The organism is Streptomyces sp. NPDC033845 (assembly GCF_055576225.1).
The window spans coordinates 1-458,225 of record NZ_JBVIRI010000004.1 but is presented as its reverse complement, the minus strand read 5'-3'; the positions used below and the strand labels follow the sequence as shown (position 1 = coordinate 458,225).

At 73.2% G+C, this 458,225-nt stretch carries 379 protein-coding genes, 3 tRNA genes, 5 pseudogenes and 2 riboswitches (1 of these 389 running past the window's edge); of the genes and pseudogenes, 179 read left to right on the top strand and 208 right to left on the bottom strand.

Annotated elements, in window-relative coordinates; genetic code table 11:
• The 4 genes from trxA to ACZ50K_RS11765 form a co-directional block, all read right to left on the bottom strand.
• On the bottom strand, positions 1–281 hold the 5' portion of the coding sequence (gene trxA / locus ACZ50K_RS11780) for a thioredoxin (protein ID WP_468900873.1). Its footprint begins 88 nt before the window's first position; 281 of the gene's 369 nt are visible here — the first part of the coding sequence; its start codon is at positions 279–281; its stop codon lies beyond the left edge, outside the window.
• Between the two features lie 82 nt (positions 282–363).
• Entirely contained in the window at positions 364–1,803 is a 1,440-nt protein-coding gene (locus tag ACZ50K_RS11775) for a benzaldehyde dehydrogenase (protein ID WP_468900871.1), read from the bottom strand.
• Between the two features lie 199 nt (positions 1,804–2,002).
• On the bottom strand, positions 2,003–3,196 hold the full coding sequence (locus ACZ50K_RS11770; RefSeq protein ID WP_468900869.1) for a thiolase family protein: 1,194 nt from the start codon (positions 3,194–3,196) through the stop codon (positions 2,003–2,005).
• Between the two features lie 103 nt (positions 3,197–3,299).
• Entirely contained in the window at positions 3,300–4,331 is a 1,032-nt protein-coding gene (locus ACZ50K_RS11765) for a LacI family DNA-binding transcriptional regulator (RefSeq protein ID WP_468900866.1), read from the bottom strand.
• Between the two features lie 256 nt (positions 4,332–4,587).
• Between ACZ50K_RS11765 and ACZ50K_RS11760 the strand changes: the two genes are divergently transcribed.
• The 3 genes from ACZ50K_RS11760 to ACZ50K_RS11750 all read left to right on the top strand — a co-directional run bounded on the left by ACZ50K_RS11760 (position 4,588) and on the right by ACZ50K_RS11750 (position 8,204).
• Positions 4,588–5,874 carry an MFS transporter gene (locus tag ACZ50K_RS11760; protein WP_468900863.1) on the top strand — a complete coding sequence of 429 codons (1,287 nt, stop codon included), beginning with the start codon at positions 4,588–4,590 and terminating at the stop codon, positions 5,872–5,874.
• A 68-nt stretch (positions 5,875–5,942) separates the two neighbouring features.
• Positions 5,943–6,638, top strand: a complete 696-nt coding sequence (locus ACZ50K_RS11755) for an alpha/beta fold hydrolase (RefSeq protein WP_468900860.1) — start codon at positions 5,943–5,945, stop codon at positions 6,636–6,638.
• Positions 6,639–6,722: 84 nt separating this feature from the next.
• Complete coding sequence (locus ACZ50K_RS11750) at positions 6,723–8,204, top strand: amidase (protein ID WP_468901192.1); 1,482 nt, start codon at positions 6,723–6,725, stop codon at positions 8,202–8,204.
• Positions 8,205–8,244: 40 nt separating this feature from the next.
• Here ACZ50K_RS11750 and ACZ50K_RS11745 read toward each other — a convergent pair whose 3' ends face one another.
• The 3 genes from ACZ50K_RS11745 to ACZ50K_RS11735 form a co-directional block, all read right to left on the bottom strand.
• Positions 8,245–8,859 (bottom strand): hypothetical protein, encoded by a 615-nt coding sequence (locus tag ACZ50K_RS11745; RefSeq protein ID WP_468900857.1) that lies wholly within the window; start codon positions 8,857–8,859, stop codon positions 8,245–8,247.
• Positions 8,860–8,924: 65 nt separating this feature from the next.
• Positions 8,925–9,707, bottom strand: coding sequence for a hypothetical protein (locus ACZ50K_RS11740; RefSeq protein WP_468900854.1), 783 nt, complete (start codon positions 9,705–9,707; stop codon positions 8,925–8,927).
• Complete coding sequence (locus ACZ50K_RS11735; RefSeq protein WP_468900851.1) at positions 9,691–9,921, bottom strand: hypothetical protein; 231 nt, start codon at positions 9,919–9,921, stop codon at positions 9,691–9,693. The genes ACZ50K_RS11740 and ACZ50K_RS11735 overlap by 17 nt, the downstream gene beginning before the upstream one ends.
• Before the next feature lie 210 nt (positions 9,922–10,131).
• Between ACZ50K_RS11735 and ACZ50K_RS11730 the strand changes: the two genes are divergently transcribed.
• The 5 genes from ACZ50K_RS11730 (at position 10,132) to egtD (ending at position 15,540) form a co-directional block, all read left to right on the top strand.
• Positions 10,132–10,596, top strand: coding sequence for a type II toxin-antitoxin system PemK/MazF family toxin (locus ACZ50K_RS11730; RefSeq protein WP_468900848.1), 465 nt, complete (start codon positions 10,132–10,134; stop codon positions 10,594–10,596).
• A gap of 327 nt (positions 10,597–10,923) precedes the next feature.
• Positions 10,924–12,330, top strand: coding sequence for an ergothioneine biosynthesis glutamate--cysteine ligase EgtA (gene egtA, locus ACZ50K_RS11725; RefSeq protein WP_468900845.1), 1,407 nt, complete (start codon positions 10,924–10,926; stop codon positions 12,328–12,330).
• Complete coding sequence (gene egtB, locus ACZ50K_RS11720) at positions 12,327–13,712, top strand: ergothioneine biosynthesis protein EgtB (RefSeq protein ID WP_468900842.1); 1,386 nt, start codon at positions 12,327–12,329, stop codon at positions 13,710–13,712. The genes egtA and egtB overlap by 4 nt, the downstream gene beginning before the upstream one ends.
• Positions 13,712–14,488, top strand: a complete 777-nt coding sequence (gene egtC, locus ACZ50K_RS11715) for an ergothioneine biosynthesis protein EgtC (RefSeq protein ID WP_468900840.1) — start codon at positions 13,712–13,714, stop codon at positions 14,486–14,488. The genes egtB and egtC overlap by 1 nt, the downstream gene beginning before the upstream one ends.
• On the top strand, positions 14,485–15,540 hold the full coding sequence (gene egtD, locus ACZ50K_RS11710) for an L-histidine N(alpha)-methyltransferase (protein WP_468900837.1): 1,056 nt from the start codon (positions 14,485–14,487) through the stop codon (positions 15,538–15,540). Before egtC ends, egtD begins: the two co-directional genes overlap by 4 nt.
• Before the next feature lie 281 nt (positions 15,541–15,821).
• Here egtD and ACZ50K_RS11705 read toward each other — a convergent pair.
• The 3 genes and pseudogenes from ACZ50K_RS11705 to ACZ50K_RS11695 all read right to left on the bottom strand — a co-directional run.
• Positions 15,822–16,349 (bottom strand): annotated as a pseudogene (locus tag ACZ50K_RS11705) (lysophospholipid acyltransferase family protein); the annotation flags it as partial.
• Positions 16,346–17,119, bottom strand: a complete 774-nt coding sequence (locus ACZ50K_RS11700; protein WP_468900835.1) for a GNAT family N-acetyltransferase — start codon at positions 17,117–17,119, stop codon at positions 16,346–16,348. The pseudogene ACZ50K_RS11705 and the gene ACZ50K_RS11700, both read right to left, overlap by 4 nt.
• A 238-nt stretch (positions 17,120–17,357) precedes the next feature.
• Positions 17,358–18,620 carry an extracellular solute-binding protein gene (locus ACZ50K_RS11695; RefSeq protein ID WP_468900833.1) on the bottom strand — a complete coding sequence of 421 codons (1,263 nt, stop codon included), beginning with the start codon at positions 18,618–18,620 and terminating at the stop codon, positions 17,358–17,360.
• 180 nt (positions 18,621–18,800) lie between these two features.
• Here ACZ50K_RS11695 and ACZ50K_RS11690 point away from each other — a divergent pair, with 180 nt between their 5' ends.
• Positions 18,801–19,016, top strand: a complete 216-nt coding sequence (locus tag ACZ50K_RS11690) for a dodecin (RefSeq protein WP_468900831.1) — start codon at positions 18,801–18,803, stop codon at positions 19,014–19,016.
• 9 nt (positions 19,017–19,025) lie between these two features.
• Here the strand turns inward: ACZ50K_RS11690 and ACZ50K_RS11685 are convergent, their stop codons facing one another.
• On the bottom strand, positions 19,026–19,523 hold the full coding sequence (locus ACZ50K_RS11685; protein WP_468900830.1) for a phosphatase domain-containing protein: 498 nt from the start codon (positions 19,521–19,523) through the stop codon (positions 19,026–19,028).
• Between the two features lie 71 nt (positions 19,524–19,594).
• On the opposite strand from ACZ50K_RS11685, the gene ACZ50K_RS11680 reads away from it, so the two are divergent.
• Both ACZ50K_RS11680 and ACZ50K_RS11675 read left to right on the top strand, forming a co-directional pair.
• Positions 19,595–20,635 carry an MsnO8 family LLM class oxidoreductase gene (locus ACZ50K_RS11680; RefSeq protein WP_468901189.1) on the top strand — a complete coding sequence of 347 codons (1,041 nt, stop codon included), beginning with the start codon at positions 19,595–19,597 and terminating at the stop codon, positions 20,633–20,635.
• A 3-nt stretch (positions 20,636–20,638) separates the two neighbouring features.
• Positions 20,639–23,083: an excinuclease ABC subunit UvrA gene (locus tag ACZ50K_RS11675; protein ID WP_468900828.1), complete on the top strand. Its 2,445-nt coding sequence runs from the start codon at positions 20,639–20,641 to the stop codon at positions 23,081–23,083.
• Between the two features lie 3 nt (positions 23,084–23,086).
• On the opposite strand, the gene ACZ50K_RS11670 is transcribed toward ACZ50K_RS11675, so the two are convergent.
• From ACZ50K_RS11670 to ACZ50K_RS11650, 5 genes are all read right to left on the bottom strand, one after another.
• Positions 23,087–25,015, bottom strand: a complete 1,929-nt coding sequence (locus ACZ50K_RS11670; RefSeq protein ID WP_468900826.1) for a serine/threonine-protein kinase — start codon at positions 25,013–25,015, stop codon at positions 23,087–23,089.
• A gap of 80 nt (positions 25,016–25,095) precedes the next feature.
• Positions 25,096–25,752 (bottom strand): histidine phosphatase family protein, encoded by a 657-nt coding sequence (locus ACZ50K_RS11665; RefSeq protein ID WP_468900824.1) that lies wholly within the window; start codon positions 25,750–25,752, stop codon positions 25,096–25,098.
• Positions 25,753–25,862: 110 nt separating this feature from the next.
• Positions 25,863–26,615, bottom strand: a complete 753-nt coding sequence (locus ACZ50K_RS11660) for a succinate dehydrogenase/fumarate reductase iron-sulfur subunit (RefSeq protein ID WP_468900823.1) — start codon at positions 26,613–26,615, stop codon at positions 25,863–25,865.
• Positions 26,612–28,561 carry a fumarate reductase/succinate dehydrogenase flavoprotein subunit gene (locus ACZ50K_RS11655; RefSeq protein ID WP_468900821.1) on the bottom strand — a complete coding sequence of 650 codons (1,950 nt, stop codon included), beginning with the start codon at positions 28,559–28,561 and terminating at the stop codon, positions 26,612–26,614. The genes ACZ50K_RS11660 and ACZ50K_RS11655 overlap by 4 nt, the downstream gene beginning before the upstream one ends.
• A gap of 1 nt (position 28,562) precedes the next feature.
• Positions 28,563–29,252: a succinate dehydrogenase gene (locus tag ACZ50K_RS11650; protein ID WP_468900819.1), complete on the bottom strand. Its 690-nt coding sequence runs from the start codon at positions 29,250–29,252 to the stop codon at positions 28,563–28,565.
• A 72-nt stretch (positions 29,253–29,324) separates the two neighbouring features.
• Between ACZ50K_RS11650 and ACZ50K_RS11645 the strand changes: the two genes are divergently transcribed.
• Entirely contained in the window at positions 29,325–30,206 is an 882-nt protein-coding gene (locus tag ACZ50K_RS11645) for a LysR family transcriptional regulator (RefSeq protein ID WP_468900816.1), read from the top strand.
• Positions 30,207–30,240: 34 nt separating this feature from the next.
• Here ACZ50K_RS11645 and ACZ50K_RS11640 read toward each other — a convergent pair whose 3' ends face one another.
• The 3 genes from ACZ50K_RS11640 to ACZ50K_RS11630 form a co-directional block, all read right to left on the bottom strand.
• Positions 30,241–31,554: a serine hydrolase domain-containing protein gene (locus ACZ50K_RS11640; RefSeq protein WP_468900813.1), complete on the bottom strand. Its 1,314-nt coding sequence runs from the start codon at positions 31,552–31,554 to the stop codon at positions 30,241–30,243.
• 104 nt (positions 31,555–31,658) lie between these two features.
• Positions 31,659–33,872 (bottom strand): putative bifunctional diguanylate cyclase/phosphodiesterase, encoded by a 2,214-nt coding sequence (locus ACZ50K_RS11635; protein WP_468900810.1) that lies wholly within the window; start codon positions 33,870–33,872, stop codon positions 31,659–31,661.
• The gene (locus tag ACZ50K_RS11630; protein WP_468900808.1) at positions 33,869–34,690 is read right to left on the bottom strand and encodes an SAM-dependent methyltransferase; all 822 of its coding nucleotides are present in this window, start codon (positions 34,688–34,690) and stop codon (positions 33,869–33,871) included. The genes ACZ50K_RS11635 and ACZ50K_RS11630 overlap by 4 nt, the downstream gene beginning before the upstream one ends.
• A 971-nt stretch (positions 34,691–35,661) precedes the next feature.
• Here ACZ50K_RS11630 and ACZ50K_RS11625 point away from each other — a divergent pair.
• From ACZ50K_RS11625 to ACZ50K_RS11615, 3 genes are all read left to right on the top strand, one after another.
• The gene (locus ACZ50K_RS11625) at positions 35,662–35,790 is read left to right on the top strand and encodes a hypothetical protein (RefSeq protein WP_468900806.1); all 129 of its coding nucleotides are present in this window, start codon (positions 35,662–35,664) and stop codon (positions 35,788–35,790) included.
• Positions 35,791–35,832: 42 nt separating this feature from the next.
• Positions 35,833–36,603, top strand: a complete 771-nt coding sequence (locus ACZ50K_RS11620) for a bestrophin-like domain (RefSeq protein WP_468900804.1) — start codon at positions 35,833–35,835, stop codon at positions 36,601–36,603.
• A gap of 200 nt (positions 36,604–36,803) precedes the next feature.
• The gene (locus tag ACZ50K_RS11615) at positions 36,804–37,541 is read left to right on the top strand and encodes a hypothetical protein (protein WP_468900802.1); all 738 of its coding nucleotides are present in this window, start codon (positions 36,804–36,806) and stop codon (positions 37,539–37,541) included.
• Between the two features lie 87 nt (positions 37,542–37,628).
• On the opposite strand, the gene ACZ50K_RS11610 is transcribed toward ACZ50K_RS11615, so the two are convergent.
• Positions 37,629–38,138, bottom strand: a complete 510-nt coding sequence (locus ACZ50K_RS11610) for a hypothetical protein (RefSeq protein ID WP_468900800.1) — start codon at positions 38,136–38,138, stop codon at positions 37,629–37,631.
• Between the two features lie 393 nt (positions 38,139–38,531).
• Here ACZ50K_RS11610 and ACZ50K_RS11605 point away from each other — a divergent pair, with 393 nt between their 5' ends.
• Positions 38,532–39,194 (top strand): class F sortase, encoded by a 663-nt coding sequence (locus tag ACZ50K_RS11605; protein ID WP_468900797.1) that lies wholly within the window; start codon positions 38,532–38,534, stop codon positions 39,192–39,194.
• A gap of 117 nt (positions 39,195–39,311) precedes the next feature.
• On the opposite strand, the gene ACZ50K_RS11600 is transcribed toward ACZ50K_RS11605, so the two are convergent.
• The 4 genes from ACZ50K_RS11600 to ACZ50K_RS11585 form a co-directional block, all read right to left on the bottom strand.
• Entirely contained in the window at positions 39,312–40,217 is a 906-nt protein-coding gene (locus ACZ50K_RS11600) for a polysaccharide deacetylase family protein (RefSeq protein WP_468900795.1), read from the bottom strand.
• A gap of 82 nt (positions 40,218–40,299) precedes the next feature.
• Positions 40,300–41,139: a neutral zinc metallopeptidase gene (locus ACZ50K_RS11595; protein ID WP_468900792.1), complete on the bottom strand. Its 840-nt coding sequence runs from the start codon at positions 41,137–41,139 to the stop codon at positions 40,300–40,302.
• A gap of 122 nt (positions 41,140–41,261) precedes the next feature.
• Positions 41,262–44,600, bottom strand: coding sequence for a bifunctional lysylphosphatidylglycerol synthetase/lysine--tRNA ligase LysX (lysX, locus tag ACZ50K_RS11590; protein ID WP_468900789.1), 3,339 nt, complete (start codon positions 44,598–44,600; stop codon positions 41,262–41,264).
• A gap of 81 nt (positions 44,601–44,681) precedes the next feature.
• Positions 44,682–45,965: a CapA family protein gene (locus tag ACZ50K_RS11585; RefSeq protein WP_468900786.1), complete on the bottom strand. Its 1,284-nt coding sequence runs from the start codon at positions 45,963–45,965 to the stop codon at positions 44,682–44,684.
• 344 nt (positions 45,966–46,309) lie between these two features.
• Between ACZ50K_RS11585 and ACZ50K_RS11580 the strand changes: the two genes are divergently transcribed.
• Both ACZ50K_RS11580 and ACZ50K_RS11575 read left to right on the top strand, forming a co-directional pair.
• Positions 46,310–46,825, top strand: a complete 516-nt coding sequence (locus tag ACZ50K_RS11580; protein ID WP_468901186.1) for a sigma-70 family RNA polymerase sigma factor — start codon at positions 46,310–46,312, stop codon at positions 46,823–46,825.
• A 229-nt stretch (positions 46,826–47,054) separates the two neighbouring features.
• A complete protein-coding gene (locus tag ACZ50K_RS11575; RefSeq protein ID WP_468901183.1) occupies positions 47,055–47,534 on the top strand; it encodes a hypothetical protein in 480 nt (159 codons plus the stop codon).
• A 46-nt stretch (positions 47,535–47,580) separates the two neighbouring features.
• Here ACZ50K_RS11575 and ACZ50K_RS11570 read toward each other — a convergent pair whose 3' ends face one another.
• The 4 genes from ACZ50K_RS11570 to ACZ50K_RS11555 all read right to left on the bottom strand — a co-directional run bounded on the left by ACZ50K_RS11570 (position 47,581) and on the right by ACZ50K_RS11555 (position 52,602).
• Entirely contained in the window at positions 47,581–47,967 is a 387-nt protein-coding gene (locus tag ACZ50K_RS11570; RefSeq protein WP_468900784.1) for a hypothetical protein, read from the bottom strand.
• 65 nt (positions 47,968–48,032) lie between these two features.
• A complete protein-coding gene (locus ACZ50K_RS11565; RefSeq protein WP_468900781.1) occupies positions 48,033–48,896 on the bottom strand; it encodes an Fpg/Nei family DNA glycosylase in 864 nt (287 codons plus the stop codon).
• A gap of 27 nt (positions 48,897–48,923) precedes the next feature.
• A complete protein-coding gene (locus ACZ50K_RS11560; protein WP_468901181.1) occupies positions 48,924–50,900 on the bottom strand; it encodes a SpoIIE family protein phosphatase in 1,977 nt (658 codons plus the stop codon).
• 94 nt (positions 50,901–50,994) lie between these two features.
• Positions 50,995–52,602, bottom strand: coding sequence for a DUF6777 domain-containing protein (locus ACZ50K_RS11555; RefSeq protein ID WP_468900778.1), 1,608 nt, complete (start codon positions 52,600–52,602; stop codon positions 50,995–50,997).
• Positions 52,603–52,751: 149 nt separating this feature from the next.
• On the opposite strand from ACZ50K_RS11555, the gene ACZ50K_RS11550 reads away from it, so the two are divergent.
• Positions 52,752–54,182, top strand: a complete 1,431-nt coding sequence (locus ACZ50K_RS11550) for a lipase maturation factor family protein (protein WP_468900775.1) — start codon at positions 52,752–52,754, stop codon at positions 54,180–54,182.
• A gap of 9 nt (positions 54,183–54,191) precedes the next feature.
• A complete protein-coding gene (locus tag ACZ50K_RS11545; protein ID WP_468900772.1) occupies positions 54,192–55,718 on the top strand; it encodes a hypothetical protein in 1,527 nt (508 codons plus the stop codon).
• Positions 55,719–55,727: 9 nt separating this feature from the next.
• Here ACZ50K_RS11545 and ACZ50K_RS11540 read toward each other — a convergent pair whose 3' ends face one another.
• Positions 55,728–56,717: an NAD-dependent epimerase/dehydratase family protein gene (locus ACZ50K_RS11540; RefSeq protein WP_468900769.1), complete on the bottom strand. Its 990-nt coding sequence runs from the start codon at positions 56,715–56,717 to the stop codon at positions 55,728–55,730.
• Between the two features lie 241 nt (positions 56,718–56,958).
• Complete coding sequence (locus ACZ50K_RS11535; RefSeq protein ID WP_468900766.1) at positions 56,959–57,132, bottom strand: hypothetical protein; 174 nt, start codon at positions 57,130–57,132, stop codon at positions 56,959–56,961.
• A 284-nt stretch (positions 57,133–57,416) separates the two neighbouring features.
• Here ACZ50K_RS11535 and ACZ50K_RS11530 point away from each other — a divergent pair, with 284 nt between their 5' ends.
• Entirely contained in the window at positions 57,417–58,010 is a 594-nt protein-coding gene (locus ACZ50K_RS11530; RefSeq protein ID WP_468900764.1) for an inositol oxygenase family protein, read from the top strand.
• On the opposite strand, the gene ACZ50K_RS11525 is transcribed toward ACZ50K_RS11530, so the two are convergent.
• Positions 57,989–59,470 carry an SDR family NAD(P)-dependent oxidoreductase gene (locus tag ACZ50K_RS11525; RefSeq protein WP_468900761.1) on the bottom strand — a complete coding sequence of 494 codons (1,482 nt, stop codon included), beginning with the start codon at positions 59,468–59,470 and terminating at the stop codon, positions 57,989–57,991. The two genes, ACZ50K_RS11530 and ACZ50K_RS11525, sit on opposite strands and share 22 nt — an antisense overlap.
• 114 nt (positions 59,471–59,584) lie before the next feature.
• On the opposite strand from ACZ50K_RS11525, the pseudogene ACZ50K_RS11520 reads away from it, so the two are divergent.
• A pseudogene (locus ACZ50K_RS11520) lies at positions 59,585–60,415 on the top strand (DMT family transporter); the annotation flags it as partial.
• 123 nt (positions 60,416–60,538) lie between these two features.
• Here ACZ50K_RS11520 and ACZ50K_RS11515 read toward each other — a convergent pair.
• The 7 genes from ACZ50K_RS11515 to ACZ50K_RS11485 all read right to left on the bottom strand — a co-directional run bounded on the left by ACZ50K_RS11515 (position 60,539) and on the right by ACZ50K_RS11485 (position 79,154).
• Complete coding sequence (locus tag ACZ50K_RS11515) at positions 60,539–61,816, bottom strand: transglycosylase family protein (RefSeq protein ID WP_468900759.1); 1,278 nt, start codon at positions 61,814–61,816, stop codon at positions 60,539–60,541.
• Positions 61,817–62,362: 546 nt separating this feature from the next.
• Positions 62,363–62,725, bottom strand: coding sequence for a GNAT family N-acetyltransferase (locus tag ACZ50K_RS11510; RefSeq protein ID WP_468900757.1), 363 nt, complete (start codon positions 62,723–62,725; stop codon positions 62,363–62,365).
• Between the two features lie 30 nt (positions 62,726–62,755).
• Entirely contained in the window at positions 62,756–63,175 is a 420-nt protein-coding gene (gene panD, locus ACZ50K_RS11505; protein WP_468900756.1) for an aspartate 1-decarboxylase, read from the bottom strand.
• An 89-nt stretch (positions 63,176–63,264) separates the two neighbouring features.
• A complete protein-coding gene (locus ACZ50K_RS11500) occupies positions 63,265–63,753 on the bottom strand; it encodes a hypothetical protein (protein WP_468900754.1) in 489 nt (162 codons plus the stop codon).
• On the bottom strand, positions 63,722–72,538 hold the full coding sequence (locus tag ACZ50K_RS11495; RefSeq protein WP_468900752.1) for a SpvB/TcaC N-terminal domain-containing protein: 8,817 nt from the start codon (positions 72,536–72,538) through the stop codon (positions 63,722–63,724). The genes ACZ50K_RS11500 and ACZ50K_RS11495 overlap by 32 nt, the downstream gene beginning before the upstream one ends.
• Positions 72,539–72,720: 182 nt before the next feature.
• Positions 72,721–75,042, bottom strand: coding sequence for a glycosyltransferase (locus tag ACZ50K_RS11490; protein ID WP_468900749.1), 2,322 nt, complete (start codon positions 75,040–75,042; stop codon positions 72,721–72,723).
• On the bottom strand, positions 75,039–79,154 hold the full coding sequence (locus ACZ50K_RS11485) for an NACHT domain-containing protein (RefSeq protein ID WP_468900746.1): 4,116 nt from the start codon (positions 79,152–79,154) through the stop codon (positions 75,039–75,041). The genes ACZ50K_RS11490 and ACZ50K_RS11485 overlap by 4 nt, the downstream gene beginning before the upstream one ends.
• 385 nt (positions 79,155–79,539) lie before the next feature.
• On the opposite strand from ACZ50K_RS11485, the gene ACZ50K_RS11480 reads away from it, so the two are divergent.
• The 9 genes from ACZ50K_RS11480 (at position 79,540) to ACZ50K_RS11440 (ending at position 90,077) form a co-directional block, all read left to right on the top strand.
• Positions 79,540–80,064 carry a hypothetical protein gene (locus ACZ50K_RS11480; protein WP_468900743.1) on the top strand — a complete coding sequence of 175 codons (525 nt, stop codon included), beginning with the start codon at positions 79,540–79,542 and terminating at the stop codon, positions 80,062–80,064.
• Between the two features lie 281 nt (positions 80,065–80,345).
• Positions 80,346–82,490, top strand: coding sequence for a hypothetical protein (locus tag ACZ50K_RS11475; RefSeq protein WP_468900741.1), 2,145 nt, complete (start codon positions 80,346–80,348; stop codon positions 82,488–82,490).
• A gap of 85 nt (positions 82,491–82,575) precedes the next feature.
• A complete protein-coding gene (gene pelF / locus ACZ50K_RS11470) occupies positions 82,576–84,165 on the top strand; it encodes a GT4 family glycosyltransferase PelF (protein ID WP_468900738.1) in 1,590 nt (529 codons plus the stop codon).
• A complete protein-coding gene (locus ACZ50K_RS11465; RefSeq protein WP_468900735.1) occupies positions 84,162–85,577 on the top strand; it encodes a hypothetical protein in 1,416 nt (471 codons plus the stop codon). The genes pelF and ACZ50K_RS11465 overlap by 4 nt, the downstream gene beginning before the upstream one ends.
• Positions 85,578–85,695: 118 nt before the next feature.
• Complete coding sequence (locus ACZ50K_RS11460) at positions 85,696–86,697, top strand: GDP-mannose 4,6-dehydratase (RefSeq protein ID WP_468900733.1); 1,002 nt, start codon at positions 85,696–85,698, stop codon at positions 86,695–86,697.
• A gap of 93 nt (positions 86,698–86,790) precedes the next feature.
• Positions 86,791–87,504 (top strand): nucleotidyltransferase family protein, encoded by a 714-nt coding sequence (locus ACZ50K_RS11455; RefSeq protein ID WP_468900731.1) that lies wholly within the window; start codon positions 86,791–86,793, stop codon positions 87,502–87,504.
• A 7-nt stretch (positions 87,505–87,511) separates the two neighbouring features.
• Positions 87,512–88,420, top strand: coding sequence for an NAD-dependent epimerase/dehydratase family protein (locus tag ACZ50K_RS11450; protein WP_468900728.1), 909 nt, complete (start codon positions 87,512–87,514; stop codon positions 88,418–88,420).
• Entirely contained in the window at positions 88,417–89,079 is a 663-nt protein-coding gene (locus tag ACZ50K_RS11445; protein ID WP_468900725.1) for a spherulation-specific family 4 protein, read from the top strand. The genes ACZ50K_RS11450 and ACZ50K_RS11445 overlap by 4 nt, the downstream gene beginning before the upstream one ends.
• On the top strand, positions 89,076–90,077 hold the full coding sequence (locus ACZ50K_RS11440) for an endo alpha-1,4 polygalactosaminidase (RefSeq protein WP_468900723.1): 1,002 nt from the start codon (positions 89,076–89,078) through the stop codon (positions 90,075–90,077). Before ACZ50K_RS11445 ends, ACZ50K_RS11440 begins: the two co-directional genes overlap by 4 nt.
• A 26-nt stretch (positions 90,078–90,103) precedes the next feature.
• On the opposite strand, the gene ACZ50K_RS11435 is transcribed toward ACZ50K_RS11440, so the two are convergent.
• Positions 90,104–90,532: a DUF5990 family protein gene (locus ACZ50K_RS11435; protein WP_468900720.1), complete on the bottom strand. Its 429-nt coding sequence runs from the start codon at positions 90,530–90,532 to the stop codon at positions 90,104–90,106.
• A gap of 471 nt (positions 90,533–91,003) precedes the next feature.
• Here ACZ50K_RS11435 and ACZ50K_RS11430 point away from each other — a divergent pair, with 471 nt between their 5' ends.
• Positions 91,004–91,594: a class I SAM-dependent methyltransferase gene (locus tag ACZ50K_RS11430; protein WP_468900718.1), complete on the top strand. Its 591-nt coding sequence runs from the start codon at positions 91,004–91,006 to the stop codon at positions 91,592–91,594.
• A gap of 252 nt (positions 91,595–91,846) precedes the next feature.
• The gene (locus ACZ50K_RS11425; protein WP_468900716.1) at positions 91,847–93,133 is read left to right on the top strand and encodes a hypothetical protein; all 1,287 of its coding nucleotides are present in this window, start codon (positions 91,847–91,849) and stop codon (positions 93,131–93,133) included.
• Here ACZ50K_RS11425 and ACZ50K_RS11420 read toward each other — a convergent pair.
• From ACZ50K_RS11420 to ACZ50K_RS11410, 3 genes are all read right to left on the bottom strand, one after another.
• Positions 93,111–94,022, bottom strand: a complete 912-nt coding sequence (locus ACZ50K_RS11420) for a YhjD/YihY/BrkB family envelope integrity protein (RefSeq protein WP_468900713.1) — start codon at positions 94,020–94,022, stop codon at positions 93,111–93,113. The two genes, ACZ50K_RS11425 and ACZ50K_RS11420, sit on opposite strands and share 23 nt — an antisense overlap.
• A gap of 145 nt (positions 94,023–94,167) precedes the next feature.
• Positions 94,168–95,547 (bottom strand): serine hydrolase domain-containing protein, encoded by a 1,380-nt coding sequence (locus ACZ50K_RS11415; protein ID WP_468900712.1) that lies wholly within the window; start codon positions 95,545–95,547, stop codon positions 94,168–94,170.
• Between the two features lie 144 nt (positions 95,548–95,691).
• Positions 95,692–96,696, bottom strand: a complete 1,005-nt coding sequence (locus ACZ50K_RS11410; protein WP_468900709.1) for an RNA ligase family protein — start codon at positions 96,694–96,696, stop codon at positions 95,692–95,694.
• A 171-nt stretch (positions 96,697–96,867) separates the two neighbouring features.
• Here ACZ50K_RS11410 and ACZ50K_RS11405 point away from each other — a divergent pair, with 171 nt between their 5' ends.
• Positions 96,868–98,136 (top strand): serine hydrolase domain-containing protein, encoded by a 1,269-nt coding sequence (locus tag ACZ50K_RS11405; RefSeq protein WP_468900707.1) that lies wholly within the window; start codon positions 96,868–96,870, stop codon positions 98,134–98,136.
• Positions 98,137–98,146: 10 nt separating this feature from the next.
• Here ACZ50K_RS11405 and ACZ50K_RS11400 read toward each other — a convergent pair whose 3' ends face one another.
• The gene (locus ACZ50K_RS11400) at positions 98,147–100,006 is read right to left on the bottom strand and encodes a VanW family protein (RefSeq protein ID WP_468900704.1); all 1,860 of its coding nucleotides are present in this window, start codon (positions 100,004–100,006) and stop codon (positions 98,147–98,149) included.
• 227 nt (positions 100,007–100,233) lie between these two features.
• On the opposite strand from ACZ50K_RS11400, the gene ACZ50K_RS11395 reads away from it, so the two are divergent.
• The 3 genes from ACZ50K_RS11395 to ACZ50K_RS11385 all read left to right on the top strand — a co-directional run bounded on the left by ACZ50K_RS11395 (position 100,234) and on the right by ACZ50K_RS11385 (position 103,971).
• Entirely contained in the window at positions 100,234–101,595 is a 1,362-nt protein-coding gene (locus ACZ50K_RS11395) for an FAD-dependent oxidoreductase (RefSeq protein ID WP_468900701.1), read from the top strand.
• A 461-nt stretch (positions 101,596–102,056) separates the two neighbouring features.
• Positions 102,057–102,785 carry a cyclodityrosine synthase gene (locus ACZ50K_RS11390; protein ID WP_468900698.1) on the top strand — a complete coding sequence of 243 codons (729 nt, stop codon included), beginning with the start codon at positions 102,057–102,059 and terminating at the stop codon, positions 102,783–102,785.
• Entirely contained in the window at positions 102,775–103,971 is a 1,197-nt protein-coding gene (locus ACZ50K_RS11385; RefSeq protein WP_468900697.1) for a cytochrome P450, read from the top strand. Before ACZ50K_RS11390 ends, ACZ50K_RS11385 begins: the two co-directional genes overlap by 11 nt.
• A 13-nt stretch (positions 103,972–103,984) precedes the next feature.
• On the opposite strand, the gene ACZ50K_RS11380 is transcribed toward ACZ50K_RS11385, so the two are convergent.
• From ACZ50K_RS11380 to ACZ50K_RS11360, 5 genes are all read right to left on the bottom strand, one after another.
• On the bottom strand, positions 103,985–104,398 hold the full coding sequence (locus tag ACZ50K_RS11380) for a PaaI family thioesterase (RefSeq protein ID WP_468900694.1): 414 nt from the start codon (positions 104,396–104,398) through the stop codon (positions 103,985–103,987).
• A 67-nt stretch (positions 104,399–104,465) separates the two neighbouring features.
• Positions 104,466–106,514, bottom strand: coding sequence for an FAD-dependent oxidoreductase (locus ACZ50K_RS11375; protein WP_468900692.1), 2,049 nt, complete (start codon positions 106,512–106,514; stop codon positions 104,466–104,468).
• Positions 106,515–106,633: 119 nt separating this feature from the next.
• Positions 106,634–106,984, bottom strand: a complete 351-nt coding sequence (locus ACZ50K_RS11370) for a hypothetical protein (protein WP_468900690.1) — start codon at positions 106,982–106,984, stop codon at positions 106,634–106,636.
• Positions 106,985–107,127: 143 nt separating this feature from the next.
• Entirely contained in the window at positions 107,128–108,048 is a 921-nt protein-coding gene (locus ACZ50K_RS11365) for a serine/threonine dehydratase (protein ID WP_468900687.1), read from the bottom strand.
• Positions 108,049–108,065: 17 nt separating this feature from the next.
• On the bottom strand, positions 108,066–108,707 hold the full coding sequence (locus ACZ50K_RS11360; protein WP_468900685.1) for a TetR/AcrR family transcriptional regulator: 642 nt from the start codon (positions 108,705–108,707) through the stop codon (positions 108,066–108,068).
• Between the two features lie 159 nt (positions 108,708–108,866).
• Between ACZ50K_RS11360 and ACZ50K_RS11355 the strand changes: the two genes are divergently transcribed.
• A complete protein-coding gene (locus ACZ50K_RS11355) occupies positions 108,867–110,543 on the top strand; it encodes a ricin-type beta-trefoil lectin domain protein (protein WP_468900683.1) in 1,677 nt (558 codons plus the stop codon).
• Positions 110,544–110,871: 328 nt separating this feature from the next.
• Here ACZ50K_RS11355 and ACZ50K_RS11350 read toward each other — a convergent pair whose 3' ends face one another.
• Positions 110,872–112,119 (bottom strand): cytochrome P450 family protein, encoded by a 1,248-nt coding sequence (locus ACZ50K_RS11350; protein ID WP_468900681.1) that lies wholly within the window; start codon positions 112,117–112,119, stop codon positions 110,872–110,874.
• Between the two features lie 53 nt (positions 112,120–112,172).
• On the opposite strand from ACZ50K_RS11350, the gene ACZ50K_RS11345 reads away from it, so the two are divergent.
• Both ACZ50K_RS11345 and ACZ50K_RS11340 read left to right on the top strand, forming a co-directional pair.
• Complete coding sequence (locus ACZ50K_RS11345; RefSeq protein WP_468900678.1) at positions 112,173–112,514, top strand: MazG-like family protein; 342 nt, start codon at positions 112,173–112,175, stop codon at positions 112,512–112,514.
• A 9-nt stretch (positions 112,515–112,523) separates the two neighbouring features.
• Positions 112,524–113,438, top strand: coding sequence for an SDR family oxidoreductase (locus ACZ50K_RS11340; RefSeq protein ID WP_468900675.1), 915 nt, complete (start codon positions 112,524–112,526; stop codon positions 113,436–113,438).
• A gap of 33 nt (positions 113,439–113,471) precedes the next feature.
• On the opposite strand, the gene ACZ50K_RS11335 is transcribed toward ACZ50K_RS11340, so the two are convergent.
• Entirely contained in the window at positions 113,472–114,230 is a 759-nt protein-coding gene (locus ACZ50K_RS11335) for a TetR/AcrR family transcriptional regulator (RefSeq protein WP_468900672.1), read from the bottom strand.
• A 95-nt stretch (positions 114,231–114,325) separates the two neighbouring features.
• On the opposite strand from ACZ50K_RS11335, the gene ACZ50K_RS11330 reads away from it, so the two are divergent.
• Complete coding sequence (locus tag ACZ50K_RS11330; RefSeq protein ID WP_468900669.1) at positions 114,326–116,590, top strand: ATP-binding cassette domain-containing protein; 2,265 nt, start codon at positions 114,326–114,328, stop codon at positions 116,588–116,590.
• Between the two features lie 49 nt (positions 116,591–116,639).
• Here ACZ50K_RS11330 and ACZ50K_RS11325 read toward each other — a convergent pair whose 3' ends face one another.
• Positions 116,640–117,767 (bottom strand): enoyl-CoA hydratase/isomerase family protein, encoded by a 1,128-nt coding sequence (locus ACZ50K_RS11325; protein ID WP_468900667.1) that lies wholly within the window; start codon positions 117,765–117,767, stop codon positions 116,640–116,642.
• A gap of 178 nt (positions 117,768–117,945) precedes the next feature.
• Between ACZ50K_RS11325 and ACZ50K_RS11320 the strand changes: the two genes are divergently transcribed.
• The 8 genes from ACZ50K_RS11320 (at position 117,946) to ACZ50K_RS11285 (ending at position 127,363) form a co-directional block, all read left to right on the top strand.
• Positions 117,946–118,641, top strand: a complete 696-nt coding sequence (locus ACZ50K_RS11320) for a class I SAM-dependent methyltransferase (protein ID WP_468900666.1) — start codon at positions 117,946–117,948, stop codon at positions 118,639–118,641.
• On the top strand, positions 118,638–120,122 hold the full coding sequence (locus ACZ50K_RS11315) for a class I adenylate-forming enzyme family protein (protein WP_468900663.1): 1,485 nt from the start codon (positions 118,638–118,640) through the stop codon (positions 120,120–120,122). The genes ACZ50K_RS11320 and ACZ50K_RS11315 overlap by 4 nt, the downstream gene beginning before the upstream one ends.
• The gene (locus tag ACZ50K_RS11310; protein ID WP_468900660.1) at positions 120,119–120,898 is read left to right on the top strand and encodes an alpha/beta fold hydrolase; all 780 of its coding nucleotides are present in this window, start codon (positions 120,119–120,121) and stop codon (positions 120,896–120,898) included. Before ACZ50K_RS11315 ends, ACZ50K_RS11310 begins: the two co-directional genes overlap by 4 nt.
• The gene (locus tag ACZ50K_RS11305; protein WP_468900658.1) at positions 120,891–121,901 is read left to right on the top strand and encodes an ATP-grasp domain-containing protein; all 1,011 of its coding nucleotides are present in this window, start codon (positions 120,891–120,893) and stop codon (positions 121,899–121,901) included. The genes ACZ50K_RS11310 and ACZ50K_RS11305 overlap by 8 nt, the downstream gene beginning before the upstream one ends.
• Positions 121,898–123,058 carry an AMP-binding protein gene (locus tag ACZ50K_RS11300; RefSeq protein WP_468900657.1) on the top strand — a complete coding sequence of 387 codons (1,161 nt, stop codon included), beginning with the start codon at positions 121,898–121,900 and terminating at the stop codon, positions 123,056–123,058. The genes ACZ50K_RS11305 and ACZ50K_RS11300 overlap by 4 nt, the downstream gene beginning before the upstream one ends.
• The gene (locus tag ACZ50K_RS11295; RefSeq protein WP_468900654.1) at positions 123,055–124,515 is read left to right on the top strand and encodes an MFS transporter; all 1,461 of its coding nucleotides are present in this window, start codon (positions 123,055–123,057) and stop codon (positions 124,513–124,515) included. Before ACZ50K_RS11300 ends, ACZ50K_RS11295 begins: the two co-directional genes overlap by 4 nt.
• A gap of 222 nt (positions 124,516–124,737) precedes the next feature.
• On the top strand, positions 124,738–126,696 hold the full coding sequence (locus ACZ50K_RS11290; protein WP_468900651.1) for a RiPP maturation radical SAM C-methyltransferase: 1,959 nt from the start codon (positions 124,738–124,740) through the stop codon (positions 126,694–126,696).
• Positions 126,677–127,363 (top strand): DUF5825 family protein, encoded by a 687-nt coding sequence (locus tag ACZ50K_RS11285; RefSeq protein ID WP_468900649.1) that lies wholly within the window; start codon positions 126,677–126,679, stop codon positions 127,361–127,363. Before ACZ50K_RS11290 ends, ACZ50K_RS11285 begins: the two co-directional genes overlap by 20 nt.
• 33 nt (positions 127,364–127,396) lie before the next feature.
• Here the strand turns inward: ACZ50K_RS11285 and ACZ50K_RS11280 are convergent, their stop codons facing one another.
• From ACZ50K_RS11280 to ACZ50K_RS11270, 3 genes are all read right to left on the bottom strand, one after another.
• On the bottom strand, positions 127,397–127,948 hold the full coding sequence (locus ACZ50K_RS11280) for a toxin (RefSeq protein ID WP_468900646.1): 552 nt from the start codon (positions 127,946–127,948) through the stop codon (positions 127,397–127,399).
• Entirely contained in the window at positions 127,945–128,385 is a 441-nt protein-coding gene (locus tag ACZ50K_RS11275) for a helix-turn-helix domain-containing protein (protein ID WP_468900645.1), read from the bottom strand. Before ACZ50K_RS11275 ends, ACZ50K_RS11280 begins: the two co-directional genes overlap by 4 nt.
• 255 nt (positions 128,386–128,640) lie before the next feature.
• Entirely contained in the window at positions 128,641–129,876 is a 1,236-nt protein-coding gene (locus ACZ50K_RS11270; RefSeq protein WP_468900642.1) for an MAB_1171c family putative transporter, read from the bottom strand.
• 202 nt (positions 129,877–130,078) lie between these two features.
• On the opposite strand from ACZ50K_RS11270, the gene ACZ50K_RS11265 reads away from it, so the two are divergent.
• The 8 genes from ACZ50K_RS11265 (at position 130,079) to ACZ50K_RS11230 (ending at position 139,287) form a co-directional block, all read left to right on the top strand.
• The gene (locus tag ACZ50K_RS11265; protein WP_468900639.1) at positions 130,079–130,276 is read left to right on the top strand and encodes a hypothetical protein; all 198 of its coding nucleotides are present in this window, start codon (positions 130,079–130,081) and stop codon (positions 130,274–130,276) included.
• Entirely contained in the window at positions 130,273–130,362 is a 90-nt protein-coding gene (gene kdpF / locus ACZ50K_RS11260; protein WP_042817481.1) for a K(+)-transporting ATPase subunit F, read from the top strand. Before ACZ50K_RS11265 ends, kdpF begins: the two co-directional genes overlap by 4 nt.
• An 8-nt stretch (positions 130,363–130,370) precedes the next feature.
• Positions 130,371–132,035: a potassium-transporting ATPase subunit KdpA gene (gene kdpA / locus ACZ50K_RS11255; RefSeq protein ID WP_468900636.1), complete on the top strand. Its 1,665-nt coding sequence runs from the start codon at positions 130,371–130,373 to the stop codon at positions 132,033–132,035.
• Entirely contained in the window at positions 132,032–134,137 is a 2,106-nt protein-coding gene (gene kdpB, locus ACZ50K_RS11250) for a potassium-transporting ATPase subunit KdpB (protein WP_468900635.1), read from the top strand. The genes kdpA and kdpB overlap by 4 nt, the downstream gene beginning before the upstream one ends.
• Before the next feature lie 6 nt (positions 134,138–134,143).
• Complete coding sequence (locus ACZ50K_RS11245; RefSeq protein ID WP_468900633.1) at positions 134,144–134,860, top strand: potassium-transporting ATPase subunit C; 717 nt, start codon at positions 134,144–134,146, stop codon at positions 134,858–134,860.
• A gap of 89 nt (positions 134,861–134,949) precedes the next feature.
• On the top strand, positions 134,950–135,633 hold the full coding sequence (locus ACZ50K_RS11240) for a response regulator (RefSeq protein WP_468900631.1): 684 nt from the start codon (positions 134,950–134,952) through the stop codon (positions 135,631–135,633).
• 16 nt (positions 135,634–135,649) lie between these two features.
• Positions 135,650–138,151 (top strand): DUF4118 domain-containing protein, encoded by a 2,502-nt coding sequence (locus ACZ50K_RS11235; protein WP_468901179.1) that lies wholly within the window; start codon positions 135,650–135,652, stop codon positions 138,149–138,151.
• A gap of 110 nt (positions 138,152–138,261) precedes the next feature.
• Entirely contained in the window at positions 138,262–139,287 is a 1,026-nt protein-coding gene (locus ACZ50K_RS11230) for a LacI family DNA-binding transcriptional regulator (RefSeq protein ID WP_468900629.1), read from the top strand.
• Between the two features lie 38 nt (positions 139,288–139,325).
• Here the strand turns inward: ACZ50K_RS11230 and ACZ50K_RS11225 are convergent, their stop codons facing one another.
• Positions 139,326–142,139 carry a glycosyl hydrolase gene (locus ACZ50K_RS11225; RefSeq protein ID WP_468900626.1) on the bottom strand — a complete coding sequence of 938 codons (2,814 nt, stop codon included), beginning with the start codon at positions 142,137–142,139 and terminating at the stop codon, positions 139,326–139,328.
• Positions 142,140–142,396: 257 nt separating this feature from the next.
• Between ACZ50K_RS11225 and ACZ50K_RS11220 the strand changes: the two genes are divergently transcribed.
• The 4 genes from ACZ50K_RS11220 to ACZ50K_RS11205 all read left to right on the top strand — a co-directional run bounded on the left by ACZ50K_RS11220 (position 142,397) and on the right by ACZ50K_RS11205 (position 149,349).
• Positions 142,397–143,713: an ABC transporter substrate-binding protein gene (locus ACZ50K_RS11220; RefSeq protein ID WP_468900624.1), complete on the top strand. Its 1,317-nt coding sequence runs from the start codon at positions 142,397–142,399 to the stop codon at positions 143,711–143,713.
• A 2,193-nt stretch (positions 143,714–145,906) separates the two neighbouring features.
• Positions 145,907–146,902, top strand: a complete 996-nt coding sequence (locus ACZ50K_RS11215) for a carbohydrate ABC transporter permease (protein WP_468900621.1) — start codon at positions 145,907–145,909, stop codon at positions 146,900–146,902.
• Positions 146,899–147,810, top strand: a complete 912-nt coding sequence (locus ACZ50K_RS11210; protein WP_468900618.1) for a carbohydrate ABC transporter permease — start codon at positions 146,899–146,901, stop codon at positions 147,808–147,810. Before ACZ50K_RS11215 ends, ACZ50K_RS11210 begins: the two co-directional genes overlap by 4 nt.
• A gap of 114 nt (positions 147,811–147,924) precedes the next feature.
• Positions 147,925–149,349 carry a GH1 family beta-glucosidase gene (locus ACZ50K_RS11205; protein WP_468900617.1) on the top strand — a complete coding sequence of 475 codons (1,425 nt, stop codon included), beginning with the start codon at positions 147,925–147,927 and terminating at the stop codon, positions 149,347–149,349.
• A 38-nt stretch (positions 149,350–149,387) separates the two neighbouring features.
• Here the strand turns inward: ACZ50K_RS11205 and recQ are convergent, their stop codons facing one another.
• Positions 149,388–151,496, bottom strand: a complete 2,109-nt coding sequence (gene recQ / locus ACZ50K_RS11200) for a DNA helicase RecQ (RefSeq protein ID WP_468900614.1) — start codon at positions 151,494–151,496, stop codon at positions 149,388–149,390.
• 180 nt (positions 151,497–151,676) lie between these two features.
• Positions 151,677–151,750, bottom strand: a tRNA-Pro gene (locus tag ACZ50K_RS11195).
• A gap of 104 nt (positions 151,751–151,854) precedes the next feature.
• Here ACZ50K_RS11195 and ACZ50K_RS11190 point away from each other — a divergent pair.
• On the top strand, positions 151,855–152,373 hold the full coding sequence (locus tag ACZ50K_RS11190; protein ID WP_468900613.1) for a DUF309 domain-containing protein: 519 nt from the start codon (positions 151,855–151,857) through the stop codon (positions 152,371–152,373).
• A gap of 248 nt (positions 152,374–152,621) precedes the next feature.
• On the opposite strand, the gene ACZ50K_RS11185 is transcribed toward ACZ50K_RS11190, so the two are convergent.
• From ACZ50K_RS11185 to ACZ50K_RS11170, 4 genes are all read right to left on the bottom strand, one after another.
• Positions 152,622–153,014, bottom strand: a complete 393-nt coding sequence (locus ACZ50K_RS11185; protein WP_468900610.1) for a VOC family protein — start codon at positions 153,012–153,014, stop codon at positions 152,622–152,624.
• Between the two features lie 4 nt (positions 153,015–153,018).
• Positions 153,019–153,753, bottom strand: coding sequence for a LutC/YkgG family protein (locus ACZ50K_RS11180; protein ID WP_468900608.1), 735 nt, complete (start codon positions 153,751–153,753; stop codon positions 153,019–153,021).
• Positions 153,750–155,222, bottom strand: a complete 1,473-nt coding sequence (locus tag ACZ50K_RS11175; RefSeq protein ID WP_468901176.1) for a lactate utilization protein B — start codon at positions 155,220–155,222, stop codon at positions 153,750–153,752. The genes ACZ50K_RS11180 and ACZ50K_RS11175 overlap by 4 nt, the downstream gene beginning before the upstream one ends.
• Before the next feature lie 107 nt (positions 155,223–155,329).
• On the bottom strand, positions 155,330–156,085 hold the full coding sequence (locus ACZ50K_RS11170) for a (Fe-S)-binding protein (protein ID WP_468900605.1): 756 nt from the start codon (positions 156,083–156,085) through the stop codon (positions 155,330–155,332).
• A gap of 18 nt (positions 156,086–156,103) precedes the next feature.
• Between ACZ50K_RS11170 and cobF the strand changes: the two genes are divergently transcribed.
• Positions 156,104–156,856: a precorrin-6A synthase (deacetylating) gene (cobF, locus tag ACZ50K_RS11165; RefSeq protein ID WP_468900602.1), complete on the top strand. Its 753-nt coding sequence runs from the start codon at positions 156,104–156,106 to the stop codon at positions 156,854–156,856.
• 45 nt (positions 156,857–156,901) lie between these two features.
• Here the strand turns inward: cobF and ACZ50K_RS11160 are convergent, their stop codons facing one another.
• The 3 genes from ACZ50K_RS11160 to ACZ50K_RS11150 form a co-directional block, all read right to left on the bottom strand.
• Positions 156,902–158,062, bottom strand: coding sequence for an aminotransferase class V-fold PLP-dependent enzyme (locus tag ACZ50K_RS11160; RefSeq protein ID WP_468900599.1), 1,161 nt, complete (start codon positions 158,060–158,062; stop codon positions 156,902–156,904).
• A gap of 207 nt (positions 158,063–158,269) precedes the next feature.
• The gene (locus tag ACZ50K_RS11155) at positions 158,270–158,413 is read right to left on the bottom strand and encodes a hypothetical protein (protein WP_468900597.1); all 144 of its coding nucleotides are present in this window, start codon (positions 158,411–158,413) and stop codon (positions 158,270–158,272) included.
• Positions 158,414–158,451: 38 nt separating this feature from the next.
• On the bottom strand, positions 158,452–160,146 hold the full coding sequence (locus ACZ50K_RS11150) for a glycoside hydrolase family 71 protein (protein WP_468900594.1): 1,695 nt from the start codon (positions 160,144–160,146) through the stop codon (positions 158,452–158,454).
• Positions 160,147–160,518: 372 nt separating this feature from the next.
• Between ACZ50K_RS11150 and ACZ50K_RS11145 the strand changes: the two genes are divergently transcribed.
• From ACZ50K_RS11145 to ACZ50K_RS11135, 3 genes are all read left to right on the top strand, one after another.
• Entirely contained in the window at positions 160,519–160,953 is a 435-nt protein-coding gene (locus tag ACZ50K_RS11145) for a hypothetical protein (RefSeq protein ID WP_468900593.1), read from the top strand.
• Between the two features lie 154 nt (positions 160,954–161,107).
• Positions 161,108–162,517: a sulfatase family protein gene (locus ACZ50K_RS11140; RefSeq protein WP_468900591.1), complete on the top strand. Its 1,410-nt coding sequence runs from the start codon at positions 161,108–161,110 to the stop codon at positions 162,515–162,517.
• 98 nt (positions 162,518–162,615) lie between these two features.
• A complete protein-coding gene (locus tag ACZ50K_RS11135) occupies positions 162,616–163,581 on the top strand; it encodes a formylglycine-generating enzyme family protein (RefSeq protein WP_468900589.1) in 966 nt (321 codons plus the stop codon).
• A gap of 78 nt (positions 163,582–163,659) precedes the next feature.
• Here the strand turns inward: ACZ50K_RS11135 and ACZ50K_RS11130 are convergent, their stop codons facing one another.
• From ACZ50K_RS11130 to ACZ50K_RS11110, 5 genes are all read right to left on the bottom strand, one after another.
• On the bottom strand, positions 163,660–163,809 hold the full coding sequence (locus ACZ50K_RS11130; RefSeq protein ID WP_468900587.1) for a hypothetical protein: 150 nt from the start codon (positions 163,807–163,809) through the stop codon (positions 163,660–163,662).
• 77 nt (positions 163,810–163,886) lie between these two features.
• Positions 163,887–164,696 carry a hypothetical protein gene (locus tag ACZ50K_RS11125; RefSeq protein WP_468900585.1) on the bottom strand — a complete coding sequence of 270 codons (810 nt, stop codon included), beginning with the start codon at positions 164,694–164,696 and terminating at the stop codon, positions 163,887–163,889.
• 62 nt (positions 164,697–164,758) lie between these two features.
• Positions 164,759–165,040, bottom strand: coding sequence for a hypothetical protein (locus tag ACZ50K_RS11120; RefSeq protein WP_468900582.1), 282 nt, complete (start codon positions 165,038–165,040; stop codon positions 164,759–164,761).
• A 147-nt stretch (positions 165,041–165,187) separates the two neighbouring features.
• Positions 165,188–167,410 (bottom strand): NADP-dependent isocitrate dehydrogenase, encoded by a 2,223-nt coding sequence (locus ACZ50K_RS11115; RefSeq protein ID WP_468900579.1) that lies wholly within the window; start codon positions 167,408–167,410, stop codon positions 165,188–165,190.
• A gap of 152 nt (positions 167,411–167,562) precedes the next feature.
• Complete coding sequence (locus ACZ50K_RS11110; protein ID WP_468900577.1) at positions 167,563–167,919, bottom strand: DUF805 domain-containing protein; 357 nt, start codon at positions 167,917–167,919, stop codon at positions 167,563–167,565.
• A gap of 175 nt (positions 167,920–168,094) precedes the next feature.
• On the opposite strand from ACZ50K_RS11110, the gene ACZ50K_RS11105 reads away from it, so the two are divergent.
• On the top strand, positions 168,095–169,087 hold the full coding sequence (locus ACZ50K_RS11105) for a trypsin-like serine peptidase (RefSeq protein WP_468900574.1): 993 nt from the start codon (positions 168,095–168,097) through the stop codon (positions 169,085–169,087).
• Between the two features lie 290 nt (positions 169,088–169,377).
• The gene (locus ACZ50K_RS11100; RefSeq protein ID WP_468900571.1) at positions 169,378–171,027 is read left to right on the top strand and encodes a vWA domain-containing protein; all 1,650 of its coding nucleotides are present in this window, start codon (positions 169,378–169,380) and stop codon (positions 171,025–171,027) included.
• A 73-nt stretch (positions 171,028–171,100) separates the two neighbouring features.
• On the opposite strand, the gene ACZ50K_RS11095 is transcribed toward ACZ50K_RS11100, so the two are convergent.
• Positions 171,101–172,363, bottom strand: a complete 1,263-nt coding sequence (locus ACZ50K_RS11095; RefSeq protein WP_468901173.1) for a PP2C family protein-serine/threonine phosphatase — start codon at positions 172,361–172,363, stop codon at positions 171,101–171,103.
• Positions 172,364–172,524: 161 nt separating this feature from the next.
• On the opposite strand from ACZ50K_RS11095, the gene ACZ50K_RS11090 reads away from it, so the two are divergent.
• Both ACZ50K_RS11090 and ACZ50K_RS11085 read left to right on the top strand, forming a co-directional pair.
• A complete protein-coding gene (locus ACZ50K_RS11090; RefSeq protein WP_468900570.1) occupies positions 172,525–173,358 on the top strand; it encodes an ATP-grasp domain-containing protein in 834 nt (277 codons plus the stop codon).
• Between the two features lie 82 nt (positions 173,359–173,440).
• On the top strand, positions 173,441–174,358 hold the full coding sequence (locus ACZ50K_RS11085; protein WP_468900567.1) for a universal stress protein: 918 nt from the start codon (positions 173,441–173,443) through the stop codon (positions 174,356–174,358).
• Between the two features lie 66 nt (positions 174,359–174,424).
• Here the strand turns inward: ACZ50K_RS11085 and ACZ50K_RS11080 are convergent, their stop codons facing one another.
• The 3 genes from ACZ50K_RS11080 to ACZ50K_RS11070 all read right to left on the bottom strand — a co-directional run bounded on the left by ACZ50K_RS11080 (position 174,425) and on the right by ACZ50K_RS11070 (position 176,137).
• The gene (locus ACZ50K_RS11080; protein WP_468900564.1) at positions 174,425–175,078 is read right to left on the bottom strand and encodes a class I SAM-dependent methyltransferase; all 654 of its coding nucleotides are present in this window, start codon (positions 175,076–175,078) and stop codon (positions 174,425–174,427) included.
• Positions 175,079–175,173: 95 nt separating this feature from the next.
• Complete coding sequence (locus ACZ50K_RS11075) at positions 175,174–175,566, bottom strand: TOBE domain-containing protein (RefSeq protein WP_468900562.1); 393 nt, start codon at positions 175,564–175,566, stop codon at positions 175,174–175,176.
• Positions 175,567–175,576: 10 nt separating this feature from the next.
• A complete protein-coding gene (locus ACZ50K_RS11070; RefSeq protein ID WP_468901171.1) occupies positions 175,577–176,137 on the bottom strand; it encodes a DUF4188 domain-containing protein in 561 nt (186 codons plus the stop codon).
• Between the two features lie 91 nt (positions 176,138–176,228).
• Here ACZ50K_RS11070 and ACZ50K_RS11065 point away from each other — a divergent pair, with 91 nt between their 5' ends.
• The gene (locus tag ACZ50K_RS11065) at positions 176,229–176,870 is read left to right on the top strand and encodes a MerR family transcriptional regulator (protein WP_468900559.1); all 642 of its coding nucleotides are present in this window, start codon (positions 176,229–176,231) and stop codon (positions 176,868–176,870) included.
• A gap of 61 nt (positions 176,871–176,931) precedes the next feature.
• On the opposite strand, the gene ACZ50K_RS11060 is transcribed toward ACZ50K_RS11065, so the two are convergent.
• The 8 genes from ACZ50K_RS11060 to ACZ50K_RS11025 form a co-directional block, all read right to left on the bottom strand.
• A complete protein-coding gene (locus ACZ50K_RS11060; protein ID WP_468900557.1) occupies positions 176,932–178,377 on the bottom strand; it encodes a glyceraldehyde-3-phosphate dehydrogenase in 1,446 nt (481 codons plus the stop codon).
• 177 nt (positions 178,378–178,554) lie between these two features.
• A tRNA-Pro gene (locus ACZ50K_RS11055) sits at positions 178,555–178,628 on the bottom strand.
• 121 nt (positions 178,629–178,749) lie between these two features.
• Positions 178,750–179,121 (bottom strand): MmcQ/YjbR family DNA-binding protein, encoded by a 372-nt coding sequence (locus ACZ50K_RS11050; RefSeq protein WP_468900554.1) that lies wholly within the window; start codon positions 179,119–179,121, stop codon positions 178,750–178,752.
• Positions 179,122–179,213: 92 nt separating this feature from the next.
• Complete coding sequence (locus ACZ50K_RS11045; protein WP_468900551.1) at positions 179,214–179,768, bottom strand: GAF domain-containing protein; 555 nt, start codon at positions 179,766–179,768, stop codon at positions 179,214–179,216.
• On the bottom strand, positions 179,765–180,361 hold the full coding sequence (locus ACZ50K_RS11040) for a GTP-binding protein (protein WP_468900548.1): 597 nt from the start codon (positions 180,359–180,361) through the stop codon (positions 179,765–179,767). The genes ACZ50K_RS11045 and ACZ50K_RS11040 overlap by 4 nt, the downstream gene beginning before the upstream one ends.
• Positions 180,339–180,728, bottom strand: a complete 390-nt coding sequence (locus ACZ50K_RS11035) for a DUF742 domain-containing protein (RefSeq protein WP_468900546.1) — start codon at positions 180,726–180,728, stop codon at positions 180,339–180,341. The genes ACZ50K_RS11040 and ACZ50K_RS11035 overlap by 23 nt, the downstream gene beginning before the upstream one ends.
• Complete coding sequence (locus tag ACZ50K_RS11030; protein WP_468900544.1) at positions 180,725–181,150, bottom strand: roadblock/LC7 domain-containing protein; 426 nt, start codon at positions 181,148–181,150, stop codon at positions 180,725–180,727. Before ACZ50K_RS11030 ends, ACZ50K_RS11035 begins: the two co-directional genes overlap by 4 nt.
• A 26-nt stretch (positions 181,151–181,176) precedes the next feature.
• Entirely contained in the window at positions 181,177–182,817 is a 1,641-nt protein-coding gene (locus ACZ50K_RS11025; protein WP_468900541.1) for a sensor histidine kinase, read from the bottom strand.
• A gap of 301 nt (positions 182,818–183,118) precedes the next feature.
• On the opposite strand from ACZ50K_RS11025, the gene ACZ50K_RS11020 reads away from it, so the two are divergent.
• The 5 genes from ACZ50K_RS11020 to ACZ50K_RS11000 all read left to right on the top strand — a co-directional run bounded on the left by ACZ50K_RS11020 (position 183,119) and on the right by ACZ50K_RS11000 (position 189,796).
• Complete coding sequence (locus tag ACZ50K_RS11020; RefSeq protein ID WP_468900538.1) at positions 183,119–183,586, top strand: GNAT family N-acetyltransferase; 468 nt, start codon at positions 183,119–183,121, stop codon at positions 183,584–183,586.
• Between the two features lie 105 nt (positions 183,587–183,691).
• Positions 183,692–184,102 (top strand): hypothetical protein, encoded by a 411-nt coding sequence (locus tag ACZ50K_RS11015; protein WP_468900536.1) that lies wholly within the window; start codon positions 183,692–183,694, stop codon positions 184,100–184,102.
• Positions 184,099–184,671, top strand: coding sequence for a hypothetical protein (locus ACZ50K_RS11010; protein ID WP_468900533.1), 573 nt, complete (start codon positions 184,099–184,101; stop codon positions 184,669–184,671). The genes ACZ50K_RS11015 and ACZ50K_RS11010 overlap by 4 nt, the downstream gene beginning before the upstream one ends.
• A complete protein-coding gene (locus ACZ50K_RS11005) occupies positions 184,671–189,266 on the top strand; it encodes a putative T7SS-secreted protein (RefSeq protein ID WP_468900530.1) in 4,596 nt (1,531 codons plus the stop codon). The genes ACZ50K_RS11010 and ACZ50K_RS11005 overlap by 1 nt, the downstream gene beginning before the upstream one ends.
• On the top strand, positions 189,263–189,796 hold the full coding sequence (locus ACZ50K_RS11000; protein WP_468900528.1) for a hypothetical protein: 534 nt from the start codon (positions 189,263–189,265) through the stop codon (positions 189,794–189,796). Before ACZ50K_RS11005 ends, ACZ50K_RS11000 begins: the two co-directional genes overlap by 4 nt.
• A gap of 52 nt (positions 189,797–189,848) precedes the next feature.
• On the opposite strand, the gene ACZ50K_RS10995 is transcribed toward ACZ50K_RS11000, so the two are convergent.
• From ACZ50K_RS10995 to ACZ50K_RS10985, 3 genes are all read right to left on the bottom strand, one after another.
• The gene (locus ACZ50K_RS10995; protein WP_468900525.1) at positions 189,849–191,048 is read right to left on the bottom strand and encodes an MBL fold metallo-hydrolase; all 1,200 of its coding nucleotides are present in this window, start codon (positions 191,046–191,048) and stop codon (positions 189,849–189,851) included.
• Between the two features lie 103 nt (positions 191,049–191,151).
• Positions 191,152–191,943, bottom strand: a complete 792-nt coding sequence (locus ACZ50K_RS10990; RefSeq protein WP_468900522.1) for an SGNH/GDSL hydrolase family protein — start codon at positions 191,941–191,943, stop codon at positions 191,152–191,154.
• A gap of 160 nt (positions 191,944–192,103) precedes the next feature.
• Positions 192,104–193,156 carry a M23 family metallopeptidase gene (locus tag ACZ50K_RS10985; RefSeq protein WP_468900519.1) on the bottom strand — a complete coding sequence of 351 codons (1,053 nt, stop codon included), beginning with the start codon at positions 193,154–193,156 and terminating at the stop codon, positions 192,104–192,106.
• Positions 193,157–193,158: 2 nt separating this feature from the next.
• Positions 193,159–193,333: riboswitch (cyclic di-AMP (ydaO/yuaA leader) on the bottom strand.
• Positions 193,334–193,583: 250 nt separating this feature from the next.
• Here ACZ50K_RS10985 and ACZ50K_RS10980 point away from each other — a divergent pair.
• Entirely contained in the window at positions 193,584–194,369 is a 786-nt protein-coding gene (locus ACZ50K_RS10980) for a tyrosine-protein phosphatase (protein ID WP_468900516.1), read from the top strand.
• Between the two features lie 19 nt (positions 194,370–194,388).
• Here ACZ50K_RS10980 and ACZ50K_RS10975 read toward each other — a convergent pair whose 3' ends face one another.
• The 15 genes from ACZ50K_RS10975 to ACZ50K_RS10905 all read right to left on the bottom strand — a co-directional run bounded on the left by ACZ50K_RS10975 (position 194,389) and on the right by ACZ50K_RS10905 (position 211,692).
• Complete coding sequence (locus tag ACZ50K_RS10975; RefSeq protein ID WP_468901168.1) at positions 194,389–195,756, bottom strand: aspartate aminotransferase family protein; 1,368 nt, start codon at positions 195,754–195,756, stop codon at positions 194,389–194,391.
• Positions 195,757–195,821: 65 nt separating this feature from the next.
• Entirely contained in the window at positions 195,822–196,850 is a 1,029-nt protein-coding gene (hpnH, locus tag ACZ50K_RS10970) for an adenosyl-hopene transferase HpnH (RefSeq protein ID WP_468900514.1), read from the bottom strand.
• Positions 196,851–196,855: 5 nt separating this feature from the next.
• On the bottom strand, positions 196,856–197,524 hold the full coding sequence (locus ACZ50K_RS10965; protein WP_468900512.1) for a phosphorylase family protein: 669 nt from the start codon (positions 197,522–197,524) through the stop codon (positions 196,856–196,858).
• Positions 197,524–199,542, bottom strand: a complete 2,019-nt coding sequence (gene shc, locus ACZ50K_RS10960) for a squalene--hopene cyclase (RefSeq protein WP_468900509.1) — start codon at positions 199,540–199,542, stop codon at positions 197,524–197,526. The genes ACZ50K_RS10965 and shc overlap by 1 nt, the downstream gene beginning before the upstream one ends.
• 127 nt (positions 199,543–199,669) lie before the next feature.
• Entirely contained in the window at positions 199,670–200,803 is a 1,134-nt protein-coding gene (locus ACZ50K_RS10955) for a polyprenyl synthetase family protein (protein WP_468900506.1), read from the bottom strand.
• Positions 200,800–202,176, bottom strand: coding sequence for a hydroxysqualene dehydroxylase HpnE (hpnE, locus tag ACZ50K_RS10950; protein ID WP_468900503.1), 1,377 nt, complete (start codon positions 202,174–202,176; stop codon positions 200,800–200,802). Before hpnE ends, ACZ50K_RS10955 begins: the two co-directional genes overlap by 4 nt.
• A gap of 175 nt (positions 202,177–202,351) precedes the next feature.
• Positions 202,352–203,314 carry a presqualene diphosphate synthase HpnD gene (hpnD, locus tag ACZ50K_RS10945; protein ID WP_468900500.1) on the bottom strand — a complete coding sequence of 321 codons (963 nt, stop codon included), beginning with the start codon at positions 203,312–203,314 and terminating at the stop codon, positions 202,352–202,354.
• Positions 203,311–204,294: a squalene synthase HpnC gene (gene hpnC / locus ACZ50K_RS10940; RefSeq protein WP_468900498.1), complete on the bottom strand. Its 984-nt coding sequence runs from the start codon at positions 204,292–204,294 to the stop codon at positions 203,311–203,313. The genes hpnD and hpnC overlap by 4 nt, the downstream gene beginning before the upstream one ends.
• A 309-nt stretch (positions 204,295–204,603) precedes the next feature.
• The gene (locus tag ACZ50K_RS10935; RefSeq protein WP_468900495.1) at positions 204,604–205,383 is read right to left on the bottom strand and encodes an ABC transporter ATP-binding protein; all 780 of its coding nucleotides are present in this window, start codon (positions 205,381–205,383) and stop codon (positions 204,604–204,606) included.
• Positions 205,376–206,305 (bottom strand): ABC transporter permease, encoded by a 930-nt coding sequence (locus ACZ50K_RS10930; RefSeq protein ID WP_468900492.1) that lies wholly within the window; start codon positions 206,303–206,305, stop codon positions 205,376–205,378. The genes ACZ50K_RS10935 and ACZ50K_RS10930 overlap by 8 nt, the downstream gene beginning before the upstream one ends.
• 94 nt (positions 206,306–206,399) lie before the next feature.
• The gene (locus ACZ50K_RS10925; RefSeq protein ID WP_468901165.1) at positions 206,400–207,272 is read right to left on the bottom strand and encodes a glycosyltransferase family 2 protein; all 873 of its coding nucleotides are present in this window, start codon (positions 207,270–207,272) and stop codon (positions 206,400–206,402) included.
• Positions 207,273–207,280: 8 nt separating this feature from the next.
• The gene (locus ACZ50K_RS10920; protein ID WP_468900490.1) at positions 207,281–208,060 is read right to left on the bottom strand and encodes a CDP-alcohol phosphatidyltransferase family protein; all 780 of its coding nucleotides are present in this window, start codon (positions 208,058–208,060) and stop codon (positions 207,281–207,283) included.
• Entirely contained in the window at positions 208,038–209,099 is a 1,062-nt protein-coding gene (locus tag ACZ50K_RS10915; protein WP_468900487.1) for an iron-containing alcohol dehydrogenase family protein, read from the bottom strand. Before ACZ50K_RS10915 ends, ACZ50K_RS10920 begins: the two co-directional genes overlap by 23 nt.
• A complete protein-coding gene (locus ACZ50K_RS10910; RefSeq protein WP_468900485.1) occupies positions 209,087–209,839 on the bottom strand; it encodes a phosphocholine cytidylyltransferase family protein in 753 nt (250 codons plus the stop codon). The genes ACZ50K_RS10915 and ACZ50K_RS10910 overlap by 13 nt, the downstream gene beginning before the upstream one ends.
• The gene (locus ACZ50K_RS10905; protein ID WP_468900482.1) at positions 209,836–211,692 is read right to left on the bottom strand and encodes a DUF5941 domain-containing protein; all 1,857 of its coding nucleotides are present in this window, start codon (positions 211,690–211,692) and stop codon (positions 209,836–209,838) included. The genes ACZ50K_RS10910 and ACZ50K_RS10905 overlap by 4 nt, the downstream gene beginning before the upstream one ends.
• A 399-nt stretch (positions 211,693–212,091) precedes the next feature.
• Here ACZ50K_RS10905 and ACZ50K_RS10900 point away from each other — a divergent pair, with 399 nt between their 5' ends.
• Together ACZ50K_RS10900 and idi are read left to right on the top strand one after the other, a co-directional pair.
• Complete coding sequence (locus ACZ50K_RS10900) at positions 212,092–213,360, top strand: methyltransferase domain-containing protein (RefSeq protein WP_468900480.1); 1,269 nt, start codon at positions 212,092–212,094, stop codon at positions 213,358–213,360.
• 140 nt (positions 213,361–213,500) lie between these two features.
• Positions 213,501–214,100 (top strand): isopentenyl-diphosphate Delta-isomerase, encoded by a 600-nt coding sequence (gene idi, locus ACZ50K_RS10895; RefSeq protein ID WP_468900477.1) that lies wholly within the window; start codon positions 213,501–213,503, stop codon positions 214,098–214,100.
• An 8-nt stretch (positions 214,101–214,108) separates the two neighbouring features.
• Here idi and ACZ50K_RS10890 read toward each other — a convergent pair whose 3' ends face one another.
• Together ACZ50K_RS10890 and ACZ50K_RS10885 are read right to left on the bottom strand one after the other, a co-directional pair.
• Positions 214,109–214,555, bottom strand: coding sequence for an ATP-binding protein (locus ACZ50K_RS10890; protein ID WP_468901162.1), 447 nt, complete (start codon positions 214,553–214,555; stop codon positions 214,109–214,111).
• Between the two features lie 130 nt (positions 214,556–214,685).
• The gene (locus ACZ50K_RS10885) at positions 214,686–215,381 is read right to left on the bottom strand and encodes an HdeD family acid-resistance protein (RefSeq protein ID WP_468900474.1); all 696 of its coding nucleotides are present in this window, start codon (positions 215,379–215,381) and stop codon (positions 214,686–214,688) included.
• Positions 215,382–215,438: 57 nt separating this feature from the next.
• Here ACZ50K_RS10885 and ACZ50K_RS10880 point away from each other — a divergent pair, with 57 nt between their 5' ends.
• Positions 215,439–216,179: an enoyl-CoA hydratase/isomerase family protein gene (locus tag ACZ50K_RS10880; protein WP_468900472.1), complete on the top strand. Its 741-nt coding sequence runs from the start codon at positions 215,439–215,441 to the stop codon at positions 216,177–216,179.
• Positions 216,180–216,203: 24 nt separating this feature from the next.
• Here the strand turns inward: ACZ50K_RS10880 and ACZ50K_RS10875 are convergent, their stop codons facing one another.
• Both ACZ50K_RS10875 and ACZ50K_RS10870 read right to left on the bottom strand, forming a co-directional pair.
• Positions 216,204–216,839 (bottom strand): DJ-1/PfpI family protein, encoded by a 636-nt coding sequence (locus ACZ50K_RS10875; RefSeq protein ID WP_468900469.1) that lies wholly within the window; start codon positions 216,837–216,839, stop codon positions 216,204–216,206.
• A 53-nt stretch (positions 216,840–216,892) separates the two neighbouring features.
• Positions 216,893–217,858, bottom strand: a complete 966-nt coding sequence (locus ACZ50K_RS10870) for a GlxA family transcriptional regulator (protein WP_468900467.1) — start codon at positions 217,856–217,858, stop codon at positions 216,893–216,895.
• A 107-nt stretch (positions 217,859–217,965) separates the two neighbouring features.
• Here ACZ50K_RS10870 and ACZ50K_RS10865 point away from each other — a divergent pair, with 107 nt between their 5' ends.
• Positions 217,966–219,603, top strand: a complete 1,638-nt coding sequence (locus tag ACZ50K_RS10865) for an ABC-F family ATP-binding cassette domain-containing protein (RefSeq protein ID WP_468900464.1) — start codon at positions 217,966–217,968, stop codon at positions 219,601–219,603.
• A gap of 253 nt (positions 219,604–219,856) precedes the next feature.
• On the opposite strand, the gene ACZ50K_RS10860 is transcribed toward ACZ50K_RS10865, so the two are convergent.
• The gene (locus tag ACZ50K_RS10860; RefSeq protein WP_468900462.1) at positions 219,857–222,280 is read right to left on the bottom strand and encodes a Tex family protein; all 2,424 of its coding nucleotides are present in this window, start codon (positions 222,278–222,280) and stop codon (positions 219,857–219,859) included.
• A gap of 67 nt (positions 222,281–222,347) precedes the next feature.
• A complete protein-coding gene (locus ACZ50K_RS10855) occupies positions 222,348–223,211 on the bottom strand; it encodes an SCO6745 family protein (protein WP_468900461.1) in 864 nt (287 codons plus the stop codon).
• A gap of 207 nt (positions 223,212–223,418) precedes the next feature.
• Between ACZ50K_RS10855 and ACZ50K_RS10850 the strand changes: the two genes are divergently transcribed.
• Together ACZ50K_RS10850 and ACZ50K_RS10845 are read left to right on the top strand one after the other, a co-directional pair.
• Complete coding sequence (locus tag ACZ50K_RS10850; RefSeq protein WP_468900459.1) at positions 223,419–224,336, top strand: ATP-grasp domain-containing protein; 918 nt, start codon at positions 223,419–223,421, stop codon at positions 224,334–224,336.
• 125 nt (positions 224,337–224,461) lie between these two features.
• Positions 224,462–225,973: a M1 family metallopeptidase gene (locus ACZ50K_RS10845; protein WP_468900456.1), complete on the top strand. Its 1,512-nt coding sequence runs from the start codon at positions 224,462–224,464 to the stop codon at positions 225,971–225,973.
• Between the two features lie 43 nt (positions 225,974–226,016).
• Here the strand turns inward: ACZ50K_RS10845 and ACZ50K_RS10840 are convergent, their stop codons facing one another.
• Positions 226,017–226,868, bottom strand: a complete 852-nt coding sequence (locus ACZ50K_RS10840) for an oxygenase MpaB family protein (protein ID WP_468900453.1) — start codon at positions 226,866–226,868, stop codon at positions 226,017–226,019.
• A gap of 163 nt (positions 226,869–227,031) precedes the next feature.
• Here ACZ50K_RS10840 and sph point away from each other — a divergent pair, with 163 nt between their 5' ends.
• On the top strand, positions 227,032–228,024 hold the full coding sequence (gene sph / locus ACZ50K_RS10835) for a sphingomyelin phosphodiesterase (RefSeq protein WP_468900450.1): 993 nt from the start codon (positions 227,032–227,034) through the stop codon (positions 228,022–228,024).
• A gap of 78 nt (positions 228,025–228,102) precedes the next feature.
• Here sph and ACZ50K_RS10830 read toward each other — a convergent pair whose 3' ends face one another.
• From ACZ50K_RS10830 to ACZ50K_RS10815, 4 genes are all read right to left on the bottom strand, one after another.
• A complete protein-coding gene (locus tag ACZ50K_RS10830; protein ID WP_468900447.1) occupies positions 228,103–229,758 on the bottom strand; it encodes a bifunctional aspartate transaminase/aspartate 4-decarboxylase in 1,656 nt (551 codons plus the stop codon).
• 40 nt (positions 229,759–229,798) lie between these two features.
• Complete coding sequence (gene aspT / locus ACZ50K_RS10825; protein ID WP_468900444.1) at positions 229,799–231,502, bottom strand: aspartate-alanine antiporter; 1,704 nt, start codon at positions 231,500–231,502, stop codon at positions 229,799–229,801.
• A 24-nt stretch (positions 231,503–231,526) separates the two neighbouring features.
• Positions 231,527–233,209 (bottom strand): aspartate-alanine antiporter, encoded by a 1,683-nt coding sequence (gene aspT / locus ACZ50K_RS10820; RefSeq protein WP_468900441.1) that lies wholly within the window; start codon positions 233,207–233,209, stop codon positions 231,527–231,529.
• A 75-nt stretch (positions 233,210–233,284) separates the two neighbouring features.
• Positions 233,285–235,141, bottom strand: a complete 1,857-nt coding sequence (locus tag ACZ50K_RS10815; protein WP_468900438.1) for an AMP-dependent synthetase/ligase — start codon at positions 235,139–235,141, stop codon at positions 233,285–233,287.
• Between the two features lie 102 nt (positions 235,142–235,243).
• On the opposite strand from ACZ50K_RS10815, the gene ACZ50K_RS10810 reads away from it, so the two are divergent.
• A complete protein-coding gene (locus ACZ50K_RS10810) occupies positions 235,244–235,990 on the top strand; it encodes a MerR family transcriptional regulator (RefSeq protein ID WP_468900435.1) in 747 nt (248 codons plus the stop codon).
• A gap of 3 nt (positions 235,991–235,993) precedes the next feature.
• Here ACZ50K_RS10810 and ACZ50K_RS10805 read toward each other — a convergent pair whose 3' ends face one another.
• The 4 genes from ACZ50K_RS10805 to ACZ50K_RS10790 form a co-directional block, all read right to left on the bottom strand.
• Positions 235,994–238,165 carry a 3-hydroxyacyl-CoA dehydrogenase NAD-binding domain-containing protein gene (locus ACZ50K_RS10805; protein ID WP_468900432.1) on the bottom strand — a complete coding sequence of 724 codons (2,172 nt, stop codon included), beginning with the start codon at positions 238,163–238,165 and terminating at the stop codon, positions 235,994–235,996.
• Between the two features lie 64 nt (positions 238,166–238,229).
• On the bottom strand, positions 238,230–239,444 hold the full coding sequence (locus ACZ50K_RS10800; RefSeq protein ID WP_468900429.1) for an acetyl-CoA C-acetyltransferase: 1,215 nt from the start codon (positions 239,442–239,444) through the stop codon (positions 238,230–238,232).
• A gap of 26 nt (positions 239,445–239,470) precedes the next feature.
• The gene (locus tag ACZ50K_RS10795) at positions 239,471–240,613 is read right to left on the bottom strand and encodes an acyl-CoA dehydrogenase family protein (RefSeq protein WP_468900426.1); all 1,143 of its coding nucleotides are present in this window, start codon (positions 240,611–240,613) and stop codon (positions 239,471–239,473) included.
• 8 nt (positions 240,614–240,621) lie between these two features.
• On the bottom strand, positions 240,622–241,785 hold the full coding sequence (locus tag ACZ50K_RS10790) for a CaiB/BaiF CoA transferase family protein (RefSeq protein WP_468900423.1): 1,164 nt from the start codon (positions 241,783–241,785) through the stop codon (positions 240,622–240,624).
• 225 nt (positions 241,786–242,010) lie between these two features.
• Here ACZ50K_RS10790 and ACZ50K_RS10785 point away from each other — a divergent pair, with 225 nt between their 5' ends.
• The gene (locus ACZ50K_RS10785) at positions 242,011–243,201 is read left to right on the top strand and encodes a saccharopine dehydrogenase family protein (protein WP_468900420.1); all 1,191 of its coding nucleotides are present in this window, start codon (positions 242,011–242,013) and stop codon (positions 243,199–243,201) included.
• A 17-nt stretch (positions 243,202–243,218) separates the two neighbouring features.
• Here the strand turns inward: ACZ50K_RS10785 and ACZ50K_RS10780 are convergent, their stop codons facing one another.
• A complete protein-coding gene (locus tag ACZ50K_RS10780) occupies positions 243,219–243,896 on the bottom strand; it encodes an endonuclease V (protein ID WP_468900417.1) in 678 nt (225 codons plus the stop codon).
• A gap of 26 nt (positions 243,897–243,922) precedes the next feature.
• Between ACZ50K_RS10780 and ACZ50K_RS10775 the strand changes: the two genes are divergently transcribed.
• Positions 243,923–244,222 carry a YciI family protein gene (locus ACZ50K_RS10775; RefSeq protein WP_468900414.1) on the top strand — a complete coding sequence of 100 codons (300 nt, stop codon included), beginning with the start codon at positions 243,923–243,925 and terminating at the stop codon, positions 244,220–244,222.
• Positions 244,223–244,279: 57 nt separating this feature from the next.
• Positions 244,280–245,491: a DUF7639 domain-containing protein gene (locus tag ACZ50K_RS10770; protein WP_468900411.1), complete on the top strand. Its 1,212-nt coding sequence runs from the start codon at positions 244,280–244,282 to the stop codon at positions 245,489–245,491.
• 5 nt (positions 245,492–245,496) lie between these two features.
• Here ACZ50K_RS10770 and ACZ50K_RS10765 read toward each other — a convergent pair whose 3' ends face one another.
• On the bottom strand, positions 245,497–246,615 hold the full coding sequence (locus ACZ50K_RS10765; protein WP_468900408.1) for a WD40/YVTN/BNR-like repeat-containing protein: 1,119 nt from the start codon (positions 246,613–246,615) through the stop codon (positions 245,497–245,499).
• 311 nt (positions 246,616–246,926) lie between these two features.
• Between ACZ50K_RS10765 and ssgD the strand changes: the two genes are divergently transcribed.
• The 6 genes from ssgD to ACZ50K_RS10735 all read left to right on the top strand — a co-directional run bounded on the left by ssgD (position 246,927) and on the right by ACZ50K_RS10735 (position 253,454).
• Positions 246,927–247,343, top strand: a complete 417-nt coding sequence (ssgD, locus tag ACZ50K_RS10760; protein WP_468900405.1) for a spore wall synthesis regulator SsgD — start codon at positions 246,927–246,929, stop codon at positions 247,341–247,343.
• A gap of 287 nt (positions 247,344–247,630) precedes the next feature.
• Positions 247,631–249,277: an ABC-F family ATP-binding cassette domain-containing protein gene (locus tag ACZ50K_RS10755; protein ID WP_468900402.1), complete on the top strand. Its 1,647-nt coding sequence runs from the start codon at positions 247,631–247,633 to the stop codon at positions 249,275–249,277.
• Between the two features lie 272 nt (positions 249,278–249,549).
• Positions 249,550–250,521 (top strand): acyl-ACP desaturase, encoded by a 972-nt coding sequence (locus ACZ50K_RS10750; protein WP_468900399.1) that lies wholly within the window; start codon positions 249,550–249,552, stop codon positions 250,519–250,521.
• 616 nt (positions 250,522–251,137) lie between these two features.
• Positions 251,138–252,271 (top strand): WXG100 family type VII secretion target, encoded by a 1,134-nt coding sequence (locus ACZ50K_RS10745; protein WP_468900396.1) that lies wholly within the window; start codon positions 251,138–251,140, stop codon positions 252,269–252,271.
• A complete protein-coding gene (locus ACZ50K_RS10740; RefSeq protein ID WP_468900393.1) occupies positions 252,268–252,873 on the top strand; it encodes a hypothetical protein in 606 nt (201 codons plus the stop codon). Before ACZ50K_RS10745 ends, ACZ50K_RS10740 begins: the two co-directional genes overlap by 4 nt.
• The gene (locus ACZ50K_RS10735; RefSeq protein ID WP_468900390.1) at positions 252,870–253,454 is read left to right on the top strand and encodes a hypothetical protein; all 585 of its coding nucleotides are present in this window, start codon (positions 252,870–252,872) and stop codon (positions 253,452–253,454) included. The genes ACZ50K_RS10740 and ACZ50K_RS10735 overlap by 4 nt, the downstream gene beginning before the upstream one ends.
• A 35-nt stretch (positions 253,455–253,489) precedes the next feature.
• Here ACZ50K_RS10735 and ACZ50K_RS10730 read toward each other — a convergent pair whose 3' ends face one another.
• Complete coding sequence (locus ACZ50K_RS10730) at positions 253,490–253,735, bottom strand: WhiB family transcriptional regulator (RefSeq protein ID WP_468900387.1); 246 nt, start codon at positions 253,733–253,735, stop codon at positions 253,490–253,492.
• Between the two features lie 58 nt (positions 253,736–253,793).
• Positions 253,794–254,822, bottom strand: a complete 1,029-nt coding sequence (ligD, locus tag ACZ50K_RS10725; protein ID WP_468900384.1) for a non-homologous end-joining DNA ligase — start codon at positions 254,820–254,822, stop codon at positions 253,794–253,796.
• A gap of 120 nt (positions 254,823–254,942) precedes the next feature.
• On the opposite strand from ligD, the gene ACZ50K_RS10720 reads away from it, so the two are divergent.
• Positions 254,943–256,004, top strand: coding sequence for an ATP-dependent DNA ligase (locus ACZ50K_RS10720; protein ID WP_468900381.1), 1,062 nt, complete (start codon positions 254,943–254,945; stop codon positions 256,002–256,004).
• Between the two features lie 30 nt (positions 256,005–256,034).
• Here ACZ50K_RS10720 and ACZ50K_RS10715 read toward each other — a convergent pair whose 3' ends face one another.
• On the bottom strand, positions 256,035–257,495 hold the full coding sequence (locus tag ACZ50K_RS10715) for an NAD(P)-binding protein (protein ID WP_468900379.1): 1,461 nt from the start codon (positions 257,493–257,495) through the stop codon (positions 256,035–256,037).
• A 121-nt stretch (positions 257,496–257,616) separates the two neighbouring features.
• The gene (locus tag ACZ50K_RS10710) at positions 257,617–258,597 is read right to left on the bottom strand and encodes an NAD(P)/FAD-dependent oxidoreductase (protein WP_468900376.1); all 981 of its coding nucleotides are present in this window, start codon (positions 258,595–258,597) and stop codon (positions 257,617–257,619) included.
• 135 nt (positions 258,598–258,732) lie between these two features.
• On the opposite strand from ACZ50K_RS10710, the gene ACZ50K_RS10705 reads away from it, so the two are divergent.
• Together ACZ50K_RS10705 and ACZ50K_RS10700 are read left to right on the top strand one after the other, a co-directional pair.
• Complete coding sequence (locus tag ACZ50K_RS10705) at positions 258,733–259,404, top strand: helix-turn-helix domain-containing protein (protein WP_468900373.1); 672 nt, start codon at positions 258,733–258,735, stop codon at positions 259,402–259,404.
• Complete coding sequence (locus tag ACZ50K_RS10700) at positions 259,401–260,009, top strand: nucleotide triphosphate diphosphatase NUDT15 (RefSeq protein WP_468900370.1); 609 nt, start codon at positions 259,401–259,403, stop codon at positions 260,007–260,009. Before ACZ50K_RS10705 ends, ACZ50K_RS10700 begins: the two co-directional genes overlap by 4 nt.
• A gap of 18 nt (positions 260,010–260,027) precedes the next feature.
• Here the strand turns inward: ACZ50K_RS10700 and ACZ50K_RS10695 are convergent, their stop codons facing one another.
• The 4 genes from ACZ50K_RS10695 to ACZ50K_RS10680 form a co-directional block, all read right to left on the bottom strand.
• Positions 260,028–260,690, bottom strand: coding sequence for a GOLPH3/VPS74 family protein (locus tag ACZ50K_RS10695; protein WP_468900367.1), 663 nt, complete (start codon positions 260,688–260,690; stop codon positions 260,028–260,030).
• Positions 260,691–260,799: 109 nt separating this feature from the next.
• Positions 260,800–262,902, bottom strand: a complete 2,103-nt coding sequence (locus ACZ50K_RS10690; protein ID WP_468900364.1) for an MDR family MFS transporter — start codon at positions 262,900–262,902, stop codon at positions 260,800–260,802.
• 60 nt (positions 262,903–262,962) lie between these two features.
• Positions 262,963–264,345 (bottom strand): 6-phospho-beta-glucosidase, encoded by a 1,383-nt coding sequence (locus tag ACZ50K_RS10685; RefSeq protein ID WP_468900361.1) that lies wholly within the window; start codon positions 264,343–264,345, stop codon positions 262,963–262,965.
• Between the two features lie 94 nt (positions 264,346–264,439).
• The gene (locus ACZ50K_RS10680; protein ID WP_468900358.1) at positions 264,440–265,441 is read right to left on the bottom strand and encodes an MmyB family transcriptional regulator; all 1,002 of its coding nucleotides are present in this window, start codon (positions 265,439–265,441) and stop codon (positions 264,440–264,442) included.
• A 219-nt stretch (positions 265,442–265,660) separates the two neighbouring features.
• On the opposite strand from ACZ50K_RS10680, the gene ACZ50K_RS10675 reads away from it, so the two are divergent.
• From ACZ50K_RS10675 to ACZ50K_RS10665, 3 genes are read left to right on the top strand one after another with little or no spacing between them, the layout of a single operon-like run.
• Complete coding sequence (locus ACZ50K_RS10675) at positions 265,661–266,350, top strand: helix-turn-helix domain-containing protein (RefSeq protein WP_468900355.1); 690 nt, start codon at positions 265,661–265,663, stop codon at positions 266,348–266,350.
• A 27-nt stretch (positions 266,351–266,377) separates the two neighbouring features.
• Positions 266,378–266,926: a toxin-antitoxin system, toxin component gene (locus ACZ50K_RS10670; protein WP_468900352.1), complete on the top strand. Its 549-nt coding sequence runs from the start codon at positions 266,378–266,380 to the stop codon at positions 266,924–266,926.
• A 3-nt stretch (positions 266,927–266,929) separates the two neighbouring features.
• Entirely contained in the window at positions 266,930–268,120 is a 1,191-nt protein-coding gene (locus tag ACZ50K_RS10665; protein ID WP_468900349.1) for an MAB_1171c family putative transporter, read from the top strand.
• A gap of 87 nt (positions 268,121–268,207) precedes the next feature.
• On the opposite strand, the gene ACZ50K_RS10660 is transcribed toward ACZ50K_RS10665, so the two are convergent.
• Both ACZ50K_RS10660 and ACZ50K_RS10655 read right to left on the bottom strand, forming a co-directional pair.
• Positions 268,208–268,972, bottom strand: coding sequence for a bestrophin-like domain (locus ACZ50K_RS10660; protein WP_468900346.1), 765 nt, complete (start codon positions 268,970–268,972; stop codon positions 268,208–268,210).
• Positions 268,973–269,061: 89 nt separating this feature from the next.
• Positions 269,062–269,751 (bottom strand): hypothetical protein, encoded by a 690-nt coding sequence (locus ACZ50K_RS10655; protein WP_468900344.1) that lies wholly within the window; start codon positions 269,749–269,751, stop codon positions 269,062–269,064.
• A 357-nt stretch (positions 269,752–270,108) separates the two neighbouring features.
• On the opposite strand from ACZ50K_RS10655, the gene ACZ50K_RS10650 reads away from it, so the two are divergent.
• The 3 genes from ACZ50K_RS10650 (at position 270,109) to ACZ50K_RS10640 (ending at position 277,020) form a co-directional block, all read left to right on the top strand.
• Positions 270,109–271,647, top strand: a complete 1,539-nt coding sequence (locus ACZ50K_RS10650) for a YfcC family protein (RefSeq protein WP_468901160.1) — start codon at positions 270,109–270,111, stop codon at positions 271,645–271,647.
• A gap of 91 nt (positions 271,648–271,738) precedes the next feature.
• Positions 271,739–272,266: a hypothetical protein gene (locus ACZ50K_RS10645; RefSeq protein ID WP_468900341.1), complete on the top strand. Its 528-nt coding sequence runs from the start codon at positions 271,739–271,741 to the stop codon at positions 272,264–272,266.
• 116 nt (positions 272,267–272,382) lie between these two features.
• Entirely contained in the window at positions 272,383–277,020 is a 4,638-nt protein-coding gene (locus tag ACZ50K_RS10640; RefSeq protein ID WP_468900338.1) for an aKG-HExxH-type peptide beta-hydroxylase, read from the top strand.
• Here ACZ50K_RS10640 and ACZ50K_RS10635 read toward each other — a convergent pair.
• On the bottom strand, positions 277,017–277,760 hold the full coding sequence (locus tag ACZ50K_RS10635) for an antibiotic biosynthesis monooxygenase (protein ID WP_468900335.1): 744 nt from the start codon (positions 277,758–277,760) through the stop codon (positions 277,017–277,019). The two genes, ACZ50K_RS10640 and ACZ50K_RS10635, sit on opposite strands and share 4 nt — an antisense overlap.
• A 189-nt stretch (positions 277,761–277,949) precedes the next feature.
• Positions 277,950–279,665, bottom strand: a complete 1,716-nt coding sequence (gene metG / locus ACZ50K_RS10630) for a methionine--tRNA ligase (protein ID WP_468900332.1) — start codon at positions 279,663–279,665, stop codon at positions 277,950–277,952.
• A gap of 245 nt (positions 279,666–279,910) precedes the next feature.
• Between metG and ACZ50K_RS10625 the strand changes: the two genes are divergently transcribed.
• Both ACZ50K_RS10625 and ACZ50K_RS10620 read left to right on the top strand, forming a co-directional pair.
• Entirely contained in the window at positions 279,911–280,582 is a 672-nt protein-coding gene (locus ACZ50K_RS10625) for an RNA polymerase sigma factor (RefSeq protein ID WP_468900330.1), read from the top strand.
• An 881-nt stretch (positions 280,583–281,463) separates the two neighbouring features.
• Positions 281,464–282,234 (top strand): annotated as a pseudogene (locus ACZ50K_RS10620) (IclR family transcriptional regulator); the annotation flags it as partial.
• 353 nt (positions 282,235–282,587) lie between these two features.
• On the opposite strand, the gene ACZ50K_RS10615 reads toward ACZ50K_RS10620, so the two are convergent.
• The 3 genes from ACZ50K_RS10615 to ACZ50K_RS10605 form a co-directional block, all read right to left on the bottom strand.
• Positions 282,588–282,675 (bottom strand) — tRNA-Leu (locus ACZ50K_RS10615).
• A gap of 82 nt (positions 282,676–282,757) precedes the next feature.
• A complete protein-coding gene (locus tag ACZ50K_RS10610) occupies positions 282,758–283,219 on the bottom strand; it encodes a hypothetical protein (protein WP_468900327.1) in 462 nt (153 codons plus the stop codon).
• Positions 283,220–283,440: 221 nt separating this feature from the next.
• Complete coding sequence (locus ACZ50K_RS10605; RefSeq protein ID WP_468900324.1) at positions 283,441–284,391, bottom strand: beta-ketoacyl-ACP synthase III; 951 nt, start codon at positions 284,389–284,391, stop codon at positions 283,441–283,443.
• A 184-nt stretch (positions 284,392–284,575) separates the two neighbouring features.
• On the opposite strand from ACZ50K_RS10605, the gene fdhD reads away from it, so the two are divergent.
• Positions 284,576–285,427 carry a formate dehydrogenase accessory sulfurtransferase FdhD gene (fdhD, locus tag ACZ50K_RS10600; protein WP_468900321.1) on the top strand — a complete coding sequence of 284 codons (852 nt, stop codon included), beginning with the start codon at positions 284,576–284,578 and terminating at the stop codon, positions 285,425–285,427.
• Here fdhD and ACZ50K_RS10595 read toward each other — a convergent pair.
• Positions 285,393–285,881, bottom strand: a complete 489-nt coding sequence (locus tag ACZ50K_RS10595) for a (2Fe-2S) ferredoxin domain-containing protein (protein WP_468900318.1) — start codon at positions 285,879–285,881, stop codon at positions 285,393–285,395. The genes fdhD and ACZ50K_RS10595 overlap by 35 nt on opposite strands.
• On the bottom strand, positions 285,881–286,933 hold the full coding sequence (locus tag ACZ50K_RS10590) for a bile acid:sodium symporter family protein (RefSeq protein ID WP_468900315.1): 1,053 nt from the start codon (positions 286,931–286,933) through the stop codon (positions 285,881–285,883). Before ACZ50K_RS10590 ends, ACZ50K_RS10595 begins: the two co-directional genes overlap by 1 nt.
• A 158-nt stretch (positions 286,934–287,091) precedes the next feature.
• Between ACZ50K_RS10590 and ACZ50K_RS10585 the strand changes: the two genes are divergently transcribed.
• The 7 genes from ACZ50K_RS10585 to ACZ50K_RS10555 all read left to right on the top strand — a co-directional run bounded on the left by ACZ50K_RS10585 (position 287,092) and on the right by ACZ50K_RS10555 (position 297,005).
• Positions 287,092–287,943, top strand: coding sequence for a LysR family transcriptional regulator (locus tag ACZ50K_RS10585; RefSeq protein ID WP_468900312.1), 852 nt, complete (start codon positions 287,092–287,094; stop codon positions 287,941–287,943).
• A gap of 153 nt (positions 287,944–288,096) precedes the next feature.
• A complete protein-coding gene (locus tag ACZ50K_RS10580) occupies positions 288,097–289,920 on the top strand; it encodes an AMP-dependent synthetase/ligase (RefSeq protein WP_468900309.1) in 1,824 nt (607 codons plus the stop codon).
• Between the two features lie 146 nt (positions 289,921–290,066).
• On the top strand, positions 290,067–291,353 hold the full coding sequence (locus ACZ50K_RS10575; RefSeq protein ID WP_468900306.1) for an ABC transporter substrate-binding protein: 1,287 nt from the start codon (positions 290,067–290,069) through the stop codon (positions 291,351–291,353).
• Positions 291,354–291,369: 16 nt separating this feature from the next.
• A complete protein-coding gene (locus ACZ50K_RS10570) occupies positions 291,370–294,624 on the top strand; it encodes an ABC transporter permease subunit (protein ID WP_468900304.1) in 3,255 nt (1,084 codons plus the stop codon).
• Positions 294,621–295,436 carry an ABC transporter ATP-binding protein gene (locus tag ACZ50K_RS10565; RefSeq protein ID WP_468900301.1) on the top strand — a complete coding sequence of 272 codons (816 nt, stop codon included), beginning with the start codon at positions 294,621–294,623 and terminating at the stop codon, positions 295,434–295,436. The genes ACZ50K_RS10570 and ACZ50K_RS10565 overlap by 4 nt, the downstream gene beginning before the upstream one ends.
• A 304-nt stretch (positions 295,437–295,740) precedes the next feature.
• Positions 295,741–296,547: an aldo/keto reductase gene (locus ACZ50K_RS10560; RefSeq protein WP_468901157.1), complete on the top strand. Its 807-nt coding sequence runs from the start codon at positions 295,741–295,743 to the stop codon at positions 296,545–296,547.
• A gap of 11 nt (positions 296,548–296,558) precedes the next feature.
• The gene (locus ACZ50K_RS10555; RefSeq protein WP_468900298.1) at positions 296,559–297,005 is read left to right on the top strand and encodes an RICIN domain-containing protein; all 447 of its coding nucleotides are present in this window, start codon (positions 296,559–296,561) and stop codon (positions 297,003–297,005) included.
• 23 nt (positions 297,006–297,028) lie between these two features.
• On the opposite strand, the gene ACZ50K_RS10550 is transcribed toward ACZ50K_RS10555, so the two are convergent.
• Both ACZ50K_RS10550 and ACZ50K_RS10545 read right to left on the bottom strand, forming a co-directional pair.
• Positions 297,029–297,805: a methyltransferase domain-containing protein gene (locus tag ACZ50K_RS10550; protein ID WP_468901154.1), complete on the bottom strand. Its 777-nt coding sequence runs from the start codon at positions 297,803–297,805 to the stop codon at positions 297,029–297,031.
• Positions 297,806–297,813: 8 nt separating this feature from the next.
• Positions 297,814–298,119: a 4a-hydroxytetrahydrobiopterin dehydratase gene (locus ACZ50K_RS10545; protein ID WP_468900295.1), complete on the bottom strand. Its 306-nt coding sequence runs from the start codon at positions 298,117–298,119 to the stop codon at positions 297,814–297,816.
• 185 nt (positions 298,120–298,304) lie between these two features.
• Here ACZ50K_RS10545 and ACZ50K_RS10540 point away from each other — a divergent pair, with 185 nt between their 5' ends.
• Both ACZ50K_RS10540 and ACZ50K_RS10535 read left to right on the top strand, forming a co-directional pair.
• Positions 298,305–300,125 (top strand): hydroxysqualene dehydroxylase, encoded by a 1,821-nt coding sequence (locus ACZ50K_RS10540; protein ID WP_468900292.1) that lies wholly within the window; start codon positions 298,305–298,307, stop codon positions 300,123–300,125.
• A gap of 25 nt (positions 300,126–300,150) precedes the next feature.
• Entirely contained in the window at positions 300,151–300,987 is an 837-nt protein-coding gene (locus tag ACZ50K_RS10535; protein WP_468900290.1) for a helix-turn-helix domain-containing protein, read from the top strand.
• Here the strand turns inward: ACZ50K_RS10535 and ACZ50K_RS10530 are convergent.
• Positions 300,973–301,392, bottom strand: coding sequence for a hypothetical protein (locus ACZ50K_RS10530; RefSeq protein ID WP_468900287.1), 420 nt, complete (start codon positions 301,390–301,392; stop codon positions 300,973–300,975). The genes ACZ50K_RS10535 and ACZ50K_RS10530 overlap by 15 nt on opposite strands.
• 230 nt (positions 301,393–301,622) lie before the next feature.
• On the opposite strand from ACZ50K_RS10530, the gene ACZ50K_RS10525 reads away from it, so the two are divergent.
• Entirely contained in the window at positions 301,623–301,976 is a 354-nt protein-coding gene (locus ACZ50K_RS10525; RefSeq protein WP_468900284.1) for a hypothetical protein, read from the top strand.
• Between the two features lie 7 nt (positions 301,977–301,983).
• On the opposite strand, the gene ACZ50K_RS10520 is transcribed toward ACZ50K_RS10525, so the two are convergent.
• The gene (locus ACZ50K_RS10520) at positions 301,984–303,510 is read right to left on the bottom strand and encodes a peptide MFS transporter (protein WP_468900281.1); all 1,527 of its coding nucleotides are present in this window, start codon (positions 303,508–303,510) and stop codon (positions 301,984–301,986) included.
• 103 nt (positions 303,511–303,613) lie between these two features.
• The gene (locus ACZ50K_RS10515; protein ID WP_468900278.1) at positions 303,614–304,477 is read right to left on the bottom strand and encodes a bifunctional 5,10-methylenetetrahydrofolate dehydrogenase/5,10-methenyltetrahydrofolate cyclohydrolase; all 864 of its coding nucleotides are present in this window, start codon (positions 304,475–304,477) and stop codon (positions 303,614–303,616) included.
• A 41-nt stretch (positions 304,478–304,518) separates the two neighbouring features.
• Positions 304,519–304,614: riboswitch (ZMP/ZTP riboswitch) on the bottom strand.
• 69 nt (positions 304,615–304,683) lie between these two features.
• Here ACZ50K_RS10515 and ACZ50K_RS10510 point away from each other — a divergent pair.
• Positions 304,684–305,457 carry a class I SAM-dependent methyltransferase gene (locus ACZ50K_RS10510; RefSeq protein WP_468900275.1) on the top strand — a complete coding sequence of 258 codons (774 nt, stop codon included), beginning with the start codon at positions 304,684–304,686 and terminating at the stop codon, positions 305,455–305,457.
• 204 nt (positions 305,458–305,661) lie between these two features.
• Positions 305,662–307,248, top strand: a complete 1,587-nt coding sequence (locus ACZ50K_RS10505; protein ID WP_468900273.1) for an RNA polymerase sigma factor — start codon at positions 305,662–305,664, stop codon at positions 307,246–307,248.
• On the opposite strand, the gene ACZ50K_RS10500 is transcribed toward ACZ50K_RS10505, so the two are convergent.
• Together ACZ50K_RS10500 and ACZ50K_RS10495 are read right to left on the bottom strand one after the other, a co-directional pair.
• Positions 307,236–309,356 carry a phage holin family protein gene (locus ACZ50K_RS10500; protein WP_468900270.1) on the bottom strand — a complete coding sequence of 707 codons (2,121 nt, stop codon included), beginning with the start codon at positions 309,354–309,356 and terminating at the stop codon, positions 307,236–307,238. The two genes, ACZ50K_RS10505 and ACZ50K_RS10500, sit on opposite strands and share 13 nt — an antisense overlap.
• Before the next feature lie 170 nt (positions 309,357–309,526).
• Positions 309,527–309,931: a hypothetical protein gene (locus ACZ50K_RS10495; RefSeq protein ID WP_468900267.1), complete on the bottom strand. Its 405-nt coding sequence runs from the start codon at positions 309,929–309,931 to the stop codon at positions 309,527–309,529.
• Positions 309,932–310,068: 137 nt separating this feature from the next.
• Here ACZ50K_RS10495 and ACZ50K_RS10490 point away from each other — a divergent pair, with 137 nt between their 5' ends.
• A complete protein-coding gene (locus tag ACZ50K_RS10490; RefSeq protein WP_468900264.1) occupies positions 310,069–310,845 on the top strand; it encodes an MBL fold metallo-hydrolase in 777 nt (258 codons plus the stop codon).
• Positions 310,845–311,543 carry a DedA family protein gene (locus tag ACZ50K_RS10485; protein ID WP_468900261.1) on the top strand — a complete coding sequence of 233 codons (699 nt, stop codon included), beginning with the start codon at positions 310,845–310,847 and terminating at the stop codon, positions 311,541–311,543. The genes ACZ50K_RS10490 and ACZ50K_RS10485 overlap by 1 nt, the downstream gene beginning before the upstream one ends.
• Here the strand turns inward: ACZ50K_RS10485 and ACZ50K_RS10480 are convergent.
• The 3 genes from ACZ50K_RS10480 to ACZ50K_RS10470 all read right to left on the bottom strand — a co-directional run bounded on the left by ACZ50K_RS10480 (position 311,540) and on the right by ACZ50K_RS10470 (position 315,055).
• Positions 311,540–312,820, bottom strand: coding sequence for an MBL fold metallo-hydrolase (locus tag ACZ50K_RS10480; protein ID WP_468900259.1), 1,281 nt, complete (start codon positions 312,818–312,820; stop codon positions 311,540–311,542). The genes ACZ50K_RS10485 and ACZ50K_RS10480 overlap by 4 nt on opposite strands.
• Positions 312,821–313,088: 268 nt before the next feature.
• Positions 313,089–314,354 (bottom strand): aminotransferase class I/II-fold pyridoxal phosphate-dependent enzyme, encoded by a 1,266-nt coding sequence (locus tag ACZ50K_RS10475; RefSeq protein WP_468900256.1) that lies wholly within the window; start codon positions 314,352–314,354, stop codon positions 313,089–313,091.
• 116 nt (positions 314,355–314,470) lie between these two features.
• Positions 314,471–315,055: a TIGR03086 family metal-binding protein gene (locus ACZ50K_RS10470; RefSeq protein ID WP_468900254.1), complete on the bottom strand. Its 585-nt coding sequence runs from the start codon at positions 315,053–315,055 to the stop codon at positions 314,471–314,473.
• Positions 315,056–315,268: 213 nt separating this feature from the next.
• On the opposite strand from ACZ50K_RS10470, the gene ACZ50K_RS10465 reads away from it, so the two are divergent.
• Positions 315,269–316,090 carry a methyltransferase domain-containing protein gene (locus tag ACZ50K_RS10465; protein WP_468900252.1) on the top strand — a complete coding sequence of 274 codons (822 nt, stop codon included), beginning with the start codon at positions 315,269–315,271 and terminating at the stop codon, positions 316,088–316,090.
• Positions 316,091–316,112: 22 nt separating this feature from the next.
• Here ACZ50K_RS10465 and ACZ50K_RS10460 read toward each other — a convergent pair whose 3' ends face one another.
• From ACZ50K_RS10460 to ACZ50K_RS10450, 3 genes are all read right to left on the bottom strand, one after another.
• Complete coding sequence (locus ACZ50K_RS10460) at positions 316,113–318,086, bottom strand: DUF5107 domain-containing protein (protein ID WP_468900251.1); 1,974 nt, start codon at positions 318,084–318,086, stop codon at positions 316,113–316,115.
• Between the two features lie 101 nt (positions 318,087–318,187).
• The gene (locus ACZ50K_RS10455; RefSeq protein WP_468900249.1) at positions 318,188–319,093 is read right to left on the bottom strand and encodes an arginase family protein; all 906 of its coding nucleotides are present in this window, start codon (positions 319,091–319,093) and stop codon (positions 318,188–318,190) included.
• Positions 319,094–319,137: 44 nt separating this feature from the next.
• Positions 319,138–320,724, bottom strand: coding sequence for an alpha/beta hydrolase (locus ACZ50K_RS10450; protein WP_468901151.1), 1,587 nt, complete (start codon positions 320,722–320,724; stop codon positions 319,138–319,140).
• Positions 320,725–320,963: 239 nt separating this feature from the next.
• On the opposite strand from ACZ50K_RS10450, the gene ACZ50K_RS10445 reads away from it, so the two are divergent.
• The 7 genes from ACZ50K_RS10445 to ACZ50K_RS10415 all read left to right on the top strand — a co-directional run bounded on the left by ACZ50K_RS10445 (position 320,964) and on the right by ACZ50K_RS10415 (position 327,911).
• A complete protein-coding gene (locus ACZ50K_RS10445) occupies positions 320,964–322,067 on the top strand; it encodes a hypothetical protein (protein WP_468900246.1) in 1,104 nt (367 codons plus the stop codon).
• A gap of 103 nt (positions 322,068–322,170) precedes the next feature.
• Entirely contained in the window at positions 322,171–322,614 is a 444-nt protein-coding gene (locus ACZ50K_RS10440) for an SRPBCC family protein (protein ID WP_468900243.1), read from the top strand.
• Positions 322,615–322,811: 197 nt separating this feature from the next.
• The gene (locus tag ACZ50K_RS10435) at positions 322,812–323,645 is read left to right on the top strand and encodes a M55 family metallopeptidase (protein WP_468900240.1); all 834 of its coding nucleotides are present in this window, start codon (positions 322,812–322,814) and stop codon (positions 323,643–323,645) included.
• Entirely contained in the window at positions 323,638–325,005 is a 1,368-nt protein-coding gene (locus ACZ50K_RS10430) for a M20/M25/M40 family metallo-hydrolase (RefSeq protein ID WP_468900237.1), read from the top strand. Before ACZ50K_RS10435 ends, ACZ50K_RS10430 begins: the two co-directional genes overlap by 8 nt.
• Positions 325,005–327,023 carry a S9 family peptidase gene (locus ACZ50K_RS10425; RefSeq protein ID WP_468900234.1) on the top strand — a complete coding sequence of 673 codons (2,019 nt, stop codon included), beginning with the start codon at positions 325,005–325,007 and terminating at the stop codon, positions 327,021–327,023. The genes ACZ50K_RS10430 and ACZ50K_RS10425 overlap by 1 nt, the downstream gene beginning before the upstream one ends.
• Positions 327,024–327,054: 31 nt before the next feature.
• Positions 327,055–327,309 carry a LapA family protein gene (locus ACZ50K_RS10420; protein WP_468900231.1) on the top strand — a complete coding sequence of 85 codons (255 nt, stop codon included), beginning with the start codon at positions 327,055–327,057 and terminating at the stop codon, positions 327,307–327,309.
• 35 nt (positions 327,310–327,344) lie between these two features.
• Positions 327,345–327,911: a GNAT family N-acetyltransferase gene (locus ACZ50K_RS10415; protein WP_468900228.1), complete on the top strand. Its 567-nt coding sequence runs from the start codon at positions 327,345–327,347 to the stop codon at positions 327,909–327,911.
• Here the strand turns inward: ACZ50K_RS10415 and ACZ50K_RS10410 are convergent.
• The gene (locus ACZ50K_RS10410) at positions 327,859–328,467 is read right to left on the bottom strand and encodes a HEAT repeat domain-containing protein (RefSeq protein WP_468900225.1); all 609 of its coding nucleotides are present in this window, start codon (positions 328,465–328,467) and stop codon (positions 327,859–327,861) included. The genes ACZ50K_RS10415 and ACZ50K_RS10410 overlap by 53 nt on opposite strands.
• Before the next feature lie 329 nt (positions 328,468–328,796).
• Here ACZ50K_RS10410 and ACZ50K_RS10405 point away from each other — a divergent pair, with 329 nt between their 5' ends.
• From ACZ50K_RS10405 to pssA, 9 genes are all read left to right on the top strand, one after another.
• Entirely contained in the window at positions 328,797–330,617 is a 1,821-nt protein-coding gene (locus tag ACZ50K_RS10405) for a 3-hydroxyacyl-CoA dehydrogenase family protein (protein ID WP_468900222.1), read from the top strand.
• A gap of 166 nt (positions 330,618–330,783) precedes the next feature.
• A complete protein-coding gene (locus ACZ50K_RS10400; protein ID WP_468900219.1) occupies positions 330,784–331,656 on the top strand; it encodes a TetR family transcriptional regulator in 873 nt (290 codons plus the stop codon).
• Between the two features lie 422 nt (positions 331,657–332,078).
• A complete protein-coding gene (gene ccrA, locus ACZ50K_RS10395; protein WP_468900216.1) occupies positions 332,079–333,416 on the top strand; it encodes a crotonyl-CoA carboxylase/reductase in 1,338 nt (445 codons plus the stop codon).
• Between the two features lie 32 nt (positions 333,417–333,448).
• On the top strand, positions 333,449–335,509 hold the full coding sequence (locus tag ACZ50K_RS10390; RefSeq protein WP_468900213.1) for a protein meaA: 2,061 nt from the start codon (positions 333,449–333,451) through the stop codon (positions 335,507–335,509).
• Complete coding sequence (locus ACZ50K_RS10385) at positions 335,506–336,480, top strand: HpcH/HpaI aldolase/citrate lyase family protein (RefSeq protein WP_468900210.1); 975 nt, start codon at positions 335,506–335,508, stop codon at positions 336,478–336,480. Before ACZ50K_RS10390 ends, ACZ50K_RS10385 begins: the two co-directional genes overlap by 4 nt.
• A gap of 4 nt (positions 336,481–336,484) precedes the next feature.
• On the top strand, positions 336,485–336,997 hold the full coding sequence (locus tag ACZ50K_RS10380) for a MaoC family dehydratase (protein ID WP_468900207.1): 513 nt from the start codon (positions 336,485–336,487) through the stop codon (positions 336,995–336,997).
• A 2-nt stretch (positions 336,998–336,999) separates the two neighbouring features.
• A complete protein-coding gene (locus ACZ50K_RS10375; protein WP_468900204.1) occupies positions 337,000–338,205 on the top strand; it encodes an acyl-CoA dehydrogenase family protein in 1,206 nt (401 codons plus the stop codon).
• A gap of 178 nt (positions 338,206–338,383) precedes the next feature.
• Positions 338,384–339,040 (top strand): phosphatidylserine decarboxylase, encoded by a 657-nt coding sequence (locus ACZ50K_RS10370; RefSeq protein ID WP_468900201.1) that lies wholly within the window; start codon positions 338,384–338,386, stop codon positions 339,038–339,040.
• A 61-nt stretch (positions 339,041–339,101) separates the two neighbouring features.
• The gene (pssA, locus tag ACZ50K_RS10365) at positions 339,102–339,884 is read left to right on the top strand and encodes a CDP-diacylglycerol--serine O-phosphatidyltransferase (RefSeq protein WP_468901149.1); all 783 of its coding nucleotides are present in this window, start codon (positions 339,102–339,104) and stop codon (positions 339,882–339,884) included.
• An 82-nt stretch (positions 339,885–339,966) separates the two neighbouring features.
• Here pssA and ACZ50K_RS10360 read toward each other — a convergent pair whose 3' ends face one another.
• Genes ACZ50K_RS10360 through ACZ50K_RS10340 form a run of 5 tightly spaced genes read right to left on the bottom strand, consistent with a single transcriptional unit; the run spans position 339,967 to position 344,815 of the window.
• The gene (locus tag ACZ50K_RS10360) at positions 339,967–341,229 is read right to left on the bottom strand and encodes an ABC transporter substrate-binding protein (protein WP_468900198.1); all 1,263 of its coding nucleotides are present in this window, start codon (positions 341,227–341,229) and stop codon (positions 339,967–339,969) included.
• Positions 341,226–342,290, bottom strand: a complete 1,065-nt coding sequence (locus tag ACZ50K_RS10355; RefSeq protein WP_468900195.1) for a branched-chain amino acid ABC transporter permease — start codon at positions 342,288–342,290, stop codon at positions 341,226–341,228. The genes ACZ50K_RS10360 and ACZ50K_RS10355 overlap by 4 nt, the downstream gene beginning before the upstream one ends.
• Positions 342,283–343,173: a branched-chain amino acid ABC transporter permease gene (locus ACZ50K_RS10350; protein ID WP_468900192.1), complete on the bottom strand. Its 891-nt coding sequence runs from the start codon at positions 343,171–343,173 to the stop codon at positions 342,283–342,285. Before ACZ50K_RS10350 ends, ACZ50K_RS10355 begins: the two co-directional genes overlap by 8 nt.
• A complete protein-coding gene (locus tag ACZ50K_RS10345) occupies positions 343,170–343,967 on the bottom strand; it encodes an ABC transporter ATP-binding protein (protein ID WP_468900189.1) in 798 nt (265 codons plus the stop codon). Before ACZ50K_RS10345 ends, ACZ50K_RS10350 begins: the two co-directional genes overlap by 4 nt.
• Positions 343,955–344,815, bottom strand: a complete 861-nt coding sequence (locus tag ACZ50K_RS10340) for an ABC transporter ATP-binding protein (RefSeq protein ID WP_468900186.1) — start codon at positions 344,813–344,815, stop codon at positions 343,955–343,957. The genes ACZ50K_RS10345 and ACZ50K_RS10340 overlap by 13 nt, the downstream gene beginning before the upstream one ends.
• Positions 344,816–345,023: 208 nt before the next feature.
• Here ACZ50K_RS10340 and ACZ50K_RS10335 point away from each other — a divergent pair, with 208 nt between their 5' ends.
• The 3 genes from ACZ50K_RS10335 to ACZ50K_RS10325 all read left to right on the top strand — a co-directional run bounded on the left by ACZ50K_RS10335 (position 345,024) and on the right by ACZ50K_RS10325 (position 348,368).
• Positions 345,024–346,205: a PucR family transcriptional regulator gene (locus ACZ50K_RS10335; RefSeq protein ID WP_468900183.1), complete on the top strand. Its 1,182-nt coding sequence runs from the start codon at positions 345,024–345,026 to the stop codon at positions 346,203–346,205.
• An 86-nt stretch (positions 346,206–346,291) separates the two neighbouring features.
• Complete coding sequence (locus ACZ50K_RS10330; RefSeq protein WP_468900180.1) at positions 346,292–347,779, top strand: AlkA N-terminal domain-containing protein; 1,488 nt, start codon at positions 346,292–346,294, stop codon at positions 347,777–347,779.
• Positions 347,780–347,840: 61 nt separating this feature from the next.
• A complete protein-coding gene (locus ACZ50K_RS10325; RefSeq protein WP_468900177.1) occupies positions 347,841–348,368 on the top strand; it encodes a methylated-DNA--[protein]-cysteine S-methyltransferase in 528 nt (175 codons plus the stop codon).
• A 26-nt stretch (positions 348,369–348,394) separates the two neighbouring features.
• On the opposite strand, the gene ACZ50K_RS10320 is transcribed toward ACZ50K_RS10325, so the two are convergent.
• Genes ACZ50K_RS10320 through ACZ50K_RS10310 form a run of 3 tightly spaced genes read right to left on the bottom strand, consistent with a single transcriptional unit; the run spans position 348,395 to position 351,096 of the window.
• Positions 348,395–348,823, bottom strand: coding sequence for a hypothetical protein (locus ACZ50K_RS10320; RefSeq protein WP_468900174.1), 429 nt, complete (start codon positions 348,821–348,823; stop codon positions 348,395–348,397).
• 35 nt (positions 348,824–348,858) lie between these two features.
• A complete protein-coding gene (locus ACZ50K_RS10315; protein WP_468900172.1) occupies positions 348,859–349,359 on the bottom strand; it encodes an NUDIX domain-containing protein in 501 nt (166 codons plus the stop codon).
• An 18-nt stretch (positions 349,360–349,377) separates the two neighbouring features.
• Positions 349,378–351,096 carry a BCCT family transporter gene (locus tag ACZ50K_RS10310; RefSeq protein WP_468900169.1) on the bottom strand — a complete coding sequence of 573 codons (1,719 nt, stop codon included), beginning with the start codon at positions 351,094–351,096 and terminating at the stop codon, positions 349,378–349,380.
• Between the two features lie 155 nt (positions 351,097–351,251).
• On the opposite strand from ACZ50K_RS10310, the gene ACZ50K_RS10305 reads away from it, so the two are divergent.
• Positions 351,252–352,400 carry a glycerate kinase gene (locus ACZ50K_RS10305; RefSeq protein ID WP_468900166.1) on the top strand — a complete coding sequence of 383 codons (1,149 nt, stop codon included), beginning with the start codon at positions 351,252–351,254 and terminating at the stop codon, positions 352,398–352,400.
• Between the two features lie 100 nt (positions 352,401–352,500).
• Positions 352,501–353,064: a hypothetical protein gene (locus ACZ50K_RS10300; protein WP_468900164.1), complete on the top strand. Its 564-nt coding sequence runs from the start codon at positions 352,501–352,503 to the stop codon at positions 353,062–353,064.
• Positions 353,065–353,109: 45 nt separating this feature from the next.
• On the opposite strand, the gene ACZ50K_RS10295 is transcribed toward ACZ50K_RS10300, so the two are convergent.
• Both ACZ50K_RS10295 and ACZ50K_RS10290 read right to left on the bottom strand, forming a co-directional pair.
• Entirely contained in the window at positions 353,110–353,397 is a 288-nt protein-coding gene (locus ACZ50K_RS10295) for a chorismate mutase (RefSeq protein ID WP_468900161.1), read from the bottom strand.
• 25 nt (positions 353,398–353,422) lie between these two features.
• On the bottom strand, positions 353,423–354,016 hold the full coding sequence (locus tag ACZ50K_RS10290; RefSeq protein WP_468900158.1) for a cysteine hydrolase family protein: 594 nt from the start codon (positions 354,014–354,016) through the stop codon (positions 353,423–353,425).
• A 93-nt stretch (positions 354,017–354,109) separates the two neighbouring features.
• Between ACZ50K_RS10290 and ACZ50K_RS10285 the strand changes: the two genes are divergently transcribed.
• Genes ACZ50K_RS10285 through ACZ50K_RS10275 form a run of 3 tightly spaced genes read left to right on the top strand, consistent with a single transcriptional unit; the run spans position 354,110 to position 357,466 of the window.
• The gene (locus ACZ50K_RS10285) at positions 354,110–355,084 is read left to right on the top strand and encodes a GlxA family transcriptional regulator (protein ID WP_468900155.1); all 975 of its coding nucleotides are present in this window, start codon (positions 354,110–354,112) and stop codon (positions 355,082–355,084) included.
• A gap of 50 nt (positions 355,085–355,134) precedes the next feature.
• A complete protein-coding gene (locus ACZ50K_RS10280) occupies positions 355,135–356,988 on the top strand; it encodes an alkyl/aryl-sulfatase (RefSeq protein WP_468900152.1) in 1,854 nt (617 codons plus the stop codon).
• Positions 356,989–357,004: 16 nt separating this feature from the next.
• Positions 357,005–357,466: an FxLYD domain-containing protein gene (locus ACZ50K_RS10275; RefSeq protein WP_468900149.1), complete on the top strand. Its 462-nt coding sequence runs from the start codon at positions 357,005–357,007 to the stop codon at positions 357,464–357,466.
• A 42-nt stretch (positions 357,467–357,508) separates the two neighbouring features.
• Here ACZ50K_RS10275 and ACZ50K_RS10270 read toward each other — a convergent pair whose 3' ends face one another.
• From ACZ50K_RS10270 to ACZ50K_RS10260, 3 genes are all read right to left on the bottom strand, one after another.
• The gene (locus ACZ50K_RS10270) at positions 357,509–358,021 is read right to left on the bottom strand and encodes an O-acetyl-ADP-ribose deacetylase (RefSeq protein ID WP_468900146.1); all 513 of its coding nucleotides are present in this window, start codon (positions 358,019–358,021) and stop codon (positions 357,509–357,511) included.
• A 4-nt stretch (positions 358,022–358,025) separates the two neighbouring features.
• Positions 358,026–359,444: a phytoene desaturase family protein gene (locus ACZ50K_RS10265; RefSeq protein ID WP_468901146.1), complete on the bottom strand. Its 1,419-nt coding sequence runs from the start codon at positions 359,442–359,444 to the stop codon at positions 358,026–358,028.
• 112 nt (positions 359,445–359,556) lie between these two features.
• Positions 359,557–360,384: an inositol monophosphatase family protein gene (locus tag ACZ50K_RS10260; protein ID WP_468900143.1), complete on the bottom strand. Its 828-nt coding sequence runs from the start codon at positions 360,382–360,384 to the stop codon at positions 359,557–359,559.
• A gap of 245 nt (positions 360,385–360,629) precedes the next feature.
• Between ACZ50K_RS10260 and ACZ50K_RS10255 the strand changes: the two genes are divergently transcribed.
• The 6 genes from ACZ50K_RS10255 (at position 360,630) to ACZ50K_RS10230 (ending at position 371,160) form a co-directional block, all read left to right on the top strand.
• Positions 360,630–364,919 carry a galactose-binding domain-containing protein gene (locus ACZ50K_RS10255; protein ID WP_468900140.1) on the top strand — a complete coding sequence of 1,430 codons (4,290 nt, stop codon included), beginning with the start codon at positions 360,630–360,632 and terminating at the stop codon, positions 364,917–364,919.
• 98 nt (positions 364,920–365,017) lie between these two features.
• Positions 365,018–366,028 carry a LacI family DNA-binding transcriptional regulator gene (locus ACZ50K_RS10250; protein WP_468900137.1) on the top strand — a complete coding sequence of 337 codons (1,011 nt, stop codon included), beginning with the start codon at positions 365,018–365,020 and terminating at the stop codon, positions 366,026–366,028.
• A 191-nt stretch (positions 366,029–366,219) separates the two neighbouring features.
• Positions 366,220–367,623 carry an ABC transporter substrate-binding protein gene (locus tag ACZ50K_RS10245; RefSeq protein WP_468900134.1) on the top strand — a complete coding sequence of 468 codons (1,404 nt, stop codon included), beginning with the start codon at positions 366,220–366,222 and terminating at the stop codon, positions 367,621–367,623.
• A 90-nt stretch (positions 367,624–367,713) separates the two neighbouring features.
• Entirely contained in the window at positions 367,714–368,625 is a 912-nt protein-coding gene (locus ACZ50K_RS10240) for a carbohydrate ABC transporter permease (RefSeq protein WP_468900131.1), read from the top strand.
• A 21-nt stretch (positions 368,626–368,646) separates the two neighbouring features.
• On the top strand, positions 368,647–369,522 hold the full coding sequence (locus ACZ50K_RS10235; protein ID WP_468900129.1) for a carbohydrate ABC transporter permease: 876 nt from the start codon (positions 368,647–368,649) through the stop codon (positions 369,520–369,522).
• Positions 369,523–369,552: 30 nt separating this feature from the next.
• Positions 369,553–371,160, top strand: coding sequence for a glycoside hydrolase family 13 protein (locus ACZ50K_RS10230; protein WP_468900126.1), 1,608 nt, complete (start codon positions 369,553–369,555; stop codon positions 371,158–371,160).
• A 67-nt stretch (positions 371,161–371,227) separates the two neighbouring features.
• Here the strand turns inward: ACZ50K_RS10230 and ACZ50K_RS10225 are convergent, their stop codons facing one another.
• From ACZ50K_RS10225 to ACZ50K_RS10185, 9 genes are all read right to left on the bottom strand, one after another.
• Positions 371,228–371,698 carry a nuclear transport factor 2 family protein gene (locus tag ACZ50K_RS10225; protein ID WP_468900123.1) on the bottom strand — a complete coding sequence of 157 codons (471 nt, stop codon included), beginning with the start codon at positions 371,696–371,698 and terminating at the stop codon, positions 371,228–371,230.
• Positions 371,699–371,792: 94 nt separating this feature from the next.
• Positions 371,793–372,341: a TetR/AcrR family transcriptional regulator gene (locus ACZ50K_RS10220; RefSeq protein ID WP_468900120.1), complete on the bottom strand. Its 549-nt coding sequence runs from the start codon at positions 372,339–372,341 to the stop codon at positions 371,793–371,795.
• A 31-nt stretch (positions 372,342–372,372) separates the two neighbouring features.
• On the bottom strand, positions 372,373–373,389 hold the full coding sequence (locus tag ACZ50K_RS10215; protein WP_468900117.1) for a TIGR03842 family LLM class F420-dependent oxidoreductase: 1,017 nt from the start codon (positions 373,387–373,389) through the stop codon (positions 372,373–372,375).
• A gap of 13 nt (positions 373,390–373,402) precedes the next feature.
• Positions 373,403–374,806 (bottom strand): dihydropyrimidinase, encoded by a 1,404-nt coding sequence (gene hydA / locus ACZ50K_RS10210; protein WP_468900114.1) that lies wholly within the window; start codon positions 374,804–374,806, stop codon positions 373,403–373,405.
• Positions 374,807–374,867: 61 nt separating this feature from the next.
• Positions 374,868–376,163 carry an aspartate aminotransferase family protein gene (locus ACZ50K_RS10205; RefSeq protein WP_468900111.1) on the bottom strand — a complete coding sequence of 432 codons (1,296 nt, stop codon included), beginning with the start codon at positions 376,161–376,163 and terminating at the stop codon, positions 374,868–374,870.
• Entirely contained in the window at positions 376,160–377,002 is an 843-nt protein-coding gene (locus ACZ50K_RS10200; protein ID WP_468900108.1) for a nitrilase-related carbon-nitrogen hydrolase, read from the bottom strand. Before ACZ50K_RS10200 ends, ACZ50K_RS10205 begins: the two co-directional genes overlap by 4 nt.
• 146 nt (positions 377,003–377,148) lie before the next feature.
• Positions 377,149–378,840 carry a hypothetical protein gene (locus ACZ50K_RS10195; RefSeq protein WP_468900105.1) on the bottom strand — a complete coding sequence of 564 codons (1,692 nt, stop codon included), beginning with the start codon at positions 378,838–378,840 and terminating at the stop codon, positions 377,149–377,151.
• Positions 378,841–378,863: 23 nt separating this feature from the next.
• The gene (locus ACZ50K_RS10190) at positions 378,864–379,130 is read right to left on the bottom strand and encodes a hypothetical protein (RefSeq protein ID WP_468900102.1); all 267 of its coding nucleotides are present in this window, start codon (positions 379,128–379,130) and stop codon (positions 378,864–378,866) included.
• 75 nt (positions 379,131–379,205) lie between these two features.
• Complete coding sequence (locus ACZ50K_RS10185; RefSeq protein WP_468900099.1) at positions 379,206–379,457, bottom strand: helix-turn-helix domain-containing protein; 252 nt, start codon at positions 379,455–379,457, stop codon at positions 379,206–379,208.
• A 64-nt stretch (positions 379,458–379,521) separates the two neighbouring features.
• Between ACZ50K_RS10185 and map the strand changes: the two genes are divergently transcribed.
• Positions 379,522–380,289 (top strand): type I methionyl aminopeptidase, encoded by a 768-nt coding sequence (gene map, locus ACZ50K_RS10180; RefSeq protein ID WP_468900095.1) that lies wholly within the window; start codon positions 379,522–379,524, stop codon positions 380,287–380,289.
• Between the two features lie 33 nt (positions 380,290–380,322).
• Here map and ggt read toward each other — a convergent pair whose 3' ends face one another.
• Positions 380,323–382,131 (bottom strand): gamma-glutamyltransferase, encoded by a 1,809-nt coding sequence (gene ggt, locus ACZ50K_RS10175; protein ID WP_468900092.1) that lies wholly within the window; start codon positions 382,129–382,131, stop codon positions 380,323–380,325.
• Positions 382,132–382,233: 102 nt separating this feature from the next.
• Between ggt and ACZ50K_RS10170 the strand changes: the two genes are divergently transcribed.
• Positions 382,234–382,959 (top strand): hypothetical protein, encoded by a 726-nt coding sequence (locus ACZ50K_RS10170; protein ID WP_468900089.1) that lies wholly within the window; start codon positions 382,234–382,236, stop codon positions 382,957–382,959.
• Here the strand turns inward: ACZ50K_RS10170 and ACZ50K_RS10165 are convergent.
• The 6 genes and pseudogenes from ACZ50K_RS10165 to ACZ50K_RS10140 all read right to left on the bottom strand — a co-directional run bounded on the left by ACZ50K_RS10165 (position 382,919) and on the right by ACZ50K_RS10140 (position 389,937).
• Positions 382,919–384,150 (bottom strand): annotated as a pseudogene (locus ACZ50K_RS10165) (cytochrome P450). The gene ACZ50K_RS10170 and the pseudogene ACZ50K_RS10165 sit on opposite strands and share 41 nt — an antisense overlap.
• 146 nt (positions 384,151–384,296) lie before the next feature.
• Positions 384,297–384,881: a hypothetical protein gene (locus ACZ50K_RS10160; protein WP_468900086.1), complete on the bottom strand. Its 585-nt coding sequence runs from the start codon at positions 384,879–384,881 to the stop codon at positions 384,297–384,299.
• Positions 384,878–386,338 (bottom strand): ATP-binding protein, encoded by a 1,461-nt coding sequence (locus ACZ50K_RS10155; protein ID WP_468900083.1) that lies wholly within the window; start codon positions 386,336–386,338, stop codon positions 384,878–384,880. Before ACZ50K_RS10155 ends, ACZ50K_RS10160 begins: the two co-directional genes overlap by 4 nt.
• A 21-nt stretch (positions 386,339–386,359) precedes the next feature.
• A complete protein-coding gene (locus ACZ50K_RS10150) occupies positions 386,360–387,040 on the bottom strand; it encodes a response regulator (RefSeq protein ID WP_468900080.1) in 681 nt (226 codons plus the stop codon).
• A gap of 60 nt (positions 387,041–387,100) precedes the next feature.
• On the bottom strand, positions 387,101–388,912 hold the full coding sequence (murJ, locus tag ACZ50K_RS10145) for a murein biosynthesis integral membrane protein MurJ (RefSeq protein WP_468900077.1): 1,812 nt from the start codon (positions 388,910–388,912) through the stop codon (positions 387,101–387,103).
• Entirely contained in the window at positions 388,837–389,937 is a 1,101-nt protein-coding gene (locus ACZ50K_RS10140; protein ID WP_468901143.1) for a lipid II:glycine glycyltransferase FemX, read from the bottom strand. The genes murJ and ACZ50K_RS10140 overlap by 76 nt, the downstream gene beginning before the upstream one ends.
• Positions 389,938–390,212: 275 nt before the next feature.
• Between ACZ50K_RS10140 and ACZ50K_RS10135 the strand changes: the two genes are divergently transcribed.
• Positions 390,213–391,481: a L,D-transpeptidase gene (locus ACZ50K_RS10135; protein WP_468900074.1), complete on the top strand. Its 1,269-nt coding sequence runs from the start codon at positions 390,213–390,215 to the stop codon at positions 391,479–391,481.
• 110 nt (positions 391,482–391,591) lie between these two features.
• On the top strand, positions 391,592–393,172 hold the full coding sequence (locus ACZ50K_RS10130; RefSeq protein WP_468900071.1) for a CocE/NonD family hydrolase: 1,581 nt from the start codon (positions 391,592–391,594) through the stop codon (positions 393,170–393,172).
• Positions 393,173–393,209: 37 nt separating this feature from the next.
• On the opposite strand, the gene ACZ50K_RS10125 is transcribed toward ACZ50K_RS10130, so the two are convergent.
• Genes ACZ50K_RS10125 through ACZ50K_RS10110 form a run of 4 tightly spaced genes read right to left on the bottom strand, consistent with a single transcriptional unit; the run spans position 393,210 to position 396,425 of the window.
• The gene (locus ACZ50K_RS10125; protein ID WP_468900068.1) at positions 393,210–394,082 is read right to left on the bottom strand and encodes an amino acid ABC transporter permease; all 873 of its coding nucleotides are present in this window, start codon (positions 394,080–394,082) and stop codon (positions 393,210–393,212) included.
• The gene (locus ACZ50K_RS10120; RefSeq protein ID WP_468900065.1) at positions 394,079–394,723 is read right to left on the bottom strand and encodes an amino acid ABC transporter permease; all 645 of its coding nucleotides are present in this window, start codon (positions 394,721–394,723) and stop codon (positions 394,079–394,081) included. The genes ACZ50K_RS10125 and ACZ50K_RS10120 overlap by 4 nt, the downstream gene beginning before the upstream one ends.
• A gap of 16 nt (positions 394,724–394,739) precedes the next feature.
• Positions 394,740–395,669: a glutamate ABC transporter substrate-binding protein gene (locus tag ACZ50K_RS10115; RefSeq protein WP_468900062.1), complete on the bottom strand. Its 930-nt coding sequence runs from the start codon at positions 395,667–395,669 to the stop codon at positions 394,740–394,742.
• Positions 395,670–395,681: 12 nt separating this feature from the next.
• The gene (locus ACZ50K_RS10110) at positions 395,682–396,425 is read right to left on the bottom strand and encodes an amino acid ABC transporter ATP-binding protein (RefSeq protein WP_468901140.1); all 744 of its coding nucleotides are present in this window, start codon (positions 396,423–396,425) and stop codon (positions 395,682–395,684) included.
• Here ACZ50K_RS10110 and ACZ50K_RS10105 point away from each other — a divergent pair.
• A pseudogene (locus tag ACZ50K_RS10105) lies at positions 396,313–397,002 on the top strand (hypothetical protein); the annotation flags it as partial. The gene ACZ50K_RS10110 and the pseudogene ACZ50K_RS10105 sit on opposite strands and share 113 nt — an antisense overlap.
• 169 nt (positions 397,003–397,171) lie before the next feature.
• Here the strand turns inward: ACZ50K_RS10105 and ACZ50K_RS10100 are convergent.
• The 8 genes from ACZ50K_RS10100 to ACZ50K_RS10065 are packed head-to-tail and all read right to left on the bottom strand — an operon-like array spanning position 397,172 to position 403,807.
• Positions 397,172–397,615 carry a DUF6278 family protein gene (locus ACZ50K_RS10100; RefSeq protein ID WP_468900059.1) on the bottom strand — a complete coding sequence of 148 codons (444 nt, stop codon included), beginning with the start codon at positions 397,613–397,615 and terminating at the stop codon, positions 397,172–397,174.
• 16 nt (positions 397,616–397,631) lie between these two features.
• On the bottom strand, positions 397,632–398,411 hold the full coding sequence (locus tag ACZ50K_RS10095) for an exodeoxyribonuclease III (protein ID WP_468900056.1): 780 nt from the start codon (positions 398,409–398,411) through the stop codon (positions 397,632–397,634).
• Between the two features lie 30 nt (positions 398,412–398,441).
• A complete protein-coding gene (locus ACZ50K_RS10090; protein ID WP_468900053.1) occupies positions 398,442–399,074 on the bottom strand; it encodes an MBL fold metallo-hydrolase in 633 nt (210 codons plus the stop codon).
• Between the two features lie 50 nt (positions 399,075–399,124).
• Positions 399,125–399,712 carry a hypothetical protein gene (locus ACZ50K_RS10085; RefSeq protein ID WP_468900051.1) on the bottom strand — a complete coding sequence of 196 codons (588 nt, stop codon included), beginning with the start codon at positions 399,710–399,712 and terminating at the stop codon, positions 399,125–399,127.
• The gene (locus ACZ50K_RS10080; protein WP_468900048.1) at positions 399,709–400,875 is read right to left on the bottom strand and encodes an ROK family glucokinase; all 1,167 of its coding nucleotides are present in this window, start codon (positions 400,873–400,875) and stop codon (positions 399,709–399,711) included. Before ACZ50K_RS10080 ends, ACZ50K_RS10085 begins: the two co-directional genes overlap by 4 nt.
• A gap of 6 nt (positions 400,876–400,881) precedes the next feature.
• The gene (locus tag ACZ50K_RS10075) at positions 400,882–401,754 is read right to left on the bottom strand and encodes an ATP-binding cassette domain-containing protein (protein WP_468900045.1); all 873 of its coding nucleotides are present in this window, start codon (positions 401,752–401,754) and stop codon (positions 400,882–400,884) included.
• Positions 401,751–402,800 carry an ABC transporter permease gene (locus tag ACZ50K_RS10070; RefSeq protein WP_468900043.1) on the bottom strand — a complete coding sequence of 350 codons (1,050 nt, stop codon included), beginning with the start codon at positions 402,798–402,800 and terminating at the stop codon, positions 401,751–401,753. The genes ACZ50K_RS10075 and ACZ50K_RS10070 overlap by 4 nt, the downstream gene beginning before the upstream one ends.
• Entirely contained in the window at positions 402,797–403,807 is a 1,011-nt protein-coding gene (locus ACZ50K_RS10065; protein ID WP_468900040.1) for a sugar ABC transporter substrate-binding protein, read from the bottom strand. Before ACZ50K_RS10065 ends, ACZ50K_RS10070 begins: the two co-directional genes overlap by 4 nt.
• A gap of 134 nt (positions 403,808–403,941) precedes the next feature.
• Here ACZ50K_RS10065 and ACZ50K_RS10060 point away from each other — a divergent pair, with 134 nt between their 5' ends.
• On the top strand, positions 403,942–404,955 hold the full coding sequence (locus ACZ50K_RS10060) for a Gfo/Idh/MocA family protein (RefSeq protein ID WP_468900038.1): 1,014 nt from the start codon (positions 403,942–403,944) through the stop codon (positions 404,953–404,955).
• A 38-nt stretch (positions 404,956–404,993) separates the two neighbouring features.
• Here the strand turns inward: ACZ50K_RS10060 and ACZ50K_RS10055 are convergent, their stop codons facing one another.
• Together ACZ50K_RS10055 and ACZ50K_RS10050 are read right to left on the bottom strand one after the other, a co-directional pair.
• Complete coding sequence (locus tag ACZ50K_RS10055; protein ID WP_468900036.1) at positions 404,994–406,193, bottom strand: cytochrome P450 family protein; 1,200 nt, start codon at positions 406,191–406,193, stop codon at positions 404,994–404,996.
• A 131-nt stretch (positions 406,194–406,324) separates the two neighbouring features.
• Entirely contained in the window at positions 406,325–407,236 is a 912-nt protein-coding gene (locus ACZ50K_RS10050; protein ID WP_468901137.1) for a DMT family transporter, read from the bottom strand.
• Between the two features lie 138 nt (positions 407,237–407,374).
• Between ACZ50K_RS10050 and ACZ50K_RS10045 the strand changes: the two genes are divergently transcribed.
• The 3 genes from ACZ50K_RS10045 (at position 407,375) to ACZ50K_RS10035 (ending at position 410,171) form a co-directional block, all read left to right on the top strand.
• On the top strand, positions 407,375–408,199 hold the full coding sequence (locus ACZ50K_RS10045; protein ID WP_468900034.1) for a hypothetical protein: 825 nt from the start codon (positions 407,375–407,377) through the stop codon (positions 408,197–408,199).
• 240 nt (positions 408,200–408,439) lie between these two features.
• Positions 408,440–409,378: an ion transporter gene (locus ACZ50K_RS10040; protein WP_468900032.1), complete on the top strand. Its 939-nt coding sequence runs from the start codon at positions 408,440–408,442 to the stop codon at positions 409,376–409,378.
• Between the two features lie 34 nt (positions 409,379–409,412).
• Positions 409,413–410,171, top strand: a complete 759-nt coding sequence (locus ACZ50K_RS10035; RefSeq protein ID WP_468900029.1) for an SDR family NAD(P)-dependent oxidoreductase — start codon at positions 409,413–409,415, stop codon at positions 410,169–410,171.
• Between the two features lie 256 nt (positions 410,172–410,427).
• Here the strand turns inward: ACZ50K_RS10035 and alc are convergent, their stop codons facing one another.
• A complete protein-coding gene (alc, locus tag ACZ50K_RS10030; RefSeq protein ID WP_468900027.1) occupies positions 410,428–411,546 on the bottom strand; it encodes an allantoicase in 1,119 nt (372 codons plus the stop codon).
• 2 nt (positions 411,547–411,548) lie between these two features.
• Complete coding sequence (gene allB / locus ACZ50K_RS10025) at positions 411,549–412,907, bottom strand: allantoinase AllB (protein WP_468900026.1); 1,359 nt, start codon at positions 412,905–412,907, stop codon at positions 411,549–411,551.
• 313 nt (positions 412,908–413,220) lie between these two features.
• Between allB and ACZ50K_RS10020 the strand changes: the two genes are divergently transcribed.
• Positions 413,221–414,024 carry an IclR family transcriptional regulator gene (locus ACZ50K_RS10020; protein ID WP_468900024.1) on the top strand — a complete coding sequence of 268 codons (804 nt, stop codon included), beginning with the start codon at positions 413,221–413,223 and terminating at the stop codon, positions 414,022–414,024.
• A gap of 105 nt (positions 414,025–414,129) precedes the next feature.
• Here ACZ50K_RS10020 and ACZ50K_RS10015 read toward each other — a convergent pair whose 3' ends face one another.
• A complete protein-coding gene (locus ACZ50K_RS10015) occupies positions 414,130–414,810 on the bottom strand; it encodes an ABC transporter ATP-binding protein (RefSeq protein ID WP_468900022.1) in 681 nt (226 codons plus the stop codon).
• The gene (locus tag ACZ50K_RS10010; protein WP_468900019.1) at positions 414,807–415,889 is read right to left on the bottom strand and encodes an ABC transporter permease; all 1,083 of its coding nucleotides are present in this window, start codon (positions 415,887–415,889) and stop codon (positions 414,807–414,809) included. Before ACZ50K_RS10010 ends, ACZ50K_RS10015 begins: the two co-directional genes overlap by 4 nt.
• Before the next feature lie 134 nt (positions 415,890–416,023).
• Between ACZ50K_RS10010 and ACZ50K_RS10005 the strand changes: the two genes are divergently transcribed.
• Together ACZ50K_RS10005 and ACZ50K_RS10000 are read left to right on the top strand one after the other, a co-directional pair.
• The gene (locus tag ACZ50K_RS10005; RefSeq protein ID WP_468900016.1) at positions 416,024–417,217 is read left to right on the top strand and encodes a sensor histidine kinase; all 1,194 of its coding nucleotides are present in this window, start codon (positions 416,024–416,026) and stop codon (positions 417,215–417,217) included.
• A gap of 1 nt (position 417,218) precedes the next feature.
• Positions 417,219–417,848: a response regulator gene (locus ACZ50K_RS10000; protein ID WP_468900013.1), complete on the top strand. Its 630-nt coding sequence runs from the start codon at positions 417,219–417,221 to the stop codon at positions 417,846–417,848.
• 16 nt (positions 417,849–417,864) lie between these two features.
• Here the strand turns inward: ACZ50K_RS10000 and ACZ50K_RS09995 are convergent, their stop codons facing one another.
• A complete protein-coding gene (locus ACZ50K_RS09995; protein ID WP_468900010.1) occupies positions 417,865–418,788 on the bottom strand; it encodes a hypothetical protein in 924 nt (307 codons plus the stop codon).
• Between the two features lie 126 nt (positions 418,789–418,914).
• Complete coding sequence (gene yczR / locus ACZ50K_RS09990; protein WP_468900007.1) at positions 418,915–420,393, bottom strand: MocR-like transcription factor YczR; 1,479 nt, start codon at positions 420,391–420,393, stop codon at positions 418,915–418,917.
• A gap of 231 nt (positions 420,394–420,624) precedes the next feature.
• Here yczR and ACZ50K_RS09985 point away from each other — a divergent pair, with 231 nt between their 5' ends.
• The 3 genes from ACZ50K_RS09985 to ACZ50K_RS09975 all read left to right on the top strand — a co-directional run bounded on the left by ACZ50K_RS09985 (position 420,625) and on the right by ACZ50K_RS09975 (position 424,631).
• The gene (locus ACZ50K_RS09985; RefSeq protein WP_468900004.1) at positions 420,625–421,245 is read left to right on the top strand and encodes a nucleotidyltransferase family protein; all 621 of its coding nucleotides are present in this window, start codon (positions 420,625–420,627) and stop codon (positions 421,243–421,245) included.
• Between the two features lie 313 nt (positions 421,246–421,558).
• Entirely contained in the window at positions 421,559–423,181 is a 1,623-nt protein-coding gene (gene aceB, locus ACZ50K_RS09980; RefSeq protein WP_468900001.1) for a malate synthase A, read from the top strand.
• Between the two features lie 232 nt (positions 423,182–423,413).
• Positions 423,414–424,631 (top strand): GDSL-type esterase/lipase family protein, encoded by a 1,218-nt coding sequence (locus ACZ50K_RS09975; RefSeq protein ID WP_468899998.1) that lies wholly within the window; start codon positions 423,414–423,416, stop codon positions 424,629–424,631.
• A gap of 87 nt (positions 424,632–424,718) precedes the next feature.
• Here the strand turns inward: ACZ50K_RS09975 and ACZ50K_RS09970 are convergent, their stop codons facing one another.
• The 7 genes from ACZ50K_RS09970 to ACZ50K_RS09940 form a co-directional block, all read right to left on the bottom strand.
• Positions 424,719–426,146: a nucleobase:cation symporter-2 family protein gene (locus ACZ50K_RS09970; RefSeq protein ID WP_468899995.1), complete on the bottom strand. Its 1,428-nt coding sequence runs from the start codon at positions 426,144–426,146 to the stop codon at positions 424,719–424,721.
• A 303-nt stretch (positions 426,147–426,449) separates the two neighbouring features.
• Positions 426,450–427,862 (bottom strand): 8-oxoguanine deaminase, encoded by a 1,413-nt coding sequence (locus ACZ50K_RS09965; RefSeq protein WP_468899992.1) that lies wholly within the window; start codon positions 427,860–427,862, stop codon positions 426,450–426,452.
• 196 nt (positions 427,863–428,058) lie between these two features.
• Positions 428,059–428,982: a factor-independent urate hydroxylase gene (gene pucL / locus ACZ50K_RS09960; RefSeq protein ID WP_468899989.1), complete on the bottom strand. Its 924-nt coding sequence runs from the start codon at positions 428,980–428,982 to the stop codon at positions 428,059–428,061.
• A gap of 5 nt (positions 428,983–428,987) precedes the next feature.
• Entirely contained in the window at positions 428,988–429,377 is a 390-nt protein-coding gene (gene uraH / locus ACZ50K_RS09955; RefSeq protein WP_468899986.1) for a hydroxyisourate hydrolase, read from the bottom strand.
• Between the two features lie 2 nt (positions 429,378–429,379).
• Positions 429,380–429,886: a 2-oxo-4-hydroxy-4-carboxy-5-ureidoimidazoline decarboxylase gene (gene uraD / locus ACZ50K_RS09950; RefSeq protein ID WP_468899983.1), complete on the bottom strand. Its 507-nt coding sequence runs from the start codon at positions 429,884–429,886 to the stop codon at positions 429,380–429,382.
• A 154-nt stretch (positions 429,887–430,040) separates the two neighbouring features.
• Entirely contained in the window at positions 430,041–430,424 is a 384-nt protein-coding gene (locus ACZ50K_RS09945; RefSeq protein WP_468899981.1) for a helix-turn-helix domain-containing protein, read from the bottom strand.
• Positions 430,421–430,672 carry a hypothetical protein gene (locus ACZ50K_RS09940; RefSeq protein WP_468899978.1) on the bottom strand — a complete coding sequence of 84 codons (252 nt, stop codon included), beginning with the start codon at positions 430,670–430,672 and terminating at the stop codon, positions 430,421–430,423. The genes ACZ50K_RS09945 and ACZ50K_RS09940 overlap by 4 nt, the downstream gene beginning before the upstream one ends.
• 125 nt (positions 430,673–430,797) lie before the next feature.
• Between ACZ50K_RS09940 and ACZ50K_RS09935 the strand changes: the two genes are divergently transcribed.
• The 4 genes from ACZ50K_RS09935 (at position 430,798) to ACZ50K_RS09920 (ending at position 435,386) form a co-directional block, all read left to right on the top strand.
• Complete coding sequence (locus ACZ50K_RS09935) at positions 430,798–431,631, top strand: TIM barrel protein (protein ID WP_468899976.1); 834 nt, start codon at positions 430,798–430,800, stop codon at positions 431,629–431,631.
• Positions 431,632–431,700: 69 nt separating this feature from the next.
• Positions 431,701–432,600 (top strand): 2-hydroxy-3-oxopropionate reductase, encoded by a 900-nt coding sequence (locus ACZ50K_RS09930; RefSeq protein ID WP_468899973.1) that lies wholly within the window; start codon positions 431,701–431,703, stop codon positions 432,598–432,600.
• 233 nt (positions 432,601–432,833) lie between these two features.
• Positions 432,834–434,294, top strand: coding sequence for a catalase (locus ACZ50K_RS09925; RefSeq protein ID WP_468901134.1), 1,461 nt, complete (start codon positions 432,834–432,836; stop codon positions 434,292–434,294).
• Between the two features lie 492 nt (positions 434,295–434,786).
• Positions 434,787–435,386, top strand: coding sequence for a putative immunity protein (locus ACZ50K_RS09920; protein ID WP_468899971.1), 600 nt, complete (start codon positions 434,787–434,789; stop codon positions 435,384–435,386).
• Between the two features lie 42 nt (positions 435,387–435,428).
• Here the strand turns inward: ACZ50K_RS09920 and gcl are convergent, their stop codons facing one another.
• Positions 435,429–437,207 carry a glyoxylate carboligase gene (gene gcl, locus ACZ50K_RS09915; RefSeq protein ID WP_468901131.1) on the bottom strand — a complete coding sequence of 593 codons (1,779 nt, stop codon included), beginning with the start codon at positions 437,205–437,207 and terminating at the stop codon, positions 435,429–435,431.
• A 246-nt stretch (positions 437,208–437,453) separates the two neighbouring features.
• Between gcl and ACZ50K_RS09910 the strand changes: the two genes are divergently transcribed.
• Both ACZ50K_RS09910 and ACZ50K_RS09905 read left to right on the top strand, forming a co-directional pair.
• Entirely contained in the window at positions 437,454–438,200 is a 747-nt protein-coding gene (locus ACZ50K_RS09910) for a hypothetical protein (protein ID WP_468899968.1), read from the top strand.
• A gap of 87 nt (positions 438,201–438,287) precedes the next feature.
• Positions 438,288–438,779: a glutathione peroxidase gene (locus ACZ50K_RS09905; RefSeq protein WP_468899966.1), complete on the top strand. Its 492-nt coding sequence runs from the start codon at positions 438,288–438,290 to the stop codon at positions 438,777–438,779.
• Positions 438,780–438,855: 76 nt separating this feature from the next.
• Here ACZ50K_RS09905 and ACZ50K_RS09900 read toward each other — a convergent pair whose 3' ends face one another.
• Both ACZ50K_RS09900 and ACZ50K_RS09895 read right to left on the bottom strand, forming a co-directional pair.
• Positions 438,856–440,598, bottom strand: a complete 1,743-nt coding sequence (locus ACZ50K_RS09900; RefSeq protein WP_468899964.1) for an AMP-binding protein — start codon at positions 440,596–440,598, stop codon at positions 438,856–438,858.
• Positions 440,599–440,716: 118 nt separating this feature from the next.
• A complete protein-coding gene (locus ACZ50K_RS09895) occupies positions 440,717–441,886 on the bottom strand; it encodes a winged helix DNA-binding domain-containing protein (protein WP_468899961.1) in 1,170 nt (389 codons plus the stop codon).
• A 142-nt stretch (positions 441,887–442,028) separates the two neighbouring features.
• Between ACZ50K_RS09895 and ACZ50K_RS09890 the strand changes: the two genes are divergently transcribed.
• Both ACZ50K_RS09890 and ACZ50K_RS09885 read left to right on the top strand, forming a co-directional pair.
• Entirely contained in the window at positions 442,029–443,243 is a 1,215-nt protein-coding gene (locus ACZ50K_RS09890) for a magnesium and cobalt transport protein CorA (protein ID WP_468899958.1), read from the top strand.
• A gap of 137 nt (positions 443,244–443,380) precedes the next feature.
• Complete coding sequence (locus ACZ50K_RS09885; RefSeq protein ID WP_468899955.1) at positions 443,381–447,058, top strand: NACHT domain-containing protein; 3,678 nt, start codon at positions 443,381–443,383, stop codon at positions 447,056–447,058.
• A 36-nt stretch (positions 447,059–447,094) separates the two neighbouring features.
• On the opposite strand, the gene ACZ50K_RS09880 is transcribed toward ACZ50K_RS09885, so the two are convergent.
• Positions 447,095–447,298, bottom strand: a complete 204-nt coding sequence (locus tag ACZ50K_RS09880; protein ID WP_468899952.1) for a hypothetical protein — start codon at positions 447,296–447,298, stop codon at positions 447,095–447,097.
• A 225-nt stretch (positions 447,299–447,523) separates the two neighbouring features.
• A complete protein-coding gene (locus ACZ50K_RS09875; RefSeq protein ID WP_468899949.1) occupies positions 447,524–447,961 on the bottom strand; it encodes a DUF7144 family membrane protein in 438 nt (145 codons plus the stop codon).
• A gap of 207 nt (positions 447,962–448,168) precedes the next feature.
• Here ACZ50K_RS09875 and ACZ50K_RS09870 point away from each other — a divergent pair, with 207 nt between their 5' ends.
• The 5 genes from ACZ50K_RS09870 (at position 448,169) to fxsT (ending at position 458,134) form a co-directional block, all read left to right on the top strand.
• On the top strand, positions 448,169–448,582 hold the full coding sequence (locus tag ACZ50K_RS09870) for a GNAT family N-acetyltransferase (RefSeq protein WP_468899947.1): 414 nt from the start codon (positions 448,169–448,171) through the stop codon (positions 448,580–448,582).
• Positions 448,583–448,718: 136 nt separating this feature from the next.
• Positions 448,719–450,677 carry a hypothetical protein gene (locus tag ACZ50K_RS09865; protein ID WP_468899945.1) on the top strand — a complete coding sequence of 653 codons (1,959 nt, stop codon included), beginning with the start codon at positions 448,719–448,721 and terminating at the stop codon, positions 450,675–450,677.
• A gap of 97 nt (positions 450,678–450,774) precedes the next feature.
• Positions 450,775–452,406: a VMAP-C domain-containing protein gene (locus ACZ50K_RS09860; protein ID WP_468899942.1), complete on the top strand. Its 1,632-nt coding sequence runs from the start codon at positions 450,775–450,777 to the stop codon at positions 452,404–452,406.
• A 59-nt stretch (positions 452,407–452,465) separates the two neighbouring features.
• Entirely contained in the window at positions 452,466–453,530 is a 1,065-nt protein-coding gene (locus ACZ50K_RS09855; protein ID WP_468901128.1) for a MoxR family ATPase, read from the top strand.
• Positions 453,530–458,134 carry an FxSxx-COOH system tetratricopeptide repeat protein gene (fxsT, locus tag ACZ50K_RS09850; RefSeq protein WP_468899940.1) on the top strand — a complete coding sequence of 1,535 codons (4,605 nt, stop codon included), beginning with the start codon at positions 453,530–453,532 and terminating at the stop codon, positions 458,132–458,134. Before ACZ50K_RS09855 ends, fxsT begins: the two co-directional genes overlap by 1 nt.
• Positions 458,135–458,225 lie beyond the last annotated feature (91 nt).

Genomic DNA, 458,225 nt, shown 5'->3' with positions numbered 1-458,225 from the left:
GCCTCGGGGAGGGCGCCGGGCTGGGCGAAGACCGCGACCTGGTCACGGATGATCATCAGGGTGGGGATGGAGCTGATGTCGAAGGCGGCCGCGAGCTCGGGCTGGGCCTCGGTGTCCACCTTGGCGAACACGAGGTCCGGGTTGTCCCCGGAGACCTTCTCGTAGACCGGGGCGAACTGCCGGCACGGACCGCACCAGGCCGCCCAGAAGTCGATCAGGACGAACTCGTTCTCGCTGACCGTCCGGTCGAAGTTCTCTTTCGTGAGCTCGACTGTAGCCACTGTGTCCTGACCTCCGTGTGTGGTGTTACTGCTTCTGCAACGAGCGGGCCCCCGGATCCATTCCGCGGATGCCGGGCGGCACTCAGAACGGCCAGGTCGGCGGGGTGCGGCGGGCCGTGGTCCAGCGGAGTTCGGTGAAGGCCTCCAGATTCGCCTCGCCACCGAACCGGGCGCCGTTCCCGGAGGCCCCGACCCCGCCGAAGGGCGCCACCGCCTCGTCGTTCACCGTCTGGTCGTTGATGTGCGCGATCCCGGTGGGGATCCGGTCCGCCAGCTCCAGGCCCCGCCCGAGGTCGGCGGTGACGATCCCGAGGGCGAGCCCGTACGGACCGGCGGCGGCCAGTGCCACCGCCTCGTCCTCGGTGGTGAAGGAGCGCACCGGGGCGACCGGACCGAACACCTCCTCGGTCCAGGCCGGGGTGTCGTCGTCGGCGCCGGCGAGGACGGTGGGCCGGTAGAAGAGGTCCCGGTGGGTGCCGCCGGCCACCAGTTTGGCGCCGGCCTCGGTGCTGGCCCCGACCAGGGCGTGGATCCGGTCGCGCTGCGCCCGGTCGATCAGCGGTCCGAGGTGCACCTGCTCCCGGTACGGGTCGCCGACCGCGAGGGACTCGGCCTTGGCGGCGAGCCGCTCCACGTACTCGTCGTAGAGGGAGGAGTGCACCAGGTGCCGTCCGGCGGTCATGCAGATCTGGCCCTGGTGGAAGAAGGTGCCCCAGCAGGCCTGGCCGACGGCCGCCTCCAGATCGGCGTCGGCCAGCACCAGCAGGGCCGAGTTCCCACCCAACTCCAGGTGGGTCCGCTTGAGGTGACGGCCCGCCAGTTCTCCGACGGCCCGTCCGGTGGCGGTGGAGCCGGTGAAGGAGATCACCCGGACGCCGGGCTCGGTGAGCAGCGCCCGGCCGGTGTCCGCGCCCCCGGGCAGCACGTGCAGCAGGCCGTCCGGCAGTCCGGCCGCGGCGAAGACGGCGGCCAGGGCCAGCCCGCCGCAGACCGCGGTCCGCGGGTCCGGCTTGAGCAGGACCGCGTTGCCGAGGGCGAGGGCCGGGGCCACCGAGCGGATGGACAGGATCAGCGGGGCGTTGAACGGGGCGATCACCCCGACCAGCCCGGCCGGCACCCGCCGGGTGTACGAGAGCCGGGGCGCCTCGCTCGGCAGCACCTGCCCGGCCGGGCGGGAGGCCAGGGCGGCGGCCTCGTAGCACTCCTGGGCGGCCACGTGCAGTTCGAACTCGGCCTTGCCGGGGACCGAGCCGGACTCCCGCACCAGCCAGTCCCGTATTTCCCCGGCGTGGGCGGCGAACAGGTCGCCGGCCCGGCGGAGCACCGCCGCCCGCTCCGGGTGCGGGGTGTGCGCCCAGGCGGTCTGGGCGTCGCGGCCGCGGACGGCGGCCTCGGTGACATCGGCCGGGGCGGCGAGGGAGAGGGTGGCGAGGGTGCGCCCGGTCGCCGGCTCGACCACCGGTGCCGTGCCGCCGGTCAGTACCGGTCCGTCCTGCCAGATGGTCGGGTCGAGAAGGGGCATGGCTGTGCCTCCGGGGCGGCGCGATGACGGGGGGCGCGGGGGGTGGGCAGGGGTCATCGTAGCCAGCCGGAGTTGCCAAAACCGTTGCGTTATCGGGCAGTTGGGGGCCGGCCGTGACCGGAAACGATCGTCCGCGCGGTGTCCCGGCGGAGAACGCGGAGACCTCCCGGAGCCGCCCGGCTCAGCGCTCCAGGACCGCTCAGCGCTCCAGGACCAGGGCGATGCCCTGGCCGACCCCGATGCACAGGGCGGCCAGGCCGGTGCCGGAGCCCGCGGCCGCCAGCTGGTGGGCCACCGAGCCGGCCAGCCGGGCCCCGGAGGCTCCCAGCGGGTGCCCGAGGGCGATGGCCCCGCCGCGCGGGTTGACCACCGCCGGGTCCAGCTCCGGCCAGGCCGCCAGACAGCCCAGCGCCTGCGCGGCGAAGGCCTCGTTGAGTTCGAGGGCGGTCAGGTCGGTCAGCTCCCGGCCGGCCTTGGCCAGGGCCCGGGAGACCGCCTCGACCGGCCCCAGCCCGAACAGCTGCGGTTCGATCCCGGTGACGGCGGAGGACCGGATCCGGGCCAGCGGCTCCCGGCCGACGGCGGCCAGCCCGGCCTCGTCGGTCAGCAGCAGCGCGGCCGCCCCGTCGTTCAGCGGGGAGGCGTTCCCGGCGGTCACCGTGCCGCTGCCGACCGGCCGGAAGGCGGGCTTGAGCCGGGCCAGCGCCTCCAGGGTGGAGCCCTCCCGGACGCATTCGTCGCGGAGCAGGTCCACCCCCGGGTACGGGACGACCTCACCGTCGTAGCGGCCGTCCGCCCAGGCGGCGGCGGCCTTGCGGTGGCTGTCCAGGGCGAAGGCGTCCTGCGCCTCCCGGGTGATGCCGTACTTGTCGGCGACCAGCTCCGCGCCCTCGCCGAGCGCGACCGTCCACTCCTCGGGCATCCTCGGGTTGGTCATCCGCCAGCCCAGGGTGGTGGACCACATCTGCTGCGGCCCCGCCTGGTAGGCCCGCTCGGGCTTCTGCACCACCCAGGGGGCCCGGCTCATGGACTCCACCCCGCCCGCGATCGCCACCGAGGCGTCGCCGAGGGCGATGGCCCGGGCCGCCTGGACCACGGCCTCCAGACCGGAGCCGCAGAGCCGGTTCACGGTGACCCCGGGGACCGTCACGGGCAGCCCGGCGAGCAGCACCGCCATCCGGGCCACGTCGCGGTTGTCCTCGCCCGCCCCGTTGGCGTCGCCGAAGACCACGTCGTCGATCCGGGAGGGGTCCAGCGCGGGGCTGCGGTCCACCAGCGCGCGGACCACGTGCCCCGCGAGATCGTCGGGCCGGACCCCGGCCAGCGCTCCGCCGAACTTTCCGATCGGGGTGCGGACGGCGTCGACGACGTACACGTCGCGGATGGACGGCATGGCTGTCTCCTGAGTCGGGGGTGCGCCGTGCGGGGCGCGCCGTCCGCAGTCTCCGCCGGGCGATCACCGCATGTCAACGGGGTCCCGGTGGGGGCGGCCGCCCTCAGCTGGACTCGCGGGGGACGGCCCGGGCGGACATCAGGTCGTGCTGCTCCCGGGTCTGGGAGGGCTCCCGGACCACCCGGTCCACCAGCTCGGCGAGCAGGTCCCCGCCGGGCATCTCGATGCGTACGGTGCTGAGCCTGGGCCGCAGCAGCCGTCCGAGGAGCAGGTCGTCGGCGCCGATCACCGCCACGTCCTCGGGGATCCGCAGTCCCTGGTCCTGGAGGGCCCGCATCAGCAGCATCGCGTACTCGTCGTTGTAGGCGTAGACCGCGTCCAGGTCCAGCTCCCGCCAGCGGGCCGCCAGGGCCCCGGCCGACTCCTCGGTGTAGCGCATCGGGACGGCCCGTACGGTCGCCGGGCCGGCGGCGGCGCGGGCGCCGGCCAGTCTCGGGGCGGAGAACAGCTCCAGACCGTCCTCCTCCGGGACGATCACCCCGATCCGGCGGTGGCCGCGCTCCACCAGGTGCGCGGCGGCGCGGGCGCCGACCTCCTGCTGGTCCATCAGCAGGGCGTGCGCCCCCGGCACCCGGTCCGGGCCCAGGGTGATGACCGCCCGGGCGCCGGCCCGCTTCAGGGTGGCCACGTTGCGGGCGCTCAGCCCGATCTCACCGAGCGAGATCACCGCGACCGGGCGCAGCTCGGCCCAGGCGCGGGCGGCCTGGTCCCCGGTGAGGCCGACGCTGCCGTACTGGACCACGGTGTAGTCCAGACGGCGCAGCGCCCACTGGAGTTCGTTGAGGAAGGTGCTGTACAGCGGGCCCACCGGCACGTGGGAGGTGGGCAGCAGCACGATCCGGGTGTGGCCGGCCCGCAGGCTCCGGGCGGCGGCGTGCGGCACGTAGCCGAGTTCCTCGGCGGCCTCGCGGACCCGTCTGCGGGTGGGTTCGCTGATCCGGACGGCCTCGGCGTTGTTCAGCACGTACGACACGGTGGCGCGCGAGACACCCGCGAGACGGGCCACATCGGCGCTGGTGGGGACGGCGGCCGGCGGCGCGGCCGGCTCGGGCGACTTCGGTGTCTGAGACTTCATTGCCCTGGAATCTTTCCAGACCCGTCGGTCCCGGGGTCTAGCGGATGGCCGGAAACGGATGCTACACAGTGGTTACACGAGTCATTGACACGTGTAACCAGAGCGACACACCCCGGAAACCGGATGGTGCCGCTCCACGTGTCCCGCCGTGCCGTCGCCCTGTCGTGTTCCGTCGCACCCCCGCCGTCACGACAGGGCGGCGCGCACCCCCTCCACCCCTCATCCGCTCGTTCCAGAAACCGCCCTGGAGGGCACCGTGGCCCTTTCCTCCCCCGGCCCCAACGGCACCGCCGCCCCCACCGGCCCGGACGCGTCCGGCCCCACCGCCTCCCCCGCCCCTCCCTCCCCGACCACCCCCGGACGCGGCCTGCTCCCCCTGCTGCTCATCGGCAACACCGCCATGTACTCCCTCTACATCGGAGTGGCCGGGGTGCTGCTCGCGCTCCAGGTCGAAGATGTCGACCCGGCCGAGAAGGTCGCCAACTTCGGCCTGATCGCGGGGGTCTCGGCGATCTTCGCCACGGTCTTCAACCCGGTGGCCGGCGCCCTGTCCGACCGCAGCGGACGGCGCAACCCCTGGATCCTGGGCGGCGGCCTGGCCGCCATCCCGGCCATGGTGCTGCTCGGCTACGCCGACACCATCCTGCTGATCATGATCGCCTGGTGCCTCGGCCAGGCCGTGATGAACGTCTACCAGGCCGCCATCACCTCGGTGGTCCCCGACCGGGTCCCGCTGGGCGCACGCGGCAAGGCCTCCGCCGCGGTCGGCCTCGGCCTCCCCTTCGGCTCCACCCTCGGGGCACTGCTCGGCGCCGCGTACGCGGAGGACTACCGCACCGGATACCTGGTGTTCGGCGCGATCATCGCGGCCGCCGCCGTGCTGTTCACCGCCTGCACCCGCGAGGAGCGGCGCCCGGCCCGCGCCCCCATGCCCGTCCGGGAGCAGCTGGCCGCCTTCGCCGGGGCCCTGCGGGACCACGACTTCCGCTGGGCCTTCATCGGGCGCGCCCTGCTGGTGCTCGGCTACTTCGCGGTGAGCGGCTACCAGCTGTACATCCTCCAGGACCACACGGCGCTGCCGGAGGGCATGAAGCCCGAGGAGGCGGTGGCCGTGCTGATGCCGCTGACCAGTGTGGCCATGGTGGTCTCCACGGTGCTGGGCGGCTGGCTCTCCGACAGGTACGACCGCCGGAAGCTGTTCGTCGGCGCCTCGGCCCTGCTGTCGGCCCTGGCCCTGCTGATCCCCGCGGTGTCGACCAGCTGGACCTCGATGCTGGTGTTCGCCGTGGTCAACGGCCTGGGCTTCGGCTGCTACATGGCGGTGGACACCGCCCTGGTGACCATGGTGCTGCCGAAGGCCGAGGACGCGGCCCGGGACATGGGCGTACTGAACATCGCCAACGCCGGACCGCAGATCGTCGCCCCGTTCATCGCCTCGCTGGTGGTGTCGGCGAGCAGCGGCTACACCGCCCTCTTCGTGCTGGCCGCGGTCCTGTCGGTGGCGGGCGCGCTGGCGGTCAAGCCGATCCGCTCCGTGCGCTGATCCGCCCGGCACCCTACCCCCTCCTGCCGCATCTCCCACCGAACCGACCGAACCGAAAGAGGTACGACGTGCGACTGCACACCCACACCTGGGGAGAGGGCGACCGGGTCGCCCTGCTGATCCACGGCATCATGGCCGACCACCGCACCTGGCGCCGGGTCGGTCCGGCCCTCGCCGAGCGCGGCTACCGCGCGATCGCCGTGGACCTGCGCGGCCACGGTGCCAGCGGGCGGGGCGAGTACAGCCCGCAGATCTTCGCGGACGACGTGGTCGAGACCCTGCCCGCGGGCGCGGAGCTCGCCATCGGGCATTCGCTGGGCGGTCTGACCCTGGCGCTGGCCGTGGAGCGGCTGAAGCCGCGGCGCGCGGTGTTCTCCGATCCGGCCTGGCATCTGGCGAGCTCCGAGGAGGGTTTCGGGCCCGAGGTGTTCGCCCGGTTCAAGTCGGCGCCCCGGGAGCAGGTCCGGGCGATGAACCCGCGCTGGGAGGACGCCGACGTGGACATCGAGCTGGAGACCCTGGCCGCCTGGGACGAGGGGACCGCGCTCGGTCTGGGGCCGCTGTTCGGCACGGACTTCATGCCGGTCGCGCCGGTGGTGCCCTCGCTGGTGCAGCTGGCCGGCCCCAGCTTCCTGATCTCCGAGGAGCGGGCCGTGATCCTCAAGGACCGCGGTTTCGAGGTCCGTTCGGTGCCGGGGGCCGGTCACACCATCCACCGGGACGACTTCGAGGGATTCATGAGTTCTCTGGAAGGCTGGCTGTGATCAGGCTCTAGCAGACGCCGAGTCCTCCCCGATACCGTCGTCTTACCGACGAGTAACGGGGAGGGTTCCGTGTCCGCAGGCCCGATGCCGACGAGCACCACGAGCACCACGCGCCCGGCCGGCGCGCCGCCCGCCTCCGAGGGGCTGGTGGTCACGGCCCGGCGGCTCGCCGAAGGGGAGGTTTCCGCACGGCGGTTGGCGGAGGAGACGCTGCACCGCGTACTGGAGGCACAGCCCCGGCTGAACGCCTTCCGGGTGGTCCGGGCCGAGGCTGCGCTCGCCGAGGCCGAGGAGGCCGACCGGCGGCTGGCCGCCGGGGAGCGGCTGCCGCTGCTGGGCGTGCCGGTGGCCGTCAAGGACGACATGGACGTGGCCGGAGAGCCGACCGCGTTCGGCTGCGCCGGGGACTTCCCGCCCAAGCGGACCGACAGCGAGGCGGTCCGGCGGCTGCGGGCGGCCGGTGCGGTCATCGTCGGGAAGACCACCAGTCCGGAGCTGGGGCAGTGGCCCGTCACCGAGGGGCCCGCCTTCGGAAGTACCCGCAATCCGTGGAACACCGGCCGGACGCCCGGGGGTTCCTCGGGGGGTTCGGCCGCTGCGGTGGCCGCCGGGCTGGTGCCGGCCGCGCTCGGTTCCGACGGGGCGGGCTCGGTCCGTATCCCGGCCGCCTGGACCCATCTGGTGGGGATCAAACCCCAGCGCGGGCGGATCTCCACCTGGCCCGACCCGGAGTCCTTCCGCGGCCTGACCGTGAACGGGGTGCTGGCCCGGACGGTCGCGGACGCCGCGCTCCTGCTGGACTCGGCGAGCGGCCAACACCCCGGGGACCTGCACCGGCCGGCCCCGGTCTCGGCGGTACGGGCGGCGGCCGAGGGGCCGCCCCGGCGGCTGCGGATCGCGCTGTCCTTCCGCATGCCGTTCACGGCCACCCCCAAGACCCTGGATCCGGTGGTGCGTTCGGCGGTGGAGCGGCTGGCGGAACGGCTGGCCGGGCTGGGCCACGAGGTGATCGAGGAGGATCCGCGGTACGGGCAGATCGGGCTGGCCTTCGTGCCCCGGGCGCTGAGCGGGGTCCGCGAGTGGGCGTCCCGGGTGCCGGATCCGGCGCTGCTGGATCCGCGGACGCACGGATCGGCGCGCAACGGCCGGCTGCTGGGCGGGGTCGCCCTGCGGGCCGCCCGGCGGGCGGAGCCGATGCTGCGGCACCGGATCGGCGAGCTGTTCGGCCGCTACGACGTGCTCCTCACCCCGACCACGGCCACCGGTCCGCTCCCGATCGGCTCCCTGACCGGCCTGGGTTCGCTGGCCACGGACCGGACGATGATCGCCGCCTGCCCGTACGCCTGGACCTGGAACGTCCTGGGCTGGCCGGGGGTCAACGTGCCCGCGGGCTTCACCCCGGACGGGCTGCCGCTGGGCGCCCAGCTGCTGGGCGCCGGCGACTCCGAGCCCCTGCTGGTCTCCCTGGCCGCCCAGCTGGAGGCGGAGCTGGGATGGGCCGACCGATGGCCCTCGGGCTGGCGGACCGCCACCCCTTCCGCCACCCCGTCCGGCGCAGCTGCCTGAGAACGGCCCGGCCCCGTATACGGGGCCGGCGCCGCCCGGGTCAGCGCAGCGGGCCGAAGACCGCCCCGGCGAGGGTCGCGCCCAGGGCTGCGCCGGCGAGGGCCTGGGCCGGGGTGTGGTCGCGGAGGACGACCCGGGACCAGCCGACCAGGGCGACCAGGGGTCCGGCGGCCAGCGCCCACGGTCCGCAGGTGAGGGCGAGCATCGCGGTGGCCCCGGCGGACACGGCCGTGTGCACGCTGATCTTCCACACCGTGGTGATGGCGAGGATCGCGCACAGGGTGGCGAGCATGGCCAGGACGAGGGCGGCCATCTCCGGTGGCGCGCCGCCGACCAGCATCAGGGTCAGACAGGCGGCCACGGAGAGGATGACCCCGGGGAGGACGATCAGCCGGTCCTGGCGGCGGCGTACGTGCCGGTCCGCCCAACGGCCGCGCCGCTGGCCCCACTTGATCCACAGCACCGGGACCACCCCGCAGAACAGGGCGGCGGCGAGCCCCCAGCCCGCGCCGGTCGCACCGTCGGCGTGTCCGCCGACGAGCAGGGCCACGGCGACGATCCAGCTTCGCGGTTGGAGCGGGTCGGTGCCCAGCGCCGCCAAGGCGGAGGCCGCCCGCCCCCGGGGCGGGGCGCCCTCGGGGAGCGTGGTGGTCATTCGGGTCGCTCCGGGCGGAGAAGGGGACGTGGAGGCCGTGGAGGTCGTCGTCGTGGTGGGACGCCTCAGCGGCGCAGTTCCGGGCTGAGCCAGGCCAGGCTCGGCACGATGTTACGGGGCCCGCCGGCCATGTTGGCGCCGGCCCTCAGGGCGTTGGCCACGGTGCCCGGCCGGTAGGCGATGAGCTTCACCCGCTGGACCCCGGTCACCTTCAGCTCGCGCTTCTCGACCTTTCCCTGCCGCACCTGCTGCACACCCTGGGAGGCTCCGTCCAGCTGGATCTCGAAGGTCCCCTCCTCGTCGTCGTCTCCGGAGTCGAGGACGGCCATCTTCAGGGACAGCGTCCGGTAGTGGCCGCCGAGCGTGAAGGAGACCTCGCTCTGCGGCTTCTCCCCTTGGGAGTTGTTGCAGTAGTCATGGCAGACGAAGGTGATGCTGTGGGCGTACGGGCGGCCGTTCACCTCGGCGACCTCGTCGATTCTGGTGTCCGACGGGGAGACCTGGCCCGTGGTGAGTCCGGTGAGCGGGAAGGGCCCCGACGTCCCCACGCCGCTGGGGACTTCCTGCTCCTCCGCCCCGCCGGTCGGGTCCCGGGGGTCCGCCGCGCCGACCCCGGAGGGGATCTCCGCCCGCTCGGCCGGAGGGGTCGGGGAGGTGTCCGGCGCGGGCGGCGGCTCCGCGGTCCGGGCGGGGGCGCCGTTCTGCTCGCTGTAGGTGTTGTCCTCGCCGCAGTTGTAGGTGTTCACGCACTGGTTGGTGGTGCAGCCGGTCAGCGCGGCCAGGGCCAGGAAGAGGGCGGCCAGCCCGGCCGCCGCTCCCGCGGCGGGCCGCTCAGTTGCCCGGGGCACCGGTGGCCCCGGGGGTGGCCGTCGGGGTCGTGGAGGCCGAGGGCGCCGTGCCGACGGTGATGTGGTTGTCCTTGCCGCAGTTCTGCACGGCCTGCTGTTCGTTCTTGCAGGAGTTGGTGTCTCCCCCGCCGAAGAACCCGGTGAGGAACCCCGCGATGATGGCGGCGGCCGCGGTGATTCCGGCGGCGATCAGGATGGCTTTGGCCTGGGTCATGGCAGCACTCCTTGTCCCCGAGTGGTCATGGCCGGATTCTGGCACGCCGAAGGAGCGCTGGTTTCCGGCGGGTTGCGGCTTTCGATCATGAAAAGCCGGGTGGCCGGGAAAGTCCCTCATCAGGGCGTTGTGTGTATCGGGCAGCGGATCCGGGCCCGTGAGACACGTCACAGCCCCGCCGGGGCGGCCGAACCCAGTACCCTCCGCCGGATGACAGCTCTTTCGCATCAGGACAACGGCCGTCTCGACCAGCCCGGGCGGAGCGGGCCCCACGCCACCGCCGAGGCGGACCCGCGGGCGATCGGCCCGGTGCGCACCGAGTACGCGCCGGACAAGGACGGGGACCCCGATCCGGGGGAGATCGTGTGGACCTTCGTGCCCTACGAGGAGAACGACGGGCGGGGGAAGGACCGGCCGGTGCTGGTGGTGGCGCGGGAGCCGGGCGGCCGGACGGTGCTGGCCGTGCAGCTGTCCAGCAAGCGGCACGACCACGACCGCGAGTGGGTGCCGATCGGGACGGGTCCGTGGGACGCGGCGGGCCGGGAGTCCTGGGTGGACGTGGACCGGGTCCTGCGGGTGCACGAGACGGGGATGCGGCGGGAGGCCTGCGCGCTGGACCGCGGCCGGTTCCAGCTGGTCGTGGACCGGCTGCGGGAGCGGTACGGCTGGCAGTGACCCCGCCCGGCCGCCGGGCCGGGGCCGGATCCGGTATGCCGCCCGCCGTGCGTGAGCCGGCGGGCGGCGGAGGTGCCGATGCCGCCCGTGACCTGGGCGGACGTCCCGAAGGGAGCAGTGCGGGGCCCCCTGTCTGGAATGACCCGGTTTGGTCAATATAGTGTGGTTCCGGCCTTGGCTTCCGCCATGGCGGCGGCGAGCTCGGCCCACCGTCCCGATCACGTCCTATTTCCTGCCATCGCCGGGAACAGACGATTCGCGGCCCGACACGGACGGGTAGGCGCACGGGTGACCTCGTACCGCACGACGGGAGAAAGGGATCCGGTCATGCCCAGGCATTCGCCCGCACCGAACCCCCAGAGCACGCCAGTCCCCCAGCTCGCCCCCTGCCCGCCGGCCGCCGTTCCGGCCGTGGCACCGGACGCCGCGGACGACCCGCACGGCGGGCACCCCCCGGTCAGTCCGCCCGCCCCGCTCACCGAGCCCGAGGCGGAGGCGCTGATCCACGGGATATGTTTCAAGACCGGGCCGCCTCGCCTGGTCGGAGCAGAGCTCGAATGGTACGTACTGGACGCCGAACGGCCCGCCCGGCCGCTGGCGCCCGACCGGCTCGAAGCCGCCCTGGAGGCGGCCGGAGCCCTCCCGCTGCGCTCCCGGTTCACCACCGAGCCCGGCGGACAGCTGGAGCTCAGCTCGGCCCCCGCCGCCTCGCTGACGGAGTGCGTGGACGGCCTCCAGGCCGATCTGGACGCCGTACGGGCGGTCCTGGGCGAGCGCGGCCTGTTCCTCGGCGGCGGCGGGCTCGACCCCCGGCGGCCCCTGCGCCGGATGCTGCGCAGCCCCCGCTACGAGGCCATGGAGGCCTGTCTGGACCGGACCGGTCCGGGCGGCCGGGCCATGATGTGCGGGTCCGCCTCGGTGCAGGTCTGCGTGGACGCGGGGAACGCCGAGCCCGGCCCCTTCGGCCAGGGCCGGCGCTGGCTGTTGGCCCATCTGCTGGGCGCCGTCCTGGTCTCGGCCTTCGCCAACTCCCCCGGTGTCGGCGGCCGCTACCACGGCTGGCGGTGCGCCCGGCAGGGCGTGTGGGCGGACCTGGACCCGCGCCGCACCCTCGCCCCGCCGCTGACCGGAGAGCCCCGGGAGGCCTGGGCGCGGCACGCCCTGGACACCGAGCTGATGTGTCTGCGGCCGGCCGACGACGGCCCGGACTGGTCGGTCGGGCAGCCGCTGACCTTCCGCGACTGGCTCCGCGGTGGCGGCCCCCGGCCGCCCACCCGGGCCGATCTGGACTACCACCTGACCACCCTCTTCCCGCCGGTCCGGCCGCGCGGGCACCTGGAACTGCGGATGATCGACGCCCAGCCCGGGCCGGACGGCTGGCTGGTGCCGGCCGCCGTGGTGCACGCCCTGTTCGACGATCCGGAGGCCTCGGAGACCGCCTACCGGGCGGTGAAGGGCCTGGCCGACACGTACGGCACCGAGCCGGCGCCGCGCAATCCGCTCTGGCGGACGGCCGCCCGCTACGGCCCGGCCGATCCCGAGCTGCGGTCGGCGGCCGTGACCTGCTTCCGGGCGGCGGCCGCGGCCCTGCCCCGGCTGGGCGCCTCCCGCCGGATCCAGGACGCCGTCGGGGCGTTCACCGAGCGCCATGTGCTGCGCGGGCGCTGCCCCGCCGACGATCCCCGGCCGGCGGCACCACCGGCGGCCGCCCTGACGAGGGGGTCGGGCGCATGAGCACCGGACAGCAGGGCCCGACGCCGTACGACCCGACGCCGGACGACCCGACGCCGGACGGGCAGACCCCGCCCGTCCGGCCCCCGCACGACAGCGCCGACCCGCGGGAGCGCGCGTACGGGGCGCTCACCGCCGCGCGGGCGCGGACCGCCGGGCTCACCGACCCGGTGTCCGAGCCCGACCTCAGGGCCCAGCACTCGCCGCTGATGTCCCCGCTGGTCTGGGACCTGGCGCACATCGGCAACCAGGAGGAGCTGTGGCTGCTCCGGCGGGTCGCCGGGGCGGACCCGCTGCGCCCGGACATCGACCCGATGTACGACGCCTTCCGGCATCCCCGGGCCGAGCGGCCCGGGCTGCCGCTGCTGGGGCCCGCGGAGGCCCGCCGCTATGCCGCCGAGGTCCGCGGCCGGGTCCTGGATCTGCTGGAGAGCACACCGCTGGAGGGCTCGGAGCTCCTCGACGGCGGATTCGCCTTCGGCATGATCGCCCAGCACGAACAGCAGCACGACGAGACCATGCTGATCACCCATCAGCTCCGGTCGGGCCCGCCGGTCCTGGCGGCGCCCGAGCCGGCGGCCCCCTACGATCCGCCGTCCTCCGCCGAAGTCCTCGTCCCCGGCGGCCCGTTCACCATGGGAACCTCCACCGAGCCCTGGGCGCTGGACAACGAGCGGCCGGCCCACCGGCGGGAGACCGGGCCGTTCCACATCGACACCGTCCCGGTCACCAACGCCGCCTTCGCCGCGTTCATCGAGGACGGCGGCTACCGCGAACCCCGCTGGTGGGCCGCCGAGGGCTGGGAGCAGGTGCGGCGGCACACAATCGGCGCCCCGCTGTTCTGGCACCGCGAGGGCGGCCAGTGGCTGCGCCGCCGGTTCGGGGTCACCGAGCCGGTGCCGCCCGAGGAGCCGGTGCTGCACGTCAGCTGGTACGAGGCGGACGCCTGGGCCCGCTGGGCCGGCCGCCGGCTGCCCACCGAGGAGGAGTGGGAGAAGGCCGCCCGCCACGACCCGGTGAGCGGCCGGTCCACCCGCTACCCGTGGGGGGACGCCGACCCCACCCCGGAACACGCCAACCTGGGCCAGCGCCATCTGCGGCCGGCCCGCGCGGGCAGCTACCCGGCCGGGGCGTCGGCGCTGGGCGTGCGGCAGCTGATCGGCGACGTGTGGGAGTGGACCTCCAGCGACTTCCTGCCCTACCCCGGGTTCCGGGCCTTCCCGTACCGGGAGTACTCCGAGGTGTTCTTCGGTCCCGCGCACAAGGTGCTGCGGGGCGGTTCCTTCGCGGTGGACCCGGCGGCCTGCCGGGGCACCTTCCGGAACTGGGACCTGCCGGTGCGCCGGCAGATCTTCTCCGGGTTCCGGACCGCGAGGGACGCCTGATGTGCCGTCATCTCGCCTATGTGGGACCGCCGGTGCACCTGGGGAAGGTGCTGACCGATCCGCCGCACGGTCTGGTCCGGCAGTCCTGGGCACCGCGCCGGCAGCGGTTCGGCACGGTCAACGCCGACGGGTTCGGGATCGGCTGGTACGCCTCCGGCGATCCGGTGCCGGCCCGCTACCGGCGGGCCGGACCGGTGTGGGCGGACCCCGGCTTCACCGATCTGGCCCGGGTGGTCCGCAGCGGGGCCGTGCTGGCCGCCGTACGCGACGCCACCGAGCCCGGCGCGGACGGGGAGGCGGCCGCCGCGCCCTTCGCCGGCGGGCGCTGGCTGTTCAGCCACAACGGGGCGCTGCGGAACTGGCCGGACTCGGTGGCCGGACCGGACGGCCCGGCGGCGGCGCTGCCGCCCCGGGCCCTGCTGGAGCTGGCCGCCCGCACCGACTCGGCGCTCGTCTGGGCGCTGGTCCTGGACCGGCTGCGGGCCGGCGCGGATCCCGGGGAGGCGCTGGCCGGCCCGGTCGCCGAGCTGGCCGCCGCCGCCCCGGGCTCCCGGCTGAACCTGCTGCTCACCGACGGCGAGGCGATCGCCGCGACGGCCTGGGGGGACTCGCTCTGGTACCTGGCCGAGCCGGCGGCCCCGGACGGCGGCCGGACCGTGGTGGCCTCCGAACCGTACGACGAGGATCCGCGCTGGTGCGAGGTGCCGGACCGGACCCTGCTGACCGCTTCCCGGACCCGGGTGGCCCTGACCCCGCTCAAGGAGAACCTGGCGTGAGTGACTTCCGGTTGACCCGCACCCTGGACGAGCGCGCCGCCGGGTCGGCGCTGCGCACCGATGTGCTCAGGGGGCTGGGCAGCACCCCCAAGGTGCTGCCGCCCAAGTGGTTCTACGACAGCCGCGGCAGCGAGCTGTTCGAGGAGATCACCCGGCTGCCCGAGTACTACCCGACCCGGGCCGAGCGGGAGATCCTGCTGGAACGGGCCCGGGAGATCGCCGCCGAGAGCGGGGCGCGGACCCTGGTGGAGCTGGGGTCCGGGTCCTCGGAGAAGACCCGGCACCTGATCGAGGCGCTGCCGGCCCTGGACACGTACGTCCCGGTGGACGTGAGCGAGAGCGCCCTCGCGGGTGCCGCCCGGACCCTGCTGGCGGAGCAGCCGGGGCTGCGGGTGCACGCCCTGCTGGCGGACTTCACCCGTCCGCTGCAGCTGCCGGACACCCCCGGGCCCCGGCTGGTGGTGTTCCTGGGCGGCACCATCGGGAATCTGTTGCCGGCCGAGCGGTCCGAGTTCCTTCGCTCGGTCCGGGCGATGCTGTCTCCCGGTGACGCGCTGCTGCTGGGCACCGACCTGGTGAAGGAGGAGTCGGTGCTGGTCGCCGCCTACGACGACAGCCAGGGGGTGACGGCGGAGTTCAACCGCAATGTGCTGGCGGTGATCGACCGGGAGCTGGACGCGGACTTCCGCACCCAGGACTTCGAGCACGTGGCGCGGTGGAACGCCGAGCGGGAGTGGATCGAGATGCGGCTGCGGGCCCGCTCGGAGCTCACGGTGAAGGTCCGGGCCCTGGACCTGGTGGTGTCGTTCGAGGAGGGCGAGGAGATCCTCACCGAGGTCTCCGCGAAGTTCCGTCAGGAGGGGGTGCGGGAGGAACTGGCCGGGGCCGGGCTGGAACTGGTCCAGTGGTGGACGGACGCGGCGGGCCGGTTCGCGCTGTCGCTGTCGGTCGCGGACGGGCCCGGACTGATGCCCGAGGCCGGCGGCGCGGCCCGTGCGGCCGGTACGGCCGGTACGGCGGGGGCCGCCGGGTCGGGTGGCGAGGCCGGGTAGCGGAGGAAGGGGACCCCGGCGGCGGCCGCCACCGCCGCCTGGGCGGCCCCGGTGAGGGCCCGCCGGTCGGGGTGCCGGCCGGCCGGGATCCGCGGCAGCAGGCTGACCTCGGCCCGGATCCCGCGGGCCCGGGCGATCCGCCAGAGCGAGCCGGTGAGCGGGTCGTCGCCGACGAAGGCGGGCGCTCCGGCGGTCCGCCCGTCGGCCAGCCGGTAGGCGAGGTGGACGGGCTGGACGGGGACCCGGGCGTCGAGGGCGGCCTGGAACACCGCCCGCCGGAAGTGGCCCTGGGCGCGCCCGCACCAGGTGCTGCCCTCGGGGAACACGATCACCCGGTCCCCGTGCAGCAGGGCCTCGGTCAGTGCCGCCACGGTGCCGGGCAGGGCCCGGATGCGGTCCCGTTCGATGAACAGGGTGCCGGACCGGGCGGCGATCGGGCCCAGCACCGGCCAGCGTCCGATCTCGCCCTTGGCGAGCATCCGGCCGGGCAGTGCGGCGGCGACCAGCGGGATGTCGAGCCAGGAGACGTGGTTGGCGACGAGCAGCCGGCCGCCGGCCGGGCCGGTGCCGCCGTGCACGGTGACCCGGACGCCGAGGGACCCCAGCAGGGCGGTGGCCCAGCCCCGGACCAGCCGGTGCCGGGGGCCGGGCGGCAGCAGCCGTACCGGTGCGGTGGCCAGGATGCCCAGCAGGAACAGGGCGAGGGCCGCGGCGATCCGCAGGACCGCGCGCGGGACGCCCGCGGCGGGGCCGGGGTGCCCGGCACAGGCCGCGGGGGTGCAGGGGGAGACGGGCAGCCAGGCGCTCATGCGGCCGGGGCGAGCGAGAGGAAGTGCTTGAGGTAGCGGGGGTTGGTGCGGCGCAGCGACAGCAGTACGTAGAGGTCGGCGCAGCCGAATTCGAGGTCCAGGGCGGGTTCCCCGCAGACCCAGGCGCCGAGCCGGAGGTAGCCGCGGAGCAGCGGCGGGAGTTCGAGGCGTTCGGCGGGGGCCGGGACCGAGGGGGTCCAGGGGCGGTGCGGGGTGACCCGGTACTCCTCGGGGGCGAGGTTGCGGGCCAGGACCGTCTCGCGGGTGGCGGCGGCGAGGGTGCCGCCGTCGGCGAGCGGGACGGAGCAGCAGCCGGCCAGCCAGTTGTGGCCGGTGCGTTCCATGTAGCGGGCCAGGCCGGCCCAGATCAGGGCGATGACGGCGCCGTTGCGGTGGGCGGGGTGCACGCAGGACCGGCCGACCTCGACCAGGTCGGAGCGGATCGGGTCGAGGGCGCGGAGGTCGAACTCCCCGTCGGAGTAGAGCCGGCCGGCGACGGCGGCCCGTCCGGGCGGCAGCAGCCGGTAGGTGCCGACCACCTGTTCGGTCTCCTCCTCGATGACGAGGAGGTGGTCGCAGTAGGCGTCGAAGGCGTCGGAGTCCAGTCCGGGCTCCGGTCCTTCCAGGGTGGCGCCGAGCTCTCCGGCGAAGACCTGGTGGCGCAGCCGCTGGGCGGCCCGGACCTCGGCCTCGTCGCGGGCGAGGCGGACGGCGTAGCGGGGGGCGAGGGCGGTGGACGGCTGGTGGGGGGAGAGCGGGGCGATGGTCACGGCGGGGCTCCTGGGCCGGAACGGATCGGGGCGGGAGCCCGGCCCCTGGCGTGCGGCCGGGCTCCCCCCTCACTTGTTCCGTGACCGGCTGGATTCGACATGACCGGTCGGCGGCCCGGGGATGTGGGAACGCTGAATGGCCGGATTCGCTCGGCCGTAACCCTCTCCCCCGGGCGCCCCTCGAACCCCCGTCACCCCGTCACCCCCGTCGCCCCCGGTTCCCCGGTCCCCGAATGCCTCAGCGGTCCGAGCTGAGCACCTTGCTGATGGTGTCGGAGGCGGCCTTGGCGGCCTGCTTGGGGTCGGAGCCGTCGAGCACCGCCGTCATGTACGGCTTGATCGGGTTCTTGGCCTCCACCTCGGCCCAGCGGGGCGAGGTGGGGGTGGCCCGGCCCTGGGCGGCGCCGAAGGTCATCACGGTGGCGCCGGGGTTGCTCTGCACCACGTGGGCCAGGCTGGTCTTGTTGGGCACGTAGCTCATGGTGGTGGCGAGTTCGGTCTGCCACTTCTCGCTCACCAGGGCGGTGATCACGTCGATGGCGCCCCGCCGGTTCGGGGTGTTCTCCGGGATGATCAGGTCGGAGCCGCCGGTGAACACGGCGCCGGGCTTCGCGGCGGTCTTGCCGGGTATCGGGAAGAACCCGAGCCGGCCCTTGAGGGCCGGGTTGGCGGCCTCGATCTCGGCGACCTGGCCGGGGGTGCCGATGATCTGGGCGACCTGGCCGCGGGCGAACACCTCGGTCTGCGGAGGCGTCTCCTCGTCGGCGCCGGCCGGGCCGTCGCCGAGCAGGTGGAGCTCCTTGTAGAAGTCCATGCCGGCCAGGGCCTCCTCGGTGTCGAGGGCCCCGGTCCACACGCCGCCGCCCTCGACGGCGAGCTCGCCGCCCTCGTCCCAGATGAACCCGGCGAGCACGTACCAGTTCTGGCCGGGCAGGTAGATGCCCTGCTGGTCGCCCTTGTCGAGCTTCTTGGTGTCGGACAGCCATTCCTGGCGGGTCTTGGGCAGGTCCTTGAGCCCGGCCGCCTCGAACAGGTCCTTGTTGTAGATCACCACGCGGTTGGCGGCGTACCAGGGGACGCCGAACTGGGCGCCGTTGAAGTTGCCCGGCTCGGAGAGTCCCTTGAGCCACTCCCGGCTGCCCCAGTCGCGCAGGCCCTCCAGGGTGACCTCGGAGAGGCCGCCGGTCTCGATGTACTGGGCGACCTGGGTGTTGCCGACCTCGATCACATCGGCGCTGTCCGGGCCGGTGCCCTTGAGGACCCCGTTGACCTTCTCCCCGATACCGGTCCATTCCTGGATCTTGACCTGGAGGTCGACCTCGGGGTGCTCCTCCTCGTAGCTGGCCGTGAACTTCTTGATGAACTCGTCCGAGGCACTGCCCTTCATCAGCCAGAGCGTCACCTGTTCGGACCCCTTGCCGGATCCGGGCAGCGCACCGCAGGCGGTCAGGGAGGCCGCTGCGGCAAGGGCGGTACACGCGGCGAGGAAGCGCATCTTCACGAAGGTCACCTTCTGGGGTCGAACACGAGATGGCTTGAAATTGGCATAGACCAAGTGCCGGATCAAGGGGCTGACTCCGTGAATTCTCTGCCCATATCTCGCGGACCGGGACGTACTGGGGCACCGTAGAACAAGGTACGGATGAAGCCACGAATGAAGCGACCCCTTCCGGAGCCCCCCATGTCGAACCACACCTACCGCGTCACCGAGATCGTCGGCACCTCCCACGAGGGCGTCGACCAGGCGATCCGCAACGGGATCGCCCGGGCCGGCCAGACGGTCCGGAACCTGGACTGGTTCGAGGTCGTCCAGGTACGCGGACACGTCGAGAACGGCGAGATCGCGCACTACCAGGTCGGCATGAAGGTGGGCTTCCGCCTCGACGGCGAGGAGTGACCGGGACCCTCAGGTGCGGCCCTCGTCCTCCTGGGCCCGCTCCAGCTCCGGGGCCTCGCCCGCCCAGTCCGCGAGCAGTACGGCGAACCCGGCGGCCCGGGCCTCCCGGCAGACCAGCTCGTCGTCGTCCACCAGCACCCGCACCTCCCGGCCCCGCCCGAGCCGCCTGAGCACCTCCAGCTTGGTGACCCGGGCCGGCCGGCGGTCGGAGTCGGAGCGCATCCACACCCGGCCCTCCGGAAGCCCGTGCCGGGCCAGCCAGTCCAGGGTGTCCGCCCGGCACCGCTCCGGGCGGCCCGTCAGGTACACCACCTCGCAGTCGGCGGCCCGCTCCACCGCGAGCCCCACCCCGCGCGCCAGCGGCGGATCCTCCGGGGCCGCGGCGAAGAACCCCGACCAGTCCCGGGGCCGGCGCTCCAGGAAGTGCTGCCGGTGCGCGGTGTCGGCCAGGGTGTTGTCGATGTCGAAGACGGCCAGCGGCCGCCGGTTCGGGCTGGATTCGCTCATGTCCGCAGCCTAGGCGCCGGGCGGTCCGGGAATCCTTTCGGGCGGACGGCGTTGGAACCCACATGGAGCCGATGATCCCGAAGCTGTCGCTGCTCGACCGGTCGCGGGTGCGCGCGGGCTCGGACGGGCCCACGGCCCTCCGGGACACGGTGGCCCTGGCCCGGCACGCGGAACGGCTCGGCTACCACCGGTTCTGGGTGTCGGAGCACCACGGGGTGCCCGGGGTCGCCGGGTCCGCACCGACCGTACTGGCCGCCGCGGTCGCCGCCGCCACCGACCGGATCCGGGTGGGCACCGGCGGGGTGATGCTGCCCAACCACCGGCCGCTGGTGGTCGCGGAGCAGTTCGGGGTGCTGGAGTCCCTCTTCCCCGGCCGGATCGACATGGGACTGGGCCGGTCGGTGGGGTTCACCGGCGGGGTCCGGCGCGCGCTGGGCCGGGACACCGGGGCCGCCGACGGCTTCGAAGAACAGCTGGCCGAGCTGCTCGGCTGGTTCGACGGCCGGCAGGAGGCGCATCCCGGGGTGCGCGCCCTGCCCGCCGAGGGCCTGCGGCCGCCCGCCTTCGTGCTGGCCACCGGGGAGGGCGCGGGCATCGCGGCCCGGGCCGGGCTGCCGCTGGTGGTCGGCGACATCCGGACCCGGGAGCGGGTGCTGGAGCTGATCGGCGCCTACCGCGCGGAGTTCCGCCCCTCGGCCTGGGGCGACCGGCCCCAGGTGGTCGTCTCGGGCACGGTGGCGGTCGCCGCCACCGAGGAGGCCGCCCGCCGGCTGCTGGTCCCCGAGGCCTGGTCGGCCGCGTACTCGCGGACCCACGGCAGCTTCCCGCCGCTGATGCCCGCCGAGGAGGTGGAGCGGATCCCGATGGGCCCCAAGGAGCGGGAGCTGTACGAGAAGGCGCTCGCCGGGCACATCCACGGGACGGCCGGGCAGGTGGCCGGGGCGCTGGCGGTGCTGGCCGCGGAGACCGGGGCGGACGAGCTGCTCGTCACCACCTCCACCGGGGACCGGGCCGCGCTGCTGGACTCGTACACCCGGCTCGCGGACCTCGCCGGGCTGACGGGAGGTCGTCGCGACACGGCGAACGGAACCCCCGGATCCCCTAAAATGTGAGGAATGCACCAGCCCACCGCCGACCCGTTCATCCGCGTCCGTGGCGCCCGGGAACACAATCTGCGCGGGGTGGACGTGGACGTTCCGCGCGACGCGCTCACCGTGTTCACCGGGGTCTCCGGATCCGGCAAGTCCTCCCTCGCCTTCGGGACCGTCTACGCCGAGGCCCAGCGCCGCTACTTCGAGTCCGTGGCCCCCTACGCGCGGCGGCTGATCCACCAGATCGGCGCCCCGGCGGTCGACTCGATCACCGGGCTGCCGCCCGCCGTCTCCCTGGAGCAGCGGCGTTCCGCCCCCGGAACCCGGTCCTCGGTGGGCACCGTCACCCTGCTCTCCAACTCGCTGCGGATGCTGTACTCCCGGGCCGGCGACTACCCGGCCGGCGCGGACCGGCTGGACTCCGACGCCTTCTCCCCCAACACCGCCGCCGGGGCCTGCCCCGGCTGCCACGGCATCGGCCGGATCCACCGCACCAGCGAGGAACTCCTGGTCCCGGACCCGGATCTGTCGATCCGTCAAGGGGCCGTCGCTGCCTGGCCGGGGGCCTGGCAGGGCAAGAACCTGCGGGACATCCTGGAGGCCCTCGGCCATGATGTGGACCGGCCCTGGCGGGAGCTGCCCGCCGAGGACCGCCGGTGGATCCTGTTCACCGAGGAGCAGCCGGTGGTCACCGTGCACCCGGTGCGGGACGCCGACCGCATCCAGCGGCCCTACCAGGGGACCTACACCAGCGCCCACCGCTGGGTGATGCGGACCTTCGCCGACAGCAGGAGCGCCGCGCTGCGGGCCCGCGCGGAGTCCTTTCTGACGGACGCCCCCTGCCCGGACTGCGCCGGCCGCCGGCTGCGGCCCGAATCGCTCGCGGTGACCTTCGCCGGCCGGACCATCGCCGAGCTGGCCGCCCTGCCGCTGACCGCGCTGGACTCCGTACTGTCCGGGGCCGGTCCGGACCGTACGGACACCGGGGCGGGGCGGGGACCGGCGGCGGCCGCCCTCACCGCGGACCTGCGGTCCCGGATCGGTCCGGTCCTCGAACTCGGCCTGGGCTACCTCAGCCTGGACCGGACCGCCCCCACCCTCTCCCCCGGCGAACTCCAGCGGCTGCGGCTGGCCACCCAGCTGCGGTCCGGCCTCTTCGGGGTGGTCTACGTGCTGGACGAGCCCTCGGCCGGGCTGCACCCGGAGGACACCGAGGCCCTGCTGGGCGTCCTGGACCGGCTCAAGGCCGCCGGGAACACCGTGTTCGTGGTGGAGCACCATCTGGACGTGGTGCGGCACGCCGACTGGCTGGTGGACGTGGGACCGCTGGCCGGGGAGCACGGCGGCCGGGTGCTGTACAGCGGGCCGCCCGCCGGGCTGGCGGCCCGCGCCGACTCGGCCACCGCCCGGTACCTGTGCGCGGACCGGCCCCGGCCCGCCCGGCCGGACCGGCCGGTGCGCACCCCGGCCGGGGTGCTGCCGCTGCGCGAGGTCCGCCGGAACAACCTGCGCGGGCTGTCCGTGGACTTCCCTCTCGGGGTGTTCACGGTGGTCACCGGGGTGTCCGGTTCGGGGAAGTCCACGCTGGTGGGGACCGTCCTGGCGGAGGCCGCCGCCGAACGGATCGCGGCGGGCGGGGAGGACGGCCCGGAAGGGCACGGCGGGCACGGCGGCGGGGTGTTCCCGGTGCGGCGGCTGGTGCAGGTGGACCAGAAGCCGATCGGACGGACCCCGCGGTCCAACCTGGCCACCTACACCGGGCTGTTCGACGTGGTCCGGAAGCTGTTCGCGGCCGGCGGGGAGGCCCGGGCGCGCGGCTGGAAGGCGGGCCGGTTCTCCTTCAACGTGCCCGGCGGCCGTTGCGAGACCTGCCAGGGCGAGGGGTTCGTCTCGGTGGAGCTGCTGTTCCTGCCCACCACCTACGCCCCCTGCCCCGAGTGCGCGGGCGCCCGGTACAACGCGGAGACCCTCCAGGTGCGCCACCGGGGACTGAACATCGCCGAGGTGCTGGAGCTGACGGTGGAGGCGGCCGCCGGGTTCTTCGCCGAGGTGCCGGCGGCGTCCCGCAGTCTGCGGGCCCTGGAGGACATCGGTCTGGGCTATCTGCGGCTGGGGCAGCCGGCCACCGAACTGTCCGGCGGCGAGGCCCAGCGGATCAAGCTGGCCACCGAACTGCAGCGGCTGCGCCGCGAGCACACCCTGTACCTGCTGGACGAGCCGACCACCGGACTGCACCCGGCCGATGTGGAGGTGCTGTCCGGGCGGTTGCACGCCCTGGTGGACGCCGGGCACTCGGTGGTGGTCGTGGAGCACGACATGGCGGTGGCGGCCGGCGCCGACTGGGTGGTCGACCTGGGGCCCGGCGGAGGGGAGGACGGCGGCCGGGTGGTCGCCCAGGGGCCGCCGCGCGAGGTGGCGGCGGCCCGGGACGGCCGTACGGCCCGGCATCTGGCCCGGGCCCTGGGCTGAGCGTCAGCGGTTCGCCTTCGGCTCCTCGGCGTTGCGCCAGACCGTGATGTCCACGGTCATGTAGCGGCTGGGATCGGAGGGGCCCGAGCGGCCCCGGTAGGTCACCACCGCGATGTGTCCGGCATCGCTGAGCAGGCAGACCTGCTGCCCCTTGGTGAGCTGGTCGAAACCGATCTGCTTGGTGTAGCGGGTCTCCTTGCGGCAGGTCTCCAGGGAGCCCTTCTGGGAGTTGTTGAGCAGCACCAGGTTGCCGTTGGCCGTGCCGAACTTCTCCGTGCCGAAGAGGGAGTCGCGGTAGAAGTAGAGGTCTCCGCCGGCGTAGAGGACCCCGCCCCGGTCCTCGCCGCTGACCGGTCGGGGCGGGCTGTCGGCGAGCATGACGTGGTAGCCGGCCGTGATGTCGACTCCCTTGTGCTCCACCGGCCGGGGGTCGGCCGGCGCCTGCCCCCGGTCCCCGGAGGCCTCGCCGGAGGGCCCCTTGCTCTGCCGGGCCGCGGTGTCGCCGGTCCTGGAGTCGCCGCCGGTGTCCGGGTCGTCGGGCAGCAGGGCGCCGATGACGGCGAGGCCGATGAGGGAGGCGACCACGGCCCCGGCGATGATCAGGCCGGTCCGCTTCGGCTTGGGCGGCTGCGGGTAGCCCTGCGGGAACCCCTGCTGCTGGTAGGGCACATGAGTGGGCCGGCCGGTGCCGAAGCCGGGGGGCGGGGTGGGGTAGCCGGACTGCTGGGACCCGTACCCGGGCGGCGGGGTCTGATAGCCGGGAGGCGGGGTCTGATAACCGGGCGGCGGGGTCTGATAGCCGGGCCGGGGCGCCGGGTGGCCGGGCCCGGCGGTCGGGTAGCCGGGCGGCGGGGTGCCGTAGCCCGGCGGGGGCGTCCCGTAGCCGGGGGGTGCCGTGGGCGGGCCCGGTGGCGGTACGGGTCCCGGTGCGGCGGCCCGGGTGGGCGCCTGGTGCCCGGCCGGGGCGGAGAGCTCGGTGGGGACCGGGGCGGCGGCGGGCCCGGGCGGCGGGGTCTTCGCCGGTTCGGGCAGGCGCAGCCGTTCGGTGATGGCCCCGGCGACCTCGCGGGGCAGCCAGTCCTCGCCCTGCCGCAGCGGGACCGGGGAGATCTCCTGGCACAGCTCGATGATCTCGGGCAGGGTCGGGCGGTCGGCCGGGTCCCGGCTCAGGCAGCGGGTGACCAGCGGCCGGAGTCCGTCCGGCAGCGCGCTCAGGTCGGGGTCCTCGTGCACGATCCGGTAGAGCACCGCGTGGGAGGATCCGTCGCCGTAGGCGGGGGCGCCGATGGCGGCGAAGGCCGCGATCTGGCCGAGCGCGAAGATGTCGGTGGCGGGGGTGACCGTGCCGGCCGCGGCCTGTTCCGGGGCCATGAAGGCCGGGGTGCCGACGCTGACTCCGCTGCCGGTCAGTGCGGTGGCGTCGGCGGCGCGGGCGATGCCGAAGTCGATGACCCGGGGCCCGTCGGAGGCGAGCAGGACGTTGGCGGGCTTGAGGTCGCGGTGGACGATCCCGGCCCCGTGGATGACGTGCAGGGCCTCGGCGCAGCCGACGGTCAGCAGCAGCACGCTGCTCAGCGGCAGCCGGCCGTGCCGGGCGACGGCGTGCGCCAGCGAGGGGCCGGGCACGTAGGCGGTGGCCAGCCAGGGCTGTGCGCCCTGGGTGTCGAAGTCGATCACGGGAGCGGTGTAGAGGCCCTGCACCCGCTGCGCGGAGCGCACCTCCTGCTCGAACCGGCGCCGGAACTCGGGGTCCTCGCTGAACTCGGGCCGGATCACCTTGAGGGCGATCGGCCGGCCGCCGGGGGTGTACGAGAGGTACACCTTGCCCATGCCGCCCGTGCCGAGGACCGCCACCGGGCGGTAGCCGCCGATCTCGGCCGGATCGGACGGTGCGAGCGGCTGGAAGAGGCCGCTCGGCAGTGCGCTGCTCATCTGGAACCATCCCGCTGTCCGCGGCAGCCCGTACCCCTGCCGACGCCCCGAAAACCAGCCGAGATCGTATCCAACTCCGCTCAGGCGTCCGAGGGCAGGAGGCGCTGGCCCAGTTCCCGGAAGGTCCAGGTGCCCTGGTGGCGGGTCAGCAGCCACACCAGGTCGTGCCGGTCCGGCCAGCCGGCCGGCACGGTGGGCTGCCGGTCCACGCCCAGCGCGTGCAGCAGACGCGGGATGCCGGTGTGCTCCCAGCAGATGAGCACGGGTGAGGGGAGGGTGAGGGCGGCGCGGGCCAGGGCGGCCTCCCGGCCGACCGTGATCTCCGCGCGGACCGGCAGGTGCAGGGCCTCGGCGAGGTGCGCCACGGTCTGGCGGGACCGGGCGAGCGGGCCGGCCGGGGCGAACAGGGCGGCGGGGCGGGGCAGCGGGGCCCCGGCGACCGGGGCGAACAGCCGGGGCAGGGCCTCGGCCCGGCGGTGGCCGCGGGGGGCCAGCGAGCCCGGGTCCTCGTTGCCCTCCTCGTCCTCCCCGGTGTCCCCGGGGGGCGGCTGTTCGGCGTGCCGGATCAGCATGATCAGGGCGTCCTTGCCGGGTGCCGGGGGGCCGGCGGCGGGAGCACCGGCGGTGTCCCCGCCGGAGCAGCCGGCCAGCCCCGCGGTTCCGGCGAGTGCGGCCAGCGGGGCGAGCGCCAGCAGGGTGCGGCGCCGGGGGCCGGCCGGGGAGGGTGCGTCTGCCATGGCCCTCACTGTCGCCGATCCCCGGTCCCGGCCCGGGGCGCGGCACAGCCGGGGCGGTGCCGGTCAGCCGATCGGCTCACCGGTCCCGGCCCGGGTGCCGGGGGTCCGGGTCAGCCGGAGCGGGGGGCCTTGCGGACGGCGCGGAGCCATTCGCGGTTCATCGCGGAGATGGAGGGCAGCGGGATGCCCTTGGGGCAGGCGGTGGCGCATTCACCGGTGAGGGTGCAGCCGCCGAAGCCCTCGGCGTCCATGGTGGCCACCATGTCCAGGACCCGGGTCTCGCGTTCCGGGGAGCCCTGGGGCAGCACGTTGAGGTGGTTGACCTTGGCGGAGGTGAACAGCATCGCCGAGCCGTTGGGGCAGGCGGCCACGCAGGCGCCGCAGCCGATGCACTCGGCGTGTTCGAAGGCGTGGTCGGCGTCGGCCTTGGGGACGGCGGTGGCGTGCGCCTCGGGCGCGGATCCGGTGGGTGCGGTGATGTAGCCGCCGGCCTGGATGATCCGGTCGAAGGAACCGCGGTCCACGACCAGGTCCTTGACCACGGGGAAGGCGGCGGCCCGCCAGGGCTCCACGTCGATGGTGTCCCCGTCGGAGAAGGACCGCATGTGGAGCTGGCAGGTGGTGGTGCGCTCGGGGCCGTGGGCGTCCCCGTTGATGACGAGGCTGCAGGCGCCGCAGATCCCCTCGCGGCAGTCGTGGTCGAAGGCCACGGGCTCCTCGCCGCGGAGGATGAGCTCCTCGTTGAGGGTGTCGAGCATCTCCAGGAAGGACATGTCGGCGGAGATCCCGTCGACCTGGTAGCCGACCATGGCGCCGGGGGCTTCGGCGTCGGGCTGCCGCCAGACGCGCAGGTTGAGCTTCATGCGTAGCTCCGCTGGGTGGGGTGGACGTACTCGAAGGCCAGTTCCTCGCGGTGCAGCACCGGGGCGGTGCCGGTTCCGGTGAACTCCCAGGCGGCGGCGTAGCCGAACTCCTCGTCGCGGCGGGCCGCCTCGCCGTCGGGGGTCTGGGACTCCTCGCGGAAGTGCCCTCCGCAGGATTCCGCCCGGTGCAGGGCGTCCAGGCACATCAGCTCGGCGAGTTCGAGGTAGTCGACGATCCGGTTGGCCTTCTCCAGGGACTGGTTGAACTGCTCCCCGCTGCCGGGCACCTTGATCCGCCGCCAGAACTCCTCGCGGATCTCCGGGATCCGGGCGAGGGCCTTGCGCAGGCCGGCCTCGGTGCGGGCCATTCCGCAGTACTCCCACATGAGTTCGCCGATCTCCCGGTGGAAGGAGTCGGGGGTGCGGTCCCCGTCGACGGCGAGCAGCCGGTCGAGGCGGTCCCGGGTCTCGCGGACGGCCGCCTCGGCCTCGGGGTGGTGCTGGCCGGGGGCGTCCTGGTGGGGGTGGCGGGCGAGGTAGTCGTTGATGGTGGCGGGGAGGACGAAGTAGCCGTCGGCGAGGCCCTGCATCAGGGCGGAGGCGCCGAGCCGGTTGGCGCCGTGGTCGGAGAAGTTGGCCTCGCCGATCGCGAACAGGCCGGGGACGGTGGTCTGGAGGTCGTAGTCCACCCACAGGCCGCCCATGGTGTAGTGCACGGCGGGGTAGATCCGCATCGGCACCTCGTAGGGGTTCTCCGCGGTGATCCGCTCGTACATCTCGAAGAGGTTGCCGTACTTGGCGGCGACCGCGTCCTTGCCCATCCGGGCGATGGCGTCGGCGAAGTCGAGGTAGACGCCCTGGCCGCCTGGGCCGACCCCGCGGCCCTCGTCGCAGACGTTCTTGGCGGCGCGGGAGGCGATGTCGCGGGGGACGAGGTTGCCGAAGGAGGGGTAGATCCGCTCCAGGTAGTAGTCGCGTTCGGCTTCGGGGATCTCGTGGGCGGGGCGGGTGTCGCCCTGGGCCTTGGGGACCCAGATGCGGCCGTCGTTGCGCAGCGACTCGCTCATCAGGGTGAGCTTGGACTGGTGGTCACCGGTGCGCGGGATGCAGGTGGGGTGGATCTGGGTGAAGCAGGGGTTGGCGAACCAGGCTCCGCGGCGGTGCGCCCGCCAGACGGCGGTGGCGTTGGAGTTCATGGCGTTGGTGGAGAGGTAGAAGACGTTGCCGTAGCCGCCGGTGGCGAGGACCACGGCGTCGGCGAAGTGGGTGCTGATGGCGCCGGTGACCAGGTCGCGGGCGACGATGCCGCGGGCCCGGCCGTCGATGGTGATCAGGTCGAGCATCTCGGTGCGGGCGTGCATCTCCACGTTCCCGGCGGCGATCTGCCGGGAGAGGGCCTGGTAGGCGCCGAGCAGCAGCTGCTGACCGGTCTGGCCGCGGGCGTAGAAGGTGCGGGAGACCTGGACGCCGCCGAAGGATCGGGTGTCGAGGAGGCCGCCGTACTCGCGGGCGAAGGGGACTCCCTGGGCCACGCACTGGTCGATGATCTCGACGGATATCTGGGCGAGCCGGTGGACGTTGGACTCGCGGGCCCGGAAGTCGCCCCCCTTGACGGTGTCGTAGAAGAGCCGGTGGACGGAGTCCCCGTCGTTTCGGTAGTTCTTCGCGGCGTTGATGCCGCCCTGGGCGGCGATGGAGTGGGCCCGGCGGGGCGAGTCGGAGAAGCAGAACTGGACGACGTGGTAGCCCTGTTCGGCGAGGGTGGCGCCGGCCGCGCCGCCGGCCAGTCCGGTGCCGACCACGATCACGGTGTGCTTGCGCCGGTTGGCGGGGTTGACCAGCTTCGCCTCGAAGCGGCGGCGGTCCCAGCGTTCGGCGATCGGGCCGGCCGGGGCCTTGGTGTCGGCGAGCGGCTCGCCGGTGCTGTGGTTCGCGTAGCTGCTCACGTCAGTTCACCACTCCGGTCATGACGGCGACGGGGACGGAGACGAACCCGGCGAAGAGGAGGAGGGCCAGGCCGTCGGCCGTGGCCTTGAGGGCCTTCTCCCGGCGGGCGCGGCCGGCGCCGAGGGTCTGGGCGGCGCTCCAGAAGCCGTGCCGGACGTGCAGGCCGAGGGCGGTCATGGCGACCAGGTAGATGGTGTTGCCGTACCAGGTGGAGAAGGTGGCGAGGACGTTCTCGTACGGGTGGCCGGCCCAGGCGCGTTCGTTGACCGTGAGGGTGGTCAGGTCGAGGAGGTGCCAGACGATGAACAGGCCGAGGATGACTCCGCCCCAGCGCATGGTGCGGGTGGCGTAGCCGGCCCGGCGCCGCTTGTGCGCGTACTTCACCGGGCGGGCCCGGATGTCGCGGCGGCTGAGCTGGTACGCGGAGACCGCGTGGGCGACGACGGCGGCGACCAGGACCAGCCGGACGATCCACAGGGCCCACTCGTGGTGGAGGAAGGGCGCGCCCAGGGTGCGCAGCCAGTGCGCGTAGCCGTTGAACTCCTCCGCCCCGAAGAAGATCTTGAGGTTGCCGAGCATGTGGACGACCAGGTAGCCGAGCATGATCAGCCCGGAGACCGCCATCACGGCCTTCTTGCCGAGGGTGGAGTCCCAGAGGGAGGGGGGCGGCGTTCGCGTTGCCAGAGCCATGCCGTCGACGGTAGGGACCATGTACCCGAAAGGTCCAAGACATGATGTCGGTCATCTTGATAGGAAGGATCTATGCAATTTCAACAGCTTGTGTATTTCGTGGCCGTCGCGGAGACCCGGCACTTCACCCGGGCCGCCGAGCGGGTCCATGTCGCCCAGCCCTCGCTGTCCCAGCAGATCAGGGCACTGGAGCGGGAGCTGGGGGCCGAGCTGTTCAGCCGGGCCCGCGGCAACATCGCGCTGACCGACGCGGGCGAGGCGCTGCTGCCGCTGGCCCGCCGGATCCTCGCGGACGCCGACACCGCCCGGCTGGAGGTCCAGGAGCTGGCCCAGCTCCAGCGCGGCCGGATCCGGCTGGGGGCGACCCCGAGCCTGTGCACCGGACTGCTGCCGGAGGTGCTGCGCGCCTTCCACACCGCGCATCCCGGCATCCAGCTGCTGATCGAGGAGAGCGGCTCGCACGACCTGGTGCGGGAGCTGGCCCGCGGGGCGCTGGACCTGGCGCTGATCGCCCTGCCGCTGCCGCCGGCCGCGCCGGCCCTGAAGACCGTGGAACTGCTGACGGAGGACCTGGTGGTGATCTCCTCGGCCGCGCTGCCGGCCCCGGCCGGCGGCGGGCCGCTGACCATCGGGGCCCTGCGCGAGGAGCCGATGGTGATGTTCCGGCACGGCTACGACCTGCGGGAACTGACCGTAGCGGCCTGCCGGGCGGAGGGCTTCGAGCCGGGGTTCACGGTGGAGGGCGGGGAGATGGACGCCGTCCTCGGGTTCGTCCGGGCCGGGCTCGGGCTCGCCGTGGTCCCGGCGATGGTGGCGGCCCACGCCGCGCCCGGGGTTCGCGTCACCCCGCTGGCCGGGTCGCCGCTGCGGCGGACCATCGCGCTGGCGCACCGCAGCGATGTGGACCCGCCGCGCGCGGCGCGCGAACTGCGGCGGGTCCTGCTCGCCCGCTGAGGGCCGGGGGTCGACTCCGCCGGCCCGGGGCCGGCTACTTCCTGGAGGGTTCGGGCAGCGGCTCGCCCTTCTGGGCCGCGGCCGGGATGTTGTACACGTGCTCGGGGGTGACGACCTGGGTGATGGCCTGCCCGAAGAGGGTGCTGGGCTCCTCGGTGCCGTTGTAGGCGATGTCGGTGTTGAGCAGCACGACCAGGGTGGCCTGGGCCTCGGGCAGGTAGACGGTGAGGGATTCGTAGCCGGGCAGGGAGCCGTTGTGTCCGGTCCAGCCGTTCGCCTTGAAGATGCCGAGGCCGTAGCCGATGTCGGGAATCGTGGTGCCGGGAGTGATCAGCCGCTGGGTCTGCATGGCGGGGGTGACCATCCGGCTGCCGTCCGGGAACACGCCGGTGGCCACGGTCTTCGCCCAGGTCCTCAGGTCGCGCAGGTCGGAGACCATCGCTCCGGCCGCCCAGCCCCAGGAGGGGTTCCAGTCGGTGGAGTCCTCCACCTTCCCGGACGCGGTCTGGTTGGTGTAGCCCTGCGCGTGCGGGCTCGGGAACTCGGCGCCCTTGGGGAAGCTGGTGCGGTCCATCCCGGCGGGCGCGGTGACGTGGTCGCGGATGTAGTCGCCCAGGGGCTGCTTGCCGATCTTCTCCACCACCAGGCCGAGCAGGATCAGGTTGGTGTTGGAGTAGTCGAACTCCTTGCCCGGTGCGAACAGGATCGGCTTGGGCGCGTCGAAGGAGTAGGCCAGCAGCTCCTGCGGGGTGAAGGGGCGCTGCGGGTCGCTGGTCAGCGCCTTGAAGAAGGGCTCGGTCTGCGTGTAGCTGAGCAGGCCGCTGCGCATCTCGGCGAGCTGCCGCAGGGTGATCCGGTCCCCGTTGGGAACCCCGGCGATGTACGTGCCGATCGGGTCGTCGAGCCCGACCTTGCCCTCCCCGGCGAGCTGGAGCAGTGCGGTGACCGTGAACGTCTTGGTCTCGCTGCCGATCCGCATGTACAGGTCCGGGGTCATCGGCTGGCCGGTGGCCTTGTCGGCGACGCCGAAGGCCCGGGTGTACTCCCCCTTGCCGGGGGCGGACAGCCCGACGATCACACCGGGCACCTTCGCCTTCCGCATCGCCTCCTGGACCACCTGGTCCAGACGGGCCTTCACCGCGTCGTCGAGGACGGGGAAGTCGCCGTCCGCGGCCCGGGCGGCGGCCGCCGCCGGGGCGGGCCCGGCCGGCGGGGCGGCGTACGCGGCTCCGGCGGCGGCCGGCGCGAACAGCAGTCCGGCCGCGGCCAACCCGGCGCAGGACCTTCGCCAGTGCTTGGGTGCGTACCTCACGGCGGGCCTCCTGCCGGACGGTGACCGATCACCCATTCAGGCTAGGCGCCCCCCGGCGGGCGCGCGCGGCGGGCACCGGGGGCGGGAGCGGGCTCCGGGGGGCGGGGCGGCCGGCCCGGGTCACGTGTCAGCAGTCCGGTTCAGGGCAGCGGCACCGCGTCCGACAGCGACAGGGTGTGGATGCGGTCCGGGGCGCCGGGCCGGGCGTAGTACCAGCCCTGGGCGGTGTCGCACCCCAGGGCGCGCAGCTGGGCGGCCTGGGCCCCGGTCTCCACCCCTTCCACGGTGACCGCCAGCGACAGGCTGTGGGCCAGCGCCACGATCCCCTCCACGATCTTGACGTCCACCGGATCGGCCGGCTGCTGCTGCATGCCCTGGGTGAAGGAGCGGTCGAGCTTGAGCACGCTCACCGGGAGCCGGCGGAGGTTGGCGAGGTTGGAGTAGCCGGTGCCGAAGTCGTCGAGGGCGATGTCCACGCCCAGGGCGGCCAGCCGGCGCAGCGGTTCGAGGAGTTCGTCGTCGGCGCCGATCAGCGCGGACTCGGTGACCTCCAGGCAGAGGGCGCCGGGCTCCAGGCCGGCGCTCTCCAGGACGGCCACGGTGTCGGCGACCAGTCCTGGGTGGTGCAGCTGGGTGGGCGAGAGGTTGACGTTGATCCGGAGCGGGCCGCCGTGCTCGCGCTGCCAGTTGCGGGCCTGGCGAACCGATTCCTCAAGGACCCAGCGGCCGAGCGGGACGATCAGTCCGGTGCGCTCGGCGAGCGGGATGAACCGGTCCGGGCCGAGCACCCCGTACTGCGGGTGGGACCAGCGGACCAGGGCCTCCGCCCCGTAGACGGTGCCGTCGTGGAGGTGCACCAGCGGCTGGTACTCGATGAAGAACTCGCCGCGTTCCAGGGCTGCGGGCAGCGCGTTGGTCAGCCCGTGCCGGGTGATGGCCCGGGCGTCGGCCTCGGCGTCGGCGAACTCGAAGCGGTTCCCGCCGGCGCCCTTGGCCCGGTACATGGTGATGTCGGCGCTGCGCAGCACCTCGGCCGCGGTGCGCTCGCCGGCCCCGCCCTCCACGATGCCGATGCTGCCGCGGACGGTCAGCTCGCGGCCCTCCAGCCGGATCGGGGCGGACAGCGCGGACAGGATCCGCACGGCCAGGTCGGTGACCTTGCGCTCGGAGTCCGCGCCCTCCGGCCCGTCCGGGCCCTCCGGGCCGGTGGTCAGGGCGACGAACTCGTCGCCGCCGAGCCGGGCGACCATCTCGCCGGGGCCGGTGGCGCAGCTCTGCAGCCGGTCCGCGACCTCCACCAGCAGCCGGTCCCCCGCCGAGTGGCCGAGGCTGTCGTTGACCGCCTTGAACCCGTCGAGGTCCAGGTAGCAGAGGCCGAAGCGGGTGTCCTTGGGGCCGGCGAGGGCCTTCTCCAGGCGCTCGAAGAACAGGGTGCGGTTGGGCAGCCCGGTGAGCGCGTCATGGGTGGCCTCGTAGCGGAGGCGGAGGTTCAGCAGCCGGCGCTCGGTGGTGTCCTCCATCAGGGCCAGCTGGTACTGCGGGCGGCCCTCGGCGTCGCGGAGCAGGGACACCGTGAGATTGGTCCACAGCACGGTGCCGTCGTGCCGGTAGTAGGGCTTCTCGGCGCGGTAGTGCTCGCGTTCGCCGCGGACCAGTTCCCCGTACATCTTCCAGACGTTCGGGGCGTCGTCCGGGTGGCCCCACTCGCTGACGTTGCGGCCCCGGACGTGCCCGTCCAGCCCGCCGAACATCCGCAGCAGGGTGTCGTTGACCTCCAGCACGTTGCCGTCCAGATCGGCGATGCCGATGCCGATGGCGGCGCCCTCGAAGACCGCCCGGAACCGGGCCTCGCTGGCGTGCAGGGCGTGCTGGGCGTCGGAGCGGGCGGTCATCGCGGAACGGGCGATGGCCTCCTGCTCGCTGAGGGTGCGTTCGCGCAGGGCGCGGGCGAAACCGGCCGCGATGCCGTGCTGGAGCCGGGCGCAGCGGGCCCGGTACTCCTCGGCGGCCTCGGGTCCGGCGCCCTCCGGGCCGCAGTAGAGCACCAGATAGGACTCGACCACGCCGAGGGTGCCGGCCAGCGCCTCCGGGTCGGTGCAGTGCGCGGCGACGAGTTCGGCGCCGATCCGCTGGGCGGCGGCCGGGTCGAAGGTGCGGGCGTGCAGGGCCTCGACGAGGGTGCGGGCCAGCGGCAGCAGGTGCCGTTCGAACTCGGGGCGGGTCAGCGAGGTGGCCGTGACCGGGAAGATGGCCCGGCTCCAGATGGTGGCGAACCGGGCGGTGCGGTCCTCCGAGCCGTCCGGGACGGGCGCGGACGGCTCCGCCGTGCCCGAGGTCTGCGACGGAACTCTCACGCTGTGCGTCCCACTCCGCCGAAGCCGGAGAAGGCGTACGGGTCCTCCGACGGCTCGTCCTCGGCCCGGCTGTCCGGGCGCCACAGCGGCATCGGGACCACTCCGGGGTCCAGCAGCTCGAAGCCCTCGAAGAACCGGGCGATCTCGGCGCCGGAGCGCATCACCAGGGGGTTGCGGATGTCGCGGTAGACCCCGACGGTGCCGCTGGCGACCTCCTCGGAGAGCGGGATGCCCTCGTACGAGGCGTGGGTGAGGACCAGCAGGCTGCCGGGGGCGAGCGCGTCGCGGAGGTGGGCGACGGCGGCGTACGGCTCGTCGGAGTCCTCCAGGAAGTGCAGCACGGCGACCAGCAGCAGGGCGACCGGGCGGTCGAGGTCGAGCAGGCCGGCGACCTCGGGGCTGTCCAGGATCTCCTGCGGCTTGCGGAGGTCGGCGGCGAGGACGGCGGTGCGGTCGTCGCCCTCCAGCACGGCCCGGCTGTGGGCGACGGCCACCGGGTCGTGGTCCACGTAGACCACCCGGGCGTCGGGGCTGGCGGCGTGGGCGACCTCGTGCACGTTGCCGAAGGTGGGGATGCCGGAGCCGATGTCGAGGAACTGGGTGACCCCTTGGGTCACCGCGTGCCGGACGGCCCGGCGCATGAATGCCCGGTTGGCCTGCATGACCTTGGGGAGGCCCGGCATGAATTCCATGGCACGCCGGGCGGCCTGCCGGTCCACCTCGAAATTGTGGGACCCGCCCAGGTAGTAATCGTAGATGCGGGACACGCTCGGCACCGATATGTCGATACCTGGCGGAGCCCAGGCAGGGCGCTCCATCGGAGCCTCCAAGGTGTCTGTCAGGCTGTCTGCCGGCCGGGGCCGGATTGCTGTCGGAACGCTGTCGGACTGCTGTCCGAGCCGAATCTACTGATCATTGCCCAACAGGGCGAGCAAAAGCGGAAATTGGCGATCCGGTCTTCGTCACACATCAAAGGCCTCCGGCGCCCCACAGCCATCCCCCGCGGCCCGGAAGATCGAAACCGACAAATCCCTTTTGGGAAATGAGAGATGCGCGATCGGAAACCGTCGATCGCTGGCTTAAACCTCTCCGGTCCCATGTCCGCCCGTTCAGGCGAACCGAACCCGCTCCCGGCGCACGCGGGGCGCCTTGGCCCCATGCTCCCCGGGTGAAGAGAGCCTCTGCCAGACAGCTGCTGGCAGTCCCGTTACTGCTGTGGGGGGCCCTGTCCGCGGTGCCCGCCGTGGCCGATAGCCATGCCTGGGCGACCACCGGCCCGGAGGACGGCGGGACCCCCGCCATCGTCGTCTCCGGCACCTTCCAGGAGGGCCACGGCAGGGGTCACGGACACTGCTGCCGACCCGGCCATGGTGGCGGACATCACGGCGGACGACACCCCTGCGGACGGCACCACGGCCGCCACTGCCCGCCGCCGCCCCCTCCACCGCCCTGCCCGACGCCCACTCCCACCCCCACTCCCACCCCTACGCCCGCCCCCACCCCGACACCCACTCCGACCCCGAAGCCCACCCCGACCCCCAAGCCCACACCCACCCCGAAGCCCACACCCACGCCCACCCCGAAGCCGAGCCCCGAGCCCACGCCCAAGCCGACTCCGCCGCCGCCCGCACCGGCCCCCGAGCCACCGCCCCCGCCGGCACCGAAACCCCCGCCGCCACCACCGCCACCGCTGCGCGCCGCCCCCGCGCCACCACCACCGCCGCCGGCCCCGCGGCCCGCGCCGCCACGGCCCGCCCCGAGCCCGGTGGCGACCCCGTCGCCCACCCCGGTGGCCAGGCCCGCGTACCGCCCGGTGGCCCGCAAGAAGCCCGAACAGCACCGGATCTCCCCGGTCACCTTCACCCTGCTCGCCACGGCGCCCGCGGTGTTCGCGATCGTCGCGCTGCGCCCCCGCTAGTGGTGTCTTCTTCCCCCTCCTGTTCCCCTCTTGGAGTTTCCGTTGTCGGAATGGCTCGTCCTGTCGCTGGCCATGGCCGCGGCCTGCGCGGTGGTGCTCTCCATCGCGTTCTTCAACCACCGGCGGATCACCGATGACGACGATCCGAGCGAGACGCCGGACGTCATCGAGTACATGACCATGATGATCGGCGTGATCTACGCGATCGTGCTGGGCCTCGCCATGGCGGGCGTCTGGGAGGCCCGCGGCGGCGCCCAGGAGTACGTCCGTCAGGAGGCCCAGGCTCTGCACGAGGTCCGGGTGCGCTCCGAGGTCTACCCGGCCGAGGTCCGCCAGCGCATCCGCGCCGGTGTCGACGCCTATGTCAGCTACGTGGTCGACACCGAGTGGAAGGCCATGGCCGACACCGGGGAGGTCACCGACAAGGGGGCCGCCCTGCTCGAACGGATCCGCCGGGACGTCACCGACTACGAGCCGAAGACCGACCACGAGGGCCAGGCCTACCAGCCGCTCGTCGACCAGGTCGCGATGGCCGACGACGCCCGCAGCATGCGCGCCCAGAGCGGCGGGGCCACCATGCCCGGGGTGGTCTGGTTCGGGCTGATCGCCGGAGCCATGGTCACCGTGGGCATGATCTTCGCCCTGCAGATCCGCAAGTCCTTCCGGGAACTGCTGCTCGCCGGACTGTTCAGCGCGCTGATCGCCTTCCTGCTCTTCCTCATCTGGGACTTCGACTCCCCCTTCAGCCGGGACGCCGCCGCCACCGCGGAACCCTTCTTCCAGCAGTTCGGGCACCTGCGGCCCGGCGGCTGACCCCGGATCAGCGGACGGACGGCGGGCCCGAAACCGGAATCGGGCCCGCCGTCCCCGGTTCGGAGTACGACGATGCCCCATTCGCCCGGCCCTGATCGCGCCCCGCCGCCGACCCGCCTAGCGTGACGGACATCGAGGTGCACGTCCCCTCACGTGCGGAAACGAGTCCGCTGCTGCTCCTCGGGGATCCGGAGACAAGCATGGGTGCGATACCTACCTCCGCCACCGCCCTGCTCGCCGTCGGCGTCACGGCCGCCGCGGGCGCCGTGGGTGCCGTCCTCGCCCTGGGCCCCTCCGGCCACGGCGCCGGGACCAGACCGGCCGGCGGGCCGCCCGCGGCCACCGTCACCTCCTTCGGCTTCGCCATGACCCCCTCCACGGTCGCCCCCGGCGGCAGCACGGTGCTCTCGGTCACCGGCTGCGACTCGGCCTACGCCACCGTGTCCTCCGGGGTCTTCGACTCGGTGAACGTTCCGCGCGGCCGGACCGTCCGGGTCACCGTCGACCGGGACGCCCGGCGCGGCGCCCTCTACTCGGTCTCCTTCACCTGCAACGGAGAGACCGGCTCGGCCGACCTGATGATCGACGGCGGCACCGGCACGCCCACCGCCCGGTCCACGGCCACGCCCCGCCCGGTGCCCCCGGCCACCACCCCCGCCACCCCGCCGGCCGCCTCGCCGGCCGTGCCGCCCAGGAGCACCGCCCCCACCCGGGGTGCGGTGGCTCCTCCCCCCGCCGCCACCGCTCCGGCGCGGACCGGAACCGGGACCGGCGGCTACCGCTCCGAGGAGCCCGCCCGCGGGGTACGCGGCGGTCTGGGCGGCAGCGTGGCCGGGATGGACCCGGTCGAAGTGGGCGCCGGGGCGGCCCTGTTCCTGGCCGCGGCCGCCGGCACGGCGTACGCGGTGCACCGCCGGACCCGCACCCGCGGGCAGTAGGTCCACGCAGAACGCCGGTCGCCCCGAGTCCTGGCCAGGACTCGGGGCGACCGGCGGTTCGGGCTCAGACCGGGGAGGTCCGTCCGGTCAGGCCCGGCCGCGGGCCGGGCGGCGACGGCGCATCAGGTGGATGCCCGCGCCGAGGGCGGCCGTTCCGACGAGCCCGCCGCCGATGGCGGTCTCGGCGGCGGACGGGCCGAAGGACCCGCCGATGCCGCCCTGGGCTCCGTTGCCGTAGAGGATCTGGAAGCGGTGGGTCGCGATCAGGTTGCTGTCGTTGCACTTCACGTGCAGGGTGTGCGCGCCCGGCGAGGCGTGGTTGAACACCCGGACGGTGGCGAAACCGACGGAGCCGGCCGAGAGGTTCGCGGGCGAGAAGTTGCCCGGCGAGCTCACCGTGCCGCCGTGCCCGCAGCCGGAGGCGCTGACCTGCATCGTGGAACCCTGGTGCACGTTGTACGGGTTGACCGAGACGTTGCTCGGCCCGTTGCCGCCGCCCTGGCCCCCGCCCGGCGGGTCCGCGGCGGCCAGTGGAGCGCTGAGCCCGACGGCGGCGACGGCCGCCGCGGTCACGGTGAGGGCGCGGAAAGCACGCATGGTGGAACCTCCAGCGGGAAGCGCCCCAGAGCGGTGGCCCGGGATGTATCGACGAGAACGCCTCCCACATCGAACCCTCGGGGAGCCTGGCGACCAGCGCATTTCCGGCTTTGGGCCGCCCGGTTGAGCGACACGCCGAACGCTTCCGCGTGTCGCTGACGGATCCGCAGGTCACGACCCGTCAGTCATTTATGTGACGATTACCCGGACGGACGCACCCCTTCCGGCCCCCCTCCGGTCGCGGCCCGGCCCCCGCCACCCGTTCGCCCCGCCCCCCTCGCCGTCCCGCCCGAGCGCGCATAGCGTGCGTGGACAAGGGCGCCGCTCCAGCACGGCGGCGCACGGGCGGGGATCAGGAACGCGGGCCGGGACCCCCGCGTCGGGAAGGGAACGATGATCATCGAGGACGAGCCGCCACCCAGAAGGCGCTCCCCCTGGGGCGTGATCGCCCTGGTCATGCTCACCGGCCTCGCCATGATGCGGAACGGCTCGAACGTGGAGGACGGGCCACCGCAGCCCACCGCGGCCGCCGCGGTGAAGGTGACGCCCGACCAGCGGGCCGCGGACGCGCCGAAGACGGCCCCCGGGCTCCAGGTGCTCGGACACTCCTCCGTCCAGCGCATCCGGATCCCGGCCATCAGCGTGGACGCGCCGGTGATGACGGTCGGCCTGGACTCGGAGGGCTGGATCGACGCCCCGCCGGCCCAGGACCCCAATCTGGCCGGCTGGTACCTCAACGGCATCTCGCCCGGCCAGCAGGGCTCCTCGGTGATCGTCGGCCATGTCGACAACGCCCAGGGCCCCGCGGTGTTCTACGGCCTGGGCTCGATCCGCAAGGGCCAGCACATCGAGGTGGAGCGCTACGACGGGCGCACGGCCGTGTTCGAGGTCTACGGGGTGGAGGTGTTCTCCAAGGAGTCCTTCCCGGGCGCCCGGGTCTACGGGGACACCGGGCACGCCGAACTCCGCGTGATCACCTGCGGCGGCGGCTACTCCAAGGCCAAGGGCTACGACGGGAACGTGGTGGTCTTCGCCCGGATGGTGGAGGCCCGCTGACCGAGACGGCCCGGAGCGGGATCGCCCGGACCGGGCCGTCCGCGGGTCGACCGTCCGGAGCCGTACGGCCCGCAGGGGTGTCGCCGAGCGGCGGCACCCCTGCGGTGAAACGTTCCCTCAACGCGGTGGGAGCGCCGGCAGGGCCATCTCGTACCCCCGGCCGATCAGTTGGGGCAGATAGGCGCGCAGCGCCGCGACGCTCTGCGCCCGGTCGCCGCCGGCGTCGTGGTTGAGCACGATCACCCCGGGCCCGGCCCCGTTGAGCACCCGGGAGACGATGGTGCCGGTGCCCGGCTCCTTCCAGTCCAGGGTGTCCACGGTCCAGGCCAGCGGCTCCATGTCCAGCTCGGCGCCGATCTCGAAGGCGGCCCGGTTCCAGGCCCCGTAGGGCGCCCGGAACCACTGCGGGGCCCGGCCGGTCACCGCGTGCACCACCTCGCTGGTGCTGCTGATCTCGGCGGAGAGGGCCGGCCGGGACAGCTTGGGGATCAGTGGGTGGGTCCAGGTGTGGTTGCCGATCACATGGCCCTCGGCGTCCATCCGCCGCAGCAGGTCGCGGTGTTCGGCGGCCATCTCCCCGCAGACGAAGAACATGGCGCGGACCCGGTACTGGGCGAGGGTGTCCAGGATGTGCGGGGTGTAGCGGGGGTCCGGGCCGTCGTCGAAGGTGAGCACCATGCTGCGGCCGGAGTTCGGGCCGTCCGGCATGTCCAGCAGCGGGCGGGTGCGGACGGGCGGCAGGTTCGGGCGGAGCCGGGGCGGGGCCTCGGAGAGGCTCGGGTTCAGCCGGTACGCGGCCCTGGGCGCGGGCCCGGCGGGGAGACCGGGGGCGCCGGCCGCACCCGCCGCCCCGGGGCCGGCGGCCCCGGCGGCCGGTCCGGTGCCGGGGCCGGGCCCCGGGCCGCCCGGCGTGGGGGTGCCGGCCTGCTCTCCGGTGATCAGCCCGGCGGCGGCCGCGACCCCGAGGAACACGGCGGTGCGCAGCAGGAACCGCCTCCCCGAAGACAGCTCATCATTTTTCATTACCTCTACGTATCAACGAGATCGCCGCGGATGTCGAGTGCCACGGACAGGGCGTCCCGCCCTCACCCGTTCGGCGGCGCGCTCACTTCCAGACCTCGCTGGTCCAGTACTGGTGGATGCAGGTCTCCGGGCTGCCGCCGTTGTAGCCGAGGGTGAAGGCGGTGGTCCGCTCCTGCTCGTTCCCGTGCGGCCGGGAGACGCCCACCGAGGTGTCCCCGAAGGCCTTGAGGCCGGCCACGCCGGCGGCGAGTTCGGTGGAGTCCGCCCGGCCCTCCCGGTAGGCGTGCTTGGCCCAGACCCCGCCGAAGCAGTCGGCGATCAGCTCGGACTCCTTGACGGCGATGGTGCGGCCCGCGGCGTCCAGCTCGGGGGCGTTGTCCTTCATCTGGACGATGTCCCGCCAGCCCCGCCCGCGGGCCAGTTCCCCCTGGACGTCGTGGCCGAACTCGTGGGCCAGCACGATGGCCGTGGCGAACGGGCCGAAGGCGTCGCGGACCTTCATGGCGTAGCTCATCGGGATGACGATCCCGCCGCGGATCGTGTCGCCGCGCGAGTCCTCGAAGGTGTCGACCCCGCAGTAGAGGAAGTTCTCGGTGTCGTGGACGATCGGCTCGGGGTCGCAGGCGGACCGGTATCCGCTGTCGGTGGGCCTGGGCAGGACGTAGAAGGCGGTGGGGCCGGTGAGGCCGATCCCGTCGAACCAGGTCTGCCAGAAACCGGAGAGGTCGTCGAAGGCCGTCCCCAGATAGGCGGCCAGGCCGTCGAGGTCGTCGGTGGGGGGTGCGGTGGGCGCCGGCCGGGGCGCTCCGGGCGGCTCCGTGCCGGGGGCGGCTCCGGTGGCGGGTGCCGTGCCCGTCACCAGCAGGGCACCGGTGGTGACCAGCCCCGCACAGCAGAGCCCGATCCTGTGGCGTCCTCGCATGGCGGTCTCCTCGGGGCGGCTTCCCCTCCCTCCACCGTGCGCTCGCCGCCCGCCCCGGGCAACCGGGCGACGGGGTCCCGGCGGGGGCGGCAGGGCGGCCACAAGGGCGGCGGGGGCCGGGGTCAGCCGCGCCGGACCAGCGGGAACGGGAGGGTCTCCCGGATGGTCAGTCCGGTCAGGAACATCACCAGCCGGTCCACCCCGATGCCGAGGCCGCCGGTCGGCGGCATCGCGTACTCCAGGGCGTCGAGGAAGTCGTTGTCGATCTCCATGGCCTCCGGGTCGCCGCCCGCGGCGAGCAGGGACTGGGCGGTGAGCCGGCGGCGCTGTTCGACCGGGTCGGTCAGTTCCGAGTAGGCGGTGCCCAGTTCGGTTCCGAAGGCCACCAGGTCCCAGCGTTCGGCCAGCCTGGGGTCCCGGCGGTGCTGGCGGGTGAGCGGGGAGACCTCGGTGGGGAAGTCCTTGTAGAAGGTGGGCAGCCCGGTCCTCTCCTCGACCAGCCGCTCGTACATCTCCAGGACCACGTCACCGCGGGTGTTCTCGGGGGTGTGCGGGACCTTGGCCCGGTCGCAGAGCCGGCGCAGCACATGCTCCTCGGTGTCCGCGTCCACCTCCTCGCCGAGGGCCTCGCCGATCGCCCCGTAGACGGTCTTGACGGGCCAGGGGCCGGAGATGTCGTACTCGACGAGCTTGCCGTCGGGGCCGGCCTTGCGGGCGACGGGCGAGCCGAAGGCGGCGGTGGCGGCGCCCTGGATCAGCTCCCGGGTCAGGTCGAGCATCACGTCGTAGTCGGCGAACGCCTGGTAGGCCTCCAGCATCGTGAACTCGGGGTTGTGCTTGTAGGACACCCCCTCGTTGCGGAAGGTGCGGCCCATCTCGAAGACCTTCTCCATTCCGCCCACACAGAGCCGTTTGAGGTACAGCTCGGGGGCGATGCGGAGATAGAGGTCCAGGTCGTAGGCGTTGATGTGGGTGCGGAACGGGCGGGCGTTGGCGCCGCCGTGGATCTGCTGGAGCATCGGGGTCTCGACCTCCAGGTAGCCGCGCTCCAGCAGCCCCTGGCGCAGGGCCTGGACGGCGGCGGACCGGGCCCGGACCACGTCCCGGGCCTCCGGGCTGGCGACCAGGTCCAGATAGCGGCGGCGGACCCGGGCCTCCGGGTCGGCGAGCCCCTTGCGCTTGTCGGGCAGCGGGCGCAGGCACTTCCCGGTCAGCTGCCAGTCGGTGACCAGCAGGGACGGTTCGCCGGTCCGGCTGGTGGCGGCCTCGCCGCTCACCACCACATGGTCGCCGAAGTCGGTCCCGGTGGTGAAGGAGTCCAGTACCCCGGCGCCGGACTCCTCCCGGGTGAGCATCAGCTGGATGTCCCCGGACCAGTCCCGCAGTACGGCGAACACCACCCCGCCGAGGTCCCGTACGACCATCACCCGCCCGGCCAGGGTGGCCCGTTCCCCGGTACGGGTGCCGGGGGGCCGGCCGGAGTGGGCGGCGCGCAGTGCGGCGGCGGTGTGGGTGCGCCCGGGGACGCCGACCGGGTAGGGGTCGGTGCCGGCGGCGCGCAGGCGTTCCATCTTGGCGTGCCGGACCCGGACCTGTTCGGGCAGCCGTTCGGCGGGCTCGGCCGCTCCGCCGGCCGCTCCCCCGGTGTCCCCCTCGGGCAGTCCGAGCGAGGCGATGGAGGGCAGGCCGGCGGTGTCGGTGGGGGCGGTGACGCCCTTGGGGTGGCCGTTGCCCCAGAGCTTGCGCAGGCTGGGGACGGACACGAAGCCCTCGGCGATGCCGGAGGCCAGGGAGACCCGGGCCAGGGACCCGGCGTCCTGGTAGCAGAGGAACCGGGGGTACCACTCGGGACCGTACTTGACGTTCGAGCGGTAGAGGGCCTCCAGCTGCCACCAGCGGGAGAAGAACAGCAGGAGCTTCCGCCAGAGCTTGAGGACCGGGCCGGCGCCGATCCGGCCGCCCTCCTCGAAGGCGGACCGGAACACCGCGAAGTTGAGGGAGATCCGGCGGACCCCGAGGCGGGGGGCGGCCGCGCACAGTTCGGCCACCATGAACTCCATCACCCCGTTGGGGGCGGAGCGGTCGCGGCGCATCAGGTCCAGGGAGATCCCGTCCCGGCCCCAGGGGACGAAGGACAGCAGGGCGATCAGCGCGCCCTTCTCGTCGAGCGCCTCCACCAGCAGGCAGTCCCCGTCGGCCGGGTCGCCGAGACGGTCCAGGGCCATGGAGAACCCGCGCTCGGTCTCGGTGTCCCGCCAGTGGTCGGCGCGGTCGACGATGCGACCCATCTCCCGCTCGGTCAGGTCGGCGTGGCGGCGGATCCGGGTGGTGGCGCCGGTGCGGCGCACCCGGTTGACGGCCTGCCGGGTCACCCGCATGTCCCGGCCGCCGAGGTCGAACTCGGCGATCTGCAGGATGGCCTCGTCGCCGAGCTGGAGGGCGCTCAGCCCGGAGCGGGCGTACGCGGTGGCGCCGTCCTCGGAGGCGCCCATCACGGCGGGCTGCCAGCCGTGCCGGCCGGCCACCGCCAGCCAGGCGTCCACGGCCGGGGTCCAGGCCCCCGGCTCCCCGACCGGGTCACCGCTGGCCAGGCAGACGCCCGCCTCCACCCGGTAGGTGACCGCCGCCTTGCCGTTGGGGGCGAAGACCACGGCCTTGTCGCGGCGGGTGGCGAAGTAGCCGAGGGAGTCGTTGCCCCCGTAGGCGCCGAGCAGCGCACGGATCCGGGCCTCCTCGTCGCCGTGCAGCGCGGCGGTCATCCGCTGCGAGCGGAAGAGGGTGGTGGCGGCGTTCAGCAGGGCGAGGGCGCCGAACAGGCCGAGCAGGAAGTACAGCGGGCGGGGCGGGTGGCCGTCGAACTGGCGGGCCGAGAAGAGACCGCCGAAGACCTGCTTGGCCGCCCAGTCCAACCACTGGCCGCGCGGCAGGCTGCCGGGGAACACGGCCACCAGCCCCCAGCCGAGGAGCACGGCGGCCAGCAGGCCGAGCCCGAGGACCAGCAGGGCGCGCCAGAGGGCGCCGGGGCGGGAGACCGCGTAGAACTCCCTGCGGGCCAGGATCAGCAGCACGATCGCGGCGAGGCCGATGACCCCCGAGGTGACGGCCACCCACACGGAATAGCCGCCGTCGAGGAGGACGAGCAGGTCGGAGAGGACCAGCAGGGCCAGATAGGTGACGACGATCCACCAGGCGATCTTCTTGCGGGTGCCGAGGGCTGCCGCCAGGAGGAACAGGAAGACCGCGTACGCCAGGTTGGCGCTGACCGGGACGATGAACAGGTCGAGGAAGCGGACGATCGGGCGGAGCAGCCGGCGCAGGGTGGGCGACAGCGCCAGCAGGGCGCAGAGCAGCCCGAGCCCGCCGAAGAACGCCCCGAACCCGTCGGGCACCCGCCCGAGGAACCGGTTCCCGGTCCCCCGGGTCGCCTGGATCTCCCGCCGCGGCGGTGTGCTGACGCTCATGTCTCGCACTGTAGGTACCCCCCGCCACCCCCGCCCCCCGAACGGGGGCCGGGTGGGGCCGGGCGGGGGGTGCGGGACGGGCTAGCGGCCCTCGGTGAGGCCCGCGGGGGTGGTGGAGCGGGAGAGGACGGCTTCGGTGATGGAGGTGCGGGCCTCTTCGTAGTCGGAGCGGTCCGGGTCCTCGGCGAGGGCGGCGGGGAGGTTGACCACCCGGCCGGAGCGGAGGTCCATGAGTTGGGGGATGAACTCGGCCCGGGTGACCCGCCAGCGCTGGCCGGGGGTGGCGGGGGGTTCGAAGCGGAAGCGGGCGAGGGTGCCCTGGTTGCCGCGCGGGTCGAAGTCGCCGGAGTGGTTGAACATCTGGCCGGACACCTGGTCGCCCATGCCGTAGACGATCCAGCTGCCGTTGACCTTCTCGTACGGCTGCGGCACATGGGCGTGGGTGCCCAGCAGCAGGTCGACGTCCGGTCGCCCGGCGGTCTGCGAGGCGGTCAGCGCCCGGCCGAGGGCGAGCTGGCGTTCGTCCGGCTCGGTCTGCCATTCGCTGCCCCAGTGCAGGCTGACCAGGACCACGTCCGCGCCCGCCCGGCGGGCCGCCCTGGCGTCGGCGACGATCCTGTCCTGTTCCATCAGGGCGACCGCCCAGGGCTGCCCTTCGGGCATCGGGTTGTCGTTGGTGCCGTAGGTGTAGGCGAGGTGGGCGATCTCGGCGCCGCCCGCCCGGTAGCGGGCGGCGGGTGCGGCGGCCTCGGTGGCGGTGCGGGAGGAGCCGGCGTGCTTCAGGCCCACCTTGTCGAAGCGGTCGAGGGTTCGGCGCAGTCCGTCCGCGCCGTCGTCCAGGGTGTGGTTGGAGGCGGTGGAGCAGCCGTCGTAGCCGGCGTCCTTGAGGCCGTCGGCGACCTGGGGCGGGGAGACGAAGGCCGGGTAGCCGCTGAACGGGCCGTCGTCCTCGCCGTACACGGTCTCCATGTGGCAGAGCGCGAGGTCGGCGGCCGAGACCACCGGTTTGATCCCGGCGAACATCGGGCGGAAGTCGTACCCGTCCAGGCCGGCCGCCCGCGCGTCGGCGGCGGCCCGGTCGATGACGGAGGTGTGCGGGAGCACGTCCCCGCTGGCGACCAGGGTGAACCCGCCGGCCGAGGGTCCGGTGCCGGACGGGCCGGTACCGGACGGGCCGGTGCCGCGGCCGGCGGCGGGGGCGCCCGGGGCGCTGGAGCCGGGGGCGGCGGGCGAGCCGGTGCCGGCGAGCCGCGCGGGGGCGGAGCCGCCGGGCGCGGAGCAGCCGGCGGTGGCGGCGAGGAGGGCGGTGGACAGGACGGTGGCGGCCGCGGCGGCGGCTCCCCGGTGGCGGGTGCTGATGGTCATCTGCCCTGGTCCTTATTTGTAGGACTATCCGATCATCCGAATTCATAGAAGGACGGGACCGAAGTCAAGGACCGGGGCCGGGCCGGTACCGGACGGCCCGCCTCCACCACCCGTCCGCCGGAGCCGCCGCCCGTTCACCGCGCCCGTTCGACCGCTTGTCGCGGAACCCTGCCGTCCATCGGACCGCCCGGTTGCTTCGGCGCAGCGCGGCCACCGGGCGGTTCCCGGCAGGTCCCCCGCAGGTCAGGGTGGGTCTGTCGAGCCGCCCGGACCCCGGAAGGAGCCTCCCGGTGACCCTCTCCAGCACTCTCACCCCCACATTCGCCACGCCCCTCGCCCAGCCCCTGCGCCACACCGACCCGCACACCCTGGCCGAACTCCAGCGCGAACACGGCAGGGCGCTGTTCGGCTTCCTGCTCGGACTGACCGCCGGGGACACCCAGCGCGCCGAGGACCTGGTCCAGGAGACCCTGGTGCGCGCCTGGCAGCACCCGGAGGCCCTGTCCGGCGACCACGAGTCCATGCGCCCCTGGCTGTTCACCGTCGCCCGGCGGCTCGCGATCGACGCCCGCCGGGCCCGGCTGTCCCGCCCCCAGGAGGTGGACCCGCAGGGGCTGGAGGCCGCCCCGGCCGCGCGCGACCAGGTCGGCGGCGCGGTCACCGCCATCGATGTCCGGCGCGCCGTCGGCGGGCTGGCGCCCGAGCACCGCGAGGTGCTGATGCAGGTGTACTTCCGCGACCGGTCGGTGGCGGAGGCCGCGCGGGTGCTCGGCATCCCGGCCGGAACCGTCAAGTCCAGGACGTACTACGCGCTGCGGGCCCTCCGGAGCGGTCTGGCGGGGTACGGCCTCGGTGCGTGACGGACCGTGAACGACACGGCTCGAAATGTGCCCGAATGGTGTCCGGGAGATGTCCACAGTGCATCGAAATCGGCTCTGGAACGTTCAAGTTGAGTAAACATCCCCCGCCTTACGAGCTCCGGAGGGAAGGCTCATCGAGGACGGTGGAACGCTCGACACCCGGGAGAAGGTGGAAACGGTGCGGCCCGAGGGGACGAACGGCACCAGTGGCGGCGGGCTCGCGGTGCCCATGGCCTGGCTCTACGCCGAGTACATCGCGGACGAACTGCTGCGCACGGGCCGGCTGATCCCGGTCGGCACCCTGGAGTTCCGGGCCGGCCGGGACACCCTGGCGCTCACCATCTACCTCTCCGACGCGGCCGGTGAGCTCTCCGGGATCCGGGTGGTGTCCCAGCTCGACGAGTGGCTGTCGCTCACCGCCTACGGACACCCCTGGCGGGACTGGGTCCACACCCGGTTCCTCCACCTGGGCGAGGAGGCCCGCGAGCAGGGCCGCGACGAGGACCCCGACCTGGAACTCGCCCGCGCGGCCTGGACCTGGCTGGACCGGACCGAACTGCTCGCCACCGACCTCGAACCGGGCCTCCCCGGCCCCGGCCACCCCTCCGGGGCGGGCGGCCCCGGCGGCCTGGACGAGAACGAGCGGGTCTGGACCCCCGCCTGGCAACTCGGCCTGCCCCTGGGCCATCTGGCCATGCACCTGTTCTGACCCGCCCGGCCAGGACCGGATTCCGCCCCGCCCCGGCGGCGGCCCCCTACGGGCCGTCCCGGGGGTCGGCGACCAGCCCCGCGAAATCCGCCTCGTTGCGCTCGGCCCGGTGCACGTACCAGCGGGCGATCAGCCACATCAGCGGATAGACCGCCACCCCCAGCACCGCCCAGAGCAGCACCCCGGAGGAGCCCCGGTCCAGCGCGAACAGCAGCGGAAGACCGCCGACCAGCAACACCAGGGCGGCCAGCGCGCCCAGTGCCGCACGGAGCTGGCCGCGCATCAGGGCCCGTACGTAGGTGGTGCCCAGGGTGGTCTGCTCGGAGATCTCGGAGCGCGCCGGGGCGTGCGCCGGCGGCCGCCGGGCGGACCTCGGCACCCCGGTGACCACCTCCCGGCGCGGGGCCGGGCCGCACTGCTCCTCCTCGGCCATGGCCCCGGAGTCTACGTCCGCCGCCCGCCCCGCCGGTGGAATCCGACCGGGCCCCGGCCGGAGGGCTACTTGAGGAGCCGGGACAGCCGGCGGTCGGCGAGCGGCTTGCCGCCGGTCTGGCAGGTGGGGCAGTACTGGAGCGAGGAATCGGCGAAGGACACCTGCCGGATGGTGTCCCCGCACACCGGGCACGGCTCGCCGGTGCGTCCGTGCACCCGCAGCCCGCTCTTCTTCTCCGCCTTGAGCGCCCCCGCCGCGACGCCCCGGGAGCGCTCCAGGGCGGTCCGCAGGGTGTCCTGGACCGCCGCGTACAGGGTGTCCGTCTGCTCCTCGTCCAGCGAACCGGCCGCCTTGAACGGGGAGAGCCCGGCCGCGTGCAGGGCTTCGTCGCTGTACGCGTTCCCCAGCCCCGCGATCACGCTCTGGTCCCGCAGCAGCCCCTTGATCTGCCGCCGCTCCCCCGCCAGCAGGGCCCCGAACGCCGACCGGTCGAAACCGGGGGCGAGCGGGTCGGGGCCCAGCCGGGCGATGCCGGGGACCTCCTGCGGATCGCGCACCACGTAGACCGCGAGGCGCTTCTGGGTTCCCGCCTCGGTGAGGTCGAAGCCCTGGCCGTCGTCCAGCAGCACCCTCAGCGCCAGCGGGCTGCGGCCGCCGGGGCGGGGCGGTTCGGTGGGCATCCGGTCCCGCCAGTGCAGCCAGCCGGCCCGGGCCAGATGGGTGACCAGGTGCAGCTCGCCGACGGCCAGCGCCAGGAACTTCCCGTACCGGGCGGTGGCCCCGGCGCGCTGCCCCTCCAGGGCGGTCAGCGGCGGGTCGTAGGTCTTGAGCACACTGATGGCCAGCGGCAGGACCCGCTCCACCGTCCGGCCGGCCAGATGCTCGTCGAGGAACTCCCTGAGCGCCTCGACCTCGGGCAATTCGGGCATGTCATCCAGCGTACGCAAGGGGCGCGCTCAGGTCATCGCGAACTCGCACCACACGCATTTGCCGCCGCCCCGGGACTCCACGCCCCAGACGTCCGCCAGCCGGTCCACCAGCATCAGCCCGCGGCCCGACACCCCGGCCTCGCCCGCCTCGCGGCGGCGGGGCAGGGCGCTGGAGCGGTCCTCGACCTCCACCCGGAGCCGGCGCACCGGGCCGGGGAGCACCCGGAGGGTGACGATGGCCGGGCCGTCGGTGTGCATCAGCGCGTTGACGATCAGCTCGTCGGCGACCAGTTCGATCTCGTCGGCGCGTTCCCGGGCGCCCCAGGCCCGGACCGCCGCACCGATCATGTGGCGGGCCGATACCAGGGCCTCGGGATCGCCCGGGGCCACGTGCTGCTGGAACCGGCCGCCGCCCTGCGGGGCGTCCTGCACCCGGCGGCGGAGCAGCAGCAGGGCCATGTCGTCGTCGCCGCCCCGGTCGTCGACGATCCCGCACAGCCGGTCGGCGAGCAGCTGGAGGTCGGCCGGGCCGCTGCGGATCAGGGAGACGAGGAGCTGCATCCCGTCGTCGAGGTCGGCGCCGGGCTGCTCGACCAGGCCGTCCGTGCAGAGCAGGAGCGTTTCTCCCGGGTCCAGTTCCACCGTGGTCACCGGGTATTCGAGCCGTCCGAACTCGGCGGACAGGCCCAGGGGCATACCGCCCTCGACCGGGAGCCGCCGGCAGTCGCCGGACCCGGACCGGACCAGCGGGTCGATATGGCCGGCCCGGACCAGCTGGAGCACCCCGGTGGCGAGGTCGGCCTCCGCGTAGGTGCAGGTCGCGAAGCGGTCGGTGTCGAGTTCGTGGAGGAACACGGAGGCCCGGGCCATCACGGTGCCCGGGGAGTGGCCCTCGGCGGCGTAGGCGCGGAGCACGATCCGCAGCTGGCCCATGACGGCGGCGGCATGGGTGTCATGGCCCTGGACGTCGCCGATGACGGCACCGACCCGGCCGCCGGGCAGCGGGATCACGTCGTACCAGTCCCCGCCGATGTCCCGGCCCAGCCGGGCCGACCGGTAGCGCACGGCGATCTGGGCGCCGGGCACCTCCGGTATCCGGCGGGGCAGCATGGCCTGCTGGAGGCCCTCGGCGAGATCGTGCTCCTGTTCCAGCAGCATGGCCCGCTGGAGGCTCTGGGCGATGCTGCTGCCGAGGGCGACCAGCAGGTTCCGCTCCTCCTGGGTGAACCCGTCCTTGTCCTCGTACAGCAGGCCGATCGCGCCGATCGGGCGGGCCTGGGCGATCAGCGGCAGATAGGCCGCCGCCGAGATCTTCATGTGGGAGATCTTCGACCAGAGGTAGGGGTACCCGTCGGCGAACTCCTCGGGGGTGTGGATGAACTTGGGCTGGAGCGAGCGCACCACCTCGCTCATCGGGTATTCCTCGTCGATCCGGGTGAACCGGGTGCCGGGGACGAAGCTGCCCGCCGGTCCCTCGGCCACCAGATGGATCCGGCCCGCCTCCACCAGGCCCATCACCATCCCCATGGATCCCAGCCGTTCCAGGCCGTGGGCGTCGCTCAGGGCGTCGATCACGTCCTGGACGGTGCGGGCGTGGGCCAGCGCGGCGGTGGTCGACTCGACCACCGAGGTCTGCCGGCGGCGCTCCTCGTCCAGTCCGAGCCGCTCCGCCGAGTGGCTGAGCTCCTCGGTGGCGTCCCGGACGATCCCGATGATCCGGTACGGCCGGCCGTCCTCGGTCCGCAGCACCCGGCCCTGGGTGTGGGTCCAGCGCAGCCGGCCGTCCCGGCGGCGGATCCGGAAGTAGGCCCCGTAGCTCTCCACACCGCTCTTGAGGGCGGCGGAGACCAGGGCGTCGAGCCGGGTGGACTCGGCGGGCGGGACGCGCGGGGCGAGGGACTCGGGGCGGCCGGTGTACTCCTCGGCGGGCGTGTCGAACACGTCCAGACCGGGGGCGTCCAGGTGCATCAGCCCGGTCACCAGGTCCCAGTCGAAGCTGCCCATCCGGTTCAGCTGGAGCGACCGGTCCGGGTGTGCGGGCCAGTCGTCCGGCAGCGGGTCGGTGGTCGGCACCGGTCCACCATGACACACCGGGCGGTCAGGCGCTCTCCAGCTGGACACCCCCGTCGGTGAGGACCGTCCCGTCCGGTACGCCGTCCTGTGCCCCGTCCTGTACGCCGTCCTGGACGCCGTCCGGCGCGGCGAACGGATCCTGGTCCTGGGGGAAGTCCTGGGGCGGCTCCTGGAGGAACTCCTGCGGGAGCTCCTGGGGGGCGTCCTGCTGCCCCTGCCCCTGGTCCTGGCCGGTGCCCTGGTCCTGGCCGGGGCCGGGGTTCCACGGGTCCGCCGGGAGGGCCTGTTCGGCGGGGGCCTCCGGCTGCTGCGGGCGGGCCGGGCGCGGGTTCGGCGGCGGCAGCGGGGCCGGGGCGATGGGCCGGGTCTGCTGCGGGGCGTTGCTCGGCGGGCAGCCGGTGCGGCCGGGGCCGGGCGGGCCGGCCGGCGGCTTGGCCCCGGCGGACGGGCCGGAGGGCGCGGCCGGTGCCTTCGGCGCGGCGGGCGCGGCCTGCGGGGCGCCGGGGGCGGCCGGGTCCGCCGCCCCGGGGGCCTGCGGGGCGGCCGGGGCGGACGGGATGTCGGGGGTCTGGGGGGCTGCCGGGCCGAGGAGGTCCTCCGGGCCGCTCAGCTCGGCCAGCGCCTCCGGGCTGACCGGTTCGCCGCCGGTGTCGGTGGCGTTCGGCCCGTTGAGGCCCTTGGGCGGCTTGGGGTCGGCCCCCGGTCCCTTGGGGGCGGCCGCCCCGGGGGTCCCGGCGCCCTGTTCGGCGCAGGGGTCGCCGGGCTGGGCGGCGTGCCCGGTGGTGTTCTCCGGGAGGCCGTCCTCCGGGTTGTAGGGGGGCATGACCCGGGGGGTGCGGTCCTGGGCCCCGTCGTCGCCGGTCTTCCGCTCGATCCAGGTGTTGTCGGCGAGGTTGGCGATGACCAGCCGGTCGATCGGGTGGGTGGTCGGTTCGATCACGATGACCTGGTTGGGGTGGTAGCCGGACCAGGCCTTGCCCTGCGGGACCGGCTCGCCCTTGGCGGCGCGCGGGGACTGGAGCGGGTTCCCGCAGGCGCACCGCACCCGGGGCATGCCGTGGGCGTCGACCAGTACGGCGGTGCCGGCCTGGAGCACCGACTGGAAGCCGGTGGCCCGGCCGTCCCGGAAGCCGTGGTTGGTCACCCGGGTGTCGGCGCGCAGCACCACCGGGGTCAGGGCCCGCAGGAACTCGGGGATCTTCGCCGGTTCGATGCCGGTGGCCTGGGCGAAGGCCTTGGCCTTGCCCTGGGACTTCTCCTGGGTGAGCGAGCGGACCTGCTGCTCGATGTCGCAGCTGCCCAGCCGGTGGGTGCCGCCGTAGAGGCCGGGGGTGGCTCCGCCGACGGTCCGGATGCCCTCGCCGGTGGGGTTGGGGACCGGTGCCTGGAGCGGGGCCGACTCGCCGGTGGCGGTCGACTGGGTGAAGGGGTCCGGTTCGGCGGCGCCGACCGGCTGGAGGAAGAGTTCCTGGCTCTCGGCGGGCTTGGCGGGCTCCCCGGATCCGCCGCAGCCGGCGGCCAGCAGGCCGAAGGCCGCGAAGAGGGCGGCCCCCGCCGGTACCTGACGGCGCGGCGCCTGACGGCCCGGCGCCTGACGTGGTGTCGGTCGTCCCTGCCCCTGATTCGGCCTCACGCGGTTCTCCCTGTTCGCCCCGGATGCTCCCTCCTTGTCTGACGCATGCCCGGGGGTGTCGCAAGCCGGGGCCGGTCTGCTTGCTCCAGGAGGCCGACATTCCGGGAGGCCGGAGGGGGACGGCGGCGGAAAGGGAGGAGAGTGGGGGGATGGAGTGGTTCACGTCGCCCGGGCTGTGGCTGGGCCGACTGGTCTTCCAGCGGGCCCTGGCCGGGGTCTATCTGTGCGCGTTCCTCGGGGCGGCGCTGCAGTTCCGGGCGCTGATCGGCACGCACGGGATGCTGCCGGTGCCGGAGTACGTACGGGAGGTGCCGTTCCGGCGGGCGCCCAGCCTGTTCCGGCTCCGCTACTCGGACCGGTTCTTCGCGGGCTGCGCCTGGACCGGGGTGCTGCTGGCGGCGGCGCTGGCCGCCGGGGCCGGGGACCTGCTGCCGCTGGGCGGGGCGATGGCGCTGTGGGCGGTGCTGTGGCTGCTCTATCTGTCGATCGTGAACGTGGGGCAGACCTGGTACGCCTTCGGCTGGGAGTCGCTGCTGCTGGAGGCGGGTTTCCTGGCGGTCTTCCTGGGGAACGCGCGGACCGGTCCGCCGGTGCTGGTGCTGTGGCTGCTGCGCTGGCTGCTGTTCCGGGTGGAGTTCGGGGCCGGGCTGATCAAGATGCGCGGGGACTCCTGCTGGCGGCGGCTGACCTGTCTGGACTTCCACCACGAGACGCAGCCGATGCCGGGGCCGCTCAGCTGGTTCTTCCACCGGCTGCCGAAGCCGCTGCATCGGGTGGAGTGCGCGGCCAACCACCTCACCCAGCTGCTGGTTCCGGTGCTGCTGTTCGCGCCGCAGCCGGTGGCCTCGGTGGCCGGCGGGGTGATCGCGGGGACCCAGCTGTGGCTGGTGCTGTCGGGGAACTTCGCCTGGCTGAACTGGCTGACGATCGCACTGGCCCTGTCGGCGGTGGACTTCACCGCCCTGGCCGGTCCGCCGCCGGCCGCGGCCTCGGAGCGGGGGCCGCTCTGGTTCGTGGTGCTGGTGTGCGCGGTGTCGGCGCTGGTGCTGGTGCTGAGCCGGCATCCGGTGCGGAACATGCTCTCCCGGCGGCAGGTGATGAACCGGTCCTTCGACCCGCTCCGGCTGGTGAACAGCTACGGGGCGTTCGGCTCGGTGGGGCGGATCCGCCACGAGGTGGTGGTGGAGGGCACTTCGGACGCGGTGCCGCGCGCGGACGGGGACTGGCGGGAGTACGGGTTCAGGGGGAAGCCGGGCGATCCGCACCGGTGGCCCCGGCAGTACGCCCCCTGGCATCTGCGGCTCGACTGGCTGCTCTGGTTCGTGGCCCTCTCCCCCTCGTACGGGGCGCCCTGGTTCGACGGGTTCGTGCGGCGGCTGTTGCTGAACGACCGGGACCTGCTGCGGCTGATCCGGCACAACCCCTTCCCGGACGCCCCGCCGACCCATGTCCGCTGCCGTCTGTTCCGCTACCGGTTCACGACCTGGCGGGAGCTCCGGGAGACCCGCGACTGCTGGCACCGCACGTACGTCCGGGAGTTGGTGCCACCCGTGCGGCTCCCGCGCCCGCCGGGGCCGTAGGCTCGGACGATGATCAGCATACGAACGGTAAGACGGGCGGGGCGCCGCCTGGCGGTGGTGTGCTCCGCGCTCTTCGCGGTGATCGCCATGACCCCCGCGCAGGCCCAGGCGGTGGAGGCCCGGCCGGTGCCGGTGACGGCGAGCGACAAGTACGCGCTGCGGTCGGTGGGCGCCGGGAACCTCTACGTGTCCGTGGAGATCTCCAAGACCGGCAGCGGGGAGGCGATGCTGCGGGCGCGCACCTCCGCCGCCTCGCTGTCCGACCTGGGGTCCTGGGAGAAGTTCACCCTGCACACCGACGACAAGGGGGTGTCCACCACCCTGCGTTCGGAGGCCAACGGCAACTACGTGACCACCGAGCGGAGTTACGCCGGCGGCTACCAGAACCTGCTGCGCGCCCGGGGCACCACCTCCGGGGACTGGGAGAAGCTCCGGCTGGAGAAGCAGTCCGACGGCACGTACGCCCTGAAGGCCGCCACGAACGACGGCGACCGGTACGTGACCGCCGAGGTGCAGGACCCGGGCGCGGACGCGGGTCTGCTGCGGGCCCGCGGCACCTCGGTGGGCTCCTGGCAGAAGTTCCAGCTCGTCTACCTCGCCGAGGAGAACGCGAGCGACCTGGGAGGCCGTCCCGCGCCCGCCTCCCCCGCCCCGACCGCCGACTTCCGCGTGATGTCGTGGAACGTCTGCGCGAACCACAACACCGCCTGCGGCAACTACCGGGTGGAGGGCGCCTCGCTGGGTGCGCAGATCACCGCCCGGATGGGCACCGACGCGGAGGCGCGGACCTACCGGGCCGTCTTCCTCCAGGAGATGTGCGAGTCTCAGGCCAAGCCCGTCGAGGCCGCCCTGGAGGCGAAGACCGGGACCGGGTGGGACGTGCGCTTCGCCCCGATCAAGTTCACCGTCGACGGGTCCTCGCTGGAGGCGGCGCGGACCTGTGCCGACGCCGGTTCCTCGGGAGCCTGGCGGGACCGCGGCTCGTACGGCATCGGGCTGGCCCTGCCGGACGCCAACGAGTGGTACCACTCGTACGACCTGCCGTCCCCGCAGAACAGGACCGTCGACGGCGTGTGGACGCGCATCGAGCAGCGGGCCGGGATGTGCGCCGTGCTCCCGGCGCAGGCCCTGCAGTTCTGCACAGCGCACTTCAGCGCGAGCGGGGCGACGGACGACGTGGACGGCAGCAAGCGCGCGGAGCAGGCCGCGGAGATGCAGCGGATGGTCCGCGCCTACACGATGCCGGGCTACCGGACCGTCTACGGGGGCGACTTCAACGCCGTCCCGCCGGACACCGCCTCGCCGGACACCCCGAAGGACATCATGACCTCCGCCTACGCGGCGGACCAGGAGTGCGACGAGGGACTGTCGAGCGCGCGGCCGCGTGACGGCCGGTCGACCAAGCCGCTGGACACCCGCAGCATCAAGATCGACTATCTGTTCGGTCCCCCGTCGGGCACGGTGGTCTCCTGCGCGGTGCCGGCCCAGGCCGGCCAGTCGGACCACTATCCGATCATCGGCCGGTTCTCCTTCTGAGCGGTCCGCTCAGTCGAGGAGGGCCTCCTCCCGGTCCCGGTCGAGCCCCCGGGTGGACCGTACGGACCGCAGCGGCGGCTCGCCGCCGATCTCCCGGAGCCAGGCCCAGGTGTCGGCGACGGTCTCCTCGACCGGCCGGCAGCGGAGTCCGGCCGCGAGGGCCTTGGAGACGTCGCCGCCGTGCATGAAGGTGTGGTCCTCGCTGCCCGGCGGCAGCCAGACCGGGAGTTCGATCCAGGGCTCGATACCGGCGGCGAGGATCCGGTCGGGGTCGGTCCAGCGGAGCTCGGCGGTCCCTCCGGTCACCTCGGCGCAGGCCTCCAGGAGGCTGCCCATGGTGGCGTGCCCGGGCGCGGACACCAGGTCGTACGGGCCGGAGAGCCCGGCCGCGGCGGCGTCCAGGGTCCAGCGGGCGAGGTCGGCGGCGTCGATGTACTGGATCGGCAGTTCGCGGGGGCCGGGGGCGAGCACCGGGCCGCCCTCGGCCGTCCGGGACAGCCACCAGGTGAGCCGGCCGATGTTCTCGTAGCGGCCCAGGATCAGACCGGCGCGGGCCAGCAGGGCGCGGTCGCCGAAGGCGTCCAGGGCGGCCAGTTCGCCGCCCCGCTTGTCCTCGGCGTAGGCGGTGGACCCGGCGTCGGGCGAGCCCGCGACCACCGGGCCCTCCTCGGCGAGGGCCAGGGAGGTGGCGGGGTCGTAGGCGTAGACGGAGCGGCTGGAGACGTAGGCGTAGTGGCCGGCCCGGTCGCGGAGCTGCCGGGCGGCGTCCCGGACCGCGGTGGGGGCGCCGCTCCAGGTGTCTACGACCAGGTCCCACTCGCCCTCGGCCAGGGCCTCCAGGCCGCCGGGGGCGGTGCGGTCCCCGTGCCGGGAGAGGGTCCCGGGCGGGGCGGCGTGGCGGCCCCGGTGGAAGACGGTGACCTCCCAGCCCCGGGCCAGGGCGTCCTCGGCGACCGCCCGTCCGACGAATTCGGTACCACCCAGCATCAGCAGTTTCATGGGCGCCAGCCTGGCCCGGCCGGGGCGGGCGCGGAAGGGATGATCGCTCTGGGCGATGACGCTCAGGGCGTACGCGGGCGGGGAACGCCCGGGCGGGCGCGGCGCGTTACGCGCGCGGGGGCGTGCGGGCCGGGCGGGTGTGCCGCCGCCCCCGGGCAGCGGTGTGCGGGCGGGGGCGGGCGGGAACGTTCTGTCCTGCGGGGTGTCCGGCGGGTCAGGGCCGGAGCGCCCCTCTGGTCGATTAGTCGATGCCGCGCAGGATGTGCGGCTCCGCGAGGTCGTCCTCGTAGCCCGCGAGCCGGATCGGCGCGGACCGGGCCCACACCTCCAGGCTGCCGAGTTCGTCGGAGCGGTGTCGGCGGCGCTCGGGGCGGTCCGTCGCGTTCTGTTCCTGCTGTGCCAGTTCTGGTGTCACCGCGCACTCCTTTGTGTCGCGTAACCCGGCGGGCGGACCGCGCCGGGCAGGGAGGGAAGGATCTTCCGGTCGCGGTGGCGCCGTTGTTCTCGATACGGAGCGTGGCCTTGGTGAGGCCGTCCGTGCGCCCCAGGTTACACATATGAGCGGGGCACCGCTCAACGAGAAGGTAAAATCCACTCTCGACCGCTTGTCTTCTCCAGGAGTTCAGCACCTCGTCCGTCGGCGTGTCGACCGATGCTGGTCTGCTCGTGGGAAACGCACGGGTGCCTACGGAGGGATTCATGGTGGTGGAGACGGCCGGAATCGGTGGGGTCGAGGAGCTGATGGAGCTCCTGCACGCGTGCCGCGGAGCCTGGGACACCCCGGACCGCAGCGGGGATCCGGTCGATCTGCACGACCACGCGCTACAGACCGCCGCCCTGCTCAGGCGCTCGCATCCGTACGACAAGGAACTTCAGGTCGCGGGCCTGGTACACGATCTCGGACATCTGCTCCGTCCGGGTGACGACGCGCGACACGCCGATCACGCGGCCGCCGCGGTGCGGCCGCTGCTGGGCGACCGGGTGGCCCGTCTGGTCAGGCTGCACGTGCCCGCGAAGCGCTATCTGGCGGCCGTCGAGCCGGACCGGACCATCTCCGGACAGAGCGCGCTCACCCTGTGTGCACAGGGCGGGCCGATGGACCCCGGGGAGGTGCGGGCCTTCGCGGCCGACCCGGACGCGGCGGCCGCGGTGATCCTGCGGCAGGCCGACGACGCCGGGAAGGTGGTCGGCCTGGACGCGGGGGTGCTGGACGACTGGCGTCCGGTCGTCGAGCTGCTCGCCGACCGGACCCGGAGCCGGACCCGGTCGGACTACCAGTTGGCCGGGGAGTAGTCCTTCAGGAAGACGCCGAAGAGGTCCTCGCCCGCTTCGCCGCGCACGACCGGGTCGTAGACCCGGGCCGCTCCGTCGACCAGGTCGAGGGGAGCGTGGAAGCCCTCCTCGGCCAGGCGGATCTTGTCCGGGTGCGGGCGCTCGTCGGTGATCCAGCCGGTGTCCACGGCCGTCATCAGGATCTTGTCCTGCTGGAACATCTCCTGCGCGCTGGTGCGGGTCAGCATGTTCAGCGCGGCCTTGGCCATGTTGGTGTGCGGGTGCCCGGCGCCCTTGTAACCGCGGCTGAACACCCCTTCCATCGCCGAGACGTTGACCACGTACTTGCGCTCGGCGGAGGAGGCCGCCATGGCCGCCCGCAGCTTGCTGATCAGGATGAACGGCGCGGTGGAGTTGCACAGCTGGACTTCGAGGAGCTCCACCGGGTCGACCTCGGAGACCGTCTGGATCCAGCTGTTGGTGTCGTGCAGGTCGGGGACCAGGCCGCCGGCGTCGATGGCGGTGCCGGCGGCGATCCGCTCCAGCGAGGCGGAGCCGGAGACCAGGGCGAGCTCGGTGACCTCCTGCGCGGAGAGGGCGTCGCCGTGGCGGGCCGCGGGCAGGGCGGCGACCCGGTCCACGGTCCCGGACCCGAAGGTGCCGATGACCTCGGAGGAGGGCAGCTCGCCGGCCGGCAGCGGGGCGCTCTCTGCGGCCACCAGCTCGCTGTAGGCCTGCGGGGAACGGCGCACCGTCTGGGCCGCGTTGTTGATCAGGATGTCGAGGGGGCCCTCGGCGGCCACCGAGTCGGCCAGCGCCACGACCTGGGCCGGGTCGCGCAGGTCGATCCCGACGATCTTCAGCCGGTGCAGCCACTCGTGGCTGTCGGGCATCGCCTTGAAGCGGCGGACCGCGTCGTTCGGGAACCGGGTGGTGATGGTGGTGTGCGCGCCGTCGCGCAGCAGCCGCAGCGCGATGTACATGCCGATCTTGGCGCGGCCGCCGGTGAGCAGGGCGCGCCGCCCGGTGAGGTCGGTACGGGCGTCCCGGCGGGCCCGGTTGAAGGCGGCGCAGTCCTGGCAGAGCTGGTGGTAGAACGCGTCGACCTCGACGTAGCGGGTCTTGCACACGTAGCAGGAGCGCGGGCGCTGGAGTATCCCGGCGATCGGGCCCTTGGTGGCGGTGGAGAGCGCGTTGCCCTGGGTCTCGTCGTCGATGCGTTCGGCGGAGCCGGTGGCGGTGGCCTCGGTGACGGCCTTGTCGTTGGCGGTCTTGGCGGCCCGGCGCTCCTGGCGGCGGCGCTGCTTGACCGTGCGGTAGAGCCCGGCGGTGGCGCGGCGTACGGTGACGGCGTCCGGGTGGTCGACATCGAGCTTGTCCAGCTCGTCGAGCACGCTGAGGCAGAGGGCCAGCCGCTCGGGGTCGATGCCCGGGCCGTACTCCTGGTTGTCTTCGGTCTCGGTCGCCTCGGTCGCCGTCATGGCCGCTGCCGTTCCTCGATCACTCGTGTCCTGCGGATGTTTCCAAAAGAGGAACTGTACGGATCCGGCCCGGCGGGTTCCAAACCAGCCTCCTGAGGGTGACGCTCCGCTTCCATGCGGTCACCGGGGATGAGATCCGCTCCGGCGTACTACCACCGGAGTATGAGTGATCCTCTACTCAGGATTGAGGAATATTCGATCAGTGCCCGGCATTCTGAGCACATGAGTGCACTCGCGCTGTCGGTGCTGCTCTGCCTGGTGTCCGCACTGGCCTACGCGGCCGGCGCCATCGTGCAGGAGCAGGTCGCCGTCACCCATCCGACCCGTGCGTACGCGCCGCTCCGGCAGCCCGGCTGGTGGTTCGCGGTGGCCCTGAACGGAGCGGGCGCGCTGCTGCACGTGGCCGCGCTCGCCTTCGGGCCGCTGAGCCTGGTGCAGCCGCTCGGGGCGCTGACGATCGTGTTCGCGCTGCCGCTGGCGGCCGCCTTCGTGGGGCGCCGGGCCGGATCCGCGGCCTGGCGGGGCGCGGTGATGGCCACCGCGGGGCTGGCCGGACTGCTCGCGCTGACCGGCGGGGACCGGCGCAACCAGACCCTGGACGGCGGGGAGCAGACCCTGCTCCTGGTGCTCACCGGGGCCGGGACGGCCGCGCTGCTGCTGGCGGCCGGGCGGGTGCGCAGGCCGGTGCTGCGGAGCGTCCTGCTGGCGGTCGCGGCGGGCGGGGCCTTCGGCATGGGCTCGGTGTTCACCAAGTCGGTGGCCGAGTCGGTCACCGAGGGGGCGCCCTGGACCGCGGCCTTCGGCCAGTGGCCGGACCTGGTGGCCATCGCCGTCCTGGCGGCGGGCGGGCTGCTGCTGTCACAGGCGGCGTACCGGGGCGCCGGGCTGACCGCCCCGCTGGCCACACTGACCGTGGTGAACCCGGTGGTGGCGGCCGCGGTGGGGATCTCCCTCTTCGACGAGGGCTTCCGCTACGGGGCGCTGGGCACGGCCGCGGCGCTGGCGAGCGGTGCGCTCGCGGCGGCCGGCCTGATCCTGCTCACGGCCGTGCCGCCGCACGCGCGGGTGTCAGATGCTCACTCCGTGGGCGCGGAGGTAGCCGAGCGGGTTGACGTCGGAGCCGTAGCCGGGGCCCGTCCGTACCTCGAAGTGCAGGTGCGGTCCCGTACTGTTGCCGGTCGAGCCGGAGCGGGCGATCCGCTGACCGCCGCCGACCTGCTGGCCGGCCCGGACGGACAGCGCCGACAGGTGCGCGTACTGGGAAAACTTCCCGTCCGCGTGCCGGATCACGATCTGGTAGCCGTAGGCTCCGGCCCAGCCGGCCGAGACGACCTCGCCCGGGCCGACGGCCTTGACTGAGGTGCCGGTGGGCACCGGGAAGTCCACCCCGGTGTGGTAGCCGCTGGACCAGTGCGAGCCGGACACCCGGTAGGCGGTGCCCATGGCGGCGTCCACCGGGGCGGTGTAGCCGGTGGAGACCTTACGGGCGATCGGCTTCACCTTCAGCGGCACCGGCTTGGCGATGTCCTTCGCCTTGGGTGCCGGGGCGGGCCTGGGCGCGGTCTTCGGCAGGGCCGGCTTCGACTTGGGCGCCCGGGCCAGCGGCGGGGTGGTGGGCCGCGGGGCCGGCTTGGCGGCCGGCGGCGCGGCGGTGACCCGCAGCGTGAGCCGCTGCCCCGGGAAGATCAGGTCGGGGTCGGCGCCCACCACGGCCCGGTTGGTCTCGTAGAGCGCCTGCCAGCCGCCCTCCACCCGCTGCTCGCCGGCGATGCCGGAGAGGGAGTCGCCGGGCGCCACCACGTACGGGTTGGGCAGCACGGTGGTACCGGTGGGGCGGGGCGCGGCGGCCCTGGCCGTCTTGGCCGCCTTCGCCGCGGCGGGCCTGGCGTCCGTGACCTTGCCGGTCCGAGCGGTCTTCGCCTTCTGGGCGGTCGTGGTCCTGCCGGGGTCGATCCGGGGGGCCTGTCCGGCGCGGGTCAGCCCGGCCTTCTTGGAACAGACCGGCCAGGCCTGCGGGCCCTGCCCCTTGAGGACCTTCTCGGCCACCGCGATCTGCTGGTCCTTGGTGGCCAGGTCGGCGCGCGCGGCGTAGGCGGTGCCGCCGAAGGCCCGCCAGGTGGACTGACTGAACTGCAGTCCGCCGTAGTAGCCGTTGCCGGTGTTGATCTGCCAGTTCCCGGTGGACTCGCAGGCCGCCACCTTGTTCCAGACATCGGTACCGGCCGCGCCCGCCGGGGCCACCGCGACGAGCGGCAGGGCGATCCCCGCACCGCCGGCGGTGATGGCCAGCGAGGTCCGGTTGATGCTGCTCGGCTGGTACCGGCGGTGCCGGCCCCGTACGCCCATGGGAGCCCCCTTGAAGACATCAGGAACCGCACAACCTAACGTCGCGGCACGGACCTGACAAGGGGCATGAGGGGGCGCAACCCCGCGCACAGGAGGGGAAGTTGGGGCTTACCGGCAGGGTCCGGCGCTGTTGTTCAGCCGGTCAGCCGGTCAGCCGGTCAGCCGGTCAGCGCCAGGGCTCGGGCGCCGGCTGGGGCGCGGGGCCGGGCGGTGCGGGCACCGGGTCGGGTTCGGGCACCGGGGCGGGGGCCGGGGGCGCCGGATCGGGGAAGGGCGGCGGCCCGGGCGAGGGCGGCGGCACCGGGACCGGCGCGGGATCGGGCCCGGGCCCCGGGCCGGGGGCCGGTACGGGTTCCGGCACGGGCACCGGGCTGGGCACCGGGTCGGGCGGGGGCCCGGGCGGCGGCTCGCTCTGACCGAGCGGTCGGAGCGGTCGCGGCCACGGCTGCGGACGAAGGTTCGTGGACATGCACCGCGCCTTCCCCCGCATCCCGCCGACATGCCCCCGCGGCGGCCGGAAGACCCGGCCGCCGCGGGGTGGGCGGTTCACCAGAGGGCGGAATCCGAGGCCAGCCGGGCCTGCGCGGCGGCCACCGCCGCCTCCGGGGCGGCCGGGGCCAGCTCGGGGTGCTTGGCGGCCCAGGCCGCCGCGTACGGGCAGAGCGGGACCACCGGCACCCCCTCGGCGGCGGCCATGGCGTAGAGGGTCCGCACCAGCTCCCCGGCGATGCCGCGGCCCTCGTACCCCGTCTCGACCACGGTGTGCACCGCGACGAGGGCCCCGGGGGCGGTGTCCTCCAGCACGAAGTAGGCGATCACCCCGGCCCGCCGCCCGCCCTCGAACGCCCCCAGCCGGCCGGTCGCGCGGTCGTCCCTGATCTCGATGTTCTCGATGCGGTTGTCCGCCATGACAGCCTCCTCGGTTCGACGATCGGCGATTCAGCGGCTCGCCGCGAGCGGACTGCGGAGCTGCTCGGTGCCCGGCACCGGGGCGGCGGGGTCCACGCCCAGCTCCACGATCCGGTTCCCCTCGTCCACGTGCACCACCCGCGGCACCAGCGCCCGCGCCTCGGCGTCCTCGACCTGCGCGTAGCTGATCAGGATGACCAGGTCCCCCGGCTGCACCAGATGCGCGGCGGCCCCGTTGATCCCGATCACCCCGGATCCCCGCTCGCCCTCGATCACATAGGTCTCCAGCCGGGCACCGTTGGTGATGTCGACGATGTGCACGAGCTCCCCGGGCAGCAGATCGGCCGCCTCCATGAGCCCGGCATCGACGGTCACCGAGCCGACGTAGTGCAGATCGGCCTGGGTCACGGTAGCCCGGTGGATCTTGGACTTGAACATGGTACGAAGCATGCGAAACACTCCCGGATCGACGCTCCCTGCCTGCTCCTGCAGGTCAAGGGCGCTCCGCACTGTACCGGCAGGCTCGACGACGGCGTGAGCTACGGGGTCTTCAGGGACTCCCGAAACTGTCGTACCTGAGTGATGGTCGTCGCCCACTCGGAGATGCGGTTCCCGTCCTCGTCAACCGTGCTTCGACCCTCCACGTATCGCCAAGGCTTTTGCGGATCGAACTTTTCTTCCAGGTCGTCCAGGAAGATGATCGCGTTTTGCACGCAGACCTCTTCCCCGTCCCGGTAAATGGGCCAGCAGGAGATGAAGTTGGCGGTCTCCGGGTCCGTGATCGAAGAGATGAGACAGGAAGTCGAATCCTCGCTCACCTCAAGCTCCCTCAAGGCTGTCTCCCAACTTCGAGAGTAGTCGGCCACCGTCCAGAAGCTGAGGTCCATTCTGAATGACTCCGAGAAATCACCGACCGTGACCCTACCGACTGCCGCAGAGGGCGACGAGACGCCACCCTCCGAGGCGGGACCGCCGATCACTTCGATCGCAAATCGGTTATTCCTTGAGGTAGTTGAGGTCTGAGTCATACGTACCGATCCGTTGTCCCCTGCGGTTGAACATCTTCCAACCGTCCGAAACATTGTGCCCGTCAACATCCGGCGAAATGTAGTTCTTGCCGTTCGAGAAGACCACCTGGCCATGCGAATCGAACGGAGCCCTCTGCGGGGGGATTCTCGTGTTGTAGCCAAGGGCCCCCGCCCTGTCTCCTGGCGTTCCGGCGTACAGGTCCCGGTTCTGCGCACTTCGCGCCGCGACGGAGTCCGGATGGTACGGATCGCCCTTGAGTCCCGGGGCAGAGGTGTAGCCCTGCGGAAGATCACACCCGCTGTTGTGAACGAGAACCGGTGTCCGACCGGCGACGACATAGTACGTGTGCAGGTCGTCGACCGTGAGGTTGTGGACCCGCTGGTGCTGGGTCCAGGTGCGGACGGCGGTTACCTGGGTGTGGGTGCCGGTGCCGGTTTGGAGGAGGGTGCCGGAGAGGAGTTCCTTGGCGTAGAGCCACTTGCCGGGTTCGGGGGCCCAGAAGGGGTGGTTGGCGGTTGCCACCACCTTGCCGGGGCGGCCGCCGGGGGTGGTGACGGTGATCTCGACCAGGTTCTTGTCGCCCTCGCCGGTGATGAGGGCGGTGACCATGCGCGGGCCGGTTTCGCCGGTCACCGGGTCGGTGGCGGTGACCTGGTCGCCGGTGCGGACCTGGTCGATGGGCTGGTCGGTGCCGTCGGCCATCAGCACCCTGGTGTCCGGGGTGAAGCTGTTGCCGGTGCCGCAGCTGCCCGCCCCGTTGTCGGCGGCCTTGGGGGCGGTTCCGCTGTCCGCCGGTTTGGGTGCGGGAGGGCTGTCCGCGGCCTTGGGTACGGGTGCGGTGTCGGCCGCCTTCGCCGTGGTCGCCGCGTCTGCGGCGTTGTTGGCGTTCTTGGCCGCCTGGGCGGCGTCCAGCGCCTTGTTGCCGTACTTGGCGGCGTTCGCCGCGTAGCCCGCGCCGGGGACGGCCGAGGCGAGGGAGAGGCCGGCGTTGAGGGCGTCGCCTTCGGCCGCGTACCAGCCCGCGTTGGCCAGGTCGCCGACCTCGCCGACGACGGGGACCATGCCGACCACGTCGAGGGCGGTGTGGCCGACGGTCTTCCACGAGGGCATCTTCGGCCACTTGCCGGTCGGGTCGACGAGTTTGACCGGGTTGTTGTGGGTGTAGGTGTACGCGGCGAGGTTGCGGGGCTCGGCGATGCCGCCCGCCATGCCGCCGTCGAGGTAGTCGGGCAGCGCCGGGTCGGGGCTCGCCCACAGCTGGGTCCGCGGGTTGTAGTACCGGGCTCCGTAGTAGTAGAGGCCGGTCTCGGGGTCGAGTTCCTTGCCGGTGAACTGGTAGGGCGTGTCCGCCTGTCCGGTCCGTTCCTCCACCCAGGTCTCCCCGTACGGGAAGTACTCCAGGTGCTCGGTGACCTTGCCCCGCGCATCGGTGACGTAGCCGGAGGAGCCGATGTGGTCGGCGTGGAAGAACTGCTGCGCGTCCTCGGTGCCGGTGGTCGCGACGGCCTTGGTGGTCACCCGGCTGTCGCCGACGAACACGTGCTTGTAGCCGGTGGCGTCGCGCTCGCTGTAGTACCGGTTCGGGTAGAGCGACAGCCCGTCCTCGCTCCGCTTGACGAGGCGGTCGCCCTTGTCGTCGTAGACGTAGGAGACGGTGGCGGCGGCGCAGCCGCCCGGGTCCTGGGCGAGGGTGCCGGTGGCGGTGTCCTGGTTGCAGACGAGGCGGTTCTCCTCGTCCCACACGTACTGCCGGCGTTTGCCGGCGGCGGCGGTGTTGACCGTGCTCGTCAGGTTGCCGTTCGCGTCGTAGCCGTGGTCGACGGGGCCGACCCTGGTCGGGGCGTGCGGTCGGGCGCCGTCGTAGGTGTACGTGTAGGCGTAGCTGGTCCGGTCCTGGACGTCGGTGGGGTTGGACGGGTCCTCGACCGGTTCGATCGGGCCGGTCCCGGCGCCTCCCCCGACGGGGAAGGCCGGGGTGCCGCCGGTGACCTGGTGGGTCTGTGTCTTGCTGGTGGTGTTGTGGATGGAGTCGTAGCCCAGGCTCAGGGTGTAGGTGTTGACCGCGTCGTTCTTGTCGGTGTAGCGGCCGGACGCGGAGGTGAGCCGGTACTGGTCGTCGTATCCGTAGGTCTGGCTGCTGGGGCCGCCGATGTTCCCGCCCCGCGGCACGCTGTTCGCCAGCGAGGTGATGTTGCCGATCCGGTCGTACGTGTAGCCCAGGTCCTGGAACGCGGTTCCGTCCGGCGCCGCGGACTTCAGTGCCGCGAGCCGGCGGTCCTCGGCGTCGTAGGTGTAGGTGGTGCGGACCCCGTTGCCGGTCCGCTGGAGGATCTTCTGCCCGAACTTGTCGTAGTCGACGCGGTCCAGATAGGTGTAGCCGGTGCCGTTCTTGGATCCGGTGGCCCGGGCGACCTGGCCGCCCGAGTCGTAGTCGTAGGTGAGGACTTCGCCGTCGGGGTAGGTCATCCGCAGCACGCGGTTGAAGGCGTCGTAGCGCCAGTTGGTGGTGTAGGTGCGCGGGGCGTCGTGGACCGCGGTGATCGTGCGGGTCTCCTCGGTCACCTCGCCCAGCGCCCCGTAGGCGCGTTTCACCGTTCCGGCCGCGTCGTGGACCTCGGTGACGCGGGAGGCCGCGTTGTCGGGTGCACCGGGGGCCCCGTAGGTGTAGGAGACGTCGTTCTCCGGGAACGTCGGGTAGCGGACGGCCTTCAGCCGCGAGTACTCGTAGTCGTACTCGACGGCCCCGCCCGTGGCCCGCAGCTTCGGTGTGGTCTTCGAGGTGACGTTCCCGGCGAGGTCGTAGCGGGTCTCGGAGCGGCCGGCGTCCGGGCTGTCGAAGGAGATCCGGCGGCCCAGTGCGTCGTAGCCGGCGCGCGTGACGTTGCCCTGGTCGTCGGTGATCGTCGTGACCTGGCCCATGGGGTCGTGGGCGTAGCTGGTCCAGATCGCCGTGGGGCCGTCGAACTCCTTGACCGCGGTCGTGGCGCCCCGGAGGTCGGTGTAGGTGCGGAGTTCCCTGCCGTTGCCGTCGGTGGCAGTCCGCTCGAAGCGGGTCGTGCCCGCCCGGTCCTCGCCGAAGCCGTATCCGGTGGTGGTGGTGACGCCGTCCGGCTGCACGGTCCGGACCGAGCGGTCCAGGACGTCGAAGGTGTCCTTGGTGGGTGCCACCGGGTCGAAGGCGGCGTTGAAGGTGGTGTTCGCCGCGCCCTTGTCCTCGGTGACCGGGTAGTACTTCTCCACGGCGCGGCCGAGGGAGTCGAACTTCAGCCGGCCGGAGACCGTCATCATCGGGGTGGGCGCGGTCCCGGGCGCGGCGGACACCGAGGCGTCCTTCTTGGTCTGCAGGACCCGCCCCAGGCCGTCGCCGAAGGTGACGGTGTCGATGGTGTCCTCGCGGACGCCGGTGGCCGTGCGGTCGAGGTGCTCGGTCGTGGCGTACGGGACGGGCGCCTCGGGGTGGTAGCCGAAGGTGATGGTGGCCCGGTCGCCGTCCTTCTCGTAGGGGCCGGTCACCGTGTGGAGCCGGCCGAAGCTGTCGTAGGACATCCGGAGCGGCTGGCCGTTGTGGTCGGTGCTCCGTTCGGGCAGGCCGTACTTGAGGTCGTACGCCGTGGTCGAGCGGTAGCCGAAGCTGTCCTCGACGGACTCGACGTGTACGCCGACGGTGCTGTCGTAGCCGTACTCCAGGGTGTAGCGCTGGCCCTTCGCGTTGGCCGGGCCGGTGACCGATCTCAGGTTCCCGTCCGGGTGGTAGGTCAGGTCGGAGACGGCCGCGGTGTCCGCGTCGAGGTACTCGCGCACCTGGCGGACGGTGCCGGTCTCGCAGTCGACGGTGGATTCGCGGTGCCGCAGGAGCGTGCCGGTGGCCGCGGCCGTCTGCCGGACGGTGTCGGCGGTGCCGACCAGGTGCCGGTCGCGGCAGCGCGGGTCGGTGCCGCTGTAGCCGAAGACGGTCTCCAGGTCGTCCGCTGTCCCCTCGTCACCCGTGGCGAGGGTGCGGGTGACATTGCCGTACTCGTCGTAGGAGAGGTCGGTGCGGGTGGACTTCGCCGCGGTGGCCGCGCCCTCGTAGTGCCGTTCCTCGACCCGGGTGAGCTGGGGGAAGACGGTGGCGGTCGCGCTCTTGGGGTCGGCCTCCCGGTCGGTGGCGGTGTCGAGCAGCCGGTAGGTCTGGAGCGTCTCGCCGTACGGGCGGCCGGCGCCGTCCTCGGTCAGCGTGCGGGTGAGCAGGCCGCGGCCCACATAGCCGTCGGTGCGGTACTCGTCGGTGACCGTGCGGCGGACGCTGTCGCCCGCGGCGGTGTCGCGGCTCTCGGTCACCACGCGGCCGAAGCCGAGGAACTCGCGTTCCAGGCGGTCGTGCCGGCCCTGTTCGTAGCGGAAGGTGGTCAGCCGGGTGTCGGCGCCGTCACCGGCGTGCCCGTCGAACACCGAGGTGCGGGAGAGCACCCAGCGGCTCTCCTGCATGGCGGCGGTGTTGCCGGTGCGGGTGTAGTCCAGGTCGATGCGGGCGCCCATCGGCCGGCTGACCGAGCGCAGCAGGTTGGTGCGGCCGGTCTTGTTGGCCGCGACGAGGAGTTCGTCGTCCCGGGTGGACCGGACGTGGTCGGCCAGTCCGTCGCCGTTGACGTCCCGCAGGCTGGTCTCGGCCCGGCTGATGCCGGTGGACACGTTGGCGCCGGGGTTGAAGACGAACACGCCGACGGGGGTGGGCAGACCGACGGTGAAGTAGACGCCTCCGCCGAGGCTGGCGTTCTTGTCCACGGCGATCTCGGGGAAGCTGCCGCGGAACGGGGCCGGGGCGGTGAAGCCGGTGCCGGTGTTGACCGAGACCTTGATCGGGTTGGCGCCGTCGGTGAACACCCGGTCGGTGAGGCCGTCGCCGTTGACGTCCGTCATGCTCGCGTTGGTGTACGAGGTGCCGAGTTCCGCGGACACCCCGCCCGCGAAACCGTAACGGTCCACGTTGAAACCGAGGTTGACCCCGACGTTGCGGGTGGACGCGTCGTTGATCGGTCCGGCCGACCAGGGTTCGCGGGCGGCGAAGGAGTAGCCGAGGTTCAGCTGGGCGTCGCCGTTGCCGAACACCTTGTCCGGCAGCCCGTCCCCGTTGATGTCGATCAGGTCCACGCGGACGTCGGACTCGCCGCCGCCGAGGCTGCCGCCGATGCCCAGCGAGGGCTGGACCGCGCCGGTGCTGGCGGTGTTGGCGCTGGTGCCCGCGTCGGGGGCGGCCATGCCCAGGGCGCTGGCGATGGTGGCGGACTCGCTGCCCGCGGAGAGCGCCACGTTGCCGGAGACGTTGTCGGCCTCGCGGACGTTGCCGCCGAGGGTGCCGCGGGTGGCGCCGAGCGCGCCGGTCATGTCGGAGAACTGGATCTCCTTGGCACCCACGACGTCGGGGTAGCCGTCGCCGTTGAGGTCCAGGTAGTCGACCGAGCCCGCGGTGATCCCGCCGACCACGGTGCCGCCGAACGGGCCCGCCGCGAGGGTGGCGGACACCTGGCCGGTGACCCCGCGGCGCATCACCGCCCGGTCGCCGGCCACGTCGGCGTCGGTGACGACGTCGATGGTGTCCGCGCCGAGGCGGGAACTGGTGGCCATCGCGGCGCTGATCCAGGAGGACTCGTCCTGCGCGGCCCAGCCGCCCTTGGCGGGGACGGGGGCGAACACCGCCAGCCGGGGCATGGTGAGCCGGGGGTTCGCGGTGAATCCCGGGACGTCCGCTTCCTTGGGCTCCTTGGGGAGGGCGTCCCTGAAGCTCTGGTCCAGGGTGAGTTCGGCCTGCTTGAGCGGTTGGGTGGCGCGGTCGCGGTTGCCCTGGTAGCCGATCACGCCCCAGCCGCGGTAGGGCTGGGCGAAGGCGCCCTGCCCGACGGAGGCGTGCATGGCGCTGGGCGCCGGGGTGAAGGCCGGCCAGGACGAGGCCACGTCGTGGGTGACCGAGGCGGACTGCTCGACGAGCGTGCCGAGCAGACCGGTCTCCGTCGTCGAGTAGTCGATGTAGAGGTCGTCGCCGGCGGTGACCGGGACGGTCAGGTCCAGGTTGGGGCCGCCGAAGAAGGTGTCCTTGGCCTGGAAGACCCGCTTGCCGAGCAGCTGTCCGCCGCGCTTCTTCACCGTCAACGCGATCTTGGCGTCACCGAGCAGGCTGAAGTTGAACGAGAGCTTCGGCCGCACCTTCAACTGGCCGGTCCTGGTGGCCTTGAAGGACTGCTGGGGGGCGGTGAGGGTGTCCGCGGGGTACAGGTTCATGTCGTACGGCGGGGTGATCACCAGCGTGGGGTTCCCGGCCGCGTCGACGACCGACTCGACCCCCTGCGCGGCCGTGTAGTGCGCCTTCGGCGCCCAGCTCACCGCCGAACTGTCGATCGGGGAGTCGGTCCTGAGCTTCCACGACATCTTCTCGAACATGCTGACCGGAATGCTCAGGTCGATCCCGGTGGTGCCGGTGGACGCGGCGGGCAGCACCTTGCGGAACACCTCGGTGCCCGGGTGGACCCCGTTGCCCTTCTCGATCACGACGGTCACGTCGTCCGAGGTCGCCTTGTTCTTGACCACGTCGCCCGTGAGCCGCAGCGTGCCGTTCACCGGCACGGTCACCAGGGAGGGCCGGCCGCCGAAGGTGAAGTCGGCCGAGGCCCGGAACACGGTGGTGGGCAGCCCGTTCGCGTCGGTGCCGGCCGGCAGACCGGTGTAGGTGATCGCCGGGTCCCAGGCAACCGTGTCGTACTTGCCGTCCAGGACGGACTGGGTGCGGAAGTAGAGCGCGTCGCCCTTCTTCACGGCCACCGAGGCCACGTTACCCGGGGTGAACTCGGTGTGGTCCTCCGGGCCGATCCGCTGCGCCCAGAGCTCGGTGTCCTTGTGCTGGACGGTGACCCGCACCCCGTCGGCCTTGGTGTAGGCGGCCCGGGCCGGGGAGGGGTCCCGGGTCAGCTGCACGGCACCGTCCACCCGGACGGTGCCGTCGTACGGGGCCACCCAGCGGCGCACCGAGTCCAGCAGCGGCGAGTTGTCCACCTGCTGGTTGAACTGGGCGGTCTGGTCGCCGACGATCTGGCCGGTCACCTCGCCGGACCCGATCGGGACGGGGGTCCGGGCGGAGTCCGCGCTGTAGGCGGGCCGCCCGTTCTCGTCCAGGTAGCCGAAGAGCACGCCGCCGTTGTTGACCAGGTCGGTGATGCCGTCGCCGTTGACGTCGCCGAAGAACCGGTCCGAGGTGGTCGTGGTGCCCACGAAGTCCAGCTGGGCGGAGGTGGTGAGCACGTACGACTCGATGCCGATGGTGCCGGACAGCGTGCGCTCGGTGGAGATGCCGGGGAGGCCGGTGAGCTTGACCGGTGTGTCGCCGAACCTGGCCGCGCCGCCGGGGGCGGCCAGGTTGGGCCGGTAGAACACCTCGCCGTTCTTGCGGAACACCTTGTCCGGCAGGTTGTCCCCGTTGACGTCGGCCAGGGTCGACAGGCCGTCGGACTGGCCGGCGTTGAAGCCGACCTTCAGCCCGACGGAACCCTCCTTGGCCGGCAGCCCCTGCACGTTGTAGCCGGCGAACAGGTGCGCGCCGAAGCCGGCCGAGGTGTTGGCCGAGATGGCGCTGGCCTCGCCCTCCCGGATGTTGACCCCGAGGTCGTCGTCCGGGACCGACCAGCGGGCGGCCTCGGAGAAGGTGTGGTAGTTGCCCGACGGGTCGCGGACCTCGTCGAAGTAGTCGAAGGTGTGGGTGTTGAACAGCTGGTCGTTCTCGCCGAACTGGGACACCGAGGTGAGCAGCGTCTTGGCGAAGGCGCCCGTCCGGTAGTTCAGCTCGTAGGCGCGGACCAGTGTGTCGTCCAGTTTGACCTCGACCCGGCGCAGCAGGTCCGCGGTGACCTTCTTGAAACCGTACTTGGCGTCGATCCGCACGTCCGCCCGGCGGGGTTCGCCGCGGTCGCGGTCCCGGAGGAAGGTCACCGAGTACCTGCCGTCGGTGTCCCCGCGGCCGGTGTAGGTGATCTTCCGCGGGTACAGCTCGCGGCCCGGCACCGTGGAACCGGCCGTGCCGCCGTCCGCCACCTTGGCGTACCGGTAGCGCAGCACGTTGTCGCTGCGGTCGCGGACCTCCCGCGCCGCCCAGGTGGCGACGCGCCCCTTGTCGTCGGCCAGCGTGCTGTCGGCGGTGCCGCCGAAGACGGTGCGGACGCCCTGCTTGTCGGTGACCTCCCACCAGTAGTTCGCGGGGCTGTCGCCGTGGCGGACGATCCGGTCGAAGGCGCCTTCCACCCGCGGGTGGAACACCTTCTCCGCGGTGCGCGCCCGCAACGGGCCGCGGTGCGCGACCGGGGTCAGCTGCTCGCCGTTGAGCAGATAGGTCTCGGTCTCCAGTCCGGCGTCGTAGCGGGGCACTCCCCACCGCGTGTCGACGGTGACGGTCGGGGTGGCGAGGTCCCAGCCGGCGCCGAGCCATCCGTTCGCGCCGGAGGAGTTGTAGTTGACGGCCAGGCTCGGCTGGAGCCCGGCGCGGCCCTTCGGCACCTCCAGCGGGTACGACAGCCGTGCGTCGCCGCTGTTGTTCGCCGAGGGGGCCTCGATCAGGTTCACCCCGGAGCCGGGGTCGGCCGCCTTGATGTCCTTGATCTGGTTCGGGTTGAAGGAGGTGCCCTCGGGCCCCTCCGGCCCGGTGACCGCCGAGCCGGCGTCCGGCACCGCGGCGGCGGCACCGCGGATCAGCTCGGGCGAGGTCAGCCCGGCCGTGGTGAGCACCATGGCCAGGAGGACGGTCACTCCCGTTCTGCCGCGGATCAAGCGTCGGACAGTCATCACAAAGCCCCCGTACCGCCGGACATCCCCCCGGGGCACGGGCCGTCCCACGACCTTCCGCCCCCTGTCCTACCGGAAGGTAGTTCGAGAGCCGGACCGATCCGACAGGCTTTCCGGACAACGCCCGCAGGGGCGGTAACGATCCGGCAACGGGGGGTCCGGGCGGTTCAGAACCCGACGTCGGTGAGCAGCTCGTCGACCGCCCGGGACCACGGGAGCTTCCCGGCGAGCTCGACGCGGAGCTTTTCCGCCTCCGCGAATCTGGCATCCCGGTGCATCAGCACGTCGTTGATCATCCGGGCCCAGGTCTCGGTGTCGGTTTCCAGCTGGCCCTCCATGGGGACGACGTACCGGGCGGCGCGTTCCTCGTCTTTGAGCACGTCCTTCAGCAGCCTTCCGAGCCCGCTGGGCTCGGAGAGGAGCACCGGGGTGCCGGCCTTCACGGCCTCCTGCCCGACGAGGCCGAAGCCCTCGGCCCGGGAGGGCATGATGAGGAGGCTCGCCCTGAGGAGGTCGCTCTGCAGGTCCTCGGGGTCCGTGGTGTAGGGGCGCAGGACGATGCCCAGCCGCCCGTTGTCCGCCCATGCCCGCAGCTGCCCCATCTGGCCCTCCGCCAGTTCCTCGGGCACGCCCCGGACCACGAGTTCGATCTCCGGCAGCGCCTGGGACAGGGCGCGGCGCCAGCGCGCCACCCGCCCGCAGGCCTTCGCCGCGATGTCGAGGCCCTTGAGGTGAGCGTCCTCGGCACGTCCCATCAGCAGGATGGTGAGCGGCTCCCCCTTCGGGATCTTGCGCAGGCGGGGGTCGGTGAGGTCGAAGCCCGGGTCGAAGCGCAGCGGTTCGACGTCCTCCGGCCTGGACAGGTGACCGGTGAAGCGGTTCCACAGTCGGGGTCCGACCGCGACGAGCCGGTCCGCGGCCCGGCCGAGGCTCAACTCGATCTTCTTCCGGCTGTCGGCTCGCTCCATGGCGTCGTGCTGCCGGTCGAGTTTGAGCCACTCGGTCTCGTCGGGGTCCATGTGGACGAAGTGCAGTTTCTTCGGATTCACCCTCGCCAAGGCCTCCGCCTGGGCCTGGGCGGCGGGACCGGTGATGCGCCCGTGCCCGATCACCAGATGGGGAACCACGCCCTCGGGCAGCTCCAGCGGACGCATCATGCTGACCATCTCGGTGTCTCCTGGCCGGCGCTGGCATGTCAGGACCTTCACTCCGGCCTTGTCGGCCTTCGCGACCTCCGCGGCGTCGGCCTGCAGGACGAGGCACAGGACAGTGACCCCTTCCCGGGCCAGGGCGAGGCAGAGCTCGCGGTTGAAGGTGCTCAGCCCGCCGTGCGCGGATCCCCATTCGGTGGCGACGACCAGGGCGGTGCACCGCCGCCCGCCGGGCCGGTCCGTACGTGGCGCCGGGGCCGCGGTCCGCGCCGAGACGGATTCCCGTTCCGCGGCCGGCGCCGGGGCGGGTGCCGCGCCGAGGTAGGAGGCGAACTCGGCCGAGAACAGTCGGACGGAGTCGCCGTCACGGATGAACACCCCCTTGTTGAGAAGGACTTGGACGCTCTCGGCGGCACTGTCGGGGATCTCCTCGCCACAGGCGACCGTGCGGAGCAGTGCGGCGCCGTGCCCGGACAGTTCCAGTTCGACCTGCTCGATGAGGCGGTCGAAGTACGTCCGGAAGGCCGCGGTCTCCAGCTCGTACGCCTTCGGGACGTCGACCGTGCCGGTCGTCAGGGACTCCTGCACCACCCTTCTGCACAGGATCCCCAGGAGGTACGGGTGGCTGCCCGACCGGGCGAGGAGCTCCGGACGGACCGCCTCCAGGTCGATCCCGGCGGCCGCCGCCGGGGCGAGGAACTCGGACACCTCCTCGGGTTCCAGCAGGCCCACATGGCACCGGTAGGACATGACGCCGTCCAGACGTGACCCGCCGGCCGCGTCCTCCTCGATCTCGAAAACCGAGCGGCGGGAGAGCGTCACCAGCCCCATGGAGTACTTGGTTTCGGTGACGAGTGAACGCAGCAGCTGGTAGCCGGAGAGGTCGACCAGCACCCAGGACGCGCGGTCGAACTCGTCGAGGACGAGCAGGACGTTGCCCCCTCCCGAACGGACGGCGGCGAAGTAGCTGGTGACGGCGTTCTCCAGGTCGTACCAGCCGTGCGCGTTCCGTACGTTGGCATCCAGCCGGTCCAGGCCGGGCAGGTCCGGGAACCGGGCGGTGACCGCGCTCGTGAGGGCACGGAAGAGACCGAAGACGGAGTCGAGCTCCACCACGGAGAGCCGGACGACCGCGAGGTCGGTGCGGCCGATCCGGCGCAGCGCCTGCTCGACGACGCTGGTCTTGCCGAACTTCAGCTGCCCGAGGACGCTGAGGGTCCTCGGCCGCCCTCCGGTGCTCCACACCGCCTCGATCTCGTCGACCGGTCCGGTCCGCTCGACGAAGCCCTCGCCGGCCGGCTCCCCGCCCGCGCCGTCGTACGGGTTCACAGTGCTCACGGGCGTCCCTTCGCGGCAGGGCGGTACCGCCGCAGCCATTCCTCGAACAGTCCTACGACGAACTCGTACCGGTCGCCGACCCGGCGGACGACCTCGCGGGAGACCAGGTGGTCCAGGAGTTGTGGGGCGAGCTCCCCCTCGTGGCACCGCCGGATCCCCTCGGGCGATGCGGGCCCGTCCGCGCAGGCCCAGGCCACGGCGACGAAGGCGGCGCTCAGTTGCTCGGCGGTCCAGCGCTCGTCGCCGGCGTCGGGCGAGTCCAGACCGTCGAAGTCCCTGTGCTCCAGCTTGTCCAGCAGGTGCTGCTTGGCCTGGCGCACATCGGCGTCCGTGGCCCAGGTGGCCCGCTCCTTGTTCATCTGCTGGACGAGCTGGAAGCAGATCTTCTGGATGTAGAAGGGGTTCCCGCCGGTGAGCCGGAGGATCTCGTCGACGGCCCGCTCGTGATACCGGGTGACCGAACCCTCCGCGGTGGCCAGCAGGATCGGCCGCCGGATCAGTTCCCGCGCGTCGGCCTCGGCCAGGTAGGTGACCCGTTCGAGGCCGAGGACGCCGAAGGCGTTCGGGTCCTCCTCGATCAGGCGCTCCACCTGGTTCTGCCCCACCAGCACCAAGTGGAACAGCCGGCATTCGGCGATCGCCTTGAACGTCTGCATGAAGGACGGCGGGACGAGCTCGCTCCGGATCCACAGGTCCACGAACTGGAACTCGTCGATGACGACCACCCAGGGCGGGCAACCGGGCCGGGCGGCCCGGTACTTCCGGAAGAGGCGGGCGCAGTCACCGACCGGGTCCGGGCTCTCGATCAGTGTCCTGCGGTCGAAGCCCTCGGGGATCAGGCGGCGTCCGTCCTTGATCGTGTCGTCGGCCCCCTCGATGATCCGCCACAGCAGGGTGCCCAGCAGGTTCGCCTGGACGATCCGGCTCTCCTCCTCGTTCTCGGGCTTCCCCAGCGGCCCCAGTGGGCCCAGGTTCCCTGCGTTCACCACCGGTAACCCGTCGATCGTCGAGAGCCTTCGCATCAGCTCCTCCGCGATCGAGGACTTGCCGGTGCGCTTCTGGCCGAAGAAGGCGACGCAGGCCCCCGGTTCGGACACCTCGCACAAGGTGGTGCGCACCTTGTCGATCAGTTCGTCCCGGCCGAAGAGCATGGCGGGGTCCTTCAGCGGCAGTCCGGTGTTGCCGTTCGAGTAGGGGTTGGGATGGATCTTGCGGTGGCCCCGGTCCAGCGGCAGGGTCAGTGCGACCCCTCGGGCACCCGTCTCCACGCCGTCGCGCAGCCGGTACCGCAGCCCGACCACCACCGTGATCTCGGCGAGATCCTGTGCCCCCTCCGCGAGCTCCAGCCGCACCAGCACGGTGGTCGCCGCCCCGCCCGGCACCGGTGCCGGCACCTCGGTCCGCTCGTGGACCGGGACGAGGACGGCCGGATCTCCCGAGTCTCCCGAGTCTCCCGAGAGGGTGAGCCAGGCCTCCTCGACGGGGGCGCTGCGCTCGTCCTCGTTGGCCACCTCGACCGGCACGGTGACGGTCCGGCCGACGATCCGGGCGGCGGGCAGGGCCGGGGCGATCCGGGGCCGGGGCGGGTGTTCCCGGACCAGCCGGCTCCGGTGCGCCGCCACGAGTTCCTCGATCCGTACGGCAGCGGGCTCGGCCAGCTCCACGGACAGCTCCGTCGGGGCGGCGCGCACGGCGTCCCGCACCATCCCCGCCTGCCGGGCCGCGGCCCGCAGTGCGGCGTCCCGCTGGTCGAAGGGCGCGCACCGCAGGAACTTGTCGAGCCGGTCGAGCGCCCGGCCGAGCCCCTCCAGTTCGGGAGCCATCGGCGGCCCCTGCTCCAGCCGTTCGGCCACCAGTTCCCGGGCGTGCAGCAGCGGTTCGGCCTCCAGTTCCAGCCGGGCCAGGCCGCTGAACTGGTGGACGAGCTCGCGGCGCTTGCGGTGCCACGCGTCGACGGCGGTGTCCCAGTCGGCCACGCTCTCAGCCCCTCGCGGACCGGTGCCGAGGGCCTCCCCCGTGCTCCGGGCCAGTTCGGTGTCCCCGCGCAAGGCCTCGGCGACCAGCAGGGCTGCCTTGCGGTGCGTGGCGGCCAGGGGGACCAGCAGCGGGGTGGCGTGGGCGTCCGCCTCGCGGCAGGCGGCCCGGACCGCCTCCGCGCACTCCTCCCGGTCCGCGGGGTCGGCGGCCGAGCCGAGGTAGGCGAGGCAGGCGGCCCGTACGTCGGCGGCGTCCGGCCGGTCCGGGTCGAGGTTGCGCAGTGCGGCGAGGGCCAGCTCCCGGGAGGAGACGAGGCTCCGTCCGCGCAGGGCGTGCGCCAGGGCGATCAGGCCCTTGAGGCGGTGGGCGGCCGCCGCCCGGTGGTGGCCCCCCTCGGCGGCCAGTACGGCGGCCGAGAAGAGGGCCTCGGCGTCCGCCTCGGTGGACTCGTGGCCGGCCCGCGAGCGCGTCCGTGCCAGCAGCGAGTCGATCTCGTCGGGTCCGACCGGCCGTCCGCCGTGGCGGGCCCGCGCCAGCAGCTCCTTCGCCGGAGCCGAGCGGCCGCTCTCCACGAACGCGGTCAGCGGGTCCGTGGTGTCCCCGGCACCGGGCTGCGGGCGTCGCCGGGACAGCATCGGGCGCAGCTCGGGGTCGATCTGCGGGCTCACCTCGGCGCAGTCGCGGGCCAGCCGCAGCGTCTGCTCCGTACCGCGCCGGAGGCAGGCCTCGATGAAGAGGCTCGCGTCCGAGGAGGCGGCCCAGGCGAGGATGATGTCCCTCCACCGGGATTCCTCCATGTGCTCGACCAGCGGCCGGACGGATCCCTGGGTGCGGATCTGCTCGGCGGCGAGGTAGTCCTGGAAGCCTCGGTGGGCGAAGGCCAGGTCGCCCCCGGGCCGCCGGACCAGGACGCCGTCTCCGACGATCACGTCCAGGAACTGCTCCGGTCGCAGGGGGCTGGACTTCCGCAGGGTCTGCCGGATCGTGTGGACGCACTCGGCCTCGCTCGCCCGGTCGAGCCCGTCCTCCGTCATGGCCAGGGCCAGTACGCGCAGGACCGCGGCCTTCCGTGCCGCGGACAGGTCCGAGGGGTCGCCCTCGGTGCGGTGGGCCTCCAGGAGCAGGCGTCTGAGCAGCTCTCCGTAGAGGACCGCCGGGCTGCTGGGCAGCGTGCGGGTCCGTTCGTGGACGCGCACCAGCGCGGCGATCAGCGCCGGGGTGCGCACCAGCTCCAGCAGCTCCCGACGGGCGCGCAGCGCCGCCCGGTCCAGATGGGGCAGCCGACGCCTCAGGTACTCGGTGATCTGCTCGTCCGTGAGGGGCTGGAGGGTCAGGGTCGTGGCATCGACTTCGGGCAGCCAGCGGTCCGGCAGGCTCCGGGTGGTGACCAGGAAGTCGTTGCGCGGATACTTCGCCACCTGCTCCGTGAGCCAGCCCGACACATGGCCCCGCAAGCCGGCCGGGACCTCGTCCAGCCCGTCCAGCAGCACCAGGCACCGTCCCTCGCGCAGGCGCCGCCCGAACCACCGGTCCCAGGCGCCGCCCGGACTCTCGCCGAGAGAGGCGCCGACGAGCCCCACGAGGTCCCCACCCGAACCGGGCAGGGTGGCGGGGACGCAGTCCGGCAGGTTCAGCAGGACCGGGATCTCCCTGGGCGGCTTCAGCTCGCCCCCCAGGACCTGTGCCGCCAACCGCTTGACCAGGTAGGTCTTGCCGTCTCCCGGGGCTCCGACCAGGGTCAGGACGACCGGCTTCGGCTTCGCCAGGTAGGACGAGAACGGCCGGTGCCCCGGGCGCACGGGATCGGCGACCTCCCGCTCCGGCAGGAGGTCCTCCCGGGACAGCTGCTCGGATCCTCCCGGGTCCGGGCCCAGGCTTCCGGTCCCGGTGCCCACGGGGACGGGGAAGCACAACTCCCTGATGCGGAGCAGGTAGCGCAGCTCGATGCCGCTCTGCCGGCGCGAGCGCCGCAGGGCGATGACCCCGGCCACGAGGCCGGACGCACCGGTGGCCGCGGCGGCCACCGCCGCCGCCGCGGCTCCCGCGGCCAGCGACGAGGACAGGGCGACGGCGGCGGCCGCCGCGAACCCTCCCGTGACGCCGAAGACGACATCCGAATCCACCCGCTTGGCCACACAGCCCCCCGATCCCCGCCGTCCCGGCCGCCACCCCGGCCGCGTCCTTCATACCGGTTGCCCGGGCCGGCGGTGGGCCCAATCCCCTTACTCGACCCGCCCGGTACTTCTCCCTGGTCTATGCCCGGCGACTTGAGGGCCGCCGGGGTGGGGGTACGCGCCAATCGCGTGCGCCGGGGTTCACGCCAGGCGTACTCCCATCCGTCACAGGGGTCCCACCCCACCCCGGGCGGCACCGCCTGTAAGCTGCTTGTACACACCGCGTGACCGTTCGTCACAGGATCATCGCGGGACCTTCACGGGGCACACACTTCCGGCCGATCCGCCGCGCCCCGCCGCCGGCGGGGGCAGACGGCGGACCGGGCGACTGCCTAGCCTCCGGGCCATGCGATCTCCCCTGAAGAGCCGTCTCGGCCTCGCCACCGTCCTCGCCTTCGCCCTGGCCCTGTTCGGCCTCGCGCCCGCCGCGAGCGCCGACCCCGCCCCGGCATCGCTCTCGTTCTCCACCAGCTCCGCCACCGCCACCCCGGGCGGCACGGTGAACCTCTCGATGACGCTCACCAACAACAAGACCTACGACATCTGGTTCGTGTACCAGACGATCACCCCGACCTGGCTCACCACCCAGCGCCCCGACCTGAAGTACAGCTTCACCGGGTGCAGCCTCTCGACCGCCTCCGGCCCCGTCTCCTGTGCCGGCACCGGCCCGTCCGACCTCGGCGGCAACTACGGCGCCACCATCCCGCCCGGCCAGAGCCGCACCGTGACCCTGACCCTCCAGGTGGCAGCCGATTCCGGCTGCAACGGGAACATCGGCTTCTACTCCTACTACTACGCCGAGTTCAGCGACAGCACCAGCACGAGCGGCGGTCCGGTGTTCACCCCCGAGACCCGCGTGACCTGCGCCTGACGGACCCTCAGGCCCCGTTCCGGCAGGCCCTTCGGGCCGCCGGGACGGGGCTCGCGCGCGTTCCGGCGGGCGGGTCGTCCGGCAAAGCGGGTGCAAGAGTTACCCATAATTTTCCGCCGGGTTTCGCAACTTCACCACGAAAGCTACACAGAGGCACCACCATGTGACCCGACGGATGCGTCGACGACCGGTTCCTGAGGGGGGCACCGGCGCGGCGCACGGGGGTGCGTGCGCTTCGCGCGAGCCGCGAACCCCTTTCCCGGGGAGGGGAATTTCACCGCATGAAGCGAAGCAGGCGCAGCATCCGCACCACCGCGTTATCCGTGGGCGCCCTCATAGCCGCCCTCGGCCTGCCGGCCACCGCGGCCCAGGCCGACACCCCCGCACCCCGCGTGGACCTGCGGGTGCTGGTGGTCACCGACGGCGGACCGGCGGTCCAGGCCATCGCGGCCGAACTGGAGTCGTCCGGCACCCCGTACACCCAGATCGACCTGACCCGGGCGGACCGGCCCACCATCGACCCGGCCTTCCTGGCCGACACCGTGGACGGCCGGCCGCGCGCCAAGTACCAGGCCGTGGTGCTGCCCAACGACAACCCGTTCGCGGCCGGTTCGGCCGAGATGGCGGCCCTGACCGCATACGAACAGACGTACGCGATACCCCAGGTGGACGCCTACACCTACGCCCGCCCCCAGGTGGGCCTGCAGTACTTCGTCCCCGGCGGCTACGCCGGCAGCGTGGACGGGACCCAGGCCGCCGTCACCTCGGCCGGCCGCTCCGGACCCTTCGGCTACCTCAAGGGCGCCGTGCCCTTCGAGGACAACTCCCCGACCGTGGGCGAGAGTTACGCCTATCTGGCCCAGCCGGCGGCCGGCGCGGACTTCACCACCTACGTGGACGCGCCGATCCCGGGCAGCAACCGCCGGGGCTCCCTGGTGGGCGAGTACCGGCACGACGGCCGCCGCGAACTCGTCGTCACCTTCGTCTACAACCGCTACCAGCAGCAGTACCGGCTGCTGGCCCGCGGCATCGTGGAGTGGATGACCGGCGGGGTCCACCTGGGCTCCTCCCGCAACCACTTCTCCGTCCACGTGGACGACGTCTTCGCCGCCGACGACCGCTGGGACACCCAGCTCAACTGCACCCCCGGCGACGTGGACTGCGCCAACGGCGCCGGCACGCCCAACCCGATCCGGATGACCGCCGCGGACGCCGAGTACGCCAAGACCTGGCAGAGCGGCCGCGGTCTGACCCTCGACATGGCCTACAACGGGGCCGGCAGCCTCGACCAGCGCGAGGACAACAACGGGGTCGACGAGCTCGCCGACAAGCTCCAGGCCGACCGCGACCAGTTCCGCTGGATCAACCACACCTACACGCACGCCTTCCTGGGCTGCGAGCAGAACACCACGGTGGTGCCCTGGCGGTGCGCCACCAACGCCAACGGCAGCACCCGCTGGGTCAGCCGGACCGCCATCGAGGACGAGATCGCCCTCAACCGGGTCTGGGGCCAGTCCTTCGGCCTGCCGCTGCAGAACGACGAGCTGGTCACCGGGGAGCACTCCGGGATGGCCGTCCTGCCGCAGCAGCCGCAGGACAACCCCAACCTGGCCCCGGCGCTGAACTCCAACGGGATCAAGTGGCTGGCCTCCGACAACTCCCGTGACCCCGAGCAGCGTTCGGTCGGCGCCGCCTCCACCGTCGCCCGCTACCCGATGAACGTCTACTACAACGTCGGGACGGCCGCCGAGGCGGTCGACGAGTACAACTGGATCTACACCTCCCGGGCCCAGGGCGGCAGCGGCATCTGCGAGGACCACGCGGACACCACCACCTGCCTGCCCGCACCGCTGGACCCGGCCACCGGCTACGCCGGCCACATCGTGCCGCAGGAGATCCGCACCGCCCTCGGACACGTTCTGGCGGGCGACCCCAAGCCGCACTTCATCCACCAGTCCAACCTGGCCGAGGAGCGCCTCGCCTACCCGGTGCTCAACGGGGTCGTCGACGGCTACAACGCCCTCTTCGAGGCCAACACCCCGCTGGTCAACCCGCGGATGAAGGACATCGGCGCCGAACTGCGCCGCCGCGGCGCCTGGAAGACCGCCGTCCAGTCCGGCCAGGTGAACGCCTACCGGATCGGCGACACCGTGACCGTCACCGCACCGAACGGTGTCGACGTGACCGCCACCCTGCCCACCGGCACCACACGGGGCGGTGCCGCCTTCGGCAGCCCGTACGCCGGCCGGGCCTCCGGCTGGACCGCATCGGCCGGTACGCCGCTGACGTTCGCCCTGCCCGCCTCGGCACCCGCGGCCCCGGCCGCCCCGGCCGCGGCCCGGCACGTCCCGGCGACCGTCCCCGCCCCGGGCACCCGGGTTCCCGCGGCCGTGCGCGAGGACAGCGCGGGCACCGACCGGCGCTGACCCGGCGTACGCCCGCAGGTCCCGGCCGCCGCAGCGCGGCCGGGACCGACCCACCACCCCCACACACTGGCCGTGGAGCCCCCGCATGCACGTTCATCCCGGCGCGCGACGCATCGGCGCGACGCACGTCACCCTGCTCACCGAAGGCACCTACCCGCACAGTCACGGCGGCGTCAGCGTCTGGTGCGACCAGCTCGTCCAGGGCATGCCGGACATCGACTTCCAGGTCATCGCGGTCACCGGAACCGGCCGCGAACCCGTCGTGTGGGACCTGCCCGGACACGTCCTGGGCGTCACCTCGGTCCCCATGTGGGGCGCACCGCCGGAAGGCCGCGCCCCCCGAGGACGCGCCCAGCGCCGGCTGTCCGAGGCCTACGAGCAGTTCCTGACCGCACTCCTCGACCCCCGCGCCGAGGCCGGGTTCGGCCCGGCCCTGTACGCCATGGCGCGCGCCGCCGCCGAGGGGGCACTCAGCCCCTTCCTCCGCGGGGACCACGCCATCGCCGTCCTCGCCGGGGTGTGGAACCGCCCCGGGCTCGCGGTCCGCGAGGCCCGGCCCACCCTGCACGACGCGCTCACCGCCACCTCGCTGCTGGAGCACGCCCTGCGCCCGCTGGCCTCCCCGCCGCCCGAGCACGGGGTGGCGCACGCGGTCAGCGGCGGGGTGGCCGTACTCCCGGGACTGGCCGCGCTGGACCGGCACCAGGTGCCCCTGCTGCTCACCGAGCACGGGGTCTACCTGCGGGAACGCTATCTGGGCTACCGGACGGCGCCGTACCGCTGGCCGGTCAAGGCCGTGGTGCTCGGCTTCTTCCGGCTGCTGGCGGAGGAGAGCTACCGCCGGGCCGCCCTGATCACCCCCGGCAACCGGTACAACCGGCTGTGGGAGGAGGAGGGCGGCGCCGACCCGCAGGCCATCCGCACGGTCTACAACGGGGTGGACCCGGCCGCGTTCCCGCCGGCCGGCCCGGAGCCGGCGGCCCCGACCCTGAGCTGGGCCGGCCGGGTCGACCCGATCAAGGACCTGGAGACCCTGATCCGGGCCTTCGCGCTGGTCCGGGAGCGGATCCCGGAGGCCCGGCTGCGGCTGTTCGGCGGCACCCCGCGCGGCGGCGAGGCCTACCGGGAGCGGTGCGAGGCGCTGGCGGCCGAGCTCGGGCACGCCGACGCCGTCACCTTCGAGGGCCGGGTGGACGACATCAAGGACGCCTACGCGGCGGGCAACGTGGTGATGCTGTCCAGCATCAGCGAGGGCTTCCCGTTCACCCTGATCGAGGCCATGTCCTGCGGGCGGGCCACCGTGTCCACCGATGTGGGCGGGGTGCGCGAGGCGGTGGGCGACGCGGGTCTGGTCGTGCCGCCCCGCGACCCCGCCGCGATGGCGCGGGCCGCCCTGGAACTGCTGGGCGACCCGCCGCGGCGGGCGGCCATGGGCGAGGCGGCCCGGCTGCGGGTGATCGAGCAGTTCACCCTGCGCCAGACCATCGACACCTTCCGGTCCATCTACCTGGAACTGCCCGAGCTCGACCGGGCCGCGCGGACCTCCCGGACCGCCCGGACCCCGCAGCCGGCGACCGCCGGCCTGGTCCCGGTCACCAGCCCGGTCACCCCGCTGCCGCTGGAACCGCTGCCCGCGCAGCCGCTGCCCGGCCGGACCGGAAGCATGGCCGGATGAGCGGGCCCATCTCCCTCGAACCGGGCGGCTCGCACCAGGACACCCTGGCGCTGCGGCTGGCCGAGCCCGGCACCCGCGCCCCGCGCCGCCGCTGGGAGTCCACCCTGGCGCTCCGGCTGCCCGGCGGATTCGGCCCGAACGAGGAGGAGGTCAGCCGGCTCGCCGCCGATCTCGCCGACCGGGTCGGCCCCGCCGTCCATCCCTACGAGGTGGCCGCGCTGCTGGAGGCGGAGGGCCTGTCCGCCGACGTGATCCGCGAACGGTACGGGCACTCCAACATCTTCTCCCTGGCCACCGCCCTCTACGAACGGGTGCCCCGGGTCTTCCCCGAGCCCGCCCGGGCCGCCGCCGACCCCTGGCGGCCGGACCATGTGCGCTGCCTGCTGCGGGGAGTGCTCTTCGCCCTCCCCGGGCTGGCCTATCTGCTGACCGCCCCGCTGTGGGACCCCGGCCGGCAGGCGGCCGCGCTGGTCACCGCCGGCATCGTCTCCTGGGCCTGGGGGCAGGCCCTCGGCCACCGGGCGTACCTGCGGATGGTCGCCGGACGGCGGGAGGCCGCCCGGACCCTGCTGGTCGGGGCCCCGGCCGGGGCGGTGCTGGCCACCGGGGCGGCCGCGGCCGTGTCCGGGGGCGCCCCGGTGACCTGGGCGGCCGCCGCCCAGTCGGTGTACCTGGCGGCCGCCGGGGTGCTGCTGGTGCTGGGCCGGGAGCGGATGCTGCTGGGGGCGCTCAGCCCGCTCCTGGTCGGGGCCGCCGCGCTGGCCTGGCGGGAGCCGGGCACCCCGGCCCGGGTCGGGCTCCCGGCGCTGGCCCTGCTCGCCACCCTCGCGGCCACCGCCTGGGCGCTGCGCGCCGCGTACGCCGTCCCGGCCGCCGGGGACCCTGGGGGCCGGCCGCCGCTGCTGCGGTCCCTGCCGTACGGGCTGTTCGGGCTGTCCGCGGCGGTGCTGGTGCTGCTGGAGGGGCGGCAGGAACCGTACGCGGTGATCGCCCTGACCGTGAGCATGGGACCGGCCGAATGGCTGCTCTACCGGTTCCGCGGGCTGTCCGTCGGCGCCCTCGGCGCCGCCGCCACCCCGCTGGGGTTCCTGCTCCGCTCGGCCGGGGTCCTCGGATTCTGCCTCTGCGCCTATGTGCTGCTCCTGCTGCCGGTGGCGCTGCTGACCGGAGCCGGGCCGGCCGCGCTGATGCTGCTGGGGGCGGCGCTGTGGACCGCGCTGCTGCTCCAGGCCTTCGGGGTGGCCTGGCCGCCGGCCCTGATCTGCCTGCTGGCGGCCGGCGGGGCGGGGGCCGCCACCGTGCTCGCCCCGGTGCCGGAGCCGGAGGTCCTGGGCCCGGCCTTCGGGGCGGCCGCCGCGGCCCTGGCCGGATGCGCCCTCTGGGTGCTGGGCCGCCCGGCCCGGCACTCCTGACCCCGGCTCCACGACCTCTTCCCACTCGCCCGAACCGCGAACACCGAACCGCGACCACTGAACCGCGACCACTGAACCGCCACCACTGAACCGCCACCACGTCGAAAGGCACACTCAGTTGACCTCCGCACCGCTCGCCGCCGTCACCGGGGCCGAGGGCTTCATCGGCTCCCACCTCACCGAGGCCCTGGTCGCCCGGGGCCTCCGGGTCCGGGCCATGGTCCAGTACAACTCCTTCTCCTCCTACGGCTGGCTGGAGACCCTGGCGCCGGAGGTGCTGGACCGGGTCGAGATCGTCCTCGGCGACGTCCGGGACCCCGGGCCGGTCCGCGGGCTCCTCGAAGGCGCCGAATCCGCCTACCACCTGGCCGCGCTCATCGCCATCCCGTACTCCTACCGGGCGCCGCACAGCTATGTGGACACCAATGTGACCGGCACCCTGAACGTGCTGGAGGCGGTCCGGGCGCTCGGCACCCCCCGGCTGGTGCACACCTCCACCAGCGAGACCTACGGCACCGCGCAGACCGTGCCGATCACCGAGGACCACCCCATCAACACCCAGTCCCCGTACGCCGCTTCGAAGGCCGGCGGGGACCGGCTGGCGGACAGCTACCACGCGAGCTTCGGCACCCCGGTGGTGACCCTGCGGCCGTTCAACACCTACGGTCCGCGCCAGTCCATGCGCGCGGTCATCCCCACCGTCATCGGGCAGGTCGCGGCCGGGGAGCGCACCATCACCCTCGGCGACCTGCGGCCCACCCGGGACTTCAGCTATGTGAAGGACACCGCCCAGGCCTTCCTGGCGGCGGGCACCGCGCCCGCCGAACAGGTGGTGGGCCGGACCTTCAACTCCGGTACCGGGGGCGAGATCTCGGTCGGTGACCTGGTCGCGCTGATCGGCAAGGTGATGGAGGTGCCGATCGACGTCCGCGAGGACCCCGACCGGCTGCGGCCCGCCGCCTCCGAGGTGATGCGGCTGGTCGCCGACGCGAGCCGGCTGACCGCCGCCACCGGCTGGCGGCCGGCCCACTCCCTGGAGCAGGGCCTGGCGGCAACCGTGGAGTTCTTCCGCGATCCGGCGAACCTGGCCCGCTACAAGACCGGCATCTACAACATCTGACGGCCGGTGCCGCCCGCCACGGGCTGCGCACACCCCACGAACCGAAATCCCCACGTCACTCAACGTCCAAGCGACCCATGAGGAGACCGACCCATGTACGCAGTGATACTGGCAGGCGGCAAGGGCGTCCGGCTGCGGCCCTACACCACGGCCCTGCCGAAGCCGCTCGTCCCCATCGGGGACCAGCACGCGATCCTGGAGATCGTGCTGCGCCAGCTCTCCGGCGCCGGCTTCACCCGCTGCACCATCGCCATCGGCCACCTGGGCGAGATCATCCGCGCCTATGTCGGGGACGGCTCGCAGTGGGGCATGCAGATCGACTACGCCACCGAGGAGAGCCCGCTGGGCACCATGGGGCCGCTGCTCAACCTGCGGGACCGGCTCCCCGAGCACTTCCTGGTGATGAACGGCGACGTCCTCACCGACCTCGACTACGCCGACGTGCTGCGCAGCCACGAGGAGTCCGGGGCCCCGCTGACCATCGCCACCTACCCCCGCAAGGTCCACATCGACTTCGGGGTGCTGACCACCGACGCCAGCCGGGTGGTCGGGTTCACCGAGAAGCCCAGCATGGACTACCACGTCTCGATGGGCGTGTACGGCCTCAGCCGGTCCACCCTGGACAGCTACACCCCCGGTCTGCCGCTCGGCTTCGACGAGCTCGTACTGGACCTGTTGGACAGTCAGAACCTGCCGCACTCCTATCCGTTCGACGGCTACTGGCTGGACATCGGGCGCCCGGACGACTACGACCGGGCCAACGCCGAGTTCACCAGCCGCAAGTCCCTGCTGCTCAAGGGAGCCTGAGCACGTCATGCGCATTCTCGTCCTGGGCCGGACCGGCTATCTGGGCGCTCATGTCGCCGAACGCCTGCGCGCCCTCCCGGGCGCACAGGTGTTCGGTGGCGGCCGCTCCTCCGGTGCCGAGTTCGGCATCGACCTCGCCACCGACGGGCCCGACCGGCTCGCGAGCACCCTGGCCGCCGCGGCACCCGACGCGGTGGTCAACTGCGCGGGGGCGACCGGCGGCGACCCCGTCACCCTGGCCGAGGTCAACGCCCGGGGACCGGCCGTGCTGTGCGCCGCGCTCCGCACGGCGGCGCCCTCGGCCCGGCTGGTCCATCTGGGCTCGGCCGCCGAGTACGGTCCGGGCGAGCGGGACACCCGGGTCGCGGAGTGGTCCGCGACCCGCCCGGTCGCCCCGTACGGCGCGACCAAGCTGGCCGGGACGGTGGCGGTGGCCTCCTCCGGGCTGGACGGGGTGGTGCTGCGGGTGGGCAACCCGGTGGGCCCGGGGGCCCCGCCGAGCGGACTGCCGGGCCGGATCGCCGGACTGCTGCGCGGGGCCGGACCGGACCCGGAGGCGGTGCTGCGGCTGGGCGACCTGTCCGCGTACCGCGACTTCGTGGACGTACGGGACGTGGCCGAGGCGGTGGCGCTGGCCGTCGCCGCCCCCGGACCGCTGCCGCCCGTGCTGAACATCGGGGCCGGCCGGGCCGTCCCGGTCCGTGAACTGGTGCGCCTGCTCGCCGGGTTGGCCGGATTCCGCGGACGGATCGAGGAGGAGGCGGCCGGGTCGGCCCGGTCGGCCCAGGTGTCCTGGCAGTGCTCGGACATCACGGCCGCCGGAGACGCCCTCGGCTGGCGTCCGGTCCACCGGCTGGACCAGACGCTCGCCGCACTGTGGGCGGCGACCGAGCCGGCCGGCAACGGCACCCCATGAGCCTGCTCGTCCCGCTGTACGTCCACCCCGCCGAGGACCCGGGTGCCTGGCACGAGCTCATCACGGGCGCGGCCGGCACCTACGGGGTGGTGCTGAACCCCGCCGACGGGCCGGGCGCCCGGCCCGACCCGGCGTTCGCCTCGGCGGCCTCGGCCCTGCGGGCCGCCGGCGCCCGGGTGCTCGGCTACCTGGACGCCGGCTACGGCTCCCGCTGCCGGGCGGAGATCGTCCAGGAACTGCTGCGGCACCAGGAGTGGTACGCGGCCGACGGCTGCTTCGTCGACCGGGTGCCGGCCACCCGGGAGGGGCTGGCCGACTGCCGTCGGCTGGTCCGGGCGCTGCGCCGCTCCGGGGCCGGCACGGTGGTGCTGAACCCGGGCGTCCACCCGATGGCCGGATACGCGCGCCTGGCGGACCTGACCGTCACCTTCGAGGGACACTGGTCCACCTATGTCTCGGCGTTCACCCGGCCGGCCTGGACCACCAGGTATCCGCCCGAGCGGTTCTGCCATCTCGTCTACGGGGTGCCCGAAGCGCTCGTCCCGCTCGCCGTCCGCACCGCACGGGAGCGCGGAGCGGCGGTCTCCGGACCGGTCACCGGCGAACTCCCCAACCCCTGGAACCAGTTGACCCCCGCACTCACCGGGAGGGAACGATGAGCCGCACCCTGCCGGCCCGCCTGGGCCTGCTGGCCCTGCTGACGGCCCTGACCCTGGCGGGCTGTTCCTCCGGGGACGGCCCGCCCGCGCCGGACCCGAAGCCACCGACCGCCACCCGCGGCGGCGGCGGTCCGGGCCCCACGGGCTCCCCGTCCGTGCCGCCCACCGGCACCCCCGGCTCCCCCTCGGCCGCTCCCCCGGGCTCCCCGTCCGCCGGCCCGCCCTCGGGCACCGGCCCGGCCCGGCCCGGGACCTCGGCCGCGCCGGGGAACCCGACGGCCCCGCCGGCCGAGGCCAAGGGGCGCTGGCGGCCCAGGCCGGGGCTGGCCTGGCAGTGGCAGCTCGACGGGAAGTCCGACCCGTCCGTGGACGTCCCCGTCTACGACATCGACGGGTTCGAGAACTCCAAGGCCGATGTGGCCCGGCTGCACCGGGACGGCCGCAAGGTGATCTGCTACGTCAACGTCGGCGCCTGGGAGGACTTCCGGCCCGACCGGAACGCCTTCCCCGAGGAACTCCTCGGCCGGCCGAACGGCTGGGACGGCGAACGGTGGCTGGACATCCGCCGGCTGGACCTGCTTCGCCCGCTGATGGAACGGCGGTTCGACATGTGCCGCGACAAGGGGTTCGACGCGGTGGAGCCGGACCTGATGGAGGGGTACGGCAACCGCACCGGCTTCCCGCTGACCGCCGCGCACCAGCTGGCGTACAACCGCATGATCGCCGGGATCGCGCACGCCCGCGGTCTTTCGGTGGGCCTGAAGAACGACCTGCCGCAGATCCCGCAGCTGGTCCGGTACTTCGACTTCGCGGTCAACGAGGAGTGCGCCCAGTACGGGGAGTGCGCGGCGCTGACCCCCTTCATCAAGGCGGGCAAGGCGGTGTTCCACGTCGAGTACGAGGGATCCACCGCGGGCTTCTGCCCGGAGTCCCGTCAGCTGGGGCTGTCCTCGATGCTGAAGCGGCTGGAGCTGGACACCTGGCGCAAGCCCTGCTGATCCGCGCCGCCCGCGGGCCGTTCCCGTCAGCCGGGGACGGTCCAGCGGGCGTCCGGCGGGCGGACCCCGGCGCACCGGGGCAGGCCCCGGGCGTCGGTCAGCCCGAGCGCGACCTCCGCCGCCCCGGCCGCCACGGCCCCGGGCGGGAGGTCGGCGAGCGGTAGTTTGGCGCGGCGGAACATGGTGAAGGAGCCGCCCTCCGGCCACTCGCCCCAGGTGAGATAGAGGAACCGGGCTCCGCGCGGGCCGTGCACATGGGGGCCGCGGAAGTCCCAGCCGCCGTCCGGGGCGGCGACGGCGTCCACGGTGAACTCCCAGACGGCTTCCCCGGCGTCCCCGGGGACGGCGCCCTCCGGTTCGCCCCGGCACTGCACCGCGACGTGCACGTCGCCGAACCCTCCGCAGTCGCGTCCCGGCAGGTCCCGGCCGACGACCCTCAATGACAGCAGTGGCATGGCGCCACTCTGCCATGCGTCTCACGGAGCGGATAGCAGCCGGCATATGCGGCATTTTCGGGGGCATTCTTGCGCGAATGCAGCCCTGTAGGGCTTTGATCGCTCGAATTCAGGAGGTGTTTCCATGGCGGTGGTGGTGCTCCGGCAGGTCCCGGAGGCAGGCCCGGACGGCGTCGGTTCCGCGCTCGCCGCGGCGGGCCTGGCGGTTCTGACCGTCCGCGTCTGGGCGGGGGAACCGGCCCCCGCCGACCTCGCCGGGATCGACGGCCTGCTGGTGCTGGGCGGCCCGGTCCCCGGCGGCCCCACGGCCGGCGCCGACGCCGATACGGGTGCCGGTGCCGGGCCCCTGCTCCGGGAGGCGCTGGCGGCCGAGGTGCCCGTGCTGGGCGTCCGGGCCGGCGCCCTGCTGCTGGCCGCGGCCGCCGGCGGCGGCCCGGCCCCGGCGGGCCCGGCCGACTCATGGGAGGTCCGGTGGCCTTCCTCAGCCGGCGGGCCACCGCCTGGGAGGAGCGGTTCGGCTACCAGACCCCGGCCTACGAGGCGGCCGTCGCCCGGATGCGGCTCCGCCCCGGCGGGCGGGCCCTGGACCTGGGCTGCGGCACCGGGCGGGCCATGCCCGCACTGCGGGCCGGGGTCGGGCCGGCGGGCAGCGTGCTCGGCATCGACCTCACCCCGGCCATGCTCTCCGCCGCCGCCCGGCACGGCCGCACCCGCTACGGACAGCTGCTGGCGGCGGACTGCACCCGGCTGCCGCTGCCCGGCTCCCGGGTGGACGGCATCTTCGGCGCGGGGCTCCCGGACCACCTCCCCGACCCGAGGGCCGCGCTGCGCGAATGGGCGCGGGTCAGCGCCCCGGACGGCACCCTGCTGCTGCTCCACCCCTCGGGGCGGGCCGAACGCGCCACCCGGCACGGCCGCCCCCTGGACCCCGGGGACCTGCTCGCCGAACCGAACCTGCGGCCCGCCCTGGACGCCACCGGCCGGCGGCTGGCCGAGTACGAGGACGGCGCGAACCACTTCCTGGCCCGCGCCGTCCCGAGCTCCGGCCCCCTGGAGACCTGACCGAAGGATCGGCGCACATAAGCTGTCTTCCTCCAGAACTGGCTCGCATATGCCACTCATTCTGGCCAGTCGGCCTCTTGAATGATTGACTGACCTCGGGCACCGGCCCTCCCGGCTGCGGGGCGGCTCTCGCCGCCGCGGAGGGGACCGGTGCGGGAAGTGCCCCCGTGCGCCGTTCGCGGTGTTCGGCGCACGGGGCCTTCCACCGGACGCCGACATGCGGACCCGCCGGGCCGCCCGTCCAATGGACGGATGAGCCGCAACAGCAGCCCGACCGGCCCCGGGCGCAAGGCCAGGAGCGCCGTCTCCGCCGTACTGATCACCCTCACCTGTCTGCTGGTGCCGGTGTCCCTGCTCACCGTATGGGTGCACGACATCGTCCTGGACACCGACCGGTACGTGGCGACCGTCGCCCCGCTGGCCTCCGACCCGGCGGTCGAGGCGGCCGCCGCCCACCGGATGGCCGAGGCGGCCGACGTCCGGGTGGACGGCCCGCAGGTCGCCGCGGACCTCGCGGCCTGGCTGGAGTCCCAGGGGCTGCCGCCACGGGCCGGCACCGCGCTCAAGGCCCTCGGACCGCAGCTGGACGAGGCCGTGGACCAGGCCGTCACCAAGGTGGCCACCCGGTTCGTCGAGAGCGACCGGTTCGCCTCGCTGTGGACCGCCGCCAACCGGGCCGCGCACGGTGCCGTGGTGCACGCCCTCACCGGCCGGGGCCGCGGCGCGGTCGGCGTCGACGGCGGGACGGTCACCCTGGACCTGGGCACCGCCGTCGACCGGATCAAGGGCGACCTGGTGGACGCCGGGCTGGCGCCCGCGGCCAGGATCCCCGAGGTGGACAAGCAGATGGTGCTGTTCCAGTCGGACGAGCTGGGCAGGATCCGCTCCGGGGCCCGGCTGCTGGACCGGCTCGGCGACTGGCTGCCGGTGCTCACCGTGCTGATCGGCGCGGCCGGGGTGCTGCTGGCCCGCCGGCGGCGCCGGGCCCTGGCCCGGACGGCCCTGGGCGCGGCGGCCGCCTGTCTGGTGCTGGCCGTCGGGCTGGCCGTCGCCCGCCGCTACTACCTCGACCACCTGCCCGCGCAGGTGCAGTCCCCGGCGGCGGCCGCGGCGGTGTTCGACACCCTGGTGCACTTCCTCAGGGCCGGTCTCCGGACCGCGCTGGTGCTGGGTCTGGTGGTGGCCGCCGGGGCCTGGCTGACGGGCCCGGGCCGGCTGCCCGCGGCCTTGCGGGGGACCACGGAGCGGGCCGCGGACTCGGTGGCCCGGCGGGGTGCCGCACACGGTCTGGACACCGGGCGGACCGGGATCTGGGTGGCGGCCCACCGGCAGCGGCTCACGGTGGCCGCCGTGCTGCTGGCCGCGGCGGTGTTCGCCTGGTGGAACCATCCGACGGTGCGGACGGTGCTGCTGCTGGCGGTGGTCCTGCTGGCCGTCCTGGCCGTACTGGCCCTGCTGGCGGCGGGCGGCCGGCGGAGCGCGGCCGGGTCCGGGCCCGCACCGGCGGCCGGTGGGGTCAGTCCCCCTCCGGAGGCCTGAGGCCCCCGGCCGTCGGCGCGGGCCCGAGGGCCTCGGGCGGCGGGGTGCCGAGCAGCCGGGCCGGCCAGGACTCCCGGGCGAGCACCTGGCCGAGGGCCAGGCCCAGGGTCACCACCACGAAGAAGCCGATCAGCCAGGACAGCAGCACGAACACCGAGCCGAGGCTGCCGAACTCCTCCAGGCCGCGCTGTACGGCCCCCGGCATGTAGAGCCGGGAGCCCCAGGTGAACAGCTGGGTGCCGAGGCCGACCAGCAGGGCGGCGGGCAGCAGCGGCAGCCAGGGCACCCGGCCGCCGAGCAGCAGGTGCTGGGTCCACCACCACAGCAGGGTGCTGGTGACCAGGGCGATCTCGGCGCCCAGGACCGGTCCGCTGCCGAACCCCTCCTGCACGGGGCCCTGGAAGAGCAGGGCGGCCAGCCACACCCCGAGCCAGGCCACCCAGCGCCAGGCCGCCACCCGCACCCCGGACCTGGGCAGGTGCCAGCAGCGTTCGCAGACCCGCTGGAGGGCCCGGCTGCAGGTGGTGGCGGACAGCAGGGTGATCACCGCCCCGGCCACCCCGGTGCTCGCCACGGCGGCGCCGCCGCCGTCCCCGTACACGCTGCCGCCGGCGTACACGCTGCGGACCTCGTCGAGGGTGTCGCTGGTCAGCCCGAGGGTGGTGCTGAGGGAGGAGATCAGCTGGTCGCGCATCCAGGCGGGGGCGAAGGCGCCGAACACGAAGATCGCCGGGAGGGCACCCAGGAAGGCCTGGGCGGCCAGCCGGGTGGCGCAGTCGAAGGTGTTGACGGCCGCGAGCTGGTCGATGACCCGGCCCAGGAAGGGGGTGTGCCGGCGGGCCCAGCCCGGTACCGCGAACCTGCGCGTCCGGAGGTCGAATCCGAGCACGGCGCGGACCCTCCTCCCACGGTTCCCGCGACCGGGTCTCCCGAGGGCCGCGGATGCCTGCCGGAGGACATGCCTCCCCCAGAAGGATGCGGGACCGGCCCGCGACCGGCACGTCAGGCGCGGGCCGCCACGGCCGGGGCCGGGCTCAGCGGGCCGTGGTGCGGGCGAAGGTGCGGCCGGCCAGGTCGACGGCGACCACCGTGCCGTCCTGGTCCCGGGTGAAGTAGCCGCGCTGCCCCTTGAGGCCGCCGCTGGTGACGATGTACTCGTCGCCGTCGCCCGGCAGCAGGCCGATCTCGGCCGGGGGGAAGTCCGGCGGGATCTCGGTGGTCGCCGTCGCCCGGATCTCCGGCTTGATCCGCACCTCCAGCTTCAGCCCGTCCGGCTCCTCGGTCAGCGCGAGGTCCAGCGCGTCGTTCTCGTACCGGCCGAGGAGCGCACCGGAGCGGGCCGGGTCGTGCGGTACGGGCTCGGGGTCGCGGTCGGTGAGCCCGAGCCGGGTGGCCAGGGCCCAGCGGACCACGGTCTGGTTGAAGGCGGTGCCGGCCGGTCCGGAGTTTGAGAGGACGGCCACCGCGAAGTTTCGTTCGGGGACGACCAGCAGTTCCGCGAACTGGCCGAGGCCGGAGCCGCCGTGGCCGAAGGCGCGGACCCCGTCCACCTCGCGCAGGAACCAGCCGATGCCGAGGGAGTCGCCGAGGGTGCTGGCGCGCAGCGCGACCGTGGGCTCCGCCATCCGGCGCAGCAGTTCGGCGGGCAGCACCCGGACCCCGTCCTCGGTGCGTCCGTCGCCGAGGTGGAACCGGCCCCAGCGGAGCAGGTCGGCGACCGAGGCGGCGGCTCCGCCGCCCGGGTTGTCCCCGCGGGAGGCCTTCCACAGCCGGGCGACGTCCAGGCGGCCGTCCTCGTCGGTGTTGTGCCCGACGGCGAACCTGCGGGTGATCACGTCGCCGAGGGAGAACAGGGTGCCGGTGAGCCCGAGCGGTTCCAGCAGCCGTTCGGTGACGGCCCGTTCGTAGGTCAGTCCGGTGACCTTCTCCACGATCCGGCCGGCCAGGTTGAAGCCGGCCTGGCTGTAGGAGGAGCGGGCGCCGGGTTCGCCGATGAGCGGGAGCTCGGCCATCCGGGCCACGAACCCGGCGAGGGCCCCGTCCCCCTCGCCGGTGTCGATCAGCAGGTTCCAGTCCAGCCCGGCGGTGTGGTTGAGCAGGTTGAGGACGGTGATCCGGGCGGCCGCCGCCTCGTCGGCGAGGACCAGCTCGGGGACGTAGCGGCGCACCGGGGCGTCGAGGTCGACCAGGCCTTCGGCGACCAGGTGCACCAGGGTGGTCGCCGTGTAGGTCTTGGTGATCGAGCCGATCTGGAAGAGGGTGCCCCGGTCGACGGGCAGCGGGTTCTCGACACTGGTCACGCCGTGGCAGCCGTACTCCTCCCGGCCGTCGGCCCAGATGCCGACGGCCGCTCCGGGTATGCCCGCTTCGGCGGCCGCGGCCCCGAGGAATTCCGACAGCACCGCATCCAGCATGGCCCGCCCCTGTCCGGTGAATTGCACTGCGTTCAATTGCACGCTACGCAGGACTTGAGCTAAGTGCAAGTCGGGTCCCGGACACCCTGTCCCGGCCGCCCGGGACAGGGCCGGGGGGCCTCCGGGCGGCGTGCGCGGGAGGGGTCAGCGGCGGGTGGCGGCGTCCAGGCGGGCCAGGGTCAGGGCGCCCGGGGACAGCGCCCGCTCCAGCGCGCGCCCGAGCTCCGGGTCCAGGCCGCCGAGCGCCTCGGCGGCCTCCTCGGCCGCGTCCGCGGCGATCTCCGCCGCCAGCTCCGCGGCCGGCGCGGCGGGGCCCAGTTTGCTCACCGCGGCGGCCGCCCGGGCCGGGGTCAGCAGGGCGGTGCCGTGGGCGAGCAGCCAGCCGGGCACCCCGGCCGCACCCCCGGGCGGGGCGGCCTGCGGGCGGGCGCCGGCATAGCGCTCGTCCTCGGCGAAGGCCGGCTGCTTGTACTTGGCCAGCGGACGGGCGGTGCCGCGGAAGGCGCCGGCCGGCTTCACCACCAGCCCCTCGGCCAGGTTGCCCGGCAGTTCGGGCAGCCCCAGCAGGGCGGGCACCGCGGTGGGGAACAGCTCGGGCAGTTCCCGGACCGCGGCCAGGGTGCCCCGGCCGAGCAGCGGCACGCAGTCCAGGCCGGCGGCGGCCGCCGCCTCCCGCAGGTCCCGGTCGGCGGCCCAGCAGGGCCCCGGGCCCGCGGCCTCCGCCACGGTGGCGTCGAAGGCCAGCCACACCAGGTCCGGGGCGTACCAGACGCCCGTCTGCACGGGTGCGGCCGCCGGGACGGCGGGCACCTCGGGGTGCGGGTAGCGGCCGCCGGCCAGTTCCCCGTACAGGGTGACCGCGGCCTCCGGCCCGGCCCCGTACCGCTCCCTCAGCTCCCGGGCGCAGCGGGCGGCGGCCACCGCCAGGGCGGGCCAGATCCGGCCGACCCCGAAGAACTCGTCCAGGCCGCTCTCGCCGAGGAGTTCGCGGCGTTTCGCCGGGCGGACCTCCGACGGGCCGCACAGCAGGGCGAAGTTGGCCCCGTGCACCTTCTCGTGCGCCACCCAGGTCCGGCCGGCGCCGGTGGTCTCGCCGAGCCGGCGGGCGGTCGGGATCTTCGGGTAGGGGGACCAGTCGGCAGCCTGCATCCGGCCATGCTAGACGCGCCGTCGGGGGCCGCGAGAGGGCGGGACGGTGGCCGAAAACAGCTGTTTCGGTCGGGGGTTCGACGTCGGTCCGGGCGGGTTGGGAACCGAACGGGGTGTTCGTGCCCTCATGATCGGTAAGCAAGTCCACACCGATCGACCCGAGGATTACACGTGCCCCTGTCGCCGCACCGACACCTGGCCGCCAGCGCCACCCTGCTCGCCCTGGTCGCCGGCCTCGCCCCGGCCGCCACCGCCCACGCCGCACCCGCGCCCGCTCCGGCGCCGGCCGCCCCGGCCACCACTCCGGCCGTGCCCGCCCCGGACCTGGAGGGTGTGCGCCGGGTGCTGGACAACACCCTGGCGCAGGGCGCGCCCGGTGCGATGGTCCGGATGACCGGCCCCGGCTGGGTGGAGTCCGAGACCGCGGGCGTCCGGGACCGGACCACCGGCGACCCGATGAACACCAAGGCCCGGTTCCGGATCGGCAGTGTCAGCAAGACCTTCTCCACCGTGGTGCTGCTGCAGCTGGTGGAGAAGGGCAAGGTGGAGCTGGACGCCCCGGTCAACCGCTACCTGCCGGGCCTGCTGCCGGACGACCGGATCACGGTCCGCCATCTGCTCACCCACCGCAGCGGGTTGGCCGACTACACGGACGCGATGTTCGCGCAGACCGTGCCCGGTTTCGAGGCCGTGCGGAACCGGGTGTTCTCCTACCAGGAGCTGGTCACGCTGTCGCTGGGCTACCCGCGGACCACCGAGCCGGGGGTGTCGTACAAGTACTCGAACACCAACTTCGTGGTGGTGGGGATGCTGATCGAGAAGGTCACCGGCAACCCGGTGGCCAAGGAGTACGAGCGCCGCATCTTCAAGCCGCTGCACCTGAAGAACACCTCGTACGTGCACCCCGACACCAAGATCAAGGGGCTGCACGCGCGGGGCTACCTGCACCCCGACGAGGCCGGCCTGCCGCTGGTGGACTCCACCGAGCAGACGGTCTCCTGGGCGCAGTCGGCGGGTGCGGTCATCTCGAACCCGGCCGATCTGAACACCTTCACCTCGGCGCTGCTGGGCGGCCGGCTGCTGTCCCCGCGGATGCTGGCGGAGATGACCACGGTGACCCCGACGGACGCCACCAACACCCGGTTCTACGGGCTGGGTCTGCGCCGCTACGACCTGTCCTGCGGGATCTCGGTGTACGGCCACACCGGCACCGTCCAGGGCTTCTACACCTACGCGTTCACCACCAAGGACGGCAAGCGCAGCCTGTCCGCGATGGCGAACACCTCCAACCGCGGGGTGGCCAACACGGCGCTCGGCGGGGTGCTGGAGCCGGCGTTCTGCGGGAAGCCGGCGGCCCCGAAGGCCGCGGGCCGGTCGACTGCCCCGGCACGCGGGTTCTCGGTGGCCCCGGCTGACGCGGACCTGCGCGAGAACGGCTGACGACAGCCGGTCAGGCGGTCGGCTTGACGGCGGTCGCGGTCGGCTTGACGGCGGCCGGGGCCGGGGTTCCGCCAGTGGCCGGGGTCCCGGCCTCCGGGCGGACTCCGGGCTCGGCCGGCACCTGCACCCCCTCGGACTTCTCGGGGGTGCAGGTGACCTCGTCGCGGGGGGTGTAGTGGGTCTTGAAGTTCTCCCGCTTCACCTCCGCGCCGCCCTGCTTGAAGATCCGGCCGACGGTGACGTCGAAGCCTTCGAGCGGGGTCTGGACCTCGCACTGCGCACCGCTGCCGGTCCGGGTGCCGGGCGGCACCTCCTTGGTGCGGGGGCCCTTGGTGGCCTCGATCTCGTACTTCTTGGTGCCGAGCAGGGTGATGGTCACCGAGTCGTTCCCGGCCTTGGCCTGGACGTAGACGGCGTGCCCGGAGTCGTTGAGCCAGCGCAGGTCGAGGGTGCCCCAGGCCACCGTGGCCTCGCGGCCCTCGGGGTAGCGCTCGATGTAGAACGAGTGGGCGCCGTACTCGACCGGCTTGAGGCCGGCGAAGAACATGGCGTTGAACATGGTGGTGGCCACGGCCGAGACGCCGCCTCCGGCGGACTTGGTGTACTGGCCGTTGTTGATCATGATGCCGTCGACGAAGCCGTTCTCCTTGGTCCGCTCCCCGACGGTCCGGTTGAAGCTCCACTCCTTGCCGGGGAGGACCAGCGAGCCGTCGATGAGCTCCGCGGCCCGTCCGATGTTGGTGATCCGGTAGGGGGCGGCCGGGAAGTTCACGGTGAAGGAGGACATCTCCTCCTTGATCCCCATCCGGGCCACGGATTCCCGGGTCAGCCGGGGCTGGACGGCCTCGGTGGCGACCGCTCCGGTACGGGCGGCGGGGCCGCTGCCGCTGAGCAGCGGCTGTACGGCGGCCTGGAGGGTCTTGGCGGTGACCTCGGCGCCGGCCCGGGCCTCGGCGGTGATCTGGACGCGTCCGGCGGCGTCGGTGCCGATCCGGGCGTCGCGGGCGCCGGGGGCGGCCTGCTCCAGCGGGCGGGCCACGGCGGGGTCGGCGAGCAGGCCCTTGGCGTCGAGGACCGGGACGAACCGCTTCGCGGCGTCGGGCTTGACGGCCAGGTGTTCGGCGAGGACGGCGGGGCCGATGGATATCCGGTGGCCGGCGAGGGTCAGGGTGACCGGGCCGGACATGGCCGGGCGGGCGATCTCCTTCAGGGCCCGGTCGGTCTCGGCGGCGCCCACGGCGGGGGCGGTGCTGCGGACCGGCAGGACCACGGGCTTCGCGGTGCCGGACCGCTCGTAGCCGGTGCGGAGCGCGGTGAGCGCCTGGTCCTTGACCAGGCTGGTTCCGGTGACCGGGGCCACGGCGGCGGCCTTGCCCCCGGTCAGGGTTATCGCTCCGTCGCGGACCTTGCGGTCGGTGGCGGTGGCCAGCGCGTCGAGGGCGGCACGGGCCTTGGTCTCGTCGGTGCGGACCACCGGCTCCACCGGGTGGTCCCCGCTGTCGAAGAGGCGGCCGAACACGGCGAGGGGGTCGGATCCGGTGCCGCCGGCGGCCCGCTCGACGGTGGCGGCGGTGTCCAGGGAGAGGCCGAGGTCGGCCGCGGGTATGCGCCGGGTGCGGTCCCCGACGGTCAGCGCGAGGGGGGCGGCGAAGGCCGGGGCCAGTCTGCGGTCCAGTTCGGCGCGGGCCTCTGCGCGGCTCATGCCGCCGATGTCCACGCCGCGGACCTGGGTGCCGGCGGCGATCTCGTCGCCGGTGATCAGCAGGCCGCTGAGGTAGAGGCCGCCCAGGCCCAGGGCCAGGGCCCCGCCGGTGGCCGGCAGGGCGGTCCGTCGGGCGAAGGACCTGCTGCGTGCGCGTGAGCGTGCCATATGTCGTGTCTCTCCTCTGACCCCCGGCCGATCGGTCTCCACCATGATTCACCAAAAAGGCTGAAAACGGACAGAAGTGTAATAGCTGTCACGGGTTCACCATCAGTCCGGCTTGGGGTTCCCATAAGTTCGGCTTATGGGGTCATAACAAGGAGGCGGGTACCGAGTTAGGATCGCCTAACTTAAGGTGATCACAGATCAGTCCACCGCTCGAAGGGAACCCTGACATGCCCCGCCCCCTCCGGGTAGCCATCGTCGGAGCCGGCCCGGCCGGCATCTACGCCGCCGACGCGCTCCTGAAGTCCGAGGCTGCCGCCGACCCCGGCGTATCGATCGACCTCTTCGAGAAGATGCCGGCGCCCTTCGGGCTGATCCGATACGGCGTGGCGCCCGACCACCCCCGCATCAAGGGCATCGTCACGGCCCTGCACCAGGTGCTCGACAAGCCGCAGGTGCGGCTCTTCGGGAACGTGGACTATCCGGGTGACATCAGCCTGGACGAGCTGCACGCCTTCTACGACGCGGTGATCTTCTCCACCGGCGCCAGCGCGGACCGGGCCCTGGACATCCCCGGCGCGGAGCTGGACGGCTCCTACGGCGCCGCGGACTTCGTCTCCTGGTACGACGGCCACCCCGACGTGCCGCGCACCTGGCCGCTGGAGGCCGAGAAGGTGGCCGTGCTGGGCGTCGGCAACGTCGCCCTGGACGTCGCCCGCATCCTGGCGAAGACCGCGGCCGAACTGCTGCCGACCGAGATCCCGGCCAACGTCCACGACGGCCTGGCCGCCAACCGCGCCCGGGAGATCCACGTCTTCGGCCGGCGCGGTCCCGCCCAGGCGAAGTTCAGCCCGATGGAGCTCCGCGAGCTGGACCACTCCCCCACCATCGAGGTCATCGTCAACCCCGAGGACATCGACTACGACGCCGGCTCGATCGACACCCGCCGCTCCAACAAGCAGGCGGACATGGTCGCCAAGACCCTGGAGAACTGGGCGATCCGGGACATCGGCGACCGGCCGCACAAGCTCTTCCTGCACTTCTTCGAGTCCCCCTCGGAGATACTCGGCGCGGACGGCCGGGTGACCGGCCTGCGCACCGAGCGCACCGAACTGGACGGCACCGGGAACGTGAAGGGCACCGGCGAGTTCCAGGACTGGGACGTCCAGGCCGTCTACCGGGCGGTGGGCTACCTCTCCGACGAACTGCCCAAGCTGCCTTGGGACATGGAGTCGGGCACCGTGCCGGACGAGGGCGGCCGGGTGATCGAGGGCGGCGTCCACCTGACCTCCACCTATGTCACCGGATGGATCCGGCGCGGCCCGATCGGCCTGATCGGCCACACCAAGGGGGACGCGAACGAGACCGTCGCCAACCTGCTGGACGACCACGCCAACGGCCGCCTCGGCGCCCCTTCCGCCGCGGCCCCGGAGGCCGTGGACGGCTTCCTCGCCGAGCGCGGCGTCCGGTACACCACCTGGGAGGGCTGGCACCGGCTGGACGAGGCCGAGAAGGCCCTCGGCGCCCCGCAGGGCCGGGAGCGCGTGAAGATCGTCGAGCGCGAGGAGATGCTCCGCGCCAGCGGCGCCTGACCCGGTCGCCGAAAGCCCGTCCTCCCGCGTTCACCCCGCGGGGAGGGCGGGCTTTCGCATGCCCGGAATCTGATGCTCCGGAGTCTGTTACTCCCGGTTACTTCGACTGTCGCGAAATGTTCGGCCCGTGGACATGTACCGGACGGCGGCCCGGCCGGACGGGCCGGGGAGCCTGGCGCGAACCCGTCCCCGATTTGGTGGTTTACCGGACCTCCGACCCCCCCGCCTGCCCGTTTCGAGCCGCCGGCCGGACCCCTCGGAGACCGGGGGGTCGGTATGGCCGATTCCGGGTTTCTGTCAGGCGACCCGTCAAGAAGGTGGTCGCCGCAGGCAACTCGCTTCTGACGAGACAGCGTTGACACGCTCCGTATCCGGTCGTTAACTTCACGGCGTCGTCGCCACACCAGGAGCACGAGGCTCCCCGGGACTAGCGACGCGGAGGACGCTCTCCGTTGACGACGTTGACCACAGCGACAACGACAGCGACAACCACTGCTACCGAACTCTTCGTAGTTCAGCCCTTCACCTCGCACTGCCAGGTGATCCACGCCGAGGGCGATCACGCCCTGATCGGCATCTCGCCCGGCAACAGCTACTTCTCGGCCCAGCGGGTCCTCGATCTCGGCCGCTGGGGGGCCGAGAACTTCCGCGAGGTCGACATCCTCTACACCGACCTGCACGTCGCGGAGATGTACGAGGCCTTCGGATACGACCCGATCGACGCCCAGCGCAAGGCCGTGAAGAACCTGCGCGGCGTGCGGGCGAAGGTGAACAACGCGGCGGACGCCCTCGATCCGGGTGACCGCCGGATCCGGGCCCGCGCGCTGTCCGAGTTCACCGACAACGAGGCCTACCGTGAGATCCACACCAGGATCCTCGAACTCCTCGACGCCGACCACGAGTTCCGGCGGATCTGCGAGGACCTCGCCAGCTACTTCCTGTCGACCAAGTCGAACGGCGCGCCGAGCACCCGGCGGCAGCGGGAAGTCTGCCTGAAGTACATCTGCGCCGAGGCCCCGCTGTTCCTGGACACCCCCGCCATCTTCGGGGTCCCGTCCTCGCTCAACTGCTACCACCAGCTGCTGCCCATGGCGGAGCTGCTCTACTCCCGAGGCGCCGGGCTGCGCGCCTCGCGCAACCAGGGCCACGCCATCATCACGCCCGCCGAAGGAGCCCCCGATGTCCGTTGAGACGCTGCCCGAGCCGCTGGTCGACTTCCCCTTCGACTGGCGCGGCGACCGGCTTCCGGCGGAGATCGAGGCGCTGCGCTCCGAGCCGGTGAAGAAGGTCCGGACGATAGCCGGCGACGAGGCCTGGCTGGTGTCCTCCTATCCGCTCTGCAAGCAGGTGCTGGACGATCCGAGGTTCAGCCTGAAGGACACCTCGGCCCCCGGGGTGCCCCGCCAGTACGCGCTGACGATCCCGCCCGAGGTCGTCAACAACATGGGCAACATCACCGGCGCCGGCCTGCGCAAGGCCGTGCTCAAGGCGATCAACCCCAAGTCCGACGGCCTGGTGGAGTGGATGCGCGAGCACGCCGCCGAACTCGTGGACTCGATCATCGCCACGGGTGCCCCGGCCGATCTGCGGGCGGCGTTCACCAACCCCTACTCGGAGGCCCTGCACTGCCGGATCCTCGGCATCCCCTTCGAGGACGCGCCCAGGCTGTCGGCCAGCCTGGACATCGCGTTCATGAACTCGGCCTGCCCCGTCACCGGTGCCAAGCTCAACTGGGACCGGGACATGGCCTACATGGTGGAGCGGCTGGACGACCCGGCCACCACCGGGCTGATGGCCGAGCTGGCCGCGCTGCGCGAGGACCCCGAGTACGCCCACCTGACCGACGAGATGCTCGCCACGGTCGGCGTGACCTTCTTCGGCGCCGGCGTGATCTCCACCATGGGGTTCCTGACCATGGCGGTGTTCGCGCTGATGCAGCACCCGGAGCTGCAGGCCGAACTGCTGGCCGACCGCTCGAAGGTGCCCGCCGCGGTGGACGAGCTGCTGCGCATCAACCTGTCCATCGCCGACGGCCTGCCCCGGCTGGCCACCGAGGACCTCCAGCTGGGCGATGTCCTGGTGAAGAAGGGCGAGTTGGTGCTGGTCCTGGTCGAGGGCGCCAACTTCGACCCGGAGGTCTTCGAGAACCCGGACAAGGTGGACCTGGAGCGCTCGAACAACGCGGCGCACCTGTCCTTCGGCGGCGGCGGGCACTACTGCCCGGCGACCGCGCTCGGCAAGAAGCACGCCGAGATCGCCCTGGAGACCCTGCTGGACCGGATGCCGGAGCTGCGGCTCGCGGTGCCGGTGGACCAGCTGGTGTGGCGGACCCGCTTCATGAAGCGGATCCCCGAGCGGCTGCCGGTGATGTGGTAGTCCGGCAGCCGGGTCAGCCCAGCAGGGCGTAGACCGTGGAGGCCTTCGCGGCCGGCTCCTCCGCCCCGTCCGGTGTGAGGGTGACGTCCGCGAAGGCCATCCGCTTGCCCAGCTTGGTGATCCGTACGTCGATCAGCAGATCGGCGCCGGCCACCGGGCGCTGGAAGCTGGTGGACTGCTGCACGGTGGTCATCGGCCCGTAGCCGCCGCGCGCCGCCGAGATCGCGATCACGGTGGCGGTGTCGGCGGCGGCCATCATGGCCTGGCCGGACAGGCCCCCGCCGTCCCGGGCGAGCCGGTCCGACCAGGGCAGCCGGAGCACCGCGTGCAGCGGTCCGGTCTCCACCACGGACAGTCCCAGGTCCAGGACCCAGGGGGCGAAGTTGTCGGCGAGGATCAGGTCGGCGTCTGCGGGTGCGAGGGTCACCCGCCGATTGTGGCGGCCCGCACCGGACCGCCACAACACCCCGGTCGCCAGGACCCTCCCGGACGGCCTACAGCGCGGCGGCCAGTTCGGTGCCCTGGCGGATGGCCCGCTTGGCGTCCAGTTCGGCGGCCACGTCCGCGCCGCCGATCAGATGGGCGCTGACCCCGGCCGCGCGCAGCTCCTCGTACAGGTCGCGGCGCGGCTCCTGGCCGGTGCACAGCACCACGGTGTCGACGGGCAGCAGCCGGGCCTCGCCGTCCACGGTGAGGTGCAGGCCCTGCTCGTCGATCCGGTCGTACGAGGCCCCGGCGACGGTGGTGACCCCGCGGTGCTTGAGCTCGGCCCGGTGGATCCAGCCGGTGGTGGTGCCGAGCCCGGCGCCGACCTTGGTGGTCTTGCGCTGGAGCAGGTGGACCTGGCGGGGGGACGCGGGGCGGGCGGGGGGCGTGAGGCCGCCCGGGTGGGCGTAGCCGGTGTCCACGCCCCAGTGCCGGAAGTACACCTCGGGGTCCTGGGCGGCGCCCTCCCCGCTGTCGGTGAGGTATTCGGCGACGTCGAAGCCGATGCCGCCGGCCCCGAGGACGGCGACCCGCTCGCCGACCGGGGCGCCGTCCCGGAGCACGTCGAGGTAGCTGACCACGTGGGGGCCGTCCACCCCTTCGATGTCGGGGATCCGCGGGGTGACCCCGGTGGCGACGACCACCTCGTCGTAGCCGGTCAGGGCCGCCACGTCGGCCCGGGTGCCGAGCCGGACCTCGATGCCCTCGTGCGCGGCGAGCTGCGAGCCGAAGTAGCGGATGGTCTCCTCGAACTCCTCCTTGCCGGGGATCCGGCGGGCGATGTCGAGCTGGCCGCCGATCCGGTCGGAGGCCTCGAAGAGGGTGACGGTGTGGCCGCGTTCGGCGGCGGCCACGGCGCAGGAGAGGCCGGCCGGACCGGCCCCGACCACGGCGACCCGCTTGACCGTGCGGGTGGGGGCGAGGACCAGTTCGGTCTCGTGGCAGGCGCGCGGGTTGACCAGGCAGCTGGTGATCTTGCCGCTGAAGGTGTGGTCCAGGCAGGCCTGGTTGCAGCCGATGCAGGTGTTGATGGTGTCGGAGGCTCCGGCCCGGGCCTTGTTGACGAACTCCGCGTCGGCGAGGAAGGGGCGGGCCAGGGACACCAGGTCGGCCCGGCCGTCGGCGAGCAGTTCCTCGGCGACCTCGGGGGTGTTGACCCGGTTGCCGGTGACCAGCGGGACGCTGACGGCGCCCATCAGCTTCTTGGTGACCCAGGTGTAGGCGCCGCGCGGCACCGAGGTGGCGATGGTGGGGATGCGGGCCTCGTGCCAGCCGATGCCGGTGTTGATGATGGTGGCGCCGGCCGCCTCGATCTCCTTGGCGAGCCGCACCACCTCCTCGAAGGTGGAGCCGCCGGGGACCAGGTCGAGCATGGACAGCCGGTAGACGAGGATGAAGTCGCGGCCGACGGCCTCCCGGGTGCGGCGGACGATCTCCAGCGGGAAGCGCATCCGGTTCTCGTAGGAGCCGCCCCACTCGTCGGTGCGCCGGTTGGTGGCCGCGGCGATGAACTCGTTGATGAGGTAGCCCTCGGAGCCCATGATCTCGACGCCGTCGTAGCCGGCGAGGCGGGCCAGCCGGGCGGCCCGGACGAACTCCTCGACGGTCTGCTCGACCTGTTCGCCGGTGAGCTCGTTCGGTACGAAGGGGCTGATCGGCGCTTGCAGCGCGGAGGGGGCGACCAGGTCCTTGTGGTAGGCGTAGCGGCCGAAGTGGAGGATCTGGAGGGCGATCTTCCCGCCCTCGGCGTGCACCGCCTCGGTGATCACCCGGTGTTCGGCGGCCTCCTCCTCGGTGGTGAGCCGGGAGCCGCCCTCGAAGGGCCGGCCGGCGTCGTTGGGGGCGATGCCGCCGGTGACGATCAGGCCGGCGCCGCCGCGGGCCCGCTCGGCGTAGAAGGCGGCGAGCCGCTCGAACCCGCCCTGGTGCTCCTCCAGGCCGGTGTGCATGGAACCCATGATCACCCGGTTGGGCAGGGTGGTGAAGCCGAGGTCGAGCGGGCTCAGCAGGTGCGGGTACGGGCTGCTCGCGGGGGTCACGGGGGGCACCGGGGTCATCGGGGGTCTCCTCACACGGGTGTGTTGACCCTGTTCTAGCGAGACCCCTCCGGTTTTGCAACTAAGTGCATAATCCTGGCCGCCCCCTGTGGCGGACCTCACGGCGACCGGTACCGCCCCTACAGCCGGTACCGCACCTTCTCGGCGAGCTTCCCGTCCTTGAAGCAGAACCGGAAGACATCGTCCTCGTCCCCGCCGGACAGGTACCAGGAACAGCTGGTCCCGGCCGGTTCGGGCGGGCCGCCGTCCTTCAGGCCCGCCTCCAGGAAGGTCTTCTCCGAGGGCAGGGCCTCCCGGACGGCGGCCTCCGGCCCGCCGACCACCGCCGACTCGTAGACCGAGGGGTCGATGAGCGTCCGCTCGGCCACCTCCATCAGCTTCCCCAGCCCGAACACCCCCGCGACCAGCAGTCCGATCCCCAGGACCAGTGCCGCTCCACAGCCGATCAGGCACCCCTTGCGCGCAGCCACGCCCATCCCCTCCGTCCGGTCGCCCGGCACCGCGCCGGACGGATCCGACTTTGGCGAACAGGACGAACCGGGCGCCGTACTCCAAAGTCGCCGCCCGCCGCGACGATCGTCGCGGCGCCCCCGGCGGCGGCCGTCGCGGCGGGTCAGAGGCCGGCGGGGTCCGTGTTCGCCCCGCAGAGCACCACCGCGGTCCGCCCGCCGGGCTCCGCCGGCACCAGGTCCAGGGCCGCCAGGGCGGTGGCCGCGGCGGCCTCGACCACCAGGCGGTGCTCCTGCCACAGCGCCCGGCGGGCCGCGGTGATCGCCTCCTCCGGCACCAGGACCGAGGTCACCCCGGGCCGCTGTGCGGCGCGCAGCGCGTCGGCGGACACCCGGGTGGCGCCCAGGGAGTCGGCGGCCACCGAGTCCACCGGGACGTCGACCGGCCGGCCGGCCGCCAGCGCCGCGTTCAGGGCGCGGCAGTTCTCCGGTTCGGCGGCCAGCACCCGAACCCCGTGCGGGAGGGCGGCGGTGGCCAGCCCGGCGAAGAGCCCGCCGCCGCCCACCGCGACGACCAGGGTGTCCAGCCCCGGCAGTCCGGCGCGGATCTCCTCGAAGAGGGTGCCGGCCCCGGCGGAGACCAGCGGGTGGTCGTAGGCGTGGCTGGCCAGGGCTCCGCTGTGCCGGGCGAACTCCTCGCAGGCGGCGAGGGCTTCGGCGTACCGGTCGCCGGTCAGCCGGACCTCGGCACCGTAGCCCCGCAGCCGTTCCACCTTGACCGCCGGGGCGGTGGCCGGGAGGAACACGGTGGCCGGGATCCCGTGGGCGCGGGCCGCCCAGGCGCAGGCGAGGCCCGCGTTGCCGCCGGAGGCGATGGTGACGCCCGCCCCGGGCAGCGGTCCGCGCTCGGCGTGCGCGGCGAGGAAGTTGTACGCCCCGCGCGCCTTGAAGGAGCCGGTGTGCTGGAGGTGCTCCAGCGCGTAGCCGACCCCGGCCCGGGCGGGGGCCACGGTGACCGGGCGGACGTGTCCGGCGATCCGGGCGGCGGCGGCGCGCACCGCGGCCCCGTCGAGCTGCTCTTCCATGCGGGTGGGCCTTCCGGTCAGGACGCGGGGCGGGCCGCGTCGATCAGCTGGCGCAGGGCGCCGTAGTAGACCTGGTGGTCGGTGAGGACGGGCAGCAGGGCGGGAACGTCGGCGGTGAGGGCCGGGAACCCGTCCGGGTCGAGGGCGGCCAGCGCGGTCCGGGAGGCGGCGACGGCACCCACCGGGTCGCGGTGGTCGACGAAGGCGGCGCTGCCGAGGGTGAGCAGGTAGAGCCGCCGGTAGACGGTCATCGCCTCGGCCGGGGAGAAGCCCGCGGCGAGGCTGTCGGCCATCTGCGGTTCCACCAGCCGGGCCAGCAGCCGGCGGCCCATCCAGGGGCGGCCGCCGCGCAGGGCGGGCAGTCCGGGGTGGGCGGTGAGCAGCCGGTAGAGGGCGCTGAACCGCAGTTCGGTGGCCTCGGCCCAGCCGGTTCCGGCGGGCACCTCGGGGATCCGCGCGGCCAGGTGCTCGGTGCAGAGGTCGAGCAGTCCGGCCAGATCGGTGCAGCGGCGCTGGACGGTGGCGTGCGAGACCCCGAGCCGGTCGGCGAGGGTGCGGAAGCTGAGCGCCGCCGGGCCCTCCTCGTCGATCAGGCGCAGGGCGGCGGCCGCGATGGCCTCAGGGGTGGCGCGGTCCAGGGCGGCGGATCTCCTCGGCATGAGATACACCGTAACATACGTCGTATCTACTCGTTCGTGTGACAGGAGCCGCCGCCTAACCGGTGGTTCGCCGCCCCCGCCCGCCGACGCGCGTTGACAGCGGGTGATCGCCTGGCTGCACTGGGCTCACGTCAGTCCGTCAAGCGTCAAGGAGATCCGGTGCCGTCTCGCCTGCGCGCGCTCCCCGGCAGCCTCACCGCCGCCGCCCTGCTCGCCGTGTCCCTGGCCGCCGCCCCCGCGGCGGCCGATCCCACCGCGACCTCGGACACCCCGCTCGCCCTCACCCCGCCCATGGGCTGGAACAACTGGGCGCACTACATGTGCGACATCGACGAGCGGAAGGTGGTCGCCAACGCCGACGCGCTGGTCTCCACCGGACTGGCCGCCAAGGGCTACGACACGGTCACCGTGGACGACTGCTGGATGACCCGGAGCCGGGACGCGGCGGGCAACCTGGTGGTGGACCCGGTCAAGTTCCCCCGCGGGATGGCCTGGCTGGGCGAGTACCTGCACGCCCGCGGCCTGAAGTTCGGCATCTACCAGGACGCCGGCTTCCTCACCTGCGAGCGCTACCCGGGCAGCGGCACCCCGGAGGGCGGCGGCGCCGACCACTTCGACCGGGACGCCCGGCAGTTCGCCGGCTGGAAGGTCGACTACGTCAAGATGGACGGCTGCAACATGTGGGTGCCGCCCGGGACGACGAAGGAGCAGGCCTACAAGGAGGCCTACCATTCGGTGGCCCGCGCCCTGAAGGCCAGCGGCCGGGACATGGTTCTCTCCGTCTCCGCCCCGGCCTACTTCCAGGTCGGCGAATGGGGCGGCTCCGACTGGCACAAGGTGATCGGCTGGGCCGGGAAGACCGGCCAGCTGTGGCGGGAGGGCCGGGACATCAAGGTCTACAACCCGGCCGCCCCGGCCACCTCCCGCTGGAGCTCGGTCCTCGGGAACTACGGCTACAACCGCTGGCTCGCCCGCCACTCCGGCCCCGGCAACTGGAACGACCCGGACTTCCTGATCGCGGGCGCCCCCGGCCTCACCGCCGAGGAGAGCCGCAGCCAGGTCGCCCTCTGGGCGATGATGGCCGCCCCCTTCATCCTCTCCTCCGAGGTGGCGGAGATCAGCCCGGAGGGCCTTGCCGCCCTCGGCAACGAGGCCCTGATCGCCCTGGACCAGGACCCGCTGGGCCGGCAGGGCTCCGTGGTCTCCGCCAACGGCACCCTGGACGTCCTGGCCAGGCCGCTGGCCGGCGGCCACCGCGCCGTATCGGTGCTCAACCGGTCCGGCACCGCCCGCCGGGTCTCGGTCCCGCTCACCGACGTGGGACTGCACTCCTGCGCCGTGGACGCCACCGACCTGTGGACCGGCCGCACCGCACGGGTCTCCGACGCCCTCACCGCCGAGGTGCCCGCCCACGGCACCGCGATCTGGCGGCTCGCCCCGCGCGGCTGCGCCGCCCCGGTGCCCACCGGGCAGATCACCGGACAGGGGGTCGCCTGCGCCGACGGGCAGAACACCACCGCGGTCGGCGCGCTGGTGCTGTCCGCCTGCACCGGCGGCGCCGACCAGCGCTGGACCCTCGGCCACGACCGGACCCTGCGGCTGCTCGGCGACTGCCTGACGGCCCGCCCCGGCGGGGAGGCCGTCCTCGCGGACTGCACCCGGTCGGGCACCGGGCAGCGCTGGACCCACCGCCGGGACGGCTCCCTGGTCGAGAACCGCGGCGGACTCTGCCTGGACGCGCCGGCCGCCGCGCCCGCGCCGGAGCCCGCGCCCCGGCTGCGGCTGATGCCCTGCGGGGACCACGCCATCAACCAGACCTGGGCACTGCCGGTCTGACCCGGCCCCGCACCCACACCCACACCACGGGTACCACCCGCACCACCGGTACCGAACATCCGTCCGGGAATCACCCGGGCGGAGGAATCGGCGGGAACGGGCGGGCGGCGGCGGGCCGGTCCGCACATCATCAGGGGCGGTCCCGGGCACAGGCCCCCGGGGCCGCCTTCGGCGTGCCTGAGGACTCCACGCCGCCGTGCAGCCCGAAGGGAGCGCACCCGTATGCCCGACACCGGCCCCGCCCCGGACCCCGAACCGGACACCCCGCCGGAGCGGCCCGCCGCCTCGCCGTTCACCGAGCGGGTGGCGGAGCTGCGCAAGCGCCGCGTCAGGACGCCACCGGGACCGGCCGGACCGGCAGGGACTCCACACTGTTGCCGATGAAGCTGGGCTGGTGGCGGAGCTCCGCCTCCGGGACGGCCGGTTCGAGGTCCGGGAAGCGGGCGAACAGCTGCTCCAGGGCGATCGTGGCCTCCAGCCGGGCCAGCGGGGCCCCCACGCAGTAGTGGGCCCCGTGGCCGAAGGACAGGTTCCGGGCCGTGGTGGGCCGGGTGAGGTCGAACCGGCCGGCCTCCGGACCGTACGCCTCCGGGTCCCGGCCGGCCGCGGTGTAGGCGGCCAGCACGGGGGTGCCGCGCGGGATGACGGTGCCGGCGATCTCCAGGTCCCGGGTGGGGTAGCGGAACGGGAACCAGCTGATCGGCCCGTCCCAGCGGAGGGTCTCGTCCACCACGTCCTGCCAGCCCGCCTTGCCGGAGCGGACCAGCGCCAGCTGGTCCGGGTGGGCGCACAGGGCACGGACCGCGTTGGTGATCAGATTGAGGGTGGTCTCATGGCCCGCCACCAGCATCAGCCGCATGGTGCCGATGAGTTCGGCCTCGCTGAGCCGGTCCCCGTCGCTCTCCCGGGCGGCGATCAGGGCACTGGTGAGGTCCTCCCCCGGATCCGCGGCCCGGGCCGCGGCGACGGTGCCCATCAGCTCCACCAGTTCCCGGACGGCCGCCATCTTCTCGGCGGGGCCGGTGCCTGTGTCCACGATCACCGTCCGGGACAGCGCGTGCAGCCTGCCCCGGTGCTCGGGGTCCACCCCGAGGAGTTCGCAGATCACGCTCAGCGGGAGCGGCAGCGCGAAGTGCTCCCGCAGGTCCGCGGCCCCGTCCGGGGAACCCGCCGCGGCCTCGGCCAGATCGTCGAGGAACCCGGCGGACAGGGCCTCGATCCGCGGCCGCAGCCGTTCCACCTGCCGGGCGGTGAACGCGTTGCCGACCAGGGCGCGCAGCCTCCGGTGGTCCGCGCCGTCGGCGGTGTGCATGCCCCGGGAGTTGGTGAACACCCGCAGCGGCCAGCCGGGGGCGATCCGGCCCTCCGCCAGATCGGCGAAGTGCCGGGTGTCCTTGGCCACGTCGGGGTGGGCGAGGAACTCCCGGAGCGCCTCGTGCCCGAGGACCACCGCGCCGGGCACCCCGCCGGGCAGCACCACCTCGGCGACCGGTGCGGTGCCGCGCAGCCGGGAGTCCAGGGCGTGCGGGCAGCCGCCCGCCGGGTCGATCGGGTGCGGTGCCGATTCATCCGTCATTCCCGCAACAGTGCGGGGGGAGAGGGTGGTTGGGCAACCCCTAGACTCCCCGCATGGACGACGTCTGGAAGACCATCGCCGGCCTGGCCGGGACCTTCGAGGCCCGGGACTCCGGGCGCGGGGTCACCGCGGAGGAGCAGTGGACCCTCCAGGTCCTGAAGATCGGCGAGGAGTTCGGCGAGGCGGCACAGGCCGTGATCGGGGTGCGCGGCACCAACCCGCGCAAGGGCACCTCGCACACCTGGGAGGACGTCCACGACGAGGTGGCCGACACGGCGATCACCGCGCTGGTGGCGCTGAGCCGGATGCGCCCCGACGACGCCCCCGCCTACTTCGCCCGGCAGCTCGCCCTGAAGGCGGAGCGGTTCCGGCCCGCGGAGCCCGGCCCGGCGTAGGCTCGCCGTATGCCTGGATCACTGCAGGGGAAGGTGGCCCTCGTGGCCGGGGGGACCCGGGGCGCGGGTCGCGGGACCGCCGTCATGCTGGGCGCGGAGGGCGCGACCGTGTACGTCACGGGGCGCAGCGGCCGCGGGGCCCGTTCGGAGTACGACCGGCCGGAGACGGTGGAGGAGACCGCCGAGCTGGTGACGGCGGCGGGCGGACTCGGCGTCCCGGTGGTGTGCGACCACCTGGAGCCGGAGCGGGTGAAGGCCCTGGTGGCCCGGATCGACGCCGAGCAGGGCCGGCTGGACGTGCTGGTGAACGACATCTGGGGCGGCGAGACGCTTTTCGAGTGGGACAGCACGGTGTGGGAGCACGATCTGGACAAGGGGTTGCGGCTGCTCCGGCTCGGGGTGGAGACCCATGCCGTGACCAGCCATTTCGCCCTGCCGCTGCTGCTGCGCACGCCGGGCGGGCTGGTGGTGGAGATGACGGACGGCACCGAGGAGTACAACCGGGGGACCTACCGGGTGTCGTTCTTCTACGACCTGGCCAAGTCCTCGGTGCTGCGGATGGCGTTCGCGCTGGGCCACGAGCTGGGCCCGCGCGGGGCCACGGCGGTGGCCCTGACCCCTGGCTGGCTGCGGTCGGAGATGATGCTGGAGCACTTCGGGGTGACCGAGGCGAACTGGCGGGACGCCGTGGCCCGGGTCCCGCACTTCGCGATCTCCGAGACCCCGTCGTACGTGGGCCGGGCGGTGGCGGCGCTGGCCGCCGACCCGGAGGTGGCCCGCTGGAACGGCCGCTCGCTGTCGAGCGGCGGGCTGGCCCTGGAGTACGGGTTCACCGATCTGGACGGCAGCCGCCCGGACTGCTGGCGCTACATGGTGGAGGTCCAGGACCGCGGCCTGCCGGCCGACACCACCGGCTACCGCTGACCGCCGGGCGGGCACCGCCGACCGCCGGGCGGCCTATGCCGGGCGGCCCGCGGTGAGGTGTTCCAGACCGGCCAGGACACAGCGGAGGCCGAACTCCCACACGGCCGCCGGGTCGTAGGCGCCGACCGTGCTGCCCACCCGGTGGGCCAGCGGATAGCGGTCCGACTCCAGCATCGGGGTCAGCACCGGCTCGGCGGCGGCCCACCACTCGTCGTCGGACTGCCGGGCGTTGTGCGCGGCGGCGTCGGCGGCCGCCAGGGCCATGGACTGGACGAAGGCCAGCAGATGGCTGAGGGCGGCGTCCATCTCGGCGTCGGTGAGCCCGATGCCCTCGAAGGCGGCCAGCTCCTCCTCGTACTTGGCGATCACCCCGGGGCCCAGCGGCAGGCGGGTCAGCGACAGTTCGGCGATCCACGGGTGCCGGCCGAACAGCTCCCGGTTGTCCTCGGCGACCGCGGTCACCCGGTCCTGCCAGCGGGCGTCCGCCGGGACCGGCCGGCGCTCCATCTCCCCGTAGGCCCGGTCGAGCATCAGGTCGAGGAGTTCGGCCTTGCCGGGGACGTAGGTGTAGGGGGTCATGGGGGTGACCCCGAGCTCGGCGGCCAGCGAGCGCATGGTGAGGGCGGCCAGTCCGGAGCGGTCGGCCAGGGCGGTGGCCGCGCCGACCACGGCGTCCACGCTGAGGCCCTGGCGGGGTCCCCGGCGGCCCTCCGGCGGCGGGGCCCCGGGCTCGCGCCACAGCAGCTCCAGCGTCCGGACGGTGTCGCCGGCTCCGCTCCGGTCCTTGGCCATGGGCCACCCTCGCCATCCCCGCACTCGCGGCAGAATTACCTTGTACTGTGTATAGAGTACAGCGTACAAAGTAACTCCGCCGCAGAAGGAGCTCCGTGAACACGCACCCCGCAGACGGCCACCAGGTCATCCAGGTCCGGGGCGCCCGCGAGAACAACCTCGCGGACGTCTCCGTCGACATACCCAAGCGCCGGCTGACCGTCTTCACCGGGGTCTCCGGGTCCGGAAAGTCCTCGCTGGTCTTCGGCACCATCGCGGCCGAGTCCCAGCGGATGATCAACGAGACCTACACGGCGTTCGTCCAGTCCTTCATGCCGAGCCTGGGCCGGCCGGACGTGGACGCCCTGCACAACCTGAGCGCCGCGATCATCGTGGACCAGGAGCGGATGGGCGCCAACTCCCGCTCCACCGTGGGCACCGCCACCGACGCCTCCACCATGCTGCGGATCCTGTTCAGCCGGCTGGGCACCCCGCACGTGGGCACCTCCTCCGTGTTCAGCTTCAACACCCCGGACGGCATGTGCCCGCGCTGCGAGGGCATGGGCCAGGTCTCCGACATCGCCCTGGACCAGCTGGTCGACCGTGAACTCTCCCTGAACGAGGGGGCGATCACCGCGCCCGGATTCGCCGTGGACACCTGGTACTGGCAGATCATGGCCAACTCCGGTTTCTACGACCCGGACAAGAAGCTGAAGGAGTTCACCGAGCAGGAGTGGGCGGACTTCCTGCACAAGCCCTCGGTGAAGGTGAAGGTCGGCTCCAACAACTTCACGTACGAGGGCCTGATCACCAAGATCCAGCGGACCTACCTCTCCAAGGACCGCGAGTCCATGCAGTCCCACATCCGGGCCTTCGTGGACCGCGCCGTGGTCTTCACCGACTGCCCCGACTGCGGCGGCACCCGGCTCGGACCGGCCGCGCTCTCCTCCCGTATCGACGGACTGAACATCGCCGAGTGCTCGGCGATGCAGATCTCCGACCTCGCCGACTTCGTCCGGGGGATCACCGACCCGGGCGTGGCCCCGGTGCTGGCCGGGCTGCGCGGGCTGCTGGAGTCCCTGGAGGAGATCGGCCTGGGATACCTCAGCCTGGACCGGCCCGCCGGCACCCTGTCCGGCGGCGAGGCCCAGCGGGTCAAGATGGTCCGGCACCTCGGCTCCTCGCTCACCGACGTCACCTACGTCTTCGACGAGCCCACCGCCGGCCTGCACCCGCACGACATCCAGCGGATGAACGACCTGCTGCTGCGGCTCCGGGACAAGGGCAACACGGTGCTGGTGGTCGAGCACAAGCCGGAGGTCATCGCGATCGCCGACCACGTGGTGGACCTGGGTCCGGGCGCCGGCACCGCCGGAGGGCGGATCTGCTACTCGGGGGACCTCGCCGGGCTGCACGCCTCCGACACCCTCACCGGCCGCCACCTCGGCCACCGGACCCGGCTGCGCGAGCGGGTCCGCACCCCGCGCGGACACCTCTCCGTCCAGGGCGCCGACCTGCACAACCTCAAGGACGTCAGCGTGGACGTCCCGCTCGGGGTGCTGACGGTGGTCACCGGGGTGGCGGGCTCCGGCAAGAGCTCCCTGATCCACGGCTACCTGTCCGGCCGGGACGGGGTGGTGGTGGCCGACCAGTCCCCGATCCGCGGTTCGCGCCGCTCCAACCCGGCCACCTACACCGGTCTGCTGGGCCCGGTCCGGACCGCCTTCGCCAAGGCCAACGGGGTCAAGGCGGCCCTGTTCAGCGCCAATTCGGAAGGCGCCTGCCCGCACTGCAACGGCCTCGGGCTGGTCTACACCGACCTCGCGATGATGGCCGGGGTGGCCTCGGTCTGCGAGGAGTGCGAGGGCCGCCGGTTCACCCCGGAGGTGCTGACCTACCTGCTGCGCGGCAAGAACATCAGCGAGGTCCTGGACATGCCGATGGCGGAGGCGCTCGACTTCTTCCCGACCGGGCAGGCCCACGCGATCCTGGGCCGGCTCAACGACGTGGGCCTGTCCTACCTCCGGCTGGGCCAGCCGCTCAACACCCTGTCGGGCGGCGAGCGGCAGCGCCTCAAGCTGGCCATCAGCATGGCCGAGAAGTCCGCGACCTACATCCTGGACGAGCCGACCACCGGCCTCCACATGGCCGACGTGGACAAGCTGCTGGCCCTGCTGGACCGGCTGGTGGACGCCGGGAACTCGGTGATCGTGATCGAGCACCACCAGGCGGTGATGGCACACGCCGACTGGCTGATCGACATCGGCCCGGGCGGCGGCCACTCGGGCGGGCGGGTGGTGTTCGAGGGCACCCCGGCCGCCCTGGTCGCCGAGGCCGACACCCTCACCGCGCAGCACCTGCGGAAGTACGTGGGCGGCTGACCGGCCGGCGCCCGCCCGGGGAACCGGCCGGCGCCGGGCCGGGTGCGGGTCAGCCGGGCGTGTGCGTCGGACCGCCGCCGAACACGCCCGGCTCCCCCGGCCCGCCCGGGGCGAGGAAACCGGCCACGAACGCCCCGTCCACCCCCGACAGCTCCGGCGGGGACCAGCGCGGACTGCGGTCCTTGTCGATCACCTGCGCGCGGATGCCCTCCACCAGGTCCGGCAGCCGGGTCAGCGCCCGGCAGGACACCCGGAACTCCTGCTCCAGGACCTCCTCCAGACCGCCCAGCGAGCGGGCCCGGCGCAGCGACGCCAGGGTGATCTTCAGGGCGGAGGGGGACCTGGTCAGCAGGGTCTCGGCGGCCTCCTTGGCAGCCGGGTCCCCGTGTGCGGACAGCCGGTCGGCGATCTCCTCCACCGTGTCCGCGGAGCAGCAGGGGTCGACCCACTCCCGGGCCCCGGCCAGGACCCCCTCGGGAGCCGGCCCGGCGCAGCGGGCCACCGCCGCCGCCGGGTCCGTACCGGCCGCCAGCGCGGCCGTCAGCTCCGGCAGCCGGGCCGAGGGCACGAAGTGGTCCGCCAGCCCGCACAGGATGGCGTCGGCCGGTCCGACGGGCGTCCCGGTGAGCGCCAGCAGGGTGCCCAGTCCGCCCGGGGCCCGGGACAGCAGGAAGGTGCCGCCGACGTCCGGGACGAACCCGATGCCGGTCTCGGGCATGGCCACCCGGGACCGCTCGGTGACGATCCGGATCCGGCCGTGGGCCGACACCCCGACCCCGCCGCCCATCACGATCCCGTCCATCAGGGCGATGTACGGCTTGGGGTAGCGGGCGATCCGCGCGTTCAGCCGGTACTCGTCCCGCCAGAAGCCGACGCTGCCGGTGCCACCGCCCGCCGCGTCCCGGTGGATGGCCCGGATGTCCCCGCCCGCGCACAGCCCCCGCTCCCCCGCCCCGGTGATCAGCACCTGGGCGATGCCGGGGTCCCGTTCCCAGGCGTCCAGGGCCCCGGCGATCCGCAGCACCATGGCGTGGGTCAGCGCGTTGAGGGCGGCCGGCCGGTTGAGGGTGATCCGGCCGGTGCGCCCGACCCGGTCGAGGAGCACCTCCCCGTCCGCCGCGCCCGCCGCGGAGTCCCTGCCGTACGCACCGTCCGCGCCGTCCGCTGCCGCGTCCATGCCCCGCGCTCCCTCCGTCGGTCCCACCGGTCCGTTCCGCCCCGACCCTACCCAGCCGGACCCCGTCCGCAGGGCTGCGCTTTCTTCTCTACTGCGCGCCCCGGCCCGCACGGCACGATCGGGACACCCGACGGACGGGTCGGGCAGGCAGCGAAGCGAGCGGCACGGAGGACCGGCCATGGCGACACACATGCGCACTCCCGTACTTCCCGAACTCTGGGACCCCACCACGTTCGACGCGCTGCGCCGGCAGCTGATCCCGTCCTTCGACCTGCTGTACGGGAGCGCGGCCGCCGCCGTGGCCATGACCGTCCGGACGCCCCGGCCGCGGGTCCTGGACCTGGGCGCGGGCACCGGGCTGCTGAGCGCGGCCGTGCTGGACCGGGTACCGGGGGCGGAACTGGTGCTCCTCGACCACTCGGCCGGGATGCTGGGGCTGGCCGCCGACCGGTTCCGCGGCACCCGGCGGGTCACCACCCTGATCGGGGAGCTGACCGACGAGCTGCCCGCCGGCCCCTTCGACGCCGTGGTGTCCGGGCTGACCATCCACCACCTCGACCACGAGGACAAGCGGGACCTGTTCCGCCGGATCCGCGGACTCCTGGCCCCCGGCGGGCTGTTCGTCAACGTCGAGCAGCTGCTGGCGCCCGGGGAGCGGCTGGAGGAGATGTACGACCGGCAGCACGAGGACCACGTGCTGGCGGCCGGCACCCCGGCCGAGGAGTGGGCGGCGGGCCGGCAGCGGATGACGTACGACATCTGCGCGGACCTGGACAGCCAGCTGGGGTGGCTGCGCGAGGCCGGGTTCGGGCAGGTGGACTGTCTGGCCAAGGACTGGCGGTTCGCCACCTACGCGGCCTGGACCGCGCCGTGAGCCTCTACACGGCCGTCCGCGCCGTCGCCGACCGGCGGCCCTCGGCCGTCGCCGTGCGGGAGACCGGCGGGAACAGCGTCGGATACGCCGAACTCCTGGGCCTGACCGACCGGTTCGCCGACGGTCTGGCCGCCCGGGGGGTGCGGGCCGGGGACTGCGTCGCCTTCGCGCTGCGCGGCGGCATCGGCTATGTGGCACTGGTCCTGGCGGCCGCCCGGCTGGGCGCGCACTATGTGCCGCTGCTGACCGGGTTCGGTCCGGCGGAGGTGCGGCAGGCGCTGGAGCTGGCCCGGCCGGTGCTGCTGGTCGCCGACCGGGCGGACGGGACCGGGGCGATGGCGGGCGGGATCCCGGTGGTCGGCCCGGCGCGGCTGGCGAACGGGGCGGGCGCCGCCGCACCGGCCGGGGACGCCGACGGCGGGGTCTTCCGGATGCTGTGGTCCTCCGGGTCCACCGGGTTCCCCAAGGGCATCGTCTGGCGGCAGGACCGTTTCGTCCGGGAGCGCCGGCGCTGGCTGGCGGACACCGGGATCCAAGACACCGACGTGTTCTTCTGCCGACACACCCTGGACGTGGCGCACGCCACCGACCTGCACGTGTTCGCCGCGCTGCTGTCCGGCGCCCAGGTGGTGCTGGCCGATCCGGCCGCCCCGCCCGCGGTCCTCCTGGAGCAGCTGGCCGCCCACCGGGCGACGGTGCTGAGCGCGCTGCCCCGGCACTACGGGGAACTGGCGGCGGCCGCGGCGGCCGCGCCCGGCACGGACCTCTCCCGGGTCCGGCGGGCGCTGTGCGGCGGGGCCTTCCTGAGCCCGGAGCTGGCCCGGCGGGCCGGCCGGGCGCTCGGGACCACCGTCCGGGAGATCTACGGCTCGACCGAGTTCGGGCTGGCACTGGGCGACATGGCCGGCACCGGCCTGGTCCCGGTGGCCGGGGTGGGCGTGCGGATCGAACCGCTGCCCGGCACCGACCGGGCGGACACCGGCGAGCTGGTGCTCCGCTCGGACTGCACCAGCGAGGGCTACCGGGGCAGTCCCGATGCCCAGGCGCGGACCTTCCGCGGCCCCGAGTTCTGGACCGGGGACGTGGCCCGGCGGGAGCCGGGCGGCGGCTACCGGATCCTGGGGCGGCTCGGCGACGCGCTGGCCACCCCGGCGGGCCCGGTGCTCAGCCCGGTGCTCGACGAGGAGATCGCCGCGACCGGTTCGGTGGCCGAGGCGGTCAGCCTGCCGGTGGACGGCACCGGGCGCGGGAACGAGGTGCTGGTCGCGGTCCGGCCGCTCGGCACCGGCCGGGCCGCCGCCGTCTCGGCCGTACGGGCGGTGCTGGACCGGCACCGGCTCAAGGGCGGCGTCGCCTTCGTGGACGCGGTCCCGCGCACCGAGGTCGGCAAGGTCGACCGGCCGTCCCTGCGACGGCACTTCGGACTGGACGGATCACGGACCGGGTCACCGGCCGGGTGGTGCACGGAGGGGTTGGGATGACGGAGTTCGTCGTACGGGGCGAGGGGGCCCCGCTGGTGATGGTGCCCGGGCTCGCCGCCACGGGCGCGTTCTTCGCCCCGGTCGCGGCCGAACTGGCCTCCCGGCACCGGGTGGTGACGGTGGAGCTGCCGAGGCGCGGCACACCGACGGTGCGCCGGGCGGCCCAGGACCTGGCCGAGGTCTTCGACCGGCTGGACCTGCGCGGCGCGGTGCTGCTGGGCTGGTCGCTGGGGGCCACGGTGGCGTACGAGTACCTGGACCGGTTCGGCTCCGAGCGGGTCTCGGCCCTGGTGTCGGTGGAGCAGTCGCCCCGGCTCACCCTGGGGCCCGGCTGGGAGCACGCGGCGTTCGGCGGGCTGGACGCGGCCGGGGTGGAGCAGCTGCGGCAGACCGTGCTCGGCGACATGCCGGGGTTCGCCGACAGCCTGGTGCGGGGTTCCTTCGCGGCCGGCACCGACCCGGACCCGGACCTGCTGGCCCGGCTCACCGCCGAGGCGCTGCGCTGGACCCCGCAGGCCTGCGCGGCCCTGCTCGCGGACGCGGCGGCCCTGGACCACCGGGGAACCCCGGCCGGGATCGGCGTACCGGCGCTGCTGGTGCACGGGGCACGCAGCCAGGTGTACCCCACGGCCGTGGGCGCCTGGCTGGCGGAGGCCTTCCCGGCCGCCGAGCTGCGGGTGCTGCCGGAGAGCGGGCACCTGCCGTTCCTGGAGCAGCCGGCCGAGTTCCTGTCCGCCGTGGGCGACTTCATCGCGAGGAGCGTCAGCCATGTCTGACCGGGGCACCGGCACCGTCCGCCGGCTCTGCTGGATCTATCCCGAGCGCGGCAGCGCCCACCAGCGCGCCTACGAGGACGCAGCGGTCTGGGAGACCTACCGGGCGCTGGCGAAGAACCTGTCGCTGGAGCTGAGCCTGCACAAGCCGGAGGAGGTGGCGGTGGACGCCACCGACCCGGCCCGGCCGCGGGTGTACCTGAAGGGCGAGGAGGTGACCCCCCGGGACACCGTGTTCGTGACCATGCTGTACTCGCTGCCGCACCAGACCCAGGACGTGGCGAACCAGCTGCACCTGTTCACCGTGCTGGAGCGGCTCGGGTTCTATCTGCCGATCCCGCCGTCCTGGGGTTATGTGGCGGCCGACAAGGCGGCCACCGTGCTGCACCTGGCGGGCAGCCCGGTCCCGCCGGTGCCCACCGTGCGGATCGGAACCGGCCGGGACGCCATGACCGGACACTACGATCCGGCGCTGGCCGCGCTGGACTACCCGCTGCTGGTCAAGCCCGCCAACTGGGCGATGGGGCTGGGCATCTCGGTGGTGCGCAACCTGCACGACCTGCGCGGGGTGATCGGTCTGGCCGGCGGCTCGGAGACCGCCCTGGTGGTGCAGCCGTATCTGGAGAACCCGCGCGAGACCCGGGTGTACGTGGTCGAGGGCGAGGTCCGGGCGGTGGTGCAGGGCTGGAAGGAGGGCTACTGCGGGATGGTCAACCGGTCCTCCGGGGGCGCCCGGAAGTGGGCCTACACGGAGCTTCCGGAGCGGCTGCGGAGCACCGTGGACCATGTGGCGCGACTGCTCCCCACCCCCTATTTCACGGTGGACTTCCTCACCGTCGGGGACCGGGACTGGCTGTCCGAGGTGGAACCGGACGGGGCCGCCGGGTTCGGGCTGGACGAGGAGTCCGACCGGATCGCCGCCGAGCTGGTGGAGGCCCGGTTCGCCGCCTATCTGGCGGGCCACGCACGGCATGCGGCCTCTGCGGCGAAGGACCCGGGACAGTGATCATCGGCGAGCCGGACCCGGTCCGGATCCTGGCGGGGGCCCGGCTGGTGGCCGGGCTCGGCGGGGCACCGGTGCCCGCCGGTGCGGCCGGGCTGGCGGACCTGGCGGTGTCCGGGCCGGCCGAGATCCGGGCGGTGTCCCGGGCCCGGACGGCCCGGGAGGGCTCGCTGGTGCTGTCCAGCGGCGGCACCACCGGCCCGCCGAAGGTCACGTACGTGTCCTACGGGCAGGCGCTGGACCGGCTGGCGGCCCACTGGCGGCCGCTCGGACCGGATTCGGTGCTGCTCAACATGTTCAGCCCCGGCCGGATGTGGGCCTCGCACTACTACCTGCAGGCCCTCGCCGAGCACAGCCGCTGCCGGGTGATCCCCAGCGGCTCCCTGGACCCCGCGGAACTCCCCTACTGGCTCGACGCGTTCGCCGAGCTGGGGGTGGACTCGGTGGCCGGCACCCCCAGCGGGCTGGTCGAACTCGCCGAGGGCATGCTGGCGCTGGGCCGCACCCTGCCGGTGCGCACACTGATCTGGATGGCGGAACCGTGGACGGAGGTCGCGGAGAAGACCGTCCGGGCCGCCTTCCCGGAGGCCGGGTTCTGGGGCAACTACGGTGCGGTGGAGACCTATGTGATCGCCACCAACACCCCGGAGTGCGATCTGCGCACCCTGCACCTGATGCCGGACCAGGTGGTGGAGACCGAGGACGCGGGCGCGCTGCTGACCCGGACCGGGGACGGCTGGACGGTCCCGGTGGTCCGCTACCGGCTGGGCGACCGGCTCGGGTCGGCCGACTGCCGGTGCGGGCGCCCGGACGGACTGCGGGTGCTCGGCCGCGCCGACGACGCGTTCAAGCTCCAGGGCAGCCTGCTGGCCTCCGGGGAACTGCTGGAACTGGCCGTCTCGCTGCCGGGGGTGTGGGAGGCGCAGCTGGAGCTGGTCCGCGAGGAGGAGTTCTGGCACGGGGTCCCGCGGATGGCCGTGCACTACACCGGGGACGCTGATCCGGCGGAGGTGCGCCGGGGTCTGCTGGCGGGCTCGGCCCGGCTCTACAGCGTGGTGGTGCACCATCCGGACGCGCTGGACACCGTACGGGTGGACCGGCTGGCCCGGATCGAGCGGACCGGCAAGGTGGCGCCGGTGCTCTGGCGGGGGCCGTCGTGAGCCGGGTCCGGGCGGCGACCGGGCCGGGGGTGGCGGGCCCCCTGGGGGGCGGGCCGCGGGCGGTGCTGGCGGTGTCCTCGGTGGCGTTCTTCCTGGCGCAGCTGGACGCGCTGGTGGTCACCGTCGCGGTCCCGGCGATCCGGGAGGAGCTCGGCGCGACCATGGGCCAGGCCGGGTGGGTGCTCGGCGGGTACCTGCTGGCCCTGGCGGTGGCGCTGATCACCGGCGGGCGGCTGGGCGACCTGTTCGGCCACCGCCGGGTGTTCCTGACCGGGATGACCGTGTTCACCCTGGCCGGCGCGGCCTGCGCGGCGGCACAGACCCCGGGGCAGCTGATCGCGGCCCGGGTGGTGCAGGGGCTGGGCGCGGCCCTGTTCGCCCCGCAGACCATGGCGATGCTGGTCAGCCACTTCCCCGTGGACCGCCGGGGGGCGGCCTTCGGGGTGCGGGGCGCGGCCGGCGGGCTCGCCGCGGTGGCCGCGCCGGTGGTGGGCGGGCTGCTGGCGGGCTCGTTCGGCTGGCGCTGGGTGTTCCTGGTGAACCTGCCGGTCGGGCTGGCGGTGCTGCTGCTGGCCCGGCGGGCCCTGCCCGCCCACCCGCCGGAGCCGGTGCCGGGTGCCGGGGCGGGGGCGGGGGTCCGGTTCCGGGACCGGCTCGACCTGGCGGGCGTCCTGCTCGCCGGCGCGGCCCTGCTCTGCCTGGCACTGGCGGCCGGCCGGCTCGCCGACCGGCAGTGGGACGGGAGGGTCCGGACCCTGCTGGTGGCCGGGGCCGGGCTGGGGGTGGTGTTCCTCCTCCAGCAGCGGGCCCGTCAGGACCGCTCCCCGCTGGTGCCGTTCGCGCTGTTCGCCGACCGGGGCTTCGCCCGGATGACGGCCTGCGCGGTGGTGGTGGCGGGCACGGTGACCGCGCTGGTGCTGCTGCTGTCGGTGTACTTCCAGTCGGCCGCCGGGTACGGCGCCCTGCTGACCGGGCTGGTGCTGGTCCCGGCCTCGGTCTGCTCCATGGCCCTCAACCCACTGGCGGGCCGGCTGGCCGGCCGGGTCGAGGGAAGGCTGCTGGTGCTCGGCGGGCTCGGTGCGACCGCGGCCGGCGGGCTCTGGGTGGCCGCGCTGATGCGGCCGGCGGCCCGCTGGCCTGAGTTCCTGCTGCCGATGTGCCTGATCGGGGTGGGCAACGCCTTCCTGATGACCCCGCTGGTGGCCACCGCGCTCAAGGAGGTGCCCGCCCGGCTGGGCGGCGCCGCCTCCGGGGTGCTGGGCACCGCCCTCCAGGTCGGTGCGACGGCGGGCGCCGCCGTCGTCGGACCCCTCCTGCGGACCACACCCTCGGCCGGCTCGGTCCGGCCGGTGCTGGTCCTCCTGACCACCGCGGCCTGTGTCTCGGGTGCGGCCCTGCTGGCCGCCCGGACCGGACCCCGGGTTCCCATCCGTACCGGACGACCGGAGAGGGGGTGATCTCCATGAAGAAGCGCACCGTGCAGAGCGAGGGCAAGAAGGCCGAGAGCGGCCGCTGGATGGTGTGGGCGTCGGCCTCCAAGCGCTGACCCCCGCCCCACCGTCACCACACGCGGTGCCGGGGCCCGGTGCGGGCCCCGGCACGGCAACCGCACCACCCGAACACCGAGTCCACCCGACCACCATGCCCACCCGACCACCGCACAGGAGAGGCCGCAGGCGATGAAGATCCTGCTCGTGAACATGCCGTGGGGGTCGGTGGAGGTCCCCTCGCTCGCGCTGGGGATCCTGCGCACCGCCGCCGAGGCCCGCGGCCACCAGGTCCTGGTCCGGCACGCCAACCTGGACTTCGTCGACTGGGTGGTCGAGCGGACCCCGTTCGGTCTCTCCGACTACGACTACTACTCCACCTCCTCCTACTTCCAGGGCGCGGGCGACTGGGTGTTCTCCAGTGCCCTCAACGGCGCCGCCGGGGACGTCGGGGCCTTCTCCGCCTTCCTGGCGGCGCACGGCACCGGCGAGGAGGAGATCGCCATGACGGCGGCCCTGCACCGGCTGGTGCCCGGGTTCGTGTCGCTGCTGGCCGCCGAGCTCGCCGCGGAACGGCCGGACGTGGTCGGGTTCACCACCACCTTCCAGCAGAACACCGCCAGCCTGGCCACCGCCCGGCTGCTGAAGGAGCTCAGCCCGCGCACCCGGATCGTCTTCGGCGGCGCCAACTGCGACGGCGAGATGGGCGCCGCCCTGCACCGGGCCTTCCCGTTCCTGGACTTCGTGGTCCGCGGCGAGGGCGAGGCCGCCTTCCCCGCACTGCTGGACGCCCTCACCGCCGCCCCGGAGGCCGTCACCGCGGCCGTCACCGCGGCCGGGACGGACGGGGTGCGGGCGATCGAGGGCCTGTGCTGGCGGGACGCCGACGGCACCTCCCGCGCCAACCCGATGTCCCGCCGCCCGCTGCCGCCCGGGCAGATCCTCGCCCCCGAGTACCAGGGCTTCTTCGAACGGCTCGACAGCTCGGCGGCCGCCCCCTGGGTGCAGCCGAAACTGCTGGTGGAGGGCTCCCGGGGCTGCTGGTGGGGGGAGAAGCACCACTGCACCTTCTGCGGGCTGAACGGCTCCTTCATGGAGTTCCGCAGCAAGAGCCCGGACCGCTTCCACGACGAGGTCCTCTCACTGGCGGAGAAGTACCGGGTGCTGGACTTCGTCGTGGTCGACAACATCCTGGACATGGGCTACTTCGACACGGTGCTGCGCCGGCTGGCGGAGGCCGAGCACGACATCCGGCTGCACTTCGAGGTCAAGTCCAACCTGCGCAGGCACCAGTTCCGGATGCTGGGGGACGCGGGCGCGGTGATGGTGCAGCCCGGCATCGAGAGCCTGAGCAGCAAGGTGCTCAAGCTGATGGACAAGGGGGTGACCGGCTGCCAGAACGTCCGGGCGCTGCGCGACGCGCAGAGCGCCGGGGTCAGCGCCTGCTGGAACTACCTGTACGGCTTCCCCGGCGAATCGGCGGCCGACTACGAGTCGGTGATCCGGCAGATCCCGGCCCTGCACCATCTGGAGCCGCCGGCCGGGGCCGCCCGGATCGCCATCGAGCGCTTCAGCCCCTACTTCAACCAGCCCGCGCTGGGCTTCGCCGAACTCCGACCGGCCGCCCAGTACCAGCAGATCTACCGCCTTCCCGAGGCCGAACTCACCGACCTCGCCTATCTGTTCTCGGCCCCGCCGCGCGGGATCGACGACACCCTGGGCGGGCGGCTCACCGAGGCCGTCGACACCTGGCGCGAGCGGTACCCGGCGAGCCGGCTCAGCCACCAGGACCTCGGCGACCGGATCGTGCTGGTCAGCCGCCGGGCCGCCTACGACTGGACGGTGCACGAGCTGACCGCGCCGGCCGAACTCGCCCTGTTCCGGCTGCTCGACCAGCCCCGCACCGTGCCCACCCTGGTCGCCCGGACCGGGCTGGCGGAGGACGAGGTGCACGGGGTGCTCGCGGCCTGGGCCGGGCTGGGCCTGGTGTTCCAGGAGGACGGCAGCTATCTCCAGGTGGCCGTGGAGGCCGACAACCAGGTCCTGTTCCGGGTGGAACACCGCCACCAGCCCCTCACCGAGACCGCGTCCGCGACCGAGTCCGCGACCGAGTCCGCTCCGGAGGTCCGTCATGCTGTCCCCGTCGGCTGAACTCCCGCCCCGCACCCGGCCCGCACCCACCGTGGAGGCCTGGCGGGACTACGACCCGGCCGCCCGGAAGCTGCCCGGCATGGCCCTGGGCCCGCTGGCCCTCGACCCGGAGCCGGGCGGTGCGCGGCGCGCGGCGGAGCGGCTGCACACGGCGGGCGCCCGCTGCGTCCGGCTCCCCCACCCGGTCACGGTCTGCCCGGACGGGGAGTCCGCGGGCTGCCGGGAGGCGGCCCGGATGCTGCCGCTGGTGCGCGAGCTGACCAGCCTCGGGATGGCCGTGGAGTGGACCGCGCGCTGTACGGACGGCTGCGCCGCCGAGGGCGCGCTGTCCCATCTGCATCCGCCGGTACGGATCGAGGGCGCCCCGGAGCGGACCCTCCGCGAGTGGCGTGAGGGCTACTTCCCCGGGAAGTGCGTCTACCGGCGCGGGCCGGGGTTCGTGGAGGTCCGGGACCGGCGGTTCGGGCCGCTGGAGCTGTTCACCATCGAGGAGCCGGAGTTCCTGGCGGCGATCACGGCCCTCCAGGAGGGCCTCCCGGCCGCCCGGGTACCCGCCGGGGTCCGCCACGAACTGGCCGGGGCCCGCCTCACCGCCGAACACGCCGGCCACCTCTGCTGGCTCCCCCTCCGCATCCACCGCTGGCCCTTCGGCTCCTTCGTCCTCTGAGCCGCCGCCGCTCGCGCGGCGGGTCGGGGCGGGTCAGAGGAGGGTGCGTTCGATGCGGCTGAGGACGGCTCGCTGGTCCGGGTCGCGGCCGGGGGTGTCCTGGGCGGCTCCGGCCAGGTGCTGGGCGAGCAGGTAGGCGATGATCTCGGCCTCCTGTTCCTGCACGTCGTCGTAGGTGGCGCGGAGCAGCATGTCGCGTACCAGGACGGGGTCGAGGTCGGGGAAGAGCAGCCGGGAGGCGGCCTCGTCGAGGCCGCCGGCGCCGCGGTGCCGGCAGATGATGTGCCCGAGCTCGTGCAGGACGATGTGCTCCTGGTGGGCGACGGTGGTCTGGGCGTCGTAGAAGATCAGGTCCTCGTCGCGGGCGGCGACCCACATGCCGCACGGGTGCGAGGCCGGCATCGGCATCGGGACCAGGGCGATCGGCCGGCCCCGGACCCCACCGAGGTGGTGGCAGAGCTCCGCCACCCCGGTGGTCCGGGGGAGGTCCAACTCGGCGATCCGCCGGGCGCCGGCCCGGCGGAGCTCCTTGAGCCGGCTGCGGCGGTCCTGCCCCTCGGACCGGCCCCGCCACGGAACCCTCATTCCGGATCCGATCCGTCGGTGACCGGTGGCAGGCCCTGGAGCTGCCGGTACTGGTCCATGATGGCCGTGATGGCCTGGAGGTTCTCCTTCTTCATCCCGGCCGCCCGCATGGCCACGGCCCGCACCCCGGACTGCCGGAGCGCCTCGATGGCGGCGACCTGGCTGAGGACGGACTCGGCGACCTTCTCGTCGAAGAAGTAGGCCACCGAGACGCCGAAGAACCTGGCCAGGGCGGCGAGCAGGTCCGGTGAGGGATTGGAGCGCTTCCCGGTCCGGAGCTGCGAAAGGTAGACGCCGCCGACCTTGAGGTCGGGGCTGGCCCGCTTGAGCTCCTCGGCCACTTCGGCGTTGGTCCAGTGCCTGCCCTTGGGGCGGACCGTCTTGAACAGGTCGTCCAGGCGAACGGCGAGCAGGGGCCGGTCGTCGGAATCGGTCATGGTGTAGCTCCCTCCCGTAGCCTCTCAGAATAGCTCTTGGCTATGGATAGTTTCCAGAAGTAGCGGCCAGTTGACATTCGAGCGAATCTCGGCCAATCTTCTGTCTCGCCGATAGCTGCCAGCTAACTTGATGTACGGGGGTCGCCAAGTGAGCTGCCGGCGGCAGCAGGGGGGCAACGGGGGAAGCTCGGGAACGCGGGTGAGGCGAAAAAAACCCGCCCGGTTTGACGGGGGATGCAAACCGGGCGGGAGCTCTCAACTCGCGGTCCCGAGCTTACTGTAGGCGGCGGCCACTTTTGTGAGCCAGTCGACTTCCGCCGTGAAGTTGTCCGTGTCACGGTCCTCGAAATCGCCCGGATCCTCGTCGTCCCGGGGGACGGCACCGGCCCGTTTCGCCAGCAGCGCCCGCCTGATCCGGGCCGCCTCGGCGAACGCCTGCCGGGTCTCCGCGGCCGGATCGGTGCCGGTCCGCGCCCTGACGGCGGTTCCCGCGGATCCACCGGATCCGTCAGGTCCGCCACCACCGGACTCGCCGGCGGACTCGCCGCCGGACCCGCCGCCCGGCTCGCCCCGCTCGATGTACGGGCGCAGTTCCCGCCATCCGTCCCTGATCTCCACCACCCGGCGGTGCAGCCGGTAGTCCAGATCGCGGACCGAGGTCCCCGGGGGTTCCAGGACGATGTCCGGACAGGCCTCGCAGAGGTCCCGCCAGAGCGGGTGGAGGGTCCGGTACGCCCGATAGGTGCGCGCCCAGTCCAGCAGCCCGCCGGCCGAGGGCCGCCAGGAGGACATGGTCAGGCTGAGCGACACGGCGACGATGCCCAGCGTGTTGAGGACCGAGGCGCCGGCCTCCAGCCACAGCAGCGGGTCCCGGCCGGAGGCGATCACCAGGATGTGGGCGGTGCGGACCATGCCGTAGAGCAGCAGGATCGCGGCGGCCACCGACAGCATCCGCAGCGCCTCCCGCATCGCGGCGTTGTCCGTCATCCGGGCGTAGGGCCCGCACTGCCGGAAGATCGTGACGCACGGGACCGCCTGGAAGCCGTTGAAGGCCAGCAGGTAGAGCAGCAGCGGCGGGTCACCGCTGCCGTCGAAGTCCAGCGGGTCCCGCCCGGTGCCGTCGGCCATGAAGAACAGGACCGTCAGCAGCAGTTCCAGGGCGATGCCGGTCAGCACCCAGAACCGGGTGCGGCGGGCCGCCTCCGCCCCGTCGGCCGCCCAGTGCAGCAGGATGATCTGCGCGCTGATGCAGAAGGCCACCGCGGCCAGGTGCATGGCCAGGATGGCGAGGTTGTGGACGCCGAGGAAACGGCAGCCCTCCATCGCGACCGCGCCCATGGTGAAGGTGAGGCACTGGAAGGCGAGCGTGGTGATCAGCGTGCGGTAGGCGCTGTCCCGCCAGCTGTGCCGCCCCTGGTAGAGGCGGTAGGCGAGGGCCGCGTACGAGGCGAGCGCCGCGACGACGAAGCAGATGGTTCTGGTGGTGAGCACGTCCTGATTTCCTGCGGGTGCCCCGCCGGCGGGCGGCGGGACGGTCTGTCGGTCCGGCGGATCAGCCGGCGCCCGGGCTCCGGGCGGCGGCGTCGGCGCTCCTCGCGGAATCGTCCATGCGGGAACGGTACCCGGCGGTCCGCCGGGACCCCTGGGCGGGGGCGGAGGGGGCCGGTCCGTATGGGCGGCGTCAAGAGATCCGGTGGCCCCGTATGGACCCCGTCAAGGCGGCTTAACACCGGGTCGGGGAGGGGGTTATCTCGACATCGGCCACCTGGCCGATTTCATTTCGTCCCACTTCACTCAGGAGCTCGCGATGGCCGATCTGGCCTTCGTCGTCACCACGGTCGCGGTGTTCGCGCTGGTGGCTCTCGTCGCCCGGGGGGTGACCAAGCTGTGACTGTCGAGAACATCGTCGGCCTCGTCGTGGCCGTCTCCCTCCTCGGATACCTCGTCCTCGCCCTTGTGTACCCGGAGAGGTTCTGAGCACTGATATGAGCCCCGAAACCGCTGGTGTGCTCCAGCTGCTCGCGCTGATCGGCGCGCTCGCGCTGGCCTACCGCCCGCTGGGCGACCACATGGCCCGCGTCTACTCCTCCGAGAAGCACTACCGGCCGGAGAAGTGGATCTACAGGGCGATCGGCGCCAACCCGTCCGCCCAGATGCGCTGGCCCGCCTATCTGCGTGCCGTCCTCGCCTTCTCCGCGGTCGGCGTGCTCTTCCTGTACCTGATGCAGCGGGTGCAGGGGATCCTGCCCGGCTCGCTCGGGTTCGCCTCGATCGACCCGGACCAGGCCTTCAACACCGCCGCCTCGTTCGTGGCGAACACCAACTGGCAGTCGTACTACGGCGAGCAGGCCATGGGCCACGTGGTGCAGACCGGCGGGCTGGCGGTGCAGAACTTCGTGTCCGCCGCGGTCGGCATGGCCGTCGCCGTGGCCCTCGTACGGGGCTTCGCGCGCTCCCGCACCGGTGAGCTCGGCAACTTCTGGGCCGACCTGGTCCGCGGCACCGTCCGCATCCTGCTGCCCCTGTCCGTGGTCGGCGCCCTCGTCCTGGTCGCCTGCGGTGCGATCCAGAACTTCGCCGGGATCCACGAGGTCGGCCAGTTCCTGGGCGGGACCCAGCAGTGGAACGGCGGGGCGGTGGCCTCCCAGGAGGTCATCAAGGAGCTCGGGACGAACGGCGGCGGCTACTTCAACGCCAACTCCGCCCACCCCTTCGAGAACCCCACCCCGTTCTCCAACCTCTTCGAGGTCTTCCTGATCCTCCTCATCCCGTTCGCGCTGACCCGCACCTTCGGCCGGATGGTCGGTAACCTGCGCCAGGGCTACGCGATCCTCGCGACGATGGCCACCATCTGGATCGGTTTCACCGCGCTGATGATGTGGACCGAGTTCGCCCACCACGGCCCGGTCTTCGAGGTCTCCGGCGGCGCGATGGAGGGCAAGGAGACCCGCTTCGGGATCGCGGCCTCCTCGATCTTCTCCGTGGCCACCACCCTCACCTCGACCGGCGCGGTCAACTCCTTCCACTCCTCCTACACCGGGCTGGGCGGCGGCATCCAGCTGCTGGGCATGCAGCTGGGCGAGATCGCGCCCGGCGGTGTCGGCTCCGGCCTCTACGGCATGCTGATCATGGCGGTCATCGCGGTGTTCATCGCCGGCCTGATGGTCGGGCGCACCCCCGAGTACCTGGGGAAGAAGATCGGCACCCGCCAGATCAAGTTCGCGGCCTGCTACATCCTCGTCACCCCGGCCCTGGTCCTGGGCTTCACCGCCGTCGCGATGGCCCTGCCCACCCCGGGCAACTCGATGACCAACTCCGGTGCGCACGGCTTCTCCGAGATCCTCTACGCCTACACCTCGGGCGCCAACAACAACGGCTCCGCGTTCGCGGGCCTGAACGCCGACACCCAGTGGTTCAACTCGACCATCGGCATCGCCATGCTGCTGGGCCGCTTCCTGCCCATGGTGTTCGTCCTGGCCCTGGCCGGTTCGCTGGCCGAGCAGAAGCCCGTCCCCGAGACGGCGGGCACCCTCCGTACCGACAAGCCCCTCTACGCCGGGCTCCTCGTCGGCACGATCCTCATCGTCACCGGTCTGACCTACTTCCCCGCCCTCGCGCTGGGACCGCTCGCCGAAGGGCTCGCATCATGAGCACCGCCACACCGACCCGTGCCCCGCACGAGGACGTCCCCACCGGTCACAAGCCGCCGGCCGGCCGCGTCGGCGGGGGCCTGTTCGACCCCGGGGCACTGCTGAGGTCCTTCCCCGACGCGCTCCGCAAGCTCGACCCCCGGACCATGGTCAAGTCCCCGGTGATGTTCGTGGTGCTGATCGGCTCGGTCGTGACGACCGTGCTGGCGGCCATGGACCCCACCGACTGGTTCGGCTGGGCGATCACCGGCTGGCTGTGGCTGACCACGATCTTCGCCAACCTGGCCGAGGCCGTGGCCGAGGGCCGCGGCAAGGCCCAGGCCGACACCCTGCGCAAGGCCAAGACCGACTCCGTCGCCCGCCGTCTCACCGCGGACGGCGGGGCCGAGGAGCAGGTGCCGGGCACCGAGCTGAGGATCGGCGACCTGGTGGTCTGCGAGGCCGGGGACGTCATCCCCGGTGACGGCGATGTCGTCGAGGGCGTCGCCTCGGTCGACGAGTCCGCGATCACCGGCGAGTCGGCCCCGGTCATCCGGGAGTCCGGCGGCGACCGGAGCGCCGTCACCGGCGGCACCAAGGTGCTCTCCGACCGGATCGTCATCAAGATCACGACGAAGCCGGGCGAGACCTTCATCGACCGGATGATCGCCCTGGTCGAGGGTGCGGCCCGGCAGAAGACGCCCAACGAGATCGCGCTGAACATCCTCCTCGCGTCCCTCACCATCGTCTTCCTGCTCGCCGTGGTCACCCTCCAGCCGTTCGCGATCTACGCGGGCGCCGAACAGTCCATGATCGTGCTGGCGGCGCTGCTGGTCTGCCTGATCCCGACCACCATCGGGGCGCTGCTCTCCGCGATCGGCATCGCGGGCATGGACCGGCTGGTCCAGCGGAACGTCCTGGCCATGTCGGGCCGTGCGGTGGAGGCCGCCGGCGACGTGTCGACGCTGCTGCTCGACAAGACCGGCACCATCACCCTGGGCAACCGGCAGGCCTCGGAGTTCGTGCCCGTCAAGGGCACCACCGCGGCCGAGCTCGCCGACGCCGCCCAGCTGTCCTCGCTGGCCGACGAGACCCCCGAGGGCCGCTCCATCGTGGTCCTCGCCAAGGAGAAGTACGGGCTGCGCGAACGCCACCAGGGGGAACTCGCGGGCGCCGAATGGATCGCGTTCACCGCGCAGACCCGGATGTCGGGGGTGGACGCGGACGGCCGCCGGACCCGCAAGGGCGCGGCCGGGTCGGTGATCGCCTGGGTCAAGGAGCAGGGCGGCCGGGTCCCGGACGAGGCCGGGGAGCTCGCCGACCGGATCTCGGCCGCCGGCGGCACCCCGCTGCTGGTCGCCGTCCACGACGGGCGGGGCGCCCGGGTGCTGGGCGTCATCCACCTCAAGGACGTGGTCAAGGAGGGCATGCGCGAGCGGTTCGAGGAACTGCGCCGGATGGGCATCAGGACCGTCATGATCACCGGTGACAACCCGCTCACCGCCAAGGCCATCGCCGAGGAGGCCGGGGTCGACGACTTCCTCGCCGAGGCCACCCCCGAGGACAAGATGGCCCTCATCAAGCGGGAGCAGGCCGGCGGAAAGCTGGTCGCGATGACCGGCGACGGCACCAACGACGCCCCCGCCCTCGCCCAGGCCGACGTCGGCGTGGCGATGAACACCGGCACCTCGGCCGCCAAGGAGGCCGGGAACATGGTGGACCTGGACTCCAACCCCACCAAGCTCATCGAGATCGTGGAGATCGGCAAGCAGCTCCTGATCACCCGGGGCGCCCTGACCACCTTCTCCATCGCCAACGACGTGGCGAAGTACTTCGCGATCATCCCGGCCATGTTCGCCGTGGTCTACCCGGGCCTGGACAAGCTCAACATCATGGGCCTGCACTCCCCCGAGTCCGCGATCCTCTCCGCCGTGATCTTCAACGCCCTCATCATCATCGCGCTCGTCCCGCTCGCCCTGAAGGGCGTCAGCTACCGGCCCACCAGCGCCGACCGGATGCTCCGCCGCAACCTCGGGCTCTACGGACTCGGCGGCCTCATCGCCCCGTTCATCGGGATCAAGCTCATCGACCTGCTCATCACCCTCATCCCCGGAATCGGCTGAGACGACATGAACAACTCCGTACGCAACACCGCACGGCTGCTCGGGGCCGGACTGCGCGCCCTGCTCGTCCTCACCGTGATCTGCGGGGTCCTCTACCCGCTCGCCGTCACCGGCGTCGCCCAGGCCGTCTTCCACGACAAGGCCAACGGCTCCGAGATCAAGGACAAGAGCGGCCAGGTCGTCGGCTCCTCCCTGATCGGGCAGCGCTACGACCTCCCCAGGAAGAATCCGGACGACGCCGCCGAGGCCGTCCGGCCGGACCTGAGGTGGTTCCAGCCCCGCCCCTCCAACGGACTGGGCGCCAACAGCGTCAACACCCGGTACTCGCTGATCCTCTCCGGCGCCACCAACCGCTCCGCCGACAACGGCGCCATCAACGGCACGTGCACCGACAAGTCCGAGGAGGGCACCCTCTGCGCCCAGGTGCTCGCCGCCAGGGCGGCCGTCGTCGCCGACAACTCCACCCCCTCCTACCGGGTCGAGCCCGGCCGGGTGCCCGCCGACGCCGTCACCTCCTCCGGATCCGGCCTCGACCCGCACATCTCCCCCGCCTACGCCGAACTCCAGGTCCACCGCGTCGCCGAGCGGAACGGGCTCGACGTCCGGCAGGTCGAGAAGCTGGTCGCCGACCACACCACCGGCCGCACCCTCGGCTTCATCGGCGAGCCCCGCGTCAACGTCCTGGAACTCAACACCGCCCTCAGGGCACTCACCGGGAACTGACACCCCGCACGGCGCGGGCCAGGAGCCGGCGGCACCCCGCCGGCTCCGCCCGCACCCACCCACATCCGCGAGAGGAAGGCCCCACACCGATGATCAAGGTGCTGGTGGTGGAGGACGACGTCCAGCTCGTCCGCGCGCTCAGGATCAACCTGACGGCACGGAAGTTCGAGGTGGAGACCGCCCCCGACGGAACCACCGCGCTGAGGCTGGCCGCCGCGCGCAGACCGGGCGTCATCCTGCTGGACCTCGGTCTGCCGGACATGGACGGCATCAAGGTGATCAAGGCGGTACGGGAGACGAGCGGCGTGCCCATCCTCGTCCTCTCCGCCCGGCACACCTCCGAAGAGAAGATCCGCGCCCTCGACGCGGGCGCCGACGACTACGTCACCAAGCCGTTCAGCATGGACGAACTCCTCGCCCGGCTGCGGGCCGCCGTCCGCCGCCGGGAGGTCTCCGCGCCCGCCGACGAGATCTCCGTGGTCACCACCGAGGACTTCACCGTCGACCTGGTCGCGAAGAAGGTCCGGCGGAACGACCGCAGCGTCCGGCTCACCCCCACCGAGTGGCACCTCCTGGAGATCCTGATCACCAACCCCGGCCGGCTGATCAGCCAGCGGAGGCTGCTGCTCGACGTGTGGGGGCCGACCTACTCCGAGAACACCAACTACCTCCGCGTCTACATGGCCCAGCTGCGCCGCAAACTGGAGGCCGACCCCTCCCACCCCCGCTATCTGATCACCGAGCCCGGCATGGGCTACCGCTTCGAGGGATGACGCCACCACCATGGGACTGGGACGCGGCAAGTTCCGCATCTATCTGGGCTCGGCCCCCGGCGTCGGCAAGACCTACGCCATGCTGTCGGAGGGCCACCGCAGGGTGGAGCGCGGCACCGACGCCGTCGTCGCCTTCGTCGAGCACCACGGCCGGCCCCGCACCGAGGTGATGCTGCACGGCCTGGAGCAGATCGGGCGGCGCGAACTCGACCACCGGGGCTCCACGTTCACCGAGATGGACGTGGACGCGGTCCTGGCCCGCAGGCCGGCCGTCGCGCTGGTGGACGAACTCGCCCACACCAACGTCCCCGGCTCGCGCAACACCAAGCGCTGGCAGGACGTCGAGGAACTCCTGCGGGCCGGCATCGACGTGGTCTCCACCGTCAACATCCAGCACCTGGAATCCCTCGGCGACGTCGTCGAGACCATCACCGGGGTCCGGCAGCGCGAGACCGTCCCCGACGAGGTGGTGCGCCGCGCCGACCAGATCGAGCTCGTCGACATGTCCCCCCAGGCCCTGCGCCGCCGCATGGCCCACGGGAACATCTACCAGCCCGACAAGGTCGACGCCGCCCTCTCCAACTACTTCCGTCCCGGAAACCTCACCGCCCTGCGCGAACTCGCCCTGCTCTGGGTCGCCGACCGGGTCGACGAGTACCTCCGGGAGTACCGCGGCGAACACGACATCCGCGCCACCTGGCAGGCCCGCGAACGCATCGTCGTCGGCATCACCGGGGGCCCCGAGGGCCGCACCCTCATCCGGCGGGCCGCCCGGCTCGCCGAGAAGGGCTCCGGCGGCGAGGTCCTCGCCGTCTACATCGCCCGCAGCGACGGCCTGACCGCCGCCTCCCCCAAGGAACTCGCGGTCCAGCGCACCCTCGCCGAGGACCTCGGCGGCACCTTCCACCACGTCATCGGCGACGACGTCCCCGACGCCCTCCTCGAATTCGCCCGCGGCGTCAACGCCACCCAGATCGTCCTCGGCGTCAGCCGCCGCCGCTCCTGGCAGTCCGTCCTCAGCCCCGGGGTCAGCGGCACCGTGGCCCGCGAGTCCGGACCCGACCTCGACGTGCACATCGTCACCCACGACGAGGCCGCCAAGGGCCGCGGACTGCCGGTCGCGCGCGGCGCACGGCTGGGCCGGCTCCGGGTCGCCTGGGGTTGGCTCAGCGGCCTCGCCGGACCCGCCCTGCTCACCGTACTGCTCAACCTGGTCGTGCCCGATCTGGGTCTGGCCAACGACATGCTGCTGTTCCTCACCTGCACGGTGGCCGCCGCCCTGCTCGGCGGCCTCCTGCCCGCCCTCGCCTCGGCGGCCTTCGGATCCCTGCTGCTGAACTACTACTTCACCCCGCCGCTCCATCAGCTGACCATCTCCGACCCCAAGAACATCGTCGCCATCGCGATCTTCGTCGGGGTGGCCGTCTCCGTGGCCTCCGTGGTCGACCTGGCCGCCCGCCGCACCCACCAGGCCGCGCGGCTGCGCGCCGAGTCCGAGATCCTCTCCTTCCTCGCCGGCAGCATCCTGCGCGGCGAGACCGCCCTGCCCGCCCTGCTGGAACGCGTCCGCGAGACCTTCGCCATGGAGTCCGTGGCCCTCCTGGAGCGCGGCGCGGAGGTCGAACCGTGGACCACCGCGGGCAGCACCGGCCGCGACCCGGCCGCCCGCCCCGAGGACGCCGATGTGGACATGCCCATCGGCGAGAACATGGCCCTCGCCCTGACCGGCCGGGTGCTGCCCGCCGAGGACCGCCGGGTGCTCGGCGCCTTCGCCGCCCAGGCGGCGGTCGTCCTCGACCGTCAGCGGCTGGTCGACGAGGCCGAGGAGGCCCGGCGCCTGATCGAGGGCAACCAGATCCGCACCGCGCTCCTCGCCGCCGTCAGCCACGACCTGCGCACCCCGCTGGCCGGCATCAAGGTGGCCGTCACCTCGCTGCGCTCCACCGACGTCTCCTGGTCCGAGGAGGACCGGGGCGACCTCCTGGAGGGCATCGAGGACGGCGCCGACCGCCTCGACCACCTCATCGGCAACCTCCTCGACATGTCCCGGCTCCAGACCGGCACCGTGGTCCCCCTCATCCGGGTCACCGACCTCGACGAGGTGGTCCCGATGGCGCTGGCCGGGGTCCCCGACGACAGCATCGCCCTCGACATCCCCGAGACCCTGCCCATGGTCGCCGTGGACCGCGGCCTGCTGGAGCGGGCGGTCGCCAACATCGTCGAGAACGCCGTCAAGTACAACCCTCCCGGCCGGACCGTCCACATCGCGGCCAGCTCCCTCGCCGACCGCCTCGAACTCCGGGTGGTCGACCGCGGACCCGGGGTTCCCGACGAGGCCAAGGACCGGATATTCGAACCCTTCCAACGGCACGGGGACGCGCCCGCCGGCACCGGGGTCGGACTCGGGCTCGCGGTGGCCAAGGGGTTCCTCGAAGCCATGGACGGCACCCTCACCGCCGAGGACACCCCCGGCGGCGGCCTCACCATGGTCCTCACCCTCCCCATCGCCCCGGAGTAGAGGGGCGGGGCACCGGGCGGAAATCTGGGAGCGCTCTCATCCCACGGCCGGCCACGGATATGCTGACCGGCGTCCGAGCAGCAGGCCCACCGGCCCAGCGGGAGGTTCCCTTGCCCGAGCAGATCACCGGGCTCCGCCCGACGCTGGAAGCCGTCGCGGCCCGTGCCGGGGTGTCCCGCGCCACCGTCTCACGGGTGGTCAACGGCGGGGCGGGCGTACGCGACGCGCTGGCGGAGAAGGTGCGCCGGGCCGTCGAGGAACTCGGCTACGTCCCCAACCAGGCGGCCCGCTCGCTGGTCACCCGGCGGAACGGCGCGGTGGCCGTGATCATCGCGGAGCCGGAGTTCCGGATCTTCTCGGACCCCTTCTTCGGACAGCAGGTGCGCGGGATCAGCCGCGAACTGGCCGCCCACGACACCCAGCCGGTCCTGCTGTGGGTGGAGGGCCCCGGCGACAGCACCCGGATCGCCCGGTTCCTCGGCGGCGGGCACGTGGACGGGGCCCTGGCCCTCTCCCTGCACACCGACGACCAGCTGTCCGTCCTGATCGGACACCCCCGGGTGCCGCTGGTGTTCGGCGGACGGCCCGCCGTCGCCACCGCCTCGGCCGTGCCCTTCGTCGACTGCGACAACCGCGGCGGCGCTCGGGACGCGGTCCGGCACCTGGTGTCCCGGGGCTGCCGCACCATCGCCCACATCGCCGGACCCGGCGACCAGACCTCCGCCCTCGACCGGCTCGGAGGCTACCGGGACGTGCTGCCGGACGCCGATCCCGCCCTGCTGTGCCAGGGGGCGTTCACCCAGGACAGCGGCGCCCGCGCCATGGCGGAACTGCTGGACCGGCGGCCGGAGGTGGACGGGGTGTTCGTCGCCAACGACCTGATGGCCGCGGGGGCCCTGCGCACCCTGGCCGAGCGGGGACTGCGGGTCCCGGAGGACGTGGCGGTGGTCGGCTTCGACGACATGGCCTCGGTGGTGGACGGGACCGACCCCGCCCTCACCACCGTCCGGCAGGACGTGGAGGGCATGGGCCGGCTGATGGTGCGGCTGCTGATGCGGCTGCTGGACGGCGCCGCGGGCGACCCCGTCGCCTCGGTGATCACCCCGACCACCCTGGTGCGGCGCGCCTCCGCCTGAGCTCCGGGGCGCGCCGCGCGGGCGTACGGCCGTACGGGTCAGCCGTACGGGATGACCACCACCGACTGGTCGGTGCCGGTCCGGAGCCGCCCGTCGGCGTTGCCGATGGCGCTCCACACCTCCAGCCGGACGGTGCCGCCCCGGAGGTCGCCCAGGGTTCCGGTGGCCGACTTCAGGCCGCGGGCCTGCGTGTAGTCCTCCCAGCCGGTGACCGGGTCGGTGGCGAAGTAGTGGTAGGTCTCCGTCCGGTCGAAGGTGCCGTCCCCGGTGAGGTCGTAGCTGATCCGGGCCTGCTGACCGAGGGCGACCGCCGTGCCCGCGTCCACCGGGAGCCGGAAGGCGGTGGCCGCGCCGGGCCGGAGGGTGCCGTTGACGCCCCGTGCCTCGTACACCAGCGGGCGGTTGGGGGTGCCGTCGTGGTTGCCGCCGCCGGCCGAGGGAACGGTGTCCACGGCCTCCGGGCCGGCCGCGGCGGTGCTGAGGGCGCCGCCGGTCCGCAGCCGGAAGGTGTTGCCGGTCGGCGGGTCGGGATCGGGGTCCGGATCCGGGCCGGGACCACCGGTTCCGGTGCCGGTGGCGGTGGAGCGGGCGGGCACGGTCAGGGTGGCCCCGTCGGAGAAGGTGACCGTCCGGGCCGTGGACCCGTGGTTGTGGGCGGCGTAGGTGCGGGTGGTGCCCTTGGTGAACACCGCCGAGGTGGGCAGCGAACCGGTCACCGAGGGGTCGGGGGCGCCGAGCGCGTCGAGGGTGGTCAGCCAGTGGTAGGTGTGGGCCTTCGACTCCCCGGCCTCGGGGGTGTACGAGGCGTGGCCCGCGTCCCAGCGTCCCTTGGCGACCGCCGGATCGGCGAGCGACTGGAACTCCCAGAGCAGGTCCCGCCATTCGACGGCCGGGCCGCCGTTCTCCCGTTCCATCTCGGCCAGGTTGCGGCGGACGGCGTCCTTGCGGGCGCCGAGCTGGAGGGAGCCGCCGGTGACGGGGAGCACGTTGATGCCGTGGATCTCCTCGGGGTTGGCGGTCCACCAGGTGGCGTAGGCGCCGCCGCTGCCCCAGACCATGCCGACCGTGTCATGGCCGAAGGAGCCGGGGAAGACCTGCTGGTCGGCGTCGAACCAGTACTGGTTGATCGCCTCGCCCTCGGTGGCCAGCAGATAGGAGCCGAGGTCGCGGAGCCCGGTGTCCCCGGTCGCGGAGCCCCACAGGACCAGGGCGGCGCTCAGGTTGGTGGACTCCGAGGAGGACTCCTGGTTGTTGCCGGCGGCGAACCCCTGGTGCCCGGAGGCCCAGCTGTGGCCGGCGTACACGTCGAAGCCGCGCAGGAACGGGAAGGCGCTGTCGGTCCGGCTGGGGTTGGCGGTGTCCCGGATGAGGGTCTTCACCATGCCGCCCCAGGCGGAGTCGGCGGCCCAGGCCGGGTCGTACTGGGCGACGATCGCGGCGGCGTAGACGTAGTAGCCGTAGTGGAAGTGGTGGTCGTTGAGCTCGGTGTCGCTGCCGTAGGAGGCCGGGTAGCCGGTGAGGGTCTTCCAGTCCCGGTCGTAGGAGAACTCGGTGGGTCCGCCCGCGGTGAACCACTCCTGGAGGCGCCCCTTGAGCAGTCCGAGGAGCTTGTCGCGGACCGCGGTCTCGCCGATCTGGTCGGCGATCGGGGCGAGTTGGGCGAGCTTTCCGAGGGCCTTGCCGGTCCAGTAGGTGTCGACGGCCCCGGCGAACGGATCGGCGGAGTCGGCCACCTCGTTGAGGTGGCCGCGCAGCCGGGCCGTGTCCACGGCCGGGGTCCGGGGCAGCGCCGGCAGCACCGGGGCCGCCTTCTGGCTCGTCCGGAAGGAGGTGCCCTCGCGGACCTTCATGGTGCCGCGCGGGGAGACGTACGTGTACGGGGTGAGCGGGTCCGCGGTGTGCAGCCACTGGTGCCGGTAGAGGGCCTGGAGGGTGCCCCGTTCGGTGCCCTCCTGGGCGGCCGTGGTCAGCGCGTAGGAGGCGCCGACGGTGCCCCCGGTGGAGGACCAGGTGACGGTGGAGCCGGTGACGAAGCTGAAGGCGTACTTGCGGAAGGTGGCCAGCGCGTCGGTGGAGGGCAGCACGGCGACCGAGAAGTAGTCCTTGCCGCCCAGCCCGGTGGAGATGGTGCTGCCGGAGACGTTCCAGTCGGTGCCGGTGGGCGAGAACAGCGCGTAGTGGTGGCCGGCCACGGTGATGCCGAGGACGTTGCCCTGGTCGGCGAAGACGGCGGGCGGGGTCGCCGTGGTGATCTGGGCGTTGCCGCCGGAGCCCTTGGCGTACACGAAGGGGAGGCCGTGGCCGATGGTGGTGCGCAGGGTGCGGGCGCCGTCGGACCAGTACGGGGTGACGGTCCAGTCGGACCAGGAGTCCGCCTTGGTGTCGGGCGAGTTCAGGCCGCCCAGACCGAGGGTGAGGTCGCGTTTGTGCGCGTACTCGTACTGCCGGCCGTCGCCGACCACGGCCGGGGCGGTCGGGTAGCCGATCTCCAGGCCGCCGGCCACCGCCTGGTAGGTGAGCGGATGCCCGTACATGGGGGTGGACCAGGGGTTGTCGCCGTAGCGTTGGAAGGCCAGCGAGGACCACCAGTCGTTGGTGGGCACCGGCCGGCCCTGGGCCGCCGGGGTGACCTTGGGCCGCACCGGGGCCCCGGTGTTGGTGGTGGGGCCGGAGGTTCCGGCGGGCCGGGAGTCGGAGTAACTCCCGGAACCCACCGGGACGGTGGCGGCCGCGGCGGGGGCAGCGGCCAGCCCGGCGAGGCCGGTGAGGCCCGCGAGGGCCAGAGCACAGGAGAGGGCGGAGGCCAGGACCGGCTTGGCGGCGGGCCGTTTGCGCGCGGGTGGGGGTGGCATGGGCGGCACCTCATGTCGGGGGGAGACCGGAGCGGGGAGTTCACGGGGGAGCCCAGAGAGCGCTCTCAGACGGCCGGAAACGTAAAGCTCGCCCGAGGGAACTGTCAATACATCGAACGAGGAGCGCAGTTGTGCCTCGATCCCAGCCACCACGTGTTCACCTCTTGACGGGTGGCGAGTGGACGGGCACGCTCCAACCCATGCTTGAGAGCGCTCTCAGAGGCTCTCGCCGGACCCTGAGCCAAGGGAGGCCCTTCATGCCCGCTGCCCGAGCCGCCACCGCCAAGAGAGCCGTCGTCCGACTGGGGGCGCTCGCGCTCACCGGGGCGCTGCTCGCCGCCTGCGGAGGGTCGTCGGACGACGCCTCATCCCCCGGCGGCGGGTCCGGGGACAAGGTCACCCTGACCGTGGACCTGTTCGGCTCCTTCGGCTACAAGGAGGCCGGGCTCTACGCCGAGTACGAGAAGCTCCACCCGGGCGTGAGCATCAAGCAGACCGACACCGAGGACGAGGCCGACTACTGGAAGTCCCTCCAGACCCGGTTGGCCGGCGGGGGCGGCCTCGCGGACGTCCAGGGCATCGAGGTGGGCCGGATGGCGTCCGTGGCCCAGCAGCAGTCGGACAAGTTCGAGGACCTGCGCACATACGGCGCCGATTCCCTCAAGGACCGCTTCGCCGCGGCCAAATGGGCCGCCGCGGTGGCCGGCGGCGGCCAGGTCCTGGCGCTCGGCACGGACGTCGGCCCGGAGGCCATGTGCTACCGCACCGACCTGTTCCGGCAGGCCGGACTGCCCACCGACCGCGAGGAACTCGCCCGCAAGTGGTCGACCTGGGACGGCTATCTGGCCCTGGGCAAGGAGTACAAGGCCAAGGCCACCGGCAAGAGCGCCTGGATCGACAGCGTGGGCAGCCTCTACTCGATCGTGATCGGGCAGGAGAAGGAGCGGTACTACAACGCCGCCGGAGACCTGATATGGGAGAACAACCCGGCGCTGCGCGCCGCTTGGGACACCTCCGTGCGGGCGGCCCAGGACGGGCTGAGCGCCAAGCTCGACCAGTGGTCCCCGCAGTGGAACCAGGCGTTCGCCGCCGGCTCCTTCGCCACCCTGCCGTGCCCGGCCTGGATGCTCGGCTACATCAAGGGTCAGGCGGGCGACGCGGGCAAGGGCAAGTGGGACGTGGCCCGGCTGCCCGGGGGCGCGGGCAACTGGGGCGGCTCGTACCTGGCCGTCCCGAAGACGGCCAAGAACAAGAAGGAGGCGTACGAACTGATCTCCTGGCTGACCGCCCCCGAACAGCAGGCCAGGCTCTTCGAGAAGCAGGGCAACTTCCCGTCCGCCACCGGCGCGATCGAGAAGGTCGCCGCGGCCACCGACCCGTACTTCTCGAACGCCCCGATCGGCAAGATCTTCGGCGAGGCGGCCAAGGAGGCCCCGGTCCAGGTCCTCGGCGTCCACGACCAGAACATCGCCCAGCAGATCACCAACGCCCTGAGCGAGATCGAACGCAAGGGCACGTCCCCGGACAAGGCGTGGTCCAACGCGAAGAAGGGCGTGGCCAACACGATCGGCTGACGCACCATGACCAACCCGACGCCCGGCGGCCGAAGCCAGGCCTCGGCCGGCACCAGGGCTCGGCGTCGCGGCTCGGCCGGGGCCACAGCTCCGGCCGGTGGCCGGGCCGGAGACCCCATGGCCGCAGGCGGGCCGGGCCTTCGGCTCCAGCCGGGACCTTGCTGCGGCCGAGCCTCGGCCGGGGCCCCGGCCTGGGCTGCGGCCGCCCCGGCCAGGCCAGCGGCCGACGGTCGGGCCCGAGCCCCATGGCCGCAGGCAGGCCGGGGCTCCGGCTCCAGCCGGGAGGCTACGGCCGGTGGCCGGGGTCGGAGACCCCATGGCCGCAGGCAGGCCGGGCCTTCGGCTTCGGCCGGGACCTTGGCTGCGGCCGAGCCTCGGCCGGGCCTCCGGCGCCAGCCGGAAGGCCACGGCCGGGGCCCCGGCCTGGGCTGCGGCCGCCCCGGCCAGGCCAGCGGCCGACGGTCGGGCCCGAGCCCCATGGCCGCAGGCAGGCCAGGGCTCCGGCTCCAGCCGGGAGGCTACGGCCGGTGGCCGGGGTCGGAGACCCCATGGCCGCAGGCAGGCCGGGCCTTCGGCTCCAGCCGGGACCTTGGCTGCGGCCGAGCCTCGGCCGGGCCTCCGGCGCCAGCCGGAAGGCTACGGCCGGGGCCCCGGCCTGGGCTGCGGCCACCCCGGCCAAGCCAGCGGCCGACGGTCCGGCCCGAGCCCCATGGCCGCAGGCAGGCCAGGGCTCCGGCTCCAGCCGGGACCTTGGCTGCGGCCGAGCCTCGGCCGGGCCTCCGGCGCCAGCCGGAAGGCCACGGCCAGAGGCCCCGTGCCCGCAGGCGGCCGGAGCCCGGCCGACGGCCGGAGCTCGGCTGGGGCTCGGCCGACGGCCGGTGGTCGCCCGACCACCTGGCCGGGGGGTCTCAGCCGGGCATGCGGCTACGGCCAGTGGCCCGCGGCCAGGCCCCTGGCAACGGCAGGGGTTTCGTCCGGGCCGGTGGCCCGCGGCTGCGGCCGGGGATCGACCGACGGCCGGGCCGGACCCTCGGCCCCATCCGGGGGGACGGCCAGTGGCCGGGCCGCTGGCCCGCAGCTGGCCCGCAGCTGGCCTGCGGCTGCGGCCGCGGCTGCGGCCAGGGTTTCGGCCGGGCCTCTGGCCCGTGGCTGCGGCCAAGGCTCGGCCTGGGGCTGGCCAGGCCGTTGGCCACGGCCGAGGCTCGGCCGGCGGCTGGGCCTGTGGCCAGCGGCCAGGCCCTTGGCTGCGGCAGGGGTTCCGGCCGACGGGCCGGGCCGTTGGCCCGGTCGGCGGCCAAGCCGGGCCACAGGCCCGGCCCGTCGGGGTTCCGGCCAGCCAGCGGGCCGGGGGCCATGGCGCAGCCTGGCCACGGCTACGGCCGGTGGCCGGGGCTGGAGTTTCGGCTACGGCCGGGCTTACGGCCGGGCCGGTGGCCCTGGCGAAACCCGAGGCGGAGCCGAGGCCCGCAGCCGGGGCCTTGGCCATCGGCAGCGGCAGCGGCCCCGGCCGATGGCCAAGGCCCGAACCGAGGCCCCGGACCCTGGCTGCGGCCGGGCCCGCGGCTCCGGCCGGGGCTCGGCCCGGCTACGGCCGGGGCCCAAGGCACAGGCTGCGGCCAGCCCCACGGCTACAGCCGGTGGCCCGAGCCCGGGCCCTTGGCTGCGGCTGGTGCTCAGCCGCCGGCCCAGGCCGGGGGCTCAGCGGGGCCACGGCCGGTGGCCCGGACTTCGGCCAGGCCACCGGCTCCGGCCGGGGCGGGCCGGAGCCCGTGATCAGGGCCACGGCCATGGCCCACAGCTCGGCGGGAGCCGGGCAGGGCTCGGGGTGCCTCGGGTGACGGCTGGGCCGGTTCCGACCGGGGCCCGAGGCCAAGCCACCCGGCCCGGAGCTCGGCCGTGGAGCGGGCCGAAGGCCTGTCCAACACCGGTGGGCGGGGACGGGCCGGCGCCTGCGGCCGGACCCCGACCCGCCACTCGGCCACTCCCGGGCCCCCACCACCCCGACCCGTCCCCTCACAGCCATCGGCCTACCGGCCACAACCAGCCGGCCCCGGGCCACCGCCCGTCACCGCGCATCATCCGCCCCGACCACCCACCACCCGCCCCGAACCCCGCCCCACCCCACCCCGCCCCCAGCCCCCGCCGTGGCCACGGCGGTGGCTCCGGACCATCACTCCCCCGAAGGGCCGTAGCGTGACCCTCACCGTTCCCACCGCACCGGCCGAGCCGCCCGGACCGCCCGGGTCGCCCGGGCCCGTCGGGGTGGCGAAGTCCGCGCCGTCGCGCCCGGGCCTCGGCCGCCTCTGGCGGAGGCTCTCCCCGTACGCCTACATCGCGCCGTTCTTCACCCTCTTCGCCGCCTTCGGCCTCTTCCCGCTCCTCTACACGGCCTTCGTCTCCCTCTACCGCGTCGAGCTCCAGAACCCCGGCGACATGGAATGGCGCGGCCTGGACAACTACACGGCGCTGCTCGGCGACGAGTTCTTCTGGCTGTCCCTGCGCAACACCTTCACCATCGGGGTGCTGTCCACCGTCCCCCAGCTGGTGATGGCCCTCGGGCTGGCCCATCTGCTGAACCACCGGCTGCGCGGCCGCACCTTCCTGCGGACCGCGATGCTCCTCCCGTACGCCACCTCGGTGGCCGCCGCCACCCTCGTCTTCGCCCAGCTCTACGGCCGGGACTTCGGGCTGGTCAACCAGGCCCTCGGCCTGGTCGGCATCGACCCGGTCGACTGGCAGTCCGGCACGCTCGCCTCGCAGGTCGCCGTGTCGTCCATCGTGGTCTGGCGCTGGACCGGCTACAACGCGCTGATCTACCTGGCCGGCATGCAGTCCATCCCGCACGAGCTGTACGAGGCGGCCGAGGTGGACGGGGCCTCGCGCTGGGGGCAGTTCTTCCACGTCACCCTGCCGGGCCTGCGCCCCACCATCCTCTTCACCGTCGTCGTGTCCACCATCGGCGCCACCCAGCTCTTCGGCGAACCGCTCCTCTTCGAAGGGTCGATCTCGGGCGGCATCTCGCACCAGTACCAGACCCTCGGCCTCTACATGTACGAGCAGGGCTGGGGCTTCTTCCACCTCGGCCGGGCCGCCGCGATCGCCTGGGTGATGTTCCTGCTCATCCTGCTGCTGGTGGGCGCCAACGCCCTTTTCCTCCGCCGCCGTTCACGCAAGGAGGCCGGCCGATGACCACCCACGCCCCCGCTCCCGCCCCGGCCCCCGCCGCCACCCCGCCGGCCCCGCCCCGCAGCACCCGCCGCCGCCGTTCGCGGGCCGGCGGCACCCTGCGCGGCGGAGCGCTCAGCTATCTGATCCTCGGCGTGGCCGTCCTCGTCTCCGCCTTCCCCTTCTACTGGACCCTCGTCGCGGCCAGCCGCTCCAACTCGGAACTGGCCAAGGTCCCCCCGACCCTGCTTCCCGGACCGAACCTGATCCGCAACTTCGAGGCGGTCGTGGAGGAGGCGGACATCGGCAAGGCCCTGCTGAACTCCCTGCTGGTCTCCGGATCGATCACCGTCGGCACCGTGCTCTCCTGCACCCTCGCCGGATTCGCCTTCGCCAAACTCCGCTTCCGCGGCCGGGGCGCGCTCCTCGCCCTCACCGTGGGCATGATGATGATCCCACCGCAGCTGGGGGTGATCCCCCTGTTCATGCTGATCGCCGAGCTGGGCTGGGTGAATCAGCTCCAGTCCGTCATCCTGCCCGGCCTGGTCTCCGCCTTCGGCGTGTTCTTCATGCGCCAGTACCTGATCCAGTCGCTGCCCGACGAACTGATCGAGGCGGCCCGGGTCGACGGCGCGTCCACCGCCCGGATCTTCTGGTCGATCGTGGTGCCGGTGGCCCGCCCCGGTATGGCGGTGCTCGGACTGCTGACCTTCATGGCCGCCTGGAACGACTTCTTCTGGCCGGTCATCGCCCTCACCTCCTCCGAACCGACCGTGCAGGTCGCCCTGCGCCAGCTCGGCGGCGGCTATGTCCACGACCAGTCCGTGATCATGGCCGGCACCCTCCTCGGCACCCTCCCCGTGCTCCTGGTCTTCGGCCTCCTGGGCCGCCAGATCGTCGGCGGGATCATGCAGGGCGCCGTCAAGGGCTGACCCGGCCCCCACGCACGACCCCACGACCGTACGACCACCCGGCCACCCGGCCACCCGGCCACCCAGACCCACCCCCTACCCCAACCGGCCTCTCACCACGGGAGTCACAGCCCTATGACCGCGCTCGACGCACGCCCCGAGAAGACGGTGCTCCGCTTTCCGGCGGGTTTCCGCTGGGGCACCGCAACCGCCGCCTACCAGATCGAGGGCGCCGCGGCCGAGGACGGCCGCACCCCGTCCATCTGGGACACGTTCAGCCGCACCCCCGGCAAGGTCCGCAACGGCGACACCGGGGACATCGCCGCGGACCACTACCACCGGGTGGCCGAGGACATCGAACTGATGCGCCGTCTCGGCGTGTCCGACTACCGCTTCTCGGTCGCCTGGCCCCGGGTCCAGCCCACCGGCCGCGGCCCCGCCCAGCAGCGCGGGCTGGACTTCTACCGCCGGCTCTGCGACGACCTGCTGGCGGCCGGCATCCGCCCGGTGGCCACGCTCTACCACTGGGACCTCCCGCAGGAGCTGGAGGACGCGGGCGGCTGGCCGGAGCGGGAGACCGCCCACCGGTTCGCCGAGTACGCCGCGATCACCGCCGGTGCGCTCGGCGACCGGGTCACCACCTGGATCACCCTCAACGAGCCCTGGTGCACGGCCTTCCTCGGCTACGGCAACGGGGTGCACGCCCCCGGCCGCACCAGCGCCCGGGACTCGCTGCGCGCGGCCCACCACCTGAACCTGGCGCACGGGCTCGCGGTCGGTGCCGTACGGGCGGCCGTCCCCTCCTCGGCGGAGGTGTCCCTGACCCTCAACCTCCATGCCGTACGCGCCCTTTCGACCGCCCCGGCGGACCAGGACGCGGCACGCCGGATCGATGCGGTCGGCAACCGCGTCTTCCTCGACCCGGTCTTCCACGGGCGCCTCCCGGAGGACCTGGTCCGGGACACCGCCGGGGTCACCGACTGGTCGTTCGTGCAGGACGGCGACCTGCGGACGGCGTCCGCGCCGATCGACTCGCTGGGCATCAACTACTACTCCCCCACCCTGGTCGCCGGCGGCGGCGCGGACGGCGGCGACGCGGGCGGCGCCGGGGAGGCCTCCCCCTGGGCGGGCGCGGAACGCCATGTCCGCTTCCTGCCGGTCGCCGGGCCGCGCACGGCGATGGACTGGCCGGTGGACGCGGACGGCCTGTACGAACTCCTGGTGCGGCTGCGCGACGAACTCCCGGACACGCCCCTGGTGATCACCGAGAACGGTGCGGCGTACGAGGACTACGCCGACCCCTCGGGCCGGGTGAAGGACCCCGAGCGGGTGGCGTACCTCCGGGAGCACCTGACCGCCGTACACCGCGCCATGGCGGCGGGGGTGGACGTGCGCGGCTACTTCCTGTGGTCGCTGCTGGACAACTTCGAGTGGTCGTACGGCTACAGCAAGCGGTTCGGGATCGTCCACGTGGACTTCGCGACCCAGCGCCGCACCTTCAAGGACAGCGCGCACTGGTACGCGGCCCTGGTCGCCGGCGGCACCCTGGACGAGGGCTGACCGCTGCCGCCCGGCCAGGGCGGCAGCACAAGTCCGGCCTACTCCCAGTCGTCCCAGGGCGGTTCCTCGTCCAGGTCGTACGGAGGCTCCTCCGGCGGCACCTCGTCGACCCGCGCCCGCGCCCGCTCCGGCGCGGCGGCGGCGCGGGCCGCCGGGGCCTTCGCCGCGGCGGGCGCGGACCCACCGCCCGCACCGCCCGTACCGGCACCCGTGTCCGCGCCCGCACCGGCACCCGTGTCCGCGGCCGCCCCCGCATCCGCGTTCGCGTCGGCGTCCGCGCCGGGAGCCTCGCACTCGGCCAGCGTGTCGAGGACCCCCTGCCCGTACTTCCCGAGCTTGGCCTCGCCGACCCCGCCCACCGTGCCCAGCTCCTCGACGGTGCCGGGGAAGCGGGTCGCGATCTCCCTCAGGGTGGCGTCGTGGAACACCACGTACGCCGGTACGCCCTGCTCCCGCGCCGTCGCGGCCCGCCAGGCCCGCAGCGCCTCGAAGACCGGAACGGCGGACGCCGGCAGGTCGACCGGGACCTTGGACCCCTTCCCGGAACGGGACCCGGACTCCTTACGGGCGGCGGCGGCCGGGGCCGCCTCCTTGCGCATCGGGACCTGGCGGCGGCCGCCCAGGACCTCGCCGCTGGCCTCCGTCAGCACCAGGGTGCCGTAGTCCCCCTCCACGGCGAGCAGCCCCTGGGCCAGGAGCTGGCGGACCACCGAACGCCATTCGGCCGTGCCCAGATCGGCGCCGACACCGAACACGGACAGCCCGTCATGGTCGAACTGGATGACCTTGGCGGTCTTCTTGCCCTGGAGGATGTCGATGATCTGACCGGCGCCGAACTTCTGGCGGCGCTCCTTGGCCAGCCGCCACACCGTGGACAGCAGCTTCTGCGCCGCGACCGTCCCGTCCCAGGACTCGGCCGGGGTCAGACAGGTGTCGCAGTTGCCGCAGGCCTCGCCGGTCTGCCCGAAGTACGCGAGCAGCCGGACCCGGCGGCAGCCGACGGTCTCGCACAGCGCCAGCATGGAGTCGAGGTGCGCGGCCAGCGAGCGGCGGTGCGCCTCGTCTCCTTCCGAGCCCTCGATCATCTTGCGCTGCTGGACGACGTCCTGGAGGCCGTACGCCAGCCAGGCCGTCGCCGGCTCCCCGTCACGGCCGGCCCGGCCGGTCTCCTGGTAGTAGCCCTCGACGGACTTCGGCAGGTCGAGATGGGCGACGAACCGCACGTCCGGCTTGTCGATGCCCATGCCGAAGGCGATGGTGGCCACCACCACGACCCCGTCCTCCCGCAGGAACCGCGACTGGTTCGCGGCCCGGGTCCGGGCGTCCATGCCGGCGTGGTAGCCGACGGCGTCGATGCCCTGCTCGACCAGGAAGGCGGCGGTCTTCTCCACCGAGGACCGGGACAGGCAGTAGACGACCCCGGCGTCCCCGGCGTGCTCGGTCCGGATGAGCTCCAGCAGCTGCTTGAGCGGGTTGTTCTTCCCGACGATGCGGTACTGGATGTTCGGCCGGTCGAAGCTGGCGACGAAGTGCCGGGCCTCGGTCAGCCCGAGCCGGCCGGCGATCTCGGCGTGGGTCGCCTCGGTGGCCGTGGCGGTCAGCGCGATCCGGGGAACCTTGGGCCAACGCTCGTGCAGCATGGACAGCGCGAGGTAGTCGGGCCGGAAGTCGTGGCCCCACTGGGCGACACAGTGCGCCTCGTCGATCGCGAACAGCGACACCCTGCCCCGGTCCAGCAGCCGCTGAGTGCCCTCGGTCCGCAGCCGCTCGGGGGCCAGGTAGAGCAGGTCGAGCTCATCGGCGAGGAAGGCCTGCTCGACGGCCTGCCGCTGGTACGGATCCTGGGAGGAATTGAGGAACCCGGCCCGCACCCCGAGCGCGGTCAGCGCGTCCACCTGGTCCTGCATCAGCGCGATCAGCGGGGAGATCACGACCCCGGTGCCCTCTCTGACCAGCGCGGGGATCTGGTAGCACAGCGACTTGCCGCCACCGGTCGGCATCAGCACGAGCGCGTCGCCACCACCGACGACCTGCTCGATGATCTCCTGCTGCTCGCCGCGGAAGGAGCTGTAGCCGAACACGCGGTGGAGCACGCTCAGCGCGTCAGAGGTCTCGGAGGAGACGGGGGAAGCGTCCGGAAGGGCCATCTCAAAAGCCTAACGTCGCCCACCGACACCCCGAGCCCATCCGGCCACGCCGACCGCCCGGGCCACGCCGGCCACCCCGGCCGCGGCGGTCACGACAGCCGACCGGACCGTGCCGGTCACGCAGAACAGGCCGCCTTCTCGTTGATGAGAAGACGGCCTGCCACTGACGACTCTTTCGAGTCGGGACGACAGGATTTGAACCTGCGACCCCTTGACCCCCAGTCAAGTGCGCTACCAAGCTGCGCCACGTCCCGATGCTCTGTCACCCGGTTGTTACCCCGGGTGGCGGTGCATGAAGAACATTACCCCACGCCGAGGGGTGCCCACGCATCGGTGACGGGCCGGGCAGGATGACGGGATGGACGGACGGGATCGGGACGTGGAGGGGCGGGCTCGGAACGCGCGGCCCCGGGACGGGCTGGGGCGGCCGCTGCCGTACGGGTCCGCCGGGGTGGAGCGGCAGCCCGAAGGGGTGGTGCGGGCTCCGGCGGAGACCGTGCGGGAGGCACAGCGGCTGCTGGACGCGGGGATGCCGTTCCATGCGCACGAGGTGTTCGAGGACGCCTGGAAGTCCGGACCGGCCGGCGAGGCCGGGCTGTGGCGGGCCCTTGCCCAGCTGGCGGTGGGCCTGACGCACTCGGCGCGCGGGAACACGGTGGGCGGCGCCAGGTTGCTGCGGCGCGGGGCCGGGGCCCTGGCGGAACTTCCGGGACCGGTGGCCGGGGGCGCGGCCCCCGAGCCGTACGGGCTCGACCTCGGCGAGCTGGTCCGCTGGGCCGGGGCCTTGGCCCGGCGGGTGGAGTCCGGCGAACCGATCGACGCGGCCCGCGAGGCCCCCCGGCTCACCGGGCCGCGCCAGGCCAATGGAGGCGCCTAGCGCCCGCCACCAGGGCGGGTGGGCACGCCCGGCAGAGCCCGGCCCGCCTGGCCGGGTAGGGCGCCGGGCGGTGTGACAGGCCCGGGCGGGCCGCCACCCGGGCGGCGGGACGGCCGCCGCAGCGGGCGGGGGGGCGGCCTGCGGGCCCGGGTCGGCCGATGGCCGGGCCCCGGGTCCCGGCCGCGGGTCGTCGCCCCTGCGGCGGGGCCGGCTGCGCCGCGGGTTGCGGCCGGGCCCCCGGCCGGGGGTCAGGTGGTCGGTTGGAGGAGGTCCCAGGTGTTGCCGTAGAGGTCTTCGAAGACGGCCACCGAGCCGTACGGTTCGTGACGGGGGGCCTCGCGGAAGTGGACTCCCTCGGCCGTCATGCGGGCGTGGTCGCGGGTGAAGTCGTCCGTGTGGAGGAAGAAGCCGACCCGGCCGCCGGTCTGGTCGCCCACCCGGGCGCGCTGGGCCTCGTCCTTGGCTCGGGCCAGCAGCAGGGCGGACACCTTGGCGCCGGGCGGGCGGACCACGACCCAGCGGGAGCCGTCGGGGCGGGGGGTGTCCTCGGCGAGGTCGAAGCCGAGGGCCCGGGTGTAGAAGTCGATGGCCTCGTCGTAGTCGCGGACGAGGAGCGCCGTGAGGGCGATGTGGGAGGGCATGGCCCTATTGTGCGCGGAGCAGGACCACGTCCAGGGTGCGGGGGCCGTGGACGCCTTCCACCCGGTCCAGTTCGATGTCGCTGGTGGCGGAGGGTCCGGAGATCCAGGTGAGCGGGCGGGTGGGGTCCAGCAGCGGCAGGGCCCGCGGGAGGGAGTCCACCACCTGGTCGGGCACCCGGACCACGCAGACGTGGTGGTCGGGGATCAGGGTGATGCGCCGCCGCCCCTGGTCGGGCCCGCCGTCCAGCACGATGGTGCCGGTCTCGGCGATGGCCAGGGCGCAGCCGGTGACCACGCTGTCGACCCGGTCCAGTTCGGCGGGGGTGTCGGCGGCCCGGTCGGGGACGGGTGTGGCGTCGGTGGCCGCGAGCCAGTGCGGGGGCAGGGCCGAGGGGACCAGGACGGTCCGTGCGTCGCGTTCGGCGAGCAGCCGGGCGAGCAGGCCGGGGAGACCGGACTCGTCGGTGCGGTGGACCTTCGCCCGGTATTCGGCGAGGTGGGTGGCCAGCAGGTCGGTCCGCTCGGCCGGGGTGCGTTCGGCGTGGGTGGTGAGGTAGTCGCGCGGGACGTCCGCCCCGGGGCGGCGCGGGCCCGGGTCGGGGACGGCGCGACGGATCCGGGACAGGATGCGGTGCTTGCCGGCGCCCTCGACCTCCGTCGGGGAGCCCGTCGGCGGACTCGGCGGTTCGCCCGTCCGTGCGTCGCTCGGTTCGGGCATCGGTTCGGTGGTCGGGGTCATTTCGGGATCTGCCCTTCTCCGGCCCGTTCCCGGGCCCACCAGTCGCGGAAGGATTCGGCCGGGACGGCGGGGAGTTCGCGGGTGTCCGTCCAGGCGCGGCCGGTGCGGCCGGGGAGTCGGTGCGGGCGGAGCCGGCCGAGGTGCCGGGTCCGGGCCAGGATCCGCATCGCGGCGCGCAGCGCGCCCGGCCGGTCGAGCAGCAGCCGGGAGGTCCGCATGGCGGCGCGTTCCGCCGCGTGCCCCTTGGCGGGGCGGAGCCGGACCCGGACGCCCTCGCGGGTGGCCGGGCCGCCCTGGGCCACCCGTTCCCGGAGGTGGACCAGCACCTCGGGGATGTCGATGGCAACCGGGCAGACCTCGTAGCAGGCCCCGCACAGGGTGGAGGCGTACGGCAGGGAGGCGTCGATCTCGCTCCCGGTGCCGCGGAGTTGGGGGCTGAGGATGGCGCCGATCGGGCCCGGGTAGACGGAGCCGTAGGCGTGGCCGCCGGCCCGTTCGTAGACGGGGCAGACGTTGAGGCAGGCGGAGCAGCGGATGCAGCGCAAGGCCTGCCGGCCGGTCTCGTCGGCGAGGGTGTCGGTGCGGCCGTTGTCGAGGAGGACCAGGTGGAAGGCGGAGGGGCCGTCGTCCCCGGTGGTGCCGGTCCACATGGTCGTGTACGGGTTCATCCGCTCGGCCGTGGAGGACCGGGGGAGGGTCTGGAGGAAGACCTCCAGGTCGCGGAAGGTGGGGACGGTCTTCTCGATGCCGACCACCGAGATGAGGGTCTCGGGCAGGGTCAGGCACATCCGGCCGTTGCCCTCGGATTCGAGGACCACCAGGGTGCCGGTCTCCGCGACCATGAAGTTGGCCCCGGAGATCCCGACCCTGGCGCGCAGGAACTTCTCCCGCAGGTGCAGCCGGGCGGCTTCGGCGAGGGCGGCGGGGGTGTCGTCGAGGCCTTCGGGAGCGGGGCGGCCCCAGTCGGCCATCCGGTCGCGGAAGATCTCGCGGATCTCGCCGCGGTTGCGGTGGATGGCGGGGACCAGGATGTGCGAGGGGCGGTCGTCGCCGAGCTGGACGATGAGTTCGGCGAGGTCGGTCTCGTAGGCGGTGACCCCGGCCTCGGCCAGGGCTTCGTTCAGGCCGATCTCCTGGGTGGCCATGGATTTGACCTTGACCACCTCGGTTTCGCCGGTGGCCCGGACCAGGGCGGTGACGATGGCGTTGGCCTCGGCGGCGTCGGCCGCCCAGTGGACGGTGCCGCCGGCCGCGGTGACGGCGGTCTCCAGCTGTTCCAGGTAGTGGGCGAGGTGGCGGAGGGTGTGGTCCTTGACGGCCTTGCCGGCTTCCCGGAGCCGGTCCCAGTCGGCGAGTTCGGCGACCGCGCGGGCCCGCTTGTCGCGGATGGTGTGGGTGGCGTGCCGGAGGTTGGCACGCAGGGTCGTGTCGCGTACGGCCTCCCGGGCGGCGGCCGGGAAGGCGGGCATCCCGACGAACACCTGGGGGCCATGGCCCGCGGCGGGTGCGTTCGCGGCCCGGGCCGCGTCTCCGGCCGGGGCCCCGGCCGGGGCCGCGCCTACCGCCTCGGTCCCGCTCACCGCAGGGGCTCCGCTTCGGTGGCGGCGAGGATCTCCGCGAGGTGCAGGGCGCGCAGCGGGCCGCCCTCGCGGCGGAGGGTGCCCTCCAGATGGGCCAGGCAGGAGTTGTCCGCCCCGCACAGCACCTCGGCGCCGGTTCCGGCGGCGGCCCGGAGCTTGTCGGCGGCCATGGCGGCGGACACGTCGGGGTTCTTGACGGCGAAGGTGCCGCCGAACCCGCAGCACTCCTCGGCGCCGGGGAGCTCGACCAGGTCGAGGCCCTTGACGGCGGCCAGCAGCCTGCGCGGCCGGTCCCCGAGGCCCAGGGTGCGGGCGCCGTGGCAGGAGGGGTGGTAGGTGACGGTGTGCGGGAAGTAGGCGCCGACGTCGGTGACTCCGAGGACGTCGACCAGGAACTCGGTGAGTTCGTACACCTTGGGGAGGAGCTCGTCGACGCGGGCCGCCAGTCCCGGGCCCCGGCCCTCCTCGGCGGCCAGCCGGGCGATCCGCGGGTAGTGCGCGCGGATCATGGCGGCGCAGGAGCCGGAGGGGGTGACCACGTGGGTGTGTCCGGTGAAGGCCTCGGCGGTCCGGCGGACCAGGGGTTCGGCCTCGTGCCGGTAGCCGGTGTTGTACTGGGGCTGGCCGCAGCAGCTCTGCCCGGCGGGGAAGTCCACGGTCACCCCGAGCCGCTCCAGCAGCCGGACCACGGCGATCCCGGTCCCGGGGTACAGCGCGTCGTTGACGCAGGTGACGAACAGGGCGGCGCGCATGACCGGCAGAATAGCCGGGTGAAGAACTTCTCAGTGATCGGCATAGGCGCGGGCGACCCGGACCACCTCACCCTCCAGGCGGTGAAGGCGATCGGCGCGGCGGACGCCTTCCTCATCCTGGAGAAGGGCGAGGAGAAGTCGGACCTGACCGGGCTGCGGCGCGCCATGCTGGAGGCGCACGCCCGGCCGGGCCACCGGCTGGTGGAGGGCCGGGACCCGGACCGGGACCGGACTCCGGAGCGTTACGCGCCGACCGTGGACGGTTGGCGCAGCGCGCGGGCCGAGATCTTCGAGCGGTTCATCGACGAGGACCTCGCGGAGGGCGAGACGGGCGCCTTCCTGGTGTGGGGCGACCCCTCCCTGTACGACTCGACCCTGGCGATCCTGGACGAGGTGCTGGAGCGGGGCCGGGTGGCCTTCGAGCACCGGGTGGTCCCGGGCATCAGCAGTGTGTCGGCGCTGCTGGCCAGACACCGGACGAACCTGAACCGGGTGGGCCGCCCGGTGCAGATCACCACCGGGCGGCGGCTGGCGGAGGGCTGGCCGGCGGAGGTGGACGACGTGGTGGTGATGCTGGACGCCCGGCACGCTTTCACCCGCCACCTGGACCAGGACCTGTACATCTACTGGGGCGCCTATGTGGGCACCCCGGACGAGATCCTGGTCCAGGGACGGCTGGCCGAGGTGTCCGGGCGGATCGAGGAGCTGCGGACCGAGGCGCGGGCCCGCAAGGGCTGGATCATGGACACCTATCTGCTGCGGCGCGACTGAGCCCGCCGCGGCCGGCCGGCCCGGCCCGGCCACGGACCCCCGGGGTCACCCCAGGTAGCCGCGGAGGACCGTGGCCAGGCGCTCGTACTCCTCGGGGCGGTTGTAGATCTGGCCGCTGACCCGGATGCCGCCGCCGCCCGGCCAGGGGAACACCTGGACCCTGATCCGGTGGCGGGCGGCGATGTCCTCGCGGAGGGCGGCGGAGGCCTGCGGGTTCTCGGCGATGCCGGGCGGCAGCCGCAGCGCGCGCATGGCGAGGCCCTCGGTGTACGGGAGCGGCCGGACGCCGGGGAGTTCGGCGAGCACGGCGGCGCCGTGGGCGGCGAGGGCGGCGTTGTGGGCGCGGACCTTGGCCGCGTCGAGGCGTTCGAGGAGCTCCAGGCCCTCGGGGGCGGCCAGCCAGGGCGTGTAGTCGATGGTGGCCCGGTACTCGACGGCGCGCGGGAAGCCGTGGTGGTCCTCCCAGGAGCGGACCGGCGCGGTGACGTTCGGGCGGTGGGCGGGGGCCACCGCGAGGAGGGCGCTGCCGGGCGGGGCGTAGCCCCACTTGTGGAGGTTCCCGAACCAGAAGTCGGCCCGTCCGGCGAGCGGGTCGGCGAGCATCCCGGGGGCGTGGGCGCCGTCCACCACGGTGGTGACCCCGCGTTCGGCGAGGTCGGCGAGCAGCCGCGGGGAGGCGATGGTGCGGGCGGTGGGCGAGCTGATCTGGTCGAGGAGCGCGATCCGGGTGCGGGGGGTGAGGGCGGCCAGGACGGCCTCGCGGACGGCGTCCTCGTCGGGGAGTTCGGGGTCGAGGACGGCGGTGGTGAGCGGGGCCAGCCGGGCGGCGGCCGCGACCACCGTGCCGTAGCCGTGGTCGGTGACCAGGATGTCGGCGCGGGGCGGGAGTTGGACGGCGCGCAGCGAGAGCTGGGCGGCCTCGGTGGCGTTGGCGACGAAGGCCAGGCCGTCCGGGTCGGTGCCCAGCCGGCCGGCGATCCGGGTGCGGGCGGCGGCGACCCGGTCGGGGGCGGCGATGAAGAAGGCGTCGGGGTCGGCGTGGGCCTCCCGGTGGAGGGTGGCCTGCGCCTCCTGGACGGGCAGCGGGACCGCGCCGAAGGAGCCGTGGTTGAGGTGGCTGACCTCCGGGGCGAGCCGGAAGAGACCGGGGCCTCCGGGGAACTCACCGGGAGGGAGCTCGGCTTCGGCGGTCAGTGGGCTGATCACGGTACGGGCCTCCGGGGTGGGGAGCGGGACGGTGAGCGGGAACGGGCGTTCGGCCCGCGGCTAGCTTCTCCCACTCCCGCCCGCTCCGGAACCCCGGTCCTCGGCGGCCGTCAGCGCGGGGCGCGCATGGCCCCGCGGCCCATCACCCGGGTCCACACCTCGCACTCCTTGCCGCAGTCGGGGCAGGCGGGCCGTTCCCCGGTCAGCTCAGCGGTAGTTGGCGGTGATCTTGCCGGCGGCGTCGAGGATCAGGCCGTCGAGCGAGTAGCCCTGGTTGGCGTTGGCGTTGACCCTCCAGTCCCGGCGTTCCAGGTATTCGGTCGCGGTTTCGACGGCGTCGACGGATGTCACGGCGGCGGCCCTCCCACGAGGCTCGGCGAGGTCCCGGCTCACCGCCCGCTGGTCGCGGCGTAGTACTGGAGGTCCTGGACGTCCACCGTGCCGTCCACCCGGTAGGGCAGTTCCACCTCGGCGATGCCGCGGGTGCCCCGGAACACCTCCGCCGCGCTGGTCCCGGTCCGTAGCGGCAGCAGTTTGGAGTGCAGGCCGCCGGGTGCCCGGTAGACGGTCCGGCCCGGTCCCACGGTGGCCTTGACGGTGGCCGGGGAGGTCAGGAAGCTGAGCACCTCCACCGTGTCCCGGGGTGCGGCGCTGCCCCGTCGCAGCCGCATCAGCAGGGACTGGTCACCGGTGGGATCGGCGGCCGCGAACTGGGTGCGGGAGGTCAGGTAGACGGTGTCCCGGACGATCTTCGGCCAGGATCCGGTCTTGAACCGGGTGAGGTAGTAGGAGCTGAGGTCGAGGTACGCGTACCCGTTGTGCTGGGAGGGGGCGAACTGGCTGCCCTCCGAGTAGTCGTTCCAGGTGGTGAGCTGCACCCAGTCCGCGCCGTCGGAGATGGCCCGGTTCCAGGTGGCGCGCAGGGTGGCGGTGTTGCCGGCCTCGTCGTAGATGCCCTGGTTGGGGCGGGCGTCCTGGACGGACACCGGCTGCATCCAGATCTTGCCGAGGGAGTGGGCCCGCTTCACGTCCTTGGTGACGCTCTCCTGGCCCACGTAGCTGCGGCTGCCCCATTCGGAGAACCCGTGGCTGATGGGGGCGAAGGCGGTGCTGTGCGCGCCGAAGTCGAGGAACAGCGGGACGAAGGCGGTGCGGATGCCGTGCCGGTTCTTCAGCTGGTCCAGCACCTGGGTCCACCAGGCCACGCTCTTGGCCTCCGCCTTGAAGGGGGAGATCACGAGTCTGCCGTCGGGGAGCCGGTGCGCGGAGGGCGCGCGGCCGATCCGGGCGAGGCTGTCGGCGAGCACCGCGGGGTCGTTCGTCCGCAGGGAGGTCATGTCCGGCATCAGCATGATCTTGAAGCCGGGGTCCACCGAGCGGGCCGCCTCCATCAGGAGGTTGGACCACTCCCAGTTGCGGCCGCTGAGGGACAGCAGGTCCACGGTGAATCCGTCGAGGCCCGCCGCGCGGGCGGTGCGGACCTCCTGCTTGAGGTTGGCGAGGACCCAGTCCCCGCTCTTGGGCGCGACCGGGAGCGGCCGGTCGCGGAGCAGCCCGCCGTACGCCCCGTGCTTGCCCCGCTCGCCGTCCGGGTGGAGGTAGTTGCGGGTGTAGTAGTCCCGGTCGGCGCTCACGTTGTCGAGGGAGAGCGGGTAGGGGGTGAAGTAGTGGGCGAAGACCAGCTTGCGGCCGCCGGCCCGGAGGGCGGCGGTGGAGGGCAGGTCGAAGGGCAGCGCACCGGTCGGGCGCGCGGCACCCGTCCCGCCGCCGCCCGTGCCGCCGGTCCCGCCGCCGTCACCCTGGCCGCCGGTGCCGTCCGTGCCGGAGCCCCGGCCGGTGCCGGCCGAGGGGCCGGTGGTGCCGGGGCCGCCGCGCGAGGGGTCGGCGGAGCCGGGACCGCTGCCGGAGGGAGCCGGGGTGCCGGGGGCGGACGTGCCGGCGCCCCCGGGGTCCGCGGTCTGCGGGGTGCGCGGACCGGAGGCGGAGCCCGCCGGTCCGGCACCGGCCGGCCAGGGGTCCCAGAGCAGGCCGGCGAGCAGGCAGCCGCCGACCAGGAGGCAGGCCGTGACCAGGAAGGACAGCACCCGCCGGCGTCCGCGGGAGCCCGCGCGGCGCCGGTGCGTTAACGGCCTCTGCCTTCGGTCCGCACTCATGTCTTGGGCCCTCCCTGGAATATGCCCGCCTACCGGGCTGGACAGCAGTAGAGCGGATTCCCGGCCCGCGGACAACCGTTCGCCGTTCCCGCGGACCCGGCACGTACGTCACTTCGACCACAGGAACTACGTGCCGGGGGCCGGATCCGCAGGCCCCCGGCTGGACGCGAACACCGTGCACTTTTCGGCGGAATCGGATATTCCCCTGGCCATCCGGCCCAAGTGGCGGATAATCGTCCTTGGCGCGGCGTGAAGTGACCGTCTTGCCACATGTGGACACGTATGCAGGGGGGCATCGTGCCGATGACGGCTCTGCCGATCACCACCGAACAGCTCTCCGGACTGCTCACCGCGGTCCGCCGGGAACGCGTGGTGACCGTGGTCGGAGGCTTCCGGGAGCCGCGCAGCCGTCTGGTGCGAGATATCGCACACCGGCTGAGTTCCAACTTCTGCGACGGCACCGCGGTGGTCGGCCTGGACTACGGCTCCGGGGTCCGCCGGCTGACCGTCGCCCTGCGCGCCGTACCGGGGATGCCCCCGTTGCCGTACGGAGCCGCGGACACCGGCTCCTATCTCGCCGAGCGGGACATGCTGCTGGTCCTCGACGGCTCCGACCGGCTCACCACGGAAGCCGTCCACTGGCTGCGCGAACTCCTCGACACGGCACCCGGTTTACGCATCCTGGCCGCCGGCCGGTTCCCCCTCGCGGTGGACCGGGAGCGCGTCCACCGGCTCTGAAGGCCCGCCGGCCGCACCGCCGCGCAACATCCGGTTCACACGCAACACCCCTGCCACAGCACTGGCATGACGCCGCCACAGGCAGTCCGCACCACGCTCCTAGGGTCTCTTCCTGCGCACCCCACCCTTCCCCCGTCTGAGCAGGAGACGCCTTGTGAGCGAGCACACCCGCCCCCCGGTCGGCCGACGCGGTTTCCTCGCCGGAGCCGCCGCCGTGGCCGCAGCCGCCGCCACCTCGGGCACGGCCCGGGCCGCCGCCCCCGCCACCGCGTCCGGAGCGGCGAACGCCCGCCCGAACATCCTGCTGATCGTCACCGACGACCAGCCCAAGCAGACCCACTGGGCCATCCCCAAGCTGCTCGACTGGCTCGGCGGCCAGGGCGTCACCTTCAGCAACGGCCACTCCGCCACCCCGCTCTGCTCGCCCTCCCGCTCCTCGATCTTCTCCGGGCAGCACGCGCACCACCACGGGGTCCGCAACAACGCCGCCTCCTACAGCCTGGACCAGTCCCACACCGTCCAGCGCTATCTGAAGCAGGCCGGCTACCGCACCGGCCTGTTCGGCAAGTACCTCAACTCCTGGACCCTGGCCGAGAACCCGCCGCACTTCGAGGAGTTCGCGCTGCTCCAGCCCGCGTTCAACAACGCCCGCTGGAACATCGACGGCACCGTGCAGGAACTCCCCGGCTACACCACCAACATCATCAAGAACCGCACCCTGTCCTTCATCGACAAGTCCACCACCGACCAGCGGCCCTGGTTCGCCTACGTCACCCCCTACGCCTCGCACGCCCCGAACACCCCCGCCCCCAAGTACGCCGAGACCCCGGTCCCGGTGTGGAACGGCCGGCCCTCCGTCCCCGAGGAGGACCGCTCCGACAAGCCCGCCTACATCCGCGAGGCCACCAGCACCCTGGCCGACGCCCGGGCCCTGCGGCAGAAGCAGCTGCGCGCCCTGCTGTCCGTGGACGACGCCGTACAGGCCATCCGGAACAAGCTCCAGGCCCTGGGCCAGCTGGAGAACACCCTGGTCATCTACACCGCCGACAACGGCTACACCTGGGCGGACCACGGCTGGACCAAGAAGTCCGTGCCCTACTCCCCCGCCCACGAGGTGCCGTTCCACCTGTCCTGGCCGGCCGCCGGGCTCGACGGCGGCACCACCGACAACCGGATCGTCGCCAACATCGACATCGCGCCGACCATCCTGGACGCCGCCGGGATCACCCCCACCCACCAGGTGGACGGCCGCTCGCTGCTCGGCCCGGCCGCCCGCGACCATCTGCTCGTCCAGTGGTGGAAGCAGGGCACCGGCGCCGACGGGCCCAAGACCTGGGCCAGTTACGTGGCGAAGGACCGCCAGTACACGGAGTACTACAACCTGCACACCGACCAGGACGGGAACGTCTCCGGCCCCGGCACGGTCGCCTTCCGCGAGTACTACGACCTGGCCAGCGACCCGTACCAGCTGCGGAACCTGCTGCACCAGGCCACCCCGGCACAGGAGCAGGCCCTCGGCATCCCGGCCCTCGCCGCCGCCCTGGCCGCCGACCGCGCCTCCTGACCGCACCTCCTGACCGCGGGCCCGGTACGCACGCCCAGCCGCCCCGCACGGCCCGCCCCACCCGTCTCCGCCATCGAGGCCATCGAGGAACCCCCGCCATGTCGTCCAGCTCCTGCTGCACCCCCGGCCGTCCGCACGCGCACACCCGGGCGGCCGGCCCGGTCCTGGTCGGCCTCGCACCGCCCCGACGGCGGGACCCGGCCGCCGAGCGGGCCGCCCGCGATCTGCTGCCGGTCGCGGGCGGCCGGTTCCTGATGGGCACCGACGACCCGGACGGGTTCCCCGCCGACGGCGAGGGACCCGTCCGGGAGGCCTCGGTGGACGGCTTCCGGATCGCGCCGACCACCGTCACCAACGCCGCGTTCGCCTCGTTCGTCAAGGCCACCGGACACATCACCGAGGCCGAGTCCTTCGGCTTCAGCTTCGTCTTCGCCGGATTCCTCCCGCCGGACCTCGCCGACTCCTCCCCCGTCCCCGCGGGCACCCCCTGGTGGCGGGCGGTGTCCGGGGCGACCTGGCGGGCCCCCGAAGGCCCCGGATCCTCCTCGGCCGGCCGCCGCCAGAACCATCCGGTGGTGCACGTCTCCTGGAACGACGCCCAGGCCTACTGCGCCTGGTCGGGCACCCGGCTGCCCACCGAGACCGAATGGGAGTACGCGGCCCGCGGCGGGCTGGAGCAGGCCCGCTACCCCTGGGGGGACGAACTCCGCCCCGGCGGACGGTTCATGTGCAACATCTGGAACGGCGACTTCCCGGTCCACAACACCCGGGCCGACGGCTACGCGGGCACCGCCCCCGCCAAGTCCTTCCGCCCCAACGGCTACGGCCTCTACAACACGGTCGGCAACGTCTGGGAGTGGTGCGCGGACCGCTTCCGCCCGGACGCCGGCCCGGAACGCGCCATGCGGGGCGGCTCCCACATGTGCCACGACTCCTACTGCAACCGCTACCGGGTGGCCGCCCGCACCCGCAACACCCCGGACAGCTCGGCCGGCAACATCGGCTTCCGCGTCGCCGCCGACCCCGCCGTCCCCGCCGTCACCCCCGGTCCGGGACGCTCCTGAGCGGGCGGACCGCCGGGGGCCGGGTCACCAGGGCCACCGCGCAGGCCAGCAGGGTGAGGGCGGCCGTGGCGGCCAGGGTCAGGGCCGGCAGTCCGGTGCCGGACCGGTCGAAGCCGGTCCGGCCGGCGGCCGGGCGCGGCCCTGCTGCCGGCGGCGGCCGAGGAGGTCGCCCAGCCGTCCGACCGAGACGATCACGGTGGTGAGGGTGAGGAGGTAGCCGAGGACCACCCCTTGGACCTGCTGGAAGGAGGCGCCGAAGTCCTGCGCCGGTTCTTTGCCGTTCCCGGGAATCGACGGTTCGCCGGTCAGTGGGAGGAGAGCACCCGGCCGCTGGCCCGGAGCCGTCGCCAGGTCTCCTCCGGGCAGCGGCCCTGGGGCCGGGCGGCGAGGAAGCGGCCGTAGCGGACCCGGCGGGGCTCCAGTCCGATCTCCACCCAGTGCGGGACGTCCCTGTGCTCGTGCCAGCCCTCGTTGGGCAGTCGGATGAAGTCCCGGCGGCCGTCCTTGTTCTTGCTGGTGATCTGGAGGACCTCGGCGTGCAGGAACCGGGTCCGGAGGATCACGCAGTAGTGCCGGAGGGCGTCCCGGGGCTCGTCCCGGAGCGGGACCATGGCCACCCAGATCTGGCCCGCCGCGGGGCGCCTTCCGAAGGCGGGCCCCTTGCGGCGGGCGGCCGCCCCGGCCGCGCCCGCCCCTCCCCGGCGGTCCCAGAGCCGTACGGCGCCCAGGAAGGCCGCCGCGACCAGCGCGGCCGCCCCGATCACGGCCGCCGCCCACACCGCCCACAGTTCCGGTTCCCGGCCGATCCGGCCGTCCGCCCAGCGGGTGGCGGCCAGAACGGCCGCGTACAGCACGGCGGTCCGGGCGAACAGCAGCCACCAGACCAGCGGGCGCTGCCGTCCTGCGGAGGCGGTCACCACGAGCGCGGCCCCCAACGCCACCGCGTGGACCAGCGCGTATGCGCCGAACCCGGTCAACTCCCTGGAGGGTGAACGGGATTCGAGCATCCGCTCCACCACCAGCGGTACGGTCAGCAGTGCGGCGGCGGTCGCCCAGCCCAACAGCGCGGAGCCGGCGCCGACCACTCCGGCACGGGACGCGTTCCGGTACGCCACAGGCCCTCCCCCGAATTCCCTGTGCCGAACGCTAGCGGACCGGCCCGACCGGGGCCATGGGCTCACCGCAGCCAGCCGGGCCGCACCCATTCCCCGGCGAGCAGTCCGAGCAGCGCCTCGCCGGCCAGTTCCCCGCTGTCCCGGTCCACCAGCGAGAACACGGCGACGCCCTCGGAGGGGGCGCCCGGGAGGAACGGCGAGTGCCCGCTGTCGGCGCCGATCGGCCGCCAGGGCCGGGCGTCGGCCCGGACGCGGATGGGCACGTCCTCGTACAGCTCGGCGTGCAGGACCGGTACGTCTTCGGGGAGGCGGGCCCGCAGGGCCGTCAGCTGTCCTTCGATCACCGCCCCTTGATAGTGCGCCGCCCGCCCCGCCCACAACCTGATATCGGTCGGGGGCGGAACGGGCGGCGGCCGTGCGCCGGCCCTGCCGGGCCGGGTGGGTCAGCTGGTCAGCGGATCAGCCGGTCAGTAGATCAGCTGGTCAGTAGATCAGTTGGTCAGCAGGGTGAGGGCCTGGTTGAGGGTGGCGGACGGCCGCATGACCGCCGACGCCTTCTCCACCGACGGCTGGAAGTAGCCGCCGATGTCGGCCGGGGAGCCCTGGACCGCGATCAGCTCGGCCACGATCTTCTCCTCGGACTCGGCGAGGGTCTTGGCCAGCGGGTCGAAGGCGGCCGCCAGCTTCGGGGCGTCCGTCTGGCGGGCCAGCTCCTGCGCCCAGTACAGGGCCAGGTAGAAGTGGCTGCCGCGGTTGTCGATCCCGCCGAGGCGGCGGGACGGCGACTTGTCCTCGTTGAGGAAGGTGCCGGTGGCCCGGTCCAGGGTGTCGGCCAGCACCTGGGCGCTGGCGTTGCCGGTGGTGGTCGCCAGGTGCTCGAAGGAGACGGCCAGCGCGAGGAACTCGCCGAGCGAGTCCCAGCGCAGGTAGTTCTCCTTGACCAGCTGCTGGACGTGCTTGGGGGCGGAGCCGCCGGCGCCCGTCTCGAAGAGGCCGCCGCCGTTCATCAGCGGGACCACCGACAGCATCTTGGCGCTGGTGCCCAGCTCCAGGATGGGGAAGAGGTCGGTGAGGTAGTCGCGGAGCACGTTGCCGGTGACCGAGATGGTGTCCTCGCCGCGGCGGATGCGCTCCAGGGAGTAGGCGGTGGCCTTGACCGGGGAGAGGATCTTGATGGTCAGGCCGTCGGTGTCGTGGTCGGCGAGGTAGGTGTTCACCTTGGCGATCAGCTGCGCGTCGTGGGCGCGGTCCTCGTCGAGCCAGAAGACGGCCGGGACGCCGGTGGCGCGGGCGCGGGTGACGGCCAGCTTGACCCAGTCCTGGATGGGCAGGTCCTTGGTCTGGCAGGCGCGGAAGACGTCGCCCTTGGCGACCTCCTGCTCCAGGACCGTGGTGCCCTCGGCGTCGACCAGGCGGACGGTGCCCGCGGCGGCGATCTCGAAGGTCTTGTCGTGGCTGCCGTACTCCTCGGCCTTCTGGGCCATCAGACCGACGTTCGGCACCGAGCCCATGGTGGCCGGGTCGAAGGCGCCGTGGGCGCGGCAGTCGTCGATGACGGCCTGGTAGACGCCCGCGTAGCTGCTGTCGGGGAGGACGGCGAGGGTGTCGGCCTCGTTGCCGTCGGGGCCCCACATGTGGCCGGAGGTGCGGATCATGGCCGGCATCGAGGCGTCGACGATCACGTCGGAGGGCACGTGCAGGTTGGTGATGCCCTTGTCCGAGTCGACCATGGCCAGGGCCGGGCCCTCGGCGATCTCGGCGTCCACGGAGGCCTTGATCGCGTCGCCCTCGGGCAGCGCGGACAGGCCGGCCAGGATGGCGCCGAGGCCGTCGTTGGGCGAGAGGCCGGCGGCGGCGAGGGTCTCGCCGTAGCGGGCGAAGGTCTTCGGGAGGAAGGCGCGGACCACGTGGCCGAAGACGATGGGGTCGGAGACCTTCATCATGGTGGCCTTGAGGTGCACGGAGAACAGGATGCCCTCGGCCTTGGCGCGCTCGATCTGGTCGTTGAGGAAGGTGCGCAGCGCGTCCACGTGCAGGACGGAGGCGTCGACGACCTCGCCGGCGAGGACCGGTACGGACTCGCGGAGCACCGTGACGGCGCCGTCGGCGTCCACGTGCTCGATGCGGAGGGTGCCGGCCTCGGCGATCACCGCGGACTTCTCAGTGGAGCGGAAGTCGTTCTCGCCCATGGTGGCCACGTTGGTCTTGGACTCGGGGGTCCAGGCGCCCATGCGGTGCGGGTGGGTCTGGGCGTACTTCTTGACCGACGCGGGGGCGCGGCGGTCGGAGTTGCCCTCGCGCAGCACCGGGTTGACGGCGGAGCCCTTGACCTTGTCGTAGCGGGCGCGGACCTCGCGCTCCTCGTCGGTCTTCGGGTCGTCCGGGTAGTCCGGGAGGGCGTAGCCCTGGCCCTGGAGCTCGGCCACGGCGGCCTTGAGCTGCGGGATGGAGGCCGAGATGTTCGGCAGCTTGATGATGTTGGCCTGGGGCGTCTTGGCCAGCTCGCCGAGCTCGGCGAGGGCGTCGGCGATGCGCTGCCCCTCCTCCAGGTACTCCGGGAAGCTCGCGATGATCCGGCCGGCCAGGGAGATGTCGCGGGTCTCGACGGTCACACCGGCGGTCGACGCGTACGCCTGGATCACAGGCAGGAAGGAATGCGTCGCGAGGGCCGGGGCCTCGTCAGTGTGGGTGTAGATGATGGTCGAGTCAGTCACCGGATGCTCCGCTCCACGTATGCGTCTCTCGTCTGCAACATTGCTCGACATCAAGATATCTCAGCCTGAGGACAACGAAGCCGCCGGTCCCGAACAGATCGTCGACGACCCGTACGGGACCGGCGGCGGAACGCTCCGGCGCCGGTGGCGGCTCAGTGGACCGGGACGGCCTTGGGGCTGGGTCCGTACTTGTTGTCCCCCGGGTCGCCCTCGGTGGCCATCAGGACCAGCAGGATGATCGTGCCCAGCAGCGGGATGATCCCGAGCAGCACCCACCAGCCGGTCTTGCCGGTGTCGTGGAGCCGCCGGACGGTGACGCCGAGCGCGGGCAGGGTGATCGCGAGGCCGAACAGTCCGGTCAGCAGCGGGAGCCCGGTGGTCGTCACGTCGATGATCAGCAGGGGCACGTAGATGATCGAGTTGAAGAGCTCGAACAGCCAGAAGTCCTGCCGCCGGGCCCGGCCGCCGAACACCGCGTACTGCTTGAGAACCCGCAGGTAGTACTTCATCTGTCCCCCCGGTGGACGGTGTGGAGCCCGTCCACGCACGGACCAGGCGGCCAGAACCTAATTCCCCGGTTACCGGCGGGTCAAGTACTTGACGGATCGAACGGATCGGCCCGACGGGGGACCGTGCGGCCGGGGCTGCCCGGGTTTCGGGGCGGGCCGGGCGAGGGTGGGGGCCATGCGTCTGTTCAGCGCCCTGGCGGCGACGGCGGCGGTGGTCGCGGCCACGGTGGCGGCCGCCGCCTGCCCGGGCCCCTCCTCCCCCGCACCCGCTCCCCCGTCCGCTTCCGTTCGCGGGCCGTCCGGCGCGGCGGTGGCGGTGGCCGCCGCCGTCCCGGGCTGGTCGGCCCGGCGGGCCGCCGAGTTCTGGACCCCGGAACGGATGGCCTCGGCCCGGCCCGTCACGGGCCCGCCCACCGCTCCCACCGGCACCGCCCCCGCGCACACCCCCGCCCTCACCGTCTCCGGCACCGCGTCCGGCCGGGGTCAGGACTTCGACGGGATCCCGGTGGTCGGACGGCTGTTCCTGCTCCGCGGCAAGAGCGCCTACTTCTGCACCGCCAGCGCGGTGGCCTCCCCCCGGCGCGACCTGGTGCTCACCGCCGCCCACTGCCTGACCGGGCGCGAGGCCCGGCAGATCGCCTTCGTCCCCCGCTACACGGCCGCGCGCCCCCGCCCGTACGGCACGTTCCCGGTCCGGCGGATCTGGATCGACCCGCGCTACCGGCAGCGCGGCGCCGTCCGGGCCGCCGCCCTCGACTTCGCGTTCGCGCAGGTGGGACCCGGCCCCGGCGGACGCCCGCTGCAGTCCGTGGTCGGCGCCAACCGGCTGGGCGCGGAGCCGGGTTACGCGCATCCCTCGGTCCGGCTGATCGGCCATCCGGGCGGGGCCGCCCGCCCGCGCCTCTGTGTGAACCGCACCACCCGCTTCACCAGCCGCGATCCGCGCAGCCCCGGCTCCTTCCTGCGGATCGCCTGTACCGGCTATCCGGGCGGCACCAGCGGCGGCCCGTTCCTCACCGGCTACGACCCGCGGACCCGCACCGGCCGGGTGATCGGGGTGATCGGCGGCTACCAGGCCGGCGGGAACTCCCCGGACGTCTCCTACAGCTCCTACTTCGGCCCGGACCTGCGCCGGCTCTACGCCCAGGCCACCGGCGCCCGCCCCTGACCGCCACCCGACCCCGCCCCCGACCCCGACCCCGACCCCGACCCCGAACGGCCTTGCCGGGACGCCGTGTTGTGATCCGTTGCCGGTTCGAGACGGATCCGCAACCCCCCGGGCGGTGCCGACCGCGCGCCCCGAACGTCACAGTCTCCGAGACAACGGTCCCAGACACGTTGGGGGAAACGATGGCGACGACTCCGGACAGACCCGCGGACCCGCGCGCGGACACACCGGCGGCCCGGCGGCCGGCCACCCGGTCACAACCACGGACGCGGACGCAGACGCGGACACGGATGCGGTACGGGCGGCTGATCGCCGCGGCGGCGGCCGGTGCGCTGCTGCTAACCGGCTGCGGACACGACGGCAACAGCGGGGACCGGGGCACGGCACGCCACTTTGAGCAGGGCACCGGCGGCGGGTCCGGGGGCGGCACCGGCGGCGGGGCCGACCGTCCCGACGCCTTCCCGGCGCCCGCCCGGCCCAGCGGTCCGGCCTCCGTCGAGGGTTCCGGAGCCCGGGAGGGCGAGGACGACGGCCGGGCGCCCACCGCGCCGCCCGCCGACTACCTGTCCACCTTCGCCCTGGACGTGGACACCGCCAGCTACGGCTACGCCCGCCGGACCCTCACCGACGGCCGGCTGCCCGAGCCGGACACGGTCCGGCCGGAGGAGTTCGTCAACAGCTTCCGGCAGGACTACGAGCGTCCGGAGGGCGACGGCTTCTCGGTGACCGTGGACGGGGCCCGCACCGACGAGCCCGGCTGGTCGCTGCTGCGCGTCGGCCTGGCCACCCGGGAGGGGCGGGGCGGCGCCGGACGGCCGCCCGCCGCCCTCACCTTCGTCGTCGACATCTCCGGTTCCATGGCCGAGCCCGGACGCCTGGACCTGGTCCGCAGATCGATGGCCCTGATGACGGACCGGCTGCGCGACGACGACTCGGTGGCCGTGGTGGCCTTCAGCGGCGAGGCCTCGACCCGGCTGCCGATGACCCGGCTGGGCGGCAACCGCGCCCGGGTGCACCAGGTCGTGGACTCGCTCCAGCCCACCGACTCCACCAATGTGGAGGCCGGGGTGGTCCGGGGCTACGAGCTGGCCGTCGAGGCCCGCCGGCCGGGCGCCACCAACCGGGTGGTGCTGCTCTCCGACGCCCTCGCCAACACCGGCACCACCTCCGCCGACCTGCTGCTGGAGCGGATCGACAGGGCCCGCCGGACCCACGGGATCACCCTGTTCGGGGTGGGCGTGGGCAGCGACTACAACGACGCGTTCATGGAGCGGCTGGTGGACCGGGGCGACGGGCACACGGTGTACGTCTCGGAGGACGAGGAGGCCCGCCGGGTGTTCTGCGAGGAGCTGCCCGCGCAGATCGAGCTCCGGGCCCGGGACGCCAAGGCCCAGGTCGCCTTCGACCCAGCCAACGTGCAGTCCTTCCGGCTGATCGGCTACGACAACCGGCGGGTGGCCGACGACTCCTTCCGTGACGACTCGGTGGACGGCGGCGAGGTCGGCCCGGGCCACACCGTGACCGCCCTGTACGCGGTACGTCTGCGGCCCGGCGCGGCCGGGCAGGTGGCCACGGCCACGGTCCGCTGGCTCGACCCGGCCGGCCGGGCCCCGCACGAGGAGTCCGGCCGGATCGAGGCGGCCGCCCTGACCGGCGGTCCCGCCTGGTACGAGACCGGGGGCGCCGGTGCAGTGACCCGCACCGGCACCGGGACCGCCGTCACCGGATCCGGTGCGGGCGCCCGGTTCCAGGTGACGGCGGTGGCCGCCTATCTGGCCTCGGCGCTCCGCGAGCGCTCCGGCGGCTGGCAGCCCGTCCCCGGGGCGGTCCCGCTCGGCCGGCTGTCGGAGATCGCCGACCGGCTGGCCGCCCGTACCGAGGACCCGCAGGTCCGCGAACTGTCCACGGCGGTCGGCCAGGCCCACCGCCTGCTGGACTGACCCGGGGGCCCGGAGCGGGGCCGGCCCGCGGCCGGGGACTCGGCTTCGACCCGGAGCCGAGCCCCCGGGCCGGTCAGACGGGTGGCGGGGCGGCGGCCGGCCTGGCCCGGGCCCGGGCCCGGGCCGCGAGCACGGCCACGTCGTCCTCGGCGTGCCGGGCGTCCAGCCCCGCCACCACGGCGTCCACCACCTCGGGCACCGTGGCCCCGGCCGCCATCCGCAGCCCGGCCAGCCGGGCCAGCGAGGCGTCGATGTCCTCGCCGCGCCGTTCCACCAGTCCGTCGGTGAACATCAGCAGGGTCTCCGCCGGGTCGAGTTCCCGCACCACCGACTCGTAGCCGCCCACCCCGGTGCCCAGCGGAGGCCCCACCGGCAGCTCCAGGACCGCCCCGGTGCCGTCCGCCGCGAACACGGCGGGCGGCAGGTGCCCGGCGCTGGCGAACACGGCCACCCGGCGGGCGGGGTCCACCCGGACCAGCAGACAGGTGGCCGGCCGGCGGGCCCCGTCCTCCGCGACCAGCGCGTCCAGCTGGCGCAGCACCCGGTGCGGGGCCAGATCGGTGCCGGCCACGTCGCGGAGGGTGGAGCGGTAGGCGTTCATGTCCACCGCCGCGTCCAGCCCGTGCCCCATCACGTCGCCGACCACCAGCAGGGTGCGGCCGAAGTGCAGCCGGACCGTCTCGAACCAGTCCCCGCCGACCAGGGCCCGGGGACCGACCGGCAGATAGCGGCTGGCGACCTCCAGGTTGGGGTGCGGCCGGCCCGGCTCGGCGACCAGGGCCCGCTGGAGGTTGAGGGCGGTCCGCTCGGTGGCGGCCAGCCGGCGGGCGTGCCCGAGGTGCACCGCGGCGAGCCGGGCGGCGAAGTGCACGGTGGCGGCCTCGTGGTCGCTGAAGGCCCCGCCGCGGCCGCGGACCGCGAGCACCCGGCCGTAGACCCGGTCCCTGGCGACCAGCGGCACCGACACCAGGTGCGTCGGGGTGCCGCCGGTTCGGGCCGCCCAGGCGGCGATGGGATGCGGTCCGTCCAGGGCCCGTACGGCCGGGACCCCGTCGCCGCCGCCGGCCGCGCCGGCCGTGGGCCCGGGTTCGGCCAGCAGCTCCGGCGGCCCGGCGGCCGCCACCCGCCGGGACCGGCCCGCACCGCCGCCGCCGACCCCGCCGTCCCCGTCACCCGCATCCGCGCCCTCGTCGGCCGCCTCGTCCGCGTCCCCGGCGGACCCCACCAGGTCCACCGCGACCGCGTCGCAGAGGTTCCGGAACAGGAAGGCGGCCAGTTCCCGGCAGACGGCCGTCTCGTCGGAGCTCGTGCCGATCAGCCCGACGGCGTCCTCCATCGCCCGCAGCCGCGCGCGCAGCGCCTCGTCCTCCCGGTCCACCCCGCCATCGTCCGTCACGGAACCCGCCCCGGCACCCGCCGACACCCCGCGCGGGGGCCCCGCGCCGAGCTGCGGATAGCGTGCCCGGTACACCGCCGCAGGACCGGAGAAGAGGACCCATGCCCCACCGACCCCGCCTGTTGTACGTCACCGACCTGGGGTACCCGGCCCGCGGCCGCCGGTACGGCGACGAGGACGTCTTCCTCACCGGCCGGCTCCGCGAGGAGTTCGACCTGGCCCTGTGCCATCCGCTCGACGCGGCGGCCCTGCTGGACGCCTTCGACGCCGTGGTGGTCCGCAACAGCGGCCCGGTCCTGCGCCACCGGGAGGCCTACGACGCGTTCCGCGAGCTGGCGGCCCGGCGCGGCACCCGGGTCTACAACCAGCTCACCGGCCGCGCCGACATGGCCGGCAAGGAGTACCTGCTGGAGCTCACCGCCGCCGGCCTCCCGGTGATCCCCACCGTGGACCGGGCCGGGGACCTGGACCGGCTGCCGGAGGCGGCCGAGTACGCGGTGAAGCCCAAGCAGGGCGCGGACTCCATCGGCCTGCGCTTCCTGCCGTTCGGGGAGCTCCCGGCGGCCCTCGGGGCGGCCGACCCGGGCACCCTGCTGGTCCAGCCGCGGATCCCGTTCCGGTACGAGGTGTCGTTCTACTTCGTGGACTCCGACTTCCAGTACGCCCTGTACGCGCCGCGCCCGGAGGAGCGGTGGGTGCTGGAGCGGTACCGGCCCACCGAGGAGGACCTGCGGTTCGCCCGGCGGTTCGTCGACTGGAACACCGTGGACCACGGGGTCCAGCGGGTGGACGCCTGCCGCACCCCGGAGGGCGGACTGCTGCTGGTGGAGCTGGAGGACCTCAACCCCTATCTGTCCCTCGACCTGCTGCCGGAGACGGACCGGGAGTCGTTCGTGTCGGCGTTCGCCGGGGCGCTGCACCGGCTGCTGGAGTGATCCGGTTCACGCGCCCGGCGGCCGGGGCGGGAGCGCGTCCGGCCCCCGTCGGTGCAATCCTGGACAGATGATCACTGATGGCATGAATGCGGACGGTCCGATCGTGGTGGCGGTGGACGGGTCCGAGCACAGTCTCAAGGCCCTCGACTGGGCCCTCCCGGCGGGCCGTGCGCTCGGCGCCGAGGTGCTGGTCGCCCATGTGATGCCCGGGCACGCGCAGTTCTGGCAGGCCCGCCGGTCGGCCATGGTCGGGGATCCGGCGCCGGGCCAGGAGGTCCCGGACCCGGTCGTCGAGGGGATCCGCTCGGCCGTGGCGGAGCGGGCGGACCGCGGGGCCCTTCCGCCGGTCCGGTACGCCTCGCTGGACGGGGAGGTCACCGAGGCGCTCATCGGGCGGGCGGCGGGGGCCCGGATGCTGGTGCTCGGCTCGCGCGGGCGCGGCGGTTTCGCCAGCCTGCTGCTGGGTTCCACCAGCCGGGCGTGTGCCACCTCGGCCCCCTGCCCGGTGGTGGTGGTCCCGCACGCGGCGCGGGCCTCGACCGATCCGGCCCGGCCGGCCGGCCCGGTGGTGCTGGGGCTGGAGCCCGCGGAGAGCTCCGACGCGGTGATCGGGTTCGCGTTCCGGCAGGCCGCCGCGCTGGGCACCGGTCTGGTGGCGCTGACCGCGTTCACCGACCCGGTCTCGCCGCTGCCGCTGATCGGCGCACCGGCACCGGGCCCCGCGGACCAGGACGCGGCTCCGCTGCTGCGGGAGATCGGGCTCGCCCAGCAGGAGCGGCTGGCCCCGTTCGCTACCGAGTTCCCGGGGCTGTCCGTACAGACCATGGTGGGTCCGGGGGACGCCGCGGGACAGCTGGTGGACCGGTCGGGGTCGGCGGCCCTGCTGGTGGTCGCCCGGCACCGGGGCCGTCGGGGCGCCGACTCCTCCCGGCTCGGGTCGGTGGCCAACGCGGCGCTCCAGCACGCCCGGTGCCCGGTGGCGGTGGTCCCGGCGGGCTGACCCCCGGCCCCCGCGCCCGCTCCGGCCCGATCGGGCCGGAGCGGCCGGTGCCGGGACGGCCGGGGCTCAGGGCCTGCGGGCGTAGCAGAACAGGTGCTCCTCCGGCGGTGCCAGTTCGCTGTCCGGCCGGAAGGTGGAGACGGAGTGGTGCAGCACCTCCAGCCCGCAGTCCTCGTCGAGCCGGCGCAGGTACTCCTCGGCGGAGTAGCTGGAGACCCGGACCGGCCGGCCCATCCACTCGATCTCCAGATCGGCCACGTCGGCGGGCACGGTGGCCAGGACGAAGTACCCGCCGGGGGCGAGCCAGCGGGCGATCCGGCGGAGCACCCCGTCGATCTCGGGCCGGCTCATCATCAGCAGCGGGAAGAAGGCGCAGACCGCGTCGAACCCGCCGTCCGGCGCCCGGTGGGTCCGGACGTCGGCCAGTTCGAAACGGGCGCCCGGCACCTGGGCGCGGGCCAGGTCGACCATGGCCGGGGACACGTCGAGGCCGGTGACCTCGCAGCCGGCCCGCACCAGGACCTCGGCGGCCGGCCGCCCGGTGCCGCTGCCGATGTCCAGGACCCTCGCCCCGGCCGGCAGCCGGGCGGTCAGCCAGTCCAGCGCCTCCAGTTGGGCGGGCACCCGGCCGAAGACCTCCTCGTACGCGGCACCCACCCCGTCGAACAGCTCCGCCGCCGAAACCGGCCCCTGACCCTGTCCCTGTCCCTGCCCGTCCACCGCTGTCCCCTTCCCGCCGGTCCTCGGGATTCCGGACCCCCGGAACGCCGGTCCCAGGCTAGGGGGTGGCCACCGGTCCGGGCAGGGGCCCGGGGTCAGTTGCGGTCGATGAAGACGCTGGTGGACTTCACCCGTGCGGTGGCCTGCGCGCCGACCTCCAGGCCGAGTTCCTCCACCGCCTCCCGGGTCAGCAGGGACACGATGCGGTGCGGCCCGGCCTGGATCTCCACCTGCGCCTCGACGATGCCGAGCTTGACGGCGGTGACGATGCCGGGGAAGGCGTTCCGCGCCGAGGTGTAGGGGACCTCGTCGCCTTCCGCGGCCTCCTTGGCGACGGTCACGCAGAAGGCCGCCAGGTCCGGCCCGGCGACCATCCGGCGGGTGCCCTCGCGATGGGTGGGGAAGCGGTCCGCGTCCGCCCAGCGGCGGGCCGTGTCGACGCTGACGCCGAGCAGCCGGGCCGCCTGTCCGATGGTGTACGACTCCATGGACGCCACCCTAGGGGGTGTTCTCCGCGCCGCCGCCGCCGGCCCGGTGCGCGAACCGGTCGGCGGCCCGCGCGCCGCGCCGCTCGACGGGCAGCACCCCGCTGGCGGCGGCCAGTCCGAAGGGCGGCATGTCGAAGTAGATCGACTCGTAGCAGCCCTCGGGGGCGATGTAGGTCTCGTGCCACAGCCCGACGTGCTGCCGGGACCCGCCCTCCCGGTCCCGGCGGTTGAGCAGGGTCCACATCCGGTGGTGGTGGGTGTCGGGGGCGGTGGCCCAGGCGTAGAGCTTCTCCTTGGACTCCCAGTACTGGACCACGTAGTAGGTGCGCGGCGAGGCGGTCAGCAGGACGTGGCCGAGGAGGCCGCGGCCCGGGTCCCGGGCGAGTTCGCGGAGCATCCTCGGCATGGCGAGGAGCACCGGCAGCCAGTGGTGGACCGCCCGGAAGCGGTTGATGCGCATGCCGATCAGCAGCACCACCGCCTCGCCCTCGCGCGCGGCGGTGGTGCGCCCCGGTATCGGCGCACGCCCGGACCTGTCGGTCCCGGACCTCTCGGTGCCGGACCTGAAGATGGCGGACACGGTTTCCTCCCCTGTTGGATAACAGCACTATCCAAGACTCGATGCTTGGATAGTGGCGCTCACCAAGGGAAGGGCGCAAGGGATGCGACTGGGCGAACTGAGCGAACGGAGCGGGGTCTCCATCGCCACGATCAAGTACTACCTGCGCGAGGGCCTGCTGCCGCCCGGCCGCCAGATCGGGGCCACCACCGCCGAGTACGCGGAGGAGCACCTGCGCCGGCTGCGGCTGGTGCGGGCGCTGATCCAGGTGGGGCGGGTGCCGGTGGCCTCGGCCCGCGAGGTGCTCCGGTACGTGGACGACGAGACCCTGAGCCGGACCATCCGGCTGGGCGCGGCCCTGTGGGCACTGCCGCAGGGGCCGGACCCGGACGAGTCGGACCCGGCCGTGGCCACCGCGCGGGCCGAGGTGGACCGGCTGCTGGCGGAGGCCGGCTGGTCCACCGCCCGCGAGCTCGGCCCGCTCTCCCCCGTGTACCGCTCCCTGGTGGCCGCGGCCGCCGCCCTGATCCGGCTCGGCTACCCCTGCGACGCCGCGCTGATGGCCCCGTACGCCGAGCTGATGCACCGGGCGGCCGTCCGCGACCTGGACCGGCTGGACACCTATCCGGCCGAGGCGGAGAAGGCCGAGGCCGCGGTGGTGGGGGCGGTGCTGTACGAGCCGGTGCTGCGGGCCCTGCACCGGCTGGCCAAGGAGGAGGAGTCGGCCCGCCGTTACGGGCTCTGACGGCGGAAGGCCGCCTCCCGGACGGGGAGACGGCCTTCGCGCGGTGCCGGTCGGGCGGTGATCAGACGCCGGGGACCGGGTAGGTCGGGTACTCGACCCCGGAGACGTGCTGGACGACCCGGATGACCTGGCAGGAGTAGCCGAACTCGTTGTCGTACCAGAGGTAGAGGATCGCGTTGTCCCCGTCGACCTTGGTCGCGCCGGCGTCCACGATCGAGGCGTGGCGGGAGCCGACGAAGTCCATGGAGACGGCGTCGGGCGCGGTGGTGAAGTCGATCTGGCGCTTCAGCGGGGAGTTCAGCGAGACGTCGCGGAGGTACTCCAGGACCTCCTCCCGGGTGGTCTCGCGGCCCAGCCGCAGGCTGAGGATCGCGATCGAGACGTCCGGGACGGGGACGCGGATCGAGCTGCCGGTGATCGGCGCCTTGAGGTCCGGGAGGGCCTTGGCGACGGCGGAGGCCGCACCGGTCTCCGTGATGACCATGTTCAGCGGCGCGGAACGGCCCCGGCGGTCGGCCTTGTGGTAGTTGTCGAGCAGGTTCTGGTCGTTGGTGAACGAGTGGACCGTCTCGACGTGGCCGCGCAGCACGCCGTACTCGTCGTCCATGGCCTTGAGGGGCGGGACGATGGCGTTGGTGGTGCAGGAGGCGCAGGACAGGATCTGCTCGTCCGGCTTGATCATGTCGTGGTTGACGCCGTGGACGATGTTCGGGACGTCGCCCTTGCCCGGGGCGGTCAGCACGACCTTCTCGATACCGGGGCGCAGGTGCTTGGAGAGGCCCTCGCGGTCGCGCCACTTGCCGGTGTTGTCGATCAGGATGGCGTTCTTGATGCCGTGCGCCGTGTAGTCGACCTCGGAGGGGTCGTTGGCGTAGATCACCTTGATGGCGTTGCCGTTGGCGATGATCGTGTTGGTGGCCTCGTCCACGGTGATGGTGCCCTGGAACTGGCCGTGGATGGAGTCGCGGCGCAGCAGCGAGGCGCGCTTGACGATGTCCTGGTCGCCGCCCTGGCGGACGACGATGGCGCGCAGCCGCAGGCCGTTGCCGGAGCCGGCCTTCTCGACCAGCAGGCGGGCCACCAGGCGGCCGATGCGGCCGAAGCCGTAGAGCACGACGTCACGGGACTCGCGGCGCTCGATCTTGTTGTCACCGGTGGCGCCGGCGACGGCCTCGGCGGTGAACTCGGCCACGGACAGCCCGCGGTCGTCGGTCTTGTACGTGGCGGCGAGCATGCCGATGTCGATCTGGGACGGGCCCAGGTCCAGGGTGGTGAGCACCTGCAGGAACGGCAGGGTCTCGGTGACCGAGAGCTCCTCGCCGTCGATCTGACGGGCGAAGCGGTGGGTCTTGAGGATGCTGACCACTGACTTGTTCACCAGGGAGCGGCTGTGCAGCAGGATCGTGACGTCCCGCTCCCGGTGGAGCTTCCCGATGATCGGGATCATCGATTCCGCGATCTCTTCGCGGTTTTTCCAGTTGGTGAACGAGTCCTCGTTGACAGTCACAGGTCCATCTTTCGAGCTAGGCGGCGCTCATATGCTAACCCGACCGGATTTCTTGCGCCCCAGCGGTCCCCCCGATCGAAATCCGATCGCAATCCGGGCCCGGACACGCAAAAAGGCCGTTCTCTCATCCGATGAGAGAACGGCCTCTTACATGCTTCCGACGTGTGTGGAACACCGTCGGGACGACAGGATTTGAACCTGCGACCCCTTGACCCCCAGTCAAGTGCGCTACCAAGCTGCGCCACGTCCCGATGCCCGTTGACCTGGGGTTTCCCCTGGTTGAACGCGCAGGAGAACGATACCGCACTCCGCGGGGTCCTCGCGCGCACCTTTTGCGCCGGGCGCTCCGGCGCCCGCGCGGCGGGCCGCAGGTCAGCCGTCCTGGGCCGCCGCCGCGCCGAGCTCGGGGTGGGCGGCGGCCAGCCGCTTGGGGGCGGCCTGGCGCCATGCGTCGGCCAGGATCGCCCGCAGTTCGGCGGCGTCCTCCAGGGCCGCGAGGCGGACCCGCAGCCAGGCGTAGTTGTCGTCGTGGCCCGCGCGGAGGAAGAACTTCTCCGGCTCGGCGGCGATCAGCTCGGCCCGGTCCTCCTGGGGACACTTCACCCCGATGGAGGTGTCGTCGTCCGCGATGGCGGCGAACATCTTCCCGGCCACCCGGAACGTCGGCATCCCCCAGGCGGGCTTCTCGGTGCTGTCCGGCAGCGACAGTGCGATCGTCCGCACGTCCTCGGCGGTCATCGGCATGACAGGGGCCTCCGTCTCTCCGGGTACCGACGGTAGACCCCGGCACCGACAGGCGGTCGGCGGCGCGGGCGGCCGGGGCCCGGACGGGGTGGTCACCAGCCTCCGGCGTCCTCCCGGCGGTGGATCCGGCCGACGAGTTCGGCGGCCAGGGCCTTGATCACGGCGAGTCCGTCCTGACCCCAGCGGCGCGGGGCCAGGTCGACCGCGCACACGGTCCCCAGCACCACCCCGCGCCGGTCGGTGAGCGGAGCGCCCAGGTAGGCGCGGACCCCGCTGCCGTCCACCACCGGGTTCCCGGCGAACCGGGCGAAGTCCCGGACGTCCTCCAGCACCAGCGCCCGCCGGCGCACCACCACGTACGGGCAGTAGCCCTGGTCCCGGGCCAGGGCCCGGGCCGGGTAGCCGCGGCCCGGGGCGTCCGGGCCGTGGTGCAGTCCGGCGAAGAACTGGCGCTCCTCGCCGACGAAGTTGACCCCCGCGCAGGGGGTGCCGGCGGTCTCGGCGACCCGCCGGGCGAAGGCGTCCAGTTCCGGATCGGCGCGTTCGCCCAGCCCCAGCTCGCGCAGCCGCAGGGTCCGGGCCGGGGCCTCCCGGTCCACCGGGAGGAGCAGTACCGGCGGATGGCCGCCGGGTTCTTGGTAGGTCATGGTGCGCGTTCCCCCCGGGCCGTGGTCAGCAGGTGCCGGACGAGCTCCGCGAGGATGCCCGTGCCGGAGGCGGTGCGCCGGGCGTCGCAGCGGACGACCGGCACCTCGGGCGGGAGGCCGACCGCCTCGCGGACCTCCTCGGCGGTGTAGCGGTGGGCGCCGTCGAACTCGTTGACGGCGACGACGAAGCCGATGCCCCGGCGTTCGAAGAAGTCGACGGCGGCGAAGCAGTCGCCGAGCCGCCGGGTGTCGGCGAGCACCACCGCGCCGAGGGCGCCCACGGACAGCTCCTCCCACAGGAACCAGAACCGCTCCTGCCCGGGCGTGCCGAACAGATAGAGGGCGTGCCGGCCGTCGAGGGTGATCCGGCCGAAGTCCAGGGCCACCGTGGTGGTGGTCTTGGCGGCGATCCCGTCGAGCGGGTCGGTGTCCTCGCCGGGGCCGCTGATCAGTTCCTCGGTGCTCAGCGGCGGGATCTCGCTGACCGCCCCGACGAAGGTGGTCTTGCCCGCCCCGAAACCTCCCGCGACCAGGATCTTCAGGGTGGCCGGGGGTGCCGGGGCCGGGGCCTCAGAGCCTTCTGCGCAGACCATCGAGCACCGCCTTCAGCAGGGACTGGTCATCGGCCGGCCGGTCGGGGAAGTGCGGGGCCCGGGCGGTCACCGCGCCGGCCTGGACGAGGTCGGAGACCAGCACCTTGACCACGGTCGCGGGCAGCCGCAGCCGGGCGGCGAGCTCGGCCACCGAGATCGCGGCGGTGCCCGCGCACAGCCGCAGGACGAGCGTGTGGTCGGGTCCGGGGGCGGGCCTCGGGCGGATCCCGGTCGCGGTGACCTGGGACAGCAGGTCGAGGGCGACGGCGGGGCGGGTGCGGCCGCCGCTCGCCGTGTACGGCCGGGTCACCCGGCCCGCGGTGTCGTCCAGCCAGGGCGGATCGGCACGGCCGGCCCGGGTGGTCATTCGGGGACCGCCGTCGACCCGGCGGGGGCGGTGTCCCGGCGGCGCGGCGGGGCCGCCAGATAGGGGCGGACGCTCCGGACCAGGACGGCCATCTCGTAGCCGAGGACCCCGGCGTCGGCCTCCCGTCCGGCGAGCACCACCAGGGCGGTGCCGGCACCCGCGGCGGAGACGAACAGCAGTGCCGAGTCGAGTTCCACCACCACCTGCCGCACCTCGGCGTCCCCGGCGAACCGGGCGCCGGCGCTGCGGCCGAGCGAGTACAGGCCGGAGGCGAGGGCCGCCAGGTGGTCGGCGCTGTCCGGGTCGATCCCGTGCCGGCAGGTCACCAGCCCGTCCGCGGTGAGCAGCACCGCGCTGCGGGCGTACGGGACGCGCTGGACCAGTCCGCTCAGCAGCCAGTCCAGATCGGACGGTCGGGTCATCGGCGGGGCTCCTGTGCGCTCGGTGGTCATGACGGGTTCCGTGCCGGTACGGGGCCGGGGGCCGGGGCGGGGCCGGGGGCCGCCATGTGCTCGGCGGCCGGTACGGGACCGGCGGCCGGGGAGGGGCCCGGGGCGGCCGGGGTGTCCGCGAGGGCGAAGCCCTGCTGGAAGGCGGCCATCAGCCCCGGGTCGTGCACGGGGCCCGGCTCCGCCCCGGCGGCGGCCCGCCGGGGCGCGGCCGGTTCGCGCAGCTGCGGGGCGACATGGGTCTGGGCCCGCCGCCGCGGCAGCCCCGGCCGCGGCTCGGCGCCGCCGGCCGGGACCGGGGGCTCGGCCGGCGGGCGCTGCGGGACGACGGACGGGGGCGCGGGGATCCGGGCCGGTTCCAGCAGAGAGGAGGAGCCGGTGCGCTCGGTGGCGGAGGGATGGGCGCCGAGCAGCTCCCTCGGCAGGACCAGCACCGCCAGGACCCCGCCGTAGATGTTGGACTTGAGCTCCACGGCGATCCCGTGCCGGCGGGCCAGCGCGGACACCACGTACAGTCCGATCCGGCCGTCCGCCAGCAGTCGGCCCGCCTCGGTCCGTTCCGGGTCGCCGAGCAGGGCGTTCATCCGGTGCTGTTCGGCCGGGGGCATGCCCGGCCCCCGGTCCTCCACCTCCACCGCGATGCCGGCGGTGACCCGCTCCGCCCGCAGCACCACGTCGGTGTCGGGGGTGGAGAACACCGTGGCGTTCTCCACCAGTTCGGCCATCAGGTGCACCACGTCGGCGACGGCGTGCCCGCGCACGGTCCCGCCCGTCGGCGGGACCACCTTCACCCGGGTGTACTGCTCCACCTCGGCGACCGCCGAGCGCAGCACCTCGCCCAGGTCCACCGGCCGGGTCCACTGCCGGCGGGACGCGGCGCCGCCGAGGACCGCCAGGTTCTCGGAGTGCCGGCGGATCCGGGTGGCGAGGTGGTCGACCCGGAAGAGCTCCCGGAGCAGGTCGGGGTCCTCGACGGTGTCCTCCAGCCCGTCCAGCAGCGCGATCTCCCGGTGGACCAGGGACTGGAGACGGCGGGCCAGGTTGGCGGACACCTCCACCTTCCGTTCGCCGTCGGACCGCTCCACCGGGCCGGCCAGCCGGGTCAGGGTGCTCTGGGCCAGGTCCCGGGCGCCCCTCAGCTCCTGGGAGAGCGGCCAGAACTCGTCCCGGGCCGCGGCCCGGCTCCGCCCGCCGGGGCCCGGTCCGGCACCGGTTCCGGACCGGGTCCCGGCAGCGGTCCCGGTCCCCGGGGACCGTACGGACCTGATGGCCGGTTCGCCCCGCTCCAGCCGTTCGGCGTTGGCCCGCAGCTCCTGTCGGCCCCGGACACTGGACCGGCGCAGTGCCTCGCAGCGCTCGCGTACGGTGCGGCCGGCCCGTTCGGCACCGAGCAGCGCGGCGGCCAGTGCCCCGGCCACCAGCAGGGCGCAGCCGCCCAGCACCGGCCACAGCCGGGGGTCCCGGTGGCCGGCGCCGCCGCCCAGTTGGAGGGTGAAGATGACGGCGGCGGCACCGCTGAGGGCGGCGGCCAGGGTGGGCAGCAGGGCGGCGCGGATCAACTGGGGCCGTATCGGCCGGCCGGGACCGCCGACGGCGTGCTTGGACGGGGTGTGACGGGCGGCGGCACGGGGTCCGGACATCGGCGTCCTCGGTACGTGTGGCCCGGGCCCGGGACGGTCCGGTGGCCCGGTGTTGATCACCGGTTACCCACGCTAGACCGCATCCTCACGCGCCCGGAGGCGAGTTGGGGAACTTCGCCGCCGGGCTTCCCGCTTGCGGTGGAGCGCTCGTACGGCAGCCCGATTGCGCCCCCGGCGGGCGGGCGGCGGGCGGGCGGCAGGGTGGCCGTCGGGGTCCCGGGCGGCTGCGCGATGATCGTGTCCGGCCGGCCGCCGCACTCGGTCCGGCCGGCAGCCGATTCCGAGCCCTGGAGCCTTCCGCATGTCCGATCTGACCGTCCGCACCGCCCGCCCCGAGGACTTCGACCGCTGGCGGCCCCTGTACCGGGGCTACGCCGAGTTCTACCGGGTGGAGCAGACCGAGGAGGCGGCCGCCCTGGTGTGGTCCTGGGTCCACGACCCCGGGCACGAGGTGAACGCGCTGGTGGCGGAGGACTCCGAGGGCCGGCTGGTCGGGCTGGCCCACTACCGGCCGTTCGCCCGCCCGCTGGCGGCGAGCACCGGCTGCTGGCTGGACGACCTGTTCGTGGACCCGGCGCACCGCGGCTCCGGGGCCGCCGACCTGCTGCTGGCCCGGCTGGGCGAGATCGCCGCCGAGCGGGGGTGGAGCGTGGTCCGCTGGATCACCGCGGACGACAACCACCGGGCCCGCGCCAAGTACGACCGGGTGGCCACCCGGACCATGTGGGTCACCTACGACATGGCCCCGGGCGTGGTCCGGGCCGACTGAGCCGGCTGAGACGGCTGAGACGGCCCGGACCGCGCCCGGACCCGCGGCTTGGGCGGGTTCGGGCCATGGCGTAGTTTGGACGGCCGGACGAACGGGGGCCTGGTCATGGGTTTGGTGGAGGAGATCGCCCGGATACGCGCCGGGGAGGGCGAGCCGGGCGCGCTGGTCGGGGAGTTCCGGCGGACCGCGCTGCTGGTCCCGCTGGCCGGCGGCGGGATGATGTCCGGCTTCCAGGGCGGGGTGCGCTGGATCTACGCGTTCACCGACGAGGCCGCGCTGGCCCGGTTCGCGGAGCTGCGCGGTCTGCCCCCGCACGAGGAGCTGGAATTCCTGTCCGTCCTGGGCGCCCGGCTGGTGGACGCGGTGGTCCCCGAGCAGGACGGCCCGACCGGAGTGGCCGTGGACGTGGCCGACGGGGACGGTTCGATGCTGTTCCCGCCGGTGGCCGGGATCGTCCCGGACCCGGCCGCGGTGGACGCCGGGGCGTTCGGGGGCGGACCGGAGGGGGACCGGTGAGCGGGAACGAGGACCTGGCGCTCGACAAGGGCGCGGTCAAGAACATCACCGACGGTCTGCGCGGGGCGATCGGCGGTCTCCGCGAGATCGGCACCGCGGGCGGCGCCTCCATGGGGGCCGGCTTCGAGTCCCTGGCGATGACCGGCATGGAGGCCGGGCACCCGGGGGTCGCCGATCTCTTCGAGGACTTCGCCGAGCGCTGGGAGTGGGGGGTGCGGGCCCTGGTGCAGGACGCCAGCACCCTCGCCGGGAAGCTCGGGATCGCGGCGGGCACCATGTGGGAGGAGGACCAGTACATCCAGGGCGCCTTCAAGGTCGGGGTGAACTCCCTCTACGGCAACCCGCACGCGAACGAGGACGACATCGAGAAGAAGTCCTGGGGGGACATCGCCCGGCCCCCGTGGGAGGTCTACAAGCCGGACTACAGCGCCGAGTCCTTCGAGCAGATGCAGAAGGACGTCGGCGACAACTGGAGCCAGACCGGTGACACCCTGAAGGAGAACGGCCGGATCGGCTCCCTCAACGACCTGTTGGAGCAGGCCAAGGGCAACGGCGGGGGCAACGGCTGATGGGCTGGCGGGACTTCACACCCGACTTCATCGAGGACGCCGGCGAGAAGGCCGTCGAGGGCATCGGCGACGGGGTCGAATGGCTGGGCGACAAGACCGCCGACCTCGCCGAGGACGCCGGCTGGGACGACGGCGCCGACTGGATCCGCGACAAGAGCCGCTCGCTGGCCAACACCATGGGCGCCGAGGTCGCCGAACTGGAGCTGGACCAGACCGAGGACCCCAAGAAGATCGTCTACGGCAGCGTCTCGAAGATCCGCGAGAACGCCAAGCACCTCACCGACTTCCGCACCAACTTCGACAAGGTCGGCAACGGGATCAAGGGCCTGGACTCCGACGCCATCAAGGGCGTCACCGCCCAGTCCTACGCCGAGCACGTCGCCAAGCAGCCCCCCAAGTGGTTCAAGGCCGCCGACGCCTTCGAGAAGGCCGAGGGCGCCCTCACCCGGTTCGCCGAGACCGTGGAATGGGCGCAGGGCCAGGCCAGGGAGGCGATCGAGGAGTACAAGAAGGCCAAGAAGGCCTCCGAGACCGCCCGCACCGCCTACAACGACAAGGTCGACGCCTACAACGACGCCGTCAAGGCGGAGAAGGACGACCTGCCGCCCAGGCCCGCCGGGTTCACCGACCCGGGCACCGCCGGGATCAAGGCCGCCTACGACAAGGTGATCGAGGCCCGCAAGCAGCGCAACGAGGCCGCCGAGACCGCCAAGACGGCGCTGGCCGCCGCCCGGGACGCGGCACCGCCCAAGCCCTCCTACGCGGACCAGGCGATGGACGGCCTCCAAGGACTCCAGATCGACCTGAACCACGTCGGCGGCGGCATCGTCAAGGGCACCGCCGGCCTGGTCAACTTCGTCCGCTCGGTCAACCCCACCGACCCGTACAACATCACCCACCCCGCCGAGTACCTCACCAACCTCAACTCCACCGTCACCGGCCTGGCCACCGCCGCCAACGACCCCCTGGGCACCGGCAAGGCCATGCTCGACCAGTTCATGAAGGACCCCTCCGAGGGCATCGGCAAGCTGCTGCCCGAACTCGTCGGCACCAAGGGCCTCGGCGCCGTCCGCACCGGCACCCGCGCCGCCCGCATCGCCGAGGACCTCAAGGGGCCGGGCAAGGGGCCGGGCCGGACCCGGACCGACCGGGACGGCCCGGACGGGCCCGCCCGCTGCGGCACCGACAAGGTGTGCGCGGGCGACCCGGTGGACGTGGCCACCGGGCACGTGCTGCTCCCGCAGACCGACCTGGCGCTGCCCGGCACCCTGCCGCTGCTCTTCGAGCGGACCTACGACTCCTCGTACCGGGCCGGCCGCTGGTTCGGGCCCGCCTGGGCGAGCACCGTGGACGCCCGGCTGGAGATCGACCCCGAGGGTGTGGTGCTGGTCCGCGAGGACGGCGGCATCCAGCTGTACCCGCACCCGGCCCCCGGGCTTCCGGTGCTGCCCTCGCACGGCCGGCGCTGGCCGCTGGAGCGCGATCCGGACGGCCTGGTCTACACCGTCACCGACCCCGAGCAGGGCGTGCACCGGCGGTTCGAGGTCCAGGACCCGGCCGGGGGCACCGCCAGGCTCTCCCGGATCGGCGACCGGAACGGCAACACGGTGGACGTGGAGTTCGACGCGGAGGGGACCCCGCTCGGCCTCGTCCACAGCGGCGGCTACCGGGTGCTGTTCGAGACGGCCGGGGGCCGGATCACCTCCCTCTCGCTGGCCGGCGGCGGGCGGGTGCTCGACTACGGCTACACCGGCGGACACCTCACCGAGGTGGTCGACTCCTCCGGTCGGCCGCTCCGGTTCGACTGCGACGAGCAGGGCCGGATCACCTCCTGGACCGACACCAACGGCCACCGCTTCGACTACGTCCTCGACGAACGGGACCGCTGCGTCTCCCAGCGCGGGGTCGGCGGCCGGCTGCACACCCGGTTCGCCTACGAGGACGGGGCGACCACCGTCACCGACGCCCTGGGGCACCGGCGCCGGTACACGGTCGACCACCGGTCCCGGGTCGTCGCGGACACCGACGCCTCCGGCGCCACCAGCCGCTACACCTACGACCGGTACCACCACCTGCTGTCGCACACGGACCCGCTCGGCCGGGTGACCGGCTGCCGCTACGACGAGCACGGCCGCCGGCTGTCCCTGACCCGCCCGGACGGCCGCACCGCCTCCACCGAGTACGACGCCGCCGGATCGCCGGTCCGGACCGTGTGGTTCGACGGCTCGGTGCTGCGGCAGTCCTTCGACGAGCACGGCAACCTGCTCTCCGAGACCGCACCCTCCGGAGCCGTCACCCGGTACGGCTACGACGCCCACGGGGGCATCGCCTCCGCCACGGACGCCCTCGGCCACACCACCCGGTTCCGGTGCGACTCCACCGGCCGGCCGGTGGAGGTCACCGACCCCCGGGGAGCCGTCACCCGCTACGCCTACGACGCCTTCGGCCGCCCCACCGAGGTCACCGGACCGCTCGGCGAGACCACCCGGCTGGAGTGGACCGTGGAGGGGCGGCTCGCGCGCCGGACCGCTCCCGACGGCACCGAGTCCCGGTGGACGTACGACGGCGAGGGCAATCTGCTGCGGCACCGGGACCCGGCCGGCGGCACCACCGCCTACGAGTACGGGGACTTCGACCTGCTGCTCGCCCGGACCGACCCGGACGGCGCCCGGCACACCTTCGACCACCACCCCGACCTGCGGCTCCGGTCGGTCACCAACCCGGCCGGACTGACCTGGACGTACACCTACGACCACGCGGGCCGGCCGGTGTCCGAGACCGACTTCGACGGCCGGACCCTGACCCGGGCCTACGACCCGGCCGGACAGCTGCTCAGCCGCACCAACGGGCTGGGGCAGACCGTCCGGTTCGAGCGCAACGCGCTGGGCCAGGTGCTCCGCAAGGACGCCGACGGCCGGGTCACCACCTACGAGTACGACCCCGGGGACGACCTCGCCCGGGCCGTCGGCCCGGACGCCACCCTCACCTGGCTCCGCGACCGCCACGGCATGCTCCGCTCGGAGACCGTCGACGGGCGGGTGCTCCGCTTCGAGCACGACGAGCTGGGCCGCCGCACCGGCCGCACCACCCCCACCGGGGCGGTCAGCAGCTGGGAGTACGACGCGGCCGGCAACCGGACCCGGCTCGGCTCGGCCGGCCGGGAGCTGCGCTTCCACCATGACGCCGCCGGGCAGGAGACCCGCCGGGTCCTCGGCGGGACGGTCACCCTCGGCAGCACCTGGGACCCGGTCGGCCGGCTGGTGGGACAGCAGCTCACGGTCGGGGACCGGAGCGTGCGCGGACGGCGCTACCACTACCGCGCCGACGGGCTCCTCGGCGCGGTGGAGGGCACCGGCGGCGCACCCTCGCGCGGCTTCGGCCTGGACCCGGTCGGCCGGATCACCTCCGCGGTCGGCGAGGGCTGGGAGGAACGCTACGCCTACGACCCGGCCGGCAACCTGGCCTCCGCGCACCGGCCCGCGCTGCACCCGGACCTGGCACTGTCCGAGGGCCTGCGCTCCTTCGAGGGCAACCGGGTGACGGAGGCCGGCGGGATCCGGTACGAGTACGACGGCCAGGGCCGGGTGGTCCGGCGGATCCGCAAGCGGCTGTCCCGGAAGCCGGAGGTGTGGACCCACCGGTGGGACGCCGAGGACCGGCTCGTCTCGGTGACCACCCCGGACGGGACCGTCTGGAACTATCTCTACGACCCGCTGGGGCGGCGGCTGGCCAAGCGCCGGCTGGACGCCGCGGGGGCGGTGGCCGAGGAGACCCTGTTCACCTGGGACGGCAGCACCCTGTGCGAGCAGACCACCCGGACCGCCGACCGGGCCGGGCAGGTGGTCCTCACCTGGGACCACCTCGGCCTCCATCCGCTCGCCCAGACGGAACGGCTCCTCGCCCCGGCCGCGTCCGGTGCACCGGGGGCACCCGAGGAGGAGACGGACAGCCGGTTCTTCGCCATCGTCACCGATCTGATCGGGACCCCGAGCGAGCTGGTCGACGAACGCGGCGGGATCGCCTGGCAGGCCCGCTCCACGGTGTGGGGCACCACCGCCTGGAACAGCGGGGCCACCGCCTACAGCCCACTGCGGTTCCCCGGCCAGTACTTCGACGCGGAGACCGGGCTGCACTACAACGTGCACCGGCACTACGATCCGGAGACGGCCCGTTATCTGAGCGTGGACCCGCTCGGCCTCGCCCCGGCGCCCAACCCGGCCGCGTACGTGGACAACCCGCACCTGTGGGCCGACCCGCTGGGCCTGAAGCCCTGCAAGGTCAAGGTCTCCCCGGTGGCCCCCGACTGGGCGACCAAGGGCGCCCACATCCACGTGGGCAAGGACGAGGTCCGGATCAGCGTAGACAAGGACGGGGCACTGGTGGCCGAACCGATCCGGCTGAAGACCGGCTGGGCCACCGACAAGAGCGTCAGGACGGCCCTGGAGGCCGTGGAGAACGACCCGAAGCTCCGGGCGGACCTGCTGGCGAAGGCCCGGTCGGCCAAGGAGCACATGGAGGACCACAACTGGGGCAACAACCACAACCGCAAGGACGAGATGCAGGCCCTCATCGACAAGCTGGAGAACTGGCCGTGACCGGACCCGATTTCATCGCCACCCTGCTGGCCTCCGGCAGCCTGTTCGGGCTCCGGGCGGGCGCCTCGGGCCCGGCCGACGCCGGCCCGGCCCTCCGGCTGGAGTACGTCGAGGAGGAGGACCCGCCCGGCCTCTCGCTCCGGCGGGACTACGGGCTGGCCGAGCTGTACTTCTCGGACGGCCCCGGCTGGGTGCTGACCGGCGGCTCACTGGAGCTGCACCGGCTCCCGGAGGGCCCCGAGCTGGCCTCCGAATGGCTGGCGGCGACCGGGGTGGAGTTCGCCCCGTACACGGCGTGGACCGAGGTGGCGGCCGTCCTCCGCACGGCCGGGCTCGCCGAGGACTCCCTGCTGCGCGGCTCCCAGGGCGGCTACCTGGAGTACCGGAACCCGGCCACCGGGGTCTCCGTCCTGGTGGTCGACGACCCCGAGGAGGACCGTGCGGACTGGCCGGGCCACGGCGACATCTGGAGCGTCAGCCTGAGCGCGCCCGCGCGTGCGGACCACGGGGTCCGCACCGAGGGCCGGTGAACCCGCGGCCGGCGAAGCCCTGCCCCGCCCCGTGGGACGGGGCGGGGGCGGGTCAGCGGTCGGTGGCCAGGTCGAGGTCGGGCTCGGTCTCGGGGGTGGGACGGTTCGGTTCGGGGCGGGGGTCCCCGGTGCGCCAGGGGTGGGTGAGGGGCTGGGACACCGAGCGCCACCAGGGGTCGGTGGGGAGCGGGCCGGCCGGTTCGAAGGGCTCGCCCGGGCGCGGGGAGGCCACCTGCTGGCCCGCGTCGGCCGCCGCGTCGGCGGTCCACTCGGCGGGTTCGGCCCAGGAGTGGAAGGCCAGGTTGAAGGTGCCCCAGTGGATCGGCAGGAGCACCCCGTGGGCGCTGCCGCCCTGGAGGTCGAGGTGGGCCTGGACCCCTTCCTGCGGGGTCATGTGGATGTCGGGCCAGTACTCGCTGTAGGCGCCGATCTGGATCATGGTGGCGTCGAAGGGGCCGTGGGCGGCGCCGATCTCCTTGAAGCCGGGGAAGTAGCCGGTGTCCCCGCTGTGGTAGATCCGGTGCCGGTCCCCGGTGACCACCCAGGAGGCCCACAGGGTGTGCTGCTGGTTGCGCAGACCGCGGCCGCAGAAGTGCCGGGCCGGGGTGGCGGTGAAGGAGAGGCCGGCGATCTCGGCGCTCTCGTTCCAGTCGAGCTCGCGGATCCGGGACAGCGGGACGCCCCAGCGCTCCAGATGGGCGCCGACGCCGAGCGGGACGGCGAAGACGGTGTCCGTGGCGGCCAGGGCCTTGATCGTGGGCAGGTCCAGATGGTCGTAGTGGTCGTGCGAGATGACCACGGCGTCCACCGGTCCGAGCGCGGCCAGCGGCAGCGGGACCGGGTGCAGCCGCTTGGGGCCGGCGAAGGAGTACGGAGAGCACCGCTCGCCCCACACCGGGTCGAAGAGCACCCGGCGCCCGTCGATCTCGGCCAGCACGCTGGAATGGCCCATCCAGGTCACCCGCAGGCCGCTGACCGGCGGTTTCGCCAGATCGGCCAGGGTGGTCGGGTGGACCGGGACGGGGGCCTGGGGGCTGCGCCGGAGCCGCTGCTCCTTGTGGAAGTAGATCTTGGCGAACTCGCGCCGGGACCCGGACGGCCTGGTGCGGGCCCCGACCGGGTTCTGGAACACCCCGTCGGCGAAGTTCGGCGAGCTGAGGATGCGCTCCATGCGCGGCCCGGAGGGGTCCGCGCCGAAGGCTTCGGTGCGCAGCTCGCGCAGTCGCTGACGCAGGGGACGGGAGCCGGTCAAGGCGCCTCCTGGGAGGATGGTGGCGGTTCGGTACACGCGGTGTCTGCCCTTCCCAACGCGCACCGGCCCCGGAGGATTCCGGGACCGGCGCCCGCCCCCGTGTTCACAGGGGCAGCAGATCCGGTCGCTTGGGCTCCACGTGGTCCCCGGAGGATTCCCCGCGCAGCCGCCGCCCGATCCACGGTACGAGGTGTTCGCGCGCCCAATGGATATTGTCCCGGGTGACCTCGGCCGAGCCGCGCGGTCGGAGCGGGGGCCAGGGCTGGTCGGGGTCGGTCGGTACGGCCAGGCCGAGCACCTGGGCGGCGCGCAGCGCGACCCGGGTGTGGCCCTCCGGGGAGAGGTGCAGCCGGTCGGCGTCCCAGGCCCGCCGGTCCTGGACGGACCTCAGCGACCAGAGGTCGAGGACCGGGCAGTCGTACCGGTCGGCGATGGCCCGGACGTGCGCGCTGTAGGTGGCCACCTTGCCCCGCAGATGGCGGAGCACCGGTACGCCGCGGGTGTCGAACCCGGTGGTGATCATGACCTGGCCGACCGCCCGGGTGAGGTCGGCGACGGCCGCCTCGAAGCGTTCGGCGACGTCGTCGGGGTCGCTGCCGGGGCGGATGATGTCGTTGCCGCCGGCGCAGAAGCTCACCAGGTCGGGGGCGAGCTCGCGGGCCCTGGGGACCTGCTCGGCCACGATCTGGTCGAGCAGCCGGCCCCGGACGGCGAGGTTGGCGTAGCGGAAGTCGTGTTCCTCGCGGCGGTCCGCGAGGAGGACGGCGAGCCGGTCGGCCCAGCCGAGGAAGGTGTCCCCCGGGCCGGGGTCCCCCACTCCTTCGGTGAAGCTGTCGCCGATCGCCGCGTATGAGCCGATGGTCTGGAATGTCGAGTTCGTCGAGTCGCCTGCCACGTCGGCTTATCCTTCACCTACACCTGTGACCTACGCGACCGTAGCCAGGGGTTGACGGACCGTGATCTTTGCCACCCGGTCGGGCGGAATAGACGGCGGGGCCGGGAATCCGCCTCGGATTCCCGGCCCCGGACCGCTCGGACCGCCGTGGTGCCGCCGGTCAGACGGTGACGCCCTTGGAGCGGAGGTAGGCCAGCGGGTCGATGTCCGAGCCGTAGCTCTGGGTGGTGCGGATCTCGAAGTGCAGGTGCGGGCCGGTGGAGTTGCCGGTGGAGCCGACCAGGCCGACCTGGGTGCCGGCGGTGACGCTCTGGCCGACCGAGACGGACAGCTGGGACATGTGGCCGTACTGGGAGTAGTGGCCGTCGGCGTGCCGGATGATGACCTCGTTGCCGTAGCTGCCGGCCCAGCCGGCCGAGACCACGGTGCCCGCGCCCACGGCCTTGACGCTGGTGCCCATGGTCGCGCCGAAGTCCACACCGGTGTGCGAGCCGCTGGACCACATGCTGCCGCTGGCCTTGTACTGGGTGTTGATCCGGGCGACGACCGGGGCCACGAAGCCGGAGGCGGAGGCGCTCGTCCCGGACTCCTGCCCGGTGGAGCCCTGCTCGGTCGCACCCTGGTCACCCGTACCCGGTCCGGTCGAGCCCTGGTCGTCGGTACCGCGGTCGTTCGTGCCCCGGTCGGCGGATGCCGGTTCGGTGGAGGCCCGTTCGGTGGCCGGGCTCGCGGGGCGCTGGCGCTCGGGGGTGGCGGCGGTGCGCTGCTTCGGGACGGCGGGCAGCCGCCGTTCGGCCACGGCCTTGCCGGAGCCGGCGAGGTCCAGTCGGAGGCCGGGGTGGATCAGCGAGGGGTCGGAGCCCACGGCCTCGCGGTTGTCGGCGTAGAGACGCTCCCAGCCGCCGGCTATGCCGCGGTCCTGGGCGATCTGCGAGAGGCAGTCGCCGGGGGCCACGGTGTAGACGGACGGGGCGCGGTGCGCGGCCCGCTGGGCGGGGGCCGGGGTGGTCTTCGCCGTGGGGAGGGCGGCGGCCGGGGCCGCGGCCGGGACGGTGGCCGGGACCGCGGCACGGGCGGCCGGGAGTTCGGACGCGTTGGCGCCGGCGGCACCCAGCAGCGGGAGCGCGAGGGCCGCGCCGCCGGTGCCGGCCGCGACGAAACCACGGGTGATCGGGCTGGACTTGGGGCGGCGGTGCTTTCCCTTACCGGGCATCGCGAATTCCTCTCCGTCGCCTGCGAGGTGAGCTGTCGGGTTCGGACTGGAGATGTCCGGCCGCACATCGGATGTACGGCTTCACCCCGAGCCGTCCCGGAATAAAGAAGATCCGGTCCGGCGGCCTGCCTGGTTCCCCCGCTCCTGCCGCGCACGTGAATGAGTCGGGTGCGGTTTCCGGGTGGCGGCAGGATTAGGCGTTTCACCCGGATCGGTGGTGACCGTATTCCAGTTCGGCCTTGGGGAACAAGCCGTGAATTCCCCCGGGGAATCACCGGGATGATGGATCAACGGAATTCCGGTCACCCTGAGTCCGCGCAATGGGCGCAACACCCGTCCCTGGCAGGGAATTCGGCGCCGGAGCCCGGCCACCGAACGTCACCGTATGATCTGCCTCACCCGGCAGGACCGAAGCGGAGGAGCCCTGGTGACCCAGCAGATACCCGAACTGTCCGGAGTGCGTAACTTCCGTGATGTGGGCGGTTTGTCGACCGTCGACGGACGGAGGGTCAGATCGGGCGTTCTATTTCGAAGCGGACATCTCGCACATGCCACGGAAACCGATGCGGACTTCCTCGCCTCGCTCGGGCTCCACACCGTCTTCGACTTCCGCAACGCCGCCGACCACGCGCTGGAGGGACCCGACGTCCCGCTGCCCGGTGTCCGGAACGTCAGCATTCCGCTCTCCGACCCGGCGGACGGCTCACAGTTCTGGAAGATGGTCCGGGACGGTCGGCTGGAGCAGCTGCGCGAACTGCTGGGCGAGGGCCGGGCAGCCGCCCGGATGGCCGCCTCCTACCGGCAGATCATCCGGACCCGTACCGCAGAGCACTCCCGGGTGCTGCACGCGCTGGCCGAGGACAGCGTGCCGGCCCTGATGCACTGCGCCGCCGGCAAGGACCGCGCGGGGCTGTCGATCGCGGTCACCCTGCTGGCCCTCGGCGTGGAGCGGGAGGCGGTGCTCGCGGACTACCTGGAGTCCAACGCCCCGCACCGGCGCTACCGCGTGCGCCGCACCGGGGACACCCCCGAGACCCGCTCCCCCGAGGTCACGGCCCTGCTCGCACCTCTCTTCGACGCCCGCGCCGAGTACCTGGACGCCGCCTTCGAGACCATCGACGAGAAGTGGGGCGGAGTGCCCCGGTACCTCGCCGAGGGCCTCGGACTCGACTCCGCTACCCTCGGCCGGCTGCACGACCGGCTGCTGGACTGAGCCCCGCCGGAGCGGGCCGTCAGCGCTGGGCGACGGCCTGCTTCACCAGGGTGCGGCCGAACTCCCACATCAGGCCGCCGCCCGCGTGCGCCTCGTCCATCACCGCCCGGAAGGCCGTCACGAACCGGTCCACGTCCCGCTCGTCCACGATCAGCGGCGGGATCAGCTTGATGACCTCCAGATGGTCCCCGGACACCTGGGTGAGGATCCGGTGCCGCTGGAGCAGCGGCACCACCACCATCTGCGCGAACAGGCCCTTGCGGGCCGCCTGGAGCATGCTCCAGCGGCTGCGCAGGCCCAGCGAGGAGGGCCGGCCGAACTCGATGCCGATCATCAGCCCGCGGCCGCGCACCTGGTGCAGCAGCTCGTACTCGTCCACCAGCGCGGCCAGCCGGCCGCGCAGCAGCTCGCCCATGGCCCGGGCGTTGGCGACCACCCCGTCCCGCTCCATCACCGAGAGCACCGCCAGCCCGGCCGCCATGGCCTGGGCGTTGGAACCGAAGCTCGCCGAGTGGACCAGGACCCGGTCCATGGACGAGTAGACCTTCTTGAAGATCCAGTCCTTGCCCAGGGTGGCCCCCACCGGCACATAGCCGCCGGAGAGCGCCTTCGCCACGCACACCAGATCCGGCTCCACGCCGGGTTCATGCTGGTACGCGTAGAAATCGCCGGTCCGTCCGAGGCCGGTCTGCACCTCGTCGGCGATCAGCAGCGCCTTGTGCCGGTGCAGCAGTTCCTGCGCCGCGAGCAGATAGCCGGGCGGGGCCTCGTGGACCCCCTTGCCCTGGATCGGCTCGACCACGAAGGCCGCCACGTCCCCCTTGCGCAGTTCCCGCTCCAGCGCCCCGAGGTCGCCCAGCGGGACCTCGGTGTCGGGCAGCAGCGGTGCGAACCCCTCGCGGAAGCCGTTCTCCCCGTTGACCGAGAGGGAGCCCGTGGTGAGCCCGTGGAAGGCGTGCGCGCAGTACAGCACCCTGGGCCGGCCGGTGGCGTACCGGGCGAACTTCAGCGCGGTCTCCACCGCCTCGGTGCCGCTGTTCCCGAAGAAGACCCGGTCCAGGTGCGGGCTGTACGAGAGCAGCCGCTCGGCGAGCAGCCCCGGCAGCGGCTGGCAGTCGAACCGGGTCAGATCGGCCAGCCCGGCGTCCAGCACGTCGTGCAGGGCCCGCCGGACCACCGGGTGGTGCCGGCCCAGGCCCATCACCCCGAACCCGGCCAGCATGTCGAGGTAGTCGTTCCCCTCGGCGTCCCAGAAGTGCGCGCCCTCGGCCCGTTCGTAGACCTTGTCGAAGCCGATGGTGCGCAGCATCCGGGGCAACTGGTGGTTGAGGTGACGGGCGTGCAGTTCGTACCGTTCCGCGCCCCGTTCGGCCAGCAAGGCCCTCAGGTCGAACGGGGCGGGCCGGTCGGTGCCGTCGGTCCCGGCGGGCCCGGTGGGAGCCGGGGTCCCGGTCACGACTTCTCCCGGTTCCCGGACACGGTCTCGCGGGCGGCGCGCAGGGACTCCTTCAGCGATCCCATGGTGGCGAGGACCGCGGTCGGCTCGTAGCCGCAGTGCGCCATGCAGTTGGCGCAGCGCGGGTCCTTGCCGCGGCCGTACTTCTCCCAGTCGGTGTCCTCGACGAGTTCCCGGTACGTGGGCACATAGCCGTCGCTCATCAGATAGCAGGGCCGCTGCCAGCCGAAGAGGGAGTAATTCGGAATGGCCCAGGCCGTGCAGGGGAAATCGGCCTTGCCTTCCAGGAAGTCCAGGAAGAGCGGGGAGTGGTTGAGCCGCCAACGGCGCCGGTTGCCGCCCGCGAACGCCTTCCGGAACAGGTCCCGGGTCTGTTCGACGCCCAGGAAGTGTTCCTGGTCGGGGGCCTTTTCGTAGGCATAGGCGGGCGAGATCATCATTTCGTCGACCTGGAGGTCGTCGTTGAGGTAGTCGAGGACCTCGATGATGGTCTGCGGGGTGTCGGTGTTGAAGAAGGTGGAGTTGGTGGTGACCCGGAATCCGCGCTTCTTGGCCTCCTTGATGGCGGCCACCGCCTCGTCGAACACCCCCTCCTTGGCCACCGACTCGTCGTGCCGCTCGCGGAGCCCGTCGATGTGGACGGCGAAGGCGAAGTACGGGGAGGGGGTGAACTTCTCGATCTTCTTGCGGAGCAGCATCGCGTTGGTGCACAGGAAGACGTACTTCTTCCGCGCCACCAACTGGCGCACGATCTCGTGGATCTGCGGGTGCATCAACGGTTCTCCACCGGCGATGGACACCATCGGCGCACCGGACTCCAGGACCGCCCCGACCGCCTGGGCGACCGGCATCCGCTGCTTGAGCACCCCGGCCGGGTGCTGGATCTTCCCGCAGCCCTCGCACGCCAGGTTGCAGGCGTAGAGCGGTTCGAGTTCGACGATCAGCGGGAACTTCTCCCGCTTGCGGAGCTTCTGTTCGATGAGATAGGTCCCGACCCTGATGGACTGTCGCAGCGGCATGGCCATCTGGCTCACCTCCTGGGGAGCGGCGAAGAGTGGTGCCAATCGATGAAAACGGGCAGCACGGAACGGAGAACACGGAAGGCCGATATTCCACCGCGAACCGTTCCGATACGGACGAGTTCGTGCTCCGGGGCGTCCACGATCACCCGCACGGCCGCAACCGGGGCTCCCCCGGCGCGGGAGGCGGTGCGGAGGGTGGCCGCCGACTCCATGTCCACCGCCACGGCCCCGCGGGCCAGCAGCTCGGCCCGTTCGGGGCCGCGGACCACGTGGTCGGAACCGGTCAGCAGACCGGTGTGGACGGTCCGGCCGGGCAGCGCCCGGGCCAGCGCCCCGGCCAGCAGGGCCGTGCCGTCGCAGCGCACGGTGCCGCCCGGGTCCCGGGTGGCCTCGGCCACCACCAGGTCCCCCGGGTGCATTCCGGGGGCCAGCCCGGCACAGAACCCGGTGGCGACCACCGAGGCCCCCGCCATCCCGGGCCGGGCCAGTGCCCGGGCCACCGCCCGCTCGGCGGCGCGCGGCCCCATGCCCGTACGGATCACCGTGACGGGTCCGGTGTCCCCGTCGCGGCCCGTCCGGGACGGCCGGTCCACCCGGCCCAGGGCCAGCCGCTCGATGCCGAGCGCGCAGGCGACCAGCAGCGGCGGGGCCGCCCGGACCGGCGGACCGGCGGACATCAGCCGGCCTCCGTCCCGGCCGGTGCCGCGGCCGGGGCCGGATCCGGGGCGAGCGGATCCCCGTAGAGGTAGCGGCCCAGGGCGGTGAGCGGGAACACCTGCCGGTACAGGTGGTAGTTGATGGAGAAGTCCCACGGGAAGCCGGTGCCGGTGAACTGGGGCTCGTCCCAGGAGCCGTCCGCCCGCTGGGTCCGCACCAGATGGGCGACGCCCCGGGCGGCCGCCTTCCCGCCGCCCTCCCCCGCGGCCAGCAACGCGAGCAGCGCCCAGGCGGTCTGCGAGGGGGTGGACTCGCCGCGGCCCGCCCAGCGCTCCGGGTCCTGGTAGGACCGCTGGTCCTCGCCCCAGCCACCGTCCTCGTTCTGTACGGACTCCAGCCAGCCGACGGCCCGGCGGACCGCGGGGTGGCTGCCGGGGATTCCGGCGGCGGTCAGGGCCGGGACCACCGAGCCGGTGCCGTAGACGTAGTTGGTGCCCCAGCGGCCGAACCAGGAACCGTTCTCCTCCTGGTTGCGGAGCAGCCATTCGACGCCCCGCCAGGTCCTCGGGTCCCCGGCCTTGCCGACGGCCGCGAGCATCTCCACCACATGCGCGGTGACATCGGCCGACGGCGGGTCGATGACCTCGCCGAAGTCGCAGAACGGCAGCCGGTTGGGGAGCGGGCTGGTGTTGTCGGCGTCGAAGGCGGCCCAGCCGCCGTCCCGGGACTGCATGCCCAGGTTCCAGGACACCCCGCGGGCCACCGCCCCGTCCAGCGAGGCCGGTTCGGGGTGCCGGATCCGGCGCAGCGCGAGGACCACCTCTGCGGTGTCGTCGATGTCGGGGTAGTTGTCGTTGTGGAACTCGAAGGCCCAGCCGCCGGGGGCGAGTCCGGGGCGGCGGACGGCCCAGTCCCCGGTACGGACGATCTCCTCGCCGAGCATCCAGTCGGCCGCCCGGACCAGGGCCGGGTGGTCGGCCGGGAGCCCGGCGTCGGCGAGGGCGATGGCGGCCAGACAGGTGTCCCAGACCGGCGACTGGCAGGCCTCGACCATCCGCGCCCCGTCCTCGCGCCAGACCGCGAACCGGTCCAGGGAGGCCAGGCCCGCCCGCATCACGGGATGCCCCAGGTCGTAGCCCAGCAGGTGCAGGGCGATGATCGAGTACACGGCGGGCGGCTGGATGCCGCCCCAGCAGCCGTCGTTCTCCTGACGCTCCACGATCCAGCGGGCCGCCGCGTCCATGGCCGCCCGGCGCAGCCGGCGGGGGGCCACCCGGTGGTACAGGTGCAGTGCCCGGTCCATCCGCTGGAAGGCGCCGTCCCAGCTGGTCAGCGGGGCCGGCCGGCGGGCCGGGTGGGGGGTGCGGGCGTCGGTGTGCAGCTCGTCGAGGACGAAGGGGGCCGGCCGGACCGGCCGCTTCGCGGAGACCACGGTGAGCGGCACGATGGTCTGGCGGGCCCAGCAGCCGAAGTCGTAGATGTTCAGCGGCACCCAGGGCGGCAGGAACACCAGCTCGGGCGGCAGCTGGGGCAGGTGGTCCCAGCTCCACCAGCCGAACAGGGCCAGCCAGATCCGGGTGAAGACCCGGGCCGCGGCGATCCCGCCGTGCGCCCGGATCCAGGCGGAGGCCCGGGCCATGTGCGGGGCCTCGGGCGGGTCCCCGGCGAGCCGGAGCGCCACGTACGCCTCGATGGTGGCCGAGAGGTCGGGCGGCCCGCCGTGGAAGGTGGCCCAGGTGCCGTCCTCCCGCTGCTCGCCGCGGACGAACAGGGCGGCGGCCCGGGTCACGGTCTCGTCCCGGATGCCGAGGAACTGGCGCAGCAGCAGGTCCTCGGCGTCCATGGTGACGTTGGTCTGGAGGTCGCCCTTCCACCACCCGTCGGGGTGCTGGCGGGCGAGGAGGTGCTCGGTGGCCCGCCGGACGGCCTCCTCGGCCGTCGCGGGGCCGGCCGGGTGCCGCGCCTTCTTCGTGTGCTTCGTTCCGCTGTCCGGTGCGGCACCGCGGGCGTTCGCGGAGCCGTCGGTCGTCGCTGTCATGGCTTCCCCTTCGTGCAGTGGCGTCTCTGCTGTGCTGGGGTCTGCCGTCGGCCGGCGCGCCGAAGGATCCTTCCGTCAGATCGCGCCGGCCGGCGACTCGCGGGTCATATCCGCTGGAGCGTGGCGTTCACCTCTTGCGGACGACGACGAAGTCGGCGAGGTCCACGAGCTGTTCGCGCACCCGCTCCGGCATGTCCACCTCGGACAGCGCCCGGACCGCGACGGCGTGCTGGCGGCGGGCCTCCTCGGCGGTCCACTCACGTCCGCCGGCCTGCTCGATGAGGGCGGCCCGGTGGGCGAACTCCTCCTCCGAGAAGGTGGCGAAGTCGCTGCTCTTGGCGTCCGCGGCGAGCAGCTCGGCCAGTTCGGCCGAGGCCGGGCCGCCGGCCGCGAGGGCGGCGACCACGGGGAGGGACTTCTTGCGCTGGCGGAGGTCGCTCCAGGTCTGCTTGCCGGTGGACTCCGGGTCGCCCCAGATGCCGAGCAGGTCGTCGACGGCCTGGAAGGCGAGGCCGAGGTGGTAGCCGTACTCCTCCAGCTTGTCGGCGGTCCGGTCGTCGGCGCCGCCGAGGACCGCGCCGATGGAGACCGCGCAGGCCAGCAGGGCGCCGGTCTTGTTGCCCTCCATCTCCAGGCACTCGGCGACGGTGACCGACTCCCGGTGCTCGTAGGAGATGTCCTGGGCCTGGCCGTCGATCAGCTTGCGGGTGGCGGTGGTGAGCCGGCGGGCGGCCCGGCCGGCCTCCACCGTGCCCAGTTCCAGCAGCAGCTCGTAGGCCAGGGCGAACAGGGCGTCGCCGACCAGGATGGCCTGGGCGGGTCCGTGCACCTTCCACACGGTGTCGCGGTGCCGGCGCTGCTCGTCGCCGTCCATCAGGTCGTCGTGCAGCAGCGAGAAGTTGTGGACGAGCTCCACGGCGACCGCGCCGGGGACGCCGACCTCGGGGGCGGCACCCGCGGCCTCCGCGGACAGCAGCGCGAGCGCGGGGCGGACGGCCTTGCCGCCGTCCCCGTCCGAGGGGTTGCCGAGGGCGTCGATCCAGCCGAAGTGGTAGGCGGCGACGGTGTCCATGGGCGGTGCGAGCCGGTCCACGGCCGCGCGGAGCACGGGGGTCGAGAGCGTACGTCCGCGCTCCAGCAGCGCGAGCGTGTCCGCCTTCTCGACGTTGCCCGTGTGATTCCCCGGGTTCACTGGCTCTCCTCTGGTTCCTGTACCTGCTGTGCCGGTGCTGCTGGTGGTGCTGGTGTGCGTGGGGGTCATACCGCCTCCTGGAGCGGGTCGGCCCGGCGGCGGCCGAGGACGGTGAGGGCGGCCTGTGCCGCGCTCACCCCACTGCGGACGGCGCCCTCCATGGTCGCGGGCCAGCCGGTCGCCGTCCACGAACCGGCGAGGTAGAGCCCGGGCGCGTCGGTGCGCGCGGCGGGCCGCAGCCGGCCGACGCCGGGGGTGGGGGCGAACGTCGCTGTCCGCTCCCGGGTGACGAAGAAGTCGCGGACCTCGGCGCCGCGCGCGGCGGGCAGCAGCCGCTCCAGTTCGGGCAGGTACTTGGCGCGGAGCGCCGCCACCGGTTCGTCGATGTCGGCCTGTGCGGCCGACTGCGACAGGGCCAGGTACTGGCCGCCGCCGGTGAGTCCGGAGGACTCGGTGCGGTCGAACACCCATTGGACGGGCGAGCCGAGGGCCGTGAAGAACGGCTGCCGGAGCACCTTGCGGTCGTAGACCACGTGCACGTTGAGAATGGGCGCGGTGCCGATGTCGAGGAGCTTGTCCCGGTCGTCGAGGGCGCCCTGCGGGAGCAGGCCGTGCGCCTCCCGCTGCGGGACGGCCAGCACCACGGTGCCCGCCCGCAGGCTCTCCTCCTCGGTGTCCACCCGCCAGTCGCCCTCCGCGGTGCGGGTGAGGGCGGTGGCCTTGGTGCGGAGTTCGGTGCGCACCCCGGCGGCGTCCAGGGCCTTGCGGGCGAGGGTGTCGTGGAGGTCGCCGAGCGGGACGTGGGCCCAGCCGATGTCGGCGGCGCCCGGTTCGGAGAGCAGCCCGGTCCGGAACACCATGGCGGCCAGGCCCAGCGAGGACTCGCCGGCCGGGGCGTTCAGGGTGGCCACCCCGATCAGGTCCCAGAGCGCCTCGATCGCCCGGGGCGACTGGCCGTAGCGGCCCAGCCAGGTGCCGAAGTCCAGCCCGTCCAGGGCCGGGTCGGCCGGGTCGAGCCGGCGGAGCGCGAGGGCGGCCCGGCCGACGGCGGCGCGTTCGGCGAGCGAGAGGTGCGGGTAGCGGGCCAGCGAGCCCGCCAGGTGCAGCGGAACCGGGAGCCCGGTCCGGCGGATCCGGCCCAGCCGCGGCCCCCCGGGGTGCGCCACGTCGAGGACCGGGACGTCCAGCCGGTCCTGGAGCGGGGCCAGGGCGGTGCCGTCGATCCGGTCCAGGAACCACCGGTAGGCGGTGCAGCAGCGCAGGTAGACGTGCTGGCCGTTGTCGACGGTGAGGGCGCCGCGCTGGAAGGAGAACGCCAGGCCGCCGAGCCTCGGCCGGCCTTCGAGCAGGGTGACCCGCAGGCCCGCGTCGGCGAGTTCCAGGGCGGCGGTGACCCCGGCGAGGCCGCCGCCGACCACCACGGCCGTGTTCGGCTCGGTCACGGGCGGTCCTCCTCGCGGGTGTGCGGTGCCGTGCCCGGGCCGCCCGGACGGCGGTCCGGACGGAAGGACGCGGCGGACCGTCCGGGGGTTGCCCGCGGACCGGACGCGGACCCCGGGACGCCCGCGGGGAACGGGGTGCCGTCGGGGTCCGGTGCGCCCGCCGCGCGGCCGGGGGTCACAGGGGCCGCTTCCTGGCGCTCTGCCGGGAGATGGTCCGGGCGTCCAGGCCGGAGAGGCCGCGGACCGCCACGTAGGCCTTCTCCCGGGCGGGCAGCGAGACCCGGCCGCGCAGTACGGCGTAGGGTTCGCGCTCGATCCGGTCGAGGAGCCGGCGGTAGATGCCGGCCATGGCGGCCACGCAGGCGCCGCTGCGCCGGTCCAGCATCGGCAGCAGCCGGTAGCCCTCGGTGAACAGGGCGCGGGCCCGCCGGACCTCGTGGTGGACCAGGCCGGGGAAGTCGGATCCGGCCGGGGCGCGGCCGGAGTCGAAGCCCTCGGCGCAGCCGAACCGTTCGAGGTCCTCGGCGGGCAGGTAGGTGCGGCCGTTGCCGGCGTCCTCGCGGACGTCCCGGAGGATGTTGGTGAGCTGAAGGGCGAGGCCCAGGGTGTCGGCGTACTCGGCGGCGCGGGCGGCCTCGTGGGCGTTCCGGGCGGTGCCGAACACCCCGAGGGAGAGCCGGCCGATGGCGCCGGCCACGCAGCGGCAGTAGACCTTGAGGTCGTCCCAGGTCTTGTAGGTCTCGCCGCGGACGTCCATCAGGACGCCGTCGATCAGCTCGTCCAGGCCGTCCAGCGGGATCGGGAACCGGCGGCTGGCGTCGGTGAGGGCGACCGCGACGGGGTCGGTGTCGTCCTCGTCCACGGCTCCGGCCCGGACCCGGTCGAGCAGGGCCCTGGTGTCCTCCAGCCGGGTCAGCTTGGCCTCGGCCGGGAGCGTGCCGTCGCCGATGTCGTCGACCCGCCGGGAGAACGCGTACAGCGCCGACATCGCCTGCCGCTTGTCGGTGGGCAGCAGCCGGATGCCGTAGGCGAAGTTCCGCGCCTGCGAGCCGGTGACGGCCTCGCAGTAGCTGTAGGCGGCCAGGACCGGTGCGGTCGGGACGGGGGCGTGCGTGGGGCCCTCCACGTTCGGGCTCACCTCTTTCTCGGCGTTCTCGGCGTTCTCGGCGTTCCTGGCGTTCCTGGCGTTCCCGGCGCGTGGCGGAGGACGGCGGCCACTTCGCGGACCAGACCGGTCCGGGTGGGCTTGGGCGGGCCGGGGAGTACGTCGAAGCCGGCGTCCGAGACGGCCCGCAGGGCGGCGCGCCCCCCGCCCACGAAGCCCGCGAGCAGCAGCCGGAGCCTGCCGTGCACGCTGCCGACCAGAGGGGTGCCCCGGTCCAGCAGGTCCCGGGCGCGTTCGGCCTCGAAGGCGACGAGGGAGCGGACGGCGGCGCCCGCGGACGGGGCCTTCAGATCGGCTTCGGTCACGTGGAAGCGGCGCATGTCGCACGCGGGGAGGTAGATCCGGTCGCGGGCGAGGTCCTCGGCGACGTCCTGGAGGTGTTCGACGATCTGCAGGGCGGTGCAGATCTCGTCGGAGCGGCGGATCCGCTCGGGGGTGGCGGTGCCGGTGAGTCCGAGGACCAGCCGGCCGACCGGGTTGGCGGAGAGCTCGCAGTAGGCGAGGAGGTCCTGGTGGGTCTCGTAGCGGGAGGTCCGCTGGTCCTGGCGGTTGGCCTCGATCAGCCCGAGGAAGGGTTCGGGGGTGAGGCCGTGGGCCCGGACCACCGGGCGCAGGGCCTGGAGCAGCGGGTGGCGGGGGCCGGTGCCGGTACCGGCGAAGACCCGGTGCAGGTCCTCCTCCAGGGCGTCGAGGAGGGCGAGCCGGCCGGGCACGTCGTCGGGGGTGGCGGGGTCGAGGCCGAGGAGGGCGGCGTCACCGCCGCCGGGGGCCAGGTCGCCGTCGCCGATGTCGTCGACCAGGCGGGCGTAGCCGTAGACGGCCATCAGTCCGTCGCGCCAGGCCCGGGGCAGGAAGGCGGGGGCGACGGGGAAGTTCTCCGCCGCGGCCTTGCCCAGGGTGGCCCCGGGGAGGTCCGGCTCGGACGGGGGGCGGCTGCCGGGCCCGGGGGTCACCGCCCGCCACCGGGGGCGGAGACGGCCGGTCCGCCTGGGGGCCGGAGGATTCCCGTAGCCATTGCCGTCACATCTCCCGTTCTACACTGCCAATTCAATTCATCCCATTTCGGACACGCTGTCGGAGAATTCGTCCGCAGATGCCGCGATTCAGGACCGCTCCAGCTTACGTTGTACAGCGTCGGAGCCACCCAGCGGGTGTACGCGGCGTGACGGGATGTCGTGGCAGGTCGGAAGGGCGACACGCCGAGGCCCCCGCCGCGGGGTGCGGTGGGGGCCGGACGGGCTCGGATCAGCGGGCCTCGGCCGTCAGCGGCCGGTCTCCTTCTCGTACGCGGCGACGACCTCCTCGGTGGGGCCGTCCATCAGGAGTTCGCCCTTCTCCAGCCAGAGGACCCGGTCGCAGGTGTCGCGGATCGACTTGTTGCTGTGGCTGACCAGGAAGACGGTGCCGGCCTCCTTGCGGAGTTCGCGGATCCGGGCCTCCGAGCGGATCTGGAACTTGCGGTCACCGGTGGCCAGCGCCTCGTCGATCATCAGCACGTCGTGGTTCTTGGCCGCCGCGATGGAGAACCGCAGCCGGGCCGCCATGCCGGAGGAGTAGGTGCGCATCGGCAGCGAGATGAAGTCGCCCTTCTCGTTGATGCCGGAGAAGTCGACGATCTGCTGGTAGCGCTCCCGGACCTCCTCGCGGGACATGCCCATGGCGAGACCGCCCAGGGTCACGTTCCGCTCACCGGTCAGGTCGTTCATCAGGGCCGCGTTCACGCCCAGCAGCGAGGGCTGGCCGTCGGTGTAGACCTTGCCGGACTCGGTGGGCAGCAGGCCGGCGATGGCCCGCAGCAGGGTGGACTTGCCCGAGCCGTTGGAGCCGATCAGGCCGATGGCCTCGCCCCGGTAGGCCGTGAAGGAGACCCCGCGGACGGCGTGCACCCGGCGGACGCCCGGGGTGTCCCCCTTGCGCCGGACTATCCGGCTGAGCGCCGCGGTCGCGGCACCCTTGCCGCCGCCGCCGGTGTTGACCCGGTAGACGATGTGGACGTCATCGGCGATGACGGTGGGGATACGCCCCTGCGAGGTCTCAGCCACGGCCGTAACGCTCCTCAGCCTTCCAGAAGTAGATGAACCCGCCGACGCCGATCAGGACGGCCCAGCCGACGGCGAAGGCCCACACGTGCGGCGGCAGGTTGTCGGCGGTGTACTCGTCGATCAGCGCGAACCGGATCAGGTCCATGTAGATGGAGGCCGGGTTCCAGAGCAGCAGGTCGCTGATCCAGGCCGGCTGGTCCTTCAGGTAGGCGGCGATCGGGAACATCACGCCCGAGGCGTACATCCAGGTACGGGTGACGAACGGCATCAGCTGCGCGAGGTCGGGGGTCTTGGCACCCATCCGCGCCATGATCATCGCCAGGCCGGTGTTGAACACGAACTGCATGGCCAGCGCCGGCAGCACCAGCAGCCAGGACAGCTTCGGGTAGTTGCCGAAGCTGATGGCGACCAGGAACACCACGATCATCGAGTACATCAGCTGCTGGAGCTGCTGCAGCGAGAACGAGATCGGCAGGGTGGCCCGCGGGAAGTGCAGGGCGCGCACCAGCCCCAGGTTCCCGGAGATCGCCCGGACACCGGCCATCAGGGAGCTCTGGGTGAAGGTGAAGACGAAGACGCCGATCACCAGGAACGGCACGTAGGTGCCCGGGGGCATCTCCTTGCCGGCCTTCAGGATCAGACCGAAGATCATCCAGTAGACGGCCGCGTTCAGCAGCGGGGTCGCCACCTGCCAGATCTGGCCGAGCTTGGCCTGGCTGTACTGCGCCATCAGCTTGGCCCGCGAGAAGGCGAGGATGAAGTGGCGCCGGCCCCAGATCTGCCGCACGTACTCGGCGAGCCCGGGACGGGCACCGCTCACCGACAGCCCGTACTTGGTGGCGAGCTGCGCGGGGGTCAGCCCCGCGTCGGCGGACGGCGGCGTGCTCGTGGCGAGAGCACCGTCGTGGGTTGTGTCACTCACAAGTTGAAACTTTCGTCTTCAAGATGCGGCAGGTGGCGTCGGGCCCGGGGCCCCGGCTCCGGATGTAGAGCCCATGGTCCCAGAGTCGGGCCCGTCAGACGACGGGCGGTCGTCCCAGCCGGGTCAGCAGCCACACGGTGCGCCACTTGATCGGTTGACGGGGCCCGCAGGGAGTCTGCCATCCCTCCTTGAATCCGCCGAACCAGGCCTTCATCGCGGCCTTCGACGGACGCCGGACCAGGGTCAGCAGCACCCACACCCCCAGGTACACGGGGATCAGCGGGGCGGGCAGGTTGCGGCGGGCCAGCCAGACCCGGTTGCGGGCCACCAGCCGGTGGTACTCCGCGTGCCGGGAGGGGGAGGTCGCCGGGTGCAGCAGCACCATGTCGGCCCGGTAGTCGACCAGCCAGCCGACGTCCAGCGCCCGCCAGGCCAGGTCGGTCTCCTCGTGCGCGTAGAAGAACGCGTCCGGGAGCCCGCCGACCTGCTGGAACACCTCGGTGCGCACCGCGTTGGCACCGCCCAGGAAGGTGGTCACCCGGGAGGACCGCATCGGGTCCGAGGTGCCCAGCCGGGGCACGTGCCGGCGCTGGGTGGTCCCGGTCTCCGGATCGGCGATCCGGAAACTGATGATCCCCAGCTTCGGGTCCTCGGCGAAGGCCTGCCGGCACAGCTCGGCGGTGTCCGGGCGCTCCAGCAGACCGTCGTCGTCCAGGAACAGCAGGGCGTCCACCTCGCGGCCGCCGGGGCCGAAGGCCTCGATGCCCGCGTTGCGGCCGCCCGGGATGCCCAGGTTCTCGGGCAGCTCGACGACCCGGACCCCCTCGGGGAGGTCCGCCAGCTTCACCCCCTGGCAGACCACGGCCACCTCGACCGGGTCCCCGTCCTGCCGGGCCACCGAGTCCAGCAGCGCCTTCAGTTCCTCCGGGCGGGTGCCCATGGTGATCACGACGGCGCCCAGCCGCATCGGCGCCGTCACTTGAGCCTGCTGGAGGCGAGGACCGAGACCAGGTGCAGCACGGTCTGGAGCAGGGCGATCCCGGCGAGCACGGCCACCCCGACCCGGGAGTAGAACAGGTCCCCGCGCATCTGGTCGGCCACCGCCAGCACCAGGATCAGCAGGGAGGCCTCGATGCCCAGGATCAGCCGGTGGAACTTGAGCGCCCCGGCGGCCCGGCGGGCCAGCGCCATCCCGGAGGAGCGCGGCTCGGCCGCCGACTCCTGCACGGGCGGCAGCCCGCCCTGGTGGCGGGCCACCCCGACCAGGTCCGTCTCGGCCTTGATCAGGATCGCGCCCAGGGCGGCCAGGGTGCCGAGGAAGGCCCACAGCCAGTCGATCCGGCCGGTGCCCCACAGGTCCGCGGCGCGCAGGCCGAAGCCGACCAGCACCGCCGCGTCGCACAGGTAGGCGCCGACCCGGTCCAGATAGACCCCGGACAGCGAGTACTGCTTCTTCCAGCGGGCCAGCTCGCCGTCCACGCAGTCGAGCAGCAGGTACAGCTGCACCATCACCACGCCGAGGACGGCACCCCAGACCCCCGGCACCAGCAGCGCCGGGGCGGCCAGCACGCCGGCCAGGGTCATCAGATAGGTCAGCTGGTTGGGCGTGACCTTGGTACCGGCCAGCAGCCGGGTGATGCGCAGGGAGATCTCGCGCATGTACAGGCGGCCGCCCCAGTGCTCTCCACTGCGCCGGTCCTTCACGCCCGCGGGGTGAACGACGGGACGGAGTTCAGCTACTGATGGTCTTGGCATAGTCGGCGTACGCGTCCCTGATGTCGGCGGCTGGCAGGTTGAGGTGCTCCAGGATGGTGAAGCGTCCCGGACGGGTCTGGGGGGCGTACTCCACGGCCGCGACGAACTCGTCCGCGCTGAACCCGATCTCCTCGGGCAGCACGGGCATGCCGTGGCGGCGCAGCACCTCCACGAAGAGCCCGGACTGCTCGCGGGCCCCGCGCAGGTGCATGGCGAAGGCGGCGCCGAGCCCCACCTGCTCGCCGTGGAGCGCGGAGCGCCCCGGGTACAGCAGGTCGAAGGCGTGGCTGATCTCGTGGCAGGCGCCCGAGGCGGGACGGGTGTCCCCGGAGATCGACATGGCGATCCCGGTGAGGACCAGGGCCTCCGAGAGGACCGTCAGGAACTCGTCGTCCCCGCAGCCGCCGGGGTGGCGCAGCACGGACTCGCCGGCGGTCCTGGCCATGGCGGCGGCCAGGCCGTCCACGGCCTCGCCGTTGATCCGGTGCGAGAGCTCCCAGTCGGCGATGGCCGAGATGTTGGACAGCGCGTCGCCGATGCCGGCCCGGATGAACCGGGCGGGTGCCTCGCGGATCACGTCGAGGTCGATCACCATGGCGATCGGGGTGGGCACCCCGTAGGAGCCGCGGCCGTTGTCGTTGTCCAGGATGGACACCGGCGAGCAGATCCCGTCGTGCGAGAGGTTGGTGGCGACCGCCACCATCGGCAGCCCGACCCGCGCCGCGGCGTACTTCGCCACGTCGATGATCTTGCCGCCGCCCAGCCCCACCACCGCGTCGTAGTGACGGCCCTTTATGTCGTCGGCCAGCTTGACCGCCGAGTCCAGGGTGCCGTCGACGACCGGGTACCAGTCGGCGTGCGGCAGGACCGGCTCCAGCCGGGCGCGCAGCGCCTGGCCGGAGCCGCCGCTGATCGCGATCGCCAGCTTGCCGGAGGCGGAGATCCGCTGGTCGGCGAGGATGCCGTCCAGTTTGTCCATCGCCCCGGCGCTGATGTCGACGACGAGCGGGGAGGGGATGAGCCTCGTCAGTACTGGCATGCGATCGTCCGGCCCTTGGCGAGGTCGTCGTGGTTGTCGATCTCGACCCACTTGACGTCGCCGATGGGGGCCACGTCGATCGTGAAGCCGTCGTCGACCAGCTTCTGGTAGCCGTCCTCGTAGTAGAGGTCGGGGTCGCGCTCGAAGGTGGCCTTCAGGGCGTCCGCGAGGGCCTCGGCGGCCTCCGGTTCGATCAGGGTGACGCCGATGTACTCGCCGGTGGCGGTGGCCGGGTCCATCAGCTTGGTGATCTTGCGGACGCCCTCCCCCTCGGCGGTGATGACCTTCATCTCCTCGTCGGCCAGGTTCTTGACCGTGTCCAGGGCGAGGATGATCTTCTGGCCGTCGCCGCGGGCGGCGAGCAGGGTCTTCTCCACCGAGACCGGGTGCACGGTGTCGCCGTTGGCGAGGATCACGCCCTGCTTGAGGACCTCACGGGCGCACCACAGGGAGTAGGCGTTGTTCCACTCCTCGGCCTTGTCGTTGTCGATCAGCGTGATCGTGACCCCGTACTTGGCCTCCAGCGCGGCCTTGCGGGCGTAGACGGCCTCCTTGCGGTAGCCGACGACGATCGCGACCTCGGTGAGGCCGACCTCGGCGAAGTTGCCCAGGGTCAGGTCGAGGACGGTGAGGCCGTCCTCCTGGCCCTCGGGGCCGACGGGCACGAGGGCCTTGGGGAGGGTGTCGGTGTAGGGACGCAGACGGCGTCCGGCACCGGCAGCGAGGACAAGGCCGATCATGCGGGTTCTCCTTCGTCGTGTACGGCGGGTGCTCCGGCGGAGACCCAGAAGCGGATGCTCTCCACAAGCACCACGAGTGCCACGAACGCGGCCGTGGCCGTGAGCGCGACGGGGAAGTCTGTGTCGTGCGCGAGGACGGCCGCCAGGACCGTGGTCAGCAGGACCCGGCCCTCATGGCCGCCGATCGTCCGCACCAGCCAGTGCGGGGGCGCTCCGGTGCCGCCGCGAATGCGGTACACCGTGTCGTAGTGATGGTAGGCGACCGCCGCCACCAGGCCGAATGCCGCCGGGAGGGCCCCGGGGACGTCCGCCTTGTACGCCAGGATCAGCACCGTGCCGTATTCGGCGGCCCGGAACACCGGCGGGAGCAGCCAGTCGAGGGCCCCGGTGAGCGGGCGGGAGACGGCGGCCCCGGCGAAGACGGCGTAGACCACGGCGGCGATCACGGCCTGCCGGTGGCCGAAGGGGTACGCCCAGGCCGCGTAGAGCAGGCCCAGCGAGGCCAGTACGGCGAACACCGGGCCGACGCCCGGGTACAGGAACCGGCCGAGCAGTCGGGCGGAGAGCTCGCCCAGCGGGCCGGTGTCGGTCAGCTCGGCCAGCGCGCGGGCGGCCCTCGGGGTCCGCCGGGCCTTGCGGGTCAGGGAGCGCAGCACCCGGCCGGCGGTGGTGTAGAAAGCGCCGAAGGCGCAGCCGACCAGCAGGGCGTAGAAGGTGATCCGGGGGGTGGTCAGCGCGGTGAGCAGGGCGATCATCGCCCAGCGCTCGCCGATCGGCAGGATGATCATCCGGCGGACCCAGACCGTCCAGCCGACGCTGTCCAGCCGGCCGGAGAGCGCGGCGGTCGGCGAGGTGTTCGCGGTGGCGTCGTGGTTGGCCTCGTTGAAGGCGAAGTCGACCACGTGCCGGCAGGTCATCAGGATCATCGCGCCGAGCGCCAGGGCCCACACGTCGTCGCCGTCGCGGGCCGCGCCCAGCGCCAGACCGGCGTAGAAGGAGTACTCCTTGGCCCGGTCGAAGGTGGCGTCCAGCCAGGCGCCCATCGTGGAGTACTGCAGGGAGTAGCGGGCGAGCTGCCCGTCGGTGCAGTCCAGGACGAAGGAGACCAGCAGCAGCACGCCGGCCGTCACATAGCCCCAGCGGTCCCCGGTGGCCGCGCAGCCGGCCGCGACCAGCGCGGTGATCAGGGAGGCGGTGGTGACCTGGTTGGGCGTGAGGCCGCGGCGGGCGCACCAGCGGGCGATGTAGCGGGAGTAGGGGCTGACGAAGAAGGTGGTGAAGAACCCGTCGCGGGACTTCACGGCGGTGCGCAGCCGGACCGCCTCGTCGTCCACGGCGGCGACCGCGGCCTCGGCCTCGGCCCGCTCGGCCGGGCCGTCGGGAACGGCCGCGACCAGGGTGCCGAGCTCGGGACGCTGGACGGGCAGCCCGCCGGCCTCCAGCAGACCGGCCAGTCCGGCCGGGTACGGGCCGTCCGGCGCGGCCCCGGCGGCCGCGTCCTCGGGAGCGGTCCCGGGGGCGCTCGGCGGGACGGTCACCGGGGCGGTCCCGGCCGCCGCCACGGCCCGGTCCAGGGCGGCCCGTCCGGCCGGCCGGACGGTCAGCGCACCGGGTACCGCGCAGGCGTCGAACCGGGGGTCGGTGAGGGCCAGCCGCAGACTGTGCAGGTGCCCGACGAAGGCGCTGTCCACCACGGCCACCCGCTGGTCGGCCGGCACGGCGGCCAGCGCGGCGGCGGTTCCGGACGGCCCGGGGACCGGCACGACCTCGAAGCCGAGGGTGCGGAGGTCGCCTTCGAGCGGTGATCCGGGAACCGGCGGGCCGGTGAGGATGGCGGTCGGCGACGAACTCACTCCTTGGGACGGGCGCCTCGTGGGGCGGCGGCACGTCGGCAGAGGCTATCCGATGAATGGAACACGGGGTTCACCCCCCGTTCACACCCCAACCGTCCACCGCTTGATCATCATTGACGATCCCGGCGACCGACCACAAACCGCCTGGATGTTAGGGTGGCCGCAGACGCGTACAGGTGGGGTAAAGCCCGGTGGAAGGCCGAGAAATCCCGGGAAGGCCCGCCGAAGCGCGATATGGACCGATGCGGAACAGGAAGAGGTGGGGTTGATGACCGTCACGGTGTTCGCTGCCATGCGCGGCGAGACGCGGCACATCCCCGACTTCCACCGGGCGTCCGGCCGGGTCTGATCCCACCGATCGACCCCCGTCGGCCGGAGCCCCCGTTCCTAGGGTTCACGTTGACCGACCAGTCCCCGCACGACCTTCACGACGCCTTCTTCGCGCTGCACCACGGCCTGCCCCGGCAGGGCCCCGGTTCCGACGCGACCACCCGGCAGCTCCTCTCCCTGGCCGGACCGCTCCCCGGGCGGCCCCGGATCCTGGACCTCGGCTGCGGCCCCGGCCGCTCCGCGCTGCTGCTCGCCGCCGAGGCGGGCGGCGCCGAGGTGACCGCCGTCGACCTGCACGAACCGTTCCTCGACGAACTGCGCGCCGCCGCCGCGGCCCGCGGGCTCGCCGACCGGATCCGGCCGCTGGCCGCCGACATGGCGGACCTCCCCTTCGAAGACGGCTCCTTCGACCTGGTGTGGGCGGAGAGCTCCGCCTACGCCATCGGCTTCGACACCGCCCTCGACCGCTGGCGGCGGCTGCTCGCCCCGGGCGGCACCCTGGTGCTGACCGAATGCGAGTGGACGGACGGGGAGCCCTCCGCCGGGGCCCGGGCCTTCTGGGACCGGCACTACCCGCTGCGCCCGGCCGCCCGGAACCTGGCGGCCGCCCAGGCCGCCGGCTACCGGGTGCTCGGCAGCCTCCGGCAGCCCGACTCCGACTGGGCCGAGTACTACGGTCCGCTCGCCGAGCGGGCGGACACGGCCGACCCCTCGGCTCCCGGGATGGCGGCCGCGCTGGCCGCCACCCGCGAGGAGATCGCCGTACGGGCCCGGCACGGCCGGGAGTACGGCTACACCGGCTACGTACTCCGCCCGGTGACGGCCGGGGACGGCGACCGCTGGCCGGCCCGGCCGGAGACCGCGGCGGACACCGGGGCGGTCCGGGCCGTCAACCTGGCCGCCTTCGACACCCCGCTGGAGGCGGACCTGGTCGACGCTCTGCGCGGTGACCCGGCCTGGCTGCCGGGCCTCTCCTACGTGGCCGAGGGCCCGGACGGCGCGGTCGCCGCGCACGCCCTGCTCACCCGCTGCACGGTCGGCGGGGCACCGGCGCTGGCCCTGGCACCGGTGGCCGCCGCTCCGGCGCTCCAGCGCTCCGGTGCGGGCAGCTCGGTCGTCCGGGCGCTGCTGGCCGCGGCCCGGGAACGCGGGGAGGGCCTGGTGCTGGTGCTGGGGCACCCCGACTACTACCCGCGGTTCGGTTTCGTGCCGGCCTCGCGGTTCGGGATCCGGGCGCCGTTCGAGGTGCCGGACGAGGCCATGATGGCGCTGGTGCTGGACGCCTCGGCGCCGGTGCCCTCGGGCACCATCGGCTATCCGGCCCCCTTCGGGGTCTGACGGCCGGCCGGCTCGCCGTTCCGTCCCCCGCCACGGGCCATATCACGTGGCGGGGGACGGACATGCGCGGATGGGCGAAGTGCGGACAAGTCGCGTTCGTGCGGCAGACTGAAGGCCGTAGTCCGAAGCGAAGGATGGTCATGCCGATCACACCCGCCACCGCCGCGACCCCCACGGCACCCGGCACCGCCCCGCAGGAACCGATCATGCTCGAACTGGTCGACGAGGCGGGCAATACCATCGGCACGGCGGAGAAGCTGTCCGCCCACCAGGCCCCCGGGCTGCTGCACCGGGCGTTCTCCGTGTTCCTCTTCGACGAGCGGGGCCGGCTGCTGCTCCAGCAGCGCGCGCTGGGCAAGTACCACTCCCCCGGCGTCTGGTCGAACACCTGCTGCGGGCACCCCTATCCCGGCGAGTCCCCGTTCGCCGCCGCCGCCCGCCGCACCTACGAGGAGCTGGGGCTGTCCCCGTCGCTGCTCGCCGAGGCGGGTACGGTCCGCTACAACCACCCGGACCCCGCCTCGGGTCTGGTGGAACAGGAGTACAACCACCTTTTCGTGGGACTCGCGCAGGCCGCGGTGCGGCCCGACCCGGAGGAGGTCGGCGGCACCGAGTTCGTGTCGGCGGAGGAGCTGGTGAAGCGGCACGCCGAGGCGCCGTTCTCGGCCTGGTTCATGACCGTGCTGGACGCGGCCAGGCCGGCCATCCGCGAGCTCACCGGGGAAGCCGCGGGCTGGTAGCCACCCGGTCAGGCGGGCAGCCAGGGCAGGGCCGCCCAGATCACCTTGCCACCGGTGGAGGTGTGCTCCACGTCGCAGACCCCGCCGGCCTCCAGGGTGACCTCCCGGACCAGCAGCAGGCCCCGCCCGCCGGTCTGGCCGAAGTCGGCCTCCAGGGCCTTGGGGCGGTACGGGTGGTTGTCCTCGACGGCCACCCGCACCCACTGCGGGCCGATGGCCACCTCCACCGCGACCTCGGGCGAGAGCAGCGCCGCGTGCCGTACCGAGTTGGTGACCAGCTCGGAGACGATCAGCAGCAGGGAGTAGACCAGGTCCTGGTCGGCCGGCACTCCCTGCCGGCCGAGCAGGTCCCGGACCGCCCGGCGGGCCTGAGGAACGGATTCTTCTGTCGCGGGAGCGGTGAACCGCCACACTCCCTCGTACTGTGCTGGCGGGGCGCTCCCGCTGACGTCCATGTTCCGGCCCCCGTCTTCGCGCTCGATCGTCTCCACGCGTCAAGAGTGGAGAACGCGCTGGTCCGGACCGGACCGCTGACCAGAAGTCAGCGTCATTCGGGCACTTTCTGACCGCTGGCGTATGACAGAGTCAGTTGTTGGACTGTTCTTGATCTGCCACCGGGCCCCCGGCCGGGGGCTTCGGGGGCGCCGCGGGCACCACCGGCTCGGGCCGCGGCCCGGACCCGGGCTCCGGCCCGCCCGCCGGCCCCTCCGGCTCGGTGACCAGGCCCAGGATCTTGCGAGCGCCCAGCCCCAGCCCGATCAGGCTCAGCCCGTCGAACAGCAGGGCCAGCGAGAAGAACGCCCCGATCACATAGCGGCTGCTGCTCGGCCACTCGGCCAGGATCAGGATGCCCAGCAGCACCCCGAAGGCGCCCTGCACCAGGGTCAGCCCGAAGTTGGTGCCGCGCACCACCAGCGCCCCGGCCAGCCGGAACAGCCCGCCCACCAGGAACAGCAGCGCGGCGAACATGGTCAGCGCCTCGGCACTGGCCTCCGGGCGGGCCAGCACCACGCAGCCGGCCGCGATGTTCAGCGCGGCGACGATCACGGCCAGCCAGAAGTAGTTGCTCTTGCGGGACTGGACCGCCTGGAGCAGCCCGACCACACCGCCGATCAGCAGCAGCCAGCCGAAGAGGAACATCGAGGTGAGCGTCGCGAAGCCGGTGTAGACGAGACCCACCAGCCCGGCGAGCACCAGGATCACTCCCAGTACCGCCAGCCAGCCGAAGCTGCGGTGCAGCTTCCGCTTCTGCTGCTGTTCCTCGGTGCGGTCTGCGGCCATGGACGTGCCTCCTCGTCACACCCCCCGGACCCCCGTATTGATCATAGGATTCCCGGCATGGACCCGCAGCTGCTGCACTCCGTCACCGACGGGGTCGCCAGGATCGTCATCTCCCACCCGGCCCGGCGCAACGCCATGACCGCCGCGATGTGGCGGCAGCTGCCCGCCCTGCTGGACCGGTACGCGGCCGATGCCGCCGTCCGGGTCCTGGTCCTCACCGGGGCCGGGGACAGCTTCTGCGCGGGCGCGGACATCTCCTCGATGACCGGCGGCGAGGTGCCCCAGGACCTGGCGGTCACCGCCGAGGAGGCCCTCGCCGCCTTCCCCAAGCCCACCCTGGCCGCGATCCACGGCCCCTGCGTGGGCGGCGGCACCCAGCTGGCGGCAGCCTGCGACCTGCGGTTCGCCGCCGAAGGGGCCCGGTTCGGGGTGACCCCGGCCCGGCTGGGCATCGTCTACCCGGCCTCCTCCACCCGGCGGCTGGCCGCCCTGGTCGGACCGGCCACCGCCAAGTACCTGCTGTTCTCGGCCGAGCTGATCGGCGCCGAGCGGGCGCTGCGCACCGGTCTGGTGGACGAGGTGCACCCGGCGGAGCTGCTGGACAAGCGGGTGGCCGGGTTCACCGCGGTGCTGGCGGCCCGCTCCCAGCTCACCCAGGCCGCCGCCAAGGAGTTCACCGACGGGCGCACCGACCGGGACGCCCACTGGGCCGCGGTGGCGGCGGCCAGCGGCGACACCGCCGAGGGCGTCGCCGCCTTCCTGGAGCGCCGGGACCCGCGCTTCACCTGGACCCCCTGAGAGGGTGCCGGCTCCGGCCGGCGGCTACTCCGCGGAGAAGCGGCTCTGCCCGCGCCATTCGGCGACCAGGTCGGCCGGGGCCTTCTCCGGGGAGCCCGCGTCGTAGGGCGGCTGCGGGTCGTACTCGGTCAGCAGCTGCACGGACTGCGCGCAGCGGTCCCCGGCGATCCGGCCGAGCAGGGTGAGCCCCATGTCGATGCCCGCCGAGACCCCGGCGGCGGTGACGTACTTGCCGTCGGTGACCACCCGCTCCCCGGTCGGTTCGGCCCCGTAGGCGGGCAGCTGGTCCAGGGCCAGCCAGTGCGAGGTGGCCCGGCGGCCGTCCAGCAGGCCGGCCGCCGCCAGCAGCAGCGAGCCGGTGCAGACCGAGGTGGTCCAGGTGCTGGTGCGGTCCACCGACCGCAGCCAGTCCAGCACCGCCTTGTTCTCCATCTGCGCCTCCTGTCCGGGGCCGCCGGGGACCAGGACGATGTCCGGGGCGCCCACCTCGTCCAGGGACTTCTCGGCGACCACCGTGAGCTGGCCGGAGTCGTTGCGTACGGGGCCGGGGCGCTCGGCGACGAACACCGTACGGGCGTCGGGCAGCCGGCCGAGGGTGTCGAAGGGGCCGATGGCGTCGAGCGAGGTGAAGCCGTCGAAGAGCAGGATCGCGATCTGCACGGGGTCCTCCTGGGCGTGCGGTCGGTGGGTGGTCGGGTGGGCGCGGGTGTGGTCTAGCGGGTTCCGGGGCCGAAGCGGCGGCGGTATTCGGCGGGCGGCTGGCCCAGGGTGCGGACGAAGGCGCGGCGCAGGGCCTCGGGGTTGCCGTAGCCGCAGGCCCGGGATATCCCGGCGATGCCGTCGGTGCCGTCCTCCAGCAGCCGGCGGGCGTGTTCCACCCGGACCCGCTCCACATAGCGGCCCGGGGTGAGCCCGGTCTCCGTCTGGAAGGCGCGGGCGAAGTGCCGGGGCGAGAGGGCCGCCCGGGCGGCCAGCGCCGGCACGCTCAGATCCGCCCCGGGATGTTCGGCGATCCACTGCTGGAGGTCCCGCAGCGGTTCCCGGACGGCGGTCTGGGAGGCCAGCTGGGCGCTGAACTGGGCCTGGTTGCCGGGCCGGCGCAGGAAGACCACCAGGTGCCGGGCGATCGTCAGGGCGTCCTCCCGCCCGCGGTCCTCCTCCACCAGGGCCAGTGCCAGGTCGATCCCGGCGGTGACCCCGGCGCTGGTGGCCACCGGGCCGTCACGGACGTAGATGGGGTCCGGTTCCACCCGGACGGCCGGGTAGTCCCGGGTCATCCGGTCGCAGGCCGCCCAGTGGGTGGTGGCCCGGCGGCCGTCCAGCAGGCCGGCTTCGGCGAGCAGCAGTCCGCCGGTGCAGACCGACACCAGCCGGCCCGCGCGTCCGCCGTGCGCGCGGAGCCAGTCGGTGAGCCTGGGTTCGAAGGTGCCGGAGAACTGCCCGCCGGGGACGAGGACGGTGGTGTCCGCGTCCGGGACGGCCCCCTCCAGGGGCCCGTCGGGGACCAGGGTGAGCCCGCTGTTGGTGCGGACCGGCAGGCCGCCGGGCGAGACGGTCCGGATCCGGTAGCCCTCCCGGCCGGGGATCCGGCCGGCCCCGGCGAACACCTCCACCGGGCCGGTGACGTCCAGGCTCTGCACGCCCTCGTAGAGGAGGACGAGCACATCTCGCGTCGGCATGGCTCCATGGTCCGCCGGTCCGCCGACGGCGGCAATGACGGGCATCCCACCTTTCCTGCCATCGCCGGGCGGCCGGGGCCGCCACGGCTCGATAGGATCGCCGGATCATGACTGCAACCCTCGTCGCCAAGGAACTCGCCGCCGGTCACGGTGAGCGCTCCCTCTTCTCCGGGCTCGACCTCGTGGTCGCCCCCGGGGACGTCATCGGGCTGGTCGGCGTCAACGGCGCCGGGAAGTCCACCCTGCTCCGGCTGCTGGCCGGTCTGGACACCCCGGAGAGCGGTGAGCTGCGGCTGTCCCCGCCGACGGCCAGCGTGGGACACCTGCCGCAGGAGCCGGACCGGCGTCCCGGGGAGTCCGTACGGGAGTTCCTGGCCCGGCGCACCGGGGTGGCCGCCGCGCAGGCGGACCTGGACTCCGCCACCCAGGGTCTGGTGGACGGGGTGACGGGCGCGGACGACGCCTACGCGACCGCCCTGGACCGCTGGCTGGACCTCGGCGGCGCCGACCTGGACGAGCGGGCCCAGGAGGTCGCCGACGACCTGGGGCTGTCGGTGGGCCTGGACCTGCCGATGACGGCGCTGTCCGGCGGCCAGGCCGCCCGGGCGGGTCTCGCCTCGCTGCTGCTCTCCCGGTACGACGTGTTCCTGCTGGACGAGCCGACGAACGACCTGGACCTGGACGGGCTCCAGCGGCTGGAGCGGTTCGTGCAGGGGCTGCGGGCCGGCACCGTGGTGATCAGCCACGACCGCGAGTTCCTCGCCCGGACCGTCACCAAGGTCCTGGAACTCGACCTGGCCCAGCAGGAGATCAACCTCTACGGCGGCGGCTACGACGCCTATCTGGAGGAGCGCGAGACGGCCCGCCGGCACGCCCGCGAGGACTACGAGGAGTACGCCGACAAGCGGTCCGCGCTGGAGGGCCGGGCCCAGATGCAGCGCAACTGGATGGACAAGGGCGTCCGCAACGCCCGCCGCAAGGCCACCGACAACGACAAGTTCGCCCGGAAGTTCCGGGCGGACGCGAGTGAGAAGCAGGCCGCGAAGGCCCGGCAGACGCAGCGGGCGATCGAGCGGCTGGAGGTGGTGGACGAGCCCCGCAAGGAGTGGGAGCTGCGGATGGAGATCGCGGCGGCCCCGCGCTCCGGTTCGGTGGTGGCCACCCTGCGCGAGGCCGAAGTGCGGCGCGGGGACTTCCGGTTCGGGCCGGCCAGCCTCCAGATCGACTGGGCCGACCGGGTGGCGATCACCGGGTCCAACGGCTCCGGCAAGTCCACCCTGCTCGCCGCGCTCCTGGGCCGGCTGCCGCTGGACTCCGGTTCGGCCGTGCTGGGTTCGGGGGTGCTGGTCGGCGAGGTGGACCAGGCGCGCGGGCTGTTCCTGGGCGAGGAGCCGCTGCTGGAGGCGTTCTGCGCGGCCGTGCCGGACACCGAGCCGGCCGAAGTACGCACCCTGCTGGCCAAGTTCGGGCTGAAGGCGGCGCATGTGCTGCGGCCGGCCGGCACCCTGTCCCCCGGCGAGCGGACCCGGGCGGCGCTGGCGCTGCTCCAGGGACGCGGGGTGAACCTGCTGGTGCTGGACGAGCCGACGAACCATCTGGACCTGCCGGCGATCGAGCAGCTGGAGTCGGCCCTGGAGGCCTACGAGGGGACGCTGCTGCTGGTCACCCACGACCGCAGGATGCTGGAGGCGGTGCAGGTGACCCGGCGCCTGGAAGTGGCCGCCGGCCGGGTCACCGAGCTGTAGCCGGCCCGGGGGCCGGGCCCGGACCAGTGGCCTGCGGCCGGGCCGCGCGCGGAGGCTCCGGGTCGAAGGCCCCGGCCCGTCCGGGCCCCGCCCGGAGGCCCGGCCGGACGCGTCCACGGGGCCTCCGGGGCCGGGCGATGCCGGGGCCAAGTGCCTGTGGCCGGGCCGCGGCCAGGGCCGAACGGCAGGGGCCCCGGGGTCGAGGGCCCTGCCGGGCGCGGCCGCGGCCGGGGCGGCGGGCCGGACGCCCGGGTCAGCGCTTGCGGGAGTTGCCCTCGTTGCCGCCGGCCAGGCCGGCCCGGCGCAGGGCGTCGGCCATCGCGCTGTTGCCGGGGGCGGCTCCGCCGCCCTGGCCGCGCCGGCCGGAACCTCCCTGGCCACCGCCCTGGGCGCCGCGCTGCTGCGGCGGACGGCCGCCGCGCTCGCCGCGCTCGCCCCGTCCTCCGCGCTCGCCGCGTTCGCCCCGCTCCTGGCGCGGCTTGCCGCCGCCCGGCTGGGCGGTCTCGTCCTCCAGCCGCAGGGTGAGCGAGATCCGCTTGCGCGGGATGTCCACGTCCATCACCTTGACCCGGACGATGTCCCCGGGCTTGACCACGTCCCGGGGGTCCTTGACGAAGGTCTTGGACAGCGCCGAGACATGGGCGAGGCCGTCCTGGTGGACGCCGATGTCGATGAAGGCGCCGAAGGCGGCCACATTGGTGACCACGCCCTCCAGGATCATCCCGGGGGCCAGGTCGGCGATCTTCTCGACGCCGTCCTTGAAGCTGGCGGTCCGGAAGGCCGGGCGCGGGTCCCGACCGGGCTTCTCCAGCTCCCGCAGGATGTCGGTGACGGTCGGCAGGCCGAAGGTGTCGGTGACGAACTCCTCCGGGCGCAGCGAGCGCAGCACCCCGGTGTTGCCGATCAGCGCGGCGACCTCGCCGCCCGACTTCTTCCCCATCGCCCGCACCAGCGGGTAGGACTCGGGGTGCACGCTGGAGGCGTCCAGCGGGTCGTCGCCGCCGCGGATCCGGAGGAAGCCGGCGCACTGCTCGTACGCCTTGGGGCCGAGCCGGGCCACGTCCTTGAGTCCCTTGCGGCTGCGGAAGGGGCCGTTGGCGTCGCGGTGCGCGACGATGTTCTCGGCGAGGCCGCCGCTGATCCCGGAGACCCGGGAGAGCAGCGGGGCGGAGGCCGTGTTGACGTCCACGCCGACGCCGTTCACGCAGTCCTCGACCACGGCGTCCAGCGAGCGGGACAGTTTCACCTCGGAGAGGTCGTGCTGGTACTGGCCGACGCCGATCGACTTGGGGTCGATCTTGACGAGTTCGGCGAGCGGGTCCTGGAGCCGGCGGGCGATGGAGACGGCGCCGCGCAACGACACGTCCATGTCCGGGAGTTCCTGGGAGGCGAAGGCGGAGGCCGAGTACACGGAGGCGCCGGCCTCGGAGACCATCACCTTGGTCAGCTTGAGTTCCGGGTGGCGGGAGATCAGGTCCCCGGCCAGTTTGTCGGTCTCGCGGGAGGCGGTGCCGTTGCCGATGGCGATCAGCTCGACGGAGTGCTCCTTCGCGAGCCGGGCCAGCTTGCCGAGGGCCTCGTCCCAGCGGTTGGCGGGCACGTGCGGGTGGATCACCTCGGTGGCCACCACCTTGCCGGTGGCGTCCACCACGGCCACCTTGACCCCGGTGCGGAAGCCCGGGTCGAGGCCGAGGGTGGCGCGGGTGCCGGCGGGGGCCGCGAGCAGCAGGTCGCGCAGGTTGGCGGCGAACACCCGGACCGCCTCGTCCTCGGCGGCGGCGCGCAGCCGCATCCGCAGGTCGATGCCCAGATGCACCTGGATCTTGGTGCGCCAGGCCCAGCGCACGGTGTCGGCCAGCCACTTGTCGGCGGGGCGGGCGCGGTCGGCGATGCCGAAGCGGCGGGCCACCATCCCCTCGTACGTGGAGGGGGTGCCGGGGGTCTCGGAGGGCTCCTCGGGCTCCAGGGTGAGGTCGAGGACGTCCTCCTTCTCGCCGCGCAGCATGGCGAGCACCCGGTGGGAGGGCAGGGCGGTGAAGGGTTCGGCGAAGTCGAAGTAGTCGGCGAACTTGGCGCCGGCCTCCTCCTTGCCCTCGCGGACCCGGGCGAGCAGCCGGCCGCGGCCCCACATGCGCTCGCGGAGTTCGCCGATCAGGTCGGCGTCCTCGCCGAACTTCTCGGTGAGGATGGCGCGGGCGCCCTCCAGTGCGGCGGCCGGGTCGGCGATCCCCTTGTCGGCGTCGACGTAGCCGGCCGCGGCGGCCGCCGGGTCGGTGCCGGGGTCGGCGAGGAGGGCCTCGGCGAGGGGCTCCAGTCCGGCCTCGCGGGCGATCTGCGCCTTGGTGCGCCGCTTGGGCTTGAAGGGGAGGTAGATGTCCTCCAGCCGCGCCTTGGTGTCGGCCGCGTTGATCCGGGCCGCCAGCTCGTCGGTGAGCTTGCCCTGGTCCCGGACGGAGTCGAGGATCGCGGCCCGCCGGTCCTCCAGCTCGCGCAGATAGCGCAGGCGCTCCTCCAGGGTGCGCAGCTGGGCGTCGTCCAGCATCTCGGTCGCTTCCTTGCGGTAGCGCGCGATGAACGGGACGGTGGAGCCGCCGTCGAGCAGCTCGACGGCGGCCTTGACCTGCCGCTCCCGTACGCCGAGCTCCTCGGCGATCCTGCCTTCGATGGACGTGGTCACGTTCTTCGTCCCGCCTTCGTCTGTGCCTGGAGCGGCCAATTGTGGCAGGTGGCGCGGGCCCCCGGGGTCAGGCCTTGCCGAGGAGGTCCGCGGGGAAGGCCCCGGCGGCGAAGGCCCGGGCGACGAACGCCCCGCCGAGTTCGGCGAGTCGGGCCAGTCCGTCGGCGCCCAGGTGCTCGTAGGGGGCGGCGTCCAGCCGGTCGGTCTCGGACTCCAGGTGTTCGCGGGCGCCGCGGCCGGCCTCGGTCAGTTCCCCGTCGGCGTCGAGGAGGCCGCGGTCGCGGAGCCGGGCGGAGGCGGCGTCCAGGTCGGCCTGTTCCCAGCCGCGGGTGGCCTTCAGCCATTTCCGGGAGAAGCCCTTGCCGGTGGCGCTGTGGCTGACCAGGGCCTCCAGGGGGTCCAGGCCGGCCGTGAGGAGGGCGGCGAGGTGGCCGTCGCCGCGGTGCTCGCGGAGCAGGGTGGTGGCGTGCCAGAGCCGCAGGTGGGGCTCCTCGGGGACGGGGAGGTCGGCGTGCGCGGAGTACAGGACCCGGCCGTGCCGGGTGCAGGCCTCGGTGGCGCGCAGGGCCAGGGCGGCGGCCTCGGCGAGCTCGGCGGAGGCGAGGGCCTCCTCGCCCAGCAGCCGGCGCAGGGTGGCGTCGGCGGCCCGGTAGCGGGCGGCGACGACCTGCTCGGGGGAGGCGGCGGTCCAGACGGCGGGCAGGTGCCGGGCGATCAGGTCGTACCGGTAGTTGTAGAAGGCGGCGGCCACCGGGCCGGCCCCGACGGCGCCCATGGCCGCGGACCGGGCGGCGAGGTTGGCGGCCGCCCGGTCGTGGATCCCGGCGGCGGCGAACTCCCGGGGGGTGTCCGGGGAGAAGTACACGGTGGAGTGCAGGGGGTTGACGGCTCCGTGCCAGGCACGGCGGGCGGCTCGCGGCTCAAGGCTCATGCGCGCAGGTTACCGACTGGTTGGTACGGCGTGAACCCCGGCCGGGTTCCCGCAGGTCGGAGCCCTCCCGGCGGGTGCGCGGGCGACGGGCCGGGAGACGGGCGGGGAGGCGGCCCGGGCCGGGGATATTCGATGGGAGCCCGGCCCCCCGCTGATTACAGTGGCGCACCGAGCGGACCGCCCGGACCGCCGGTCGGGAGGTCTCGTATGGGTGCGTTCAGGGTCGCCGTGGTGTCCGGCAAGGAGTTCCTCGCGCTGGACACCGATCTCCCGCTGATCGTGGACGCCCTGCGGTCGGCGGGACTGGACGCCGAGGCCGTGGCCTGGGACGGCGACCCCGGGCCGGCCGGCTGGGCCGGTTTCGACCTGGTGATGATCCGGTCCACCTGGGACTACGTCGACCGCGCGCGGGAGTTCCTGGACTGGGCGGACGCCACCGGGCGGGTCACCCGGCTGTGGAACCCGGCGCCGGTGGTCCGCTGGAACAGCGACAAGCGCTATCTGCGGGAGCTGGCCGCCCAGGGGGTGCCGGTGGTGCCGACCCGGTTCCTGGAGCCCGGCCCGGACGGCGCCGGGTGGACCGAGGAGCGGCTCGACGGACCGGACGGGGTGGTGGTCAAGCCCTCGATGTCCTCCGGGGCCCGGGACACCGCCCGCTACGAGCCCGGCCGGTCGGCCGACGCGGCCGCGCACGCCCGGACCCTGCTGGACCAGGGACGGACCGTGCTGATCCAGCCATACGTCCCGGGGGTGGCGGAGGGCGAACGCGCCCTGGTGTTCCTCGACGGGGAGTTCAGCCACGCGATACGCAAGCGGGAACTCCTCACCGAGCCCGGAGTGATCGACAACTTCCGTACCGCGCACCCCGGGGTCGAGCCCTACGACCCGACCGCGGCGGAGCTGCGCACCGCGCGGGCGGCCCTGGCCGCCGCCCCCTCCCAGGCCCCGCCGCCGCTGGCCCGGGTGGACCTGGTGCCGGGACCCGACGGCGAACCCCTGCTGATGGAGCTGGAACTGATCGAGCCGAACCTCTTCCTGGGGATGACCCCGGGCGCGGTGGAGCGATTGGCGGCGGCGGCCGCGCGGGCCACAGGAAGGACGGGGAGGGACCCGCTGGACGGGTGATCCTTTCGGCCGGATGGCGATCATGTGACAGCGGGTGCCGTGGACATGACTTGGGGCGGCGGGGGTGAATACGGTCGGACGGAGCAGTCGAACCGATCAGCGCCCCCTACCCCTTGGAGCTTTTCGTGCACCGCAGAGTCATCGCCCCCAGTGTGCTCGCCGCCTCCCTCCTGCTGGTGATCCCGGCGTCGGCGACGAGTTCCGGCCCGGGCGCCGCGGGGATCGGTGATCCCTACTATCCGGCCAGCGGCAACGGCGGATACGAGGTCTCGCACTACGACCTCCGCCTCCAGTACCAGCCCGCCACCGACCTGCTGGAGGGCACCGCCACCCTGCTGGCCACCGCCAAGCAGGACCTGTCCCGCTTCAACCTGGACTTCGGACTGAAGGTCAGCGAGGTCCGCGTCAACGGCGCCAAGGCCCGCTTCGCGACCTCCGGGACCCAGGAACTGGAGGTCACCCCGGCCGCCCCGCTGGCCAGGAACAAGCCGCTGACCGTGGTCGTCAAGTACGCGGGCAAGCCCTCCGAGCTGAAGGTGGACGGCTGGACCGCCTGGCACCGCACCCCGGACGGCGGGGTGGCCGCACAGGAACCGGACTCGGCGATCTGGTGGTTCCCGAGCAACGACCACCCGCTGGACAAGGCCACCTTCGACGTGTCCGTCAACGTGCCCGACGGCACCCAGGCCATCAGCAACGGCGTGCTCCAGTCACAGAGCTCCAAGCTCGGCTGGACCCGCTGGAACTGGCGGTCCAACAAGCCGCAGGCCACCTATCTGGCCACCCTCGCCATCGGCAAGTTCGACATCACCACCGACAGGACGGCGAGCGGGCTGCCGATCCTCAACGCGTACAGCAAGGACCTCGGCGACAACGACGGCGCGGCCCGCGCCAGCATCGAGCGGACCGGCGAGGTCACCGAATGGCTGGAGGGCGTGTTCGGCCCCTACCCCTTCAACGCCCTCGGCGGCTACGTCCCCAACGTGACCAGCGGCTACGCCCTGGAGACGCAGACCCGGCCGTTCTACAGCCCGCGCCAGTTCGCCAACGGCGCCAACGTCTCGGTGGTCGTGCACGAGATCGCCCACCAGTGGTACGGCGACAGCGTGTCCGTGGACAACTGGAAGGACATCTGGGTCAACGAGGGCTTCGCCCGCTACGCCCAGTGGCTGTGGTCGGAGAAGGAGGGCGAGGGCACCGCCCAGGAGCTCGCCGACTGGGTGTACTCCACCCGCCCGGCCGAGGACCCGTTCTGGCAGGTCAAGCCCGGTGACCCGGGCCCGGAGAACCAGTTCCACGGCGCGGTGTACGACCGCGGCGCCGTCGCGATCCAGGCGCTGCGGAACGAGGTCGGGGACGAGAAGTTCTTCAAGATCCTGAAGGGCTGGCCGACCGAGCTGAAGTACGGCAACGCCAAGGTCGGCGACTTCGTGCACTACGCCGAGCGGATCTCCGGCAAGTCCCTCGGGAAGCTGTTCGACACCTGGCTGTACAAGCCGGGCAAGCCGGCCGAGGGCCCGGTGGCCAAGAACGCCAAGCCGGCCAAGCCCGCCAAGCAGCGGATCCGGGCCGCCAAGCCGGCCGAGCCGCGCTCCTGGAAGAAGATCGCCGCGACGAACACCGTCCACGAGCACTGACCCCGACACCGGCCTCCGGGCCGCCCGGTCGCGCCGTCGCCCCTCAGCGGGCGGCGGCGCGCCACCGTCTCCGGGCCTCCCGGGCCACCGGCAGGTACCGCAGCCGCTCCGGGAGCAGCGGCACCAGATGCCGTACGAGCAGGCTGAGCAGCCGCAGCCGGCGCTCCTGGGCCGGGGTCCACTCCAGCCCCAGCGCGGCCCGGGCGTCCGGCGGCATGTAGCCCACGGTGGCGAAGGCCCGGAACCGCAGGAACAGCGTGCGCAGCGCGGGCCAGGCCAGCCGGGTCAGCACCCGGACCGGCAGCGGTCCGCCCTCCGGGCGGGGCAACGGCACGTCGGTGGCGAGGAGTTCGGCGGCCACCGGGGTCAACTCGGTCTCCTCGGCGAGCATCCGCCGGTAGTAGGGCCAGAACTCCTCGATGCTCTGCGGCATGTCCCGGTCGCGCAGCCCCAGGATCCGGCCGACCTGGAGCCACTCCCGGTAGAGCTGCCGCTCCTGGGCCGGGGTGAAGGGGCGGTAGAGATAGCGGGCCGCGTGCCGGTAGACGGGGAAGCCGGTGGCGTGCACCCAGGAGTAGCAGGCCGGGTCCAGTGAGTGGTAGGGCCGGCCCCGGGTGTCGGTGCCCTTGATGTCCTGGTGCAGCCGGCGCACCCGGCGGCCCTCCTCGGCCGCCTCCTCTCCCCCGTACACCCACAGCTGCACCGACCGCAGGGAGCGCTCGCCGCGCCCCCAGGGGTCGGTGCGGAAGACCGAGTGGCTGTCCACTCCGGCGCCGATGGCGGGATGCGCGACCTGCATGGTGAAGGCGGCGGGCAGCATCAGCAGCTGCCGGACGTCCCCGGCGAGGGTCCAGAGGATCCCGCCCGGCGGCGGCGGTTCGGGGTCCTTGCGCATGCGTCCTCCCAGGTCGGACCCGGTGGGCCCGGGCCTGCTCACAGTATGGCCACCGCGTATGGCCACGACCCGTCCAGATTCCCGGTGCACGGGTGTTACCCAGAGGTAACTGGGGCTGCTTTGATGGCGCCGTCGATCTCCCCCACAGGAATGTTGGAGACCCATGCCGCTCACCGAGCACCTCCGCAACCGGGCCGCCGTCAGCGCCGTCGCCGCCGTGGCCGTGGCCGCCCTGGCCGCCACCACGGCCCCGGCCACCGCCGCGCCCACCGCCGCGGACGCGACCCCGAGGCTCAGCGTCCTGACCTACAACGCGTTCCTGTTCAGCAAGAACCTCTATCCGAACTGGGGCCAGGACCACCGGGCGAAGGAGATACCGAGGGCCTCCTTCTACCAGGGCCATGACGTGGTGGTGCTCCAGGAGGCCTTCGACAACTCCGCCTCCGACGCGCTGAAGGCCGACTCGGCCGCCCAGTACCCCCACCAGACCCCGGTGGTGGGCCGCAGCAAGAGCGGCTGGGACGCCACCGGCGGCGCCTACTCCGCCACCACCCCGGAGGACGGCGGGGTCGCGATCCTCAGCAAGTGGCCGATCGTCCGCAAGGAGCAGTACGTCTACAAGGACGCCTGCGGCGCGGACTGGTGGTCCAACAAGGGCTTCGCGTACGTGGTGCTGAACGTGAACGGCGCCCGGGTGCACGTGCTCGGCACGCACGCGCAGTCCACCGACCCGGGCTGCTCGGCGGGCGAGGCGGCGCAGATGCGCAGCCGCCAGTTCAAGAACATCGACGCCTTCCTCGACGCCAAGAACATCCCGGCGTCCGAGCAGGTCATCGTGGCGGGCGACATGAACGTGGACTCGCACACCCCCGAGTACGGCACCATGCTGGCGGACGCGGGCCTGGCCGGGGCCGACGCCCGCACCGGGCACGTCTACTCCTTCGACACCCGGGACAACTCCATCGCGGCGGAGCGCTACCCGACCGACCCCCGCGAGGACCTGGACTACGTCCTGCACCGCACCGGCCACGCCCGCCCGGCGGGCTGGACCAACGAGGTCGTCAAGGAGCAGTCGGCCCCCTGGACGGTCTCCAGCTGGGGCACCTCCTACACCTACACCAACCTTTCCGACCACTACCCGGTGATCGGCCGCTGACCACGCGCCGCCGCCCGGAGGGCGGGGTTCTCCGGGCGGCGGCGGGGTGGGGCAGTCGGGTCAGGCGGGTCAGGCGGGTCAGGACTCGGTGGAGCGTTGCCATTCGCGGGCGTAGTCCTGGAAGATCTCGCGCAGGTGGTGGCCGATCTTCAGGTAGTCCAGGTCGTCGAGGTTGGCCAGGGAGACCCGGACCGACCATTCGGGGCCCTCGAAGCCGCCGCCGTTGAGGAGGACCACCGAGGTCTGCTCGGCGAGCCGGAACAGCGGGTCCACGGGTTCGTAGTTCTTTTCCAGGAAGTCCGCGAACTCCTTGCCGTGGACCCGCTCGGCCTCGGCGAGCAGGTCGAGTTCGATGTAGTAGCCGGCCCGCTTGTCATCGGCGGCGATCTTCATCTGGGCGCCCTCCAGGAGGAGGTCCAGCCGGCGGTGGACGATCTCGCGGAGCCTGCCCTTGTACTCCTGGCCCTCGTCGAGGAGGTCGAAGAGGGAGAACAGGGCCATCATCGTCTGCTGCGGCAGCGAGAGGCCGGCGGTGTGGTTGAGGGCCACCGAGCGGGAGTCGGCGACCATCCGGTCGATGAACCTGATCTTGTCGGGTTCCAGGGTGAGGGTGCCGTACCGCTTGGCGAGGCGGGCCTTCTGGTCCTCCGGGAAGGCGGCGATCATGTCGTCGATGACGTTGTCCCGGGCCAGGCCGATGACTCCCAGGCGCCAGCCGGTGCAGCCGTAGTGCTTGGAGTACGAGTACACCAGCAGGGTGTTGCGGGGCAGTTCGGCGGCGACGGACCGGAAGCCGGGGACGAAGGTGGCGTAGACGTCGTCGGTGACGATCAGCAGGTTGGGGTTGGCGGTGGCGACGATGTCCTTGATCTGGTTCGCGACCCGGTCGCTGAGCGCCAGCGAGGGCGGGTTCGAGGGGTTGACCAGGCAGACCAGCTTGACCGCCGGGTCGGCGAGCTTGGCGACCTCCTCCTCGGGGTAGCGCCACTGCCGCACCCCGCTCTCGGCGAACAGGCTGGCGTTGACGTAGACCACGTCGAACTCGAAGGTGTCGAGCTCGGGGATCTCGATGTACGGGGTGAAGACGGGCACCATCAGGGCGATCTTGTCGCCCTTGTGCAGGATGCCGTTCTTCATCAGCGAGTCGAAGATGTAGCACATGGCGGCGGTGCCGCCCTCGGTGGCGAACAGGTCCAGCGGGTTGTCCTTCGGCGGCCGTCCGTCGAAGAGCTCCGCCCCGAGGTAGGAGCGGACGACCTGTTCGGCGTGCACCAGCATCCGGTCCGGCACCGGGTAGTTGTCACCGGTGATGGAGTCGGTGAGCTCGTGGACGAAGGAGTCCTTGTCGAACCCGAAGGTGTCCAGGGCGTACCGGACGCACTTGTCGAGGAGTTCGACGCCGGGGAGGTCGGGGTGGCGGCGCTGCCAGGAGTCGAAGCGGTCGCCGATGCCCTTCTTCTCCGGCATGCCGCCGAGGTTGTCGGCGGTCCAGACCCGGCGGGACTCGTCGAGGGCGAAGTAGCCCAGCGCGTAGAAGGCCTCGCGGGGGCCGGTGGCGATCCAGTTGGGGTTGCCGCGGCCCGCGTTGAGCATCGCGCGGGTGGTGGTCTCCTTCTGGCCCGGCTTGTCGCCCTGGGCGGCCTGGGCGAGCTCGATGAACTTGTCCTTCAGCTCGAACGGGCTGAGCTGGGCGAAGGACTGGATCTCCTCGCGGGTGAAGCTGGTCTTCGGCACGGTGTTCCGTCCTTCGTTCGGTGTGGTTCGGGACCGCGGGTCAGTGGTTGAGGAGGACGATGACGGCGCCCCAGATGGTGAGGAGCACATTGCTGATGGCGTACGGGATCGTGTAGCCGAGCACCGGGACCTGGGACTTGGACTGCTCGTTGACCGCGCCGATGGCGGCGGTGGTGGTCTGGCCGCCGGCCAGCACGCCCATCAGGATCGGGAACCGGATCTTCTGGATGTGGTGGCCCACCAGGAAGCCGACGAGCAGCGGGATCAGGGTGGCGACGGCGCCGAAGACCAGCAGGCCCCAGCCGGCCGTGGCCAGTCCGCTGGTGAAGCTCGGTCCGGCGTTGATGCCGACCACGGCGACGAACAGGCAGAGCCCGAGGGTGTCCATGAACCACTGGGCGCCGGGCGGGACGTTGCCGTACGTCGGGTACTTGCCGCGGATCCAGCCGAAGATCAGGCCCATGATGAGGGCGCCGCCCGAGGTGGACAGGGAGATCGGGACACCGCCGGCGGTGAGCGCGGGGATGCCGAGGCAGCCGCCGAGGAAGATGCCGAGGCCGACCCAGATCATGTCGGTGGCGAAGCTGGTGGGCACCGGCTTGCCGATGGCCTTCCCGGCCGGGTCGACCAGCCGCTTGGGCCCGGAGAGGATCAGGGTGTCGCCGCGCTCCACCGGGGTGGAGAGCCGGTAGGGGAACTCCGCGCCGGCCCGGAACAGCTTGTCGATGTAGACGCCGACCATGAAGGGTTCCTGGCGGAGTTCCGCGATGCTCTTGCCCAGTTGGGCCTTCTCGGAGACGACCACGTGCAGGGTCTCGGTCTGGTAGCCGAGGAGTTCCACGTCGTCGGTCTCGGGGCCGATGTGGGAGCGGGCGTCGAACTCGACCAGGGAGCCGCGCAGGGCGCTGACGGCGACGATGTCCCCGGCGCGCAGGACGGTCTGCTGGGTGTGGTCGAGGATCGCGCCGTCCCGCCGGATGCGGGTGAGGTAGATCCGCCGGCCGAGGGCCTTCTGCTGCTGCTCGAAGTCCTCGATGGTGCGGCCGACGAGGTCGGGATGGCCGAGGGTGTAGGCCCGCAGGACGATCTCGTAGTAGCCCTCGTGGAGGTCGGGGTCGTCGACGGGGGCGTCGAGCTCCTTGGCCAGCTGGACGCTCTCGGCGGCCAGGTCGCGCCGGTACAGCCTGGGCAGGATGTTGGCGAGCAGGATGGCGCAGAGGATGGTGCCGAGCGGGTAGGTGACCGCGTAGCCGACGGCGACCAGGTTCTCCTGTTCCTTGAGCTGGTCCGGGGTGAGGCCCGGGAGGCTGCCGATCGCGTCCTGGGCGACACCGATGACGGCGGACTGGGTGAGGGCGCCGCCGAGCAGTCCGGCGGACAGGCCGGGCCCGTAGCCGAGCATCACGGCGAAGCCCCAGCAGACCAGCAGTCCGGTGACGCAGACGATGACGGCGTTGATGACCTGGGGCAGGCCGTCCTTCTTCAGTCCGCGGAAGAACTGGGGGCCGACCTTGTAGCCCAGGGCGAAGAGGAACATGATGAAGAAGAGGTTCTTCACCGTCCCGTCGATGGTGATCTTGAACTGGGCGCCGAGCACCAGTCCGGCGATGAGGCAGCCGGTGACGGCGCCGAGGCCGATCGCCCGCCAGCGCAGCTTCCCGACGAGGAAGCCGAGGGCGACCGTGAGGAACACCAGGAGCTCCGGATGGGGCTGGAAGATGTTCCGGTTCAGGAAGTCGATCATGTGCGGGCTCCGTCGGTGGTCATATCAGGCTCCGAGGACGCCGACGAGGATCGGCCCGGTCAGCGGCAGCAGGAAGTTCGACAGGGTGTACGTGATCGTGTAGCCGAGCATCGGCACCGAGCTCTGGGCGACCTGGGTGATGGAGGTGATGGCCGGGGTGGAGCACTGCTGGCCGGCGATCGCCCCGATCAGCAGGGGTTTCTCGATCTTGAGGAACTTCCGGCCGATCACCAGGGAGAGGGTGGCCGGTACGAGCACCATGGCGATGCCCGCGAAGGGCAGCAGGGCCCCGTACTCCTTGAGCAGCGGCCAGGCCTGCGGGCCGGAGGTGAGGCCGGTGCAGGCGATGAACACGGCCAGGCCCATGTCCTTGATGGTGGTGGCGGCCTGCGGCGGGAAGGCGCCGAAGGTCTGCCGGGTGGACCGGAACCAGCCGAACAGCAGCCCGGAGATCAGACAGCCGCCACCGGTGCCCAGCGAGAGCGGGATGTCTCCGAAGCGCACCACGATCTGGCCGAGGAGGGAGCCGGCCGCGATGCCCAGTCCCAGGTAGATGAAGTCGGTGGAGTCGTTCTTGGCCACCGTCCCGATCCTGGCCACCAGCCGGTTGAGCCCGGCCCGGGCACCGACCAGGGTGACCACGTCGCCGCGTTGGATCACCGTGTCGGCGGTGGCCGGCAGGGTGGTGTCCCCGCGCACGACGTCGGTGACGTACACCCCCGAGCGGCGGAACTCCGGGTGGTCCTGCTGGATCTGGTCCAGGGTGCGGCCGCCCACCGCCTTGTCGGTGACGGCGATCTGGCTGGTGGCCAGCGCGGTGTCCAGGCCGGGGATGCCGGGGGTCTCGGGGCCGATGGCCTGGCCGGCGGCGATGGCGTTGGCCCGGCGGCCGACGATCAGCACCAGGTCGGAGAGGGTCAGTTCGAGGGCGGGGTCGGGCGGCAGGTTCTTGGAGCCGCGCCGGACCGCCTCCACGGTGACCCGGCCGCCGAACTCGTGCTCCAGCGAGCCGACGGTCCGCCCGTCGGCCCGGGTGACCAGATAGGTGCGGCCGACCAGTCCGGGCAGCGCCTCCAGCTCGTCGCTCTCCAGACCGCCGCCGCCACCGCCGCGCATCTTCTCCCACAGCTCGCGGGAGGCGTCCCGGAGGTTGATGCGGAGCAGCATCGGCATGAACTGGCTGGTGTAGAGGACGATGGTGATCAGGCCGAACAGGTAGCAGACCGTGTAGGCCGTGGCCACGTGCCCCTGGTAGGTGGTGATCTGCTCCGCGGTCAGGTTGTCGAGCTTGCCGATGGCCTCGGTGGCGGTGCCGACCACCGCGGACTCGGTGGCGGCCCCGGCCAGGATCCCGGAGGCGGTGCCCACGTCCAGGTCGAAGGCCTTGGCCAGCCCGTAGGCGATGCCCAGCACGCTGACCAGCTCGATCAGGCAGAGCGCGAAGAAGCGCATGCTCCTGCGGTTGAGGTTGGCGAAGAACTGCGGGCCGGCCATGTAGCCGAGGGCGAAGATGAACAGCGCGAAAAAGATCGTCTTCACGTCCTCGTCGACCACGATGCCCGCCCAGGCACCGAGCAGCAGCGAGACGATCAGCGTGCCGCAGATGCCGCCCAGCTGGATGGGTCCGACCCGGACCTTGCCCAGCAGGTAGCCGGCCGCGAGACAGAGGAACAGGGCCAATTCCGGATGATCGCGAAGTACTCCCACCCGCCCACCGTCACCCGGTGCGCGGCGCGCCGCTCACCGGATGACCCGAACGGGTGGTCGAGGTACCGCTCCGGGCTAGGGGATCTCGGAAGTGTCGGAGGTCTCGTAGAGGCCGTCGATCAGTTCGGCGTAGCGGGCGCGCACCACCTTGCGGCGGAGCTTCAGCGAGGGGGTGAGCTCCCCGGACTCCGGCCCCCACTCCCCGGTGAGCAGCCGGTACCTCTTGATCTGCTCGGTGCGGTTGAGCCGGGCGTTGGCGGCCTCGACGGCCCGTCCCACCTCGGCGAGCACCTCGGGGTGTCCGGCGAGCGCCTCCGGGCGGGTGTCCCCGATGCCGTGGGCGGCGGCCCAGACGGGGGCCAGTTCCGGGTCCAGGACGAGCAGGGCCACCAGATAGGAGCGGCCGTCCCCGTGCACCAGGGCCTGCCCGATCAGCGGGTGCTCCTTGACGGTGTTCTCCACCAGGGCCGGGGAGACGTTCTTGCCGTTGGAGGTGATGATCAGTTCCTTCTTGCGGTCGGTGATCCAGAGGAACCCGTCCTCGTCGAGCCGGCCGATGTCCCCGGTGGGGAACCATCCCTCGGCGTCGGCCGCGTCCTCCACCGACCCGTCCGGCCGCAGATAGCCGGCGAACACGGTGGCCCCGCGGGTGAGGATCTCCCCGTCCTCGGCGAGCCGCAGCTCCAGGCCCTCGATCGGACGCCCCACCGAGCCCAGCCGGAAGGCGTCCGGGCTGTTGACCGTGCACACCCCGGAGGTCTCGGTGAGCCCCCAGGCGTCCATGATGGTGATCCCCCAGCCGGCCCAGAACCGGGTGACGTCCAGCGGCATGGGCGCGGTGGCGCTGGCCGTCCAGACCAGGCGGTCCATCCCGGCCAGCCGCAGCAGCGGGTCCAGCACGGTCTCCTTGGCCCGGCCGTAGGCCTCGGCGAGCGCGGCCGGCGGCTCCTCGCCGCGCTCCCGGTGGGCGGCCCGCTCGCGGGCCAGGTCGTTGGCCGCGCCGATGGCCGTACGCTGCTCCTCCGGCAGCCGGGCCAGGACCGCCCGGACCGAGGCCGCGAGCTTCTCCCAGACCCGGGGGACGCCGAAGAACTGCACCGGGCGCAGTTCGCGGACCGCCGTGGACACCGCGGCCGGGTCGGCGCACATCCGGACGTGGGCGGCCCGCAGCAGCGGCAGGTAGATGCCCAGGACCCGTTCGGCGATGTGGGCGAACGGCAGGTAGCAGATGTGCTCGGCGTGCTCGGGCAGTTCCACGTGCCGGTCCAGCCGGACGGTCTGGAGCATGATGTTGCGGTGGGTGAGCCGGACCCCCTTGGGGTCCCCGGTGGTGCCCGAGGTGTAGACCACGGTCAGCGGGTCCTCGGGCCGGACCTCCCGCCAGGCCTTCTCGAAGGCCTCGGCGCGGTGCAGCCGGGCCCCGCTCGCGTACAGCGAGGCGTACGTCCCGTGCCCGCCGGCCTCGGCAGGCTCGGCGACCAGCAGGCGGGCCAGCGGCACCTCGGGGTCGGTCAGCAGCGGTTCCCAGCGGGCCAGTTCGCGGGCCCCCTCGACCACGGCGAGACGGGCCCGGCTGTGCCGGGCGATGTGGGCGATCTGCTCGGGGGCGGAGGTTCCGTACACGGTGACCGGGACGGCACCGAGGTGGACGAGGGCGAGGTCGCTGAGCCAGTGCTCGGGCCGGTTGCCCATCATCAGCAGGACGTGGTCCCCGCGCTCCACCCCGGCGGCGGAGTAGCCGGCGGCGAGCACGGCCACCTTGCGGCGGACCTCGGACCAGCTGAGCGTGGACCAGCCGGTGTCCTCCGGGCCGGTGGCGGCCTGCCGCCAGGACAGGGCGGGCAGCTCGGGATGGTCGGCGGCGTTGCGGGCGAGCAGCGCGGGGAGGGTGAGTTCCTCGGCGGGGGCGGGCAGTCGCAGGTTCGTCGTCATGGGCAGCTCCTGGACGTTTCACATCGTTGGTGCGACAGCAATACTGTTGAACCAAGGGCGCAGTGAGCAGTGGCGCAGTGAACAGAGAGCGAGGCACAGCCGATGAGCACCCGGGCGCAGGAGTCCACGCTCACCGTGGACGAACTCGCCGCGCGAGCAGGTGTCACCGTCCGTACCGTACGGTTCTACAGCACGCGCGGGCTTTTGCCCCCTCCCGTGATCGGACCCCGTCGGGTCGGCCGGTACGGGCCGGAGCACCTGTCGCGGCTGGCGCTGATCGAGGAACTCCAGCACCAGGGGATGACCCTGTCCGCGATCGAGCGGTATCTGGACGCGCTGCCGGACGATCTGAGCGCGCACGATCTGGCCATCCACCGGGCGCTGGTGGCGAGCTGGGCGCCGGACGCGGCGGAGGAGACCTCCCGGGAGGAGCTGGAGCGGCGGGCCGGCCGGGCCCTGTCGGAGGAGGACCTGCGGCGGCTGACGGCGATGAACGTGCTGGTCCCGCTGGGCGAGGGCTACCGGGTGGATCCGGGGCTGCTGCGGCTGGGGGTGGCGCTGCTGGGGGTGCCGATCGCGCACGAGACGATCCTGGCGGCCCGCCGGGTGCTGATGGAGCACGCGCGGTCCACGGCCCATGAGCTGACCCGGCTGTTCCGGGACGAGGTGTGGGGGCCGTTCACCGAGGGCGAGGACGATCCGGAGCGGGTGGAGTCGATGAAGGCGCTGTCCGCGCACATGCAGCCGCTGGTGGTGCAGGCCCTGGTGACCTCGTTCCAGCGGTCGCTGCGGGACGAGCTGCGGGCGGCGTTCGTCCCCGGGGAAGGCTCCGGGGACGAACGCCGGTAGCGGCTAGTCGGTGAAGGTCTCGCCGCGTTCGGCCTTCTCCCGCAGCAGGGCCGGCGGTTCGAACCGCTCGCCGTAGGCGGCGGCCAGCTCGCGGGCGCGGGCCGTGAAGCCGGGCAGTCCGCCCGGGTAGCCGTTGACGTACTGGAGGACGCCGCCGGTCCAGGCGGGGAACCCGATCCCCATGATGGAGCCGATGTTGGCGTCGGCGACGGAGGTGAGGACGCCCTCCTCCAGACAGCGGACGCTGTCCAGCGCCTCGGAGAACAGCATCCGCTCCTTCATGTCCTCGAACGGGATCTCGTGGCCGGGCTTGGTGAAGTGCTCGCGCAGTCCGGGCCAGATCCGCTCCCGGCGGCCCGAGTCGTCGTACGCGTAGAAGCCGCCGCCGCCGCTGCGGCCGGGGCGGCCGAACTCGTCGACCATCCGGTCGATCACGGTGTCCGCCGGGTGCTCGGCCCAGGTGCGGCCCTCCGCCTCGAAGGCCCTACGGGTCTCGTCGCGGATCTTCCGGGGCAGGGTGAGGGTCAGTTCGTCCATCAGGGAGAGGACCTTGGCCGGGTATCCGGCCTGGGCGGCGGCCTGTTCGATGGAGGCGGGTTCGAGGCCCTCGCCGACCATGGCGACGCCCTCGTTGATGAACTGGCCGATCACCCGGGAGGTGAAGAAGCCGCGGGAGTCGTTGACCACGATGGGGGTCTTGGAGATCTGCCGGACGAGGTCGAAGGCGCGGGCGACGGCCTCGTCCCCGGTCCGCTCGCCCTTGATGATCTCGACCAGCGGCATCTTGTCCACCGGGGAGAAGAAGTGCAGTCCGATGAAGTCGGCGGGCCGGGAGACCCCTTCGGCGAGGCCGGTGATGGGCAGGGTGGAGGTGTTGGAGCAGAGCAGCGCGTCCGGGGCGACGACCTCCTGGATCTCCTGGAACACCTTGTGCTTGAGGGCGGTGTCCTCGAAGACGGCCTCGATGACCGCGTCGCAGCCGGCCAGATCGGCGGCCGAGCCGGTGGGGGTGATGCGGGCCAGCAGTTCGGCCTTCTTGGCCTCGGTGGTGCGGCCCCGGGCCAGGGCCTTGTCGAGCAGCTTCTCCGAGTAGGCCTTGCCCTTGGCGGCGGCTTCGGCGGTGACGTCCTTGAGGACCACCTCGATGCCCGCCTTGGCACAGGAGTAGGCGATGCCGGCGCCCATCATCCCGGCGCCGAGGACCGCGACCCTGGAGACCTTGCGGGGCGGGACGCCCTGCGGGCGGCTGCGGCCCGCGTTGACGGCCTGGAGGTCGAAGAAGAACGCCTGGATCATGTTCTTCGCGGTCTGGCCGGTGACCAGTTCGGTGAAGTAGCGGGCCTCGATGGTGAGGGCGGTGTCGAAGTCGACCTGGGAGCCCTCGACGGCGCAGGCCAGGATGTTGCGGGGCGCCGGGTAGGGGGCGCCGTTCAGCTGCTTCTTCAGGCTGGCCGGGAAGGCGGGGAGGTTCGCGGCGAACTTCGGGTTCGACGGGGTGCCGCCGGGGATCCGGTGGCCGGGCACGTCCCAGGGCTGCCGGGACTCCGGGTGGGCGTCGATGAACGCCCGCGCCTTGGCGGTCATCTCCTCGGGCGTGGCGGCCAGTTCGTGGACCAGCCCGTTGTCCAGGGCGCGCTGCGGCGGGTACTGGGTGCCCTGCAGCAGCACCTTGAGCAGGGCGTCGGCGATGCCGAGCAGCCGGACCGTACGGGTCACTCCGCCGCCGGCCGGGAGCAGGCCGAGGGTCACCTCGGGCAGTCCGATGCGGGTGCCGGGGGCGTCCAGGGCGATCCGGTGGTGGGCGGCCAGGCAGATCTCGTAACCGCCGCCGAGGGCGGTGCCGTTGATGGCGGCGACCACGGGTTTGCCGAGGGTCTCGATGCGGCGCAGCGAGCGCTTGATCTCGTTGCCGGTGTCGAAGGCGAGCTGGGCGTCCTCGGGGCGGAGCCGGATCATGTCCTTGAGGTCGCCGCCGGCGAAGAAGGTCTTCTTGGCGGAGGTGTAGATGATGCCGCGGATGGAGTCCTTCTCGGCCTCGGCCCGGTCCGCGACGGCCGCGATGGAGTCCTTGAAGGCCTGGTTCATGGTGTTGGCGGACTGGTCGGGGTCGTCCAGGACCAGGGTGACGACGCCGGTCTCGTCCTGTTCCCAGCGGATCGTGCTGGACTCGCTCATGGTCACTGCTTTCGTTTCGGGAGGTCCGGGGCGGAGCGGGGCGGGGCGGGGGGAGCGGGACGGGTCAGAGGCGTTCGACGATGGTGGCGACGCCCATGCCGCCGCCGACGCAGAGGGTGGCCAGGCCGTAGCGCTTGTCCTGGCGTTCCAGCTCGTCGACGAGCGTGCCGAGGATCATGGCGCCGGTGGCGCCGAGCGGGTGGCCCAGGGCGATGGCGCCGCCGTTGACGTTGACCTTGTCCAGGGACAGCCCCATGTCCTCGACGAAGCGCAGGACGACCCCCGCGAAGGCCTCGTTGATCTCGACCAGGTCGATGTCCTCGATGGACAGGCCGGCCTTGGCCAGGGCCTTGCGGGTGGCCGGTGCGGGTCCGGTCAGCATGATGGTGGGCTCGGAGCCGGAGACGGCGGCGGAGACGATCCGGGCGCGCGGGGTCAGGCCGTTGCGCTCGCCGGCCTCGCGGGAGCCGATGGCCACCAGGGAGGCGCCGTCCACGATGCCGGAGGAGTTGCCCGCGTGGTGGACGTGGTCGATCTTCTCCACCCAGTGGTACTTCTGGAGGGCGACGGCGTTGAACCCGCCGAGCTCGCCGATGTCCGCGAAGGACGGCTTCAGCTTGGCGAGGGTGTCGGCGGTGGTGCCGGGGCGGACGAACTCGTCGTGGTCCAGGACCACCAGGCCGTTGCGGTCGGTGACGGGGACCACGGAGCGGGCGAACCGGCCGTCCTTGATCGCGGCGGCGGCCCGCTCCTGGGAGAGGGCGGCGTACTCGTCGACGTCCCGGCGGCTGAACCCGCCCAGGGTGGCGATCAGGTCGGCGCCGATGCCCTGCGGGACGAACCCGGTGTCCCAGTTGGTCATCGGGTCGGCGAACCAGGCGCCGCCGTCGGAGGCCATCGGGACCCGGGACATGGACTCCACCCCGCCCGCCAGGACCAGGTCCTCCCAGCCGGAGCGGACCTTCGCGGCGGCCAGGTTGACGGCCTCCAGCCCGGAGGCACAGAAGCGGTTCTCCTGGACCCCGGCCACGGTGTCGGGCAGTCCGGCCGCGATCGCGGCGATCCGGGCGATGTCGGAGCCCTGGTCGCCGACCGGTCCGACCACGCCCAGCACGATGTCGTCGATGGTGCCCGGGTCCAGTCCGGGGTTGCGCTCGCGCAGGGCGTGGATGAGGCCCACCACCAGGTCGATCGGCTTGGTGCCGTGCAGGGAGCCGTTGGCCTTGCCCCGGCCCCGCGGGGTGCGGATCGCGTCGTACACGTAAGCTTCGCTGCTCACTGGATCAAGCCTTTCGAGGGGAGGTTTCAGCCCAGCAGGGAACGGCCGATGATCTCTTTCATGATCTCGGTGGTCCCGCCGTAGATGGTCTGGATGCGGCCGTCGGTGAACGCCCTGGCCACCCGGTATTCGGTCATGTAGCCGTACCCGCCGTGCAGTTGGAGGCAGCGGTCGGCGACCCGCTTCTGCAGCTCGGTGGCCCACCACTTGGCCATCGAGGCGTGGACGTGGTCGAGTTCGCCGTTGGCGTGGTCGACGATGCAGCGGTCGAGGAAGGTGCGGGTGACGGCGCACTCGGTGGCCATCTCGGCGATCTCGAACCGGATGTGCTGGAGCTTGGCCAGCGGCCGTCCGAAGGCCTCGCGCTCCTTCACGTACGCGGTGGTGATCTCCAGCAGGTGCTCGGCGGCGGCGATCCCGGCCATGGCGATGCCCATCCGCTCCTGAGCGAGATTGGTCATCAGATGGACGAAGGCGCCGTTCTCCTCGCCGAGCAGGTTCTCCTTGGGGACCCGGACGTCGTGGAAGAACAGCTCGGCGGTGTCCTGGGCCTTCTGGCCGATCTTGTCGAGGTTGCGGCCGCGTTCGAAACCGGCCGTGCCGCGTTCCACGACCAGCAGGGACAGGCCGTGCGCCCCGCCCTCCGGGGTGGTGCGGGCCACCACGATCACCAGGTCGGCGAGGATCCCGTTGGAGATGAAGGTCTTGGAGCCGTTGAGCAGCCAGTGGTCGCCGCGGTCCTCGGCGGTGGTGCGGATGCCCTGGAGGTCGGAGCCGGCCCCCGGCTCGGTCATCGCGATGGCGGTGACGGTCTCCCCGGAGCAGAAGCCGGGCAGCCAGCGCCGCTTCTGCTCCTCGGTGGCCAGCGAGGTGAGGTAGGGACCGATGATGTCGTTGTGCAGGCCGATGGCCAGGCCGGGGGCGCCGGCCCGGGTGAACTCCTCGGCGATCACGGCGGAGTAGCGGAAGTCGGTGTTCCCGCCGCCGCCGTACTCCTCCGGGACGGCCAGGCCGAGCAGGCCCTGCCGGCCGGCCGCCAGCCAGGCCTCCCGGCTGACGATGCCGTCCTTCTCCCACTGCTCGTAGTGCGGCAGCACCTCCTTGGTGAGGAAGGTGCGGACGGTCTCGCGGAACGCCTCGTGGTCGGCGTCGAAGATGCGGCGTCGCATCGGGCCCCCTACGGCAGTTTCTCGGCGGTCGTGGTGTCGGACAGTGCGGGGAGGCCCCAGTCCCGGGCGACTTCCTCGGTGTCGCCGCCGGGCAGCGCCGGACCGCGGCGCACCGCGCCGGGGGTGGCGGAGAACCGGGGCGCGGGGGCCGGCTGGACGATCCCGCCGAACCCGGTGAAGGTGCCGCGGGCGGCCAGGTGCGGGTGGTCCGGGGCCTCGCGGAGCGAGAGCACCGGCGCGACACAGGCGTCGGTGCCCTCGAAGACCTCCGTCCACTCGGCCCGGGTGCGGCTGCGGAACCGCTCGGCGACCGCCTCCCGCAGCTCGCCCCAGCGGGCCAGGTCCTTGCGGGTGGGGGCCCGGTCGGCGATGCCGAGGAGCTCGGTGAAGGTGTCGTAGAACTGCTGCTCCAGGGCGCCGACCGCCATGAACCCGCCGTCGGAGGTCTCGTAGGTGCCGTAGAAGGGGCAGCCGCCGTCCAGCAGGTTGGCGCCGCGCCGGTCCTGCCAGCCGCCGGCCGCCATCATCCCGTGGATCATCGAGGTGAGGTGGGCGGTGCCGTCCACGATGGCGGCGTCCACGACCTGGCCGGCGCCGCCGGGCGTACGGGCGTGCCGCAGGGCCGCCAGCAGGCCGATCACCAGGTAGAGGGAGCCGCCGGCGTAGTCGCCGACCAGGTTGGCGGGGACCGCGGGCGGCTCCCCCGGGTTGCCGATCATGCCGAGCGCCCCGGTGACGGCGATGTACGCGATGTCGTGCCCGGCGGTGTGGGCCAGCGGGCCGTCCTGCCCCCAGCCCGTCATCCGGCCGTAGACCAGGGCGGGGTTGCGGGCGTGGCAGTCGGCCGGGCCGACCCCGAGGCGTTCGGCGACCCCGGGCCGGAAGCCCTCGATCAGGATGTCGGCGCGCTCGACGAGGTCCAGCACCCGGGCCGGACCCGCCGGGTCCTTGAGGTCGAGGACCACGGAGCGCTTGTTGCGGTTGGTGATGTCGTAGGCGGGGTTGACGGCGAGGCCGCCGCCGCCCGGCCGGTCCACCCGGACCACGTCGGCGCCGAGGTCGGCGAGGAGCATGGCGGCGAAGGGGGCGGGGCCGATGCCCGCCAGCTCCACCACCCGGACGCCCGCCAGCGGACCCTGTCCGCCCGCCGTCCCGTTCCCTGTCACTGCCATCGGGCCCCCTGCCGGACACGTCTGTGACACAACTGATGTAACACCAGTGATGCTAGGAAGGTGCCCCACGCAGCACAACCCCCGGAACCGGCCCGGAACCGGCCGTACGGCCACCGGGAACCGGCCGTGCGCCACCGCGAACCGGCCCGGAAGCGGGGCCGGGCGCGCGAACGGCCGGGGCTCACGCTAGCCTCGGCGACCGACGCCAGCTGGGAGGAGCGGGAGATGACCGCGCAGGACGCACCCGAACGCAACTACGACCTGGTGCTTTTCGGGGCCACCGGGTTCGTGGGGGCGCTGACCGCCGAGTACCTCGCCGCGCACGCGCCGGCCGGCTGCCGCTGGGCCCTGGCCGCCCGCGACACCGCCAAACTGGAACGGCTCCGCGACCGGCTGGCCGCCGAGCACCCGCACTGCGCCGAGCTCCCGCTGCTGCGCGCGGACGCCACCGACCCGGACCAGGTCCGGGAACTGGCCGCCGCCACCCGGGTGCTGGCCAGCACCGTGGGCCCGTACATCTGGTACGGCGCGGAACTCGTCGCCGCCTGCGCCGCGGCCGGCACCGACTACCTGGACCTCACCGGGGAACCCGAGTTCGTCGACCGGATGTACGTGGAACACGACGCGCGGGCCCGGGAGACCGGCGCCCGGCTGGTGCACGCCTGCGGGTTCGACTCGATCCCGGCCGATCTCGGCGCCTACTTCACGGTCCGTCAGCTGCCCGCCGGGGTCCCGCTCACCGTGGACGGGTTCATGAGCGGCGGCGGACTGTTCTCCGGCGGCACCCTCGCCTCCGCCCTCACCGCCATGGGCCGCGGCCCGCAGACCCTGCGGGCGGCCCGGGAACGCCGGCTGCACGAGCCCCGGCTGCTGGGCCGGCGGGCCCGCGGACCGGCCGGCGCCCCCCGGTTCAGCCGGGAGGCGGGGGCCTGGGCCATGCCGCTGCCCACCCTGGACCCGCGGATCGTGACCCGCTCGGCGGCCGCCCTGGACTGCTACGGACCGGACTTCCGCTACCGCCACTACGCCGCCGTGAAACACCTCCCGGTGGCCGTGGGCGGGGCGGCGGCGGTGGGCGCGGTGGCGGCCCTGGCACAGGTCCCGGCGGCCCGGAACTGGCTGATGGGCCGCTGGTCGGCCGGCCAGGGCCCGGACGCGGAACGGAGGGCGCGCAGCTGGTTCCGGGTGCGGTTCGTCGGGGAAGGCGGCGGCCGCCGGGTGTTCACCGAGGTCTCCGGCGGCGACCCCGGGTACGGGGAGACCGCGAAGATGCTGGCCGAGTCGGCGCTGTGCCTGGCCTACGACGACCTCCCGGCGGCGGCCGGCCAGCTCACCACCGCCACGGCCATGGGCGATGCCCTGCTGACCCGCCTCCAGGACGCGGGCATCCGCTTCCGCACGGCCACGCCCCGCTGAGGGGGCGGCCGGGACGTTCAGCCGGCCTCGCGGAGGGCGCGGCGGCAGAGGGCGTCGGCGTGCCGGGTGGTCTCGGGGATGCGGTACCTCGGGCTGAGCGCCAGCGCGTGCGCGCAGGCCGTGTCCAGCGAGACCCGGTGCCCCACGGACACGTACACCGGTTTGATCCCGGCCTGGGTGCGGACCGCCCGGCCCACCTCCGCCCCGTCCTCGGCACACAGCGGCGCGGAGTCCCCGCGCCGCTCCCCCGGCGGATCGTGGCGGAAGGTGAACGGGTTCTTCGCCACGCCCATGGCGGGCAGCCCGGTCACCACCCCCAGATGGCAGGCCAGCCCGAACCGGCGCGGGTGGGCCAGCCCGTAGCCGTCGCAGACCACCAGGTCCGGGGCGGTGGTGAGGGCGTCCAGCGCGGCCAGCACGGTCGGCAGCTCCCGGAAGGCGAGCAGCCCCGGCACATAGGGGAAGGTGACGTGCCCGACCGCCGTCGCCTCCTCCACCACCCGCAGGGTGGCCGCGTCGAGCACCACGGCGGCCGCGGCCACCAGGTCGCGCTCGTCGTCGTAGGCCACGTCGACCCCGGCGACCAGCCCCGCTCCGGCGGCCGGGCCGGACTCGTCGAACACCACCCGGCCGCGCAGCTCGTCCTGTATCGCCCGGGCCTCGGCCTCGTCGGCGGGGGTCTTCACACTCGTCATGATGCTCCGAGGGTAGCCTGACGATCATGTTCGTCATGGAGCTGACCTACACCGCGCCCATCGAAGCCGTCGAGGAGGAGCTGGACGCACACGTCGCCTGGCTGGACACCCACTACGCGGCGGGCGTCTTCCTGGCCTCCGGCCGCAAGGTCCCGAGGGACGGCGGCATGATCCTGGCCGGCGGGGTGACCCGCGCGGAGGTCGAGCAGATCGCGGCCGGGGACCCCTTCGTGACGGCGGGCGTGTGCACCTACCGCATCACGGAGTTCATCGCCACCAAGACCTCCGCCGACCTGTCCACGGTCCGCGAGACCCCGCGGACGTAGACGGACTTTCGCCATGCGCACGGGAGTACCGGGTCCGCCCGCGGCTATCGTGCACGTATGACGTGGCGGGGGCCGACGCACCGGGTGGTCGACGGGAAGCGGATCGACGGCGTGTGGCGCCACGTGTGGCGCCACGACTGGACCGGCCCCCCACACGTGGACGACCTGTTCGTCTACGCGGACGGCCGAATCGGCTGCACCCCCACCCACCCGACCAGCGCCCCGGGCGGCGAGCCCCGCGGCTCGACCGGGGGTGACGTCGACGGGACCGCGGGCGGCCCCGGCCGGGGCTCGGCTCGGGGCGCGGATGGCCGCGCGGCGGGCGGGAACGGTTCCGCGCCGCTGGCCGACGCGCACCTCACCGATCTGGCCGGCCTGCGCCGCCAGTTGCTCTCCGGCCGGATCTCGGCCACCGATCCGGCCCGCCGGTCCGGCCCCACGGAGCCCGGCGGATGGCGCTCGCGCGATGCCGAACCGCTCACCCCGGACAGCTTCCTGGCCGAGGTGGCCGACCGGATCGAGGCCCTGAACGGCCGTCCCACCAGCGCGGACCGCTGCTGGGAGGCCATCCGCCGCTACCGCGACGACCCGACCGAACCGCACCGGCTGGCCCTGCGCTCGGCCTATCTGGCCGTACCGGCGCACCACCGGATCCACGTCCTCGGCGATCTGGACCGCCAGGACCGCCCGCTGCGGGTGCTGACCACGGAGATCGGCCACCCGGTGGACGGCGACGGCCCGGTGGTCACGGCCTTCATGCACCAGCAGACCCTGGACTACTTCATCCGCGCCGAACCCCCGGCCCCGGCCCCGAGCGTGGCGGGGGCCGGCGGGACGGGAGCCGTCGCCATGCCCAGCCCCCGGGCCGGGGCCGGGGCTGAGCCCGGAACGGGGTCCGAACCAGCGGTCGTCCCCGTCACCGGACGGCTCCGCAACGAACACCCCTGCCCGCTCACCGTCGGCGGCACCGAGCATCCCTCCGTGGAGGCCGCCCACGCCGCCCTCACCGGTGGCTCCACACGGCCCCGCCCAGCCCTGATGGCCGGTCTGCTGCGCGCCAAGTTCACCCAGCACCCCGAACTCGCCGATCTGCTGCGCGCCACCGCCGACGCCCCACTGAGCTACCGGGACAGCGCCCTGCCCGCGTACTGGCGCGACGGCCCGGACGGCCGCAACTGGCTGGGCCGGCTCCTGGAACTGATCCGCTCGGAACTCACCGCACTGGACTGCGACCCGGGCGGGGAGATCCAGGAGCACCGCCCCGACTAGGCCGGTCAGCCGAGCTCCAGCCGGGCCACCCGCCCCTTCTCCCCCGCCGCCCAGCAGCCGGTCAGCCCGGCGCAGTCGACCGTGTCGAAGGACCCGGAGTCCATCGGCTTCCAGGTGCGCCCGCCGTCCCAGGTGAGGTCCGTGCCCGTGGGCCCGACGGCCAGGGCGACCGGCCGGAGGTACGGGAGCCAGGTGACCCCGGATCGGTAGGCGGGCGGTGCGGTGGCCGCCGCCCGCCAGGTCCGGCCGCCGTTCCCGGTGACGGCCGCGGCCTGCGGCGACGGCTGGCCCGTACGGTAGTCGCCGCCCACCGCGAGCCCGTGGTCCCGGTCGCGGAAGGCGAGCCCGAAGACCCCGCGCGCGGGGTCCCCGCCGGGCATCGGCGCCTCGGTGGCCTTCCAGGTCAGGCCGCGGTCGGCGGAGTGCAGGATCCGGGCGACCGCGCCGCCGCCGGTGGCCATCCAGGCGTCCCGGGCCCCCGAGCTGACCAGGCACTGGCCGCTGGCCGCGAACCCCGCCTCGCCCGGCAGCGCCTCCGGCATGCCCGCGTCGGGCAGCACCCGCCAGCTGCGGCCGCCGTCCGCGGTGGAGAGGATCCGGAACCGGCCGTCCACCGGATCGCTCATGGCGAGTCCGTGCCGCTGGTCGAAGAAGGTCAGGCAGTCGTAGAAGGCTCGCGGATCGGGGTTTCGGAAGCTTTCCGTCCAGTGCGCGCCGCCGTCCTCGGTGCGGAAGATCCGCGAGTCCTCGCCCTCCCCGATGGACAGGGCCACGGCCCGCCGCTCGTCGAAGGCCTCGATGTCGCGGAGTTCCAGCCCGGCCGCACCGGGCGGGGAGACGTCCTGCCAGCTGCGCCCGGCGTCCACCGTGCGCAGTACGGTCCCCCGGGAGCCGGACACCCAGGCGGAGCGGGGGCCGACGGCGGCCAGTCCGCGGAAGCGGGCGTCGGTGCCGGTCGGCTTGAGCGCCCAGCCCGGGCCGGGCAGCCCCGCGCCCGGCGCCGGGGCCGCCGCCGGTCCGGCCGCCGCGGCGCGCTGCTCCGGCACGGCCCGCGCCTGGGCGGGTCCCGCCAGCGCACCGACCGTAAGAACCGCCGCGCACATGCCAATTCCCAGAAGTCTCATGGCGCCGGAAGCTAACGCACCGGGAGATCGTCGTCCAGGGCGCCTTGAGCCTGTGGAGCGAGCGTAAACCGGCCGTACTTGGGGGAGTTCAGCGCCTCCTCGGAGCTCGGCCGAACGGGCTCGGATCGCGTTCCGCGCAGACCCGAACCCCTGCCCGGCGATCACTCTGTGCGATCACACAGATGAATTCAGGCCAATCGGTGACACAGGTCACGTGCCTTCCCGTGCACGGATCCGCCCGTTCCCGCGTCTATCCCGGTGCCGGGCCCCACCCCATGGCCCGCAACCGATCCACAGCAAGGGAGCGAGCCGTGATCAACGTCATCGAGCAGGCCGTGGAGGCCCGTCTGGTCGCCGCCGCGCCGAAGGTCGAGTCCGTGCCCGTCACCCTCCGCTACGAACGGTCGGACCCCTTCGCCGTCCAGATGGCCTTCCCCGCCCCGGCCACCCTCGAAGGCGTCGAAGTGTCGTGGACCTTCGCCCGCGAGCTCCTGGAGGCGGGCGTGCAGCGGCCCGCCGGCCACGGCGACGTGCGCGTGCGCCCGTACGGGGCGGGCCGGACGGTCATCGAGTTCCACGCCCCCGAGGGGGTCGCGATCGTCCTCATGCACTCGGCCGATCTGCGGCACTTCCTGGACCGGACCTGCACCGTGGTCCTCCCCGGCCTGGAGCACCTCTACCTGGACATGGACCACAGCCTGGCGGAACTGATGCGCGACTCCTGCTGACCCTCCGACCCGCCCGCTCAACCTCCTACCGACTTCCACCGGCTCCTACGGGCCCCCACCGGCTCCTGCCGGAAAAGCGTTTGCGGGTGGCGGGGGGCCGCCCGTAGCTTCGAAGACGCCCCATTGCCGTCGATCGGAGCAGGACATTGCTGGTCTGAGGTCTGAGACACCACACCGACAGGACCACCCTTCGCGCCGCCGCGCCCTCGCGTCCGCGCCCCGTCCCGTCCTCATCCCCGGTGTCTCCCCACGTTGCAGCTCTTCATCCACGCAACCTGGAGGCCTCCATGAGCCATCCCCCCGTGTTCGTCACCTGCTCCTCCCTCGCCTTCGACTGGCCCGACGGCACCCCCGTCTTCGAGGGCCTCGACCTCTCCGTCGGCCCCGGCCGCACCGGCCTGATCGGCCTCAACGGCTCCGGGAAATCCACTCTGCTGAAGCTGATCTCCGGTGAGCTGCGGCCGACCGACGGCCAGGTCTCGGCCGCCGGAACGGTCGGCTACCTCCCCCAGGGCGTCATCCTCGACACCGCGCTGCGCGTGGACGAGGTGCTCGGCATCGCCGCCGCCCGGACCGCCCTGCACGCCATCGAGGCGGGCGAGGCCACCGAGGAGAACTTCACCCTGCTCGGCGACGACTGGGACGTGGAGGAGCGCGCCCGCGCCACCCTGGACCGGCTGGGTCTGGACCGGATCGATCTGGACCGGACGGTGGGCGACCTGTCCGGCGGCGAGTCCGTACTGCTGCGGCTGGCGGCCCTGCTGCTGGCCCGGCCCGAGGTCCTGCTGCTCGACGAGCCGACCAACAACCTCGATCTGAGGGCCCGTCGGCGACTGTACGCGGCCGTGGAGTCCTGGTCCGGGGTGCTCGTCCTGGTCAGCCACGACCGGGAGCTGCTGGACCGGGTCGACCAGATCGCCGAACTGCGCGAGGGCGAAGTCCGCTGGTACGGCGGGAACTTCAGCGCGTACGAGGAGATCGTCGCGGCCGAACAGGAGGCCGCCGGCCGGATGGTCCGGGTGGCCGAGGCCGACGTCCGCCGCCAGAAGCGCGAACTGTCGGAAGCCCAGGTCAAGTTGGCCCGACGCAAGCGGTACGGCCAGAAGATGTTCGAGAACAAGCGCGAACCGAAGATCGTCATGGGGATGCGCAAGCGCTCCGCCCAGGAATCCGCCGGCAAACACCGGATCATGCACACGGAGAAACTGGCCGAGGCCCGAGAGCGGCTGGAGACCGCGGTGGACGCGGTCCGGGACGACGACGAGATCCGCGTCGACCTGCCGGCCACCCTGGTACCGGCCGGCCGGAGCGTCCTCAGCCTGCGCGAGCTGGTCCTCGCGCACGGGGGCGGCGCACCCGTCGTACCGGGCGAGCTGGAACTGCGCGGACCCGAGCGGATCGCCCTGGTCGGGCGGAACGGCTCCGGCAAGACCACCCTGCTCCGCACCATCGCGGGACTGCTCCCGCCGGAGTCCGGGGAGGCGGTCCGGCACGTACCGGCACGCTTCCTGCCGCAGCGGCTGGACGTACTGGACGAGGAGCTGTCGGTGGTGGCGAACGTGGCCCGGTTCGCCCCGGACGCCACCGACAACCGGATCAGGGCGCGGCTCGCGCACTTCCTCTTCCGCGGCACCCGGGCGGAACAGCCGGCCGGCACCCTGTCCGGCGGGGAGCGGTTCCGGGCCGCGCTGGCGGCCCTGATGCTGGCGGAGCCCGCTCCGCAGCTGCTGATGCTGGACGAGCCGACGAACAACCTGGACCTGGCGAGCGTCCGCCGGCTGACGGAGGCCCTGGACTCCTTCCAGGGGGCGCTGATCGTGGCGAGTCACGACGTGCCGTTCCTGGAGTCGATCGGCATCACCCGCTGGCTGCACCTGGACGGCGTCCTGCACCCCGCCACGGCCGAATCGGTCCGCGACGCGATGTGGGACTGATGGGGCCGGTAGCCGAAACCAGGCGAACCGGCCCCATCCCACCCCAAACCAGACCTGACGAACCCATCGCCGATCCCCCGATTACGGCGCGATCGGCACCCTCGGACGTGTCTCATTTTCATGCATCTACACGCGCTCCCACCTGCACACATAACTCAATGTAACGGGCCATACCCCCGGTCCGGGCTTGGCTGGTCTTCACGCCATGCTTAACCTACGGATTCGTAGGCTACGGAACCGTAGGTAATTGACTTGTCCCACCAGGAGCACCCGTGACGATCACCTCTCCCCACCTTGGCAGCTCGGAGGCGTGGACCGACGCGAAGCTGCTGTTCGCCCTGGAAGAGGTGGTCGAGAAGGAGCTGAACCGCCACCTGAAGATCACCAAGGACTGGATGCCGCACGAGTACGTGCCGTGGGGCGACGGCCGGAACTTCCCCGGGTTCTTCGAGGACGGCGAGGCCTGGGAGCCCAGCCAGTCCAAGGTGACCGAGATCGGCAAGATCGCGCTGGTGGTGAACCTCCTCACCGAGGACAACCTCCCCAGCTACCACCACGAGATCGCCTCCCTCTTCGGCCGCGACGGCGCATGGGGCACCTGGGTGCACCGGTGGACCGCGGAGGAGGGCCGGCACGGCATCGTGATGCGCGACTACCTGCTGGCCTCGCGCGCCGTGGACCCGGACAAGCTGGAAGCGTTCCGGATGCAGCACATGTCGGAGGGCTTCGAGTCCGACAACCGGCACTCGATGCTCCACTCGATCGCGTACGTGGCCTTCCAGGAGCTCGCCACCCGCATCTCGCACCGGAACACCGGCCACCAGTCCGGCGACCCGGTCTGCGACCGCATGCTGGCGCGCATCGCCGCCGACGAGAACCTGCACATGATCTTCTACCGGAACCTCCTCGGCTCCGCGTTCGAACTCGCCCCGGACCTCACCATGCAGGCCGTACGCGATGTGGTCGTCAACTTCCGGATGCCCGGCCACGGCATGCCCGGCTTCGAGCGGATGGCCGCGCAGATGGCCATCGGCGGGGTCTACAACCTGCGCATCCACCACGACGACGTGCTGAGCCCGGTGCTCCGCTTCCTGAAGGTCATGGAGATCGACGGGCTCGGCCCGGAGGGGCAGCAGGCCCAGGACGAACTCGGCCTGTTCATGAACGGCCTGGACGCGGAAGCCGCCAAGTTCGACGAGCGCCTGGCCGCCCGCGCCGCCCGCGTCGCCGCCCGCAAGGGCTGACCGGTTCCCCATCCCTCCTGGGAGTGACGGAGATTCCCCTGGCCGAGCACCGCTCTGCCAGGCTTCTCCGCCATGACCCTTCTCCGGGCGGACCTGGACCAGCTCACCCGCTTCACCCAGTCCCTGGACACCTCGCTGACCGCCCTCCGCGAAGCCCGCCAGGCCCTCGACCACATCCGCGCGGACCAACTGGGCACCAAGGAACTGGACTCGGCCTGCGACCGCTTCCAGAACAGATGGTCATACGGCGCGAAGCAACTGTCGAAACGCGTCAAAACAGTCCGCGAAGCCGTCCGCTCCGCCGCCACGGACTACGCAGCCGTGGACACAGCCATCCACGAAGCCTTCCGCACCACAGCCGCGACCGGCGGCCCGGCGGGGCATACGGCTCCGACCGGAGGCCCGTCCGGGTGGCCCGGAGGGCCCGCTCCGGCGGGGTGGCCGGCCGAAGGCCCGGCCCCGGCGGGAGGCCCCGCGGGATGGCCCGGAGGGCCGACGCCCGGAGGGCCGGCCGGGGAGTCGGCTCCGGCTGGGCCGGCCGCAGGCCCGGCCACCGCAGGGCAGGCGCCCCCGGCGGGCGCGGCCGGCGCGGCCGCCACGGCACGAGCGGGTCACCATGGGTGACTCCCTCGGCTTCGACCCCGCCCCCGGCTCACCACCCGCCGTCCTGGCCCTGGCCGCCAAGCTCCGCACCTCCGCCGCTTCCCTCGGCGAAGCCTCCCGTGTGGTCGACGCCCTGGTCTCCCGCAGCGGCTCCTGGCAAGGCGAAGCAGCCACCGCCTTCCGCTCCGCCCTCTCCGAGGACCTCCCCCGCTACCTCCGCTCCGCCCACGATTCCCTGACCCAGGCCGCCCGCCGTCTCACCACCTGGCACGACACCCTGGTCTCCCACCAGTCCCTGGCGGCCCGCTACGAGTCCCTGGCCGCCTCCGCCACCACCCCCGAAGCCCTGGCCCACGCCCGCCGCCTGGCCACCGAACTCGCCGCCCAGCACACCGCGGACGCCCGCCGCATCGCCAAACAACTGGATTCGGCCACCGACCGTCTGGCCCCCAAGGAACCCGGCTACCTCGCACAGCTCTGGCAGAAGATCACCGACGACCCGGCCGACAGCCTCTCGAACCTGTCCGCCGTCCTCGGCCTGACCAGCGCCGGCCTCGCCTTCATCTGCCCACCCGCCGCCCTGGCGGTCATGCTGGTGGGCAGCGGCCTGAGCCTGGCCGCCCTGACGATGCACGCCTCGGACCCCAAGTTCCGCAAGCCGTTGAAGGACGGCTTCACCAAGGCCGAGTTCGACGCCGACTTCTGGAAGAGCGGCGTCACCCTCATGGGCGACACCCTCGGCTCGGTCCCGGGCGTCGCCACCCTCGCCACCGGCGCCAAGGCCGGCATCACCGCCACCCGCACCGCCATGGCCGCCGCCCCCGAAGCCAGCGCCCTCTCAGGCCTGAGCACCGGCACCACCGCCTTCGCCCGCACCACGTGGACGGAAGGCCACGCCATCCGACAGGTGGAGAGCCCCTTCACCCAATGGGCCCTACGCGACGCAAGCCCGCGCGTCCGAAACACGGTCAATGTGCTGGTGCCGGGCACTGGCGTGGCAACGGCCTTCGCCAGCTACTCGCCGTGGGCAAAGGAGACCATCAGCGAGACCAGTACCGCTGTGGACGGCACCCGTGGGGTGCTGGAAGACGCACCGGCTGCCGCCGCCAGGGCCTCCTACGCCTGGACTGTAATGAGGCCCCGATGACTCACGACTTCCCCACCATCTGGTTCCGGCTCCCTCCCGGGTTCTACGACGTCACCGACGAGCAACGACCTGAGTTGGAGGCCGTCGCCGAGTTCATGGGCAGCGCGGAGGCCGAGCGGCAGCTCTCGGCGCTCCTTGACCAACTGGACGAGCTTGCCGAGCATCACGTCGTACACACGGCTGTCGGACTGCACCCCGACGAAGTCTCTGGCCTAGCAACATCTCTGTTCTCCCTGACCGTACGACCGACCGGCACCGGCAGTGCCGGATTGGCAGTAGCCAGAGCTGCCCTCGGCATCGCGCAGTCGGGGCTGTGGGAGACGTCGGTCCGGCGAGTCGTCGAATTGCCGTCAGGGCTCCCCTGCTGCCTGGTGGGCGGGACTCTGAGCCTGCCCGAATTGGATCAATCGATCTTTCAGGCACGGATTGCGACAGCCCACTCTGAGAGCCCGCACGTGCTCGTCCTTGACCTGACCAGTGCATCGACCGATCACCACGAGGAGTACACCATTCTGCTCGAAGCCATCAGCCACACGGTGACGTTCGTGAATCCGACACCACCCTCCACCCCTCCGTCGCGAATCCTGGAGGTCCTGTTGTGAACCTCCCGTTGACGAAAGTGGCCTGGGATCATCCGCCCACGGCGCGCGGATACAGAGAACTGGTGGTCCGCCGAACGGTCTGGCTGATCGGCATCGGCTGCATTTTCGCGCTCTCCTGGCCCATCGGTCTCTTCGCACCTTCGCCACTGATTGTGATCGTATTCCTGACGGTCCTGGTCACCGCGGTGGCCGTGCTGCCAGCGGCGCTGATCGCCTATCTCCGGCGCGGGCGCGTGGCCGCGGTGCTTCAGGCTTATCCGTGGCAGGAGTTCCCTTGCCGTTACCCCGCGGTGGGAGCTGGGAATCCGACGACCATTTCGGTCTCGGTCGGGGATGAGCCCGCGCCCACGTTCCGCATCGTCCCGTTTCCCGTCGCGCTGGCCGAGACGCAGAATTCCGAGCCCGGGCGGATCTGGTTTGCCGGGGATCCGCGGTTCGGGGGGGTGGTGTCGCCCGTGGGGGGGCACTACCCGGTGCGGGTCGTGCCGCATGTGGTGGGTGGGGTGGGGGGCGGCGGGGACGTGGAGTTGGCGCGGCGGGTGGGGCTGGTGCGGCGGAGTGGGAAGGGGACGCAGACCTAGCGGGGCGGCGGGGTCGCGGGGTGGCGGGGTGGTGGTCAGGTGCGGCGGAGGGCCGAGCGCTCGGATTCGGAGAGGCCGCCCCAGACGCCGAAGCGTTCGTCGTTCGCCAGGGCGAACTCCAGGCATCCGGCCCGGCCCTCGCACGCGCCGCACAGCCGCTTCGCGTCCCGGAGGGAGGATCCCGGCTCGGGGAAGAAGAAGCCCGGGCCGGTCTGGGCGCAGAGGGCGAGTTCGTACCAGGGGGCCTCGACTGGGCCCGCAGCGATCGTGTTCATCGACATGCGGCGATCCTCACCACCGCCGATGTACGTCCGATCAACGACTGATCAACGGGCGTGGTCAGGAGGCCGGGGGGTGTTTGGCGCGGCTGGGTTGGACTCGTTTCGGTTCGCCGGGCATTTTCGGGTAGTCCGGGGGGTACGGCATGTCGCCGAGACCGTGGTCCTGTTCGTCGCGGGCGGCGCGTTCCAGGAGGGGTTCCAGGGAGAAGGCGTGGTCGTCCATCTCCGCGTGGAGGTCGCCCAGTTCGGCGAACCGGGCCGGCATGGTCAGGATGTCGAAGTCGCGGGGTTCGGCCGTGTCGATCTCCTCCCAGCGCAGCGGTGCCGATACCGGGGCGTCCGGGCGGGGGCGGACCGAGTAGGCGGAGGCGATGGTGCGGTCGCGGGCGGTCTGGTTGTAGTCCACGAAGATCCGCTCGCCGCGCTCCTCCTTCCACCACGCCGTGGTGACCTTGCCGGGCATCCGGCGTTCCAGCTCCCGGCCGAGGGCGATCGCGCAGCGGCGGACCTCGGTGAAGGTCCAGCGCGGTTCGATGGGGATGAAGACGTGCAGCCCGCGGCCGCCCGAGGTCTTGGGCCAGCCGCGCAGGCCCAGTTCGGTGAGCAGGGCGCGCAGTTCGTGGGCGGCGGCCACCGCGTGGTGGTAGTCGGTGCCCGGCTGGGGGTCCAGGTCGATGCGGAGTTCGTCGGGGTGGTCGACGTCCGCGCGCCGCACCGGCCAGGGATGGAAGGTGAGGCAGCCGAGTTGGGCGGCCCACAGGACGGCGGCCGGTTCGGTCGGGCAGATCTCGTCGGCGCTGCGGCCGCTGGGGAAGGTGATGTGGGCCGTCGGGATCCAGTCGGGCAGGTTCTTCGGGGCGCGTTTCTGGAAGAAGGACTCGCCCCCGATCCCGTCCGGATAGCGCTCCAGGGTGGTGGGGCGGTCCCGGAGCGCGCGGGTGATGCCGTCCGCCACGGCCAGGTAGTAGCGGGCCACGTCCAGCTTGGTGAGGCCCCGCTCGGGGAAGTACACCTTGTCCGGGCTGGACAGCCGCACCTTCCGGCCGCCCGCCTCCAACTCGATCGCGTTCCCGGCAGCAGCACCCATGAGCGCCACGGTAAGCGGACCCGGCCCGGGGCGCATGCCCAGGACGGAGGGCCGGTACGGAGGGGCTGGACGGCGGTCTACGCCGGGCGGTGGCGGGCGGGGCGCCGCAGAATCTTGGGTATGGACCTGCCGGTGATGCCCCCTGTGAAGCCGATGCTCGCCAAGTCCGTGGCCCGGATCCCGGAGGGCATGCAGTACGAGGCGAAATGGGACGGCTTCCGCGCGATCGTGTTCCGCGACGGGGCGGAGCTGGAGATCGGCAGCCGCAATGGCAAGCCCCTGACCAGGTATTTTCCCGAGCTGGTGGCCGCGCTGCGGGAGAATCTGCCGGAGCGCTGTGTGCTGGACGGGGAGATCGTGATCGTGCACGGCGACCGGCTCGACTTCGACCGGCTGACCGAGCGGATCCATCCCGCCGCCTCCCGGGTCGAGCTGCTCGCCGGGACCACCCCCGCCTCCTTCGTCGCCTTCGACCTGCTCGCCCTCGGCACCGAATCCCTCCTCGACACCCCGCTCGCCGACCGCCGCACCGCCCTGGCCGATGCCCTCTCCACCGCCCGTCCCCCCGTCCACCTCGCACCCGCCACCACCGATCCGGCCGAGGCCCAGCAATGGTTCGAGCTGTTCGAGGGCGCGGGGCTGGACGGGGTGATCGCGAAACCGCTCGACCTGCCCTACCGGCCCGACGCCCGACTGATGTTCAAGATCAAGCACGAGCGTACGGCCGATGTCGTGGTCGCGGGCTACCGCTTCCACAAGAGCGGTCCGATTGTCGGATCGCTCCTGCTGGGCCTCCATGACGAGCACGGCGCACTCCAGCACGTGGGGGTCTGCGCCGCCTTCCCCATGAAGCGCCGCGCCGAACTCGTCGAGGAGCTGGAACCCCTCCGGATGACCGACCCCTCCGGCCACCCCTGGGCCGCCTGGGCCGAGGAGTCCGCCCACGAGAACGCCCGGCTGCCCGGCGCGCAGAGCCGCTGGACCGGCAAGAAGGACCTCTCCTGGGTGCCGCTGCGCCCCGAACGGGTCTGCGAGGCGGCCTACGACCACATGGAGGGCGACCGCTTCCGGCACACCGCCCAGTTCCGCCGCTGGCGGCCGGACCGCAGCCCGGAGAGCTGTACGTACGCCCAGCTGGAGGAGGTCGTACGGTACGACCTCGCCCGGGTTCTCGGGACGTAGGGGGGACGGAGGCGGCCGGCCCGCCGCGGGTCAGCCCGCCGTCAGCTTCTCCCAGGCGGGGCGGTCCGGGCCCGCGTCGTTCGGGAGGTAGCCGGGGCGGGCGGCCAGCCAGCGGGCCACCCTGGCCCGGACCTCCGGGTCGGCATAGGCCCGCTCGGGGAGTTCGGCCAGGTGCCGGACCCTGGCCCGGGCCCGCATCACCTCCGGGTCGTCCAGGGCGCAGTCGAAGAGGGCGGCCACCTCGCGCGCGGTGCCGGTCCGGGCCGCCCGGGCCGCGAACCGCTCCCCGATCGCCGTGTCGGCCACCACCTGGAAGTCGAACCAGGGTTTGAGGGTGCGCACCGTCCACGCGTGGTAGTCGGTGGCGAAGGCCGCCGAGCCCGGGTCCCGCCCGGCGGTCCGGGCGATCCGGCGGGCCGCCCACAGGGTCAGCGACGCCCCCTGGCCGAGGGTGGGGTTGGTGTGCGCGACGGCATCGCCCACCGGTACGAACCCGGTGACCTGCGGCCCCCGTTCGTCCACGAGCGCGCACCACCGGTTGTCCAGGCTCGCGGTGGCCCGCACCTCGGACAGCGGCTCGGCGCCCAGCTCCAGCCAGACCTCGCCGGGCGGGAAGGAACGCGCCGCCGCCTCGAACACGGCGGGGTGCCGGAGGGCGGTCCGGGTCGGATCGCCGGTGTGCACGATCAGGGTGACCGCGAACGTCCGGTTGTCGGCGGGGAAGACGGCGCAGCCGGCGAAGGTCCCGCCGGTCACCGCCCAGGGCCGACTCGGGCCCTCGGCCATCCCCTCGGGCAGCCGGTACCAGCGGCAGAAGTACGCCAGTCCGGTGCGGTGCCGCTCCACCACGGCCGGCCGGCAGCCGGCCGCTGCCAGCCAGCGGTCCGAACCGGCGCGGCGGCCGCCCGCGTCCACGACCAGGTCCCCTTCGTGGCGGCCGGCGGCCGTCCGCACCCCGGTCACCCGCACCGGCCCGTCGCGGCCCACCGATCCGCCCCCGCTACCACCGCCACCGCCACCGCCACCGCCACCGCCACCGGTCAGGCTCGCGGCAGCGGTCGTCAGGCCGGTGACCGCCGCCCCGTAGTGGCTGACCACCCCCGGTTCGGCGCGCAGCGCGCTGACCAGGGCGCTCTCCAGGACGATCCGCCGGGCCTGGATCATCACCAGGTCCTCGTCGCCGGGCCGGGCCGGCGGCCGCCGCTCGAACCAGTCCAGTTCGTGCCGCTCCCGGGCGCCGAGCCGCAGCATCTCCTCGTACACGTCGGGGAGTTCCGTACGGAGGACCGTGCGGGCTGCGCCCAGCAGGGCGTGCGGCTGGACGGCCTGCGGGACGGCGGGGCGGCGCCAGCCGTAGAAGTCGCGGTCCAGGGCGCCGCCCGGGGCCCTGGTGTCCCGCTCGAAGAGCTCCGCCGTATGTCCTTGCCGGGCTGCCATGAGAGCGGTGGCGAGCCCGCCGACCCCGCCCCCGATGACGATCAGATGTGCCATCGCGACCCCCGTTGCTCTCGTGCATCAAGTGCGACGATCAGATCGTCGGAGATTCGGAGATGATGCGCGGCGGCGGACCGGCCGAAACCCGCACACCAGAGCGAGCGGCCGTCACCGCCGGTCAGCGGCCCCCCGCCGGCTCGAACCGGGGGTCGTCCACGGCCCGGCGGATCTCCTCGGCGATCAGGTCCGCGTTGATCGACACGGCCGCCCGGGCCCCCTGGGCGGCCGCGCCCAGCAGTTGTTCGGTCGGGGAGGTGACGTTCCCGGCCACCCATGCCCCCGGCAGCAGGGTGGCCCCGGTGAGCGGTTCGGAGTCCACCACCGTGCCGAGCACCTCGCCGTCCCGCCGCACCTCGGTCAGCGGCAGGCCGAGTCCGGTGAGGAGTCCGGCACGGGCGGCGAACCGGGGCGCGACCACCAGCGCCTCGCAAGGCACCGCCGTACCGTCGGCGAGCTCCACGCCCGTGAGCCGGTCATCGGCCGAGATCCGCAGGCCGGCCACCTCGCCCCCGGTCACCGCGATGTCCCGGGCGGCCAGTTCCCGGTGCTGCTCCGTCGAGAACCGGACCCCGTTCCCCAGCAGGGTGATCCGGTCGCTCCACTGCCGCCACAGCTGTGCCTGCCGGACGGCCCCCGGGCCGGTCGCGAGCACGGCCAGCGGCCGGCCGCGCACCTCCCAGCCGTGGCAGTACGGACAGTGCAGCGCGTCCCGGCCCCAGCGCTCGGCCAGCCCCGGGAGCCCGGGCAGGACATCGGTCAGTCCGGTGCACACCAGCAGCCGGGCGGCGCGGACCGTACGGCCGTCGGCGGCGTGCACCAGGAATCCGCCCCCGGGCAGCCGGTCCGCCGAGACCGCCTCGGTACGGGCGAACCGCACCCCGTACCCCTCGGCCTCCGCCCGCAACCGGGCGGTGAACTCGGCGGGGACGGCACCGTCATGGCCCGGAAAGCCGTGCAGATCCGCGGCGCGGGCGTTCCGCGGGGTGCCGGAGTCCAGCACCAGCACCGTGCGCCGGGCCCGGGACAGGGTCAGCGCCCCGCTCAGCCCGGCGGCCCCGCCGCCCACCACCAGCACGTCCACATCCCTGTCCGTGGCCACTGTCCCTGCCACTGCCACTGCCGCCTCTGCTCCCATGGCCGCTCACCCCTCGTCTCCGCTGGTGTCCTTCCCCGTGAGCCTGCGCGCGAGCCCGCCCGCTTGACAAACCATGTTGCCGAATCGGCAAATGGAGGCATGGCGCACGATCAGGACCGGAATCAGGGGCGTGGGCAGGAGTCGGACCGGGAGCTCGCCGAGGTGCTCGTCGCCGTGGGGCCCCGGCTGAGGGAGCTGCGGCGGGCCCGCGGCACCACGCTCGCCCAGCTCAGCGAGACCACCGGGATCTCGCTCTCCACACTGTCCCGGCTGGAGTCGGGTCAGCGCCGGCCCACCCTGGAGCTGCTGCTGCCGCTGGCCCGGGCCCACCGGGTGGCCCTGGACGAGCTGGTCGGCGCGCCCGAGACCGGGGATCCGCGGATCCGGGCGAAGCCCTTCGTCCGGGACGGGCGCACCCATGTGCCACTGACCCGCAGCATCGGGGGCATGCGGGCCTTCAAGACGATCCTGCCGCCCGCCCCGGACCCGGCGGCCGGCACCGGTCCGTGCTCTCCCGAGCAGCGGGTCCACGAGGGCTACGAATGGCTGTACGTGCTGTCCGGACGGTTGCGGCTGCTGCTGGGCACGCACGACCTGGTCCTGACGGCCGGCGAGGCGGCCGAGTTCGACACCCGCACCCCGCACGTGTTCTTCAACGCGGGCCCGCAGCCCGTGGAGTTCCTGAGCCTGTTCGGACCCCAGGGAGAACGCATCCACCTGCGGGCCCGGCCCGCCGGAACCGACCGCACCGAAGGAGCAACCGGACGATGACCACCGCAGCCCCGCACCCGGAGCACGAGCGTCCCGAGCGGGGCGCGCCCCGGCCCCACGCCGTCGTCGGAGTGGGCCTGATCGTGCTGGACGGGACCGGCCGGGTCCTCCTCGGGCAGGCACACGACGGGCGCTGGGAGCTGCCCGGCGGCAAGGTGGATCCCGGGGAGGGTTTCGAGCAGGCCGCGGCCCGCGAACTGGCCGAGGAGACCTCGCTGAAGACCGACCCGGCGGCGGTCCGGGTGCTCGCCGTGCAGCTCGCCGGACCCACCGACCCGTTGGCCGAGACGTCAGCCGGCACCGCACCCGGCACGGCATCCGGCTCCGCACCCGGCACGGCATCCGGCTCCGCACCCGGCGCCCCGGCCGGCTGCACCCGGCTGACGGCGGCCGCGCTCACCGAGGCGGCCGAGGGCACCCCGGCCGTCACCGAGCCCGACAAGATCGCCCGCTGGGAGTGGTTCGCCCCCGAGCGGATCCCCGCAGCGCTCTACGCCCCTTCGGCCGCGGTCCTGCGGGTCTGGCGCCCCGACCTCGGCGGCCTGCCCGAGGTCCCCTCGTACGACTACCCGACGGTGACGGCCCACGGCGAGGCCACCCCGTAGGAACCGGCGGCCGAGGCCTCAGGAGACGGCGGCCGCCGCCGAGGCGGCGGTGGCCGCGATCACCGCGGCCTGCATGTCCCGGATGGCCACCCGGACGCTCTCGGCCGCCCACTCGCCGGCCGATATCTCCGCCATCCGGCGGGTCACCTCCCGCCGCGGCAGGTCCGGGAAGGCCAGCGGATGCAGCCGGGCCGAGTGCAGCAGGGCCGTCAGGCCCGCCGTCCGCTCGTCCGGGTCGGTCCTGCCCAGGACCGCGGCGGTCAGCCGTTCCCGGAGTTCCCGTTCGATGCTCCCGTCCGCCTCCGGATAGCGGCGGACCGGGAACAGGCCCAGCACCCGGTGCCGTTCCTCCACCACCAGTCCCCGCTCGGCCAGCCGCTCCACGGCCGCCCCCACCGCCTTGGTGTGGTCCTTGGCCAGCCAGTCGGTGATCCGGCGCTTTCTGCGGCCCTTCATCCAGGTCTCCAGCTGGGCCAGTCTGCCGTCGAGCAGCGGCTCTCCGGTGGGCCGCGTGTCGAGCACCTCCAGATAGGAGCCGGTGACCGACACCCGCCCCGCCATGACCAGTTCGAGCAGCAGGCCGCCGGCCACCGCCCAGCCGGCCGACTGCCGTGATCTCGCCGCCCCGGACTCGTCGTCCAGCGACAGCAGCATGATCTCCTCGCCCAATGTGACCCGCATCAGCGGTCCCCCACTCCCCCGTAACCTCCGGGTACCGTTCCGTTACCCATCTGTTGAGACGGACGGCCCGACCCGAAGGTTCCCCACGGCTTCCGGATCCGGGTGTCCGTCAGGTCCGGAGGGCGCCGCCCGGGCGCGGTGCGAAGAGGCCGTACTCCAGGTCCTCCGCCAGCAGCCGCTTGGCGATCGCGTCCGCCGCCGCCCGCAGTTCGTGGCTGCGCGGACGTCCCCGGTCCTTCTCCAGCTGGTCGCCCAGCCACTTCGCCCAGGCGGCGGAGATCACGTCGGCCTCCCGCTGACCGCCCCGGGTCAGCGTGAAGTAGCCGCCCTGGCGGGTGAGGAAACCTTCCTCGACCATCCGGTCGAAGACCGGCACCAGCACCTCGGGGGGCAGCGAGCGGCGCCCGGCGATGAGCCCGAGGCCGGCGTGGCCGACGGTCCGGGTCAGCAGGTCCACCTGCATGACCGTCCAGGCTCCGGCCATGTCGAGCCGGGTGTCGGAGGAGTCGACGATGGCGCGGGCGGTCTCCGGCCCCATGCCGCGGACCAGCTTGCCGACGGCCAGTTCCAGCAGTTTCGCGGAGTCCCCGGAGGCGGTGGCCGGGGAGCCGAACCCGTCGCCCATGTCGGTGGAGGCGGCCCGTGCCGTGTCCCGCAGGGTGACCTGCTTGAGGAACAGGGCCACCACGAATCCGAAGAGGGCCACCGGCACGGTCCACAGGAACACCGTGTGCAGGGCCTCCGCGTAGGCGTCGATGACGGGGGCGGCCGCGGCCGGGTCCAGGGCGTGCACCCCCTGGGGGCTCTGCGCGGCAGCGGTCAGCGCGGCCGGGTCGGCCCCGGTGGCCCGGGCGGCCTCCTCGACACCGCGGCGGAGTGCCGGCTCCAGCTGGTTGGCGTAGATGGTGCCGAACACGGCGGTGCCGAAGGAGCTGCCGAGGGTGCGGAAGAAGGTGACGCCGGAGGTGGCGGTGCCGAGGTCGGCGTAGTCCACGGTGTTCTGCACGGCGATGGTGAGCACCTGCATGCACAGGCCGATGCCGGTGCCGAGGACGAACATGAACAGGGATTCCAGCCAGGCGCCGGTGCCGCGGCCCATCAGCGACAGCAGGTACAGGCCGACGGCCATGACCAGGGAACCGACGATCGGGAAGACCCGGTACCGGCCGGTCTTGCTGGTGACGTTGCCGCTGAACACGGAGGCGATGAGCAGGCCGATGACCAGGGGCAGGGTGCGGACTCCGGAGACGGTGGCCGAGTCCCCGTCCACGTACTGGAGGTAGCTGGGCAGGAAGGTCATCGCGCCGAGCATGGCGAAGCCCACCACGAAGCTGAGCACCGAGCAGACCGTGAACACCTGGTTGCGGAACAGCCGCATCGGCAGCATGGGTGCGGCGGCCCGGGTTTCGGCCAGGCAGAACAGGGCGAGGGCGACGGCGCCGCCGACGAAGAGGCCGAGGATGACCGGGGAGCCCCAGGCGTACTCGTTGCCGCCCCAGCTGGTGGCCAGGATCAGGGCGCTGGCGCCGACGGCCACCAGGGCGATGCCGAGGTAGTCGATGGCCGGGCGGGTGGCGGAGCGTACGGAGGGGATGGTGCGGGCGGCGGCGAAGACGACGAGGACGGCGATGGGGACGTTGACGTAGAAGCACCAGCGCCAGCTGAGGTGGTCGGTGAAGAGTCCGCCGAGGAGCGGTCCGATGACGGTGGCCACGCCGAAGACGGCGCCGATCGCGCCCTGGTACTTGCCGCGTTCGCGCAGCGGCACCACGTCCGCGATCAGGGCCATGGAGGTGACCATCAGGCCGCCCGCGCCGATGCCCTGGAGGCCGCGCCACAGGATCAGCAGGGTCATGTTGCCGGCCAGACCGCAGAGGAACGATCCGGTGATGAACACGATCGCGGAGATCTGGAAGATCAGTTTTCGGCCGAAGAGGTCGCCGAACTTGCCGACGAGCACGGTGGCCACGGTCTCGGCGAGCAGATAGGCGGTGACCACCCAGGACATGTGGGCGGCACCGCCCAGGTCCGCCACGATCGTGGGCAGGGCGGTGCCCACGATGGTCTGGTCGAGGGCCGCCAGCAGCACCCCCAGCATGATCGTGCCGAAGACGATGTTGCGCCGTCTCCGGTCCAGCACGGGGGGCGCCTCGGCGGTCGCGGGGGCTGTGGTCACATCTCGCACTCTCACAGCGGGCCGGGTCCCCCGCATGCCGCGTTGGGCCGTACGGGGCCCGGCACGGCCGCCGCCCCGGGACCCGGCGGGCGGGGATCAGCGCAGGTAGCCGAGCCCCGGGTGCTCGGCGGTGTAGCCGTCCAGCAGGCGGCGGGCCACGTTCACCGAGTCGACCAGCGGGTGCAGGGCGAAGGCCTTGACGGCGGTGGCCCGGGAGCCGTCCCGGGCGGCGGCCAGCACCTCGCGCTCCACCGCCTTGACGGCGGTGACCAGGCCCACCGCGTGGTAGGGCAGCGGGTCGACGGCGACCGGGTGCGGGCCGTTGGCGTCCACCAGGCAGGGCACCTCGATCACCGCCTCCGGGTCCAGCACGGAGAGGGTGGAGCCGTTGGCGACGTTGAGGATCAGGGTGGCCCGCTCGTCCCGGGCGATGGCCCGCATCAGGGCGAGGGCGACCTGCTCGTAGCCGCCGGACTCCAGGTCCTCGGGCTCCCGTTCGCCGACCCCGGCGGTCTCCCGGTTCTCGGCCATGTACGTGGCCTCCCGCTCGGCCCTGGTCCGGTCCCAGGCGGCCAGCGCCGCCCCCGCGCCCGGCGCCCCGTTCGGCCCGTTCGCCCCGTTCGGCCCGGCCGCGCCGGTCTCCGCGTAGAAGGCCCGCTGCTGGTCGCGCAGGAAGGCCCCGCGGGTCTGCTCGGCCTCCTGGTAGGCGCGGACCGTCTCGCGGTTGAAGTAGTAGTAGTGGAGGTATTCGTTCGGGACGGCACCGAGCGATCTCAGCCATTCGGCGCCGAACAGCCGGCCCTCCTCGAAGGACTCCAGGGCGACCGGGTCGGCGAGCAGCCGGGGCAGCTGGTCCCGGCCGTCCAGACGCAGTCCGCGCACCCAGCCCAGGTGGTTGAGGCCGACGTAGTCGATCCAGGCCTCGGCCGGGCGGGCGGCGCCCAGCACCCGGGCGATCCGGCGGCCGAGCCCGACCGGGGAGTCGCAGATCCCGACGACCCGGTCGCCGAGCTCCTCCCGCATGGCCTCGGTGACCAGGCCGGCCGGGTTGGTGAAGTTGATGACCCAGGCGTCCGGGCAGGTCCGGGCGATCCGGCGGGCCAGCTCCCGGACCACCGGCACGGTGCGCAGCCCGTACGCGACCCCGCCGGCGCCCACCGTCTCCTGGCCGAGGACGCCTTCGGCGAGGGCGACCCGCTCGTCCGCGGCCCGGCCGTCGAGTCCGCCGACGCGGATGGCGGAGAACACGAAGTCGGCTCCGCGCAGCGCCTCGTCCAGGTCCCGGGTGGCGGTGACCTCGGGCGCGTCGGGGATCCCGGCCGCCTGGTCGGCGAGGACCCGGGAGATGGCGGTGAGCCGGGCGTGGTCCTCGTCGTAGAGGGTGACCTCGGTGATCCGGCCGGGGGCCCGGTCGGCGAGCAGGGCCCCGTAGACCAGCGGTACCCGGAAGCCGCCTCCGCCGAGGATCGTCAGCCGCATGTCCCTGCCACCCTTCGTCGGTCGGTGGCGCCCGGCGCCCCGGTGGCCGGTGCCACCGCACACCAGTGTCACCGACCGGGGCCCGCGGGCCGGCTCACTCCCCCAGCGGCGGCACGGCGCGCAGCCGCGGGGCGGACTGCCGGGCGGCGGCGGCAGCGGCCTGGCCGCCGGACGGTCCGGTGGATCCGGGCGGGGCGGACAGCACCAGGGTGATCCGGGTGAAGCCCATGCCGGTGAGCTTCCGGCCGGTCTCGCACACGATCCGGCAGCGGACCAGTCCGCGCGCCGGGTCCGGGTGGCGCACGGAGAGCACGGCGCCGTCGCGTTCGGCGGCCTCGGCCCCGTACGTGCTGAGCCAGTGCGGCACCCCGTACCGGTAGGCGGCCTCCATGAACGGGTCCCGGGCCACCTCCTGGCGGATGCTGCGCAGCCCCTCGTCCTCCGGTTCGGCGGCCAGCGCGGTGGCGAACTGCGCGAGCAGCGGTACGCACCAGGCCGGTTCGTGGTCCTCCAGGACGGAGGCGGCGTCCGGGTGGAACAGCACGAAGCGCAGGAAGTTGTCGTCGGGCAGTGCCGTCGGGTGCGGGCGGACGGCCTGGAACAGCTGGTCGAAGGCCGAGTTGGTGAGGGCCACGTCCCAGCGGTGGTCCACCAGGAAGCTCGGGTACGGCACGGCCTCCATCAGGGCCGCGTAGTCCCTGAGGTAGTCGCGCTGGGCCGGGTCGTCGGGCAGCCGGTTCTCCTCCGGGGCGCGCCAGGTGGGCGGCGGATCCCGGTCGACCATGACCCGGAACAGCCAGAAGCACTGCCGTTCGCTCATCTCCAGGGCCTCGGCCAGGGCGAGCAGTTTGCGGTCCGTCCATTCCTTGACGAGGCCGCGTTCCCAATTCCCGTACGCGCGGAGACTGATGCGCAGGCGGGCGGCTACGTCCTCCTGGCTCAGGCCCAGTTCCTCGCGGCGCTGGCGCAAAATCTCCTTGCGGCGCTCCAGCCGCACTGTGCCACGGACGGGCTCATCACCCGCCGGGCCTTCTTCACCGGTCCGGGCGGCGCGGGAGAGGCCGTCGGACGGGCCCACCGCTGCGAGATGTGGCACCGAGAGCTCCCCCTTCTCACGGTCTGGATCTTCATTTCCGTGTGGCGATCCTGCTACCCGAATCATTCGAGTGTCAACTATTGTGGCAATTCCAGCCCCTTGACAGCGCATTCCCGCCACAGCTGTGGCAAGTTCTAGCCCTCCAAGGCCGGACAGGCTAGCCTCCAGGGGCCAACCACGTGCCCGAAACCGACCTGACGTGATCTAGGAGAACCACTGGTGACAGACGGCTTCCCGGCTCCCGTCGCGGTGGCCACCATGCCCCTGGCCGCCACCGTCGCACGCGTGGCCGACCTCGCGGACAAACTGGGCCGCAAACAGGGCGAAGTCTTCAACCTGCGCCGGCTCTCGGACGCCTCCGGAGTCCCCGCGGATGTGATCAAGGCCCTCCTGGAAGGCCGGCCCGCCGGCGAACCGGACCTCCAGACACGCTTCCTCCAGCGCCTCGACCTGCTGCGCCGCACCCGGGTGAAGCCCAACGGCCGCCGGTACACCCAGCAGGAGATCGCCGACGGCGCGGCCATGTCCCGCCAACAGGCCGGCGCACTGATCAACGGCGACCGCCGCCCCACGATGGAACACTGTGACGCGATCCAGCGTTTCTTCGGGGTGCACGCCGGATTCCTCACCGCGCACGACGCCGACGCCCTCACCGACGCGCTCCAGCGCACGGAACAACAGCTGCTACAGGATTTCGCGGGCCGTGAGCGGGAACGAGAACGGGAGACGGTTTCAGCCGAACCGGTCCCGGCCGATGACGACCCGCTGGCCCGGCTGTTGCAGAATCACGGGGTACGCGGGATCGCCTGGCGGGCCGCCCAGCTGCCCAGTGACAAACATCGGGACAAGGTCACTGAATGGCTGGACATGCTGCTGGAAAGCGTCAAACGGAACGACCTTGAGTCCTGATCAGGATCCGTGCCGACGGGGAGAACGGTGAGCATAGGCAGGGAGCAGCGGAGGCTGTGCGGGGAGCTGGTGGCCGGGATCCGGCAGGCAGCCCCCGCGGGGCCCGTGGACCTCTACGCCGCCCTCTGCGAGGGGATGAGCAGACACCGCGGCCGCCGGGTGGACTTCCGGATGGCCTCCTTCCCGCCGGGAACGGCGAGCGGTCTCTGGCTCGACATGGCGGACCGGGACCTGGTCGTGATCGAGGAGCGCACCGCCCCGGACCACCAGCTGGTCATCCTCGGCCACGAGCTGTGGCACATGAAGGCGGGGCACTGCAGCCACCACGTCGACGGCGCCGCCGTCGCCGCCCGGCTGCTGTCCGACGAGGCCGACATCACCGAGACGGTCCGGCGGGTCGCCGCCCGGACCCGGGCCGATGTGCGCGAGGAGACCGAGGCGGAGTCCTTCGGGCTGCTGCTGGGCAGCAAGTGCCGGCCGTGGCTCTCGGCCGCCCTCGGCCCCGCCGTCTCCGAACGGGACGAGCTGGCCGGCCGGATCGAGGCCTCCCTGGGCTATCGAGGACCGCGAGGCTGAACCTTGGAAGGCCTGGACTTCTACATTCCGGCCGGCGTACTGGTCGTCGCGTTCGCCTGCAAGCTGCCCGGACTCTTCCGGCACTGGCGGGACCCGCTGGTGCGGGCCGTCAGCGTGCTGCTGCTGGTGGCCAGCTCGGTGTTCTTCTTCGCCGCGCCGCCCACCATCGCCGCGGTCAACCGGATCACCGGCGTGCCCAACTTCTCGGCACCGCTGGTCTACTGCATCCTGTCCGCCTTCAGCGCCTCCTGCCTGCTGCTGCTGATCAACTGGCGGGGCGGGCCACCGGAACGCACCCGCCGGCTGTCGCGCTGGTGCGTGGGCGTCTACAGCGCCGCGATCCTCGCCCAGGTCCTGCTGTTCACCATCGGCGACGCCCCCGAACAGCGGCTCCGCGACTTCGACACGTACTACGCGCACACTCCGTTCATCCGCGAGATGGTGCTGGTGTACCTGACGGTGCACACCGGGGCGGCGATCGTGATGACCGTGCTGTGCCGGCGCTGGTCGCTGCACGTGCGGGGGTCGCTGCGGTCCGGACTGATCCTGATGGTGATCGGGTTCGTCCTGAACCTGGTCTTCGACGCGGCCAAGTTCGCGGCCGTCTTCGCCCGGCTGGCCGGGCACGACTGGGACATGCTCAGCAGCACCGTGGCCCCGCCGGTGGCCTCCTTCTCCGCCCTGCTCATCGGCACCGGGTTCGTGCTGCCGCTGCTGGTCCAGCGGTTGTCGGCCAGCTGGCACACCTGGGCCACCTACCGGGGGCTCGGGCCGCTCTGGCGGGAACTGCGGACGGTGGTCCCGCACGGCTCCCGGGCGGTCCGGATCTCCTGGTGGTCCCCGGCCGACCTGCGGGTCACCCAGCGGGTCGCGGACATCCACGACGGGATGCTGCACCTGGACCCGTACTTCGACCACGAACTGCGCGAGGGCGCCCGGGCCTCGGCGCTCGCCGCCGGCGCGGGCGCCCGGCAGGCCGAGGCCACCGCCGAGGCGGCCATGGTGGCGGCCGCGGTGCGGGCCCGGGCGGCCGACCCGGAGGAGAAGGTCATCGGCTCGGCGGACGCCTACACCTCGGCCAGCGGCGAACGCCCCCGCGACCTGGTGGGGATCTCCCGGGCGCTCCGCTCCCCCGTGGTGGAGCGGCACCGCCGCCCCGCCGCGACCACCGGCGGATCCCCGCAGACCCCGTGACGCCGCGGGCCTCGCGTCCGTAGGCCTCGCGTCCGGGGGCCTCGCGTCCGGGGGCCTTGCGTCCGCGGTCCGGCCGGCTCGGCCGGGTCAGAGGCCGAGGAGGGGGAACAGGTCCTGGAACGGGGCCGCCGAATCGATTCCCTCCCGTCCGTAGGGCGCGTCCAGGCTCCACACCAGGAACAGCAGGAACACGATCAGCGCGCTGAACAGTCCGGCCAGCAGCAGCTCCCGGCCGGAGCGGCGGATCTGCAGGGTGAAGATCAGCCCGACGGTCACCACCCCGCCGGTCAGCAGCCCGAACCAGACCACCCCCGGCAGGGTGGAACCGGAGCTCTGGGTGCGGGAGTGCCGGGCGTCGTCGGCGGCCGCGATGTGGTCCAGCAACGGCTGGTAGGCCTGGGCCTGGAGCTCGGTGGCCGGGCTCTGGTGGGTGACGTCGGTGCGCAGCTTGGCCAGCAGCAGGGCGCCCTCGTCGCTGGGGGTGTCCCCCGCGGTCATCCGCGGCCAGTCCACCGACACGGTGTGGCTGACGTAGGCGTCCACCTCGCCGCGGATCCGGTCCCGTACGGCCGCCGGATAGACGTCGGAGCGCTGGGTGACCTCGTACAGGGACTGCGCCTCGCGGCGCACGCTGTCCTCGGCGGCACCGCGCGCCTCCCAGACCCCGGCGATGGCCAGGCCCAGCACGATCGCGTAGACCACACCGACCATCATCGTCATGTACTCGATGACATCGGGGGTTTCGCTGGTGTCCTCGTCCGCGGCCACCCGGCGGTGCCGGATGGTGGTGATGGAGAGGACGAGGGCGCAGACGAGCGCCATGGCGATGGCCAGAACCAGCCATTCGGACACGAGGGAGCTCCCGTTCTGGGGTGCGGTGGGTGCGGTGGGTGCGGTGCGGTGCGGTGCGTGGGATGTGACGGGTGGGATGGCGCCCGGGGTCAGGCTCCGCGGCCCCGGCCGCGCGGGCGCAGGGCCGCGGCCGCGAGCACGGCCGGGGTGGTGACCACCGCCATCAGCATCATGGGAGAGAGCCCGCCGGCCCCGCTCTGCCGGACCGCGGTGGGCCGGTAGGGGCGTACGTGGAACCGGGCGGGAGCGGCCGCCGCGCCACGCGCCGGGGCGGGGGGCGCGGGCGCCGCGGTGGCGGGCGCCCCCGGTGCGGCGGGCGCCAGGGCCGGGGTACCGGCGAAGGGCGCCTCCCCCGGTACCGGTTCGGGCACGGCCGCCTCGGGGCGGCGGCCGGGGCCGGGCAGGGCGGCCGCCAGGGGCCGCTCGGGCGGGTCCGTGAGGACGGCCGCCCGGCCGGGCGGCACACAGCCGGCCAGCCGGCTCCCCTCGGGCGCGCAGTCGGCGGCGGCCGGGGCCGGCCGGGCCGGAGCGGGCCGGGAAGGTGCCGGACGGACCGGGGTGGGACGCGCGGTACGGGTCGGCCGGACCGCCTCCGGCGAGGGCGGTACGGGCGGCGCGGTGGCCGGGGAACCGGGCGCCGCCGGGTGGACCGGCGGCAGCCGGACCACGGGCACGCAGACCTCCACCCGGGCGGTCCCGTCCCCCACGTCCACGAAGCCGTGCAGCGGGCAGAGGGCCGCCACCAGCCCCGCCCCCGCCAAGACCTGCCAAGCGGCCACCGTGCGCCCGCCCCTCTTCCGATGCCTCGCGGATACGATCCTCCACCCGAAGAAACGATCAAGGCCGGAGGACGACACGCCGAAACCCGGGCCGACCCTCCGACCGGCTCCGTTCACCCACTCGGCCCCGCACCCACGGCGACCCCGCCGCCCCGATCGCATGATCGGAGGAAGGGCCCGCGAACCGGCGGAGACCCCGGACCGGATCGGAGGGCGCTGCCGGATGGAACCCACGCACCGGTCGGCGAGTCGACCCACAGCGGCACCGGCGGAAGCCCAGGCCCCGGCGGCGGACGGACGGACCCGACGCCCCTCGGCGACCGGCGCCGCCCGGTGACCGGGAGCGGACCGGCCCCGGTGGGCCCGCTCGGCCCGACGGCCCCGCCGCAGGCCCCCGAAGAGCCGCCGCCACCCCGCAAGTTCACCTTCCCCAGCGCCCTCACCATCCTGGCGATCGTCACGGTGGCCGTCTGGCTGCTGGCCTTCCTGGTCCCGGCCGGCCTGTACGACCGCTCCGAGGACGGTTCACCGGTCGCCGGCACCTACCACCGGGTCCAGGGCACCCAGAGCTTCACCGACCGGCTGAACGACCTGTTCCTGTCCCCGGTCAACGGCCTCTACGGCATCCAGGACAGCCAGACCGGCGAGGTCGGCCCGAGCTTCACCGGGGCCCTCTACGGCAGCGCCGGGGTGTTCCTGTTCGTCCTCGCCATCGGCGCGTTCATCACGGTGGTGTTCGCCACCGGCGCCCTCGACCGGGGCATCGCCCGGCTGGCGCACCGGCTGCGGAACCGCGGGGCGCTGCTGATCGCCGCGGTGATGGTGGTCTTCTCGGTGCTGGGCACGGTCGAAGGGTTCGCCGAGGAGACCCTGGGCTTCTACGGGCTGCTGGTCCCGATGATGCTGGCGCTGGGCTACGACCGGCTGGTCGCGGTCGGTTCGGCGATCCTGGGCGCCGGGATCGGGGTGCTCTGCTCCACCGTCAACCCGTTCGCCACCGGGGTGGCCTCCTCCGCCGCCGACATCTCGCTGGGCGACGGGATCGCGCTCCGCTTCCTGATGTGGATCGTGCTGACGGCGGTCACCGTGCTGTACGTCATCCGCTACGCGCGCCGGGTCCAGCGGGATCCGGCCAAATCGATCTGCGGGTTCCTGCCCGGCGACCGGGACCGGAAGGCGGTGGCCGACGCCCCGGAGGAGCCGGAGCTGACCCCGCTGCACCGGACCGTACTGGTGCTGCTGGTGCTGGTCTTCGCGTTCATGATCTTCTCGGTGGTGCCCTGGTCCAGCGCGCTGTCCGGCAAGGCGGACGCCAAGCCCTACGGCTGGGAGCTCGACTGGTCCTTCCCCCAGCTGTCCGCGCTGTTCCTGTGCGCTGCGGTGCTGGTGGGGGTGGTGGCCCGGTTCGGCGAGGCCAAGCTGAGCTCGACGATCATCCAGGGCGCGGCGGACTTCATGTCCCCGGCGCTGGTGATCATGCTGGCCCGCGGGGTCACCGTCATCATGAACAACTCCCGGATCACCGACACCGTGCTCCACTCCATCGAGGGCGCGGTGAAGGGCACCTCCTCCGGGGTGTTCGCCGTCTTCGTGTTCCTGGTGAACCTGCCGCTGGCCTTCCTGATCCCGTCCACCTCCGGGCACGCCACCCTGGCCATGCCGATCCTGGCCCCGCTGGCCGATTTCGCGGGGGTGTCGCGGGCGGTGGTGGTGACGGCCTGGCAGTCGGCGAGCGGCTGGATGAACCTGTGGGTGCCCACCACCGCCGTGGTGGTCGGCGGGGTGGCGCTGGCGAAGGTCGGCTACGACAAGTACCTCCGGTTCGTCTGGCCGCTGCTGGCCCTGCTGTTCGTGCTGATCTGCGGCTTCGTGGCCCTGGGCGCGGCCGTCTCCTGACCGGTCCGGGTTCCCCGGATGCCGGTGCGCCGTCGCCGACCGCCGTCTACCGTGGAGGCGGGATCGCCGGGCTTCGGGAGGGGGCGCCACGATGCGGGAGCAGTTGTCGGGTCTGGCCGCGAGGGGCGCGGCGGCCCTGGTGTCCGCCGCCGGTACGCACACGGGGGACGGCCTGCGGCAGGCGTTCGCCCGGTGGTTCGGCCGCGGGGACGACGGCCGCGAACGGGCGGCCCTGGACCGGCTGGACCGGATGGCCGCGGAACTGGAGGCCGCCCTGACCGCCGGAGCCGAGGCCGGTGCCGAAGCCTCAGCCGAGGCCGAGGCGGCCCGCAGCGAGCAGACGGCCCGCTGGACGACCCGTATCGAGGACCGGCTGGAGGACCTCCCACCAGCCGAACAACCCGCCGCCGCAGCAGAGTTGACGGAGCTGCTGGCCGCCCACGCGCCACCGCCCCCGGCCCCGCCACGGGCCGCCCCGGTCACGGCCGGACGCGGTGGTCTGGCCGTCGGCGGCGACCTGGGCGGCATCCGCGCCGACAACGGCTCCATCGCCGCCGGCACGATCAACGGAGGCGCCCGGATCCTCCCCCCTCCCCCGCCGAATCCGCCCCGGGGCTGACCGGATCGGCAGCACCGAGCCCACCGAGATCACCGAGCACACCGAGCCCACAGACCGCCCCGCACGCACCGCCCGGCGCACCGCCGTACCCCCCTGACCGGGAGGTACGGCCGTCCGTGGGCGCCGACGGGCACAGCATCGCCATCGGTTCCATGGGAGCCGGAGCCCAGGTCGTCGTGAACCACCCGCCGGCCCCGTGGGGCACCGGCCCCGACCCGGCCTGGCCGCCGCCCGCCGAGGCCATCGCCCCGCTGGCGCTCCCCCGGCGGCGGGTCCCGGCGGACCGGCTGCGGGGGCGGGACGGGCTGGTCGCCGAGCTGACCGCCGGTCTGACCCGGCACACCGGGGACCCCCTTGACGGGCCGGCGGGGGCGGGCGGCCCGGAGGCTCCCGGCACCTCCCGGGTCTGGCTGCTGTCCGGCATGGGCGGCTGCGGCAAGACCACGGTCGCCCTGGAGGCCGCCCACCGGGTGGCCGCGACCTCGACCAGGGTGTGGTGGGTGTCGGGGGCGGACAGCGGCGAACTGTCCGCCGCCCTGCGGTCGGTGGCCCTCGCCGCCGGTGCCCGGCTGACCGACTTCACCGGCTCCCATCCGGCGGACGTGCTGTGGAACCACCTCGACGCGCTCACCATCCCCTGGCTGCTGGTCCTGGACAACGTCGACGATCCCGCCGACCTGGCCGCCCACCACGCCCCGGCCTCCCGGGGCACCGGCTGGCTGCGCGAACCGGCCCGCCCCTGGGGACGGGTCCTGGTCACCAGCCGGGAGTCGCGCGGCAGCCGCTGGGGCGACTGGGTCCGTATGAGGGAAGTCGGCCTGCTGTCCGGGCCCGACGGCGCCCGGGTGCTCTGCGACCTGGCTCCCGGGGCGGGCAGCACCGAGGGGGACCGGGAACGGGAGGCCGCCGAACTGGCCGAGCATCTCGGCGGGTTGCCGCTCGCCCTGGACCTCGCGGGCTCCTATCTGGCCCGCGCCCTGGAGAGCGGCTGGCCGACACCCTCGGTGCCGGACACCTTCACCGGCTACCGGGAGAGCCTCGACGCCCGCCTCGCCGACATGACCACCGACCCGGACACCGACCTCGACCCGCGCGAACGGACCCGCCGCACCCTGGCCAGCACCTGGGAACTCTCCCTGGACCACCTCCAACGGCAGGGCATCGCGCCGGCCCGGCCGCTGCTGCGGCTGCTGTGCGCGTTCGGACCGGCCCCGCTGCCCTATCTGGACCTCCTGGATCCGGGGCTGCTCGCCCGCAGCAAGCTCTTCGGACGACCGGATCCCGAGCACCTCCAGGACGCGCTGAACGGTCTGGCCGGACTGAAACTCGTCACCGTCGAGGTCACCCGCGACGACACCGGGTCGGGCGGCCCGGCCGCCGGGCGGCGGCTCACCATCCATCCCATGGTGCGGGCAGCCTGCCGCACCCACCCCGACTACACCACCAGGGCACCGCGACTGCTCCGGCTGGTCACGGCCCTGCTGCTGCGGACCACCCGTCCCCTCCAGCCGACCGACCCCGCGCACTGGCCGCGCTGGCATTCCATCGCCCCGCACTGCGGCGCCGCCCTCGTCCTGCTGTCGGCCTGCGCGGACCGACCGGGCCGCACACCGAGCCCCCGGCTGGTGACCGAGGCCACCGAACCCGTCGTCGGAGCAGCCGAGTTCCACAACCACGTGGGGATGTACGGCGAAGCCGTCGCCGAACTCGGCCCCGCCTGCTCCCTCCGTGGCCGGTTCCTCGGCGACGGACACCCCGAGACGGTCGGTGCACAGCTCCAGCGCGCCTGGGCGCTGCGCGAGAGCGGCGATCTCGCGGATGCCGACCGGCTCTACGCGGAGGTGGCCCGGGCGGCGGCCGCCGGTCTGCCCGCCGGCCACGTCCACCTCCAGTCGGTGCGGACCGGCCGGGCGCGGGTGCTGCGCGACCTGGCGCGCTACGAGGAGGCGGAGCGCCAACTGATCGAGGCGCTGGCCCTGCGCCGGGCCGATCCCCGGACCGCCCCGATCGGGATCCTCCGCATCCGCTACGACCTGGCCGTGCTGGCGCACAAGCGCGGCCGCCACACGGCGGCGGCCGCCGAACTCCGCGATGTCGTCGACCGGATCAGGGCCCTGCGGCTCCCGGACGATCTGGACACCCCGGCCGTGGAGATCACCCTCGCGCGGGCCCTGCGCGCCGCCGGCCACCCCGAGGAGGCGGCGGAGGCGGCCGAGAACGCCCTGGCCGCCTACCTCGGCATGCTCGCCCCCGACCACCCGCACGTCCTGCTGGCCCGCCACGAACGCGCCCGCATCCTCAGGGACCACGAGGAGGATCCCGTCCGGCTGGAACGGGCCGGGGAGGAGTTCGAGGACATCTGGCGGACCGGCGAACCCCGGCTGGGGCCCGATCATCCCTGTGTGATCGCCGCCCGGCACGAACTCGCCACGGTCTGGCACCTGCTGGGCCGCACCGATCTGGCCGCCGAGCACTTCCGCGCCGCCTTGGACGCCGGCCGCCGACGGCTCGGCGAGGACCATCCCGATGTGCGGACCGCCGCCCGCAACCTCGCCCGGTTGCTCGCCGACGCACCCGGCGACGCGCCAGGAGGCGCACCGGAGGACGGAGGAGTGACGTTGACCGACGAACAGGACGGAACGGAAGGGCGGTCACCCGCCCCGGACCTGTCCGCGATCACCCTGGCGGACGCCCTGTCCCCCGGACCGGACGGCGGGCACCCGGAAACGGCCCGGGTCCTGTCCCGGATGCGCCGCCCCCGACTGAGCCGGGGCGGCGGCAACCCGCTCGGCGGCGGGTACTCCAGCGGCGACCGGCAGGTCGGGGGCGCGGGAACACCGGCCCCCACCTACCGCCCGACCGGAGGCACCGGGGCCCCGCCACCGCTCTGGGCACAGCCCGGCTTCCCGAGCGACGCGGTCCTCCGCGCCCTGGCCACCGGAGGCGAGGACCGGCCCCTGGTGGGGCGGCTGAGGAGCAGGCAGCGGGGCGCCCGGCTGCTGGCCCTGGGCGAGGTCCTGCGCCTGGCGGAACTCCCCGGGAACGGCTCCCCGGACGGCCCGGACGCACCGGAGGGCACGAAGGCCACGGACATCCGCCGGACGGCGGCCGAGGTGCGCCGGCTCCTCGCGCGGGTCGACACGTACAGCGGGCCCGCCGTCGACTCGGTGCTGCTCTACCCGGCGGTGGGCCGCTGGCTGGGCCATGCGCTCCGCGCCCTGGACCGGAGCCCCGACCACGGTCCCGGCCCGGACCCCGACCTGCTCCAGCTGTACGCCGTCGCCGCCGCTGCCGCCCTCGGCACCCCGCTCGCCTTCGACCTCCCGCTGCCGGTCCGGGAAGGCTTCGCCGTGCTGCCCTCCCTGGGCGCCGCGGACCTGCGGACCGGCGGGAGCGCCACGGCCCGGATCGTGGCCTCGCGGGACGGGGCCGAGATCAGATGCGGACGGACCACCGTGCGGGTCCCCCGCTCGCGGGCGACCCCGGCACCCGGGTGGATCCCCCTGCACTACGTCTCCACCTCGACGGCCGAGGGCGGGCTGGGCTTCCATCTGGACGACCTGGACCCCTACCGCGAGACCGAGGGCCCGCTCCCGCCCGGCCCGCTCGGCCCCGCCGACACCGACCGCTGGCAACGGCTGGCCGGCGAGGCCGGGAGACTGCTGGCCGACAGCGGCCGGCGGCAGGCCGACGCCCTGGGACTGGCCTTCACCGCACTGACGCCCCGGCCCCCCGCCCGGGGCGGTGTGATGACCTCGATCTCGGGCAGCGACTCCTTCGGCGGAGCCGTCCTCAGCAGCCCGCCGGACGCCGTCGAACTCGCCGCCACGCTGACGCACGAGTTCGGACACCTGAAACTGAACGCCCTCCTCGACGCGGCCGACCTCTACGAGGAGGACGGAACCGGGGAGGACCGGCCCGGGAAGGCCGGCTCCGACGGCTCCGAGGGACCGCTGTACTACGCGCCCTGGCGCGACGACCCGCGCCCGCTGCCCGGGTTCCTGCACGGGGTCTACGCCTACTTCGGCGTGGTGGACTTCTGGCACCGGCTCACCCGGCACGCGGAGGGCGAAACCCTGCGGCGCGCCTGGTTCCAGCTGGAGTACTGGCGCCGGCAGACCCTCGACGCGTACGCGATCCTGCGCGCCTCCCCCCGGCTCACCGCCACCGGAAGACGGTTCACGGGGATGATGGAAGAGGCCGCGGGCGCCTGGAGCGGTTCGGGCGCGGTGCCCGCGGAGGTGGCCGCCCTCGCCGAGGAGGCCGTACTGGTCCACCGCGTGCGCTGGCGGCTGCACCACCTGCGGCCGGACCCCGCCGCCGTGGCCGCCCTCGCCGACTCCCCGGCGGCCGGCGCGCCCGCCCCGTACGGCGCGTACGGCGCGTACGGCCGCGAACCCGGGCCGCCGGCCGTCACCGTGCACGCCGACCCGGAAGTCGGCTCCCTCAACGACCACACGGTCCTGCTGTGCCGTGCGGCCATGGCCGCACGGCCGGTGCCCCGGCCGCTGCCCGCGGACCCGCTGGTCAGGCTGCTGCTCACCCTGCGGGAGGCCGGCACCGGCCCGGGGGCCGTGCGGGTCCTCACCCACCGCCCGGAGCTGGTCCGGGCCGTGTACGACCGGCTCACCGCCCGGGTCGGCGACCCTCCCCCGCCGGCACAGCTCACCGAACTCGCCGAACTCGCCGACCGGATCGCCCGAACGCACGGCCGGACCGGCGAACTCGGCCTGCCCGCGATGGACTTCGGCTAGGAGGCGGGGGCCGGGGTCAGGCTCAGGGCGGGGAGGTAGCGGCGGAAGCCGTTGGTGCGGAGGGCCGGGAAGGTGAGGACCTTCTGCCATTCCGGTGTGGTCGAGCCGACGCCCGGTCCCGGGGCGGCCAGGGCGTCGATGTGTGCGCGTTCGCTGTCCCATTCCGCGTAGTTGAGCATCCGGGCGCCGTCCGTCCCCAGGTGGAAGCTGCCCGAGATGCCGCCCGGGGCCGGCGCGGGGTCGGCCGCCAGGGCGTCGAGGACCAGATCGACCCAGGTGCGCGCGGCGTCCGGGACCGAGGGGTCGAACTCGGCTTCCACCACGACCACGCAGCCGGGTACCCGGCCGCCGTCCGCTTCCGTGCCGGGGCCGCGATCGAGGCCGACGGAGCGGTAGGGGGTGTAGCCGTGCAGGGCGAGCCGTTCGATGCCGGGCACCGCCGCGTCGATCTCCGCGTTGCGCTCGTCCCGGAAGGTGCGGACGAACTCCGCGTAGGCCGCTTCGTCGGTCCACTGGGAGTAGTGCAGCAGGGTGTCGCCGTCCGTGCCGGTGTGCACGGTGTACGAGAGCAGGCCGACGGCCGGCCAGGGCCGGGAGCTCCAGGCGGCGCCGATGGCGTCCACGGCCGCCCGCTGGCGTTCCGGGCCGCCGACCCGCCAGGTGCTGGCCTTGACGTGGCCCACCCCGGGCCGGGTGAGGTCGGGACGGGCGTCGGGCCGGGGCCGGGCTATGGCGTCCATGGTGGTTCGGTTCCCTCCGGTAGCGGACTCGGTGGTCGTGGTCGGTCGGTGCGTGAACCGATCCTCCGGCCTCAAGTCCGCTTGAGGTCAAGCGGTTCCGGCCCCGGGCGCCGACGCCGCGAGGGGCGCGGTCCCGGTGGACCGCGCCCCTCGCGTCGTACGTCTCACAGCGGCCCGCGGCCGTGTCCGCTACTGGTCGTCGGAACCGCCGAAGCGCTCCCGGTACGCCTCCAGGTCCTCTTCGGTGATCCGCGCGAACAGCACCGGCGGCACGGTGAAGGGGGTGCCGGCCGGCACCGAGTCCAGGGACTTCGCGCGCTCCGGGCTCACCCAGGCCGCCGTGTCGTCGGCGAGGTCGAACGAGGACCGCATGGTGCGGGCCGAGGCCGGGATGAGGGGCTCGGAGACCACCGAGTAGAGGTGGATGAGGTTCATCGCGGTGCGCAGGGTGAGCGCGGCGGCGTCCAGGTCGGTCTTGACCTCCAGCCAGGGGGCCTTCTCGTCCAGGTAGGCGTTGCCGGCCGACCACAGGGCGCGCAGCGCGGCCGCGGCCTTGCGGTACTGGAGGGTGTCCATGTGGCCCTCGTACTCGGCCAGCAGTTCGGCGATCTGCTCGCCGAGGCGGGCCTCGGCCTCGCCGGCCGGGCTGCCCGCCGGGACCTCGTCGCCGAACTTCTTGCGGGAGAAGGTCAGGACGCGGTTGACGAAGTTGCCGAGGGCGCCGCCGAGGTCCTTGTTGACCGTGCCGGCGAAGTGCTCCCAGGTGAAGGAGGAGTCGTCCGACTCGGGCGCGTTGGCGATCAGGAAGTAGCGCCAGTAGTCGGCCGGCAGGATCTCCAGCGCCTGGTCGGTGAAGACACCGCGCTTCTGCGAGGTGGAGAACTTCCCGCCGTAGTACGTCAGCCAGTTGAAGGCCTTGACGTAGTCGACCATCTTCCAGGGCTCGCGGACGCCCAGTTCGGTGGCGGGGAACATCACCGTGTGGAACGGGACGTTGTCCTTGGCCATGAACTGGGTGTAGCGGACGTCCTCCGCCTCGTACCACCAGGACGCGTGGTCCCGGTTGTCGGAGTCGAGGTCGGCCCACTCCTTGGTGGCGCCGATGTACTCGATCGGGGCGTCGAACCAGACGTAGAACACCTTGCCGTCGGCGGCGAGCTCGGGCCAGGTGTCGGCCGGCACCGGCACGCCCCAGTCCAGATCGCGGGTGATGGCGCGGTCGTGCAGGCCCTCGGTGAGCCACTTGCGGGCGATCGAGGAGGCCAGCTGGGGCCACTCCTCCTCGTGCCGGGACACCCACTCCTCGACCTCGTGCTGCAGCTTGGACTGGAGCAGGAAGAGGTGCTTGGTCTCGCGGACCTCCAGCTCGGTGGAACCGGAGATCGCCGAACGCGGCTCGATCAGGTCGGTGGGGTCCAGGACGCGGGTGCAGTTCTCGCACTGGTCGCCGCGGGCCTTGTCGTACCCGCAGTGCGGGCAGGTGCCCTCGACGTAGCGGTCCGGGAGGAAGCGGCCGTCGACCGGGGAGTACACCTGCCGGATCGCCCGCTCCTCGATGAAGCCGTGCTGCTGGAGCTGGCGGGCGAAGTGCTGGGTGATCTCGCGGTTCTGCTCGGAGGAGCTGCGGCCGAAGTAGTCGAAGGACAGCTCGAAGCCGTCGTAGACCGCCTTCTGCGCGTGGTGCGCCTGGGTGCAGAACTCGGCGACCGAGAGACCGGCCTCCTTGGCGGCGAGTTCGGCGGGGGTGCCGTGCTCGTCGGTGGCGCAGATGTAGAGGACCTCGTGGCCGCGCTGGCGGAGGTACCGCGCGTACACGTCCGCGGGAAGCATCGACCCGACCATGTTGCCCAGGTGCTTGATCCCGTTGATGTAGGGAAGCGCGCTGGTGATCAGGTGTCGAGCCATCCCGGGATGCTCCATTTCAGTTGTGCCGTAAGCGAGCGGCGGTGAAGGGTTCATCGTATCGAACCGCCGCGGGGCCCTCGTCCTCGCCCACCGGTCCATCACCTGCCCGTACCGATCGGTTCCAGTCTCAGAGTGACCATCTCCGGACGGATTGTCACCAGCTTTTCCCGACGGCCGTTCCCGGCGGCCGACGGCTGACAGGCTGGCGGCAGATGCCTCCCGGGCCCCGAGGGGAAGGTGGAACGATGAGCGATGGCGGACCGGAGGAGTCCGGCGGAGCCGTCGGGCTGCCCAGCCGGCGGCAACGGCAGCAGCCCACGGCCATGAGCCAGTGGGAACCGAGCGCACGGCTCTCGTACTGGGCCTTCCACAGCGACCGGCGGCCCGCGTACATGCGGTTCGCCTATCTCCAGCTGGGCTCGGACGCGGACGCGGAGAATGCGGTGGACGCCACGTTCGACGCGATCATGAACGAGTGGCTGCGGATGCTGCACATGGACCGGCTGGAGGCGTACGCCTGGACGGTGCTCAAGCACCGCATCGTCGACCAGCAGCTCAGGCGCGACCGGCGGCCGGCCCCCATGGACATCACCGCCTTCGAGGCGGCGCTCAAGGAAGCGGTGGTCGATCCGTACGAGGTGCTGACCGACACCATCCAGTTCTACTCGGCCGTGGCCAGGCTGGCCGAACGCCAGCGGGACGCCGTGCTGCTGCGCTACGGACTGCACTGCACGGCCGGGGAGGCGGCCGCCGTCATGGGTGTGGAGGAGGCCACCGTCCGCTCCCATCTGAGCCAGGCCCACCGCAGACTGGCCCGACTCCTCGACACCACCACCGCCGGCGGCGGTACGGACCCGGCCGACGGGGACGGCCCCGGCGGCGCGGCCGGCGCGCGCGGCGGGGAGGCCGGCGGATGAGCGACCGGCACCCGGCGCACGGCACCCCGCGCCCCCGCTCGCTCGCCGAGTTCCTCGCCCGGGCCGGCGTCCGCGACCGCTACCCCCACTACGACCTCGGCGCCGCCGAGGCCCGGCTGCTGCACCGCCGGGCCGCCCGGTCCACCGACTGTCCGTGGACCACCGGACCGGCCGACCCCGACCGCGGCTCCGGGCCCGGCCCCGATCCCGGCGCCACCGGCCGGTGCGACCCGGCCCGGGACGACCCGGCCGACGCCGAACGCGCCTGGCGGGACCTCAAGGCCACCGCCGTGGCCGTGGTCGGCTCACCCCAGGCGCTCACCGCCCTGGCCTCCTTCGCCGACGGCTGCCACGCCGACCCGGACGGCGCCCGGGTCTTCGGCTGTCTGCTGCACCTCGCCGGGCTCCGCGACGGCGCCCGGTTCTGGTGGCAGTTCAGCGCCGGCGCCGGCGACGACCAGGCCGCCTACTGCCTGTTCCTCGACCACTCCCGGCGCGGCGAGCACCACGACGCCCGGATCTGGGCCCGCCAGCTGGTCCACCGCGGCTATGTCCCGCCCGCCGGCCGGGCCCCGGCCGAACCACGGGTCCTCGGCCGGGCCGCCGTCCTGAGGTTCGTCCTCCAGACCGAGCACCCCGACCTCGGACCGGTGCCGCTGCCCCGGCCCGGCCTGGCACAGGCCGTGCACGCCCTGCTCCCCCCGCCCGCCGCCCCCGCCCCGGCAGCGGACCCTGCTCCGGACCCGGCCCCGGCCCCTGCCCCGGCCCCGGCGGACACCCGCGGCTGTGGTGGGCCCGGCAGGAACGGTCCCGTACGGAACAACGGGCCCGCGCACCACTCACCGGCGCGCCACGCCCCCGGCCCGCTCCGGCACCCGGCCCTGACCTCCGCCGCCCGCCGGACCACCGTCGGCCGCGGCGCCACCGACCCGACGGCCGAGGCGCACCGCGCGCTGGAGGTCGTACGGATCCTGGCCCGCCACCCCCAGGGCCTGCCCGGCGGCCCGCTCGGCCGTGACGCGGGCCTCGCCGGGCCGGAGCTCGCCAGGATCCTGGCGATGCTCTGCGAGGAGCAGTTCGCACACCGCCTGTCGGACGGGGTGTTCGCCCCCGGGCCCGCGCTCGACCGGCTGGCCGCCCCCGGCGGGCACGGGCTGGCCGCCCAGCTCCAGCACACCCTGGCCCTGGCCCGGGACAGCGCCGGGGCCGCCGTCTACCTCAGCCGCTACGCGGGCGGCGAGGTCCGGATCACCCAGATGGCGGACGGGCCCGCGGCACCGCCCGTCAACGAGTGGGTGGACTTCCGGCTGGCCGCGCACGCCAGCGCGGTCGGCAAGTGCCTGCTCACCCAGCTCGACCACGACGGCCGCGCCGACCACGTGGCCCGCCACAAACCGGCCAGGCTGACCCCCCGCACCATCACCGACAGCCGGGCCCTGTTCACCGCCCTGGACTCGGTCGCACCCGGGGACCCGGTCTTCGACCTCCGGGAGTACTCCCCCGGGGTCGTCTGCTCGGCGGTACCGATCACCACCGGCGGCGAGGCCGGCTGTCTGGCCCTGTCCATGCCCGCCGCCCACGCCCACCGGCTGTCGGCGGCCACCGGGGCCCTGCGCCGCAAAACGGTCCCGCTGCTGCTGGCCCTGCTGCTCACCGGCGCGCTCCCGCCCGACGAACCGCCCGGCGGGGACACCGGCCCGGACGCCCTGCGGCACCTGCGCTCGGTGTTCCGGACCCCGTGGCGGGCGGCGGCCGACCCGGCCGGCCCCCACCTGGTCAGCGACCCGTCCTCGGCCACCGCCTACCTGTTCGACGCCCCGGACCCGGCCGACACCCGCCCGGCCCTGGCCCTCCCGCACTCCTACGCCCCCTTCGCCCCCCTCCCACCGGAGGGCAACGGACTGGTCGTACTGGGCATGTGACGATCCATCACCACAAGCGGCTGACCATCGCCGGCCGACCGGCCCGGAAACGCAGAAGACCCCACACGAAGTGGGGTCTCAGCTGGTGTCCGAGGGGGGACTTGAACCCCCACGCCCGATAAAGGGCACTAGCACCTCAAGCTAGCGCGTCTGCCATTCCGCCACCCGGACCGGTGGTCGGCCCCGGTTTCCCGTGGCGACAAGGACAACAATAGCAAAGGTTCCCGGTGCCCCTCGACCACATTTCCCGTGGTCAGCTCGCTGCGCCGGTCCTGTTGGCCTCGATCCAGTCGGTGTTGTCCTGCCAGGCGTACAGGGTGTTCCCGTCCGTGTACGCGTAGTACAGGCCGCAGCGCGCGGTGGCCTTGCCGCGGGCACCCTCGGGGAACCAGCCGGCCTTGAGCTGCGGTTCCTTCGCGGCGGCCCCGGCCGCCTCGGCGCAGCCCCGGGGGAGGCCGGCGGTGGGGAGGGTCGCCCTGAGGAGGCGTTCGCCGCCGGTGGTCTTCATGGAGTACCGGACCGAGGCCGCGTCGTCCGGGAGCCAGCGCGGGACCGAGATCCGGTCCTTCTTGGCCTCCGCTCCCGTGTCGTACGCCGACATCTGGTCGTGCCGCTTGTCCAGCCAGTCCTTCGCGGCGGGGAGGGCCACCAGGGCGGCGAGGCCGCATGCGACGAGGACGCCGGCGGCGGTCATGGCGAGGGATTTGGGGTTCATCGCGGTATTGCTCCGTTGTCGATCGGTACGCGGCGTACACGGACTTTGATGGATCCATCGTCCGATTCCGCGGGGTCCGGACACATCAGTCCGCCGGACCAACCCGGCCCCCGATCCCTCAACCCGAAGTCGCACCCTCCGTCCGCCTCCGGAATGCCCACCCGGGACGCCCACCCGGGGTACCGCCACCCCGCTCGCCGAGGGAGCGGGGTGCGGGGGCGTTACGGGCAGCTGATGACCTGGCCCGCGTACGAGAGGTTGCCGCCGAAGCCGAACAGCAGGACCGGGGCGCCGGTGGCCACCTCGCCGCGCTCGACCAGCTTGGAGAGGGCCATCGGGATGCTGGCCGCGGAGGTGTTGCCGGAGTCGACCACGTCCTTGGCGACCACCGCGTTCACCGCGCCGATCTTCGCCGCGAGGGGTTCGATGATCCGCAGGTTCGCCTGGTGGAGGACGACGGCGGCCAGGTCCTCGGGGGCGATCCCGGACTTCTCGCAGACCTTGCGGGCCAGCGGCGGGAGCTGGCTGGTGGTCCAGCGGTAGACGGACTGGCCCTCCTGCGCGAACACCGGCGGGGTGCCCTCGATCCGGACCGCGTGCCCCATCTCGGGCACCGACCCCCACAGCACCGGGCCGATCCCGGCCGCCTCGGCCGGGCAGGCCTCGACCACGGCGGCGCCCGCGCCGTCGCCGGTCAGCACGCAGGTGGTGCGGTCGGTCCAGTCGGTGATGCCGGTCATCTTGTCCGCGCCGATGACCAGGGCGCGGGTGGCGGCGCCGGCCCGGATGGAGTGGTCGGCGCTGGCCAGGGCGTGGGTGAATCCGGAGCAGACCACGTTGAGGTCCATCACGGCCGGGGCGCCCTTCATCCCGAGGCGGGCCGCGACCCGGGCCGCGGTGTTCGGGGAGCGGTCGATCGCCGTGGAGGTGGCGACCAGCACCAGGTCGATGTCGTCGGGGGTGAGGCCGGCGCTCGCGAGGGCCTTTCCGGCGGCCTGGGCGGCCAGCTCGTCGACCGGCTCCTCGGGCCCGGCGATCCGGCGGGTCCTGATGCCCACGCGGGAGCGGATCCACTCGTCGTCGGTGTCGACGATCGCCGCGAGGTCCTCGTTGGTCAGCACCCGGGCGGGCTGGTAGTGCCCCAGCGCCACCACACGTGATGCGGTCGTCATGGGTGCGGTCCCCCTCGTACAGCGGTCAGGATCACCCAGCTTTGCCTGCTACCGGCCGGTACGAGGGTGGGTGACCCGACAGGAATACCGCACCCGAATTTGGAGAGTCCTGAGGACCTTCCTGGCGTAAAGGACAATGAACGGGACACGGGACAGCACTTCACACAGGGACGGACGGATCGGAATGGGACGGGTCACCGAGCGCCGGCGCGTGGTGCGCATCCGGGGCGGTGTCGCGGGGGCACGCCCGGACACGCTCGTCGCGGAGGAACCGCTGGAGATACGGCTGAACGGCCGCCCGCTGGCGATCACCATGCGGACCCCGGGGGACGACTTCTCGCTCGCGGTCGGTTTCCTGGTGAGCGAAGGGGTGCTGGGGTCGGCGGCGGAGGTGCGGGCCGTCACCTACTGCGAGGGGGCCACCGAGGACGGCTCCAACACGTACAACGTGGTCAACGTGCGGCTGGCGGACGGGGTGGAGCTGCCGGACATCACCCTGGAACGGAACGTGTACACCAGCTCCTCCTGCGGGCTGTGCGGAAAGGCCAGCCTGGACGCGGTGCGGACGGCGACCCGGTTCGAGGGCCTGGCCGAGGACCCGGTGCGGGTGTCCGCCGCGCTGCTGGGCGAACTCCCGGACCGGCTGCGGGCCGCGCAGAAGGTCTTCGACCGGACGGGCGGGCTGCACGCGGCGGGACTGTTCTCGGCGGACGGCCAACTGCTGGACCTGAAGGAGGACGTGGGCCGGCACAACGCGGTGGACAAGGTGGCCGGCCGGGCGCTGCGCGAGGGACGGCTCCCGCTGCGCGGATCCGTGCTGCTGGTGTCCGGGCGGGCCTCGTTCGAGCTGGCCCAGAAGGCGGTGATGGCGGGCGTACCGGTGCTCGCGGCGGTCTCCGCCCCCTCCTCACTGGCCGTGGACCTGGCCCTGGAGACGGGCCTGACCCTGGTCGGCTTCCTGCGCGGCGGGGACATGAACATCTACGCGGGCGAGCACCGCATCACCCTCGACGGCCCGACCGCCCCCGCCCCCTAGCCGGGCGGTCCGGCGCCGCGTCCGGCTTGCCGCCCCGGCTCTTCCTGGCGCCGCTCTTCGCCGGGGTGTCCGCGGGCGGGGCCACCGCGTGGAGTTCCAGGGCGGCCGGCAGCGGGACGGTGCCGGGGCCGCCGGCCAGGGCCCAGCCGGTGATGTCGTCGGTGGCCGAATCGTCCAGCACCCAGCCGAACCAGGCCGCGCGGGCACCCCGCCGGCGGGCCTCGGTGGTGGGCTGCACCACGATCACATTGGCCTGTTCGCAGGGGCCCAGACAGTCCACGGTACGGACCTGGAGGCGCCCCTCGGAGGACTCCGCGGCCGCCTCCAGCCGGGCCAGTTGGGCGGCGTGGTCGGTGCCGGGGTGCTTGCGGGCGGTACCGCAGCAGCAGCCGCGGCAGACCACCAGGGTGCAGGGGCGCGGGCCGTGGGCGGCGAGGGGGCGTATCCAGGTCACTACCGCAAGGTAGCGGCAGGGGCGGGCCGATGGGCCCCCGGGGAGGGGGTTCGCTCCCGTTCGTCCGGGTCCGGCGGGTCCTGGGCGCGGCGGCGGGCCAGTACCGCGCAGACCATCAGCTGCATCTGGTGGAACAGCATCAGCGGCAGCACCGCGAGGCCCGCCTGTGCCCCGAACAGGACGCTGGCCATGGGGAGTCCGGCGGCGAGGCTCTTCTTGGAGCCGGCGAACTGGATGGCGATCCGGTCGGCCCGGCCGAAACCGAGGCGGCCGGCGCCGTACCAGGTGACCAGCAGCATCACGGTGAGCAGCAGCGCCTCCACCAGGACCAGGGCGGCCAGCCGGGCCGGGCTGATCAGCCCCCAGACCCCGCCGGCCATACCCGCGCTGAAGGCGGTGTACACCACGAGCAGGATGGAGCCCCGGTCGACGTATCCGAGGACCTTCCTGCGGCGGACCAGGAAGCCGCCCACCCAGGGGCGCAGGGCCTGGCCCAGGGCGAAGGGCAGCAGCAGTTGGAGGCCGATCTTCAGCAGGGAGCCGGCGGAGAAGCCGCCCGCTCCGCCGCCGATCAGGGCCGCGGCGAGGAGCGGGGTGAGGAGGATCCCGGCGAGGCTGGAGAAGGAGCCGGCGCAGATCGCGGCCGGGACGTTGCCGCGGGCGATCGAGGTGAAGGCGATGGAGGACTGGACGGTGGAGGGCACCAGACAGAGGAACAGCAGTCCCTGGTAGAGGGGTTGGGTGAGGAGGCCGGGGACCAGGACGGCGGCGGCCAGGCCGAGCAGCGGGAACAGCAGGAAGGTGCAGCCCAGCACGGTCAGGTGGAGGCGCCAGTGGCGCAGGCCGTCCAGGGCCTCGCGGGTGGAGAGCCGGGCCCCGTAGAGGAAGAAGAGCAGGGCGATCGCGCCGGTGGCGGCCGCCTCGGCGACGGTGGCGGCGGTGCCCTCGGCGGGCAGCAGGGCGGCCAGGGCGACGGTTCCGGCGAGGGCCAGGACGTACGGGTCCAGCGGCAGCCGGGCCGTGATCCGGGCCGGTATCCGGGGGCGGGGCATGGTGGTGGTGGTCGGCTCTCGCTCGGTCGGGCGCGGGGCGGAGGTCGGCCGCCGCCACGGGTTCGCCCCATCCTCACCGGGGCGGGTGGTGATCGGGAACCCCGTTCACCGTTCTGACTGTCATCACGGTTCGCGATGGGTGGGGCTACGGTGGGGGCATGTACGACCCGGTCCAGCTCCGCACCTTCCTGACCGTCGCCCAGACCCTGAGCTTCACCCAGGCCGCGGGTCGGCTCGGGGTGCGCCAGTCCACGGTGAGCCAGCACGTGCGGCGGCTGGAGGAGGCGACCGGGCGTCCGCTGTTCCTCCGGGACACCCATGGTGTGGAACTGACCGAGGACGGGGAGGCGCTGCTCGGCTTCGCGGGGACCATCCTGGCCGCGCACGAGCGGGCGGCGGCCTTCTTCACCGGGACCCGGCTGCGCGGGCGGCTGCGGTTCGGGGCCTCGGAGGACTTCGTACTGACCCGGCTCCCGGAGGTGCTGGAGGAGTTCCGGCACCAGCATCCGGAGGTCGACCTGGAACTGTCCGTGGAACTGTCCGGAACGCTGCACGAGCGGCTCGACGAGGGCCGGCTGGACCTGGTACTCGCCAAACGGCGCGGGCCCGGCGACGAGCGCGGGCGGCTGGTGTGGCGGGACCGGATGGTGTGGATCGGCGCGGAGGGGCTGCGACTGGACCCGGAACGGCCGGTGCCGCTGATCCTGTTCCCGCCGCCGGGGATCACCCGGGCGCGGGCCCTGGAGGTCCTGGAACGGGACGGCCGGGCCTGGCGGATCGCCTGCACCAGCGGCAGCCTCAGCGGCCTGACGGCTGCCGCCCGGGCCGGGCTCGGGGTGATGGCCCACACCCGGGGACTGATCCCGCCCGGGCTGGTACGGGTGCCGGGCCTGCCGGAACTGGGCCCGGTCGAGTTCGCCCTCCTCCGCGGCACCCAGGGCGGCCCGGCCGCGGAGGCCCTGGCCACCGCCATCCTCACCGGCGGCCACCGCCTGAACCGCCCGGCATAACCCGGGGCGGGCCGGGCCCGCCGGGCCGTGGCGCCGGGCCCCCGCCGGGCCGTGGCCCCTGAGTGGATCTCGTGGAGGTTTTCCGGGAAGTGGGCTGGTGGGAGTCGGTGTGCGGGTAGCGTCACCGCGCCGGTACGGAGAGGAGTGGAGTTCTTGCGCGAGTTGAGCGTTCCACCCGTGGTGACCGCCGCGCCCGCCGGGGGGCTGGCGGACGTGGTGTTCCGGCACGCGCGGGAGGATCCGGGCCGGGTGGTGCTCGGCCGGAAGGCCGGCGGGGTGTGGCGGGACGTGACCTCGGTCGAGCTGCGCGATCAGGTGCTGGCGCTGGCGAAGGGGCTGCTGGCGCAGGGGGTGCGGTTCGGCGACCGGATCGCGGTCATGTCGCGGACCCGGTACGAGTGGACCCTCTTCGACTTCGCCCTGTGGGCGGTCGGCGCGCAGCCGGTGCCGGTGTATCCGACCGCCTCGGCCGAGCAGGTCCAGTGGATCCTGGCGGACTCGGGCTGCTCGGCCTGTGTGGTGGAGAACGAGGACCAGGCGATGACGGTCGGCTCGGTGATCGACCGGCTGCCGCTGCTGCGCCGGTTGTGGCAGTTGGACACCGGCGCGGTGGAGCGGCTGACGGAGGACGGCGCGGCGGTGGACGAGGAGGTGGTGCACCGGCACCGGGGCGCGGTCACCCCGGACGCGGTGGCCACGGTGATCTACACCTCCGGGACCACCGGCCGGCCGAAGGGCTGTGTGCTGACCCACGGCAACTTCATGTACGAGACCGACACCATGGTGAAGCGCTGGGAGTCGGTGTTCGAGGGGGGTCCCGGGGAGCGGCCGTCCACCCTGCTGTTCCTGCCGCTGTCGCATGTGTTCGGGCGGATGGTGCAGGTGGCGGCGGTGCGGGCGCGGGTCAAGCTGGGGCACCAGCCGGTGCTGGCGGCCGCCGAGCTGCTGCCGGACCTGGCGGCGTTCCGGCCGACCTTCGTGCTGGGCGTGCCGTACGTCTTCGAGAAGGTGTTCGCCTCGGCGCGGCGGAAGGCGGAGGCGGAGGGGCGGGTCGGTCCGTTCGACCGGGCGGTGGAGACCGCGGTGCGGTACGCGGAGGCGCGCGAGCAGCGGGCCTTCGGCACCGGGCCGGGGCCTTCGGCGGCGCTGCGGGTGGAGCACCAGCTGTTCGACCGGCTGGTGTACGCGAAGGTGCGCGAGGCGATGGGCGGCCGGGTGCGGTACGCGATGTCCGGCGGTTCGGCGATGTCGCGGCGGCTGGGGCTGTTCTTCGACGGGGCAGGGATCACGGTGTTCGAGGGGTACGGGCTGACGGAGTCCTGCGCGGCGGCGACCGCGAACCCGCCGGGGGCGGTCAAGTACGGGACGGTGGGGCGGCCGATCCCGGGGAGCACGGTGCACATCGCCGAGGACGGGGAGGTGTGGCTGCACGGCGGGCACGTGTTCTCCGGGTACCTCAACGATCCGCTGTCCACGGCGGCGGTGCTGCGCGGGGGCTGGCTGGCGACCGGGGACCTGGGTCGGCTGGACGGGGACGGCTATCTGACGATCACCGGGCGGAAGAAGGAGATCCTGGTGACCTCCAACGGCAAGAGCGTGTCGCCGGGCGCGCTGGAGGACCGGGTGCGCTCGCATCCGCTGGTTTCGCAGTGCGTGCTGGTGGGGAACGACCGGCCGTACATCGCGGCGCTGGTCACCCTGGATCCGGACGGGGTGGCGCACTGGCTGTCGATGCGCGGGCAGCCGCAGATGGCCCCCGCGGAGCTGGTGCGGGACGAGGGGCTGGCGGTGGAGGTGCGGCGGGCGGTGGTCGCGGCCAACACGCTGGTGTCGCAGGCCGAGTCGATCCGGACGTTCCGGGTGCTGGCCGAGCAGTTCACCGAGGAGCGGGGGCTGCTGACCCCTTCGCTGAAGCTGAAGCGGCGGGCCATCGAAGCGGCATACGCGGCCGAGATCGCTGCCCTCTACCAGCACTGACCGCCGCGGCCGCTGGCCCGTCCAGGCGTCTCCCACCTGCCCGGTATCGATTCTGACGAACCGTCACTTCACCCTGCTCAGATTATTGACGGTTCGTCAGGTCGCGCACAGAATGCGGGAATTCGCAACCGGAGGGGTATCCGAACATGCCGCGACCGATCCGCACCCTGGCCGCCACGCTGGCCGCCCTGGCCCTCGCCGCCACCGCCTCAGCCTGCAACTCCGCCGCCACCGACGGCCCCGGCACCGGGACCGCCACGGACGACTCCGCCGGCCGCAACGACACCCGGGGCGTCACCGCCGACTCCATCAAGGTCGGCGGGATCGTCTCGATGACCACCAGCAGCGGCTACAGCAAGAAGGACACCGACCTCGGCGCCCGGGCCCGCTACCTCCGGGCCAACGCCGAAGGCGGGATCCACGGCCGGAAGATCGACTACATCGGCGCCCAGGACGACGGGCAGGACCCCGGCAAGAACCTGGCGGCGGCCCGCAGGCTCGTCCAGCAGGACAAGGTGTTCGCCGTCGCCCCGATGAGCTCCGTCACCTTCTCCGGCGCCGACTTCCTCCAGCAGGAGAAGGTCCCCACCTTCGGCTGGGGCACCCTGCCCTCCTTCTGCGGCCCCAGCTACATCTACGGGTTCAACGGCTGCCTGGTGCCCAGCCCCGGCGGCACCATCAACCAGACCTGGCCGGAGGGCATCGCCACCATCCTGGGCGGCGCGGCCGGCAAGTCCGTGGCGATCATCGCCAACGACAGCGACGCCGGGAAGTTCGGCATCCGCACCTTCCAGCAGGGCTTCGCCAGCGCCGGTTTCCAGGTCGCGTACGCCAAACCGAGCGTGCCCGCGACCGCCGTGCCCAGCGACTGGTCCGCGTACGTCAAGGAGATCATGGGCAGCGCCGGGGGCAAGGCCCCGGACGCCGTGGTGTCGGTGATGCAGACCCCCAACAACATCGGGCTGTTCACCGCCCTCAAGCGGGCCGGATACCGGGGTGTGCTGTCCGACCCCACCGACTACGACCCCGGACTGCTCGCCAAGGACGCCACCAAGCAGGCACTCGACGGGGTGCACGTGCTGCTCCAGTTCGAACCCTTCGAGTCCGCCTCCCCCGCCATGGACCGCTTCAAGGCCGACATCAAGGCCGCGGCCGGCGGAAAGGACGTCCCCCTGAACATGCACATGCTCACCGGATACATGTCGGCCGACCTGTTCGTGTCCATCGCCGACAAGGCCGGCAAGGACCTGACGGTCTCCGGCTTCCAGAACGCCGCGCAGAAGTTCGGCGACACCGGCACCCTGGTCGGCGACCGCGCCCTGCCCAAGGGCCAGAAGGACAGCTTCGGCTGCGGAGCCCTCGTCCAGCTGAAGGACGGCGCGTACAAGGTCTCCGTACCGTTCGAATGCCACCAGCCCATCCCCTTCAAGTAACGGCAGGGGTCCGCACATGGGTGATCTGCTGGGATTCGTGCTGAGCGGGCTGGTCTCCGGCGCGCTCTACGCCCTCCTCGCCACCGGACTGGTGCTCTCCTACTCGGCCTCCGGCCTGTTCAACTTCGCGCACGGGGCCACCGCCTACGTCTGCGCCCTCACCTTCTACGAGCTGCACTCCGGGCTCGGCTGGCCGGCCGTGCCGGCCGCCCTGCTGGTGGTCTGCGTCCTCGCCCCCGGCCTCGGCTGGACCCTGGACCGGCTGATGTTCCGGAAACTGGCCGCAGTCGGCGAGACCGCGCAGATCGTGGCCACCATCGGACTGCTGGTGGCCCTGCCGGCCGCCGCCCTGTGGCTGGTCGAACTCCTCGCCGAGGCCGGCGCCCCCGTCCAGCCCGCCGAGAACCAGTTCGGGCTGCCCGGGGTCGGACCCAGCCCGGCCGTGTCCTGGCAGCTCACCGACGGGGTCGGCATCGACTCCGACCAGCTGATCACCTGGGTGGTCACCGCGGCCGTCGCGGTGGCCCTGTGGGTGCTGCTCCGGCACACCCGGCTAGGACTGCGGCTCCGCGCCGCCGTCGACAACCGCTCCCTCACCGAACTGCGCGGGATCGACGCGGACCGGCTGTCCGCGCTCGCCTGGATGATCGCCTCCGCGCTGGCAGGCCTGGCCGGGGTCCTCGCCACCCCGCTGCTCGGACTGTCCGCCCACGACTTCACCCTCTTCCTCTTCGTCTCCGCCACCGCCGCGGTCATCGGCCGGTTCGCCTCCGTGCCGCTGGCCTTCGCGGGCGGGCTGGGACTGGGCGTCCTGCAGAACCTCGTCGCCGGCTACGCCGGCTTCGCCGAGGGCATCACCGGATTCCGCACCGCCGTCCCCTTCCTGATCCTCTTCGGCGGACTCCTCGTCCTCACCCGGCGGCAGCGGGCGGCCGGCACCGCCGCCACCGACACCGCCCCCGTCGACCACCTCGCCGGCGCGACCTGGCTCCGCCGCTGGGGGGTGTGGGTGGCGGGGGCGGTGCTCCTGGGCACCTCCTTCTACACCGTGACCACCCCGTTCTGGAGCGGACTGCTGGCCCAAGGGCTCGCCGTGGCACTGGTGTTCATGTCCTTCACCGTGGTCACCGGGCTGGGCGCGATGGTGTCCCTGGCCCAGGCCACCTTCGTCACCGGCGCGGCCCTCGTCGCCGGACTGCTGATGAGCCGGGGCTGGCCGTTCGTCGCCGCCCTCGCCGTCGGCACCTGCGCCGCCGCACTCCTCGGCGCGCTGGTCGCACTGCCCGCCCTCCGGCTCGGCGGCCGCTCCCTGGCCCTGGCCACCCTCGCCCTGGCCTTCCTCGCCGACCAGGTCCTCTTCCAGCTCCGCTGGCTGCGGAACGGGGACTCCGGCTGGTCGATCCCCCGCCCGGTCATCGGCCCGCTGGACCTCTCCGACGACCGGGCACTGGGCGTCGCCCTGCTCGTCCTGGCCGTCCTCGCCACCGCCGCCCTGACGGCCCTGCGCAACTCCCCGGCCGGCCGCGCCATGCTCGCCGTGCGCTCGGCCCCCGCCGCCGCCATGGCCTCCGGGGTGTCCGTCCTGCGCACCAAATTGCTGCTGTTCACCGTCTCCGCCGGGCTGGCGGGCTTCGGCGGAGTCCTCTACGCCTCGTACAACACCCGGATCACCGCCACCGACTTCACCGCGATGACCGGACTCGTGTGGCTGGCGGTGGCGGTCGCGGCGGGCGTCCGCAGACCGCAGTACGCGATCGTCGCCGGCCTGGTCTTCGCCGTCCTCCCCCACCTGTTCTCCGACTACCTCACCGACTCCCCGCACCTCCCCGTCATCCTGTTCGGCCTGGCCGGCCTGGCCCTGGCCAACGACCCGGACGGCTACTGCGCGGCCATCCCGGTCCGCTTGGCCCGCCGCCGAGCCATCGCCTCGGCGGCGGGCAACACGAACCCGACGGCCCCGGGCGCGGGCGGTGCGGCCGCCCCGGGCCGTACGGACGGCCCGGTGACCGCCGGTCCGCCGGACGGCTCGGCCGGTACGGCGGACGCGGCGGCGGCCCGCTCGGGGCCGTCGGGCCCGGCGGGACCCGGCGGCCTGGCGGGCGCGGCGGCGCCCGGCGCGGGCGGCCCGGCGGGCATCGGCGGCTCGGCCGGTACGACGGCCACGGCGCCGCCCGCCCGGGCGGGTGCCGGTACGGCCGGTACGGCCGGTACGGCGGGCACGGCCGGTACGGCGGGCACGGCCGGTACGGCGGGCGGCTCAGCCGGAGTGCCCGCGCCGCGCGGGGGCGGAGCCGGGCTGCGGGCGGAGCTGCGCAGCGGTGAATTGGGCCCTGCGGCGGCCGGCGACGGCCCGGCCGGCATGGGTGGCACGGCCGACACGGCGGCCACGGCGCCGCCGGGCCCGGCGGGTGCCGGTGCGGCCGGCGGCTCGGGCGGGGTGCCCGCGCCGCGCGGGGGCGGGCTGCCGGCGGAGCCGCGCAGCGGCACGGACCCCGCCGCGGCCGGCGACGGCCCGGCGGGGGCGGGTGGCCCTGCCCGTACGGCGGGCGCGGCGGCAGCCGGGGGCCGGGGGCCGGGGGCGGTGGCGTTGGAGTTGTGCGGGGTGGCCGCCGGGTACGACGGGGGGCTGGTGTTGCACGGGGTGGATCTGCGGGTCCGGCGGGGGGAGGTGCTCGCCGTGCTCGGGCCGAACGGGGCGGGGAAGAGCACCGCCTGCCGGGCCGCCGCGGGGCTGCTCCGGCTCGCCGCCGGGTCGGTCCGGATCGCCGGGCGCGACGCCTCCCGGCGGGGGCCGGTGGGCCGCGCCCGGGCCGGCGTACTGCTCGCGCCCGAGGGACGCGGCATCTTCCCCTCGCTGACCATCGAGGAGAACCTCGCCCTGTACCTCCACGAGGCCGAGGCCCGCGCGGCCGTCTACGACCGCTTTCCCCGGCTCGCCGGGCGCCGCGGGGTGCCGGCCGGTTCGCTGTCCGGCGGTGAGCAGCAGATGCTGGCGCTGGCCCCGCTGCTCCAGCGCCCGCCCGCGGTGCTGATCGCCGACGAGCCGTCGCTGGGCCTGGCGCCGCGGATCGCGGACGAGGTGTACGGGCTGCTCACCGAGCTCCGCGACTCCGGCAGCGCGCTGCTGCTGGTCGAGGAGAAGGCCGCCGAGATCCTCGGGATCGCCGACACCGTCGCCTATCTCTCGCAGGGCCGGGTCTCCTGGTGCGGCCCGCGGGCCGAGGTGGAGACGGACCGGCTGACCGAGGCCTACCTGGGGATGACCCGATGACCCTCACACCCGGCACCACATCCCCCGACCCCGCGGCTGCCGCTGCGGCTGCGGCCGCCGCTGCCGACGGGCCGTACGTCCTGGAGGCGGCCGGCATCGGCGTGCGTTTCGGCGGGGTCCGGGCCCTGGCCGACGTGTCCCTCCGGGTCCGTCCCGGCGAGGTCTGCGGGCTGATCGGGCCGAACGGGGCGGGCAAGACCACCCTGTTCGACGTGCTGTCGGGGATCCGGCGGCCGGACCGCGGCCGGATGCTGCTCGACGGGGTCGACATCACCCGCCGTTCCCCGGTGTGGCGGGCCCGGCACGGGATGCGCCGCACCTTCCAGCGGCAGCAGCTGTTCGGCCGGCTCACGGTGGCCGAACAGCTGCTGGTCGCCCAGGAGTGGCGGGGGTCCGGTCTGCGCGGGCGGCGGCGGCTGGAGCGGGAGCGGCGGGACCGGGCCACGGAGGTGCTGGCCGGCTGCGGGCTCTCCGCGCTGGCCGGGACGCCCGCGGGCGGGCTGCCGGTGGGCCGGGCCCGGATGGTGGAGCTGGCCCGGGCGGTGGCGGATCCGCCGAGGGTGCTGCTGCTGGACGAGCCGGCCTCGGGGATGTCCGCGCCGGAGCGGGAGCAGCTGGCGGCGGTGGTGCGGCGGCTGTCCGCGGAGGAGGGTTGCGCGGTGCTGCTGGTCGAGCACAACGTGGCGTTCGTGATGGAGCTGTGCAGCCGGGTGGTGGTGCTCGACCTCGGGACCGTACTGGCCGAGGGCACGGCGGCGGAGGTACGGGCGGATCCGCGGGTCCGGGAGGCCTACCTGGGGCACCCGGCGTAGCCGGGGCCCGGGCCCCGGGCGCGGGGCGCCCCGCGCCCGGGAGGACGTGCGGGCCGCGCCGTGTTGCGGGTGGCTCCCACGGGTGGCGGGAATAGGCCGGTACGGTGCCCGGTTGTCGCCGGTCGTACCGCACGGCCGCACCGCGGCACGGCGGCACGCCCGGATTCCCGTACGCACGGGCGTCCGACCGCACACCAGACGTCGCACCACGAGGGAAACACCACACGTGAACCAGGCACCTCAGGACCCCGCCGTCCCCGCCGTCCCTTCCGTCCCCGCCGTCGCGCTCAACAACGGTTCGCTCATGCCGCAGCTCGGCTTCGGCGTCTGGCAGGTGCCGGACGACGAGGCGGAGCAGGCGGTGGGCGCCGCCCTGGAGGCCGGCTACCGCAGCATCGACACCGCCTCGATCTACGGCAACGAGCGCGGCACCGGCAAGGCCGTCACCGGCTCGGGCCTGCCGCGCGAGGAGCTGTTCGTCACCACCAAGCTGTGGAACGGCCCGTCCGAGACCTGGGGCCGCGACAACGTGCTCCGGGAGTTCGACGCCTCGCTGGAGAAGCTGGGCCTGGACCACGTGGACCTGTACCTGATCCACTGGCCGCGCGCGATGCGCGAGGACTACCTGGCCATCTGGAAGGCCTTCGAGGAGATCGCCGCGAGCGGCCGCGCCAAGGCCGTCGGCGTGTCGAACTTCGGCCCGGCCGAGCTGCGCCGGCTGGCCGCCGAGAGCGAGCTGCTCCCGGCGGTGAACCAGGTGGAGCTGCACCCGCTGTTCCCGCAGACCGCGCTGCGCGAGGTGCACGCGGAGCTGGGCATCGCCACCGAGGCCTGGTCCCCGCTGGGGCAGGGCAAGGAGCTGCTGACCCTGCCCGAGGTCGAGGCGGTCGCCGCCCGGCACGGCCGGACCGCCGCCCAGGTGGTGCTGCGCTGGCACCTCCAGCAGGGTGTCATCGCCATCCCGAAGTCGGTCACCCCGTCCCGGATCCGGGAGAACCTCGACGTGTTCGGGTTCGAGCTGACCGCCGAGGACCTGGCGGCCCTGAACTCGCTGGGCGAGGGCCCGGCGGCCCGCCGGATCGGCCCGGACCCGGCCGTCTTCGACGTCTGAGGGAGTCCGGCATGGCGGACGGGGGCCGGGCGGGCGTGTACCGCCTGTTCAACGCGGAGAGCGGTCTGGTCCTGGAGGTTGAGGGCGGCCGTACGGGCAGTGGTACGCGCGTCCGGGTGGCGCCGGAGGGGCCGCCCGCGGCCCCGGGCGCGCAGCGGTGGCGGATCGTGCCGGTGCACCCGGGCGGGGCGGTCTTCCACCTCGTGAACGAGCTGAGCGGGAAGCGGCTGGACGTCGCGGGCGCGTCCACGGAGAGCGGCGCCCGGATCCAGCTGTGGAAGGCCAACGGCTTCGGCGCGCAGGAGTGGCTGCTGGAGGAGCACGTGGACCAGCCGGGGCTGTTCTCGCTGGTCGCCTGTGTCAGCGGGCTGCCGCTGGACGTGGACCCGGCCGGGTACGCCCGCCAGTGGGAGGAGACGGACGCCCCCTCCCAGGCCTGGCGGCTCGGCCCCGGCTAGTCCAGGCCGCCCCGGCCCCCGGCCTAGGCCGGTCCCTGGTGGGCCGGGCCCCGGCCGGGGCGGTCCCGGGCGAACACCCGCAGGTCGTAGGTCGGTTCGGCGCGCGGGCGGTCCGGGTCGGGCAACCGGGCGAGCATGGCGGCCAGTTCGGCCGGGGCCGTGGCGCCCCGCGGGTCGATCAGCGAGGCGTAGCGGCCGGCCAGGACGCCCGCGGCGACCGCGTTCGGGGTACGGCCCTGGCCGTGGCCGCGGAAGCGGGCCCGGCCGGCCGGCCGCAGTCCGGCGGCCGCGGCGTACCGGGTGACGGCGCCGGCCTCGTCGGCGGCGCCGGCCCACCGGTGCGGGGCCAGCAGTTCGTCGATGTCGCTGCCGACGTCGTGCGCCCGGTCCTTGTCCACGCTGGTGACGAACACCCCGCCGGGCCGCAGCACCCGGGCGGCCTCGGCGACCACCGCCGCGACCGCTCCCGGCTCGCGCAGCAGGTGCAGCAGCCAGACGGCGCTGACCGCGTCGACCCGGGCGCCCGGCAGCGGGAGCGCGGTCGCGGCGGCCAGGGCGACCTGGACCCCGCGCCCGGCGGCCGTGCGGGCCATCCCGTACGAGGCGTCCAGGCCGAGGACCCGCAGCCCGGGGCGGGTGGCGAGCCGGGTGGTGACGATGCCGGTGCCGCAGCCCAGGTCCAGCAGGGTGGCGGTGTCCGGGGGCAGCAGTCCGAGGACGGCCCGGGCGGCGGCCTCCGCGCGCGGGGCGCCGCCGCGGGTGGCGTCGTAGACGGCGGCCTCGGCGTCGTAGTCGACCAGTGCGGCCATCAGCGGGCCCCGTGGGCGGGGGCGATGTCCTCCACCCGCCGGGCGAGCTCGAAGTCGGTGGTGGTGACGGTGCCGCCGGCGCTGTGGGTGTTGACCGACAGGCGGACCGTGTCGTAGCCGAGGGTGAGGTCGGAGTGGTGGTCCAACTCCTGCTGGAGCGCGGCGATGTGGGAGACCAGGGCGCTGGCCGCGAAATGACTGCCGAGGCGGTAGGTGCGCAGGATCCGGTCGTCCTCGAAGGACCATCCGGGGAGTTCCCGCAACCGGTCCTCGATCTCCTTCTGGGAAAGCGGCTCGCTCGGCATCCACCGGCTCCTTCTGCATCGGGTGGGGCGTCGACGGGGGGACCCCAGGTTCGCACAGGGCGGGCGCCGGGGGAGCTTTCGCGCCATAGTGCGGGCGGGTGCTTCTGCGCCTTCCGCGACCGGTGGACGGCCCCTAGGATCCTGCGCCGGACCTGACTGTTACCGGCGGTAATGAGGGGGCGGCTATGGCTCGTACGGGCAATTCCAGGCGGAGGTTCATCGCGGGAGCGACGGCGGCGGGCGCTGCGGCTGCGGCCGGAGCGGCCGGACCGCTCGGCACCGGCCCCGCCTCGGCGGCGGCCTTACCGGCGGCTCCCCCGGCGGCCGGACCGGCCCCCGGCGCCCGCCGGGTGGCGGTGCTCGGCGGCGGGGTGGCCGGACTGACCGCGGCACACGAACTCGCGGACCGCGGCTATGCCGTGACCGTCTACGAACGCCGCGCCCTGGGCGGCAAGGCGCGCAGCATGGACGTGCCCGGCAGCGCCCGCGGCGGCCGCCGGCCGCTGCCCGCCGAGCACGGCTTCCGGTTCATCCCCGGCATCTACCACAACCTGCCGGACACCATGCGGCGCATCCCGTTCCCCGGCAACCCCAACGGCGTCTGGGACAACCTGGTGGCCCCGCGCGAGATGATGTTCGCCCGGGCGGGCGGCCGGGAGGACCTCCGGGCCCCCATCCCCTGGCGGGACCACCCGCCCGCCGAGCTCACCCCGGATGAGCTCCGGCGCGCCCTCACCGGGATCCTCCAGACCCTGGTGCGGCTGCCGCTGCACGAGACCGCGTACTTCGTGGACCGCGCCCTGGTCTTCCTGACCAGCTGCGACGAGCGCCGGGACCAGGTGTGGGAGCGGACCCCCTGGTGGGAGTTCACCCGGGCGGCCCGGATGTCCACCGAGTACCAGCGGATCCTCGCGATCGGGGTCACCCGCAACATCGTGGCCACCAAGGCCGAGGAGGCCTCCACCCGCACGGTCGGCACCCTCGGCGAGGCCTTCGTGTTCAACGCCCTGGGCCTGGGCGCCGACGGCCCGCCGGACCGGATCCTGAACCTGCCCACCAACGAGGCCTGGATCGACCCCTGGGAGGCCCATCTGCGGTCCCTGGGAGTGGAGTTCAAGATGGGCTGGACGGTCCGGGAGGTCCGGTACGACCCGGCCGGACGGCGGGTCGGCGGGGTCCTGGTCGAGGATCCGGCCGGGGTCCGGCAGACCGTCACCGCGGACCACTACGTCAGCGCCCTCCCGGTGGAGCACGCCCGCCCCACCTGGGGCCCCGAACTGCGCGCCGCGGACCCGATGCTGGCCCGCTGCGACCGGCTGCGGACCGACTGGATGACCGGCATCCAGTTCTACCTCACCGAGCGCGCCCCCCTGGTCCACGGCCACCTCAACTGCATCGACTCCCCCTGGTCGCTGACCGCGATCCAGCAGGCCGAGCACTGGCCGGCCCGGGACTTCCCCGCCGACTACGGCGACGGCGCGGCCGTGGACTGCCTGTCCGTGGACGTCTCCGAATGGGACAGGCCGGGGATCCTGTACGGGAAGACGGCCAAGCAGTGCACCCGCGAGGAGGTCGCCCGCGAGGTGTGGGCGCAACTGAAGGCCTCCCTCAACGACAGCGGCCGGACCGTGCTGCGCGACACCGCCCTGCACTCCTGGTTCCTGGATCCGGGGGTCGACGGCCTCGGCACCCCGAACCCGACCAACGAGGACCAGCTGCTGATCCACCCCACCGGCACCTTCCACGACCGTCCGACGGCCGGCACCCGGATCCCGAACTTCTTCCTCAGCGGGGACTACGTGTCGGTGGACATCGACCTGGCCACCATGGAGGGCGCCAACGCCTCGGCCCGCGCCGCGGTCAACTCCCTGCTCGACCGGGACGGTTCGACGCAGCCCCGGTGCACGGTCCGGGGGCTGCACCGGGTGCCGGAGATCGAACACCTCAAGCGGCACGACCGGCTGCGCCACCGGCTCGGCCTGCGGAACGCCTTCGACCTGGGCTGAGGCGGACTGGGCTACGGTCCTGGGCATGACCACACCCACGACCACGCCCTCCGCCCCGACCGTCGGGGCCCTGCTGCGCGCCTGGCGGGAGCGGCGCGGCCTCAGCCAGCTGGAGCTGGCGGGCCGCGCCGACTCCTCGTCCCGGCACATCAGCTTCGTGGAGACCGGCCGGTCCCGGCCCAGCGAGGAGCTGCTGCTGCGGCTGGCCGACCGGCTGGACGTACCGGTGCGGGAGCGCAACGCCCTGCTGCTGGCGGCGGGTTACGCCCCGCACTACGCCCAGACCCCGCTGGACGATCCGGCGCTGGGCACCCTGCGGGAGGGGCTGGAGCGGCTGCTGACCGGCTACGAGCCGTATCCCGCGCTGGTCGTGGACGGGACCTACACGGTGATCGCCGCCAACCGGGGGATCACCATGCTCCTGGAGGGCCTTCCCGAGCACCTGCTGGAGCCGCCGCTGAACGCGATGCGGATCACCCTGCACCCGGAGGGGCTGGCCCCGCGGATCCACAACCTCAAGGAGTGGCGCGGGCATCTGCTGGCCCAGATGGAGCGGCAGATCGCGCTGGCCCGTTCGGAGCCGCTGCGCGCCCTCTACGAGGAGGTCTCCGGCTATCCGGCCCCCGAGCTGACCGGCCGCGCCGACAGCGCGGTGCGCGGCGCCGACGCCGAACCGGAGGAGCCGGTGGCCTACTTCGCGCTGCCGCTGGTCATCGAGCACGAGGGCCATCTGCTGTCCTTCGTGTCCTCCATCGCGACCTTCAACACGCCGATGGACGTGACCGTCGCCGAGCTGGCCATCGAGACGATGCTCCCGGCCGACCCGGCGACGGTGAAGTACCTGCGCTCACTCGCGCCCTGAGCGCAGCGCGAGCTGCTGGAGCAGGGCGAAACCGGCGACGGTCGCGGCCTGGGCCGGGATCCACACGGCGCCGGCCAGCGTCGGGGCCTCGAACAGCATCGCCACCGCGACCACGCTGGCCGCCGCCCACAGGTAGTTGACCTCGATGACGGCCTTCACCCAGCCGGTGCCGGGGTTCGGCCGCGAGGCCAGCAGGCCGACCGCGGCGGCGAACATGGTGAGCATGATCCCCAGCTCCAGCACCAGCTCCTCGCCGACTCCGAGGAGCCCCGAGAGCTGGCCCGGGAAGGCCGCGTAGGCGATCCCGTTGACTCCGGTCACCACCGCGTCCAGCGCGAGGAACCGGCGCAGCGCGGTCTTCGGCTCAGCGGTCCGGGCCAGGCTTCCGATCAAGGTCACGGACACGGGAATCACCCTCCATCTGTACGGGACGAATGCCGGGCTCCGGAGACGAGTGCGCGCCCCCGGAACCCGATGCCCTTACTCTCCCGCCCCCGCCCCCACACGTCGATTACCCCCCAGGTAATGCCGCCCGGCCGGCGGGCGGAACTCGATGGCGGGGGTGTTCGGGGCGCCGGTAGGGTCGCGGGTTCCGGGGGTCCGTGGGGGCCGCCATGGTGGGGGGAGGAGGGCGGATGGACGGCGGAACGGCCACGACGACGCTGTGGCGGCCGACCGGTCCGGTCGAGCTGGAGCTGGTGCGGGAGCTGGACTGGCGGGCCTGGCCGCCCCGGCTGCCCGAGCAGCCGATCTTCTACCCGGTGCTCGACGAGGACTACGCGATCCGGATCGCCCGGGACTGGAACGTGAAGCACGACGGCGCCGGGTTCGTCACCCGGTTCGAGGTGGATTCGGGTTTCCTCGGGCGGTACCCGGTGCGGCAGGCCGGCGGGCGGACCATCCTCGAACTGTGGGTTCCGGCCGAGGAGCTGGCGGAGTTCAACGCGCACATCGTGGGCCCGATCCGGGTGGTCCACGAGTTCCGCTGAGGACCTCTCAGGCCGCGAGGGCCGGAGCAGGGGCCGCGGTCGGGGATTCGCCGATCAGGGCCCGGAGGCGGCGGGTGGCCAGCAGCATGCCGGCGCCCGCCGCGATGACCACGGCGCCCTGCCAGAGGAAGTTGAGGTTCTGGCCCAGCACGGGGTCCAGCCGGGGCAGTTGGCCGCCGATGCCGTCGCCGGTGGCGGCGGCCAGGAACCAGACGCCCATCATCTGGTTGGTGAAGGCCCGGGGGGCCAGCTTGGTGGTGGCCGACAGCCCGACCGGGCTCAGGCACATCTCGCCGAGCACCTGGATCACGTACACCCCGACCAGCCACATCAGGGAGACCCGCACCCCCTTGGAGGCGATGGTGGCGGCGCCGGACATGACCAGGAAGGAGGCGCCGACCAGGAGGAGGCCGAGGGCGAACTTCAGCGGGGTGCTGACGTTGCGGCCGCGGCGGACCCAGAAGGCGGCGAAGAGCGGGGCGAAGGCGATCACGAACAGGGAGGGCAGGGACTGGGTCCAGCTGGCCGGCATGTGGAAGCCCAGCAGGCTCATGTCCGTCTTCTCGGCGGCGAACAGGTTCAGCTCGTTGCCCATCTGGTCGTAGACCATCCAGAACAGGGTGGCGGCCAGGAACAGCCAGACGTAGGCGCGCAGCCGGGTCCGCTCGGTGGAGTCGATCCTGGGGCTGCGGTACATGGAGAACAGCACGCCCGCCGGGACCACCACCGCGATCACGGTGAGGACGAAGGTGATGGAGTCCACGTCGAAGGAGTGGGCGGCGAGCAGGACGCCGGTCAGTCCGGCGGTGCCGGCCAGGCTCCAGGCGCCGGAGCGGCGCAGCCGGGCGCGTTCGGCGGGGGTGAGCCGGGCCACCGGCTCCTCCCGGAGGGAGGCGGCCAGCTTGCGGCCGCCCAGGACGTACTGGACCAGGCCGAGGGCCATGCCGACGGCGGCGGAGCCGAAGCCCAGGTGCCAGTCGACCTCCTCGCCGAGGTAGCCGACGACGATCGGGGCGAGCACCGCGCCGAGGTTGACGCCCATGTAGAACAGCGAGTAGCCGGCGTCCCGCCGCTGGTCCTCGTCCGCCCGGTACAGCCGGCCGACCAGGGCCGAGATGTTGGGCTTGAGGAGGCCGGTGCCGATCACGATGAGGATCAGTCCGGGCCAGACGCAGGCGGCGCTGGGCACGGCCATCGCCAGGTGCCCGAGCATGATGATCACTCCGCCCCAGAGGACGGCGCGGCGGGCGCCGAGGAAGCGGTCGGCGATCCAGCCGCCGGGCAGGGCCAGCAGGCAGATCATCGACATGTAGACGCCTTCGACGGCCTCGGCGCTGCCCTCGGCCAGGCCCATCCCGCCCGCGGAGCGCGGGGCGGCGAGGAAGTGGACCAGGATGGCGACCATGCCGTAGAGGCTGAAGCGCTCCCACATCTCGGCGAGCACCAGGGTGGCCAGTCCCCGCGGGTGGCGGCGGCTGCCCGCGGCCCGGTCCGGCTCCCCCGGCTTCGGCTGCATATCCATCGGTGCGTTCACATAACCAGTGCACCCCGGTGGGAGCGGCGGGGGATCCTGCTTTCGGCCAGTACGGGCCGCCGGGCCGGGTCCCGGGCCCTGTGGCCCGGGACCGAAGCCCCGGTCAGTCCAGGACGATGCCGGCCTGCTCGGCGGCCGCCGCGACGGTCTGCTCCAGCAGGACGGCGATGGTCATCGGGCCGACGCCGCCCGGCACCGGGGTGATCAGCGAGGCGCGCTCGGCGGCCGAGGGGAAGTGGACGTCGCCCACGTTGCCCTCGTTGTATCCGGCGTCCAGGACCACGGCGCCCGGCTTGATGTCCTCGCCGCGGATGAACTCGGCCTTGCCGACGGCGGCGACCAGCACGTCCGCCTGCCGCACGAGGGAGGGCAGGTCCCGGGTGCGGGAGTGGCAGTAGGTGACCGTGGCGTTGCGCTCCAGCAGCAGCATGCCGGCCGGCTTGCCGAGGATCGCGCTGCGGCCGACGACCACGGCGTGCTTGCCGGTGAGGTCCACCTCGTACTCCTCCAGCAGCCGCATGATGCCGCCGGGGGTGCAGGAGACGAAGCCCGGGAGTCCGAAGCCCATGGCGGCGAAGGAGTGCATGGTGACCCCGTCGACGTCCTTGCCGGGGGCGATGGCCTCGAAGGCGGCCCGCTCGTCGATGTGGTGCGGGACCGGGTGCTGGAGCAGGATGCCGCTGATCTCCGGGTCCTCGGAGAGCGCCGTGATCGCCGCGACCAGTTCCTCCGTGGTGGTCTCGGCCGGGAGGGCCACGTGCCGGGAGGTGATCCCGGCCTTGGCGCAGCGGTTCTGCTTCATCTTCACGTAGGTGACGGAGGCCGGGTCCTCGCCGACCAGCACGGTGGCCAGACAGGGCGCGGTGCCGGTGAGTTCGGTGATCTTCGCGGCCCGGGCCGCGGTCTCCTCGCCGATCCGGCGGGCGAGGGCGGTGCCGTCCATCAGGCGTGCGGTGGCGGTGGTCATGGGGCTGGTCTCCTGAGCGTCGCGGATCGCGGTTCGTGTTCGCGGTTCGCCCAGGCGCGCGGCAGCGGCGCACGGCCCGCCGTGCGCGGGCCGCTCCCCGGTGGTGATCCACCCGAACGCCAGTCACGGCCCGCCGCCCACTGTAGTCGACGGCCATCCCGCGAAATCGGCTGGATCCCGGAGGTCCGTACTGGGACGATCAGGGCATGACTCGCACTTTCGACCATCTCGTCGCGGAGGCCGACTCGGTCTCCGTGGACGGCTGGGACTTCTCCTGGCTCGACGGACGGGCCACCGAGCAGCGCCCCTCCTGGGGGTATCAGCGGCTGCTCGGCGAACGGCTGCTGGGCGGGGCCCGGGCCGTGCTCGACATCCAGACCGGCGGCGGCGAGGTGCTGGCCGGGGCCGTGCCGCCGGGACGGCTGCCCCCGCTGACGGTGGCCACCGAGTCCTGGCCGCCGAACGTGGACCGGGCGACCCGGCTGCTGCACCCGCTGGGCGCGGTGGTGGTCGCCGACGCCGACGAGCCCCCGCTGCCGTTCGGCGACGAGGCCTTCGACCTGGTGGTCAGCCGGCATCCGGTGACCGTCTGGTGGGACGAGATCGCCCGGGTGCTGAGACCGGGCGGAGAATACCTCTCCCAGCAGGTCGGACCGGCCAGCGTGTTCGAGCTCGTCGAGTACTTCCTCGGGCCGCAGCCGGAGGAGGTCCGCCGGGGCCGGCACCCCGACGACGCGGTCGCCGACGCCCGCCGGGCGGGCCTGGAGGTGACGGATCTGCGTGCGGAGCGGCTGCGGACGGAGTTCCACGACATCGGCGCCGTGATCTACTTCCTGCGGAAGGTGATCTGGATGGTGCCCGGCTTCACGGTCGGCCACCACCGGGACCGGCTGCGCGAGCTCCACGAACGGATCGAGCGCGACGGCCCGTTCGTCGCGCACACGTCCAGGTTCCTGATCGAAGCCCGCAAACCGGGCTGATCCGGGACCGATCACCACGGCCTCCGATTGGCAGCGTGGCGCAGGTCACTCAATTCAGTGCGTAACGAATCGACTCGGGCATGCGATGAACCGACAGGCGTCTTCGCGCAGCGGCCGGAATACGCACCCCGCCCGGGGTGTTTCCGGAAGTCCGCGCGATGATGTCCCGCCCGCCCTTTATCTGTTCGCAACGAGAGGCTCCTTGTGTCGCTCAGCCCGTCCCGTACGTTCCCTCCGGAGATCGCCGAATCCGAGGCCCTGGTCGCTCTCGTCGAGCGCGGCCGCGAGCAGGGTCACATCAACGGTGACGACGTGCGCCAGGCCTTCGAGGCCGGCCGCATCCCGGTGGACCAGTGGAAGCGGGTCCTGCGCAGCCTGAACCAGGTCCTGGACGAGGAGGGCGTCGCGCTGCACGTGAGCGCGGCCCCCGCCGCCAAGACCGCGGCGAAGAAGCCCCGCAAGGCCGCGGCGGCGCCGGCCCGTACCGCCGTGAAGAAGGCGGCCGCCGCGCCGCGCCCGATCGGTGCCCGCAAGACCGCCGCTTCGGCCCCCGCCGCCGCCGCGGCGATATCCGCTCAGTCGACGGCCGCCGAGGCCGGAGCCGAGGCGGACGCCGACGCCGTGACCGGTGCCGAGCCGAAGAAGCGCGCGGTCAAGAAGACCACCGCCGCGAAGAAGACCGCCACCAAGAAGACCGCGGCGAAGAAGGCCGGGGCCAAGGACGCCGACGGCGGCGAGAACCCCGAGGCCGAGGGCGAGGACATCTTCGAGGACCTCGGCGAGGACACCGAGGAGGACACCGCCAAGCCCGGCGCCCAGGGCTTCGTGCTGTCCGACGATGACGACGACGACGCCCCGGCCCAGACGGTGATGGTGGCCGGTGCCACCGCCGACCCGGTCAAGGACTACCTCAAGCTCATCGGCAAGGTGCCCCTCCTCAACGCCGAGCAGGAGGTCGAGCTCGCCAAGCGCATCGAGGCGGGCCTGTTCTCCGAGTACAAGCTGGAGGAGGAGGAAGACCACAAGCCGGCCTTCAAGCGCGAGCTGGAGATCCTGGTCGAGGACGGCCGCCGGGCCAAGAACCACCTGCTGGAGGCCAACCTCCGTCTGGTGGTCTCGCTGGCCAAGCGCTACACCGGCCGCGGCATGCTCTTCCTGGACCTGATCCAGGAGGGCAACGTCGGTCTGATCCGCGCGGTGGAGAAGTTCGACTACACCAAGGGCTTCAAGTTCTCCACCTACGCGACCTGGTGGATCCGGCAGGCGATCACCCGCGCCATGGCCGACCAGTCCCGCACCATCCGCATCCCGGTGCACATGGTCGAGATCATCAACAAGCTGGCCCGCGTGCAGCGCCAGATGCTCCAGGACCTGGGCCGCGAGCCCACCCCGGAGGAGCTGGGCAAGGAACTCGACATGACCCCCGAGAAGGTCATCGAGGTCCAGAAGTACGGCCGCGAGCCGATCTCCCTCCACACCCCGCTGGGCGAGGAGGGCGACAGCGAGTTCGGTGACCTGATCGAGGACTCCGAGGCGGTCGTCCCGGCCGACGCGGTCTCCTTCACCTTCCTCCAGGAGCAGCTCCAGTCCATCCTGGGCACGCTCTCGGAGCGCGAGGCGGGCGTGGTCTCCATGCGCTACGGCCTGAACGACGGCCAGCCCAAGACCCTGGACGAGATCGGCCGCGTGTACGGGGTCACCCGTGAGCGGATCCGGCAGATCGAGTCCAAGACCATGTCCAAGCTGCGCCACCCCTCGCGTTCGCAGGTGCTGCGCGACTACCTCGACTGAGCCGACCGGTCGGTGTCGAACACCGCCGGGCGGGACCGTTCCCCGGTCCCGCCCGGCGGCGTCTGCGGGGGGACCGGCCGCGGCAGCCAGCCGCGCAGCACCTCGTGGACCTCCTCCGCCCCGACCAGATCGGCCGGCGGGGCCATCAGCACGGTCGGCCACATCAGGAACGGGTGCGCCTGCTCCCCGCCCAGCCCGCCGTGCGAGCCGATCTGCTCCTCGAAGGCGTGCACCTCACCGGTCTCCGGGTCGTACGCCGAGTTGACCATGACGTCGGCCACGTGCGGGAAGGTGTCGGTGCGCCGGACCGCCTCGGCCGCACCCGGCCCGAAGCGGGCCAGCAGCCGCTCCGCCTCGCCCGGGACGGACAGCCGCGCCTCGGCCCCGTCCGGGCCCAGCACCACCCCGTCCACCAGCAGGAACCCGATCCCCGGATGGTTGGCCAGGGTGGCCAGCAGTCCCGGACGGGTCCGTTCGATCTCGGCCCGCCCGGCCCGGCCCGGCAGATCGGGGAACGAGATCAGCCCCAGGTTCCCGGAGGCCAGCACCACCGGGTCCGAACCGGGCTCCTCCCCGTCCCCCGCGCCCTCCGGCGCCTCCTCCTCCGGCCGGTGCAGGGCGGTGCGGACCGCCGTGCGGAACGCGGCGCGGGCCTCCGCCCCGCTGTGGGTCCGGCCCGCCTTCCGGGACACCGGCAGGCCGCAGCCGGCCCGCACCAGGTCCTTGAGGGTGAGCCCGTAGCGGCCGAGGAAGGTCTCCCCCGGGCTCTGCCCGTGGTCGGACAGCAGCACGATCCGGTAGTCCCGGGGGGCGTGGTCGGCGACCCTGGCGATCAGCTTCAGGCTCCGGTCCAGCCGGGCCAGCACCTGTTCGGTGTCCCGGCCGCGCGGCCCGGAGTGGTGGGCCACCTCGTCGTAGGCGACCAGGTCCGCGTAGACCGCCGAACGGCCCGCCAGCATGTCCCCGATCACCGCCGAGACCACCACGTCCCGCTCGACCACGGTCGCGAAGGCCCGGATGAACGGGTACAGGCCGCCCCGGGACACCCGGGGCCGCACCCCGCGCCGGCGGGCCCGGAGCGACTGGCCCGTCTCCCGGGCCACCTCGGCCACGAAGGACAGCGCGGTGCGGACCGCGTTCGCCGGATCCGAGAAGTACGCGAAGTAGCCCGCCCGGGACCGCTCCCCCTTGCCCCGCCGGGCCGACACCGACAGCACCAGCGCCAGCTGGTCGGCGCCCCCGCTGAACAGGTTGCCGCGGCTGGCCCCGTCCCCGGTCAGCAGCCCGCCGTGGCCCGCCCGGGCGGTGGCCCGGCGCTGGAGCTCGGCGGCGCTGCTGGGCCGGTTGCAGACCACGACCTCGCCGCTCTCCTTCTCGTACCAGCGGAAGGCGGGCACGTCGAAGTTGGAGCCGTGCAGCAGGCCGAGCTGACTGGCACCGGTCTGGCTGGACCAGTCGGTCCGCCAGGGGGCCACCCGGTGGCTGCGGTCCAGCCAGTCCGCCACCGTGGGCATCAGCCCGGCGGCGGCCGCCTCCCGCAGCCGCTCGTACCCGACCCCGTCCAGTTGCAGGAAGACCAGCCCGGGGGTGCCCTCGCCGCCCGCCGGGTCCCCTTCCCGGCCGCGGCGCCTGCGGCGGCGGTCGGCCAGCCGGTAGAGCCTGCGGCGGTACGCGTCGTCGTCCCGGACCGCGAGGGCCGTGGAGGTGGCGGAGGCCACCGCCGACATCACCGCGGCCACCACCACGGCCGTCTCCGGGGCCGCCTCCCCCCGACCGTCCGGAATCAGACTCAGGGCGAGCAGCAGCAGCGAACCGTTCAGGAAGAAGGTCAGCAGCCCCAGCACCAGCGCCGGCACCAGCAGCAGGGCCCGCACCACCACCGGCCAGACCAGCGCGCTCAGCACACCGAAGGCACCCGCGCCCCAGGCGGCCGTCAGCGCTATCCGGGTGGGACTGTCGCCGTCGTCCGGCTGCAGCCGGAAATCGGGCAGGACCACCGCCAGCACCAGCATGGTGACCGTCGACACCGCCCAGACCAGCAGCATGCGCACCACCGCGCCGCCCGTGGTCCGCCACCGCCCGTGGAGCACTCCGCACCCGCCTCGCATCCCGGCCCGCGCCCCGCCCGCGAGATCCTCTCCCAGCCTCGCACAAGGCGGCTGACCGGGCGGTTCGACACGGACGGCGCAATGCCGCGCGCAGCCGGATCCGGCGGCCCGGGCCAGCGCCGGGGCGCCCCGGGCGCGGGTCCGGGCCGCCGGCAAGCGGGCCGGGAATGTCAGGTGCCGTCGTAACCGGCGGTCGGCATCGACAGCCTCCGGTGCACCTCGGCCTTCATCGCGGAGGTGTACCGCGGCTCGTCCAGACCGGCGGTTTCCAGCCGTACCCCGCGGCGCCCGCACTCGGCGGCGAACTCCTCCACCGAGCGCAGCGCCCGCCCCAGCACCCGACGGTTGGGGGCGACGAAGAGGTCCACCTGACCTGCGTCGACATCCGACCACAGGGCGCAGTGGTCGGCCCGCAGCCCGTAGAAGAGGAGTTGTCTCGTGATCACGTAGCCCCGGTCGTCGGCCCAGCGCGCGCACATGGCCTGCTGGCTCCGGGTGTCGACCACGAAGGGGTCGGCGTCCAGTTGTTCGAGCGGGACCAGGCTGGCGATCGCGGCCACCCGCAGCTCATCCATGCCGCCCGACCCTACTCCGATCGGTCTCCCACGAGGAGGGGTCCGTCGGCCAGTGATCGCCTACGCTCGGATTCGAGCGCCGCCCGAGGGATCGTCCGGACCATCGGGAGCGACGCACGAGGAACGAGGGGGCCGCGGTGCCGGTGGAGATCACCTGGTGGGGACATGCCACCTGCACGGTCGAGGACTCCGGGGTACGGCTGCTGACCGACCCGCTGTTCGCCCGCCGGCTGGCGCACCTGCGCCGCCGCCGGGGCGCCCCGCCCCCGCCCCGGGCGGCCGTGGCCGACCTGGTCCTCGTCTCCCACCTGCACGCCGACCACCTGCACCTGCCCTCGCTGGCCCGGCTGGCCCCCGGCACCCGGCTGCTGGTCCCGCGCGGCGCCCGGCGCGCCCTGCCGGCCCTGGCGCGGCTGGCCGCCGCCCGGTCCCTGCACGTCACCGAGGTCTCCCCGGGCGAGGAGGTGGCGGTCTCCGGGGCGGTGCGGGTCCGGGTGGTCAGCGCCCGCCACGACGGCCGCCGGCTGCCGTTCGGCCCGCACCTCTCCCCCGCCCTCGGCTATGTGGTGCACGGCTCCGCCACCACCTACTTCGCCGGGGACACCGGTCTGTTCGACAGCATGGCGCAGGAGGTCGGCCCGGTGGACGTGGCCCTGCTCCCGGTGGGCGGCTGGGGCCCCTACCTGGGCCCGGGGCACCTGGACGCGGCGCGCGCGGCGGAGGCGCTGGCCGCCCTGGCCCCGGCGGCCGCCGTCCCGGTCCACTACGGCACGTACTGGCCGATCGGCATGGACGCCGTCCGGCCGCACGAGTTCCACGCCCCGGGGGCCGAGTTCGTACGCCGTGCGGCCCGGCAGGCGCCCAAGGTGGCGGTCCGCACCCCCGGGCACGGCGAGCCGGTGCTGCTGCCGTGATGACGCTCGCCCCCCTCGCGTCACTGACGCCGCTCACTCCGCTGACCCCGCTGGCACCATGGGCCCCGCTGGCCCCCTGGGCGGACACGGTCCAGCAGGTGCCGCCTCCGGAGACCGCCCAGCAGGCCGTCGGCTACCCCGCCCTGTTCCTGCTGGTGGCCCTGGGCGCCCTGGTGCCGGTGATCCCGACCGGGGCCCTGGTCAGCTCGGCCGCGGTGGTCGCCCTGCACCAGCACCAGTCGCTGCCCTTCGGACTGCTGCTGGTGTTCCTGGTCGGGGCGCTCGCCGCGTTCCTCGGCGATCTGGCCCTGTACTGGCTGGGGCGGCGCGGGGTCCGCTCGCGCAACGGATCCCGCTGGCTGGCCCGGCTGGAGAGCCGGGCCACCCCGGAACGGCTCGCCAAGGCCCAGACCGGGCTGGAGGAGCACGGGGTACTGGTCCTGGTGCTGTCCCGGCTCGTCCCGGCCGGCCGCATCCCGGTGATGCTGGCCTGCCTGCTGGCCGGACTGCCGATGCGGCGGTTCGCCCGCGGCGACGCCCCGGCCTGTCTGGCCTGGGCCGCCACCTACGGTCTGATCGGCATCCTGGGCGGCGCCCTGTTCCCCGAACCCTGGCAGGGCGTGGCCCTGGCCGTGGCCCTGACCCTCCTGATCAGCCTGGCCCCCACCCTCTGGCGCCGACTGCGCGGCTCCGCCTAGAGGGCCGCCGAGGCGCCCACCGGGAGGTCCCAGAGGTGCGGGCGGGGCAGACCGGCGCGCGCCCAGGCGGACCGGACCCGGTGCAGCGGCTCCAGGACCGGCTCGGCGGAGAGCACGAAGGTGCCCCAGTGCATGGGGGCCATCCGCAGCGCGCCGAGGTCCAGACAGGCCTGGACGGCCTCCTCCGGATCGGCGTGGACGTCCCTGAGCCACCAGCGGGGGGCGTAGGCGCCGATCGGGAGCAGGGCCAGGTCGATCCCGGGGTGGCGGCGGCCGATCTCCCCGAACCAGTGCCCGTATCCGGTGTCCCCGGCGAAGTAGACCTTCTTGCCGGTCCCCGTGTCGGTGAGGGCCCAGCCGCCCCACAGGGTCCGGCAGGTGTCGACCAGGGAGCGCTTGGACCAGTGGTGGGCGGGGACGAAGTCGAAGCGGACCCCGCCCAGTTCCACCGCCTCCCACCAGTCCAGCTCGGTGATTCTGGTGAAGCGGCGGCGCCGGCACCAGCGGCCGAGACCGGCCGGGACGAACAGCGGGGTGTCGCGGGGCAACCGCTTCAGGGTGGCCGCGTCGAGGTGGTCGTAGTGGTTGTGGCTGATCACCACCGCGTCGATCCGCGGCAGCTGCTCCCAGGGCACCCCCACCGGGGTCATCCTCGCCGGGGTGCCGAGGATCCGGCGGGACCACACCGGGTCGGTGAGGACGGTGAGTCCGCCGATCCGGATCACCCAGCTGGCGTGCCCGGCCCAGGTGACGCTCACCGTGCCGGGGCCTGCGGCGGGCAGCGGGGCCGGCTCGTACGGCAGGTCCGGGATGCCGCGGAGTCCCTCCGGGCCGGGCCGGAAGGCGCCCTCGCGGGCCAGCCGGGCGAAGGCGCGCAGCCCCGGCAGCGGGGTGGTCAGCCGGTCGGCGAAGGACCGCGGCCAGGAGCGGAGCTCCCCGGCGGTCCGCAGGGTGCTGCCGGGCGGGTGGGTGCCGGGGGGCTGCGCCCTGCGGACCGGGACGGGCTGCCGGGCCCCGGCGGGCGGGGCGGCGACCGGTGCGGGCGGGGTGGCGACCGGTGCGGGGGCCGCTGCGAGGGCGGGGCCGGGCGCTGACGCGAGGGCGGGGCCGGGCGCGGGCTCGGGGGCGGACACCGGTGCGGGGGCGGGCGCGAGGGCGGGGCCGGGCGCGGGCCGCGGTGCGGACGCGGGTGGCGGGCCGGTGCGGCGGTCCTCGGGGGCGGTCGGGCGCACCACCGCGCGGTGCGGGACCTCGCGCCGGTCCGTCTGTTCCCTCATCGGTATGACTCCGTTCGGCGAGCGGGCGGCTGCAGTCTGCGGTGCGATGTGCTCGGGGCGGGGTGCGGGGCGGTGCGGGGGCGGGTCGGGGTGGGGCGGGGTGCCGGGCGGCGCGCGGGGGTGGAGCGGGGTGCCGGGTGGCGCGCGGTGCGGATCGGGGTCGCGGGCGGGTCGGGGTGACGGGCGGGTTGCGGCGGGGGCGTCGGGTGGCGGGTGGTGGGCGGGGCGGGTTGCGGTGGCGGGCGGTGCGGGTCGGGGTGGGGTGGGGTCAGGGGTGGAGTTCGGTCAGGGTTTCGGACAGGGTGGCCAGGGCCGCTCGGACGTGCGGGAGGTTCGGGGGGTCGGCGGCGGTGAGGGCGGCCAGCCGCTCCGCTCCGGTCGCGCCCAGCAGCGGGCCGGTAGCCAGCCGGAACCGCAGCGCCCCCAGTTCGTCGGCGAATCGCTGGCCGCCGGGGGCCGGGGCGCCCAGCCGGCCGCCGAGCCAGTCCTCCAGCTCCATGGCGTCGGCCACGCCCCGGCGGGCCAGTCCGGCGCGCAGCGGGCTCAGGTCGGCGTAGAGGTGGCGGCCCGCCTGCGGGGGGCGGGCCAGGGCCCCGGCGGAGAGCAGGATCCGGTGCGCGGCCCCGGCCACCGCCCCGTAGGCCGTGGCCGCCGCCCGGATCCGGGCCCGCACCGGCGGGGGTTCCGTCAGGGCGTATCCGGCGGCGGCCGCGACCGGGCCGGCCGGTACGGCTCCGGTGGCGGTCAGCACGTCCAGGGTGCGGGCCCGCAGCCAGGTGCCGCGCGGGGTGCCGGGGAAGCGGGCGACTCCGGCGGGCCAGCCCGGCGGCAGCAGGGCCCCGGCCAGGTCGGCGAGGACCACGACCCGGTCGGGCAGCATTTCGGCGGGGCTGATGACCGGGGTGTCGTGCGGCCGGTGGACGGTGTCCCGCCAGGTCTCGTCGGCGACCACCAGCAGGCCTTCGGAGGCGGCCGCCTCGCAGGCCTCCAGCAGCAGTTCGGGCGGGGCCACCGTGCCGGTCGGGTCGTCGGCCGGGCTGAGCAGCAACAGCCGCGGGTCACCGCCCTCGGCGCGGATCCTGCGTACGGTCTCCAGCAGCGCCCAGGGGTCCGGCACCCCGCCGCACTCCGCCGGGGTGGGCACGTGGTGGGTGCGCCGTCCCAGCAGCCGGACCTGCGGGGTCCACCAGGCGGGACAGGGGCGCGGCAGCAGCACCTCGCCCCCGGCGGCGGCGAGCAGGGCGAGCAGCAGGGCCGGAGCTCCGGGGGCCGCCGCCACGTCCTCGGGGGCGGTGGGCAGGCCCCGGCGCTCCCAGTAGCCGCAGGCGGCGGTCCGCAGGGCCGGGCCGCCGCCGGGCGGTTCGGGGGTGGCCAGGCCGGCGGCGCCGGCCAGCACCTCGCGCAGCTCGGGGAGGACGGGCAGGGCGGCTCCGGGTGCGGGGGCGGAGGTCGCGGGGCCGTGCCGGACCGCGCCGGGGCCGCCGCCCTCCCGGGCCGTCGCCGCGGTGCTCCGCACCTCTTCGGTCCCCTCCACCGCCCCGGCCTCCTCGTCCCTCGGTGCCGTACCGGATTCTCGCCCTTCGCCGACCTTTATACGGCTGTTTGGCAGGGAATGCCCCTCGGGATGCGCTCAAGGCCGTGCAGGACCGCTCAAGACCTCCGGCCGACCAGGGCCAGCAGCCGGGTCTGGGCGTCGGCGCCGGGCGGGATGTCCAGGGGTTCGGCGAACAGGCCGCTGGCCGCGAGCCCGTCGGCGTAGGGCATGACCTCCTTGATGGAGAACTCCACCAGGCCGTCCGGGAGCCGGTCGTCGGCGCCGATGGCCCGGGAGAGGTCCCAGGCGTGCACCACGCAGTCGGCGGTCAGCTCGGAGCAGTACGCCGCTCCGAGCGCGGGCCCGTAGGACAGCCGGACCGTCCGGTCCAGCGCCCCGGGGGCGGCGAAGGCGGCGCGGGCGCCGGCCGCGGCCCGGTCCCAGGCGGCGGGCGGGTCCTCACCGAGGAGGTCTCCGTCGAGGGCGTCGCCGACCTCCGCCACCGTGCGCCCCTCGGTGAGCAGCGGCGGGATCCACAGCTGCTCCCCGGTGACGTGGTTGACCAGGTCCCGCACCGTCCAGTCGGTGCAGGGGGTGGAGTCCGCCCACTGCCCGGCGCGCACCGAGTGGACCCGGTCGCCGAACAGGCGGAGGGCCTCGGTGTGCCGTTCGAGCAGTGTGGCCGGCCGGGTTCCTTCCATGGGTCCCACCGTCCTCTCCCCTGGCTGGGTCTCCCTGGAGCCCACTGTCCTCGCCCCCCGGCGGCCCTGCCAGCCACGGCCCGACACCCCTTGGCCCACAAGACTACTGTCCGAATGTCAAGACGCCTATCTCAGATCCCGAAATGATCCTCTACGGTGGTGACCGTCCCGAGAAGAGCCGGAGAGCCGGACCGATCCCCGAGGAGCGCCGCGATGAGCCATGACCGCGTCCAGGAATCCGCCGTCTACACCCATGGGCACCACGAGTCCGTGCTGCGCTCGCACCGCTGGCGGACCGCCCGGAACTCGGCCGCCTATCTGCTGGACGAGCTGCGCCCGGGCCTGGACCTGCTGGACGTGGGCTGCGGGCCCGGCACGATCACCGCGGACCTGGCCGAGCTGGTGGCCCCCGGCCGGGTGGTGGCGGTGGACGCGGCCGCGGACGTGGTCGCACAGGCCGCGGCCCACGCGGCCGAGCGCGGGCTGACCGGGATCGAGTTCGGCACCGCCGACGTGCACGCGCTGGAGTTCCCGGACGACAGCTTCGACGTGGTCCACGCGCACCAGGTGCTGCAGCACGTGGGCGACCCGGTACAGGCACTGCGCGAGATGCGCCGGGTCTGCCGGCCGGGCGGGGTGGTGGCGGTCCGGGACGCCGACTACCAGGCCATGGTCTGGTACCCGGAGCACCCCGGACTGGACCGCTGGCTGGACCTGTACCGGCGGGTGGCCCGGGCCAACGGCGGCGAGCCCGACGCGGGACGGCGGCTGTCGGCCTGGGCCCGGGCGGCCGGGTTCACCGAGGTCACGGCGACGGCGACCGCATGGTGCTACGCCACCCCGGAGGAGATCTCCTGGTGGTCCGGCCTGTGGGCGGACCGGACCACCGCCTCCTCCTATGCGGGCATCGCGACGGCCGGCGGGCACACGACGGAGGAGGAACTGACCTCCCTGGGTGCGGCCTGGCGGGACTGGGGCACCTCGCCCGACGCCTGGTTCTCGGTGCTGAACGGCGAGGTCCTGTGCCGCGTCTGAGCCCTCCCGGCCCGGCCGCCGGTCAGTCCGCCCGCTCCGGCCGCATCCGGAAGTCGTAGCGGGCCGGGAGGGGGAAGTCGGTCAGCGAGGACCACACCTCGCCGAGGATCTCGTCCCCCTCCCGGAGGTCGGGAACCTCTATGCCGTCCTCGAAGAGCCGCCGGGCCGCGGCCACATGGCCTTCCGCGACCAGCAGCCGGGCCGCCAGCAGCCGGAACCTGCCCCGCTCGCGCAGGGCCGGCCGCAGCCGGTCCCAGACCGCCCTCGCCTCGAAGGGCCGGCCGGCCGCCAGCTGGGCGGTCATGGCCTCCTTGCCGAGGGCGGCCTCGGCCGCCTCCCAGGCCTCCCCGCCCCGGCTCTCCGCCATCAGGTCGGCGAAGGCCTCCGCATAGCGGTCGGCGGCCCGGCGCGGATCCCCGGCCAGGACGTCCGCGGCCGCCAGACAGCGCAGCAGCGGCCAGCGGGACGGTGCGAGGGCCAGCCCGCGCTCCCAGCTGCGGACCGCCTGGGCGATGTCACCGGCATGCCACTGGGCCACCCCGAGGTGGTACTCGGTGAGCGGGTCGGCGGGGGCGGTCTCCAGCATGTCCCGCCAGTGCGGGGCCACCAGGCTGGGCCCCGGCGGGGCGACCGGGCCCGGCCCGGGCAGCGCCCCGCTGCGCCACAGTTCCAGCCAGGGCCGCTCCGCCTCGCCCAGGGCCGACTCCTCGAAGGGGGTGCCGGGCAGCTTCAGGCCCCCGCAGAGCACCTCCAGGGTGCCCCAGCCGGATCCGGTGGCCAGCCGCTCCTCCGGTTCCCGGTCCGCGAAGGGCCGCCACGCCTCGTACGCCGCGTCCACCCGCCCCCTGGGCAGTGCGTCCCCCAGCGCCCGCTCCGCCTCGGTCCGGGCCGCCGCCCAGTCGGCGCCGTGCACCGCGGCGGGGTCGGCGGCCAGCGGGCCGTACGCCTCAAGCCAGCTGAACTCGGCGCCCGCCTCCAGCCGGACGTGTTCCAGCTGGGTCCGGGCCAGGCCCGCCTGGATCTCCGCGTATCCGGGGGTGCCCGGTTCGGTGAGCCATTCCTGCCAGCGGCGGCCGCCCCGGCCGGACCCCCAGACGAAGAGCTTCCGGCCGCTCAGCAGATCGGTGGAGGTCTGCACCAGGCCGCGGCCCTCAGAGTCGAGCGAGGCGATCCAGGGCCGGGCCCCCGGCTCCGGCTCGTAGAACCAGTCGGCCGGATACTCGCTGCGGGTCGGATAGCTGCGGTCGGCGCCCTCCCACTCGGGCACCGGCACCCGGCGCAGGCTCCGCTCGTATCCGAAGTGCCAGGCCTGGTCGGCGGGGGCCAGGATCCGACTGCCCGGATCCTCGGGGACCGCGATGTTGGACCACCAGTAGACCGGGGCGGCCCGCTCGTGCGGATTGCGGACCCGGACCCCGACGTACAGGAACGCGGAGTCCTCCGGCAGCCACAGGTCCACCTGGAAGGGCAGGTCCCGCAGCCGCTCCCACTCCCAGAGCCGGAGCATGACCCCGCCGTCGGGCGCCGGGACCGCCGCGGCGTGCAGCGGGGCGCAGGACAGGGCGGTGTGGCCGGTGGCGCCGATGTTCCACTCGACGCCGCCGGAGAACCAGGCGCCGTTGAGGGCGAACGCGGCGGGCTGGAACACCGGGTTGCGGTAGAGGAGTTCCCTGCCGGTGGGCCGGTGGACCAGGGAGTACAACCGGCCGCCGAGACCGGGCAGCACGGTGGCGCTGAGGTGGTCGTTCTCCAGCACCAGGGCGTCCATCCCGGTGGCCGTCCGGTCCCGCCGGTATCCGTCGCGGAGCCGGACCGGCAGCAGGGAGCGGAGCGGCTCCCAGCCAACCTGTCTGGCCATCGGGCGCGGCAGGCCGTCCCGCGACCGCTGGTCGAGCTCGTGGACCTCGTCGAGGACACGGAGCGGGGGCAGGGGGTTCTCGGGCCCCAGGGGGGCGGCTGGCAGGGTGACGACGGCGCGACGCACGGTAGTGGCCATGAGGGAATGGAACACGCCACGGCGGCCGGAGAACAAGTCCTGTGGACAACCGCCCTGACGGTCCGCCGGAGACCCCCCGGGGGGCGGGCCCGCCGCCCGGCTCAGGGGGCCGGGAAGGCTCCGGCCACCAGGTCCGCCAGCAGGGCTCCGGCGCTGCCGTCCGGATCGAGGTCGGGGTCGTAGACGGTGACGTTGAGGCCGACGCAGCGCGGTGAGGCCACCAGCGGGGCGAGCAGGGCGGCCAGTTCCCCGGGGAGCAGCCCGCCGGGATCGGGGCTGTCCACGGCGGGCATCACCGCGGGGTCGAGCACATCGGCGTCCAGGTGCACCCAGAACCCCTCGGTGACCGGCGGGTGCAGTCCTTCCAGCGCGGCCCTGGCCACCGGCCCGGGCCCCAGGGCGCGGATCTCCCCGACGGGGGCCGTACGGATGCCCAGTCCGGCCAGTTCGGCGAGGTCCGGGTCCCCGTCCCGCACCCCGAACACCCGGACGTCCTCGTCCCGCAGGTACGGTCCGAGCCCCTCGATGTCGGCGAGCTCGGGCCGGCCCCGCCCGGTGGCGATGGCGAGCTCCTCCCCGGCGGCGGCTCCGAGCGGACCGTTGACCCCGGTGTTCCCGGCGTGCCGGAAGTCGGCGGAGCCGTCGATGGCGGCCAGCCCGAAGCGGCCCAGCCGGCGCATCGCGAGGGAGGCGCCCAGCTGGACGGAGCAGTCCCCGCCGAGGACCACCGGGAACTCCCCGGCCCGCAGATGGGCTTCGACGCGGTCGGCGAGGGTGACGGTGTAGGCGGCGAGGCGGTCGGCGTGGAAGGTCCCGTCGCCCTCCCGCCAGTCGCCCAGGTCGTAGCGGGGCGGCACCACCACCCCGCCCTCCCGGGCCCCGAGCCGGGCCAGCAGCCCCTGTTCGCGGAGCGCTCCGGCCAGCTTGTACACCCCGGGGACGGTGCCCGGGGCGGGCGGCCGCAGCCCGAGGTTGGACGGGGCGTCGATGAGCACGATCGTTCTCATCGTTCCACTATGGCGCAGCCGCCCCGCCGCGCGGCGGGTTCCGGTCAGCCGCGGTGGCCGAGCAGGCCGTGCAGGGCCGCGCCGCCCGAGGAGGCGGGCAACTCCCGGGTCCCGGCGACCGGTTCCGGGGCGGGCTGGGCCGGGCACACCGCGTCGGCGGCCCGCCCGGTGGCCAGATAGGCGGCCACCTTCTCGTCCAGGCACTTGTTGCCGCTGAGCGCGACCCCGTGATTGCCGCCGCCCTGTTCCACCAGCAGCACCGAGCCGGCCAGCTTCGCCTTCATGCTGACCGCGCCCTCGTACGGGGTGGCCGCGTCCTCGGTGGCCTGCACCAGCAGGGCGGGCGGCAGTTCGGTGTTGGTGACGTCCGGGGCCCGCAGCTGCTCGGTGGGCCAGAACGCGCAGGGGGCGTTGTACCAGGCGTTGTTCCAGGTCATGAAGGGGGCCTTGGCGTGGGTGGCCCACATGTCGCGCCGCCAGGTGTTCCAGTCCCGCGGCCAGGAGGAGTCCCGGCACTGGACCGCGCTGTACACGCTGTAGCTGTTGCCGGCGGCCGGGTCCACGGCGCCGAACCGCTGGTAGGCGGCCACCAGCGGCTCCGGGTCGCGGCGGACCGCGTAGGCGGCGAAGGCCTCGGCCAGGTGCGGCCAGTAGCCGTTGTAGTAGCCGCCCGGCATGTAGGTGTCCTCCAGCTCGGCCGGGCCCACCTTCCCACCCGCCGGGGTGGTGCGCAGTTCCTCGCGCATCCCGTACCAGCGGCGCTCCACCTCCGCCGGGTCGGTGCCCAGCCGGTAGGTGGAGTCGTGGCGGGCCACCCAGGCCGCGAACGCCTTGTGGCGGGCGTCGAAGGCGAGGTCCTGCGCCAGGTTGTCCTGGTACCAGACCCCGGAGGGGTCCACGACCGAGTCCAGCACCAGCCGGTGCACCCGCCCGGGGTGCAGCTTGGCGTACACCGCGCCCAGGTAGGTGCCGTAGGAGTAGCCGAAGTAGCTGATCCGGGGCGCGCCGAGGGCTTCGCGGACCAGCTCGATGTCCCGGGCGGCGGCCACCGTGCCGATGTGCGGCAGGACGTCGGCGTGCTTGTCCCCGCAGGATCGGGCGAAGGCGCGGACCCGGTCCAGGTTGGCCCGCTCGTCGGCCGGGAGGTAGGGCACGGAGTCCGGGCGGACGGGTGCGAAGTGACCGGATCCGCAGTCCAGGGCGGGCTCGCTGCGGCCCACCCCGCGGGGGTCGAAGCCGATGACGTCGTACTGGGCGGCCACCTCCTTGGGCAGGGCGGAGGCGATGTATCCGGCCAGGCTGCGGCCGCTGCCGCCGGGGCCGCCGGGGTTGACCAGCAGCGGGCCCTGGGAGGTGCGGGCGGTGTGCGGGACCCGGGTCAGGGCGAGGGAGATCTTCCGTCCCTCCGGCCGTTCGTGGTCGAGCGGCACGGCGAGGGTGGCGCACTGGAGGGCGGGGTAGCGGCTGGTCGCGCAGCCGGTCCAGGTCAGCGCGGCGGCCCGGGGGCCGGCCGGGGCCGGCCCGGTGGCCGCGGTGACCGGGCTCGCCGGGACGGTGGCGGCGACCACGGCGGTGGCGGCCGAAAGGAGCGCCGCGGCGCGCCGCTTGAACGGGCTGGGGATGTTCTTCAAGGGGATCACGGGGCCTCCCGGCAGAGGGTTCTGGCCGGAATCGTCCCGGAACCCGCACCCGAAGGGCGGTATATGGGCAGCCTATTGGCCCGAACTGATGAGTCCGGGGCGCTCCCGCACCGCCGTCCGGCCGCAGCAGGGCACCCGATGGAGTACCGGGAGCCCCGCCGCCGGGTCCGGTTTGCGGTCCGCCCGGAGCGGGGAGCACAGCCGCACGACCGACCTGGGGGGGGTAGGACATGGGAACGTTCGTCTGGCTGATCCTCTTATCGGTGGCGGGACCCGTGTACTGGGTGCACGCCGACCGGCACGTCCGCTCGTACCGCGCCTATCGCGGGGTGCCCGACGCCCTGGGACCGCTCGACGCGGTCCCGCTCACCGTCTACGAACTGGCCTGGCTGCGGCACGGCGCCGAGGGCGTGGCGCTGACCGCCCTCTACCGGCTGCACCTGGCCGGGCAGGCCGTCGTACGGGCCGGGAGCACGCCCGGTCTCAAACCCCCGCTGCCCGAGCGGCCCGCACCCCCGGCCCCGCCGCCGCCCCGGGTCCCGGAGCAGCGCGGCGGGCGCGGCCGCAGGCCGTCCCGGGGTCCGCGCCCGGCCCCGGCGCCCGTGCCCCCGCCCGCGCCGGACCCGGTCGGGGACGCCGCCCGGACCGTGGTGGCGGAGCCCGGCGCCCCGGGCTGGGAGCAGCGGACCGCCCTGGCGGGCACCCGCACGGTGGCGGCGGTCGCGGCCAGCCTGACCCGGCGCGGCCTGGCCTCCGACGACCGGCTGCTGGCCCGCGCCCGGTCCGCGCACCGGCGGCTCGGCGCGGTCCGGCTCGGGTTCGCGGCGGCGGCGCCGGCCGCGGTCGCCGCCGACCTGTTCCTCGGCCCGACCTTCGGGCTGACCCCGGCGGTGTGCTTCGGGCTCGTGGCGTTCGCCCTGGAGCGGTACGTCGACCGGCACGGCGGCCGTCCACGGCCGCGTCTCAACACCGTGCCGGGCGACCGGCTTGCGGCGGAGGCGGCGGCCGCCCGCGGCTGGCAGCCGGCCGAGGAGCCCGGCCCCGCGGTGCCCCGCCGGGCGGCCAACCGGCTGCTGAAGGTGGCGCTCGGCGGCCGCGCCTCGCTGCCCAGGGAACTCGCCGGGGTCCTGTACGCCCCGCAGCCGGCACCCGCCAGGAAGACCGAGTCGACGTCCCGGAACCCGGCCACGAGCACCCCGAACAACGACCCGCCCGGACTCGGCGGCGTCGGGAACGCCGGCGGTGGCTGCGGCGGGGCGTCGAGCAGCGGGGGCGGATGTGGCGGGGGCGGTTGCGGCGGAGGCGGCGGCGGATGCGGGGGCGGCGGCCTGTGACCAGCGGTGCGGCGGCCGGTCCCGGCCCGGATTTTGGGCGGCCGCCCCGGAGGTGATTGGCTTGCCGCCGCAAGAGCGTTCACGACTGCTGGAGGAACAGGTTATGGCGCAGGTCGAGGCCACCACGGAGCGGATCATCGCGGCCGACGCGGAGACGGTGTTCGACGCGCTGGCGGACTACGCCGGCACGCGCGGCAAGCTGCTCCCCGAGCACTTCAGCGAGTACGAGGTCCGCGAGGGCGGCGACGGCGAGGGCACCCTGGTGCACTGGAAGCTCCAGGCCACCAGCAAGCGGATCCGCGACTGCCTGCTGGAGGTCACCGAGCCCTCCGACGGCCGGCTGGTGGAGAAGGACCGCAACTCCTCCATGGTCACCACCTGGACCGTCACCCCGGCCGGCGAGGGCAGCTCCCGGGCCGTGGTCTCCAGCGTCTGGACCGGCGCCACCGGTATCGGCGGATTCTTCGAGCGCACCTTCGCCCCCAAGGGCCTGAACCGCATCCACGACGCGGTGCTCGCCAACCTGGCCACCGAAGTCGAGGGCTGAGCAAGCCGGTTGCCGAAGCCTCCGGAGGCGACCGCGGTCCGGGACCGGCCCTCACCGGTTCGGGTGATTTCCCCGCCCGGACCGGTCCGGCCCGCCGGCCGGCGCGCCGGGCGGCGCGCCGCGCCCGTCCCGCCCTGGGCCCGGCCGGGCGCCCTGGTTAGGGTGGGGCGTCCGAGCGAACCGACCCCGGGGGCCCGATGAAGATCCTCATCTCCGCCGACATGGAGGGCGCCACCGGCGTCACCTGGCCGGCCGACGTGCTGCCCGGCACCCCGCAGTGGGAGCGGTGCCGGGCCATGTTCACCTCCGACGTCAACGCGGCCGCCCTCGGCTTCTTCGACGGCGGCGCCGACCAGGTGCTGATCAACGAGGCCCACTGGAGCATGCGCAACCTGCTGCTGGAGCGGCTCGACGAGCGGGTGGAGATGCTCACCGGCCGGCACAAGTCCCTCTCCATGGTCGAGGGGGTCCAGCAGGGGGACGTGGACGGGATCGCCTTCGTCGGCTACCACACCGGGGCCGGAAGCGAGGGGGTCCTCGCCCACACCTATCTCGCCAACTCCATCACCGGGGTCTGGGCGAACGGGGTCCGGGCCAGCGAGGGCCTGCTGAACTCCCTGGTCGTCGCCGAGTACGGGGTCCCGGTGGTCCTGGTCACCGGGGACGACCTGACCTGCGCCGACGCAGCCGGCTACGCGCCGCGGGCCCGGACCGTCGCGGTCAAGGACCACGTCTCGCGGTACGCGGCCGTGTGCCGGCCCCCGGCCCGCACCGCCGCCGACATCCGCGCCGCCGCCAAGGAGGCCGCCGCGCTGGCCGTCCGTCACCAGCCGGCCGAAGCGGGCCCCTTCACCGTGGAGCTGGAGTTCGACGCCGAACACCTGTCGATGGCGGCGACCGTGGTGCCCGGGGTGCACCGCACCGGCGAACGCCGGGTGGGCTACACCAGCCCGACCATGTACGAGGGCATCAGGACCTTCAAGGCGGTCACCACGATCGTCTCGGCCGCCGTGGAGGAGCAGTATGGCTGACAACCGGACCGCAGGGACCACCCCCGTCGACGGCGGCGGCCCGGTCGACGGGACCGCCCTGGACGAGGTGGTGGAGTTCACCTCGGGCCTCATCCGCATCGACACCACCAACCGGGGCGGCGGCGACTGCCGCGAGCGGCCCGCCGCCGAGTACGCGGCCGAGAAGCTGGCCGCCGCCGGACTGGAACCGGTGCTGCTGGAGCGGACCCCGGGCCGCACCAACGTGGTCGCCCGGCTCTCCGGCACCGACCCGTCCGCGGACGCCCTGCTGCTGCACGGCCATCTGGACGTGGTCCCGGCCGAGCCCGCCGACTGGAGCGTGGACCCGTTCTCCGGCGAGGTCCGCGACGGGGTGGTCTGGGGCCGCGGGGCCGTGGACATGAAGAACATGGACGCGATGATCCTGGCCGTCGTCCGGGCCTGGGCCCGGCACGGTGTCCGGCCGCGACGGGACATCGTGATCGCGTTCACCGCCGACGAGGAGGACAGCGCCGTCGACGGCTCCGGCTTCCTCGCCGACCACCACCCGGAGCTCTTCGAGGGCTGCACGGAGGGGCTCTCCGAATCCGGGGCCTTCACCGTGCACCCGGGCCCCGGCCGGGCCCCGCTCTACCCGGTGGCGGCCGGCGAACGCGGCACCGCCTGGCTGCGACTCACCGCGCGCGGCACCGCCGGTCACGGCTCGAAGCCCAACCGGGCCAACGCGGTGAGCCGGCTCGCGGCGGCCGTCGCCCGGATCGGCGAGTACGAGTGGCCGGTCCGCCTCACCGACACCGTGGTGGCCTGCATCACCGAACTCGCCGCCGCCCAGGGCATGTCGGTGGACCCGCGGGCGCCCGGGTTCGATCTGGACGAGGTGCTGGCCAAGCTGGGCCCGGCCGCCGTGCTGGTCGAGGCGACCGTCCGCAACAGCGCCAACCCGACCGTGCTGAGCGCCGGTTACAAGGTGAACGTCATTCCCGGCCAGGCCACCGCCTTCGTGGACGGCCGGATGCTGCCGGGCGGCGAGGCCGAGTTCGTCGACACCCTGAACGCGCTCACCGGACCGGACGTGGCCTGGGAGTTCCACCACCGCGAGGTGGCCCTTCAAGCCCCGGTGGACGGCCGGACCTTCGCCGTGCTGCGCGAGTCGGTGGAGCATTTCGACCCGGAGGGGCGGGTGGTGCCGTTCTGCATGGCCGGCGGCACCGACGCCAAGCAGTTCTCCCGGCTGGGCATCACCGGCTACGGCTACTCCCCGCTCAGGCTGCCGCCCGGCTTCGACTACTGGGCGCTGTTCCACGGGGTGGACGAGCGGGTCCCGGTCGACGCCCTGCACTTCGGGGTGCGGGTCCTGGACCGGGCGCTGCGGGGCCTGTGATGGACGCCGACGGAACCTGCGGACCGTACGGCGGCTGGCCCTCGCCGATCGGCGCCGCCCTGGCCGCCTCGCTGGACGGGCGGCCCGAGTTCCTGGGCGCGGTCGGCGACGAGGTGTGGTGGACGGAGCCCCGGCCGGCCGAGGGCGGCCGGCGGGCCCTGGTCCGGCGGCCCGCCGACGGCGGCCCGGCCCGCTCGGTGCTGCCGCCGCCCTGGAACGTGCGCAGCCGGGTCGTGGAGTACGGCGGCCGGCCGTGGACCGGCGTGGCGGAGGGCACCGGTCCGCCCGGGGAGCGGGCCGGCCGGGGACCGCTGGTGGTGTTCGCGCACTTCGCCGACCAGCGGCTGTACGCGTACGAGCCGGACGCGCCCGGGGAGGCCGGGCCGCGCCCGCTGACCCCGCTGTCCGCCGTCGGCGGCGGGCTGCGGTGGGCGGATCCGGTGATCCGTGGCTCCGAGGTGTGGTGCGTGCTGGAGGAGTTCACCGGGCCCGAGCCCACGGACGTGCGCCGCCTGCCGGTGGCCGTACCGCTGGACGGGTCGGCGGCCGGGGACCGGGGTGCGGTCCGGGAACTCACCGACGGCCGCCACCGGTTCTGCACCGGGCCCCGGCTGTCGCCGGACGGCCGGCGGGCCGCCTGGCTGGTCTGGGACCATCCGCGGATGCCCTGGGACGGCACCGAGCTGCGGGTGGCCGAGGTGTCCGGGGCCGGCACGCTGGAGGGTGCCCGCACCGTGCTGGGCGGCCCTTCGGAGGCGGTGGCGCAGGCCGAATGGGCCGCGGACGGCGGCCTATTGGCGGTCAGTGACCGCAGTGGCTGGTGGAACCCCTACCGGGTGGACCCGGCCGGCCGGGCGGAGCCGGTGAACCTGTGCCCGCGCGAGGAGGAGTTCGGCGGCCCGCTGTGGAAGACCGGGCTGGGCTGGCTGGCGCCGATGCCGGGCGGTCCGGTGGCGGTGCTGCACGGGGTCGGCTGCTCGGTGCTCGGGATACTGGACCCGGAGTCCGGGGACCTGGTGGACGCGGCCGGCCCGTGGACGGCCTGGCAGCCGACCCTCGCGGTGGCCGGCTCCCGGGTGTACGGGGTGGCGGCCAGTCCGCGCAGCGGGTACGAGGTGGTGGAGCTGGACACCTCCACCGGCCGGGCCCGGGTGGCGGGCGCGCCCGCCGTGGACCCGGTGGACCCGGCCTACTATCCGGAGCCGCAGACCCGCACCTTCCTGGGCCCGGACGACCGGGAGATCCACGCGCACGTCTATCCGCCGCACCACCCGGCCTGCCGGGCCCCGGCGGACGAGCTGCCGCCGTTCGTGGTGTGGGCGCACGGCGGTCCCACCGACCACGTGCCGCCGGTGCTGGACCTGCACATCGCCTACTTCACCTCCCGGGGCATCGGGGTGGTGGAGGTCAACTACGGCGGGTCCACCGGATACGGCCGGGCCTACCGGGAGCGGCTGCGCGAGCAGTGGGGCGTGGTGGACGTCGAGGACTGCGCGGCGGTGGCCCGGGCGCTGGCCGCCGAGGGCACCGCGGACCCGGCCCGGCTGGCCGTCCGGGGCGGCAGCGCGGGCGGCTGGACGGCGGCCGCCTCGCTGGCGGCGGGCGGGCTGTACGCCTGCGGGACGGTGATCTATCCGGTGCTGGACCTAGAGGGGTTCGCGCGGGAGACGCACGACCTGGAGTCCCGGTACGTGGAGTCCCTCGCGGGGCCGCCGGGGACCTGGGCGGTCCGCAACCGGGAGCGTGCGCCGCTGGCCCTGGCCGACCGGATCCGGGCCCCGTTCCTGCTGCTCCAGGGGCTGGCGGACCCGGTGTGCCCACCGGCCGAGGCGGACCGGTTCCTGGCGGCCCTGCGGGGGCGCGGGGTGCCGCACGCCTATCTGGCCTTCGAGGGCGAGGGGCACGGCTTCCGGCGGGCCGAGACCATGGTGGCGGCGCTGGAGGCGGAGCTCTCGCTGTACGTGCAGGTATTCGGGCTGTCCCGGACCGATGTCCCCCGGCTGGATCTGCGGACATGACGGCCGGGCGGCGCTGGCCGACCATGGGGGCATGAGCCATCAGAGCGGACAGGGCGGCGCGGGCGGCAAGGGCGGCGGCCGGCGGAAGGACCTCTTCACCCCCGGCCGGATCACCGCGCTGGTCGTCATGGCCCTCACCCTGGTCTTCATCTTCGAGAACACCGACCGCACGAAGATCCGGCTGCTGATCCCGGTGGTCACCATGCCGCTGTGGGGGGCCCTGCTGATCTCCGCCGTACTGGGCGGGCTCTGCGGGGCCTATGTGATGCGGCGCCGAGGCCGCTAGCCGGGCCCGGGCCCGCCCTGGTTAGCCTGGCGGGCATGGTCACCGAGTACGTCCGCCGCGGCCCCCGGGTCGGGCTGCGCCCCTTCACCTCCGCCGACGGCCCCGAGTTCACCGCCCGGGTGCGGGAGAGCCGTGCGCTGCACCACCCCTGGCTGGCCCCGCCCGCCACGGCGGAGGAGTACGAGCCGTACGCCCGCCGGCTGGCCGGCGGGGAGGGCCGGGCCGGGTTCCTGGTGTGCGAGCGGGACGGCGGGGCGATCGCCGGGTTCGTCAACATCAACAACATCGTGCTGGGGGCGTTCCGGTGCGGGGCCCTGGGCTACGGCGCGTTCGCGCACTCGGCGGGCCGGGGGCTGCTCGGCGAGGGGCTGGACCTGCTGGTGGCGCACGCCTTCGGGGAGCTGGGGCTGCACCGGCTGGAGGCCAACATCCAGCCGGGCAACACCGCCTCGGTGGCCCTGGTGCGCGGGCGGGGGTTCCGGCTGGAGGGCCTGTCCCCGGACTTCCTGTTCGTGGACGGGGCCTGGCGGGACCACGAACGCTGGGCGCTCACCCGGGAGATGACGGAGCGTGCGGGGGCGGCGGGGCCGGCAGCCGGTTGAGCGCCTCGGTGGCGGCGACCGCCAGCCGGGGGTGGCCCTGGGCGCGCAGCAGGACCTCCCGGGCCCGCGGGTCGGCGAGGGCGCCGAGTCCTTCCACGCAGGCCAGGGCGATCCGCCCGTAGGGGTCCTGCGGGGTGAGCAGCCGGGACAGGGTGGCGATGAGGGCGGGTGCGGACTCGGGGGCGCGCAGGGCGGTCAGCAGCCGGACCGGCTGGAGGGCGTAGGCGGTGCGGAGCCCGTTGGTGGCGAGGGCGGCCGCGGCGCGGGCGGTGCGCGGGTCGCCGAGCGCGGCGAGGGCCTCGGCGGCGGATTCGCAGCGGGGCGGGTCCCGGTGGTTGAGGAGCAGCACCAGGGCCTCGAAGGCGCGCCGGTCCCCGGCCAGGCCCAGCCGGTGGGCGGCGAGTTCCCTCGCCCAGAGCGGGAGGCCGCCGGAGGTGAGGGCCTCGGCGAGCTCCTCCGGTCCGGCCGCGGCCAGCCGCTCGTACTCCCGCGGGCCGGCCGGTCCGGCGGCCCCTGCCTCGGCGCGCAGCCGTTCCAGCGCGGTGATCCGTCCCATCCGTTCACGATAGGGCGGCGGGGAATTCCCTTACCCGGGTTCGCTGGAACTCTGGTCAAGCGGTTACCGACGGGTTAATCTCGCTTCCAGCAGGAGCGGCCTGGTGACGCAGCCGTTCCCGTATCGGTCGGTTCGGCATGTCCGGACGGCGGGCACCCCGGGACAGGGTCCTCCGCCGTGCACCGCCAGGCAACGCGTACCGCGCGCCCATCGGGCCGCGCCGGGGCTCTCCTCGCCCCTTTCGCCGTTCTTCCGCTCTTCCCGCTCCTCCGCCGCGCTGTTCGCGCGCCCTCAGCCGTCACCCCTTTCACCCTCACTGGAGTCCTGTGATGGACCGCTCTCCGTCCACGTCCACGTCCAGTCAACCCTCCTCCCCCACCCCGCAGACGATCGCCGTGGTCGGCCTCGGCACCATGGGCACCGGCATCGCCGAGGTCCTCACCCGGGCCGGTCACGAGGTCATCGGGATCGATCTCACCGAGGCAGCCGGACGGGCCTGCGCGGCCTCGCTGGCCGAGGCCACCGCCCGCTCGGTGACCAAGGAACGGCTGACCGAGGCCGAGCGGCAGGCCGTCCTGTCCCGGCTGCGGACCTTCACCGACCTCCAGGCGGCGGTGCACGCCGACCTGGTGATCGAGGTGGTCCCGGAGGACTACGAGCTCAAGCAGCGGGTGTTCCGCGAGCTCGACGCGATCGTCCGCCCGGACACCATCCTGGCCACCGGCACCAACGCCCTGTCGGTGACCCGGCTCGCCGCCGAGTCGCTGCGCCCGGAGCGGGTGCTGGGCCTGCACTTCTTCAACCCGGCGCCGGTGATGCAGCTGGTCGAGGTGGCCTCCTCGGTGCTGACCGCCCCGCCGGCCGTGGCGGCGGTGACCGAACTGGCCCGCTCGCTCGGCAAGGAGCCGGTGGCGGTCGGCGACCGCCCCGGGTTCGTGGCCGACGGCCTGCTCTTCGGCTACCTCAACCAGGCCGCCGCGATGTACGAGTCGAAGTACGCCTCCCGCGAGGACATCGACGCGGCCATGCGGCTGGGCTGCGGGCTGCCGATGGGCCCGCTGGCCCTCCTCGACCTGATCGGGGTGGACACCGCGCGGACCGTGCTGGAGGCCATGTACGCCTCCTCCGGCGACCGCCTGCACGCCCCGGCGCCGATCCTGGGCCACCTCGCCGAGGCCGGGCTGACCGGCCGCAAGGCGGGCCGCGGCTTCTACACGTACGAGCGGCCGGGCGGCGCGGTGCCGGTGCCGGACGCGCTGACCCCGGCGGCGGGCGGCGGCCCGGTGGCCGGGCGCCCGGTGGAGTCCGTGGGCGTGGCCGGATCCGGGACCATGGCGAGCGGGATCGCACAGGTCTTCGCGCAGGCCGGATACACGGTGGTGCTGGCCGCCCGCGGCGCCGAGAAGGCGGCCGCCGCGAAGGCGGCGATCGGGAAGTCGCTGGACCGGGCCGTGGCCAAGGGCCGGCTGTCGGCGGAGGCGGCCGCGGCGACCCTGGACCGGATCACCCCGGCCGGTTCGCTGGAGGCGTTCGCCGAGGTGGACCTGGCGGTCGAGGCGGTGGCCGAGGACCTGGCGGTCAAGCAGGAGCTGTTCGCCGCCCTGGACAAGGTCTGCAAGCCGGGCGCGGTGCTGGCCACCACCACCTCCTCGCTGCCGGTGATCGCCTGCGCCCGGGCCACGTCCCGTCCGCAGGACGTGGTCGGGATGCACTTCTTCAACCCGGCCCCGGCGATGAAGCTGGTGGAGGTGGTCCGCACGGTGCTGACCGCCGAGGACGTGCACGCCACGGTCCGCGAGGTCTGTCTGCGGGTCCGCAAGCACCCGGTGGACTGCGGGGACCGGGCCGGGTTCATCGTGAACGCCCTGCTGTTCCCCTATCTGAACAACGCGATCAAGATGGTGGAGGAGCACTACGCCTCGCTCGACGAGATCGACGCGGCGATGAAGCTGGGCGGCGGCTATCCGATGGGCCCCTTCGAGCTCCTCGACGTGGTCGGCCTGGACGTGTCGCTGGCCATCGAGAAGGTGCTCCACAAGGAGTTCCGCGATCCGGGCCTGGCCCCGTCCCCGCTGCTGGAGCACCTGGTGGCGGCGGGCTGCCTGGGCCGGAAGACCGGCCGCGGATTCCGTGAGTACGCCCGGCGCTAGGCCTTCCCCGGCGCCGGCCCCAGAGCCGGATGCGTGGGGAGGGCTGCTCGGGTCCGCCGGACCCTCATCACGGCGGACGAACCCTCCCGAGCCCAGTGCGGGCCCTCCCCCGCATCCGTCCCACCCTTCGGGCACGCAGAGCCCTCGGGCGCGCGCCCCGGCGCGCATGCAGTACGTTCGCACTATGTCCCAGCCCGCCAAGACCCAGGCCAAGACGCCCGCACGCGCCGCCGCGGCCTCCTCCGACGCCCCGGAGAGCGCCGCCGGCACCCGGGCGGCCGCCCAGCGGCTGAAGATGCGCCGCGAGCTCGCCACGGCGGCCATGGAGCTGTTCGCGACCAAGGGGTACGAGGCGACGACGGTCGACGAGATCGCCGCGACCGCCGGAGTGGCCCGGCGGACCTTCTTCCGTCACTTCCGGTCCAAGGAAGAGGCGATCTTCCCGGACCACGACGACACCCTGACCCGGGCCGAGGCGGTCCTGGACGCGGCACCGGCGCACGAGCACCCGCTCGACACCGTGTGCCGGGGGATCAAGGAAGTCATGAAGATGTACGCCGCCTCCCCGGCGGTGTCCGTGGAGCGGTACCGGCTGACCCGCGAGGTACCGGCGCTGCGGGAGCGGGAGATCGCCTCGGTGGCCCGCTACGAGCGGCTGTTCACCCGCTATCTGCTGGCCCATTTCGACGAGACCGACCACCACGACGGCAACGACGACCCGCTGCTGGCCGAGGTGGCCGCCTCGGCGGTGGTCACCGCGCACAACCACGTGCTGCGGCGCTGGCTGCGGGCCGGTGGCGAGGGCGATGTGGAGGGCCGGCTGGACCACGCCTTCGCGATCGTCCGGAAGACCTTCGGCAGCGGGATCGGCGCGGGCCGCACCCCGCACGCGACGGCGGGTGCGGGGGCTTCTCCGGCCGGGCCGGAGCCGTCGGCGGCGGTGCGTTCCGAGGGGGAGGTCCTGGTGGCGGTGGCCCGGACCGACGCCCCGCTCGACGAGGTCATGCGGACCATCGAAGAGGCCCTGCGCAGCAGATAGCGACCCTCGTCACAGTGGCCGCTCCCGTTTTCGGGGGCGGCCACTGTCGTTTGTCCAAGTTGCCCCTACTCGCCGGTAACTCTGATCGATCATCGCTCATCTGCGCAGGTCAATCGGCAAATGAGAGAAAGTTTTGGCACGTGGTGCCTTGTCGAGTGGCACGGGGTGCCATACGTTGAAGTCGTCCGGATGTCCCCGCGATCCCGCCCACCACGGCAAGGGAACGCGCCCCGGACGCCTGCGTCACAGGCAGCTCAGACGCCCCACCACGGGCGTTGCCGGCACCCCGCACAGCACCCTCACCGCACAGCACCCTCACCGCGCAGCAACCGCACCGCCGGACCGACGGCACCGCACACCCTCATCCAGCTCAGCACTTCTCTTCAGCGCACCCTCATCCAGCGCTCGCCGGAGGCACTACCGTGAAGGACATTCTGGACGCGATCCAGTCGCAGGCCGCGACGGCCGACGACTTCGCGGCCCTGCCGCTCCCCGACTCGTACCGCGCGATCACCGTGCACAAGGACGAGGCGGAGATGTTCGCCGGGCTCACCACCCGCGAGAAGGACCCGCGCAAGTCCCTGCACCTCGACCAGGTCCCGGTCCCCGAACTCGGCCCGGGCGAAGCCCTGGTGGCCGTCATGGCCTCCTCGGTCAACTACAACTCGGTCTGGACCTCGATCTTCGAGCCGGTCTCCACCTTCAGCTTCCTGGAGCGCTACGGCCGCCTCTCGGAGCTCACCAGGCGCCACGACCTGCCCTACCACGTCATCGGCTCCGACCTCGCGGGCGTGGTCCTCCGCACCGGCCCCGGCGTCAACGCCTGGCGCCCCGGCGACGAGGTCGTCGCCCACTGCCTCTCCGTCGAGCTGGAGTCCTCGGACGGCCACAACGACACCATGCTCGACCCCGAGCAGCGGATCTGGGGCTTCGAGACCAACTTCGGCGGCCTCGCCGAGATCGCCCTGGTCAAGTCCAACCAGCTGATGCCCAAGCCGGACCACCTCAGCTGGGAGGAGGCCGCCTCCCCCGGTCTGGTCAACTCCACCGCCTACCGCCAGCTGGTCTCCCGCAACGGCGCCGGCATGAAGCAGGGCGACAACGTCCTGATCTGGGGCGCCAGCGGCGGCCTCGGCTCCTACGCCACCCAGTTCGCGCTGGCCGGCGGCGCCAACCCGATCTGCGTGGTCTCCTCCCCCGAGAAGGCCGACATCTGCCGGGCCATGGGCGCCACCGCGGTCATCGACCGGAACGCCGAGGGCTACAGGTTCTGGAAGGACGAGCAGACCCAGGACCCCAGGGAGTGGAAGCGCTTCGGCAAGCGCATCCGCGAGCTGACCGGCGGCGAGGACATCGACATCGTCTTCGAGCACCCCGGCCGCGAGACCTTCGGCGCCAGCGTCTACGTCACCCGCAAGGGCGGCACCATCACCACCTGCGCCTCCACCTCGGGCTACATGCACGAGTACGACAACCGCTACCTGTGGATGTCGCTCAAGCGGATCATCGGCTCGCACTTCGCGAACTACCGCGAGGCCTGGGAGGCCAACCGCCTCATCGCCAAGGGCAAGATCCACCCCACGCTCTCCAAGGTCTACTCCCTGGAGGAGACCGGGCAGGCCGCCTACGACGTCCACCGCAACCTCCACCAGGGCAAGGTCGGCGTGCTCGCGCTGGCCCCCGAGGAGGGCCTCGGCGTCCGCGACCACGAGCTGCGTGCCACCCACCTCGAAGCGATCAACCGCTTCAGGAACGTCTGACGGAACGTCTGAGGTCAAAGGGACAGCCTGAGATGACAGAGCGCCAGAAGGACCGTCCGTGGCTCATGCGGACGTACGCCGGCCACTCCACGGCCGAGGCGTCGAACGAGCTGTACCGCCGCAACCTCGCCAAGGGCCAGACCGGCCTGTCGGTCGCGTTCGACCTGCCGACCCAGACCGGCTACGACCCCGACCACATCCTCGCCCGCGGCGAGGTCGGCCGGGTCGGGGTCCCGGTCTCCCACCTGGGCGACATGCGGCGGCTGTTCCAGGACATCCCCCTGGAACAGATGAACACCTCGATGACGATCAACGCCACCGCCATGTGGCTGCTGGCGCTCTACCAGGTGGCCGCCGAGGAGCAGGGCGCGGACATCGCCCAGCTCCAGGGCACCACCCAGAACGACATCGTCAAGGAGTACCTCTCGCGCGGGACGCACGTCTTCCCGCCCGGGCCCTCGCTCCGGCTGACCACCGACATGATCGCGTACACGGTCAACCACATCCCCAAGTGGAACCCGATCAACATCTGCTCCTACCACCTCCAGGAAGCCGGGGCCACCCCGGTCCAGGAGATCTCGTACGCCATGTCCACCGCCATCGCGGTCCTGGACTCGGTGCGCGACTCGGGCCAGGTGCCGCCGGAGCGGTTCGGCGAGGTGGTCGCCCGCATCTCCTTCTTCGTGAACGCGGGCGTCCGCTTCATCGAGGAGATGTGCAAGATGCGCGCCTTCGGCCGCATCTGGGACCAGGTCACCCGCGAGCGCTACGGCATCGAGAACCCCAAGCAGCGCCGCTTCCGCTACGGCGTCCAGGTCAACTCCCTCGGACTGACCGAGGCCCAGCCGGAGAACAACGTCCAGCGCATCGTGCTGGAGATGCTCGCGGTCACCCTCTCCAAGGACGCCCGCGCCCGCGCCGTGCAGCTGCCCGCCTGGAACGAGGCGCTCGGGCTCCCCCGGCCCTGGGACCAGCAGTGGTCGCTGCGCATCCAGCAGGTCCTGGCCCACGAGAGCGACCTGCTGGAGTACGAGGACATCTTCGCCGGCTCGCACGTGATCGAGGCCAAGGTCGAGTCCCTGGTCGCCGAGTGCCTGGCCGAGATCGAGCGGATCCAGGAGATGGGCGGCGCCATGGCCGCCGTCGAGTCCGGCTACCTGAAGTCCGAGCTGGTCTCCTCGCACGCCCTGCGGCGGGCCCGGATCGAGGCCGGCGAGGACAAGATCGTCGGCGTCAACTGCTTCCAGCAGACCGAGGTCAACCCGCTCACCACCGACCTCGACGGGGCCATCATGACGGTGGACCCGGCCACCGAGGCGCAGACCGTGGAGCGGATCGGCCGCTGGCGCGCCGAGCGGGAGGAGTCATCCGACCGCCAGGGCAACGGCGACCCCTTCGTGTTCCCCACCACCCGGCAGGCCCTGGAACGCCTCAAGGAGGCCGCCGCCGGCACCGAGAACCTGATGGAGGCCACCCTGGAGTGCGCCCGCGCCGGTGTCACCACCGGCGAGTGGGCGAGCGCCCTGCGCGAGGTCTTCGGCGAGTTCCGGGCCCCCACCGGGGTCTCCTCCGCCCCCGTGGCGGTGACCGCCGAACCGGGCACCCCGATGCACGAGGTCCGCGCCAAGGTGTCCCGCACCGCCGAGGAACTGGGCGCCGGCCGGCTCCGGCTGCTGGTCGGCAAGCCGGGCCTGGACGGGCACTCCAACGGCGCCGAACAGATCGCCGTCCGGGCCCGCGACGCCGGTTTCGAGGTGGTCTACCAGGGCATCCGGCTGACCCCCGAGCAGATCGCCTCGGCCGCCCTGGCCGAGGACGTGCACTGCGTGGGACTGTCCATCCTGTCCGGCTCGCACAGCGCCCTGGTGCCGGACGTCCTGGAACGCCTCCGCAAGGCGGGGGCCGCCGACCTGCCGGTCATCGTCGGTGGCATCATCCCGAACGCCGACGCGGCGGAACTGAAGGCCGCCGGGGTGGCCGCCGTGTTCACCCCCAAGGACTTCGGCATCACGGAGATCATCGGCCGTATCGTCGACGAGATCCGCAAAGCGAACAAGCTCAGCCCCCTCATCAGCACGGAGGTCCCCGCATGACCACGCCCCTGTCTCCCGTGAACCGGCTGCGGCCGCGCCGGTCCTGCCTCGCGGTGCCCGGCTCGAACCCGCGGTTCCTGGAGAAGGCCCAGGGCCTGCCCGCCGACCAGGTGTTCCTGGACCTGGAGGACGCCTGTGCCCCGCTCGCCAAGGAGGGCGCCCGCCACACCATCGTGGACGCGCTGAACAACGGCGACTGGACGGGCAAGACCCGGGTGGTCCGGGTCAACGACTGGACCACCCACTGGACCTACCGGGACGTGATCACGGTCGTCGAGGGCGCGGGCCCCAACCTCGACTGCATCATGCTGCCGAAGGTGCAGGACGCCCAGCAGGTGGTGGCCCTGGACCTGCTGCTCACCCAGATCGAGAAGACCATGGGCTTCGAGGTCGGCCGGATCGGCATCGAGGCGCAGATCGAGAACGCCAAGGGCCTGGTGAACGTCGACGCCATCGCCGGCGCCTCGCCGCGGCTGGAGACCATCATCTTCGGCCCGGCCGACTTCATGGCCTCCATCAACATGAAGTCCCTGGTCGTGGGCATGCAGCCGCCCGGCTACGGCGCCGACGCCTACCACTACATCCTGATGCGGATCCTGATGGCGGCCCGCACCCACGACCTCCAGGCGATCGACGGCCCCTTCCTCCAGATCAAGAACGTGGACGGCTACCGCGAGGTCGCCGGCCGCGCCGCCGCCCTCGGCTTCGACGGCAAGTGGGTGCTGCACCCCGGCCAGGTGGACGCCGCGAACGAGGTGTTCTCGCCCTCGCAGGAGGACTACGACCACGCCGAGCTGATCCTCGACGCCTACGACTGGTGCACCTCGGAGGCCGGCGGCAAGAAGGGTTCGGCGATGCTCGGCGACGAGATGATCGACGAGGCCAGCCGCAAGATGGCCCTGGTCATCGCGGGCAAGGGCCGGGCCGCGGGCATGCAGCGCACCACCAAGTTCGAGATCCCGGAAGGCTAGGGCCATGCAGTTCGGACGCACGTACGAGGAGTTCGAGGTCGGTGCGGTCTACAAGCACTGGCCCGGGAAGACGGTCACGGAGTACGACGACCACCTCTTCTGTCTGCTGACCATGAACCACCACCCGCTCCACATGGACAGCAACTACGCCGAGAACACGACCGACTTCGGCCGGAACGTGGTCGTGGGCAACTACATCTACTCGCTGCTGCTCGGCATGTCCGTGCCGGACGTCTCCGGCAAGGCGATCGCCAACCTGGAGATCGAGTCGCTGCGGCACATCGCCCCGACCTTCCACGGGGACACCCTCTACGGCGAGACCACGGTCCTGGACAAGACCCCGTCGAAGTCCAAGGACGACCGCGGGATCGTGTACGTGGAGACCCGCGGCTACAAGCAGGACGGCACCGTCGTCTGCGTCTTCCGGCGCAAGGTGATGGTCCCCACCGAGACGTACATCAAGGAGCGCGGCGGCGAGCAGCCCGGCCGCCCCCAGCCCAAGGAACAGGGGAAGTAGCCATGGCACGACTCGCCCAGACCGCCGGGCTCACCGAGGTCCAGCAGGAGATCCTCAAGACCGTCCGGGAGTTCGTCGACAAGGAGATCATCCCGGTCGCCACCGAGCTGGAGCACCGCGACGAGTACCCGCAGCAGATCGTCGACGGGCTCAAGGAGCTCGGTCTCTTCGGGCTGATGATCCCGGAGGAGTACGGCGGTCTGGGTGAGTCGCTGCTCACCTACGCGCTGTGCGTGGAGGAGATAGCGCGGGGCTGGATGTCCGTCTCGGGCATCATCAACACGCACTTCATCGTGGCGTACATGCTCAAGCAGCACGGCACCCAGGAGCAGAAGGACCACTTCCTGCCGCGGATGGCGCTGGGCGAGGTCCGCGGGGCCTTCTCGATGTCCGAGCCGGGGCTGGGCTCCGATGTGTCGGCCATCACCTCCAAGGCGGTGAAGGACGGTGACGAGTACGTCCTGAACGGCCAGAAGATGTGGCTCACGAACGGGGGATCCTCGACCCTGGTGGCGGTCCTCGTCCGAAGTGACGAAGGACACGCGGAGGGCACCGCCCCGCACAAGTCGATGACGACCTTCCTGGTGGAGAAGGAGCCGGGCTTCGGTGAGGTCCGTCCCGGCCTGACCATCCCGGGCAAGATCGACAAGATGGGCTACAAGGGGGTCGACACCACCGAGCTGATCATGGACGGACTGCGCATTCCGGCCAATCGCGTGCTCGGCGGGGCGACCGGCCGAGGGTTTTACCAAATGATGGACGGGGTCGAGGTCGGCCGGGTCAACGTGGCGGCACGTGGCTGCGGGGTCGCACAGCGTGCCTTCGAGCTGGGTGTCTCGTATGCCCAGCAACGTCACACTTTCGGCAAGCCGATCGCCCAGCACCAGGCCATTCAGTTCAAGCTCGCCGAGATGGCTACCAAGGTCGAGGCCGCCCATGCGATGATGGTCAATGCAGCACGCAAAAAGGACTCCGGGGAACGAAACGACCTCGAAGCAGGGATGGCGAAGTACCTCGCCTCCGAGTACTGCAAGGAGGTGGTGGAGGACGCCTTCCGGATCCACGGTGGATACGGCTTCTCGAAGGAGTACGAGATCGAGCGGCTGTACCGCGAGGCTCCGATGCTGCTCATCGGTGAAGGTACCGCCGAGATCCAGAAAATGATCATTGGGCGACGCCTGCTTGAGGAGTACCGCCTCCAGGGCTGAAAGTCCCGATTCGCCCCCCTATGGGGGCGAAATGGGTCACATCCGGTCACTGGCCTAGGGGCACCGACTCGGCTTCTGGCTTGCCCAGTTGTTGCGCGCAACCGATAGCATTCCAGTAAAGCCGCCGTCCCGTCCCCCCGTTTACGGCGCGGCAATCACCCCGCTACGAAGGTCATCCATGCCCCACAGCCAAACCTCTGCACCTCGCGACAGCCGCACCGGCGTACGCCTCGCGCGCGGAGCATCGCCGTGGCTTCTGCCGACCGTCGCCACCGCGGCCCTCAGCCTCGCCCGGGCCCGCAAGTCCGGGCGCTGGGCCGCTGCGGCCGTGCCCGCCACCGCGCTCGCGGCGGGCATGCTGTGGTTCTTCCGCGACCCCGAGCGAGAGATCGCCCAGGGCCGGGTCATCTCCCCGGCCGACGGAGTGGTGCAGAGCATCATGCCGTGGAAGGACGGGCGCACCCGGGTCGCGATCTTCATGAGCCCGCTGAACGTCCACGTCAACCGTGCGCCGCTGGCCGGCACGGTGACCTCCGTGGAGCACGTGCCCGGCGGGTTCGTCCCGGCGTTCAACAAGGAGAGCGAGAACAACGAGCGCGTTGTCTGGCACTTCGACACCGAGCTCGGCGACATCGAGATGATCCAGATCGCCGGCGCGGTCGCCCGCCGGATCGTGCCCTACATCCCGGCCGGCACCAAGGTGGAACAGGGCGAACGGATCGGTCTGATCCGCTTCGGCTCGCGCGTCGACATCTACCTCCCCGAGGGCGTCGAGGTCGCGGTCGAGGTCGGCCAGGCCACGACCGCGGGGGTGACTCGCATTGACCGTGACTGATCCCGAATCACGTACGGACTGGGTTCCGGAGGCGGCCGAGGAGGAGACGGACGGCGAGGAGATGCCGCTGTCCCTCCGGCTGTCGATAGCGGACACCCTGACGCTCGGGAACGCCACCTGCGGGTTCATGGCGGTGTACTTCACCACCACGGGCATCCTGATCCCGCACCTCACCGGCAGCACCGAGTCGGGCATGGCCCGGCACAGCGCGGCCACCGCGGTGATACTGATGCTGCTGGCGGCGGTCTTCGACCTGTTCGACGGGCTCGTGGCGCGCAAGCTGCGCAGCTCGCCGATGGGTGCGGAGCTCGACAACCTGTCCGACCTGATCAGCTTCGGTCTGGCCCCCGCCTACTTCGTGCTCGTCTACGGCATGGTCGCCGACGACGCGCACCAGAAGGTGTCGGCGGTGGCGGCGATCGTGGTGCTGCTCGCGGTGGTCCTGCGGCTGGCCAGATTCAGCTGCGTGACCATGAAGGACGGCATGTTCCAGGGCATGCCGAGCCCCTTCGGCGCGCTCACCGTGGTCTCGATCGTGCTGCTGGAGCTGCCGTTCGTGCCCACCCTGCTGGCGATCGTCGGGGTGGCCTGGCTGATGGTGAGCCGGGTCGAGTACCCCAAGCCGCGGGGCGTCCTCGCGGTGGCGATGCTCAGCTGGATCGCCGGGGCGATGGGCCTGCTGACGGCCTGGGCGTTCGACGCGCCCGGCGGCCAGCTGCTGCTGCAGACCGGCTGCGCCCTGCAGATCGTGCTCGCCGCGACCATCCCGCTGTTCGCGACGACCCGCCGGGTGAACACCTTCCGGCACAACCGCCGCGAGGCGCGGGCCGCACAGCTCCCGTAGCCCGGGAGCCGGTGCGCACGGAACGACGAGGAGGGGCCCCGGACGCCGATGGCGTCCGGGGCCCCTCCCGTTGCGTATGCGGTCAGCCGGCCGGGGTGAACTTCTCGGCCGCCGGGGCGACGGCCGCGCCCTTGACCACCGTCAGCCCGCCCGGCACCTTCTCGTCCGGCTTCATGATCAGGCTCTGCCGCGAGGAGGGGGCCTTCGGGTCGGAGAAGTCGTGGGTGATGCCGAAGCCGTTGTCGTACGACTTCAGGCCCAGCAGGGCCTTGCCCACGCCCTCCCGGGTGAGGTCCTTCGCCTCGCAGGCCTTCTTCAGGACCTCTCCGTACACCTGGGCGGCCGTCCAGCCGGCCGCCACCCCGTTGTCCAGGCCCGCGCCCGGGTACGCCGCCTTGTAGGCCGCCGCCAGGCCGGCCGGGCCCGCCTCGGTGGAGCCGATCGGGAGGGTGGAGGCGGCGATGTAGTAGTTCTTCTGGAGGGCCGCGCCGGCCGGGGTGGCCAGCAGCTGGGGGGCGTAGGCGGAGTTGTTGCCGACGATCGGGACCTGCCAGCCGCTCGCCGCCGCGACCCCGACCAGGGAGGCCGCCTGGCGCGGGCCGGCGCTGATCACCACGGCCTTCACCCCGGCCCGCCGCAGCGCCGCGACCTGGGCGGTCATGTCGTTGTCGGTGGGCTTGATCTTCTGCTCGACCACGGTCAGCCCGGCCTCGGCGGCCGCGTGCTCGGATCCTTCGAGGGCGTTCTCGCCGTAGTCGCCCTCGAAGTAGACATGGCCGATCTTGTCCCCGGAGGCGATCTTCTTCTCGTCCAGCAGATAGCCGATCGCGTTGACCGTCTCGATGTCGTAGGTGGCGCCGACCGTGCGGATGTACGGGCTGCCGAGCAGTGAGGCGGACCAGGCCTGCGGGATCACCAGGGCCTTGTCCCGGCCGTCGATCCGCTCCTTGGCGGCCGCCACGAACGGGGAGCCGATGAACTGGGCGAAGCCCAGCACCTGGGGTTCCAGCTCGGTGTAGGAGGCCAGCGCCTTCTGCGGGTCGTAGCCGTGGTCCCGGACGGCGAGCTCGACCGTCCGGCCGCAGATCCCGCCGGCCTCGTTGGTCTGCTTCGCCCACAGCTGCTGGGCCTGGGTGACGCTCTTGCCCAGCGAGGCGTAGACCCCGGTCATATCGGTGAGCACACCGAGCTTGATGCTCTTGTCGGTGACTCCCGCGCCGGTCTTGACCCCGCCGGCGCCCTCCTTGTCCCCGTCGGAGCCGCCCGCCTTGCCGCTGCAGCCGACCGCGCCGGCCAGGACCAGGGCCGCCGCGAGGGCCGCCGTGCCGATTCTGGTACTTCTCACGCTTGCTCCTTCTTCGAGGGGGTGAGCGAGGGGGTGAGCCGGGTGAGTCCGCCGGGCAGGAACAGCACGACCAGGACCACGGCCGCGCCGTACAGGTAGCGGGAGGCCTCTCCCGGGGAGACGCCGCCGGTGCCGGGGGCCGACACCAGCGGCAGGGCGTCGCTGTAGCGGGTGAGGAGCTGGGGCAGCAGGCTGACGAAGACGGCGCCGGCCACCGCGCCCGCCACCGTGCCCAGCCCGCCGATGACGATCATGGCGAGGAACTCCAGGGACAGCACCATGCCGAAGTAGTCGGGCACGGTCCGCTGGAACACCAGCGCCAGCAGCACCCCGGCCAGTCCCGCGTACATCGAGGACAGGACGAACACGGCCGCCCGGTAGCGGGCCACCGGCACGCCCAGCACCCCGGCGGCGATCGAGTGGTCGCGGATCGCGTTCATGGCCCGGCCGGGCCTGCCGCGCAGCACCCCGCGGGCGAACAGGGCCCCGGCCAGCAGGGCGGCCAGCCCCACGTACCAGAGCTTCTCGGCGGACTGCAGGGGGACCGAGGCGACGACCGTCTCGGTGTCGTCGAAGGTCAGGCCGAACAGGGACAGCGGCTCGACCTCGCGGCCGTTGAACCCGCCGGTCAGCGGGGTGGCGTTGAACAGCAGGTGCTGCCCGATGAAGATCAGGGCCAGGGTGGCGATGCCCAGGTAGGCCCCGCGCAGCCGGCCCGCGATCGGGCTGAACAGCCCGCCGGCCAGGCCGGTGAGCAGCACCGCCAGGACCGCCGCCAGCCAGCTGGGCAGCCCCAGTCCGACCAGTTCGTGGCCGCCGGACCGGCCGCCGTCCCCGGCGAGCGCGCAGTAGCCGTACGCGCCGACGGCGAGGAAGAAGGCATGGCCCATGGACAGCTGGCCGGTGGCTCCGGTGAGCAGGTTGAGGCCGATCGCGCCGATGGCGGCGGCGATGGCGAACAGGCCGGCCTGGAGCCAGAACCGGTCCAGGTAGAAGGGCAGGGCGAGGAGGACCAGGGTCCCGGCGGCCCACAGGCCGCGGCGGACGGCGCGTTCAGACACGGGCCGGCTCCTTCGTCCCGAACAGCCCGGCCGGACGGACCAGCAGCACGGCGACCATCACCAGATAGGGGGCCAGATCGCCGATCCCGCGGCCCAGGAAGCTCAGCTGGCTCTGGTAGCCGGTGGCCAGGGCCTCGGTGACCCCGACGATCAGACCGCCGGCCAGCGCCCCGGTGGTGGAGTCCAGTCCGCCCAGGATGGCGGCCGGGAAGGCCTTGAGGGCGGCCAGCGAGGTGGCCCGCTCCAGGCCCGGGGTGGGGAACACGGTCAGGAACAGGGCGGCCACCGCGGCCAGTGCCCCGGCCACCCCCCAGGCGGCCAGCGAGACCCGGCCCAGCCGGACCCCCATCAGCGCGGCGGTCTCCGGCTTCTCGGCGGCGGCCCGCATGGCCACCCCCCAGGAGGTGTAGCGGAACACCAGCAGGAACACGGTGATCAGCAGGCCGGCCACCAGGATCGCGGCGATCCGGGTCTGGGCCAGGGTCACCGGTCCGATCCGGACCACCGCGCTGCCCCACGGGTCGCCCAGGGCCAGCACGTCGGTGCCGATCCGGCGGGTGAGGTCGGTGATCAGCAGGATGTCCACGCCGATGGTGACGATGGCCAGCACGCTCTGGTCCTGGCCCCGGTAGCGGCGCATCACCAGGAACTCGATGCCCGCGCCGACGGTGGCCGCGGCGGCCGTGCCGACCAGCAGGGCGGGCCAGAACCCGATGTGCTCGTGCAGCACCGCCGTCACGTAGCCGCCGGCCAGCAGCAGCGAGGCGTGCGCGAAGTTGACCACCTCGGTGGCCTTGAAGATGACGACGAACCCGAGGGCGATCAGCGCGTACACCGAGCCCATCGACAGGCCGCCGAAGAACAGTTCGAGGAAGGTGCTCATGCCTCCTCCCCCTCCTCCCCCAGATAGGCGCGGATGACCTCCGGGTCGTTCTGCACCTCGGCCGGGGTGCCCCCGCCGATCCGTCGGCCGAAGTCGAGCACGGTCACCGCGTCGGCGAGCCGCATCACCACCCCCATGTCGTGTTCCACCAGCACGATCGAGATCCCCAGGCCGTCCCGGACCCCGGCGATGACGGCGGCGGTGCGCTGCCGCTCGTCGGCGGTCATCCCGGCCACCGGTTCGTCCAGGAGCAGCAGCCGGGGTTCCATGCACAGCGCCCGGGCCAGCTCCACCAGCTTCTGCTTGCCGTACGGGAGGGAGCCCGCGGGCGCCCCCAGGTCCGCTTCCAGGCCCACGAACTCGGCGATCTCCCGGACCCGTTCGCGGTGCCGGCGGTCCTCCCGGGCCGCGGCGGGCAGCCGCAGTCCGGTGGCGAGGAACCCGGACCGCATCAGCCGGTGCCGGCCCAGCAGCAGGCTGTCGGCGACCGTGCTGTGCGGGGGCAGCGCCAGGTTCTGGAAGGTGCGGGCCACCCCGAGGCCGGCGATGGCGTGCGGGGCCAGCCCGGTGAGTTCCCGGCCGCCGAACCGGACGCTGCCGGAGGCCGCCCGGTACACCCCGGACAGCAGGTTGAAGCAGGTGGACTTGCCCGCCCCGTTGGGGCCGATCACCGCGTGCACGCTGCCCGGCTCCACGGTGAAGGACACCCCGTCCAGGGCGGTCAGTCCGGCGAACCGGACAGTGGCCTCCCGGACCTCCAGCGCGGCCGTGCCGGGGGCGGTCACTCGGACCACCGGCTCAGGGTGCGCGGGGCGCGGGGGCCGGGGACCCCCGACGGTCCGGACGCCGCCCCGGCACCGCCGGGGGCACCCGGACCGTCGGGGGCGCCCGGGTCGGCGGGGGCCTCGTCGGTGATGCCCAGGTAGCGGCGGCGGACCTCGTCGGAGGCGGCCAGCTCGGCGGCCGGGCCGCGCAGGGTCACCTCGCCGACCTCCAGGACGTACGCCTGCGAGGCCAGCCGCAGGGCCAGCGCCGCGTTCTGCTCCACCAGCAGCACCGAGGTGCCCGCCGCGTTGATCTCGGTGATCGTGGCCGCGATCAGCGCGGCCATCTTCGGGGCCAGCCCGAGCGAGGGCTCGTCCAGCAGCAGCAGCCGGGGCCGCGCCATCAGGGCCCGGCCCAGGGCCAGCATCTGCTGCTCCCCGCCGGACAGCAGTCCGGCCCGCTGCCGGGCCCGCCGGGCCAGCACCGGGAACAGCTCGTGCACCCGGGCCAGCGAGGCCGCCACCTCGGCCCGGGAGCCGGACCGGGCGCCCAGTGCCCCGGCCCGCAGGTTGTCCGCCACCGTCATCCGGGCGAACACCTGCCGTCCCTCGGGCACCTGCACCACCCCGGCGGCGACCACCTCGGCGGCGCTGAGCCCGTCCAGCGGGCGGCCGTCGAAGCGGATGCCGCCGCCGGTGACCGCGCCCCGGTGGAAGGGCAGCGTCCGGGACACCGCGCGGAGCAGTGTGGACTTGCCCGCCCCGTTCCCGCCGAGCACCACGGCCACCGCGCCGGCCGGCACCTCCAGCGATACCGAGCGCAGCGCCCGTACCGGGCCGTAGCCCACGGACAGCGCGCTCACCTGAAGCGAAGCCAAGTCCTCCCCCTCCGGAGTGTTCCCGAGCCTTCCCTTGTGCTGGCGCACAGACCAGCACCGGGCGGACCGCCCGTCCACGGCCGGAACCGGAATCGCTGCGGATGACCAGCCGGGGGCGGGGTCCGGTTGTGCAGCGGCACAGTCCTGGGGAAGCGGTCCGTGACGGGGGCGTGACGGGGGGCGTACGGGGGTGGCATCCTCAGCGGCCATGGGCGGTCAGCGAACGCGGACGGACGTGGAGTGGTCGGTCCTGCTCGGGGCCGCCGAGGTGCTGATCGGCCGGATTCCCGGACTCACCGACCAGCTGATCGAGGACCTGGCGAAGCACTCCCCGCTGTTCGATCTGGCGGTGCCCCGGGACGAGCACTGGCGGCAGGTCAGCGAGGCCATGCACTACGGGATCGAGGCCTTCGCGGCCCGCCGTTCGCAGCCGCGGAAGGACCTGGCGTACGCGGAGGAGCTGGGCCGCCGCCGGGCCGGTCAGGGCCTGCCGCTGGACCTGCTGCTGTACGCCTACCGGCGGGCCGGCCGGCTGACCTGGGAAGCGCTGCTGGACATCGTCACCGAACGCGATCCGGACGCGCTGCCGGTGCTGGCCCGGTCGGCGGGCGCGATGTGGGCCGGGATCGAGCAGCAGGCGGCCGCGACCGCGGAGGCCTACCGGACGGCCGAGCGGGAGATGCGCCGGCGCAGCGACGAGCGGGTCCAGGCCCTGCTGGACGCCCTGCTGGAGGGGGACGCGGCGCCGGGGCTGGCGGCGGGCGCGGCGGCCGGGCTGGACCTGCCGGAGCAGGGGCGGTACGCGGTGGTGGTGCTGCCGGCCGACCGCCGGGACGGGGTGCACCGGATCGAGTCGGTGGGCGGCATGCGGCTGTTCTGGCGGATGCGGACCGAGCGGGAGCTGGCCGTGGTGGCGCTGGGGCCCTGCTCGCTGGACGATCTGACGGCCGAGCTGGCGGACCGCTGTCCCGGTCCCGGCGGGATCAGCCCGGTGGTGACCGGGCTGGCCGAACTGGGGCGGGCACGGCGGCTCGCGGAGACGGCGCTGCGCACCTGCGGTCCGGAGGAGCGGGCCCTGGTCCGGCTGGCGGACCGGCTGCCGACCTCGCTGGTGGTGCGGCAGCCGGAGCTCGCGGCCGAGCTGGTCGGCACGGTGCTGGGCCCGCTGCTGGAGCTGGATCCGGCGGACCGGGCGGTGCTGCTGGAGACCCTGGACGCCTGGCTGGCGGCCGAGGGCTCGGCGGGGCGGGCGGCCGGGCGGTTGTACTGTCACCGCAACACCGTCTTCAACCGGCTGCGGCGGCTGGAGCAGCTGACCTCGCATTCGCTGTCCCGGCCGCGTGATCTGATCGCCCTGACCCTGGCCCGGGACGCGTACCGGCTGGGCTGAGCGGGGGCCGGGCGGGTGCGCCCGCCGTATGCTTGATGTCGGAAAACCGCCAGCCCGGGGCGGGCCGGACCACGGATGCTGGACTCATGCACACCGACACCGAGCGTTGCGTAAGGGCCGTGCAGTCGAAGGACGCGCGGTTCGACGGCTGGTTCTTCACGGCCGTCCGGACCACCGGGATCTACTGCCGGCCCAGCTGCCCGGCGGTGCCCCCCAAGGTCGAGAACATGAGCTTCCTGCCCAGTGCGGCGGCCTGCCAGCAGGCCGGGTTCCGGGCCTGCAAGCGGTGCCGTCCGGACACCAGCCCGGGATCGCCGGAGTGGAACGCGCGGGCCGACGCGGTGGCCCGGGCGATGCGGCTGATCCGGGACGGGGTGGTCGACCGGGAGGGGGTGCCCGGGCTGGCGGCCCGGCTGGGCTACTCCACCCGGCAGGTGGAGCGGCAGCTGAACGCCGAGCTGGGTGCCGGTCCGCTGGCCCTGGCCCGGGCGCAGCGGGCGCAGACCGCCCGGCTGCTGATCGAGACCTCGGCGCTGCCGATGGCCGATGTGGCGTTCGCCGCCGGGTTCTCCTCGATCCGTACGTTCAACGAGACGGTGCGGGAGGTGTTCGCGCTCTCCCCGGGGGAGCTGCGGACCCGGTCGGCGGGGCGGGCGGGGCAGGCGGCGGAGCCGCTGGTGCCGGGCACGCTGTCGCTGCGGCTGCCGTTCCGGGCCCCGCTCAATCCGGACAACCTGTTCGGGCATCTGGCGGCGACGGCGGTGCCGGGGGTGGAGGAGTGGCGGGCCGGGGCGTACCGGCGGACGCTGCGGCTGCCGTACGGCACCGGGGTGGTGTCGCTGGCGCCGCGGCCGGACCACATCGCCTGCCAGCTGTCGCTGACGGACCTGCGGGACCTGACGATCGCGATCAGCCGGTGCCGGTGGATGCTGGACCTGGACGCGGATCCGGAGGCGGTGGACGAGCAGCTGCGGTCGGATCCGCTGCTGGCCCCGCTGGTGGACAAGGCCCCGGGGCGGCGGGTGCCGCGGACGGTGGACGCGGCCGAGTTCGCGGTGCGGGCGGTGCTGGGGCAGCAGGTGTCGACGGCGGCGGCGCGCACCCATGCGGGGCGGCTGGTGCGGGCGCACGGGGAGCCGGTGGTGGATCCGGATCCGGCGGGCGGGCTGACGCACCTGTTCCCCACTCCGGTGGCGCTGGCCGGGCTGGACCCGGAGTCGCTGGCGCTGCCGCGCAGCCGGCGGACCACGCTGACCACGCTGGTGGCGGGGCTGGCGGACGGGTCGCTGCCGCTGGGCATCGACAGCGACTGGGAGGCCGCGCGGGCGGCGCTCGGGGCGCTGCCGGGCTTCGGGCCGTGGACCACGGAGGTGATCGCGATGCGCGCGCTGGGCGATCCGGACGCGTTCCTGCCGTCCGATCTGGGGGTCCGGCGGGCGGCGGCGGGGCTGGGCCTGCCGTCCTCGCCGGCGGCGCTGACGGGCCGGGCGGCCGGCTGGCGGCCCTGGCGGGCGTACGCCGTGCAGTACCTGTGGGCCACGGACGACCATCCGATCAACCGTCTGCCCGTCTGAACTCCCCCTCCCCTCTTCCCTCTTGTTCCTTGTTTCTTGTTTCCTTCTCAGGAGAGCGATCGTGAACAGCAGCACGTGTCACACCGTCGTCGACAGTCCCTGCGGGCCCCTCACCCTGGTGGCCACCGAGGGGGTGCTGAGCGGGGTGTACATGACGGAGCAGCGGCACCGGCCGGCCGAGGAGTCCTTCGGGGAGCGGGTGGACGCCGCCGAGGAGCCCTTCCCGGAGGTGGCCCGCCAGTTGGCGGCGTACTTCGCCGGGGAGCTGACCGAGTTCGACCTGCCGGTGCGGCTGGAGGGCACGGAGTTCCAGCGCAGCGTCTGGGAGCAGCTGCTGCTGATCCCGTACGGGCGGACCTGGTCGTACGGGGAGCTGGCGGGCCGGCTGGGCAAGCCGAACGCCTCCCGGGCGGTGGGGCTGGCCAACGGGAAGAACCCGGTCAGCATCATCGTGCCCTGCCACCGGGTGATCGGGGCCTCGGGCTCGATGACCGGGTACGGCGGCGGGGTGGAGCGCAAGCAGCGGCTGCTGGCCTTCGAGGCGGGCGGCGGGCGGGACACGCCGTCCGCGGGCACCCTCTGGGACTGAGCTCCCGGGGCGGGTCCGGGCCGCCGCTAGACCACGTGGACGGGGACGAGGAGGGCGAAGGCCACGCCCATCTCGACGGCGTAGCCGTACATGGAGGGGTGCGGGACGGGGGCGGCCATGATGACCATGCTCTGCTGGACGGCCGCGGCCTCGACCCATTCGGCGGGGGCGCCGATGGTGCCCTGGTACCAGCCCTCGCAGGCGCCGGGGCCGCTGACGAGGAGGACGTCGTCGTGCCGGCGGTACTCGGCGAGCCAGCCGGGCGCGGTCCGGGACCAGCCCTCGTAGTCGGTGAAGTGGGCCCAGCCGCCGTCCCGGATCGCGCCGTCGAACAGCCAGACCGGCTGGCCGTCCGGGGTGACCTCGGTGCCGGACTGCTCCTCGGTGGTGAAGTGGACCATGGGCAGGGCGTCGGGCCCGTCGGCGGTGCTGGGCCAGGCGTACATGGTGATCATGGTGTGATTCTGTCCTGCTCGGTGTAGGTGCGGTGTTACTCCGCCAGGGCGGGGAGGCCGTCCTCCAGTTCGGCGGTGCTCGCGCCCGACTCCAGCACCCGGTAGGCCTGTTGGATGCGGCGGCCGAGGGATCCGAGGAGGTGGGCGGGGATCTCCTCGGGGGTGATCAGCTTCCAGGAGAGCAGTTCCTCCTCCTGGAGCTTGATGGAGTCGAGCTGTTCGGCGCCGAGGACGCCGCCGTCGTAGACGTATGCGACCAGGGGTGGGCGGGCGGGGCCGCGGACCCAGTCGACGGCGAGGAGCCGGCCGAGCGGGAGGTCGAGTCCGATCTCCTCGGCGGCCTCCCGGCGGGCCGCGGCCCGGGGGGACTCGCCCTGGTCGGATTCGACGGTGCCGCCCGGGAGGACCCAGCCCTCGCGGTAGTTGGGCTCCACGACCAGGACCCGCCCGTCGGCGTCGCGGAAGAGGGCGGCGGCGCCGGCCAGCACCCGGGGCAGGCTCGCGATGTAGGCGGCGTAGTCGTCTGTGGTGGTCACGCCGCCACCCTAACGGGCCTACCGGTCCGTGCGGCCGCCGTCCTCGCGGTCGCGGCTGCGGGACTCGGCGGCCCGGCGCAGCCGGAGGTGCCGGGCCGGGCCCTGTTCGGTGATGGCGTCGCCGACCATGGCCTTGACGGCGTCCCGGAGTCCGTGGAGGGCGTGGTGGCGGGCGGGGCCGGCGCCGGGGTCCTCGCGGAGTTCCCGTACCAGCGCCCAGCAGAGCAGCAGCATCACGATGACGAAGGGCAGGGCGACCAGGATGGTGGCGGTCTGGAGGGACTTGAGGCCGCCGGCGAGGAGCAGGACGGCGGCCACGGCGGCCATCAGCACGCCCCAGGTGACGACCAGCCAGGTGGGCGGGTGCAGCGAGCCCCGGCTGGTGAGCGAGCCCATGACCAGCGAGGCGGAGTCGGCGCTGGTCACGAAGTAGGTCATCACCAGGACCATGGCCACGTACGAGGTGACGGTGCCCAGGGGCAGGGCGTCGAGCATCGCGAACAGGGAGGCCTCGGCGCCGTCCTTGACCTTGACGGTGAGGTCGGCGACTCCGGTGGCGTCCAGCCGGATGGCGGTGCCGCCCATGACGCAGAACCAGACGACGGTGGCGCCGGAGGGCACCAGGAGGACGCCGACGAGGAACTCGCGGATGGTGCGGCCGCGCGAGATCCGGGCGATGAAGGTGCCGACGAAGGGGGCCCAGGACAGCCACCAGGCCCAGTAGAAGATGGTCCAGGCGCCGAGCCAGGCGCTGTCGGTGAACGCCCCGGTGCGGGTGGCCATGGGGAGGAGTTCGTCGAGGTAGCTGCCGACGCTCGCCGGGATCACGTCGAGGATGTAGACGGTGGGGCCGAGCAGGAACACGAACAGCATCAGGACGGCGGCGAGCACGATGTTGACGGTGCTGAGCCATTTGACGCCCTTGTGCAGGCCGGAGAACGCCGAGAGCACGAAGGCGGCGGACAGCGAGGCGATGATCACCAGTTGGACGCCGGTGGTGTTCCGCACGCCGGCGGTGATGTCCAGGCCCTCGGCGACCTGGAGGGCGCCCAGGCCCAGGCTGGTGGCGGTGCCGAAGACGGTGGCGAAGACGGCCAGCAGGTCGATGGCCTGGCCGGCCGGGCCGTCGGCGCGGTCCTGGCCGATGAGCGGGACGAAGGCGGAGCTGAGCCGGTTGCCGCGGCCCTTGCGGAAGGTCGCGTAGGCGAGGGCCAGGCCGGCGATGCCGTAGATGGCCCAGGGGGTGAGGGTCCAGTGGAAGAAGGAGTAGTCCAGGGCGGCCCGGGCGGCGGCGCCGGTCTGCGGGGCGGCCCCGGAGGCGGGGGGCGGGGCCAGGTAGTGGGTGAGGGGCTCCCCCACCCCGTAGAACATCAGGCCGATCCCCATGCCGGCGCTGAACATCATCGCGATCCACGCGAGGTTGGTGAACTCGGGTTCGGAGTCGTCGGCGCCCAGCCTGATCCGGCCGAACCGGCTGATTGCCAGGACCACGCACATGACCAGGAACACGTCCGCGGCGATCACGAACAGCCAGGCGAAGTTCTCCAGCACCCAGGCCAGGGCCGTGCCCGACGCGCTGTCGAAGGAGTCCTTGCCGAGTGCCGCCCAGCCGACCACCAGCAGGACGGCGACCACCCCGATGACCACCACGGTGCGGTCCGGGGTGCCCTCGCCGGGGCCGGCGGCCGGGTCCCCGGGGCTGTCCGGGCGTGACTGTTCCAGTGGATCCGTACTCATACTGGCCCACTATCCTGGGGAAAATCGCCATTTATCGGTGTGCCGCGCCGGGTGCGGACGCGGCGTGACCCAGGCCACCCATGCGCATAGGAGGATCCTCCGGATAGGCTCATGGGTGGCGCGACTGCACGTTCGATAGCAAGGGATCAAGCAAGGTGACGGACGGAGCAGTAACTGAGGCCGCGCGCGTGCTCATCGCCGCGGACAAATTCAAGGGCTCGCTCACGGCCGTACAGGTCGCCGAGCGGGTGACGGCCGGCCTCCGCCGGGCCGTCCCGGACGTGGAGATCGAGACCCTCCCCGTCGCGGACGGCGGCGACGGTACGGTCGCGGCGGCGGTGGCCGCCGGATTCGAGCGCCGGGAGGTACGGGTCACCGGACCGCTCGGCGATCAGGTGACGGCCGCCTACGCGCTGCGCGAGGGCACCGCCGTGGTCGAGATGGCCGAGGCCTCCGGGCTCCAGCTGCTCCCGGCGGGCGTCTTCGCCCCGCTGACGGCCACCACGTACGGCTCGGGCGAGGTGCTGAAGGCCGCCCTGGACGCGGGTGCCCGCACCATCGTCTTCGGTGTGGGCGGCAGCGCCACCACCGACGGCGGCGCGGGCATGCTGGCCGCGCTGGGCGCGGTGTTCCTGGACGCGGCGGGCGAGCCGGTCGGCCCGGGCGGCGGCGCCCTGGCGGAGCTGGCCTCGGCCGACCTGTCCGGGATCGACCCCCGCTTCGCCGAGGTGGAGTTCGTCCTCGCCAGCGACGTGGACAACCCGCTGACCGGCCCGAAGGGCGCGCCCGCCGTGTACGGCCCGCAGAAGGGGGCCTCGCCGGAGGACGTGGCGGCCCTGGACGCGGCGCTGGCGCACTACGCGCAGGTGCTGGAGAAGGCGATCGGCCCGAAGGCCACCGAGCTGGCGGCCTCCCCGGGCGCCGGCGGCGCGGGCGGCATCGGCTACGGCGCGCTGCTGCTCGGGGCGAGCTTCCGGCCCGGCATCGAGCTGATGCTGGAGGTGCTGGGCTTCGCCCCGGCGCTGGAGCGGGCCACCCTGGTCATCACCGGCGAGGGCTCGCTGGACGAGCAGACCCTGCACGGCAAGGCCCCGGCAGGCGTGGCCTCGGCCGCGCGCGCGGCGGGCAAGCCGGTGGTGGCGGTCTGCGGGCGGCTGCTGCTGGAGCAGGAGGCGCTGACGGCGGCCGGCATCCGGCGGGCGTACCCGCTGACGGAGATCGAGCCCGACACCGCGAAGTGCATCGCGAACGCGGGACCGCTGCTGGAGCAGGTGGCCGCGAACATCGCCGCCGACGTGCTCTGACGCACGGCGCATGACGCACGGTCATCGGAGGCCCGGGTCCCGCTCGCATCCGCGAAGGGGATCCGGGCCTCCGGGCAGACCGGACAGGACGGGACCGAGCATGCTGCAGGAGACCGGGGGCACCGGGGTGGATGCCCTGCGGATCGCGGGACGCCCGGGGGTGGACCGGGGAACCCCGGTGCTCGCCGCGTTCGAGATCCTGCCCGACGGGCCGGCCGAGGAGTACGCCGCGCGGGTGCGGGAAGTCCTCGCCGCGGTCTACGGGATCGCCGCCCGGGCCGACTTCGACGCCGACGAGGACCTGCCCACCGACATCCTGCCGGCCTGGTTCACCGGGGTCTGCCGGGACGGCTTCCCGACCGAGCCGTTCGCCGCCGCCGGACGGGACCGGTTCAACGCCGGGTACGAGGGCTGCGAGACCTGGGAGCTCCAGGACTGGCTGTCCCGGTTCGACCCCGACCCGGATATCCGCGGCTGGGCCTTCTGGGACCTGACCCGCTCCCCCGCCGGACCCGGCGGGCTGCGGCTGTGGGCGGACAGCCGGGGGGAGTCCTCCTTCGCCTGGGAGGAGCTCCGCTTCCTGCTGTACACGGCCGGGGCCCGGTCGGTGGGCCGGCCCGCGGTGGTGCGCACCGGGGTGTGGGAAGCGGAGGAGTCCGTATGACGCGGGGCGGCGGGAACGAGGTGCGGGCCCGGCGCAGGGTCCGGGTCAGGGCAGGGTGCGGTGTTCGGTGAGTTCCAGGTCGATGAACGCGGCGACCATGGCGCGCCAGACCGCTTCGGCGACCTCCGGGGCCAGCCCCTCGGCCGCCGCCCGGGTGCGGGCCGCGGCGACCACGCGTTCCACCCGGTCCGGGGCGCGGACGGCCTCCTCGTCCTTCTTGAAGCCGGCGGCGGCCCGGACCAGTTCCTGGCGGCGGGCCAGCAGGGCGACCAGATCGGTGTCGATCGCGTCTATCGCGGCGCGGACCTCGTCGAGCGAGCGGGGATTCGGCATGGCCCCATGATCGCACCGGGGCCCGTCAGCCGGCCGCGCGCAGGAGTTCCGCGGTGCCGACGACCCGGGCGAAGCCTCCGCCGTGCAGGTTGACGGCGGTGGCGGTGGCCAGTTCGTCCGCGGTGAGGGCGAGGCCGGGCGGACCGGCCAGGTCGAAGGTGTGGGTGGCGTCCAGCGGGACGATGGTGTCGAAGCCCAGGTTCCCGGCCATCCGGGCCGTGGTCTCCACGCACATGTTGGTCTGGACACCGGCCACCACCAGCTGCCGGATCCCGGCCGCCGTCAGCCATTCCGCCAGGTCGGGGGTGCCGTAGAAGGAGGAGTTCACCGACTTGACCACCAGCAGGGACCCGGCCCGGCGGGCCTCGACGAACTCCTGGAAGGCGTTGCCGGGGCTGCCCGCGGCCAGCGGGGAGTCGGGGTTCACCGAGTCGTGGCGGACCAGGACCAGGGGGCGTCCGGTGCGCTGCCAGGAATCCATCAGGTCGGCGATGTTCCGCTCGGCCGCCGGGTTGTCGCGCGGGCCCCAGAAGGCGCTGTCGGTGAAACCGCGCTGGACGTCCACGACGATCAGCGCGGCGTCGGCGGCCAGGGTCAGTGGGGGTTCGGTGATGGTCATGGGTTCATCGTGGTCGGGCCGGTGGCGGCGGAACAGCGCCGCCGGCGACCGGAACCGATGGGATCCTGCCACCGCCGCCGTCAGACTGGCAGGATGCAACGAGTCGCCCTGATCGCCCAGCCCGGCATCCGCGCCTTCGACCTCGCCGTGATCACCGAGGTGTGGGGGTCGGACCGGACCGGGCTCGGCGTGCCCGCGTTCACGCTGGGGCGGTGCGCGGCCGGGCCGGAGCCGCTGGTGCTGCCGGGCGGGCTGACCCTGCTGCCGGACCGGGGCCTGGAGTGGCTGGCGGAGGCCGACCTGGTGGTCGTACCGGCGCTGGCGGAACCGGCGGATCCGACCCCCGGGCCGGTCCTCGCGGCGCTGCGGGCCGCGCACCGGCGGGGGACGCCGATCGCCGCGCTGTGCGCCGGGGCCTTCGTGCTGGCCGAGGCCGGGCTGCTGGACGGGCGGCGGGCCGTCACGCACTGGTCGCTGGCCGGTGAGCTGGCCGGACGGTATCCGACGGTACGGGTCGAGGACGCCCCGCTGTTCGTGTCCGACGGCGGGCTGTGGACCTCGGCCGGGGTGGCCTCGGGGATCGACCTGTGCCTGCACCTGGTCCGTGAGGCGCACGGGGCGGAGGTGGCCGCCACCCTGGCCCGGTCCCTGGTCACCGGGCCGTTCCGGACGGGGGCCACCGCCCAGTACCTGGACCGTCCGGTACCGGCCGCGGACCGGACCGCCGAGGTGCTGGCCGAGGTCCGGGCCCGGGTGCTGGGCCGGCTGGCGGAGCCGCTGGACGTGCCGACGCTGGCGCGCTGGGCGGGCATGTCGCCCCGGTCCTTCGCCCGGCACTTCCGGGCGGCCACCGGCAGCACCCCGCACCGCTGGCTGCTCGACCGCCGTCTCGACGAGGCCCGCCGGCTGCTGGAGCGGACGGACCACCCGGTCGCGGAGGTGGCCCGCAGGTCCGGTTTCGGCAGCGAGGTGACCTTCCGGCAGCACTTCACCGCCTCGCTGGGGGTCGGCCCGCGCGCCTACCGGGCCGCCGTGGCCGCCGGATGCGGACCGCCGGAAGCTGTGTGAGGTTGGTCGGCAGGTGGTGTGCGACCGGCACACCGGAACGGAGCCCGGCCATGCCCACGCCCCCCGCCGAGGACACCAGGGACTTCGAGGACAGGGACTTCGAGGACGCCGACCGGGGTTTCGTCGCCGCCCTCGTCCCCGGCACGGTCCGCGCTGCGGACGGCCGCACGGTCTACGACAACGACGCGTACTCCTTCCTGGAGGCCGAGTGCCCCGACACGGCCCACCCCAGCCTCTGGCGGCAGTCCCGGCTCTGCTCCAAGCAGGGCCTGTACGAGGTCACCGGGGGCGTCTACCAGGTCCGCGGCCTGGACCTGTCGAACATGACCCTGGTCGAGGGCGACCGCGGGGTGGTCGTCATCGATCCGCTGCTGGCCGCCGAGACGGCGGCCGCCGCCCTCGCCCTCTACCGCGAGCACCGCGGCGACCGCCCGGTGACCGGCATGATCTACACCCATTCGCACGCGGACCACTTCGGCGGCGCCCGGGGCGTCCTGCCGGCCGGCACCGAGGAGGGCGTACCGATCCTGGCGCCGGCGGGGTTCATGGAGCACGCGGTCAGCGAGAACGTGTACGCGGGCAACGCGATGACCCGGCGCGCCATCTACATGTACGGGGACCGGCTGCCCAAGGCCCCCGACGGGCAGATCGGCGCCGGTCTGGGCATGACCACCTCCAACGGCACCCTCACCCTGATCCCGCCCACCGTGGACATCACCCGCACCGGGCAGGAGGAGACCGTCGACGGGGTGCGGTTCGTCTTCCAGCTCACCCCGGGCACCGAGGCCCCGGCCGAGATGAACTTCCTGATCCCGGACCGGCGGGCGCTGTGCCTGGCGGAGAACGCCACCCGCACCATGCACAACGTCCTGACCCTGCGCGGGGCGGTGGTCCGCGACGCCCGCATCTGGTCGCGGTACCTGGACGAGGCCGTCGAGTGGTTCGGCGACCGCTACGACCTCGCCTTCGCCTCCCACCACTGGCCGACCTGGGGCCGGGAGCGGGTGGTGGAGTTCCTCACCGCGCAGCGGGACCTCTACGCGTACGTCCACGACCAGACGCTGCGGCTGCTCAACTCGGGCCTCACCGGGCCCGAGATCGCCGAGGAGCTGGTGCTGCCGCCCGCCCTGGAGGCCGCCTGGCACGCGCACGGCTACTACGGCTCGCTCAGCCACAACGTGAAGGCCGTGTACCAGCGTTATCTGGGCTGGTACGACGGGAACCCGGCGCACCTGTGGGAGCACCCGCCGGTGGAACTCGCCCAGCGGTACGTGGAGGTGGCCGGCGGCCCGGAGCCGATGCTGGCCAAGGCCCGGATGTACGCCTCGGACGGCGATCTGCGGTTCGCCGCGACCCTGTTGAACCACCTGGTCTTCGCCGATCCGGACCATGCGGACGCCCGGGAGGAACTGGCCGGGGTGTACGAACGGCTGGGCCGGGGTGCCGAGAACGGCCCCTGGCGCAACTTCTACCTGACCGGGGCGATGGAGCTGCGCGACGGGCCGCTGCCGGTGGCCATCGACACCACCAATCCGGAGATGGTGGGGGCGCTGACCACCGAGATGCTGCTGGACTCGGTGGCGGTGCGGATCGACGGCCCGCGGTGCTGGGACGAGTCCTTCACGGTGGACCTGGCCCTCACCGACGAGGGCCGCCGCCACCGGCTGACCCTGCACAACGGGGCACTGACGCACCGGTCGGTGCCGCTGGCCGACCCGCCGCGCTCCCCGGCCGGGCTGACCCTGAACCTGACCCGGGCGGCGCTGCTCGCGCTGCTGGCCGGCGGGGACGCGGCCGGCCCCGGTGCGGAGGGCGTGGGCGCGGACGGCGACCGGGGTCTGCTGGCCCGGCTGCTGTCGTACGCCGAGGCCCCGGACACCGCTTTCCCGATCGTCACCCCCTGACCCGCGAGGAGTACCCATGCAGCACATCCGGACCCGCGCCGCCGGCGCCGTCGCTCTCGCCGCCCTGCTGGCCCTGGGCACGGCCGGCTGCTCGGACGGCGGGAGCGTGTCGGGCGCCGCCTCGGCGGCCGCCTCGAAGGCCTCGGACGCGGTGTCCTCGGCCAGTGAGGCCGCCCAGCGGAAGCTGGACGGGATCAAGGACGGGGTGGACGTGAAGGCGGACGTCCGGCTCGGTGCCCCGGCCGCCGGCGCGGACGGGAAGTCCGCGGTGGCGGTGACCGCGACCAACACGGCGGACTCCACGAAGTCCTTCGCCGTGCAGGTGGTCTACAACGACGCGTCCGGGAACCTCCTGGACACCGTGGTGGTCACCGTCTCCGACGTCCCGGCGGGGCAGTCCAAGGAGGGCACCGCGGTCAGCAACCGCAAGCTGTCGGGCGAGGTGAAGACCGAGGTCGGCCAGGCCCTGCGGTACTGACCGGCGCGGGCCCGTCCCGGCGGAGGCGCGCGCCGGTCCGCCTCAGTGGAGGTGGGCGCCGAAGGCCGTGTAGGCCGCCGTGTCGAAGAGCACGAAGCGGACCTCCTCGACCGGGGCGGTGGCGGCGGTCCGGACGGCCTCGACGGCGATCCGGGCCCCGTCGTCCATCGGCCAGCCGTAGACGCCGGTGGAGATGGCCGGGAAGGCGACGGTACGGGCGCCGAGTTCGGCGGCGATCCGCAGCGATTCGCGGTAGCAGGAGGACAGCAGGGCGGAACGGTCCTCGGCGGCGGAGTACACCGGGCCGACCGTGTGGATGACGTGCTCGGCGGCCAGCCGGCCGGCCGGGGTGGCCACGGCCTGGCCGGTGGCGAGGCCCTTGCCGTAGTGCGAGGCGCGCAGGGCCCGGCAGGCGGCGAGGATCTCCGGCCCGCCCCGGCGGTGGATGGCGCCGTCCACCCCGCCGCCGCCGAGCAGCGAGGAGTTGGCGGCGTTGACGATGGCGTCGGCGTGCTCGGCCGTGATGTCGCCCTGGACCAGGGTGATGCGGACCATCGGATCAGCGGGCCTTTCTCAGATGGCGCCAGACCGCCTTGGCCGCGTTGTGTCCGGACATGCCGTGTACGCCGGGGCCGGGCGGGGTGGCGGAGGAGCAGATGAACACCGCCGGGTGCGTGGTGGCGTAGGGGTGCAGGGACAGTCTGGGGCGCAGCAGCAGTTGGAGGCCGGAGGCGGCGCCGCAGGCGATGTCCCCGCCGACGTAGTTGGGGTTGCGGGCGGCGAGTTCGGGCGGGCCGGCGGTGGCGCGGGCCAGGACCAGGTCGCGGAAGCCGGGGGCGAAGCGCTCCAGCTGGCGTTCCACGGCCTCGGTGAGGTCTCCGTCCCAGCCGTGCGGGACGTGCCCGTACGCCCAGAAGGTGTGCCGGCCCTCGGGGGCCCGGGAGGGGTCGACCAGGGTGGGCTGGGAGGTGATCAGGAAGGGGGTGCGGGGGGCCCGGCCGGAGGAGGCCAGCTGGAGGGCGGCGTCGATGTCGCGGGTGCGCGGGCCGATCTGGACGGTGCCGGCCCGGCGGGCGGGTTCGGCGGTCCAGGGGACGGGGCCGGAGAGGGCGTAGTCGAGTTTGAAGGCGGCGGCGCCGTAGCGGTATCCGGCGTAGGCGCGGCCGAGGCCGGCGATCCTGGCCAGGGCGGTGGGTGAGGTGTCGAAGACGTAGGAGCGGGCGGGCGGGAGGTCGTCGAGGCGTTTGACCTCGTAGCCGGTGTGCAGGGTGCCGCCGAGTTCGGTGAGGTAGCCGGCCAGGGCGTCGGGGATGGCCTGGGAGCCGCCGCGGGCCACCGGCCAGCCGTGGGTGTGCGCGGCGAGGGCGAAGACCAGGCCGACGGCGCCGGTGGCGATCCCGCCGAGCGGGGCGATGACATGGGCGACGAGTCCGGCGAAGAGGGCGCGGGCCCGCTCGTCGTGGAAGCGGCGGAGCAGCCAGGTGGAGGGCGGCAGACCGGCCAGTGCGAACCTGGCCAGGGCGAGCGGGTCCCTGGGCAGGGCGGTGGAGGGCAGGGACATGAAGTCGCGGACCAGGGTGTCCCAGTCGGCGAGGAAGGGTTCGACCAGGCGCCGGTAGGTGCCGGCGTCGCGCGGTCCGAAGGAGGCGGCGGTCTCGGCGACCGAGCGGGAGAGCACGGCCGCGGTGCCGTCGTCGAAGGGGTGGGCCATGGGCAGCGGGGCGTGCAGCCATTCCAGGCCGTGCCGGGCGAGCGGCATGGTGGCGAAGACCGGGGATCCGGCGCCCAGCGGGTGCACGGCCGAGCAGGGGTCGTGCCGGAAGCCGGGCAGGGTCAGTTCCTCGGTCCTGGCGCCGCCGCCGATGGTCGGGGCGGCTTCGAAGACGGCCACGGAGAAGCCGCGGCGGGCGAGTTCGACGGCGGCGGTCAGGCCGTTGGGCCCGGCTCCCACCACGACCGCGTCGAGGATCGACGGCACCATGCGACTCCTTCGTCTGCCTGCGGCACTGGTTCCGTGCGGGACCAGCGTATTACCGGGCGCTCGCCCGGCGGTCGTGCCGGGTCGGTGTGCGGGGCGGGGTCACGCCGGGTCAGCCCTCGCCGCGGAGCAGGGAGATGACGCGGTCGGCGGTGGCCCGGTCCCGGGCGATGGCGAACGGCAGCGCGTTGTCCCGGTCGATGCGGAACTGCTCGCCCGCCACGGTGACCTGGGCCCCGCCGGCCTCGGCGACCAGCAGCAGTCCGGCGGCGTGGTCCCAGGCGGAGGGCCAGGTGAAGGCGAGGGCGTCCATCTCGCCGCGGGCCACCTTCAGGTACTCCAGTCCGGCCGATCCGCAGGGGCGGGGCGCGATGCCCGGGACGTCGAGCCGGGAGAGGGTCTCGCGTTCCCGGTCGCTGGTGTAGAGGGGGTGGGCGGTGGCGACCTTCAGCTCGGCGCCGGGTTCGGGTGAACCGGAGCGGATGGCGGTGCCGTTGACGTGTGCGCCGCCGCCGCGGACGGCGACGGCCAGTTCCTCCAGGACCGGGGCGAAGGTCCAGGAGGCGTGGATCTCGCCGTGCTGTGCGAGGGCCACGAGGGTGCAGAAGCCGGGCTCGCCGCCCACGAACTGCCGGGTGCCGTCGACGGGATCGACGATCCACACGGGCGCGTCGCCGCGCAGGGCCCGGTAGACGGCGGGGTCGGCGTGCACGGCTTCCTCGCCGACCACCACCGAGCCGGGGAGCAGGGCGGTGAGGGAGGCGGTGAGGTGCTCCTCGGCCTTGCGGTCGGCGACGGTCACCAGGTCGTGCGGTCCGTTCTTGCTCTCGACTTCGTGTTCGGCGAGTTGCCGGTACCTCGGCATGATCTCGACGGCCGCGGCCTTGCGGACCGCTTCCTCCACGTCGGCGAGCCGGTTCCCGAGAAATTCATCGATCATGCCGTCCATCAGACCATGCCGGGCTGTCGAACCCCACCGGGGTCGGGTGACGCCCAGGTGAAAGCGTCAGGTCGGGGCCACGCAAACCGCTTGCGTTATTTGCGCCCTGCTTGCGCAAGTGATGCTGGCATAAAACTCCGGTACGAGGAGTAGACGACTCAGCAGGGCTCTGCAACTCTCGGACAGCACCACGCAAATTCCTGTCTCACCTGGTTCAGAAACCCTATTCCGAGGGACGAGGACATATGAGAAGGCTCCACTGGAGAGGGCGGGCCACCCTGGCCGCCCTCATCAGCACGGCCCTGCTGATGCTGGGCTGGCCCGCACTGACCGCCGTGGCCGCCGGCGGTCCCAACCTCGCGGCCGGCCGCCCCGCCGCCGCGAGCAGCACCAACGCCCCCTATCCGGCCGCCAACGTGACCGACGGGAACCAGTCCACCTACTGGGAGAGCGCCGGCAGCGCCTTCCCGCAGTGGGTGCAGACCGACCTCGGCGCCACCACCCGCGTCGACCAGGTGGTGCTCAAGCTCCCCGCCACCTGGGAGAGCCGCAGCCAGACCCTGTCGGTCCAGGGCAGCGCCGACGGCACCAGCTTCAGCACCCTGGTGAACTCGGCCACCCACACCTTCAGCCAGGGCAGCGGGAACACCGTCACCATCGGGTTCCCGGCCGCCCAGACCCGGTTCGTGCGGATCAACATCACCGCCAACACCGGCTGGCAGGCCGCCCAGCTCTCCGAACTGGAGGTCCGCGCCCCCGGCGAGTCCTCCACCAACCTGGCGCTGGGCAAGACCTTCACCTCCAGCGGCCACACCCAGAACTACGTCCCGGCCAACGCCGGGGACGGCAACGCGGCCAGCTACTGGGAGAGCGTCAACAACGCGCTCCCGCAGTGGATCCAGACCGACCTCGGGTCCTCCGTCCGGGTGGACCGGATGGTCCTGCGGCTCCCCGAGAACTGGGGCGCCCGCACCCAGGAGGTGAAGGTCCAGGGCAGCACCAACGGTTCGGAGTTCACCGACCTCACCGCCGCCCGGGTGCTCTCCTTCGCCCCGGCCTCCGGCAACACCGTGACCGTCACCTTCGACGCCACCACCACGCGCCATCTGCGCGTGGTGATCTCGCAGAACTCCGTACAGCCCGGCGGCCAGCTCTCCGAGCTGGAGGTCTACGGCCCGCAGGGCGGCGACACCCAGGCGCCCACCGCCCCGACCTCCCTCGCCTACACCGAGCCGGCCACCGGGCAGATCCGGCTGACCTGGAACGCCGCCACCGACAACGTCGGGGTCACCGGCTACGACATCTACGCCGACAACCAGCTGCGGACCTCCGTCGCCGGGAACGTCACCACCTACACCGACAACCAGCCCGCCTCGGCCAGCGTGACCTACCACGTGCGGGCCAAGGACGCGGCCGGCAACCAGTCGGCGAACAGCAACAGCGTGACCCGCGCCGGGGACACCGGTGACACCCAGGCGCCCACCACGCCCGGCAGCCTCGCGCTGACCGAGCCGGCCGCCGGGCAGATCCGGCTGACCTGGAACGCCTCCACCGACAACGTCGGGGTCACCGGCTACGAGGTGTACGCCAACAACCAGCTGCGGACCACGGTGGCCGGGAACACCACCACCTACACCGACAGCCAGCCGGCCGGTGCCACCGTCAGCTACTTCGTCCGGGCCAAGGACGCCGCGGGCAACCGCTCCGGCGACAGCAACACCGTCACCCGCAACGGCACCGGGGGCGGCGGCTCCAACCTGGCCGTCGGCAAGCCCATCACCGCCTCCTCCGTGATCCACACCTTCGTCGCGGAGAACGCCAACGACAACAGCACCGCCACCTACTGGGAGGGCGCGGCGGGCGCCTACCCGAGCACCCTGACGGTCAGGCTCGGCGCCAACGCCGACGTCGACCGGCTGGTCCTCAAGCTCAACCCGGACTCCTCCTGGGGCTCGCGCACCCAGAACATCCAGGTGCTCGGCCGCGAGCAGAGCGCCTCGGGGGTCACGAACCTGGTCGCCGCCAAGGACTACGTCTTCGCCCCGGGCTCGGCCAACACCGTCACCATCCCGCTCGGCGCCCGTGTCGCGGACGTGCAGCTGCGCTTCACCTCCAACACCGGCTCCTCCAACGGCCAGATCGCCGAGTTCCAGGTCATCGGGGTCGCGGCCCCCAACCCCGACCTGGAGATCACCGGGCTGACCGCCTCCCCGGCCGCGCCGGTGGAGTCGGACCCCGTCACCCTGTCCGCCACCGTGAAGAACAGCGGTCCGGCCGCGGCCCCCGCGACCTCCGTCACCTTCCAGCTGGGCGGCACCAAGGTCGGCACCGCCGCCGTGCCCGCGCTGGCCGCCGGCGCCGGCACCACCGTCTCCGCCGGGATCGGCGCCCGCGACTCCGGGACGTACCCGCTGAGCGCGGTGGTCGACGAGGCGAACACGGTGGTCGAGCAGAACGACACCAACAACGGATTCACCGGACCCCCGCTGGTGGTCCGCCCGGTCGACAGCTCCGACCTGGTGGCCTCGGCGGTCGGCTGGTCGCCGGGCGCCCCGTCCGCCGGACAGCAGGTGACCTTCTCCGTCACCGTGAAGAACCAGGGCACGGTGGCCGCGGCCGCCGGCAGCCACGGGGTGACCCTGACCCTCCAGGACGCGGGCGGCGCCACCGTCCGCACCCTCACCGGCTCGTTCGGCGGGGCCCTCGCGGCCGGCGCCTCCACCGCGCCCATTTCCCTGGGCAGCTGGCCGGCGGCGAACGGCAGGTACACCGTCAAGGTGGTCCTCGCCGACGACGCCAACGAGCTCCCGGTCAAGCGCGCCAACAACACCTCCACCAAGCCGTTCTTCGTGGGCCGCGGGGCGAACATGCCCTTCGACATGTACGAGGCCGAGGACGGCACCGTGGGCGGCGGCGCCACCGTGGTCGGACCCAACCGGACCATCGGCGACATCGCCGGCGAGGCCTCCGGCCGCAAGGCCGTCAACCTGGACGCCACCGGCGAGTTCGTGGAGTTCACCACCCGGGCCGCCACCAACACCCTGGTCACCCGCTTCTCCATCCCGGACGCCCCGGGCGGCGGCGGCATCGACTCCACCATCAACGTCTACGTCAACGGCACCCTCAAGAAGACCCTGCCGCTGACCTCCAAGTACGCCTGGCTCTACGGGGCGGAGGCCTCCCCCGGCAACTCCCCGGGCGCCGGCGCCCCCCGGCACATCTACGACGAGGCGAACATCCTGCTGGGCGAGACCGTCCCGGCGGGCAGCCGCATCAAGCTCCAGAAGGACGCGGCGAACACCTCCACCTACGCCATCGACTTCGTCAGCCTGGAGCAGGCCGTCCAGATCCCCAACCCCGACCCGGCGACCTACGCGGTGCCGACCGGATTCGGCCACCAGGACGTGCAGAACGCCCTGGACCGGGTCCGGATGGACACCACCGGCAAGCTGGTCGGCGTGTACCTGCCGGCCGGTGAGTACCAGACCGCCAGCAAGTTCCAGGTGTACGGCAAGGCCGTGCAGGTGGTCGGCGCCGGACCCTGGTTCACCCGCTTCAACGCCCCGTCCACGCAGGACAACACGGACGTGGGCTGGCGCGCGGACAACACCGCGAAGGGCTCCTCCTTCACCGGCTTCGCCTACTTCGGGAACTACACCTCGCGGATCGACGGCCCCGGCAAGGTCTTCGACTTCGCGAACGTCTCCGACATCACCATCGACAACATCTGGAACGAGCACATGGTGTGCCTCTACTGGGGCGCCAACACCGACCGGATCACCATCAAGAACTCACGGATCCGCAACATGTTCGCCGACGGGGTCAACATGACCAACGGCAGCACGGACAACCTCGTGTCCAACAACGAGGCGCGGGCCACCGGCGACGACAGCTTCGCGCTGTTCTCCGCGATCGACGCGGGCGGCGCGGACATGAAGAACAACGTCTACGAGAACCTGACCACCATCCTGACCTGGCGGGCGGCCGGAATCGCCGTGTACGGCGGCTTCAACAACACCTTCCGCAACATCCACATCGCCGACACCCTGGTCTACTCGGGCATCACCATCAGCTCGCTGGACTTCGGGTACCCGATGAACGGGTTCGGGACGGATCCGACCCTCTTCGAGAACATCTCGATCGTCCGGTCGGGCGGCCACTTCTGGGGCGCGCAGACCTTCCCGGGCATCTGGATCTTCTCCGCCTCCAAGGTGTTCCAGGGGATCCGGATCAACAACGTGGACATCGTGGACCCGACCTACAGCGGGATCATGTTCCAGACCCAGTACGTGGGCGGCCAGCCGGTGAACCCGATCAAGGACACGATCCTGCGGGACATCACGATCACCGGGGCGAAGAAGAGCGGTGACGCCTTCGACGCCAAGTCCGGTTTCGGCCTCTGGGCCAACGAGATGCCGGAGGCCGGCCAGGGACCGGCGGTGGGTGAGGTCACCTTCCACAACCTGAGGACCTCGGACAACGCCGTGGACGTTCGGAACACGACCTCGACGTTCAGGATCAACCAGCTGCCGTAAGGGGCGGTCGGACCGGTTGCCGCCCGGGTCTCCCGGGCGGCAAACTGGCCGTAATCGAACTGTAAGAAACTTGCATTTCTTGCGCTACTCTTGCGTTCATGACGCGACGACTTGCTCAAGTGGCGAAGAAGGTGGGAGTCAGCGAGGCAACGGTCAGCCGGGTGCTCAACGGCAAGCCGGGCGTCTCGGAGACGACCCGCCAGTCCGTGCTCACCGCCCTCGACGTCCTCGGCTACGAGCGCCCCACCCAGCTGCGGGGCGAGCGGGCGCGACTGGTCGGGCTGGTCCTGCCGGAGCTGCAGAACCCCATCTTCCCCGCCTTCGCCGAGGTCATCGGCGGCGCCCTGGCCCAGCAGGGGCTGACCCCGGTGCTCTGCACCCAGACCACCGGCGGGGTCTCCGAGGCCGACTACGTGGAACTGCTGCTCCAGCAGCAGGTGTCCGGCGTGGTCTTCGCCGGCGGCCTGTTCGCCCAGGCCGACGCCCCGCACGAGCACTACCGGCTGCTCTCCGAGCGCCGGGTCCCGGTGGTGCTGATCAACGCCTCCATCGAGGACCTCGGGTTCCCCTGCGTGGCCTGTGACGACGCCGTCGCGGTGGAACAGGCCTGGCGCCACCTGGCCTCGCTGGGGCACGAGCGGATCGGCCTGGTGCTGGGCCCGCCCGACCACATGCCCTCCCGGCGCAAGCTGGCGGCCGCCGAGGCGGTCGCCGCCGCGGCCGGCACCGAGCTGCCCGCCGCCCACGTGGAACGCGCCCTGTTCTCCCTGGAGGGCGGCCACGCGGCCGCCTCCCGGCTGCTGGACCGCGGGGTCACCGGGATCATCTGCGCCAGCGATCCGCTCGCCCTGGGGGCCGTACGGGCCGCCCGGCGGCGGGGCCTGGACGTGCCCCGGGACGTCTCCGTGGTCGGCTACGACGACTCGGCGTTCATGAACTGCACCGAGCCCCCGCTGACCACCGTCCGGCAGCCCATCGAGGCCATGGGCCGGGCCGCGGTCGAACTGCTCACCACCCAGATCCAGGGCGCCGCCGTGCAGCCGGGCGAGCTGCTCTTCGAACCGGAACTGGTGGTCCGCGGTTCCACCGCGCAGGCCCCGCGCGGCTGACCGCCCTCCCGCACCCCGGGCCCCGGACCGTCCCACCGACGGTCCGGGGCCCTTTTTGCGTCGCCTAGCCAGCAACCGACTGTCAATCTATTACGAAATCTGCGCGAGATATTGCGTTCATCTGTCCGGGGTGGTTGAGTGTGCCGCGCTCGCCCCCACGCCTCCTGCTCGATGCTCGAAGGGGACCACCGATGAGAACCAACCTCCGCCGCAACGTCGCGGCCGCACTCGTCTCCGCGCTCGCCGTCACGGCCCTGTCGGCCTGTGGCACCAGCAGCAAGAAGGACGAGGACAACACTCCCCCGGCCGGCGGCGGGTCCACCGACGCCTCCGCCCCGCTGGACCCGAAGGCCAAGGTCACCCTCACCATCGACTGCATGCCCCCCGCCGCGAAGGCGGCCGAGCTCAAGCAGTGGAAGGAGGACGTGGCCGAGTTCAACAAGACCTACCCCAACGTCACCATCGACGGCCGCTCCACCCCCGGCCAGTGCCTGGAGCCGCCGCGGTTCACCGCCATGCTGAAGGCCAAGTCCCAGCCGGACGTGTTCTACGCCTACTTCACCGACCTCCAGCAGGTCCTGGACAACGACGGCGCCGAGGACATCGCCGCCTACGTCACCCCCAAGTCGGTGCCCGCCATCGGCGACATCGACAAGAACGTGGTCGACGTCCTCAAGCGGGACGGCAAGCTCTACGGCCTGCCCACCAGCAACTACACGATGGGCCTGCTGGTCAACCGGAAGCTGTTCCTGCAGGCCGGTCTGAACCCCGACTCACCGCCGCGCACCTGGGAGGAGGTCCGGGCGGCCGCCAAGAAGATCGCCGCCCTCGGCAACGGGGTCGCCGGCTTCGGCGAGTACAGCGTGGAGAACACCGGCGGCTGGCACTACACGGCCACCATGTACGGGCTCGGCGGCGAGATCGTCGGCGCCGACGGCAAGGCCGCCTTCAACAACGCCACCGGCAAGCAGATCGTCGACAACCTCCACGCCATGCGCTGGGAGGACGAGAGCATGGGCAAGACCCAGCTGCTCAAGTGGGGCGACCTGCAGAAGCAGATGGCCTCGGACAAGCTCGGCATGTTCCTCGCCGCCCCCGACGACATCACGTACATGGTCCAGCAGCTGGGCGCGAAGTACGACAACTTCGGGATGGGACCGATCCCCGGCGGCGCGGCCACCCTGGCCGGCGGCAACGGCTACCTGATCAAGAAGGGCAGCTCGCCCGACAAGATCAAGGCGGCCGTGGCCTGGCTGAACTTCAAGACCCTCGCGGTCGGCAAGGGCCAGTTCCAGTACGACCGCAGCAAGGCCGACGGCCTCCCGGTCGGCCTCCCGCAGCCCGCCTTCTTCACCGGCGCCAGCAAGGCCAAGGACGACGAGCTGAAGGCCGCCAGCGCCACCATGCCGGTCGTCAACTTCAAGTCCTTCCTGGACAACCCGGTCCCGGGCAAGGCCGAACCCGCCAAGGCGCAGGAGGTCTACAAGGTCCTCGACAAGGTGATGTCGGGGGTCCTGACCAACAAGAACGCCGATCCGGCGAAGCTCCTGGCCGAGGCCGAGAAGGCCGTCAACCAGGTCCTGGCCAACCAGTAAGAACCAGGAACCAGGCGGCCGGCCTCCCCGAGACCACCGGCCGCCCGGTCCCGGCCCCGTCCCAGCACCACCGACAAGGAGCGAGCGGCGATGTCGGCTCCCCCCCTGCCCCGGGCCTCCTCCCGCGAGGACTTCCTCAGGGCACTCAAGCGGAACCTCACGGCCCACGGATTCCTGATCGGCGCCGTCCTCTGCTTCTCCTTCTTCTCCTGGTACCCGATGGTCCGGGAGTTCCTGCTGGCCTTCCAGAAGACCGAGAGCGGCACCACCCGCTGGGTCGGCTGGGACAACTTCCGCTACGTCTTCAACGACCCCAATGTCTGGCAGGCCTGGCGCAACACCCTGCTCTTCACCGGCCTGGCCCTGCTCCTGGGGTTCGTCGTCCCCTTCGTGGTCGCCCTGGTGCTCAACGAGTTCCGGCACGGCCAGGGATACCTGCGACTGCTGGTCTACCTGCCGGTGATGATGCCGCCGGTGGCCTCGGTGCTCCTCTTCAAGTACTTCTACGACCCGGGGTACGGGCTCTTCAATCGGGTGCTGGAGTTCCTGCACCTGCCCCCGCAGGACTGGCTGCAGTCCACGGACACCGCGATGCTCTCCGTGGTCATCGCCGCCACCTGGATGAACATGGGCGGCGCCACCCTGATCTACCTGGCCGCCCTCCAGGGCATCCCCGGCGAGCTCTACGAGGCCGCCGAACTCGACGGGGCCGGTCTGCTCCGCAAGATCTGGCACGTCACCATCCCGCAGACCAAGCTGATCCTCTCGCTGATGCTGCTGATGCAGATCGTCGCCACGATGCAGGTGTTCGTCGAACCCTTCCTGCTGACCGGCGGAGCCGGACCCGAGGGCTCCACCACCACCGTGGTCGTCCTCATCTACCAGTACGCCTTCAGCTTCAACCAGTACGGTCCCGCGGCGGCCCTCGGGCTCTGCCTGCTGGTCCTGCTCGCGGGCTTCTCCGCCGTCTACGTCCGGCTCAGCCGCGACAACGAGAACTGACCGGACCCGGGGGAACCTCATATGTCCGAGCGCACGCTCATCTCACCGGCCGCACGCAACCGCACCCGCGGCAAGGTCCTCTACTGGACCGTCCTCGCCGTGGTGGTCCTCGGCTTCACCCTGGTCTTCCTCGGTCCGCTCTACTGGATGGCCGCCAACGGCCTGAAGAGCACGGAGGAGTTCGCGCAGGTCCCGCCGACCCTGGTGCCGGACTCCCTGCACACCGACAACTACACGGCCGCCTGGAAGGTGATGGACCTCGCCAGACTGCTGTTCAACACCCTCTACTACGCCTTCGGCGCCCTGGCCTTCCAGCTCGTCCTGGACGTGGCCGCCGCCTACTCGCTGTCCCGGCTCCGCCCGCTCTTCGGCAAGGCCGTCCTCGGCATGATGCTGGCCACCCTGATGATCCCGGCCACCGTGCTGATCGTCCCCCAGTACCTGACCGTGCTGGACATGCCGATCATCGAACGGAACCTGCTCGACACCCCCTGGGTGATCTGGCTGCCCTCCGTCACCAACGCCTTCAACATCTTTCTGCTGAAACGGTTCTTCGACTCCATTCCGCAGGAGATCCTCGACGCCGGCGCCATCGACGGGGCGAGCGCCCTGCGCACCCTGCGCTCCATCGTGCTCCCTATGTCCCGGCCGGTCCTCGGGGTGGTCTCGATCTTCGCGATCGTGGGCGTCTGGAAGGACTTCCTCTGGCCGATGCTCACCCTGCCCGACCCGGCCCTGCAGACCCTCAACGTCGGCATCTACTCGCTGGCCTCGGGCGTCCCGGAGAACCAGCTGATCGCCGCCCTCGCGATGGCGTCGGCACCCACCCTGATCGTCTTCCTGATCTTCCAGCGCAACATCATGAGCGGTCTGACGGCAGGCTCCCTCAAGGGCTGACGGCCGCCCCCCTGTGAAAGGACCACCTCCGTGGCTGACTTTCCCCTGCCCGAGCGGGCCGCCGACTGGTGGCGCTCGGCCGCCATCTACCAGGTGTACGTCAGGAGCTTCGCCGACGGCGACGGGGACGGCACCGGTGACCTCGCGGGCGTCCGGGCCCGGCTCCCCTACCTCGCCGAACTCGGCGTGGACGCCCTCTGGTTCACCCCCTGGTACGTCTCCCCGCTCGCCGACGGCGGCTACGACGTCGCCGACTACCGCTCCATCGACCCCGCCTTCGGCACCCTCGCCGAAGCCGAGAAGCTCATCGCCGAAGCCCGCGGCCTCGGCATCCGCACCATCGTGGACATCGTCCCCAACCACGTGTCCGACCAGCACGCCTGGTTCCGCGCGGCCCTGGCCGCCGGCCCCGGCAGCCCCGAACGGGAACTCTTCCACTTCCGCCCCGGCCGCGGCCCCGACGGCTCCGAACCCCCCGGCGACTGGCCCTCCCAGTTCAACGGCGCCGCCACCTGGACCCGGGTCCCGGACGGCGAGTGGTACCTCCACCTCTTCACTCCCCAGCAGCCCGACCTCAACTGGGACCACCCGGCCGTCCGCCGGGAACACGAGGAGGTCCTGCGGTTCTGGTTCGAACGCGGCGTGGCCGGAGTCCGCATCGACTCCGCCGCCCTGCTGGTCAAGGACCCCGCCCTGCCCGACCTGGCCGGACGCTCCCCCGAGCCCTGGCCCGGCGAGGTCCACCCGTACATCGACCGCGACGAACTGCACGCGATCTACCGCTCCTGGCGGGCGATCGCCGACGAGTACGGAGCGGTGTTCGTCGGCGAGGTGTGGCTGCCCGACTCCGAGCGCTTCGCCCGCTACCTGCGCCCCGACGAACTGCACACCGCCTTCAACTTCGCGTTCCTCAGCTGCCCCTGGGAAGCCGGCCGGCTGCGCACCGCCATCGAGGAGACCCTCGCCGAACACGCCCCGGTCGGCGCCCCCGCCACCTGGGTGCTCTGCAACCACGACGTCACCCGCACCGTCACCCGCTACGGGCGCACGGACACCGGCTTCGACTTCGCCACCAAGGCCTTCGGCACCCCCACCGACCCGGAGCTCGGCACCCGGCGGGCCCGCGCCGCCGCCCTGCTCACCCTGGCCCTGCCCGGAGCGGTGTACGTCTACCAGGGCGAGGAGCTCGGACTGCCGGAGGCGGAGGTGCCGATCGACCGGATCCAGGACCCGATGCACTTCCGCTCCGGGGGCACCGACCCGGGCCGGGACGGCTGCCGGATCCCGCTGCCGTGGACGGCCGAGCCCTGGCAGGACCCCTGGCTGCCGCAGCCCGAGGGCTGGTCGGCGTACGCCGCGGACCGGCAGGACGGCGACCCGGACTCCATGCTCACCCTCTACCGCACGGCCCTCGGTCTGCGGCGTGCCGCCGCCGGGTTCGGCGGCGGCACGCTGGAATGGCTGACCGCGCCGCCCGGGGTACTGGCCTTCGCCCGGCCCGACGGCCTGCTCTGCGTGGTCAACCTCTCCGAGGCCCCGGTCCCGCTGCCGCCCGGCACCAGGCCGCAGCTCGGCAGCGCCCCGCTCGACGGATCGGGACTGCTCCCCCCGGACACGGCGGTCTGGCTGCGGTCCTGACCCCGCGGCCGGACCACCGGACGGCGGCCGTCCCGGGACATCCGGGACGGCCGCCCTCGCCGCCGGATCAGGCGTGGCGCGGCGCGGCGAAGGCCCGGTGCAGGTCCTCGGTCCCGGCGTCCAGGGCCACGGCCGCGACCTGCGGGTTCCAGAAGTCCACGTACCGGCTGATCTTCCCGCCCACGGTCTCCACCACGGAGATGTAGCGCTGGTCGTAGGGGCGGCCGGTGGCCAGGGCGGTGCCCCGGCTCTCGAACTCGGCGATCACCAGGGCGGGATCGGTGGTCCCGTGGAAGCGGATTCCCACGAACTCGACCCGGAAGTGCTCGGGGAAGTTCCGCATGTACTCCAGCAGCGCCTCCTTGCCCGCGACCTGCTTCGGGAAGCCCTCGGGCGCGTACGGGAATTCGAGCACCCCGTGCTCGGTGAACAGCTCGGTCCACTCGGGGATCCGGCCCGCGGACAGCAGGCGCAGATGGTCGCGGAACGCCTGCTGTGCGGCGGCCCGGATGTCGTCGTGCGTGTGGTGCGTGGTCATCTGGTTCCTCCGGAGAATTTATGTAAGCGGTTGACCGCTTACTTTTGAGCGGAAAAGAAGGGCCGCCGAAGCGGCCGGGTGGGGACGAGGGGGTTCAGGCACCGCTCAGCGTGCGGGCCCAGGGGGCGTCGACGGACTCGGCCCCCATGGTCAGGACCACGCTGCCGAGCAGCCCGTCGGCGAAGAACCGGCGGATCTGCTCGTCACCGGCCCCGGACGCCGCGCGGACGTACTCGACCTGCTTGGCGTAGCAGGCGCGCACGGCCTCCCCGATGAGCGGTTCGCCGGCGGCGCAGTTGCCGTGCATCAGGATCATCCGGACCTCACGGTCCGCGACCACGCTCCCGAAGGAGGCGCTGATCGCGGCCATGACCTCGGCCGGCTCACTGGACCGCACCTCGGCCACCGCATCGGCGGCGGCCGCCCGCAGGAGCGCGGCGCAGTGGTCGACCAGCGCGGCGAACAGGCTCGCCTTGTCCGGGAAGAGGCGGTACAGGTACCCCTGCGAGATCCCGGCCGCCTTCGCCACGTCCATGGTCGAGGTCCCGTAGTAGCCGCGGGCGGCGAAGGTGGTGATCGCCGTCCGCAACACCGTGGCCCGCCGCTCCTCGGCCGTGGACCGCACCCGCTCTTTCGTGCTCATGGAAGTAATCAACCACTCGCATAACCGCTTGTCAATCGGAGAACGCCGGGATGACGGCGGAACCGTAGGCGTCGATGGTGGTTTCGCGGGCGTCGTGCATGGCGTAGACGGCGAACTGGTCGACGCCCAGTTCGCGCAGGGTGCGGAGTTTGGCGATCTGGGCGTCCGGGGGGCCCAGCAGGCAGAAGCGGTCGACGATCTCGTCGGGGACGAAGTCGGCGGACGGGTTCCCGGCGCGGCCGTGGTGGCTGTAGTCGTAGCCCTGGCGGGCCTTGACGTACTCGGTCAGTTCCTCGGGGACCATCGAGGAGTGCTCCCCGTAGCGGGAGACCAGGTCGGCCACGTGGTTGCCGACCATCCCGCCGAACCAGCGGCACTGGTCCCGGGCGTGGGCCAGTGCCTGTGCCGAGTCGTCGGCCGTGACGTACGCCGGGGCCGCCACGCAGATGGTGATCGCGGAGGGATCCCGGCCGGCCTCGGCCGCGGCCTGCCGGACCGCCTTGATCATCCACTCGGTGAGGTAGGGGTCGGCGAGCTGGAGGATGAACCCGTCGGCCTTCTGCCCGGCCAGGGCGAGGGCCTTGGGCCCGTACGCGGCCATCCAGACGGGCAGCTTCCCGTCCTTGATCCAGGGGATGCGGAGCGGGTTGCCGTCGACGGTGGCCTCGCGGCCCTCGGCCAGGTCGCGGATGACGTCCATGGCCTCGCCCAGGCGGGCCAGGGTGTTGGGGGCCCGGCCGGCGACCCGCATCGCGGAGTCCCCGCGGCCGATCCCGCAGACGGTGCGGTTGCCGTACATGTCGTTGAGGGTGGCGAAGGTGGAGGCGGTGACCTCCCAGGTGCGGGTGCCCGGGTTGGTGACCATCGGGCCGACGTGCAGTTTCTGCGTGTTGGCGAGGATCTGGCTGTAGATGACGAACGGTTCCTGCCAGAGGACCGCCGAGTCGAAGGTCCAGCCGTGGCTGAAGCCGTTGCGCTCGGCGCGCTTCATCAGGCTGATCACCTGGGAGGCGGGCGGGTCGGTCTGGAGGACGAGGCCGAAGTCCATGCGGGGACTCTCCTTACAGGTACTGACAGGTGGAGCGGTGGACGAAGGCCCCGTGGCCGGCCCGGCCCTTGTACTCGCGCCGGTCGATGACGACCTCGCCGCGGGAGAGGACCGTGTCGACGCGTCCGGTGATCCGCCTGCCCTCGTACGCCGAGTAGTCCACGTTCATGTGGTGGGTCTCGGCGGAGATGACCTGCTCGGCGTGCGGATCGTAGAGGACGATGTCGGCGTCGGCGCCCGGCGCGATGGTGCCCTTCTTCGGGTAGAGGCCGAACATCCGGGCCGGGGTCGCGCAGGCGATCTCGATCCAGCGCCGGCGGCTGATGTGCCCGTCGAGGACGGCCTGGTGGAGGAGGTCCATGCGGTTCTCCACCCCCGGCAGCCCGTTGGGGATCTTCGAGAAGTCCCCGCGGCCCAGCTCCTTCTGGCCGCGGAAGCAGAACGGGCAGTGGTCGGTGGAGACCACCTGGAGGTCGTTGGTCCGCAGGCCCCGCCACAGCGCCGCCTGGTGCTCGCGCGGGCGCAGCGGGGTGGAGCAGACGTACTTCGCGCCCTGGAAGTCGGGTTCGGCGAGGTTGTCGGTGGAGAGGAAGAGGTACTGCGGGCAGGTCTCGCCGAACACCGGGAGGCCCTTGTCCCGGGCGGCGGCCAGCTCGGCGACGGCTTCCTCCGCCGAGACGTGGACCACGTACAGGGGGGCGCCGGCCACCCGGGCGAGCTGGATGGCGCGGTGGGTGGCCTCGGCTTCCAGCAGGACCTTGCGGACCTCGCCGTGGTGGCGGGGGTCGGTCTCGCCGCGGGCCAGGGCCTGTTCGACGAGGACGTCGATGGCGATGCCGTTCTCGGCGTGCATCATGATCAGCCCGCCGTTGTGGGCGGACCGCTGCATGGCGCGCAGGATCTGCCCGTCGTCGCTGTAGAAGACGCCGGGGTAGGCCATGAACAGTTTGAAGGAGCTGACGCCCTCCCCGACGAGGAGGTCCATCTCCTTGAGCGTGTGCTCGTTGACGTCCGAGAGGATCATGTGGAAGGCGTAGTCGACGGCGCACTGGCCGTCCGCCTTGGCGTACCAGGTGTCCAGGCCCTCCCGGAGGGACTGGCCGACGGTCTGGACCGCGAAGTCCACGATGGTGGTGGTGCCGCCCCAGGCGGCGGCCCGGGTGCCGGTCTCGAAGGTGTCGGAGGCGGAGGTGCCGCCGAAGGGCAGCTCCATGTGGGTGTGGGCGTCGACCCCGCCCGGGATGACGTACTTCCCGGTGGCGTCGAGGATCCGGTCGGCGGTCCAGGCCTCGGCGGCGGCCGAGCCGTGGGTGGCCAGGGCGGCGACCCGGCCGTCCTCGACCAGGACGTCGGCGTGGAGTTCGTCGGCGGCGGTGACGACCAGGCCGCCTCTGATGAGGGTGCGGTTGCTGCTCATGACGGGGTGCGGTCCCTCCTGCCGGCCGGCGTGCCGCCGACCGGCGCTTCTGCCGGCACTGCTACGGGATGGCGCGCAGGGCCTGTCCGAGGATGTCGGCGCCGTGTTCCGCCTCGGCGACGGTGAGCGAGAGCGGCGGGGCGATCCGCAGCACACTGGTGTCGTGGCCGCCGCCCTTGCCGATCAGCAGCCCGCCCTCGCGCGCCGCCTCCAGGACGGCGGCTGCCGCGTCCGGGTCGGCCCGGTCGGTGCCGGGGACGGTGAGTTCGATGGCGGCCATCAGTCCGCGGCCGCGGACCTCGCGGACGGCGGGGACCCCGGCGCTGACGGCGCGCAGCCGTTCCAGCAGAAGGCCGCCGACCCGGCGGGCGTTGCCCTGGAGGTCGTGTTCCAGCAGGTAGCCGAGGTTGGCGAGGCCGGCCGCCATGGTGACCGGGGAACCGCCGAAGGTGGAGATGGAGTTGGCGTCCAGGCAGTTCATGATCTCGGAACGGGCGACGACCCCGCCGATGGACATGCCGTTGCCGATGCCCTTGGCGAAGGTGAGGATGTCCGGCGGCCCGTTCTGGGCGTGCGCCTGCCAGCCCCAGAAGTGCTCGCCTGTGCGGCCCCAGCCGGTCTGCACCTCGTCGCTGATCCAGAGGATGCCGTGCCGGTCGAGGACCTCGCGGAAGGCCGCGTAGAGGCCGTCGGGCGGGGAGGTGAACCCGCCGACCCCCTGGATCGGTTCGGCGATCAGGGCGGCGACCCCGCCGCGGGCGTGCCCGAGGACGTCTTCGAGGTCGGCGACGGCCGCGGCGGTGAACCCGGAGTCGTCGAGGTGGGCGAAGGGTCCGCGGCCGCGGACGGCCCCGTGCACGTAGTACGTCTGGAGCGGGGAGAGGCTGGTCGGGGACCAGCCTCGGTTGCCGGTGATGGAGACGGTGGAGAAGGACCGGCCGTGGTAGCTGTTGCGCATCGCCAGGATCTGGTTGGAGCGGCGGTACGCGGTGGCGAGCAGCAGCGCGGTGTCGTTGGCCTCGGTGCCCGAGGTGGTGAAGAAGACCCGGGCGTCGGGGATCCCGGAGAGCGCGGTGATCCGCTCGGCGAGCTCCACCATGGGGCGGTTGAGGTAGAGGGTGGAGGAGTGGATGATCCGCCCGGCCTGGTCGGCCACCGCCTTGGTGACCTCGGGGAGGGCGTGGGCGGTCATGGTGGTGAGGATGCCGCCGAAGAAGTCCAGGTAGCGGTTGCCGTCGGAGTCCCAGACGTGCCGGCCCTCGCCGTGGGTGAGCTCGATGGGCCGCCGGTAGTAGAGGGCCAGCCAGTCGGGCAGGACGTTCTGGTGCCGGTGGTGCAGGCTGTTCGGGTCGGTCACGGCTGCACCAGTCCTCCGTAGGCGTCGGGGCGGCGGTCGCGGTAGAAGGCCCATTGGTTGCGGACCTCGTCGATCAGGTCGAAGTCGAGGTCGCGGACGAGGAGTTCCTCGTCCTTGTCGCTGGCTACCTCGCCGACGAACTGGCCGCGCGGGTCGACGAAGTAGCTGGTGCCGTAGAAGTCGTTGTCCCCGTACTCCTCCTGGCCGACCCGGTTGATGGCGGCGACGAAGTACTCGTTGGCGACGGCGGAGGCCGGCTGTTCCAGCTGCCAGAGGTGGGCGGAGAGGCCACGGGAGGTGGCGGACGGGTTGTAGACGAGCTGGGCCCCGGCCAGGCCGAGCTGGCGCCAGCCCTCGGGGAAGTGGCGGTCGTAGCAGATGTAGACGCCGACCCTGCCGACGGCGGTGTCGAACACCGGCCAGCCGAGGTTGCCCGGCCGGAAGTAGTACTTCTCCCAGAAGCCCTTGACCTGGGGGATGTGGTGTTTGCGGTACTTGCCGAGGTAGCTGCCGTCGGCGTCGATGACGGCGGCGGTGTTGTAGTAGAACCCGGAGTCCTCGACCTCGAAGACGGGCACGACGACGACCATGCCGGTCTCCCGGGCGAGGTCCTGCATCCGGCGGACGGTGGGGCCGTCCGGGACGGGTTCCGCCCAGCGGTAGTGCTCGGGCTCCTGGACCTGGCAGAAGTAGGGGGCGTTGAAGACCTCTTGGAAGCCGATGATCTTCGCGCCCTGGGCGGCGGCGGCCCGGGCGTGCTCCTCGTGTTTGGCGATCATCGAGTCGGTGTCGCCGGTCCAGGTGGCCTGGACCAGCGCGGCGCGGACGATGTGGACCATGAGCTGCTCCTCGCCTCTACGCACGTAGACGGTGTGCGTAGGTACGAGACCGTAAGCCTCGGTACGGTCCGGGGCAAGACCACCGCGCACGGTCGGAGTAGTCGATCAAGTCACGTCAGCGGGCTGCCGGTTCCGGTCCCCGACGATCAGTTCCGGTCGGTCTGGCGGTCGGATTTACGGTCGGATCTGCGGTCGGGTCTGCGGTCGGATTTCCCGTCGGCCCCGAGGCCGGACACCCGCAGGGCGTGCAGCAGGTCGCGGTGGGTTCCGGCGGAGACCCCGCGGGACGCCGCCAGCAGCCAGGGGACCAGACGGCCGGGGTCCCGGCGGGCCAGCCGGGCCGCCTCCTCGGCAGGCCGGACCCGGACGAACGCGCCGATCAGCGCCTCCGCCTCGCCGGTCCGGCCGGCCCCGGCCAGGGCCAGGGCGGCCTCGGCGATCACCGCGGCGGGACGGGCCACACCCTGCCGGAGCAGCAGGTCCCGGTCGGCGGTCCGGCCGTCCGCGCCGAGGGCGGTCGCGGCCTCGGCGAGCCGCTCGGGCGGCAGGGTGGCCGCGGCCTCCCAGAGCAGGGTGCCCCAGTCGGGGGCGAGTCCGGCCCGTTCCAGCTCGCGGGCCAGGCCGGGGAGGGAGACGGCCGGCCAGCCGGCGGCCTCGCAGAGCAGCACGTGCGCCTCCCCGGTCCGGCCGTCCGCGCGCAGCGCGATCAGCTGCGCCACCAGCCGCGGGATCCCGCCGGCCCCGGGGCTGCCCGCCGTCGCGCGCGGGGGCGGCCCCGGCACTCCGGCGTACGGTTCCGCGGTCGCGCCGTACGCGTCCGGGGCCGGGGCCGGCGACGGGTCCGCGGCCGGAGCGGCCGGAGCGGCCGGGGTGTCCTCGGCGGGCCCGGTCGGCCCGGGCCGGGGGGCGCCGAAGCGGGCGCCCCTGGGGGCCGGGGCCCGGGTGGCCTCCGGCGTGCCGCCCGGCGGATCGGCGTCCGGGGTGCTCGGGGCGCTCGGGGCGGCACCCGCGTACCGGGCGCCGCCCGCCTTGCGCGGCCCGCCCCGCAGCCATCGCCGCCCGGCCGCGGCCTCGGCGGCCGACCTGGGCAGCGCCCCGTCGGCCGGTGCCCCGTCGGCCGGTGCCCCCGGCTCCGGTGCCGCCTCCGCCACTGCGAACACCCACCCCCCGGACTCCCACTCCCCGGACTCCGACTCCCCCGGCTCGTGCGCCGGCTCCGGTACGGCCGGCCCGGCGCCCGGCGGTGCCGGCCGGTCGGGGGCCCCGGCCTCGGGGGGCCAGGGGTTCGGGGTGGGGCGTTGGGTGGGGATGCCCGGGAGGGGGGTGCGGGGCAGGGCCGTGAGACGGGTGGTGAGGTCGGAGCAGCGGGCCGTGGCGCGGGTCAGGTCGTCCTGGGTCCAGGACAGTTCCCGGGTGAGGAAGTCCGACTCGGCGGGGTCGGCCGCCACCCCGAGCTGTGCCGAGAGGGCGCGCAGCGCGGCCTCCGAGGAGGCCCGCTGGGCTCCGGCGGCGGCCAGCAGGGAGCGGAGCTCCTCGCCCCCGCCGGGCTGCCGGTCGTATTCGGTCACCGCGGCCCGCCGGAGCTCGGCCGAGCGGACCGCGGCCCGGTCCGCGAACTCCGCGCCCCGGGTCCCGACCAGGTCCTGGAGGAGCGACTCCAGGACGTCCCAGGGCGGCATCGCCGTGCCGTCCAGGCAGGCCCGCATGCCCTCCGGGTCGCGCCGGAGGAACTCGCCGTACCACCCCGAACCGGGGTCCAGGTGTGCGGTCAGCTGCCTGAGGTGGGCCGCCAGCCGGTCGATCGCCGTCACTCCGTCGCGAGAAGTCGCGGTCTCCATGGGCGAATTGGATCGCACCCGTGTTACGGGCGTACTACGGGAGTCTCAAACCTTGACGGCGGTACGGCGCCGGAGGCGGGCCCCTCGGCCACGGCGGCGGCGGCCGGAGCCACCCGGGCCGCCGGGTCCGCCGGGGCCACCGGTTCCGGCGGGCGCAGGTCCGCGCCCTCCCGGTTCCGGGTGTGGGCGCGGCCGTCGGGTGCGGCACAGGCGGCGAGCAGCAGGCCGGCCGCGAGGAGGGCGCCGAGGAGTCCGAGGCCGATCCGCTCGGCTGCGTTCAGTACTGACACGGTTTCAGCTGTGCCCGGTGGGGCATGGCGCGCACCGCCGTTTGGGCCGTTCGGCGGCGCCGCCGATCGGGTCGTTCAGGCGATCACCAGTGCGCAGCGGCGGATCAGCTCGTCCGTGGAGAGCTCCAGCGCGTGGGCCAGGGCGGCGATGGTGAAGAAGGCCGGGGTCGGGGCCCGGCCGGTCTCGATCTTGCGGAGGGTCTCGGCGGAGAGGCCGGCCGCGGCGGCCACCTCGACCATGCTGCGGGCGCCGCGGGCCTCGCGCAGCAGCAGGCCGAGCCGCTCGCCGCGCTCGCGTTCTTCGGGGGTGAGGGGGGTTCGGACCATGGACCCATTCTAATACCGGCCCCACCGGATCGAGCGTTATTCTTATACCGGTATAGTTATTGGCATGGTGGAACTGAAGACAGCACACGAGATCGAAGCCATGCGCGAGGCCGGGCGGGTCGTCGCCCGGGCGCTGGCCGCCGTCCGGGAGGCGGCCCGGGTCGGCGACTCCCTGCGGGAGCTGGACGGGGTGGCCCGGGCCGTGCTCGCCGAGGCGGGCGCGGACTCCCCCTTCCTGGGGTACCGGCCGGAGTTCGCCCCGGTCCCCTTCCCCGCGGTGATCTGCGCCTCCGTGAACGACGCGATCGTCCACGGCATCCCCGGCGACCACCGGCTCCGGGACGGCGACCTGGTCAGCATCGACTGCGGGGCCCGGCTCGGCGGCTGGGTCGGGGACGCGGCCGTCAGCTTCACCGTCGGCCGGGCCCGCCCGGCCGACCTGCGGCTGATCGCCACCGCCGAGAAGGCCCTGGCCGCCGGTATCGAGCAGGCCCGGCCGGGCCGCCGGATCGGGGACATCGCGCACGCCGTCGGCACGGTCTGCCGGGCCGCCGGATACGGGATCCCGGACGGCTTCGGCGGCCACGGCGTCGGCCGCTCCATGCACGAGGACCCGGGCGTGCCCAACGAGGGCCCGGCCGGGCGCGGTATGAAGCTGCGGGCCGGGATGGTCCTGGCGATCGAGCCGATGCTGATCGGGGGCGGCGGGGACGACTGGCTGACCGCCCCCGACGGCTGGACCCTGCGGACCACCGACGGCAGCCGCGCCGCGCACGCCGAGCACACGGTCGCGATCACCGCCGACGGCCCGCGGATCCTCACCGCCCTCTGACGGCGGACGCCCTGCCGGCGGCCCCCGGACTCCCTACGGCCGGCCCGAGGGGTGGACCACCATGGCCGAGCCGCCGCCCCGCCGGGTCTTCTCGGCCGCCGCCAGCCAGCGCCCGTCCGGCAGCAGCTGGACCCCGGTGGCGGCGCCGATCTCCGGGTTCTGCCGGAAGCCCTGGCCCAGCGCCTCCAGTTCGGCCCGGACCGGGCTGTCCCACAGCCCCGGTTCCACTTCGGTGGTGGTCTGGTTGCGCTGGCTGGCCCGCGGTGCGGCGATGGCCTCGACCAGCGGCAGACCCCGGTCGAGGTGCCCGGTCAGGGTCTGGAGCACCGTGGTGATGATGGTGGCGCCGCCCGGGGATCCCACCGCGAGCACCGGCCGGCCGTGCTCCAGCACGATGGTCGGGGCCATGGAGGACCGCGGCCGCTTGCCGGGCCCGGGCAGGTTGGGGTCCGGGACGCCGGGGGCGGCCGGGGCGAAGGAGAAGTCGGTCAGCTCGTTGTTGAGCAGGAAGCCCCGGCCGGGCACCGTGATGGCGCTGCCGCCGGTGGACTCGATGGTCAGGGTGTAGGACACCACGTTGCCCCAGCGGTCGGCGACCGTGAGATGAGTGGTGTTCTCCCCCTCGTACGTGGTGGGGGCGGCCTGCCCGGTGCTTCCGCAGGCCACCGGGTTCCGGGGGTCCCCGGGGGCCAGCGGGCTGGTCAGGGCGCGGTCCGGGCGGATCAGGCAGCCGCGCGAGTCGGCGTACCGCTGGGACAGCAGCTGCCGGGTGGGCACGTCCTCGGCGGCCGGGTCGCCGACCCAGCGGCCGCGGTCGGCGAAGGAGATCCGGGAGGCCTCGATGAACCGGTGCAGGTACTGGCTCTCGGAGAGCCGGGACAGGTCGGTGCGCTCCAGGATGTTCAGGGCCTCGCCGACGGTGGTGCCGCCGGAGGAGGAGGGGGCCATGCTGTAGACGTCCAGGCCCCGGTAGCCGACCCGGGTGGGGGCCTGCCGCTTGGTCCGGTAGCCGCTCAGGTCCGCGGCCGTCAGATCGCCGGAGCGGACGATCCGGGTGGCCGCCGGGTCCACCGGCGGGGTGCGGACGGCGTCCACGATGTCCCGGGCGATCGGCCCCCGGTACATGGCGGAGGTGCCCTTGCGGGCGATCTGCGCGTACGTGTCGGCGAGATCGGGGTTCTTGAAGGTGGAGCCGACCACCGGCAGCCGGCCGCCGGGCAGGAACAGCTCCCGGGTGTCGGGGAAGTCCCGGAACCGGGCCTCGTTCAGTTCGGTCTGGGCGCGGAAGGTGGCGTCCACGGTGAACCCGTGCCGGGCCAGCTTCTCGGCCGGCTTCAGCAGCGGGGCCAGCGGACGGCTCCCCCAGGCGGCCAGGGCGGCCCGCCAGGTGTCGGGGGTGCCGGGGACCCCGACGCCGCGGCCGCTGGTCTGGCCCTCGGCGAAGGGGATCGGCAGGCCGTTCTCCTGGAAGAGGGCCGCGGTGGCGGAGGCCGGGGCGGTCTCCCGGCCGTCGATGGTGTGGACCCGGCGGGTCCGGGCGTCGTAGTAGACGAAGTAGCCTCCGCCGCCGATGCCGGCCGAGTAGGGCTCGGTCACCCCGAGCGCCGCGGCCGTGGCCACGGCCGCGTCCACGGCGTTGCCCCCGGACCGCAGCACCGCGATCCCGGCGGCCGAGGCGTCGGCGTCCACGCTGGCCACCGCCCCGCCCCAGCCGGCCGCCACCGGCACCTTGGCGGGCGGGCCCCCCGAGGGGGCGCCACCGGCCGGCGGGGCCGCGCCGGTGGAGATCAGCGCCCCGGTCAGGGCGAGCAGGGCCAACGGTCGTACGGCGGGCACACGCATCCCGAACCTCCCAGTCGACGGCCGGTCAAGGCCAGGGTGCGCACTGTAACTTCACCGCACCCCCGGCGTCAGGAGCGCCTGCCGGCGGCTACCATCCGCCGCATGAACGATGACGTCCGCAACATCGTGCTCGGGGTGATAGCCACCGCGGTCAGCGGCGGTTTCGGCTGGTTCTCCCGGACCTATCTGTGGCGCCGGGCGCTCCGCCGCAAGCAGGCCTTCTTCGGGCTGCCCGCCGGTTCCGACTGCCTGTTCGTGGCCAACCGCCAGATGGGCGGCAAGGACTCCTCGCTGCACCGCAACGACGCCTTCGCCCTGCTGGAGGTCTCCGCGCTGATCCGGGACTGCGGGGCGACCGTGCAGATCGTCCCGCACGACGCGGCCCGGCAGGGCTTCGGGGAACGCACCGAGTTCTGTGTGGGCGGTCCCGTCTCCAACAACCGTACGGCCGCGCACCTGGGCTCGCTGCTGCCGGGGGTCCGGATGAACGTGCAGTCGGAGCCGGTGCCGGAGCGCGGGGCGATCAGCGTGGGCGGGGAGACCTATCTGTGGGAGAAGGGGGTGGTGGAGTTCGTGCTGCTGGCCCGGCTGGTGACGGAGCGCGGGACCAGGCCGGTGTTCCTGCTGTGCGGGCAGACCGCCAACAGCAACCAGGCGGCGGCCCGTTACCTGGCCCGGCACCATACGGAGCTGGCCCGCAAGCACTCCGGGGAGTCCTTCTGTCTGCTGCTGAAGGTGGTCAACTCCGATGCCTACGGCCCCGATGTGACCGAGCTGGTCGCGGACGTCACCCGGGCGGCCCGGACACCCGCAGCGGCAGCCGTGTGATCCCGTTGATGAAGTTGGACACCAATCGGCTTGGCGGGGCCGCCAGTTCGGGTGGCGGCATGGCAGCGCACCACTCCTGGTAGAGGGTGCGCAGCTGGAGCCGGGCGAAGTGGGCGCCCAGGCAGACGTGCGGTCCGTCGCCGAAGGACACGTGCGGATTGGGGTGCCGGCCGAGGTCGGTCCGGCGGGGGCGGGCGAAGACCCGTTCGTCGTGGTTGGCGGCGGCGTGGAAGACCACCACCTTGTCCCCGGCGCGGACGGCGCGTCCGGCGAGTTCGGTGTCCACCGCGGCGGTGCGGCGGAAGGACAGCACCGGCGGGTGGACCCGCAGCAGTTCCTCCACGGCGTGCGCCGGGTCCACCTCCCCGGAGGCCAGCCGCCGGTACTCGTCGGGGGCGGCGGCCAGTGCCAGCAGCCCGCCGGGGGCGGCGGAGCGCACGGTGTCGTTGCCCGCCACCGTCAGCAGGAAGAAGAACATCTCCAGTTCGGCGTCCGGCAGCCGGGCCTCGGCCAGCACCGTCATCAGGTCCCCGGCCGGATGCCGGCGCTTGTACGCGGCGAGTTCGCGGGCGTAGCCGAACATCTCGCCGAGCAGGGCGGGCGAGCGGGGGTTCAGCGGCCGGCCGTCGGGGCCGGTCACCGGTGCCGGGGCGTCCTCCGGGTCCTGGTAGCCGATGATCCGTACGGTCCAGTCGAGCAGCAGTGCGCGGTCGGCGGCCGGGACGCCCAGCAGGTCGGTCAGGTTCAGCAGGGCGTACTCGTCGGTGACCGTGCGGACCAGGTCCGCGGTCCCGTCGACGGCGCCGTCCCGGGCGGCGGCCAGCAGGGTCCTGGCGCGGTCCCGGACCCGGCCGGCGAAGACGTCCACCCGGCCGGGGGTGAAGGCCCGGGCGGCCAGCCGGCGCAGCCGGCCGTGCTCCGGCGGGCCTGGTTGAGCATGGTCCGCCGCAGGAACGGCAGGTCGGCGGGGTCGGGGTCGCGGATCTGGGTGGCGCCCAGGTGCGAGGAGTAGGCGCGGTGGTCGCGGAGCACCCGGACCACGTCGGCGTGCCGGGTGACCGCCCAGAAGCCGGGCCCTGCGGGCCAGCCGAGCAGCTCCGGCTCCGGCTGCCAGGCGAGCGGGTACCGGTCGCGCAGCACCCGGTAGCTCTCGTGCGGGGGCCCGGCCGCGTGGATCCGCGGATCGAACACATCGGGGACACCGGAGGTGCCGGGGACACCAGGAACACCGGGGGTGCCGGGGGTGCCGGGATCACCGGCGGTCGTCGGGGCGGGCTCGTCCATGGGCGTCACAGTGCGGGCCCGGGGGGCCGCTCCGCAAGCCCCGGGCCGGCCGGTCAGTCGTCGAGGGGGCAGGCCTCGGCCGGGAGCCGGCCGTCGGTGCCGGTCAGCACGACCTCGGGTTTGGCGGCCCCGTCCGGGGTGACGGCGGCCACCGCCACCGTGCACACCAGCTGTTGGCGCCCGAACCCGTCGAGGTCCAGCACGGGGATCCCGATCCGCGCCTCCTGCACCCCGTCCGCCAGGTGGACGACGTTGACCTCCTTCGGGTGGGCCCGGTCCTCCCTGAGGTCGAGCCGGGGGACCGACTCGGCCCCCTCCCCGGCGCCGGGTTGGCTCCGGAAGCCCAGCGGGGGCAGCGCGGTGCGCAGCCCGGCGGCCCTCTCCGTCGCGGTCGGGCCCTCGTCCAGCAGGATCCGCAGCAGGGCGGGGGCGGTGTACTGCGGGTAGCGGTGCCGCTGGACGGGGGCGAGCCGGCCCTCGGGGTCGAGCAGGTAGACCACCGAGGTGCCGTTGGGGTCGCCGGCGGTGACCGAGGCGGGGCGGCCGCTCTCGATCACCTCGGTGGGGCCGATGTCGCAGCCCGCCAGCAGCAGGCCCGCCAGCAGGGCGAGGGAGGCGGCCGTGGTCCTGCGGGTCACGCGCGGGCCTCCAGCGGAAGGTCGACGAGGAAGACGGCGCCGCCGGCCGCCCCGTTGGCGGCGCGGACGGATCCGCCGTGCAGCCGGATGTTCTCCAGGGTGATGGCCAGGCCCAGTCCGCTGCCGGCCGAGCGGGCGCGGGAGGCGTCGGCCTTGTAGAAGCGGTCGAAGATGTACGGGAGCACCTCGGGGGCGATGCCCGGTCCGCTGTCGGCCACCTCCAGGGTCAGCCGGGGCTGTCCCCCGGGGCCGGTGGCGGTGCGGACCGTGACCGTGACGGGGGCGGCCCCGTGCCGGAGCGCGTTGCCGACCAGGTTGGCGAGGATCACGTCGAAGCGGCGCGGGTCCAGTCGGGCGCGGACGTCCGGGGGGAGCCGGGTGAGGACCTGGTCGGGGCCCCAGTGGCGGCGTTCCAGGGTCTTGGAGACGGCTTCGGCGATGTCCACCTCGTCCAGGTTGAGCTCGGCGGCGCGGGCGTCGAACCGGGAGATCTCCATCAGGTCCTCGACCAGCACGGCGAGCTTGCCGGTCTCGGCGCTGACCAGCCGGAGGGCCTTGGCGGTGTCGGGGTCGAGTTGTTCGGCGTCCTCGTCGAGGACCTCGGTGACGGCGAGCATCCCGGCGAGCGGGGTGCGCAGTTCGTGGGAGACGTCGGCGGCGAACCGGCGGGCCCGGGCCTCGGCCTGCTGGAGTTCGTCCACCGACGTCTCCAGGGCGCGGGCGGTCTCGTTGAAGGTGCGGGCCAGTCCGGCGAGTTCGTCGGATCCGCGGACCTCGATCCGGGTGTCGAGCCGGCCGCGGCCGATCCGCTGGGTGGCGCGGCGCATCTCGCGGACCGGGCGCAGCACGCTGCGGGCGGCGATCAGGGCGGGGATCAGGGCGATGGCGAGGCCGGGTACGGCGCCCTGCCGGGCGGCTTCGACCATCAGGTCCACGGTGGTCTGTTCGGAGGTGAGCGGCATGACGAGGTAGAAGACCAGGCCGGTGGGCTGGGTGACCCCGTTCTGCTGGAAGACGGCGGGCATGCCGGCGACCAGGGTGGGTTTGCCGTTGGTGTCGTCGACCCGCTGGAAGGCGCCCAGGGTGCCCTCGGTGACCCGGCGGCGGAGGCCGTCGGTGATCAGGGTGGAGGTGGGGCGCAGGACGTTGGAGACGCGGAAGGAGCCGTATTCGGCGAAGAGGTACCAGGGGTGCGGTTTGGCGCGCTTGGCGATGTCGTTGACCATGCGGCGCATGGTCCGTTCGTCCATCGGCAGCGGGACCTCGGACAGGTTCTCGACCTGGTCGCGGAGGGTTTCCACGGCCACGTCCTGGGACTGGCGGAGGATCGCGGTGCGTGCCTCGCGGTAGGTGAAGGTGGCGGTGGTGCCGGCGCTGATGGCGGCGACGAGGAGGAAGGCGGCGATCAGCCGGGTGCGCAGGCCGAGGCCGCGGGGGCGGAGGCGGGGACGTATCACGGTGTGGGGGTTCCGGGCCGTTCAGAGGGGTCCGAAGCGGTAGCCGAAGCCCCGTACGGTCTGGATGTAGCGGGGGTGGCCGGCCGATTCCTCGATCTTGGTGCGGAGGCGGCGGACGCAGGCGTCCACCAGCCGGGCGTCCGCGTGGTAGCTGTGCTCCCACACGTATTCCAGGAGCTGCTGGCGGCTGAAGACCTGTTCCGGCGAGGCGGACAGGTGGAGCAGCAGTTTGAGTTCGCTGGGGGCGAGGGCGATCCGCTCGCCGTTCTTGGCGACGGTGAGGCCGGCCCGGTCGACGGCGAGGTCTCCGTGGTGTTCGGTGCCGGGCCGGCCGACGGGGTCGGCGAGCCGGCGCAGCACGGCCTTGATGCGGGCCTCGATGACCTCGGTGCGGGCGGGTTTGACGATGTAGTCGTCGGCGCCGGCCTCCAGGCCGACCACCACGTCGAAGTCGTCGCCGCGGGCGGTGAGCATGATGATCGGGATCTGGCTGTTCTCGCGGATCCGGCGGCACACCTGGACCCCGTTGATGCCGGGGAGCATCAGGTCGAGGAGGACCAGTTCCGGGCGGAAGCCGGGGATCAGGGCGAGGCCGGCCTCGCCGGTCTCGGCGGCGCTGACCTCGTGGCCCCTGCGGCGCAGGCCGAGGCCGACCCCTTCCCGTACGGAGGGGTCGTCCTCGATCAGCAGTACGCGTGGCATCCGGCAAGTATCCCAGGGGGTCGGGGCCGCCCCCTCCCCCGAACGTCCCGTCCGGCCGGACTAACGGCCGAAGCGGCGGCGGAGGGAGGCCAGTGGCCCGGTGATCTCGGTCAGGCCCAGTGGCCCGGCGAGGATCACGACGCAGCCGGCCAGCACCCCGGTTCCCGTGACGAGGGCCACGATGTCGCCGAGGCCGTCGGCGGCCCGGGCGGCCGCCCAGCCGGCGGCCGCGGCGGGGACGCTCGCGGTGAGCAGCCGCAGATGGGCGCGGAGGGCGGTGGCCCGGCGCTCCTTCCGGGTGCCGCCGCGCGGGCCGAGCCGCCGGGACAGGACGTACGCGGTGAGGGCGCAGCCCGCGGTCAGGGCGAGGGAGTAGCCGGCGGCCATGCCGGTGACGGCCCAGCGGGTGGGCAGCAGCCAGTAGGCCGCGGCGGCGAGGCCGGCGTTCAGGGCGGCGATGACCAGGTTCAGGGTGAACGGGGTGCGGGTGTCGGAGAGGGCGTAGAACCCGCGGGCCAGGACGTACTGGGCGGAGAAGGCGATCAGGCCGGGGGCGAAGGCGATCAGCATGCCGGCCATCACCTGGATGTCGTCGGCGTCGGTGCGGCCGTAGCCGAAGACGCTGCCCATCACCCAGGGGGCGAGGGCGGCGAACAGGCAGGCGGCGGGCACCACCAGGGCGGCGCTGTTGCGGAGCGCGTAGGAGATGTCGGTGCGGACGGCGGCCAGGTCGCCGTCGGCGGCGGCGGAGCTCATCCGGGGCATCAGGGCGGTGACCAGGGAGACGGTGATGATGCCCTGCGGGACGATCCACAGCTGGTAGGCGTTGCTGTAGGCGGTGTATCCGGCGCCGCCGGCCAGTTGCTCGGTCACGGCGCGGGCTCCGGCGGTGGTGGAGAGCCGGGTGACCACCCAGTAGGCGATCTGGTTGGTGAGGACCAGCAGGACCAGCCAGCCGGCGTTGCGCAGCGGTCGGGCCAGACCGCTGCCGCGGAGGTCGAGCCGGGGGCGCCAGCGGAACCGGGCGGCGCGCAGCGAGGGGACCAGGGCGAGGGCCTGGACGACGATGCCGGCGGTGGTGCCGATGCCGAGCAGCCGGGTCTCGCCGGCGGTGAGTCCCCCGGCGGCGCCGCCGTCGTGGTGGGAGACGTACAGGAACAGGCCGAACACGGCGATGATGACGAGGTTGTTGAGGACCGGGGTCCACATCATCGCGGCGAACCGGCCGCGGGCGTTGAGCACCTGGCCGAGCAGGGTGAACAGGCCGTAGAAGAGTATCTGCGGCAGGCAGTAGCGGGCCAGGGCGACGGTGGTGTCGGCCTGGGCGCCGTCGTAGCCGGTGTAGGCCTCGACCAGGAGGGGCGCGGCGAGCACGGCGGTCGCGGTGAGGAGGATCAGGGCGAGGGTGCAGGCGGTGAGCAGCCGGTCGGTGTAGGCCCGGCCGCCGTCGCCGTGCTCCTTGGCGGCGCGGACCAGTTCGGGGACGAAGACGGCGTTGAGGGCGCCGCCGACGAGCAGCATGTAGAGGATGTTGGGGACGGTGTTGGCGACGGCGTAGCCGTCGCCGAGGAGTGCGGTGCCGAGGGCGGCGACGACCACGGCGGAGCGGACGAAGCCGGTGGCGCGGGAGACGATGGAGCCGGCCGCCATGAGGGCGCCGCTGCGCAGAACGGACGCCCTGGCGGCAGGTGCGGGGGCGGGCGCGGTGGCGGGCACGGCGGGCTCGGCCCCGGCGGCGGGCGCCCCGGCGGCGGCCGGGCCGGGGCGGCCGGCCGGCGGTGCGGTGGTGCGGTGGTTCACCGGCGGGCCAGATAGGCCTGGAAGGCCTTGTGCAGTGCGTGGTTGGCGTAGCCGTCCATCGGGGTTTCCCATTCGCCGAGCGTTTCGACGACCTGTCCGCCGGTGCCGAGCTTCCAGCGCAGCAGTCCGAAGGAGCGTTCGTCGGGGTCGAGGGTGGAGGGTACCCCCCGCATGTCGTACTCCTCCGCGCCGAGGGCGTGGGCGTCGCAGATCATCCGCCACTGCAGGGCGTTGCTGGGGCGGACCTCACGGCGGTGGTCGGCGGAGGCCCCGGTCTGGTACCAGACCCGGCGGCCGGCCACGATCATGGTGTGGGCGGCGAGCACCTCGCCCTGGTGGACGGCCAGGTAGAGCCGCATCCGGCCGGGTGCCTCGGCGTTGAGGACCTCGTACTGCTGCCGGTAGTAGTCGAGGGAGCGGCCGAGGCGGAAACCGTCGCGCTCCTCGGTGAGGCGGAGCAGCCGGAAGAACTCGGGAAGGTCCTCGGGGCCGCCGAGGACGGTCTGCACCCCGGCCTTCTCGGCCTTGCGGATGTTGCGGCGCCATTCCTGGTTGAGGCCGGACCACAGGTCGTCGAGGGAGCGGCCGGCGAGCGGGACCCGGAACACGTGGCGGGGCTGGGCGTCCCCGTCGCTCTCGCCGCCGCAGCGCTGCCAGCCGCGGGAGCGCAGCCGGTCGGCGACGGCGGTGCCGAGCGGGTCGACCTCGGTGGCCAGGACGTCGGAGAGCTGCCGGCCGGGGCCGGTCGCGGCCTTGGCGGTGGCGGCGCTCCAGCGGCGGTAGACGGGGGTGGGGCCGATCCGGACGGCGAAGGCGCCGGCCGCCCGCAGATGGCGCAGCAGCGGCTTCAGCCAGCGGTCGATGTCCGGGTCGGACCAGTCGGCGACCGGGCCTTCCGGCAGGTAGGCGAAGTATTTGCGGGTACCGGGGAATTGGCGATAGAGAACGAGGGCGCCGCCGGATATCCGTCCGTCGGACTCCTGCCAGCCGAGGCGTTCGGAGCGCCAGAGGTCCTTGACCCCGGCCCAGGAGGGGTACTGGAGGAAGCTGGCCCCGCCGTGCCCGGTCAGGAAGCCCTGGTATTCGGGGACGGACAGGGTGCGGACCGTGAGCTCCCGGTCCAGGTGGTTCGGGGCGGGGGTCACGAGCAGTGCACACACGGCTGTCGGCCTTCCGGTGGGTCCGAGTGGGGATGGACGGGACTCTCCCAGCCGCCCGTGACCGGGGTGCGCGGCGTATGTGACCGGACGATGACCGTTCTGCTGCGGTGCACGTCACATCCCGTTCCGGGGGTTTTTCGGCACCGGCCGGAACCTATGGTCGTGGTGTTCGCTCCTACTTTGCGGACGCTCATTGTTTTGGAGGGGTTTAGTTGAGCCGCACTCGCCGCACTCGCCGCACCGCACGTCATGCCGCCCTCGCGGGGACGGCCCTGCTGGCCGCCGTCGCGCTGACCGCCTGCTCGGGCGGGTCGGACGGGTCGGGCGGTTCCGGGTCGGACAAGGGCGCCGGCAGCGCGGAGATGAAGAAGAAGCCGGAGATGGCCGTTTCGGTGAACCTGACCGGCAGTGAGGTCAAGGCGGGCGAGCCGGTGAAGGTGACCCTGGCCGAGGGCAAGCTGGCGCTGGTGAAGGTGGCCGACGCCAAGGGCGGGGAGCTGGCGGGCCGGATATCCGCCGACGGCCGGTCCTGGACCTCGGAGCGCAACGCCTCGCCGGGCACCTCGTACACGGTCGAGGCGCAGAACACCGACAGTCAGAGCGCGAAGACGCAGTTCAGGACGACGGCCGCCGACAAGGTCAACAAGATCACCATCAATCCCGGCAAGAACACCACGGTGGGCGTGGGCCAGCCGGTGTCCCTGGTGTTCGACAACCCGGTGAAGAACAAGGCCGAGGTGGAGAAGCACCTGAAGGTGACCACCTCGAACAGCACCGAGGGCTCCTGGGGCTGGTTCAAGGACTATTCGGGCAAGGACCGGGTGGACTGGCGGCCGCGGGAGTACTGGAAGTCGGGCACCACGGTGAAGGTGCGGCTGGACCTGAACGGGGTGGACTCCGGCAAGGGCGGCGGCTACTTCGTCCGCGACTACAACACCGAGTTCACCATCGGCAAGGACCGCCGGATGACGGTGGACCTGAACACCCGCCGGATGAAGGTGACCGAGGACGGGCGGGAGGTGAGGAGCATCCCCATCTCGGCCGGCACCCCGGGCGGCCAGAAGGCCTCCTGGTCCGGGAAGATGGTGCTGATGTCGAAGGAGGGCACGATCCGGATGGACTCCCAGACGGTCGGCCTGGGCGACGCCTACGACAAGATGGTCGACTACTCGATGCGGCTGACCTGGTCCGGGATGTACGCGCACGCCGCGCCCTGGAACAACGCCAACTTCGGCCGGGTCAACAGCAGTTCCGGCTGCGTGGGGATGAGCACGGCGAATGCCGCCGAGTTCTACGCCATGGTGCGGGTCGGCGACCCGTTCGAGGTGGTCGGTTCGGGTTCCAAGGGGAACGCGGACATCGGCAACGGCTACGGCGAGTGGAACCTGAGCTGGGACCAGTGGAAGGCCAAGAGCGCGCTCAACGGCTCCGGAGCGGACAGCGGCACGGGCACCGGCGCGGGCACCGGCACGGGTGCCTGACTTTCGTTCAATCGTTACCACCGCGTAACTTACCGATGGGTTACCTGAGGTAATCCGCTCCCGTTACCGTCGGGTCACTTTGACGATCCGGCGCACGCGAGGAGCGAACGATGGCCCGCAGAACCGCCACCGCAGCCGTGGCAGCCGTCCTGACCGCAGCCGTCCTGGGCCTGGCCCCCCACCAGGCCCAGGCGGCTCCGGCGGGCACCGCCGCGGAGCGGAGCGAGCTCCGCTTCCACGACATCCCCGGCTCCGGCGGCATCACCCTCAAGGGCAATGTCTTCACCCCGGCCGGGTTCCACCCGGGCAGCGGCGCGAAGTACCCCCTGATCGTGCTGCCCACCAGCTGGGCCACCCCCCAGATCGAATACGTCGCCCAGGCCAAGAAGCTCGCCGACTCCGGCTACGTGGTGGTCAGTTACACCTCCCGCGGGTTCTGGCTCTCCGGCGGGCAGATCGAGGTGGCCGGCCCGCCGGACATCGCCGACGTCTCCGCCGTCATCGACTGGGCCCTCGCCAACAGCCCGGCCGACCCGGACCGCGTCGGCCTCGGCGGGGTCTCCTACGGGGCCGGCATCAGCCTGCTCGCCGCCGCCCACGACCCCCGGGTCAAGGCCGTGGTCGCCATGAGCGGCTGGGCCGACCTGATCGACTCCATCTACTCCGGCCGCACCCAGCACCTCCAGGCCGCCGCGGTGCTCGGCGTCGCCGGCTATCTGACCGGCCGCCCCGGCCCCGAACTGGAGCGGATCCTCGGCGACTTCCTCGGCTCCCGGCTGGAGAACGAGCAGCAGATGATCGACTGGGGGAAGAAGCGCTCCCCCGGCGAGCAGGTGCACCGGCTCAACGCCAACGGCACCGCCGTCTTCCTCGGCAACGCCTGGGGGGACACCCTCTTCCCGCCCAACCAGTACGCCGCCTTCTTCGAGAAGCTGACCGGCCCCAAGCGCCTGGAGTTCCGCCCCGGGGACCACGCCACGGCCGAGGGCACCGGACTGCTCGGCCTGCCCAACGACACCTGGACCAACGCCACCCGGTGGTTCGACCGCCATCTCAAGGGCGAACGGAACGGGGTGGACACCGAGTCCCCGGTGCAGCTGAAGTCCCGCAGCGACGGCGGCTACGAGGGATACCCCGACTGGCGCTCCGTCGGCGAGGCCGGCGAGCTGCGGATCCCGCTGTCCGACAGCGAGCACCTGTTCGGAGGCGTGGACTCCGGCGCCAACGGCGGCATCGTGTTCCTGTCCAACCTGATGGACCAGCTGTTCCAGGCCCCGCCGGTGGCCTCCGTCCCGCTGCTCCCCCGGGCCTTCGCCGCCGTATGGCAGTCCGGCCGGCAGGACGAGGTGCGCCGGATCCGCGGCACCGTGAAACTGCACACCACCGTCACCCCCACCAAGGGCGACGGCACCTTCGTGGCCTACCTCTACGACGTCAACGCGCTGGGCATCGGAAAACTGGTCTCCAACGCCCCGCTCACCTTCCACGGCAAGACCCCGGGACGGCCCTTCGGAGTGGACCTGGAGCTCTACTCCACCGCCTACGACGTGCCCGCCGGCCACCGGCTGGCCCTGGTCGTCGACACCGTGGACCCGCTCTACATCGAGCACAACCCCACCGGCGCACAGCTGACCTTCTCCTCGCCCCGGACCGATCCCAGTTACGTCTCGGTACCGTTGCGCGAGGAGTGATCACCGACCGGCGCCGGGGCGGGGCTGGCTCCATCGGCTAGGGCAGCACCGGCCCCGGCTCGGCCGGGGCGACGTCGACCGCCTCGGTCTTGGGGCTGCGGCGCTGGCGTTTGGCCACCCAGGTGGCGAACCAGGACAGCAGCATGCACATCCCGATGTAGATCGGCGAAATGATCATGACCACCGGGATGAAGGGCAGACCGTAGTCGAGGTTGGAGGCGATCAGCTTTCCGGCGTGCAGGAACTCCTCATAGGTGATCAGGTAGCCGAGCGAGGTGTCCTTCAGGGCCACCACCAGCTGGCTGATGATGGTCGGCAGCATCGCCCGGACCCCCTGCGGGGCCAGCACGAAGGTGGTCACCTGGGTCTTGCGCATCCCCAGGGCGTACGCCGCCTCGCGCTGGCCGCGGTCCACCGAGTTGATCCCGGTGCGGAACACCTCGGCCAGCACCGAGCCGTTGTAGAGGGTCAGTCCGGCCACCAGCGCGGGCAGCGGCTGCACCTTGAGCGCCACGAAGATGAAGAAGATCATCACCAGCACCGGCATGGCCCGGAAGAACTCCACGCACACCGTGGCCAGCCAGCGCACCGGCCGGTGCACCGACAGCCGGCCGGTGGCCAGCAGCGCGCCCAGCGCCAGCGAGAGCACCGAGGCGTAGGCGAAGGCCTTGAGGGTGTTCCCCAGGCCGGTGAGCAGCAGCTCCTGGATCCCCTGGTAGGTGAACGGGGCCCACTTCTCGGCGGTGAACTGGCCGGTGTCGAACAGCAGGTAGAGGATCCAGCCGGCCAGCGCCACGATCAGCACCGTGGACAGCACCCCGTAGTAGAGGTGCCGACGCCGGGCCAGCGGGCCGGGGATGTCGTAGAGGGCGGTGGCCTCCGTGTCCCCGTGCAGGGTGTGTGCGGTCATCGGGCCACTCCCCAGCGCTTCTCCAGCACGTGGAAGAGCGCGCTGATCGACAGGGTGATGATCAGGTAGCCCACAGCGATCCAGACGAAGGTCCAGATGATGCTGTAGCCGAGTTCGTTGAGGGTCTTGTAGGTGCCCAGCAGCTCGGTGACGCTGAACGCCCCGGCGATGGCGGAGTTCTTGGCCAGGGCGATCAGGGTGGAGCCGATCGGCGGGATCACCGACCGGAAGGCCTGCGGCAGGACCACCGACCCCAGGGTCTGGGCGAAGGACAGGCCGAGCGAGCGGGCCGCCTCGCCCTGCCCCTTGGGCACCGTGTTGATGCCCGAGCGCAGCACCTCGCAGATGAACGCGGAGGTGTAGCAGCCCAGGGCCAGGATCGCGAACACCTGGAAGGGCAGCACCAGTCCGAACCGGGGCAGGCCCAGCAGCACCGCGAAGAACAGCAGGGTGAGGGGGGTGTTGCGGAGCACGGTCACCCAGACGGTGCCGAACACCCGGAAGGACCCCACCGGCGCCACCCGGAACGAGGCCATCAGGAAGCCGAGGACCAGGGCCAGCAGGGAGGCCCACACGGTGAGCTCGACGGTGCCGAGGAATCCCTTGCCGTAGGTGGAGAAGTTCTCGGTGAGTACGTCCATGTCGGTGCGGCTCCCGTCAGCTCGCCGGATAGCGGTCGATGGGCGGCGGTGTCGGGGCGGGCACCCCGGACAGCCCGAGGGTGGCCTCGAAGGCCTTCTTCCAGTTGCCGTTCCGCTCGTTGGCCGCGAGCGCGTCGTCGAGGGCGAAGCGCAGCGCGTTGTCCGAGCGCGGGACGCCGATCCCGTACGGCTCCTTGGAGAAGGGGGTGCCGACCACCTTGAGGTCCTCGGGGACCTTGGCGGCGTAGCCGAGCAGGATGGAGTCGTCGGTGGAGACGGCGTCGACCTGGTAGGTCAGCAGGTTGTCCACGCAGACGCTGTAGGTGTCGTAGGCCACCAGGACCGCCTTGGGGTACTCCTTCTGGAGGCGCTGGTAGGGGGTGGAGCCGGCCGCGGAGCAGACCCGCTTGCCGGCCAGGTCCTCGGGTCCGTTGATCTCCGTCTCGTCCTTGCGGACCAGCAGGGACTGCCCGGCCATGTAGTAGGGGCCGGCGAAGCCCACCTGCTTCTTGCGGTTGTCGTTGACGGTGTAGGTGCCGACGTAGTAGTCGATCTGGCCGTTCTGCAGGGCGGTCTCGCGGTTGGCGGAGGCGATCGTGCGGAACTCGACCTGGGTCGCCGGGTCGAAGCCGAGGGAGGCTGCCATCATCTTGGCGATCTCGATGTCGAAGCCGGAGTAGCGGCCGCCGGAGGGGTCCTTCTCCCCCAGGTACGGCTGGTCCTCCTTGACGCCGATGACCAGCCGGCCGCGCTTCTTTGCCTTGGTCCAGGTCGCGGAGTCGGGCAGGTCGAAGCCGGTGTCGACGGTGTAGACGGGCAGGTCCTCGGGCTGCGGCCCCTTGACCGGGGGGCTGCCCTCGCGGCCGCAGCCGGTGAGGGCGGCCAGCAGGGCCAGCAGCAGCACGAGCAGGTTCAGGGGCAGCCGGGAGCTGCGCGGGTGCGGCATCGGTCCGGCCCCTCAGTGCTTGAGGATCTTGGAGAGGAAGTCCTTGGCCCGTTCGCTGCGCGGAGCGGTGAAGAACTCCTCCGGGTCGCGGTCCTCGACGATCCTGCCGTCGGCCATGAACACCACGCGGTTGGCGGCGGACCGGGCGAAGCCCATCTCGTGGGTGACCACCAGCATGGTCATCCCGTCCCGGGCGAGCTGCTGCATGACCTCCAGCACCTCGTTGATCATCTCCGGGTCGAGGGCCGAGGTGGGCTCGTCGAACAGGAGGGCCTGGGGGTCCATGGCGAGGGCGCGGGCGATGGCCACGCGCTGCTGCTGGCCGCCGGACAGCTGGGCGGGGTACTTGTCGGCCTGGGCGGCCAGTCCCACCCGGTCCAGCAGTTCCCGGGACCGCTTGTCCGCCTCCTCCTTCTTCCGCTTGCGGACCTTGACCTGGGCCAGCGAGACGTTGGCCAGGACGGTCTTGTGCGCGAAGAGGTTGAAGGACTGGAAGACCATGCCCACCTCGGCCCGCAGCGCGGCGAGGTCCTTGCCCTCCTCGGGCAGCGGCCGCCCGTCGAGGGTGATGGTGCCGGACTCGATGGTCTCCAGCCGGTTCACGGCCCGGCAGAGGGTGGACTTCCCGGAGCCGGAGGGGCCGATGATCACCACCACCTCCCCGCGGCCGACGGTGAGGTTGATGTCTTGGAGGACGTGCAGTGCTCCGAAGTGCTTGTTGACGTCCCGCAGCTCGATCAACGGATCGGCGGCCATACGCTGCCCCACTTTTCGCCTGTGTCGAGGTCAGCGCAAACTATCCAGTCCGGGAAGGGCACTTCCCCTCGACACGCATAAATGGGGCATAAAGCTGAACGCCCCCCGTTCGAGTGAGACGGCGCCCGGCGATGACGCCCGCCTTGGTGCCGATTGCGCTGCTTGTGACGTGGGTAGTGACGCAAGGCCGAGCACAGGGGCGCACCGGAGGTGTCACGTCGCCGACATGCTGAAGGAGTACCTCGACTCACAGGCGGAGACCTACCGGCAGCTCGTTCTCGTCGGTCACAGTCAGGGTGGCCTGGTCATCCAGTACTGCCTGGCCCGCATGCTGGGAGAAGGCAGGGGCAAGGACTTGGCGCGGATCCGGCGCGTGCTGCTCTTCGCCTGCCCCAACAGCGGTACCGAGTGGGCGATGGCGCTCCGCAGGGGATTCCTCCATGTGGTCCGGTTGTGGGATGTGGAGGCCGGGCGACCGGCGGGGCAGCCCCTGGTCGGGCACTCGGCCCCGGTCAAGGGCCTGGCCTTCTCAGCCGACGGTGCCCTCCTGGCCACGCGGTCGGTCGACCGGACCGTCCGGGTCTGGGACACGCGCGACGGTCGCCAGGTCCGTCTGATCCCACGGGCGGGTCCACACCGGATCTGTACGAGTGGGCGCCCGTGGCGGGCCGGACGGGGTAGCCGAGGCGGCCTCCGCGCTCAGCCCGCCTCGGCGCCGTCTGGCAGGGCTCGCCGACGGACGGCCGCTAGAAACCCTCGGAGGCCTCGGCGTAGGTCTGGGAGAGCTCGGGGGAGCCGGTCATCGCCCAGGCGACGCCGGCCTCCACCACGTTCAGTTCACGGCCGGAGACCAGCCCGATCACCGGCTGGCCGTCCGGCCGGACCCGCCAGCCGGTTCCGGGCACGGTCCGGATGATCACCGTGCCCAGATAGAAACCGGCGTCGTTGCCCAGCCAGGGGGTGACCTCCGGATCCCTGCGCCAGCGCGGCATCATCTGGTCCAGGGCCTCCAACGAGGCCGGGGTCTGGTCGAGTTCCAGACCACCCGCCCTCGCCTGGACCCGGAGCATCTCGCATTCGGAGAACATCTCGGCGACCCCCTCGGGGTCGTCCGCGAGCGCCGCGGCCAGCGCCGCACCCCGTCCGGTCTCACGCCGATGCAGCCAGTTGTCCAGAAAGGCGAGGTTCATACCTTCCAGCGTCGCACTACACGTCCAGATCGACAACGACCGGCGCGTGATCGGAAGCGCCCTTGCCCTTGCGCTCCTCACGGTCCACATAGGCGTCCTTGACGGCCTTGGTGAAGGGCTCGTTGCCGTAGACCAGGTCGATGCGCATGCCCTTGTTCTTGGGGAAGGCGAGCATCCGGTAGTCCCAGAAGGTGTAGGCGCGGTCGTACTTGAGGGGGCGCGGCGGCACGTCCGAGAGACCGGCCTCCCGCAGGGCCTCCAGGGCGGCCCGCTCGGCCGGGGTGACATGGGTGAGGCCCTCGAACACCGAGGGGTCCCAGACGTCCTCGTCGGTGGGCGCCACGTTGAAGTCCCCGAGCACGGCGAACGGGCGCGGGCCGGCGGCGTCTTCGGCCACGGCGGCGGTCAGGGCCCGGAACCACTCCAGCTTGTAGCCGTAGTGGTCGTGCTCGACCTCCCGGCCGTTGGGCACGTACACCGACCAGACCCGGACCCCGCCGCAGGTGGCGGAGATGGCCCGGGGCTCCTGCACCCCCTCGTAGTCGGGGCCGCCGGGCAGCCCGACGGTGACCTCCTCCAGGCCCACCCGGGAGAGCAGGGCCACCCCGTTCCACCGGCCCGTGGCGTTGACCGCCGACTCGTACCCGAGCTCCTTCAGCGCCTCGGCGGGGAACTGCTCCGCGGAGCACTTGGTCTCCTGGACGCACAGCACGTCCGTGCCGGAGCTCTCCAGCCAGGCCAGCAGCCGGGGCAGCCGGGCGGTGATCGAGTTGACGTTGTACGTGGCGATACGCATGGCCACCAACCTACCGCCCGGCACCGACGGTCACAGGTCGGCGGCGTCCCCGGCGGTGAGTCTGCGGTGGTCGGTGCCGCCGAGGCCCGCCAGGACCCCGTCGTAGACCGGCCGGGCGAGGTCCGAGAGATAGGCGTCGTGGACGTCGTAGGCCCGCACCGGCTTGACCTCGCGCAGGTAGTCGACCACCTCGGAGACCTTGTTCCACGGGGCGTGCACCGGGAGCATCAGGGTCTCCACCGGGGCGTCCGGCACGGTCAGGGCGTCACCGGGGTGGAACAGGGAACCGTCCACCAGGTAGCCGACATTGGTGATCCGCGGCAGGTCGGGGTGGATCACGGCGTGCAGTTCGCCGTGCACCTGGACCTCGAACCCGGCGGCGGTGAAGGTGTCGCCGTGGCCGACGGTGTGCACCCGGCCCGGGTAGGCCGGGGCCAGCCGCTCGGCCACGCTGCGCAGGGTCCACAGCGCGGCGCCCGGCTGGGCGTCGAGGGCGGCCCGCAGCCGGCCCTCCTCGAAGTGGTCGGGATGCTCGTGGGTGACCAGCAGGGCGTCCGCCCCGAGTCCCGCGTCGGCCTCGCTGAACGCGCCGGGGTCGATGACGAGGACCCGGCCGTCCTTCTCCAGCTGGACGCAGGAGTGCAGCTTCTTCGTGAGCTTCATGATCCCCAGGGTAGGGCCCGGTCCCGGTCCGGGGGACGCCCCGACCGCCGCTACGGGGTGGCGGTGGAGACCACGTAGACCCGGGGCCGGTCCGGTTCCGTGAGGTCCACCGTGATGTCCTGGGTGGGGTGCGGATCCGCCTGGTCGTGGGTGGTGCCGAACCACTTGCGGTCGGCGGCCCAGCTCCAGCCGGCCACCGAGGCGTCCCGTTCGCCGACGGACACCCCGGGGGTGAGCGCGGACCGGCTGGTGCCGATCGTCTTCAGGAAGATGTCCAGGTCCACCGGGTTGGTGGTGAACTGCACGTACAGCCGGCTGGTGCGCCAGTTGTTGGTCTCGTAGAACCCGACCCCGGTGGACCAGTCGGGGACCGGCACCTGGTAGATGCTGCGCTGCACCCGGGAGGGCCAGCCCGGCCGGACCTCGGTGGCGGCCGCCTTGGCGGCCTTGTCGCGGCCGCTGCTGCGGCTCTGCTCCGCGGAGACGGCCAGGTAGCCGGCCGGCACGCCGATCAGCAGCACGATGATGATCGCGGTCAGCCAGCGCCGCCGCACCACGTGCCGGCGGTCCTCGGCGGGCGCGGGGGCGCCGCCGTCGGGGGCGGGCGCCTGGCGGGGCAGGGTGGGGGGCGGGTTCACTTCGGCGGTTCCTGTTCCTCGGGCCCGGGGGTGCCGCGCAGGCCCAGATAGCGTTCGTAGCGCTCGTAGCGCTCCACCCGGCGGCGGTTGGCCCGGCGGAACCGGCGGGCCACCAGCCGGGCCAGGTCCGCGGCACCGACCATGCCGGCCTCAGGGCCCAGCTGGGCCTTGGCGATCCGGGCCTCGGGGCGGTAGCCGCGGCCGGTCAGGTGCCGCCGGAAGGCGTCCCGGGCCGGTCCGATCAGCAGGTCGTCGGCGGCGCTGACGCCCCCGCCGATGACGAAGCAGGACGGGTCCAGGGCGGCCGCCAGGTTGGCGATGCCCACGCCGAGCCACTGCCCGATGTCCTGGAGCAGCTCGATGCACATCGCGTCGCCCTCGCGGGCCAGCTCGGTGATCAGCGGCCCGGTGATCTCCCGGACGTTCCCGCCGACCCGGGCGATGATGTTGTACGCCACCGGGGAGTCGGCGGCGGCCAGCTCACGGGCCTCCCGGACCAGGGCGTTGCCGGAGCTGTACTGCTCCCAGCAGCCGCGGTTCCCGCACGGGCAGCGGTGCCCGCCGGGCACCACCTGCATATGGCCGAACTCGCCGGCCACCCCGAACTTGCCCCGCTTGACCTGGCCGCCCTCCAGGATGGCGCCGCCGATCCCGGTCCCCAGGGTGATCATGACGAGATGGTCCTCGCCGCGTCCGGCGCCGAACCGCCATTCCGCCCAGGCGGCGGTGTTGGCGTCGTTGTCGACCATCACCGGGACCGCGAGCCGGGCCTGCAGGGCGTCCCGCAGCGGCTCGTCCCGCCAGGCCAGGTGGGGGGCGAACAGCACCCGGGAGCGGTTGGCGTCCACCCAGCCGGCCGCGCCGATGCCCACCGCGTGGACGTCGTGCCGGTCGGAGAGGTCCAGCACCAGCTCGGTGATGGTGTCCTCGACCACCTTGGGGCTCTTGGACTTGTCCGGGGTCTCGGTGCGGATCTTCTCCAGGATGACGCCGTCGGCGTCCACCACCCCGGCCATCACCTTGGTGCCGCCGATGTCGATGCCGACGGTGGGCACCCGCGGCGCGGTCAGATGGGACCGCCGCTCCCGGGTGCCGACGGTGCGCAGCACGGTGCCCCGCGCGGATCCCCGGTGAGCGAGCGTGAAGTCCCGGTACGTGCTCATCGAGTCCTACTCGTCCCTGTCGTCGGTGCCTGTTCCCGATTCTGCCACCCGGGCCAGTTCGTGGCTGAGCTCGTCGAGCTCCGATCCACCGGCCATCTGCCGGGTGAGCTCGTCCAGGGTGATCGAGTCCTTGGTGTGGGAGCCCGCCATGGCACCGCGCTTGAGCAGCACGAACCGGTCGCCGACCAGATGGGCGTGGTGCGGGTTGTGGGTGATGAGGACCACACCGAGTCCGGCGTCCCGGGCGGCCGCCACGTACTTGAGGACCACCCCGGACTGCTTGACGCCGAGGGCGGCGGTCGGCTCGTCCAGGACGAGGACCTTGGCGCCGAAGTGGACGGCGCGGGCGATGGCCACGCACTGCCGTTCGCCGCCGGAGAGGGTGCCGATGGGCTGGTCCACGTCGCGCAGGTCGATGCCCATCCGGAGGAGCTCGGCGCGGGTGGTCTCGCGCATGTACCGGACGTCCAGGCGGCGCAGCGGTCCGCGGCCGGTGGTGGGCTCGGAGCCGAGGAAGAAGTTCCGCCAGACCGGCATCAGGGGGACCACGGCCAGGTCCTGGTAGACGGTGGCGATGCCGCGGTCCAGGGCGGCGCGGGGGTTGGCCAGGACGGTTTCCTCGCCCTCGATCTCGAAGGTGCCGGCGTCGTGCCGGTGCAGCCCCGCGATGATCTTGATGAGGGTGGACTTGCCGGCCCCGTTGTCGCCCAGGACACAGGTGATCTCGCCCGCGGACACCTCCAGGGAGACCCCTTCCAGGGCGCGGATGTTGCCGTAGTACTTGCTGACCCCGGTCAGCTTCACCAGCGGGGTGCCCTGCGGGGCGGTCCCGGCCGTGGACCCGGGGGTGGTCTCGGGGGTGGTCTCGGGGGTGCTCATGCGCGTGCCTCCGCCCGCTTGCGGACCCAGGCGTTCAGCAGGGTGGCCAGCAGGAGCATCGCCCCCAGGAAGAACTTGAACCAGTCGGGGTTCCACTGGGCGTAGACGATGCCGTTGCTGGTCATGCCGAAGATGAAGGCGCCGACGGCCGAGCCGATCGCGGAGCCGTAGCCGCCGGTCATCAGACAGCCGCCGATCACGGCCGCGATGATGTAGAGGAACTCGTTGCCGACGCCCTCGCCGGACTGCACCACGTCGAAGGAGAACAGGATGTGCTGCCCGGAGATCCAGGCGCACAGGGCCACGCCCATGTAGAGCCCGATCCGGGTCTTGACCACCGGCACGCCGACCGCGCGGGCCGCGTCGGCCCCGCCGCCCACCGCGAAGATCCAGTTGCCGGCCCGGGTGCGCAGCAGGATCCAGGTGGCGACGGCGACCAGCGCCAGCCACCACAGGATGGTGACCTTCAGGGTGACGTCCCCGACGGTCCACTGGGAGGCGAACAGGGCGCGGGCGGAGTCGAAGCCCTCCATGTCGCCGATGCTCTTGGTGGAGACCGATCCGCTGATCAGCTTGGTGAAGCCGAGGTTGAGGCCGGTCAGCATCAGGAAGGTGCCCAGGGTGATGATGAAGCTGGGCAGCTTGGTGCGGGTGAGCAGGAAGCCGTTGAAGAAGCCGACCGCCAGGGTGGCCAGCAGGGACACCCCGACGCCCACCCAGACGTTGGCCGTCATCTGGTAGCTGAACATCGAGCTGACCAGGGCGGAGCTGGTGACCATCACCCCGGCGGACAGGTCGAACTCGCCGCCGATCATCAGCAGCGCCACCGGGACCGCCATGATCCCGATGGTGGAGGCCGAGTAGAGGATGGTGCTCAGGCTGGACGCCTGGAGGAAGCTGTCGGCGGCGAAGGAGAAGAACACGAACACGGCGGCGGCGCCGACCACCGCGCCCAGCTCGGGCCGGCCGAGCAGCCGGCGGGCCAGCGAGGCGGGCGCGAGGCGTTCGTCCCGGGCGGCCGGGGGCGGGGCGGTGGCGGTGCTCATCGGGTCACCCGCTTGATGTACTCCTCCAGCTTGCCGGCCTCGTCCTTGGTGATGATCTGGGGTCCGGTGAGCACCGGGAGGCCGCCGCCGAGGGTGTTCAGGTTGTAGCGGTAGAGCCAGAGCAGGTCCACGGCCTCGTAGCCCTGGAGGTAGGGCTGCTGGTCCACGGCGAAGCCCAGTGCACCGGACTTCAGGTCGCGGGCCACCGACTCGTTGAGGTCGAAGGTGTCGATCTCGGCCTTGCTGCCGGCCGCCTGCTTGGCCTTGACGGCGGTCGGGGCGAAGGGGGCGCCCAGCGTGACCACCGCGTCCACGGCCGGGTCGGCCTGGAGCTTCGCCTGGATGGCGGCCTGGACGGAGGGCATGTTGGTGCCTTCCACGTACAGGTTCTCCAGGGTGCCGCGGAAGGTCTTCTTCGCTCCGGCGCAGCGCTGCTCGTGGCCGACGTTGCCCTGTTCGTGGAGGACGCAGACGGCCTTGGTGCGGCCGCGCCGGTTCAGCTCGGCGCCGACCGCCTCGCCCGCGATGACCTCGTCCTGCCCGATGTGGGTCAGGGCCCCGTACTCCTTGGACTGGGCGGAGCCGGAGTTCACGGTGATCACCGGGATGCCGGCCTTGGCGGCCTTGCCCAGGACGTCCTTGAGGGCCTCGGGCTTGGCCAGGCTGACGATGATCCCGTCGACCTTCTGGTCGATGGCGTTCTGCACGTACTGGGCCTGGGTCTGGGCCTGGTCGTCGTGCGAATACACGAAGTTGATGTTGTCCTTGCGGGCGGCTTCCTTCGCGCCGTTCTGCACGATGTCCCAGAAGGTGTCGCCATCGCCCGCGTGGGTGACCATCGCGAAGGTCCAGCGCGGGGTGGAGACCGTCGCCCGGCCCTGTGCCGCCCGCTCGGCCCGCTCCTCGGCGCGCTTGCCGCCGGTGCTGCTGCAGCCGGCGAGGGAGGCCCCCAGCACCGCGGCGAGCACGGCACCCAGCACCCGCACCCCTGTCCCAACCCTGGTCACGTCTCCGTGCCTGCCTTTCGAAATTCGGTCGAGCCGGTCATTCCGGTGTCAGCCGCCCAGTATCCGCCACAGTGGCCGATGACGGGCCATCGGGGCAGATTGACAGGCGGCCCGGTCGGCGTCACGTTGAACGCATGCGCATCGGGATCGTCGGGACGGGCCGGATCGGGTCGTTCCACGCGGCCGCGCTGGGCCGCAACCAGGACGCGGGCTCCCTGGTGCTCGCCGACGCCGACCCCGGGCGCGCGGCCCGGCTGGCCGACCGGCTGGGGGCCACCGCGGCCCCCTCGGTGGACGAGGTGTTCCGCTGGGGGGTGGACGCCCTGGTGGTCGCCACGGCCACCGACGGGCACGCGGAACTGGTGGTCCGGGCGGTGCGGGCCGGGCTGCCGGTGTTCTGCGAGAAGCCGGTGGCCCCGGACCTGGCCGGCACCCTGGCGGTGCTGCGCGAGGTGGAGGCGGTCGGCGGGGTGCTCCAGCTGGGGTTCATGCGCCGGTTCGACGCGGGCTGCGTCACCGCCCGGGACCTGGTCCGTTCGGGTGCGCTGGGCCGGCTGCACACCGTCCGGACCGTCACCTCCGACCCGTCGCCGCCGCCGGTCGGCTACCTGGAGACCTCGGGCGGGCTGTTCCGGGACTGCCTGGTGCACGACTTCGACCTGGTCCGCTGGGTGACCGGCCGGGAGGTGACCGAGGTGTACGCGGCCGGGTCGGACGCCGGTCCCCCGCAGTTCCGGGCCGCCGGGGACGTGGACACGGCCGCGGCCCTGCTCACCCTGGACGACGGCACCCTGGTCTGCTGCTCGGGCACCCGCTGCAACGGGGCCGGCTACGACGTACGGATGGAGCTGGCCGGGGAGCTGGACCAGGTGTCGGCCGGGCTGGACGACCGTACGCCGATCGCGTCCACCGAACCGCACGGGCCGCCCGCGGCGAGCAAGCCGTGGACCGGGTTCCTGGAGCGGTTCGGCCCGGCGTACGAGGCCGAGATGGCGGCCTTCGTCCGGCTGGTCCGCGGTGAGGGCGCCAACCCGTGCGACGGCCGTCAGGGTCTGGCGGCGCTGCGGATCGCGGAGGCCTGCGAGGTCTCCCGGCGGGAGCGCCGGCCGGTGCGGCCGGCCGAGCTTCCGGACCTGCCGGCCCGCTGAGGGCCGTCCCCGGGGGCCTCGCGGCGGTACCGTCCGGTTCACCAGCGGACGGGCAGCCGGGTGACCCCGCGGACCAGGGTGCCGGGCAGCCAGTGGCGCGGGCCGGCCGCCGGGTCCTCGGCAAGCTCCGGGAACCGTGCCAGCAGGGAGCGGACCGCGATCCGGCCCTCGGCCCGGGCCAGCGGGGCGCCCAGGCAGAAGTGGATGCCGTGGCCGAAGGCCAGATGGGCCTGCGGGGGGCGGCGGATGTCGAACCGGTCGGGTGCGGCGAACCGGGCCGGATCGCGGTCCGCGCCGGCCAGCGAGACCATCACCTGGGCCCCGGCGGGCAGCGGGGTGCCGCCGACCTCCACCTCCTCCAGGGCCCAGCGCAGGGTGGCGTTCTCCACCGGCCCGTCGTAGCGGAGCATCTCCTCCACCGCGCCGTCGATCAGCCCGTCGGGGTCGGCGCGCAGGGCGGCCAGCTGGTCCGGGTGGGCGAGCAGGGCCCGGACCCCGTTGCCGATCAGGTTGACGGTGGTCTCGTGTCCCGCGATCAGCAGCAGGAAGGCCATCCCGATGAGCTCGTCGGGGGTGAGCCGGTCGCCCTCCTCGTCCCGGGTGCGGATCAGGGCGCTGAACAGGTCCTCGCCGGGGTCCTTCGCCTTGGCGGCGACCAGTTCGGTGAGGTAGCCGGCCACGGCGGCCATGGCCCCGTCGGCGGACCGGGGCCCGTCCGGCGGGGCCACGATGATCTGGGACCAGCCCCGGAACCGGTCCCGGTCCAGGTCGGGGACGCCCAGCAGTTCGCAGATCACCGTCATGGGCAGCGGTACGGCCAGGGCCCGGACCAGGTCGGCGGACCGGTCCGGGGACCGTTCCATGGCGTCCAGCAGTCCGTCGGTGATCCGCTGGATGCGGGGGGTCAGCGCCTCGATCCGGCGTGCGGTGAACTCCCTGGACACCAGCCGGCGGAGCCGGGTGTGGTGCGGCGGGTCCGACAGCAGCATGTTGGCGTCCACGGCGTTGATCCGGCCCTCCCAGGTCGGGGAGTGCACCAGGCGCTTGGACAGCAGCGGGTGGTTCAGGGCCAGCCGGGCCTCCTCGTGGCCGACGACCAGCCAGGTCTCCTGTCCGGCGACGAGCACCCGGTGCACGGGTCCGGTCTTACGGAGTCTCGCGTAGAGCGGGTAGGGGTCGGCGTTGAACTCTTCGGCGTCGAACTCCGGGGTGTCCGAGGTGAGGTCCACAAGGGGCATCGGCCCACACTATGGCGGCCGTCGCGCTGTGCCCCCGCGTTTTCCGGCCATGGTCGGAGGCGTGTCACGGGCGCGCGTGTCACGGGCGGTCCGTGCCGGGCCCTGCGGGCCCGGGGCCGCCGGTGCCCCGCTCAGCCGGTGGCGGCGCGGCGGCCCCAGGCGGTGCCGGCCAGCACCAGGGCGGCCCCGGCGAAGCCGGCGGCCCCGAGCCGCTCGCCGCCCAGGGCGATGCCGGCGGCGGCGGCCCACAGCGGTTCGGTGCCCAGCAGCAGGCTGACCCGGGAGGGGGAGGTCCGGCGGACCGCCCACATCTGCACGAAGAAGGCGAAGAGGGTGCAGAACACGGCGAGGAAGGCCAGTCCGGCCCATTCGGCGGGCCCGAAGTCCGCGGCCGCCGCCCAGGGGGTGGCGCCGGTCCCGGGCACCGCGGCGAGCAGGGCGAACACCAGCACGGAGGCGCCGAGCTGCACGGTGGTCAGGGACAGCGCGTCGGCGTCCTGGACCGCCTTGATCCGGGCCATCAGCAGCACGTGCAGGGTCCGGGCGCAGGCCGCGCCGAGGATCAGCAGGTCGCCGAGGCCGGGGGCGCTGAACCCGGCGCCCTGGGTGAGGAGCACCACCCCGGCCACCGAGAGTCCGGCGGCCGCGAGGAAGGCCCCGGAGGGCCGGGTGCGGCGGACCGCCGCCTCGGCGAGCGGGGTGAAGATCATCGTCAGGCTGATGATCAGCCCGGCGTTGGTGGCGGAGGTGTGCACCACCCCGTAGGTCTCCAGCAGGAAGATCCCGCCGAGCACCAGGCCCAGCAGGCCCGCCCCCCGCAGCTGGGCGCGGTTCAGGGCGCGCAGCCGGGTCCATCCGGCGGCCACCAGGAAGGGCAGCACCAGGGCGAACCGCAGCACCAGGACGGCGATCACGGTGTGGGTGGTGGTGATGCCCTTGGCGGCGAGATAGCTGCCGCCCCAGACCACGGCGACGAGCAGGACGGGCAGGTCCGCCGCCCAGGTGCGGCGAGGGGCGAGGACGGGCGCGGCGAGGGTGGACACCGGATTCTCCAACGGCTTCGGGCGGGTGCAGACTTCGGCGGCTCGCACGCGGGCGTGGTCACGCTACCCGAGCCGATCTTGCCGGTCGAGGGAATACCTGGGCGCGCGCCGGGCGGTCGGTGGCGGCAAGCTGGGGACATGAACGCCGACGTACCGGAAACGGCGCGGAGCGGACTGAGCGGGCTGCTGGAGAGCCCCGTCATCGGCATGTCGCCGTGGATCGTGTTCTCCCTGCTGGTCGGGCCCGGACGGTTCGAGCTCGCGGTGCTCCTGGCCCTGCTGGTCACGGTGGTGCTGGTGGCCGCCGGCCGGCTGGTCCGCCGGGGCTCCTCCTGGAAGCTGCTGGAACTCTCCGACCTGGTGTTCTTCGCGGCGATGGCGGTGGTCGGGGCGCTGGCCGGCCCCGGCACCCACCGCTGGCTGGAGACCTACGCCGGGGAGGTCTCCAACATCGCGCTGACCCTGATCGCCTTCGGCTCGATGCTGATCCGGCAGCCCTTCACCATCCAGTACGCCCGCGAGCAGACGGACCCCGCCATCTGGCACACCCCCGCCTTCCTCCGCACCAACTACACCATCACCGGTGTGTGGGGCCTGGCGTTCCTCGTGGCGGCGATCGCGGGCGCCTACGGCGACCTGGTGCTGCGGAACCCCAACAACATCTGGACCGGCTGGATCATCCAGATCCTGGCCATCGTGGCGGCGCTGAAGTTCACCGTCTGGTACCCGGAGGTCGCCCGGGCCCGGGCGCTGCGCGAGCAGGGCCTGCCGGGGCCGGAGCCGCCCCCGCTGGCCGGGTTCCTGGTGCCGCTGGCCGGGCTGCTGGTGCCGATCGGGATCGCGGTGCTGGTCTTCGACGGGAACCTGTGGTGGCTGGGCGTGGCCCTGATCGTGGTCGGCAGCATGCTGACCAAGTCGCTGCACGGCGCCGCCGAACGCGACGCGACGGCCGGCTCCTCCTAGGCCGTCGGCCTCGGCCGGGCTCGTACGCGGGCTTCGCACCGGCGTGCGCCCGGCACACGCGCGGGCGCACCTGGGCTCACCCGTAGGCGTGAGAAACCCGGGTTATGCCCTTCCTTCGGATGATTTCCCGCCGTTCGGGAACCAGCCGTGCTGACACGATCACCGCCGGCCATGTTCCGGCGGGCGAGCCCTGCCCGGATCCCCGTGGCCGTCCGCGCCTCCGAGCCTCCGGGACCGCCCTTGACCGTCATCGCCGCCTCCGCTCCGCCACGGGTCCGCCTGGCCGTCCGCTGCCGGGCCCTGGTGGACTCCCCCGCCTTCGGGCTGGCCGTCCTGCTGCTGATCCTCTGCAACGCCGCGCTGCTGGGGGTGGAGACCTACAGCGGGGTCACCACCGCCCACCCGGACGTGCTGGCCGCGGCCGAGAAGACCTTCCTGGTGCTGTTCACGGTGGAGCTGGCGGTACGGGCCGCGGCCCACGCCGACCGGCCGAAAGCTTTCCTCCAGGACCCGTGGAACCTCTTCGACCTGCTCGTCCTGGTGGCCGCGGTCCTCCCGGTGGTCCGCGAGAACACCACCCTGCTGCGGCTGCTGCGGCTGAGCCGGGTGCTGCGCACGGCCCGGTTCCTGCCGCAGCTGCGGGTCTACCTGGTCGCGGTGGCCCGGGCGCTGCCCGGGACGCTGAGCTTCCTGCTGGTGGGCGCGCTGGTCGTCTACGTGTACGCGATGGTCGGCTGGATGTGCTTCGCGGATGCGGATCCGGAGCGGTTCGGCTCGGTGGGGCGGGCCGCGCTGACCCTGCTCCTGCTGACCACCCTGGACGGGTTCGGGGATGCGGTCCGGGGCGGTCTGGAGCTGTCCCGGCTGACCCTGGTCTACTACACCTCCTATGTGCTGCTGGCCTCGTTCGTGCTGGTCAACGTGTTGATCGGGGTGGTGCTGGGCTCCCTGGAGGAGGCCCGGGAGCAGGAGCGGGCGGAGCGCGAGGCCCTCAAGCGGCCGGGCCCGCCGCCGGCCGACCCCACCCCGGCCGAGCTGCGGTCCCGGCTGGCGGCGGCCCGCCGGGCGCTGGACGACCTGGAGTCGGCGCTGGCCCGCGGTCCGGGCGGGGCCCCGGACCCGGCGGAAACGCGAGGTCGCATTCCCGCCAGCGCCGAGGCGGGCGGCCCGGTTCCCTAGAACTCGTTGAAGACGGAACGAGTTTGGAGTGCTCATGGAAACCATCACCGGTCGGGAGACGGAACCGGCCCGGGTCGCCCTGGTCACCGGCGGCAGCCGCGGCATCGGCGCCGCCATCGCCCTGCGGCTCGCCCGGGAGGGCTGCGACGTGGTGATCACCTACGCCCGGGAGGAGGCGGCCGCCGCCGAGGTGGTCGGCCGGATCGAGGGGCTGGGCCGCAAGGCCCGGGCGGTCCGCGCCGACGCCGGCACCCCCGGGGACCCGGCGGCCGCGGTGGACTGGACGGCGGACACCTTCGGACGGCTGGACGTGCTGGTCAACAACGCGGGCATCGGGGTGCTGGGCCCGCTGGAGGAGCTCACCCTGGCCGAGGTGGACCGGGTCCTCGCGGTGAACGTGCGCGGGGTGTTCCTCTCCTCCCAGGCCGCCGCCGGACGGATGCGGGAGGGCGGCCGGATCATCACCGTGGGCAGCTGCATGGCCGCCCGGGTGCCCGGGCCGGGCGGCACCCTCTACACGATGAGCAAGGCGGCGCTGTCCGGGCTGAACCGGGCGCTGGCCCGGGAGCTGGGCGGCCGCGGCATCACCGCCAACCTGGTCCTGCCGGGCCCGGTGGACACCGACATGAACCCGGCGGACGGCCCGACCGCCGGGTTCCAGACCGCGCTGACGGCGGTGGGGCGGTTCGGCACCCCGCAGGAGGTGGCCGGGACGGTGGCGTACCTGGCGGCGGCCGGGTCCGGATTCGTCACCGGGGCGGAGTTCGCGGTGGACGGCGGCCACGCGGCCTGACCCGTCCCGACCCCGGCCGTACGGCCCGGCCGGGACGCGCCGTGCGGCCCGACCCGGCGGGGAGCCCGTACGGGCCGGGCCGCACCGCGGGCGCGCCGAAGGGGCGTACCGGGGCCGATCGCCCGGGTACGCCCCTTCGGTGTGGTGTGCGGCCGGCCGGCGCTGTCTTCCGGCGCGGCGCGCGGACCCGCGGGCGGGTGTCGCTCCGCCCGCGGGGGCCCGGGGGTGTCGGCCCCCGGTCGTTCCGCCGGCGGTGTCAGCCGCCCAGCTCCTGGTGACGGGCGGTCAGCGCGGCCGCGCCGTTCTCCGTCAGGGAGCCGTAGAGACGGAGGCGGGAGAAGCCGCCGTCCGGGAAGATGTCGATGCGGACGTGGCTGCCGACGGCCGGGGCGTCCAGGACGAACCGGTGGTTGGTGTCGGGCTGCAGCCGGGTGCGCGGCAGGAACTCCTGCCATTCGCCGTCCTCGCCGGTCTTCACCGACAGGGAGGCCCAGCCTGCCGAGTTGCCCTTGAGGTAGGCGGTGTCGATCTCGACGGCGCGGATCTCGGACTCGGCGACGAGCTGGTAGCGGATCCAGTCGTTGCCGTTGTCGCGGCGGCGGGCGGTCTCCCAGCCGTCGTCCATCTTGCGGGACCGGCCCGGGTTGATGGTGTTGGTCGGCGGGGAGTAGAAGCGGTTGGACGCGTCCTGGACGGCGCCGCCGTTCTCCAGGGCCACCACGTCGAAGGAGCCGAGGGCGTCGAGCCACTTGGGGTCCGGCAGGACCTCGCCGTAGACGCGCAGGCGGGCGATGCCGCCGTCGGGGTGCTGGTTGACGCGCAGGTGGGTGAAGCGCTGCTCGACGGTGACCTCGAAGCCGTTGGCCGCGTGGCCGCCGACCGGGGTGCGCGGGACGATCGTCGTCCACTTCACGTCGGCGCCCTGGAGCTCCTCCGGGGTGGGCGCGAGGGCGCCCTGCCAGTTGGTGGCCTCGACGGAGACGGCCTGCGGCATGTTGCCGCGGAAGTGGGCGGTGTCCACGACGATGCCGCGGATCACGCCGGGGGCGCCCAGGCGGACCAGCGCCCAGTCGTGGTCCTCGGGGGTGGGCCAGGGCTGGGTGGCGGAGACGCCGCGGCGGCGGCGGGTCTCCCAGCCGTCCATGACCTTGCCCTTGTGCCCGAAGTCCTCGGGGTCGAAGTGCGCGGCCTCGGAGATCAGCAGGTTCTCGCGCTGGGCGAAGAACTCGTCGTTGGCCTCGATGACACCGGCGCCGAGCTCACGGGCGGCGAGGTTCGCGTACTGGGTGAACGGGAATTCCGCGGTGCGGTAGTCCGCGTACGGGTCGCCGCCTCCGTACGGGTTCGCGTTGCCGGTGAAGGATTCAATCGCCACGGTCAGTTCTGCCTTTCGAGGAGTCGGCCGGTGGGCTCGGACGGGGTGCCGTGGTCGGCGATCTGCCGCCCGCGCAGCCAGGTGGACTTCACGACGCCGTGCAGGGTCTTGCCCGCGTACGCCGTGACCTGGTTGCGGTGGTGGAGTTCGGCCGGAACCACAGTGAACGTTTCTTCAGGGGCGAGGACGGCGAAGTCGGCGTCGCGGCCGGCCTCGATGGCGCCCTTCTGCGCGAGGCCCGCGAGCCTCGCCGGGGCCTCGGACATCCAGCGGACCACGTCCTCCAGGGAGCGGCCGCGGGAGCGCGCCTCGGTCCAGATGGCCGGCAGGCCCAGCTGGAGGGAGGAGATGCCGCCCCAGGCGGTGGAGAAGTCGGGGGTCTTCAGGTCCGCGGTGGACGGCGAGTGGTCGGAGACGATGCAGTCGATCGTCCCGTCGGCCAGCGCGTCCCAGAGCAGATCCTGGTTGGCGGCCTCGCGGATCGGCGGGCAGCACTTGAACTCGCTGGCCCCGTCCGGCACTTCCTCGGCGGTGAGGGTGAGGTAGTGCGGGCAGGACTCCACGGTGATGCGGACGCCCTCGGCCTTGGCGGCGGCGATCAGCGGCAGCGCGTCGGAGGAGGACAGGTGCAGCACGTGCACCCGGGCGTTCAGCCGCTTGGCCTGGGCGATCAGGTTCTCGATCGCGGTGTTCTCGGCGTCCCGGGGGCGGGAGGCCAGGAAGTCGGTGTACTTGGGGCCGGGGACGACCGGGGCCGAGTCCAGGTGGTGCGGGTCCTCGGCGTGCACGATCATCAGACCGCCGAAGCCGGTGATCTCGGCGAGGGAGGCGGCCAGCTGCTCCTGGTCGAGCTCGGGGAACTCGTCCACGCCGGAGGGCGACAGGAAGCACTTGAAGCCGAAGACCCCGGCGTCGTGCAGCGGGCGCAGGTCCTTGACGTTGTCGGGCAGCGCGCCGCCCCAGAAGCCGACGTCCACGTGCGCCTTGGCGCGGGCCACGTCCTGCTTGACCACCAGGTTGGCGGCCGTGGTGGTGGGCGGCAGCGAGTTCAGGGGCATGTCGAGGATGGTGGTGATCCCGCCGGCCGCGGCGGCGCGGGTGGCCGTCCAGAAGCCCTCCCACTCGGTGCGGCCGGGGTCGTTCACGTGGACGTGGGTGTCGACCAGGCCGGGGAGCAGCACGTCGTCGCCGAAGTCCTCCAGGCGGGCGCCGTCGGGCACCTCGGCCTCGTACGGCAGTACGGCCGCGATCTTCCCGGCGGCCACGGCCACCGAAGCGGCGCGCGTCCCCTCGGGGGTGATGACGCGCGTCGAGCGCAGTACCAGTTCCACTGCCACGTCGGACACCCGGAACCTCCCCATCTACTTCCACAGAGCGAAATTCAACGTTCTGTTGACGGAGTCTTCACGTCGATCCACGGCCCGTCAAGAGCGGCCGGACGGACCGCCCAGCCACCCGGGCCGCAATTGGAGGTTTCCACAGAATGGAATTAAGATTTCGCTCTACAGAACGTAGCTACCACCACCGGGAGCCGGGCAGGCACCCCCCGAAGGCCCTCCACCACCAGGACAAACCACCTCTGACCGGCGGAGACGGCGCTCCCCCGGCACTAGGGCCGACGGCCACCGCCGGGTAGGCTGCTTCCTTGCCTGCCAGCACCGAAAGGACCGCGCCGTGCCGACGTCCAGCGCCAGCACCACCGACGCTTCCTCGAAGCCCACCGCCGCCAGCGGTGGCGTCCAGTCCCTTGAGCGCGCCTTCGATCTGCTCGAACGGATGGCCGACGCCGGGGGCGAAGTCGGCCTGAGCGAACTCTCCGCCGCCAGTGGACTTCCCCTGCCCACCATCCACCGCCTCATGCGCACCCTCGTCGCCTGCGGCTACGTACGGCAGCAGCCGAACCGGCGGTACTCGCTGGGCCCCCGGCTGATCCGGCTGGGCGAATCCGCCTCCCGGCTGCTCGGCACCTGGGCCCGCCCCTACCTGGCCAGGCTGGTCGAGGAGACCGGCGAGACGGCGAACATGGCCCTGCTCGACGGTGACGAGATCGTGTACGTCGCCCAGGTGCCCTCCAAGCACTCGATGCGGATGTTCACCGAGGTCGGCCGGCGGGTCCTGCCGCACTCCACCGGGGTGGGCAAGGCGCTGCTCGCGCACACCCCCGCCGAGGAGGTCCGCGCCCTGCTGGCCCGCACCGGGATGCCGGCCGCGACCGAGAAGACCATCACCACTCCGGACGGCTTCCTGGAGGCCCTGGAACAGGTCCGCAAGGCCGGCTACGCGGTGGACGACAACGAGCAGGAGATAGGAGTCCGCTGCCTGGCCGTGTCGGTGCCGAACTCGCCGACCGCCGCCGCGATCTCCATCTCGGGCCCGGCCGGCCGGGTCACCGAGGCCGTGGCCGAGTCCTTCGTGCCGATCCTCCAGGGCGTCGCCGCCGAGCTGTCGGTGGCCCTGGCCAACCAGAACCCGGCGTAGCCGGCCGCAGCGCGCGCGAAGGCCCCGGCCGCTCCCTGTGCAGGGAGCGGCCGGGGCCTTCGGGTGTCCGGTCGGGCGGGGCCTTCGGGTGACCGGTCGGTCCGGTCAGGCCGGGACGGAGTCGCCGAGCCGGCCGTCCGCCATGGCCACCGTCCGGTCCGCCACCCGCAGATGGGACCGGTCGTGGGTGACCAGCACGGTGGCCGTGGACCGCTCCCGGGTCAGGGCCACCAGCAGGTCCAGCACGGCCGCCCCGCGCTCGTGGTCCAGCGCGCTCGTCGGCTCGTCCACCAGCAGCACCGCGGGCTCGTTCATCAGCGCCCGGGCGATGTTCACCCGCTGCCGCTGGCCCCCGGAGAGCTGGTGCGGCCGCCGGTCCGCCTTGTCCGCCAGACCGACCGCGTCCAGCAGCTCCAGGGCCCGGCGGCGCAGCTGCCGGGAGGGCCGGCCGGACAGGTGGGCCATCACCTGGAGCTGCTCGGCGGCGGTCAGCGAACCCAGCAGGTTCGGCTGCTGGAAGACGATCCCGACCGAGCTCCGGCGCAGGGCCGACTTCTCGGCCGCCGACATCGCCGAGGTGTCCCGGCCGGCGATCTCCACCCGGCCCGAGTCCGGGGTGACCAGGGTCGCGGCCACCGCCAGCAGACTGGACTTGCCGGACCCGGAGGGGCCGACCACCGCGGTGAGGGTCCCGGCCGGGACCTCCAGGTCCACCCGGTCCAGTGCGGTCAGCCGGCCGTCCCCGTCCGGGTAGCTGAGGGTGGCCTCGTGCACGAGCAGGGTCATCGGGCGCTCCCCAGGGCGGTCAGCGGGTCGACGGCGGTGATCCGCCGGATGGACAGGGCCGCACCGGCCGCACCGAGCAGGACCATCACCCCGGCGGGCAGCAGCACGGTGGCCGCGTCCAGCACGAAGGGCACGTCGCCGCCGCTGATCAGCGCGCCGAGGCCGGCCGCCAGCAGGCTGCCCAGCCCGGTGCCGGCCAGGAGCACCACCACCGCCTGCCCGAGGGCGTCCCGGAGCAGGTAGGGGGTGGAGGCGCCGAGCGCCTTGAGGACGGCGACGTCCCCGCTGCGCTGGATGGTCCAGACGGTGAAGAACGCCCCGATGACCAGCGCCGAGATGGCGAAGAGGAAGCCGCGCATCAGCTGCAGCGAGCCGTTCTCGGCCTGGTAGGAGCCGATGGCCCCCAGGGCGTCCGGCACGCTCCGGCTCTCGGTGCCGGCCGCCCGGTCCCCGGCCGCCCAGTCGGTGCCGGAGTCCCCGGTCAGGGCGATGACGGTGGCCAGGGTCTCGATGGAGGTGCCCGGGTTGCCGATCCGCTGCCAGTCGTTGAGGTCCGCCCAGACCACCGGGGTGTGGCTGTGGGAGGCGGTCCCGGCGACGGCGGCCACGGTCAGCTCCAGCGGGCCGATCCGCACCTTGCCGCCGGCCCGCAGCCCGCCCAGTTCCGCGGCCGCCTTCGCGGTCAGCACCAGCTGCCCCTGGGTGAGGCCGGAGGGGGCCAGCGGGCCGCCGGACTCCACGCCGAACACGGACACCGAGGCGGTGCGGTCCCCGGCGGCCGCGCTGGTGGTACGGATCCCGACGGGCTCCGCGGACCGCACCCCGGGCCGCTCCCGCCAGCCCAGCCAGGCCGGCTCGGACACCTGCGAGTCGGTGAAGGAGACCTCCTGGTCCCCGGCGGGCGCGGCGAACGCGAGGCGGTCGGCGGGCAGCCCGGTGACCGCCGAGACGTTCTCCCGGGCCAGCCCCGCGGTGAGCCCCGACAGCAGGCCCACCAGCAGGGTGATCAACACGACGACGGCACCCATCAGGGCGAACCGGCCCTTGGCGAACCTGAGGTCTCTCCATGCGACGAACATGATCCCCACCCTGCTCCCCCACCCGCGCGGCCGGCATCGCGCCGCCGTACCGATCCTGGTGTCGAAGGGTGCACCGGGACATCCAACTTTCGGTTGACCGGGCGGCCCCCCGGCCGCTCTACGCTGGTCGGGTCATGGCTCTTCTCCGCTCCCGCCCCCTCACCCCCGTCTCCCGGGTGCTCCGGCTCTGCCTGCACGCCCTGCTGCTCGGGCTGCTCGCGCTGGCCTCGGCCCGCTCCCTGACCGAGCCCGGCGCCCGTCCGGCGCTGGTGCTGCCCGCCTGTCTGCTGATGGCCGGGGTGTACGCGGCCGGGGTGCGGACCCCGGCCGTGCACCGCTCGCCCCGGGCGGGCGCGCTCTGGCTGGCCGCCCTGGGCGCGGCCTGGGCGGCGCTGCTGGCGGTGTCCCCGGAAGGGCTGTGGATCGCCTTCCCGCTGTACTTCCTGCACCTGCACCTGCTGCCGCTGCGCTGGGGCGTGCCGATGGTCGCGGTGACCGCCTGCGCGGCCATCGGCGGCTTCCTGGCGCACAGCGGGGCCGTCACCCCGGGGGCCTTCCTGGGGCCGCTGCTGGGCGGGGCGGTGGCGGTGGCGACCGTCCTGGGCTACCAGGCGCTGTACCGGGAGAGCGAGCACCGGCGGGAGCTGATCGAGGAACTGATCACCACCCGGGCGGAGCTGGCCGCGGCCGAGCGGAGCGCGGGCATCCTCGCGGAGCGGGAGCGGCTGGCCCGGGAGATCCACGACACCCTCGCCCAGGGCCTGTCCTCCATCCAGCTGCTGCTGCGGGCGGCCGAGCGGACCCTGCCGGCCGGGGCCCCGGCGGCGGAGCACATCGGGCGGGCCCGGGAGGCCGCCCAGGAGAACCTGGCGGAGGCCCGCCGGTTCGTCCGGGCGCTGACCCCGCCGGACCTGGAGCACGGCTCGCTGGCCGCCGCCTTGGAACGGCTGTGCGGGTCGGCGCCGGGGCCCCGGGTCCGGTTCTCGATGAGCGGGCCGGTGCCGCCGGCCGCGCTGCCGACCCCGTACGAGGTGGCCCTGCTGCGGATCGCCCAGTCGGCGCTGGCCAACGTGGTCCGGCACGCCGGGGCCCGGCGGGCCGAGATCACCCTGACCTTCATGGACGCCTCGGTGACCCTGGACGTGGTGGACGACGGCCGCGGTTTTGACCCCGGCTCGGCGCCGGCCGCCGGGGACGGCGGGTTCGGGCTGCCCGCGATGCGGTCCCGCGCCGAATCCCTGGGCGGGGTCTTCACCGTGGAGTCCGCCCCCGGCCAGGGCACCGCCGTGGCCGTCACCCTGCCGCTGCCGCTCCCCGTGGAGGCCTGACATGACCATCCGGCTGCTGCTGGCGGACGACCACCCGGTGGTCCGGGCGGGCCTGCGGGCCGTCCTGGACACCGAACCCGGGTTCACCGTGGTCGCCGAGGCGGCCACCGCCGAGCGGGCCGTGGAGCTCGCCGCCTCGGAGCCGGTGGACGTGGTCCTGATGGACCTCCAGTTCGGGGCGGGGATGCACGGTTCCCAGGCCACCGCCGCGATCACCGCCCGGCCGGACGGCCCCCGGGTGCTGGTGCTGACCACGTACGACACGGACGCCGACATCCTGGCGGCGGTGGAGGCGGGCGCCTCCGGCTACCTCCTGAAGGACGCCCCGCCGGAGGAGCTCGCGGCGGCCGTGCGGACCGCGGCGGCGGGGCAGTCGGCGCTGGCGCCCGCGGTGGCGCTGCGACTGATGGACCGGATGCGGACACCCGCCGAGGCGCTCACCAAACGGGAGCTGGAGGTGCTCCAGCTGGTCGCGGACGGGCTGTCGAACCAGCAGGTCTCCAAGCGGCTGTTCCTGAGCCAGGCCACCGTGAAGTCCCATCTGGTGCACATCTACGCCAAGCTCGGCGTGGACTCCCGCACCTCGGCCGTGGCCGCGGCCGGGGCCCGGCGCCTGATCCGCACCCCGTAGCACCCCCCGTAGCGGCTCAGGCCGCCCCTTCCGGATCCTGGGGGTCGGCGGCCGGGCGGTCGGCGGCCGGATGGTCGGCGGCCGGGCGGTCGGCGGCCGGGCGGATCCGGGCCAGTTCCGCGCGCAGCCGGACCGCCTCGGCGGTCGCGCGGTGCCGCAGGGACTCCTCGTAGCGGGCCCAGTCGAAGTTGTGCGCGGCCCGCCGGTCGTTGAGGTCGCTCTCCTCCCTGAGCAGGGCGACCCGGTCCGCGTCGATCTCCGCGAACCGGGCACGGAGCTCGTCCAGCTGTCTGCCGAGCAGGGCGCGCCGCCGCTCCAGCGAGTCCACCTCGCGGGCCAGCCTCTCCCGGTCCTCGCGCGCCTCCTCCAGGTGCCCGAGGAGCCGGTCCAGGTCGGCCGCCACCCGGTCCCGCGCGTCGAGGAGCCGGCGGAACTCGGCCCGCACCCGCTCCTCGTCCACCGTGAGGTCGTCGAGGATGTCCCGCAGGTCGGACTTGGCCGACTCCAGTTCGAACAGGGAGGCGTTGCCCGGCGGCGGGACGTATCCGGTGCCGGCGGCGGCCCCCTCCGCGGCGGGCCGGGGGCCGGACACCCGCGCGCCGGCCTCCCGGGCCCGGTCGCGGAGCCGCAGGAGGTGTTCCCGGCGGTCCTCCCAGCGGCGCAGCCGGGGGTCGTCGCGGCCCACCGGACCGCCGTCGGGCGCCTCGTAGAGGACCCTGAGGAGAGAGCTGAGGAACTCCTCGCCGGGCAGCCGCGCTCCGCGCAGGGTCTCGCCGACCTCCGCCGCGGAGAGCGCGAGGGCGGGCGAGCGCGGACCGAACTCCCGGTAGCCGATGCCCCGCGCCAGCTGGAGGTCCTTGAGCTCGCGGGCGAAGGCCGCCAGCCCGGTCCGGTACTGCTCCTCGACCGACTCCGCCGACTCCCCCAGCTCCGTCGCCATGGACCCCCCCTCGCGCCGTGTGGCAGTCATGCTAGGACGCCCTGCGCGGCCGCCGCCCGGACTTGGGCACATCGGCGTACGGACCTGCCCGGGGGTCCCGGCCCAGGGGTCCCGGCCCGGGGTCTCTCAGGCGACCCAGTACGGGCGGTCCACCGCCGGGGGCAGCGGGACCCCGTCGTGGAAGGCGGCTGCCAGCCGCCGGATCCCGGCCTCCAGCTCCTCGGCGGGCAGCGTGTAGGGGATCCGCAGCCGGTTCTCGAAGGTCCCGGGATCCACCCCGAAGCGTGCCCCGCGGCCGATGTGGATGCCCGCCGCCACGGCCCGCTCGGACAGCGCCGAGCTGACCGGTTCGCCCAGGTCCACCCAGAGCGAGAGGCCGCCCGGCGGCAGCCGCCAGGACCATTCGGGGGTGTGCCGCTCCAGGGCCTCGACCAGGGCCTGCCGGCGGGACCGGATCAGGTCGAGCCGGGCGGGCAGGCCGGCGTCCAGGCCGGCCAGCAGCGGCAGCGCCACCAGCTGGTCCAGCACCGAGCCGCTCATGTCGGCGGCGACCCGGGCGGCGGTCAGCTCGGTGACCAGCCGGGCGGTGGCCCGGATCCAGCCGACCCGCAGCCCGCCCCAGTGCGTCTTGCTCAACGAGCCGATGGTGACCACGTGGTCGGCGCTGCCGCGGGCGGCCAGCGAGGCGAGCGGGGGCGGCGGGGGCACGTCCAGCGCGATGTCGGCGATGGTCTCGTCGACCACCAGCCAGCTGCCCGTGCGGCGGGTCGCGGCGAGCAGCCGGAGCCGCTGCTCCTCGGGCATCAGCGCCCCGGTCGGGTTCTGGAAGTCGGGGATCGTGTACACCAGCCGGGGCACGGTCTGGCGGAGCGTGGACTCGGCGATCTCCATGTCCCAGCCGCCGTCGGTGACGGCGATCGGCACCGGGCGGAGCCGTGCGTGCCGCATGGCGTCCAGCGCGTTGGCGTAGGTGGGGTTCTCGGTGACCACCCGGTCCCCGGGCCGGCCGAGCAGGCCCAGGGTCAGGGCCAGCGCCTGCTGGGCCCCGGCGGTGACCAGGATCTGTTCCGGCCGGGTGGGCAGGCCGCGGCGGGTGAACCGGTCCGCGACGGCGGTCCGCAGGTCGGGCAGCCCGAACGGGTGGTAGCCGGGGCTCCGGGCGGCGCCCGGGAGCCGCTCGGCGGCCCAGGCCAGGGCCTCGGCGATGCTGCCGTCCGGGGCTCCCATGGCGGCGGTGGCCAGGTCCACCCCGGCCTCCGAGTCCCCGCCGGGGCCGAGCAGGGTGTGCGCGCCGACCGGGCGGTGGCCCTCCGGCAGCTCGGTCCAGGTGCCCGAGCCGCGCCGGCTGCGGACGTAGCCGCTCTCCCGCAGCAGGTCGTAGGCGGCGGTGACGGTGGCCCGGCTGGCGCCGACCGCCTCGGCGAGCTCGCGTTCGGCGGGCAGCCGGACGTGCAGCGAGACCCGGCCGTCGAGGATCAGGGTGCGGACGGCGTCCGCGAGGGCGCGGTAGCCGGGCCGTGCCAGCACCTCCGCGGGGAGCAGTGCGGCGAGCTGCCGGCTCCCGATGGTCCTGTCCGCCGTATGGACCACTCCAACGCCTGCCATGCCAACCTCCCCTGATTGGCTCTGCCAGCCAGGCCAATCCAGGTCCAGACTCCAGGTATTGGCCCCCGATTGGCAAGGAGTTGCCCAGATGATCACCGATCGCGACGAACGTTCCCGGCTGCTCGCCGCCGAGCACCGGATCTCCGACCCGCTGCGGCCGGGCGCCCTGCCGGCCGCGCTGCGCGGGGGGTGGACGGGGATGCTCCGTCGGCTCCGGCGACAATCGGTGTCATGCCGACCCTCCGTGAGACCCACCCCGACGGTCCGCTGATCGCCGGACTGCTGCTGGCCGCCGGTGGCGGCCGGCGGCTCGGCGGCCGCCCCAAGGCCCTGCTGCCCTACCGCGGCCGCCCGCTGGTGGAGAACGCCGTACGGGTGCTGCGGGAGGCCGGCTGCGGCCCGCTGCACGTGGTGCTGGGGGCCTCGGCCGCCGAGGTCCGCGAGCGGGCCGGGCTCGACGGCTGCGTGGTGCTGGACAACCCGGACTGGACCGAGGGCATGGGCTCCTCGCTGCGCGTCGGACTGGCCTCGCTGGCCGGGACCGGCGCCGCCGCGGCCCTGGTGTCCCTGGTGGACCAGCCGGGGATCGGCCCGGCCGCGGTGTCCCGGGTGCTGGCCGCGTACCGGTCCCCGGCGAGCCTGGCGGCCGCGGCGTACGACGGGGAGCGCGGGCACCCGGTGCTGTTCGGCGCGGACCGGTGGCCGGACATCATGGCCACCGCGACCGGCGACCGGGGCGCCCGGGTCCATCTGGGGGCGCACCGGGCGGAGCTCACCCTGGTGGAGTGCGCCGATGTGGCCGAGCCGTACGACATCGACGTACCGGCCGATCTGGCGCACCTGGAGCGCTGAGCGGAGCGGCGGTCGCGGGCCCGCTCGCGCAGGGTGGCAGACGCCGTCGCACGTGGCGTTGTGCGTGGCGTGACCGGGGTGGCACTGAGCGCCATGGCGGGCGGGTATATGTCGACTCAGAGAATCTCGACATCAACAAACCATTGAACTTCCACCATGAGGAAATTACTATCCACTGGTCAGAAGCGCCCTGAACACCAGACGGCGCCCGCGACCGTATTTGGGTACTCTCCACACTCGACGGCACTGCGTGCCGTCCTCGCGCGAGCACTCCCGCGGCCGCCAGGCACCGCCGCTGAAGGAAGTGACAGATATGTCCGCACCAGCGCCGTCATCGCCGGCCATCGTCGACGCCGAGCCCCTGCACCGGCAGGACGAGGTCCTCACCGAAGCGGCACTGGCCTTTGTGGCCGAGCTGCACCGCCGGTTCACCCCCCGCCGCGACGAGCTGCTCGCCCGCCGCGCGGAGCGGCGCGCGGAGATCGCGCGCACCTCCAGCCTCGACTTCCTCCCGGACACCGCACAGGTCCGCGAGGGAGACTGGCAGGTCGCCCCGGCCCCGGCCGCGCTGCTGGACCGCCGGGTGGAGATCACCGGCCCGACGGACCGCAAGATGACCGTGAACGCCCTCAACTCGGGCGCCAAGGTCTGGCTCGCCGACTTCGAGGACGCCTCGGCCCCCACCTGGGAGAACGTGGTCCTCGGCCAGCTCAACCTGATCGACGCCTACCAGCGGAAGATCGACTTCACCGACCCGCGCACCGGCAAGACCTACGCCCTCAAGCCGGCCGAGCAGCTGGCGACCGTGGTCATGCGCCCGCGCGGCTGGCACCTGGAGGAGCGCCACCTCCAGCTCGACGGCCGCTCGGTGCCGGGCGCCCTGGTGGACTTCGGCCTGTACTTCTTCCACAACGCCCAGCGGCTGATCGACCTCGGCAAGGGCCCCTTCTTCTACCTGCCGAAGACGGAGTCCCACCTGGAGGCGCGCCTCTGGAACGAGATCTTCGTCTTCGCCCAGGACTACGTGGGGATCCCGCAGGGCACGGTCCGCGCGACCGTCCTGATCGAGACCATCACCGCGGCCTACGAGATGGAAGAGATCCTCTTCGAACTCAAGGACCACGCGGCCGGCCTGAACGCGGGCCGCTGGGACTACCTCTTCTCCATCGTGAAGAACTTCCGTGACGGCGGCGAGAAGTTCGTCCTCCCGGACCGCAACGCGGTGACCATGACCGCCCCGTTCATGCGGGCGTACACCGAACTGCTGGTCCGCACCTGCCACAAGCGCGGCGCGCACGCCATCGGCGGCATGGCGGCCTTCATCCCGTCCCGCAAGGACGCCGAGGCCAACCGGGTCGCGTTCGAGAAGGTCAAGGCCGACAAGGACCGCGAGGCGAACGACGGCTTCGACGGCTCCTGGGTCGCCCACCCCGACCTGGTCCCGATCGCCATGGCCTCCTTCGACGCGGTGCTCGGCGACAAGCCGAACCAGAAGGACCGGCTGCGCGAGGACGTCTCGGTGGCCCCCGGCGACCTGATCGCCATCGACTCCCTGGACGCCCGCCCGACCTACGAGGGCCTGCGCAACGCCGTCCAGGTCGGCACCCGTTACATCGAGGCCTGGCTGCGCGGCCTGGGCGCGGTCGGCATCTTCGGCCTGATGGAGGACGCGGCCACCGCCGAGATCTCCCGCTCCCAGATCTGGCAGTGGATCAACGCCGGGGTGGTCTTCGAGAACGGCGAGCTCGCCACCGCGGAGCTGACCCGCAAGATCGCCGCCGAGGAACTGGCCGCGATCCGCGCCGAGATCGGCGAGGAGGCGTTCGCGGCCGGCAAGTGGCAGCAGGCCCACGACCTGCTGCTCCAGGTCTCCCTGGACGCCGACTACGCCGACTTCCTGACCCTGCCCGCGTACGACCAGCTGGTCGCCCGCTAGCCGTACCGGCCTCCCGAAGCCCCCGGTGTCCACGGGACGCCGGGGGCTTCGGCGTGCCCGCGGACCGAACGACCGATCGGTCGTTACCCCATCGTAATGTGCAGCTACCTGGCGGTAACAACCGCGGGCGTGTCACATTCCTGCCTGCCACCGGCCGGAGGTACCCCCACTTCCCCAGCCACGCACCGCAGTTGTTCCCGACACGGGCGTGGCCTACCGCAGGAGTTCCGTTGTGACCGGATTCCGCAAGGCCAGCGAAGGCACCAGGAACGGCACCCCCCACCGCACCGGACGGGCCCGCGGGCTCGCCGCCGCGCTGGTCCTCCCCCTCGCCCTCGGCGCCCTGTTCACCGCCGGCACCGGCACGGGCACCGCGGCGGCCGGCCCCGGGCAGGGCCCCACCGCCGTGGTCGCGCTGGGCGACAGCTACATCTCCGGCGAGGGCGGCCGCTGGAAGGGCAACAGCCTCACCGACAGCGGCAGCCGGAACGGCACCGACCGCGCCTGGGTGAGCGGTTCGAGCTACGACCCGTCCCGGGTGTACGGCACCACCGCCGCCAACGGCTGCCACCGTTCGGACGGTTCGGAGGTGCGCAGCGCCGGCCCGATCGCCGAGGTGGCCGTCAACCTGGCCTGTTCGGGGGCGGTCACCGACAACGTCTTCCGCGCATCGGCCGGCGGGGTCGGGCTCAAGGGCGAGGCCCCGCAGGCCGACCAGCTGGCCGCGGTCGCCGCGAGCCACCAGGTCAGGATGATCGTCCTGTCCATCGGCGGCAACGACCTCGGCTTCGCGGACATCATCGAGGACTGCGCCTACGACTTCGTGCTCTGGGGCTCCTACTGCCACGACGACCAGCAGGAGGGCGTGGACCGGCGGATCGGCGGGGTGATGGCCAAGGTGGGCAAGTCCCTGGACGAGGTCCGCGCGGTGATGCGAACGGCCGGCTACCCGGACTCCGCCTACCGGATCGTGCTCCAGTCCTACCCCTCCCCGATCCCCCGCGGGGCGGAGAACCGGCACCCGCAGAGCGACTGGAGCCGCTACGGCACCGGTGGCTGCCCCTTCTGGAACCGGGACTCCGACTGGGCCCGGGACTCCCTCGTCCCGCAGATCGCCGACCGGCTGAAGGCGGTGGCGGCGGCCAAGGGCGCCCAGTTCATGGACCTGCGGGACATGCTTCAGGGCCGGGAGGTCTGCGCGAAGGCCGCCAAGCCGGTGTCCGCCTCGGTACCGGCCTCGGGCCGGACCAGCGAATGGGCCCGCTGGATCGACAACAACGAGACCCAGGGCCTGGTCCAGGAGTCCATGCACCCCAACCACTACGGGCAGCTCGCCGCCGGCCGCTGCCTCGCCCTGGTCGCCGCCCAGCCGGCCACCGCCCCCGCCTTCGGCTGCCGCAACACCCCGGGCCAGGACCACACCGGGATGTATCTGACCGCCACCCCCTGACCGCGCGCACGCGGAAACGGCGGTGCGCACGTCACACCCGCAGTGGGTGACGTGCGCACCGCCGTACGGTTCCGGGGCGCGGCCGTGTCAGTGCACGGCCACCGGTACCGGTTCCTGGTCCGGCGTCCCGGCCGCGGCACCGCGCCGGGCGCCGAGGTGGTTGAACGCCAGGTTGAGCAGGATGGCCACCACGCAGCCGGTGCTGATCCCGGAGTCCAGGACGACCAGCAGGTCCTCGGGGAAGGCGTGGTAGAACTCCGGGGCCGCGATCGGTATCAGGCCGATGCCCACCGAGGCGGCGACGATCAGGGCGTTCTCGCCCTTCTCCAGAGCGGCCGAGGCCAGGGTCTGGATGCCGCTGGCGGCCACCGAGCCGAAGAGGACGATGCCCGCGCCGCCGAGCACCGGCAGCGGCACCAGGGCGATCACCGACGCGGCGACCGGACAGAGTCCGAGCAGGATCAGGATGCCGCCGCCCGCGGCGACCACGAAACGGCTGCGCACCTTGGTCATCGCGACCAGGCCGATGTTCTGGGCGAAGGCGCTGCACATGAACCCGTTGAACAGCGGGCTGACGGCACTGCCCAGGGCGTCGGCGCGCAGTCCGCCCTCGATGGTCCGCTCGTCGGCCGGCCGGCCGACGATCTTGCCGAGGGCCAGGATGTCCGCGGTGGACTCGGTCATGCAGACGAGCATCACGATGCACATGGAGATGATCGCGGCGACCTGGAACTGCGGGGCCCCGAAGTGGAAGGGGGTGGGGAAGCCGACCAGGTCGGCGCCCTTGAGGGCGTCGAAGCTGGTCATGTCGAGGGGTATCGCGATCAGGGTGCCCACGACCAGGCCCAGCAGGATGGAGATCTGCTGGAGGAACCCGCGCAGGAACTTCCGCATCAGCAGCACGATGGCCAGGGTGAGCGCGGCCATGCCGATGTTGCGCATCGAACCGTAGTCGGCGGCGGTGGAGTTGCCGCCCTGGGACCAGTTGAAGGCCACCGGGAGCAGCGAGAGGCCGATCAGGGTGATGACCGTGCCGGTGACCACCGGCGGGAAGAACCGGACGAGTTTCCCGAAGTACGGGGCGGCGAAGAAGCCGAGGAGTCCGGCGACGATGATCGCGCCGAAGATGACGGGGATGGCGTCGTCCCCCTCCCCCTTGCCGATGGCGATCATCGGGGTCACTCCGGCGAAGGAGACGCCGTTGACGAAGGGGAGTTTGGCGCCGATCTTCCAGAACCCGATGGTCTGGAGGAGGGTGGCGAGCCCTGCGGTGAAGAGCGAGGCGCCCATCAGGAAGGCGGTCTCGGTGGCGGAGAGACCGACGGCGGGGCCGACGATCATGGGTGGGGCCACCACGCCCGCGTACATGGCGGCCACGTGTTGGAGGCCGCTGGTGAACATCTTCAGTGGGGGCAGGGTCTCGTCGACCGGGTGCTTCCCATCGGAAGTCCCGGGTTCCCCGGATCCCTGCGGTACAGCGACTGCGTCTTTGCGAAACCTGGGCGTTGCGGCCACGGCTTCCTCCGGTCGGGTAACACGTCGGCAGGGACGTGGGTGTCTTGGAGGTGATGCGAAAGCTCTGCGAGTCGAACCGGTATGGAGTTGTGGTGAACGGGCATGGCGGTGCCGTGGCGGTGGCGCGTCACTGTTTGCGGACACCGGCGGCGAGGCCGGTGGTGGCACGAGTCACCGTCTCCCGGGGGTGCCGGCGTGAGTCCTCAAGGATTCACCGGCACCACCCGGGAGCGGCTGCCGCGGACCCCGCTCGGGTCCGCGGCCACCGGCCGGGGGCCGTCCCCCCCGGCCGGATTCCTTGAATCAGGCCTGCGCGGAGATCCGCGCGAGGCGCTGCGCTTCTTCCCGGGTGGACACCGCGATGGCGTCCTCGTCGGCGGTGAGCAGACGGTTGTTCTCGACGATCTGCCTGCCGTTGACGAACGAGGCGGTCACCGGGGCGGCCGCGCCGAAGACCAGGGCGGTGACCGGGTCGGCGATCGAGGAGTGCAGGAAGGTGTTGAGGTTCCACAGCACCAGGTCGGCGAGCTTGCCGGCCTCCAGCGAACCGATGTTGTCGGCGCGGCCGAGGACCTGGGCGCCGCCGTAGGTGCCCAGGCGCAGGGCCTGGCGGGCGTTGAGCGCGCGCTCGCGGTGCACCGGGTTCAGACGGTTGATCAGCAGCGCGTTGCGCAGCTCGGTGTGCAGCTCGCCGGACTCGTTGGAGGCGGTGCCGTCCACGCCGAGGCCGACCGGTACGCCGGCCGCCAGCATGTCCGGGACGCGGGCGATGCCGGCGGCCAGACGGGCGTTGGAGGACGGGCAGTGCGCGACACCGGTCTTGGTGCGGGCGAACGCGGCGATGTCGGAGTCGTTCATGTGGACGCTGTGCGCCATCCACACGTCCTCGCCGAGCCAGCCGGTGGACTCGAAGTAGTCGGTCGGGCCCATGCCGAACAGTTCCTTGCAGAACTGCTCTTCCTCGACGGTCTCGGAGCCGTGCGTGTGCAGGCGGACACCGAGGCGGCGGGCCAGCTCGGCGCCCTGCTTCAGCAGTTCGGTGGAGACCGAGAAGGGGGAGCAGGGGGCGACGGCGACCTGGGTCATCGAGTCGAAGGACGCGTCGTGGAACTTCTTGACGGTGGCCTCGGTGTCGGCCAGGGCGCCTTCGAGGGTCTCGACCGCGTGGTCCGGCGGCAGGCCGCCGTCCTTCTTGCTGCGGTCCATCGAACCGCGGGCGAGGGTGAAGCGGACGCCCATCTCGGAGGCGGCGCGGATGATCGAGCCGGAGAGGTCGCCGGAGTTCTTGGGGAAGACGTAGTGGTGGTCCATGGCGGTGGTGACACCGCCCTTGGCCATCGCGGCGAGGGAGCCCTGCGCGGCCGTGTACGTCATCTGCTCGTCGATGCGCGCCCAGGTCGGGTACAGCGAGACGAGCCAGTTGAAGAGGTTGTGGTCGGTGGCCAGACCACGGGTGATCCACTGGTAGAAGTGGTGGTGGGTGTTGACCAGACCGGGGGTCACGAGGTGCCCGGTGGCGTCGATCCGGCGGACCACGTTGTCGAGGTTCTCGGGGGCCCTGCCCGCACCGATGGACTCGATCCTGTTGCCGGCGATGACGACATGGCCCGAGGCGTACTCGGTGTCGTTGGCGTCGACGGTCGCGATGGCGCAGTTCTCGATGACGATGCGCTCGACCGCGCTGTCAGGGGCTGCCGATGCTGCCGATGCTGACATGGGGCTGTCCTCGTGCTTTCAGTGGCGGTACGGGCACGGCAAGGCCCAGGGAATTTGAGTACCGAAACCGGGGGCCTGGCAGCTGACAGTACTGCCGCCCCTTATGTTGCTCCGGGTGCCGAATCACGAAGTGCGGGGTGTGTTGGGCCGCGCCCCGGGGCCACTGCGGAGCCCCGGGACGCGTCTCGCACCGGGATCAGAGGTTGGTCATGTCCACGGGGATGCGCGCGTCGGCGCCGTCCCGCAGGACCGTGGCCTCGATCAGACCGTACGGGCGGTCCGCGGCGAAGTACACCTCGTTGTCGTTCTTGAGGCCGAAGGGCTCAAGGTCGACCAGGAAGTGGTGCTTGTTCGGGAGCGAGAAGCGGACCTCGTCGATCTCCGAACGGTGGTTGATGATCCGCGAACCCATCTGGTACAGGGTCTGCTGGAGCGACAGCGAGTAGGTCTCCGCGAAGGCTTCCAGCATCTGCTTGCGGGTCGCCTCGTAGGACTTCTCCCAGTTGGGCATGCGCTGCTCGTCGTCGGTCCAGTTGAACCGCCAGCGGGCCGACACCTGGGTGGCGAGGATACGGTCGTACGCCTCGTTCAGGGTCGTGTACTTGTCCTTCACGTAGCCCCAGAACTCCGAGTTGGTGGAGTTCATGACGACGAGGTCCTTGAGGCCGGAGATGACCTCCCAGTTCGTGCCGTCGTACGTGATCTGGGTGACGCGGGTCTCCTGGCCCTTGCGGACGAAGGAGTGCTTGACCTCGTCGGACCCGATGAACTTGGAGTTCGCGTCCGAGGTCGCGATCCGCTCCCAGGAGTACTCCTCGATGCGGATCCGCGCGCGGTGGATCGGCTCCTGGCTGTTGACGAACCAGCGCGCCAGGTGGATGCCGAACTGCTCGGCGGACTCGATGCCGTACTCCTTGGCGAACGCGTACACCGTGTTCTTGGTGGTGTCCGTCGGCAGGACGTTGGCGTTCGAGCCGGAGTAGTGGACGTCGTCCATGTCGCCGGAGAGGGCGACCGAGACGTTCAGGTCCTTGATGTGGTGGGTGTCGCCGTCCCGCGTGATCTTGACGACGCGGTTCTCCGCTTTGCCGTACTGGTTCTGGCCGAGAATCGTGGTCATGTCTGCTAGCTCCCTCGGTAAACGGAGTAGCCGAACGGGTTGAGCAGCAGCGGTACGTGGTAGTGCTCGCCCGGGTTGACCGCGAAGGTAATGGTCACCTCGGGAAAGAACGGACCGCTGTCCCTTACGCGGGGGGCGTCCTGCTGCGCCTCGGCTTGCTTCTTGGAAAAGTACGTCTCGGTCTCGAAGTCGAGGCGCACGTGGGTGGTGCCCTCCGGCAGGGCCGGCAGGTCCTTGCAGCGTCCGTCCGCATCGGTGGCGGAGCCGCCCAGGGCCGCCCACTCGCCGTCCAGGCCCGAACGGGCCGAGAGGGAGATGGCGACGCCCTCGGCGGGCTTGCCGATGCTGGTGTCCAGGATGTGCGTGGACACCGACGCGGTGGTGGCGGTGCTCATGGTCACTCTCCTTCTACGAGTCGGGTCAGGCGGATCTTGTTGATCTTGACGAGCTCGCCGCGGGCGATTTCCCGCTCCTGCTCCGGCGAGTTGTCGATCCGGACCTTGACCGCGTCCCGCATGAACTCACCGGTCGCACCGGTGGCGCAGATGAGGAAGACGTGACCGAACTTCTCCTGGTACGCCAGGTTCAGTTCCAGGAGCTCGTTCTTGAGCTCCTCCGAGGCGCCGGCCATGCCGCGCTGCTCGCGGGCGGAGGTCGGGTCCCCCGGCTTCGGCCGGCCGATCGGCGCGTGGCCGCCCATGGCCTCGGCCAGGTCCTCCGCGGTGAGCTCCGCCATGGCGGACTCGTTGGCGGAGAAGAGGGCCTCGGCGCCGGCGAACGGCTTCTGGGCGAGCAGCTTGCTCCCCCATGCCGAGCTGGCGCACACCTCGTGGAGCTCGGCCGCGGCCGCGCTGTCATCCAAGGCGTTGAACCGGGTGAGACCCGGGGTCGGACTCGAAGTCACGGTAGGCCTCCGTGGCCTGTTGTTGCTTAGACGGGCTGCGCATAGCTAACGCCTTCGACAACACGGCGTCAACACTTTGTTGAAACTTCCCGTACACAAAAGCCGCCGCCCGGTTGATTCGGGCGACGGCCGGTGACGTTGGGTGATTCGGGCTTCACTCCCGGCTGTTCTTCCCGGGGTTCTCGCGGTTCAGATAGTTGTAGACGGTGAACCGGCTGACGCCCAGGGCGCCGGCCACGGTCTCGACGCCGTGGCGCACGGAGAAGGCGCCGCGCGCCTCCAGTATGCGCACCACGTCCTGCTTGGACTTCCGGTCCAGCGCCGCGAGGGGCATCCCGTGGCGGCGCTCCAGGGCGGCCAGGATGTGGTCCAGCGAGTCGGACAGCTGCGGGAGCCGCACGGCCAGCAGGTCCCGCCCCTCCCAGGCCAGCACCACGTCGTCGGGCTGCGCCAGGGCCGGATCCATCAGCTCCCCGCCCATGGCGTCCACCAGCGGCTTGACCGCGGCGACGAACGGGTGGTCTCCGGGCTCGGTCATCGGCCGTCCTCCGTGATCACGTTGACCTGGAGGGAGACCCGGGTGGCACCGGCCCCCAGGGCATCGCGCAGCAGCGCGGCCACGGCGCCCAGCAGCTCCTCGGCCTCCCCCTCGGCGGTGTTGCCGAAGGGGCCGACGTCCACCGCGTCCAGCTGGGCCTTCTGGATGACCTCGCGAGCGGCCACGGCATGGGCAGGTGCCTCTTCGAGGTCGAAGGGCTCGGTCGTGAACTCCACTCTCAATCGCACGCGGTCAAGCTACCCCGCGGTCACCTTTTTCCGGCAGTCCGTACTTGACATCCGGGACAGGACCCATGCAGTCTTCCATCAAGCAGAAACTAACTTCCGCAATACGGAAGGAGCGCATACCCCTCATGGGATACACGGACCAGCGCTTCGATGTGAACCTTTCGATCCTCTTCACGGAACTCCCGCTCCTGGAGCGCCCCGCGGCCGCGGCCGCGGCGGGCTTCACCGCGGTCGAGCTGTGGTGGCCCTGGATCGAGACCCCCACTCCCGCCCAGGCGGAGCTGGACGCCCTCAAGAAGGCTCTTGAGGACGCCGGCACCCAGCTGGTGGGCCTGAACTTCTACGCCGGCCAGCTCCCCGGCCCGGACCGCGGCGCGGTCTCGGTGCCCGGCGAGGAGTCCGACCGCTTCCGCGCCAACATCGACCTCGCGGCGGACTTCGCCGCCTCGGTCGGCTGCAAGGCGCTGAACGCCCTCTACGGCAACCGGGTCGAGGGCGTGGACCCCGCCGTCCAGGACGAGCTCGCCCTGGAGAACCTGGTCATCGCGGCCCGCGCCGCCGACCGGGTCGGTGCGATCCTGCTGATCGAGACGCTGAACAAGCCCGAGTCTCCGCTCTACCCGCTGGTGAGCGCGCCTGCCGCGATCGAGATCGTGGACAAGGTGAACGAGGCGACCGGTCTCGGGAACGCCAAGTTCCTGCTCGACCTGTACCACCTGGCGATGAACGATGAGGACCTCTCCGAGGTCATCGAAAAGTACGCCGCCAAGACCGGCCACGTCCAGATCGCGGACAAGCCGGGCCGGGGTGCCCCGGGCACCGGCGAGCTGCCGCTGGAGGACCTCCTCGACCAGCTCTCCAAGGCCGGCTACCAGGGCTTTGTCGGTCTGGAGTACAAGGCCGCCGACGCGGCCGCGTCCTTCTCCTGGCTGCCCGCGGAAGCCCGCGCCGCCCAGTAGTCGGACGAAGTCCGGGCTTTCCGCCAGGCACCCTCGTCACTTTTCGTACATAGCTTTAAGGACCTCATCATGAGCAACCCCACTGCGCTCCCGTCGATTGCCTGGATCGGTCTCGGCATCATGGGCTCCCCCATGGCCGAGAACCTCCTGAAGGCCGGCTACTCGGTCACCGGCTTCACCCTGGAGCAGGACAAGCTGGAGCGCCTGGCCAACGCCGGCGGCACCGCGGCCGGCTCGATCGCCGAGGCCGTCAAGGACGCCGACGTGGTCATCACGATGGTGCCCGCCTCCCCGCAGGTCGAGGCCATCAACTACGGCCCCGAGGGCATCCTGGAGAACGCCAAGTCCGGCGCGCTCATCATCGACATGTCGTCGATCACCCCGCAGACCTCCATCGACCTGGCGAAGAACGCCGCCGAGAAGGGCATCCGCGTCATCGACGCCCCGGTGTCCGGCGGCGAGGCCGGCGCCATCGAGGCGGTACTGTCGATCATGGTCGGCGGCGAGCAGGCCGACTTCGACTCGGCGCTCCCGATCCTGGAAGCGCTGGGCAAGACCATCGTCCTGTGCGGTCCGCACGGCTCCGGCCAGACCGTCAAGGCCGCCAACCAGCTCATCGTCGCGGTGAACATCCAGGCCTGCGCCGAGGCCGTCGTCTTCCTCGAGAAGTCCGGCGTGAACCTCCAGGCCGCCCTGGACGTCCTCAACGGCGGTCTGGCCGGCTCCACGGTCCTGACCCGCAAGAAGGACAACTTCCTGAACCGCGACTTCAAGCCCGGTTTCCGGATCGACCTGCACCACAAGGACATGGGCATCGTCACCGACGCCGCCCGCAACGTCGGTGCGGCCCTCCCGGTCGGCGCGGTCGTCGCCCAGCTGGTCGCCTCGCTGCGCGCCCAGGGTGACGGCGGCCTGGACCACTCGGCCCTGCTCCGTGCCGTCGAGCGCCTATCCGGCGCCCAGCTCTGAGCTGAGCCCCCTCCCCCTCCCGCGGCACGTCCCGCCGCGCCGAGAGGGACCTGAGTTTCCGGATGGTGCCGGTGCTGACACCTGTCCTGTCGCGCCCAAGCGCCGGCACCGTCCGGATCACCTCTCTTCATCTTTCTTCAACAAACTGTTGACGTCACGTTCGAGCCGAAATTAGGCTCATCCGCATGACGGAAGACGTTTTCCGTCAGCAGGTTCCCGTACGGAAGGTCACCATGTCGAAGCGCGTGCTTACGACCGAGTCAGGCGCTCCGGTCGCCGACAACCAGAACTCCGCCACCGCCGGCGTCGGTGGCCCGCTCCTGATCCAGGACCAGCAGCTCATCGAGAAGCTGGCCCGGTTCAACCGCGAGCGCATCCCGGAGCGTGTGGTGCACGCCCGCGGCTCCGCGGCGTACGGCTACTTCGAGGTGACCGACGACGTCACCGCCTACACCTCGGCGAAGTTCCTGGGCGAGGTCGGCAAGAAGACCGAGACCTTCCTGCGGTTCTCCACCGTCGCCGACTCCCTCGGCGGTGCGGACGCGGTGCGTGACCCCCGCGGTTTCGCGCTGAAGTTCTACACCGAGGACGGCAACTACGACCTCGTGGGCAACAACACCCCGGTGTTCTTCATCAAGGACCCGATCAAGTTCCCCGACTTCATCCACTCCCAGAAGCGCGACCCCTTCACGGGCAAGCAGGAGCCGGACAACGTCTGGGACTTCTGGGCGCACGCCCCCGAGGCCACCCACCAGATCACCTGGCTGATGGGCGACCGCGGCATCCCGGCCTCCTACCGCCACATGAACGGCTACGGCTCCCACACCTACCAGTGGACCAACGCCCAGGGTGAGGCCTTCTTCGTCAAGTACCACTTCAAGACGAACCAGGGCATCCGCTCGCTGTCCTCGGAGCAGGCCGCCGAGATCGCGGGCAAGGACGGCAACTCGCACCAGACCGACCTGCTGCAGGCGATCGAGCGCGGTGTGAACCCGAGCTGGACCCTCTACGTCCAGATCATGCCGGCCGCCGAGGCCGCGGACTACCGCTTCAACCCGTTCGACCTCACCAAGGTGTGGCCGCACAGCGACTACCCGCTGCAGCGCGTGGGCCGTCTGGTCCTCGACCGCAACCCGGACAACGTCTTCGCCGAGGTCGAGCAGTCCGCCTTCTCCCCGAACAACTTCGTCCCGGGCATCACCGCCTCGCCGGACAAGATGCTCCAGGGCCGCCTCTTCGCCTACGCGGACGCCCAGCGCTACCGCCTCGGTGTGAACCACACCCTGCTGCCGGTGAACGCCCCCAAGGCGACCACCGCCCAGAACTACGGCCGCGACGGCGTCATGGCGCTGCGCAACGGCTCGCGCCACGACAAGAACTACGAGCCCAACTCGTACCAGGGTCCGGCCGAGACCGGTCTCGCCCTGGGCGCCCCGAAGGCCGTCACCGGCTACACGGGCACCCACGAGGCGCCGGCCCACACCAAGGACGACGACTTCTTCCAGGCCGGCGAGCTGTTCCGCCTGATGTCCGAGGACGAGAAGCAGCGTCTGGTGGCGAACATCGCCGGCGGCCTGTCCCAGGTCACCCTGGAGCACGTCATCGAAAAGAACCTGGCTCACTTCCACGCCGCTGACGCCGACTACGGCAAGCGCGTCGAGGCGGCCGTCCGCGCCCTGCGCGACGAGCTGTAGGAGCCGCAAGAACGCGCCGGGGGTCTGACGGGAGGTCAGGCCCCGGGCGCCAGCCCGCTGCCGCGGACCCGGATGAGGGGTGGTCAACGGCAGGGGGCAGGACGAGGACCGCGGTGGTGTCGAGCCAGTGCGGTGGTAAAGGCCCAGCGGCCCGTCTCTTGACCTGAGGGAGACGAAGCCAAGGTGTCCTGTCGCCACCACCGCGGTCCCAGCCACTCCTCTTGTACAGGGGCCACGCACAGATGCCCCTGCGGACGAGGAGGAACCCCTGAGGAACCTCGGGAACCCGGGAACCTCGGGAACCTCCCCACAAGTCCCGCCCGGCGGTAGCGAACGTCCTGTCGCGCCAGCCTCGCCCCGTCGGGCGGTCATACGTACAGCACAAGGCTCCAGAGGGTTCCACGAACCAGAGCGCCGAGTCACGGACGGTCCCGTGACTCGGCGCTTTGCTGTGTCCGGAGGCCCGCCCGGGCCCCGTGGGAGGATCGGGACATGGCGAGCGGCACCGGGGACTTCGAACTGACCGTGGACGAACTACGGGTCGTGGCCCGGTACGCCCTGGAGAGCGCCGAGGAGGTCCTGCCGGTGTTCGAGGCGGCCGTCCCGGACGATCCCCGGCCGCGTGCGGCCGTCGAGGCGGCCCGGGCGTTCGCGGACGGCGCCCGGCGGACCCGCCTCCAGCGCGTCACCTCCCTGGACGCCCACCGGGCCGCCAAGGAGGCCCCCACGGAAGCCGCGGTGCTCGCCGCACGGGCGGCCGGGGACGCCGCGGCCGCGGCCTATCTCCACCCCATCGCCCGGGGCACCCAGGTGGGGCACATCCTGCGGGCCGCGGCGAACGCCGCCCGCATCGGCGAACTCGGGGCGGACGGCGACCCGGACGTCGGGTTGCGGCTGGTCCGGGAGGCCCGGCTGCGCGCCGGCCCGGTGCTCGTGGACGTACTGAGGAGGTATCCGCCGGCCCCGGCCGGCCGGAGCCGTACCGCGCAGCTCATGACCGCCCTGGACACCGCCCTGCGCGCGCCCGCAGCCGGCAGGAACGACGAAGCGGCCCCCGCCCCTCCCGGAGGAGGTGCGGGGGCCGCTGGGTGAAGCGGGTGACGCGGGTGGTGCGGGTGGTGCGGGTGGTGCCGATCAGACCTTGAGGGACTTGATGGCGGTCGGGGCGTGGCCCGGCTCGGTCGCGAGCTCCTCGAACTCGGTGACGTCGCTCATGTCGACCGTCTTGCTCATCGCGATGTTGGTGATGCGCTCCAGGATGGCCTCGACGACGACCGGGACCTGGTGCTCCTGGGCCCACTTCTTGGCCGTCTCGAAGGCCTCGCCCAGCTTGTCCGGGTCGGTGACGCGGATGGCCTTGACGCCCAGGCCCTCGGCGACCTTGACGTGGTCCACGCCGTAGACGCCCAGCTCGGGGGTGTTGATGTTCTCGAATTCGAGGTTGACCTCGAAGTTGATGCCCAGACCGCCCTGCGCCTGACGGATCAGGCCCAGGTAGGCGTTGTTCACGAGGACGTGGACGTAGGGGACCTTGTGCTGGGCGGCGACCGCCAGCTCCTCGATCATGAACTGGAAGTCGTAGTCGCCGGACAGCGCGACGATCGGGGTCTCCGGCTCCGCGGTGGCGGCACCGATGGCGGCCGGGATGGTCCAGCCGAGCGGGCCGGCCTGGCCGCAGTTGATCCAGTGGCGCGGCTTGTAGACGTGCAGGAACTGCGCGGCCGCGATCTGGGAGAGGCCGATGGTGGTGACGTAGCGGGTCTCCGGGCCGAAGGCCTTGTTCATCTCCTCGTAGACGCGCTGCGGCTTGAGGGGGATGTTGTCGAAGTGCGTACGGCGCTGCAGGCTGGCCTTGCGGTCCTGCGAGGAGGCCGCCCAGGCGGAGAAGTCCGGGAGCTTGCCCTCGGCCTTGAGCTCCTTGGCGATCTCGATGAAGAGCTCCAGCGCGGCCTTGGCGTCGGAGGCGATGCCGAAGTCCGGGGCGAAGATCTTGCCGAGCTGGGTGGGCTCGATGTCCACGTGGACGAACTTGCGGCCCTTGGTGTAGGCGTCCAGGTTGTAACCGGTGTGACGGTTGGCCCAGCGGTTGCCGATGCCGAACACGAAGTCCGATTCCAGGAAGGTCGCGTTACCGTAGCGGTGGGCGGTCTGCACACCGACCATGCCGGCGGCCAGCTCGTGGTCGTCGGGGATGACACCCCAGCCCATCAGGGTGGAGATGACCGGGACACCGGTCAGCTCGGCGAACTCGACCAGCAGGTCGGAGGCGTCGGCGTTGATGATGCCGCCACCGGCGACGATCAGCGGGCGCTCGGACTCCAGCAGGAACTTGATGGCCTTCTCGGCCTGGGCGCGGGTGGCCTTCGGCTGGTAGACCGGCAGCGGCTCGTAGGTCTCCGGGTCGAACTCGATCTCGGTCAGCTGGACGTCGATCGGGAGGTCGATCAGGACCGGGCCCGGACGGCCGGAGCGCATCAGGTGGAAGGCCTGCTGGAAGACGCCGGGGACCTGGGCGGCCTCCAGGACGGTGGTCGCGGCCTTGGTGACCGGCTTGGCGATCGAGGCGATGTCGACGGCCTGGAAGTCTTCCTTGTGGAGCTTGGAGACCGGGGCCTGGCCGGTGATGCACAGGATCGGGATGGAGTCCGCGATCGCCGAGTACAGGCCGGTGATCATGTCGGTGCCGGCCGGGCCGGAGGTGCCGATGCAGACACCGATGTTGCCCGCCTTGGCGCGGGTGTAGCCCTCGGCCATGTGCGAGGCGCCTTCGACGTGGCGGGCCAGCGTGTGGGCGATGCCGCCCACGTTCTTGAGCTCGCGGTAGAAGGGGTTGATCGCAGCACCGGGGACACCGAACGCTTGTGCGACACCCTCGCGCTTGAGGATCTCCACTGCAGCGGCGGCGGCTGTCATACGAGGCATCGTGTCTCCCTGCGGGTCAGGCTGTTTTCCGTAATCCGGAAGTTTTGTTCTGCTATACGGAACAAGCTAAAGGGTCAACTTCACCGGCGTCAAGGCGCTGCCCTGCCGTGAAACCTCCAAAAGCCCGTGTTTCGCCCGGTGAGTTGCACAAAAGGCCGCGGAGTCTCCCCGGACGGTGGCGCGTGGTGGACCATGGACCTACACACAGCGACAACCGGGCGGCGGGGGTACGAGGTCATGGCGGAAGCGGTCCCGGTGCGATGCCCGGCATGCCTGCGGGAGAACGGCTACACCCCTCCGGTCTTCCCCTGCGCCTGCGGCAGTCCGGTGGTGCCGCCCCTGGACCTCACCCGGGCCGCGGTGCCGCTGACCCACCGCACCTGGACGGAGGGCTGGGTGCTGGTGCGCTGCGGCAACTGCGGGCGGGAGAGCGAGTGGCCGCACCCGGAACTGGGCTGCGGGGCCTGCGGCACCGTGGTACTGGTCCCGGTCCACCCGGTCCGGGACGAGGACACCGACGGGCCCGACACCGCCCCCGCGGCGTCGCCGTCGGCCTCCGCGCGGACGGCGGAGCCGCCCGTCACCCCCGGACAGCGGCCCGCCTTCCGGCCGATGACCATCCGGACCGCCCGGGACGCGGTGGCCACGGCCGCCCTCTATCTGCGCTGGCTGGGCTTCCGCGACGTACGGCAGCCCGACGCCACCCGGCCGCTGCCCTCGGCGGCGGTGGACCTGCGCGCCCCGGGACTGGTCGCCCAGGTCGACCCGACCACCGCCCCGGCCGGACTGCGGGCGGTGGAATGCGTCTGGCTGAACGGCCTGACCGCCTCCGCCACCAGCGTCTACTTCGCCCTGGCCGGGTACACGCCGGAAGCCCGGGTGCGCGCCGACGAGCTGGGCATCCCGCTGTTCGTGATGGACCTGACGGGCATGCCGCAGCCGCTCAACGACCCGGCGGACGAGCTGCTGGGCAACGGGCCCTGACCGGACGGGCCCTCGGGTGGCCACGGAATCTCCCGGAGGCACCCCTTACCCTCTGAGGGCCCAACCCGCATGGCGAGGAGTGACCTCATGAGCGACCTGTACGACATTCCGCTGACCACCCTGGACGACGAGCCGACCAGCCTGGCCCCCTTCAAGGGGAAGGCGATCCTGCTGGTGAACACCGCCTCGCAGTGCGGGCTCACCCCCCAGTACTCCGGGCTGGCACGACTCCAGTTCACGTACGCGGAGCGCGGGTTCACGGTGATCGGCGTTCCCTGCGACCAGTTCGGCGGGCAGGAGCCCGGAACCGCCGAGGACATCCAGACCTTCTGCGCGGCCGGCTTCGGGGTGACCTTCCCGCTGCTGGAGAAGTCCGAGGTCAACGGCGAGAACCGGCACCCGCTCTACCGGGAGCTGGTGAAGACCCCGGACCCGGAGGGCGAGGCCGGCGACGTCCGCTGGAACTTCGAGAAGTTCCTGATCTCGCCGGCCGGCGAGGTGGTGGGCCGGTTCCGGCCGCGCACCGAGCCGGAGTCCCCCGAGATGATCGCCGCGATCGAGGCGGTCCTGCCGGGCTGACGGCCTGGCGGGCTGACGGCCTGGCGGCCCGGCCGAGGGCCCCGGCCGGCCGGGTCCGCGGGCCCGGCGGGCCCGGCTACTCCGTGTACTCCGCCGGGGCCCCCAGCGCGGTCCGCTCCCGGAGCTCGACCCGGCGGATCTTGCCCGAGACCGTCTTCGGCAGCTCGGCGAACTCGATCCGCCGGATCCGCTTGTACGGGGAGAGCACCGCGCGGGAGTGCTCGAACAGCAGCCGGGCCGTCTCCGGCCCGGGCTCCCAGCCCGCGGCGAGGGTGACGTACGCCTTGGGCACCGCCAGCCGCAGCGGATCCGGGGCGGGAACCACCGCCGCCTCGGCCACCGCCTCGTGCTCCAGCAGGGCGCTCTCCAGCTCGAACGGGGAGATCTTGTAGTCGGAGGCCTTGAACACGTCGTCGGCCCGGCCGACATAGGTGAGGTAGCCGTCCGCGTCCCGGGAGGCGATGTCACCGGTGTGGTAGACCCCGCCGGCCATCGCCTCGGCGGTCCGCTCCGGATCGCCCGCGTAGCCCGTGGTCACCCCGGCGGGGCGGTCGGCGAGGTCCACGCAGATCTCCCCCTCGTCCGCGGACTCCTTGCCGGTGACCGGATCCACCAGCACGATCCGGTAGCCGGGCGCGGGCAGCCCCATGGAGCCCGGCTTCACCGGCCGGCCCGGGAAATTGCCCACCTGGAGGGTGGTCTCGGTCTGCCCGAAACCGTCCCGGACGGTCACCCCCCACGCCTCCCGGACCTTCTCGATCACCTCGGGGTTCAGCGGCTCCCCGGCCGCGACGGCCTCCCGGGGCGGGCGCCGCAGCCGGCCGAGATCGGACTGGATCAGCATCCGCCACACCGTGGGCGGGGCGCAGAACGTGGTCACCGCCCGCCGGTCCATGGCCGCCATCAGGCGCTCGGCGTCGAAGCGGGCGTAGTTGAGGACGTACACGCAGGCCCCCGCGTTCCACGGGGCGAACAGGTTGGACCAGGCGTGCTTGGCCCAGCCGGGGGAGGCGATGTTGAGGTGCATGTCGCCGGGGCGGAGGCCCAGCCAGTACAGGGTGGACAGATGCCCGACCGGGTACGAGGCGTGGGTGTGCTCGACCAGCTTGGGGCGGGCGGTGGTCCCGGAGGTGAAGTAGAGCATCAGCGGATCGGCGGCCCGGGTCGGACCGTCGGGCCGGAAGAGGGCGGAGGCGGTGGGGGCGGCGGTGCCGGTGGCGGTGCTGGTGCCGGTGGCGTCGGGGGTGTCCGCGTCGGTGAGCCGCAGCCAGCCCGCGGGGACCTCCGCTCCGGCCGCGATCCGGGTGTAGTCGCCGGGCACCCCGTCGAACTTCCCGCAGTCCTCGGCGCGGGCCACCACATGGCGCGCCCGGCCGCGCTCGACCCGGTCGCGCAGATCGGGGGTGCCGAGCAGCGGGGTGGCCGGGATGACCACGGCCCGCAGCTTGATCGCGGCGAGCATCACCACCCACAGCTCCACCTGGTTCCCGAGCATCACCAGCACCCGGTCGCCGGCGGCGACGCCCCGCTCCCGGAGCCAGCTCGCGGTGGCGGAGGAACGGGCGGACAGCTCCTCGTACGTATGGGTCCGTCCGGTGCCGTCCTCCTCGTCGATGCACAGGGCCGGGGCGGAGTTCCCGGCGGCGAGCGGGTCGAACCAGTCGAGCGCCCAGTTGAAGGGGTCGGGGCGGGGCCAGACGAAGTCCCGGTAGGCGGTCGGGTGGTCCTCGCGGTGCTCCAGGAGGAAGTCCCGGGCGGCCCGGAAGAGTCCGGCGGGGGAAGAGGGGTCCAGCGCGCCGTCGTGTGTCATGGCAGGCATCGTGCCGCGCCACCGCCACCACCCGCCAGTACGCCGCGGCCGCCACCGGCCACGATCAGCCGCCTGACGCGGGACGGCCGTCCGAGGCGGGACGGCCGTCCGAGGCGGGACGGCCGTCCTACGCGGTGCGGCCGTCCGAGGCGGGGCGGTCGAACACCGGCCCGAACCGCACCGAGGGCCGGTCGGCCGAGGTCATCCCGGCGAGCAGCCGCTCCCCCTCCGCGACGATCTCCTCACGCGCCCCCGCAGCCGTAGCACCCGGCTCGGTGTCGAACAGTTCCACGGTCAGCACGGCACCGTCCCGGTCCGGGCCGGTCCCCTCCTCCAGCCGCCACAGCCCGGCCAGGAACCCGTCCACGAGCAGCGTGCAGTAGGCCTGGTTCCCCTTCCAGCTCCGCCCCTTGAGGTCGGCCGGCACCACCCGCGTGCGGTCCGCGTGCGAGAGCAGCAGGTTGTCGAACTCGGGGAGGAAGCGCGGCGGGGCCGGGGTGTCGGCGTCCGGGCGCGGGGCCTCGGGCAGGTCGAAGAGCTCCACCCCCGCCTCGTCGCGGAAGGTGAGCAGTTCGGGGCGCAGCCGCTCGAAGGACTCGCGCAGCCGGGTGAGGCCGGCCCAGGTCTGCATGTCCTTCACCGAGGCGGGCCCGAAGGCGCGCAGGTAGCGGCGTACGGTCTGGTCCATCGAGGCGGCCTCGCCGGACGGCTGGCCGACCCACTCCTCCAGCCGGGCCAGCCGGACCTGCCCGCTGCGGCCCCAGACCCCGCGCGGGGTCACCTGCACCAGCGGGAGCCGGCAGCGCGCGGCCACCGACAGGGCCATCGGGTCGGCGTCGGGCCACTCCTTGAGCAGGGCGTCGCGGAGCTCGGCCATGGTGCGCGGTTCGGCGTCGACCAGGTCGCGGGCGAGGGCCGTGAGCCGGTCCAGGTCCACCCCGACCAGCCCCTTGCGGAACATCGCCACCTCCCGGTCCCGGGCCGGCTGCACGAGCGGGCGGAGGGTGAGGGCGTCCTCGGTGGTGTGGGTGTGGATGGTGGACCGCATGGTCACCATCCGGACCACCTCGCGGGACTCCATCAGCGCCGACAGCCGCTCGGGCCGGAACCCGGCGAGCCGGGCGTGCAGCTGGAAGTAGGGCGGCCGGACGTTCTGCGCCTGGAGCCCCAGCAGCAGCGTGACCGCGTCCCCGGCCGAGAGCTCGGCGCGCTCCAGCAGCAGCTGCCGGGCGAGGGTGGCACGGTTGAGGGCGCGGGCATCGAGTACGGGATGCGTCGTGGAGCTCTTGGAAGCCATGGCTGCAACCTAACGCGCCTCGCGGACAGGTACTGTCCTCAACCTTGACCGAATTCCGCCCGCATATCCTGCAATATGTCCGAACCAAACCGAATCCATCGTCACCATCCGCGAGCGCGATCCACACCCCTGGGGACCCACCATGTCGGACCACCGCGACGGCGACCGCGACCGCGACGACCACCCCGGCCCCCCTGACCGCGACCAGCGGGGCCGCCGCAACCGCGCGGGCAGGTCCGGCGACTCACCGTCCCCCGACCCGGGAACCCCGAAACACGCGGGCTGGCGCCGTCCGACCACCGCCCCCGCCCCTCCCCCGAAGCCGGCGGCCGGACACCGCAGCGTGGTGGACTCCGCCGTCTACCGCGACGGCCACCGGATCGCCTCCCCCCTCACCCTGGCCGAGACCTTCCGCCAGCTGCGCGAACAGCCCGACGGCATGGCCTGGATCGGCCTGCACCGCCCCACCGAGGAGGAACTCCACTCCCTGGCAGCCGAGTTCAACCTCCACCCGCTCTCCATCGAGGACGCCCTGGAAGCCCACCAGCGCCCCAAACTGGAGCGCTACGGCGACACCCTCTTCGTGGTCCTGCGGGCCGCCCGCTACCTGGACGCGGCGGAGGAGGTCGACTTCGGCGAACTCCACCTCTTCGTCGGCCCCGACTTCGTCATCACGGTCCGCCACGGCGCCGCCCCGGACCTCACCGCGGTCCGCCGCCGCATGGAGAAGACCCCGGAACTCCTCTCCCTCGGCCCCGAGGCCGTCCTCTACGCGATCCTGGACGCGGTGGTCGACGGCTACGCCCCGGTCGTCGCCGGCGTCCAGAACGACATGGACGAGATCGAGACCGAGGTCTTCCGCGGCGACCCGGCGGTCTCCCGCCGCATCTACGAACTCTCCCGCGAAATGGTCGAGTTCCAACGCGCCACCCGCCCCCTGGTCGGCATGCTGCACGCCCTGATGGCCGGCTTCGCCAAATACCGCACGGACGAGGAACTCCAGCGCTACCTCCGCGACGTGGCCGACCACGTCACCCACACCAGCGAACGCGTGGACGGCTTCCGCCAGGCCCTCACCGACATCCTCACCGTCAACGCCACCCTGGTCTCCCAACAACAGAACGCCGAAATGCGAGCCCTGGCCGAAGCCGGCTTCGAACAGAACGAGGAGATCAAGAAGATCTCCTCCTGGGCCGCCATCCTCTTCGCCCCCACCCTGGTCGGCACCATCTACGGCATGAACTTCCAGGACATGCCCGAACTCCAATGGGCCGCCGGCTACCCCTTCGCCATCCTCCTGATGGCCGTGGTCTGCGTCAGCCTGTACCTCGTCTTCAAGAAGCGCGACTGGCTGTAGCCATGGCGGAGTCGCCGCCTGCTCCCAGTCTTCGCCGCCGCCAACGGTCCATGGCGGGGCGTGGAAGCCCCGTACGATTGCGGGACAAGCAACGGCCGAGTGGGGAAGGCAAGCGTTGCGTGGCTGGGAATGAACATGTGGCCGGCTTCTGGCGGCCGCTGAAGGCACTGGTACGCAAACGCGAGGTCGGCCTCCAGAAGCTGGCATCGCGGCTCGGCTTGAGCGTGCCCACAGTGTCGGAGATGCTGAACGGGCAACGGGCCAAGGCCCCGAGCTGGGACGTGGTGCGCGGTATCGTCTCCGTCTGTCTTGAGGAAGCGGGCCTGGATACGGACGAGCGCAGCAGCGAGGAACTGGCTTACTGGCGCCGCCGTTTGAACGAGCTGGTGACCACGCTGGAGGCGGAGGGGCCGGTCCGCAGGCCCAAGGCCGAAGCGGTGGGTCTGGTACCGGCGCGTTGCCGGATCTGTGGCGATGCGTACGAGGATGAGCGTTTCGCCTTACCGAACGAGACGTTCGAGTTCTGGGACTTCAGCTTTGTGGACGCCACGATCCTGCTCGCAGGCCCGGACAGCGAACTCCGTTCCACAGCCGGGGGTCTGGCCCTGTACTCCATCGCGGCGGCGAACGACCTCCACGCGTTTCGGGACCAGTTCCGGGATGTCATCGACGCTCTGCTGGCCGGAATCGGCGGCACGGTGAGGCAGGCGTGCCGCCGGCACCGCGTGAGGCTGCTGCACGCCGCGCACACGATCGTCATCGTCGAAAGCTTCATCCTCAGTTCCGCGCTCGACCTGCTGCTGGAGCTGGGGCAGCACGTCGAAGTGCGCGACATCCTTGCCGCGACCTATGCGGACGGGAAGCTGGCCGCCGCCCCGATGCCGGTCGCTGACGTCTCGTACACGGATCACCGCGAGCGCGTCGCACAGCACTACTCCGCTGTGGTGGCGGCAGTCGCCGAGCAGGATCCCGTCATTCCGCCGGACCGACGTGCCGCACTGGGGGCCGAGGCCAAGGATCGCTACGAGGTTCGACTCGGTGAACTGGCATATCAGTGTCCTGAGTTGTTTGTCTGGGCCAGCCTCCAGGACGGCACGCATGCCGTCGAAGTGTCCGGAACTCTGCCGGACGGTGAAGGGCGGCGGAAACTCGAAGAGCTGACCCGTGGACTGCGGGAGCAGAAGCGGGGGCTTGACGGACTCGAAACACTTCTGGGCGCGTTGGCCCGCAGGACCTTGCCGCGTGCATGGCCGGCGAAGTTGAGCTCGATCTACCGCCGTGATCTGACCCGCCCGATCTCACCCATCGCCGACGCACACCACGGCGGCCTGCGGCCGGGGATCCCCCGACTTCATCAGGGTTATGTCAACCCGGCGTTCCGGTGCTCCGTCTATCGCAAGGGCAACCAACCCCATGTCGAAGAGTGGTGGCAGACTCGTCCCTTGCGCGATGAGATCCAGGGATTCCTCGCCGGATATCTGAGCGGTCTGCCCATCGAGCTGCATCCTCTGATCATTTTTGGCGACCCGGGGGCAGGAAAGTCCCTCCTCACACGGATGCTGGCAGCACGGCTGCCGGCCACGGACTATCTGCCGGTCCGCATCGAGCTTCGGAACGCTCCGGCCGATGGGGAGATCCTCGATCAGATCGAGCACGCGCTTCGGGCGGCGACGCACAAGCGCGTCGGCTGGTCGGAGGTCGTCGACGAGTCACCCGATGTGCTGCCTGTGCTGATCTTCGACGGTTTCGACGAGCTGCTCCAGGCTGGCGGCGCCGACCACTGGCGCTATCTGGAGGAGATCGAGGAGTTCCAGCGGGCGTCTTCCGACAACGGTCGTCCGGTCGCGGCCATCGTCACCAGCCGAACGGTGGTCGCGGACCAGGCCAAAATTCCTTACGGGTGCCTTCTCATGCGCCTCGAACCGTTCAACGCCGAGCGGATCGGCCTGTGGGTCGACACCTGGAACCGGACGAACCGCGAGCGGGTCGACCGCGGCGATATCACGCCCCTGCCGGAAGACATGGCTGTCCGGCACTCCGGCTTGGCGACGCAGCCGCTGCTGTTGCTGATGCTCGCACTCTTCTACGCGATCGCAAGTCGGGGCGACAGCAACAGCATCTCCCGTCTCAGCCGCGTCGAACTGTACGAGAAGATCATGCAGTTGTTCGTGCGCCGACAGATCGAGAAGTTGGAGCCCGGCCTGGCTCCAGAGATGATGGAGGCCAAGGTCGAGGCCGAGCTCGACCATCTCTCCGTCATTGCCACCGCGATGTTCAACCGAGGCAGACAGGGGGTCAGCGCGGAGGAGGCGGACCACGACCTCAAGTTCCTGCGAGACCCGAAAGGCCCGGCGGACCACCCGCCGGCCCGGAAGCTGTTCGGCCGATTCTTCTTCATCCACGAGGCCAGGGCAAAGCTCGGCAACCGGCAGGACTACAGGTGGTACGAGTTCCTGCACGCAACGTTCGGCGAGTATCTCGTCGCCAGGAAACTCGCCTCGACGCTCCAACACTGTCCGGACGGCGGGACGTACCAGGACTTGCTCTTCGGTCTGATGTCCTTCTCGCCCATGACCGACCGTGTACAGATTCTGTCCGACCTGCGCGAACTGCTCCCGTCCACGGACATGATCCCGGGGATGTTCCGCGACGCGTTGTTCACGCACCCGGCCGGCATGGCGGAGTACACCACCGGACCGGTCTCGATCACCTATCGGCATGCCTGTTTCAGTGTGAACCTGCTCCTCGTCGAACTTGCCGTGCGCGAGACCGTGCGGTTCTCGGTCCTGACCGGATCGCCCGCGGAAACCCCCCGGGCCTGGCGCGACCATGCCCTGCTCTGGCAGTCGCAGCTCGCTCCGACCTCGTGGGACGCGTTCACTCGCACGGTCATCTGCACTCCGTTCGCGGCGGGGTCGGACCAGCGGCGCGATGTGGCGGTACGCCTGGTCCCACAGGACGGCCGACACGGCGGTATGCCCGCATCCGGAGCCGGCGTTTCGGCAACCCGCCTACCGGCGCCCGCTCGGCGCTGGGGCAGTACCGCGACCGACGAGCGACTACGCCGAGTACGGATACTCTGCGACGACGACATCGACGCGTTGGCTCAGATGGCATCAGTGGCATACGAGGACTTCGGGAAGGTCTCCCTGTCCACCGTTCGCGACTCCGGCGGAGCTGTGCACTCGCCCGAGCGAACCCTGATGTCGCTCGTGACGTGCGACCGCAACGCGCACGCGGAACTGGCCTCGCACTACTCCACCTGCCTGACCGTCATCGAGGCCGCCACGGACGAGCGATATGTCCGTGTCGTTGCGCGCAGGCTCAACCTGGACCGCTCGGCACTCGAACCGCCCGTGGTGGAGACTGTTCTGTCAGCCTTGACGGCAGATCCGGCTACGGTCCGCCGGATGGGTCACACGACCCGAATCGACCTGCTGGCGTGCGCGCTTCACACGGTGAGGAACACCCGATCGGTCAAAGCCGCAGGGGCTGCCCTCGCGCTGATCGGACTCGACCTGCTGAAGGCTCCGATCGACGCCGCACCCGAGGTGTTGTTGAGCTGGATGCTGGATGCGGCCGATCGAAGCGGGTCGAGGAACTCGACCGGGGTTCAGCTGGCCGTTCTCCTACTGGCTGTCGAACAGGAGCAGTTCAGCTGGGTCGACCGGTTCGCGAACAAGATTCTCACGGGTGCCTCTGACAGGGAACTCGACGGCATCCCCGCCTCGTTCGCCGAGTCGTTGCTCCTCTCGCTGGCCGATTCTCCCGCAACGGCCAAGCGGGTGCGGCGAGCGGCCGAGTGGCCGGTGTGACGGCTGCCGACCACCCGCCGCGGACCACCCCGCCCGTCACTTCCCGTCCGTGTCCGCGATCACGCGGTCCAGCTTTTCGACCACCCAGATCGTCACCGCACCAGTGACAATCTGGCTCAGCATCGGCAGCGGCTGGTCGGCCAACTGCGCGAGCGCGTCGGCCGTGCTGCCCGCCGCGGAACCGGCTGTGACGGCTGCGCCCATGATCACAGCGGTGCGCAGGGTGATGCTCTTGCCCATGGTGCCCTCCTGGGGCGTTCGGAACCTGTTGGAGGCACCACCATGAGACGAGGGGAGCCGCGCCCGGCGGGACCCCGAATCAGTCAGAACCGAACGGAGAGAGCCCAGCTCAGCGAGGTGTAACGGAGCCCCGCCCCGAAGGACTCCGAACCTCACCTGGACACTCGATGGCCGTATGGGCCCGGCTCGGGCCGGGCGCCGGGCGCCGGGCGCCGGAGGCGGGGGTCAGGGGGTGGTTGCCTCGCGGTGCATGCCGGTGCAGAGGCCCCAGACGATGAAGATGTTGACGGCGATCAGGATCAGGGCCCAGAGCGGGTAGTACGGGAGCCAGAGGAAGTTGGCGATCGCGCCGAGGCTGGCGACGGTGACGCCGAAGAGGCGGGCCCACAGGGCGCCGGTGAACACGGCGACCCCGGCGGCGATGAGGACGACGCCCAGGATGATGTGGATCCAGCCCCAGCCGGCGAGGCTGAACTCGAAGACGTAGTGGCGGGTCTCGAAGAAGAGGTTGTCCTTGGCTACCGCCGAGATGCCTTCGAAGAGCGCCATCAGGCCGCCGAAGACCATCAGGGCTGCCGCGAACTCGGTCCTGCCCGAGGTGGGTGCGTGCCACGGGCTCGGTTGTTCGCGGCTCGCACGGGGTCCGGTCGCGTCACTGGCCATGTCGGCCTCCATGGGTTGCGGAGCCGGTGCGGCGGGGCCGGGCCGGCGGAGTACCCCGTTTCAGCCTGGCACGGCGGGCCTCCTTCGGCATTCCAGACCACTGACCACCCCGGATGCCAGTTTGTACTAGTGCGTTATCTGTTCTATCTAGTGCGATACAGTGGTGGGGTCCCGCATCCGAACCCCACCAGCAAGGAGACCGCCGCCATGTGGACGTGTGAACAGGTCGTCGGCGCCAGCCTCGACATCAAGGAGGCCGCGGACCTCTACCGGGCCTCCACGCTCGCCGAGCGCCGGCCGGTCGAGGACACCCTGCGGTTCACGCGCATGCTCGCGGGGGCCAACCTGGTGATCGTCGCCCGTGACGCTGACGGCCGGCTGATCGGCATCTCGCGCGCGATCACCGACGGGGTCTACTCCACCTACCTCAGCGACCTCGCCGTGGACGTGGCCTGGCAGGGCAAGGGGGTGGGCCGCGATCTGATCCGGGCCACCCGCGAGGCCGCCCCCGAGGCCAAGCTGATTCTGCTGGCCGCCCCTGCCGCCGTGGACTACTACCCGCACATCGGGTTCACCGGACACGGCTCCGCCTGGACGATGGCGGGCCCCGCCGGGGACTGACCTGCGCCTATCACAAGATCCACCGGCCCGTCCGGCAAACCCGACGACCCGGCTCCGCAAAGGGGTTCACGCCTACGCTTCCAAACAGGCGGCCGCCGGAACGGGGGCCGGTGGACGGACGGGCAGGGGTCGAGTGGTGTCCTCAGGGGACGTGGTGCGGGAGTCGGCGCGGGCCGGCCGGGTGGTGCTGTTCGAGGAGTCGGCGCGGGACGGGGCACAGGCCAAGACCCTGATGAGCGGCGGGTTCCGGGTCCGGCTGGCCCGTGAGCAGGGGGCCGTCTTCGGCGCCGACGGGCCCCGGCACGTGGTGTTCGCCGCCGGCTTCCCCTCCGTATGCGCCCAGGAGTTCGAGGCCACCCGGCAAGTCGCCCTGGAGGCACAGGAGTCGGTGAGCCCGGCGGCCGTCTGCCGGGGCACGTCTGCGGACGTCCGGCTGGCCCTGGACGCGGTCCGGGGCGCGGCGCACGCCCGGGTGATGGTCATCGTGGCCGCCTCGGAGGCCACCTCCCGCGCTCTGGTGCACACCGACGCGCGTACGGCGCTGGCCCGCGGGCTGGACGTGGTCAAGGAGGCCGTGGACCGGGCGGACGGGACCGCCGTGGACGTGTGCCTGGTCGACGCGCCGCGCGCGGACCACGCGCTGCTCGGCGAGTACGCGGGGGCGATGACCGCGCAGGGGGCGGGCACCATCGTGCTCGCGGACACCGTGGGGGACCTGCTGCCGGGCCAGACCGGGGCCCTGTTCCGGAAGGTCGCGGCCGGGGCCGGGCCGGAGGCGGTGCTGGTCTCGCACCTGCACAACGATCTCGGGCTGGGGCTGGCCAACACCCTGGCGGCGCTGGAGTGCGGGGTCCGGGTGGCCGCCTGCTCCTGGCTCGGGATGGCCGAGCGCAGCGGGATGACGGCCACCGAGCAGCTGCTGTTCCTGCTCGCCCACGACCCGGCGAAGGCCGAGCGGATCCTGGGGCCGGGCTGCACGCCGTGGTGGACGCGGCCCGATCTGACCCGGCTGCCGGGGATCGCGCGGATGGTGTCCGAGGAGACCGGTGTGCCGCTCACCGTCACCACTCCCGTCGTGGGCAGCGGGGTCGCCTCGATCTCCACCGGCACCCCGTTCACGCACCCCCGGACCTTCCAGCCGTACGACCCCGAGCGGCATCTGGGCCTGGCGCCGACCGTGGTCCTGACGCACCTCGCCAGCGGACGCGTGCTGCGCGCGGTCGCCGGACGGCTCGGCCACGAGCTGGATCCGGACCGGACCCGGACGGCGCTGGCCTGGGTCAAGGACCGGGCGTACCGGCTCGGCCGCGCCGTGGTCCCCGACGAGGACTTCGCCGCCTACCTCGACGGCCTCACCGCCCCCGGGAACCCCACCGGCAACGGGAGCCCGTCGGCCACCGCCGGCCCCGAAGCCGCCACCCCCCTGGACACCCGCCGCGCCGGCGAAGCCCTCTCGGCCGGCCGGGCCGCCGTCCTGCCCAACCCCAGTCCGCTGACCTATGTGGTCGCCGCCACCACCCCGCGGGCCGTCAACGAGGCCAAGGCCCGGCCCGCCGTCCAGGAGGTCGCCCTCTGGGTGCACGAGGACAGCACCTGGGCCGCCCTCTCCCCCGCGCTCGACCTCACCCCGGAAGCCCTCGGTACGGCGCTCCGGCTGCTCCGCGGCGAGCTGGTCACCCTGCTGGTGCCGGTACGGGACGGGTCCGCGCCGCCCGCCTGGGCGGCCCCCGCCCTGCGCGAGGGGCACCTGCTGCTCTTCGGTGCCCGCTGGCAGCCGCTGGAGCCGCTGCTCGCGCGCTTCCCCCTCCTCTACGTCAGCAGCGCCAACCGCACCGGGCACGCCCCCGCCGACACCGCAGGCTCGGCGGCGGCCGTGTTCGGCCCGGGCGTCCCCGTCACGGACGGCGACCGGCTGCGCGATCCGGGCGGCCCGCACGCGGCCACCACCATGCTGCGCATCGCGCCCGACGGGGCGCTGGCCCATGTGCGCGGCGGCGCCCAGGACCGGGCCCACGGCCCGGACCCCGAGCGGTACCTGCGGCACCTGGAACTGCTGCGGGCGGCCGCACCGATCGGCTCGTCCGGTAGCGCTTGACGATTGATCAGTTCTCCTGGTGGCAATGAAACCCCCGTGGTAACTTCGCGAACCGGGAAGGGAAACCGTGCCGACTTCCGGGGGAGGGTCGGTGGTGATGACTGCGCCGCAGCCCTGGAGCCGGCTGCGCCTGACGCTGGTCGAGGAGCTGTGCCGGCTGGACTGCGTTCGCGATCCCAACGAGCGGCGCGAGTTCGGGCAGAGCGTCGGCGACGAGCTGGGGCGCCTCGTGGACCTGCCCGGGCGGAGTGCCCGCAGCGATGTGATCGCCCTGGTCCGCACCGCGCTGGGCAGCCCGGAGGAGACCGAGTCCGGGGTGGAGGCCCTGCTCTACATCGTCACCCTGTACGAGGGCGAGGACATCGCCGAACGGATGCGCCGCCGGGTCCTGGGCGCGGTCCGGATCCCGTCCCCGTCGGCGCCCTCGCTGTCGTACTCCCCGTCCCACGACCCGTCCGCCGACCCGTCCCGCGACCCGTCCGCCGGTCCCTCGCACTCCGCCGCGCCCGCCCCCGGCGGCACCCCGGTGCTGGCGCTGCTCCCGGCCTTCGAGGAGAACGACGTCAAGGCGGCCCGGGCCCTGCTCGCCGGGCACCCGGTGCTCGACCCCGGTGCCCTGGTGGACCGGGTGGCGCAGGAGTTACGGCAGAACCTGCCGCGCGGGCTCAGCCCCGTACAGCTCTTCGACCACCTGCTCGACGCCAACACCCAGCCGGACGGGCTGCCACCCGCCGTGATCATGCTTGAGTTCACCGCCCTGCTGACCCCCCGGGAGGCCGACCGGAACCGGCTGCGGGACTGGTGCGAGAGCTGGTCGGCCGGGGCGGGGGCGCGGGCGGAGCTGCTGAGCCGCCGGGAGCGGATCGCCGCCGCGGGCCCGCCCGATCCGGAACTCCCGCGCTGTCTGACCGTGATGGTGGACCCGGCCGGGGACGGTTCGCCGGAGATCTTCGTACGGCACTGGGTCAACCGGCGGGCCGGGTACTGGGCCCCCGAGCCGGGTGTGCTGGAGCGGACCACCCGGGAACGGCTGGGCGCGGCGGTGGCGCGGGCGGTGCGCCGCGGTGAGGCCGGCTGGGCGGACGCGGACCGCACCGGCAGCGATCCCAGTCCGGTGCACGTCGAGTTCGTGCTGCCGTACGGCATGCTCAACGAGGACCTCGCCGGTCTCGGCCGCCCCACCGGCACCGCCGACCCCGCGGACCCCGCCAGCGCGGCCGACCCGGTGCCGATCGGCCTCCGCTACTACGTGCACCTGCGCAGCCTGGAGCGGATGCGCATCCGGGACCCGGCCCAGCTGCGCCGCTGGCGGATCCGCTGGCAGACCCTCAAGTCGGCCTCCGCCGCCCGCCCGCACCCCTGGGCCGCCGAGGACCGCCGCTCCGGGCTGCCGCTCTGGCGCAACCGGCTGGCCGCCGACCACCAGCTGACCGCCGTCACCCTGGACTTCCCGGCCCTCGAAGGGCAGGGCCTGGAGCCGCTGATGGCCGCCGTCGCCGAAGGGGTGGGGGTGGCCCTCTGGGACCGCCGGGACCCCTCGGAGCAGGTGGTGACGGCCCCGCTGGGCATGCTGCTGGGCTATCCCACCGCCCATCTGCCCGCCACCATCCACCGGCTCCGCGCCAAGGCGGAGACGGCCGAGAACGGACCGGAACTCCCCGGCAGACACGTGGCGTTCTTCTACGACGATCCGTTCAGGCTGATCGACTGCGAGGAGGTACCGGCTTGAGCGAGCACGGCGACAACAGCGAGTACGGGCATGAGCAGGATGACGCCGCGGCCCGCCCGGTGGTCCCCGGCCCCCGCCGGTCCTGGCGGGTCTTCCACGCCACCGGCACCGCACCGGAGGGCGATCCGCCGGAGCTGCCGGCCGCCCCGCCCTGGCGCGAGTTCAGCGGCGCCCCGTTGCAGACCGTGCCGCCCGGCGACCCGCGGGCGGCACACCGCCGGCTGGGCGCCGACGGCCCCCGGCCGAGCCTGCGCGAGGAGGAGATCGACACCGTCAACGCGGCCCTGCTGTTGCGCCGCCCGCTGCTGGTCACCGGGCCGCCGGGGGTGGGGAAGTCCACCCTCGCCTTCCTGGTGGCCCTGGAGCTGGGGCTGGGCCGGGTCCTCCAGTGGGGCATCGTCAGCCGCACCACCCTGCGGGACGGGCTGTACGAGTACGACTCCATCGGTCGGGCCCAGGCCATCGCCGCCTGGCGGGCCGGCGCGGACCCGAACCCCGCCGTCCTGCCGGGAGCCCCCGTCGTGCCCGGCGCGCCGGGCGCCGAACCGGCCCCGTATCTGGGCGACTTCGTCACCCTCGGCCCGGTGGGCACCGCCCTGCTGGCCTACGAGCGGCCCCGGGTGCTGCTGATCGACGAGCTGGACAAGAGCGACATCGACCTGCCCAACGACCTGCTGCACGTGCTGGAGAACGGCAGTTACGAGGTGCCGGAGCTGGTGCGCAGCCCGCTGCCCGCCGTGGAGGTGTTCACCGACGACCCGGGCGGCCGGGCCGAGATACTCGGCGGCCGGATCGAGTGCCGCGAGTTCCCCCTGGTGGTCATCACCAGCAATGGGGAACGGGAGTTTCCGGCCGCGTTCCGGCGCCGCTGCCTGCCCCTGGAGATGCGCCCGCCCGGCCGGGAGCAGCTGCTGTCCATCGTGCTGAGCCATCTCCGGAGCAGGCCCGAAGGGGTGGAGGCGCTCGTCGAGGAGTTCGAGCGGAGGGTGCTGAAGGGCGGCACCCAGTCCGTCGACCAGTTGCTCAATGCGGTCCACCTGACTACGGCGGGTGGTTTTCAGGCGGACGCCGACGGGCGTAAACTCATCGAACTGCTTCTGCGCGACCTCGCGAAAGGCCGCTGATGGACGGCACTCCCAGGGAGCGCGCACCCGACACCCGCGAGGGGACGAGCGGCTCCGCCGTCGACGGTCCGACCTGGCAGGAGATCGCCGACGCCGTGTGGCTGGCGGCCGCCAAGGCCGCCGCGGCCGACCCGGCCGACCCGGCATCCGGAACCGCCCCCGTGGACCAGTCCTCCGACGGTCCGGACACCGGGCCGGACGGGGCGGACCGGCCGGACGGCGGCACCGGCCCGGAAACCCGGGACGGACGGCCCGAGGACACCACGGTCCCGCCCGGGGCCGAGGGCATCGGAACATCCCCGTCGGAGACCGGAGCCGGGCCCGGAGCACCGGTCACCGGGGCCGACCCGGCCGACGGTCCCTTCGCGCTGCCCGCACGGGCCGGCAGCGGAGCGGAAGGCGAGGAGGACGCCGAATTCGGCGAGGACACCGGGGAGTACGCCGCCCGGCACCGGACGGACGGCGGCGGGACCGGCGGGGAAGGCGAAGGCGGACACGGTCACGGCGGCGGGAAGACCGGACGGCCCCACCGGCCGCGGCCGGTGCGGCGGGCCGCCGACCGGCCGCCCCGGCTCGCCAAGGCCCTGCACCGGCTGAGCCGCAATGTGCCGGCCGGCCGCCGGCACGAACTGGACGAGGAACGGACCGCCCGGCACGGCCTCTCCGACGACCTGTGGATCCCCTATCTGCGGCCCGCCACCGAGAAGGCCTTCTCCCTGGTCCTGCTGGTGGACTCGGCGCCGACCATGCCGCTCTGGGAGCGCCAGGTGTCGGCGATCGCCGTGGAGGCCGCCCGCAGCGGCGCCTTCCGCGATGTCCGCACCGTGCGGCTGGAGTTACCCTCCCGAGCACAGCGCGGCAGGGCCCGGCTGCGGTGGCCCGGGGACCGGCCCGGCGACCCGGCGGAGCTGATCGACGCCCGCGGCTCCCGCATCCACCTGCTGATCACCGACGGACTCGCCCACGGCTGGGCCAGCCGGGCGGCCGACGAGCTGCTGGGCCGGCTGGCCCGCAGCGGGCCCACCGCCCTGGTGCACCTGCTGCCCGCCTACCTGTGGCACCGCACCTCCGCCCACCCCTACCGTTCCGAGCTGAGCTCCGGGGGCTTCGGCGCCCCCAACACCCGCCTGGGGCACCGGACTCCGGCCGACCTGCCGCCGCACACCCCGCAGCAGTCCCGGCGGTCCACCACCCGGCCCGCCGCCCCCGGCTCCGCCGGCCGGCCCGTCCCCGTGCCGGTGCTCAGCCTCAAACCCGAGTCCTTCAGCGCCTGGGCCGATCTGGTCGCCGGGGAGCGGGGGGTCCGGCGCAGCCTGCCGTTCCTGCTGGCCGGCACCCTCGCCCGGAGCCGGCCCACCCCCGGGCTGCTTCGGCCGCGCACCACCGGCGCCGGGGCCGCGGAGGCGGCCGTACGCCGGTTCTCCTCGCTGGCCACCCCGCCCGCCCGCCGGCTGGCCACCCATCTCGCCGCCCTGCCGTTCGAGTTCGAGCTGATCGAGGAGCTCCGGGACCGGGCCTTCCCCGACGCCGGGCTCGAACACGTGGCCGAGATCCTGATGGGCGGGCTGATCGACTGGGGCGGACCGGGCGGGGACGGCCGCCCCGACTTCGCCGAGGGCATCCGGGAGGCCCTGCTCGCCACCGGGACCCGCACCCAGCTCGCCCGCACCGTCAACCTGTTCGCCGACCTGCCCAGCGGCCGCGGCCGCGGCGGCCTGCTGCGGGCCGCGCTCCAGGACCCCGAGGGTGCCGCGCTGCCCGAACGGACCGCCGCCAACCAGCCCTGGCTGCGCGTCGAACTCGCCGTCCTGAAGGCCCTCTCCGGCCCCTACGCCCGACGGGCCGCCCGGGTCTCGGCGGGGGTCGGCGCCGGGCCGGGCCCCGTCAGCGGCACCGCCTTCGTCACCACACCGGGTGGCACGGACGACACCGGGGCGCCGCAGCCGCGAACGGGGGGCGGCACCCAGCAGAGTACGCACAAGAGCTGGGTTCCCCGCAGCGATGACCACCCCCCGCCTGGAGCACGTGTGCCGACCACCACCCCCGACCCCGCCGACGCCGAAGTCCGGAAGGCTGAACCGACCATGGAGCCCAAAACCCAATCCCTCTTCGTCCGCTCCGGCCAGCCGAGGGTCATGGGGAACGTTCCGCCGAAGAACCCGAACTTCACCGGCCGGGAGAGCCTGCTGGCCGCCGTGGAGGAGCAGTTGCGGTCCGAGGAGACCGCCGCCGTCCTCCCGCACGCCCTGCACGGCATGGGCGGGGTCGGCAAGTCCCAGCTCGCCATCGAGTACATCTACCGGCACAGCCACGAGTACAACGTCATCTGGTGGATCCCGGCGGAACGCGACAGCCTGGTCCTCGGCGCCCTCGTCGACCTCGCCCGGGCCCTGAACCTGGAGGTCGGCCCGCAGGCCAACACCGCGGTGCCCGCCGTCCGCGAGGCGCTGCGCACCGGCCGGCCGCACGACAACTGGCTGCTGGTCTTCGACAACGCCGAGGACATCGACGCGGTCCGCGCCTACTTCCCCACCGGCGGCCCCGGGAAGATCCTCGTCACCTCCCGCAACCGGGAGTGGGAGCGGGTGGCCACCCCGCTGACCGTGAACGTCTTCGAACGCGAGGAGAGCATCACCCTGCTCCAGCGCCGGGCCCGCGACCTCAGCACCGAGGACGCCGACCGGCTCGCCGGGGCCCTGGGCGACCTGCCGCTGGCCATCGAGCAGGCCGGCGCCTGGCACGCGGCCACCGGGATGCCCGTCACCGAGTACCTGGACCTGCTGGAGCAGCGCAAGCCCGGCATCCTGGAGCTCGACCCGTCACCGGACTACCCGCTGTCCGTGGCGGCCGCGTGGAACATCTCCCTCGACCAGCTGGCCGGCAGCAACCCGGCGGCCCGCCAACTCCTGGAGATCTGCGCCTGCATGGCCCCCGAGCCCATCCCGCTGAGCATGCTGCGCGGCACCCGCAACGTGGACATCACCCCGGAACTCGACCCGGTCCTCCGCGACCCGGTGCTGCTCGCCCGCGCCACCCGCGACCTGAGCAAGCTGTCGCTGATCAAACTCGACCACAAGAGCCGCACCCTGCACATGCACCGGCTGATGCAGGCGGTGCTCACCGCGGGACTGGACGAGGGCCAGACCCAGGACCTGCGCCGGGCCGCCCACGTGCTGCTCGCCACGGCCAAGCCCGGGGCCCCCGGCGCCCCCGACCAGTGGCCCGCGTACCAGACCCTGCTGCCACACGTGATGACCAGCGGCGCGGTCCGCAGCCCCGACCCCTGGGTCCGCGAACTGATCACCGCGATGGTGCTCTACCTCTACTACTGGGGCGCGCACGGCACCGGCGCCGAGATGGCCCGCGAGGCCTGGACCGCCTGGAACGCCCAGTCCGGCGAGGAGAACCCGCAGGTCCTCCAGATGGGCAAGCACCTGGCCTTCCTGCTGCTCCAGACCGGACAGGTCGGCGAGGCCCTGGACCTGGCGCAGACCGTGCTGGACATCTCCCGGCGGGACACCATCGCCGAGGAGGACCTCATCGACTCCATGACCCAGATGGCCGGCGCGCTCCGCTACCGGGGCGACTTCTACGCGGCCCGGGCGCTGGACGAGGAGGCCGACAGCCGGGCCCGGGACCTGTTCGGCCCGGAGGAGCCGCCCACCCTGCTGGCAGCCCACGGGTACGGGGTGACCCTGCGCGCCTGCGGGCAGTTCGCGGCGGCCCGGGTGCTGGACGAGGAGACGGCCCGGCAGTGGGACACCCTGTACGGCTCGACCAACGGCCTGACCCTGAACACCATGAACGGTCTGGCCATCGACATCCGGGAGAGCGGCGACTACCCGGCGGCCCGCGTCATGCAGGAGGAGACCTACCGCATCTACCGGACGGTGTTCGGCGAGGACAACGCCTCCACCATCCGGGCGGCCCGCAACCTGGCCGTGTGCCGGCGCCGCGACGGGGCCCTCCAGGAGGCCTCGGAGCTCACCGAGAGCACCCTGGAGCGGTTCACCGTCCGGTACGGGGCGGACTATCCGGACACCCTGGCCGTGGCGGTCAACGCCACCGTCGACCGGCGGCTGCGCGGGGAGTTCGAGTCCTCCCGCGAGCTGGGCCGGCTGACCCTGGACCGCTACCGGTACACCCTGGGGGCCCGGCACGCGTACACCCTGATCACCATGAGCAATCTGGCCGCGACCCTGCGGAGCCTGGGCGAGATCGACGCCTCGGAGGCGATGGACGCCGAGGCCGTGGAGGCCTTCCAGGACACCCTCGGGGACGCGCACCCGTTCACCCTCACCGCGATCATGGGGGTGGCCAACAACCACTACGCGCGGCTGGACTTCGAGGGGGCCCACCGCCTGGACGAGGAGAACCTGCCGAAGCTGGCGCTGTCCTGCGGGCCGGAGCACCCGCTGACCCTGTCCTGCCGGGCGAACCTGGCCCTGGACCTGCGCGGGCTCGGCCGGATCCAGGAGGCGGACCGGCTGAACGCGGAGGCCGTCCAGGGGTTCACCCGGGTGCTCGGGCCGGACCACCCGTGGCTGACGGCGGCCCGGCTGCACCAGCGGATCGAGTGCGACATGGCGCCGATGCCGCTCTAGGTGTGTTGTCCCGGGACGTTGGTGACACGCGTGCTGGGTTCTTGAAATGGGTGAGGGCCTCCGGGTTCGGTGTGGATTGCGACATCTCCAC

Excerpts from the sequence above, each read along its gene's own strand:
- ACZ50K_RS11665 (WP_468900824.1), bottom strand. The coding sequence starts at position 25,752 with ATGGCAGACGCACCCTCCCCGGCCGGCCCCCGGCGCCGCACCCTGCTG.
- ACZ50K_RS10480 (WP_468900259.1), bottom strand. The coding sequence starts at position 312,820 with ATGAGGGAACAGACGGACCGGCGCGAGGTCCCGCACCGCGCGGTGGTG.
- ACZ50K_RS10890 (WP_468901162.1), bottom strand. The coding sequence starts at position 214,555 with ATGGACGTCAGCGGGAGCGCCCCGCCAGCACAGTACGAGGGAGTGTGG.
- ACZ50K_RS10850 (WP_468900459.1), top strand. The coding sequence starts at position 223,419 with ATGGGTGCGTTCAGGGTCGCCGTGGTGTCCGGCAAGGAGTTCCTCGCG.
- ACZ50K_RS11585 (WP_468900786.1), bottom strand. The coding sequence starts at position 45,965 with ATGACCATCAGCACCCGCCACCGGGGAGCCGCCGCCGCGGCCGCCACC.
- ACZ50K_RS10855 (WP_468900461.1), bottom strand. The coding sequence starts at position 223,211 with ATGAGCCTTGAGCCGCGAGCCGCCCGCCGTGCCTGGCACGGAGCCGTC.
- ACZ50K_RS09905 (WP_468899966.1), top strand. The coding sequence starts at position 438,288 with ATGAGCGACCTGTACGACATTCCGCTGACCACCCTGGACGACGAGCCG.
- ACZ50K_RS10215 (WP_468900117.1), bottom strand. The coding sequence starts at position 373,389 with ATGGACTTCGGCCTCGTCCTCCAGACCGACCCGCCCGCCTCCCAGGTG.
- ACZ50K_RS10915 (WP_468900487.1), bottom strand. The coding sequence starts at position 209,099 with ATGCCAGTACTGACGAGGCTCATCCCCTCCCCGCTCGTCGTCGACATC.
- ACZ50K_RS11225 (WP_468900626.1), bottom strand. The coding sequence starts at position 142,139 with ATGCCACCCCCACCCGCGCGCAAACGGCCCGCCGCCAAGCCGGTCCTG.
- ACZ50K_RS11400 (WP_468900704.1), bottom strand. The coding sequence starts at position 100,006 with ATGGCACGCTCACGCGCACGCAGCAGGTCCTTCGCCCGACGGACCGCC.
- ACZ50K_RS11040 (WP_468900548.1), bottom strand. The coding sequence starts at position 180,361 with ATGGTCTGCGCAGAAGGCTCTGAGGCCCCGGCCCCGGCACCCCCGGCC.
- ACZ50K_RS10300 (WP_468900164.1), top strand. The coding sequence starts at position 352,501 with ATGCTGCAGGAGACCGGGGGCACCGGGGTGGATGCCCTGCGGATCGCG.
- ACZ50K_RS09935 (WP_468899976.1), top strand. The coding sequence starts at position 430,798 with ATGGGATACACGGACCAGCGCTTCGATGTGAACCTTTCGATCCTCTTC.
- ACZ50K_RS10350 (WP_468900192.1), bottom strand. The coding sequence starts at position 343,173 with ATGAGCACCTTCCTCGAACTGTTCTTCGGCGGCCTGTCGATGGGCTCG.
- ACZ50K_RS09900 (WP_468899964.1), bottom strand. The coding sequence starts at position 440,598 with ATGCCTGCCATGACACACGACGGCGCGCTGGACCCCTCTTCCCCCGCC.
- ACZ50K_RS11175 (WP_468901176.1), bottom strand. The coding sequence starts at position 155,222 with ATGCCCGCCTTCCCGGCCGCCGCCCGGGAGGCCGTACGCGACACGACC.
- ACZ50K_RS11610 (WP_468900800.1), bottom strand. The coding sequence starts at position 38,138 with ATGCGTGCTTTCCGCGCCCTCACCGTGACCGCGGCGGCCGTCGCCGCC.
- ACZ50K_RS11510 (WP_468900757.1), bottom strand. The coding sequence starts at position 62,725 with ATGGCGGACAACCGCATCGAGAACATCGAGATCAGGGACGACCGCGCG.
- ACZ50K_RS11290 (WP_468900651.1), top strand. The coding sequence starts at position 124,738 with ATGAAGATCCTGCTCGTGAACATGCCGTGGGGGTCGGTGGAGGTCCCC.
- ACZ50K_RS10280 (WP_468900152.1), top strand. The coding sequence starts at position 355,135 with ATGCCCACGCCCCCCGCCGAGGACACCAGGGACTTCGAGGACAGGGAC.
- ACZ50K_RS10060 (WP_468900038.1), top strand. The coding sequence starts at position 403,942 with ATGCGCATCGGGATCGTCGGGACGGGCCGGATCGGGTCGTTCCACGCG.
- sph (WP_468900450.1), top strand. The coding sequence starts at position 227,032 with ATGCCGCTCACCGAGCACCTCCGCAACCGGGCCGCCGTCAGCGCCGTC.
- egtA (WP_468900845.1), top strand. The coding sequence starts at position 10,924 with ATGCCCAGGCATTCGCCCGCACCGAACCCCCAGAGCACGCCAGTCCCC.
- ACZ50K_RS10605 (WP_468900324.1), bottom strand. The coding sequence starts at position 284,391 with ATGACGACCGCATCACGTGTGGTGGCGCTGGGGCACTACCAGCCCGCC.
- ACZ50K_RS10815 (WP_468900438.1), bottom strand. The coding sequence starts at position 235,141 with ATGACGACGAACCTGCGACTGCCCGCCCCCGCCGAGGAACTCACCCTC.
- ACZ50K_RS10730 (WP_468900387.1), bottom strand. The coding sequence starts at position 253,735 with ATGTCGATGAACACGATCGCTGCGGGCCCAGTCGAGGCCCCCTGGTAC.
- ACZ50K_RS10840 (WP_468900453.1), bottom strand. The coding sequence starts at position 226,868 with ATGCGCAAGGACCCCGAACCGCCGCCGCCGGGCGGGATCCTCTGGACC.
- ACZ50K_RS11025 (WP_468900541.1), bottom strand. The coding sequence starts at position 182,817 with ATGTCCGGACCCCGTGCCGCCGCCCGTCACACCCCGTCCAAGCACGCC.
- ACZ50K_RS11035 (WP_468900546.1), bottom strand. The coding sequence starts at position 180,728 with ATGACCACCCGGGCCGGCCGTGCCGATCCGCCCTGGCTGGACGACACC.
- panD (WP_468900756.1), bottom strand. The coding sequence starts at position 63,175 with ATGCTTCGTACCATGTTCAAGTCCAAGATCCACCGGGCTACCGTGACC.
- ACZ50K_RS11440 (WP_468900723.1), top strand. The coding sequence starts at position 89,076 with ATGAGCCGCACCCTGCCGGCCCGCCTGGGCCTGCTGGCCCTGCTGACG.
- ACZ50K_RS11180 (WP_468900608.1), bottom strand. The coding sequence starts at position 153,753 with ATGACCCCGACCACCGAACCGATGCCCGAACCGAGCGACGCACGGACG.
- ACZ50K_RS11545 (WP_468900772.1), top strand. The coding sequence starts at position 54,192 with ATGATCAGCATACGAACGGTAAGACGGGCGGGGCGCCGCCTGGCGGTG.
- ACZ50K_RS11550 (WP_468900775.1), top strand. The coding sequence starts at position 52,752 with ATGGAGTGGTTCACGTCGCCCGGGCTGTGGCTGGGCCGACTGGTCTTC.
- ACZ50K_RS11095 (WP_468901173.1), bottom strand. The coding sequence starts at position 172,363 with ATGGAGGACGCCGTCGGGCTGATCGGCACGAGCTCCGACGAGACGGCC.
- ACZ50K_RS10560 (WP_468901157.1), top strand. The coding sequence starts at position 295,741 with ATGCCGCAGCTCGGCTTCGGCGTCTGGCAGGTGCCGGACGACGAGGCG.
- kdpA (WP_468900636.1), top strand. The coding sequence starts at position 130,371 with ATGAGCCCCGAAACCGCTGGTGTGCTCCAGCTGCTCGCGCTGATCGGC.
- murJ (WP_468900077.1), bottom strand. The coding sequence starts at position 388,912 with ATGGGAAACCCCGATGGACGGCTACGCCAACCACGCACTGCACAAGGC.
- ACZ50K_RS10625 (WP_468900330.1), top strand. The coding sequence starts at position 279,911 with ATGAGCGATGGCGGACCGGAGGAGTCCGGCGGAGCCGTCGGGCTGCCC.
- ACZ50K_RS10540 (WP_468900292.1), top strand. The coding sequence starts at position 298,305 with ATGGCTCGTACGGGCAATTCCAGGCGGAGGTTCATCGCGGGAGCGACG.
- ACZ50K_RS11525 (WP_468900761.1), bottom strand. The coding sequence starts at position 59,470 with ATGACGGCGACCGAGGCGACCGAGACCGAAGACAACCAGGAGTACGGC.
- ACZ50K_RS11735 (WP_468900851.1), bottom strand. The coding sequence starts at position 9,921 with ATGACCCAGGCCAAAGCCATCCTGATCGCCGCCGGAATCACCGCGGCC.
- gcl (WP_468901131.1), bottom strand. The coding sequence starts at position 437,207 with ATGACAGCCGCCGCCGCTGCAGTGGAGATCCTCAAGCGCGAGGGTGTC.
- ACZ50K_RS09965 (WP_468899992.1), bottom strand. The coding sequence starts at position 427,862 with ATGTCAGCATCGGCAGCATCGGCAGCCCCTGACAGCGCGGTCGAGCGC.
- hpnH (WP_468900514.1), bottom strand. The coding sequence starts at position 196,850 with ATGGCCATGCCGCTGCGACAGTCCATCAGGGTCGGGACCTATCTCATC.
- ACZ50K_RS11345 (WP_468900678.1), top strand. The coding sequence starts at position 112,173 with ATGGACGACGTCTGGAAGACCATCGCCGGCCTGGCCGGGACCTTCGAG.
- ACZ50K_RS11085 (WP_468900567.1), top strand. The coding sequence starts at position 173,441 with ATGAATGCGGACGGTCCGATCGTGGTGGCGGTGGACGGGTCCGAGCAC.
- ACZ50K_RS11190 (WP_468900613.1), top strand. The coding sequence starts at position 151,855 with ATGGACGGACGGGATCGGGACGTGGAGGGGCGGGCTCGGAACGCGCGG.
- ACZ50K_RS11530 (WP_468900764.1), top strand. The coding sequence starts at position 57,417 with ATGGTGGTGGAGACGGCCGGAATCGGTGGGGTCGAGGAGCTGATGGAG.
- ACZ50K_RS11030 (WP_468900544.1), bottom strand. The coding sequence starts at position 181,150 with ATGACCCGACCGTCCGATCTGGACTGGCTGCTGAGCGGACTGGTCCAG.
- ACZ50K_RS10375 (WP_468900204.1), top strand. The coding sequence starts at position 337,000 with ATGGCACGACTCGCCCAGACCGCCGGGCTCACCGAGGTCCAGCAGGAG.
- lysX (WP_468900789.1), bottom strand. The coding sequence starts at position 44,600 with ATGAGCGTCAGCACACCGCCGCGGCGGGAGATCCAGGCGACCCGGGGG.
- ACZ50K_RS10430 (WP_468900237.1), top strand. The coding sequence starts at position 323,638 with ATGGCTGACAACCGGACCGCAGGGACCACCCCCGTCGACGGCGGCGGC.
- recQ (WP_468900614.1), bottom strand. The coding sequence starts at position 151,496 with ATGGCCCTTCCGGACGCTTCCCCCGTCTCCTCCGAGACCTCTGACGCG.
- ACZ50K_RS10485 (WP_468900261.1), top strand. The coding sequence starts at position 310,845 with ATGACGCTCGCCCCCCTCGCGTCACTGACGCCGCTCACTCCGCTGACC.
- ACZ50K_RS10405 (WP_468900222.1), top strand. The coding sequence starts at position 328,797 with ATGGACCGCTCTCCGTCCACGTCCACGTCCAGTCAACCCTCCTCCCCC.
- fxsT (WP_468899940.1), top strand. The coding sequence starts at position 453,530 with ATGGACGGCACTCCCAGGGAGCGCGCACCCGACACCCGCGAGGGGACG.
- ACZ50K_RS10220 (WP_468900120.1), bottom strand. The coding sequence starts at position 372,341 with ATGAGCACGAAAGAGCGGGTGCGGTCCACGGCCGAGGAGCGGCGGGCC.
- metG (WP_468900332.1), bottom strand. The coding sequence starts at position 279,665 with ATGGCTCGACACCTGATCACCAGCGCGCTTCCCTACATCAACGGGATC.
- ACZ50K_RS10290 (WP_468900158.1), bottom strand. The coding sequence starts at position 354,016 with ATGACCATCACCGAACCCCCACTGACCCTGGCCGCCGACGCCGCGCTG.
- ACZ50K_RS09895 (WP_468899961.1), bottom strand. The coding sequence starts at position 441,886 with ATGGCTTCCAAGAGCTCCACGACGCATCCCGTACTCGATGCCCGCGCC.
- ACZ50K_RS10805 (WP_468900432.1), bottom strand. The coding sequence starts at position 238,165 with ATGAGCGAGTCCAGCACGATCCGCTGGGAACAGGACGAGACCGGCGTC.
- ACZ50K_RS11335 (WP_468900672.1), bottom strand. The coding sequence starts at position 114,230 with ATGGCCAAGGACCGGAGCGGAGCCGGCGACACCGTCCGGACGCTGGAG.
- ACZ50K_RS11680 (WP_468901189.1), top strand. The coding sequence starts at position 19,595 with ATGATCCCGAAGCTGTCGCTGCTCGACCGGTCGCGGGTGCGCGCGGGC.
- ACZ50K_RS10035 (WP_468900029.1), top strand. The coding sequence starts at position 409,413 with ATGGAAACCATCACCGGTCGGGAGACGGAACCGGCCCGGGTCGCCCTG.
- ACZ50K_RS09920 (WP_468899971.1), top strand. The coding sequence starts at position 434,787 with ATGGCGAGCGGCACCGGGGACTTCGAACTGACCGTGGACGAACTACGG.
- ACZ50K_RS10775 (WP_468900414.1), top strand. The coding sequence starts at position 243,923 with ATGTTCGTCATGGAGCTGACCTACACCGCGCCCATCGAAGCCGTCGAG.
- ACZ50K_RS11540 (WP_468900769.1), bottom strand. The coding sequence starts at position 56,717 with ATGAAACTGCTGATGCTGGGTGGTACCGAATTCGTCGGACGGGCGGTC.
- ACZ50K_RS10525 (WP_468900284.1), top strand. The coding sequence starts at position 301,623 with ATGGACGGCGGAACGGCCACGACGACGCTGTGGCGGCCGACCGGTCCG.
- ACZ50K_RS09925 (WP_468901134.1), top strand. The coding sequence starts at position 432,834 with ATGTCGAAGCGCGTGCTTACGACCGAGTCAGGCGCTCCGGTCGCCGAC.
- pucL (WP_468899989.1), bottom strand. The coding sequence starts at position 428,982 with ATGACCACGATTCTCGGCCAGAACCAGTACGGCAAAGCGGAGAACCGC.
- ACZ50K_RS11605 (WP_468900797.1), top strand. The coding sequence starts at position 38,532 with ATGATCATCGAGGACGAGCCGCCACCCAGAAGGCGCTCCCCCTGGGGC.
- ACZ50K_RS09945 (WP_468899981.1), bottom strand. The coding sequence starts at position 430,424 with ATGACCGAGCCCGGAGACCACCCGTTCGTCGCCGCGGTCAAGCCGCTG.
- hydA (WP_468900114.1), bottom strand. The coding sequence starts at position 374,806 with ATGAGCAGCAACCGCACCCTCATCAGAGGCGGCCTGGTCGTCACCGCC.
- ACZ50K_RS11220 (WP_468900624.1), top strand. The coding sequence starts at position 142,397 with ATGCCCGCTGCCCGAGCCGCCACCGCCAAGAGAGCCGTCGTCCGACTG.
- pssA (WP_468901149.1), top strand. The coding sequence starts at position 339,102 with ATGCCGCTGTCCCTCCGGCTGTCGATAGCGGACACCCTGACGCTCGGG.
- ACZ50K_RS10795 (WP_468900426.1), bottom strand. The coding sequence starts at position 240,613 with ATGCGACGCCGCATCTTCGACGCCGACCACGAGGCGTTCCGCGAGACC.
- ACZ50K_RS09995 (WP_468900010.1), bottom strand. The coding sequence starts at position 418,788 with ATGGCGACGGAGCTGGGGGAGTCGGCGGAGTCGGTCGAGGAGCAGTAC.
- ACZ50K_RS10005 (WP_468900016.1), top strand. The coding sequence starts at position 416,024 with ATGGCTCTTCTCCGCTCCCGCCCCCTCACCCCCGTCTCCCGGGTGCTC.
- ACZ50K_RS10335 (WP_468900183.1), top strand. The coding sequence starts at position 345,024 with ATGGGCGGTCAGCGAACGCGGACGGACGTGGAGTGGTCGGTCCTGCTC.
- ACZ50K_RS09875 (WP_468899949.1), bottom strand. The coding sequence starts at position 447,961 with ATGGCCAGTGACGCGACCGGACCCCGTGCGAGCCGCGAACAACCGAGC.
- ACZ50K_RS10645 (WP_468900341.1), top strand. The coding sequence starts at position 271,739 with ATGCGGGAGCAGTTGTCGGGTCTGGCCGCGAGGGGCGCGGCGGCCCTG.
- ACZ50K_RS11135 (WP_468900589.1), top strand. The coding sequence starts at position 162,616 with ATGTCGTCCAGCTCCTGCTGCACCCCCGGCCGTCCGCACGCGCACACC.
- ACZ50K_RS11020 (WP_468900538.1), top strand. The coding sequence starts at position 183,119 with ATGTCCGATCTGACCGTCCGCACCGCCCGCCCCGAGGACTTCGACCGC.
- ACZ50K_RS10770 (WP_468900411.1), top strand. The coding sequence starts at position 244,280 with ATGACGTGGCGGGGGCCGACGCACCGGGTGGTCGACGGGAAGCGGATC.
- ACZ50K_RS10095 (WP_468900056.1), bottom strand. The coding sequence starts at position 398,411 with ATGCGTATCGCCACGTACAACGTCAACTCGATCACCGCCCGGCTGCCC.
- ACZ50K_RS11615 (WP_468900802.1), top strand. The coding sequence starts at position 36,804 with ATGGGTGCGATACCTACCTCCGCCACCGCCCTGCTCGCCGTCGGCGTC.
- ACZ50K_RS10240 (WP_468900131.1), top strand. The coding sequence starts at position 367,714 with ATGTCGGCTCCCCCCCTGCCCCGGGCCTCCTCCCGCGAGGACTTCCTC.
- ACZ50K_RS10330 (WP_468900180.1), top strand. The coding sequence starts at position 346,292 with ATGCACACCGACACCGAGCGTTGCGTAAGGGCCGTGCAGTCGAAGGAC.
- ACZ50K_RS10260 (WP_468900143.1), bottom strand. The coding sequence starts at position 360,384 with ATGATCGATGAATTTCTCGGGAACCGGCTCGCCGACGTGGAGGAAGCG.
- ACZ50K_RS11670 (WP_468900826.1), bottom strand. The coding sequence starts at position 25,015 with ATGAGCAGCGCACTGCCGAGCGGCCTCTTCCAGCCGCTCGCACCGTCC.
- ACZ50K_RS11450 (WP_468900728.1), top strand. The coding sequence starts at position 87,512 with ATGCGCATTCTCGTCCTGGGCCGGACCGGCTATCTGGGCGCTCATGTC.
- ACZ50K_RS10695 (WP_468900367.1), bottom strand. The coding sequence starts at position 260,690 with ATGCGGGTCACATTGGGCGAGGAGATCATGCTGCTGTCGCTGGACGAC.
- ACZ50K_RS10700 (WP_468900370.1), top strand. The coding sequence starts at position 259,401 with ATGACCACCGCAGCCCCGCACCCGGAGCACGAGCGTCCCGAGCGGGGC.
- fdhD (WP_468900321.1), top strand. The coding sequence starts at position 284,576 with ATGGGACGGGTCACCGAGCGCCGGCGCGTGGTGCGCATCCGGGGCGGT.
- ACZ50K_RS11500 (WP_468900754.1), bottom strand. The coding sequence starts at position 63,753 with ATGACTCAGACCTCAACTACCTCAAGGAATAACCGATTTGCGATCGAA.
- map (WP_468900095.1), top strand. The coding sequence starts at position 379,522 with ATGGTGGAACTGAAGACAGCACACGAGATCGAAGCCATGCGCGAGGCC.
- ACZ50K_RS10500 (WP_468900270.1), bottom strand. The coding sequence starts at position 309,356 with ATGCGAGGCGGGTGCGGAGTGCTCCACGGGCGGTGGCGGACCACGGGC.
- ACZ50K_RS11685 (WP_468900830.1), bottom strand. The coding sequence starts at position 19,523 with ATGAGCGAATCCAGCCCGAACCGGCGGCCGCTGGCCGTCTTCGACATC.
- ACZ50K_RS10045 (WP_468900034.1), top strand. The coding sequence starts at position 407,375 with ATGAACGCCGACGTACCGGAAACGGCGCGGAGCGGACTGAGCGGGCTG.
- ACZ50K_RS10445 (WP_468900246.1), top strand. The coding sequence starts at position 320,964 with ATGGGAACGTTCGTCTGGCTGATCCTCTTATCGGTGGCGGGACCCGTG.
- ACZ50K_RS10015 (WP_468900022.1), bottom strand. The coding sequence starts at position 414,810 with ATGACCCTGCTCGTGCACGAGGCCACCCTCAGCTACCCGGACGGGGAC.
- ACZ50K_RS11245 (WP_468900633.1), top strand. The coding sequence starts at position 134,144 with ATGAACAACTCCGTACGCAACACCGCACGGCTGCTCGGGGCCGGACTG.
- ACZ50K_RS10385 (WP_468900210.1), top strand. The coding sequence starts at position 335,506 with ATGACCACGCCCCTGTCTCCCGTGAACCGGCTGCGGCCGCGCCGGTCC.
- ACZ50K_RS10120 (WP_468900065.1), bottom strand. The coding sequence starts at position 394,723 with ATGGACGTACTCACCGAGAACTTCTCCACCTACGGCAAGGGATTCCTC.
- ACZ50K_RS10545 (WP_468900295.1), bottom strand. The coding sequence starts at position 298,119 with ATGCCGAGCGAGCCGCTTTCCCAGAAGGAGATCGAGGACCGGTTGCGG.
- ACZ50K_RS11415 (WP_468900712.1), bottom strand. The coding sequence starts at position 95,547 with ATGCTGGATGCGGTGCTGTCGGAATTCCTCGGGGCCGCGGCCGCCGAA.
- ACZ50K_RS10380 (WP_468900207.1), top strand. The coding sequence starts at position 336,485 with ATGCAGTTCGGACGCACGTACGAGGAGTTCGAGGTCGGTGCGGTCTAC.
- ACZ50K_RS10195 (WP_468900105.1), bottom strand. The coding sequence starts at position 378,840 with ATGGAGACCGCGACTTCTCGCGACGGAGTGACGGCGATCGACCGGCTG.
- ACZ50K_RS11775 (WP_468900871.1), bottom strand. The coding sequence starts at position 1,803 with ATGCCCCTTCTCGACCCGACCATCTGGCAGGACGGACCGGTACTGACC.
- ACZ50K_RS11425 (WP_468900716.1), top strand. The coding sequence starts at position 91,847 with ATGAGCCGCAACAGCAGCCCGACCGGCCCCGGGCGCAAGGCCAGGAGC.
- ACZ50K_RS11090 (WP_468900570.1), top strand. The coding sequence starts at position 172,525 with ATGCCCCACCGACCCCGCCTGTTGTACGTCACCGACCTGGGGTACCCG.
- ACZ50K_RS09860 (WP_468899942.1), top strand. The coding sequence starts at position 450,775 with ATGACTGCGCCGCAGCCCTGGAGCCGGCTGCGCCTGACGCTGGTCGAG.
- ACZ50K_RS10780 (WP_468900417.1), bottom strand. The coding sequence starts at position 243,896 with ATGACGAGTGTGAAGACCCCCGCCGACGAGGCCGAGGCCCGGGCGATA.
- ACZ50K_RS09910 (WP_468899968.1), top strand. The coding sequence starts at position 437,454 with ATGGCGGAAGCGGTCCCGGTGCGATGCCCGGCATGCCTGCGGGAGAAC.
- ACZ50K_RS10740 (WP_468900393.1), top strand. The coding sequence starts at position 252,268 with ATGACTCACGACTTCCCCACCATCTGGTTCCGGCTCCCTCCCGGGTTC.
- ACZ50K_RS11365 (WP_468900687.1), bottom strand. The coding sequence starts at position 108,048 with ATGGAAGAGCAGCTCGACGGGGCCGCGGTGCGCGCCGCCGCCGCCCGG.
- ACZ50K_RS10275 (WP_468900149.1), top strand. The coding sequence starts at position 357,005 with ATGCAGCACATCCGGACCCGCGCCGCCGGCGCCGTCGCTCTCGCCGCC.
- ACZ50K_RS11205 (WP_468900617.1), top strand. The coding sequence starts at position 147,925 with ATGACCGCGCTCGACGCACGCCCCGAGAAGACGGTGCTCCGCTTTCCG.
- ACZ50K_RS10965 (WP_468900512.1), bottom strand. The coding sequence starts at position 197,524 with ATGTCCGCCGGTCCGCCGGTCCGGGCGGCCCCGCCGCTGCTGGTCGCC.
- ACZ50K_RS10225 (WP_468900123.1), bottom strand. The coding sequence starts at position 371,698 with ATGACCACGCACCACACGCACGACGACATCCGGGCCGCCGCACAGCAG.
- ACZ50K_RS11185 (WP_468900610.1), bottom strand. The coding sequence starts at position 153,014 with ATGCCCTCCCACATCGCCCTCACGGCGCTCCTCGTCCGCGACTACGAC.
- ACZ50K_RS10415 (WP_468900228.1), top strand. The coding sequence starts at position 327,345 with ATGGTCACCGAGTACGTCCGCCGCGGCCCCCGGGTCGGGCTGCGCCCC.
- ACZ50K_RS10470 (WP_468900254.1), bottom strand. The coding sequence starts at position 315,055 with ATGGAAGGAACCCGGCCGGCCACACTGCTCGAACGGCACACCGAGGCC.
- ACZ50K_RS10810 (WP_468900435.1), top strand. The coding sequence starts at position 235,244 with ATGAGCACCCGGGCGCAGGAGTCCACGCTCACCGTGGACGAACTCGCC.
- ACZ50K_RS10185 (WP_468900099.1), bottom strand. The coding sequence starts at position 379,457 with ATGGTCCGAACCCCCCTCACCCCCGAAGAACGCGAGCGCGGCGAGCGG.
- ACZ50K_RS10090 (WP_468900053.1), bottom strand. The coding sequence starts at position 399,074 with ATGAAGCTCACGAAGAAGCTGCACTCCTGCGTCCAGCTGGAGAAGGAC.
- ACZ50K_RS10435 (WP_468900240.1), top strand. The coding sequence starts at position 322,812 with ATGAAGATCCTCATCTCCGCCGACATGGAGGGCGCCACCGGCGTCACC.
- kdpB (WP_468900635.1), top strand. The coding sequence starts at position 132,032 with ATGAGCACCGCCACACCGACCCGTGCCCCGCACGAGGACGTCCCCACC.
- ACZ50K_RS10590 (WP_468900315.1), bottom strand. The coding sequence starts at position 286,933 with ATGCCCCGCCCCCGGATACCGGCCCGGATCACGGCCCGGCTGCCGCTG.
- ACZ50K_RS10410 (WP_468900225.1), bottom strand. The coding sequence starts at position 328,467 with ATGGGACGGATCACCGCGCTGGAACGGCTGCGCGCCGAGGCAGGGGCC.
- ACZ50K_RS10115 (WP_468900062.1), bottom strand. The coding sequence starts at position 395,669 with ATGCCGCACCCGCGCAGCTCCCGGCTGCCCCTGAACCTGCTCGTGCTG.
- ACZ50K_RS09930 (WP_468899973.1), top strand. The coding sequence starts at position 431,701 with ATGAGCAACCCCACTGCGCTCCCGTCGATTGCCTGGATCGGTCTCGGC.
- ACZ50K_RS11325 (WP_468900667.1), bottom strand. The coding sequence starts at position 117,767 with ATGGACGCGGCAGCGGACGGCGCGGACGGTGCGTACGGCAGGGACTCC.
- ACZ50K_RS11075 (WP_468900562.1), bottom strand. The coding sequence starts at position 175,566 with ATGGAGTCGTACACCATCGGACAGGCGGCCCGGCTGCTCGGCGTCAGC.
- ACZ50K_RS10745 (WP_468900396.1), top strand. The coding sequence starts at position 251,138 with ATGGGTGACTCCCTCGGCTTCGACCCCGCCCCCGGCTCACCACCCGCC.
- ACZ50K_RS10150 (WP_468900080.1), bottom strand. The coding sequence starts at position 387,040 with ATGCCACGCGTACTGCTGATCGAGGACGACCCCTCCGTACGGGAAGGG.
- ACZ50K_RS10010 (WP_468900019.1), bottom strand. The coding sequence starts at position 415,889 with ATGTTCGTCGCATGGAGAGACCTCAGGTTCGCCAAGGGCCGGTTCGCC.
- ACZ50K_RS11145 (WP_468900593.1), top strand. The coding sequence starts at position 160,519 with ATGACGGCTCTGCCGATCACCACCGAACAGCTCTCCGGACTGCTCACC.
- ACZ50K_RS10510 (WP_468900275.1), top strand. The coding sequence starts at position 304,684 with ATGACTCGCACTTTCGACCATCTCGTCGCGGAGGCCGACTCGGTCTCC.
- ACZ50K_RS11285 (WP_468900649.1), top strand. The coding sequence starts at position 126,677 with ATGCTGTCCCCGTCGGCTGAACTCCCGCCCCGCACCCGGCCCGCACCC.
- ACZ50K_RS11375 (WP_468900692.1), bottom strand. The coding sequence starts at position 106,514 with ATGACCCCGGTGCCCCCCGTGACCCCCGCGAGCAGCCCGTACCCGCAC.
- aceB (WP_468900001.1), top strand. The coding sequence starts at position 421,559 with ATGTCCGCACCAGCGCCGTCATCGCCGGCCATCGTCGACGCCGAGCCC.
- ACZ50K_RS11675 (WP_468900828.1), top strand. The coding sequence starts at position 20,639 with ATGCACCAGCCCACCGCCGACCCGTTCATCCGCGTCCGTGGCGCCCGG.
- ACZ50K_RS10535 (WP_468900290.1), top strand. The coding sequence starts at position 300,151 with ATGACCACACCCACGACCACGCCCTCCGCCCCGACCGTCGGGGCCCTG.
- ACZ50K_RS10565 (WP_468900301.1), top strand. The coding sequence starts at position 294,621 with ATGACCCTCACACCCGGCACCACATCCCCCGACCCCGCGGCTGCCGCT.
- ACZ50K_RS10495 (WP_468900267.1), bottom strand. The coding sequence starts at position 309,931 with ATGGATGAGCTGCGGGTGGCCGCGATCGCCAGCCTGGTCCCGCTCGAA.
- ACZ50K_RS09890 (WP_468899958.1), top strand. The coding sequence starts at position 442,029 with ATGTCGGACCACCGCGACGGCGACCGCGACCGCGACGACCACCCCGGC.
- uraH (WP_468899986.1), bottom strand. The coding sequence starts at position 429,377 with ATGAGCACCGCCACCACCGCGTCGGTGTCCACGCACATCCTGGACACC.
- yczR (WP_468900007.1), bottom strand. The coding sequence starts at position 420,393 with ATGGCAGGCGTTGGAGTGGTCCATACGGCGGACAGGACCATCGGGAGC.
- aspT (WP_468900444.1), bottom strand. The coding sequence starts at position 231,502 with ATGATCGACTTCCTGAACCGGAACATCTTCCAGCCCCATCCGGAGCTC.
- ACZ50K_RS10270 (WP_468900146.1), bottom strand. The coding sequence starts at position 358,021 with ATGGTCCGCATCACCCTGGTCCAGGGCGACATCACGGCCGAGCACGCC.
- ACZ50K_RS10055 (WP_468900036.1), bottom strand. The coding sequence starts at position 406,193 with ATGCCCCTTGTGGACCTCACCTCGGACACCCCGGAGTTCGACGCCGAA.
- ACZ50K_RS10110 (WP_468901140.1), bottom strand. The coding sequence starts at position 396,425 with ATGGCCGCCGATCCGTTGATCGAGCTGCGGGACGTCAACAAGCACTTC.
- ACZ50K_RS10755 (WP_468900402.1), top strand. The coding sequence starts at position 247,631 with ATGAGCCATCCCCCCGTGTTCGTCACCTGCTCCTCCCTCGCCTTCGAC.
- ACZ50K_RS10255 (WP_468900140.1), top strand. The coding sequence starts at position 360,630 with ATGAGAAGGCTCCACTGGAGAGGGCGGGCCACCCTGGCCGCCCTCATC.
- ACZ50K_RS11395 (WP_468900701.1), top strand. The coding sequence starts at position 100,234 with ATGCCCCGCCCCCTCCGGGTAGCCATCGTCGGAGCCGGCCCGGCCGGC.
- ACZ50K_RS10400 (WP_468900219.1), top strand. The coding sequence starts at position 330,784 with ATGCAGTACGTTCGCACTATGTCCCAGCCCGCCAAGACCCAGGCCAAG.
- ACZ50K_RS10420 (WP_468900231.1), top strand. The coding sequence starts at position 327,055 with ATGAGCCATCAGAGCGGACAGGGCGGCGCGGGCGGCAAGGGCGGCGGC.
- ACZ50K_RS11770 (WP_468900869.1), bottom strand. The coding sequence starts at position 3,196 with ATGCCGTCCATCCGCGACGTGTACGTCGTCGACGCCGTCCGCACCCCG.
- ACZ50K_RS11280 (WP_468900646.1), bottom strand. The coding sequence starts at position 127,948 with ATGAGGGTTCCGTGGCGGGGCCGGTCCGAGGGGCAGGACCGCCGCAGC.
- ACZ50K_RS10880 (WP_468900472.1), top strand. The coding sequence starts at position 215,439 with ATGGACCCGCAGCTGCTGCACTCCGTCACCGACGGGGTCGCCAGGATC.
- ACZ50K_RS11320 (WP_468900666.1), top strand. The coding sequence starts at position 117,946 with ATGGCGACACACATGCGCACTCCCGTACTTCCCGAACTCTGGGACCCC.
- ACZ50K_RS11340 (WP_468900675.1), top strand. The coding sequence starts at position 112,524 with ATGCCTGGATCACTGCAGGGGAAGGTGGCCCTCGTGGCCGGGGGGACC.
- shc (WP_468900509.1), bottom strand. The coding sequence starts at position 199,542 with ATGACAGCGACGACCGACGGCTCCGCGAACGCCCGCGGTGCCGCACCG.
- ACZ50K_RS11730 (WP_468900848.1), top strand. The coding sequence starts at position 10,132 with ATGACAGCTCTTTCGCATCAGGACAACGGCCGTCTCGACCAGCCCGGG.
- ACZ50K_RS10000 (WP_468900013.1), top strand. The coding sequence starts at position 417,219 with ATGACCATCCGGCTGCTGCTGGCGGACGACCACCCGGTGGTCCGGGCG.
- ACZ50K_RS10910 (WP_468900485.1), bottom strand. The coding sequence starts at position 209,839 with ATGATCGGCCTTGTCCTCGCTGCCGGTGCCGGACGCCGTCTGCGTCCC.
- ACZ50K_RS10295 (WP_468900161.1), bottom strand. The coding sequence starts at position 353,397 with ATGCCGAATCCCCGCTCGCTCGACGAGGTCCGCGCCGCGATAGACGCG.
- ACZ50K_RS10125 (WP_468900068.1), bottom strand. The coding sequence starts at position 394,082 with ATGACCGCACACACCCTGCACGGGGACACGGAGGCCACCGCCCTCTAC.
- ACZ50K_RS10635 (WP_468900335.1), bottom strand. The coding sequence starts at position 277,760 with ATGGACGCCATAGCCCGGCCCCGGCCCGACGCCCGTCCCGACCTCACC.
- ACZ50K_RS10790 (WP_468900423.1), bottom strand. The coding sequence starts at position 241,785 with ATGGCAGTGACAGGGAACGGGACGGCGGGCGGACAGGGTCCGCTGGCG.
- ACZ50K_RS11750 (WP_468901192.1), top strand. The coding sequence starts at position 6,723 with ATGCCGACGAGCACCACGAGCACCACGCGCCCGGCCGGCGCGCCGCCC.
- ACZ50K_RS10555 (WP_468900298.1), top strand. The coding sequence starts at position 296,559 with ATGGCGGACGGGGGCCGGGCGGGCGTGTACCGCCTGTTCAACGCGGAG.
- ACZ50K_RS11410 (WP_468900709.1), bottom strand. The coding sequence starts at position 96,696 with ATGCAGGCTGCCGACTGGTCCCCCTACCCGAAGATCCCGACCGCCCGC.
- ACZ50K_RS10245 (WP_468900134.1), top strand. The coding sequence starts at position 366,220 with ATGAGAACCAACCTCCGCCGCAACGTCGCGGCCGCACTCGTCTCCGCG.
- egtB (WP_468900842.1), top strand. The coding sequence starts at position 12,327 with ATGAGCACCGGACAGCAGGGCCCGACGCCGTACGACCCGACGCCGGAC.
- ACZ50K_RS10865 (WP_468900464.1), top strand. The coding sequence starts at position 217,966 with ATGACTGCAACCCTCGTCGCCAAGGAACTCGCCGCCGGTCACGGTGAG.
- ACZ50K_RS10985 (WP_468900519.1), bottom strand. The coding sequence starts at position 193,156 with ATGCCCGGTAAGGGAAAGCACCGCCGCCCCAAGTCCAGCCCGATCACC.
- ACZ50K_RS11105 (WP_468900574.1), top strand. The coding sequence starts at position 168,095 with ATGCGTCTGTTCAGCGCCCTGGCGGCGACGGCGGCGGTGGTCGCGGCC.
- ACZ50K_RS11065 (WP_468900559.1), top strand. The coding sequence starts at position 176,229 with ATGCGACTGGGCGAACTGAGCGAACGGAGCGGGGTCTCCATCGCCACG.
- ACZ50K_RS11455 (WP_468900731.1), top strand. The coding sequence starts at position 86,791 with ATGTACGCAGTGATACTGGCAGGCGGCAAGGGCGTCCGGCTGCGGCCC.
- ACZ50K_RS10425 (WP_468900234.1), top strand. The coding sequence starts at position 325,005 with ATGGACGCCGACGGAACCTGCGGACCGTACGGCGGCTGGCCCTCGCCG.
- ACZ50K_RS11575 (WP_468901183.1), top strand. The coding sequence starts at position 47,055 with ATGGCCTGGCTCTACGCCGAGTACATCGCGGACGAACTGCTGCGCACG.
- ACZ50K_RS11465 (WP_468900735.1), top strand. The coding sequence starts at position 84,162 with ATGAGCGGGCCCATCTCCCTCGAACCGGGCGGCTCGCACCAGGACACC.
- ACZ50K_RS10785 (WP_468900420.1), top strand. The coding sequence starts at position 242,011 with ATGACCGCGCAGGACGCACCCGAACGCAACTACGACCTGGTGCTTTTC.
- allB (WP_468900026.1), bottom strand. The coding sequence starts at position 412,907 with ATGGGGAGGTTCCGGGTGTCCGACGTGGCAGTGGAACTGGTACTGCGC.
- ACZ50K_RS11480 (WP_468900743.1), top strand. The coding sequence starts at position 79,540 with ATGCGATCTCCCCTGAAGAGCCGTCTCGGCCTCGCCACCGTCCTCGCC.
- ACZ50K_RS10610 (WP_468900327.1), bottom strand. The coding sequence starts at position 283,219 with ATGAACCCCAAATCCCTCGCCATGACCGCCGCCGGCGTCCTCGTCGCA.
- ACZ50K_RS10925 (WP_468901165.1), bottom strand. The coding sequence starts at position 207,272 with ATGCGGCTGGGCGCCGTCGTGATCACCATGGGCACCCGCCCGGAGGAA.
- ligD (WP_468900384.1), bottom strand. The coding sequence starts at position 254,822 with ATGGGTGCTGCTGCCGGGAACGCGATCGAGTTGGAGGCGGGCGGCCGG.
- ACZ50K_RS10130 (WP_468900071.1), top strand. The coding sequence starts at position 391,592 with ATGGCCCGCAGAACCGCCACCGCAGCCGTGGCAGCCGTCCTGACCGCA.
- ACZ50K_RS10250 (WP_468900137.1), top strand. The coding sequence starts at position 365,018 with ATGACGCGACGACTTGCTCAAGTGGCGAAGAAGGTGGGAGTCAGCGAG.
- ACZ50K_RS09985 (WP_468900004.1), top strand. The coding sequence starts at position 420,625 with ATGCCGACCCTCCGTGAGACCCACCCCGACGGTCCGCTGATCGCCGGA.
- ACZ50K_RS10080 (WP_468900048.1), bottom strand. The coding sequence starts at position 400,875 with ATGAGCACGTACCGGGACTTCACGCTCGCTCACCGGGGATCCGCGCGG.
- idi (WP_468900477.1), top strand. The coding sequence starts at position 213,501 with ATGCCGATCACACCCGCCACCGCCGCGACCCCCACGGCACCCGGCACC.
- ACZ50K_RS11435 (WP_468900720.1), bottom strand. The coding sequence starts at position 90,532 with ATGCCACTGCTGTCATTGAGGGTCGTCGGCCGGGACCTGCCGGGACGC.
- ACZ50K_RS11170 (WP_468900605.1), bottom strand. The coding sequence starts at position 156,085 with ATGCGCGCCGCCCTGTTCGTCACCTGCGTCAACGACGCGCTGTACCCC.
- ACZ50K_RS10455 (WP_468900249.1), bottom strand. The coding sequence starts at position 319,093 with ATGAGAACGATCGTGCTCATCGACGCCCCGTCCAACCTCGGGCTGCGG.
- ACZ50K_RS11015 (WP_468900536.1), top strand. The coding sequence starts at position 183,692 with ATGGGTTTGGTGGAGGAGATCGCCCGGATACGCGCCGGGGAGGGCGAG.
- ACZ50K_RS11100 (WP_468900571.1), top strand. The coding sequence starts at position 169,378 with ATGCGGTACGGGCGGCTGATCGCCGCGGCGGCGGCCGGTGCGCTGCTG.
- ACZ50K_RS11050 (WP_468900554.1), bottom strand. The coding sequence starts at position 179,121 with ATGCCGATGACCGCCGAGGACGTGCGGACGATCGCACTGTCGCTGCCG.
- ACZ50K_RS11385 (WP_468900697.1), top strand. The coding sequence starts at position 102,775 with ATGTCCGTTGAGACGCTGCCCGAGCCGCTGGTCGACTTCCCCTTCGAC.
- ACZ50K_RS10870 (WP_468900467.1), bottom strand. The coding sequence starts at position 217,858 with ATGCCGACGCGAGATGTGCTCGTCCTCCTCTACGAGGGCGTGCAGAGC.
- ACZ50K_RS11650 (WP_468900819.1), bottom strand. The coding sequence starts at position 29,252 with ATGGCTCTGGCAACGCGAACGCCGCCCCCCTCCCTCTGGGACTCCACC.
- ACZ50K_RS10955 (WP_468900506.1), bottom strand. The coding sequence starts at position 200,803 with ATGACCCCCACGCACACCAGCACCACCAGCAGCACCGGCACAGCAGGT.
- ACZ50K_RS10715 (WP_468900379.1), bottom strand. The coding sequence starts at position 257,495 with ATGGCACATCTGATCGTCATCGGGGGCGGGGTCGGCGGGCTCGCCACC.
- ACZ50K_RS11045 (WP_468900551.1), bottom strand. The coding sequence starts at position 179,768 with ATGACCTACCAAGAACCCGGCGGCCATCCGCCGGTACTGCTCCTCCCG.
- ACZ50K_RS11005 (WP_468900530.1), top strand. The coding sequence starts at position 184,671 with ATGGGCTGGCGGGACTTCACACCCGACTTCATCGAGGACGCCGGCGAG.
- ACZ50K_RS10570 (WP_468900304.1), top strand. The coding sequence starts at position 291,370 with ATGGGTGATCTGCTGGGATTCGTGCTGAGCGGGCTGGTCTCCGGCGCG.
- ACZ50K_RS10235 (WP_468900129.1), top strand. The coding sequence starts at position 368,647 with ATGTCCGAGCGCACGCTCATCTCACCGGCCGCACGCAACCGCACCCGC.
- ACZ50K_RS11210 (WP_468900618.1), top strand. The coding sequence starts at position 146,899 with ATGACCACCCACGCCCCCGCTCCCGCCCCGGCCCCCGCCGCCACCCCG.
- ACZ50K_RS10320 (WP_468900174.1), bottom strand. The coding sequence starts at position 348,823 with ATGATCACCATGTACGCCTGGCCCAGCACCGCCGACGGGCCCGACGCC.
- ACZ50K_RS11765 (WP_468900866.1), bottom strand. The coding sequence starts at position 4,331 with ATGAAGTCTCAGACACCGAAGTCGCCCGAGCCGGCCGCGCCGCCGGCC.
- ACZ50K_RS10460 (WP_468900251.1), bottom strand. The coding sequence starts at position 318,086 with ATGGCCACTACCGTGCGTCGCGCCGTCGTCACCCTGCCAGCCGCCCCC.
- ACZ50K_RS11595 (WP_468900792.1), bottom strand. The coding sequence starts at position 41,139 with ATGCGAGGACGCCACAGGATCGGGCTCTGCTGTGCGGGGCTGGTCACC.
- ACZ50K_RS10310 (WP_468900169.1), bottom strand. The coding sequence starts at position 351,096 with ATGAGTACGGATCCACTGGAACAGTCACGCCCGGACAGCCCCGGGGAC.
- ACZ50K_RS10885 (WP_468900474.1), bottom strand. The coding sequence starts at position 215,381 with ATGGCCGCAGACCGCACCGAGGAACAGCAGCAGAAGCGGAAGCTGCAC.
- ACZ50K_RS10685 (WP_468900361.1), bottom strand. The coding sequence starts at position 264,345 with ATGCGGCTGACGATCCTCGGCGGAGGCGGCTTCCGGGTACCGCTGGTC.
- ACZ50K_RS10765 (WP_468900408.1), bottom strand. The coding sequence starts at position 246,615 with ATGAGACTTCTGGGAATTGGCATGTGCGCGGCGGTTCTTACGGTCGGT.
- ACZ50K_RS11630 (WP_468900808.1), bottom strand. The coding sequence starts at position 34,690 with ATGGAGCGCCCTGCCTGGGCTCCGCCAGGTATCGACATATCGGTGCCG.
- ACZ50K_RS11560 (WP_468901181.1), bottom strand. The coding sequence starts at position 50,900 with ATGGGCAGCTTCGACTGGGACCTGGTGACCGGGCTGATGCACCTGGAC.
- ACZ50K_RS10920 (WP_468900490.1), bottom strand. The coding sequence starts at position 208,060 with ATGCCAAGACCATCAGTAGCTGAACTCCGTCCCGTCGTTCACCCCGCG.
- ACZ50K_RS10515 (WP_468900278.1), bottom strand. The coding sequence starts at position 304,477 with ATGACCACCGCCACCGCACGCCTGATGGACGGCACCGCCCTCGCCCGC.
- ACZ50K_RS10390 (WP_468900213.1), top strand. The coding sequence starts at position 333,449 with ATGACAGAGCGCCAGAAGGACCGTCCGTGGCTCATGCGGACGTACGCC.
- ACZ50K_RS10575 (WP_468900306.1), top strand. The coding sequence starts at position 290,067 with ATGCCGCGACCGATCCGCACCCTGGCCGCCACGCTGGCCGCCCTGGCC.
- ACZ50K_RS11565 (WP_468900781.1), bottom strand. The coding sequence starts at position 48,896 with ATGCCCGAATTGCCCGAGGTCGAGGCGCTCAGGGAGTTCCTCGACGAG.
- ACZ50K_RS11475 (WP_468900741.1), top strand. The coding sequence starts at position 80,346 with ATGAAGCGAAGCAGGCGCAGCATCCGCACCACCGCGTTATCCGTGGGC.
- ACZ50K_RS10440 (WP_468900243.1), top strand. The coding sequence starts at position 322,171 with ATGGCGCAGGTCGAGGCCACCACGGAGCGGATCATCGCGGCCGACGCG.
- pelF (WP_468900738.1), top strand. The coding sequence starts at position 82,576 with ATGCACGTTCATCCCGGCGCGCGACGCATCGGCGCGACGCACGTCACC.
- ACZ50K_RS11690 (WP_468900831.1), top strand. The coding sequence starts at position 18,801 with ATGTCGAACCACACCTACCGCGTCACCGAGATCGTCGGCACCTCCCAC.
- ACZ50K_RS10100 (WP_468900059.1), bottom strand. The coding sequence starts at position 397,615 with ATGAACCTCGCCTTTCTGGACAACTGGCTGCATCGGCGTGAGACCGGA.
- ACZ50K_RS11240 (WP_468900631.1), top strand. The coding sequence starts at position 134,950 with ATGATCAAGGTGCTGGTGGTGGAGGACGACGTCCAGCTCGTCCGCGCG.
- ACZ50K_RS10720 (WP_468900381.1), top strand. The coding sequence starts at position 254,943 with ATGGACCTGCCGGTGATGCCCCCTGTGAAGCCGATGCTCGCCAAGTCC.
- ACZ50K_RS09870 (WP_468899947.1), top strand. The coding sequence starts at position 448,169 with ATGTGGACGTGTGAACAGGTCGTCGGCGCCAGCCTCGACATCAAGGAG.
- ACZ50K_RS10370 (WP_468900201.1), top strand. The coding sequence starts at position 338,384 with ATGCCCCACAGCCAAACCTCTGCACCTCGCGACAGCCGCACCGGCGTA.
- ACZ50K_RS10585 (WP_468900312.1), top strand. The coding sequence starts at position 287,092 with ATGTACGACCCGGTCCAGCTCCGCACCTTCCTGACCGTCGCCCAGACC.
- ACZ50K_RS11745 (WP_468900857.1), bottom strand. The coding sequence starts at position 8,859 with ATGACCACCACGCTCCCCGAGGGCGCCCCGCCCCGGGGGCGGGCGGCC.
- ACZ50K_RS11515 (WP_468900759.1), bottom strand. The coding sequence starts at position 61,816 with ATGGGCGTACGGGGCCGGCACCGCCGGTACCAGCCGAGCAGCATCAAC.
- ACZ50K_RS10285 (WP_468900155.1), top strand. The coding sequence starts at position 354,110 with ATGCAACGAGTCGCCCTGATCGCCCAGCCCGGCATCCGCGCCTTCGAC.
- ACZ50K_RS11600 (WP_468900795.1), bottom strand. The coding sequence starts at position 40,217 with ATGAAAAATGATGAGCTGTCTTCGGGGAGGCGGTTCCTGCTGCGCACC.
- ACZ50K_RS10690 (WP_468900364.1), bottom strand. The coding sequence starts at position 262,902 with ATGCGGGGGACCCGGCCCGCTGTGAGAGTGCGAGATGTGACCACAGCC.
- ACZ50K_RS10170 (WP_468900089.1), top strand. The coding sequence starts at position 382,234 with ATGAACGATGACGTCCGCAACATCGTGCTCGGGGTGATAGCCACCGCG.
- ACZ50K_RS11110 (WP_468900577.1), bottom strand. The coding sequence starts at position 167,919 with ATGAAGTACTACCTGCGGGTTCTCAAGCAGTACGCGGTGTTCGGCGGC.
- ACZ50K_RS09880 (WP_468899952.1), bottom strand. The coding sequence starts at position 447,298 with ATGGGCAAGAGCATCACCCTGCGCACCGCTGTGATCATGGGCGCAGCC.
- ACZ50K_RS11445 (WP_468900725.1), top strand. The coding sequence starts at position 88,417 with ATGAGCCTGCTCGTCCCGCTGTACGTCCACCCCGCCGAGGACCCGGGT.
- ACZ50K_RS10075 (WP_468900045.1), bottom strand. The coding sequence starts at position 401,754 with ATGAGCACCCCCGAGACCACCCCCGAGACCACCCCCGGGTCCACGGCC.
- ACZ50K_RS11645 (WP_468900816.1), top strand. The coding sequence starts at position 29,325 with ATGCAATTTCAACAGCTTGTGTATTTCGTGGCCGTCGCGGAGACCCGG.
- ACZ50K_RS11570 (WP_468900784.1), bottom strand. The coding sequence starts at position 47,967 with ATGGCCGAGGAGGAGCAGTGCGGCCCGGCCCCGCGCCGGGAGGTGGTC.
- ACZ50K_RS11360 (WP_468900685.1), bottom strand. The coding sequence starts at position 108,707 with ATGCCGAGGAGATCCGCCGCCCTGGACCGCGCCACCCCTGAGGCCATC.
- egtC (WP_468900840.1), top strand. The coding sequence starts at position 13,712 with ATGTGCCGTCATCTCGCCTATGTGGGACCGCCGGTGCACCTGGGGAAG.
- ACZ50K_RS10070 (WP_468900043.1), bottom strand. The coding sequence starts at position 402,800 with ATGAGCACCGCCACCGCCCCGCCCCCGGCCGCCCGGGACGAACGCCTC.
- ACZ50K_RS11350 (WP_468900681.1), bottom strand. The coding sequence starts at position 112,119 with ATGACGGATGAATCGGCACCGCACCCGATCGACCCGGCGGGCGGCTGC.
- ACZ50K_RS10705 (WP_468900373.1), top strand. The coding sequence starts at position 258,733 with ATGGCGCACGATCAGGACCGGAATCAGGGGCGTGGGCAGGAGTCGGAC.
- ACZ50K_RS11660 (WP_468900823.1), bottom strand. The coding sequence starts at position 26,615 with ATGAAGCTCAACCTGCGCGTCTGGCGGCAGCCCGACGCCGAAGCCCCC.
- ACZ50K_RS11305 (WP_468900658.1), top strand. The coding sequence starts at position 120,891 with ATGTCTGACCGGGGCACCGGCACCGTCCGCCGGCTCTGCTGGATCTAT.
- ACZ50K_RS11640 (WP_468900813.1), bottom strand. The coding sequence starts at position 31,554 with ATGGGTGATCGGTCACCGTCCGGCAGGAGGCCCGCCGTGAGGTACGCA.
- ACZ50K_RS10200 (WP_468900108.1), bottom strand. The coding sequence starts at position 377,002 with ATGGTCCACATCGTCCGCGCCGCGCTGGTCCAGGCCACCTGGACCGGC.
- ggt (WP_468900092.1), bottom strand. The coding sequence starts at position 382,131 with ATGCGTGTGCCCGCCGTACGACCGTTGGCCCTGCTCGCCCTGACCGGG.
- ACZ50K_RS10465 (WP_468900252.1), top strand. The coding sequence starts at position 315,269 with ATGAGCCATGACCGCGTCCAGGAATCCGCCGTCTACACCCATGGGCAC.
- ACZ50K_RS11310 (WP_468900660.1), top strand. The coding sequence starts at position 120,119 with ATGACGGAGTTCGTCGTACGGGGCGAGGGGGCCCCGCTGGTGATGGTG.
- ACZ50K_RS11275 (WP_468900645.1), bottom strand. The coding sequence starts at position 128,385 with ATGACCGATTCCGACGACCGGCCCCTGCTCGCCGTTCGCCTGGACGAC.